The sequence below is a fragment of the Acholeplasma equirhinis genome (genome assembly GCF_017052655.1).
GTDB lineage: Bacteria > Bacillota_I > Bacilli_A > Acholeplasmatales > Acholeplasmataceae > Acholeplasma > Acholeplasma equirhinis.
This window is the reverse complement of sequence record NZ_JAFIDC010000001.1, coordinates 692,060-1,153,432: the sequence shown is the minus strand read 5'-3', so window position 1 is coordinate 1,153,432 and position 461,373 is coordinate 692,060. Positions and strand designations below refer to the sequence as shown.

Sequence of the window (461,373 nt, the reverse complement as noted above, 5' to 3'; positions counted from 1 at the left end):
AAGCTAAAAAATCTATTTCAAACTTCAAATTACGTGAAGGTCAAGCTATCGGTGCGAAAGTTACATTACGTGGCGATCGTATGTACTATTTCTTAGAGAAGTTAGTATCAGTTTCACTTCCACGTGTTCGTGACTTCCGTGGGGTATCTGCGGATGCGTTCGACGGCCGCGGTAATTATACTTTAGGCGTTAAAGAACAAATCATTTTCCCTGAAATCAATATCGATAAAGTCACTAAAGTACGCGGTATGGATATCATTATCGTGACTACGGCTCAAACCGACGAAGAAGCTAAAAGTTTACTTGAAGCATTCGGTTTCCCGTTTAAGAAATAAGGAGACTACCCATGGCGAAAAAATCAAAAATTGCTAAAGACAAAAAACAAAGAGCACTTGTTGAACTTTATGCTGAACGCAGAGCAGCATTAAAAGCAGCTGGTGACTATAAAGGGTTAGCCAAATTACCAAAAGATGCTTCTCCTGTCCGTTTAAAGAACAGAGACTCACTTGATGGTAGACCAAGATCATACATGAGAAAATTTGGTATCTCACGTATTACATTTAGAGAACTAGCGCACAAAGGTGAATTACCTGGTGTTAAAAAGGCTAGTTGGTAAGGAGGAAGAACTATGGTTATGACTGATCCAATTGCGGACTTATTAACGCGTATCCGCAATGCTAATAAAGCGCGTCATCCTAAGGTTGAAATTCCTGCTTCAAAACTTAAAGCTGAAATCTTAGCTGTTATGAAGCAAGAAGGGTTCATCAAGGACTTTGTAGTAACTAATGATAAACAACCTAAACTTGTTGTTACATTAAAATACTCAGCAACTAATGAACGTGTAATCAAAGGTATGAAAAGGATATCGAAGCCAGGTCTTCGAGTTTATGCAACATTAGATAAATTACCTAAAGTATTAAATGGTTTAGGTGTTGCATTAATTTCAACTTCAAAAGGCATTTTAACAGATCGCGAAGCTCGTCTACAACAAGTTGGTGGCGAAGTCTTAGCATACGTATGGTAATAAGGGAGGAAAACAATAAATGAGCCGTATAGGTAATAAAGTTATTCAAGTTCCTGCTGGTGTTACTGTAGAAGTTGCTAAAAACAATTTCGTTACTGTTAAAGGACCAAAAGGACAATTACAACAACAATTTAACGAAGTATTAAACATCAAATTAGAAGGTAATGAAATTACAATTTCAAGACCAAACAATGAAATGTTTACAAGAAAAATTCACGGAACAACAAGAGCTTTACTATTCAACATGGTCAAAGGTGTTTCTGAAGGATTCAAGAAACAATTAGAAATCCGTGGGGTTGGTTACAGAGCTCAACTTCAAGGTAAATTATTAGTATTACAATTAGGTTTCTCACACAATGTCGAACTTGAAATTCCTGCTGGTTTATCAGTAGAAGTTCCAAAGAACACAGACATTATCGTATCTGGTATGGACAAAGCAGCAGTTGGTCAATTCGCTGCTGAAATTAGAGAATTTAGAAAACCAGAACCTTACAAAGGCAAAGGTATCCGTTATGTTGACGAATATGTTGCTCGTAAGGCTGGTAAGACTGCGAAGTAAGGAGTATAACATATGATTAATAAAACATCATCAAATGTCACAAGACAAAAGAGACATCTACGTATCAGAAAACATGTTGTTGGTACACCACTTCGTCCTAGACTAAACATCTTCCGTTCTAATACCGCAATCTATGCACAACTTATCGACGATGAAGCACAACACACATTAGCAAGCGCAAATTCTAAAGCATTAAAATTAGGTGCTAACTTAGAAGCAGCTACTGCAGTAGGTAAAGCTATTGCTGAAGAAGCTAAAAAGTTAGGCGTAACTAAAGTTGTCTTTGACCGCGGTGGTTACTTATACCACGGCCGTGTTAAAGCATTAGCTGAAGCAGCAAGAGCTGCTGGCTTGGAATTTTAGGAAAGGAGTCTATCATGGCAGAGAAAACATTTGAAAAACAAGAAGAACAAGTAGTTTTTGAAGAAAAAGTCGTAGCCTTAAACCGTGTTACTAAGGTTGTAAAAGGTGGACGCCGTTTCCGTTTCGCAGCACTCGTTGTCGTCGGTAACAAACAAGGTATGGTAGGTTTTGGAACTGGTAAAGCTTCAGAAGTGCCAGATGCAATCAAAAAAGCAGTTGAAGCTGCTAAGAAAAACCTCATCACAGTACCAATGATGAAACACACAATCCCTCACGAAATTACTGGTGAATTCGGAGCATCTAAGATTATTCTTAAACCTGCTTCAGAAGGTACCGGGGTTATCGCTGGTGGTGCCGCTCGTATCGTATTCGATCTAGCTGGTGTGAATGATATCTTATCAAAATCATTAGGTTCAAAAACAGCAATTAATGTTGTGCGTGCAACATTCAATGGATTAGAAAACTTAAGAACACCTGAATCAGTTGCAAAACTTCGTGGTGTTGCAGTTGAAAACTTAGTGTAAGGAAGTAAATCATAATGGCATACGAAATTACATTAAAAAAATCATTAATTGGTAGACGTCCAAACCAAATTAAAACCGCTCACGCTTTAGGTTTAAAGAAAATTGGAAATATCGTTATTAAAGAAAAAAATGACGCAGTAGACGGAATGATCAAGACAATTGGTCATCTAGTTGAAGTAAAAGAAATTTAAGGAGGCTGACCATGTTAAGTAATTTAAAACCTGTTGCAGGTGCAAGACATTCAAAGAAAAGACTTGGTCGCGGTCCTGGTAGCGGTACTGGTAAAACTGCCGGTAAAGGTCACAAAGGTCAATTAGCGAGAGCTGGTGGCGGTGTGCGCCCAGGATTTGAAGGGGGACAAATTCCTTTCTTCCAACGTATTCCTAAACGTGGTTTCAATAATCACACTAGAAAAGAATACGCAATCGTAAACACTGGTGATTTAAATCTTTTCGAAGATGGCACAGTGATCACTCCAGAAGTCTTATTAAAGACTAGAATTATCTCAAAAGAACTATCAGGTGTTAAAGTGTTAGCTAATGGCGTACTTGAAAAGAAATTAACTGTGAAAGCAAATAAGTTCTCTGAAAGTGCAAAACAAGCTATCGAAAATGCTGGTGGGACAGTTGAGGTGATTTAACGTGTGGATGCGCATTAAGAATGTATTAGCAAACAAAAATGTAATGTTACGTTTAGGCGTTACATTACTGTTAATCTTAGTATTTAGAATCGCAAGCTTTATTCCAATTCCACTTTTCAATGTTGAACTTTTCCAAGGACAAGCACAGTGGGGCGCAGGATTCTTAGGTATTTTAAATAGCTATACAGGACAAGCACTCTCACGTTTCTCAGTGTTATCACTTGGGATTTCACCATACATCACAGCATCTATCGCTATTCAATTATTACAAATGATCATTCCTCAAATGAAGGAATGGCAAGAAGAAGGCGAAGTTGGTAAAGCTAAAACATCAAGAGCAACTAGATGGTTAGCATTATTCTTAGGTTTAGCACAAGCTTTACTTCTAATTTTAGGAACTGGTGTCCGCGGATCACAAATTCAAGTGGGCGTTGACTCTGGATTCTTCACTTACCTTTATATGGCACTAGCAGTTACTGCTGGTACTGCATTTGCTATTTGGATTGCAGATACAATTACCGCTAAAGGTATTGGTAACGGTTCATCTATCTTAATTGGTATCGGTGTGTTAACATCAATTCCAGTTATGATTGGTACATTAAGTGACAAATACTTAGGTACTGATAACGCATGGGATGTTGTAATTTATGTACTCATCTTAGTGTTATATGTTGCAATCTTACTAGGCGTTGTGTATATGAACATTGCGAAAAGAAAAATTCCTATTTCATATGCAAACCGTCAAGGTGGTGCAGTTAGAACTGATTCAAATATCCCATTAAAGATCAATTCTGCTGGGGTATTACCAGTTATCTTTGCATCAACTTTATTATCAGTTCCACTTTCAATTATTGGATTCTTAGAAAGTTCAATCGATGCGAATACACAATCATGGATTCGTTCAATCTTCTCATATAATGAGCCAATTGGATTTATCCTTTACGTGATCTTAATCGTCGTATTCTCATTCTTCTATACTTTCATGATGACAAACCCACACAAAATTGCTGATAACTTATCAAAATCAAATGCTTATATTCCAGGGGTTCGCCCAGGGGATGATACTAAGAACTACATCGCACGTATCCTATTCAAAGTTACAGTTGTTGGTACAGTTTACTTAGTTGTACTTGCAGCACTACCAATTATTACTGCATGGGTATTTGGTTTCGCTGGTCAAGAAGCAGCAAATATCACTTTAGGTGGTACAGGGTTATTAATCGTTGTTGGTGTTGCAGCTGATACTACTTCACAACTTGAAGCTCAAGCAAATCAAGAAACATATCAAGGATTATTTTAACCAATGAAAAAAAGAATGATTTTTGTGGGACCTCCTGGTGCAGGTAAGGGTTCACAAGCAAAAATTCTATCTGAAGCACTAAACATTCCCCATATTTCAACAGGTGACATGTTTAGAATGCACCTTAAGAATCAAACACCACTTGGTCTACTTGCGAAAAGCTATACAGACCAAGGGTTGTTAGTTCCAGATTCTGTGACTAATGACATGGTAAAAGAAAGATTAAATCAGGATGATGTCAAAAATGGATTTATCTTAGATGGTTATCCAAGAAATCCAAACCAAGCCGAATATTTAGATCAGTTGTTAGGGTCTTTAGAATGGCAAATCGATGTTGTGTTAAACGTAACATCTGAAGATGACATTATCATTAAACGTATTACGGGTAGAAGAACTTGTCCGGTATGTGGTGCAATTTATCACATTGATAACCATCCACCAAAGGTTGAAGGTATCTGTGATAATGATGGTAGTCCACTCGTTCAAAGAAAAGATGACACTGAAGAAACTGTAAAACGTCGCTTAAGTGTTTACAACGAGGAAACTTTCCCACTCATTGCTTACTACCAAAACAAAGGGCTTTTAATCGATGTCGATGGTAATCGCGAATTAAGTTCAATTACAAAAGACATTTTAGAAATTCTTGGAGCATAAATGATTACAATCAAAAGCGCAAGAGAAATCGAACTTATGCGTACTGCAGGTAACATCTTGGCAAGAACAAGAGAACATCTTGTTCCTCACATTAAGCCAGGTGTTACCACGCATGAGCTTGACGTACTCGCAGAAAATTTCATCAGAAGTTTAGGTGCAATACCATCTTTTAAAGGTTATAACGGATTCCCAGGTTCTATCTGTGCGTCTGTTAACGAAGTGGTTATTCACGGTATTCCTTCTAAGAAGAAAATTCTTAAAGAAGGTGATATCATATCACTAGACTTAGGCGTTAATTACAAAGGTTATCATGCCGATAGTGCTTGGACTTTTAAAGTGGGTCATGTAGATCCTAAAGTTGAAAGACTTTTAAAAGTTACTGAAGAAGCACTTTGGAATGGTATCAAAGTGATTAAACCTGGTGCCACCGTAAATGACATCTCTAAGGCTGTCGAAGACACAATCAGACCACATGGGTTTGGTATTGTCGAAGATTTCACTGGACATGGTATTGGTATGAGCCTACACGAAGACCCACCAATTCCTAACTTTGGTCGTGAATTGGTAAAAGTTACCTTAAAACCGGGCATGACATTCTGTGTCGAACCGATGGTCAACTTGGGCACCAAGCGCATTCGTATTCTACAAGATAACTGGACAACGGTGACTCAAGATAAGAGCTACAGTGCACATTTTGAACACACCATCTTAGTTACTGAGGATGGCTACGAAATCTTAACAGAAATAAAGGAGTAATTATGGCAAGAGAAGATTTAATTGAAGTAGAAGCTAAAGTCATTGAAGTACTACCCAATACGAAATTTAAAGTTGAACTTGACAATGGACATATCGTCCTAGCGCATGTTTCTGGTAAAATCCGTATTAACAACATACGCATTTTACCTGGTGATAAAGTAACAGTTGAATTATCACCATATGATTTAACCCGCGGAAGAATCACATACCGCAAGAAATAAGGAGAACTGAACACATGAAAGTTAGAGCATCAGTAAAAAAACGCAGTGCAGATGACATCATCGTGCGCCGCAAAGGTCGCGTTTACGTGATCAACAAGAAAAATAAAAGACACAATCAAAGACAAGGTTAATAAAGGAGATTATCGACTATGGCAAGAATTGCAGGGGTTGACATCCCAACCCAAAAACGAGTAATAATCTCGTTACAATATATCTATGGCATCGGTGCTAAACAAGCTAAAGACATTTTAGCTAGCGCTAATGTAAGTGAAGATATCCGCGTTAAAGACTTAACTGAAGAACAATTAGCAGCTATCCGTAGCGAAGTTGCTAAACGTACAACTGAAGGTGATTTACGTCGTGAACGCACACTTGATATCAAGAGACTAATGGAAATTGGTTCATACCGTGGTATCCGCCACCGTAAAGGTTTACCAGTACGCGGCCAAAATACAAGAAATAACGCACGTACAAGAAAAGGTAAAGCTAAACCAATTGCAGGAAAGAAACAGGTAGGTAAGTAATCATGGCTACTAAAAAGAAAACTACTAAAAGAAAAGTAAGAAAGAATATACCAACTGGTGTTGCGCATATCCACACTACTTTTAACAACACAATTGTTACAATTACAGATACAGCAGGAAATGCAATTTCTTGGTCATCTGCTGGTGCATTAGGCATTAAAGGTTCAAGAAAATCTACACCATTCGCAGCCCAATTAACCAGCGAAGCGGCAGCTAAAGCAGCTATGGATCATGGCATGGCTAAAGTTGAAGTTTTCGTTAAAGGACCTGGTCCTGGTAGAGAAGCTGCTATTAGAAGTTTACAAGCAGCAGGTTTAGAAATTACAGCGATCAAAGATGTGACGCCAGTACCTCATAACGGCTGCCGTCCACCAAAACGTCCACGTAACTAATTCGTGGTATTAAGAGGAGGGTATACTTGTGAAAGATTTAAAATTTGAAAAACCAACATCTGTAGAAGAAATTTCTAAGGAAGGTAACCTTGGTCGTTTCTTAATCAAGCCACTTGAACGTGGTTACGGCTTAACCCTTGGTAATGCATTACGTCGTGTGCTACTCTCATCATTACCAGGAGCAGCAATCGTTAATGTTAAAATTGACGGTGTTGAGCACGAATTTTCAACCATTGAAGGCGTTTATGAAGATGTGATGGGCATTATTCTAAATTTAAAGAGAATAGTGTTTAGAGCCGATTCACAAGATCCGCAATACGAACAAAAATTAGAAATCTATGCTGAAGGCCCAACAACTGTGACTGCAGGTGATTTCAATTTAGTTGATGGATTAGAAGTTGTTAATCCAGATCAACACATCGCAACTCTATCAGAAGGTGCTACATTTAAAATGACTGTCACTGTAAGACGTGGCATCGGTTATGTACCTGCTGATCAAAATAAACAATATTCAAAATATGAAACTGGCGTCATTCCAATTGACTCGCTATACACACCTGTTGAACGCGTGATTTATCATGTTGAAAAAACACGTGGTGATTTAGATGAATTAACAATGGAAATTGAAACGAATGGTGCTATCCAAGCTAAAGAAGCATTAGCACTTGCGGGCAAGATGTTAGTGGATTATTTTCAAGTTTTAGTCAGTTTATCTGACCAGGCTTCTTCAGTAAACTTCATTCGTGATGAAGAAGAAGAACCAGCAAGCAAAAAATCAGATACAAAAATTGAACAACTTGACCTTTCTGTTAGACTATTTAACTCACTTAAACGTTCAGGTATTACAACCGTAGGTGAATTATTAAAGCTTTCAGAAGAAGAAGTTATGCGCTTAAGAAGCTTAGGCCGTAAATCATTCAAAGAATTAAAAGAAAAACTAGCAGAACATGGACTTGAATTTGAACACTCTTCAACAAGAGAATCTAAGTTCGAATTCGATTCAGACGAAGATAAGGAGTAATTAGACATGGCTAACCCATCAAGACTTCGTCGTACAACTGATCAAAGAACAGCATTATTACGTGACTTAATCACTGACTTAATCATCAATGATCGTATTACGACTACTGAAGCAAAAGCAAAATCACTTCAAAGACTAGCTGACAAAATGGTTTCTTTAGCAAAAGAAGGTACATTAGCAGCACAACGTCAAGCAGCAAAAACTGTACGTTTTGAAGAAGTTAAAGAAGGACAAAATGCACTTCAAAAACTATTCACTGAAATTGCAGCACGTTATCCAGAACGTAATGGTGGATACACTCGTATCATCAAGACTGTACCTCGTCGTGGGGATTCAGCACCAATGGCAATCATTGAATTTATTTAATGTATAAATACCTCTACCTACGGGTGGAGGTTTTTTTTATGATAAGTAAGTGGAGAAATTTTAAAAAAACCGTGCTATAATATGTATGAGATTGTCGATAGACATTGGGAGGGATATTTTATGCCGTTTGGTAACGGATTTAACTTTTCAGATTTTAACACCTATGGTTTTGAAGAATGGGCAATCTTAGGTTCAGGACTCGCAATTCTTATTTTCTTGTTGGTACTCTTACCAATAGGTTTAAAGAGACGTAAAAAGTTAGCAGCTACGCCTGTTACAACTTCTGCGAAATCACCTAAGACACAAACTCAAAATAACAAGAAAGATTTAGGCAAACCTAATTCTAAATTAGTTTATACTGCATCAAATGGTGAGGTTTTAATTTTTGCTGGTGAAAATGCTTGGTATGTAAATGGATCTGGCAAAACTGACCTTTTAAAATCTGTTGAGGGGACAGAACCAGTTTTAGCAGGTAAAGCAATTTATCTTGCAAAGGATGTTAAAAAAGTTACAGTTACACAAGAAGGTGACGAAATTGTTAAACATTCAGCAATTGAAAAACAATTTGTTACATTCGATTTTGTTTCAAAAGATGAAGTACGTTTAGGCGGTCGTGCATTCTTAACTGATAAGGAAATTGCATTCCGTGCAGAAGAAGAAAGAAAACGCCTAGCTTTAGTTGCTAAAGAACAAGCAGTAGCTGATAAGAAAGCTGCAATCGCTCAAAAGAAAGCAGATAGAATCTTAGCTAAAGAACAAGCTAAAGCAGATAAAAAAGCGCTAAAACTTCAAAAGAAACAATCTAAGCAAAAGAAACAAGCAGAAGACATTGAATAATGTGCATTTTATTAAGAGGTAGATCATACCTCTTAATTTTTTTATGCTACAATATATACTAATCCATTGATTAGAAATTTATAAGATAGGAGGATAAACTTATGGAAATCAAAAGTTGCAGTTGGGCTAAGATCAGCCAGTTGATGCAAGATTATCACGACCATGAATGGGGTCGCCCAGTTTTTGATGATTTAAAACTTTTCCAGAAGTTACTCCTTGATAGTCAACAAGCAGGATTATCTTGGGCAATTATCTTAAACAAGAGGGAAGCATTCCTTAAAGCCTTTGATAATTTTGATCCCTTTTGTGGTATCACAATACGATGAAGATAAAATTACAGAACTTATGAATAACGAAGGTATCGTGCGTAATAAACTTAAAATAAACGCTATGATTTCAAATTCAAGAGCGTATCTCAAATACTTTAGTGAACCTGGAAGTTTTACTAAATTTATATGGGAACGTGTAAACTTTAAACCCATTGATTCTAATCTTAAACCAGGTGATACATGGCCTGTAACATCTAAAGTATCAGATGATATCTCAAATGAACTTAAGAAAATGGGATTTAAATTTGTAGGATCTACAATTATTTATGCATTCTTACAAGCCGTTGGGGTGTATAATGACCATATGACATATTGTCATTGTTACGAAGAGATTAAAAGAAACTATATCAATCATTAGGAGAAAAAAATGAAATTTCAAGATTACCCATACGTTCGTCCTGATATGGATGAATTTAAAAAACAAACACTCGATTTATTAGCACAATTCAACAATGCAAAATCATCAGCAGAACAACTTGAAGTGATTAAAGCATACAATAAAATGTTTGATCATATAGATTCAACACTTCAACTTGTTTATGTAAGACATTCATTAAATACAACAGATGAATTCTATGCTGCAGAGCGTGATTTTTTAGATCAAGTTGAACCAGAAATCCAAGGATTGGCAGTTGAATTTAGTAAAGCTGTTTTATATTCTAAATTTAAACCTGAACTAGAAAAAGCATTAGGCTCATTAATTTTCAAACAATATGAACTTGCAGAAAAAACATTTAAAGAAGAAATTATTCCTTTATTACAAGAAGAAAATAAACTCATTACACAATACGGTAAACTTGCATCAAGTGCGAAGATTGAATTTGATGGTAAGGTGAGAAACTTACCTCAAATGAGAGCATATAATTCAAATATTGACCGTGCTGTTCGTAAGCGTGCTGCACTAGCAGTAAGCAATTGGTATAGTGAGCATGAAGCAGAGTATGATGAGATTTATGACAACATGGTTAAAGTTCGTCACCAGATCGCGAAAACACTTGGATATCCAAGTTATATTGAATATATGTATGATTCATATAGAAGAGTTGACTATAACAGAAATGATGTTAAAGTCTTTAGAGATGAAATCTTAAAAGAAGTTGTACCTTTTGCTAAAGATGTTTTAATGAAACATCGTAGTGAAACATTAGGTATTAAAGATTTAAAGTCACATGACTTAGGTTTAACCTTCTTATCCGGTAATGCAACACCTAAAGGTGACCGTGCATGGCAAGTTGACAAAGCAATGAAGATGTATGATGCGATGAGTCCTGAAACAAGCGAATTCTTCCGTTTCATGGTTGAACGTGACTTACTTGATTTAGATGCTAAACAAGGCAAAGAAGGTGGCGGATATTGTACATATATCCCAGATTATGAATCACCATTCATTTTCGCAAACTTCAATGGTACATCAGCTGACGTTGATGTCTTAACACATGAAGCTGGTCATGCTTTCCAAATTTATACATCAAGAAACAATTTACCAGAACTTCGTTGGCCAACAATGGAAGCTGCTGAAATTCACTCAATGAGTATGGAGTTCTTAGCTTGGCGTTGGATTCATGAATTCTTCGAAGAGGATACTGCTAAATATAAATATGCACATTTAGCAGATGGTGTTGAAATCTTACCTTATATCGCACTTGTTGATCATTTCCAACATGAAGTATTTGAAAATATTGATATGACACCACAAGATAGAAAAGCTTTATGGCGTAAACTAGAAAAACAATATCTACCTTGGAAAGATTATAGTGAAGATCAATTCCTTGATAAAGGTACATATTGGTTCCGTCAAGGACATATCTTCCAAAATCCTTTCTACTATATTGACTATGCACTTGCACAAACAATCGCGTTCCAATTCTGGGTCTTATCTCAAAATGACTTTGATAAAGCTTGGGAAAAATACCTTGCATTATGTAAATTAGGTGGATCTAAATCATTTGTTGATTTAGTCTTATCAGCTAAACTTGATAATCCATTTAAGGAAGGTTTCATGAAGAAAACTATGGAACCAATTAAAAACTATTTAAAAAATGTCGATAAATCGATTAAATAATTATGATTTATTCCGTTGGCGAAATTCTATTTGATTACATAGAAACTAAACCAAACCAATATCTTAAAAATCCAGGAGGAGCCCCAGCGAATGTCGCAGTCTTAATTAAAAGACTTAAAGGAGCATCCTCCTTTATTGGTTCTATCAGTTTAGATTCTGATGGTAATGAACTTTTTAAATTGTTAAAGGAAGAAGATATCGATTTAAGCTTCGTTAAACGTGTTTCTAATCCATCGATGAAAGCTTATGTTCATTTAAATCAAGGTGAGCGTACCTTTACATTTGATAGAATGGATACTGCAGATTTAAATCTATCTTTAGAATCTATTAAGGATATTAAGTTTAAAGAAGATATCTTACATTTTTGTAGTCTGAGTCTGGCAAATGAAAAGAATCGATTATTTCATAAAACATTAATTGAAGCAATGAAAAGAAGTCAAGGCATTGTTTCATTTGACGTGAATTTAAGACTCAATTTAGTTTACGATCTTAAAGAACATAAAGAAATCATAAATGAGTTTTTAAGCCATTCTGACATCGTTAAATTAACAGATGAGGAAATTACCATTCTCTTTTCAAAAGAAGAAAAGAAAGCCGTTTTAGAGCTTTTAAATCAAGGTGTGAAGATTGTATTAGTATCCAAAGGACCAAACGGTGCAACGCTTTATACAAAAGCATCTGAATTACATATAGATGCTAAAAAAGTTGAAGTCATTGATACAACTGGTGCAGGGGATGCTTTCATTGGTGCATTTCTTTATAAAATAGATTTACTTAAAATTAGAAAAGAAGATCTAGATAGTTATGACTTTAATGAAATCTTAAAATATAGTGTCGATATCGCAACAAAAACTGTGACTAAACTTGGTGCAATTTCATCTTATATCTTTGACTAAATAAAAAGGAACTTGATCCAAAGAGATTAAGTTCCTTATTTATTACTCAATAATTTTAAGATAATCAATTGTTTTGGTGAGTTCTTTTGTACGTAACATGATTTTCTTTAAGACAGCTAAATTGATATCAGATAGTTTTTTAACATAAATACAACTTTTACCCATTTCAAATTTTCCTAAACTTGCAAGTTCTGGATAATCTGCTGCAACATAAGTAACATAAAGTGTGATTGAAGATTTACGGTTTGCAATACCAAGCAGTGGCATATTACCTTCAGTACCTGTTGGGTACTTATAATGTAAATTACCAAATCCAATGATAGAACCCCAAAGTTTAGACTCAAGTCCTGAGACTTCCTTCATAACTTTTAAGATTTCAGAAATTTCTGATTTCCTTGGTTCATCAATTAAATTTAAGAATTCTTCAATTGAGTGGTTTGTTATTGTTATTTTAGACTCCTTAGGTATTTTGCAACACCATCTGAGATTTTTAATCCATCATAAACGGATTTAGCAATTTGGAGTTTACCACCAATACAGTCACCACCTGCAAAGATACCTTTGATGTTGGTTGACATATGTTCATCAACTAAGATATTTGAGTGTTCCATGACAACCCCAAGTTTTAATGCAAGTTCTGAAGCAGTTGGGAATCCGATTGCTACAAAGACACCTTGCACATCGTAAAGTTCACCATCTTTAGTTTCAATTTGTCTTAATCTTGTATCACCTTTAAGTGCTTTAATAGGCGATTTAACGACCATACATTTATCAGATTCGTATGAATCACCTTCTGTAAATATCATAAAGTCATCTGTGTAGTTTTCCAAGACTGCAAGTTCCTGTTCCATATAAGAACCACTACCAACAATTGCAACTTTTTTCTTTTTATAGAAGAATCCATCACAGGTTGCACATTGATGCAGACCCTTACCTTTAAATTCTCTAAAACCAGGTACTCTTAATGGTAATCTGTTTTTACCGGTTGCAAGTACTACGGTCTTTGATTGATAAATTGAGTGCGTAGTTTTTACCTCAAAACCACCTTCAATTTTATCAATACTTAAGACAGCTTCCATTTGAACTTGGATGCCTAAGTGTTGAGCTTGTTTAATACCATGTAAGATCATCTCTTGTCCAGGGATTGGAAATAAACCATAAAAGTTAGAGACGATATCATGATTTGTTAATTGACCTAAGTCTTTACCAAAGACTAAGACATCTTTGTTGAGTTGATTCAAATAGATTGCAGCAGAAATACCAGCTGGACCTACCCCTACAATGATGACATCTTTCATAACTTTAACCAAGATTCGACTGTTTTTTTACTTTGTAAACCTGTAAGTTCTCTTAATAACTTACCATCTTTAAATAGAAGGAGTGTTGGAAGACTCATCACATCATAAGAATCTGCAATTTCAGATTCATTTTCAATATTGAGTTTATATACCTTTAGTTTTCCGTAATAATCTTCAGAAATCTCTTCTAAGATTTCTTCGTAAGCCTCACAACCACGACACCATTGTGCAAAAAAATCAACGAGTACATATTGGTCAGTATTTAAGACTAAATTTTGGAAACTTTCTTTGTCTAATTCAAACAGCATATCTATTTCCTTTCATCTCTTTTATTATATCTTAACTTTATCGAAAATATCATTATTCAATGATATAATAGAAAAGATAAGACAGGGTGAATTAAATTGATAAAAATCGACCACTTAAAATTTACATATGATGATAAAAAAGATGTCATTGAAGACCTATCACTTGAGATTAAAAAAGGATCTTGGGTATCTATTTTAGGTCATAATGGATCAGGAAAATCAACGCTTGCTAAGCTTTTAGTTGGATTACTTAAAGCAGAAAGTGGTGATATTTTTGTTGATGGCATCGAAATGAGCGAACAAAATGTACATCAAATTAGAAAGAAAATCGGGATTGTATTCCAAAACCCCGACAATCAATTTGTTGGTGTAACAGTAAAACATGATATCGCGTTTGGCTTAGAAAATATGCAAGTTCCAAGAAAAGAAATCGTGGAACGTGTTGAAAAGTATGCATCTTTAGTTGGTATGAAAGACTACTTATTAAAAGAACCACAACAATTATCTGGTGGACAAAAACAAAGGGTTGCTATTGCTGGAGCACTTGCAATGCATAAAGATGTCATCATCTTTGATGAAGCAACTTCAATGTTAGACCCGGAAGGTGTTAGAGAAGTTACCAATCTAATTAAAAACTTAAATACTGAATTTAATCAAACCATTATTACGATCACTCATGATTTAGATTTTGCATTAAAGAGTGATTATGCCTTTATTCTTAAAGAAGGTAAATTAATCGGCAGCGGTAAACCTTCAGAACTCTTTTTAGATGAAGCCCTATTAAAGAGTTCTAAATTAAATATTCCTGAAGGTTTACAAATTTACCTTGATTGCTTAAAGGATCCAAATTTGAAAGAAAATAAAGCATTATTAGAGGCATTATGGGCATTCAATTTAAACAAGTAGGCTACGGCTACAGAGGCTTCAAAAAAGTTTATAAAGCATTGAATAAGATTGACCTTACAATTGCAAAAGAAGGTGAATTTGTTGCGATTACAGGACAAACAGGTTCTGGTAAATCAACATTAGTTCAACATATGAATGCACTTCTTAAACCAACTGAAGGTGAAGTCAACATTCTAGGTACAATCTTACCAACAAAGAAGAAAACTAAAGTTAACCATTTACGTCAAAAGGTTGGACTTGTTTTCCAATTCCCAGAATACCAATTATTTGAGATATCTATTTTAAAAGATGTTGAATTCGGTCCTTCTAACTTTAAAGATACTAAACCTTATGCAAATCAATATGCAGTGGAAGCTTTAAAGACCGTGGGTATTGATGAATCACTTTATCAGGAGTCACCATTTAGAATCTCAGGTGGACAAATGAGAAGAGTTGCTATTGCAGGTATTCTTGCAATGAAACCGAATATTTTGGTATTAGATGAACCAACCCGTGGGCTAGATCCACAAGGTAAAGACGATATTATGGATTTATTTAAAGAAATTCATGATAAAGAAAATAAATCCATTGTTCTAATTACGCATGATATGGATATCGTTGCTAAATATGCAAAACGTGTCATTGTTTTAGATAAAGGCGAAATCGTTTTTGATGGTAAAAAGGAAGAACTTTTCTCACAAGATGTTGAAAAGTTCCACCTAGATTATCCAACATCTATGAAAGTAATGAAGCACTTATCTAAAGAACTTGGTATTAAAGAAAAACTTGTCTTAGATAAAAAAGACCTTCTTAATCATCTTAAGGAGGCTGCAAAATGAATATAAAAATTGGACAATATATTGCAGGGGATTCATTCTTACATAGATTAGACCCAAGAATTAAGATCCTTTCAATGTTACTTTTAATCATTTCTATATTCGTGATACCAGTAGAACTAAATCCTGTTTACATTGGATTTATGATAGGGTTATTCTTATTCTCAATTGGATTAACTTATTTATCTGGTATTCCATTAGGTAAAGTGATGCAAGGTTTAAAAGCAATCGTATTCCTTTTAACCTTTACATTTATGATTCAGCTCTTTACAATTCAACCTGCTGATGAGACACCATTTGTGAACTTACCAATGACATTATCAATCATTAGTATTCCACTCCTAGTGGTATTAACGATTTTCTATCATTTCATTAAACACAAAATTAAATTTAAAACAACTTGGTTTTTCATTTATGTTATTTTAGCTTTTGTGATCCAATGGGCAGTTATTGCTTATATACCAAATGTAGGATTAAACTTTGATTACGACTTTATGGTCTATCCATCAGGACTCTTAAGAGCTGGATTTATTTTCTTAAGAATTGTTTCAGTTATGATCATTGCATCACTGCTTACATTTACAACTTCAACAATTGAACTCAATGATGGTCTTGAATCATTAATGAAACCATTAAGATTGATTAAGATTCCAACATATATCTTTTCAATGATGATTTCATTGACTTTAAGAAGTATTCCAACACTTTTAGAAGAAACTGAAAAGATTTTAAAAGCTCAAACTTCACGTGGAGCTGATTTTGCAGAAAGTTCATTTAAAGATAAGATTGGACAAATCATTGCATTATTAATTCCAGTCTTTGTCATTTCATTTAACAGAGCAGAAGACTTATCTAATGCAATGGAAGCACGTGGTTATATTATTGGTGCACCAAGAACTAAAATAGATACATACAAGATTGATACAAAAGACATTGTAACCATGGTCTTAATGTCAATTCTATTAATTTCTGTTGTGGTGATTCGTTATGCGGTATAAAGCAATCATTGCTTATGAAGGGACACAATATAGTGGCTATCAGACGCAAGAAAAAGAAACTACAATTCAAGGTACTTTTGAAAAAGCATTAAGACTGATGACACAACTTGAGATTCCAACCTTTGCAGCAAGTAGAACAGATAAAGGTGTACATGCGCTTTATCAAGTGACTCACTTTGATGCACCGATGGATATCCCAAATGAGAAATGGATTTACGGTTTAAATATTCGCCTACCAGGCGATATTAGAGTTCTAAAAGTAGCTAAGGTCAAAGATACCTTCCATGCTAGATTTGATGCTAAATCAAAGATTTATACATATAAAATCAGTAAAAAGGAAGTTTCAGCATTTGAATCAAACCATGAAGTATATGTTAGAAACTTTGATATCAATTTAGTCAAAGATGAATTAGAAGATATTGTTGGCACACATGACTTTTCAGCGTTTTCTCCAAATAAAGAAAACAAACCACCTGTAAAGACAATTTATAGTTTTACATACAAAGAAACCAAAACACATTATATTTTTAAAATTCATGGCAATCATTTCTTACGTTACATGGTTCGAAGTATTATGGGTAATGTGATTGCAATTGCAACAAATAAAAAACCAAAAGGGCATTTGAAAGAAATGCTTGAAACAAAAAACAGATTATTAACTGCAAAGACTGCACCTGCCTGTGGTCTATATTTAACAAGAATTTACTACAAATAAGTAGTTACATTAGGGAGGAAACATCATGTTTATTACATTTGAAGGTGGAGAAGGTAGTGGAAAGACTACCATTATTGCCAAATTAAAAGAAACTTTAGAACAAAAAGGTATTTCGGTTGTTACAACAAGGGAACCAGGAGGTTCTTCAATTGCAGAACAAATTCGTGAAGTGTTATTAAACAATAAGAACACAGATTTAAAACCACATACCGAAGCATTATTATTTGCAGCTAGTCGTGCGCAACATTTAGATGAAGTGATCATCCCTAATTTAGACAAGGTTATTTTATGTGACCGTTATATTGATTCATCCTTTGCATACCAAGCATATGGTAGAGATTTAGGTATGGATTTTGTTAAGAAGGTTAACGATTATGCATTATGTTATATGCCTGATTTAACATTCTATATTGATTTAGACCATGAAGTTGGACTTGCAAGAGTATCTAAAAGTAGAAGTCATAAGAAAGATAGACTAGATTCTGAACAAACAATTTTCCATGATAAGGTGAGAAGTGGTTATTTAGAACTAGCAAAAACAGAAAAACGTTATAAAGTGATCAACGGTAATCAAGACGTTGAATCTATTTATAACGAAATTTTAAATGTAATTTTAGAGAGATTATGAAAAACGTCATTGAGCATTTTAAATATACAATTGAAAAGAACCGCTTAAGTCACCTTTATATTTTAAGTGGTGGTTCAAGCTTAAGACAAAAAAGAATTGTAAGAGAACTTGCATTTCTTATTTTTGCTGCAGCTAACGATAATCCAAGTTTAAAACATCAGCTTGAAACGGATAATTATCCTAACTTTGTATATTTAGCTAAAGACGGACAATCAATAAAAAAAGAACAAGTATTAAACCTACAAGAAGAGTTTTCAAAAACATCTTTAGTTAAAGGACCTAGAGTGTACATTGTTGAAAGTGCTGATACGATGTCGCATGCAGCTGCAAACTCACTTTTAAAATTTTTAGAAGAACCTAAAGATGATCAAACAGTTGGTTTTCTTTTAACAGAAGACCAATCATTAGTTTTACCAACCATCAAATCACGTTCTCAAGTGATTTTACTTGAAGAAGAAACAGATGAAGATTTTATTAAATCATTAACGGATCAACAAGTACCACTCAAAGAAGCGTACTATTTAACAGTCTTAACGAAAGACTATGAAGAAGCGATGCTACTTTTAGAAGATGCACACTTCCAAAAAGCATGCCAATCATTTGAAGATTTACTTTCTCATTTCTTAAGTCCTAAAGTACCGCTTTCTTTACTCATGTATGATTTAGAAAGAAGTTTCTTTGATTCTAAAGAATGGTTAATTTATATTTTTGAACTCTTATCTAAAGTCATGTTAGATATCATTCATACACATATGAATCAAAAAATAGACTTTGAAATTCATAAAGAATCAATTCTTTCTTTAGTACCTAAGTTTTCAAATAAGAAAGCAGAAAAGATGATTCGACTTTTGTATGACACAATCAAGAGTTTCAGATTACCTGTGAATGTATCAATGACACTTCAAGCAACCGGTATAGAAATTGAAGGTATTTTAAAAGATGACAACGCGTGATTTACTAGGCACTAACTTAACGATTACAAGTGAAGTTGGTAAAGCATTTAATTTAGATACCATTGTTTTATCTGATTTTGTTAGAATCCCCAAAGGTACAAAGTCTATTTTAGATGTTGGATGTGGTAATGGGGCGATTATGATGTATTTATCTCAAAAGACAGATGCTAAGATTTATGGTGCTGAAATTCAAGCACATAGATATGAAGTTGCCTTAAAAAATATCGCATTAAACAACTTAGAAGAAAGACTCTCAGTTTATCACACAGATATTAAAACATTTAACCCTAAAACAGTTTTTGATATCATTGTTTCTAATCCACCTTTTTTCAAAGTTACTGGTGAAACAAAAAGAAGTGTTGATATGGATATGGAAATTGCTAAGCATGAGTTGACACTGAATTTAAAAGATTTAGTTTCATCTGTTAGAAAACATATCAAACATGGTGGTTTATTCTTCATGGTTCACAAAGCAGACCGATTAGAAGATATTATGCTAACTTTAAATGAAAATGAGTTTAAAGTTAAAAGAATACGCTTTGTGCATCCTACTGAATCAAGTGAACCTAATCAAGTTTTAATTGAAGCACGCTACAAAGGTAATGGCAGTTTAACTGTGATGCCACCACTCTTTCAATATAAAGGTGATGCTTATAGTGATGAAATGAAATCCATTTACGAAGGGAGAAGTTATAAATTATGAAAGTTCAAGAAAGTTTTAAGGATGAGAACATTCAACTTTATATTGTCTCAACGCCAATTGGAAATTTAAGTGATATCACATTTCGTGCACTTGCAACTTTAAAATCAGTTGATTTAATTTTATGTGAGGATACAAGAGTAACCATTAAACTTTTAAGACATTATGATATTTCAACACCACTTGAAAGTTATCAAAAGTTTAATGAAAAAGAAAAACTTGAAGAAATTATTGAGTTTTTAAAAGAAGGTAAAAGGGTAGCACTAGTTTCAGATGCTGGGACTCCACTTGTAAATGATCCTGGATTTATTTTAGTTAAGGAAGCTATTGAACATGAAATTCCAGTTATTGCAATTCCTGGAGCAAGTTCAATACTCACAAGTTTAGTTGCATCAGGCCTACTTCCTCAACCATTTACATTTGTTGGATTTTTACCAAGAAAACAAAGTGAAGCAAGATTTATTTTAGAACGTTATAAAGGTAGAGAAGAAACCTTAGTTTTCTTTGAATCTCCATTACGTATTTCTAAAACTTTAGAAGAAATGTATGACGTTTTAGGTGATAGACGTTTAGTTCTAGCAAGAGAACTCACTAAAAAGTTTGAAACTTTCTATCGTGGTTCATTAAAAACGATGAAAGATGCTGAATTTGATACACGTGGTGAATATGTGATTCTACTTGAAGGTGAATTCAAGAAAGAAGAAATGATTTTAGACATCGTCACACAAGTAAACCTCTTTATTGAAGAAGGCTTATCTGAGAAAGAAGCTTTAAAGAAAGTTGCTAAGATGTTAGGTGTTCATAAATCAGAAGTTTATAAAGCATATAAAATCGTTAAACCTGAGTAGAAATAATAAATTATTTAATATATAATAATAAGTGAATTAAATCATACGATGATAAAGAGGTCGTATAGTAATTATTTAAGAGAGTCTCTGGCTGGTGAGAAGAGATATAAGAACTATACTTATGGCTTTTGAGTATCTTATTCGATAGGTAGAGTAAGACGGGGTTACTTACGTTACAAGTTAAGAGGGCTAGAGTAATCTAGAACTAAGGTGGTACCGCGGATAACAATTCGTCCTTAGATTGTTTTTAAATCTAAGGATTTTTTTATGGAGGAAATTATGGAAAAGAAACCATATTATATATCAACAGCAATTGCATATGCATCAGCAATTCCACACATTGGTAATGTTTATGAAGTGATCTTAGCAGACGCGATTGCGCGCTATAAGAGATTAACCGGATTTGATGTGTATTTTCAAACTGGAACTGATGAACATGGTCAAAAGATTGAAAATAAAGCGAAACAACAAGACTTAAATCCACAAGCATATGTTGATATGATTTCAGGTGAAATCAAACGTATTTATGATTTAGTTGGTGTTTCATATGATAAGTTTGTTAGAACATCAGACCCACAACATAAAGCTGTTGTACAAAAGATTTTTGATAAACTTTTAAAACAAGGTGATATTTATTTAGGTAAATATGAAGGTTGGTACTCAATTGCAGATGAGGCATTCCTTGGGGATGATGAAATTGTTGATGGAAAAGGACCGAGTGGTGACATTCCTGTTTGGATGAGTGAAGATACTTACTTCTTAAAATTATCTAAATATCAACAAAGATTATTAAAGCATATTGAAGAAAACCCTGAATTCATTCAACCTGAATCAAGAAAAAATGAAGTCCTTCAAAACTTCTTAAAAGAAGAGTTACCTGATTTATCAGTTTCTAGAACTTCATTTAAATGGGGGATTCCAGTACTTGCAGATAACAAGCATATTACGTATGTATGGATTGATGCGTTATCAAACTATATTACAGGTATCGGATATGATCTTGAAAATCCTGCTGAAAACTTTAAAAAGTTCTGGCCTGCTGATGTACATTTAATTGGTAAAGATATCATTAGATTCCATGTCATTTACTGGCCAATTATCTTAATGGCATTAGGTGTTCCATTACCTAAGAAGATTTTTGGACATCCTTGGGTATTAGTTGATAAGAATAAAATGAGTAAATCTGTGGGAAATACACTTTACACAGACAAATTAGTACAACACTTTGGTGTAGATGCTGTAAGATATTATGTGTTGCATGAGATTCCTTATGCACAAGATGGTAATATTACCTATGAGTTAATGATTGAACGTACAAATTCAGATCTTGCTAATACATTAGGTAACTTAGTAAACAGAACAATTGGTATGATTAATAAATACCAAGAAGGTATGGTTTATAAGGTACAATTAGATCAAGAACCATTTGAGTATGCATTAAGAGATAAATGCTTAGCATTAGAAGCGAAAGTGACTAAGTTAATGGATGAACTTAAAGTCGGTGATGCACTAGAAGAATTAATCTCAGTTGCAAGAGCTGCCAATAAGTACATTGATTTATCAGAACCATGGAACTTAAACAAAAATGGTGAAAAAGAGAAGTTAAGTCATGTCTTATACAGCTTAGTTGAAACAATCAGAGTTCTTGCAGTTTATCTTCAAGCATTCATTCCAACAACTGCAGCATCCATCTTTGAACAATTAGATTCAAAAGATAAAGATTTTGAAACGGTTAAATCATTTGGTTATTATCCTGAGCAAAAGATTGGTACTGCAAAAGTCTTATTTGAACGTTTTGATCCAGTTAAAAAATTAAACGAAATTATAGGATAAATAGGAATAGTCGAGTATGAACAAATTAATGACATTTTTCAAGTCAGAATTCTTTGCTAAAAAAGTTAAACCAGAATTAAAAAGAACCACAGCGGTTGTAGTATTTACAATCATTTATGGTTTTGGTGTAACTTGGTTCTTAGAGGCATCGGTTGTACCGATGTATACAGGTGGTATTCCAGGGATTGCACAGTTACTGCGTGACCTGATTAAATATACCTTTGGTGTGGATATGTCTGGCTGGGAAGGATTATTCCTTGGGGGATTCATCATTGCAGCAAACATTCCAATTCTCATTTTAGGATGGTTTGGTGTATCCAAGAAGTTCGTTATTTACTCACTCATTTCAGTATTGATTCAAGCGACAATGCTAGGATATATTCCATATGTTGACTTAGGACTATCAAGTCCTGCGCAAGCTTTAACAGCAACGATTTTAGGTGGTATTTTAGTCGGTATTGGTGCTGGTGGTGCACTACGTTATGGTACATCAACAGGTGGACTTGATATTATTGCACAGTATGTTGCGTTAAAGAAGGGTCAATCTGTTGGATTCATCTCAATGATCATGAATATTGCGATTGCAGTATTTGGTGGTTTAATCACAAGTGGTAAGATTTTTGATGAAAACAATATGCCAATTGTTGCAGGTGTTGTCATCTCATATACTATCTTGAGACTTATCGTTTCAACGGTTATGATTGATAGATTACATACCGGATATCAATTTGTTAAAGTCGATATTGTAACCAACAATGCAAATGAAATTGTAACCGATATTTTAACTAAAATTTACCGTGGTGTTACCATGATTAATGTTCAAGGTGGCTACACTAAAACAGATAAAACAATGATTGTTGTTGTCATCTCAAGTTATGAATTAACAAGTATGATTCAAATGATTAATCAAGTTGATAAAAAAGCGTTTATTGTTTGTTCACCAGTTAAAGCTGTCTACGGTAATTTCAAAAAGAAAACCATTGCGTAATTAAACAAAAAACCGCACAACTGTGCGGTTTTATTTATCATTTAGGTTTATACGTTTTTGAAAACTCTCGCATCCACAAGTGGTAATAAGAGGGGTTGTAGATAACTTGCAGCAGTGATACTTGCAACAACACTTCTTAAGTGTGGATAAAGTATTTGAACAGCTGGTATTTGCATAAAGTTTTCAACCTGCTCTTCAGTTGTTTCATTATCAAAAGTAAACTGACCAGTGATAGTAGCAGTTAGGTCGACTGGGAATGGATGATCCATGGTGTTAAAAACCGAAAAAGTTAAACTTAAAATGTAGTTGTAATCAGATACTTTTTCAATCTGTTTAGTGTAGATTGGGTGCATCTGGAAATTACCTTTTAAGTTATGATTGGTAATTGAAACTTTCTTTGTTGAAATGACTGTATTTAAAACTTTCATATTGTTCACATCCTTACAAACATTTTAACATATCAGGACTTAATTCTATGGGAAATCTATGAAAAAGTTGCTTAGTTATACTAAAAATGAAGAATTATTGGAAAGTTGTTGACAATTATACTATAGTATAGTAAGATATTTGACGGTACATATTTAAACCTTAGATTTTCCACAAAGCCCTTATATAACTTATAAGGAGAAGGTAACGAAACATGAAAACATTTATGGCAAATGAAGGCAATATCACTAGAAAGTGGTATGTCGTAGACGCTGAAGGTAAAACTTTAGGTCGTTTAGCAACAGTAGTTGCATCAGTATTACGTGGTAAACATAAACCAACTTACACTCCACATGTAGACGCTGGTGATTATGTAATTATCATTAACGCAGACAAAATTAAATTAACTGGTAACAAATGGAATGACAAGTTCTACTACAGTCACTCTGGTTACAACGGTGGTTTATCAAAAATTGCTGCTAAAGATTTAATGGACAAGAAACCAACTGCAATCGTTGAAAAAGCGATCAAAGGTATGGTTCCACGCAACAGATTAGGTGCAGATGTCCTAAGAAAACTTTTTGTTTATGCTGGTCCTGAACATAAACATCAAGCTCAACAACCAGAAAGTTTAGAGGTATAATCAGATGGCAAAAGAACTCGTACAATACTTTGGAACAGGCCGCAGAAAATCATCTGTAGCTCGTGTTATTTTAACTCCAGGTAAAGGTCAAATCGTTATTAACGGTAGAACTTTCGAAGATTATTTACCATCAGCTGCTACACGTTTAGACGTTTTACAACCATTAACTTTAACTTCTAACGAAGGTAAATTCGATGTTGTTGCTAACGTTAACGGTGGTGGTTTAACAGGACAAGCCGGAGCAATCCGTTTAGGTATTACAAGAGCGTTAATGGAAGTTGATGCTGACTTAAGAAAAACTCTTAAACCAGCTGGCTTAGTTACACGTGATCCACGTGCGAAAGAACGTAAAAAATACGGTCTTAAGAAAGCGCGTAAAGCATCTCAATTCTCTAAGAGATAATTTCAAAGAAGGAAGCCTAATTGGTTTCCTTTTTTCTTTTCTAAGGTATAATGAACCTATAAAAAGTAAAGGAAAAACGTAGAATGGACTTTTCAAAAAAACAGATTTCATTATTAGTTTCACTCGCTTTAACAATTATGTCGATTATATTTGTGTCAACCATGACATTCTATAATTTGAATATGGGCATCCTTGGAAATTATGCACTTGAGTATTCACATATTGCATATGGTGCATCGTTTAATTTCTTTGGAAATCAACAAATATTTGAGGCAAGTATTATCAACCAATTAGCATATTATTTCTTGTTACTTGGACTATTCTTATTACTTGCAAAACTATTCTTTAAGCCAGTAACAAGAACCAAAGAAATCGGTTATTTAGGCTTTATCGTCTTATTTATCAGTGCATTAATCTTTGTCTTCTCAAAAGAATTTATCGTCCAAACAGATCCAGATGCAACTTATAACATTGAAACACTAACTGGTGTCACATTAACATTTGTAACAACATTACTTGCATCATTTGGATTTTTAATTTCAGAAGTCATTAAGTAAATAAAGACTTAATTTAAAGTAAACTTTAAAAGAAGGTAGAATGAAAAATTCTACTTTCTTTTTTCTTTTTGCGGATGATGTTAAAATATAGGTATTAAAAATAGGGGAATGAATATGGATCAATCTAAAAAGAATTCTTTAAGACTAACTGCACTCACACTTGCATTAATTTCTTTTGTATTTATGATGACGCTAGATTACTTTAAAATCAATGTGATACTTTTTGGTAGTTTTTCATTTAATTTCATGGAGATAGCTTTTGGTGGTACTGTAAAAGTCATGGGTGAAGATCGTCAAGTTTTTACTGCAAGTGTCGTTAATATTATTGCAGTAGTTTTTAGTGGACTCAGTGTATTATCTTTGATTTACACTGTCCTAAACAAAAACTACAGAGAAGATAGAGGTACTGCGAAATTCACAATTGTCTTCTTAGTAGTTGCAGCATTTATTGTCATGTTTTCTGAGAACTTCATTGTGAAAGCCAATCCTGATGCCAATTATAATATATCAACTGAAGGGGCTGTAGTTCTGACATTTTTAACACTTTTAGGATCAGCATTTTGTATGTTGCTTGTTCATATGTCAGAGAAAGCATAAAATAATTTGATTCAAAGTTAAAGTAAACTTTAAAAGAAGGTAGAATGAAAAATTCTACTTTCTTTTTTCTTTTTGCAACTTATAGGCTGTTTAAGTAAAATAAACTTGTTTATTTAGTATAAATAACATATAATTATATTTGCGAAATGAGGAATTACTATGAAGAAAGTACGCGCAAGATACGCTCCTTCACCAACTGGTCTATTACATATTGGTAATGCAAGAACTGCATTATTTAATTATTTATTTGCAAGACACTATGGTGGTGACTTCATTATTCGTATTGAAGACACTGACGTTGCAAGAAACGTTCCTGGTGGAGAAGAGTCACAATTACATTATTTAAAATGGTTAGGTTTAACCTGGGATGAAGGTCCAGATATTGGTGGGCCTTTTGGACCATATCATCAATTAAAGAGATTAGATTTATATAAAAAATATGCAGACCAATTATTAGAACAAGGTCTAGCTTACAAGGACTATAAAGAAAATAGTACAAAGTATGCAATTCGCTTTAAAGTTCCTGAAGGTAAAACATATGTTTTCGATGATGTCATTCGTGGACGTTTATCATTTGATTCAAAAGAAGTTGAAGACTGGATCATTGTAAAAGACAATGGTATTCCAACTTATAACTTCGCTGTTGTTATCGATGATCACTTCATGGAAATCACCCATGTATTTAGAGGTGAAGAACATATTACAAATACACCTAAACAAATCATGGTATATGAAGCATTTGGATGGGAAGTCCCAACATTTGGTCATATGACAATTATTGTGAATGAAAACAAGAAGAAATTATCTAAACGTGATACCAATACAGTTCAATTCATTGGTGAATATCACAAGATGGGATATCTACCACAAGCAATGCTTAATTTCTTAAGCTTACTTGGTTGGTCACCAACTGGTGAAAACGAAATTTTAGGTCATGATGAGCTTGTCTCATTATTTGATGAAAAACGTTTATCAGCAGCACCTTCATATTTTGATAAACAAAAGTTAGCATATATCAACTCAAGATATATGAAACTATTATCAATGGATGAATTAAAAGATTTAACAAGACCATTCTTAGTAGAAGCTGGAATTGAGATTCCATCTGAAGTATGGTTTGAAAATTTACTTGCTGTATTAAAAGATCGTCTATCTTATGGTCAAGAAATTGTTAAATACTATAATGAGTTCTTCCATAATACATTCACTATTAGTGAAGAAGTTATGGCCGAAATGGAAGCATTTGACTATCTTCCTGTGTTACAATTATTAAGAGAAAAGTTTGAAGCACTTGATTTTAACGACGCAGACCTAATTAACCAAACCATTGGTTCAGTAGGTAAAGAGCTTAATGTTAAAGGTAAAGGACTCTTCATGCCAGTTCGTATTGCAACAACTGGTGAAGCACATGGCCCAAGTTTACCTGTTTCTCTCCTACTCTTAGGAAAAGAAAAAGTACTCAGCCGTTTAAACCAAATTCTAGAGAAAAAAGGGAGTTAATGCATGAAAAAAGTATTCGTCTTACTTACAATGATGGCAACTCTACTCTTAGTTGCTTGTACACAAGGTGTGCAATCAAATGCAAGAGCAGTCGTATCATCATATAACCCAACTACAAACTCAGTTTCATTTAAGGTTGAAGTTAGAGACCCAAATAATGAACTTGAAAACAGAGATTTCAAGATCGTATTAGAAGGTCCAGATAACTTCAAAAAAGAAGTTAACCAAACAATTGCTAAAAACGTAACAAAAACAATTTCAATTGATGGTCTATCACGTACAACAACTTATGCTTTATCTGTATTCGGTACAAAAGATGGTGCAGAGTTCCAATTATATAGAACAAATACAGCTTTTGAAACTTTAGCACAAGGTGATACACAAGAAGATCCATTATTCATTTCAACACCAGAAAAATTCCAAGCTTTAGGTGACAAAGATTCTGGTAATCATAAGAGACACTTTAAATTAACAGCAGACTTAGATTTTGAAGGTGCTGAATTTACACCACTCTTCACATCAGGTACTCCATTTACAGGTTCTGTTGATGGTGATGGTCATACAATCAAAAATTTAAAGATTACAGTAAAAGCTAATGTAAATAGAAGTTATCTTTCAATCTTTGGTTATGCATCACGTGCTACAATCAAAAATATTAATTTTGAAAATATTTTAATCGACAATAATGAACAACCTTATACAGGTATTCATTATGTAGGTGTTGTTGTTTCTAAAGTTTCAAACAATGACTTTGTTATGGAAAACATTACAATCGACAATGCTTCAATCACAATTCGTCATAACATTAACCAAAGTGCTTTAAACAGAAACCTATATTCTGGTTTAGTTGGTGGTTCACTACAAGGTAAAATATCAAACATTGTTGTTACAAACTCTGAATTAAACATTTCACAATACGCTGTCAATGGTACTTATTCAAATAATGATCCTGCAACTGCTGGAACATATGTTGGTGGTATTGCTGGTTTAATTGAACAAGATAAAGGTGTTTCAATTGGTAAACTTGCAGTAATTGATTCATCTATTGATGTTTATATCAACCAAGATAAGAAAGCTCTTGGTGGTGGATTATTATTCGTCGGTGGTATCTTCGGTGCAAACCGTAGTGATAAAAGTGTACAAGAACTTGTATCAAATGCTGAAATTAACGTTGAAATTAAACGTCATGCTGATACAGAAAATACAAAACTAGATACACTTTATGTTGGTGGTATCATGGGTACACTCTTAAAAGCAAATGCAACAAACATTTACTATTTTGGAGATATCACTGTTGAATACGATGCAGTGATGAAAGAAATCTTCGCAGCACACTTAATTGCATCAACAACAAGATCAACAACAAATGCACTTGCAAGTGGTTCAATTATGATCACTGCACCAAATGTTTTCAGTTCAACACTAGATGTTTATAACTATTTATCATTTGGTCCATGGAACAAACTTGCAGCAGTTAAAATCTTAGATGCAGCATTAATCAAGTTTAATGATCAAGAAACAGATTTAAGTGGTTACGAAGTGATTGCGGATGGTCAATCAGCTCTAACTTCAGAATTCGTTAAAAACTATCTTTCATAAAAAAATAGGTCATATCCAAAATGGATGTGACCTTTTTCTTAATTTTTATCCAAAACTAATTTATAATTAAATTAGGTAGGTGGACTATGTCAAAACTCATCAATAAGATTTCAAAAACTAGATTTATCAATGGGATTAACTGTCCTAGATTTTTTCCGCTTTTTGAAATTTATAAAAAGAAACAACAAGCAACTGTCGCATTCAAAGAAGATTTATCCGATTTAATGGAAGAAGAAAACATGAATAACATCAAGATGCTACTTCAATCAATGTATGAAGAAGCAGAAGATGAAGATGGCGATATAACTGAAATTGATAAGATCAATGTAACAGATGAACAGCTTGAAGTGATGATGCCTTATTATAAGAAAATAGAAACATATTCTGCAGTTTTAGCAGAACATCTTTTTAATGCACCAGTTATCCATGATTTTGATACAAAGAAACAAAAGATGGTCGAAGCTGAAATTGGTGATTATAAATTCTATTCATTCTTAGATGGTTATCAAGAAACAGATAAAAATATCCATATCATTGAATCAAAAGCAACCACTACGAATAAATTTTATAAATTAACATATAAGTCTGAAGATGGTGAAAAACTACCTATCTTTGAAGAATCACCATCAGGTATCCTAATGACAAGAGAAGCACTTGGATTACCTGTTGATGGTACATACTATAAACAAATTGAGAAAATGTTAAATAGACTCCATGATGCAGGAAGTTATATTTATGACTTAACATATCAAAGATATGTCATAGAACACGGTGCAAAACTAGATAAACCTGTTAGATATTTCTTATCTGTCTTAAATAGTGAATATATCTTTGATGGTGTATATAAAGATAATGAACCGGATTTCATGAAAGATTTAGGTGAAAATCAATTTATCATGCGACTGATTGATGTCACTGACCTTACTGAAAAGTTTTTAGCATCTTTCCAAATGGATGTTGATACTGTCATTGACAGATTAGATCATATGACATATGACCTTGAAAATCCAGGTCCATTATGTCCACGTAAGGGTAAACATAAATGTATGTTCCATGATATTTGTTACGCGCACGTACCTAAAAAGAATAGTGTCTTCACATATAAGTTTAATCATTTAGGTTTTAAAGATGAACAAGGTGAAAAACATTCAACTGAAGATTTAATTAATATGGGGATGAAGAAAGTCTTAGACGTCCCATACAATTGGCTACAAAGACCAATTAATCAAATTCAGTATAATGTGGTAAGTACACAAGAACCACATATGAATAAAAAAAGAATTGCTGAAATTATTTCTAAAATGCAATATCCTTTATACCACTTAGATTTTGAATCCTTCCCATGCCCATTACCGCGCTTTAAAGGTGAAAAACCATATACACAATCTTTATTCCAATTTAACTTACATATTGAGCATGCACCAGGGGTTTGTGATAAGGATAAGGACAGTTATTACTATCTTGCAACAGATGCAAAAGATCAAAGAGAAGCACTATGTAAAGCAATGGTTGATTTAATTGGAGATATTGGTACCGTGATTGCTTGGAATGACTCATTTGAAACAACTCGCATGAAAGAACTTGCAACCTATTTTCCGCAGTACAAAGCCAAATTAGACAGTATGATTGCACGTACATTTGACCTTATGTATATTCTATCAGGTAGTTACCATAAGATATATCCTAAATGGGGTTTATCTGAAATGAAAGAGGTTAATTACTACCATGAAGATCTTCAAGGAAGTTACTCTATTAAGAAAGTATTACCAATCTTTGTACCTAGTCTAAGCTATAAAAATTTAGAAATTGGTAATGGTACACAGGCACTTGTTACATATGCTAAATTCCCGAGAATGACACCAAAGGAATTTAAACAAAAGTATGATGCTTTAGTTACTTATTGTAAGCAAGATACTTGGGCGATGGTTGAGATTCTTAACTCATTAAGAAAGATGGTTCAAAGCGTTTGAAAACGGCCTCTTTTAAGGTATAATGAATAAAAGAAAGGTTTTTTAACATGTTAAAAATATACAATTCACTTACAAACAAAATAGAAGTCTTTGAACCCAAAACTAAAAATCATGTGAATATGTATGTCTGTGGACCAACAGTTTATGACAATATCCATATCGGAAATGGTCGTCCTGTTGTCTTTTTTGATGTGGTTAAAAGATACCTAGAGTTTAGAAATTATTCTGTAACTTATGCATCAAACATTACGGATATTGACGATAAAATTATCAACAAAGCGAAAGATTTAAAAGTTTCTGAAAAAGAAATTGCACAAAAATATGCAGACCAATTTTTTGAAGTGATTAAAAGAGTTGGTGCCAAACCTTTTGATGAAACACCATATGCAACAGATTATATTCCTGAGATGATTGAGTTTATTAGTGATTTAATCGAAAATGGTTTTGCATATCAAGTTCCAAGCGGAGTTTATTTTGATGTTTCAAAGCTAAAAGATTATGGTGTGTTATCAAATCGTAAGATTGAAGATTTAATCAGTAATGTGCGTATTGAAAATGAATCTGATAAACACGATTCAGTTGACTTTACATTATGGAAAATAACAGATGAAGGGATCAAATATGATTCACCATGGGGTATGGGTCGTCCGGGTTGGCATACTGAGTGTGTTGTCATGAACAATAAACTCTTTGGTGATAACTTAGATATTCATGGGGGTGGCTTTGATTTAAAGTTCCCACACCATGAAAATGAAATTGCGCAGTCTATGGCACATGATCATCATCATCTTGCAACATATTGGATGCATGTTGGACGTCTTGACTTTGGTAAAGAAAAGATGAGTAAATCTTTAGGAAACGACATTAAACTTAAAGATTTATTAGAAAATTATGATGGTGGTGCTTATCGCTTAATGTTACTAGCACATCATTATAGAGCACCGATTGCATTTACAACTGAGTTAATGGAACAATACCAAAAAACCTATGATAAAATATCAAATACACTTAATAAGTGGAACTTTAAATTTAGATCGATGGGAATGAATACTAAATTTAACATAGAGGATTATCAAAAACGTCTAAATGACCTTATTACTTTAATGGATAATGATTTTGATACACCAAATGTGATTTCCTTAATTGATGCAACCGTTAAGGATTTAAATAAGGAAGAAGATATCGAATTATTTATTAAACTTAAAGGTATCTTAAATGTTTTAGGTGTAGAACCTAAAATCAATGAACCAGAACAAAAAGACTTAAAAACTTATGAAGACTGGTTAAATGCTAGAAACAATAAAGATTTTGCAAAAGCAGATGAATTAAGAAACATTTTAAGTCAAAAGGGATGGATTTAATTTGAACGGATTATCACTCGCCTTCTTAGGTGATGCATATTATGAACTTTGGGTTAGAAAGTATTTACTTTCATTAGGTTATACCAAAGTAGATCAACTTCATAAACTCAAAGTCAAATTAACATCCAGTAAAGCACAAGAGTTCATGATGTCTCATTTTCTAGAAAACAACCTTTTAACCTTAGAAGAGCAAGAAGCTTATAAAAAAGGTAGAAATGCTGCTCATTTTTCTAGAAAGAATTTAAGTATTGTGACATATCAACAAGCAACTGGATTTGAAAGTTTAGTTGGATATCTCTCAATGAAAGATGAACAAAGATTAGAAGAATTAATTAAAATTGGTGTTAGTTTAATTAAACTAGGGTGAAAAATATGGCTAAGAATTCACAAAATGAATTGCTTGCATTGCTAGAAGAGGCAAATCAAGCAGAACCAACTAAAAAAGAAAAACATAAAGGTCCTAAAACCATTCAAGTGGAAGAACCACTTCAGATGACTGGGGATCCTTTAGGCTTGATTCAACCAAAGAATCAACCTAAAGAAGCAAAATTACCAAGTCGAGTTAAATCAAAGAACGATATTGTGATTGAGCGCTATAATCCTGAAGTTCATGTTGGTTTAACAACTGATGATGTTGAGCAAAGACAATTAGCAGGACTTGTTAACTTATCTGCAAAAGGTTCAACAAAAACAATTGGTTCAATTATTTTTAGTAACGTCTTTACATTCTTCAATATGTTAATCTTAGCAATTGTTGTACTCCTTGTTTGGTCAGGTGCAAGTATTGCACAAACAACATCTTTAGTTATTGCTGCAATTAATACCGTGATTGGTATCTTACAAGAAGTCAATGCGAAAAAGATGATTGATAAACTATCTCTTTTATCTGCACCAACTGCACTTGTTGTACGTGATGCGCTTGAACAAGAAATTTCAATTGAAGATGTTGTTATTGATGAAATCTTAAAATTAACATCTGGAAAACAAATTATTGTCGATGCGGTTGTGAGAGAAGGTTCAGTTGAAGTGAATGAATCTTTACTTACAGGTGAATCTGATCCAATCATTAAAAAAGCAGGCGATACACTGTATTCTGGTTCATACGTTATTTCTGGTAGCTGTTATGCACAAGCAACAGCCATTGGTAATGATATTTACATTGAAAAATTAACAAATCAAGCGAAAAAATATAAAAAACCTAAATCAGATATCTTTAAGTCACTTAAATATATCATTACAACTGTTGGGATCATCATTATTCCAATTGGGGTAACACTTTACTGGTTAGCACCTGGTGAATGGGATGATATTGCATTCATCGGTCCTAATATTGTTAAATCTGCTGGTGCGATGTTAGGTATGATTCCATCCGGACTCTTCTTATTAACATCAGTTGCATTAGCTGTTGGTGTTGTCCGTTTAGGTCAAAACAATACATTGGTTCAAGAACTTTATTGTATTGAAATGTTAGCCCGTATTGATACACTATGTTTAGATAAAACAGGAACCATCACAGATGGTACCATGACAGTTAAATCTGTGATTGAATATGAACAAGTTCCAGGACTTCCATTAAAACAATTAGTTTCAGCAATGTTAAATGCTCAAAATGATACCAATTTAACAAGCGAAGCTTTAAGTGAAAGATTTGGATTGCAAAAACGTATTCGTCATAAAGCTTTAATTCCATTTTCAAGTGCACGTAAATTTTCAGCCGTTGAGTTTGATAAATTTGGTACGTTTGCACTTGGTGCACCTGAGTTTGTATTAAGAGATTCATATCACTTAATTTCAAGAGAAGTTGAAAAACAAGCTCAAGAAGGTTACCGTGTCTTAGTGATTGCACATAGTGATCAACCAATTCAAGGTAAAGAACTTCAAGGTAAGATTACACCGGTTGCTTTAATTATGATTGAAGATACAATCCGTGCCGATGCACCGGATACTATTCAATATTTCAAAGACAATGGTGTCAATGTTGTTGTTATTTCAGGGGATAACCCATTAACAGTTTCAAGAATTTCTCAAAGAGCTGGTATTAATAATGCAGATCAATACATTTCTTTAGATGGTATGTCAGATAAAGAAGTTGTTAGAGTTGCCAATAAATATACAGTCTTTGGTCGTGTATCTCCACATCAAAAGAGATTATTAATCGAATCAATGAAAAATAATGGTCACGTGGTTGCGATGACTGGTGATGGTGTTAATGATATCTTAGCGTTAAAGGAAGCAGATACATCTGTTGCGATGGCATCAGGTAGTGAAGCCGCACGTAATGTATCACACCTTGTCTTAATGGATTCTAACTTTGCATCTATGCCTAAAGTCGTTTCTGAAGGTAGACGTGTCATCAACAACATTGCTAAAGTTTCTAAACTTTATTTAACCAAAACAATATTTACAATTCTTTTATCAATTACAATCATTATCCGTGGATTAATGGGCTTTGATGCCATTTATCCTCTCAAACCTTCACATTTACTCATTATGGAGTTCTTAGTTATTGCAATTCCATCGTTTGTACTTGCACTCGAATACAATAATAAACGTATTACAGGTAAATTCTTAAGTAAGATTATTAAAGATTCCTTACCTGGTGCATTAGTTGTTTTATTTAACGCATTAATTATTTATGCGCTCGCTGGTGACCTTGGACTATTCTTACATACAGTTGAAGGTGAACAAGGTATTGCTTCCTTAATTGGTATTTCAGCAACAGCAGTTGCATTCATGGTGTTATTCACGGTTTCAAGGCCGATGAATACGAAGCGTGCTGTCATGTTCTTTGGTACCTTAACGATTGCAATTTTTGCAATCTTCCTATTACCAGAGTTACTAGAATACACACCAATCTTACAAATTCAGAATGTGACAAGATCAACACCGTTTGAGTTACCTCAAATTCTGCTACTTATTGTCCTAATCTATTCATCTTATCCAATGATGTTTATCTTAACGAATTTACTCAAGTGGTTAAAAGCAGTTGCAAGAAAGACAGTTAACGTCATCTCTGATATGAAATAAAATTAAAAGCGCGATATAGACGCGCTTTTATCAAGAAAGGCTTTATAAAAATGATAATTTATGGAAAAAACGTCATAAGAGAAGCAGTCTTAAATAAAAGGCCCATATATACAATGTATGTGGATGAAAAATTCCAAGATATCAAATTCTTAGAATTTTTAACAAACAACAATATTTCATATAAGAAAGTCAATAAAGGCGAACTCAATAACTTAACTCAAAATGGTGTACATAATGGCGTTGTTGCGGATGCAAAAGCTTACCAATATGTTGACTTAAATGAAGTATTAGACAGATCAAAACGCCAAGTGTTCTTGATGCTTGATGAAATTCAAGACCCACAAAACCTTGGTGCAATCTTGCGTTCTGTTGAAGCAACAGCGATTGATGGTGTCATTGTATCTAAAAAACACCAAGTACCTTTAACAGGTATTGTTGCTAAAACATCATCTGGTGCAATTGAACATGTGAAGATGATCTTAGTAGGTAATTTATATCAAGCAATGTTAGAACTTAAAGAAGAAGGTTTTACCATTGTAGGTACTGCAGGTGAGGCAACAGAGTCGTATAAAAATATGCCAAAGGATGTACCACTAGTTATTGTGATGGGCAACGAAGGTGAAGGTCTTCGTACACTCGTTAAAAAAGGTTGTGACCTTTTAGTATCTATTCCTATGAAGGGTAAAGTAAACTCACTTAACGTATCAGTTGCATGTGCACTGATGTTATATGAACTTATAAATTAAAAAAATAAATAAAGCGGGGCGGCTATCATGGTCAATGATTACGAACTAATCTACTTATACAAACAAAATAAGGAGGATTCGGTTTTGCAAGAAATCATTGATAAATACCGCCCCCTTATTTATAAAAATATCTATAAATTTTATGTTAAAACACAAGATCAAGAAGATTTTTATCAAGAAGCAATTTTACTCCTATTACACGCGATCGAAGTCTTTAAACCTGAGGTTGGAAAAACCTTCACTAAGTTCTATGAAATGATTCTATTTAGAAGATTTATTATCTTAAAAGATAAAACACCTAAATATGTCTTAATCGATCAAGTAGAATTAATTGAAGATACCTATATGCCTGAGTTTGATAATTTAGCAGAAGATATTGAGTTTGGTGCGTTTGAAAAAGAGGTTTATAAACTTAAATATATAGAACATTTAACAGATGAAACAATTGCAGAAAACTTAGCTAAAGATCTTAAGTCTGTAAGGAATGCAATACACAGAATTAAGATAAAAGTGAAAGAACAAAACGAAAATATTCTAAAATAATGTGTGTAATCAAAGAAATTTTAATTTACTCTTAAATTACATACTTAAGTATGATATAATGATTTAGCATTGACTTAAAGTGGATAAGTGTTGTACAATAAGAGTACATCACAAGACCACTACAAAGGGTGGTTTTTTAATGAGAGAAAAAATAATTTTAGTTTGTAGCGAATGTTTATCAAGAAACTACACAACTACCAAAAATAAAGCGACAACAAAAGACAGATTGCAATTCAATCGTCACTGTCCAAAATGTAATAAACATACACTACATAAAGAAAGTAAATAGGAGTATATAGACTATGGCTATTAAACAAAAAGAAGCTCAACCATCAAATAAGTTATTAGAAATTCTAACAACTGAGTATAAAGGTGAATCTTTAATCTTAGGTGTGTTAGCAACAATCACTGCTGCATTAGCAGTTATGATCATTGGACGTGTACAAGGGTTCCATATTCCAGAAGATTTCCCAGTATTAGGTGGTTCACCTAATGATATGATCTTCGCATGGACAGTACTTGTCATTGCGATCCTTGGTTTATCACTTGTCATCTATCCATTCTTCTTACCAGCATTCCCAGAATTAAGAAAAATTTCATGGGCTGGATGGTATGATTTCGCTGATAATGCAATCCGTGTCATCATCTTCGTATTAATCTTTACTGTATTCGTATCAGTGATTGACGCGACAATGATTAGATTGATTCAGGTATTAGGATAATGGCTCAAGCTCCAAGAAAACGTTGGTACGTCATCCAAACGTATTCTGGCTATGAAAATGCTGTTAAAGAAGACTTAGCTAGACGTGTTGATTCAATGGGCATGCAAGATTTCATTTATCAAATCATCGTGCCAGAAGAAAAATATATTGAAAAAACAAAAGACGGTAAGGATAAAGAAAAGATTCGTCAAATCTATCCTGGATATGTCTTTGTTGAAATGATTGTTACAGATGACTCATGGTTCGTTGTACGTAATACACCACGTGTTACAGGTTTCCTAGGTTCATCTGGTGGTGGTACAAAACCAGTTCCATTATTAGAAGAAGAAATCAAACCAATTCTTCTAAAAGTTGGTATTATGTCTAAACCTAACTATGATTACCTTATTGGTAAACAAGTTCAAATCATCTCTGGTGCATTTGAAGGTCAATCAGGTGTTGTATCAGCAGTAGATAACGATCAAGAGAAATTAATTGTGGACATTGACTTCTTCGGAAGAGCAACCCCAACTGAAATTGATTTCAACCAATTTAAAGAAATTTAAAAGAGATAAACCACACTGAAAAGGTGTGGTTTTTTGTTGGAATTTTGTAGAATGGTATAATTTAATTAAACATTAGAGGGAAAGTATATATGGAAAATATTAGTATGACGGAATTAGATTTCCTAATCTTATTTATACAAACTAGATTTATCTATTCGCAATATGAAAAGAATTTAAACTTATACGGTATTGAAAGAGGAAAAGAATTTATTGATAAACATCCATCTTTTATTATTCTGTTACAATCGGCTTTTCAACTAAGTGTCATATCGGCAAGAAAAATCCATGAGTTATATGGAAAAATTGGATTAAGCAATAAAAAATGGGGCAAAATAATTAAGTCTAGAAATACAGTATCACATGTGGAATCAGATAAAAGTGTGGAATATACCTTTGTTGAGATATTTGATATTTTAATAGAACTTTATAATTTCTTACTGAATAAGTATGACTTACCAAATGATGAAAAATGGATGATACTAGTCGATAATTATGCGAAGGATTTTGAAAATTGGAGCAGTTTGATGAAAGTCATTTTAATTTAAATAAACGAGAGAATTGGTGATTAGATGCTAAATATATGGTTTTATATATTGTTTATTCTTAATTTTATAGTTTTTATTTCTCAAGTTATTTTTAATATTTCTAGCAAAAAAGTTAGAGAATACTTTAAACAAATGAGATTGTTAGGGAATGAAACAGCAAGGAAAAATGAGTCCACCATAAAAAAATATGGTTGGGGTGGGCTTATTTTTTTGATACTTATAGGTGCGATATATTTGGCTGCAGTTACTTCTTGGATTTGGGTACCGATAATTCTATTATTCACTACAAATATAAATACTTCATTACTGTGGTTTAGTATTTTGCATACTTTATTATCATTAATTCCATTGATATTATTGTATCAATACACAAAAAATAAAAAAATAAAATTCCCAATCAATTTCTTTTTAAATGAAGGAATAACTATTATGTTTTTTTTCCAATTGTATTTGTTAGATAGTCAAAATTATTTTATTAATCTAGATAATATAATCTATTCCTTTTTAAGTAATGATATTTGGTATCATGTGTTTTTCGCAAACTTAATTGCGGTTTTATTTTTAAGTCTTTTAGCAACCAACAGTTACTTTTTAATTAAGAGATTAATAATAATATTTAATAAAAAGATATCGATTACTTTAATCGAGTTAGTATTTGTATTTATAGTTTCGGGAATATTAGGAATCATCTACTTACAAAATATCAATATTGATGATTATCAATTATTAAAAGAACAATTCTATCGAAATGTTTCAGTAATACAAATGCTTTTTACAGCAATCATAATACCAGTATTCATAAAATTGTTTGAAAAACAAGTTAATAGAAATAAGTTTGATAATGAAAAAGATTTGGAAACATACATTCGTGAACGATTTAAAAAGTAATCAGTTATCATGTTAATTGGCACAATAATTTTAATTATCTTTCACATTCTTAAAATGTTATAATTGATATAGAAAGAAGTGGGTGACTATATGAATAAGTATTTAATAGCAGGTATCAAAATAGCGTTTGAATATACCTACGACAAGTATTTTAAAAACAACATAGAAGCGTATCGTTATGATGGTGATGAACCTGTAGATCATACCATTGTTGTTAAATATAAAGAAACACTAGACATGCCTCAATCAGGTATGTATCGAATCTTCTCTAAGAGTGTATCTGGATTAAAATCATACATGACTTATGATGAAGGTTATAAGAATATAGAAATCTGGATAGATGAAGATACTTTCCAAGATGTTGCAACTGCTGAATATGTCTATACTGGTATGGTATTCTTAGAACTTGCACAACGTCATGGATTGTTACCACTTCATGGATCAGCTATATCATATAAAGGTGATGTTATATTATTCTCAGCACCAAGTGGAACAGGTAAGTCTACGCATGCAAGAATGTGGAAACAACTCTTTGGTGATGATGTCACTTGGGTTAATGATGATAAACCTATTTTAGAAATTAATGAAGATGGTATCTTTGTATATGGTGCACCATTCAGTGGACAATACAGTTCAAATACTAATAAGAAATTACCATTAAAGGCTATCGTATTCCTTCAACAAGGTATTACAGATGAAGTTACAAAGTTAGATCAAAAAGAAGCATTAAAGAACTTAGTAACCAATACGCTTCGTCCTACGGAAGAAGCGTTATGGGATAACATGCTTAAATTATTTGAAGTTATCTTAAAACAAGTTCCTATTTACCATTTAGATGCATCATTATCACTCAATGCTGCAAGACAAATTAAAAAAGCAATCTATGGAGAATAACATGAAAGTCAAAAGTGAATATGTATTAAAAACAGTAGGAGATCAATTTATTGTTGTACCTATTGGACAAGAAGCAGTTAAGTTTCATGGTATGTTAACTTTAAATGAAACTGGAAAGTTTTTATTTGAAAATTTAAAAGAAGAAATTTCATTAGAAGATTTAACGAAAAAACTCGTTGATGAATATGATGTATCAGCAGAAGTTGCTGCTGCAGATGTTTTAAAATTTGTGAATATTTTAAAAGAAAGAAATATCATGGAGTAATTTTTTGAAGACTGTTAAAGTAGACAATAATGAACTGTTTAATCTAGCAAAAGAACATCTTAACTTAGGTCAAGAAGTTGAACTAAAAGTCATGGGTAACTCAATGCTACCCTTTTATAAACATGATCAAACAATTGTTACTTTAAAAAAGGCAGAAAGTTATCAAAAACTAGATGTTGTTTTATTTGAATATGAAGGACAAATTATCCTTCATAGAATCATTAAAATCAAAGGTGATAACTATGTTATCCGCGGTGATGGTGCATTCCGAAAAGAGATTGTAACTAAGGATAAGATATTTGCAAAAGTTATCAGGTTTGAAACACCTGGAAAAAATTCTAAAAACTATAACTTTAAGGTTAAAGTTTGGCTATTTTTTACACCTTTGAGACGTGTTTTACTTAAATTAATTCGAAAATGAGTATACAAGTGAAAACTTGTATATTTTTTTGTGAAAAAATACATAAATGTATGTTATTATAATCACAAACACAATAAAATAAAAAAGGAAGTAAAAATGAAGAAATTACTAAGTTTTATCGCGTTATTTTTAATTTCGTTTATCCTTATTGCGTGTGATACTCCAGTAGAAGAAGAAACATCTCCACTGGATACAATTGTAGCTAATCTACAACTCACATTTGCAGAAGGTGATAACAAGGACTCAGTTACTAAGAACTTTACAGTTGTAACTGAAGTCGATGGAGCAACCATTACATGGTTAACATCTAATCCATCAATTATTTCTATTACTGGTACAAATGCCAATGTAACTAGAAAAGATGAAGATGTTACAGTATCGGTGACTGCTATTGTTTCTTTAGATGGCAAACAAAAGAATAAAACATTCCAAGTAGTTGTAAAAGCTAAAGAAGCATCTCAAGTTGAAGGTGAATTATTATATTCATTCATCTTTGATGGTTCAGAATTAAGCCACGGCTATTCAGACGCTGCACCTACTGGTAACTTAAAGAACCAAGTGAATAACTCAAACTTCCCAGTAGCTAAGAAGAGAGTTAACACTGCTCAAGGTGGCGAAGGCCTAGTCTTATCAGGTTCATCTAAATCAGATACTGGTGCTTACTTAGTGTTTGTATTCGCTGAAGAAGTTACTAAGATTGAGTTCGAACAAAGAATGTGGTCTGAATTAGACGTTGAACAAATGACAGAAGCTAAATTCGAAGTTAAAGTTGGAGCTAACTGGGTAACTCTAGTTGACTTCTTACAACAAAATAGTTCAGCTTCATTTGTAACATTTGAATTAGATGAATTACAAGAAGGTCATGAATTTAGATTCTTCGTAAATGGTACTCAACTTGCATCTGATGCTGCAGTTTCTAACTCAGCTCGTATGGTTGTTGACAACATGAAAGTTTATGGCGTACCTGGTGAAAATCCAAATCCTGGTGACCCAAATCCAGGCGACCCTAACCCTGGGGATCCAAATCCTGGAGATCCAAACCCAGGCGATCCAAATCCTGTAAATTATGCATTCACTGAAACTTTTGATGGTGCAACTGCATTAGGAGCAAATTATGGTGATGGTTCATACACTGCACAAGGTGTAACATGGAATTGGGTTCATGCAATGAATGCTGCTCAAGGTACTGATGGTAACTATGCAATTAGTGGTAAATCAGTATTATTAAGACGTTCAGATGAACCATCTTCATTAGAAGGTACATTCACTAATGGTTTAGCTGGATTCTCATTTGAATATCGTAAAGGTTATACTGGTGGAAGAATCAGAACTTATAAAGTTGATGTAACTGCTAATGGTACAACAACAACTTATGCATTACCTAACTTCGGTGAAGGTTCAGGCGTTCAAGCAAATGTTTATACTTTCGTATATCCAGGTCAAGCATTATCAGGTACTGTTAAAGTTAAAATTTATGCAGTAGGTGATGCTGGTAACCAACAAGCTGTATTTGACAACTTCAAGTGGTCAAATGGCGACGGTTCAGGTGGCAACGGTGGTGGTGGTGATGAACAACCAGAACCAACAGGTGCTGCAACTGCACAAGAAGCAATTGATGCATTCTTAGCAGAAGCTGAATTAACATTCTTATCAAAAACTGCTGATACAGCTATTTATGCTGAATGGTATGCTGATTATACATTAGCTGACTATGCTGATGCATATGGTGTTGATACAATGGAAGCTTTTGTTGTTTTAACAGAAGAAGATATTCCACTTGTATTATTCGTTGGTAAAACAGGTTCATTATATGAAGTTGTTGAATACATCGAATTATATGAAACTGCATTTGATGCAATTGAATATGGTTCAGGTGATTTCGATAACTTACTTTCAATCGAGTTAATCGCAAACGATGCTGAACTTGCTGGAAATGAATACTTAGAAGGTATGTTCGAAACACTTGCAGAACTTGCAGGCGAATTACAAATCAATGTTGCGGTTATGCAAGCTTACTCTGCTACATGGGGTGAAGACGGTATGTACCCTGGTACAGACGTATTCGTATTAATCTATGTTGGTGGATATTATATTCCAATTGAATGGTTATAATTGATCAATAACAATTAAAAACGAAGGATGAGTCAAAAAACTCATCCTTTATTTTTATTAAGCATGTTGTTTTTTTTTATTTAAAATATGTTGAATAATTAATTATAGTGAATGGAGGTATGCATATGAGAAAAATTAAAGTTTCACTGATTGTACTTGGCTTTTTGATAGTGGTTATAGGTGCTCCGGTTTTATTTCTATTGGCGATGATTGGTGTTATTCCACCTAATTTAGTGCAAGCATATGGTACAGAGATAAACTCAATAACTAAATGTATTGGCTATGCCATTATATTTTTTATCGTAACTTCGAGTGCTCCTATTTTTGAGAAGAGTGGTAAATATTCTGAAAGAACATATGATTGGTGTATGCAAAAAAAAATATACTTTATTGTTCAACCAATTTATCTTGTTTCTAAAATGATGATTATCATTTTACTTGGGTTAAGTGCAATAGGGTTTGATTTACCAACAGCATTTGTTGTTGTAATTTTCTTAGTATCAATAGTTTTAGCAGTTGAAAGTGTATTAGATCCTATATATGAGTTAAAAAAACTATACAAGGAATACAAAGTTTTCAAAAATATGAAATAAAATCCATTTTTATTAAATGAAAATGTTTACAATCAAGGTAACTAATTACTAATTACCATTACTTTTAAAGTAATGTATGATAGAATAAGCATAAAGATGGGAAAAAATGTAAAAAAGGAGATTTTTTTGTCATGTCTACTGAAAACAAGAAACAATATGAAGTACCCATGATTGAAATTATTGAGTTCAATACTAAGAACTCAATCGCAGAGTCAGTTGGCCAACACGGTGCTGGTTTCTTCGAAGAAATGTAGTGGGGGTAAGTAAAATGAAAAAATTAAGCATTTTATTTTTAAGTTTAGTTGCACTTCTATTTGTTAGCACTTATGCACAACCTGCATTTGCTGCTGAAGATGATGAAGCTACACTTTATGTTCAAGTTATTGCTCCTGGTGAAGGAATGGATCCAGTTGAGTTTAATGGAACATATGGTGAATTAACTAATGTGTCATTTGGACTATCAGGATATGTTTATCATATCTATAATGGTCAAGTAAGTGATGCTTCAGCAAGACAATTTGTCAATTCAAAATCAACATATGTAACTATGGTATTAGAACATGCATCAGATGATTCTGTTGTATGGATTGATACTAATGGTAAAGTATTAGATTATGCATATGGTGATGCTGAGGAACTTGAATATGATGGTGTAACACCATCTAAACCAGGTTTAGCATTTGATGGTTGGCAATTATTACAATCATTTGGTAAAAATGATGTTTATGTTGCAAAATATCAAGCAAGCACTGCAGATGTAGAAATCGAAATTTTAGGTGGTTCAGCTGATCCTGAATTCCCTAAATATAATGAAGTCGTTGAATTAACACCTATTGAAGGTGATTTCTCATATTGGGTAGATGAAGATGGACAATTCGTATCAGCAAATCCTAACTATAAATTTACAGCTTTAAGACCTGTAACTTTACAAGCAGTATTTGGTGAAGATGTTCCAGAAGGTCCAAGTGTATACCTATACAATGTATCAGGTATTCGTGAAGGTTATCAATCATTTGTTGGTTATGTTGAAAACAATACAGAAGCAACATTAGTTGAATTTGGTATGTTAGCATCAAATAAAGTTGAAGTTCTGACTTTAGAATCAGATGATGTTGAAGTTTTACCATCAACTATTATGTCACCAAATAATGAATTCTTAAGATCAATTCTTGAAAATGAATTTACTTCATTTAGAGCTTATGCAGTGTTTAGTGATGGTACAACTGTTTATAGTGATAATAACTTTATCATTCAATCCACATCAATTCTATTTGATTTTGAAACTGCCAACAAGACAGGGTATGCTTCTGATGATTTAAAAATGAATGGATTAGATTGGACATTAAATAATGCACTTGTTGGAAACGCAGCCAATGATAGAAAAAATGGTACAAAAGCAGCACGTATTCAATCAACAGGTTATTTAGAACTCAAAGATGGAATTTATGGTTTAACGAGTATTTCTTTCTTCTATGCAAAATATGGTTCTGATAACAATGCAACAATGACCATTCAAGTTAAACTTGATGGTGGAGCATGGCAAAATGTTGGTACACCTATTACAGTTTCTTCTACCACTTTAGCATTATTTACATTTGATTTAACTACACAATTTGAAATAAGTTCATCAACTTTAGTTAATGTTAAAATCTCAAAATCTGGTGGCGATAGAATAAATGTAGACGATATAAATTTAAGTTCAAATTTAGATACAAAATTATATAAAATAACTGTATTGGGTGAAAATAAAGAAATTATAGATACATTAGAAGTTGTAAAGAACAGTAATTTAGTAGGTTACACACTCGTTCCACCGCATGGCAAATACTTTATTGGATTATTTAAAGATCAAGAATATGATGTTGAGTTCAATACATCCTCTGCAATAAACTCACATTTAGTTCTTTTTGCTAAATTTGATGATTTAGAGCAACATCAAGTGACACTAGAAATTGGAGACGGAACATCTAATTCATTAAATTGGTATCCTACTCAAAATGTATTTGATGGATACTATGCACCTTATCCAGGCTCACCGACTGCTCCAGACAATCATACTTTTGTAGGTTGGTTTACTTCACCAGAAGGTGGACAAGAGTTCATTTTCATAAACACACCAATTTTACATGATATAACAATATATGCTATCTATCAAGAATTGCCAAAATATACAGTTACATTTGATTTACAAGGTGGTAATGGATCAATTGAACCACAAACCGATTATATTGGATTCTTAGTAGAGATTCCTGATAATCCTACTAAAGATGGAGTTGATTTTGAAGGTTGGTATACTGCTCCAACTGGTGGATCTGAATATGATTTTAATTCACCAGTAAATAGTTCATTCACATTATTTGCTCGTTGGTCAGGTAGTGCTCAACAAACATATGTATTCACATCAAATTTCTCAGTTGTAGGAAATGATACTGTTTTAAACGGATCCGTATTTAATTACGATATCACTGAATACTTTACGTTTACAGCAAAGCAAAACAATAGTAACACGCAAGGTCCTAAATATTTTACATCTGGAAGTGCTGCAAGATTTTATGGTGCGAACAATGGAAATGGTAACTCATTCGAAATCAAAACAAAAGAAGGTTATGAGATTGTAAGTATTACACTCTTATTCCCATCAAGCGGACAAACAGCTGGAAATATAACTGCAAAATCAGGCACAGCAACATTCATTAATAATATTTCTGCAACAAATAATGCAATTACAAATTCGATGAATTTTATATATGCAAATTTCACAGGTGTAAATAGTACAGAATTTATTATTCAAAATACAACATCTGCTACAACTCAATTTAGACTTTCAGGAATTATTATTGAAATGGTTGAAGTTCCCCAGTCATAAACCCTATTGAAGATAACGAATCACCGATAATTGAAATTGAGCCGGACCTCATAAGTCCGGTTCAACTGTCAATAGGGGATGAATTTGTATTACCTACTGCTACCGCAGTAGATAATATTGACGGTGACTTAACAAATTATATTGAAGTAGATACTTCAATAATCAATCAATTTTATAATGCTATGAATCAAGTCTATATATTTACTGAACAAGGTGAATATGAAATAAGTTGGTTTGTATATGATGAAGCTGGTAATGAAGGTAGATTTACTTTAATTATTGAAGTTACCGCTTCAGACCCTAATCCTTCTTATTCAGGTTATTATGCTACTTTAGATGGACTTGATGATGAGGAATTAATTGATGCATTATATGTTTTACTTAATGATATTAGTCCTGTTTCAACAACATATGGTGATTCTAGATATATCATGGAAGAATCAGATGTTTGGGTAGGATTAAATACAGATTATATGTATTTAATTTATTCTGATACTTTAAGAGGTTCATCAGGTAATGGATTTCCTTTAGATGGATATGGTATACCAACATGGGAAGGTTCATCTACAACATGGAATAGAGAACATGTTTGGGCTAAATCATTAATTGGTAATGGTGGATATGATCCAAATAATAATACACGAGGTGTTGATGCAGATATGCACAATCTTCGTGCAGCTGATACCAATGTGAACTCAACTAGAAATAATTTCAAATTCACTAACTTAATTACACATGTAGATGGATTTGGATTATATAATAGTATGTGGTATCCTGGTGATAATCACCGTGGAGATGTTGCTAGAATCATATTCTATATGGATATCAGATGGGGTAATCTAACGGATATTACAAAAATTGGTTTCTTAGATACCTTCATTGCATGGCATTTAGCTGATCCAGTAGATGCTTTTGAATTACATAGAAATGAAGTTATTTATGGATATCAAGGGAATAGAAATCCATTTATTGATCATCCTGAATTAGTACAAAGAATTTATAATTAACAATAAAACACTCCAATTTACTTTGGAGTGTTTTTTAATTTGAATTTTAAAAAAATGATAATATTAAAATTAAAAGGGGGTGAAAATATGCCATTTAATTATGAAGTTAAATGTAAAGTTTGTGGTAAAACTCATCATATGCACGTTGAATTAGATTATCAAGGAAGTGATGAAAGAGAAATGGGACCGGAACAATTTTACTATGGAGAAGCAGAACTTAACTGTGCTTGTGGTAAAGTTCTTAAGATTGTTATTGAGGCAAGTGAATATCCAGAAGGTGCAGATCTTGAAATTTATAATATAGATTTTGAAAACTGTACTAGAGTCATGAGTTAAAATTATAATTATGCTGTTTAGGTTTAACACTCCGATTTGCTATCGGGGTGTTTTATTATGTTGGTCGTAGACTAACATAAAACCACCTGCTATGCGGGTGGAATCAAAGGAGCAGTAGGGATAAACAAAAAGAATCCTCTTGGTTGGTATAATGGTAATGACCAATTGCCTTACACCAAATTAAACCAAGGAGGATTCTATCATCAGAACAATTAAGAACGATGATACAAGTAGTTTATCACATACAAGGTGGAACTGCCAATACCACATAGTCTTCACACCAAAGTATCGACGAAAAGCGATCTATGCAAAGTTGAGAAGTGATATTGGCAAGTACATTCGACGCCTGTGTGAATACAAAGGCGTGGAAATAGTCGAGGCACATGCAATGTCAGATCATATCCACATGCTCGTCAAGATACCACCAAAACTAGCATTAAGTTCATTCATGGGGTATTTGAAAGGGAAAAGTAGTTTGATGATTTTTGACGAGCATGCCAATTTGAAATACAACTATGGATCTCGACACTTCTGGTCAGAAGGATACTACGTTTCGACCGTAGGTCTAAACAAGCAAACAGTAGCAAATTATATCAGGAACCAAGAGTTAGATGATCAACTAGCGGATAAGAAGAGCATCAAGGAGTATAAAGACCCGTTTACGGGTAAGTAAGAGTGTCAAAGGCAATTGGGCAAATAAAAAGACCCTCAAATGGGGGTCGCCAGTAATAAAGCCTTGTAGGCGTGTGAGAAAAACCGCGCCTTGAAGACGCGGATTTTTATTTTGTTCATAGTGAGTTAAATAATCACGATTGAAAGTTGTTTTTGTTACGCCTTTTAATTGGTTTTATCTCGTAAATGCGTAATAGAGATTTATTTTGCGGTTTCATATTCTTCAATTTGTTAAGTTTTTCATAGAGTATGAAGATTAAGGCTAAAGATAAACTTAAAGTAAAATTGTATACTTGTGAATATACATATCCATTAACTGTGGGATAATCATTTATATCAATAAATGCAAGTATAAATAAAGTGGCTGGGATTGATATAATAGCAAAATAAAGTAACTGTAAAGAGAAACTTTGTTTTATTTTATCAGTGGAACTTTTAATCTTTGTATGAATTAAATCCATCATTAATAAAATATTGAACCCGAGTAAAAAAATAAAATCAATTACTAAGATAAAGCTCATAAGAATGAGTAATAAAGGTAGTTGCTGTGATAAAGATGAAAAAACATCAACAAAGTATCTAAATAAATTCAGATCAAAAATGGTATCTCTTGAGAACATTGTTAAAATGAGAATACCAAACAGTAAACTGAACACAAAGAATAGGATGGGTTTATATTGTTTTATAAATGCACATATAATTATGTCCAGAAAACTAATAGAAATACATATCCATCCGTATATAATAAAAAACATTTTAATCACCTCTTAATTTCATTATAAATTAGATGGATAAACATAACAAATATTGTTTATCTATGTAATTAGATAAAAAATATCTTAACATTCCATGTTAAAATAAAGTTATCTAAATCCTAGATAGGAGATAAAAATGAAAAAAGTATTTACTTTTATATCAAGCTTACTACTAATTTTCATTCTTGTTGCATGTAATAATCAACCAATAACACCAGTAGAAACATATACTGTTACATTTGATTCAAATGGTGGTTCAGCTGTACCTGCGCAAGTACTTGAATTTGGAGAGAAGGTTGTGGAACCAGCAAATCCAACCAGATCCGGTTATGAATTTGTTCATTGGTATACAACAACTGAAGATATGCCATTTAATTTTAATTTTCCAGTAAGTGCTGATTTTACTTTATATGCTAAATGGAATGCATTGGGTGAAGATACGACAGCACCAGTAATTAGTTTAAATCCAGCAACAAATCCAGTGACAGTTTCAATGAATTCAAATTGGAGTTTACCAACTGTTACTGCAAATGATAATGTTGATGGCGATTTAACAGATCAAGTTGAATATGATGGTTCAATGATTCAAAGTTATTTAGTTGGCAATCAATATGTATTCACTATTGTTGGTGAATACGAAGTAACTTGGTCAGTTGAAGATGAGGCTGGTAATTCAGCTACATTAAAACTTTCAATTATTGTTGTAGAATCACAACCAAGTTTATTAGATTTTGAATATTCAGGATTTAATGGATATTACAATGCTTTATCTGGGGCAACGACAGATAATCAAATGATTACAACATTTGCAGGTATTTTAAGAAATACACTGACTTCATATAAAGGTTATAATACTTCAACAGAATATAACTGGGTCTTAAGCACTAGAAAAGGTGGACAATATATCTTATACGATATAACTGATTATGTATTTGAAGGTGGATGGATTACAACAGGTTGGGTAACAAATGGTACTGGACCTAATGGTGTAAATGTTGATAGAGAACATATCTGGCCAGCAAATAACATGCAAATTAGACCAGAAAATAGTGCAAGACGCTTAGATAAGTTTACAAGTTTTGTTATTAACACAGGAAGTTTTGATGATAGACCAAGTGGTACTGAACGTGGACATTACAGTGATTTACATAATATGTGGAATGCTGAACGTACAGCTAATCAAAGCTTACACTCTGACCACTATTTTGGAAATACTGGTACAACCGGTAATCCAAATAGAAATGGCCAATTATTCTATCCAGGGGATGAATATATTGGTGATATCGCTAGAGCCTTATTCTATATGACGTTAACATATCCGCATTTAACACTTGTTAATGAAGGTGACTCAAATGCAGTTAAAGGTTCAATTTATTATGGATATTTAAATGTATTATTAGAATGGAATAAACTCGATCCAGTGTCACCAGAAGAAGTTGCAAGAAATAATAAGATTCATCAAAATCAAGGTAACAGAAATCCATTTATTGATTTCTATTATGATGGTGACTTTGCTGAAATATTCTTCAGCTTTGGTGACCCAGAAGTACCTTATACAATTTAAAGAATGTATTAAATAAAAGACCCTTCACTAAGATGAGGTCTTTTTACTTATAAATGGCTTTATTAAGAGTTTTATATATTGAAAACACCAAATTTATTGAAATTGAAGATTATTTGTTTTTTTTCTTAAAGAAAACACTTACAATTTAAATATTTCCAATTCGAAAAAATGTTATAATATGAGTATCATAAAATGGGAGATCTTATGAAGCGATCACTTTTAATTATAGTTTTACTATTTACACTCATACTTTCTGCATGTTCAAGAGGTGTCGGATTGGATAGACTTGATAAACCAATTGGTTTAACAGTTTATAAAAATACGATCTCTTTTGGAGCGATTTATAATGCAGATAAATACATTTTTAATGCAAATGGTATAAACATTGAAACAGAAGAACCTTTCTTAGAATTGACCGAAGAAGGAATCTACAATGTAAGAGTCAAAGCAGTAGGTGAAGGATATTTAGATTCGCTTTTTTCAGATATGGTTAAGGTCACTGTTAAATATTTATCAGTTCCAACAGATATTGAATTAGATGGCAATGAAATTATTTATTCAGGTGATCCTGATGCAGATAGTTTCGTGATTGAAATTGATGGTGTTGAATATAACTCTGAAACGGATGATTTACCAAAACTAGAACCTGGAACATATATGGTAAGAATTAAAGCAGTTTCAAGTGTTTATATTGATTCAGATTATAGTGAACTTGTTGAATTAAAGTATCGATATTTAAATCCACCAACTTTAATTAATGTGGTGAATGGTGTATTAACTTATCTTAAAGATCCAAATGCAAGCTATCATATCATTGAAATCAATGGTGTTGAATACGATACAAGAACTCAAATTGTACCACTTTTTACACCAGGAGAATATGCAATCCGTATTAAATCGATGAGCGATACTTATATCGATTCTGAGTTCTCAGAAATGCTTAATATCATTATTGATGAAAATGATCTAATTCAAACTTCACATAGTTATACCTATAGTCTATTCTCACACTTTGATTTACCACTCTTTACGTATTATATGCGTTCTGTAAATCAATTTGAGTTTTATCGATTAATTGAAGATGAAGAAACAGAAGAGATTAAAAAAGAAGCTGTTGATACAAAATATTTATATATTTTAGAAAATACAGTTTATTTAAAATCAGAATATTTAAATATATTAAAGAGTATCCAAAAAATGGATAAACAAAGTGTGTTCACATTTGAATTACAAACAAATGCAGGTCAACACACAATCACTATTAATTTATCAGATGATGAAAAACCATACATATACTCTGATAAAAATATAAAAACAAATTTCCATGATGATATTGTCTTTGGATTTGATTTATTTGGGGCAGAATTTGTATCGGTATCAGGTAATGGTATTAAAGATACTGATTATGTATTTGAGGGTGGTATCTTAACCATCAAAGTTGAGTACATCATTCGAACATTCCAAGAAAATTCAGCAAGAGATAACATTATTCTAACCTATCGATTTGAAGGTAAAATCCAAAATCAAGATGGTACTTCTAAATCAATTACATATTTGGGATTCATATCAATCAAAAAATAATGGACTAATTTCTTAGTCCATTTTTACTGTAATCTTGACATTATTAATGTCAATTAAATATAAACCATCTTTATCTTCTTTAAGATCATAAAGATTTTTCTTTAAATTTTCTTTGAAAGTTTCAAATCTAGCTTTTGGAACAAAAAGTTCATACGCTTTTAAACCAACGACATCATCAGGGTTGTTTGGAATATTTAAACCATTCCATACGTTAAATCCTAAATGATGGTGATATCCAGCATCACTTGAGAAGTGTGCTGCTGGTCCATAAGACATTGTTTCTTGGAACCCAAGGACACCTTCAAAAAAACGAATACCTTTATTTATATTAGAAACATGTAAATGCAGATGTCCCATAATTGTGCCTTCTGGAATTTTTTTGAAAGGTTCTCTCACTTGATTTTTAATTAAGTCTTCATAATCCATCGGTGCATTGACTGCTTGGTCAAATGGTGGCCAATCAGATGCTTTTCTATCGGCATAGATTTCAATACCATTACCATCTGGATCGTCTAAATATAAAGCTTCACTTATACCGTGGTCAGCACCACCAGTAACAGGTTGTCTTGTATGAATGAAATGCTGAATAATTTGGCCTAGGTAAGCCCTATTAGGTAATAAAATTGCGAAATGATAGAGTCCTGTTGTACGCATTTTAGGTCTTGCTAGCGGATTATAAATTAAGTGTACGAGTGGTTGATCTTGAAAGGTTCCTAAGGTATATAAATTGTCTTGTTTAGATATAAGTTTTAAGCCTAAACTGTTTTGGTAGAATGCTAAAGAGCGGTTAATATCTTTGACCATTATTGTAACGGTTTTGATATGCATAATATCATTTGAATGAAAGTTTTCCATAGAGTTTTTTCTCCTTTACTTCATTATATCAATTATGTGATTCATAAGGAAGAAGGCACCTTTGGGTAACCAAGTCACCCGATTGTTAAAACAGGCAATTGTGTGAAAGAATTTTAGTCAAAAAAATGATTGACACTCACTATCATTAATGATAGAATAATAACGCGTGTAAACACACCAGAGTGGAAGAATTTGATTCGTACCACATACTTATTAGAAGAAGGAGGTCGTGTTATGGCAGAGAAAAAAGTTGTCAAACAAGTTAAGCTACAAATTCCTGCAGGAAAAGCAACTCCAGCGCCACCAGTTGGTCCAGCACTAGGTCAAGCTCAAGTTAATATTCCTCAATTTGTCAAAATGTTTAACGACATGACACAAAACATGGTTGGTTATATCGTACCAGTTGTGATTTCAGTCTATGAAGACAGAACATTCTCAATTGTTACAAAAACACCACCAGCTTCTGACTTACTTAAGAAAGCAGCTGGCTTACAATCAGGCGCTAAAAACGCTAAGAAAGATAAAGTCGCTACAATCACTAAAGCTCAGTTAGAAGAAATCGCAAAGATGAAGATGCCTGACTTAAATGCATACACAGTCGAAGCAGCAATGAATATTATTGCGGGTACTGCAAAGCAAATGGGTATCGTCATTGCAGAATAATTTAGAAAGTTAAGACTTTTCTAAATTGTGGGAGGAAATCCCGTTATACCACATTTAGGAGGAACATATGAAAAAAGGAAAGAGATACTTAGAAGCTGCTAAGTTAGTCGATAAGACAGTTAAATACAGTGGTTTAGAAGCTACTGAATTAGCTAAGAAAACTTCAGTTACTAAGTTTGATGCTACCGTTGAAGTTGCCTTCCGCTTAAACGTTGACCCAAGAAAAGCTGACCAAAACTTAAGAGGTGCTATTAGCTTACCTCATGGTACTGGTAAATCAGTTAAGGTTATCGTTGTTGCAAAATCTGATAAAGCTAAAGAAGCTTTAGCAGCTGGTGCAGATGCGGCTGGTGATACTGAGTTAATCGAAAAGATCTCAGGTGGTTGGTTAGATTTCGACGTTATGGTTGCAACTCCAGATATGATGGCTCAACTAGGTAAATTAGGTCGTGTGCTTGGTCCTAAAGGATTAATGCCAAACCCTAAAACCGGAACTGTCACATTAGATGTTGCTAAAGCTGTACAAGAAATCAAAGCAGGTAAGATTGAATACCGTACTGATAAAGTTGGTAACATTCATGCCCCAATCGGTAAAACTTCATTCGATGCAGCTAAGTTACACGAAAACATGTTAGCTTTATACAACCAATTAATGCGTATTAAGCCAGCAACTGTTAAGGGTACTTACATCAAAAACATTACTGTTTCCACAACAATGGGACCTGGTATCCATGTTGATGAAAACAAAATCAAAAACTAATTATTCGCAACTTAGAAATTAACTTAAATTAAATATTGACCTAAGACAGTAGCCGATCGCAAGATCTTAATCTGCTACCGAGGAAAAATAAACCTGGAACTTATTTTCTCTCTTTTATGTCTTATGGATATTCAAAAGAGGGATTTTATTTTTTAACCGAAATAAAATCAAAAAGTATACACCTTACAAAGGAGGCACAAAATGAACAAAATCATTGCTAAAAAAGTTCAAGAAGTCGAAACTTTAGTTGAGAAATTCAAATCAGCTAAAACTGTAGTAGTCTTTGAATACAAAGGCTTATCTGTAGCAGACTTAACAACTTTAAGAATTGATCTTCATAAACAAAATATTGAAGTCAAAGTTTACAAAAACAATATTACACGTCGTGCCGCTGAAATCGCAGGTTTTAATCAATTAACAGAGTCGTTAGTTGGACCATTAGCAGTAGCTATCTCATATGAAGATGTTGTTGCACCAGCTAAGAGCATTGCAGACTTTGCTAAGAAGAATAAAACTGTAGTGATTAAATCAGGTGTTATTGAAGGTGAAGTTGTTGGTTCAGCAGGCATTAATGCACTTGCAAACCTACCATCAAGAGAAACTTTATTAACACAATTAGCGGCTGGATTATTAATGCCAGTAAAAGAATTATCAGTAGGTTTAAATATGCTTGCTGAAGGTTCAAATTAATAAGAAATCAATCAAAGGAGAATTAAAAATATGGCAAAATTAACTAAACAAGCTTTCGTTGAAGCTTTAAAAGAAATGTCTTTATTAGAAATCAAAGAATTAGTTGATGGCTTAAAAGAAGAATTTGGTATCGACCCAACTGCAGTTGCAGTTTCAGCAGCTCCAGCTGCTGCAGCCGCTGTAGAAGAAAAAACTGAATTCAACGTAATCTTAAAATCATTCGGTGATAAGAAGATTGAAGTTATCAAAGTTATGCGCGCAGTTACAGGCTTAGGCTTAGTAGAAGCTAAGGCTTTAGTTGAAACAGCTGATGCTGTTATCAAAGAAAAAGCTAAGAAAGATGAAGCTGAAAAAATTAAGGCTGACTTCGAAGCTGCTGGTGCAACAGTTGCAATCGTTTAATTTCTAAAACGAACATGAGTGAAAAACCTGAGGGAACCCCCTTGGGTTTTTTCACATCTTATAAGGAGGTAAAGATGAGTCATTATTTCATTAATGATGATAAATTAGACCATCAAGAATCTACGTACAACCTCACTTTATTTGGGATGAATTTAAAGCTTACCACAGATAAAGGTGTCTTCTCGAGAGATGGGTTAGATTATGGTTCTAAAACACTAATTGAAGCAATCCAAATTGATGAAAAAACAACCTCACTTTTAGACATGGGATGTGGTGTTGGCGTGATGGGGATTGTTTTAAAGAAACAATATCCAAGCTTAAAACTCACAATGTCAGATGTCAATTTAAGAGCAGTAGAGTTAGCTAAAAAGAACGCTTTGGCTAACAAAGTTGAAGCAAATATTTTAGCCTCTGATCTTTTCACTCAAATTGAAGATTCGTTTGATTTAATTATGTCGAATCCACCAATCAGAGCAGGTAAGAAAGTCATCTACACTTTATACGCTGATGCATACAAACATTTAAATAATGAAGGTAGTCTTTGGATTGTTGTAAGAAAACAGCAAGGTGCGAAGTCAACCATTGATTATTTAAAGACAATTTATCGTGAAGTGCTTGTACACACTAAAGATAAAGGATTTTATGTTATTCAAGCGATAAAATAACAGTATTTCATTTTCTTATTGACTACATTTAGAAATTTGTGGTAAAATTATAAAATGCATAGAAATGGTCTCTTTATATATATTTTAATATATAAAGTGGTTAAAAATGTTCCCTTAAAGAACGATAGGAGTGTGAATTCATGGGATATAAAACCGTTCCATACGGAAAAAAAGCAGAGCGTCGTAACTACTCAAAAATGTTACATCAGGTAGAATTACCAAATCTTATCGAGATCCAAACCACATCATTTCAAGAGTTCATCGAAACAGGTATCAATGAGTTATTAAAAGATATTTCCCCAATTGAAGGTCATAATGGGGATTTAAAGCTTTATTTTGAAGAAAGCTCTTTAGCTGAACCAAAATATTCAATCGGAGACGCAAAACGTCGCGATCTTAATTTCTCAAGACAATTATCTGCTCGTGTGAAACTTGAAAATGCGATTACCGGTGAGGTACGTGAGTCATCTGTATTAATGTGTGACTTACCAATGATGACTCCATCAGGTACATTCATTATTAATGGTGCTGAACGTGTTGTGGTATCTCAAATCGTCCGTTCAAGTGGTGTTTATTATACTTCTGAACTTGATAAAAAAATTAACGCGATTAAATATGCAGCACAAATCATTCCAACACGTGGTGCTTGGATTGAATTTGAACAAGGCTCCAAAGAGATTCTCTATGCAAAATTAGACAGATCTAAAAAAGTCCCAATGACTACTTTCATTAGAGCATTAGGATTTACAACTAAAAAAGAAATTGAAGAAACATTTGGTAAATCAAGTTTAATTTCATCTACATTTGAAAAAGATGAAGCTAAATCTCCAAATGATGCAGTTATTGATTTATATGCTAAATTACGCCAAGGTGAAAAAGTGCCAGCAGATGCTGCACGTGAATTCATCCGTTTAAGACTATTCGATCGTAGAAGATATGATCTTGCAGCTGTTGGACGTTATAAATTCAACAAAAAACTTGACGTGTTAGCGCGTGCTCAAGGTACATTCTTAGCTCAAGATATCTTACTTGCTGATGGTACAGTTATCAAAAAAGATACTGAAATCACTAAAGATATCGTTGATCTACTCGCTCAAAACCGTGATTCATTCCGTCGCGAAGTTATCGCTAAAGAAGATTCATTAGAAAATGAAACTCCAGAAGAAATCTTAGCTGTTACATTACCAGATGGTGGTGACATGCTATATGCTAAAGAAAATATTGCAAACTTAAAAACAGGTGAAGTTTTAGTTAAGAAAAATGAACCAATCACTGATGAAGTCTTATCTACATTACGCAAGAATAGACATTCAATCGATGAAAAAGTTATTAAATATTTCTTAAATGAAGACATCTATAAGAAAGAATCAACAAGACGTGGCGTTTACGCTGAAATTCTTGATGTTTATGTTTACGATGACAATGGTGATAAATCATCAGTGATTCGTTTAATTGGTAATGACCAAACAGAAAACAAAGAACATATCGTCTTATCAGATATTGTTGCAGCAATCTCTTACTACTTAAACCTTTATGATGGTTTAGGTGCTATTGATGACATCGACCACTTAGGTAACCGTCGTTTACGTTTAATCGGCGAACTCTTAAAGAACCAATTCAGAATTGGTTTAGCAAGAGCTGAGAAGAACATCAAAGACAAAATGTCTACAACAAACTTTGCTGATGCAACTCCTTCAAACATTATGAATATGACACCACTTGTTGGTGCGATTAAGACTTTCTTTGGTTCATCTCAATTGTCACAATTCATGGATCAAATCAACCCACTTGCTGAATTAACTCAAAAACGTAGAGTATCAGCATTAGGTACGGGTGGTATCGCAAGAGACCGTGCCGGCGTTGAAGTCCGTGACGTCCACAACTCACACTATGGTCGTCTATGTCCAATTGAAACACCAGAAGGTCCATCAATCGGTTTAATCTCATCACTTGCAACATACGCTAAAGTTGACAAATATGGATTCATCCAAACACCATTCTTAAAAGTTGTTAAGAATGAAAAAGGTGAACCAATGGTTACGCAAGAATATGTATACCTAACTGCAAACGAAGAACAAGATCAAGTTATTGCGTCTGCAGCTTCACCAGTTAATGAAGACGGTACATTCATTGAAAACCGCGTGATTGCAAGATCTAACGGTGAAACTGCGATCTTTGATGCAAGCAATGTTACTTACATGGACGTCAGCCCTAAACAGTTAGTATCTGTTGCGACTGCATCAATTCCGTTCCTAGAACACGACGACGCATCACGTGCCTTAATGGGTGCGAACATGCAACGTCAAGCAGTGCCACTTTTACAACCAACATCACCAATCGTAGGTACTGGTATTGAATACCGTGCTGCTAAAGACTCAGGTGCTGTAGTTGTTGCTCAAACATCAGGTTATGTAACTTATGTTGATGCTAAGAAAATTATTATTACTAAAGAACCAATTGAAGATATTAAAGTAGCTGGTCAACCAATTTATACAGTTGGTGGTGAATTTAATTACGCAATTGCTAAGAAATTATATGATTATGGTCTAGGTGAAAATGAAACTTATGAATTAATCCAATTCTTAAGATCAAACCAAGACACATTAATCTTACAAAGACCAATCGTTGCACAAGGTGAGTGGATTGATAAAGGCGATGTTATCGCTGATGGTCCATCTACTGATAAAGGTGAACTTGCCCTTGGTCGTAACGTTACTGTTGCCTTCATGACTTGGGAAGGTTATAACTATGAAGACGCCGTTATTATGTGCGAAGACTTAGTTAAAAATGACGTGTATACTTCAATCCATATCGATGAATATGAAATTGAAACACGTGATTTAAAACAATCAAATGGTAAAGAAGAAATTACAAGAGAAATTCCAAACGTTGGACAAGAAGCTGTTAAATACTTAGATGAACGCGGTATTATCGTACCTGGTTCTGAAGTAAAAGAAGGCGATATCTTAGTTGGAAAGATTACACCAAAAGGTGCATTTGAACCAACACCACAAGAAAAACTTATCCATGCAGTTATTGGAGATAAAGCAAAAGAATTCCGTGATTCATCACTACGCGTACCACACGGTGGCGGTGGTGTTGTTCAATCTGTTCAATATTTCAGTAAGAAAAATGGAGATCAATTACCTCCAGGCGTAAATGAACAAATTCGTGTTTATATCGCTAAGAAACGTAAGATTACTGAAGGGGACAAAATGGCAGGTCGCCATGGTAATAAAGGGGTTATCTCTAAAATCTTACCAAGAGAAGATATGCCATACTTAGCAGATGGTACACCAGTTGACATCATGTTAAACCCATTAGGGGTTCCATCTCGTATGAACATCGGACAAATCTTAGAAATTCACTTAGGTATCTCAGCTAAACGCTTAGGTATCAAAGTTGCAACACCAGTCTTCGATGGTGTTACTGACGAAGACTTAAAAGAAATCATGAAGGATGCTGGTATTGAACCAGACGGTAAAACAACACTTTATGATGGACGTACTGGTGAGGCTTATCAAAACCGTATTTCAGTTGGTGTCATGTATATGATCAAACTGTCACACATGGTTGACGATAAACTTCATGCTAGAAACGTCGGTCCATATACTTTAGTAACGCAACAACCAATGGGTGGTAAAGCTCAAAATGGTGGTCAACGTTTCGGGGAAATGGAAGTTTGGGCATTATATGCTTATGGTGCTGCACATACATTACAAGAAATGTTAACTGTTAAATCAGATGATATGCTTGGTAGAAATAAAGTATACTATGCAATCACTCACGGTCAACCAATTCCAAAAGCATCAATTCCTGAATCATTCCGAGTATTAACTCGTGAATTACAAGCTTTAGGATTATATGTTGAATTAGTTGATGCAACAACTGGTGAAAACGAAGCGACTAAGAGCTTAGTTGACACTACGAAAGGCTTAAACAAAGGAGGGTTTAGATAATGTCTAGCAAAGAAATTCTATCATTACCAGTAGAACAACTTAAACTTTCCCAAAAGGCCTTAGAAAGATTAAAACTCTCAGGTATTGACCGTTTAGAAGATTTCAATACGTTCAATATTAAAGAACTACAATCTTTACTATCCGACTCTTTTGAAGAAGTTTTACCAACTTTAGTCTTTTACAAATTACCAAGAAAGGTTAGTGATTTATCACTATCTTCTGAAGCAGTTTCAGTTTTAGAAACTGTTGGTATTAGAGACTTAGAAGCTTTATTAAAGTATGACCGCCATGCGTTATATCATATCTTTGATAAAGATGATTTCCTACTTAAGGAAATGAATGACTTATTCGAACTTTATCAACAAGAACCATTATCAGAAGTTGAACATCTACATGGTGAACATGAAGAAGTAGCTCCTGTTGTGTTAGTTGATGATGTTGAATCAAGAATTAATATTAATGTAGAACCTATTAGAAAAGGTTATGGTTCAAGAACATTTACACACTTCAAGATCAGATTAGCTTCTCCAGAAGAAATTAGAAACTGGTCTTATGGTGAAGTTGTGAATCATGAAACTATTAACTATCGTACATCTAAACCTGAACCAGGTGGATTATTCGATGAACGTATCTTTGGACCAACCAGAGATTATCAATGCGCATGTGGTAAGAAACAAACCGTTAATAAAGGTCAAATCTGTCCAAAATGTGGTATTGAAATTACTGAATCTAAAGTACGTCGTGAAAGAATGGGTCACATTAACTTAGAAGCTCCAGTTGTTCACACTTGGTATTTAAAGAACTCACCTTCACGCCTTGCAATCCTTTTAGGTATTAAAGCAAAATCGTTAGAAGAAGTTGTTTACCATGCAGCTTATATTGTTACAGATCCAGGTTCGAACACACCATTAACTAAGAAACAAATCTTAACAGAGCAAGACTATTCAGCGCTTGTTGAAGAATACGGTAATAGATTTACAGCACTTACTGGTGCAGAAGCTGTTAAAAAATTACTTCAAGAGTTAGACTTAGACAAAGAAGTTAAACAATTAAGAAGAAGATTAAAGACAGCGTCTAAACAAAAACGCGATCGTATCATTAAGAGACTTGAAGTTGTTGAATCATTCAATGCATCAGACAATAAACCTGAATGGATGGTTATGGATGTTATTCCTGTCATCCCACCAGATTTACGTCCGATGGTTCCACTTGATGGTGGTCGTTTCGCAACAACTGACCTTAATGACTTATATCGTCGTATCTTAAACCGTAATAACCGTTTAAAGAAACAAAAAGAACAAAATGCACCTCGCTTAATTACTAAGAACGAAAAACGTATGTTACAAGAAGCAGTTGATGCTTTATTTGACAACGCTAAACGTGGTAAGAAAGCAGCTGTTGAAAGAAATCGTCACTTAAAATCATTATCAGATCTTTTACGTGGTAAACAAGGTCGTTTCCGTCAAAACTTACTTGGTAAACGTGTTGACTACTCAGGACGTTCAGTAATTATTGTTGGTCCAGACTTAGAAATGTACCAATGTGGTATTCCACGTGAAATGGCATTAATCTTATTCAAACCATTCATCTTAAGAGAATTACAAATTATGACTGGTGCTGAAAAGAAAAATGCGAATGCTAAATATGAAAAACGTGATGAAGATACTTGGAAGGCATTAGAAAAGGTTGTTCGTGAACATCCAGTGCTATTAAACCGTGCCCCAACACTTCACAGACTTGGTATTCAAGCATTTGAACCTAAATTAATTGATGGTAAAGCGATCCGACTTCACCCACTTGTTACACCAGCGTTCAATGCTGACTTCGACGGTGACCAAATGGCGGTTCACGTACCACTTTCACCAGAAGCACAAGCAGAAGCAAGACTTTTAATGTTAGCTTCTAACAACATCTTAAACCCTAAAGATGGTAAACCAGTTGTTACACCATCTCAAGACATGGTTTTAGGTAACTATTACTTAACAATCGAAGAAAGATTAGATCGTCAATTCACTGATGCTGCTAAACAAGCAAGACACGATGAATTACATAGAAACGAAGGTAAATTCTTCGCATCTATCGAAGAAGCTAAACTTGCTTACGAACACAAAGAAATTACATTACATACACGTATCATTCTTCGCCCTGAAACAGTAAAACATACATTTACTGCTGAGCAAATGAACATGTATTTAGTCACTACATTAGGTAAGTTAATCTTTAACAGTATCTTACCTGAAACATTCCCTTATGTGAATGAACCAACATCTAAGAACTTAGAAGTTCAAACACCAGATGTTTACTTCATTAAAAAAGGTGAAAATCCAAAAGAAGCATTAAAATCAATTCCATCACCAGAACCATTTAAGAAGAAATTCTTATCACTTGTTATTGCCAGAGTATTTAAGTTATTCCACATTTCAGAAACTTCTAAGATGTTAGACAAACTTAAAGACTTAGGATTCAAGTATTCAACAGTTGCTGGTATTACAATTTCATTTGCTGACATCAATGTTTATTCTAAGAAGAAAGCTTTAATTGATGACACAGAAGAACAAGTAAACCAAATTGAAGAATGGTATGAAGATGGTCTCTTAACAGAATCAGAACGTAAAAAACTTGTTATCGACAAATGGACTGAAGTACGCAGTAAGATCCAATCTGGATTAATGAGTGAATTTGATAAGGACAACAACATCTTCATGATGTCTGACTCAGGTGCCCGTGGTAACGTATCTAACTTTACACAGTTAGTCGGTATGCGTGGTCTGATGAGTAACCCTAAAGGGGAAACTATTGAAGTCCCAGTTCAATCATCATTCCGTGAAGGTTTAACCGTATCAGAATTCTTCATCTCAACCCACGGTGCCCGTAAAGGTTCTACCGATACTGCGTTAAAGACTGCGGAATCTGGTTACTTAACACGTCGTTTAGTCGACGTATCACAAGATGTCATCATTGTTGAAGACGATTGTGGTAGCGAACATGGTATTTATGTTGAAGCTATCAAAGATGAATCAGGTAAAGAAGTTGTTTCTCTACATGATAGAATCCATGGTAGATTCTCAGCTAAAGACATTATTAATCCAAATACAGGTGAAGTACTCGTTAAACGTAATGAGTTAATCACTGATGAAATCGGATATGAAATTGTTAAAGCTGGATTTGAAAAAGTTGAAATTAGATCAGTACTTTCATGTAACTCTAAACATGGTATCTGTGCGAAAGACTACGGTATCAATCTTGCTACTAACCAATATGTTGAAGTTGGGGAAGCAGTTGGGGTTGTCGCAGCTCAATCAATCGGTGAACCTGGTACTCAGTTAACCATGCGTACATTCCACACCGGTGGTGTTGCCTCTGGTGCCGATATTACACAAGGTCTTCCACGTATTCAAGAGTTATTTGAAGCACGTAATCCAAAAGGTAAAGCAATTATCTCTGAAGTTTCAGGTAAAGTTAAAGAAGTATCTCGTAAAGGTGGTTCATACATCATTACAGTACTTGATGAAGCAAGTAAGAATCAAGATGAATCATCTAAGGAACACAAGTATACACTTGATCCAAACGTTGAATCACTTGTTAAGAAAGGTGATAAGATTAAAGCTGGTCAAAAACTATCAGCTGGTTCTATCAATCCTAAAGAACTCTTACGTGCAACAGACGTTGAAGCTGCATCTAAGTATATCTTAGCTGAAGTTCAAAAAGTTTACCGTGCACAAGGGGTAGAAATTTCTGACAAACACGTTGAGGTTATCATCCGTCAAATGTTAAGAAGAATCGTTGTCGTCGTTGAAGGTGACACTGAACTCTTACCAGGTACAGAAGTTTCAATCGCTGAATTCATGCATGCAAATAAACAAGCTATGGAAAAACGCGGCCGTCTAGCTGTTGGTCGTCCAATCCTACTTGGTATTACACGTGCATCCTTACGTAGTGACTCATTCTTATCTGCTGCATCATTCCAAGAAACAACTCGTATCTTAACAGATGCTGCAATTAAAGGTAAGAGAGATGAATTACATGGTCTTAAAGAAAACGTCATTATTGGTGGCTTAATCCCTGCTGGTACTGGTGTGCTCCAAGAAAAAGATTTCTTCTATGACAAACCTGCTCAAATTATCGAAGAATACGAAGAATTAGACTAATACATATTAAATAAGATCAATCGACAGATTGGTCTTTTTTATTGTTATTATTTTGAAAATAAAAATGCCTCATGATAAAATGAGGCCAAAGAGGGGGATTGGAATGAAATTAGCTAAAATTGGTATTTATTTTTTACTTGCAGCACTTGTATTAGATATGGTATTTAAATTAAGTCAATTTTTTGAACCAAACTGGGAAGCAGATGTACACCTTTATCCTTTTGGACTTATATGGGACTATTTCTTAGTTGGTGTAACTTTACTTGAAGTCATAGGTCTTATCTATCTTGCAGTAAGCCAAAGAAAAGACACAAAATTTAGAAATGTATCGATCATGCTTGCATTTACATTAGTTTTAGAAACATATAATTTTACAGCTGACTATTACGCTACTGCATTAAATCTTTATATGGCAATTTATAGTGTTACAACGGTTTTAATTATTATTTCATCATTCTTATTTGGATCACTCTTTAAACAAAAAGTAGATGACCAAGGTAAGAACTGGGTAAATTACTATTACATTTTATATTTTGCAAGTTTAATTCTTTACTTTGGAAATAACGTGATTCCAGGCTTTAGTGAGGTAGGTTTCTATTTATATACAATGGTTAAATTTGCGATATCATTTACACTTGCAGCAATTTTATTCAAGAGCCATCAATTCCTAAATACAAAGTGGAAATTCTAATAAGACATATAACCAATCGATTTCGATTGGTTTTTTCTTTGTCGTTTTATGATAAAATAACTCTCGCGAGGTATATCAAATGGATTTTTTCAAAAAAGCAGGCCTAACTTTTTTCATTTTGGCTGCAATATCAAGTTTAGTTTTTAATTTAGTGATTGTTGTGTTTCCTGAAGGATTTTTAAGTATTGAGAATCTAGACCCTACAAACTTGCAAGTTTTTTGGATGTTTATGACGTTAATTTTTTCAGCGCTAGGGAGTGTGTTTTTCACAATTGGTGAAAAACGTGATCTTTATTTTTTATCAACAGGTTTTATATCTGTTTTAGTAAGACTCTTTATGATTGGTTTCCACTTTATAATTTTTCTAAATCAAGGTGCTTCATATTTGGCAATGTTAGAAACCTATCTTTATCCATTGTTCATCTTAGATTTGTTGCTGGTTCTTGGATTATTAAGAAGAGTCGACAAGAAAAAAACAGTTGTACACCTCTTGTTCATCTTACTAAGTGTCATTTGGTATAGTGTGATTTTAATGAATATTAAGATTCCTGAAAACATGTTACTTATCTCAGAACTCAATAGTTATGTTGAAATTATTTTAGCTTCAATGTTAGTCTCTATTTATTATTTAAGTAAAGATTGGTATAGAGGTTCATTAATTCTTCGAAAATAGATGCAAAACTTGAAAAAACAATTGAAAAAGTATATAATATAGTTCGGCATATCTATATTGTCGGGTTGAAGTATTCAGGGAGAGAATACTTACGGCCTGAATATCAATAAAAGGAGCGATTAGGGAATCGCTCCTTTTCTTTTTCTATATAATATATATAAAGGAGAAATGCTTATGTTTTTATATGAAAAAGGAAGAATCTTCCAAAACGATAGTGAGGGTAAAATGCAAGCAGAAATCACCTATAAAGAAAAAGGTGATCTTTATTATGCAGACCATACCTTTGTAGACCCAGCATTACGTGGTGGTGGGCTTGCTATGAAGTTAGTGGATGCACTTGTTGATCTTGCAAAAGAAAATGGAAAGAAGATTGTACCAATTTGTCCATACGTTGTTGAACTCTTTAATCGTATGGAAGCAAAGTATAGTTTTATTTGGCATAAAGCTGAATGATGCTTAGATTAGATGGTTTTGGTTTATTTGTCAATGATATGGCAAAGATGATCACTTTTTATCGTGATGTCCTTGGTTTTGAAATTAAAGAATCAATAGATACAGAACATGTTTATTTAATTAAAGATGATACACTATTTTTACTTTATGGAAGAAACTCAATTGAAGCTTTGACAAGGTCTAAGTTCAATTATGCAAAAGGTATATCTGGACATATGGAGATTGCACTTTATGTCGATACTTTTGACGATGTAGATTTATATTATCAAAAACTATTAAAAGCAGATTTTGAAATTGTTACAGAACCAGAAACCATGCCATGGGGGCAACGTACCTTTTACTTTGCAGATCCTGAAGGAAATTTAATCGAAATTGGTTCATTCAATAAGCCTTTTAGAAGATAAAATAGACCACCAACAAATGGTGGTTTTTTTGTGAGAATTGGTGTAATTTAGAAATTATTTTGTTGACTTTTGTATACATAAAATATATAATAAAGAAGGTGTGATTGAAACATCACAAACTAAATTAACTAAATGGCTTCACGAAGCCGAAATATGAAAAATGAAACACTTGGATATGTGTTTCAGGAAAGGAAATGTATTCATGCCTACTATATCACAACTTATCTCAAAGAACATTCGTACAGATAAGAAGTATAAGAGTAAATCACCAGCTTTACAATACGGTTTCAACACTTTAAAGAAAGCTGATTCAAATTATGCTTCACCACAAAAACGTGGGGTTTGTACTCGTGTTACAACAATGACTCCAAAGAAACCGAACTCAGCACTTCGTAAATATGCCCGTGTTCGTTTATCAAATGGAACTGAAGTAACAGCTTATATCCCAGGTGTAGGACACTCATTACAAGAACACAGCGTCGTATTAGTACGCGGTGGACGTGTTAAAGACTTACCAGGGGTTAGATATCATATCGTTCGTGGTACTTTAGATGCGACTGGTGTTGCTAACCGTAAACAAGGTCGTTCTAAATATGGTGCTAAACGTCCTAAAGCTGGCGCAGCTGCAAAACCAGCAGGAAAGAAATAAGAATTTAAAACTCTAATAAAAAATCATTCGAAAGGAAGAAGGTGAACAAGATGCCACGTAAAGGACATGTTGTTAAACGCGATGTATTACCAGATCCTATTTACAATTCAAAACTCATCACTAAAGTAATCAATAGTATTATGGAAGAAGGTAAAAAAGGGACTGCACAAAGTATTTTATACGGTGCATTCAATCGCATTAAAGACCAAACTGGTCGCGAACCAATGGATGTATTCACTGAAGCAATGAATAACATCTCACCTATCTTAGAAGTTAGAGCACGTCGTATCGGCGGTCAAAACTATCAAGTTCCAGTTGAAGTTAGACCAGAAAGAAGACAAGCGCTCGCTTTAAGATGGTTAACACAATACGCTAAAAAACGCCATGAGAAAACTATGGAAGAAAAATTAGCAAAAGAAATTATCGATGCGTCACAAGGCTTAGGTGCTTCTGTGAAAAAACGCGAAGAAACGCATAAGATGGCGGAAGCAAACCGTGCGTTTGCTCATTACCGCTGGTAATAAGGAGATATCTATATGCCACGTCAATATTCATTAGAAAAAACACGTAATATCGGTATCATGGCTCACATTGATGCGGGTAAAACGACTACTACCGAACGTATTTTATACCATACAGGTAAAATCCATAAGATTGGTGAAGTTCATGACGGAGCTGCAACTATGGACTGGATGGAACAAGAACAAGAACGTGGGATTACAATTACATCAGCAGCAACTACTGCAGTGTGGAAAGATCACCGTGTTAATATCATTGACACCCCAGGACACGTCGACTTTACAGTTGAAGTTTCTAGATCACTACGCGTATTAGATGGTGCTGTTACAGTTATTGATGCTCAAGCAGGTGTTGAACCTCAAACAGAAACTGTTTGGAGACAAGCTACTGAGTATAAAGTTCCAAGAATTGTTTACGTTAATAAAATGGATAAAATTGGTGCAGACTTCAAGAATGCAATCAAGACTATCTTAAACCGCTTAGGTGTTAAAGCAAATGCAATCCAATTACCTATTGGATCAGAATCAGATTTCAACGGTATTGTTGACTTAGTCGAAATGACTGCAGTTCAATATACTGGTGATGCTGATGAAACAACAAAATCAATCGAAATCCCAGCTTACATGATGGATGAAGTTAAAAAAGCAAGAACTGATTTAATCGAAGCTGTTGCTGAATTCGATGAAGAATTAATGATGTCTTATTTAGAAGGCGAAGAAGTAACAGTTGAAATGTTAAAACGTGCAATCCGCACAGGTGTTCTAGCAGTTCAATTCTTCCCAGTCGTTTGTGGATCATCATTCAAAAATAAAGGTGTTAAGAAAGTGTTAGATGCCGTTATCAACTATCTACCTTCACCACTTGACATCCCACCGGTAATCGGTCACAATTCAGACGGTGTTGAAATTATTAGACACGCAGATGATGAAGAACCATTTACTGCATTAGCATTTAAAGTTATGACAGACCCATTCGTTGGTAAGTTAACATTCTTCCGTGTGTACTCAGGTAAAATTACTTCAGGTTCATACGTTAAGAATACAACTAAAGATGAAAGAGAAAGATTCGGTCGTATTCTACAAATGCATGCGAACAATCGTCAAGAAATTTCTGAAATTTACGCAGGTGATATCGCTGCTGCAGTTGGTTTAAAAGTCACTACAACAGGTAACACTTTAGCTTTAGAAAATGATGATATTATCTTAGAATCAATGAACTTCCCTGAACCGGTTATCGAAGTTGCGGTTGAACCAAAAACTAAGAATGACCAAGATAAGATGGGTAACGCTTTAGCAAAACTTGCTGAAGAAGATCCAACTTTCAGAACTTATACAAACACTGAAACTGGCCAAACAATTATTGCTGGTATGGGTGAATTACACTTAGAAATTATTGTAGACCGTATGAGACGTGAATTCAAAGTTGAAGCAAACGTCGCAGAACCTCAAGTTTCTTACCGTGAAACAATTACTCAAGCTGCACAAATTGAAGCGAAATTCGTTCGTCAGTCAGGTGGACGTGGTCAATATGGTCACGTTGTGATCAACTTCGAACCAAATCCTGGTAAAGGCTTTGAATTCGTAGATAAGATCGTTGGTGGTGTAATCCCTCGTGAATATATCCCATCAGTTCAAAAAGGCTTAGAAGAAGCTTTACAATCTGGTGTGCTTGCTGGTTTCCCAATCGTAGACCTTAAAGCAACATTAACATTCGGTTCATACCATGAAGTCGACTCATCAGAAATGGCATTCAAAGTTGCTGCGTCTATGGCGTTAAAAGATACTAAGACTAAAGCTGGTGCTGTGATCTTAGAACCTATCATGGATGTCGAAGTTGTTACACCTAACGACTATGTTGGTAACGTCATCGGTGACATTACTTCACGTCGTGGTCGTCTTGAATCACAAGAAGGCCGTGGTAACGCAATCGCTATCCGTGCATTCGTTCCACTTTCTGAAATGTTTGGTTATGCAACGTCACTTCGTTCAAACACTCAAGGACGTGCAACATTCGTAATGCAATTTGATCACTACGAACGTGTACCTAAATCAATTCAAGAAGAAATTATGAAAAAACGCGGTTCAAACTAATCCGCTTCACAAAAAATTAGTATTATGATAAAATAATCATGATTAAAATATGATTTTAAAACGAAAATTATAGGAGGATTTTGCAGTCATGGCAAAACAAAAGTTTAACAGAACAAAACCCCATGTTAACGTTGGTACAATCGGCCACGTAGACCATGGTAAAACTACTTTAACTGCTGCTATTACTACTGTATTAGCTGGCAAAGGTCTTGCTGAAAAGAGAGACTACACACAAATTGATGCTGCTCCAGAAGAAAGAGAACGCGGTATTACAATTAATGCTGCTCACGTTGAATATGAAACAGCAACTAGACACTACGCTCACGTAGACTGCCCAGGACACGCTGACTATGTTAAAAATATGATTACTGGTGCCGCTCAAATGGACGGTGCTATCTTAGTTGTATCAGCAGCGGATGGTCCAATGCCACAAACTCGCGAACACATCTTATTATCACGCCAAGTTGGTGTGCCTAAGTTAGTTGTTTTCTTAAACAAATCAGACTTAGTTGAAGATGCTGAATTATTAGACTTAGTTGAAATGGAAGTACGTGAATTACTTTCAGAATACGATTTCCCAGGAGATGACATTCCAGTTATCCGTGGTTCAGCTTTAGGTGCTTTAAATGGTGAACCTCAATGGGTTGCTAAAGTAGAAGAATTAATGGCTGCTGTTGATGCTTACATCGACACTCCAGTTCGTGCTACTGACAAACCATTCATGATGCCAGTAGAAGACGTATTCACAATTACAGGTCGTGGTACAGTTGCTACAGGTCGTGTTGACCGTGGTATCGTTAAAGTTGGTGACCAAGTAGAAATCGTTGGTATCCGTGATACTAAGAACACTACAGTTACTGGCGTTGAAATGTTCCGTAAATTAATGGATCAAGCTGAAGCAGGTGACAACATCGGTACTTTATTACGTGGTGTTGACCGTTCAGAAGTTGAACGTGGCCAAGTATTAGCTAAGCCAGGTTCAGTTAAACCACACAGCAAATTTACAGCTCAAATCTACGTATTATCAAAAGAAGAAGGTGGTCGTCACACTGCATTCTTCTCAAACTACCGTCCTCAATTCTACTTCCGTACAACTGACATCACTGGTATCATTACCTTAAACGAAGGTACTGAAATGATTATGCCTGGTGACAACGCTGAAGTTACAGTTGAATTAATTCACCCAATCGCTATCGAAGAAGGTACAAAGTTCTCAATCCGTGAAGGTGGAAGAACTGTTGCATCTGGTTCAGTAGTTAAAGTTATTGAATAATTAACTTAAAAATTAGAGACTTCCTTGGAAGTCTCTTTTTTTACTTTAGTGGTATAATTAAATAAAAAATAAAGGATTATTTTAAAGTTATGATCATAGACACACATATCCATCTCAATATGAAAGATTATAATGATGACTTAGACCAACTACTAGAAAATGCAAAATTAGCTGGTGTTGAGAAAATGATTGTTGTTGGTATGGATAAATATCACAATAAAAAAGCAGTAGAACTATCTAAAAAATATCCGAATTTATATGCATCCGTAGGTATTCATCCGGTTGATGTTGGTAAACTCACCTTAGATGATGTGATGCCTTATGTGAACCATAAAAAGGTTGTAGCAATTGGAGAAACAGGTATCGATCTTTATTGGAATAAGGATAATTTAGAACTTCAACAACAAGAATTTATTAAACAAATTGAACTTGCGATTAAATTGGATAAACCAATTATTATTCATACTAGAAATTCATTTAATGAAGCTTTCGAATGTGTGAAACCGTATATTGGACGCCTTCGTGGTGTATTCCATTCATTTTCTTCTAATTTAGAAGATGCAAAAAAATGTATAGATGCTGGATTTTATATTGGTATTGGTGGTGTTGTTACATTCAAAAAAGCACTTGAACTTCAAGAAATTGTAACTCATATTGATCTTTCTCATATGTTAATTGAAACGGACGGTCCATTTTTAACACCACATCCTTATCGTGGTAAAAGAAATGAACCAGCCTATAATAAACTTATTGCAGAAAAAATCGCTGAATTAAAAGGTGTTTCATTTGAAGAGGTATGTAAAATCACCACTTTAAATGCGACAAACCTTTTTGGATTGGAGAACTTATGAAAAAAATACTTTCACTCATTTTAATTTCAATGCTTGTATTCACACTTGCAGGTTGTGATTTAGATGAATATCTTTCAAATTTAAGACCAGATGTATATGCCCCAGCAGTAACAGAAGAAGAAGCTGAATTTATCGCAATGGTTCAAGAATTAGAAACCGCCGTCGTTGCGATTGAAAATACACAAGATAACAACCAATCACGTCGTGGTAGTGGTGTTATTGTCAAAGTTGAAGCGGCACTATTAACAAATGTTTATACAGTACTTACAAGTCAATGGGTTGTAGAAGATGCATTATCTCTTAATGTTTATGTATCGAGCATTCAAAGTTATCCAGGTGTTATTTTAAATTATCAGGCAGAATACGATGCAAATAGTGATATTGCAGTGGTTACTTTTGAAACAAATAGAGAATTAGGTGTTATTGAATTAAATGAATTTGATGATTCAATTGAATTACTCAAAACAAGAGAAATCTTCTCAATTGGTACACCAATTACTTTAGGTTATTTCAATTATGTCACAAATAAAGCATTAATCATGGGTAATCAAGGCAATATTTTAATCCATGGAACAAATCTTAATTATGGTCAAATTGGTTCACCACTATTCTTAAAATCAACAGGTCAGTTGATTGGTATTAATACGAAATATTCAACAACTGCAGGTAGCCAACAACGTCCTGAGGTTTTAATCAACCATGCACTATTTGTAAATAGAGTCATTGAACTTGTTGAAGGGTACTTATAATCTATGAAAAAAATCTTAAGTTTATTTTACTTAGGATGCTTTATCTTTCTACTTGTAGGTTGTATTCCAAAACCGATTGAACATCCTGAAAGAGAACATCCAACAGTACTTCAATTTCAGACATTGACGAATAACCTCAAAGCCTCTACAGTGGCTTTACTAGGTCATTACATGGAATTTGATTTAGGACTTGGTAGTGGCAGTATTTTCCATCGTGAAGAAGTTCCTGGTGGCTATCTTTATTATGTTGTAACGAATAATCACGTTGTTGATGGTGTGACACACGTGAAGGTTCAAACGGCATTTGATCGTATTGAACTTGGTGACATTTATGCATATCCAACAGGCACATCGATTCCTGATCATGAAGATATCGCAATTGTCAGATTTATGAGTGAATTTGACTACCCAATGATTGATATAATTCCACTTCAAGAAGAAAATATGCGCATACAAGTTACAAAGGGTATGACAGTCTTTGGCATTGGGACACCAATTAATGAAGCAAATTTTAACCTTGTAACAAACTTAGGTATCGTTTCAGGTATTGATTCAATGTTTATTGGACATACTGCAAATATTAATCCAGGTAATTCGGGTGGACCACTCTTTTCATATGATGGTACATTTATTGGTATTAATACACAAAGAATTGAAAAGTATTATGGTGAAACAGTATATTTAATGGCTGAAGCTATTCATGTAAATCAAGTTGCTAAAATGATTGAAACAAGATTAAATGCAGTGACACCAAAACTTGGTGTACATTTAGTTGCATCAACTGACTTTTTATCAACAAATTATGTTGAATGGTTCGGTGAACGTGCACAAGATTTTATTGCAGCTGATAAAATTGACACTGACTATGAAGGTATCGTTATTATTGATATCAATTCAACCAGACCTTCTTATGGTCAATTTGAAATTTATGATTTGATTACACATTTTGAAAATCAACCAGTAACTAAGAATGAAGAGTTAATTGGTTTAATTGGCGAGGTGAAAAGTGGTATGACTTATCATTTCACAGTGAGAAGATTTGATCAGAATTTAGGTCAATACAAAAACGTCGTTGTTACGGTCGAAATTCCATGAGAGCAATTCTTGAGTATTTATTAAAACGAAAAGAAACTATTAGTTTTGCAGAATCAATGACAGGTGGTGCACTTGCAGCAAGTTTTATTAAAAACTCTAATGCAAGTCTATCTTTAAAAGAAAGTTTTGTTGTGTATTCAAATGAGGCAAAACAAAAATATTTAAACATTGATCCTAAACTTATTGAAATGTATGATGTTGTTTCAAGTGAAGTTTGTGAAGCGATGGTAAGAAACTTACATCTTTTAACAAATAGAACACTTTGTATCGCAACAACAGGTTATGCAGAAAGAAAAAATCCTAATCTTTGTTACTTTGGAATGTATTATCAAGGTGAGGTTTATATTCAAAAATTAGTATTTGAAGATCAAAAATCTCGTGAAGAAAATATTGATACCACAGTCTCATACATTGTAGAATTCATCAAAAAAACATTGAAAATTTAGTTGTTTTAAATAACATTTCATGTTATAATTTAAAGGCATGTAAAAATGCAGATCCTTGTCAGAAATGACCAGAGACCAAAAGGAGGTTAAAGAATGAGAAAGTACGAACTTATGTACATCGCGAATCCAACGTTAGATCCAGAAGCATTAAAACGTCTGGTTGCTGATTTAAGTAATGTTGTTACATCAAACGGTGGTAACATCTTAGAACTTAAAGAAATCGGCTTAAAAGATTTAGCGTACGAAATCAATCATCATAGAAAAGGCTACTATGTATGGATGTTAGTGGAAACTACACCTGCAGGTATCGCTGAATACAAACGTGTGATTGAAATTACTGAAACAGTGATTCGCCACATCGAAGTAAAAGAAGGGGAATAACATGATTAATAAAGTCGTTCTTGTCGGAAGAATTACCAAAGAAGTAGATTTAAGAGCAGTCGCAGGTGGTGGCAGTGTCACTCAATTTACCTTGGCTGTAAATCGTAATTTTACATCTGCAAATGGTGAGCGACAAGCAGATTTCATTTCATGTGTTGCCTGGAGAAATACAGCTGAATTCATGAAGAAATTCGTGAAGAAAGGTGCCTTATTAGGCATCGAAGGTCGTATTCAAACCAGAACTTATGAAGACGCAAACGGTAGAACCGTTTATGTAACAGAAGTTGTATGTGATAATGTACAACTCTTAGAATCTAAAGGTGATTCTAATTCTAATGGTGAATACGAAGCTAAGAGCAACGAAAAAGAACAAGATGAATTCTATGAAACATCTAAACAACTCGTTGCAGACGATGATCTACCATTCTAGAAAGGACTAAAAAAATGCAAGACAGACCAAAACGTGGTGGCTTTAAAAAGCGCAAAAAGGTATGTTATTTTACAGCAAATAAATTCACTCATATTGACTTTAAAGATACTGAATTATTAAAGAAATTTATTACAGAACGCGGTAAAATCTTACCAAGACGTGTAACAGGTACTTCAGCTAAATGGCAACGTCCATTAGCAGTAGCTATCAAGAGAGCACGTCATATGGCATTAATCCCATTCGTAAAAGAATAATTAAAATATACATTTATCCCCAATTTTTGGGGATAAATTTTTTTTATCATATACTTGATATATGATATAATTTTTATAAGTGAGGTAGTCGAATTGAAAAGATTTCTAGTTGTTTTCATATCAATCTTAATATTTATCGGTTCATTTGCATTTTTAGCTATCCTTATTTATCAAGATTTACAAGGTTCAGTTGATGAATTAATGATGATTGCATTCGGACTTGCATTTGTTTCAGCGATCATTTTTAATGTTGCATCTTTAATCTTAAGTCGTATTAAATATAAAAATCAAATTACAAATCTTCAAAACCGTTTAGCACGTTGGAGTAAACTTTCACCACGTGTCAACCAAATTGGTGATGATGCATTCCAAGGACTACCAATTGGTATCATTGTTTTAGATGAAGAATTAACAGAAGTTAAATGGGTTAATAATTTTGCTAAAGAAATTTTTGGCACTAAATTAATTGATAAAAATTTAGGTGAAATCAATACTGCACTTGAAGATTATATTAAATCTGGCAGTCAAGATCGTATTACAATTGCTGTTAACAATGATAAATATGAAGTAAATTATAAAAAAGACCTTCAAGTTATTTATCTATTTAATGTTACTGAACGTGAAAACGTTAAGTTAGAATTCATTAAAAATTTACCTGCAATTGGTATTATCAACTTAGACAACTTCGAAGAAAATATTTCGAACTTTGATATTTCTGAACAGTCTAGCATTAAGGGTGAATATTTATCAACTATTGCAGATTGGGTAGAAGAATACAATGGTTATCTAAAACCTTATGGTGATAACCGTTTAATCATGTTAACAAAGCGTAAAAAGTTAGAAGAAATGATGGCCAATAAGTTTGATATTCTTGAACGTATTCGTTCAATTTCATCAAAATATCAAATTAGAGTTACTGTCTCAATCGGTATTGCAAGCTGGGATTTAGAATATGATGAATTATCAGACTATGCACAAAACGCGATTGAACTTGCTGAAAAACGCGGTGGTGACCAAGCTGTTGTGAATATTCAAAATCAAAAGATTGCATATTTTGGTGCAAAACAAGAAACAACTGCAAAAGCATCTAGAGTGAATGTGCGTCAAAGTGCACTAGAACTGCGTGATATCTTAGATAAAACAGAAACATTATTTATTCAAGGTCATAATCAAACAGATTTAGATTCATTTGGTTCAATGATTGCAACCTTAAAAATGGCATTAACAGCTCCAGATATTACACCGTATTTAGTGGTAGATGAAGAAAAATTAGACCCATCAACATCTTATGTACTATCGATTTTAAAACAAAACAATCATCCAATTTTAAAATATTTAATTTCTACCGAAAAAGCGCTTGAAAAAGCAAACGAAGATACATTCATGTTAATTGTTGATACACAAAATCCAGGTATCGTACATTCACCTGAATTGTTACAAAAAGGTATGAAATTAGGTGTCATTGATCACCATAGAGGTAACGAAGAATCAATCGAAGGTGAATACTCATTTGTTGACTCAAGTGCATCATCAACAATTGAACTGATTATTGAACTTATAAACTTCTTTAATCGTGAGATTTCAATTGATCCACTCGAAGCATCCATTATGTATGGTGGCTTAGTTGTTGATACCAATACCTTTACATATCGTACAACCGCAAGAACGTTTGATGTCGCAGCAAGATTAAAAGACTTTGGTGCAGACTCAATTCTTGTTAAAACATGGTTAAGAAATGATTTAAATAAGACAGTTGAACTCAACAATTTATTTGCATCAGTTGAGATTTTCTTAGACCGTTTCGCAATTGTTAAATCTGAGAAGATTTATCATGACCGTGCATTTATTGCACAAGTTTCGCAAGCTTTACTTGATATCAAAAATATTGATGCAGCATTTGCTATCGTAAAAATAGATATGAATACAGTTGGTATTTCTGCAAGAAGTTTCGGTGCTGTAAACGTCCAAGTTATCATGGAACAAATGGGTGGTGGTGGTCACTTAAATAGTGCTGCAACCCAAATGAAAGACGTTAAAGTAAATGATGCATATCTACAACTTAAGAACATTATAGAATTAGAACATGGAGGAACAACTGAACCTATGAAAGTTATTTTATTAGAGGATGTTAAAGGAAAAGGTAAGAAAGATCAAATCATTGAAGTTGCTGGTGGTTATGCAAATTACTTAATTACAGCAAAACAAGCAATGCCTGCTACAGATGAAAACCTTAAGAAATTAAGCGAACAAAAAGAAATTGAACGCCAACAAGAAATTAAATACTTAAATCTGATGAAGAAGATTGCATCTGAAATCGAAGGTAAGAGTGTGACATTATCACTTGCTGTTGGTGCAGATGGTAAACGTTTTGGTTCAATTACTTCAAAACAAATTGTTGAAGAATTTGAACGCAAACACGGTGTTGTTATTGATAAAAAGAAAATTGACTTAGCAACAGATATTACATCCGCAGGTATTTATCCTGTAACTGTGCATTTAGATAAAGGGGTTAAAGCAAGTTTCGAAGTAAACATTATCGAAAAGAGGGATTAAGTATGTCAACCAAATTACCACATTCAGTAGATGCTGAAAAGTCTGTCCTAGGGGCAATCTTTTTAGATGGTAATTGTGCACCAGCTGTATTTGATGGGATTAGAGAAGAAGATTTCTATGATCCAAATCATAAGTTGATTTATATTGCGATGAAAGACCTCTTTAATCAAAGAAAAGATATTGATTACACGTCTTTATCCAGTCATCTTTCACACAAAGGTCAACTTGAAACCGTTGGTGGTCTCAGTTATTTAATTGAATTATCAAACTATACTGTATCGATTGAACATTTAGATACTTATATGGATATTGTTAGAGATTATTCACTTAAACGTGATGTCATCTCTGTAACACAAAGTTTAGCAGCAGATGGTTTAACATCTGATATTGATTCATTACAGTATCTAGATAAAGTTGAACAGTCTGTCCTAGCATTATCTCAAAGAAGAAAAGTTGGTGGATTTAAACCAATCCCTGAGATTATGACAGAAGTGCGTGATAAGATGCATTTCCTTGCATCAAATAAAGGTGTTACGGGTTTATCAACCGGATTTACAACATTAGATACTTATATCAATGGACTTGAACCTGAAGCATTAATTATTATTGCTGCCCGTCCTTCGATGGGTAAATCAGCATTTGCTATGAACTTAGCATTAAATGCTGCTATGTATAATAAAGACGGTAAAGCTGGCGTTGCAATTTTCTCACTTGAAATGAGTAACGAACAATTAGTTAGCCGTATGATTTCAAGTTTAAGTAATATTGAAAACTCAAAATTAAGAACAGGTCATTTAACTGCTCAAGAATGGAAACAATTTGAAATGTTTACCGATCGTATGACAACACATAATGTCTACTTTGATGACTCAACATCAAGTAACATTAATGAAATTCGTGCAAAGTGTCGTAAACTTGCACAAGAAGGTAAACTCGATTTAATTGTTATTGACTACCTGCAATTAATTCATGCAGATATGCGTGGTAATGCAAGTCGTCAAGATGAGGTTTCTAAGATTTCTCGTGCCTTAAAACAAATGGCTAAAGAATTAAAAGTACCAGTTGTTGCATTATCACAATTATCACGTGATGTTGAAAAGACACAAGATAAAAAACCATTACTTGCCCATTTACGTGAATCTGGTTCGATTGAACAAGATGCCGATATTGTTATGTTTATTCATAGAGATGAATACTATAATAGAGATAAAGAACCATCCGGTGATGCTGAAATCATCATCGCTAAAAACCGTCAAGGTCGAATTGGTTCAATTAACTTTATTTTCCAAACACAATACTCAAGATTTGCAGAGCGTTCAAATTTAGAAGAAACAGCAAATTAAAAAACAAAGTGGAGATTTCTCTCCACTTTTTATTATGTTGGTCGTAGACTAACATAAAACCACCTGCTATGCGGGTGGAATCAAAGGAGCAGTAGGGATAAACAAAAAGAATCCTCTTGGTTGGTATAATGGTAATGACCAATTGCCTTACACCAAATTAAACCAAGGAGGATTCTATCATCAGAACAATGAAGAACGATGATACAAGTAGTTTATCACATACAAGGTGGAACTGCCAATACCACATAGTCTTCACACCAAAGTATCGACGAAAAGCGATCTATGCAAAGTTGAGAAGTGATATTGGCAAGTACATTCGACGCCTGTGTGAATACAAAGGCGTGGAAATAGTCGAGGCACATGCAATGTCAGATCATATCCACATGCTCGTCAAGATACCACCAAAACTAGCATTAAGTTCATTCATGGGGTATTTGAAAGGGAAAAGTAGTTTGATGATTTTTGACGAGCATGTTAATTTGAAATACAACTATGGATCTCGACACTTCTGGTCAGAAGGATACTACGTTTCGACCGTAGGTCTAAACAAGCAAACAGTAGCAAATTATATCAGGAACCAAGAGTTAGATGATCAACTAGCGGATAAGAAGAGCATCAAGGAGTATAAAGACCCGTTTACGGGTAAGTAAGAGTGTCAAAGGCAATTGGGCAAATAAAAAGACCCTCAAATGGGGGTCGCCAGTAATAAAGCCTTGTAGGCGTGTGAGAAAAACCGCGCCTTGAAGACGCGGATTTTTATTATGCTTGGTATGCTTCAAACATCCAAATTTTCTTTTCAAATGATTGAATTGTTGAAATGAGTAAATCCTCAGTTGCATCATCTTTGAGTTCACTTGTTAATTCGATTGTTTCTTTCATTTCTTTAACAAGTTGTTTCAAATCAAGGATGACCTCAGAAACCATCGAAGCAGGTTCAAGTGTTTCTGATTCTTTTAAGGTTGTAAGGGCTAGATATTGTTTTAAACTTGATGCAGGTTTACCACCAATTGTAATCAAGCGTTCTGCAAAGGTATCATAAAGTTCATTAACCTCTTCATATAACGCTTCAAACTGTTTGTGAAGTTCGAAGAACTTAGGACCTTTCACAAACCAATGAAAGTGATGTAACTTTGTGAAAAATACTGCAAAGTTAGCAACGGTTGTGTTTAATTTAGAATCTAATATTTTTTTCATTAGATTTCCACCCTCTTTCTGTACCTCTATCTTATCATACTATCCTATTTTATGGTAAAATAGTATGGCGAAATTGAAAGGATTAGGCAGATGAAAAAATCAACATTGTGGCGTCTTTTCATCACTTTCTTTAAGATGGGACTATTCACTTTTGGTGGTGGATATGTCATGTTATCTGTTATGCAAAAAGAGATTGTTGAAGACAAAAATTGGTTAACTAAAGAAGATATGCTGGATTTAGTCGGTATATCACAATCAACACCTGGACCATTTAGTGTAAATGCGGCAACCTTTATTGGTTACAAGTTACATAAATTCTTAGGATCAATCGTTGCAACACTTGGTGTTGTGTTACCAAGTTTCTTTGTGATTCTTTTAGTTTCAGTATTTTTAGTGAATTTTGAATCAAATCTCTACATTCAAAATGCATTAAGAGGGATTAATGCAGGTGTTTCTGTTTTAATCTTTAAAGCATGGTTCAAGTTATCCAAACAAATTGGACACAATATCTTCAATATTGCATTAATGCTTGTTGGTATTATTGTGAGTTTAGTGTTTCCACAATTTAGTATTATTTATTTAATCTTTATTGTTGGTTTAACTGGATTTATACTTTCCTTTTTTGTCAAAGAAAAAAAGGAGGAATTAGAAGATGCTAATTGAAATACTTAAACTCTTCTTTATATTCTTCCAAATAGGATTATTTACCTTTGGTGGTGGATACGCGATGATTCCGTTAATTAGAGGTGAAATTGTTTCAAATGGGTATTTAACGATTACTCAAGTTGATCAATTCATTGGTATTGCAGAATCTACACCTGGACCGTTTGCAATTAATATTGCAACATTTGTTGGATTTAATTCCTATGGTATCTTTGGTGCAATACTTGCCACATTAGGTGTTGTCTTACCAAGTTTTATTATCATTTTACTTATTGCATATTTTAGTGCAAAAATTTTAAAAACAAAACCAGTCAGAGGGATGCTTGCATGGATCAATCCACTGACTATTGGTTTAATCTTATCTGCTGCAATTTCTGTTGCAGTTAACGCAATATTCAAAGCTTATCCATGGGATCCAGGATTTGATGTTGATTATGTGGGACTAGGTATTTTTGGTGTGATTTTAGTGCTTGCATTTACAAGTAAGAAAATAAGTCCAATATTATTGATTCTTATTTCAGCAATCTTAGGTTTAATTGGATATGCCATATTCTAAGGAGATGTATTATGTTTGATCGTTTAAAATTAATTAAAGAAACTTATATGAAAATTCAAGAGCGTCTTGAGTCTGGAATCACAGATGTCAAGGAAATAACTAAACTCATGAAAGAATCAAGAAGCTTAGAAGAAACTGTTGAGACATATGACATTTACTTAAAAGCTGAAGCTGAATTAAAGGATCTCGATGAATTATTTGAAATCGAAGAAGATCCTACAATGCTTGAGGTTGCTAAAGAAGAATATAAAGCCTTACAAGCAAAAATTGAAACTTTAGAAGAAAAATTAAAGATTTTATTATTACCTAAAGATCCTAATGATGATAAGAACGTTATTATGGAAATTAAAGGTGCTGCAGGTGGAGATGAAGGTAACATCTTTGCTGGAGACTTATTTAGAATGTATTCTAAATATGCAGAAGCTATGGGATGGAAGATTTCACTAATTAACGTATCACATGGTGCAATGGGTGGATTTACCTCAATTGAATTCATGGTTTCAGGTGATAGAGTTTATTCATTCTTAAAATATGAATCAGGTGTACACCGTGTGCAACGTGTACCTGAAACAGAAACTCAAGGTAGAATTCATACATCAACTGCGGTGGTACTTGCATTACCTGAACAAGATGAAATTGAATATGATGTTAAATGGGAAGATATTAGATTTGATACTTTCCAATCATCAGGTGCGGGTGGACAATCTGTTAATACAACATATTCAGCTGTCCGTTTAACACACATTCCAACAGGTGTTGTTGTTCAATCACAAGAAGAACGTAGCCAACATGAAAATAAAGATAGAGCGTATAAATTATTAGTTTCAAGAATTTATGACCAACTCATGCAAGAACAAATGGAAAAAGAAGGTTCAAACCGTAAAGCACTTGCAGGACGTGGTGATCGTTCTGAGAAAATTAGAACATATAACTATCCACAAAATAGAGTAACAGACCATAGAATCGGGTTAACTTTAAATAGACTGGATGTGATTATGGAGGGTCGTATTGATTTAATTATTGAACCACTTATTAATGAGTATCAAAAGAAAGCACTTGAAGGTGACAAGAATTGACCTTAAGAGAAACTTTAAAAACATATGAAAAATTAGCAATTGATAACAATAAAGAAGGTGAAGCAGTTAAACTGCTCATTATGGAGTTATCTCTTTTAACACCTACTCAATTTTATTTAAATCAAAATGAGCAAGTTTCAGAACCGGTTTTAAAACTAATTGATCAAGCAGTTAAAAAATATGTTTTTGAAGATGTTCCTATTCAACATATTCTTGGTTTCTCATACTTCTATGGATACAGGTTCAAAGTAAATGAAGATGTGTTAATTCCACGTCGTGAAACGGAAGAACTTGTTGAAGAAGTTTTAATGATTTATGATGAATATTTTAATGGCAATGAGGTAGAAGTTATTGATCTTGGAACAGGTTCTGGTTGTATATCTGTAACCTTATCTGTTGAAGAAGACAAGATGAAAATCGATGCAGTTGATTTATCAGAAGCGGCTCTAAAGGTTGCTAAAGAAAATAATCAAACACTTGGTGGAACAGTTAACTTTTTCCAATCTGACTGGTTTAAAAACGTTAAGAAAACATATGATATTATTGTTGCAAATCCACCATATATTCCAAATGGTGAGGCTGTTGAAGCAATTGTTAAGAAAGAACCAAGTTTAGCACTTTATGGTGGTATTGATGGTTTAGAACCTTATGAAATCATCTTAAGAAATGCTAAAAATCATTTAAAGAAAAAAGCGTTGATTGCCTTTGAACATGGCTATCAACATAAAGATGCTATCAGAGCAATTGCATTAAACTATTTCCCTGATGCAGTGATTTACCAAAAGAAAGATTTACAAGGCAAAGATCGCATGACCTTTGTAGGTATAGGCGGTGTATTAAAAAATGAATAAAGTCATTATTTTCCCAACAGATACTGTATACGGTATTGGGACCCCAATTTTAGATAAAGAAGGTATCAGAAAGATTTATGAAATCAAAGGTCGTGATTTCAATAAACCTTTAGCAGTCTTATGCAGTAACTTAGATCAAATGACTGAATTTGGTTATGTTACAGATGATGCAGTTAAACTTGCTAAAGCATTTTGGCCAGGTGCACTCACATTAATTTTAAAATCTAAACCAGATTATGCAAAAGAATCTGGTGAAGTTACAATTGGTGTTAGAATGCCTAATCATCCACTTGCATTAAAAATTATTGCAATGCATGGTCCAATGAAGACAACCTCAGTCAATAATTCAGGTGAAGCACCACTGAATGATTACGCAATCATCAAGGAAAGATATGCAGATAAAGTAGATTATATCTATCCAAATGATCAAAAGTTAAGTGAAGTTTCTTCAACTGTGGTTGATTTAACACAAGATGAACCTAAAATCCTAAGATTAGGTGATATAACATTAGAAGATATTAAAAAAGTGCTACAAAAGTAGTGCTTTTTTGTTAGTTAATGGGGCATTTATGATAAAATTAGAGAGGCTAAAAAAAGGAAGTATTATTTATGGAAATTAGAAACGTCGCCATCATCGCACACGTCGATCATGGTAAAACTACATTAGTTGATAAGTTACTCCAACAAACTTTGATTTTGAATGATTTTCAAAAAATGTCAAGTTCAATGGACAGTAATGATATTGAAAGAGAACGTGGTATTACAATCTTAGCAAAAGCAACTTCATTAACATACGATAACTATCGTATTAATATTATGGACACTCCAGGTCATGCTGACTTTGGTGGTGAAGTTGAACGTATCATGTCACTTGTTGATGGTGTTATGTTACTTGTTGATGCTAAAGATGGTGTTATGCCACAAACAAAGTTTGTTTTAAGAAAAGCCTTAGAAGCGAAATTAAAACCAATTGTTGTATTAAACAAATTAGACAGACAATTTGCAGACCCTGCAAGAGTCTTAAACCAAGTTTATGATTTATTTATCGACTTAGGTGCAGATGAAGAACAATTAGAATTCCCTGTTTTATATGCATCTGGTTTAATGGGTTTAGCATCATATGATGATAAAATCAAGGAAGCTAAAGATATGAAACCAATCTTAGATACAATCATTAAACATGTACCAAGCCCAAGAGTATCAGAAGGTACTCTACAATTCCAACCAGCTTTAATTGATTATAATGAATACGTTGGTAGAATGGGTATTGGTAAAGTCTTCCGTGGTACATTATCAGTAAACCAAATGGTTTCATGTATCAGAGAAGATGGTAGAATTGAAAGTTTTAGAGTTCAAAAATTATTCCGTTATGTTGGATTAAATAAGATTGAAGTTGATAAAGCTGAAAAAGGTGACATCGTTGCAATCGCAGGTTTAGCTGACATTCATGTTGGTGACACAATTTGTGAAGTTGGTGATACTGTTGCCCTACCTCGTTTACATATTGATGAACCAACAGTTCAAATGACATTCTTAACAAACAACTCACCATTTGCTGGTAAAGAAGGTAAATTTGTTACAGCATCTAAAATCTCAGATAGACTTTATAAAGAAGTTCAAAAAGATGTCTCACTTAAAGTACAAGATTCAGCAGGTTCAGAGTCTTGGATGGTATCTGGTCGCGGTGAATTACACTTAGGGATCTTAATTGAATCTATGCGTAGAGAAGGTTATGAATTCCAAGTATCTCGTCCAAAAGTTATCTTAAAGGAAATTGATGGACAATTATATGAACCATATGAAGAAGTTCAAGTCGATGCACCAAATGATTATGTTGGTTCAGTGATGGAATTAATTGGTTCACGCTTTGGCAACATCATTAAAATGGAACAAGGCATGAATGAATCAAGATTAATTTATCATATGCCATCACGTGGTATTATCGGTTTAATGACTCAATTCTTAACAGTCACTAAAGGATATGGTGTGTTATCACACGTCTTCCTAGAATTTAGACCATACATCAAAGAATCTGTTGGTAACAGACAAAATGGTGCCCTAATTTCTATGAAAGAAGGTATGACAACTGCTTATGCGATTGGTAAACTTGAAGATCGCGGTGTGTTTTTCGTAGAACCACGTGTTCAAGTTTATGAAGGTATGATTGTTGGTATGAACAATAAAGATAACGATTTAGTCGTTAACGTTGTTGAAGAAAAGAAATTAACGAATATGCGTTCAGCAACTAAAGATGCAACAACCGTACTTAAACGTCCAGTTGAAATGGGACTTGAAGCATGTATGGACTTTATTAATGATGATGAATATATTGAAATCACACCAAAGTCTATCAGAATTCGTAAAAAGTACTTAACTTTAATTGAAAGAAAACGTGCAAACAAATTTGAGGGAGAATAAGACTCCCTCTTATTTTAGAAATTTTATCAGTTTTATTATGTTATAATAATTTACAAGGTAAGGTGAATAAAAATGAAAATTGGCATTGCATCTGATCATGCTGGATTCGATATGAAACAACAACTCGTTACACATTTAGTTGAAAAAGGATATGAAGTTGAAGACTTCGGCACACACACTATTGATCGTGTGGACTACCCTGATTATGCTAAACTTGTAGCAAATGATGTTGTAAATGGTCATATCGCATGTGGTATTTTAGTTTGTGGTACAGGTATTGGAATGAGTATTGCAGCGAATAAAGTTAAAGGTATTCGTGCAGCACTTGTTTATAATGAACTAACTGCAAGACTTGCAAAAGAACATAACCACGCAAATATTATTGCAATCGGTGGTAGAACTCAAACAGTGAGTGAGGCTAAACTGATTGTAGATACATATTTAAATGCGCATAAAGAATCACGTCACGAAGGTCGAATTGAAAAGATTGCTAAGATTGAAGAGGAAAACCTCTAATGAGTAAAGTAGTCGTTTACAAACACCCATTAATTGAACATAAGATGTCAATTATTCGTGATAAAAATACATCAACAAAAAACTTTAGAGAAAATGTCTCTGAAGTATCAGCGTTACTTGTTTATGAACTTACAAAAGATTTAGAAACAGTCGAAAAAGTAATTGAGACTCCACTCACTAAAATGGTTGCTAGAGAACTTAAAAATCCAGTTGTCTTAGTACCAATTCTTAGAGCTGGTCTTGGTATGGTTGAAGGTATTCAAAACCTTATACCATCAGCAAAAGTAGGACATATCGGTTTATATCGTGATGAAGAAACATTAAAACCTGTGACTTATTACGCTAAATTTCCAAATGATATTTTAACAGGGTGTGTCATTGTCTTAGACCCAATGCTTGCAACGGGTGGTTCTGCAAGTTATGCGATTCAAACACTCAAAGACAAAGGTGCTAAAGACATTCGATATGTCGGTTTAGTGGGATGTCCAGAAGGTGTAGCACGACTTCAAAAAGATCATCCAGATGTCCCTATTTATTTAGCTGCACTTGATGAAGGATTGAATGAAAAGAGTTATATCGTCCCAGGTCTTGGTGACTGCGGAGATCGTTTATTTGGAACCAAATAATGAATGAGTTTGTTAGATATATTGTTTTCTGGACAGGTTTTATCGCAACTTTCTTCGTGGTCTTTAAAATCCTTCAAGCAATTCAAATTGAACGCATATTTAAAAAATACCGCTTGTTTGAAATTCAAGCAGCATACATTATTATTACAATTTTATGTAGTTATTTAATGGGTAGATTTTTAATCGATTTCATTGATCTTATGCCATGGAACTAGAATTTCTCTAGGACCATGGTTTTTTATTTTAGAAAATAAGTAACTGTTTTTATCAAGTAGTGATGTATCACCTATAAAACTTAACATGTATGTGACATCTGTTAAGAATGTTTTATCGATAATATGATCTTGGAAAATAGAATCAATGGTATGAATTTTATCGTATGAAAATGAAACCTCATAGTTTAAAGTTGTTTCTTTCTTTTCAATTGTTGCAAGATTTAAAGCTTCTTTAGTAGCCTTAGCATATGCACGGATGAGGCCACCTGCACCAAGTTTAATACCACCAAAGTATCTAACAACAACCGCATAGACATTCTTTAAGCCATAGTGGTTTAATATTTCTAGAATTGGAATACCAGCTGTACCTGAAGGTTCACCATCGTCATTTGAACCTTGTGTATTTTCAATGACATAAGCAGTACAATAGTGGGTTGCTTTTGGATATTTTTTCTTAATATCTTTTAAAATATCAGGAAACTCATCTGTTGATTGAACAGGTGTGATGATTCCAATAAATTCTGATTTTTCAATTATGATTGTATTTGTAATCGTTTCTTTTAAATAAAACATGTTTTCACCGTTATTAAGTATAACATAATTTAGAAACTGTTTTATATGTTAACCATAATTTGATATAATATTAAAGGTATCTTCGTCTTTTGAAAATTGGAAAGGATTAGTCAAAATGAGTCTAAACGCAGCTAAAAAGTTAATAAAAGATCTTAAGAGAAAAGGTCATCAAGCCTATATGGTGGGTGGCGTTGTGAGAGACTTCTTGATGAAATCTAAATTTTCAGATATTGATATTACAACATCTGCTAAACCATATGAAGTAATGAAGTTATTCAAAACTGTTCCAACTGGATTAAAATACGGTACAGTTACTGTGTTATATGACAATGCACAATTTGAAGTAACAACATTTAGACAGGATGGACCAACATCTGACTTCCGTCATCCGGATTCAGTTATTTATTCTGATAATGTGAATGATGATGTACAAAGACGAGACTTTACAATAAATGGTATCTTAATGGATGATTACCAAAACATTTATGATTATGTTGGTGGTCAACAAGATATTATCAACAAGATCATTCGTACAATTGGAGATCCTGATCAAAGATTTAATGAAGATGCGTTAAGAATGCTTCGTGCAATCTATTTCCAATCAAAATTAGGCTTCATAATTGAAGAAGAAACTAAACGATCAATTCGCCGAAATAGACATTTAATTCAAGAATTACCAATGGAACGTGTACACACTGAAATGATTAAAATTCTTAAAGGTGAACACTTAAAAACAGCGTTAGAATCAATGATTGAAACGGGTCTAGATGAAGTTCTACCTGGACTAGAAAAAGGTATAAAATACGCTGCTACACTCGATTTAATGCCTTATGTGGATCCTTTCTTCGCTCTCGCATTTACATTAAACAACGGTATTGTTCCAGCAGAATGGCCATTTAGTAATATACATCGAAATAAATATCAAAAAGCAGCAGAACTTGCACTTAAGACGAAAGAGTTTATTGATGATGTGAATCTTTATCATTATGGTCTTGAAATTTCAATTCTAGCAAATAAAGTAAATGCATTCCGTGGTATTGCTAAACACGCTGAGAAAAAAATTATTGCAGCATATGAAGCATTACCTGTTAAATCAGAACTTGATTTAGCATTAACAAGCCAAGAAATATTAGATTTCAAAAATAAAAAACCAGGTGCTTGGTTGGGTATTTTAAAGAAACAAATGATTGAAGACATCTTACTTAAAAAAGTTTCAAATGATAAAAACTCACTCTACAAGTATTTAGAAAGTAAGGCATAATATGGAAAAAATTATTGGTAAAATTGAGTCCATTAATAAAGGACCTAACTACTGCAATACAACGATTTTATTAGAAGATAAAAAACATTTAAATATTAAACTTGAATTAGGTCAAGATGTCTTAATTCAAATGGGAAAAATATTCCAATTTGAAATTGAATCTTTCTTAAGAGAAGAAGTTACACAATATAAAGCTATTTCAATTAAACCCATTGATGAGGTTGGTATTGATAGTGACCGTATGGCTGAACTTGTTCAAGCATTTTATGAACATGCACCACTTAAGATTTCAGAAATCAAAAAAGGAATTGAATCCTTTTTAAAGAAGATTTCAAACCCTGTATTAAAAGCAGTTACTGAAGAAGTATATAAAAAGTATATTAATCAATTTTATTTACATCCAGCAGCAACCAAATTCCATCATGCATATTTCGGTGGATTATCATATCATACATATTCAATGTTAAAGATGATTGATCCAATGGTTGATATCTACCCATTCTTAAACCGTGATTTATTATATGCAGCAACAATCCTACATGATGTATCAAAAGTTGATGAAATGACAGGTGTTGATGGAGAATATACTAAAGAAGGACAACTTTTAGGTCATATTGTCATGGGTGCTTTAGAAATTGACAAGGCAGCAGTTAAATTAGGACTTGCTGAATCTGAAGAAGTGATGTTATTAAAGCACTTAATGATTTCACATCATGGTATGTTAAACTTTGGATCACCTAAGAAACCTCAAACAGGTGAAGCATTACTATTATGGTATATTGATTCGATTGACTCTAAGTTTACAGAACTTGGTGTTGCATTAAATTCAATTGAACCAGGTGAATTTACACAATCAATTAACGTACTAGATAAGATGAGATTCTATAAACCAAATCTTAAAAATGATAAAGAATAACAAAAGTTATTCTTTTTTTTATGTTTAATAGTAAATAAAAAAAGGACACCGTAAATTGGTGTCCTTTATTGATTAATTAAAATTAACCTCTTAAAATGTCATACCATTGTGAGTAGATTGCTGCATATTGTGCATTTGTAGCGCGGTCATAAATTGAATCAGTTCCGTTAGCTTGTGCAAAGTATGCATAGTTGAAGAATTGGTTTAAGTTAGCCTCTCTTAATGCTTGTAATTTAGCATTTTGTGAAGCATCAGCTAATTGGATATTGCCATTGAAAATGAAGTTGAATGCAATTTCTAATTGAGCATATGAGTTGTTGTAAGCAGTTTGAATTGGTGTGAAGTATTTATTGATTGCTGTAACAACTGAAGTTGGTAATGTAACTACGCCAGTTTCTTCTTTAGACTCTTCAATGTAGATTAAGATTTGTTCCCAAGTTAGATCATCAGTATTGTTTAATCCTGATAATTTAGCACCTTCAACATATGGATTATCAATCTTAGATTCGAATGAACCTTCATCACCTTCAGCTTTTGCTGATGATGGTTGAGTGTATCCTGTTACTAAGATTAAGTGCCATCCAAAGCCTGAGCGTGTTTTAGATGTTGAGAAGTTTGCTGCACCAAAGTTAACTTCTGAATCGCCTAATGATGGAGCATATAATGGTAAGATTTGGTTTGGTTCAATGTCATCTGCTTCGATTGCATCTTTTAAGTGATCAGCAAGAGCCATCGCATAATTGAAGAAGTCAGCATCTAAAGAAGAAGAACCACCAGGGAAGTTTGTAGTATTTGTGATTTCACCTAAAGTTTCGAACTTAAGTTGTAAGCCTAAACGTTTAAATGGAACCCATACATCTTCACGATTGTATTTGTTAATGAACTCAAGAACTTGTTCTGGAGTTGGGTTTGGACCTAAGTCAGCTAATGTCATTAATGATAATTCAACGCGAGTTGCACTGTTATAAGCAGATACAACAGCATTTAAACCTTCACTCATGCTTGATGATAATGAAGCACGTTCGTTGATCTTTTGAATGAATTCAGCAATAACAGCTTCAAGTTGAGCCATATTGTCAATATCGTTGCCTTGTAAGTCAACTAAGTTAGCTTCTTCAAAGTCAATATTGTTTGGATTATCTGGTGAACCATCTTGGTTTAAGTCAAGATAGATTAATAAGTGAGAAGCAGAAATTCCAACAGCATTTTGTCTGTAAATTAATGATAAATCAGCAAATTTAGTATAGATATGCTTATCTACGTCATTTGTAGCGAAGTGTTTTGTTAAATCTTCTTCGAATAAGTCACGTAATTTAGATTGAACGAATGCCCTGTCGATTGCATCGTGCATAGCACCTTTACCATCGCGATCCCAAGCACCGAAGCCTAATAATAAGAACTTCTCAATACCCATAGTTGCAGGGAATCCAGCAGTTTCATATTGGTTAGCTAAGAATGGATTTACGTATTGAGCTTCAAAGTCTTCTCTGAATTCAGCATGTAATTCATCAGTGATTTGATCACCATAAGTTGCTCTTAATTTTTTCATTAAGACAATATCAAGTGCAGTTGACAAACCTAAAACATTATCTAATTCATCGAAGAAGTCATCAACAAGGATGTCATCTCCGTTTACTCTTGCTAATAAATCGTTACCTTCAAAGCCTTCTGAGCCTTTATAACCTTTTTCATCACGATAGAACTCGCGGAAGATTGGGTCGAAGATATCAATTGTAGCTGATTCGTATTTTTCGTTAACTTTAGAAGTGATGTAAGCAGCAGTTAATCTTGATTTTTCTAATGCTTTTAAAGATTTGATGTACATTGCTTTCGCATTTTCTGCATTTGCATTATCATCTGTTGTCCAGAATACTGGGTTTTCAGCATCAGTTTCATTTAAAACATCTTTATCATCTTCACGGTTGTCATTTAATAAGTAAACTAAATATGATTTATTGTTGAAGTTTTGTACTTGACGTGAGTATGGACGATTATATGTTTTACCATCTTCGTTTGGACCATCTTTAGTCTCTAAGTATAAAGATTCTTTATCTAAACCGTAAACGTAGTTTCTTAATTGTGTATTACCAGTAAATACTGGGTTTGAGTACGCCATTTTGAATGCTTCTTCGATATCAACTCTGACACCAGCATCAGCAAGATCTGCAATGTTATCTGGTGCAAATTTTGTTGAGTTTAGATCATCATAAATCTTTAAGAAGTAGTATAATACTTCGTTTTCATTACCTTCGTCACCTAAAATTCTTGAGTAGAAGTTGTTGTCTACTGCAGATTGTAGAGTGTACTTATTGTAGTAAGTTGCAAATTGAGGTGTACGATAGTCAATAACATCTAAATCAGCTAAATCGATACCTAATCCACCATTTGCAAGAGAATCTGTAATGATTTTCTTAGCTTTACCTAATGATGAGTTTGCATCATAGTCATCTGCTTTAATTGCAGCAATGACTGCAGGATCATTTAGGTTAGGGATAAAATACCATTCACCACGTGAGTTAGATTTGATAGCGTATTTGTATCTTAATAATTCATTTTCTTTAACAGAAGCAAATTGAATAATTAATGCATTAACATCATAACGACCAGCAATATTATTCTTGTAGTATGTAACAGCTTGAGCTTCAGAGATATAAGCAGTTGAATCTTCATCTGCTAATTCGCCTGAAAGATTACCCTGTTCATCAACCTCTCCTAATAGAGATTTTGCATACACTTGTTTAAGTACTGGTAAAGTGTATTGTTGGATAACTGCAGCAACGATAGTGTTGAATCCAGCGATTGAAGTATAACCGAATTCATAATCAGCTTCTTCATCATATTCATCACTTTCGTAATAAGCAACTGCATCTTCCATAATTGCTTCAAGATAAGCGATTAATTGAGCTTTATCAGTGCCCGGATTAGTGATAACAAATGAATCTGCAAAAGATAAAATTCTTTGTGCAAGTTGATCATCAGTCATTTCACTAATTGTTTTTGGTGAAATAGTTGCATTTGAGAAGAGTGCTGTATTGATTTCTGTTTCAAATGCTTTAACTTCAAAGTCTGAGAGGTTTGCAGTGTCAAGTTCAACATCTTTAAACACGAGTTTATCGATAACAGATGTTAATCTGCTTAAAGAAGAAGTTCTTAGATTGTTGTATAGTTCTTTGTTTGTAACTGTGTAACCACCTAATTCTAAGTAGTTACCGTCGCTTATTGAGCCGTATGGAACATTCCCACTGGTGTTCTCACACGCCACTAGCGCAAGTGCTAGAAAGCCGACTAATAAAAAAATAGCGAGTTTCTTTGCGGATAATAACGTTCTTAATATTTTCATGTATGCGTTCACTCCTTAAATGTGTTTAAAAAATACAGCATATATAATATAGCATTTTTCAACTCTTAATGCAACATGTTTTTGTTTTTAATGATATAAATATCATGTGAATTATGTAAGCGGTTAAGATTTGAGGGCATATGTGCTACAATATGTATAGGTGAAATTATGGATATCTTTGTTTTAGCATCAGGATCAAAAGGAAATATGACGCTCGTAAAAAATGAGAATACTTCATTTTTTATTGACGCGGGCATATCATATCAAAAAATTGAATCAAAAATGAAAGCATATGGTGAGGATATTGATTCTATCGATACACTATTTCTCACGCACGAGCACGCTGACCATATCTTAGGACTTAAAAGTTTACTAAAATCAGGGTCAATAAAAAGAGTTTATTTAACCCAAGGTACATTAGATGCATTGAATGGTGAAATTAAACCATTTTTACCCGAATATACAATCATTAGAGCAGATGAAAAATTCTATCATTTTGACTTTGAGATTACCCCAATACTGCTTTCTCATGATGCGAAAGAACCAGTAGGATTTATTTTTGATGATAAAAATAAAAAATTTGTACTTTTAACAGATACAGGTTATGTTGATCAAAGTTATGTTGACATCTTGAAAAATGCAGACTGCTATCTTTTAGAGTCAAATCATGACCCGGTAAAACTATTAAATTCAAAACGACCATTTTATTTAAAACAAAGAATTTTAGGTATTACCGGTCATTTATCAAATGAAGATGCGGCAAGACTTATGAATCAGTTGATAGAAAAAGAAGCTATCTGGATTGTTGCACACATCAGTGAGGATTGTAATGACATTTTTGATATTGAAAAAGCAGTTGTTGATCAATTTGAAGATCCTTCAAAAGTAACAATTTATTATGCTTCTCAAACTTCATTACCAAGGATTAAATTATGAAAGTAAAAATCATTGCAGTTGGTAAAATTAAACAACCTGAAATTATAACTTTAATCGGAAAGTATACAAAACAAATGAAGTCAATCTCAATTGTTGAAATTCCAGATGAAAAAGATGAAACAGGTATGGAAAAAGAAGGACAACAAATCCTATCTAAAATTGATAAAGATGCCTTTGTTATAGCTTTAGCTATAGAGGGCAAGCAATTCGATTCCAAAGCGTTTGCTGAACTTTTAAATAACACTGTTAGTCATCAAACATCTACAATCAACTTTATTATTGGTGGTTCTTGGGGATTATCCAATGAAGTTAAACAAAAATCAGATCTTCTACTCTCATTTTCTAAAATGACATTTCCGCATCAATTGATGCGTTTAGTTTTAGTTGAGCAAATTTATAGAGCAGAAGCAATCCTTAAGAATCATCCATACCACAAGTGAGGACATCATGACAATATTTTTAGACTTTAACGGAACGATATTAGACGATTTAGAATTATCTTTTGACCTTTTAAATGAAATGCTTCAGGAACAAGGTCATCAACCGATTACACTTGAAAGATATTTAGATATATTTACCTTTCCAATTGTTGAATATTACAAACTAGCAGGATTTAATTTTGAAGGCTATACATTTGAAGAATTAGCAGTTAGATTCATTCAAAGATATCAACCAGCAAGTTTGAATTGTAAACTTCATGAAGGATTAATTGAGGCTGTAGAAGATTTAAAAGCTAAAGGACATAAGGTGGTTGTACTTTCTGCTTCCAAGTATGAAAATCTAATCGAACAGTTATCACATTTTAACATCAAATCTATATTTGATGATATATTAGGAATAGAAGACATCTATGCACAAAGTAAAGTGCAAGTAGCAAAGCGATACGTTGAAAAACACAGTTTAAATCCTAAAGAAATTGTTATGGTTGGTGACACATTACACGATCATGAAGTTGCAGAATCTTTAGGTTGCCATATGATCATTTATACAAAAGGTCATCAAGCTAAACATCGCTTTGGTAATTTAAAGACTATTGATCATTTCAAAGATTTAGAAAAGGAGATTGAAATGTATGAAAGAGAAAAAGATTTCAACAAAAGTTAAGGTCAAAGGTTTTGTTCAGGGATTCAAAGATTTTATCATGAAGGGTAATGTCATTGATATGGCTGTTGGGGTCATCATTGGTGGTGCTTTCGGTAAAATCATTACAAGTTTAGTGAATGACATTATTCTGCCACCTATAGGTGTTTTACTTAATGGTGTTGATTTTAAAGACTTGGTTGTCGTTATAAATGAAGCAAATAATGTTACAATCAATTATGGTAATTTTATTCAGGTTGTTATTGAATTCTTAATCATTGCATTTTCTATTTATATGGCGTTATTCTTCATTATTAAACGTCGTCAGGTTGAGGCTGAACTGCTAAAACTTGAAGCTGAAGAAAAAGCTAAAGAAGCACAAGTTAAAGCAGATGCTAAGCAAGTGATTGATGATCAAAAAGCGGCTGATGAAAAAATTCAAAAGAATGAAGAAATCGAATTACTAAGAGAAATTAGAGATTTATTAGGAGAAAAGAAAAAATGAGGAAAATTAAGATAATCGTTTGTTCCAACTCAGCTATTGACTACGTAGATTATCCAAAAGACATTGAAATTTTTAGAAGTAAATTGCATTTTGGTTCAGAGTCTTATGAAGATTTTGTTGAAATGCCAGCAGCGGACTTTTATAATCGTATTGCTGCGAATCCAAATGATATTCCAAAGACATCCTATACATCACTTGGACATATGTTAGAGTATTTTAATAAGTTAGAATCTGAAGGTTACACTGATGCAATTGTAATTACAATTGCTAGACCACTCTCAGGTATGTGTGCTGCTGTTCAACAACTTTCAAGCGAAACTAAATTAAATGTGATTGCATATGATTCAAGAATTCTAGCATATCCAGAAGCGTATATGGCATTAACTGCCCAATCAATGGTTGAAAATGGTGCGAATGTTGAGGAAATCTTACAAGTTTTAGATTTCATTAGAGACAACAATCATATGTACTTCACTGTTGATACATTACTATATTTAGTTAAGAACGGACGTTTATCTAAATTACAAGGTACTTTAGGTACAATGCTTGCATTAAAACCAGTTTTAACTTTCTCAAAAGAAGGTAAAGTTGAAACTCTAGAAAAGATTCGTACAACAAATAAAGCTTTAAAACGTGTTGTTGAACTTTACTTAGAAGAAACTAAAGATCAAGATGTTATTACATTTATTTCACATGCACATGCAGATGAAAATGTTGCTTTAGTTAAAGAATTAATTAAAGAAGTTTATCCTGAACGTGAAATCGTTGTAACGTATTTAACACCAGTTGTTGGTGCACATACTGGCCCTAAAGCATTAGGTCTTGGATATATTAAGAAACAATAACAAAATAATTTCATTGTAATTTTATTTTCAGTGTGTTAATATATTTACAAACAAAAGGAAGTTGGTAACTCATGTTTTTAAATACATTTGCTTATTATTACTATTATCAAATGTAAAAGGATTTGCATTATGTGCATTCCTTTTTAGCGGTACTAGTTAGATAAGGAATGTTACCAATCGAAGCATACTTCAAAAAAAGATGACTCCTGATAGGAACATACCTATAGGAGTTTTTTATTTCAAATAAAGGAGAGAACACGTATGATAGTTCAAATGAAGAAAAATGTAACTAAAGAGGAATTAGAGAAACTCCAAAGTTACTTAAAAGAAAAAGGATTGGGTATAAAAGATGCCTCATCAGCAGAAATCGTATTATTTGGTATTTTAGGTGATACAAAATCACTTGATCCTGACCAAATCAAAGTATTTGCAGGTGTTGAAAATGTGACTAGAATTTCTAGCCCATATAAACTTGCAAGTAAAGCATTCCGTCAAGAACCAACAGTTATCACTTTAAAAAATGGTGTAAAAATTGGTTCAGATGAATTTGTTGTTATGGCGGGTCCATGCTCTGTTGAATCTGAAGAACAATTAACCATTATTGCAGAAGCAGTTAAAGCTGCTGGGTCTAAAATCTTACGTGGTGGTGTATTTAAACCTAGAACATCGCCATATGCATTCCAAGGTTTAGGTATCGAAGGATTAAAGATGATGCGTAAAGTCGCAGATAAACTAGACATGGCGATTGTCACTGAACTTATGGGTACCGAACATTTAGAGGAATTCGTTAAATATACGGATATCATCCAAATTGGTGCACGTAATATGCAAAACTTTGATTTACTTAAAGCTATCGGTAAATACAATGTCCCAGTTTTATTAAAACGTGGTTTATCTAATACCATTGAAGAATGGTTAATGAGTGCAGAATACATTATGGCATCTGGTAATGAACAAGTTATTCTTTGTGAAAGAGGTATTCGTACCTTTGAAAAATATACAAGAAATACGTTAGATATTTCTGCTGTATTAGCAGTCAGAGAACTATCACACTTACCAGTGATTGTAGACCCATCACATGCTGCTGGTAAATGGGAAATGATTGAATCCTTATCACTTGCATCACTTGCTGTTGGTGCAGATGGTATCATCGTTGAAGTGCACCATGATCCAGAACGTGCATTTTCTGATGGACCACAAAGTTTAAAACCTAAACAATTCAGTGCAATGATGGACAAATTAGAAAAACTGTCTACTGTACTTGAAAAGAAAATCGTCAGATGAAAATCTTTATCGTCGGGCTTGGCTTGATGGGGGCAAGCTATGCTGAAAAATTAACTTTGCTTGGTCATGAAGTTCATGGTTTTGACCAAGACGAACAAGTAAACTTCCAAGCAAAATTAGATAGAGTTATTTTGTCTTCTAATTTAAATGAATTAAAAGATGCTGAACTTGTTATTTTGGCACTCTATCCAAAAGAAAATGTTCACTTCGTTGAAAAACATAAAAAGTTATTTAATCAACAACTCATTACTGATATTGCTGGAACGAAAACTCATTTAGTTAAAGAACTTTTATCTATCCTACCTGAAACAATCCGTTATGTTTCACACCATCCAATGGCTGGTCGTGAAAAGAAGGGTTATTTCAACCGTGATATCTCAATGTTTAATAAAGCGAACTTTCTAGTTGTTACAACTGAAAAATCAACAAAAGAAGATATCAAAATGATTAAAGATTTAGGGGAACAAATGGGATTTGGTAGAATCACTGAATTAACACCTGAAGCACACGATAAATTAATCGCACATACCTCTCAGTTAACCCATTTACTTGCAGTTGGGTTGATGCTATCTGATGATGAAGTCTATACTAAATTTGCAACCGGTGATTCATTTAGAGATTTAACTAGAATTGCCAAAATCAATGAAGATATGTGGACTGAATTGTTTATTGATAATAAAGAAGCACTGGTTAAACAAACGGATAAATTCATTGAAGTTTTACAAAAATTAAAAAGAGACATTATCGAAAGTGATGCTGAAACTTTAAAGAAAGAATTGAGAACTTCAAAAGAAAAGAGGTTAGCATTCGATGATCTTAAATCTTAATGCTTACGAAATTAAAATTGAAAATAATTTAATCGATAATCTAGCAGAAGAGATAAAGAAGGTCTATTCTAACGATAGAATTTTTATTGTTACAGATAAAAATTTGATTAGACTTTATGAATCTAAATTAAGAACTACATTAAAAGATTTTAAAATAGATTTCGTTATTGTTGAACCAGGTGAACATTCAAAATCACTCCATACATATGAAGTTGTTTCTAGATACTTAATCCAAAATGGCATGAGAAGAAATCATTTACTTGTTGCTTTTGGTGGTGGTGTTATTGGAGATTTAGCAGGATTTGTTGCAGGCACTTTATATCGAGGTGTTCCATTCATTCAAATTCCTACAAGTTTACTTGCTATGGTCGATTCATCGATTGGTGGAAAAACTGGTATTGATGTTAAAGAAGGTAAAAACCTTTTAGGGGTATTTAAAAACCCTAAAGCAGTTTATATTGATCCAATGCTTTTAAACACACTACCAGAAGTAGAATATCGTAATGGTATGGCAGAAGTTATTAAAGCTGCTATTATCAATGACAAAGCTTTATTTGAATACTTAAAGAAACATGATAGATTAACAATTAAAGAATTGATTGCAGCAATTGAAGTTAAACGAAAGATTGTACTTGAAGATCCATTTGAAGAAAATATCAGAATGTATTTAAACTTTGGTCATACATTTGGACATGCCATTGAAAAACATTTTGATTATTCAATTAAACACGGGTTTGCTATTTCATATGGCATGATTCTTAGTTTAGAAGAAGGTGTTAGATTAGGATATACACCTAAATGGCTTTATGAAGAAGTTAAAGCGATGTTATTCAAACATCAATTAATTAAAGAACCACTCTATAAAAAAGATGAATTTATTCATTTAATTTCAACAGATAAAAAACAATTAGCAGATGGACTTAGATTCGTATTTGCTAAAGATATTGGACAACTAGAAATTGTAAAAGGAGTTAAATTCTAATGCTTAAAATTACACCAAATAAATTAACTGGAACAGTTCATGTTGTTTCATCTAAATCTTTATCACACAGATACGTTATTGCAGCTTCACTTGCTGAAGGTGTTTCAAATATCAATAACGTATTAGACTCAGATGATTTAGTGGCAACCAAAGCTGCAGTTATGGCACTTGGTGCTAAAGTAGAAGGCTCTAAGGTTACAGGTTCTAAAGTGAAAAGAGTGCATGATTTAATTGATTGTCATGAATCAGGTTCAACCTTAAGATTTTTTATTCCAATCGCAATGCTTCAAAATGAAGAAGTTACCTTCACAGGTCGTGGAAAATTACCAGAGCGTCCTCAAAATGTGTATGAGGATATATTTAAAGACAAATACTTATTTTCACATCCTGAATCAAGTTATTTACCACTTACAGTTTCTGGACCACTCAAATCAGGAAACTATGAAATGAGTGGTAATGTATCAAGTCAGTTTGTTACAGGTCTACTATATGCACTACCTTTAGTTGAAGGTGATTCTAAAATTGTTTTAACCTCACCACTTGAATCAAAAGGCTATGTTGATTTAACGCTCGATGTGATTAAACAATTTGGTATTCATATTGAATCAAATGATGATGGTTTCTTCATTCCAGGTAATCAGAAATACTTGCCACATGATGCAACTGTTGAAGGTGATTATAGTGGTGCAGCATTCTTTGTTGTAGCAGGTTTATTAGGATCTAAGATATTATTAAAGAATTTACGAGAAGATAGTTTACAAGGTGATAAAGCCATTTTAGACTTTTGTATCAAAATGGGTGGAGACATTCAATTCACTAAAGAAGGTCTTTTAGTTAATCCATCAAATACTAAAGGTATCACAATTGATCTTGGTCAAACGCCAGACCTTGGACCTATTCTTATGGTACTCGGGGCATTATCAGAAGGTGATACATTGATTACCAATGCTTCACGTCTAAGAATCAAAGAGTCTGACCGTCTAGCAGCTATGGTTGAAAATCTAACAAAAATGGGTGTTAAGATGGATGTTTATGAAGATAGTGTTAGAATATATGGCCAAAAAACTTTAAAAGGCAATGTGACGCTCCATACGTTTGGCGATCACAGAATTGCAATGGCATGTGCAGTTGCATCCATTAAAGCAGACGGACCAATAACTTTAGATGATGAAAAAGTGGTATCTAAGAGTTATCCAACTTTCTTTGAAGTCTTTAAATCCTTAGGAGGTATTCTAAATGACTAAACTAGAAACTTTAAGACTTGCTATTGACCAAACAGATAAAGAACTTGTTAGGTTGTTAGAAGAACGATTTAAACTTGTCCGTGAAATTGGACACTACAAGAAAGAAAACAATTTACCAATATTCGATCCTGAAAGAGAAAAGTTTGTACTAGCAACAAAAGAAAAGCTCGTACAAAAAAAGGAAGATTGGCCATACTATGAAAGAATCTTCAAACTCTTTATGGATATTTCAAAGGAAATGGAAAAATGAAAAGATTTGGATTGATTGGATATCCTGTATCGCATTCGAAATCACCAATCATTCATGAGGTCATCAAAAACTATTATCAACTACCTTTAAGTTTTTCATTAATGCCTATAAAAGTAGAAGGTATTAAGAAAGTCTTAGATGATATCAAATCTGGAAAATTAGATGGTGTGAATGTGACAATCCCACATAAAGAAACAGTGATTCCACTTTTAGATTTATTAACAGATAAAGCTAAAAAAATAGGTGCTGTTAATACCATTTACTTGAAAGATTCTAAACTTGTTGGTGATAATACGGACTATGATGGTTTTTTAGGATTACTTGAAAGAAGTAAAATAGATTTAAAAGATAAAAGAGTGATTATTTTAGGTACTGGTGGTGCTGCTAAAGCGTGTTACCATGTATTCAAAGATTTAGGTATTGAACCTAAAGTTGTATCAAGAACAAAACGCAGTGATGCTAATTTTGGTGATGTCATAACATATGATATGTTAAAGCCTAAAGATTATGATATCATCGTGAATTCAACACCAGTTGGAATGTATCCTAATGTAGATGAATCACCACTTGATCAATCACTTGTAAAAGATAAAATTGTATTTGATTTAATTTATAATCCATCAGAAACTAAATTGATGAAAGATGCTAAAGTTGCATTTAATGGACTAGATATGTTAATCATACAAGCGGTTAAAGCAGAAAGCATTTGGCATCAAAAAAATCTATCAGTGAGTGACGAACTCATTGAGTTAATGAGGGGGAATTTAATATGAATAGTTTCGGAACTTTATTTAAAGTAACAATTTATGGAGAATCGCATCAAGATGCAATTGGATGCGTTATTGATGGGGTTTTACCAGGTTTGAAAATTGACTGGGATAAAGTCAATGAAGATCTCGCAAAAAGACGTCCTGGTGCAGTTGGTACAACACCACGTATTGAAAAAGATGAATTGATTGTAACATCTGGTATTTTTAATGATGTTGCTACAGGTTCTCCAATTCATGTCATGATTAAAAATGAAAATGTACAATCAAAAGACTACTCTCATTTAGTTAAACAACCACGTCCAGGTCACGCGGATTATGTTGCCTCAGTTAAATATAATGGTTTTCATGATTACCGTGGTGGTGGTAGATTTTCAGGGCGCTTAACAACTCCAATTGTTGTTGCGGGTGCTATTGCTAAGCAAATGATGCCTTTTGAGTTTTCAAATAAGCTTGTTCAAATTGGTACTTTAAAAGATATGAGTAAAATTGATGAATATCTTGAAGAAGTGAAGAATAAAGGTGAGTCAGTTGGTGGTATCATAGAAGTAACAGTTAAAGGCGTTCCGGTTGGGCTTGGTGAACCAATGTTTGAAAAACTTGATAGTAAAATCGGCCAAATGATGTTTTCAATTCCTGCTGTTAAAGGTGTTGAAATTGGTACTGGTTTTGATGGTGTTAATCAGTTTGGTTCATGGTTTAATGATGTCTATGAAGATGAGACAGGAAAAACATTAACCAATCACTCAGGTGGCGTATCAGGTGGTATTTCAAACGGTAATGATATTGTTGTAAAAGTATTTGTTAAACCAACAAGTAGTATTGCTAAAACTCAAACCTCATTCAACATGGAATCTAAAGAAAAACAAGCATTCCAAGTTGGTGGCAGACACGATGTTGCAATTGTACGTCGTGCAGGTATTGTTGTTGAGAATGCACTTGCGATCGTTTTAGCTGATTTATTCTTATGGAACAAGGTATATAAATGAATTTAAAACAAATCCTATGGACCTCACTTAAAATCGTATGTGTAGGTTTCATTGCAGCACTAATTGCATTCTTACTTGGAATCTCTAATTATCTTTTAGTTGGTATACTGGCAATCCTTTGTGTATCACCAACAAAGAAAGATTCTTTAGTTTTAGGTGTTAAAAGATATATAGATGTTGTTATGGCTTTACTCTTATCAACGTTATTATTTGTCCTACTAGGATTTGAACTCTATACATTTGTTATATTCTTATTCTTATTTGCACTGTTATCTTATCTAGGTAAGATTGAGATTGGTATGATTCCCGGTATTGTACTTGTGAATCATGTGTATTCACTTGGTCAATTTGATGTCATGTTCTTATTAGAAGAAATCCTAATTATTACAGTTGCAGTTATTTCATCACTTGCAGTCAATACACTCTTTCCCGAGTTTTGGTTAAAGAAGATAACATCTGAAATTATTAAAATTGATCAGTTGATGCAAGACCATTTATTTATGTTATCCATTGTCCTTTCACAAGAAAAAGATTTTGATGACTTTAAAACACACTTTGAAAAGATGGGTCAAAAGATTTATCAAGAAATTGAGAAAGCAGAAAAAGAAGACAAAAATAGAGTCTTCTCAAATGAACTATCTTATGTTGCATACCTTTATATGAGACGTAATCAATTGAATTACATGAATCATATGTATCAAAGTGCATTTAGATTAACTGAATTTCATAAACATCAATTAGAAATAAGTGAATATATTAAAGATTTAGTTTTAGATATTGGCGATGAAAATAAAGCTGATTTCCAAATGGAAAAATTAAATACGTTAATTGAAAAGTTTAAAGCACAAAACCTACCTAAAACAAGAAGTGAATTTGAAACAAGAGCATTACTTTATCATATACTAACTGATTTAAAAAGTATGTTACTTGCAAAGAGTGCTTTCCATCAAAGATATCCTGAATTCAAATTGTAAAAAAGAATAGATTAAAAAGAAAAATAACACCTCTTGCGAGATGTTATTTTTTTAAGAATTCTAAAGCTTTTTCTAAAGATATCGAATTAGATTCAATTAAGTATTGAACAACTTCTTCAATTTGTTCTTTTGATGCACCAGCCTCTAGTGCAATATTTCTTGCATGTAAACGCATATGACCACGATTAATACCATCGGTCGTTAACGCATAAAGTGCTGCAAAGTTTTGTGCAAGTCCTAGACATGCAGTAACTTTCATTAATTCCTCAGCTGTTTGAATATTTAATATTTTTCTTGAAAGTTTTACTTTAGGTAGAATGTTCATGGAGCCACCAATGATTCCGATGTTTAAAGGTATTGTGATTCTACCGATAAGTTTTGAGTTTTCTAAAGTCCACTTTGCAAGTGGTTGATATTTACCAGTAATTGCTGCAAAAGCATGTGCACCAGCTTCAACCGCTCTTGTATCATTACCCGTTGCAAGCATTAATGCAGTTACACCATTCATGATACCTTTGTTGTGTGTGGTTGCACGATATGGATCAATTGATGCATAAAGGGATGCATCAGCGATAGCTTTTGCAGTATTTATGTCACCTTTTAAAGTTCTAGGGTCGATTGTGACAGAAGCAGAGACTAAACTTTCAGTTGCAAGATTTGAAAGAATTGCCATTAAGACATTTAATTGATGATTTTCTCTAAAGTGAACAGTTAATCTTTCAAGAATTGTATTAACGGTATTAGCACCCATTGCATCTTTAGTATCAACAACTAAATTTAAACATGCAAATTCAAATTCTTTTTGTTCAAGTTTAAATGATTTGAGGCCACCACCGAATTTATAAATATCAGGATGTGCTTCTTTAGCTAATTGATGCAAGTGTTGTTCTTCGGTTTTAATAATTGATGCTAACTTTTCAAAGTCAGAGACATCTCTAAAAATGATTTGACCAATCATTGAACGCTTAATGGATTCAATTTTGAAACCACCATTTCGTTCGATAATTTTAGCAGCATGCGTAGCACCTGCAACAACTGAAGGCTCTTCAGTTACCATCGGTATATTGAAATATTTACCTTCAATTAAAAAGTCTGGAGCAACCCCAAGTCCAAGTTCATAGGTTGTGACATAGTTTTCTATGATATGATTAAAAACCTCAGGATCTGTTGATAAATCAAGTGACTCATCATAAAGGTTTTCATCTTTCAATGCGAGAATTCTATCTTTGATAGATTTCTTATAAAATTGTTTAAATGATTTAGACATATCAAATAACCTCGCTACATCACATTATATCACGATATTTGGCTCAAAATAAGGTTTAATTGTGGTATAATTTTTTTGCAAGAACGAAGCACCAAAGGAGTTCGTAATGAAAATAGGAATTAGTAAAATCTCATTTTTCGTGCCTAAATATTATTTATCACTCGCAACACTCGCAGAGGCACGTGGTGCAGATCCCCTAAAATATACCAACGGCTTACTCCAAAATAAAATGGCAGTAGCTCCTATCAACCAAGATATTGTATCAATGGCTGCAAATGCAGCATCAAACATATTAACCGAAGAAGATAAGAAAGATATTGATTTAGTTTTATTTGCAACTGAAAGTGGAATTGACCATTCAAAAGCAGCTGCAACAAATCTAGCTCAGCTTTTAAACTTAAAATCAGAGATTCGTGCAATTGAACTTAAACAAGCTTGCTATTCAGCAACGATTGCACTATATTTTGCAAAAGGACATATCCTTCAAAATCCAAATTCTAAAGTATTAGTTGTTGGATCTGATATCGCAAGATATGGACTTGAAACTGACGGTGAACCAACACAAGGTGCTGGTGCAGTCGCAATGCTTATCACTAAAAAACCAAAGATTTTAGTATTAGAGAACACCTATGCGTTCAATACATCAAATATCTACGATTTCTGGCGACCAGTCACTATGGACTATGCACTTGTTGATGGGCATTTCTCAAACGAACAATATAAAGCATTCTTTAAAACAACATTTGAGAAATACCAAGAAAAATCAGGATTAACACTCGCTGATTTTAAAGCAATGACATTCCATATTCCATATACCAAAATTGGATTAAGAAGTCTTCAAACAATTGCCAAATTAAGTACACACCCTGAGTTATTCAAAAACTTTGAATACTCAACAACCTACAATAAAGAAGTTGGTAATATTTATACAGGTTCACTTTATTTATCACTGATTTCATTACTGGAAAATGGAAAACTTAAATCTAAAGACCGTATCGGTATGTTCTCATATGGCTCTGGTGCGGTTGCAGAATTTTTCTCAGGCATACTTGTTCCAGGGTACAAAAAACATCTAGTAAAAGACATACATAAACAGATTTTAAAGAATCGTCAGAAGTTAACGTTTAATGCTTATGCAAAAATGTTAACAGATATTCCTAAAAACGATGTTTTAGTTGAATATGAAGATGATCAAACATTCCAACTTGTTGAAATTTCAGACTATGAAAGAAAATATATGAAGAAGGCGTAAGACCTTCTTTTTTATTTACCTTTTTAATGAAAACGGCACTGACCCATAGAAATTGCTATTTATTTATGAAAGATTGAAGTATAATTTTAAGTTTATTAAGGACTACGGTTTTGAAAAACCGATGAAACTTAAAAAACGTATGTCACCATCGATCATTTTTGAAAAGACTGGTGCACCAAAAGAAAAGATTCAAGTGGGATATCATTATGAAACACACACTTTCTATGTGAATATATTTACACCAGAACCAAAAGAATTGTTCATTCCTCAAAATGGCAAAGATAAAGAAAACTTAGTTATAGCCAAAGAAGCAGTTAATGCGTATTTAAATAAAAGGTAAGTAAAATGCACTTCAATTATGAAGTGCATTTTCATATTTTCATATTAATAAAATATTGAAAAGTGTAACAAAATGTTTCAAAATATTGTAAAATATCCATAAAGATGTATAATAATGATGGAGGTACTTATATGAATCCTATTTTACGCTTTAAAAGTATTAGAGTTAAAAATATTAAAAATGTTATAGAAGGGAAGATTTCATTCCCGGATTATGATAGTGAGGCTGAGGTAAGAAATAACATCATTGGTATCTATGGTCAAAATGGCTCAGGAAAAACTGCTGTTGTAAATGCATTTAGAATTATTCAACAACTTTTTGCAGGTTTATCAATTGAGAGATTACTTTCAGTCAGAACAATAAGTGAACCTTCTAGTGAACTTGAAGTTGAATATCTTATCTTTCATGAAGAATACCAATTACATGTGACTTATCTAGTTAAGTTTTCTGAATTAGGTAAGGTTGAAGAAACAATCTCTTACTATAATTCACTTTCTGGCGACAGATCAAAGGTTGGATATACAGAAGAGACAATTTTATCTGAACAGATATTTATACCATCTGCAAGAAAATCAACTTTTGGAATTAATCGCCAAAATATTATAAAATATCTAGTTGCTGCAACAAGCACCAGAAATAATTACCAAAGTTTCTTCTTTAATCCTGAGGTAAATAAACTTTTTAATGAAACTTTGGTTGATAATAATTTCAAATTAATTTTCGAAAATACAATTAAATATGTACATAAACGTATGTATATCATTGAACATTCAAGATCAGCAGTATCTTCGTTCGGTATTCAACATCCAATCGGATTAATCACAACCGACAATGAAGGGAATAACAACTTTTTTGAGAATGTTTTTGGTGGATACAAAAATCAAGGCACACAAGAACAATTAACAAAGTTAAAAGAAGGCCTTAAACCAATTAACTTGGTAATCTCTCAACTTGTTCCTGGATTTGAATTGATGATTAAAAATGAGAGAAGAATACCTAATCCTGTTGAACTTGTATATGAGTTTGATTTGCTTGCAAAAAGAGACAATATGGAGTTTCCATATTCATATGAATCTGATGGTATCAAAATTTTAGTCAGCTTTATTGCTAATTTAATTGAAATGTATAAAAGAGAAGATGTGTTAGTAGTTATTGATGAATTTGACGCTTCTATTTTCGAATTTTTATTAGGTGAATTATTACAAGTAATTAAACAAAGTGGTAAGGGACAATTTCTCTTTACATCACACAATCTTCGAGCTTTAGAAGTTTTAGATACTAAAGATATTTGGTTTACAACGACAAACCCTCATAATAGATATATTCAATTTAATCATATTAAAAACAATCATAATTTACGTGATACATATTATAGAGTGATTCAATTAGGTGGACAAAAGGAAGAAGTATATAAGGCATGCAATCAATCTGAAATTAGAAGAGCTTTTTCTAAGGTGTAGTACCATGATTAAAAAAGTTTGGATTGTTGTGGTTGAAGGTGATAGCGAAGAAATATCACTTGATATTATTCTCGAGAAAATTTTTGCTACTGGAGATCAGATCAAGTTTATTGTTATGAACGGTGATGTACTTACTAATAAAACACCAGAGAAACGAATGTTTGAGGTCATTGTAGAACGGTTGAAAATAGACAAACTAACTTTAGATGATGTTGAAAGAATCATACATATCATAGATTTAGATGGATGCTTTATTCACGAAGAGTCAATCATTCAAACGACAACTAGTAAAATTAAATATCATGATAATTCAATTGAATGCATTGATAAATCTAAATTAATTGATCAGTTTTCAATCAAAAAACAAAACATTATTCAATTATTTCAAAAAATCATCAAATATTTTATATCTTTTAATATAGGTGGACTTAATGGAGATTAATAGAAAAAATGCACTTAGATTTTGGGAAACAGTATATGGCTCTGAATTATTAGTGTCTGATTGTTTTGGTACACTTATCTACAAAGAAGACTACGGTGATTATACTACTGAAAGATTATATGAAGGAAAGAAGCATAATTTTGGCTGGACGATAGATCACATTCTTCCAATAAAACTTGGTGGTACGGATGACAATAATAATTTAGAAATCATGCATTGGAAAAATAACCAAGAAAAAGGTGATCATAATACATTTGTGATCAATAATATAAGATATGCTATTTATCGTTGCAAACAAACTGTTGATGGATATAGAGGTTATGGCATAATTAATCAAAATACAGGAATAAGAATTGATTGGAAAGCCACTAAACATAAATATTTTTAACATTAAAAATGCACTTCAATTATGAAGTGCATTTCTTTTTTATAAGCAGTATAAGTCAACAATATCTTCCATCTTAAATCTTTCTTTTGACGTCAAGATGATATGCTGTTTAATCGTATCAACTTTAAATATATAACCCTCATAAGGGTAGATATATCCATCCTCAAAATGCTTTATTAGAACCATTTTATGGTTATTTAAGGCATCTTCCAGTTCTCTATTAATTTCATCAACTTTATCATCTAAAAGAACTGGTTTCGGAATCTTTCCTTGGTTGTAACGGATTCTTGCTAGAATCTCATGAAACCCTGCTAAACCATCAAATGGTTGCCACTTAATAATGCCACGATCGACATAGCTCATTTATTGTGACCTCCAATCATTCCATTTCTTGCAATAATTGTGGACTCAGCTTTTAATGCTGAACCACGAAGTACTGCATTCTTACCAAATTTACTTTTAATTGAATCAACTGTTTGTTGAAGTATAAATTCTTTCTCTAAAGCTTGTGTATCTTCAAAGATTGAGAATTGATAATATGAATCATAATCAGTTAAACCACCTGCAGAAATACCAACAACTCTAATTGGATATCCGATATAGAATCTTTCAAATAAATCTAGACAAGCTTGGTAGATGGTTGTTTCATTATGTGTTGGTTGATCTAGAGTTATTTGACGCGAGAAGCCTCCAGGAAAATCTTTTGAATAACCAATAGCAAGATGAATTGTTCTAGTTTTCTTACGGTGCATTCTTAAACGTCTTGTAATTTCATCGACCATCTCAAGAATAATGGTTAGAATTTCTTCACCGGTATAGTCTCTAAATAAAACTTGGTTTGCACTAAATGATTTAGCTTTAGAACGCAGTCTATCTTTATCTTGAATGAGACTCATATCAATACCATGGGCATGATAGTAGAGTTCTTCGCCCATAACGCCAAAGAGTTTCTTTAGGTAATTAACATCAAAATGTGCCAAATCATAAATAGAATAAATACCTAAATCATTTAAATTGGCTTCCATTCGAGAACCAATTCCCCACATTTCAGAAAGTGGTGTAACCGGCCAGAGTTTCTTTGGAATATCATCATAAGTCCATTCGCCAATGAAATCAGGACTCTTTTTAGATTCAATATCAAGTGCTAATTTACTCATTAGCATATTAGGTCCAATGCCACAAGTAGCAGTGAGTCCAAGTTTTTCTTTAATACGGTTTAAAATCTTTTCTGCAAGTTCTCTAGCAGTTAAGTTATAACGCTTTAAATAGTGTGTGACATCAAGTAAGGATTCATCAATTGAATAAACATATAAATCATCAAAACTAACAAACTCTAAATAAACTTCAATCACCTTAGCAGAATACTCCATATAAGTTTCCATGCGAGGTTTAGCAAAGATAATATCTAAGTTTTCAGGGATTTCAAAGATACGACAACGTGAAGGTATACCAAGCTTTCTAAGATAAGGGGAAACTGCAAGGACGATTGAGCCACCACCGCGTCCTTTATCTGCCACCACCAAAGGTGTATTAAATGGATCAAGTCCTTTTAAAACACACTCAACAGAAGCGTAAAAAGACTTTAAGTCAATACAAAAAATAGTTCTATTGAGTTGGTAGTCTTTCATGTTTTCCATAAAGCATGCTCCTTTTGGGAGTATATTATATAACTATAATTTTGATGTAAGACACTGAAAAAACATGAAAGAAAAATGTATAAAAAAAGGTTATACCGTTAATGGCATAACCAACAAGTTAAGTCGACTTTTATTTTTTTCAAAATTCAAAAGCATTTACATTTCTTCAATGAGTTCAATGTCATTGGCAGAAGGACTGCCAACACGTTTTGATACCTTATACATATGAATCTTACCTTTATAAGGTTGAAGAACAGATTTAATATCTAAAGGATCAATGTATTTAGGATTTAACCAAATCTTTTCAGTATCTTTATCAAGAATAACAGGCATTCTTTCATGAATTTCTTCAGTAATACCGTATGCTTTCGTTGTCATAATCGCAACCGTGTGGATTTTCTTACCAGAACTATCTGTTACAGTATTCCAAATGGCGGCCATTGCGAATAATTTTTGATCTGTGGTAATTCTATAGGGTTGTTTTGTTTCATCTTGTTTCCATTCATAATAACCATCTGCTAAAACAACACATCTTTGATTTAAAATGGCCTTCTTAAAGGAAGGTTTCTCAAAAACAGTTTCTGCCTTAGCATTAATAAAGCCTATTTTATCATCTGGATTGAATGAAGGAATGAATCCCCATTTGAGTAAACCAATACGGTATCTTTTACCATCATGCAAAATTGAAATGACATCCATACTTGGTGCAACATTATAATTAGGCACTCTAAAATCAGGTGAAATTTTTTCAATTTCATATTTTTCTTCAACGTATTTTTGAAGTTCATCATAGGTTACAGTAATTGTAAAACGACCACACATTGAAAATCACCTCAAATTTATCTTACCATGATTAAAAAAATTAAAGGTTTTTAAACAAGTTTTAAGGGATTTTCTTATAAAGAAAGGTATGGTTTAGTGCTATAATCAAGGTATGGGAATTGAGTTAATTGAAATCCACGGTGTGGGTGAAAACACAGTTAAGAAATTAAGAAGACAAGGCATATGGGATACCTATGACCTTGTTTCATATTTACCTAAGAAATATCAAAACTTTACCCTAGCTACCTTTGATGAATTGCGTCATAATGAAATCATTACAGTCATTGGTAAAATTAATGGTCCGATTCAAACAGTTAAAAGAAAAGCAGTCCTTACAACAACGTTCATTGAAGTTGATGGGGAATCCATCAAACTCTTAATTTATGGTAGAGAGTATCTAAGTAAAACGTTAAATCAAGGAGATACTGTTTTAGTTCAAGGTAAGTTTAATTTATTCTTAAGAGAAATCAATGTAAATTTTATTTCAACTCAAAAAGAACAACCAGAGATTAAACCAATCTACGGACTTGAAGGTGTCCTTGATTCTCAAATCAGTAAAATTATTTCAAATATTTTTGAAGAAGGCAAGGATCAAATCTTTGAAACACTCCCTAAAGAATTAATTCATAAATATCATCTATTAGACAGAAAAGAAGCATATTATAAAATGCACTTTCCTGCATCGAATGAAGATTTAAAGAAATCTTTAGAACGTTTTAAAAGAGAAGAAGCTTTCTTACATCAATTAAGTTATATGTTCACATTAAATCCTAAAAGTACACGTGAACCTATTCAATATAAAATTGATGATGTGAGATGGTATATCGATGGACTACCTTATCAACTCACATTTAATCAACAAGAAACAGTGAATGAGATTTATAAAGATTATAAGAAACAAGAATCCATGTATCGACTGATTCAAGGAGATGTTGGTTCAGGGAAAACAATTGTTGCATTCATTGCAGCACTTGGTATGATTTCTGCAGGATATCAAGTTGCGATGATGGCACCAACTGAAATACTTGCAAGACAACACTATGAAAACTTTATTAAACTATTCCAAGATATTGATTCAACACTTTTAACTTCATCGATTAAAGATAAAAAAGCAGTCCAAGATTCTATTAAATCAGGTAAACCAAAAATGATCTTTGGTACGCATGCACTTGGTATGGAAGGTACAGAGTTTAATAAGTTAGGTTTAGTGATCATCGATGAACAACATAAATTTGGTGTTGAATTAAGAGATAGTTTAGTGAATAAGAGCATGACAGGTGACCTAATTTACTTAACTGCAACACCAATTCCAAGAAGTTTGTCTTTAACTTTCTTTGGTGATCTTGATGTGTCATCAATTAAAATGCGTCCGACTTTCCAAAAAGCTACCAAAACAGTTTTTATGAAAGAACGAGACTTTGAAAAGGTTATTGATATTTTAAAGGAAACTCAAAAGAGGGTGGAACAAAGTTTTATTGTTGTACCATCTATTTTAGAAAGTAAAGATAAAGACTCAATTGAAAGTATCTACTCTAAACTCTCACCATTTTATAGTCAAGATGACTTCTATGTGATTCATGGAAAACTATCAAATGATGAGATTGATATGATTATGAAGCGATTTATCGATAATCCTAAAGGCATTTTACTTTCAACTACAATTATTGAAGTTGGTATTGATGTTAAAAATGCAACAACGATGTTAATCATCGGTGCAGAGCATTTTGGGTTATCACAACTCCATCAATTAAGAGGTAGAATTGGTAGAGGCAGTAAAGCCGGAACATGTTATTTAGTTTCAGATAAGAGTGATTCTGAACGACTGAATTTCTTTGAACAAACCTTAGATGGTTTCACTTTATCAGAGTATGATTTAAAACTTCGTGGTGCAGGGTTATTCTCTGGGATATTACAAAGTGGACAAGTCAAATTTAAATATTTAGATTTTGCAAGCGACTTAAAAATCTTAACTGAGATGAAGGCCGATGCAAAATACTATTTGAAACATTTAGAAAAGTATCCGTATTTGAAAAAAAGAATTTTAAATATAGTGATATAATCAAAATAGTATCATTTTAATGATAGGAGATATTGTATGATTCGTTTAGCAGTTGATGGTATGGGTGGAGATTTCGCTCCAAAAGAAATTGTACTCGGTACCTTAGAAGCATTAAATTTATATGAGAATATTGAAATTGTTCTTTTTGGTAATAAGGAAGCGATGGCTCCTTATTTAAAAGAACATAAAAGACTTGAAGTAATTGATGTGCCAAATGCCTTTGACATGGGTGTTAAAGATATTGGTATTGATACCATTAGAAAAAAAGATTATTCAATGATTGCAGCAATGTATTATGTTAAAGAAGGTAAAGCAGATGCACTTGTTTCTGCAGGTCCAACACAAGTTTTAGTCTTTGGTTCACAATTCATTATTAAACCGTTAAAAGGCTTAGAACGTTGTGCAATTGCACCACTGATTCCATCGCTTGATGGTAAACCAACTTATTTACTGGATGCTGGTGGTAACATCAATACAAAAGCTGAACATATGTTAGGAAATGCCATCTTTACAACAGTTGCTTTAAGAGAAGTCTTCGGTGTTGAAAAACCTCAAGTTGGTTTAATCAATATTGGAACTGAAGTTGGTAAAGGACGCGATCTTGATAGAGAAGCGTATGAATTACTGGATAAACATCCAGCAATTAATTTCTATGGCAACTTAGAACCAAAAGAAATCCTTTCAAGTGAAGCATCTATTTTATTATCAGATGGTTTCACTGCAAACATCGTAATGAAAACAATGGAAGGTACAGCTAAAGCCATGGGCCAAATGTTGAAACGTGAGATTAAAGCAAGTATTTGGTCAAAAATTGGTGCAGTATTATTTATGAAAAAGGCATTAAAAAACTTTAAAAAATCAATGTCTCCAGATGAAATTGGTGGTGCATTAATTGCAGGTTTAAGCAAAGTTGTGATTAAAGCACACGGCTCATCATCAGCATATGCATTTAGTAATGCCATTCGTCAAGCTAAAACAATGGTAGAAAAAGATGTTATTGGAAAAGTAGAAAAAGCATTAGGATAATAATTAATGAAAACATTGTATGAGAAATTAGGGATCACCCCTAAAAACGAAAAACTCTACATTCAAGCACTGACCCATTCTTCATTTGCACATGAGAATGGGACAGAGCATTATGAAAGATTAGAGTTTTTAGGTGATGCAGTCATTCAAATAATTATGAGTGACTATTTATATAAGAATGATTTAAGAGACCAAGGTTTCTTAACCAAAAGAAGAGCTCAAAGTGTTCGTGAAGAAGCACTGTTTCTATTTGCAGAGAAATTAAATTTAGCAGCTTACCTAAAACTAGGTAATGGTGAACAAAATGCAAAACAAAGTGTGATTGCTGATGCTTTTGAAGCATTATTTGCAGCAATCTACTTAGACCTGGGTATTCAATCTGCATTTTTAGTGTTTGAGAAAGTGGTCGTTCCATATCTCCCACTTGTTGAAACACTAAAGGACTATAAGACTCAATTGCAAGAATACATTCAACTTGAACGTAAAAGCTTAACGTATAATACTGTTAAAGTTTCAGGACCATCACACCGTCCAACCTTTAAAGCGGATGTTTATTTAGAAGGTGAAATTTTATTAGGTAGTGGTTTAGGACAATCTAAAACAGAAGCGCAACAAAATGCGGCGAAACAAGCATTATCTAAAGTCGTAAAGGATGTGTAATATGTTACAAAAATTATATGAAGATCAAGTCCTTGAAATAGATGGACTTTTAACCAAAGAATCTAAAAGATTAAAACTATCTCCTAATGAGTTAGTTGTCTTAAAGACATTATTTGGTATGTATAAGAAAAAACTCTTTTCAATTTCATCAATATCTAAAAAGATAGAGTTATCCGTTGCTGATATTGAAAAATCTGTTACGCTCCTTGAAGAAAAAGGTTATGTCAGTTTCAGTTTAGAGATGAGAAATGAAAAACAAGTTGAAGTATTTGATTTAACAGGAACTTTCCAAATTCTAACGAATCTCATTGAAAATGATGTCAAAGAACGAAAGAAAGCTAAAAGTGAAACCTTTATCTCAGAAACTATTTCAAAACTAGAACAAGCTTTGGGAAGAATGCTATCTAGTTTAGAATTAGAGACAGTTCGTTCTTGGTATGATGAAAACTTATACACACACGAGATGATCGTTTCAAAAATTAATGAACATCAAGACTCTGGTCGTTTCTCGCTTAAATTCTTAGAACGCAGTTTAAATCAAACAAAACTTAAGAGTGAACCAGTAGATGAAGCAGCAGACCGAGCAATTGACCAAATCTTTAAGGCGATTAAATGACGAAGTCTCAATCGATTTTCTTTTCTGAATACTTAGATGAACTCTTTCCAGATGCGAAAGCGGAACTCGATTTTACAAATCATTTTGAACTATTGGTCGCAGTTGTCTTATCTGCTCAAACAACAGATATTGCAGTAAATAAAGTAACAAAGGAGCTATTTAAAAAATATCCAACACCAGATTTGTTAGCAGAAGCAGAAATTTCTGATGTTGAAAGAATTATTAAGACCATTGGTCTTTATAAAAATAAAGCTAAAAATATTATAAGTTTATCCCAAATTTTGAAAGAAAAGTATCATAGTGAAGTTCCAAGTGAGAGAGAGGCACTTGAATCCTTACCCGGTGTTGGCAGAAAGACTGCCAATGTCGTGTTGTCAAACGCTTTTCATATTCCTGCTTTAGCAGTGGATACTCACATTGAAAGAATTTCAAAACGACTTGGTATAGCAGATATAAATGACTCTGTTTATCAAGTTGAAATGAAACTGAATGACTTATTTGATCCATCCTTATGGCATAAGTTACATCATCAATTAATTTTCTTTGGAAGGTACCATTGTAAAGCCAAAAAACCAAATTGTGATGTATGTAAGATGAAAGAAATCTGTCAATTCTACAAATTGGGTTTAGAAGTGTGAATGAAAGATTGGGAAGAAATTTTCCAATCTTTTTATTTTGACATTCAATTTGCAGGAAAAATTTTGTAGAAAATAAAAAAATAAAAGTCTATAATAAGTACTTGTTTAAAAAAAGGAGCAAAAAAATTATGTATATTCACATCGGCTATCTCAAGCATCAAGTGACCTTAAGAAAACATATGCCTAAATTTCAAGATGATATTGGGTCAATTATCAGACACCAAAGAAAAAGTATGAATCTCACATTAGAAGAAAGTGCAGAAGGTATTTGTAGTGTTTCATATTTGTCCAAAATTGAAAACAATCAACTGATGCCATCTGAAAAATACATTGAACTATTTCAAGAAAAGTTTAATGTTGATTTAAAAAGAATCGTTCCCAAACCAAATGAGGAGTTACTTGAAGATTTAATTGATCTTTTATTTTATAAAGAAAAAGACAATTTAAATGAAAAGAATTTCATTGGTATGGATTACCATACGAAACTTTATCGCTTTGCATATTATGTCATTCATAAAGACTATAAAGAAGCTAAAAAAGCTTATTATAGTATCAATCCATATATGAAGAATCTAACAGATTTAGAATTACACTTCTACTTATATTTATCTGCATATCTTTTAAAAGAAGAAGGTAGAATTAATGATGCCTTTACTGTTCTAAATTTATTTAAAAAGAAGTGTTACCACTATAAATTAAATATGTTGATTGAAACAGAAAAGATTATCCTTGCATGTTCGATGAATAAGTATCCTTATGTTTCACTAAACTATGATCGTGTTTTAAATAATTTAGTGAATCATGAGGTTTATCATTTAGCACATGAGATTAAATATATTTATCTTGCATATATGTCACAGTTTTTAAGTTTAGAGATGTTAAATGAAGAACTTGAAAAAACTGTACATATTAATAAAGACGAGAAAAATTTTGTTCTTGCAACGTATCATTATTTATCTATGCAGTATGAACAAGCATTTAAATTGATTGAAAAAGATGCATATAAAGAACCGAGTTATTATTTACTCACATTAATGATTTTAAATAAGATTGGTGATGAGCATAGCATCAATCCATATTTAGAAAAAGAAATGGATACAAATAATGCCCAAGAATTTCTAATCATTAAATATCTTCAAGAAAAATATTTAATTAAAAAACAAGAAACTGTTGGGTTTATACGTGATCATGTCATTAAATTAAATGACCTTTCAGACAGAAGACTTGAACTCTTATTTTGGTATGAAGAAGGTATTGAAGAGTTCAAAAAACTAGGCTTTTATAAAGAAGCTACACACATTGGACAAATGATTTTTTCAAAAATAAATGATTTAGCCTCACTTCGCGATTGACAAGTGTTTCACTTAAAGATAGAATGGATAGTGGAACAAATAAATATTTTGATTGATAAAAATAATGAATAGGAGGTATAGATATGCAATTAATCAAAGGCAGAAAACTATTCATTATGAGTGTGGAAGAATTATAATATATGACACTTGTAATGAAAGAATGTAATTTTTTAATGATTACCCTTCTTTCATTTTAGAAAACTTTTTTAGTTGACTTTTTTGTAAACGAGGGGAATCCCTCGTTTTTATTTTTTACTAAAGGAGCAGATACATCATGTTGAAACTAAAATCACTATTTAAATTAACTAAAGGACATTTGCTGGGATATTTTATTCTCTTTCTTTTAGTTATCTTCCACCGCTTTACCTATTCTTATGTTCCACTATTTACACAGTATTTAATTAGAGCATTGAATATTTACTTTGATCCTTCAATCTTAGGGACACAAGAGGTCAATCTGCCAAGATTTGTTCTTGATTTCTTTGGGTCTGCTGAAGATATTATGACAACTGTTGTTTATGTTGCTGTTACATTAATATTCTTCCAAGCTTTAAGATATAGTTTAATGTTTGTTGAAAACTATTTGAGAGGGTCAATCCAAGAAAACATTTCAAAAGAATTAAGAGTTAAACTTTACGACCATATTCAAACATTACCATATAAATATCATAATAATGTTGATACAGGCGATTTAATTCAAAGAGTAACCAGTGATGTTGAAACTGTTACAAGTTTTATTGTTGTGCAAGTGATGCAATTAATTGGTTTGGTTGCAACCCTACTTTCTGGTGCATTCCAAATGTATTACATTAACCAAACAATTATGTGGATCTGTTTAGCAGTTATTCCATTTTATGGTATTTCAAGTTATTTCTACTTTACTAAGATTGAAAAAGTGTTTAATAAAGTTGAAGAAGCTGAGTCTAAGATGATGACTGTCATTCAAGAAAATGTTTCAGGTACGAAGGTTGTTAAAGCATTTGCTAATGAACCATTTGAAATTGAAAAAATGGAAGAGAAAAATAGCCAATATATGAAACAAACAATTAAATCAAATACATTGGTTGCACTCTATTGGGGATCCATGGATTTTGTCTCTATGACGCAATATGCAGTGATTACAATTCTTTGTATATTCTTTGCAAGAGATGGTGTTATGGATGGTTCATCAGTCATTGCTGCTTTAATGCTACTTGGTCTACTTGTATGGCCAATTAGAGGTTTAGGACGTATGATTAACGAGTTCTCAAAAGCCTTTGTTGCAATTGGACGTATTAACACGATCTTTAATGAAAAATCAGAATTTGAAGTTGATGGTACACTTGAACCTGAAATCATCGGTAACATTGTATTTGAAAATGTCTCATTTAAATTTGATGATGATAACAAGTATTTACTGAATAACATTTCATTTAATATTAACAATGGTGAAACAGTTGCCTTTATCGGAAAAACAGGTTCAGGTAAAACAACCATTGTAAATCTTTTAATGAGAATGTATGAATATAAAGGGTCAATTAAAATTGATGGTATTGAATTAAGAGATATTAAAAAGAAATACATTCGTCGTCAAATCGGTGCTGTTTTACAAGATCCATTCTTATATTCGAAAACAGTATTTGAAAACATTGCGATTACAAATCGTAGTGCAACTAAACAAGATATTCAAATGGCTGCAGAAACTGCTAGCTTAGAAAAAGATATTCATACCTTTAAGCAAGGTTATGAAACTAAAGTTGGAGAAAAAGGTACAACTTTATCCGGTGGTCAAAAACAAAGAGTTGCGATTGCACGTGTACTTGTTGCACAAAAACCAATACTGATTTTTGACGATGCTTTAAGTGCAGTCGATAATAAAACGGATATGATGATCCGTACTGCACTTGCAAATAAAAAACATAAATCTACAAATCTAATCATTACACACCGTATTACAACTGCTAAAGAAGCTGACAAGATTGTTGTTATTAATAACGGTATGATTGAAGCGATTGGTACACACCAAGAACTTGCAAATAAACCAGGGCTTTATCAATCACTATGGGGTATCCAAGGTAAACTTGAACAAGAATTCTTGGAACTTGTGAAAGAAGGTGAACATCATGCATGATAATCAAGATGAAGATGTAATCAAAAAAGTCTCCCTACCAATCTGGGGAAAACTCTTTAAAGTTATTTTAAAAAATAAATGGAATTTAATTTGGATGTTAACCTTTGCGGTGTTACTTGCATTATTAGATGCATTAACAATTGTTGTGAATCAATATGCAATTGATGAACTCATTGAAAAAGGTCAATATCAAAATATTATTCCATTTGCTATTGTAACTGCAACGATAGGATTAGCATTTGGATTAATCGTCTTTGGATTTATTTACCAAGGTGGTATTATTGAAGCAAATGTAAACTACAATTTAAGAAAACAAGCATTTAATACACTTCAACGCTTGCCATTCTCATATTATGATAAAACCCCACAAGGTTGGATTATGGCAAGAATGACAAGTGATGCTAGAAGACTCTCTCAAATTATTTCATGGGGGTTAGTTGACCTTGTATGGAGTGCTTTATCGATGATCATTACATTGGTCATTCTCTATATTTATTTCTGGCCACTTGCGATTATTGTGACAGTATCTCTACCATTCATGTTCTTAATTATTATCTTATTTAGAAAACGTGTATTAATTAAGCATCGCCAAGCACGTCATTATAATTCAGAACTTACAGCCAAATACAATGAATCATTCCATGGTGCTAAAACATCTAAAAGTTTAGTTATTGAAGATGAAAATCTATTTGAATTTGATCAAACTGCGAACTTAATGAAACGTGCATCTATAAAAGCAAACTCATTATCCGCATTATTCTCATCATGTCTTTTAATGGTTTGTTATATCATTGTTGCAGTCATTATGTATAGTGGTGCACTCTTTACTGTACAAACTGCAATTCAAGTGGGTACACTCTATTTATTCATTCGTTCAACTATTGGATTCTTTGACCCTTTAACAGTTTTATCTAACTTCATCTCACAACTTCAACAAGCTCAAGCATCTGCTGAAAGAATCTTAGAATTAATTGAAACACCATCAGAACTCAAAGATAGTGAAGAAGTTGTTGAAACTTATGGTGACTGGTTTAATCAAAAACGTGAAAATTGGGAACCAATTGAAGGGAAAATTGAATTTAAAAATGTCACTTTCTACTACAATGAAAATGAAATTATTCTAGACAACTTTAACTTAAAAATTCCTGCAGGAACATCGGTTGCATTAGTAGGTCATACAGGTTCTGGTAAAACAACAATTGTTAACTTGGCATCAAGATTTTATGAACCTAAAGAAGGTCAAATATTAATTGACGGTAAAGATTATCGTACACGTTCGATTTCGTGGTTACATAGCCGTTTAGGATATGTATTGCAATCACCACATTTATTCTCAACAACAATCAAAGAAAACATTCGATATGGCAGATTAGATGCAACTGATGAAGAAGTTGTTGCTGCAGCAAAAGCGATCGGATTAGATGATTATATAAATACATTAGAAAAAGGTTATGATACGCACGTTGGTGAAGGTGGTAACCTATTATCGATGGGTCAAAAACAATTAATCTCCTTTGCAAGAGCAATTCTTGCAGACCCTAAGATTTTAATTTTGGATGAAGCAACCTCATCAATTGATAGTGAAGCTGAACGCTTAATACAAGATGCAACAAAGAATCTATTATCCAATAGAACTTCATTAATTGTTGCACATAGACTTTCAACAATCGTTGATGCAAATCTCATTGTTATGCTTGAAGGTGGAAAAATTTTAGAGATGGGTACACATAGTGAATTACTAGCTAAACGTGGTGCTTACTTTGAACTTTATAGAAACCAATTTTTAGCAGAAAAAGAAAAAACTTACGAACAAGAGTTTGAAAGACTAACATAAGAACTGCCCATTGTGTGGGCAGTTTTTTTTAAAAAAGTTATTTGAAACATTTTTATCTACTATAGATTGAGGTGATAGATATGTTTCAAATGCTAGTCGCAATGATTACGATTTCAATATCGTGGCAAAACACACTCGTTATTGTGCCACTTTATAGTTCGATTGAAAATTATAAAGAAATACCTTATGCAACACTTTACATGGATGGCAAAGAAGCTTTTGACCCTAATATGTATTATGAGTTTGGTGTAGGTACAACGAATCTGAGAATTATTTCCACAAATGTTGTTGGTGAATATCATGTGGATTATCGAGTGTTCTTTCCACTCTATGGGTTTTCATCAGAAGAAACCATTACGTTTAAAGTTGTAGATGAAATAAAGCCAATCATTACAGGTGATGATGAAATTGTTTTAGAGGTTGGTTCTAAAGCACCAGATTTTAAATCTTTAATTGAATATAAGGATAACTATGATAAAAAAGAAGATTTAGCTGTAACAGTAGATAGCAGTCTACTCAATATGAATGCATTAGGTGATTATCGAATTACATATAAAGTTAAAGATAAAAGTCAAAACATCACTTACTTTTTTCAAAATATTAAAGTCGTTGATCGTACGAGTCCAGTAGTGGTACAAAAAGGTGATGTTGAAATTGAAGTCAACGAAGATATTAATATAACCAAATACTTTGGGTTTAGTGATAACTACGATAAAATTTTCAAGACTGAATTAATCGATGATTTAGTCGACTATTCAAAAGTTGGATATTACACTGCAACACTTAAAGTATATGATCAGTCAGATAATGTAGCAACAATTAATTTTACAGTCAAAATTAAAGATCAAACGGCACCAATCATAAAGTTAAAAACGAAAGAACTTAATTTGAACTATCAAACAGATATCAATGAGATTAACTTCAAAGATTATATTCAAACAGTTTATGACAATTATGATGATATATCCATTGATGATGTCATGATCAGCTATGATATTGATTCCAATTTTCTAGGAAGTTATCAAGTTAAATATGAAGTATGGGATTCAAATCTTCAAAAAGGTGAAATAACACTCAATGTAAATATTAAAGATTTAGAAGTACCCAAAGTTAGTTTAAAAGAAGCAATTATTGTTGATGTGAATACGTTAGAACCATATTTATTGGACTATCTTATAATCGAAGACAATTTCGATTCATTAGAAAAAATAACTTCATCGATTACAGGTAAAGTTTCAATGGATAAAATCGGAGAATATCGCTTGGTCGCCACAATAAAAGATACATCAAAGAATGAAACGGTATTTCCTGTAATTGTAAAAGTTGTTGATAGAGAAGCACCTTCGTTGAATGTGCCTAACACACTTGAAGTGACAAATTTTAAAAGACCTGATTATACAAAACTTATAACAACAAAAGATAATTATGACAAAGATATCGTTTTAACGATTTATGATGATGAGATTAATTATGAAGTTGTTGGGCATTATATATTAAAAATTGATGCAAAAGATCAATCAGATAATATCACAACTAGATATATAAACTTAGAAATTATAGATAATATCGCACCAGAAATTATTTTAAAGAATCAAAATATTTATGTTTCTTACTTAGATAACAAAATAGACTTTAGTCTATATATCGATAAAATTTATGATGGTTATGATAAATCTTTAAGTTATAGTGATGTGAAAATTATCCACACAATTAATTTTGAGCGACTTGGATTATATGAAGTTATATATCAATTAGAAGATAGTTCACATAATATAGGTGAAGCAACACTTTATGTTCATATCGTTGATTATGATCAACCTGTACTTGATGTAAAACCAATTACAATTAAACAAAATCAGTCATTTGATTATAGAAATTATGTCTCAGCATATGATTTATATGATGGTGACCTTACAGATAAAGTAAGAGTTTCCCCATCTTTTATTCCAACATCGATTCCAGGAATATATGAAGTTGTTTTCTATGTGCACGATCAAAGTGGTAATTTAAGTGAAGTTAAATCAACGGTTACGGTACTTTACAAAAATCCATGGGTAGATTATGTTTATTATGGTTTAGGACTAGGAATTGTCGTATTAGGTGGTTATTTATTTTATTATTTTTATAATAAACGTTCAAAATTCTAATATTTTTTGTATAATTAGAGTTGTACATGGAAAGGGAATATATCATGGCAATTCTTGTAGTTTATTGGACGGGAACTGGTAACACTGAGATTATGGCAGAAAAAATCTACGAAGGTATTCAGTCTGTAGGTGTTGATGCTGAACTTAAACTCATTGACCAAGTAAGTCCTTCAGATATTGATAATTATGAAAAAATAGCATTTGGTTGTCCATCAATGGGTATAGAAGAATTAGAACCTGATGAGTTTTTACCTTGGTATGAAGAAATTGAACCATTGCTCCAAGATAAACTCATCGCACTCTTTGGATCTTACGGTTGGGGAGAAGGCGAATGGATGGATGCTTGGCATGAACGTGTGCGTGCACTTGGTTTAAATTTATTTGAAGAAGGAATTCGAATTAGTTCAACACCTTCAACCAAAGAACAACAAATGATTTTCGAATTTGGACAACGTTTCGCACAAAAATGAAAAAGGATATAGTGTCCTTTTTTCATATCGTATAATTAAAGTAAGGTGAGAAAAATGTTTGGCGTATTATATCTTCAAAGTGAATATAGTATGTTACATTCTACACTTCAACTAGAAGCGTTATTTCACCATGCAAAATCATCAAATTACGACATTATACCTTTAACAGATGAAGGTAATTTGCATGGTATGTATAAATTTTTAAAACTTGCAGCTAAAAATAAAATTAAACCTATATTAGGATTAAAACTGAACCTTGAATATGAAGGGTTAAATCTAGACTTTTTAGTCTATGCAAAAAATGATAAAGGATTAGAAACATTAATTGAATTAAGTAGTAGTTATAAGGCTACTAGCGTTAAAGCGTATAGTGCATTAGAACCTTTACTAAAGCGATTAATGGTTGTTTTTCCAACCAATCAAAAGATATTTATAAATGAAGACTATTCAAAAGATTTAGCGTTTAAATTAATCATGGATTTTAAATCAAATTTAAATGAATTTTACATAGGTTTATCACTTCAAAATGAAATGTTAATCAATGAAGTTTCACCTATGTTTTATAAGTTTGCAAAAGAGCTTAATATAAAAACTCTACCTCTTCATCAAACAACTTATTTTAGTAAAGATGAAAAAATAACTTTTGAAGTTTTAAAAGAAATTGAATCTAAAACAAATGAAACATATGATCTTGATATGTCTTTTAAGTCTAAAGATGAATTGATTTTAATGTTTAAACCTTATAAAGACATCTTTAAAAACTTAGAAGAAACTTTCAAAGAAGTTAAATATACGTATTTAGAACAAAGATTTGATATGCCAATCTTTCCTACAAAAGAAGGCGTTCCTAGTAAAGATTATTTAGAAGCACTCGCAACTAAAGGCTTAGAACGTAGGCTTATTCAAAATCAAATTAAAGATACAAAAATTTACCATGAACGATTAAAGGAAGAACTTTCAGTCATCATTCAAATGGGTTATCCTGATTATTTCTTAATTGTTTATGATTTTGTTAGATTTGCCAAACAAAATGATATTTTAGTTGGACCAGGACGTGGTAGTGCTGCAGGTAGTTTAGTTGCATACTCACTGGGTATTACGGATGTTGATCCAATTAAATATGATTTATTGTTTGAACGTTTCTTAAACAAAGAACGTCAAACAATGCCGGATATTGATTTAGATTTTCCGGATAATAAGAGAGATTTAGTGATTGAATACGTCAAAAATAAATATGGAAAAAATCATGTTGTTTCAATCTCTACATTTACAACATTCGCATTTAAATCATCTATTCGTGATGTGGGTCGCATTATGAAACTTGACCCCACAAGGGTAAGTGCGATTATTAAAAGCATTGAATCAAATAAATTAGATTCAAGTGATTTAGAAGCGGTTGAACTTAAACGCGTTGCAGAAAAGTTAGAAGGGTTACCGCGTCAAACAGGTACTCATGCAGCAGGTATTATTCTATCTAAACAAGATTTAACCAAATATGTACCACTTCAAGAAGGTCCACATGATATGCTTCAAAGTCAGTTAGAAGCATCTGATCTTGAGTCACTAGGCTTCTTGAAAATTGACTTCTTAGGACTAAGGAATTTAAGTATTATTGAAGAAGTCATTAAAAAGGAAGATGGGAAAATAAAATTAAATGAAATCCCACTAGACGATCAAGCAACGTTTGAAACCTTGAGACGTGTGGATACAACAGGTATCTTCCAATTAGAATCTCCTGGTATGAGAAATGTAATCGGCAAACTAAAACCTGAACATTTTGAAGATTTGGTTGCCATACTCGCACTCTTTAGACCAGGACCACTCGATTTTATTGATACCTACATAAAACGTCGTCACCAAGGGACTTTTGATTCAATTGACCCATCAATTGATGAAATTTTAAGACCAACTTTTGGGATTATCGTATATCAAGAACAGATTATGAAAATCGCACAAGTCTTTGCAGGTTTTTCATTAAGTGAAGCTGACCTATTAAGACGTGGGATTGCAAAAAAAGATGAAGAAATCTTAAAAAATGAGAAACAAAGATTTATTGATCGTTCACTTACGAATGGACGAAATGAACAAACAACTTTAAAAATATATGAATACATTGAACGATTTAAAGACTATGGATTTAACAGAAGCCACTCAGTTGCATATGCTTTACTTGCATATCAAATGGCATATTTAAAAACACATTATTATAAAACGTTTATGTCAGTCTTAATGACCTCAGTTGTTTCCAATAAAGATTTAGTGGATAGTTACTTAAGAGAACTTTCAAACAAACATATTGAAATTTATCCACCAAATATTGAAATCTCAGGTACGGATTTTGATGCCTATAAAGATGGTGTCATTCTACCACTTACAATTATTAAAGGTGTTGGACAACAAATCATTTCAGGTATTCTATCAGAAAGAGAAAAATCACCATTTAAAGATTATCGTGATTTTAAAAATAGACTCAAAGATGTTTTAAACCAAAAGTCACTGGCCCAACTTATCAAATCTGGTGCACTTGATGTATTTGGTTTAAACCATGCATCGATGCTTGAAAATAGTAATCTAGATCAATCAGGATTTGAAAACTTCTTATCTGATTTTAAAGAGGTTGAACTTGATGAATTACCGTTTGAAACATTAAAAGATCAAGAACTTGAAGTATTAGGTTTTAATTTAACGTATACCGATAATGGCACATTAAATAAGTTAAAGAAGAAATATGATATTAAAGAACGTGACTTGAAAGATGCTAAAATTAACACAATTGCAAAGGTACTTAAGGTTAGAATCATTAAAACCAAGCAAAATCAGCAAATGGCATTCGTAGATTTTGACGATGGTGCACGTTTTAGTGGTACAATATTCCCAAGTACTTTTACAAAGTATCAAGATTTATTAAATGAAACTTATCTCCTGATTGAAGGGGACAAGGATGATAAAGGCGTAATAATTAGAAATATGAAGAAAGTTAAGGTGTAAAATATGCCAAATCAATTACTATTAGAAAAATATGCAAGACTTGCAGTAAAAACTGGTGTCAATGTACAACCAGGACAAATCGTTGTATTAAGAACAACTACAGAAGCAGTTGAATTATCAAGAGCAGTTGCTAAAGAAGCTTATAAAGCTGGTGCAAAGCGTGTTTACTTTATTTGGACAGATGAAAAAGTAAGCCGTTATGGTTATGACTATGCTAAAACAGAAGATTTAGCAGAGTTCCCAGAATGGAATGTTGCACAATATAAATACTTTGTGGAACAAGGTGCTTGTTTCATTTCGATCGTTTCACCAGTGCCTCATGCACTTGCTGGTGTGGATTCATCTAAAATGCAAACAGTTGTTTCAACAATGACAAAAGCAATCCAATTTTTCAGAGAACACACTATGGGTAATAAAACTCAATGGACAATCGTTGCTGCATCAAATAAAGCATGGGCAAAAGAATTATTTCCTGATTTAGATGAAGCAGTTGCTGAAGAAAAACTTTGGGATGCAATCTTTAAAGCGACACGTGTTAACCATGAAACTGATCCAGTAGAAGTTTGGAAAGAACACAATGCGAATTTAGCAAGACAAAACAAAATCTTAAATGATGCAAACTTCAAATCATTACACTTCACAAACTCACTTGGAACTGACCTAGTTGTTGAATTAATTCAAGATCACGTTTGGGCTGGTGGTGCAGAGCATGCAGGAAATGGTGCATTATTTAATCCAAACATTCCAACTGAAGAGTCATTTACTATGCCATATAAATTTGGTACTCAAGGTAAAGTTGTAGCAACTAAACCACTTGCTTATCAAGGTAAGATTATTAAAGACTTCTGGTTAGAATTCAAAGATGGTCGTGTCGTTGATTTTGATGCTAAATATGAAAAAGAAGCTTTACAATCAATTTTAGATTTTGATTATAATGCAAGATCAATTGGTGAAATTGCATTAATCGGTCATGATTCACCAATTTCAAATATGAATATCTTATTCTTAAATACTTTATATGATGAAAATGCAAGTTGCCATATGGCACTTGGACGTGCATATCCTATGAATATTAAGAATGGTAATGACACACCAATCGCTGAACTTGAAAAGAAAGGTTACAACAACTCTTTAGTTCACGTTGACTTTATGTTCGGTTCTGCTGACATGCAAATTGTTGGTAAAAAACAAGATGGAACTGAAGTGATTGTGTTCAAAAATGGGAATTTTGCAATATAAGGGAGCGTAAGCTTCCTTTTTTGTGCTTTACCCTTGATAATATTTCGAATTCGTAATATCATAGTCATAGTTTGAAAAGACAACAGTTTAAAGGAGATCAGATTATGTCTATTCGTATTGGTATTTTATTAGGCTCAATTAGAGAAGGTCGTAACGGAGCCGCAGTAGCAAATTGGGTATTAGAACAAGCAAATTTAAGAAATGATCAAGATGTTACTTATGAATTAATTGACCTTAAATCTTATGATTTACCTCATTTAGGTGCTAAACCAAATGAAAGCCAAATGGCTGCAATTGGTAAATGGTCAGCTGATATGGCATCATTCGATGGTTATGTTGTGGTAACACCTGAATATAACCATGTTGTACCAGGTACATTAACAAATGCTTTCCAATTCTTAAAACCAGAAGTTGCTAACAAAGCTATGGCATTTGTTGGATATGGTTGGATGGGTGCGACACGTGCAATTGCAGGTGTTAAAGAACAAATGACTTTCCAAGGTTTAGCAATTGTTTCTCAAGCAATTCATATCAGTTTTACAACTGACTATGTCAACTTCGGTAAAGAAGATGCTAAATTTGCACCAGGTGCATGGCACAATCCAGAAGTGGTTGCAATCTTTAACCAAGTTACTTCATGGGCTAAAGCTTTAAAACTTGTTCGCGAAGGTAAAATCTAAATTAGATAAAAAAATAATCCTCATTTCTGAGGATTTTTTTATGGAATAAATACGATGCAACTTGGTTCTGGTACGTTGATATGTTTCACAAACTTTAATTCACCTGTGTCAGTATTTCTTGAGAAAATTGAAACATTGTTTGAATGCATATTACCAACAACGATATGGGATTCATCAAGTGATAAATTGAAGTCTCTTGGATGCTTACCTTGTGTATTGTAAATTTTTTGTTGTTTAAGTAGTCCGTCTGGTTGAACTAGATAGTGTGTGATTGCATCATAACCACGATTTGATACGTATAAGTGACGTCCATCATGTGTTAATCTAATAGCTGCAGATGAAATACCTGCAAATTGTTTATCGATTGTACCAAACTTCTTAACAAATTCTAACTTTTCATTATAAACATAAATTTCATGAGAATATTCGGTTAAGCAATAAACAAAACCTTTGTCACTGACAACTAAGTGTCTAGGTCCAACACCTTTATGTAAGGTTAAATCTTTCTTAGAAACAAGTTTTCCATTTTGATCAATCTCATAAGTAAAGATTGTATCTAAACCTAAGTCAACAACAAATAATGTTGATAATAAAGAAGAATAGTAAACTTGATGTGCATGTGAACCTGTAGGATAAATGATTGTTTGAAGTTTTTTAGTGTTTGATCCATCAAAGCGATAACTTGACATTTGACCGACATGATAATTTGCAGTAAAAATCATATTGAGCGTTGGTTCAAACCAAATATGTGCAGGACTGTGTGCCTCACTATGGTCTTCATAAACTAACATATTATTTTGATAAATTTCAATACCACCTCTTGCAAGTGTGAATAAGTGTCCTTCACCTAATGCAAAATAAGTTGGATTAAATAAACGATTGTAAAGTGAAACTTTATCGTCCTCAACTAAGTAAATACCTTCTGATTGATTTTTTGTATATGTGCCGACTAAAAATTTCATATATACCCTCAACTTTCTTTATCTATTATATCATCTTATAGAGAGCATTTCATTACACTTCAACAAAAAATAAAGTATGATATAATGTAGTGGTACGAAAAATGCTAGAACTGTAGGAGGTTATCATGGCAGCAGTATACGACAAAGTTAAACAGCTAATCGTAGATGAATTAGCAGTTGAAGAGTCTCTAGTTACTCCTGAAGCAAGATTAGTAGAAGATCTTGGAGCAGACTCAATTGATGCAGTAGAATTAATCATGACTGTAGAAGACGCGTTCTCAATCGAAATTTCTGATGAAGTTCTACAAAACATTAAAACTGTTAACGATTTAGTGTCATACATCGAAACTAACAAATAAAAAAAACATCCCCAATCATTTGGGGGTTTTTTTTGCATTGAATTATATTATATTTTCAAATATAATAGATAGCAATGGAAGAAGGTATTAAAATGAGAAATTATGACTACCAAACAATTGAAAAGAAATGGCAAAAACATTGGGTTGATTTAAAATTATTTAAAACAAAAACAAACAGTTTTCAACCTAAATACTATGTTTTAGATATGTTCCCATATCCATCTTCTTCTGGGTTACATGTTGGTCATGTCGAAGGATATTCTGCAACAGATATTGTTTCAAGATTCAAAAGAATGCAAGGTTACAATGTATTCAGTCCTATGGGATGGGACGCTTTTGGTTTACCTGCTGAACAATATGCACTTGCAACTGGAAAAGATCCAAAGAGTTTTACTTATCAAAATATTAAAAACTTTAAAAGACAAATTATTGAAATGGGTAAAGGTGTTGACTGGGATAGAGAACTTGCAACATCAGACCCTGAATATTACCGTTGGACACAATGGATTTTTAAGAAACTCTATGAAAGAGGACTTGCAGTTTTAAAAGACGTTGAAGTTAACTGGTGTGAAGGTTTAGGTACGGTACTTGCTAACGATGAAATTGAAATCATCGATGGACAAATGGTTTCAGAACGTGGACACTTCCCAGTTATTAAAAAACCAATGCGTCAATGGGTTTTAAGAATTACTGAATATGCTGAAAGATTATTACAAGATTTAGAATTAGTAGATTGGCCAGAAAACTTAAAGGAAATGCAAAGAAACTGGATTGGAAAATCTAGTGGAGCAATGATTGACTTTGAACTTGCTGGTAGCAATTCTAAATTTACAGTCTTTACAACAAGACCTGACACACTATACGGTGTGACTTATGCAGTGCTTTCACCTGAGCATCCTTTAGTACTTGAAATTACAACTGAAGATGAAATTGATGATGTTAAAAAATATATTGCTCAAACAAAATCAAAAACAGACTTAGACAGAATTGCTGATAAAACAAAGACTGGTGTTTTCACAGGTGCTTACGCAAAACATCCAATTACTGGAAAACTTATTCCAATTTGGATTGGTGACTATGTCTTAATGAGTTATGGTACAGGAGCAGTCATGGCGGTTCCTGCACATGATGCAAGAGACTATGAATTCGCAATGAAGTATGGTCTAGAAATTATTGAAGTCATTAAAGGTGGCACTGATGGTGCTTATGAAGGTGATGGTATTCATCATCATTCAGGTATTTTAGATGGCTTAAATAATGATGAAGCGAAAGCTAAGATGATCTCATATCTTGAGAACCGTGGTATTGGTTATGGTCATCATACATATAAACTTCGTGATTGGGTATTTTCACGTCAACGTTATTGGGGTGAACCATTCCCAGTTTACTATGACCAAGAAGGTAATACATACCTTGTTCCAGATGAAGAACTGCCACTTGAACTACCATATCTTGAATATATTAAACCATCAGGAACAGGTGAATCACCACTTGCAAATGCAACCGATTGGGTAAACTTTACAAAAGATGGTAAGAAGTATCGAAGAGATACCAACACCATGCCACAACTTGCAGGTTCAAGTTGGTACTATATTGGATATCTACTTAAAAATCATTTAGGTTATATTCCACTGGATTCCGAAGAAGCTAAACAAGTACTTGATCAATTCTTACCAGTTGATCTTTATGTTGGTGGAACTGAACATGCTGTTGGTCATTTACTCTATGCTAGATTCTGGCATAAAGTATTCTATGATTTAGGATTTGTTTCAAGTAAGGAACCATTCCAAAAATTAGTTAACCAAGGTATGATTCTTGGTGAAGACCATTCTAAGATGAGTAAGTCAAAAGGTAATACAAAATCACCTGATGATATTTTCTTATCTCATGGTGCAGATACACTTCGTGTATTTGAAATGTTCATGGGACCACTTGAAGCTGAAAAACCTTGGAGTGATGACGGTCTAGATGGTTCTAAGCGTTTCTTAGAACGTGTATGGCGTATGTTTGATTTTGATATTTATAATGAAAATGTAAAAGAATTAGAAACAATCTATCATCAAACAGTTAAGAAAGTAACAGATGACTATGAAAAACTAGCATTTAATACTGCAATTGCACAAATGATGATTTTTGTTAACGAAGTTTTTAAAGTTCAAAAGATTGGTAAAAACCAAGCAAGAGGATTCTTAAAACTATTAAATCCAATTGCTCCACATATTACAGAAGAGATAAATCAAACCGTATTAAATCATCATGAAGAACTCATTTATTCTGAATGGCCAAAATATGATGAAGCATTCTTGGTTGTCAATGAAGTTGAAGTTGTTGTTCAAGTAAACGGTAAACTTCGTGCGAAGATGACTGTCTCAAGAGACCTTGCAGAAGTTGATTTAAAAGAACTTGCATTAAACAGTGAGAATGTTAAGAAACACTTAGAAGGACTTGAAATCATGAAGATGATTGTTGTTCCTAATAAGTTAGTAAATATTGTTGCTAAATAATTGAAAGAGGATAACGGAAGTTATCCCCTTTTTCTTAAAAACTAAATTATAATAAAGATATAACATATAGAAAGAAATACATTATGAAAAAACTCATCATCAAATACAACTTAATTGAATCATTTTATTACCTTTATATCGTGGATTTAATATTCTTAATCTTAATTCCCCTTTTTACAACTTATTTCATCGAAGATTTAGAACTCTTAAAATTAGCTGTCTCAATTGTTGGAATCATCGTCTTGCTCATTCCAATTTTTGGGTTACCATTACTTTATGTATTCAAAAAAGATACAGTTGAATTTACAGAAAATGAAGTAAAGATTCAAACGAAAGTTAAACCACAAGCATTTGAACTATCTAAAATTGAAAGTATTTCTTATGTGCCAAATAAGTGGTATAAACTACCCTTCATTGAATACTATGATGGTGGACAATTATCATTCAAACATAAAAATGGTAGTTATATTAATATCCGTATTTTTAAAAGCACATATAAAAAGTTAACGAAAGAATTAGGATATCAAATAGAACTTAAACAAAACAAAATTAATTGGGGTAAATCTTTTAGAGACTAACCTCATGCAATTTAAGTTTATTTTTTTGCATCTTATTTGAAACAGTTCGAATCTTAAAGCATTTATCGATATGATTAAGTTCCTAGAAAATATTTTCTAGAATTGTTTCAAAAAAGGGGGAAGAAGCATGTTTATTCAAACAATTATTAAATATGATTTCCATGATGCAATTTATGTTGTTACAGATGGTAAAAATCATCTCAATGTTTTAAATCAAAGTGTACCACACAAAAATGATTTATTTCCTGAGGTTGGTATGGCAGTTAAAACATTGATTGCATACGTCTATGAAGAAATTTGTTTAAATAAAGTCGATGAAGATAACTTAAAAAGTGATCTGATTGAAAAAGGTAATAACATGTTTGACTATAAATTAAGAGGTATCATCAAGGATTCAAAGAAAGCTTTAATTCTCATTAATGGATTTACAATTAGTTTAGAAAAGCATTTCAAAGATGGTTTACCGGATATTTATCAAACAGGTGATTACGTTGAATTTTGTTGTGACTACATAGATTCAACATTAAACTAAATAAAATAGAAGCACCTAAACACTTTCTAAAGAAGTTAATAGGTGCTTTTTTTATATTGTTTATAAATTTAATTAAAAGTCAGATAGTTGATTTTACTCAATTCCAGAATAGCGCAGAATAGATGCTATAATAAGATTATAGTGGGAAAAACATTTGAGGTGTAAATTATGAAAAAATTAAAGGTTAGTATTGTCAATCCAACAACTTTAAGATTAGATGAAGAAGGGAATGTTGGAGACATCATTGATTTAAGAGAAGTTCAATCGGTTGATCAATCTTTTTTAAATGAATCAATCAACCAATCTAAAGATGAAAAGTACAAGGAACTATTAAATCAAGAAAGAGCTCAACAAGAGACTCTAATTACTGCCAAAGTAAATGAAACTGAAAATAAATACAAATTAGAGATTGAAAGAATTAAATTAGAAAAACAAAGATTAGAAGAAACAGTTAAGACACTGGATAAAAAAATTGAAGAAGAAGCCAAAACCATTAAATCAGAACTCAACTCACAATTTGTTAATGAAAAGACAAAGTATCAAATTGAAATTGAAAAACTTCAAACTCAACTCGAGAGTCAACGTAAATTAATTGCTCTTGAAACTCAAAAAGCTAAAGATGAAGAATATCAAAAGAAAATTGAAGAACTGAATAAGTTGATAGGCGATAAACAATTAGAAATCCAAAGACTGAGTTCAAATCTGACGCAAACAGATAATGAGAAAAAACTAGCAGAACAAAAACTCAAAAATGATTTCAGTTTAAAACTTAAAGAGTTAGAAACAGAACGCGATTATTATAAAGATCTAAAAGCTAGAGTATCGACCAAAATGCTTGGTGAAACGCTTGAACAACACTGTGAGATTGAATTCAATAGAATTCGCGCAACAGCTTTTAAGAATGCATATTTTGAAAAAGATAATGATGCAAAATCAGGAAGTAAAGGTGATTTCATTTTTAGAGATTATGATGATGACGGTACAGAAATCATTTCAATTATGTTTGAGATGAAAAATGAAATGGATACGACTGCAACGAAACAAAAAAATGAAGACTTCTTTAAAGAACTGGATAAAGATAGAAATGAAAAGAAGTGTGAATATGCAATTTTAGTTTCACTGCTTGAAAAAGATAGTGAATTATATAATCAAGGTATTGTTGATGTGTCATATAAATATCCAAAGATGTACGTGATTAGACCTCAATTCTTTATTCCACTGATTACACTTTTACGTGATGCAGCAATGAACTCAGTTCAGATTAAACGTCAACTTGTTGAAATAAAGAATCAAAATATTGATATTACAAACTTTGAAGATGATTTAAATGAGTTTAAAACTAAGTTTGGTAACAATTATAGACTTGCGAGTGAAAGATTTGCTAAAGCAATTGAAGAAATTGATAAAACAATCGATCATCTACATAAGACTAAAGAAGCATTACTATCTTCTGAAAACAATTTAAGACTTGCCAACAATAAAGCAGAAGATTTAACGATTAAAAAGTTAACTAGAAATAATCCTACGATGAAAGAAGCATTTGAAAAGTTAGAAAAAGGTAAGTAAATAAACCTGAAAAAATAAGAAGCACCTTAATACTTCCAAAAGAAGATAAAAGGTGCTTCATTTTTTGTTTCATGATGGAATTTTACGACGCGGTACTTTATTTCATGTTTATCTAAGAAGGATTGAACAGCAACGGTTTCTTTTAAACCTTCAAGATGTCCTGGATATGCAACAACTAAAATAAAGCCTTTTTGATTTTTGTGTAACTTTTCTAACGTATCAATTGTGGAGTGGGTCATGGTTGTGATTTTCTTATCACCGCCAGGTAAGTAACCTAAATTGAAGACGACACCATCAAAATTTTGTACATATTTTAAAATGTGTTCATGTGTATCATGAATATATGTGATGTTCTTAAAATCCTTAGTTAATGTTCTAGTTTGATTTAGTGCAGATTCTTGAATATCAAAAGTATAAACGTGTTTTACACGTTCTGCTAAGAATTTGGTGTCATTTCCGTTACCGGCAGTGGCATCAACGATGACTGAATCCTTAGTAATTTCAGTTTCTAAAAGTTCATGTGCTAAATCAGTTATTTTTATATTTTTCATAATAATCACCTTGATATAAATTAAGACTTCTCATTTTTTTATCAATGTCATTAGTTACTGTGAATTTTTTTCTTGTCCACTCTGGTGCAATTAGCATATCACCTGGGGCATCACCTGTTAGACGGTGAACAATTATATCTTTTCTTAACCAAGCAAGTTGTTCAACTGTGATATCAACGTATTCTTCCTTAGTTAAAATTGGCCATGGATTTTTCATATATTGATAACCCATTTTAGTTTTTTCCATAATGTGTAACATATGGATTTTAATACCTTGTATTGGTAATGTATTTAAATGCTTAATGGTGTCTAACATCATTTCTCTGGTTTCACCAGGTAGACCATTGATGATATGAACGACCACATCTAAGTTTTTCTCTCTTAACCTTCTTACTGCATCATCAAATGTTGGAAGATCATGTGCACGATTGATTAGATCAGAAGTTGTTTGATGAATTGTTTGAAGTCCAAGTTCAACTTGAATTGGCATTCTTGTATTAAGTTCACCAAGATAATCAACAACATCTTGAGGAAGGGAATCGGGACGTGTGCCAATAGATAACATGACGATATTTGGATCTAGTGCGATTGCTTCTTCATAGATTTCTTTTAATCTAGGTAGTGGTGCGTGGGTATTTGTGTTTGCTTGGAAATATGCAACATAAAAACCATCAGTCCACTTTTTATGCATTTGTTCTTTAATTTTTTCAAATTGAACAGGTAATGGATCGTGTTTATCACCAGCAAAATCACCTGAACCCATCCATGAACAAAACGTACAACCACCACTAGCGACTGTGCCATCAATATTTGGGCAAGTAAAACCTGCATTTAATGCAATTTTAAAGACCTTTTTATTAAATTTTTGTCGATAATAGTTGTTTAGCGTATTATAATGTTTCTCTGCAGTAATTAAGTTCATATTTTCACCAGTTATTATTTTACCATATCATGAATGATATGAAAGAAAAAGATTTTTTGTGGTTTTAGTTGTAAATCATGAAAGTTACTTTCAGAATTAATTCCTTAACTTGAAGGTGGTTACATGTTATAATAACCATACGAGGAGATGACACATGTATCAAAGATTTAGAGCAGGGTTAGTTAACCCTCGAATGCTGGCTGAATATTTCAAAGATTCATGGCTAAAAGTATTGACTTACTTTTTTTTATTAGTCATTCTTTTACTCGTTCCTTTCCTCCTTGTTGAACTTCAATTTGAAGGTTTACGAGGTGATCAAATTAATGCAATTAGAAACAATTATCAAGAAGCATTTGTTGTACCATATGAAATTAAAGAAGGCAAATTGACTTTAATTGGTGAGACAGATGTTTTAGATCGCGGCTTATCTGTTGATATGGTAACCGTTAGCATAAAATCTAGAGGTACATCGCTTTTAAGTGGTGAAATCGAAATTTTCTTTGGAGAAGATAGTGTAAGTTATTTTGTTTCTGGTTTTAGACAAAAAACTTATAGTTATGATTTGCTTAACTTAGAAGGTTTTTCATTCCAAAATTATGGATCATTAGATCAAGAAAAATTCATTAAAGCAGTAAATTATGTTGTTAAAGATAATAAAGCACTCCATGTTGGTGTTCAAACAGGACTTTATTTCCTTGGGAACGCAATTGAACTTGGATTAATGGTTTTACTTGCAACTTTACTATCCAAACAAGGCATTCCGTTTGGACCAAAAATGAAAATTGCAGTTTATGCATCAACTATTTATGCAATCACTGGATTCTTCGGAATCGTGTTCGCATTACAAATCATACAATATATCGGTATTGCACTACTTGCATTTTATATGCATAGAGCATTATCTCAATTTGTTGTTCTTTAGAGGGTATTATGTCAAATCTATTCGAAGTATTTTTAAACCAAGCACAATTAAATACACACCCACTATCAACAGCAAAATTAAAAGGGGTTACTGTAAAAAAGGTCGATAAAGTGATGAGATTTTCAATTGAGTTTGAAGAACTTATGAGTGCACATCAAATGAGTCATTTTATTAAACAATTACAATCCTTCTTTTTAAAACCAAATGTTGTAAATTTTGTCGATTATCAATTTAGTTTTAAAAACGCACAATTAAAAGAATACTATAAACCATATTATGAAATGATTGTTCACAAAGCGAGTGAATCTTTTTCACCGTTACAAGTATTTAAAAACTTCGGTTGTGAATATGAAAATAATACATACTTTATTATTGTAGAAAAAGATTCTGTTTCAGTTAAAAAATATTTTCCTGAACTTAAAAAAGCATTTGCTAAACATGGACTAGGTGTTTCGTTTGATCTACGAATCAATGAATCACTACCAACTGTCCAAGAACAAGTTCAAAGAACAATTGTTGAACAACAAGAATCGTTAGAAAAATTAGCTGTTAATACAAGTGAGATCGTACTCTCAGAAAAGAAAAGTTTTACAACGAAACATTCACCACTTGCAGTGCCTATAAGTGAAATTCCAGCAACACAATATTTACTAGATAAATACAAGAATGAAAAAGGAGATGCAAACTTCCTGATTGAAGGGGAAGTATTTAAAACTGAATTTAGAGTTTTAAAGAATACTAATCTTTTAACATTCTCACTAACTGACGAAGAAGATGCGATTACAGTCAAACGATTTGTCAGAGGCGATAAAGACATTGAACTTGCAAAATCAATCAAAGTCGGTGACATCATTCAAGTTTCAGGTGAAGCTCAATTTGATACATTCCAAAAAGAAATTACATTAATGGCAAAAGCATTACATCAAATTGAACGTCCTAAAAAACATGAACGTATGGATAAAGCAAAAGAAAAACGCATTGAATTCCATATACACACAAAAGCTTCTCCAATGGATGCAGTAACTGATGTTACAGATTATATAAACACGCTTGAAAAATGGGGACATGAAGCTTTTGCAATTACAGATAGAAATGGTGTTTATGCCTTCCCTGACATTAAAAAAGCAGTTAAAGGTAAAAACATTAAACCGATATTCGGTGCTGAGTTTGACTTTGTTGATGAAGATAATTTTATTATTGCAACCGATTATGACCATGACTTCAATTTAAAAGAAGCAACATATGTAGTCTTTGACATTGAAACAACAGGGTTATCAGTTACAAGAGATAAGATTATTGAAATTGCAGCATATAAAATAACAAGTGGTATGATAGGTGATCGTTTTGAAGTCTTAATTGATCCAGAAGAAAAACTTTCAGAACTCACTAAAAACTTAACAAATATTACAGATGAAATGTTAGAGGGTCAGGAAAAAATCGAATCTGTCTTACCTAAGTTCTTTGACTTTATTAAGGGTTCAGTTCTTGTTGCACACAATGCATCCTTTGACTCTAATTTCATCTTTGAAAAAGCAAAAGATCTTGGTATCAAACATGAGAAGTTTGCAGTAATCGATACATTAAACATTGCTCGATATTTTTATAATGCTAAAAATAAAGAAAACAATCATGCAAGATTCTATAAGAATGATTCAGGAAACATTCCTGATTTAAAACGCTTTAATTTAAAAGCTGTTACAAAGTTCTTTAAAGTGAACTTAGAGGCGCATCATAGAGCGATTTACGATGCTTACGCAACTGCAGAGATTTTCCTTGGTATGCTTCAAAACTTCTACAAAGAAGAAATTATGACATATTATGAAATCAATGCTGCAATCGAAGAAGAAATGGTATGGCCACATCCAATTCCTTACTATGCTACGATCCTTGCACAAAATCAAGTTGGGTATAAAAACTTATTCAAACTTGTTTCAGATGCATTAACAGACCACTTTAGTGATGGACCAAGACTTGTTAAGTCTGCACTTAATAAATATCGTGAAGGTATACTGATTGGTTCGGGTTCAGACTTTGGTGAAGTTTTTGAATGTGCTTTAAATAAGAATGAAGAAGCCTTAAGAAAAGCAATTGAATTTTACGATTATATAGAAGTACACCCAATTCCAGCTTACAAACATTTAGAACACGATTTAGGGCCATATGCAAAAGAAGTTTTACAAGCAATTGTTAAAAAGATTATAACAACTGCAAAAGAAATGGGTAAATTAGTCATTGCTACATCTAATGCACATTACTTAAATCCTGAAGATAAGAAATATCGAGAAATTTATATACATACAAAATCAGTAGGTGGTGGACTCCATCCACTTGCTAATTATGAAGTTTCACCAGATCAACATTTATTAACAACCCAAGAAATGTTGGATGCGTTTAGTTATTTAGATAACGAAACTGCATACGAAGTTGTTGTTACTAATACCCATAAATTAAATTCAATGATTGATACTGTTCAACCATTCCCTAAAGACTTATATTCTATTCAAGATGATGCATTTAGAGATACATTAGGTATTGAATCTATTGCAGAAGAAGTCAAACGTCTAGTTTATGATAAAGGTCATAAATTATATGGCAATCCAATGCATCCTTATGTTCAAGCACGTATAGAAAGAGAACTTAAAAACATTGTTGATAATAAGTTCGCCCCAATCTACTATATCTCTCATTTACTTGTTAAAAAATCACTAGATGATGGGTACTTAGTAGGCTCACGTGGATCTGTTGGTTCTTCACTTGTTGCAACCATGATGGATATCACTGAAGTCAATCCACTAAAACCGCATTATCGTTGTCCTAATGGTGACTTCTCAGTATTTAAGATGAGTGACGAAGAAATCTTTGAAATTGGTGTTAAACCGCATGAAGAGCCATTTATTGAAGTATTAAAACATGTAAAATCAGGTTATGACTTACCAACGATGAACTGTCCACACTGTGGGGCTAAACTCCATAAAGATGGACACGATATTCCGTTTGAAACCTTCTTAGGTTTTGATGGTGATAAAGTACCTGATATCGACCTTAACTTCTCTGGGGATTATCAAGCAAAAGCCCACGAATATGTACGTGAACTTTTAGGTGAAAATTTCACCTTTAGAGCTGGTACAATTCAAACTGTTGCAGAACGAAATGCATTCGGTTATGTGAGAGGATACTTAGAAGATCAAGGTTTAACAAAACGAAGTGCTTATATTGAATGGTTAGCTAAAGGTATTGAAGGTGTGAAACGTTCAACAGGTCAACACCCTGGTGGTATTGTTGTTGTACCAAAAGATAAAACAATTTATGATGTCACACCGATTCAATATCCTGCAGATGATACATCAGCTAACTGGAAAACAACGCACTTTGATTACCACTCATTTGAAGATAATTTATTAAAACTTGACATCTTGGGTCATGATGATCCTACGATGATTAAATTCTTAATGGATTATGTCTATCAAAATCCAAATGAATTTCCATTTAGTCGTGCACAAGATATTCCAGTAGATGATCCAAAAATCTATGAACTTTTCCAAGGCACTAAAGTTTTAGGATTCGAGGATAAAGAAGTATATGGTGAAGTTGCATCATATGCAATTCCAGAATTTGGAACAGGCTTTACAAGACAAATGTTATTTGATACAAAACCAAACAGTTTTGCCGGACTCGTTAAAATATCAGGTTTATCACATGGTACAGACGTTTGGCTTAAGAACTCTCAAGATTTAGTTCTAGGAAAGACCAATTTTGGTAAATTATCATTTGATGACATTATCGGTTGTCGTGATGATATCATGGTTGACTTAATTAGTTTTGGTATGCCGCCACTTAAATCATTTGAGATAATGGAGTTTGTTCGTAAGGGTAAACCTTCTCAAAATCCAGGTAAGTGGAAAGAATATGAAGCTGAAATGAAAACTTATAAAGTGCCAGAATGGTATATTTGGAGTGCTTCATTAATTAAGTACATGTTCCCTAAAGCTCACGCAACAGCATATGTTATCATGGCTATGCGTATTGCATGGTTTAAAGTGTATAAACCTTTATTATTCTATAGTGGATTCTTCTCAAAACGCGCAGTTCAATTTGATCATGACACAATGGTTGCAGGATATAATGCAATTAGAAATAAAATCATTAAACTTGAAAATTCAACTGAATTAAAAGCAAAAGATGAAGACTTAATGATCACATTATATGTCGCACTTGAGATGACTAAGCGTGGATTTAAGTTCTTACCTGTCGATATTAATAAGAGCCAAGCATCCGAATTCGTCATGGAAAAAGATGGTTTAAGATTACCATTCACATCTATTGATGGCTTAGGACTTCAAGCGGCAATTGACGTTGTTGAAAATAGAAATAAACAACCATTTAAGAGTAAAGAAGATGTCCAAAGACGTACTAAATTGAATAAGACAGTCTTTGAACGATTAGAAGCAATTAATGCATTTGGGGACCTAAAAGAGGCCTCAGGTGAGATTGAAAGCGGTTTATTTGCAGCATATTTATAATTTTCAATTATCTTAAATTACACATTATTGATAGTTTGAAATTAAAAATAATTTATTATGTTGTATAATAACGTTAGTAAACTTAAGAGGTGAAATTTAACATGCAAAATTCGAATCCAATTTTCTCCAATTTGGAAAAAAATTCTTCATTCGCTGTTGGAGAATCTGCAACTAAAGCAGGCATAACTACAAAAACATTTATCCTACTCGCAATTACATTAGTTTCAGGATTCATGTCAATCTATTTACCTGAAAATATTTTAATCGCTTTCCTAATCGGTGGTGCATTATTCTCATTTGTCATGGTATTGTTAGCGACCTACATTCCAAAGATTGCAGCACCAATGAGTATACTATATGCAGTCGGTCAAGGCGTTACTTATGGTTTAGTTACCTATCTACTTGATAGTTTCTTCCCAGGTATCGGTTTAACTGCGATGGTTGGTACAGCATCAATCTTCACAGTTATGTTAATCTTATATACGACTGGATTATTAAGAGGTTCAAGTTTATTAAGAGCTGTTGTCTTAGGCTCATTAATCGCAATCTTAATTGGTTCACTAGTAATCTCAATCTTATCATTAACAAATCCCGCATTCGTTCAAGCATTTGCTGAAAACTATGAATTAGCACTATTCATTTCAATCGTGTTCATCGTTCTAGGTGCATTTATGTTAACTTTAGACTTTGATAGAGCTGAAAGAATTGTTGCAATGGGACTTCCTAAAAATCAAGAATGGGTTGCATCTTTAGGATTTATGGTAACATTAATATGGATCTACGTTAACATTCTTAGATTCTTAGTTCTTGTGATGGGAAGAAATAAATAATTAAAACGTTGAAGTAACAGTAGTAAAATCTTATAGACTTTATAGCGAGCATGAAGGGTGAAAGCATGCAAGTACTAGTGATTTGAATTCGGTTACGGAGTGGAAAGGTAAAATCTTTCACGGAAAATCCCCGTTATGGATCAATGAGTTGCGTAATGAATTTCATTACGAACTAAGGTGGTACCGCGAACTTTTCGTCCTTAGAGTGTAAAAACTTTAAGGACTTTTTATTTATATAATATTAGAAACAAAAGAGGGAAAAAAAGATGAAGGAAAAAATTGAAGCTTTAGTTTCACAATTAGAAGCAGAAATTAAAGATACGAATTCTTTAGATCAAATTGAAGCAATAAGAGTTAAATACCTTGGCAAATCAGGTGAACTTACTCAAATGATGCCTTTGATTAAAACATTACCAAACGAAGAAAAACCTACCTTTGGTAAATGGATTAATGATGCTAAAGTTGCAATGGAATCAATGATTACGAATGCTAAAAATGAAGTGCTTGCGAAAGAACTTGATTTTAAATTAGCAAAAGAATCTATTGATGTGACATTACCAGGTTATCAATTTAAACAAGCTAGTATCCATCCATTAAGCTTAGTCATTGAAGATTTAGAAGACTATTTTATTGGTCAAGGTTTTAATGTGGCTGAAGGCCCTGAACTTGAACAAGATTTATATAATTTTGAAATGATGAATCTTGCAAAAGGTCATCCTGCACGTGAAATGCATGACTCATTCTATGTCACAGAAACTGAACTCATGAGAACACATACTTCACCAGTGCAAGCACGTTTCATGTTACAAGCAGCAGGTAACCCTATTGCAATCATTTCTCCAGGTAAAACTTACCGTCGTGACCCAGATGATGCGACACATTCACACCAATTCATGCAATGTGAAGGTTTAGTTGTTGGTGAGAATATTAGCTTTGCTAATCTAAAAGCTGTTCTTTTAGGTATGGCTAGACATTTATTTGGTGAAGCAAGAGAAATTAGACTACGTCCTTCGTATTTCCCATTCACAGAGCCTTCAGTTGAAGTTGATGTGATGTTCACTAAAAAAGATGGGTCAAAACGTTGGATTGAAGTGTTAGGTGCTGGTATGGTGCATCCAAATGTTTTAAAAATGGGTGGCTATAATCCAGAAGTGATGAATGGTTTTGCATTTGGAATTGGTGTTGAAAGAATCGCAATTCTTAAATATGGTATCGATGATATTAGAAACTTCTATACCAATGACCGTAGATTCTTAAACCAATTCAAGGGAGAATAAAAATGAATATTTTAGAAAATATCTTAAAACAATTCATCGACATTCCAAGTAATTTAAGTGAAGTTACAAATAAAAGAATCATTGAAGTTGATGATTATTTACCATTAAATTCAAGCACAAATCTTGTTGTTGGGCATGTTTTAACATGTGTTGACCACCCAAACTCTGATCATTTACATATCACAACTGTTGATGTTGGAAATGAAGTTTTACAAATTGTGTGTGGTGCTAAAAACGTTGATGCAGGACAGTATGTTATTGTTGCAAAAATTGGTGCTATATTACCTGGCAATTTCGAAATTAAAAAAGGTACTATTCGTGGTGTTGAATCAAATGGTATGATCTGTTCATTGAAAGAATTAGGTTTTGATGAAAAAAATATTCCTACTAAGTTTGCTGAAGGAATATTTAATTTTGAAGAAAAAGTTAAACCTGGTGATAGTGCATTAAAAGCATTAGGACTTGATTCAAATAAGTTAGTGTTAGGCATGACTGCTAACCGTGGTGACTTATTATCTCATTTAGGTTTTGCATACGATTTGGCTGCAATGTTAAATACAAAAGTTAATTTACCAAAAACTACTTATAAACCAATTGCAAAAAAGAATGATATTAAAGTTTCAATTGAAAATGATACATGTATCAACTACCATGCAGCTGTATTAGAAGTTACAGTTAAAGAATCACCATGGTGGTTAAAAAACGCTCTAATTCAAAGTGATATTCGTCCAATTAATAACGTTGTTGATATTACAAACTATATTTTAGTGACTTATGGTACACCATTACATGCATTTGACTTTAACAAAGTTAATTCTGACAAGATTGTTGTTAGAAATGCAAAACAAGGTGAAAAAGTTGTTACACTTGATGAACAAGTGCGTGAACTTGTTGATACAGATATTTTAATTACAGACGGTACTAGAGGCATCGCACTTGGTGGTGTGATGGGTCTTCATAATACTGTAATTGATGATCAAACGACAAAGATTATCTTAGAAGCTGCACTATTTGATCCTGCTCAAATTGCTCAAACGTCAAAACGTTTAGGCTTAAAGAGTGATTCATCACTTCGTTATGAACGTGGTGTTGAACAAGAGCGTGTGATTTTAGGTATGGAACAAGCAATCGAACTTTTAGTAGAACTAGCAGATGCTAAAGTTTACGATGGTATTTCAAAAGCTGAAATTAAAACATTAAAAACACCTGAAATTACACTTGATTTACCAAAAATCAATCGTGAATTAGGTTTAAATCTTTCTAAAGAAGATGTTAAATCATTATTATCACGATTAAACTATACCATTAAAGATGAAAACAAATTAACAGTTTCAGCACCTAAATATCGTTATGATATTAATATTCATGCAGATGTTGTTGAAGAAATTGCACGTCTATATGGTTATGATGAAATCCCTATGATTGATCTGCCTGTTACAAATAAAGGTGGATTGACACCAACTCAAAAACGTTTGAGAACACTTCGTCATCAACTTGTTGAACTTGGTTTAAATGAAGTTGTAAATTATAGTTTAGTGAGTGAAGAAAATGTAAATGCATTCCCTCAATATGGAGAAACAGTTCAAGTCTTAACACCTATGAGTGAGGATCGTAAATATTTAAGAGAGTCATTAATTGGTGGATTATTAGAAAATGTTTCATATCATGACAAACGTCAAATGTCTGATACTGCATTCTTTGAAATGGGACATGTGTTTGCTAAAAATGATGAAAGAAATCATTTGGCTGTTGCACTTCATGGAAAATACTTAGAACTTTCATTTACTAAGAATGAATTAGTAGCTGATTTCTTCTTATTAAAAGGCTTACTTGAAAAAGTCATGGCAAGATTCAATTTAAGTTTTGAATTAGAAAAAGCAAGTGATCTTAAAGGATTACATCCTGGAATTGCCGCAAAGATTATTGTAGATTCTAAAGCTATTGGTGTGATTGGTAAAGTCCATCCAAGTGTTGCAGCAAGTTTTGATTTAGAAGATGTGTTTGTCTTTGAAATTGATCTTGAGATCCTTAAAGTTGAGCAAGAAACGTTAAGTTTTGAACCAGTAACTCGTTTCCCATCAATCAAACGTGATATTTCATTCATCATTAAGAATGATATACCAGTTGGAAATGTATTAAAACTTATCAAACAAACTGCAAGAAAATTGATTACAGAGGTTAAATTATTTGACGTATATCAAGGTAAAAATGTTGAAGATGGTTATCAATCATTAGCAGTCTCAATCACATTCAATAATAAAGAAAAGACTTTAGAAACTGAAGAAGTTGAAAAAGCACTTAAATCAATTAAGAACCGTCTTGGTTTTGAATTTAATGTGAAATTACGCGATTAGGAGCTAACTGCTCCTTTTCTTTAGAAAAAACTTCTTAATTCTTGTATAATTAAGATTGAAGGTAAGAAAATATGACACTAATTTATGATTTAACATTTGAAGAACTCGAAGAGTTTATTGTCGAAAAAGGTTTCCCAAAATATCGTGCGGGCCAAGTTTGGCATTGGATTTATGTCCAAAAAATTGATTATTTTAATCAAATGAATAATGTACCACAAGGTTTAGTTGATGTAATGACAGAAAACTTTACATTTGACTCAATGGAACTTGTGATTAAAAACGTCTCAGATGATGGTACAATTAAATTCCTTTATGATTTACATGATGCAAATTTAATTGAAACAGTTTTAATGAAACACAATTACGGTATGAGTGCTTGTGTAACCACCCAAGTTGGTTGTAACATTGGTTGTTCATTCTGTGCATCAGGTGTCTTAAAGAAACAAAGAGATTTGTCAGCTGGAGAAATTGTTGGTCAAATTATTAAGACTGAAAAAGATTCAGGTGTAAGAATTTCAAGTATCGTTATTATGGGTATTGGTGAACCATTTGATAACTATAAGAACTTAGTCAAATTCTTTAAAATTGTAAACCATCCAAAAGGTTTAGCAATTGGTGCAAGACATATTACAGTCTCAACATCAGGCTTAGTTCCAAAAATTAAAGAATTTGCACATTTAGGTCTTCAAGTGAACTTAGCTGTTTCACTGCATGCACCAAATAATGAAATTCGTTCTAAGTTAATGAAAATCAATGATCGTTTTAAAGTTGAAGAAGTTATTGATGCAATTAAATATTACATTCAAGTAACGAACCGTCGTGTAACAATTGAATATATTATGATTCAAGAAGTAAACGACTCAGTAGAAACTGCAAAAGAACTTGCAGCACTTCTTAAGGGCATGAATGTTTATGTCAACTTAATTCCGTATAACAAAGTTAAAGAAGCACCATGGGAACGTTCAACACTTGAACGTCGTGAAGCTTTCTATAAAGTTTTAAAAGATAACAAGATTACTGCAGTACTTCGTCGTGAACAAGGTCATGACATTAATGCGGCTTGTGGTCAATTAAGAAGTCAACATCTATAATAAGGAGTATTGTTTGAAGAAAGCATTAATTACCAAATTAATCGGTGGTTTATACACATTTAAAGATTTAGAAACAAATGAAATCTTTGAAGGCTATGCACGCGGTAAGTTTAGAAAAATGCGTGTTGAGAAAACATCTTCTTTCAATAAAAATGCCACAAAAAAGACTAAAAAGGATGTCAAAGACATCGTTTTAAGTCCTAAGGTCGGCGACATCATTCTTTATGAATTCCAGTCAAATCAATATATGATTACTGAAATTTTAGAGCGTACGAATGAATTATCTAGACCAGATGTTGCAAATGTTGATCAAGTCTTACTTGTCTTTTCAGCGATAAGACCAGATTTTTCATTTACACTTTTAGACAAATTTTTAGTAATTCTAGAATCCAATAATTTAAAACCAATCATTGTTGTTTCTAAAATAGATTTAATCGATGAATCAACTTTAAATTGCTTAAAAACGGATTTAAAGTTTTATGAAAAGTATTATGATATCCACTATGTAAATAGTAAAGCTAGAATTGGTTTTGATGTATTAGAAACAATTTTTAAAGATAAAATTACAGTGCTTGCAGGACAAACGGGAGTTGGAAAATCAACTTTAATGAATGCACTCATTCCAGAGTTAGCACTTAAGACACAAGAAATTTCTGATGCACTTGGTCGAGGTAAACATACAACGAGACATTCAGAAATTTATGCATTTGGTGGTGGTTATATAGCCGATACACCAGGATTTTCAAAGATAGATTTTGAGTTTCATGATTATTCATTAATCAAAGATTATTTTGTTGATTTTACTGAAGTTGAAGTAGAATGTAAATTCGGTTCTAAATGTCTACATTTAAGTGAACCAGGATGCGCAGTTAAATCGTATTTAAGTGAAGGTAAGATTTTAAAATCAAGATATGAAAGTTATCAAAGTTTCGTAACAGAAATAAAAGAACGTAAAGAAAAATATTAGGGGGTTTCAAAATGAAAGTTGCACCATCAGTATTGACTGCGAATTTCATCCATTTAGACGATGAGTTAAAATCTGTAGAGAATGATGCAGATTACATCCATGTAGATATCATGGATGGTCACTTTGTTAACAATATTTCATTTGGACCAATGATTGCTGGACAAATTGGTAGTCTAACAAACTTACCAATGGATATCCACTTAATGGTTGAGTATCCACTTGAATGGATTGATAAAGTGAATTTCCCGACAACTGAATTCATCACCGTACATGCTGAATGTCACCGCTTTGCAGAAAGTTTAAAAAGAATCAAATATTTAGGTAAAAAAGCAGGTTTATGTATTAAACCATCAACAGGTGTTGACTACATTTTACCTTATTTAGATAAGGTCGATTTAGTTCTAGTCATGGGTGTTGAACCAGGTCATGGTGGACAAATGTTCATTCAAGGTCAATTAAAAAAGATTGAAGAACTTGCAAGAATCAAACAAGAAAATGGTTATACTTATGAGATCGAAGTTGATGGTGGTATCAATGCATCAACTGCGAAACAAGTTAAAGATGCAGGGGCAACTATTGTTGTTGCAGGTACTTATATCTTCAACTTTGAAAATAGAAAAGAACGTATTGATTCATTAAGATAATGACAGTTTATATTGTAACTTTTCCATTTCCAAAACAAATTCATAAACTATTAAAGAAAACTAAAGAAGATTACATCATCGCGTGCGATGATGCAGTCTTTTTTCTCTTTAAAGAGAAAATAGCATTCGATTTCGCTATTGGGGATTTTGACAGTCTGGATCAAGCTTTTGATTTATCCAGCTTAAAAAATGTGAAAATCTTACCAAGTGAAAAAGATGTAACGGATTTAGAAGCTGCAATTCTTTACGCGACAGAATTAAATCCTGAAAAGATTATCGTGCTAGGTGGGCTTGGTGGATCAAGAATCGAACATACATATGCAAATATCAATTTACTTAAAACATTTGATAATCTAGAAATTATGAATGATGAATCTAGACTCTTTATAATAAAAAAAGGTACCCATCATGTAATTCATCACGGGTACGTTAATTTATTTTCTCTTGAAGATTCAGTTGTTACATTAGATGGGTTTAAATACCGACTAAATAACTATCATTTAAGCCATAAAGAGATCTTAGGTATATCAAATGAACTCAACAGTATAAATGGCTCTATAGAGGTCATAAGTGGCAAAATATTGGTGATATTAAGTCATTATGATAATAAAAAAAGGCTGATTACGCCTTAGTTTATTATCAAATGTAATGAATTATGCACGCTCTAAGTTAAGCTTCTTTAATGCTTTAGCAGAAACTTTAACCTTTTTTACATTCCCGTTTTCATCTTTAATTCTAACAGTTTGTAAGTTAGATTTCCAAGTACGACGAGTTGCATTTAAAGCGTGGCTACGTTTATTACCAAATGATGTAGTTTTACCAGTTACATAGCATCTAGCCATAAGTATCACTCCTTTTACGCCTTACTTATCTTAACATATAAACAATCAAATTGCAATAACTAATCTTTAAAAAAACAGAAAAGTGTATACCTATGGTATAAGTCTATAAAGTATATGGCTTTACTTCATATGATTTATGTTATAATTAAGATAATCAGTATATACATTGTGTTATTGCTTTTATTTTGCTTTAATGATATACTAATTGTCGTCGAAAAAACTTCGACCTATTTATTCATCTATAAATTAATATATAACTCAATTAATCATGGCTAAAATTCGTTTAACGACGAATCGGAGGAAAATTATGTCTAATAAGAAGGTTAGTGGTGAACTGTTTAAAAAGATGGTCACCAATGGGGCGATTCACTTAAAGAACAATCATAAAGAAGTGGACCACCTTAACGTGTTTCCGGTACCAGATGGTGATACGGGAACAAACATGCAGATGACCATGATGGCGGGTATTAAAGAAGTCACTGCATTAAATTCAAATTCTATTGTTGATGTTAGTAAAATCTTATCAAGAGGTCTCTTAATGGGAGCTTGCGGAAACTCAGGGGTAATTCTATCTCAGTTCTTCCGTGGCGTTTACTCTGAAATCAGTAAGATCAATAACGGTTCAGTTACAATTAAAGAATTCATCCAAGCATTGGTGGGTGGATACCAAATGGCATATCGTGCAGTTATGGATCCAGTTGAAGGAACCATTTTAACTGTGGTTAGAGAATCAGCTGAACGTGTCTTACAAGAACAAAAGAACTTAACAACAATTGAAGATGTTTTAAAAGTTTATTTAAATCAAGCAAAAGCAACTCTGACAAAAACACCAGAGCTTTTACCTGTGCTTAAAGAAGCAGGGGTTGTTGACTCAGGTGGAGCTGGCTTCATCAAGATCATTGAAGGTATGTTAATGGCTCTTGAGGGTCAAATCTTATCAGAAGAAGCTATGTCAATCCCGCAACAAAATGTAAAACATGAAGAATATATCGGTGCGAATGCATTAGGTGAAATTGATATTAAATTTGGTTATTGTACTGAATTTATTGTTTCACTATTCAATTGGGAAAACTTTGATATTAACAGTGTTCGTGGTCCATTAGAACAAATGGGCGATTCACTTGTTGTCGTAACTGATGAAGATCTATTAAAGGTTCATGTACATACAAATGAACCAGGTGTTGCATTAACACTTGCTCAAAAATTTGGTGAATTAAAAACTGTTAAAATTGAAAACATGCGTTCACAACATTCAAATATTACTGGACAAGACCATTCACATGATCATGATCACGATCGTGTTGAAGCTAAACCACAAACTGTTGAAGTTAAGAAACCACGTGCTAAATATGGTTTAATCGCAGTTGCTCAAGGTGACGGTACAAAAGAAGCTCTTAAGGAGCTTGGTGTTGATTACATCGTAGATGGTGGACAAACAATGAATCCACCAACAGAAGACTTTATAAAAGCGATCGAAAAAGTAAATGCTGAAAACATTATCATTCTACCTAATAACTCAAATATTATCTTAACAGCTGAACAAGCTGCTAAATTATCAGAAGGTTACAATGTATCTGTATTAAAGACTAAAACCGTTGCTCAAGGCTACGCTTCTTTAATTCAATTTGATCCAACAGTTGCTTTAGAAGATAACGTTGAAACAATGCAATCAGTTGTTGATAATTTGAAATCAGGTGAAGTAACTTACGCTGTTCGTGATACAGAAATGCACGGTGTTAAAGTTAGTGCTGGTGATTACATCGGTATTTCTAAGTCTAAGATTATTATTTCTACAAAAGATCGTATTGAAACAATTAAAGGTCTATTAGATAAGCTTGTTGATAAAGATGCTGAAATTGTTACAATCTTCTATGGTAATGGTGTTTCAGATGAAGAAATTGAACTTGTATCTGAATACATCGCTGAGCTTAATGAGGATTGCGAAGTTGAAGCAATTAGTGGTAAACAAGATATTTATTCATATATCTTAGCAGTTGAATAATTAATTATAGATAATTGTGGCACAGTCAATGTGCCACTTTTTTTCTTTTATAACTTTCTTTGACTTACATTTTCAATGATAGTATCATTGTTTATGGAAAACGAGGTGTATTTATGAAAATACTAACAACAATTCATGCTTTAGAGAATGTAGAGTCTTTTTTACCTTTTGTTGATGGTTTTATGATTGGAGATGGACGTTTTGCAAAAGCTCTCACACATGATTTTAAAAATGAAATGATTGATGCAATCCAGTTAATACACTCCAAAAATAAAGAGATATATATTCTTTTAACGCGTTTATTTACTGAAAAAGAATTGATTGAAGTAAAAGAATTTATTAAAACACTTCCGGTTGATAAAATTTCAGGATTCATTGGTGCTGATTTAGGACTTGTTACAACTTTTCAAGAATTAGAGTTAGCACATAAATATGTATACAATCCTGAAACACTCTTAACAAATGATGAAGACTTTAATGATCTTAAATTATATGGTATTAAAGGTGCTACAGTGTCGAAAGAAATTACAATTTCTGACATATTGGAAATTGGTAGTTTAAAAAAATATGTACTCTTTATGTTCGGTCATGGTCATATGACAATGTTTTATACAAAACGAGCACTTTTAGATACATTTAATGATTATCAAAATAAACCACACGACTTGAAACAAAATGAATCCTTAAGACTAAAAGAAAAGAAACGGGTAGATGAAGCTTATCCTATTTTAGAGGATGAAGCAGGGACACATGTGTTCCGTGGTCATATATTCAGTGCGTATCAATCGATTGAAGATTTAGAAAAAGTTGTTGATTATTATATGGTAGATAGCTTATTCCATGATGATCAATATGGTATAGAAGTATGTAATTTATATAAAAATAAATTAGGTTTTGAATATATTGAAAAACTAATTCAAAAATACGAAGAAACATGGCATGATGGGTTCTTATACAAAGAAGTTTCAATTAAGGGTGAAGAAAATGATTGAATTATTAGCCCCAGCAGGTAACTTAGAAAAATTAAAAACAGCGATTATTTACGGTGCTGATGCTGTTTTTATTGGTGGTAAACAATTTAGTTTACGTGCAAATGCATCAAATTTTGACGAAAAAGATTTAATTGAAGGTTGCGAGTTTGCACATAAATATGGAAAGAAAGTTTATGTAACAACGAACATCATTCCGCATCAAAAGGATCGTGAAGGATTAATTGAATATTTAAAAATGTTGGAACGTGCAAAAGTGGATGCGATTATTGCTGCAAGCCCACTGATTATCAATACTGCACTGAAACATACTTCATTAGAAGTGCATGTTTCAACTCAACAATCTGCTATGAATTTAAATACAGTTAAATATTTTCAAAATAAAGGTGCAACAAGAGTTGTCCTTGCTAGAGACTTAACATTAACTGAAATTGAAGATATTGTATCAAAGAGTGAAGTTGAAATTGAAGTATTTATTCACGGTGGTATGTGCGCTGGATATTCAGGACGCTGTTCTCTTTCTAATCACTTAACAAATCGTGATGCTAACCGTGGTGGTTGTGCACACACATGTCGTTGGTTCTTTGATTTAACTAAAGATGGTAATAAAGAAACAGAGGTTCCATTCTCGCTTGGTTCAAAAGATTTATCTGCAGTTAGAGAAATTCCAAAACTTATTGATATGAATGTTGCATCATTAAAAATCGAAGGCCGTATGAAGTCTCAACATTATATTGCAACAGTCGTAAACACGTATCGTAAACTAATTGACGAATATACAGAAAAAGGATTCATTGAAAATTACGAAAAATATGAAGAAATGTTAAAGTTAGCTGAAAACAGAGAAACTTCACACGGTTTCTTCTATGGATTACCTACAGCAGACCAACAACTGTATGAGAGAAGATCAGAACGCGTAATGCAAAACTTTGTAGGACTCGTCATCGATTATGATCCTTTAACAAAACTAGCATCAGTTGAAACTAAAAATGTATTTACTTTAGAAACTCTAGAAGTATTTAGTCCAAATTTTGATGCAAAACAATTTGAAAACACGATTATGTATAATAAAGATGGTGAACCAATCGAAAGAGCATATCGTGCAAATGAGCAAATTAAAGTCATGATTCCCTTTGAAGTGAAACCTTATGATATGATTCGTGCAAAAAGAAACTAAAAAAATACTGATAACTAATTGATTTTTAGCGCATTAAATGTTATCATTTAAGGGCTAAATATGGACGGGTGGCGGAATTGGTATACGCGCAACGTTGAGGTCGTTGTGGGAATTTTCCCGTGTGGGTTCAAGTCCCATCTCGTTCACCAACTTAGTACTTTGAAGGTCTGATCAAGTATCAGACCTTTTTTTATTGATATGATTGATGCTAATTAAACTCGGTTAATCTAGTACTAATTAGATAGCTTTGATTGAAAATAAAGTGAAAATAATTTTCATTTCATGATGTTATAAACATCAAATTATCTCATATTAAAAATAATTTTCACTCCTTATCATATAAAATTGTAGTATGAAAGCAGTTTCATTATTAAATATTGAAAGGAAGAGAAGAATGAAAAAATTTTTATATGTGGTACTCTTTCTCTTTTTAGGTTTGTTGACTGCGTGTGGTGAAGGAAATAATGATGAACCACCAGTTGAAGAAGAACCAAAAGAGTTTGTAGTAACTTTCGATTCTAAAGGTGGTTCAAATGTTGCAAGTCAAACAGTAGAGGAAGGCGAAAAAGCATCTAAACCTGCTGATCCAACTAAAGATGGATTTAGTTTTGAATATTGGTATTTAATTGAAGGATCTGAATTTGACTTCAATACACCAATTACTGCAAATATTACATTAAGTGCTAAATGGGAAGAAGTTATTGATGAAGTTGAAGTATTCTTTAATGAACAATTCTCATTCTTACAAGAAAATAATTACGAATTATCTATCTTAATTAGAGAAAAAAATAAAGCTGCAGAAACTATCGTAACAATGTATTTTGATGGTGAAATTTCTAAATACGTAGATGGTAGTTATGAAGCAATTTATTCTAAAGGTAAGATGTATGAAAAACAAGGATCATCATATGTTGTTTCCAATGTAGAAAGTGCTGCGACAGATATGTTCTATTATGGATTCCAATATGGTTGGTTCTCACAATTAAATGATAATTTCGTATTAAACACATCAGCATACAGCAATTTAGATGGTTTCATTGGATTATCTGATGCAATCGAGAAGATTGATAACCTAATCGTATTTACTGGTGAAGAATTCATTGAAGGTATTAACTTTGAATTTGTTGTTGGTGGAAAAACATACGAAGTTGAATTATCATTTAATAATTTCGGTGAAGCTGAATTAGCTTTACCAGTTGTGGGGTAATAAAATATGAAAAAAATATTTATCGCAATCATCCTTACACTTTTATTTGTAATGACATATCAACCATCAAGTTATGCTGCATCTGATTTCAGATGGGTTAACTCATATCGTGAAACAGAATTTGTTCAAGGTGTGCGTTATATTAGAGCTGGTGGTGACTTAACATTAAATGGTGAAACTAAATCACAACATTGGCATGCATTTACAGTGAATACTATGACAACTGATTATAATGTTGTTACAGTTGATAACTATCAACCATATGCATGGAGCATGCATACTTTACCAGTTCAAGCAGAAACTGCTAAACAAAGATTCCCTCATTTAGATTTTGTGGCAGGTATTAATGGTGATTTCTATGACATCAATAATACAGGTCGTGCAACAGAAACTCACGTGGTGAACTTTGAAGTATTCCACAGAGGATCATCATCTAATAACCGTATGGCTATGGGTGTACTTGATTCAGGTGAATTAATCTTTGGTAAACCTTCATATGAAGGACAACACATCAACATTCTTAACCAATATGGTGAAGTTAAATACCGTGTTAAAGTAAATAAAACAAATGCATTACCTGCAAATGATATGGAAGTAGCTATCTTCTGGGATAACTATACAAACCAAATTCCTGAAGGTTATGCAAAAGTTGTTGTTAAATCATCAGACATCAAAACAGATGCTGGTGGCAACAGAAACTTTGCAAAAGGTGTAATGGGATCAAAATCAACTGGTGCAGTATCAGTTGATCAAAGAAAATTTGTCTTAGTTGGTAAAATTTTCGAAGATGAAAACTTAGTGACTGCATCTGATTCAATCTTAGTTCAAGAATTACTTGGAAATGGTTTCCAAAATGCAAGATTCACTATGGGTGTTGGTGCACCACTTGTTGTTAGTGGTGAAGTACACTCTAATGTTGCAAATGCAACACCGAACGGACGTCACCCAAGAACAGCTGTTGGTCAAGCAGAAGATGGTACAGTTATTTTCTTAATGGTTGAAGGCCGTGATATTCCAAATGGAAGAAACGGTGTAACATTACCTGAACTTGCAGAATTAATGAAGATGTTAGGTGCTGAAACTGCCTATAACCTTGATGGTGGTGGTTCATCAACTGCAATCTTATTAAATGAAGAACATGGTGATTACGATACTGTCAACTTCTTATCAGATGGTAGACTTCGTTCAATTTCAAATGGTTTATTCTTTGCAAGAGGTTCATTAGAACCAGTTATGCAATTAATTAATTATCCAGATACACGTGAGAAATTCTCAGCTCCAACTGGTCTTTACATCGATGAGGAAGGTGTATTCCACTTCTCCGGAAATGATGAATATGCTCATTACACTTTACTTGTTAATGGTAAACCAATGTATTTAACTGCAGAGTCAATTCCTTTAGTCTTACCTGCAGGTCGTTATGAAATCCAAGTTCGTGTGAAAGGTAACGCAAATTACGGTCCATCAGACTTAAGTGAAACTTATGTGTACAATATTCACAAAGATGATGTACAATCTATTCTAGACTTGATGCGTCAATTAGCATCTAGATAGTAAGGAAGTTAACATGAATTATAAAAAAATGTATCAAGAAGATGTTAAAGTTTTAACATCAATCGTTGGAGAAGATTTCATTGAAGCTTTTGAAGATGTCAATGAAATGTACTCAATGGATAAACTTGGAACAGTTAAAAACATGCCAGAAGCAGTGTTGCATGTAGAGAATAAGTTCCAAATCCAACAAATTATGAAATATGCATATCAAGAGAACATCCCTGTCACTGTACGTGGTGCAGGGACTTCCCTTGTTGGTGGTTCAGTTGCAGTAATGGGTGGTATCATGCTTGACATGTCAAGAATGAACAAGATCAAAGAACTTGATCAAATCAACCTAACTTTAACTGTTGAACCTGGGGTTAAACTCTTTGAAATTTATCAAGCGGTTGAACCAGAAGGTTTATTCTATGCACCAGACCCAGGTGAGAAGAACGCCTCAATTGGTGGTAATATCTCAACGAATGCAGGTGGTATGCGTGCAATTAAATACGGTACAACACGTGAATGGGTACGTGCGCTAGAAGTAGTCACACCAAAAGGTGAACTTTTAAAATTTGGTAGTAAAGTTGTCAAAAACTCTACCGGGTATGGTTTAAAAGATTTAATTATTGGTTCAGAAGGAACTTTAGCGATTATCGTTGAAGCAACATTAAAATTGATTCCAAAACCAAGATTTACTAAGAGCATGCTTGTATGTTTTGATAACCGTGAAAAAGCAATTAATGCTGCACCACGTTTAATCAAAGATTATGTATTACCAACTGCAGTAGAATATTTTGAAAAACAAGCACTTGACTATAATGAAGCATTCTTAGGAACTTCTGTAGACGGTGGTAACTATCAAGCGTATCTACTTTTAAGTTATGATAATAATGATGATGTTGCACTTGATAAAGATATTGCAAATGTATCAAAACTTGTCTTAGAAAATTATGGTGCATCTGAAGTGATGGTTGTTGATCCGACATCAAAACGTTCTAATATTTGGAATGTTCGTGGTGGATTCTTAACAGCTATTAATGCATCAACAAGTTTCATGGATGAATGTGATGTCGTATTACCAAGAGCAAGAATTTCTGAATTTTTAGCCTACGTTCGTGAAGTAAGTAGTGAGTTATCAATTCGTATTCCATACTTTGGACATATCGGTGATGGTAACCTACATATTTACCTATGTAAAGACGACATTCCTAATGAAAAATGGGATAGATTAGTCGAAGAAGGATTCGATAAACTTTATAAGAAAGCATTCGAATTTGGTGGACTTGTTTCAGGTGAACATGGTATTGGAATTGCGAAAAGAGCATATATGAAGCAATTGTTAGGCGAAGAACAACTAGAATTGATGCGCGGGATTAAATCTGTATTCGATCCTAAAAACATCTTAAACCCGATGAAAGTAATTTCGTAACATTTGGAATGTGTAATTGTTAAAAACGGTTTCATTCATGGTATAATTACTTTAGCAAAATGATGCAAATAAGAGGTGTGTTATACGATGAGTGTAATGTTAAACATGCTTAAAAATAAAGAAGCTTTGAGTATGGCCGAAAGAGTTGTCCTAGACTACCTCATAGAAAATAAATCAGTCCTTACCGACTTTAGCGTAGAAAAAATTGCTGAAGCTGCCTACACGTCACCTGCATCTGTTGTAAGAATGTGTAAGAAACTGGGTTACAAAGGATTTAAAGATTTTAAAATTGATTTTATTCTATCGAATTCAAAAGTAGAAATTCCAGAGACAACTGAGTACAACGATATCATCTTAATCAAAGACCAAAATAGTGGTAAAAAAGCGATTGAGAATAATATTCGTGCACTTGAAGAAACCATAAAACTATATGATGAAAAGACGTTTACGAAAGCTGCGTTTTTAATCATGAATGCAAGGAAAATATTAATTTTCGGTAAAGGTTCATCTTACTTAGTGTGTAAAGACTTAGAGATGAAACTACGAAGAATTAATAAATTCGCGATTGCTCAAGGTGAATCACATGATCAATTGGTTGATGCATCATTTATCAATCAAAAAGATGTTGTCATCTTTGTGTCAAACTCAGGGAAGACAAAAGAAATTGTCTCTGCTGCATTACTTGCAAAAGAGAACAAAACACCAATCATTTCGATTACAAGAATTGGTTCGAGTGTACTTGCAGACCTTTCAGATGTCGTACTCTACACATCAGCACTTGAAAGTGAATTTAGATCTGCAGCAATGACATCAAGAATATCTCAAATGTCAGTTGTAGATGCTTTGTTTGCTAAATGTGCATACACAGATATAGATCGTTCAATTCAAGCATTAGAAACAACATATAGAACTTTTAAAAAGTTTAAAAGATAATCAAAAACAACATAAAAACACTTTTTTCATGAAAGTGTTTTTTCTTTATTTGAAATAAATATTCTAAATAATAACGCTTACATTTATATAAGAAAAAATCTTATATAATAGATGTTGTCATAGACAAAGGGAAGGTTAATTATGAATGAGGGAAAATTAGCGTGTGGCATAATGAGTGGTACGTCACTCGATGGCATTGATGTTGCAATTGCATCCATTAGTGGTTTAGGGATTGACACAAAAATTGAACTTATTACAGCAAAAACTTTTCCATATCCTGAAAAAATATTAGAACTTGTAAAAAAAGCAATCGAAAATAAAGCAACCGTAAGAGAAGTATCTAGCATAAATTTTGAGCTAGGAAAACTCTACGGTGAATGTGTACTTGAATTGTGTAAAAGTGTTGGCATTGAATCGTCAAATCTTTCATTTGTTGCAAGTCATGGACAAACGATTTATCACCAAGGTGTAAAAGATGCATATTTGAATCCATCGACACTTCAACTTGGTGCAGGTGCAGTCATTGCAGAACTTGTCAAAACTGATGTTATATACGACTTTAGAGTACGTGATATGGCCGCAGGTGGACAAGGTGCACCGCTCGTACCATATGTTGATTACATTTTATTTACCCACAAAACAAAAAATAGAATTCTACAAAATATTGGTGGTATCTCAAATATTACTGTTTTACCAAAAAATGCAAATGAAGCTGAAGTGTTTGCATTTGATACCGGTCCTGGCAACATGATGATCAATCATGCTATGGAAGTCTTATTCGACAAACCGTATGATGATGGTGGCAAAGTGGCATCAAAAGGCAGATTAATTGATGCGTTATATGATGAAATTAAAAGTCATCCATTCTTAGAAAAATTACCACCTAAATCAGCAGGACGTGAACAATTTGGCGTTGAATACACAGATTCCCTATTAAAAAAATACAAAAATTATTCAAAAGAAGATTTAATTCATACACTGACATATGCAACAGCCAAAACAATGGTTGATGCGATTAAAAGATATTCAAAACTTGAAAGTATTGATGAACTTATTGTTTCAGGTGGTGGTGCAAAAAACACTTATCTCATGAAATTTCTTGAAACAAAATTATATCCTACAAAAGTTTTAACATCCGAAGATTTAAATCTTTCAATTGATTTTAAAGAAGCACTTGCCTTTATTGTTCTTGGAAACCAAACAATCAATCGACAAACCTCAACCATTCCATCAACAACTGGAGCAAATAAAAAAGTAATTTCTGGTAGCGTTGTTTACTACAAATAGAAACGAGGGTTTACATGAAACAACTAAAAATTGTTGTAATCGGTGGTGCATCTACATATACACCTGAACTGATCAACCAAATCATTAAAAAGTCAGAAGCACTTGAAATTAGAAATGTTACATTAGTTGATTTAGAATCCAACATAGAAAGACTCATGATGATTAATGGACTCGCAAAAAGAATGTTTAAGAAACATAATTTGGAAATTGAAGTTGAGTCCACAACAAACAGAAAAGAAGCATTGAAAGATGCTGATTTTGTCGTTTTACAAATCCGAGTTGGTAAACAGGATTTAAGATTTTATGATGAAACGATTCCATTTAATTACGACATGATTGGTCATGAAACATTAGGTATTGGTGGTATGTTCTCAGCATTACGTACGGTACCGGTTGTTTATGAAATCATCGAAGATATAAAAGAAATTGCACCAAATGCATGGACATTATGTATTTCAAATCCAATTGGGATTATCAGTGAAGCTGTCTTCCGTTTCTCAGAATATGATCGATTTATAGGGATTTGTACAGACCCTGTAAAGATGCACCAAGAACTTGCTGATTCACTTGGTGTTGCAAAACAAGATTTAATCCCATATATCGGTGGATTGAATGAATTGTCATTTGCAGTAAAGGTTTATCATAACCATAGAAACAAAATGGCAGAACTTTTAAAGAGTAAAAAACTTTATGAACGCATTCCGATGCGAGAAGTTGATTTAAAAATTATTGAATCATATCCAAATCCAAGTTTGATTTATTTGATTCAATACGAAGAAATCTTAAATCAACGTAAAGTATTAGAAGCAAGAAGTAAAGAAGTTAAATTGATTGAAGAGAAACTATTTAACATTTATAAAGATGAATCGCTCAATGAAAGACCAAAAGAACTTGATTTAAGAGATGGTGCAAATTATGCTGAAGAAGTCATGAATATCATGGCATCAATTGTCTTAAATAAGAAAACGTATCACGTTGTGAATACGGTTAACCGTGGACATATCACAGATATCAGAGAAGAATGTGCGATTGAAATTACATCACGCTTAACTAACCGTGGACCACTTCCGGTACATATTGGTGAATTACCTCAAGCAGTGAAAGGTTTAGTGCAACATCAAAAAGCATATGAAGAACTTTTATGTGATGCAATATATGAAAAGAACCTTAACAAAGCATTAATGGCAATTAAACTGCATCCGATGACAAAGTCTTCAATAAAAGCAGAACTTGCATTTAAACATTTACTTAAATTAAACGAACAATACTTGAAATACTACGGAGCAGAAATCAATGAAATTATTTAACTTTAAGACTGGCTTACCATTAAACTACTTCCAAACAGACCGCCAGGTAGAAATTCCAGAAACCTTTAATCAAAAAGAAGTGAGAGCTTTCTGGGTTTCAAATGTTGTCAATATTGACCTACCACCTGCAACGAACCCTGAATATAAGGCAAAAGTACTTGAAATGTTTGATACAGCGGTAAATTTCAATATTAATACAATCTTTTTCCAAGTTAGAACAACTAGCGATGCATTTTATAAATCAAAATTAAATCCATATTCAAGATATCTTGTTGAAAAAGAAGGACAAGAACCACCATTTGATATCTTAGATTTTGTTTTAGATGAAGCTAAAAAAAGAAATATTGAAATTCATGCATGGTGTAACCCATATCGAGTTTCTATGCAAAAAGATTTAACAAAAGCGCAATACTTAGAAACTTGTGATGATTTAAACTTTGCAAAACAACATCCTGAATTTGTGATTGTTGATAAAAACGGTGGTTTAATTTTAAATCCAGCGAAAAAAGAAGTTAAAGATTTCATTATTGAATCTATGTTAGAAATACTTGAAAACTATAAAGATATTGCAGGTATTCACTTTGATGACTATTTCTATCCTTATGCAGGTTTATCAGAAAGTGATAACGATCTTGCGGATTATGAAGCAAGTGGCAAAAAGGTTAGTCTTGATCAATTTAGACGTGACCAAATCACAGAAGTCATTAAACGTTTAAATGAAGAAATCAAATCAAAATTCAGTGGTAAACGATTTGGTGTTTCACCATTTGGAATTTGGAAAAATCAAGCATCTGATCCTGCTGGTTCAAATACTGACCCAAAATGTAGTGAATCTTATTCAAATCAATATGCAGATTCAGTTTTATGGATTAAAGAAGGATACATTGATTACATTATTCCACAACTATATTGGGACTTTGGTCATGTCCTTGCACCATTTGCTGATTTAGCAGTTTGGTGGGCAGATATTGTTAAAGGTACAAACTGTGATTTATACATTGGTCATGGTGCTTATCGATTAGGTAGTGAAGGTGGTTATGAAAATCCACTTGAAGTTGTTAATCAATTAAAATTTGCAAATCAATTTGAGACCGTGAAGGGAAATGTTTTCTTCACATATAAAACATTTATTGATCAAGCAGGTTCTAAAGCAGGCATGGAACTTGTTCAAAAATTATTAAACGAGAGGAAGGGCTAAAAGTTAATGAAGAAATTAATAATTTTACTATTAACAATTGTCTCTTTGATAGCTGTTTTACCGCAAGATGAAACCTATGCAGAGATGACAGAAATTTTAGATGCACAAAATGTAATCGTGGAAGAAAAAGGTGAGTTTAGAGCTGCATGGCTTTCAAACTTCATCTCAAGTATGCCTAATTATCAAAATGAAGCACAATGGAAAACTGAAGTAACTAAAGTACTTGATACATTAGAATATTTCAATTTCAATGCAGTCATTGTTCACTTTAGAACACATAACAATGCATTATACAAATCTGCAATCAACCCAAGAGCATCATTTATGGCAGGTGTAGCTGATTGGGATGTATTTGACCCAATGTTATGGTTTGTTGAGGAATCACATCGTCGTGGTATTGAGTTCCACGCATGGTTAAACCCATATCGTGTAAGTTCTCAATATAGAGTTGGTTCAATGCCAGCTGCTAACCCGGAATCAAATGCATCAAATGTACTAAATGGTGCAATCTTAAATCCAGGGTTACCAAACGTACGTCAACACATCTATGACACAATCGAAGAAATTATTGAACGTTATCCAGTTGATGCAATCCACTTTGATGATTATTTCTATACAAATATGGGTGCAAACGGTGCAACTACTGGTGCAACAACAATTTTAAGTGAACCAGACCAAGCAACATTTGTTACATATGGTGCTGGTTATAATACATCAAGTGCAGCTTCAAAAGCTGACTGGAGAAGAGAACAAGTAAATATTTTAATTGAAGGTATTCATGATTTATTATCAGATTTTAACGAAGTAACTGGACGTCGTGTTCAATTTGGTATTTCACCAACCGGTATTTATAAAAATGGTAATGGTGTTGTTACTTATGATGCACAAGGAAAACCAATAACAACGGGTTCAGTTTCAACAGGTCAAACACACTATTCATCTTATTTATTTGCTGATTCACTTAAATGGATCTCTGAAGGTTGGTTAGATTACATCTTACCTCAAACTTATTGGGGACATACACATCCTGCTGCAGGATACCAAAACGTGATGGGTTGGTGGGATAAAGTTACTAAATATTTAAATGTAAATCTATACTCAGGTATTGGTGTTTACATGGCTGATGGTACAGGTAACTATTCTTGGTATAATGATCCAGCTGAATTCACAAAACAAATGAATTTCTTAAGAACATTAGAAAATGCACAAGGATTCTCAGTCTATCGTTATAATGATTTATTAAATGGTAAAAATGGACTTACTTCAAATTCTGCAAAACAAGTGAGAGCTGCACATGAATCTTCATGGCAAACGAAAACTCATTTACCAGTTTTACAAAGTTTTGACCCAATTATTCCAAATGCAGTAACAAATATTTCACATACTTCAGGTAATTTAAAATTTGACACTCAAGAAAATGCTAAATTCTATTACGTTTATCGTTCAACTGGTGCATTAAATTACTCAGATGAACAAATCTTTAAAGTTGTTGGTAATTCATCAGATGCACAAATCACTGTACCAACAGGTGATGCAGCTGGTACATATACATATGGTGTGAGAGCAATGTCTCAAACAAACCATTTAGGACCAACATATCAATCAAGCGTACCTCAACCAACAATTAACATTGCTGGTACAAAGGTAGGTTTATTCTATACAAGTGAAGTTACAATTACACTTTCATCTGATTTACCAATTTATTACAAATTAAACAGTGGTGAATATCAATTATATACAACACCAGTTGTTGTAAATTCAAATGGCAATCATACATTCTCATACTATGCCCAAGGTGCAGAAGAAAATTCTAACATTGCATCTGAAAGTTTCTCAGTAGATCGTGTGAATAACGTCTTACCAAATATTACAATTAATGGTAATGTCTTACCAAACGGTCGTTATCAAGTTGGGTCAGCTGTCACAATTACAGCAGCTAGTGGCCAAATTTGGTACAAATATAATCATGGTAACCAATCAATTGATTGGACATTATATACAGGTCCATTTACTTTAGATGATGCAACACTTGTTTCAGGTAATTATGTCATTTATGCAAAAACTAAAGATTCAGGTGGAGTGGACTCTGCTGAAGTTCAAAAAACTTATCAAGTAGGTTATGCACAACCAACATTAGAACTTGCTGGTGAAGGTGAAGATCCAAACTATACATGGTTAGAAATCACAATCAATGCACAATCACCACAACCACAATTTAGAATTAATGGTGGTGCATGGCAAAATTACACAACACCAGTTGATTTTGCTCAATCAGGTACATATAAATTTGAATATCGTAATGCAAATGGTGATACGATACATTCGAAAGAATTTACAATTGTAGGTTTACCTGCAATTCCAAACTATAACATTGAAGGTGATATGGAAGGTATTTACTATGTCTCACCAACCATACTTTCATTTGTAGCACAAGCCGGAAACACAATTAAATATCGCATGCACAATGGTGTTTCATGGGGTTCTTGGACAACATATTCTGAACCTCTAACATTCAACTATAATGGTACATTCACAGTTCAATATAAAGCAGTCAATGCTGGTGGTATTGAAAGTGAAGTTGAAGAAGTCAGAATTCGTATGAATATGCCATATAACGAAGACAATCAATACGTCATTCGTGATGGTCAATTTGTTTATTATTACAATACACAAACACCAGTAGAATTACCTACAACTTATACTGAAAAAGATGAAGAAATTCGTGCAGTATGGGTAGCAACAGTATCAAATATTGATATTGGTTTACATACAAGTCAAGCAGATTATAAAGCGAAAATCATTTCAATCTTAAATAGACTAACTGCGTTAAACTTTAATACTATTTTCTTCCAAACACGTTCTATGAATGATAGTTTCTATCCTTCAGAATATGCACCTTTCTCAAGATACTTAACTGGTACTGAAGGTGTTGATCCAGGTTGGGATGTCTTTGAATATTTAATTACTGAAGCACATAAACGTGGTATTGAAGTCCATGCTTGGATGAATCCTTATCGCGTTTCATCAGGTACCGGAACAAAAGCAGATCAACTTGCACAATTATCAAATGACAACTTTGCAAAACAAAATCCAAGTTATGTTATCCAAGACACATCAGGACATTTAATCTTAAATCCTGGTATTCCTGAAGTTAGACAATACTTATATAACATTATTGCTGAATTAATGGCTAACTACGATGTTGATGGTGTTCACTTCGATGACTATTTCTATAGTTATAACGGTACACCTAATGCTGAAGATGAAGTTGCATTCCTAGCAAATAATCCAAATAGTTTATCACGCGATAATTGGCGTAGAGAAAACATTAACGAACTTGTTAAGACAATCTTTGAAATGGTAGAAACACATAATTCAAGCAATCAAAAAGCTGTTAAATTTGGTATTTCACCATTTGGTATTTGGCAAAACAAAACATCTGATCCAATAGGTTCTAACTCACAAGGCTTACAAAGTTACTCTGCACAATATGCAGATAGCCGTAAGTGGGTTAAAGAAGGTTGGTTACACTATATCATCCCTCAGCTTTACTGGCAATTTAACCATTCAACTGCACGCTTTGCTGATTTAGTTGACTGGTGGGTTGAAACAGTTTCTGGTACAGATGTTAAGTTAATTATTGGTCAAGGTTTCTACCGTTATGCTGAAACATCAAATAACTGGACAGATCAAAATGAATTATTAGAACAAATTCGCTACATGTCACAATATGATGAAATAATTGGTTCATCATTCTTCAGTTATAAGACTTTAAATAGTCCACATGCATTTGTGACACAAGCGATTACAAGACTACAAAATATATTCTGGACAAAACGTGCAACATTCCCGTGGGATACAACAGTATCTGAACCACAGCCAATTGTAAATTACACAGTTACATTTGATACAAATGGTGGTTCAAATGTTGCATATCAAATCGTTCAAGAAGGTATGTTCGCAGAAGAACCAATTGAGCCAACAAAACCTGGCTTTAACTTTGAAGGTTGGTATATTGATCAAGCACTAACACAACGCTTTGACTTTGATACACCAATCACTTCAAATATCACACTTTATGCGAAGTATGAACAAGAACAAGAACCAGTTGTAGAAGTAACCGTTTCATTTAATACAAATGGAGGTTCAGAAGTAGAATCACAAACGGTTCCAAAAGATACACATGCAACAAGACCTACAGCACCAACTAAAGAAGGTTATGACTTTGTTGGATGGTTTAAAGACGAAGCTTTAACACAAGAATTTAGTTTTGGTACAGCTATTTTTGAAGATATGACCTTATATGCTAAATGGCAAGCTAAAACAGTTACACCAGAACCACAACCTGCAACAGGATGTTGGTTCTTATGGGATGCACCAACATTTATGTTAGCTTTACTTGGTGCAATCACTATGTTAGGTTTAGGATTTATCGTATTTAAAAAATACTAGGAGTTAAATATTTGAAAGAGTCTATACGTGCGCTACTTTTGGAAGGTATTCAAGAAGGTAAATTTCCTGGATGCCAATATGCAATCGTAACACCTAATTCAATCGACTTTGATTATGTTGGGCAAAAACAAATAGTCCCAACCGTGGAAGCAACTTTGGGTAATGAAATCTATGACGTGGCATCTTTATCCAAAGTTGTTTCAACCACGACTTTAACATTAAAACTTGTTGAAAAAGGCTTACTTTCTTTTGAAACAACAGTAAGTTCTGTGCTACCACGATTTAAGCATGAACATATTACAATTAAAGACTTACTTGGACATTGTTCAGGACTACCTGCAGATATTAAAAATGCTAAAGCACTAAAGAACAAAGATGAAGTCTTTGAAAAGATTTATGAAATGGGTTTAATCTATGAAACAGGTAAAGATTATGTCTACTCAGACTGTGGATTTATCTTATTAGGCGAAATCATCGAAACAATCACGAAAGAGAAAATCAATAAACTTGCAGAAGCATGGATTTTTAAACCTTTAGGTATGAAAGATTCATCTTACCTGCCTGATTTATCCCGTGTTGTACCAACTGAATTAAGGGAAGATGATGTTTATCAAGGACTTTTAAAAGGTAAGGTACACGATGAGAAAAGTTTTGCTATGGAAGGATTATCTGGTCATGCAGGTTTGTTCTCTACAGCAAGCGATTTAGCGATATTTATACAGTCTATATTAAATGACAAATTTATACTCAGTAAAGAAATGACTGAATACTTGTTTAAACCAATTATTTCAAAAGAAATATCTGGTCTTTCGGTAACAAGAACCTATGGATGGTTAAAACCAGATAAGGGTAGTTTTGCTGGTCATTTTCATGATTTAAATGAAACTATCGGTCATACCGGTTTTACTGGATGTCATATGTTTATCGATAGAAAAAACAAGATAGGTTTTGTTTTATTATCTAATGCTGTTCATCCGAAAAGAGAACTAAATGGTATCATTCCGTTAAGATCTAAAATTGGCGATATCATTTATCAAAAGGGAGGTATTTTATGAAGAAATTTTTTCTAATCCTCATGTTAATTTTAGGTTTCTTTACACTTGTTTCATGTGAAGACCCAAACAAGGAACCTGGTGATGAGGATCCTATTATTGAAGAACCAATCGAAGAAGAACCAGAAATTCCTGAATTTGAAGATTTAGGTAAAGCAAATGTCGGCACACAAAGAAAGATTGTAACCGAAGAGATTGGACTTAAAACTTACTATACATCAAATGCTAATTTAGCAACTGTTGACGCAGATGGCGTCATAAAGTTTCTACAAAAAGGGACAGTTGTCATCACTGAAAATGTAGAAGATGGTAATTCGTCTACTTTTATCATTGAGATCGTAGATGAAATCTTAATAGATGCAAATGCTAACGAAGGTGATACTCAAATTTTAAATGGCCTTAAATTCGTATTTGGTGAAAAATTATTTAGTGATTTAGTTGAAGCAGAAGATATCCTAAATGATGGTACACAAATGACACTCTTAACAGGTGTTTATGAAGGTGATTTAAAGATTGGTAAAAACAATGTAGCAATCAAACGCCAAGGTGAAGTGACATTAAAAGGCAAGCTCACTTTAGATGCTGAAATGATTACAATTAAAGACCTGATATTTGAAGAAAAAGGTTCAATTCATATCACTTCAAATGCTAAAAATGTAAGTATTGAAAATAATACTTTTAGAAATTTAAAAGAGGTTGCAATCACAGCTGAATCATCTAATTCACTACAAATTATTGGAAATACTTTTGAAGCAATAGATAATGATGCGATTACAGTTTTATCAATCCACAGTGGATATTTAAGAGTTAATAAAAACAAATTTGAATCAGTAAAAACAGCAGTTTCAATTGAAACTTCAAGTTATGATGAAACAGCTACCGTTAACGTAGAAAGAAATGAAATTAGTGATGCAATGACAGGATTTATCATTTTATTACAAGGTGAAAAAATTCCAGCGATTGTTCGCTTCAATTCATTAGAAAATTATCATGAGTTAGCTGCAAAAAGTAATTTAAATAGTGGTGTTGACTTTACATTAAATTACTGGGGTATGGAAGAACTCAATTTAAATGACTTTGTTAATATTCCAGAAATGATGTTAATTGGACACTATAAACAAAAAGCAGATATCGTCTCTGAGGTTTCTTATAATCCAAATCAACCACTGGCATTCTTCATTACAAATCCAGTTGAAGAACTTTATGTTAGAGATACATATCAATTAGAATGGGTACATTTACCTTATGAATTGCCACAAGCAAATGTGCAAATTCTAACATCTAAGCAACTCTCACTTAAAGCAGATCAAACAGGTAAACTTGAAGCAATTAGAAGTGGACTTGTTACAATCACTATTCGTTCGACATCTAATAATAAAGTTAGAACAGATATTGATATTTCAGTAATTACTGACCCAGGTATTGATATTACACCTGAGACAAAGGAACAAACACTTATTAAAGGTGATTCAATCAAATTAAACATTTTACCATTCCCATATACACTTGAAAATGAAGCACTTGATATTGTTTCACTTCAACCAAATATTGCAACTGTTGATGAAACAGGTTTAGTGACATCAATTAATGCTGGGGATGTAACAATTCGTGTAAGTTTAAAATCTGATCCATTCGTCTTCAATGAATATACCATTTCATTCTATGAAAATTTAGATGAAAATAATTTATTAGACTTGCTGACAATGTATCAAGTTCATTACTCTAAACTCTATACATATACTGTTACAGGTATTGGAGATCCTTATATAAGAGAGGATCATGAATCAGTTTCTAAGTTCTATTTTGAAAACTTAGAAATTCAAGAAATTTTAGTACCACTCGATCAAGAACATTCAGGTGGTACACGTGGTGGTCAATCACGTCCTGCTGTACCAGCAGATTTACCAACATATAATGCTGCAAATATCTATTGGATCGTTGTCCATGATACTGCTGTGAATACACATGCAGGTTCTGCAGCTTATTATGCACAATATTTAGTAAATAAAGCAATTAGTGGTCCAGAAGATTTTACATCATGGAACTATACGATTGATGATAAAGATACTATTCGACACATTCCTGAAGAAGAAGTTGCATGGCATGCAGGTGATGGTTCAACATTACCTGGTCAAGGTGCATTCCTTGGTGGTGGTAATAAAAACGGCATTGGTATTGAAACCTCTGTAACAATTGGTACAGATATTTATAGAACATGGCAAAGAACAGCTAAATTTGCAGGTGATGCACTTGTGCGTTGGAATTTACCAAGAACTCAAGTGAAATTCCATAGAGATTTCTCTGGTAAGAACTGTCCACAAACATTAATCGCATCTGGTTTAATGCCTTACTTTGAACAAATGGTCGATGTTGAATATAAAGTTGCTAAAAACTTCCAAGATGCAGAAATTTTATTTGAATCTCACAATTTAGATTTACTCGATAATCACGGAAGAATTATTGGTATTCCTGATGTTGCACAAACAGTATCATATACTGTGACAGTTACATTTAATGGTGTAACACAAGCAAGAACTTTCTTTACACATATTCCTGGTTCAATCCGTTAATTGTTTCATATGCTTGAAAAATAAGGTAAAAAAACAATAACCTCTTTTCAAGTCGCTTATATTTCGGTCTAAAGCCGATATAACCTATATATATAGGTATATCGTTTAAAAATAAATAGGAGGGAAAGGATGAAAAAAATATTATTTTCGTTCATGCTATTCTTAAGTGCCCTTTTAATCGTCGCATGTGACGAAGTTGTTGAAGAACCGGTAGAAATTACACTTTCTGCGAATACGACTTTAATCAACTTAAAAGAAGGTGAAACTTTTGAATTAGTTGTAACAACCAATGATGAAGAAGGCTACACTGCTTCAGTATTGGATGAAGAAATTGCTAGTTTAGATGATCTAGTGGTTACAGGTTTAAAACACGGACAAACAAAAATTCGTGTTGAATCTGTATCTAATGAAGCCATATTTTTAGAAATTACACTGAATGTCACAAAGGAGGTAGCAATCTCACTATCTGATATCGAAGGTGTGATTTGGGTTGGGCAATCAATCGAATTAGTATATGAAGCAAATGATGAAGTTACTTTTGAATCATCAGATGAAAGTATTGCGATCATTGATGAAAATGGTTTTGTAGAATTTGTTGGTGCAGGTACTGTGACATTAACAATTAAATCTCTTTTAGACCCTGAAGTAACTGACTCAATCGAAGTGACAGTCTTAAGCTTAGCAGAAGAGATTGTTCTTGTTGGTAATACAAAGGCTAACATCGGAACAAATCGTCAACTGTTAGTTTCATTTGCACCAGTGACTGCTATATCAGGTGTTTCATTCTCTGTTGATGATGACAGTTTAGCTACCATTACAGAGGAAGGTCTAATTACTTTCTTAAAAACTGGTAAAGTTAAAGTAACAGCAACCTATGAATTAAACCCTGAACTTGTTGCAGAACTTGAAATTGACATCTTTGATATCGTTTATTTAGATGCATCCGTTCAATCAGGCTCAATCGAACACGAAGGATTAGATTTTGTCTTTGGTGAGAGATTATTTAACAAATTTGCAGATCTAGATTCTGTACTAACTGAAGAAACTGAAGTGATCGTTGCTGCAGGCACATATAATGATTCATTTACAATTACTTCTAGTTTCAATTTAACTAAATTAGGTGTTATTAAGTTAGGTGGTTTAATCACAATTGATGCACCAAATCTAACAATTTCAGGTTTTGAATTTGTAGAAAATGGTGGTATTTTAGCAAAACCATCTGCAACAAACCTTTCAATTGTTTCAAACAAATTTGAAGGTTTAGCAGAAGATGCGATTGTAATTGAAGAAGCTAATGGTTTAACCATTAATCAAAATGATTTTGTTAACCTATCAAAAGATGGTATCAAAGTACTAGACTTTAAAACTGGTGATATTACAATTCTTAAAAATAAATTTAATCAAGCTGGTATTGCAATTTCAGTATTAGGCGAACAATATCAATCAAATTCAAAATTAAGCATTCAAAGAAATGAAATTCAAAATGTTAAGTCTGGATTTTCGATTTTGTTAGGTGAACAACAAATTTCAGCAATTGTTCGTTTTAATTCACTTGCATCATTTAGTGAAGAAGCCGCAATTGCTAATAGAGATTATGTCGATTTCACATTAAACCATTGGGGTTCAGCTGAACTTGATTTAAATGATTTTGAAGGTATTCCAGAAAGAATGTTATTAGGACATTACAAACAAAAGAATAATATTCCTTCAGAAGCATCATATAACCCAGCAGTGCCACAGTTTATCTTTATTACAAATCCAATTGAAGAAATCTTTATTGGATCAACATTTAAACTAGAATGGGATTATTTACCATATGAATTAACCGGTGCAAGATTTAGATTAATTACAACAGATGCAGAAGTACTTATGCCAAATGATAATGGAATTCTCACACCAAAACGTTCTGGTCTTGCAACAATTACAGTAAGAAGTGCGAATGCTGCAACGATTAATACTGTCATCACAATTTCAGTTACAACTGACCCAGGTATTGATATTATCCCTTCTCAAAAAGAACAAAACTTAGTTATAGGGGATAAAGTGACATTAGAAGCTGTACCATTCCCATATACATTATCGAATGAAGCAGTAACTTATGAATCATTAAATACAAATATTGCAACTGTTACAGAAAATGGTGAAGTCACTGGTCTACAAGCAGGTGATGTTATCATTCGTGTCAGATTACAGTCTGATCCATCGGTATATAATGATTACACTGTACAATTCTTTGAAAGTTTAGATTCGAACAATTTACTTGATTTATTAACAATCTATCAAGTCGGATACACACAAGAATATCGTTATGATGTTATTGGTACAGGTATGACATTTAAGAATGTGGATTATGAGTCAGTTTCAAAATATTATTTTGATAACAATATAGAGGTGAATACTTCTAAGATGGTGCCAGTTTCTAATGGTATCCGTCCAGGCATTAAAAAACCTGCACATCCTGCAGGTATCACAACATATAATCCTCAAAATGTATATTGGTTAACAATCCATGATACAGCAAATAATGCTCCAGGTTCTGGTGCTTTATCGCATGCTAATTATCTATATAATGCTGCAATGGTGGGTACTGTTTTAAATACATCATGGACATATACAATGGATGATGAATATTTATATCAACACGTACCAGAAGACGAAGTTTCATATCATGCAGGTGACGGTTCAACATTACCAGGACAATCAGCTACCTATTTAGGTGGTGGTAACAGAAATGGTATTGCGATTGAAATGTCAGTTGCTCAAGATGATGATATTTACCGTGTATGGCAAAGAACAGCTAAGTTTGCTACGCAAAGAATGGTTTATTATAATCTTCCACGTGGACATTTAAGATTCCATAGAGATTTCTCGGGTAAGATTTGTCCAAATACTTTAATTAATTCAGGACTTGTTTCATATTTCCAAGAATTTGCTGATGTTGAATATCAAGTATGGAAAGAATTTGCTGATGCGACAATTGGAATGACATCGCATAATCCTGAAATTTTAGATGATCATGGCCGCATTATTGCAAAACCTAATCATGCAACAACTATTTCATACACAATTAACATCGAATATATGGGACAATCTATGTCACGTACATTCTTTGTACATATTCCTGGTACAATTCGCTAAAAATTAGGTAAAACATGAAAAAATATTTCATAATGTAAAAATTATGACATAATCTTGTAAGAACTTGTAAATTAGTTTGACAGCGCTTTCATATTTCATTAAAATGAAAGGGTAAACTCAAAAAAAATCAAAAAGAGGGAGTAGTAAAAAATGAAAAAAATTATAGCTATGCTATTATTTTGCTTCGCTGTGTTAGTTGTGCTTGCACCATCTTACGCAGACGAAACTGACGGAATGATTGAAATCTATCCGTATGGTGACCCAGGTGCCTTATATGGACCTTCAACAATTTATACTTTAGTTGGAGATTCTAACTGGGACTTCGAATTCAATAACTATCGTTACCACATCGTAAGAAGTGGTGTTAAATGGGCAAGCTCATTTAATGATGCTAATGCAGATGGTTATTTCTCAGCAAGTGAAATCGGACCTGCATTATCATGGAACGCTTTTGCTTCTGTAATTATCAACGATACTGAAGATGATATCGAACTTTCAACTACAAACAACCGTACAGACTTAACGACAGTTGTTCAACGTATTTACACATACTACAATCAAGATGGTAAATTAATGATGTTCGAAGACCATATCTTCCAATATTACATCCATAATGATGGTACAGATGCTACTGAAAACGCTGATTGGAGATTAGCTACTGAATCAGAAAAAGCTGCGTTTATCGCTGCTGGTGCTGATGCTGCTACATTAACTCCAAATACTCGTTATTCACATATCCGTATGATGGTTGATCCAGCAGAAGATAAAGGTTATGTATTAGAACCAATCGGTTACTTAGGTTGGACTAACCCAGACTTAGTTGATCTTCCAGAAAATGAAAGATCATTATTCATCTTAACTGACCCAAGAAACGTTGCAATTCCTGCAGGTTGGACAGTTATGTCATTCGGTACAAAAGACCGTGATGCTGATGGTGTTAGATCAAAAGCTACTGAATTAATCGCTTCAATGCCATTAGTTATCGCAGATAAAGATACTGAACTTAGAGCTTCATTCTTATATAAAGCTTTAGCTCCTGCATTTGCTGGAATTACTGCACAAGATGATGATCCAAACACTCCAGGCGTACAAATCGTCATCGATCATAATGGTTCATTTAATTTATCAAACGCTGTGAATGTTTCATGGGTAAGAATGTTTGATGAAGGCGGTGCAATCATTAATGAGACTGAAAAATTATCTTATGCTGTTGATATTATGCAAGGTGAAGAAGTCTTAGAAACTATCGAATTTGTTTATGATTCTGAATTAGATAAATACACTCCATCAGCTGCTGTTACAGCAATCGATACTACAGAATTCGGTGCTGCTTATGTTGCTAAATATTACACAACAAGCCCAGAAGGAAAAGAATCTGTTGTTTTAGTAGACGTTGTTGTTGGTGTAATTCCTCCACGTTTTATTGGCATTTCTAATAGATTCCATGATGAAGATCAACCAATCGATCTTTTAGGTTCAATTACAGCTGTTGATGGTGAAGGTAATGACATGACTGATGACATTGTAATCACTTATCCTGCGTCATTCAATCCATTCTACCCACAACCTGGTGTTTATAAGATTGATTTACAATTAACTCAACACATCCATATTGAAGGTACTCCGGATGTAGATCCAGTTGTTTTCTTAAACGGTATTCAATGGTCAAACGTTTACATCAATGAAAAAGTTGGTAACTTTACTGATAAAGTAACTATTTTCTGGGGTGCTGACTTCGTTTATAATGAAACTGGTTATGCAACAATGGTTATCATGGAAGTAAGTGCTGAAGGTAAATTAATTCAAGCTGTTGACAGAACTAACTGGCAATTATGGAATTCAGAATTCCCAACTCGTGCGCAAGGCCCTACAAATGTAATGGATTCGGATGCTAAAGTTAAAGCTTGGGTAGAAGCTGCTGCTGACAATGGTTCATACATTGTTATTGCTGGTAACGTTTCAGTAAACGGTACATCTTCATTAACTGCTGCAAGAGCTACTGCATTTGATACAACAGTTGTTACACCGCATGTTCAAGGTATTCCTGACCAAGATCACTATATCGTAATTAATAATTCATACACACTAACAGTAGATGATAGAACAGCTCCAGTTGCTATGGTTGTTAACTCAAACTATCGTGTAAATGCATCACAATTTGCTAATGCTTCTCAAGCAATCTTAGCAAACGTTGTTGCTTACGATAACTACGATACACCATCACAACTTGCTATGTTTGTTGAATCAAATGGTGGTTTAAACTTAAATGTACCTGGTACATATAATGTAATGGTTGCAGTAGAGGACCGTGCTGGTAACTCAACTACAGCTTCATTCTCAGTTACAGTCGTTGCTGCTCCAGCTTCTGGTGATCAACTTGCTGCGTTAAACGCACAAATCACTGCATTACAAAATGCTTTAGATGCTGCTTTAGCTGCAAACGATGAAATGGGCGAAGATTTAGAAGACTTACAAGCTGAATTAGCTGCTTTACAAGCTGAACTTGCTGCTAAAGTTGCTCAATTACAAGACTTAATTGATTCATTAGAAGAACAAATCGGTGAATTAGAAGACAATGTTGGTGCATTACCTGTTGATGCTGGTTGTGCTGCATTATTCAACGTTTCAAATATTTCACTTTCATTATTAGGTTTATTAACATTAAGTGGTCTAGCATTCTTCTTATTCAAGAGAAAATACTAAGATCTAACTATATAAGCAACTAGTGATATAACAAAGAGGGGGACTACTAATTTAGGAGTCCCCTTCAATTTCTTACATGATGAAAGAAGGTGACACCATGTATCCTTATATGTTTGGTATAGAAGGTTTTGAAACCTACTATGTTTTGATTATTATTGGCGTCTTTTTCTCACTTGCTGCATTCCGTATGGTAATGAAGTATTACAAAGTAGAAGTTGATGTTTATGAGTTTTATCTAAAATTGATACTTGTATCAATGGTGGTAGGCTTTATATTTGCATTTTTATTCCAACAACTTTATAACCTAATTGATGCACTTGAAAAAGGTAGAGAATATCAAGCTCAAGGTATGACTTTAATGGGTGGTGTAGTAGGTGGTATAACTGTATGGCTCATTGGTTCAAAATTCTTTGCACCAGAAAAAGCAAAAGCAAAATTCTTCCACGTAACCAATGTTGCAATCTTTTCAGTAATGATTGGACAAACATTTGGTCGTATTGGTTGTGTGATGGCAGGATGCTGTTTCGGTATCGATACGGATGAATGGTATGGTATGACTTTCCATACACATGATCATGCAGTTGTACCGACACAATTATTTGAAGCAATTTTTGTTGGATTACTCGTTTTAGTAGGCATTTATTTAATAAGAAAAATGAAGATTAATTATATGGTCTTCCTATACTTTATTGCCTATCCAATCTTTAGATTCTTTATTGAATATTTTAGAGGAGATGAACGCGGTACATTCTTACCATTGTTCTCACCTTCACAATGGCAAAGTGTGGGTATGTTTGCAGTTGCAACACTTTTACTTGTCCGTTATATCAAAAATCCATTTGATACTCGCTTTAAAGGATTTGATCTAGCAGAAAATAATTAAAAGTAAGCGTTTTATCATATTTTCACACACAATGAAAACCCTTTTGAAAAAATATTTAATAATATGAAAAAGTTTCGAGAATTAGGAAAAAATATACTACGTATATAGTATAATTAAGTTGATTAAAAACTATAAAAACAAAAGAAAGAAGGGAATATAATGAAGAAGATTTATAGCATTCTTACAATTTTCGCTTTCGCTTTATTACTAGTCGCTTGTGGTGACACAACTGGCGGTGGCGGAAATATTACACCTGATCCAGATCCGGATCCGGATCCAGATCCAGTTGAAGTTGATCCAACTGCAAGTTTCGCAGGATTAACTGATATTGAAATTACTCAAGGGGATAGTTTTGACCCTATGACTGGTGTTACAGCAACAGATACAGTTGATGGTAACGTTACTAACCGTATTACAGTTACTGGTGCTGTATTAACAAATACACCTGGTACTTATGTATTAACTTATAAAGTTGTTGGTTCAGATGGTAAAACCGTTCAAGGTACAAGAACAATTACAGTTAAACCTGGTTCAAATTTACCACCGGCAACTGAAATTGTTATTATGCACGGTGCGGTTCATGAAATTGACCCATTCCATCCAAACTATACTGGTAGAGAAACATTAGCGCGTCAAGCTAAACAAAGAGAAGTTGAAGACCGCTTAAATGTTAAAGTTATTTATAAACCATATCCTGCATCAGCAGCTTGGGGTCCTTCACGTGTTGAAGCAATCATCCAAGGTTCAGTATCTGGTACACCACTTGCTGACATTTATTGGACAACATCTGACTGGACTGCACAACTTGCAAGTGGTAACGCAATTGTTCCAGTTGATAAATACTTAGCAACTCATGGTAACAAAATTACTCAAGAAGTTATTGAGTTAGGTTCATGGAATGATCAATTCTGGTCATTCATGGTAAATAGACCTACAGTTGACGTTGGTCTATACTACAACTCAGACTTAGTTGAACAATTAGGTATCGAAAATCCATCTGAACTATTCTTAAATGGTGAATGGACTTGGACTAAATTTGATCAATGGGCAAGTGCTGCTAAATCAGCATTAACAGTTATGGGTGATGATTACTATGCATTAGGTGGCGTTCTTGCTAACTATGCAGAAAACATGGTTCCATTAAATGGTGGTGCATTAATCAATGCTAAATCAGGACGTGTTGCATTCCATCAAACTCCAGCGTTAGAAACTTACGCATTCATCAAAACATTATGGGATAAAGGTTTATTCGAACCAGGCGGACAATTTGACGCAGGTTCACCATCATGGCAAGCAGGTAAAGTCTTAATGCATCCAGGTTCATTCTGGTTCTTAGGTTCTCCTGATCGTTGGGGTGGTTTAAACTTCAAATTAAGCTTTGTTCCTTATCCAATGTCAGAAGCATACATCGATAAAGGTGGCGAATATGTTTCACCAATCGGTGGTGTTGCAGTATTCAATATCGCATCTGGTATGTCAGCTGCTAAAGAAGAATTAGCTTTCCAAGTTTGGAATGAAATCCAAATGTGGAAGACTGATGAAGAATTCGAAGACGAATTCATGATTTCATTAGAAACAAAATTAAATGATCAAGCTTCTATTGATGCTTACTTAGCAATCTATAAGAATGTAACACTTGATCTCATTGGTGCGCTTGGTATCTCTAAATATGGTTCTACAGGTTGGACTGCGAAAATCAGTGCAGCTATTAAAGCCGGAGATTACAGATCACAAATGGAAGCAATTGAACCAATCTATTCTGCAGCGCTTGAAGCGTACTTAAGCGGAAATTAATAATTCGAACTTGGTATATACCTTCCTTAAGGGGAATTTCCTTTAAGGAAGGTTATACCATTTTCATGAGGTGAGACTTTTGAAAAAATTACACATATTTGCTTTAATAGCCTGTATTGCTATCATTTTATTTTTAGTCATTGATGCAGTTTCTATTGCATTTGATACAAACTATCTAAAATATAACCGTACAGTTAACGTCACAAGTGAACGTGAATCATCCGATGAGTCATATGTAAAAAACTATGAAAACTACGTGGAAAGTCATCCACTTCATTTTCCATTGGATAAAGAAATTATCGTTTACGCAAAGGATATCGATACATTCGTAGGGGATTTTGAAATTCTTTACAATTATGCGGATATGCCATCTGCATTATTAACTAAAGAAGAAGGTTCCTTCACATATCGTATAGATATCGAAGAAGCAGGTTTTTACCATATTAAAGTGAACTATTATTCATATCCTGGTAAATCATCAGCCATCGAACGTTCTATTAAGATTAATGGAGAGTCACCATTCATTGCTGCCGAAAATATCGTATTTGATCGTTATTATGGCAACAAGGAAGACATTTATCAAGACTACTTAGGTAACGACATTAGACCTAGTCAAGAAGAAAAACCAATGTGGAGTGAAGTCTTTATAAAGGATTCATTAGGTTATATTGATTCACCTTTCTACTTCTATTTTGAAGAAGGTGAAAATACATTCACTATTGAATCTTTACGTGAACCATTACTTATTCGTTCATTCACTATTGAATCTATTCAAGAACTTCCAAGTTATGCTGATATGAAAGCATCTTATGATTTAGCAGGATATCAAACTGTAAATCGTGATTTACAATTCATCCAAGCTGAGAATGCGCTATTCACAACTTCTCCAACACTTTATCCTTTAAATGATAGAACATCTGCAAAAACAATGCCATCAGATCCAAATTTAATCAAGTTAAATACGATTGGTGGAACAAACTGGGGAACAGCTGGTGACAAAATCACATGGCAATTTGAAGTTGAAGAAGCTGGTTTATATCAAATGAGCTTACGTGTTAAACAACGTTTAGCATCAGGTATGGCAGTATTCAGAAACATCTATATTGATGATCAAATTCCTTTCAAAGAATTAGAAAACTATGCGTTTGTTAACTCTAATGACTGGAGAATCCAAACTTTAGGTACAAATGAAGAAGCATTCCTTTTCTACTTTGAACCAGGTATTCATGAATTAACAATGGAAGTATCACTGGGAGTTTATGGAAGTTTAATTTCAGATCTTCAAGATGTTATTAACAACTTAAATAAAATTTATCGTGAAATCTTAATCTTCACAGGTCCATCACCAGACCCATATCGTGACTATGAGTTGATGAACCGCATTCCAGATTTACTTTCACGTTTAGAAGAAGAACGTGATGTCTTAAATGCAGTTAGAGATGCATTAATTGAAATCTCTGGTGCAAGATCAGAAAAAACAGGTATCCTAGATACTGTTATTGTTCAACTTGAAGACTTCTTGGAAAAACCAAGAGAAATTCAAAAGAACTTATCTACATATGTATCAAATATTTCATCACTCGGTACGCTTGTTATTATGTTATCAAGCCAACCTTTAGAAATTGACTATTTCGTTTTACATCAACCAGATGCTAAATTACCTGATACAACAGCAATGTTCTTTGAACGCACATTATATGATTTCAGAGCATTTATGGCAACATTCACAACTGACTATTCAGCAGTTGGTAGAAGAGACACTGGTGAAGTAAATGAAACAATCGAAGTTTGGTTATCACTTGGTCAAGACCAAGCAAATATTCTTCGTAAATTAATTGATGAATCATTTGCACCAGATTCTAAGATTCAAGTGGATTTAAAACTTGTTGCGGGTAATGCATTACTTCCAGCAACACTTGCAGGACGTGGACCGGATGTTGCAATTGGTCAATCTAACTCAACTCCAGTTAACTATGCACTACGTAATGCAACTTATGACTTAACTAATTTTGATGATTTTGATGTAATTGCACAACAATTCATGCCAAGTGCATTCGTTCCATACAATTATTTAGATGGTTATTATGCACTACCAGAACAACAAATCTTCTTAATGATGTTCTATCGTACAGACATCTTTGATGAGTTAGGGTTAACACCACCAAACACATGGAAAGAAGTGCTAGAAATGATTCCATCACTTCAAAAACATAACCTTGAATTCTATCTACCAGTACCATTAACAGATGGCTCTACAACGGCATTACCACCGAACCCAATCTTCTCAACTATGTTCTATCAAAATGATGGACAGTTCTACCTAAATGGAAATAGTGAATCAGGATTTAACGATGGTTTAGGACCACAAGTATTTGAAACTTGGACAAGTTTCTACACAGATTATTCATTCCCTGTTGAAGCAAACTTTGCTAACCGTTTTAGATCAGGTCAAATGCCAATTGGTATTACTTATTACAACACATACAACACATTATCAGTCTTTGCACCAGAAATCCGTGGTAAATGGAATTTCATCGCAGTACCAGGAACTGAGTACGTAGATGAAAATGGTGATACTCAAATTAGAAGAGAAACAGTATCTACAGGTACTGGTTCAATCATCTTAAATCAATCAGATAAAAAAGAAGCTGCATGGGAGTTCTTAAAATGGTGGACTTCTACAGCAACTCAAGTACGTTTCGGACGTGAAATGGAAGGTATCTTGGGTGCAGCAGCACGTTTCCCAACTGCAAATATTGCAGCGATGGAACAACTTCCTTGGACATTAAACGAAATGACTAAACTTAAAGAACAATGGGAATGGGTAAGAGGCATTCCAGAAGTTCCAGGTGGATATATGACAGGACGTCATCTAGACAACGCCTTCAGATTAGTTTATAACGATGCAGCAAATCCAAGAGAAACAATTTACGACTATGTTCAAATGATCAATCAAGAAATTGAGAAAAAACGTCGTGAATTCGGTTTAGAGTAGAAATGAGGATTTTATGCAAGCAGTAAATACAAAATTACCATTTAAAGAAAAGATGCGACTAACTTGGAAGGAAATGAAATTACATAAGCACCATTACATCTTAATGGCACCTTATGTGATTCTTTTTATCCTCTTTACCGTAGTTCCAGTTGTCATGTCTTTAGGTATCAGTTTCACATATTTCAATATGTTAGAAGCACCTCGTTTCATCGGGTTTGATAACTATACCAAATTATTATTAGATGATGAAATTTTCATTATCGCAATTAGAAATACTTTAATCTTAGCGGTTGTCACAGGTCCTGTGAGTTACTTATTAGCTTTCGTCTTTGCATGGTTAATTAATGAACTTAAACCAAAATTAAGAGCCTTCATGACACTTATTTTCTATGCACCTTCGATTTCAGGTAATGCATTCTTAATTTGGTTATTAATCTTCTCAGGTGACTTACACGGTTATGCCAATGCATTTTTAAAAGAATTTGGCTTTATTGATAACCCGATTATCTGGTTAAGAGATCCTGATTATATGTTAATTGTTATTATCATCGTTCAATTATGGTTAAGCTTAGGGGTATCATTCCTAGCTTTCATCGCCGGTTTACAATCTGTCGATAAGACATTATATGAAGCTGGTGCGATCGATGGTATTCAAAACCGTTGGCAAGAATTATGGTTTATCACCATCCCATCAATGAAACCACAGTTATTATTCGGTGCTGTTATGCAGATTACAACGTCCTTAGCGATTGCTGAAGTCTCGATGCAGCTCGTAGGTTTCCCATCGGTCAACTATGAAGGGCATACGATTGTTACCCACTTGATTGACTTTGGTTCCATCCAATTTGACTTAGGTTATGCCTCAGCAATTGCAACTGTGTTATTCCTCATTATGATTGGTGCTAACTTACTCGTCAGAAAAGTTTTAAGAAGGATGGGTGAATAGCGATGAATATCATTCAAAAATGGGCATTCAACAGAAAAATCAAAAAGAAAAAACGTATAAATCGTTCATTAGCAGGTGATATCTTCTTATTTGCATTATTAGCAATCTTCGGATTATTCTCAGCATATCCGTTAATCATGACTGCATCAAATGCATTTAAGCCATTAGATGAATTATTCGTCTTCCCACCTACTTTATTTCCAAGAAACCTTACAATGGAAAACTTTAGAGACTTATCAGAATTAATTGGTAACTCATGGATTCCATTCTCAAGATATTTCTTTAATACAATATTTATTACTTTAACAGGTACAGTTGGACACGTGCTCATTGCATCAATGTGTGCTTATCCACTGGCTAAATACCGTTTCCCAGGTAGAAATATCATTTTCGCACTTGTTGTGTATTCATTAATGTTCGCACCTCAAGTAACTGCGACACCAAACTACATGATCATTTCATGGATTGGTTTAATTGATACACCATGGGCAATCATTTTACCGGCGATTGCATCTTCATTAGGTCTATATTTAATGAAGCAATTTATGGAACAAATTCCATTCGAACTTGTTGAATCAGCAAAAATCGATGGTGCATCAGAATATCGTATTTTCTTCCAAATCGTTATGCCACTTGTTAAACCAGCTTGGTTAACATTAATCATTCTGTTATTCCAAAGATTATGGACAACAGATGGTGGTACATACATTTTCTCAGAAGAATTAAAACCTTTAAGTTATGCACTTCGTCAAATCGCTCAAGGTTCAATTGAGCGTCAAGGTACAGTGGCGGCTGTAGCTTTCATTATGATGATCGTACCAGTGACTTTCTTCATCATTTCTCAATCAAGAATTGTTGAAACATTCAGTCACTCAGGTATGAAGTAGGAGGTCACTTATGAAATTATTTGTTTGGATCTCATTATTACTTACATTACCTGTAAACTTCACAGTAGCCCGCTATAACTACTCATATTATGGTGATGTGATTCATTCAGCACCAGGCTTTACATTTGCACAATACTTTAATGCAACAACACTTGGTTTAAATGTTAACAATCAATTTACTCAACCAGAAGACTTAATTGTTTATGGTGACCAAATTTATATTGTGACATCAGGTGACTCAGCGTTATATATCATCAATGATCGTTTTGAACTTCAACTTAGAAAAACATCATTTGATTTATCAGCTGAATTAGAAACTCAGTTTATTGAAGAAGGTAAAGTCGTTGCACCTCAAACTTTAAACAAACCAAGAGGTATTGATGTTAAAGATACAGGTATCTACATTGCAGATACAGATAATAAGCGTATCTTAAAATTAAACTTTGATTTAGAAATTGTCATGATTGTAGATTCAATCGATGACGTTACATTTGAATCAGTGGAATTTGAACCTGCAAAAATTACAACCGACTCAACAGGTCGTATGTATGTTGTTGCAAGCAACATCTATGAAGGTATCTTAGAACTTGATACCGATGGTTCATTCAACCGTTACACTGGTGTTAACCCAATTACATTAACACCACTTGAAATTTTCCAACGTCAATTTATGACAGAAGAACAAATTTCAAAACTAGAAAGATACTTACCAACTGAATATACAAACGTTAACATGAGTGATAAAAACTTCATTTACTCAACAAGTTTACCTTCAGCGAATAATGACTCAAATATGATTCAATTAATTAACCCTAAAGGTATTGACGTGTTAAAACGTAATGGATATCACATTCCAAAAGGTGACATTCAATTCGTAGTTGGTATGAATAACTATGTCATTGATGGTCCTTCAAGACTCGTTGACGTTGCACTTTATAAAGATGGTATTTATACTGTCTTAGACACTAAACGCTCAAGATTATTCACATATGATAGTGAAGGTAATCTCCTTTACATCAATGGTGATGCAGGTAACCAATCAGACCGCTTCTCAGAAGGGGTAGCACTTGATTATCTAAAAGACCGTTTAGTTGTGCTTGATCGCCAATTAAATCAAGTAATTGTTTACGAACACACTGAATTCGGTAATAAAGTTAATGAAGCTATTGGACTTTATGAACGTGGTGAATTCGAAGCAGCAGCAGTTATTTGGGAAGAAGTTCTAACCTTAAATACAAACTATGAAATTGCATATAACGGTATTGGTAAATATTATTTACGTACCGGTGAATTTGATAAAGCAATTGAATTCTTTGCAGTAGGTAAAGATAAATTCTATTACTCAAAAGCTTTCAAACAATACAGAAACCAAATAATTAAAGATAACTTCGGTTACATTATCGGAGCGATTCTACTAATACCTATTGGAATTACAACATATAGAGTCGTCAAAAAGGTTAGAAAGGGGGATGAGTTGGAATGAAAGAAAAACTAGCGTTAGTTTTTAATGACTACATTAAATTCCCAGCGTTCATCCTTACCCACCCATTTGATGGTTTTGATGATCTTAAAACGCAAAAGAAAGGTAAACTTTCAGTTGCAATCATCTTTATGGTGCTTTATGCACTTCTAAGAATCTTCACATATCAATATGAAGGATTCCTAATTAACGAAAGAAATCCACTAAACTTAAACAACTTACAAGAAATTTTATCTGTTGTTTTAATTGTTGGACTATTCGTTACTGCTAACTGGTCAGTAACAACATTAATGGAAGGTAAAGGTAAGTTCAAAGAAATCTTTATCGTTACAGGATATGCATTATTCCCATTAATCATTATTGGTTTCCCAGGGTTAGCATTATCAAACTTTTTAACATTAGAAGAAATGCCATTCTATACACTTTTAATGGGTATCGCATACTTCCTTACAGGTTGGATGCTTTTCATGGGTATTTTAAATATTCATGAGTATGGATTATTTAAGACAGTATTAGCGTTCATTGCAACTATCGTTTCAATGCTTGTCATGATTTTCTTAGGCTTACTATTCTTTGATTTAATTCAACAATTTATTGCATTCATTACAGCCATCATAGAAGAATTGGGGTTAAGACGATGAAGACATTTTTTAAGAAACATTATATGAAATTAATCATTGGTGTCTTAGCTGTTGCATTATTCACATTTGCATTAATCGGTATTCCTTTTGAAAAACAAAGTTATGCTTATTTAGATACAGATGTGTTTACTAAAGAAGGCTTTATTGATGCAAATGATTTATCAGACAAAAATAAAGTTGTTGGTGAAAATGAAAACTTTATCCTGTATATTGATGAAACAACATCATATATTCGTGTTGTTGATAAGGCAACAGGCTATACATGGTATTCAAACCCAACAGCGAATGATACAAGACCTTTAACAACAAATGCAGCTAAATGGAGACAAAGTTCTACACTAGAAATTACATTCTATAATCCACGTGGTTCAATTGGTACAATGAATAATTTCCGTATGTCAATTAACCACCCAGAATCGGTATTAAATGCTGCAGGTATTCGTTCATACTACATCAAATACGGTGTAGATTCTGTGCAAATTTTATATCACTTAGTTGACCTCGAAATTTCACATTTATACTTCCCAAAAATGATTAGCAAAGAACAAATGGAAAGTTATGATCCAGTAGACCAAAAAGAATTACAAGATTATGCATACACTGGTTTTGATGCCGATTGGGATGCATATGTAATTGCTAACTACTCATCAAATATGACCAACAACGTTAAGAGAAGATTATATAAGATTCTCTATGGTAATGATCAACATCCAGGTTATGGTTATACACTAGAACGTGCGCAAGAAGAAAATGCAGCATATGGTGTTGAGGAAGTCGTAGAAAAAGCAGAATTTGAAATCGCAATTGAAGTTAAATTATTACCTGAAGGTATTTCAACAAAAATCATTCGTGATTCAATCAAAGAAACTTTAGGTCGTATTAATGAAATTACACTATACCCATTATTTGGTACAGCACATATGCTTAAAGATGGTGAAGCATCAGAAGGTTATTTAGTTGTTCCAGATGGTAGTGGTGCAGTCATTGAATTTAATAATGGTAAGGTTCAACAAAACGTATACCGTAAACGTGTTTATGGTCAAGACTTAGCACAAATGCCTTACGCGATGGCTGAACAACAACAAAAAATAAGCATACCACTCTATGGTATGGTTAAAGATGAAGGTGCCTTTGCAGCAATCATCACAGAAGGTGATGCAATGGCAACAATCTCTGCCGATATCTCAAATCGTGTTGACTCATACAACAAGATTTATACAACATTCACGATTAGAGAAGTTGAAGCTGTAACTTTAGGTTCTGGCTTTAATAAATACGGTATCAACTTGTTAACAGAAGAAATTGCAAACACTGATTTTGAAGTATCTTATTTCTTTTTAAGTGGTGCAAACAAGAGTTATGTTGATATTGCAAACGTATACCGTAACTATTTAATCAACAACTTAGGATTAGATAGTGTTGATGAGACAACTAAAGCAATCTTAACAGTTGAATTATTAGGAGCTTATGATAAACGTGATTTCTTCCTAGGAATTCCTTATCAAACACTTGATTCATTAACAACATTTGATCAAGCAAAATTAATTATTGAAGAATTAATGAACCGTAATGTAACAAATATGAATATTTCATATCTTGGTGCTGCGAACGGTGGTCTTACAAACCAATTATTTGACAGAAATGATATACCAAATGTATTAGGTGGACGTGATGGTTTTGTTGCATTAAACGAATACTTAAAATCTAATGGTATTGAACTCTATCAAAATGCAAACTTTGCATCAAGCAAAGGATTCCGTGGTGCATTTGATGAATTCATGTATAATGCAAAACGTATCCGCGGTGCACAAGCAATGTACTTTGGATATCACTATCCTTCACGTCTTGCTTATGATGAGTTTGATGCATCAAAAGAACTTTCACAAAATCTATTGAACCCACTTTATTATCAAGCTGTGTATGATGCATTTAATAAACAAGGTGTAACTGATGGCTTACTCTTAAGTTTAATTGGTTCAAGTTTAGTTGGAAGTTATGAACGTGACTTAACATTATATAAACAAGATGCATTAAGAATCCAACAAGATTTCTTAGCAGGTGTTTCACAAGACTTAATGTTGTCAAATCCATTAGGTTTTGCGATGCCTTATGCATCATTTATTAGTGATTTACCAACTGCAACAACACTTTATGCATTAATTGATTATCAAATACCTTTATTACAACTGATCTTATCAGGCTTAGTTGATTACTCACCAGTATCAATTAACTTAACAAGTGATAGAAGTCCACAATATCAATTCTTAAAAGTGTTAGAAACAGGTTCAAATCTCAAGTACACATTATCTTATGATAGTTCACTTGAGTTATTAAATACAGATCACAATCAATATATGTCAACCCATTATGTGAATTGGTTAGATACCATTCAATCAGAAATGGCAACTTTAAATTCATTAAAGATTGCAGAAGGTAGACTTGTTGGTCACAGAAAAGTAAAAAATAACGTTTACGAAGTTACATATTCTAATGGTTTAATCTTACTCATTAACTATAATGTCTTTGATGAAACCTATAATCTGTATGAAATTCCAGCGATGAGTTTCTTCGTGGTACAGGAGGCTCAATAATGCAAGCACAACAATTGAATGCACCTAAAAAGAAGTTACAATTGACTTATGATCAACAAAAGACAATTTGGGCAATTATCTTCTTATTACCATGGTTAGCAGGACTTATCCTATTATTCTTAAAACCATTTATTGAATCTCTTCGATTCTCATTCTTCAACTTAACACCACAAATTGGTTATATTGCAGAAGAGTTCGTTGGATTTGAAAATTACTTATTCGCACTGAATAGCCACACAACAACTAACTCAAGTTTTAGATTAGAAATTTTAAATACAATGTCAGATGCATTATTTAATCTGCCTGTACTTCTTATTTTCTCACTCTTTATCGCGGTACTCTTAAACATGAAGTTTAAGGGTCGCGGTGTTGTACGTGCGATCTTCTTCATCCCAGTTATTTTAAACTCAGTTGCAGTAACTGCTGCACTAGGTGGTGGGGATGCAATTAGCCAAATTTTAGAACAACAAGGTATTTCAAAACTATTTGATTTAGAGTTCTACCTATTATCTGGTGGTATTCCTGATTTCTTAGTTGGGTTCATTGTTGGGTTAATTGGCAGAATTTATGATATCTTAGCATTATCAGGGGTACCAATCTTGTTATTCTTAGCAAGTATTCAATCTATCCCAGGTCATCTATATGAAGCAGCAAAAATTGAGGGTGCAACACCGTATGAAATGTTCTGGTTAATTACGTTACCAAACGTTACACCACACATCATAACAGTTACGATTTATGCACTCGTTGATACCTTTATGACTTCAACAGTATCAACAATTATTTCAGATACACTTGCTAAACAACAATGGGGCTTAGCATCAGCAATGGCTTGGATTTATGTTGGTGTTGTCTTACTCTTACTTGTTGTGATCTTCATCCTAGCAAAAATCTTTAAGATTGGAGACTCACACTATGAACATTAATCTGAATGCCAATCTAGAGACAGGTATCTTAACATTAACAGACGAAAGAAAAAGAAAGTCAGCTGCAATCAGAAGAACAAGAAAGTTCCAAGCAATTTTAATTTCAATTCTTCGTGCAATTATCTTAGGTGGACTTTGCTTCGTCATCCTTTATCCAACAATTCAACAAGTCTTACTTGCACTTCGTGCACCAGGAGACGCAAATGACCCTTCAGTTATTTGGATTCCAAAAAACTGGTCACTTATGAACTTTGAAATTGCATCAATTGCAATGCACTACTGGAACGCACTACTTAATACAATTAAGTTATCAGCAGTTTCAATGGTTCTACAACTTGCATCAACAGCACTTGCTGGTTATGCATTCTCAAGATTAAGATTTAAAGGGTCAAACATTTTATTCATCTTTGTATTAATTACAATCATCTTGCCACCTCAAGCTTTATCACTTGCTCAATATCTCTACTTTAGAGATATCCAATTAATTGGTAAAGAATCATCCATTTATTTAATGAGTGGACTTGGTATGGGTATTCGATCAGGTATCTTCATTTATATCTTTAGATCATTCTTTAAAGGTCTTCCAAAAGAATTAGAAGAAGCTGCTCAAATCGATGGTGCAAACGTCTTTAGAATTTTCTGGAATGTTATGTTACCAAATGCTCGTGGTGCGATTGTAACTGTCAGCTTATTCGCATTCGTATGGCAATGGAATGATACTTACTTCGTTAAAATCTTCGAAGTTGCAAAAGAAGAGTTCCCAATCCTTACAATGGAATTATTAAACGTCGCAGAAAACGTCAGAGTTGCCTTGTTCTATACCGGTGGTCTTGAACTGATCGGTCAAGAAATTTGGTCAAACCCATTATTCCTTGCAACAATTTCTAACGTATCTGCCTTATTAATGATGCTGCCACTCTTAATTATGTACTTATTCGTACAAAAACAATTCGTTGAGTCTATTGAAAGAACAGGTATCGTCGGCTAATGAAAACATATGAAAGTTCACTTTATCAAAAACTAAATACTGTTGCCGATTGGATTTTACGACTTGTACTTATCAATATTCTGATCATTTTATTTAGTTTACCAATCGTCACAATGTATCCTGCATTACTTGCAGGGTACAAACTCTTTACGCATTACTTAAATAAACGTGAAGTACCAATTATTAAAGGTTTCTGGAATTTCTTCAAAGAAGATTTTGGTAAAAAGTTACAATTAGGTTTCTTACTTGCTGGTGCTATGGTAATAGGTATCATCAATATGACAATCTATACAGATTACTTAAACCTTAACTCAGATATCTTTTCACTGATTGGTTATTATGTCATGATCATCTTAGTTGTAGCAGCAGGGTTTACAATGCTCTACACATTACCAATTATGATTACGTATCCAAAAACTGAAACTTGGTTAATTATTAAGTTTGCGTTCTTCCTAAGTGGAAAATATATTTTAAGAACTGTCCTTGCAGTCTTAATTCTACTTGTTCCATTTGCGTTACTTTTAACGCCAATTACGATTGTATTCTTCGTAATTGCAGGTATTTCAATCCCAATGCTACTTTATGCATTATTATTTAAAAAAGTTACATTATTTATAGAAAGTCTGGATAAGAAAAATGATTAAATTAGGTATTGACCGAATTGATGAATTTAAAGCATTATTTGAAGGTAAAAAGGTTGGTTTAATTACCAACCCAACTGGTGTTGATTCCAATTTGGTCCATACCGCTGATATCCTTAAATCTAAGGTGAATTTAACAAAACTCTATGGACCTGAACATGGTATTTTTGGTAACGCAGAGGCAGGCGAACATGTCGAAAGTTACCTTGATGAAAGATTAGGTTTATATGTCTACTCACTATATGGTAAGACCAGACGCTTATCAAAAGAAATGTTAGAAGATGTTGATGTGCTTTGTTATGACATCCAAGATGTTGGATTAAGATTTTATACATACATTTATACAATGGCCTATGCGATGATGGCGGCTAAAGAATTTGGACTTAAGTTCGTAGTCTTTGACCGCCCTAATCCGCTCGGTGGTATCAAGGTTGAAGGTAATTTGTTAAACCTTGAATACCGTTCATTTGTTGGATATTACAGTATCCCACAAAGATATGGTCTAACTGTTGGCGAACTTGCACTTTTATTCAATAAAGAATTCAAAATTGGTTGTGACTTAACTGTCATTCCAATGGAAGGTTACGATCGCAGTAAAGATTATTTATCAAAAGATTTACCTTGGCTCGCACCAAGTCCAAATCTTCCAACACATGATTCAGCATACCTTTATGCTGCAACATGTGTCTTCGAAGGGACAAACGTTTCAGAAGGTCGTGGAACAACAAGACCATTCTCAATTGTTGGTGCACCATTTATTAATGCATTTCTCCTTGCAGATAAGGTTAAAGCACTTAATTTACCTGGTTTAAAAGTTCGACCAATATTCTTTACACCAACGTTTTCAAAACATCAAGGTGTGTTGAGTCAGGGAATTGAACTTTTCCTTATGGACAAAGAAACAATCCGTCCGATTGAGGCAGGTTATCAAATTTTAAGAATTATTCAAAATGATTATCCTGAATTTGAGTTCCGTGAACCTTGGAGAGAAGGTCAAAAACAAATGATTGATCTCTTAACTGGTAACGATGACTTACGAATGGGTAAAAAATTGGAAGAAATATTTGAAAGTTTCAAAAAAGATCAACTAGAATTTATCAAAATCAAGGAAAGGTATCATCTGTATGCGTGAACTAAAAAGCTTAACTCAAAGAGAAAAAATTGGACAATTAATTATGGCAGGGTTCCATGGAACTGAAGTCACAAAAGAATTAGAAAACTTAATTAGAGAGTATAAAGTAGGTAACATCTTACTCTTTACTAGAAATGTTCAATCAGCAGCTCAACTTTATAAACTTAATCAAGATCTTCAAAGAATTGCGATGGATGCATTAGGCATGCCTATGTATATTTCTATCGACCAAGAAGGTGGTATGGTTACACGTATTTTCGATGATGCAACATTCTTCCCTGGTGCCATGACAATGGCAGCAACTTTTGATTCAAAGAATGCGTATAACCTAGGAGATTTGATGGGTAAACAACTCATTTCACTAGGTATTAATATGAATTTAGCACCAGTACTTGATGTGAATAGTAATCCTAAAAACCCTGTTATTGGTGTAAGAAGTTTCAGTGATAAACCAGAAATGGTATCAGAATTTGGTATTGCAAATATGAAAGGTATGCAAAATCACGTTGTAGCAACTGCTAAGCATTTCCCAGGTCATGGAGATACTTACCTTGACTCTCATTTAGCATTACCAACAGTAACTAAACCATTATCTGAACTTGCTAAGTTTGAATTCAAACCATTTAAAGCAGCAATTGATGCAGGTATTAAAGCAATTATGTCAAGTCATATTAACTTCACTGCATTAACTGAAGACGGCTTACCAGTCACATTATCAAAGAGAGCTCTTCAAGGTTTACTACGTGAAGAAATGGGCTTTGAAGGTTTAATTGTGACAGATGGTATTGAAATGAAAGCAATCCACAATCATTGGGGTGCAATTGAAGCAACTTTAATGAGTGTGAATGCTGGTGCAAACCTTGTATGTATCTGTCATGATATGCCATATCAAATTGGTGCATCTGATCGTTTAATGCAAGCACTAGAAACTGGTGAATTATTAGAATCAACACTTGATGAACGTGTTGAACGTATCCTTAAATTCAAAAGTGAATTAACTGTTAACTTGGTTGATTCATATGAAACTGTAAAAGCGACTGTTGAAGATCAAAACTCTAAACAATATGCTAAACAAATTGTAGAAGATGCAGTGACTTTAATTAAAGGTGACACTTTAAAATTAAAAGATAAAGCTTTAATGATTGCAACACTTCCAATTGCAACAACGATTGCAGATGAAGCAGACTTTAACTCAGCTTTAGGTAAAAAGATTAAAAATGCATTACCTAACCTTGATTTAGTTGAAATTGGTATTACACCAAGCGAAGAACAAATCAATCAACTTGTGGATCAAGCTAAAGGTTATGATCAAATTATCTTTACATCATACAATGCAAATGTATATCAATCTCAAATTCTTTTAATGAATGCATTAAATGAACTGGGTATTGAATTACATGTACTTGCTATGAGAAATCCATATGATTTATATTATGCAAAAGGTATTAAAAACTATGTTGCATTCTATGAATACACACCAAACTCAATCGAAGCATGCATCAAGTACTTAAAAGGTGTTTTAATCCCTAAAGGAAAGGCACCTATTGCATATGAGTAAAAAGTTTATTTCAGTTGATAGTGGTGGTACAAAAACACTTGGTATCATCTATGATGAAGTGGGTAATGAATTAAAATCATTTACAACCTCTCAATCAAACTTCGCAGTCAACTTAGATAACGCAAAAAATGAAGTACAAAAGGTATTAGATGAGTTAACTTTAGGCCAGTCAATTGATATGATTGTCATTGGTGCAGCAGGTTACTCTAGAATCCCAGATATCAAAGCATATGAGAAAGCACTTGAAGAAAGATATCAAACAGCAGTAAAGATTTATCCTGATGCCTACTTAGGTTTATACGCTAACTATGATGATAAATATCCTTTTATCTATCAAGTTGCAGGTACAGGCTCGATTTCTTATGCGATTTATGAAGGTAATGTACATAGATTTGGCGGATATGGACATATCTTTGGTGATTATGGTTCTGCATATTCAGTTTCAATTAGACTTCTAAATGAAACAATGGAAAGAATCGATGCACTCAAAAAACCTAATCCTGTTCAAAAGAAAGTATTAAAACAATTAGGTTTAAAAACTAGAGAAGAAATTATTGGATTTGCGCATAAAGAAACAAAACAAGTGATTGCAGGTATTGCAAGATTGATTGATAAAGAATCAAACCATGCATATGTGCAAAAGCTTTACTTAAAAGAAGCTAAAGTAATGTTATCTATGATTGAAAAAATCATTAAGACACTTAAAATCAAAGATACTTTCAAACTTGTGCTTCGAGGCGGTTTCATTCAAAATGCAAACGGCTTGAAGGGTCAACTTCTAAACTTATTAAATCAAAAAAATATCAACTTTTTATATGAAACGGGTACGCATGAACCAGTATATGGTGGTTATAATTTAGCTAAAGCGTACATGAGAAGGGATGGTTAATATGGTCGATATTAAATCAATTTCAACAGAACAAAGAAATAAATCAACCAAGCACATGGATGTTGCAACAACTCAAGAGATCTTAAAAATGATCAATGAAGAGGATAAAAAAGTTCCTGAAGCCATTGAAGCAGTTTTAGAAGATATTACGAAAGTTGTTGATGCAGTCACTATTGCACTTTCAAAAGGTGGCAGACTCTTTTACATTGGTGCTGGTACATCAGGACGTTTAGGTGTTCTTGATGCTTCAGAATGTGTGCCGACCTTTGGTGTCCCAGAAAATATGGTCATCGGTATTATTGCTGGTGGCGATAAAGCTTTAAGAAATGCCGTTGAAGGTGCTGAAGATAATAAAGAAGCAGCAATCGAAGACTTAAAGAGTTACAATCTTACAAAGAAAGACTTCGTAATTGGTATTGCAGCATCAGGCCGCACACCTTATGTTGTGTCTGGCTTAGAATATGCAAAATCAATTGGTGCAAAAACGGGTTCTATTACAACATCAGTGAATGCTCCAATTACAAAAATTGCAGACTATCCAATTGCAGCAATTACAGGCCCAGAACCGTTAACTGGTTCTACACGTATGAAATCAGGTACTGCTCAAAAACTAATTCTTAATATGATTTCAACAACTGCCATGGTTAAACTTGGTAAAGTTTATGAAAACTTAATGATTGATATTCAAATGAGTAATGACAAACTTGTTTCTCGTGCAATTTCAATTGTATGTGAAGTAACAGGTGTTGAAGAAAAAACAGCAGTAGCTTATCTTGAAAGATTTAAGTCAGTTAAACATGCGGTTATTTCAATTCTAGGTAAAATTGATGAAGTTGAAATGATTGATGAATTACTTCGTCAAAACAATGGAAACATTAAAGAAGCATTAAGAAGCTTAAAAGCTTAAGGAGAGATCATATGAAAGATTTACTCGTTGGGTTACATCGTTTAAATTTAAGTTTAAAAGAAACAAAAGGTGACGTTAAAATTGTTCGCCTATTATCTCCAAATTCTGATGCACTTGTGACATTTATTGAGAAAAATTTCTCAAAAGGATGGGCAAGTGAAATCAAAGCTGCAATTTATAAACCACACCCAACCGCATTTATCGCAGTTAAAGATAGTAAAATCGTTGGATTTGCAGCATATGATGCAACAGCTAAAGGTTATTTTGGCCCAATTGGTGTGGATGAATCATTACGTGGTTTAAATATCGGAACAGCACTTTTAGTTTATTCACTAGAAGCGATGTTACATGATGGTTATGGTTACGCTATTATCGGTGGCGTAAATGAAAAGGTTGCAGAATTCTACAAGAAAACAGTAGGTGCAATCACAATCGATATGGAAGGCAATGTCTACGACAGACTAGTTAGAGGTTTATATTTATAATGAATATTAAAATTTATGATAGCGTTGATCTACTTTACAAAGAAGCAGCGGCGTTTTACAAAGAGAAAATTTCACATCAACCTAACATGATTTTAGGTTTAGCAACTGGAACAACACCAATTCCTTTATATAAAAAATTAATTAAAGCTTATAAAGCTGGTGAATTATCATTTAAAGGTATTACAGCATATAATTTAGATGAATATGTTGGTTTAGAAAAAGGTCATCCTGCAAGTTATTATTTCTTCATGAGAGACAATCTTTTCAATCATGTCGATATTGATCTAAACAATACGTTTATTCCAGATGGTTCTATTGAACCAAATGAAGCAATTAAAAAGTATCAAGAACAACTAGATACAGTGACTATTGATATTCAATTATTAGGTCTTGGATCAAATGGACACATTGGTTTTAATGAACCAGGCACACCATTTGAATCACACACACATATGGTAACTCTTGCAGAAAAAACAAGAAAAGATAATGCAAGATTATTTGAAAAATTAGAAGATGTTCCACATACTGCAGTAACTATGGGTATCAAAGATATCATGCGTGCTAGAGAAGTTGTCTTAATTGCAACAGGTAAAAATAAAGCACAAGCAGTATTTGGTATGATCAAAGGTGAAATCTCAGAAAGCCTACCTGCATCTGTTTTACAAAATCATCCAAATGTGCATGTATTCTTAGATCAAGACGCAGCAAGTCTATTATTAAATAAATAAGAAGAGGTATTTAAATGAGTTTAAATCTTAAATTAGATCCAACCTTTATGCCTGCATTTGAAGTTTATAACGAATTTAATCAACGTGTATTAAAAGCAAATCACGAAAAACTTTCAATCGTTGTTGAAAGAAATGACGGTTTTAATGAAGTGTTCCATCAAGAAATCTTTAGTGATGCTGTAATGATGGACGAAAACATTTTTTTACTAGAACGTTTAGTTAAATCATTACTTTGGATTTATGGTGGTTATAAAGTCATTATTGTTGGTAATAAAGAAGTACATCAAAGATTAAAAGATATTTTTGATAAAGGTGCAAGAACATTCGATAAAGCTTTCATGGAGCGAATCTACCTTGAAAAATTTGAAGTTCTACACAGCGAATCATTACCAGAAATTAAAAAAGGTGATCAACCAATTGGTAAACATTTAAATGGTAATCGTATCGGTTTTGATGCAGGTGGATCTGATATGAAGGTTTCCGCAGTTAAAGACGGAGAAGTCTTATTTAGTGAAGAAATCATTTGGTTACCTAAACTAAATAGTGATCCTGAGTATCATAAACAACACATTCGAAATGCTATCTTAAAAGCTGTTAAAGTTTTAGGACAAGTGGATGCCATTGGGGTTTCAAGTGCAGGTGTTTACATTAATAATGAAGCACGTGTTGCATCACTCTTTATTGAAGTTCCAGAAGATTTATTTGATCAACATATTAAAAATATCTACATTGATATTGCTAAAGAATTAAATGTACCAATCGTTGTTGCTAACGATGGTGACGTAACTGCACTTGCTGGTTCTATGACTTTAAATAAGACTAAACTCTTAGGTATTGCAATGGGAACAAGTGAAGCAGCTGGTTATGTGAATGAAAAAGGTAACATCGAAGGTTGGTTAAATGAACTTGCATTCGTACCTGTTGATTTCCAACCAAACGGACCAGTTGATGAGTGGAGTGGTGATTACGGTACCGGTAATAAATATTTCTCACAAGACGCTGTCATTCGTCTTGCTGAAAAAGCAGGTATTACATTTGAACCTTCTCAAACTTTAGCAGAACGTCTTAAAGTTGTTCAAAAATTAGATAAGAACGATTTAAGATTTATTGAAATCTATGAAACAATCGGAACTTATCTAGCATATGGACTTGCATGGTATGATGTTTTCTATGACATTTCAGAAGTCTTATTATTAGGACGTGTGATGTCAGGCGAAGGTGGCATGCTTATCGTTAAAAAAGCAAATGAAGTTTTAAAAAATGTCTTCCCTCAATTAAAGAAGAAGATCAATTTATCACTTCCAGATGAAAAATTCCGTCGTTTAGGACAATCTGTTGCAGCAGCAAGTCTCGTACAATTCTAATTAAACAAATCAAGTTGGCTTTTTGTAGCCAACTTTTTTTATTGGCTAAAGATTGACTTGGTTGAAATTGATTTTCTATTTATATACAATTTGCACATAGAAAAACGCTTACATTAAATATAAAATAGTGCTAACCATAAAATAGGGGAGGTCTTTTTTATGCGCGAAAATAAAGAAAAACTTAACTACAGTACACCTGAAATTGAAGTGTTAGAAATTAATCCTAATACGACAATTGCTGTTTCTGGTCAAGGTGTAGCTGTATTTGAAGAATAAGGTGATATGATGAAAAAACTATTATCTTTATTGATGATTTTTGTATTAGGGTTCATAATGATTTTTTCACTTGCTGAAAAGTCTTATGCAGCAGAAGGAGATGTTACGGTTCATATTTCAATTTTCTTTGATGAAGGAGAACCAACAGAGATTGAAATTGATGTACCTAAAGGACAAGTTATTGATATCTCTAATTTAGGTGAGGTCAGTGAAGAAGATTTTGCATTTTGGATTGTAAATGGTGTTGTTAGACATGACTTAGATTCAAATGCTCGAGTTTTAGCAACCCAAGATCTAGTGCTTTATGCAGTGTTTGATACAGAACAACATCCTGTAATCTTTATGGATTCAAATGGTCATTTACTTGATCTTTACTTTGTTGAAAACGGTGAAGCATCACTGATTCCTGATTTAGCTTGGGAAGAGTTTACTAAACCTGGTTTACAACTCATTACTGAAGAAGAAAGCCCAGTTTGGTTAAGCCTTGCAGGTAATCTCACATTAGAAGAAATTACAGAACCTTCTGTATTTTCTCTTCAATATGAGCTTGTAGAAGGTGTTTTACCAGTTCTTTTAAATGGAGAAGAAGTACCATACAACAGTGTACATACTTTTGTATCGTATAATCCTGAGTTTTCATTTTGGGCAGATGGTGATGGACAAGTTATCTCATATCAAAATCCATTATTAGTGACTGCGCTTGTTGATAGAGATGTTGTTGAAGTTGCTGAAGGCGAAGCTTTGGTTGATGCCCATGTATTCTTCATGGATGTTACAGGTATTCGTGAAGGTAAAAACTCATTCTTAGGACAATTTTACTTAAGTGATGAAGCTGAACTTGTTGAATTTGGATTTATGATTGGTGATACACCACTTCAATCAAATGTATTCCATCCAACAACAAAAGAATTCTTGAGATCAATGGATCCTGTTGAAGATGAAATTAAAGCTTATTTGACTTATAAATTAGATGATGAATTATTTACTATTTTTAGTGATGGAGCAGAAGTTGAAGAGCCTGTGCTTGAGTTTGATGAAACATGGATTCCAATTAGTACAGCACAAGAGTTTTATAATTTAAACCAACAATTACAAGGTTATCCAAATGATGGTAAATACTATCTAACCAATGATATTGATTTTACCGGTTTTGCTTATGCAGGAAATTCAAACAAAACCCATGTTATTACACTTGATGGTAATGGTAAAAAACTAACTAATTTAAATATTACTGGTGACAGAGCTGGTCTATTTAGAACCTTAAATGGAGCTATAATACGTAATCTAACTATTGAGAATGCAGTGATTACAGGTACGAATCGTGCAGGTACAATTGCTGGGGAATCAGTAAGTAATTTAACAGTATTTGAAAATATCACGTTAAAGAATATTACACTTTCTGGTAATGCACAACAAGGTGTTGCCGGTGTTGTAGGTTTAACAACAGGTGGAGCGACTTTTACAAATATTAAATTAGATAATGTCAGCACAACAAATATCATGAGAACAACTGGTGCACTTGTCGGATCCGTTGATGGACATGATATAAATGCTAAAAATATTATTGTACTCAATAGTCATTTCAGATCCACAGAACGTAGTGCTGGTTTATTTGGTGAAGCTAAGAATGGTGCAAAAGTCGTTGTAGAAAATGTATTTATTTATAATACAATGATTGAAAATACAGGTTCAGGTAGCTATGTAGCAGGTATTACTGCGGATCATAATGTCGCAGGTGTTGGTATAATTTCAAATGTTTTCCTTAATGCAACTTTAATTGGTGCAAGAGCAGGTCATGTAGTATCAGATAAACAAGTTGCTTCTGTAGCTAATTTCTATGCAGTTGAAGTATCATTACCAAGTCCAAATTCGAGTCCAGGTACAATGGCAAACACTGTTGTTGCATCTTTAGAAACAATTGATACTGAGTGGTGGGAAATAAATCTTCCGGATTTATATAATAGTCCATTCTTCAGAAGCACAATCGATTCAATCTTTTCATAACTATTAATAAAAAAGCCTTTCTCATTCGAGATTGGCTTTTTTATTTTCTGTAAACTATACGTTCATTGATAATTGTTAATTCAACTTGTTGTTCCTTAAGTAATTGTATTGGAGTATTTAAAATATCATGTTTATATACAACAAAATCAGCTATATTACCTACTTTGATTTCACCAAGATTATCAATACCTAATGTCTTTGCGGCGTCTTTAGTGTAATGGTCAAATGCTTCTTTAAGGGTTAATGTTTCGTTCATATCATAGGATTCATTTGCATAATTAGATTTTCTTGTAACTGCACTATAAATACCTAATAATGGGTTTGGAATTTCAACAGGTGCATCCGATGATAAAGCCATTTGAAGGTTATTGTTTAAAATTGACTTAAATGGATAAAGTATTGGTTTTGATTCAAATTTATTATATGCCCAAGGTAAGTCAGAAGAGATAAATTGTGGCTGTAAATCAAGTGCAACATTCATACCTTTTAAATTATCTAAAGATTCTAATTTAACACTTGAAGCATGAATAATTCTATCTATACCACTAAGTAGTGGATATTGTTTAAGTGAACTAACAACTTCATCAAAAGCACGATTTCCAATCGTATGAATTGAAATATTTAATTTATTACTACGTACCTTTTTTAAAAGTCTTTCCCAATCTTCTTTAGAATGTATACGTTCACCATTTGATTTTGAATTTTTAAATGTTTCATACATTAATGCAGTTTCTGATGTGAATGTACCATCATAGAATGTTTTAACAGAATTGAATTTTAGAAAGTCACTTTCTTTTGGTTTATTCTTAAGATATGTATCGAGTACATCTTCATGGATTAAAAGATGTGTTCTCATAGGGAATTTTCTAATAACAGATTGAATGATTTCTAAAGTTTCTTCATATGAATTAAAATAAGCTAAATCATCAGTTAATATTGAAGTAATACCAAAAGAGTGTAGTTTTTTAATTGCTAATTCTGTCATTTTAGTTAGTTCATCTTTAGAAAGTTCACTCCAAAGTGGAAGTACTGGAATTGATGATTGTTCAATTAAAATACCTGTATCATGTTTAATTCCAACTTTATCTAAAACATAACTATTGACAGTAAAACTATGATAATCAGAATGTCTAAGTATAATTGGAATATCTTTTGAAATTAAATCAAGATCACTTTTAGTGATTCCAAGTGCCTGATAGTTTTCAACAAATAGTTTTTCATCATTTATATTATCTTTTAAGAAGTTTAATACTTGTTGTTTCTCATTCAGGTCTCTTACAGATAATTGATATAAACTACGACCATATCCAATTAAATGTAAATGTGTATCCAAAAATGCAGGATAAACATGCATACCATATAAATTAATCTCTGCATCAAAGTTAAAATCTTTAAATGTATCACCTAAAGCAATAATTTTACCTTTATCAGTAATCATCGATGAAACAACTTTTTGATTCGTATGAATTTGTGCATTCTTCCAAAGGATCATTTGATTCACCTCAAATCAATTATATGTGAAATGTCCGCTTCAGGGTATAATTCCGCATATCTCTTATGGTATAATAAATGCAGGAGGAATTCCAACTATGATAATGGGCAAAGACCGTAAAGGTAAACACTTAAAAAAGAATCAAAGAAAAGCTTCTATTTTAAAGAAAAAAAATAAGAAATAAGCGATAACCGGGTGAAAACTCGGTTTTATTTTTGCCGTTTTATTTAATCTCTAATTGTTGTATAATGAAGTTATAAAGGGACGGATATACGAATGGCGTTTATAATACTAGAAACTAAAAATAAAATCAGCCTATATAAACATGTGATTTTGGATCTTTTAAGTACTTCATATCGCATATTAAAAGTAGATGAGCAAGCAAGTAAACTCATTATTCACCATGAACCAAATAAAATTGATGAAAAAGATCTTTTCCTTAATTTAGCTGAGGAACTTTATACTGACCTTAAAGTTTATTACAGCGATGAAGAACCAAAGTATGATTTGAACGATATATTAGAATGGTTTGATGCTGTTCCATTTCATCAAACTGTAATTTATGATGATTACCAATTACTCTTAAAAAGAGTAGATTATCCTTTTGATAAAGATTTTAAAAAGAAACTATTAAAATCTGTTTTTGAAGATAATGACCTTCTATACACTGTGAAGGTATTTTTAGAATGCGATCAAAACATGAGCAAAGCAGCTAAAAATCTTTACCTACATAGAAATACATTAATTCAAAGACTTGATAAATTTTATTCAAGAACAGGTTTTGATTGCAGAAGATTTGTCGAAGCATACATTATCTATACTTTATTAAAGTAAGATGTGTGCATAGTGCATATAGTAAATTAAAAATGGCTTCATTATAATGGAGTTGAAAAGAAAGTTAGGAGTGCTTTATGGCAGTATTAGAACTCAACAAAATTAATAAAATTTATCCTAACGGTGTACAAGCAGTTCATGATTTCAATTTAAAAATCGAGGATCGTGAATTTGTGGTATTAGTAGGTCCCTCAGGTTGTGGGAAATCAACTACACTAAGAATGGTTGCTGGATTAGAAGAAATAACTTCTGGCGATTTTTATATTGATGGTGTCCGTGTGAATGATTTACAACCAAAGGAACGCGATGTTGCAATGGTGTTCCAATCTTATGCCTTGTACCCTCATATGACTGTTTACGATAATATTGGTTATGGTTTAAAACTTCGTGGTATGGAACCAGAAGAAATTGATGAAAAAGTTAGAGAGGTTGCAGATATTTTAGAACTTACACCTTATCTAATGAGAAAACCTAAATCATTATCAGGTGGTCAAAGACAAAGAGTTGCACTTGGTCGTGCAATTGTAAGAGAAGCTAAGGTATTCTTACTTGATGAACCTCTTTCAAATTTAGATGCTAAGCTCCGTGTTCAAATGCGTACAGAATTAATCAAAATTCATGAGAAGATCTCAGAAAAATTTAACACTTCAACAATTTATGTAACCCATGACCAAATTGAAGCGATGACAATGGGTGATCGAATTGTTGTTATGCGTGATGGATATATTCAACAAGTAGATTCACCTAAAGAAATCTATAACAATCCTGTGAATATGTTTGTTGCAGGTTTCATGGGAACACCTCCAATGAACTTTATTAAAGGTGTTGTCAAATCTGATGGATATTTCCACGCAGGTGATTTCAAACTTGAAGTTCCACAAGGTAAAGTCGACATTTTACGTGATAGAGGTTATATTGATCAACCAATTGTCTTTGGTATTAGACCAGAAGATATTCACGATGAAGAAATCGTCATACTTACCTACCCTAATTCAACAATAGAAGTTAAAGTTGAACTTGTTGAATTGTTAGGTGCTGAAACCAATCTATATTTTTCAATAAACGAGCAAGCTGCTGTCGCATCAGTAGAAACGAAAGAAATACATGCGGGAACAAAATTAAAACTCTCTTTTGATATGAATAAATGTCATTTTTTCAATCCAAAGACTGAGCTTGCAATTAAATGATAAAGAGAATAATGTAAAAGGAGAATTTTATCATGTCAAAAATTAAAGATGTCATTGTAGAATACTACCGCATCCCATTACCTGAATTAGTCAGTGATGCCAAACATGGAGTTCATACTCACTTTGAAGTGCCAATCGTTAAAATCTTAACGGATGATGGTAGAGAAGGTGTAGGATACACATACACTGGAGGTTTTGGTGGACGCAGCATATGTAAACTTATTCAAGTTGAATTAAGAAATGTTTTACTAGGTAAAGATCCAGCATGTGTTGAAGATTTATGGGAACAAATGCAAACAGGCATTCACTATGTTGGTCATGGTGGACTTGCTTCATTTTCGATTTCTGCAGTTGATATCGCACTTTGGGATTTACGTGCTAAAAAAGCCGGTGAACCTCTATGGAAATTACTTGGAGGACATAATAAAGAAGTTAAAGCTTACGGTGGTGCAATCGACCTTGCTTTCCCACTTGAAAAACTCCTTAAACACCATAAAAACTATTTAGATATGGGATTAACTGCAATTAAAATTAAGTTAGGTCAAAAGACTTTAGCTGAAGATATTGCACGTGTTAAAGCACTTCGTGAAATGATTGGACCAGATGTTGATTTCATGGTAGATGCTAATATGAGTTGGACTGTTGAATATGCAATTAGAGCAGCTCGTGAATTACTAAAATATAATATCATTTTCTTAGAAGAACCAATTGATCCAAATAACTACGAAGGCCATAAGATTATTGCAGATAGAACAGGTATGGCAATCGCAGCAGGTGAAAACTTAAGAACACCAAAAGAATTTGAACATTTAATTCGTTATGGTAAGGTAGACTTCCCACAACCTGATGCTTCAAATGTGGGTGGTATTACAGGCTTCTTAAAAGTTGCTCATCTTGCACAACTGCATGACTTAAAAGTATCTACACATGGTATGCAAGAACTTCATGTTTCTTTATTAGCGGCGATGCCAAATGCTGGTTATTTAGAAGTGCACTCATTCCCAATTGATCAGTATACTAAACGTCCATTAGTTATCAATAAAGAAACACATAGAGCGGTAGCACCAGATACCCCTGGTATTGGTGTTGAATTTGACTTTGAAAAATTAGCTCCACACAAATCTGAGTTTTAAGAAAGAGACATTAAATATGCGTATTTATGAAATTAAAAATTCATATCAACATATACGCTTAATAGATCACGGAGCCACGATTTATGAGTGGCTCGCTTTTTCTGATAAGACATCGATTATGCTCAATAATCATGACTTAGAGGTTTATAGGGATTCTAAAGCGGGATATTTCGGATCGACCGTAGGTCGTGTTGCAAACCGAATTAAAAATGCATCTTTTAAACTAAATGGAAAAACCTATGAACTTGCTAAAAACAATTTAGACAAGCATAATCTCCACGGTGGACCAGATGGGTTTAATATTCGCATATTTGATGTCATAGAACAAACCGATACTAAAATTAAATTTAAGTATATATCACCAAATATGGAGATGGGTTTTCCAGGAGAAGTTACACTCTATATAACCTATGAATTACATGGACCTAAAATGGTTTTAACTTATGATGCAGAATCAAGTGAAGATACCATTTTAAATCTGACCAATCATGGACACTTTAATTTAGGTGATCGTGACATTTTAGGTCATCGACTTTTAATGGATGCGGACCGTATTTTAGAAGTGGATTCTGAACTCATTCCAACAGGTAAAATAATACCTGTTAAAGATACTCCATATGACTTTCAAAAAGAAACTTATATCGGAGAACAAATTAAAAAACTCAATGATATGAATATCATTGGAATTGATAATACATATCTATTTAGTAAGATAAAAAATCCTAAAATTGAGTTAAGTTTTGGTACAAAAAAATTAACGATTGAAACCAGTTATCCAGGCTTTCAAGTTTACTCAGTAAACCGCAAGTTTAAGCAATTAACTAAGGATTTAAAAGATATTCCATTATATGGTGGGATTGCATTTGAATGTCAGTATGAACCCGATGCAATAAATCATGAAAACTTCTCAGATGTTATCTTGAGAAAAGGGAAGAAGTATCATCAATTTATTTCATATACATTAGAAGAAAATATATAAAAAAACAATGCGAAAAAGGAAATTGCAAAGCCTCTTTCGCATTTTCTTTTATGGTTATTTTGCACATAATAAAAAAAGATTATATTTTATATAATATACTTGAATAAAACGCTTTCACAATGAAGCGTGTAAAGAGGAACAAAGGGAGGAAGTAAAGATGAATTTTAATCTCAAACGTGTTTTAGTGTTCGTTTTGGGCATATTGACAGTGCTATTTTTAGTAGCCTGTGAAGAAATCATTGAAGAGCCAACTCAATATACTGTTGTGTTTGATTCTCATGGTGGAACCAATGTCCCAAGTCAAACAGTTGAAGCTGGTAGTCTCGTAACTAAACCTCAAGATCCGACTAGAAACGGATTTACATTTGAAGGTTGGTTTAAAGACGCACAATATACAGATGATTGGATTTTTGAAACCGATACAGTACAAAGCAATATAACTCTTCATGCCAAATGGCTAGAATCAGGTCAGGTACAAAATTATACAGTGACCTTTAATGCAAATGGTGGTAGTGCTGTACTTCCGGTAACTAAACAAGCAGGTTCAACGCTTGGTGATCTACCAACAACAACTCGTGAAGGTTATACCTTCCAAGGTTGGTTCTTAGACCAAGCATTAACTCAAGCTGCTCAAACATCTACAGTCGTGAATGCAAACATGACTTTATATGCGAAATGGCAAGAAGTATCTGCTATTAAATTTACTGTTACATTCAACGCAGGTCTGGGTGATGTCTTACCTGATAGTGTTGAAGCAAATGAAAACACAAAAATTAACCAACCAGATGCCGAATATACTGGTTACGAACTTGTTGGTTGGTTTAAAGAACCTGGATTTATTAATCAATGGGACTTTGAAAATGATGTTGTAACAGCAAATATCACTTTATATGCTAAATGGGAAGCAATCCCAGAAGGTACACCGATTACAACTACTTTAGAATTCTATAACTTAGCAAGTGGTTTAATTCAATACGCTCCTGGAGATCATTTCTATCTTAAATTTGATTTAGACTTCTCAACATTTGATTGGGATGCATCAATTTGGGTAGGCGATGCAATTCCTATCCACAACTTCCATTTCAATGGTAATGGTAAGAAGATTTCTAATTTAGATATTGAAGCACCAAATATTGGTGGTATTTTCCCACGTATGTCAGGTGGTTCAATTAAAGATTTAACAATAGAAAACATTAATCTTAAGACTGGTGCACAAGCAGGGGTATTAGTTGGACGTATCATGAATGGTTCAACAGTACTTATTCAAAATGTTGCAGTATTAAATGCAACAGTTGAAGGTGCTGCAGCTGGTGTTGGTGGCTTTGTTGGTCACGTTCAAGGTGCAACAGATAAATCTACATTAACAATTGAAAAATCAGTTTTATTAAGTGCATCTGTTCATTCAAATTCAAATGCAACTGGTGGTTTAGTTGGTGACATTGAATCATCTAAATTATTAGTTAAAGATTTATTATTAGATGTTGTTGTTGAAACAACAGGTGAACGTGTTGGTGCAATCTTAGGTGAAGCAAGAAGAAATGGTAACAACGTAAATGATCTACCTGAATTATTCGTCGATGGTGCAGTTGTTTATGCAAATCTTACAGGTCTTCGTTATTTAGGTGGTGTAGTTGGTCGTGCTGATAACAACATGGCTAATTTAGATGAAACTGTACATGGTGCAGCATCTAAAGTATTACCAGGTGAATTTAAAAATATCGTATTAGTTTTAAATTATCAAACAACACATGCGTCAGATAGCAATAATGGACATATTGCAAGAAGCAATGTTCCAACTGCTGAAAATGCATATGTTTTCGCGTTCAATTATGATCGTGCAAACCTAAATGGTGTGAATGTTCCTCAAGCGAATGTATTCAAGTCAGTTGAAGACTTTACAACGACTTTAACATTACACCTTGGTTCTGATTGGACTAAATCACAAGGTGAATTGCCATCACTTTTAGGTTATGAAATTGATCTTGGACATAAAGTTACACTTAAGTTCAGTGAAGAAGTAGAACAAGTTCAATATGTTCGTGATGGTCAAAATTTATCAGAAATTTATATCAATCCTGCACTCGGTGCATTCTTAGGTTGGTTTGATGGTACCGAATTATTTGAAGGTCCAGTAACAGAATCAGTGACACTAACTGCTAAGTTTACAGAAGTATTTACAGTCTCATTTGAATCAAATGGTGGTTCAGCAGTTGCTGTTCAACAAGTTCTAGAAGGTGAAAAAGCAACAGAACCTCAAGACCCTACAAGATTAGGATTTGTCTTTGAAGGTTGGTATATTGATGCTGAATTAACAACACTTTATGATTTTGATGAACCAGTTTCTGCGGATTTAACACTACATGCTAAATGGAGTGAAGTCGAATTACCAGAAATGACAGTTTCATTTGAATCAAATGGTGGTTCAGCTGTAGCAGATATTAAAGTGTTACAAGGTGGAACAATTACTTTAGGCGTTCCTCCAACTAAAGAAGGATTCTTATTTGTTGGTTGGTTTATTGATGCTGAATTAACAACACAATTTAACCCTTCAACACCTATTACCGAAGATATGACTTTATATGCTAAGTGGCAAGAAGAGGATGAAGGTGGTGAAACTCCTGAAGGTACACCAATCTTTAATGCTCAAGAATTCTACACTATGGCAACAACTAACAATGAAGAAGGTAAATTCTTCCTTGCGAATGATATTGACTTTACAGGATTCACATGGGTTGGAGCAATTTCTAACTTCAAAGGTGAGTTCAATGGTAACGGTAAAACATTAAAGAATTTAACTCAAGTTATTTCTGCAACAAATATATTTAACGGTTTATTCCATAACTTAAATGGTGCTAAAGTTTACAATTTTACAATTGAAAACTTTACATTCACATCGACTGCAGCAACAACCCGTTCAGCGTTTATTGCAGGACAGGTTTCAGGTCAAAATGCATCATACATTTCTGATATCGTGATCAAGAACTCTTCAATTTCTGCAAATGAATACGTTGCAGCAATTGTTGGACGTGCAACTGGTGGAGACACATCACAAGTTCATATTTCTAATATCGTTTTAGAAGACGTAACAATTCGTGGTTACTATGTAGCTGGTATTGTTGCAGACTTTGATGGAACATCAGGTGGTTCAACAATCTCAGATGTTTGGGCAAAAGTTAACATCGGTGGTGTTGAACTTAATCACGGCGGTCGTGGTGTTGGTCTTGCTGAACGTTTAGGTGGTATCGCATCACGTGTTAGACCAAGTGGTGCAGCAACATTAATTGAACGTGTCTATATGGACATTACTGCTACATCAGATAAATGGGGTGCTGGTATCGTTGCTGATGCGGTAACTGATCGTTCTGGTGCAGTCGTTAAAGATGTGTTCGTTACAGGTACGATTACAACAGCTAATAACTCAGGTAGAGCAATTTTAGGTGCAAACCCACAAATGACAACTGTTACGAATGCCTATGAATATCTATTTACAGGTAATGGTTCAGGTGGTGCTGGTGGTACTGTTGTTGAATCATTAACAGAAGCTTGGTGGACAACAAACCTTAATGCAATAGTTCAATCTAATAAGTGGGCATTTAATGCTGCAACTACTATGTATCAATTAGTACTTAAAGGTGGACTTGCAGATCCAGAAATGCTTACTGTTTCATTCGATACAAATGGTGGTTCAGAAATTGAAGACATTGAAGTAGAACACGGTGGTAAGATCACATTACCAGCTGAACCTACTAAAGAAGGTTTACAATTTGCTGGATGGTTTACAGATGTAGAACTTACGATGCCATTTAATGCAAATATGCAAATCATGACTGACTTAACATTATATGCTAAATGGGAAGATCTTCCAGAAGGTACGCCAATTACTAATGCACAAGAATTTTACGCAATGGCAACAACTAACAATGAAGAAGGTCAATTCTATTTAGCGAATGATATTGACTTTACAGGATTCACATGGGTTGGAGCAATTTCTAACTTCAAAGGTGAACTTAATGGTAACGGTAAAACATTAAAGAATTTAACTCAAGTTACATCAGCAACAAACGTATTTAACGGTTTATTCCACAACTTAAATGGTGCTAAAGTTTACAACTTTACAATTGAAAACTTTACATTCACATCATCTGCTGCAACTACACGTTCAGCATTCGTTGCAGGACAAGTTTCAGGTCAAAACCCATCATATATCTCTGATATCGTAATTAGAGATTCAAGTCTATCAGCTCACGAATATCCAGCTGCAATCGTTGGACGTGCGACTGGTGGAGACACTTCACAAGTACACATTTCTAATATTGTTTTAGATGAAGTTTCAATTCGTGGTTATTATCCTGCAGGTATTATCGGTGATTTAGATGCATCTTCAGGTGGTTCAACAATTACTGATATTTGGGCTAAAGTTAATCTAGGTCCAGTAGTTATTGAAGGCTTTACAAGACCTGTTGGTCAATCAAATTCAACTGGTGGTGTTGTTGCACGTCATAGATCATCATCAGGTGTCACAGTAGAACGTGTTTACTTAGATGTTACTGCAAGTCTAACAAATGCATGGTTTGGTGGTATCTTTGGTGAATCATCAACAGCAATTACAATTAAAGATGTATTTGTTACAGGTTTAGTTGAAACAACTTCTAACTCAGCAAGAGCAATTGGTGGTGCAAATTCACAAAATGCGACTGCTACAAATATCTTTGAATACGAATTTACTAGTTTAGGTACAAACGGTTTAGGTGGTACAGTCGTAGAATCACTTCCAAATGAAGGTTGGTGGACTACAAACTTAACAGCAATTGCTGCATCAGATAAATGGATTTACAATTCAGAATCTGGTATGTTTGAACTTAAATCTGTATCAAAAGAACCAATTCAACCGGAAGAACCAGGTGAAACTGATGAATTTACAGTATCTTTCGAAACTAATGGTGGATCAGTAATTTCTGATATCATCGTTGAATCAGGTAAGTTAATAGTACTACCTGCTAACCCAACACGTGATGGTTACAATTTTGTTGGTTGGTTTACTGATGCTGAATTAACTGAAAGTTTTGTACAAGCAACACCAATCACAGCAGATATGACACTTTATGCCAAGTGGGTAATTACACATACAGTTTCATTTGAATCAAATGGTGGAACAAATGTTGCGGATCAAATCGTTGCAGATGGTGCGAAAGCGACTGTTGTCACTTCATTCAAACCAGGATATACATTCCTTGGTTGGTCTACAATCGCTGATGAATTCGTCCCATTTGATTTAGCAACTGAATTAATTACTGGTGATTTAATGCTTTATGCATTCTTTGAAGAGATAACTGAGCCAGAAGATGTCATCATGATTTCAACTGCTCAAGAATTATTAGATTTATTTAATACTGGTGGTAATGGTTACTACAAATTAGCAAATGATATCGACTTTGATGGTATGCCAATTGCAGTTTCAACCTCAGGTTCTAGAAACTTCTCAGGTGTACTTGATGGTAATGGTCATAAACTATCAAATATTGATGCAACCGCATCAAGTAATAAACAAGGTGTATTCTTCAAACAATTACAAGGTGGCATCATTAAGAACTTTGTAATTGAAAATTCATCTTACACTGGTGCAGGTGAAGCTTCAGCATTCATCGTTGCATCTGTTCATGGTGGTTCAATAATTGAAAACATTGAATTCTTCAATGTATCAGTAATAAACGCAGGTGCTTACACTGCAATGGTTGCAGGTGGTGATGAAGGTAATGCCAACCCTGGTTTACCAATTACAATAAGAAACATCATTATTAGAAACTTTGGTGATGCTAAACTTCAAGCAACTGGTGATTATCACGGTGTTGTTGTAGGTACAATTAGAAATGGGAATGTAACAATTAACTTTAGTAATATTTATGTAGAAACTACTGCAACTACAAATGGTCAAACTATGGGTGGTATCTTAGGTAGAATTAATGCATCAAATGTTACAGTAAATGTTACAAATGCAGTAGTTAAATCTAACCTCACTGCATCGAAACAAGTTGCAGCTGTCGTTGGACAATCTGCGGCAAACAATACAATTAATATTGATCGCGTTTATGTATCAAATTCAGTATTTACTCAAAATGAAACAACTGTTAACTCAATGACAGGTAACGCACTCGGTACAATCAATATTACAAAAGGTTTCTATACAGATTCATTAAGCCTTAAATCAGGTGAAAATGATAGACCTGTCACTCAAGGTACATTAATTGAACATGAAGATGTCGATCAAGATTGGTTTAATTCTCAAGAATTTAGCGACTTCTTTAAAGTTCAAGGTGATGATATTGTCTTAAACAGAGATTCAGAAGTTGTACCATTAGGTTTATTAATTAATGATTCTAATCTTGCACCAGTCTATATCGTTGGTGATACATTTGATCCATCATTATTTAAAGTATTTATGCTTTATTCAGATGGTAGTCAAGTAGAGATTGAACTTGATGATGAAGATTTAGAAATTGACTTGCAAATGATTGATATGCAAGCTGTTGGTGAGTATGAAATCACATTTACATATCTAGATTTCGTCAAAGTTTATACATTAAAAGTTGTTGAAATTGAATCCATTGATATTTATGAAGTTGATTTTGTAGATGTATATCTATTAGGTCAAGCAATGAATACACAAACAATTCATGTGTATGCAACATTATCAAATGGTAATTTATTAAAACTTAATTTAGACGATTTAACAGAAGTAACTGATTATAACTCAGCAGTTGCTGGTGTTTATGGATTAAAATATACATTCTTAGAATTTGAAACAAGAGAATTAGAAGTTATCGTGTTAGCATCTGCTTTAATGCCAATAGATAATGGTGTTACAGTTTATGTAGATGGTTCATTAGAATCAAGTAATCCTGATAACCTAATCTTTAAACAAGTAGGACAAGCTCTACAAGCATTAAAGAAATCAAGCTTAGCATCAACAGTTATAAAAGTTATGTGGATTGCAGACGGATTATATTTTGAAAAATTAACAATCGATATTCCAAATCTAACAATGATTGGTGAATCAAGAGAAGGTACAATTCTTGATTATAATCAAGCTTCAGGTAATCAAAAACCTGAAGGTGGTAACTGGGGTACTCAAGGTTCAGCATCTGTATCAGTTAAAGGTGCAGCAACTGGATTAACTGTCACTAGAATGACAATTTCTAACTCATTTGATTACTTTGGTTCATCACTTCCTGATAAACAAGCGGTTGCGTTAGTAACAGAAGCAGATAAAGTGATCTTCTATGATGTTGCATTCTACGGATTCCAAGATACACTATACGCTAAACAAGGACGTCAATGGTACTTAAATACGTATATTGAAGGTGCAGTTGACTACATCTTTGGTAATGGTGGTCCAGTCTTCATTGAAGAATCTGTGATTCATACATTATATAGATCAAATGCAGATGGTGTCATTACTGCATTCAAAGGTTTCAATAATACAGCAGCTGATAGTTTACTTGATTATGGTGTTGTCTTCTATAACAACCAATTAACATCAGAAAACACGGCTAGACCAGTTAACTTTGGTCGTCCATGGGATCAACAAGCAAGTGTTGCCTTTATTGGTAATCAAATTCAACCAGGTATGCTTACAACTGCAGGTTGGACTGACATGAGTGGTAATTTACCTCAAAATGCTAGATTCTATGAACATGGTAATACAATCAATGATGTTGTTATGTCAAATACAACACATGGTAAGACATTAATTACTGAACAAGTAGAAAACTGGACAAATAAAGCAATCATTTTTGCACAACAAAATGGTATGGTTAACTGGGGTTCTACTTGGGATTATGAAGCTCAATTGAACGCTCTACAAGCATTATTTGCTGAATAATTAATTAAAATTAAATCCAATACAGCTAGGAGTTTGCGATGAAAAAGATTTTATTTACAGCCTTGTTGATACTAACAAGTATTGTCTTACTCGCTTGTGAAGAACAAGAAGCAGTGGACAAGCAAGCACTCTTAGAAGCGTATGTAGACCAATTTAAACTCGATGAAGAATTAGATGATGATATATTAAACGTGCCATCTACCGTTGAGGTAGATGGCATTGGTCTAGTTTCTATCAGTTTTTCGACCTTTCCAGAAGGAATCATACAACCTAATGGACAAATAAACAGACAAAATGAAGATGTCACAGTTGATGTAACTGTCTTTTTTAACTATAACGATTTACAAGAAGAAACAAAGTCATTTCAAGTAATTATCAGTAAAATCGTTATACCAGAAATTGAATTTACTGTGACTTTTAATTCAATTGGTGGCTCACAAGTGGCTTCTCAAACTGTTGCTGAAGGTGAGACTATCAATAAGCCTTCAGATCCAACAAGAGCAGGTTATGAATTTTTAGGTTGGTTTTTTGGTGATGATCCATTTGATTTTTCAACACCAATCACAGCAAATATTACATTAACTGCTAAATGGGAAGAATTCATTATTGAAGTTGAAACATTTACTTTAACTTTTGATTCAAATGGTGGTAGTGATGTACCTTCACAAACAGTTGAAGAAGGTATGAAATTTATTGAACCTTCAGATCCTACAAAAGAAGGATACGTATTTTCGGGTTGGTTTACTGAGCTTGAATTACTCACTCTATATGATTTCCAAATGACACCTACAAGTGATTTAACACTTTATGCAGGTTGGGAAGAAGTATTTGAAGAAGGTACAATTTATGAACATGACTTTAGTCAAAAAGGTAAAACATCAGATTTCTTAATCTTTGATGATACAAATGACACAATGGATGTCTATGGAAGTTATGTATACCAAGGTAATGAATTTACCTTAGGATACAAGATTGATTCAAAAGGCTACATTGAGTTTGAAACTGAAACGGATAACTTACTGCTCGTTTTAGTATTAGGTCGTCGTACAAGTTTACTTGGTGATGGTTCATCTGTCGTTAAGGTAAATACATTTACACAGACATTTGTTGATCAATATGTAGTTATTGAACTAGAACTTGCAGTAGCAGATACTTATAAGATTGAGAGAGGTTCAAGCGTATCTCGTGAGTTTGGTGTCTTCTTTATTGGTATTTACGAAACTCAAGCAGCAATCCAATATCAAACTGTAACCTTTGATTCAAAAGGTGGAACTGAGATTTCACCAAAACTTGTTGAAAAAGGTCAAGTTGTTACAAAACCTGAAGACCCTGTGAAAGATGGTGTCGATTTTGTAGGTTGGTCTGTTGACCCTGATTCATATGTACCATTTGATTTTGATACATATATTACTGAAGATATTACACTTTATGCACATTACGCACAACTCGAAACCTTTGAAGTATTAGTTGATGGTGTATCTTATTTTGTAAAAGATGGTAAAGTGTTACCATCTATTGAACCTCAATTTATTGAAGGTAAAGTGTTCTTAGGTTGGTTAAAAGATGGTGAAGCCTTTGATTTATCAACACCAATCACATCAAACATGGAAATTATCTCTGAATATAGAGATGCATTTATTTTTGAAATTAGTTTAAATCCAGGTGTGGGAATCCTTGTAGGTCCACATGCTTGGGAAATTTATGAGTACGAAGAAGTGGTATTACCAATTCCAACATATGCAGGTCATATCTTTATGGGATGGTTTATAGACCCAGACTTTGTTAATAGATTCAATCAAACAATGATTACATCAGATATATCTCTTTACGCATTGTTTGTTGATGAGAATGATCCTCAAGCACAACTAGAATCTGGCAGTTATTTTGAATCCATTTACGCAACTTGGAATGATTTAAATCCAAGTGAAGCATCTGTTACCTATCGTGAGGTTGGTGGAGATTCTTGGTTACCAGTTGATGCTATGTTAATAAGAAAAATTTCAGAGACAAAAGCACGTGTCGATGTTGTTGGACTTAAAGAAGGTCATTATGAATTAAAAATTATAACATCTACAGGTTCAACACTTCAATCAAATCCAATATTTACAGAACGTCATGACAGATCTGGTTATGCGCACTTTAATTTCACTGAAGGTATTGGTGGTTATAAAGATGATGGTACATTAAAAGATGATGCGATTGTTATCTATGTTACTGAACAAAATAAAAACCAAGTTACAATTCCTGGTATTGGTCAAGTAGGTTTAGGCTGGATATTAAATAACAACCAATATCAAAGCCAAAATTCAAATACTTACAATCCAAGTCAATATGCACAATCTATCGGAACATTTAATAAACCTATAGTAATTAGATTTATCGGAACAGTAACAGTACCTGAAGGGGCAACGATATACAACTCAACCCAACAAGGTGGTTCAGTAGGTGATAATGGTAATATGGTTCGTATGAAAAACGCTAACCACATTACATTAGAAGGTATTGGTGATGATGCAGTAATTGATGGCTGGGGATTCCATTTTATGGCCTCAGTAGCTGGTCGTGGTATTGGATTTGAAGTGAGAAATCTAACTTTCAAAGACAATCCTGAAGATGCAGTTGGTATGGAAGGTACCGATCAAATTCCGGTCCGTCGTGGTTGGTTGCATAACTTAACTTTCTTACCTGGTTACCATCCAAATCCTGCTGAATCAGATAAAGCACACGGAGACGGATCAGCCGATTTCAAACGTGGTGAATATTTAACGATATCATATTCAGTCTTTGATGGTGCACATAAAACAAACTTAATTGGTGCAACATCAACAGATAAAACATATCATATTACAATGCATCATAACTTATGGCGTAATAATTCATCTAGAATTCCACTTGTAAGAAGAGCCAATGTTCATATGTATAATAATGTCATTGAAACAACTGACAATAACCAAAACGAAGCAAGTTATGCACAAAATCCAAGACTGGATGCGTATATCTTTAGTGAAGCAAATTACTTCCAAGGTACAAAGAATCCATCAACGATTGACCAAGGTGCAATTAAATCATATGGCGATATTAAATATTCAACGTATGGTGATGATGATGCAACGGTTGTTACATCAAGAACACAACTTGTAAGCTCTAATAACCTATATCCAAACTTTGATACGAATCCACAAGTATTCTATTACGATACAATCAATCAAAGATCGGATGTTGAAAGATTAACAGATGCAGTGACTGCAAGAGCAGAAGTTTACGCTTATGCCGGTGCATTTAGAAATTATAGTGAACCAGAAAAAGTTAAGATTCATAATCAAACACCAGTATTAATATCAGAAAGTATGACACAACCTGAAATTAAGATTAATAAAGGTAATCCATTAATTATCTTTACAATTTTAGTCCCTGCAGAAATTACACTCATTACAACAGATACAAAAATCCCTGCAGTGCTTGTTACTATTTATGGTGAACCTATTCTTAAAGGACCTGGTACTGTAGAACTTGAACCGGGAACTTATGTCATTGAAGCAAGTCAAGCTAGAGGTGCATCAAAAGGTCAATTCCAAGGAAAAGACTCTAAAGGTGGCTTTATAATTACACTTGATAGTAGTGCAGCAAGTGAAGCTAGAATCAATGCAGTAAGTGATGCGATTGCAGCACTACCTAACCCTATAAACTATCAACAAAGCCATTTAGAAGCCATTATGGATGCTAAAAATTTATATGATGCACTCACACAAAGTGAAAAAATGATTATTTCAGAAGAACCAATTACCGCTGCATACAATACATATCTTTCAAAAGGTAAAGCATACATTGAAAGTTTGATTAATTCAATTGGTACTGTGACAGAAGCATCAGGACCAGCAATTAGTGCTGCTTACAATGCATATAATGAAGCAATCCTTGAAGTGAAAAATTTAGTAACAAATCTTAATATGCTAACCAATGCACAAAATGCATTCTTAAACTTTGCAGTAGATTTCGTTATTGGTGTGATTGAAGAATTAGAAGATTTTAGTTTAATCAGTATCAATGAACGTTTAGAAATTGAAAATGTTAGACAAAAATATCAAGAAGCTTTAATAGAATATAATGCATTAACAGAGCAACAAAAACTACAAGTGACAAATTCAAATAAACTATTTGATGGTATAGAAGATCTAGATCAAAAATTAGTACCGCACTTAGTGCTTGATTTTATTGATTCACTTGTATTAGAAAATATTACAAAAGAAAATGGATATCAAATTCCATCATTCTATAATCAATATATCGATTTTACTCAAGAACAACTTTCTATCCTAACCATTGAAAAGAGAAGTATACTTGAAGAAGCTTATGACATTTATTCAAGTTTGATTGGTGATGTTTATAAGTGGATTCCAGAAACTTCTGAAAACACCGATAACTTCTTTAATTATCAAGGTGATTCGTTTGTTAATAATGCTGGTACATTCACTATATTTGGTGAGAGTTTAACACTTGCAGGTAAATTAAATTCATCTGCAACGATTACTTTTACAACAACTGTTGCAAACGCTAAATTAATTATTGTTGTAAAAACTAGATCAACTCAAACTCAAGGTAGACTCGATATTAATGGTGTAATCTATGACTTAGATACTTACTATAATGAAGAGGGTATTGCATATATTGAAGTCACATTAGAAGAAGCAGGCACTTATACAATTAAACGAAATAACCGTGAACTTGCAGTGTTCTATATCGAAGTTGAACAATAAGAAAAAAGCTACCAAATTTACTTGGTAGCTTTTCTTTTAATTTCTGTATAAGCCATAATGAATGGTCCAATGCCTTTTGCTTCATTGTCTACAACAGGTTCTGATAAATAATATTCAATTGAACCATCTCGACGTTTATTATCCTCTGGTCCTAAACCAGAGACTAAAACAGTTCCAGATAAAATATAGAGGCCATCAATCAACTTAAATCTCTCATCGTATATTGTATCAAAAATTTGTAAACCATAAGTGTAGTATTTTTCAGGAAGAATCCCTTCATTAGCCCCTTTAAGCATACTGTATGCAATAAGAAGTGAACCTGATGTTTCAAGATAATTACCCTCTACATTTTTTAAGTCAACGAGGTTGTAGAAAAGATGTGTTTCTTTATCTTGATATTTTAATATACCGTCTAAAAGTTCTTTTAATTGACTAGATAATTCTTGTTTAATTGATAGATCATCGATGTAAGTTGCAACATCAACTAATCCTGCAGCAAGCCAACCAATGGCACGTAACCAAAAGTTTTCAGATAGACCGGTTTTTTTATTTGCCCAGAAAAGTGTTCTTGATTCATCATAACCATGATAATAAAGTTTCTTTTTCTCATCAAACATCAATTTTCTGACATTCTTGAATTGATTTAAAATATCATCATAGTTTTTTTTGTCATTAAAAGTTTTCTCGTATCTGGTATAGAAAACTTGCATCATGTATAGCCCATCCAACCAAACCTGGTCATGATATATTTTCTTATGCCAAAAGTTTCCAGTTTTGATTCTTGGATGTGTTTTTACTTGTAAATAAGTATGATGGATTGCTTTTTTGTATTTATCATCATGTGTTGTTTCATATAAATCAAAAAGAATCCTTGATTGGGATAAATCATCTGTTGAATAATGTAGTGGATTATAACCTTTGATTGTACCGTCTTGATTTACAAAATAATCTACAAATGATTTAACAAAGTCTAAATAAGACTTTTCGTTCGTTGCTTGATATAATGCAATCAAAGAAGCAGTGATGCAACCATCAATATAATTCCAACGATTTTCTTTACCCTGTCTAAGCAACTCTTGATTCCAAAGTGGTTTTTCAGGGGTTGAATTTTCAATAAGATATTTAATATATTGTTCAACTTTTGGATACATAATTTCAATCCTTTCGTATCTATTATACGATATAAAGTGATGTTAACAATGGTTAAATTAACCATATTGAAGTTTCATTTATGTGCAAAGTTACTATATACATTAAATGTATACTAAGTTAGAATAAGTGCGATAAGTAGTATTGTAGGAGGATAAAGATGTATAAAAAAATTCTTGCAATTTTCTCGATATTTTTATTGGGATTAATCCTAATTGCCTGTGAAGACAATGGTGGAGATCCAATAGTAAGCGATGCGGCATTTGATGCTATCTTTGAGGAAATCGCGTTACCAGAATCAACAATGAGTAATTTAAGTTTAAAAAATAAGTCAGCGTTATTTCCTGATGCTTCTATTGCTTGGCGTTCAACCAATCAAAAAGTTATTACAAACCAAGGTGAGGTTAGACGTCCTGATCAACCAACTACTGTCGAAATGGTGGCAGTTGTTACATTAGAGGGTAAAAACAAGTCACATCGTTATGCGGTTTCTGTACAACCGGTTGACTCCATGATCTTTGACTTAAACGCATACCGTTCGGATTATGGTTATGCATCCATTGTTTTAACAAACCGTAATGGACAGGAAGCGGTTGAAGTTACAACTGAAATTGAATTTTTAGATGCACTTGCTAATAAGTCAATTAAAATTATTAAAATTACAGCCGATTTAAATATGGGCTTCTTAAACGTTATGAAGAAGTTAGAAGAAGCTGGTAAGACTGAACAAGAAATTTCAAATTATACAGATGGCTCATTCTATCGTCAGAATGCAAACGTACCACTTTTACATCCAACACTAAAAGAAGAAGGTGTTGGTCAAATGATTATTCAAGACCGTACAAGTTTAATGATTTATTCTGAATATGGTGCAAAAATCTCTCATTTGACATCCATTATTAAGACATCATCAGATATTGTCATTAGAAATCTTCACTTTACTGGTATTTGGGAGTGGGATGACGGACTTGCTGCAGATTATGATGAAAATGACTGGGACTACTTTACAGTTGAAACTACCAATGGTTTATGGATAGACCATGTGAAATTTGATCAATCATACGATGGTTTGGTTGACGTTAAAGGTGGTACTTCAAACTTTACAATTTCTTATTTAGACTTGAATTTCGTAGAAAATCAGTTTATTAGAGATCAAATTGAATGGTTAGAAGAAAACTACATGGATGACCCAACTAAAACTATTTCTAATTCTCGTTATGTGAAGTTAAGAAAAGAAGCGGGTATGTCAATGGAACAAATTATCCGTTACACATCAGCTCAAAAGAAGGGTTTCAACTTTGGTAATACAACAATGGGTATGGGATTTAAAACAATTACAATCACCATGCATCATTTACGCATCTTTAACCTAGCAGACAGATTACCTCGCCTAAGACAAGGTGATGTCCATGTTTATAATGTATTAATTGATAATACAGAACTTGAAAATATTCGTCAAATGATTGCATCTAGTGGTACATCATTGCCATCACAAGCAATGGTACCCACTGAAGAAGGTGCTGTATTATTTGAAAACTCTAAATTAATTGAAACGGTCGAACCAATTAAGACACACCAAGATAATATTATGGATCCAGCGTATACTGGTCGATATAAAGTTCTTAATTCAATTTTAATTAAAGGTATTAATTACTATAAAGGTTCATCATATGAAGGTCAGCCAGATGGTGACCCATACTCACCTTGGAAACAATCTAATACCAACATGCCAAGAATTGAATTCTTCTTAAGAAATTATCAAGAGATTCCATATCGATATAAAGATACTGAAGGTAATGGAGCAGTCTACAATTATATGGTTGAACCAGAAATGTTAGGCAGAGTTTTAGAAGATAACTATGTTGGTCCAGGTGAAATTCCTGATTTTAACTGGCAAGAAATTAGAAAATTACTATCAAATCCAATTTCTCCAACTGCAGTTAGAGGTCATCGTATTGACCCAGATTCTATTGAAATAGAAGATGATTTACTTGAACTTGGTGAAACTTATGTTGAGAAGAACCCTCAAGTATTTAATTTCTATCTTGGTGGACCTCAATATCAAAGAAATGTAGACTATACACTAGAAATTGACAAGAGCCAATTAGATGTTTCTAATGAAGGCACGTATGATGTTATTTATACCTTCAAGAATATGCATAATGATTGGGATGAATATGTGTATGTCCAAAGTGTTATTGTGTATGATCCGGAAGGACCAAATGAAATTTATGAATCATCAATCTCAGATGAGTTTGATGCAACAATTAATATTAATTATTCTGTTTATACAGCAGAAGGGACACTTTATTATTTAATTTCTAACACTAATAATTTAACTTTAGAACAAGTTAAGGTGCATGAAGACTTACAAAGTACTGAAATTACATCCGTATATGGAAAACTAGTTAACGTAGAAACAAATCGTTTATCATATGTTTATATGTATACTGTCCGCCAAAATAAGGAATCAGAACTCGTTGTCAAACAAATTAGAAATGAACAAATCATACAAATTTCTACCGTTGCACAATTAAATGATATGATTACCTCTTTCGCATCAATTGGTAAATACTACATCTTAATGAATGATATCGATCTTTCACAAGGTCGTATGGATGCATTATCTACATCCAATGTCTTTTCAGGTATCTTTGATGGTAATGGTTATAAACTCTATAACTATAAGAAGACAATGTTGCGTGGTGGTTTATTCATGACCATTAATGGTGGTATGATTAAGAACTTAGTACTTGATGACTTTGAGTTTACAGTAGATTCGATATATTCTGAGGATACTGAAAATCCAGGAACATTTAAAGAAACTAAAGCGAGCGATGACAGTGGACTTCTTGCAACATATGTATATGGTTATGCAAGATTTGAAAATATCACAATCCAAAACTCTAAGTTAATCACAACTAGAAATTATGGAGGTGCATTACTTGGTCGTGTTAGAACTGGTGAGGCATATTACGAGGGTATTAAGATCTTAAATGTAGATATTATTTCATCTGTTCCACAAAGTAAATACACAGGTGGTTTAATAGGTGGTATCGAACCAAATACTAAACTCTTCATGAAAGATATCTTCGTTGATGGACTTAGAATTGAACATCAACAATCAGATATGATTGGTGTATTAGTTGGTCGTGTTCGTTCATACTTGGATGTTGAAAATATTGTGATGCTCGGTGTAGAAATCACAGGTCGTCATAATCTTGGTATTTTAGTGGGTAAAGAAGATAATACAACAACTTATATTCAAGCAAGAAACTTCTTTGCTGAAGCTGACTTTACATTCCAAACAGATGCTTCAGGAATATACTCAGATTACTTTGGTTACATCATTGGTAACCCAGATGCAGGTAAGACTCAAGTATTTAATTACTTCGTTATAGCAGATAGTGACTTTGAAGATAGAAAACCTAAAGGTCTAAATATTAATGCAAATATCCTAGCATCTATATCTGAAGTAAATGAAGCATGGTGGAACGCAAATCTACCATCGATTGCAACAAGTGACAAATGGTCTATTGATGAAAATGGACTTGCATACTTAAAATAACCGATTGAATTAAAAGAGGGTGCAAGAAAATTACTTGCACCCTTTATATTAGGTGACTATGACTTCAAAACTATCACTCAAAGATGAAAAGAAGAGAAATTTAATCTTAGAAGGTAATCTTTGGAAAATATTAATTTCATTATCAATTCCACTCGCAATTTATGAGGCGTTTAATTATTTATACGCTTTTATTGACTTGTGGCTAGTATCAGGACTGGATACAAACTTTGTGACATCAGTTATCTTTATTGATGAAATTAGAATGGCAATCACAGCATTTGGAGGCTCTATTGCATCTGCAGGATCTGTTATTGTTGCCAGAGATTATGCTGCAAACAAACTCAAAGAAGCAAGTAAAAATGCTGGACAAGTGATGATATCAGTTTTAAGTGTTTCATTAATTGTAATCGGTGTTATGATTGTTTTTGCAGAACCTATATTAAGAGGGTTTGGAGCGAATGATTACATCATTCAAAGTGGACTAAATTACTATATCATCCAAATGGCAACAACAGGGTTGGTTGCATTTAACGCTGTTTTTATTGGTTTAGAAAAAGCTAAAGGTAATACAAAAATCATACTTTTTGCAAATCTTGGTGTGATGATTGTTAAATTGATTCTCTCATATATTTGGGTTATGTTCTTAAATGGTGGTTTATTTGAACTTGCAATTTCAAGCATGATTGCACAAGGATTACTTATGATGATTGGTATTTACATTACAATGAGAAAGAAGAATCCAATTAGTGTAAGTTTAAACGATTTTAAACCTGAATTTTTTTTGATTAAACCAATACTCATACTTGCATTTCCAATATTCTTAGGTAAGTTCTTGTTTAATATGGGTAAAGTCTTTATTAATGGTATTGCATTACTTTATCATAATTATGTTGTTGCAGCACTTGGTATTTGTTCTAGAATATTTGGACTTTTTGCATCGGTTGCAAATGTATTCCATGAAACCGAGATGACAATCATATCTCAAAATTTAGGTGTTAATAAACCAAAAAGAGCAATTAAAACATTTTATATAACAATTTTATATGCATTGATTGTATCGACAATTGGACTCATCATCTGTTACATTAATTTAGATTGGATTATTAAATTATTAGGTAATTTTAGTGATGAACAAGTAGAAGTCATTAAAACAACCTATAATTTTGAACAGTATTCTTTAGTGTATTCAGCATTGATCTCTGCCATGAGTGGTTTATTTATTGGATTCAAACGAACAAAAGTTGTCTTTTGGATTAACATTATTCGCGTGATCATCTTAAGACTGCCAGTATTGTTCTTAATGTACACATTTATTCCAGAACGTCCATATTGGCATGTTGGATTTGTAATGTTTTTCTCAAATACATTAACGACTATAATTACAATTGCGATGACAATTATTTTCATTCGACAAGAAAATGAAAGAATCGTCTTGTTAAAACTACAAAATTAGAGATTTTATAAACTGCATTTTAAACTAAAAAATAAAACTGATTCATAAGAGCTTATCTTTCTATAAAAACAGATATGCTCTTTTTTAATATTAAAACTTACTACGTAATTAAAAAAGGATTATATATAATAACCCTTTCGTTTATCCTATTAGACGCTTAGAAAAAATAGTATGTAAGCGTTGACATTTAAATAGTCTATATGATAAAATAACCTTGTATTACAAACGGCGTACGACATAATAGACGATTTTGACAAAATCAGAATTTTCTGTCAAATAAATCTTCGATTTGTTTCAGAAATTCAAAAGAAACCTTTTGACTTAAGGGATTAGCAACATGGGGATGTTCGTAAAAGTAGAAGTCAGGTTTCGCCCAAGTATCATAACGACTAGGATCAATCTTAGTTTCAAATGTACAATCAATAAAGGTAGTCTTTCCAAAGGCTCTCCAAGGACGGGCAAGAATCATCTTGAATTCATCGGATAAGGATGTAATTCTTGAACGGTAGAAGACAAATCCGATTTCATTTTTATAAGTTGAAGGTGCAGCTAAATAACCATCACCGTTAAATTCTAAGGTGCATGAATCAAATAGTGCATTTCCACTTCCAAAGATAAAATCGACATTACCGGTGATTTTAGTTTGAAAAAAGAAATTCTTAGTTGGATTAGATTGTAGTTGATCTTTATCTAAAATATGTGGATAACGATGAATTAAATCAATTGGTAATGGACCTAAAAATAAAGTATCTTGATTGGCAATAATATTGCAGTCAATAACTTCATTCATCGTACCATATATGGATAATGCAATGGCTTGACCAATTCGGTCTCCATAACCGGCATCATTCATGATTGTTAAATGTTCTAATTTATTGTTGGAACCAGTGATTAAAAAGGTGGAAGTTCTAAAGGTATTATAGAGTAAACCATCATCATGCATTTTATATGCATAATCATTAAAAGAAATCAAAGTTGAATCTTTAGATTCACCTATGATTGAAATGTTGTTATTTGATAGTTTTATCTTCTCATGATATAACCCAGGGGCTAAGTAAATTGTATGTGAGATGTTAGGATCTAGTTTATCGAGAAGTGTTTGAAGTTTCATGGATGGATTAATGTGATGAATTTGCATGAATAGACCTCTTTTAACCTTTATTAATTTTATTATAAATGGAGAAACTTAAATTGACAATAAAACGCTACATGTGGATGGATATCCTTATGCTCACGATATGGGCAATATTAATTGATGTCATAGCATACTTAATAACTTCATGGATTGCATCCTCAACTGTAGAAAATTATTTTACTGAGAATGTATTCATTGTACCAAGTTTCGCAATTATTTATCTTGTATATCATAGATGGGGTAAATTTGGATTTGTTACACACGGTATATCATTAATTTTACAGCTTATTTTATACAGTAACCAAATTTTTCAGGGTCTACCTTATCCATTCATGATCATTATATCTTATGCAATATTCCTCGTTGTATTGCTCAAGATTAAATATCTCAAAAATGATTTCATGAATAGTTGGTTAGGACATTTAATAAGTTTCATTCTGATATACATATGTATGTTATCAGTTGAATGGTTAGTCGGTATAATTTTTGGATTACATCTTTCTTATTTAGGTATTCTATTTAGACATACAACAAATTTAGTTATTTCTACTTTAGTGATCATTATTATGTCACTTCAAAAAGATTTAATTACGGATATGAAGTCTTTATTAATTGAACAAGTTAAACAAAAAGAAGAGGATTACTTATGAACGAAACTAAGCAACCAGAAATAATTTCATATAAAGAACTAGAATCCTTAAGAGGTGAATCTATCCATCTCGTGATGGAAGAGACTAAACTCACTAGATACTGGCAAACCTTAAAAAGACAATGGCCAATTTTCGTCATGTTAATTCCAGTATTGGTTTATTTCCTCCTTTTTAGATACCGACCAATACTGGAACTCTTAGTTGCTTTTAAGAGTTATGACCCAAATGTTACAACGGATTCATTCCAATCACCATGGGTTGGGTTTTATGCTTTAAGAGAACTGATGTTTTCATCAAAAGAATACACACAACTTTTCTGGAAGGCATTTAGAAATACATTCACAATTAGTATGTATGGACTTTTATTTGGCTTCCCGATTCCAATTATCTTAGCTTTACTTTTCTCTGAAATTAAGAGTGATGGTTATCGATCAATCACTCAAATACTATCGTATTTACCTAAATTTATTTCAACAGTTGTTATTACATCATTATTATTCTTGATGTTAAGACCTGAACAAGCAGATGCATTTATTAAACCAGGTATTATTAACGGTATGTTAACAAGTTTAGGTTTAGTACCTCCGGAAACAAATATCTTAGGAAGTGCAGCATATTTTAGATCCGTCTATATTCTTTCTGATATTTGGGAAGGTGCAGGTTATGGCTCTATTGTCTATTTTGCAGCCATTATGAGTATTTCACCTACAAGTTATGAAGCAGCAAGAATTGATGGTGCGAATAAACTAGATCAAATTAGATATGTTACATTGCCTGGTATGGCTCCAACATTAACGATCATGTTAATTTTAAGAATTGGTTCGATTCTTTCTGTTGGATATGAAAAGATTATCTTAATGACTGAAAATGAGCAACATGCAGTACTTGAAACAGCCGATGTATTATCAACATTCATCTTAAGACTTGGTAATGTTTATGGATCATCCGCAGGACTATCGGTACCGAATGATTTGATTAGAGCATTCTCTACATCAGCTGACTTATTTAACTCATTTATTGCAATGTTCTTAGTGCTTGGTGCAAACTTCATTTCACGCCGAGTATCTGATACATCACTATTCTAGGGGAGGCAGCTTATGAAAAGATTAGATACAAGTGAAATTATCTTTAAAGTACTAGCTTATGTCCTAGTTACGTTATTTGCACTCGCAACACTATACCCGTTCTTATATACCGTCTTTGCAGCAATTTCTTCTAAGACTGCTATGGATTCGGGTTCAGTTGTATTCTGGCCAGTTGATCCTGATTTCTTAGCTGTTAAAGCATTCTTTGAAGATCCAAATCGTGGGGTTGCATTATGGAGAAGTTATACAAACACATTGTTTTATACCTTCTATGGAACATTATTCTCGATGGGAGTTTCAATCTTTGCAGGCTATGCACTTGCTAAATCAAATTTATTATTCAAACGTCAAATTGCTTTCTTTATTGTCTTTACAATGTGGTTCTCAGCTGGGTTAATTCCAACGTACTACAATTATAAAGACTTGCTGGTATCTAACCGTTGGGGTATTATTTACGGATTTGGGGTACAAGCATTTAATATCATCCTTTTAAGAAATTATTTCCAAGGTATTTCGAAAGAAATTGAAGAAGCAGCGATTGTAGATGGTGCGAATGAGTTACAACTCTTAACAACTATCTACATTCCTATGAGTAAGAGTGCAATAGCAACTGTTACATTGTTCTATGCACTATCTAGATGGAATGGGTATTTCTGGAACAGAATATTAGTTGCAAATACAAACGAACACCCACTCCAAGTTGTCCTTCGAGCAATTGTACAAGAATCTGGGGACACGGAAACTGGATTTAACTATCCTTACTCATTAAGATCGCTTGCTTATGCAGCTATCGTCTTGTCTGTTATACCTATCATCATTATATATCCATACTTGCAGAAGTATTTTGCAAGAGGTGTTAATGTTGGTGGAGTTAAAGAATAGAAAAAATAAAAAAAAGAAGGAGATTTATATAATGAAAAAATTGTTTTCATTATTCGCAGTCGCTTTGGCTGCATTCGTACTTGTTGCTTGTGATCAACCAGCACCATTTGAGCCAGACTTTTCACAACAAGTAGAGTTAAATGTTGCTATTAACTATTCAACTTCTGGACAGTTATATAGTATTAGCTACCAAAGAGAAAGTACATATTCGCCTGTCATGAAACCTGGTAAAACTTATACTAAAGGTAGTTTATTACCAGTATGGGAAAAGATTGGTGAATTAACAAACACCACTTTCGTTGACAAGGCAACTTCAAACCATACTTCAACAGCTGACCAATTCGAAAAAATGCAAGCTGAAGGTTTTGAAGGTATCGACTTAATCAATGGTACAGGTGCATTAATAGGGGATGCAGGTGTCAATGGTTCATTCGTAGATTTAGGCAAATATTTAGATAAAATGCCTAATCTTAGTGCATTCTTTGATGCTAACCCAGCAGTTAAACAATCATTAACTTCAGGTGATGGTGGTATTTACTTCACACCTTACTTTGACGGTATTAACGAACTTGAACATATGTTCATGGTGCGTGTTGACTGGGTTAAAGATATTTTAGATGCAGCTAACACAGATGCATTTGATACTGATGATTATGTAATGGGAATAAATTATCAACCTGTTACACCAGCTACAGCTTCTTATAACGTAACTGTTGCTAACCCAGATGCATCTACAAGAGTAGTTGCTAAAACAAGAACTTCTAATGTAATCAATTTATTACGTGCGACACTAGAAAAAAAGGATGAAGTAATGGTTACAAATGGTAAAAAATTAGCCGATACTTTCCGTTCATACATTAATCAAACTTATGGTTCAGGCCATGGTTATACTAAGCTATCAGACATCTTTGTTGGAACTGATGCATCTTATGATACAGATGAACTAGTAGCATTAATGTATGTTATCGATGCGAATCCAAAATACATTTTAAGACAAGTTCAAAATAACTCTGTTAAATCAATTGAAATGTATTTCCCACGTGAAAAATCTGGTGCACGTGTACGTCAAATGTTCCGTGGACTTGAAATGTTTGGTCTTCGTGGTGCATCTTCAAGAAACGAATGGATGTACATTGATGAAGATGGACAAATCAATGATGTACGTGCAGGTAAAGACGTCGATAAATTTATAGATTCAGTAAACAATCTTTCTAACTTAGTGACAGATGGTTTAATTCCAAACGTTGAAGGTTTTACAACAACTAACCTTCGTCAAGAATTATTAACTGGTGATGGAGACTATGGTCGTTTTGGTTTCATGACTTATGATTATAATGCATCATCAACAACAACTGGTTTAATTGAACAAGGTGGTAAATTAAAAGATCCAGATATGGAATTCCAAGCAATCTTACCTCCAGTTGTTGACTGGTTAGGCGATGGTAAATATTTCCACTTCTCAGAATCTAACCGTTCTGTTAAGAATGAAGCTTGGGGTATCCCAATGTCTATTATGGATAAAGATGAAGCAGTTTTATTAAGAGCACTTGCTATCGTTGATGGTATGTATGATTACAGTGAAGCTGATTCAATCGGTAATATTCATCTTTATGGTCCACAAGAATGGAGAAGCGGAACTATTCTTGATTACAATGGTGAACAAGTTTATCAATTACACCAAACTCAAGTTTTAGGTCCTAATGGTGAAATTAACACATTAGCAGCTGGTAACCATATTAACTACCTACGCTGGTACATGGGTGCTACAATGCCAATCGGACACGTTCGTTCTTTGGGTCTTGAATATCAAACATTAACAGAAGATGGTATTAAGGGTATTGAAAGAATTAATACAGCCGTTCAAGCAGGTGTGTTAAAACTTGCAGGTCACCAAAATGCTGCTTCATTAGGTAAATGGGGCGAATTAGTACCAACATTCTTACCTTATACTCAACTTGAAATCACTGCACGTCAAAACTCAACATTTAGAGATCACACTGCAGATGGTAAATTATTAGCATTAATGATTAATGGCTTCTCAGGAAATAACAACGGCATTTCTGCAGCAGACTATAAAGCGTTACTTGCAACTGAAAATTATCAAACTTCTTATTTAGCAGCTGTTAGAGCAGCATTTGCACGTTCTAAAGGCGAATAACATTTTATAAATTAATTGGTATGTATGGTGGGGAAAAATTCCCCACCATATAGAACCAATAGAAGAAGGATTTGGGTTATGACAACAATGAAAATATCATTCAAAGACAAAATAGTTAAACATTTTACAACACGTTGGAAAACATATATTTATTCACTTGTTGTATTCTTTTCTATTGTCTCAACAATATTTGCTCTTGGATATTCAACAACATGGGCAACTACAGAAGTTATTGGAAAAAGCTATAAATCTATGCAACCACTTTGGGATCAAGCCTTTGCCACGAATGATTTAATTTTAATTTTAAGTGGTGGTTTTATCTTAAGTGTGCTTTTAGGTTTAGGTTTTGGAACTCACAATAGAAAAAAATACTACTTAAGTAATTTCATTACTGTCGGAACAACCATTTTCTTTGGTATTGCATATAGTATTTATGTAGTAGTTGGATCACTGAGTTTAAAAGCAGCATTTGAACAATCTTTCCAACAATATCAAGCCAATTGGGATTTAGCAATTCAACTTGCATTCCAATCAAGAGATATTAGACCAGATATTCTAGCATCATTTGATGCAGTATTTGCAATTTCACTCATGACTTTGATTGGTGTTGGTCTTACAATTTGGCTACTTGTTGATAATCTTCTACATAGAAAAGCAGTTCTTGCTAGAGAAGCATATGTACAACAAATTTTAGCGCAAGTTGAAGCCGGTGAAATTAAAGTTACAGAAAAGGTTGTTAACTCAATTCCATCAGTTGATGATGAAATCATTGACTTTAAAGAAGCTGAATTTGTTCATTTAGAACATCATGTACCAGGTGAGTTCTATAAAAATAACAAATTATCGATACAAGTTGCTTATTATTTCACAATGATCATTACTGGATTATTAGCATTGCTTGTTGTCGGAAACTTCGTCTTTGGATTCTTATTTAATTTAAATGTAGTCAACTTTACATATGCAACAATAACAGGATTACAACCTTCTGTTGTCGACTTTGGTATGATTTTATGCTTACTTGTTGTTGTATTTAACTTGAATGCAATTAAAGTCATTAAATCAATTAAACAAGAAAAAGCATCTAAAGCACAAGCTATTGGATATTCAGTTTATTTAATATTCTCAACAATTATCGCAGGTATTTTACTCTTACCGGTTGCATTAAAATTAAAACCATCTAAGTTTGAAATAGAAAAAATGCGTTATCAAAACAATTCATTTGCTTATTCAATGACTTTTGGATCACTTGCATTCTTCATATGGGCATTATTCACTTCAATTAATTATTCATTGTTTACATTCTTGCCAAATGAAGTAAAGGTAAGACCTGATTTCAATGTTGCACTAGATATTGCAATGTCAATTGTTTTAATTTTAGTCATGTTCTTAGCAGCAGAAAAAGTTAAAGTTTATTCAATTAAATGGAGTATTGGATTGTTTGTTATTTCAGCAATTAATATTCTTCGTATTTTCTATGTGCCTTTAATCTCATTAAATACAAATCAAATTCCATTTGAAATATTTATGCAAATTGCAATCTCACATGTTATATGTGCAGGATTGACAATTGTTGCTGGTATCGTTTCATATAATAAGTCAAAGAAACTACAGTTATTATTGAAGGAAAAAGGTGTTTAATATGGCAACAATGCAACTTACCAATATCAATAAAATATATCCTTCAGGTGTACAAGCTGTCTTTGATTTCAATTTAGATATTAAAGATGGTGAGTTCATTGTATTAGTAGGTCCTTCAGGTTGTGGTAAATCAACTACTTTAAGAATGATTGCTGGGCTTGAAGAAATCACCTCAGGTGAATTAAAACTTGACGGAAAACTGATTAATGATCTTGCACCAAAAGACCGAGATATTTCAATGGTTTTCCAAAACTATGCACTTTATGCACATATGACTGTGTATCATAATATGGCATTTTCATTAGTTTTAAGAAAAGAACAAAGCGATATTATTCATGAGCGTGTCATGTGGGCTGCAGAGATTTTAGGTCTAACACCTTATTTAAATAGAAGACCACAACATTTATCCGGTGGACAACGTCAAAGAGTCGCAGTAGGACGCGCTATCGTACGTGACCCTAAAGTCTTTCTATTTGATGAACCACTTTCGAATTTAGATGCAAAGCTTCGTGGCACAATGCGTAAAGAATTAAAACTTTTACACAATCGACTTAAATCAACAATGATTTATGTAACCCATGACCAAATCGAAGCTTTAACACTTGCAGATCGAATTGTTGTCATGAATAAAGGTTATATTCAACAAGTAGGTACACCAACAGAAATTTATGTGGACCCTGCAAATTTATTTGTTGCAAACTTTATTGGTACGCCACCAATGAATATCTTTAAAACACATTTAAATCCAGATGGTACATTGAATTTTGGAGATGCAAAATGTGATATTACAAGATTTAGACACATGGATCAATTAAAACCTTATTTAGGTAAAGATATCATAGTGGGTATCAGACCAGAACACGTTAAAATTGACCATGTTGCAAAAGATAGAAACGGTGTTGAATCTAAAGTTGTAAACTATGAACTTTTAGGTCATGCAGCACTTGTTCATTTTGAAATTGGTGGACAAAGAGTTATCGCAAAAGTTGATGAACGCTTACCTTTTGTTAAAGGTGATGAAGTTGTCTTTAAACTTGATTTAGATAAAACGTATTTCTTCGATCCTGAAACAGAAGATAGAATTCGCTTTGTAGAGAAGGAGGTTTAAGTTCATGGAAAATAAAGCATATATGTTAAAAAGACTTCCAGCAGCAACAATTGCAGCGATTATCTCATCTATTCTTTGGTTAGTGATTGCACTATTACCAGGTATTTTAGCTCAAATTCCAAATCTACCAGATTTTTTAAAAACAATTGTCACAATTGATGTTTTTATCAGTGTATTTTCAATTGTTCTTTTAATCGCATCATCACTTGGTGTTGTTGAATTATTAAGTGAACATAATAAAGGTTATAAAAAGAGTGTTGTTAAAAACTGGGGAATATTCTATTTATTTGGTGGTTTTATCGTCACAGGAGTTTTATTAATTTTACTTGCTAAAAAAATACCAACAAGTGATGTGACATATAAAAGACCATTTTCATGGAAAAGATGGTACAAGTTTAATAAACAAAGAATACCATTTTTCTTAAGTATTTTCTCAGTTATTTTTATTACAGCATTACTGGATTTTGAATTATCTGAATTAAAGTTTAGTTTAAAATCTCATTTTGATGCCATAACATCTCTATATTCTAATCAATATAAATCAGCAGCAACCTTTATGGTATTCTTACTCAATATTGTAGCAATTGTTCAAATCTTTAATACCATTACTTTTGGACAAAAGAAGAATCCATTGAGCCTGTATTTAATTACAGCTTTAACAGTGGTTGAAATTGCTGCTTATATATTCTACGTTTATGTATTTATGGTAGAACCTACACTTTCACCAACTTATAAACTTACCGCATCTGCGCAGTTTTCTATGTCAGTATTTGGTATAGGCATCTTATTTGGTATCGCATCAACAGCATTCGCATGGAAATATGTAGATTGGAAGTATGTTAAGATTGAAGACTAATAAAAATACAGAACAACAACGTGTTGGTAAACCTTATTTTATTGATAAGTTTGCAACTGTGAAAGCAGTTCATAAAATTGGATTTTTAAAATTCTGGGTCGCTGGTGTATCATACTTTCTAGCATTCATGACTGTTGAAGCTTCATTACGTTCTGATATGCTGGACCAATTGTTTATTCTAGCGATTTTAATGGGACTTCTAACTGAATATGTAACAAATAAATTTATATATTATATGCATAGAGCTGATCAAGATACTTATCAGTTCTTGCCATTTAGAGCGAATCAAGAAAGAAATAAACTAGTTTCACTCTTATTAACATTCTTATATGTCATAATCATGATTGGTGAGGCGATGATTCTTCATACAATCGTTGTTGAATTGTTTAATCTTATTGGTATACCAACACTTGGTTGGCTATTACATGGTGAACAAAAATCACTTGATCCAATTAGTTTTGGTTTCTATGTTTGGTTACTGGATTTAATTTGGTATAAAGGTAGAAAAGAACTCAAAAAGGAGACTACATAATATGCAAATTGTCTTTTTATCACCAACATCAGTCACAATTGAAATGGTGAATAAAAGTCCATTTTTTAGTGAAACACCTTTTGATGTTTATCTAAATGATAAACTCGTTTTAAGCAACGTGAAAACCAACGTGTTTTCACTTTATCATTTAGAACGCAATACTGAATACAAAATTAAAGTCGAAAAAGAAACTTTAAAATTTAGAACACTCGATTATAAATATAAAATTGATGTTTGTGAATATGGTGCAATACCTGATGGTGTATTTGATAATACGAAAGTCTTACAAACAATTATCCTTGGTGCACCAAAGGAAACCTTAATTTATTTCAAACCAGGTGTTTACTTTACAGGACCATTATTTTTAAAAAATGATTTAATGATTGAGCTTGATAAAGATGCCGTATTACTTGGTAAAACAGATCGAAAAGAATATCCAATTCTAAAAGCTAGAGTTGAAAGAAATGATGGTTCGATTCTCGAACAATCGTCATGGGAAGGTACACCAGCAGATACTTTCGCATCAATTATTACAGGTGTTGAAGTATCTAATGTAAAGATTTTTGGTGAAGGTATTATTGATTGTAATGCCCAAAATTCTGATTGGTGGATAAATCATAAACAGATGCGTGGTGGAGCTTGGAGACCAAAGGGTATATTTTTATCAAACTGTCAACATATCGGACTTCAAGGTATCACAGTTAAAAATACACCAAGTTGGAATCTACATCCATACTTCTCGGATCATTTAGAAATCATTGATGTTAAGTTAATCTCTCCACATGATTCACCAAACACAGATGGTTGTAATCCAGAAAGTTGTAGTCATGTCACTTTGATTGGTGTGAATTTCTCAGTTGGTGATGATTGTATTGCGATTAAATCAGGTAAATTTGAAATGGGTATGAAGTATCGAAGACCTACTGAGAAGATGGTCGTAAGAAATTGTTACTTTGCCCATGGTCATGGTGCAGTCGTACTTGGTTCTGAAACATCTGGTGGTGTTAAAGATTTAACAGTAGAGAAATGTTATTTCTATCAAACAGACAGAGGTTTAAGAATTAAGACACGTCGTGGACGTGGAGAATCCATGCAAATTGATGGTATTGTATTTGAAAATATCATCATGGATGAAGTTAAAGTTCCACTCGTTATGAATATGTACTATTTCTGTGATGATGATGGAAAAACAGAATATGTATGGAGTAAGAAGGCATTAGCGAAAGATGAAAGAACACCTTATTTAGGTTCATTCACGTTTAGAAACATCAAAGCTAAAAATGCGCATGCTGCAGCTGGATTTTTCTATGGTTTACCTGAACAACCAATTGAGTCAATCACATTAGAAAATGTTGATATTACATTCAGTGAAGATGCAAAAGAATTTACTCCAGCTATGATGAGTTATTTAGATCCTCAAGTTAAAATGGGGTTACAATTTAGAGAAGTTAATAATGTCGTACTTAAAAATGTGACATTAACTGGTCAAATTGGTGAAAAAGTTATTTTAGAAAACGTAAAATCATTCGAGGAAATTTAATACTACCCCTCAGGGCCATTACTAACTTAATGGCCCACTATATAATTAATAATATAAACGGTGTACATAAAAGGAGATAAGTGTTTATGGATAAACTTACAGTATTGAATAAAATTAAAGAAATTGGAGTTGTCGCAGTTCTACGTGCAACCAGTGGAGAAGAAGCAATTAAAATTGCCAACGCTTGTATTGACGGTGGACTTCCAACAATTGAATTAACCTTTACAGTTCCTGGTGCTGTTGATGTTCTCAAAGAACTCTCTTTAAAATTCGATTCGAAAACACTACTTTTAGGTGCCGGAACAGTCCTTGATAAAATGACTGCAGAAAGTGCAGTTAAGGCTGGTGCAAATTATATTGTCTCTCCAGGTTTTGATTTAGAAACTGCAAAATATTGTGAGAGCGTTGGTGTTCCATATATGCCGGGTTGTCTAACAATCACTGAAATGTTAACAGCTAGAAATGCTGGTGCTGAAGTGATTAAGTTATTTCCAGGATCTGCATTTGGTCCAAGTTATGTAAAAGCAGTTAAAGGTCCACTTCCTGACATACAGATTATGCCAACAGGTGGGGTTTCTTTAGATAATGTTAAAGATTGGATTGCTGCAGGTGTTGTAGCAGTAGGGGTTGGTGGTGAATTAACCGCACCAGCAAAAAAAGGTGACTTTGAAGGCGTTAAAAATAATGCAATAGCATTTATTAACGCAGTAAAAGAAGCACGTCAAAAATAAAGATATGAAAGAAAAAATCATCACATTTGGTGAAATCATGTTGAGGCTTTCTCCACCAAATTATCAAATTATTGAAGATGCCAATCATTTTGATGCAACATACGGTGGAACGGAAGCAAACGTTGCAATTTCACTTGCTCAATTTGGCCACGAAACTTATTTTGTTTCAAAACTACCTAATAATCAATTAGGTGAAGGTGCAATAAAATATTTGAATGCAAATCGTGTTGATACCTCTTTTATCAAAAAAGAAGGCACCAATATGGGAATTTATTTCCTTGAAGTAGGTTTTGGTGTGAGACCAAGTAAAGTTGTTTACAATAGGAAGCATTCAAGCATTACCACAATAGTGGTTGATGATTTAGACATCAATAAAATTCTTGATAGTGCAACATGGTTCCATTTTTCAGGAATTTCACTTGCTCTTCATGAAAATGTTAGAAAGTTTATTTATAAACTATTAGAAGAAGCTAAAAAACGAAATATCTTTGTATCATTTGATTCTAATTACAGAAGTGCTTTATGGTCTATAGATGAAGCAAAACCAGTCTACCAAAAAATAATGCCTTACGTCGACTTATTTTTTGTGAATCCGTTTGATTGTGTAAATCTCTTTGGAATAGATGCCGATGACAAGGATTTAGAAACATTAAATAAGTTTTTAAAATTAACCAATGCTAAATATATTTTCGGTTATAAACGCATGGTGTATTCTGCAAGTGAAAATGCACTACAAGGCTATTTAGTAACACATGATGAGATTAAAAAGACGACTTCATTAAGATTTCATATCTTTGATAGAATTGGTGGGGGCGACGCATTTGCAGCAGGAGTTATTCACGGATTAATCAAAACTAAATTGAAAGATTTAGATTTTGCGTTAAACTTTGGGTTATCTGCTAGTATTTTAAAACATACTTTAGGTGGCGATGCATTTAAACTTGATGAACAAGATGTTTTAAATGTCATCTACAATAATTCATTGGAGGTCAAAAGATGATTGTTGATCATATAAGTAATTTAAAGAAATATGTCTCGCTAAACCCTAACATTAAAACTGTGGTTGAGTTTATGCTAAAAACAGATCTTAAGAGTTTACCAAATGGAAAAACTGTCATAGAAGGTGATGAAGTTTATGTCTTAAGAGAATCTTATGATCCAAGACCACTTGACCAATGTTATTTTGAAGGTCATAAAAATTACGCAGATATTCAACTGGTGTTATCTGGAAAAGAAGCACTTGGATATCATCATAAAGGGGATTTAAAAGGTATTAAGATAACATCTCCATATGATGCTTTAAAAGATGTTGAGAAATATGAAATTGAAGATTTTACAAAAGTCATCTTAGAAGATTCAATGTTTGCATTAGTAAATCCAGAAGATTTACACATGCCTAAACTAAAATTACAAGATTCGAGATTCGTTGAAAAAGTCGTATTTAAGATAAAAGTTAAAGGAGAGTTATTATGGCAAAAGTTATAACTTTAGGAGAAATTATGTTGCGTTTATCAACACCAGGTGTATCAAGATTTGTACAATCTAATGCATTTGATGTTGTTTATGGAGGCGGTGAAGCAAATGTCGCTGTTTCACTTGCAAACTATGGACATGATGCATACTTTGTCTCCAAACTACCTAAACATGAAATTGGTCAAGCTGCGGTTAATATGTTAAGAACGTATGGAGTACATACCAATTACATTAAACGTGGTGGTGATCGTGTGGGTATCTACTTTTTAGAAACTGGTGCAGCTATGCGTCCTTCTAAAGTTATTTATGACCGTGCAAATTCAGCAATTGCACTTGCAAAAGCGGATGAATTTGACTGGGATAAAATCTTTAAAGATGCTGACTGGTTCCATTTCTCAGGGATTACACCAGCACTTTCTGATTCAGCTGCAGAACTCACTAAAATCGCTTTAGAAAAAGCTAAATATTATAATGTGACAGTTTCTGTAGACCTTAATTATCGAAAGAAATTATGGACACCAGAAAAAGCACAGTCTGTCATGAGACCTTTAATGAAATATGTTGACGTATGTATTGGTAATGAAGAAGATGCTGAACTTGTTTTAGGGTTTAAACCAAGCGGTGTAGATATCCATAAAGGTGAATTAAACACTGAAAGTTATGAAAAGATCTTTAAAGAAATGAAAGAAACATTCGGCTTTAAATTTGTTGCAACATCACTTCGTGAATCTTATTCAGCAAATCATAATGGTTGGAGAATTCTTTTATATGATGGAAAAGATTTCTTTGAGTCTAAACGATATGACATCAACCCGATTGTTGATAGAGTTGGTGGTGGCGATTCATTCTCAGGTGGTTTAATTCATGGTTTACTCACTAAACCAACAAGACAAGAGGCAGTAGAATTTGCAGCAGCAGCATCTGCACTTAAGCATACAATACCAGGTGACTTTAATTTAGTATCTGAAGATGAGGTTAATGCACTTGCAGGCGGCGATGCATCAGGACGTGTGCAACGATGAAAGATAATCGATCAGTTAATAGAATTTTATCAATATTAGAGCTTATTGCTGCACATCCTGAAGGTTTAACCTTAGGACAAATCTATAGAGAACTTGATATTCCAAAAGCAACCGCTTATGATTTTCTCCAAACACTTTATAAAGCAGACGCGATTTATTATAAAGATCCTAGATTAAAGAACTATGTTATTGGTTCTAAGATGTTTGCTATCGGATCTGTCTATACTAAGAACTCAAGTTTAATTGAAGCATCAGAAATGTTACTTAGAAATTTTGCGAATGAATATGGTAAGACTGTTTTAATTACTAAACAAACAGAAGACCATTACGTACATATCTTTAAATATCAACCACCAAATTCACTCATCTTCATTAGTGAAGAAATTGGATATATATCAAATGATTTTGATATTTCACCGATTGGTCGAGCATTTAAAATATTTACACAAAAGAGAAATAAACTAGAACCAAATCAACTTGTTGAATTTGACCGCGGATATGTTCTATCAAACGAGCAACAAGGCCATATTTCACAAATTGCAGTACCTGTTAAAAACTTTGAAAACAGAGTTGTAGGTATTCTGTCTGTATCTGATCTTTGGCAAGATAAACCAGAAAAGAATGAAGTTATTTTAGAACTTGTTCAAATTGCTAAAACCGTATCTAAACGCTTAGGTTATCTAGGTGATTAAGATGAAAATTGGTGTAAGAGCACACGATGTGTTAACTTCTACAACACCTAAAGCATTAAAAAAAGAAATTGATACATTAGGTTTTGATGGACTTCAACTGGTGAGTCAAAAAGTCTTTTCAAAAGCTATTGATGAAACAAAAGATGAAGTTAGAAATGAATTTTTAGATCAAATATTCTTGCTTGGTGCCTATTTCAATATGGTACACCCAAATGAAGAAGAGATTAAAAATGGCATTTCAAATTTTAAAAAACACTTAGATGTTGCAGATAGCATAAATGCACCATATGTTGGAACAGAGACAGGTTCACTTATGGGAAGCCCTTGGAATTATGTACCAGAAAATCATTTAGATGATACTTTCCAAAAAGTCGTTGAAGTGGTTAAAGAATTAGTAGAATACACAAAAGATAAGAAAGTTGAAGTTGCAATTGAAGGTGCGTATGCACATGTGATTTATTCACCTAATAGAATGTACCAACTTTTACAATCAATCAATAGTCCGAAACTTAAAGTGATTGTTGATCTCTATAACTTTTTAAATATCGATAATCATACAAACCATCTTGAAATATTCAAAGAAGCATTTGAACTTTTCAAGGAAAAGATTGTCATATTCCATTTGAAAGACTATATTGTTGAAAATGGAAAACTCAAACAAGTTGCACTTGGTATGGGTCAAATGAGATATGAAGAAATCATACCTTTAATCTTAGAAAACAATCCAAATGCTTATCTTATATTTGAAGGGGTTAAAAGAGAAGATCAACTTGAAAGTTTAAGATTTATTAAAAGATTAATTTTAAAATATGAAGGAGGAAAATGAGATGAAAATTGATGTTAGATACAATAATCATCCAGCAGATTCAAAACATTATGACACTAAAACCTTAAGAGAGAGATATTTAATTGAAAATATCTTTGAAGCGGATGAAATTCTGTTTACCTATTCTCATCATGACAGAATTATTGCTGGTGGATGTATGCCAGTTAAAGGTCCTGTTAAACTCGGTTTAACAAAAGAATTAGGAACTGAATATTTCTTAGAACGCAGAGAAATTGGTTTAATCAATGTCGGTGGTAAGGGTAAGATTACACTGGATGGTGTGACTTACAAGATGGTTGAAAAAGACGGACTTTATATTCCAAAAGGTGTCAAAGAAGTTGTCTTTGAATCTGATGATCCAAAAAATCCAGCAAAATATTATATCAATTCAGCTCCTGCACATAAGGTATTACCAATTGTTCACATACCTTTTGAAAAAGCAAACCCAAGAAAAATTGGTGATCCAAAAACTTTAAATAAAAGAACAATTTATCAATATTTAAATCCAGCTGTTTTAGAAACATGTGCATTGCAAATGGGATTAACAATTCTTGAAGAAGGTAATGCTTGGAATACAATGCCTGCGCATACACATGATAGAAGAATGGAAGTTTATTTCTATTTTAATCTTCCAGAAGATGGAGTTGTCTTCCACTTAATGGGAGAACCTCAAGAAACTAGACACATCATTCTTCATAATGAACAAGCCGTGATTTCACCATCTTGGAGTATTCATGCAGGATTTGCAACAAGTGCTTATGCATTTATTTGGGGTATGACTGGTGAAAACCAAACATACGATGATATGGATTTTGTTAAAACAACAGATTTAAAATAAAAGGAAAGAGGGATAAAATATGAGTTATTTAAACAAGTTTTCATTAAAAGGTAAAGTGGCACTTGTAACTGGAACATCAACCGGTTTAGGTCAAGGTATTACATTAGGCTTTATTCAAGCTGGTGCAAAAGTTGTTGGTGTTGACTATATGCCAACACAAGATGACACAGCTGAAAAAGTTAAAGCACTAGGTGGTGAATTTACATCACTTCAAGCTGACCTTATTAAAGCAACCCCTGAAGATCTACAAGCTTTAGTTGAAAAAGCAGTAAAAATTTACGGTAAACTTGATATTTTAGTTAATAATGCAGGTATTATCCGTCGTGAAGATGCCTTAGATTTTTCTAAAGAAAATTGGTATGATGTTATGGCGATTAACATTGATACAGTCTTCTTCCTAAGTCAAGCTGTTGGCCGTCAATATGTTAAACAAGGCACTGGTGGTAAGATCATTTCTATAGCATCTATGCTATCTTATCAAGGTGGTATTAGAGTACCTTCTTACACCGCATCTAAATCTGCTGTAAAAGGCTTAACAATGGCACTTGCGAATGAATGGAGCAAACACAACATTCAAGTCAATGCAATCGCACCAGGCTATATGGCAACAAACAATACAAAACAATTAAGAGATGATGAAACAAGAGCTGGTCAAATCTTAGAAAGAATCCCAGCAGGTCGTTGGGGAACACCAGAAGATGTTGCAGCACCTGCTGTATTCCTAGCAAGCTCAGCATCTGATTACATCACAGGTTTTACAATCGCAGTTGATGGTGGTTGGTTAGCAAGATAATTAATATGAACAAAAGGGATTACTTTAGGTAGTCCCTTTTCGTTAAATATAAAAACCGTTTTCTAAAGGTTTCTCGTTTACCAAGGTAAAGCGCGTATGTTATAATCAATTAAGAGGTAACAAAATGAAGCTTAAATCAGGCAAAAAACTTCAAATTCATAGTTATAAACATGATAGTTCACTTCATCGTGTATGGACTTCATCTTTTGTTATCGATGATACAGCCTCACATTTAGTTACTGGAAATCAAGCAACTAAAGTTATTGAATCAGATGGTAGAAGTTGGTATACTAAAGAACCTGCAATTTGTTACTTTTATGAAAAAGAATGGTTCAACATCATTGCTATGCTTAAAAAAGATGGTATACATTATTACTGTAATATTTCATCACCATATTTATATGATGGTGAAGCTATTAAGTATATCGATTATGACTTAGATGTTAAAGTTTTTCCAACAGGTAAACACTTCGTGTTAGACCAAAAAGATTACGATGAACATTCGGCCTTAATGAATTATCCAGAAGATGTTCAAAAAATCATTTTAAAGGCTATGGAAGACCTTAAAGTATGGATTAAAGAAGAACGTCCACCATTTGATAAAAGAACCGTTAAAATGCATTATGAGCAGTTTAAAGTAATTTTAGAAAAGTATAAAGCAAGACAACAATCTAAAAATAAATTTAAATCAGATGAAGAATAAGAATTGGGTAATCCAATTCTTTTTATTTGTTTTGACAATAATATTCTTTGTACTATAATAGATATACATCTCTAAAAATCAAGAAAAATATATATTGCATAAAGGGGGAAAGATTATGCATGCAACTACTAAATTAAGTGACGATCTTAAGTATGATTTAATCGTTAAAAGAATTGAAGAACGTGGTGTAAAATTAGAAGAAATTGCTGAAATTACACTGGATCTTCAAAAGAAATATTTACCAGAATTGACACTAGATATTTGTATGGATCATATTAAACGTGTCATCATGAAAAGAGAAGTCCAACATGCAGTTTTAACTGGACTTGAACTTGATATTCTAGCGGAAAAGGGTTTGATATCAGAACCACTTTCAACTTTATTAAAAAGCGATTACGGTCTATATGGTATCGATGAAATTTTAGCATTATCGATTGTTAATGTTTACGGTTCAATTGGATTAACAAACTTCGGTTATGTTGATAAATTAAAACCAGGTGTTATGAAAAAATTAGATAATAAATCACCAGATAAAAAAGAAGTACATACTTTCTTTGATGATATTGTTGGTGCAATAGCTGCAGCTGCAGCAAGTTCAGTTGCCCACAAATATGCAGAATCTGAAGCCGTTGTTAAAGCTTACGAAAAAGAAGCTTAATTTTTAATTTTGCTTTTTAAATATTTGAACTGAATTAACAATATTGAAGTTTTTGAAAAATAAAGTATAAATCCCTAACCATTTGGCTAGGGATTTTATTTAAAACACTTTAAAAAATATAAAAAATTCATTATAATGAAGGTAGATTATCAATCTTAAATTGCAAAGATTGTAGGGGAGAGCATCAATGCAATTACTTTTAATGAACCTTTCTTTATTTATATATTCGATTATTTTATTATTGGCTGTTCTAATCTCAAACTCGAAAACTAAACATCAAGGAACTTCGGATAGATTATTTAGTTATTTATTAATCACTTCGATCATTACATTAATCTTTGATTTTATGTCTCGTTTTGATGGTACTGCGATGGCAATTTTTCCATTTCTAAATCATTTGGGTAACTTTCTTTTATTTAGTGTGAACCCACTGCTTCCAGTATTATGGTTTATGTATATTCATTATGAAATTTATAGTAACGATAAAATATTAAAACGTTTTATGATAGCATCAATTCCAATCTTTGTTTTTAATCAAGTATTAGTGTTTGGTACACTTGCTTATGGTTGGTTATTTCATATCGATGAAGGAAATATATATCAAAGAGGACCACTTTATTTAGTACCTGAATTCATCAATTTAGTCATTATTATTATGACCTTCCTTATATTGATTATAGCTAGAAATAGATTAATCAAATCTCATTTCTTGATGTATTTAATTTTCGGATTGTTACCAATTCTTGCGCTCATTGCACAAAGTATTCACTACGGTATTCCTTATACATTACATGCGATTACTCTATCTATTACAATACTTTATATATTTGTTCAAAACAAACAAATGAAATCTGATTTTTTAACAAATACTTTTAATAGAAGACAACTGGATTTCTATATTGAAGATAGAATTAAACAAGCAAAAAGAAATGGCACCTTTACAGCAATATTTGTTGATATGGATGATTTTAAACAAATCAATGATTCGTATGGACATCCTGTAGGTGACCAGGCCTTAGTAAATGTTGCTGAAATTATTAAATATAGTGTTGAGAAGAATGACTTTGTCGCACGTTTTGGTGGAGATGAATTCTTCATCGTTACATCTAAACATGCAAAGAAAGATATTGAAGCGATTATTGATAAAATTCAAGAGAATATTCATGTTTTCAATCTAAACAATCCAACATATAAACTTCAAGCATCTATCGGATATTGTGTATATAATAAAGAAATTCATCCAACACTCTATGAATTCCAAAAAGAAGTAGACCAATTAATGTATAATCAAAAACATGCAAAAAAATAAAGACTTTGAAAGTCTTTTATTTTTATGTCTTGTGTATCACTATTTGGTTGAAGTTAAGAAAAAAAGCATTTCAGGGGATACGATTCTCCAGAAGGATTCATTATGTATAGCACCTTCATAAACTCTAAAATAAATATGATTTGAATATTTTCTTAAAGCATCAGCAAGCTCTTCATTAGTTTTTATATAAATCAATCCATCTTTTGGATCACCTTTAGACGATTCATTTGAACCAACTGTAATAAAGTATCTTTGGTCAGCTGATGGTTTGATTGAATTGATTAAGTTAAGATATGCTTGCTGATTGTACCAAGAAGCATTTGATAACATACCAATGCGACCAAAGATATTTTTATACTTTAGTCCAGCGAATAAACTTATGACCCCACCCATAGAACTACCTGCAATGAATGTATTTTCTTTATTTTTTAAAGTGTTAAAAGATTGATCAATAAATGGTTTGAGTTCATTTGCTATAAAATCAACATAAGATTCACCATAATAAGGTTTTTCAAATTTGATTTTTAAAGTATCTTCGATAGTTTTCACATCAACAGGTGAATATTCAATTAATCGATCAGAATTATTATCGATCCCTACAATCATCATTGGTTTCATTATCGCTGCATGAATCATTGATTCTAATGTCTCACCAATTCGCCATGAAGTGCCATATGCAGCGTCCTTATCATTAAAAAGATTTTGCCCATCGTGCATATATAAAACTTGATATGGACCTTCAATTTGATCAGGTATAAAGATTCTTAAATCTCTATTCATTTTTAAAATATTTGAATAAATTGATATATGTTTAATCATGAAACACCTCGGTATGTCTACCTTTATATTATCATGAAGGCAAAGAAAAACCCTTCGAAGAAGTCTTCGAAGGGTATAAATTCAACTGGAGCCGGTGAGCAGGATCGAACTGCCGTCTAAGCCTTGGCAAGGCCTTGTAATAACCATTATACGACACCGACGTCGTGCTTTATTATGATAACAAATATCGCCATAAGTTGTCAACACTATTTTAACATTTTTTTGACTTTTTTTAAACTTTAATTTTTAGTAGAATTTACCCCATAATTTATGTATGTTCTTTTTTTAAAAAGAAGCAAGATTTTTTACAATAATTTGAAGTATTTTACATGTTATAATGTTTTTGATAGGAATGATTATATGAAAAAGATTTATAAATTCTTAATTACAATTGGCATTGTTTTACTGGCAGGATTCTTAATAGGTTATTTAAACACCTTGTTTACATATGAATTTATATGGGCAAATTTTCAAAAGGGTATGAGTATCTACCCTTTTTATATACATATTCTATTTATGTTACTTGCAATATTTTTTGCAATACTTTTTCATGAACTTGGTCATTTCATAACTTTTAAAAAATTAGGTATTGATGTTAAAGCAATGTATGTACTTTGTTTCGGTATTGTAAAAATAAATGGAAAATGGAAATTAAAGTTTATTCCAAAGTTCTTACTTTTATTAGGTGGTATCGTAATACCTGATAAAATTCAAATTAGAAATGAAGCTAAAGAAGAAGAAATTATTGATAAGTTTAAAAAAGTCTTAATTGCAGGTCCGAATACATCAATCATTTATGGTAGCACCATTTTAATTATGTTCTTAGGATTCTTTTTCACACCTTTTTATGCATTGAATGGATTCTTATTCAGTTTTAATTTATTAACACTCCTCATGACCATTCTTGCAGTACTTTCTAGTAAAGTTTCAAATGGTGGTATTTACGGAGATTATGCAGCTATAAATGCATTTAATAATGATCAAATGTTTAGAATGGTATATCTATTACAATTGGTAACACTAATTGAAAGAGATGAAGAAAGTCTAGAGTATCTATGGAAGAAAGTGATTCATTTACTTTCTATGCATTCACAATATCGAAATAGACTATATTTAAACTTGGTTGCGCATTATATGCAAGAAATCACATTTGAACAAAAAATCGGATGTGTCACCATTGAAAACAAACTGAAGAATTTAGAGAACAAATTCGGTAATTCAGAAGATAGTTTTATGTTGTATCATTTCTATATTTACTATAATCAAGCATTAGGTAACTTTGATAAAGTGGAAGAATTACTGAATAAAATTCCGGAAAAGAATTTTAAAGTTGATAAAAAAGTTGCTGAGTATTATGAAAGATTAACAAATCATTTACTTAAAAAGAAAGACGAAAGTGCATATTTGAATGATCCGAAAAACAATTACTCAAGTTCAGTAAATTGGTTATATGCACCACTTGAATTAAAAAATCATTTAGATGATATAAAGTGATTAAAATTAAATTGTTTATTTCATAATTTAAATTTAATTTCAAAAGACAGACTTTTCATGGATAACTTTGTTATAATATGAAAAGTATAAAAAAAGATTGGAGTTTGCATCATGTTGATTTTTGCTGTGATTTTATTTGTAATCACGTATATCTTATTCTTTGTGTTCTCTAACCATAAACATTTAATTGCACTTGGTTCTGCACTCTTATTTGTTTTAGTGGGAACAATGCCTATAGAAGGTATTTTAGCTGCTGTTGACTGGAATATTATCCTAATGTTATTTGGGATTATGGGAGTTGTCAATTTATTTATTGAATCTGGCATGCCTACTTTAATTGCTGATAAATTGATTGAAAAATCTAAAAATTTTAAGTGGACAATTATTTACTTAGCAATGTTTGCAGGATTAGTATCAGCATTTGTTGATAATGTTGCAACGGTTGTCATTATTGCACCGATTGCGATTATGATTTGTAAAAAATTAAATGTCTCACCCGTTGCACCAGTAATTGCAATTGCACTTTCATCAAATCTAGAAGGTGCAGCAACTTTAGTTGGTGATACTACAGCTATCATTTTAGGTAGTGCATTAAATATGACATTCTTTGATTTCTTTTGGTATTTAGAACGTCCAGGGTTATTTTTTATCATTCAAATTGCACTTGTTGCGTTTACCGCAGTTTTATATTATCTATTTAGAAAACAAAATGAACCAATTGATATTAGTTTAAATGGCGATAAAGTCAAAGTGAAAACTTTCTTTCCAACAGTCTTACTTGGAGCAATCATCGTTTCGCTTGTGATTTCATCATTTATTCAAAGCGATTTTGCTTTATTAAACGGACTAATTTGTGTTGCCTGGTTCTTAGTTGGTTTAATCTATCAATCAATTAGAGATAAATCAGTAAGAGAAGTGATCCCTCACATCAAAGAAATTGATTATCAAACACTTTTAATTTTGATTGGTTTATTCATTATTATTGAAAGTATCGGATATGCTGGTGTGATTGATGCAATTGGTCAATTCTTTGTCAGTGTTTCTAGTGGAAATCTATTCTTGTTATATACATTAATTGTCTTTATTTCAGTAATTGTTTCAGCATTTATTGATAACATTCCATATGTTGCAACCATGTTACCGATTATTGCTGTTGTATCAACTGCACTTGGTGTAGATCCAACTGTTCTATACTTTGGTTTATTAAGTGGAGCAACACTTGGAGGTAACTTCACACCAATCGGTGCATCGGCAAACATTGCTGCATTAGGTATATTAAAAAAAGAAGGTTATACAGTATCACTTAAAACCTATCTTAAACTTTCTGTACCAACAACAATTGTTACAGTCTTAACAGGTTATGTTCTGATTTGGTTAACGTTCGGTTTATAATAATTTTTTGAAAGTCTCATAATTTGAGGCTTTCTTTTTTTATTTTATAATTAAGTATTGAGGTGCATTATGATATATGTGTGTTTATTAAGAGGCATTAATGTTGGTGGTAAAAATAAAGTTGAAATGAAAAAATTAAAATCTGAGATGTTAACTAACGGATTTCAAAATGTTGTGACCTATATTAACTCGGGTAATATTATTTTTGAAAGTGAAGAAACAGATATTTTAAAACTCCAAGGTCAAATTCATGATCTTATAATAAATGTCTTTGATGTCGACAGTAAAACACTTGTTATTTCAAAAGAGCAATTTGTTGAAGTCGCAGAAATGATTCCACCACACTTTAAAAATGATGATGAATTTAAAGCAGATGTTTTGTTTTATTATCAGGATATGACGCAAGAATTAATAGATACAATTCCGATGAAAGAAGGCGTTGATGAAGCGATTTACCTTAAAAATGCAATGATCGTTGGAGTGAGTAGGAAGAACCAACCTAAAAGTGGTTTAATCAAAATCGTAGGAACAAAAGTTTATATGCATCTTACAATTAGAAATGTAAATACAGTAAGAAAGATTAAAGAGTTACTTTGATATGTAAAATAAATGAGTTAATGATAATTTTTTGATAAGATAAAAACTATCACTTAAGAGGAGAATTATATGGACAACTGGAAAAAACAGGTAACGACCTTTCTAATTAGCCAAGTCGTTTCTCTGATGGGATCAATGCTCGTAATGTATACAATCATGTGGTATGTTACATTAGGCACTCAATCAGGAAGTATGATGACAATCATGGTTTTATGTTCATTTATACCTGCATTAATATTTGCACCATTCGCTGGTGTTTGGGCAGATAGACTCAATAGAAAAGCATTAATGATTGTTGCAGATTTAGGCATTGCTGCAGTCACGTTAGTGATCGCTATTCTATTTATGTTTGGTATTAGAGATTTATGGATTATCTTTGTGGTATCTGTTATACGCTCTATTGGACAAGCAGTCCATTCACCTGCAGTATCTGCAGTCTATCCACAAATTGTTCCAGAAGATAAACTTTTAAAGGTACAAAGTATCAATCAAAGTATTCAATCTTCATCAATGGTATTAATGCCAATGCTTGCAGGTCTTTTATTTGCGACAGTGCCAATTGAATACATTTTATTGGTTGATGTTGTTACCGCTGCAATTGCTGTCTTTATCTTAGTGACATATGTTAAGATTCCAAAACATAAAGCAGAACTTGAAAATGTCAAAATTGAATATATGAAAGATATTAAGAGTGGAATCAAATATGCATTTAACCATAAATTTGTTTTAAGTCTTTTAATCTTTGGTGCACTATTCATGTTCTTAGTTGCTGCACCGTCATTCTTGACCTATCTACAAGTTGCAAGAGTATTTGGTGCAGAAGAATGGCGATTAGCTGTTCTTGAAACACTATTTGGATTAGGTATGGTGTTAGGATCTTTATTCATTACCTTTTGGGGTGGTTTTAAAAACAGATTAAAGACATTCTTTATGGCATATGCTGTGATTGGGATAGGAACCGCACTTCTAGGTATTCCATTTGACTTTTGGTTCTACATTGGAGCATGGTCATTAATTGGTTTCTTTATTTCAATTTCAAATCCAATCCTACCTACATTAATTCAAGAAAAAGTTGAACCTGAATACTTAGGTAGAGTGTTCTCTGTCTTTGGATTGATCTCACAAACATCAATGCCACTTGGTATGTTACTTTTTGGTCCACTGTCAGATTTTACTGATGTTTCATTAATCATATTGATTGCAGGTATTTGTATGATATTACTCGCTCTCTTCCCATATACACGTAAGAAATTAATGGCTGAAGGATTACCTAAAGTTAAACCACAAGAATTAGAAATCACACAAGAATAAAAATTATAAAAACTAAAAAATGTAAAAATAGACCAGAACAGAAAAATATTCTGGTTTTTAATTAAAAAGAAACGCCGCTATTTCTAGCGACGTTAAGGGTGTACTGTAAATGGTGCCCCCAGCGAGAATCGAACTTGCAATTCATCCTTACCATGGATGCGGTTTGCCACTAACCTATGGGGGCCTTTGAAGCGTGCAAAATGATTATATCAAAGACTTTATTAAAAATAAAGCCCTAATTTTTTAGATTCTAATTTACTTACTTTAACATTATTGAAGTAGAATCTCAAAAATTCCTTATATTGTCTATTTAAAGCCAATAAATTAGTTTTTTTGGATGTTATTTTGAAATAAAATTTTTTGTAAATGTTTTTTGTTGTTATTTGTATAAATACCGTGTATAATGATTGTAGGTGAAAACCAAAAGAATTAGTCTGGACGAGAGTTTGGATACGAAGAAGGAGTAACGCATTTAATGAAGGGTACTGTTAAATGGTTCGACGCAGGTAAAGGCTACGGCTTTATCACTGCTGAAAACGGTAAAGATGTATTTGTTCACTATTCAGCAATCAAAGCTGATGGCTACAAATCATTAGCAGAAGGCGATGCGGTTGAATTTGAAATCAAATCAAGCGACCGTGGCGATCAAGCTGCAAGCGTATTAAAAGTTTAATTCGCTAATTGAAATAAGAGGTTTATTCGTAAACCTCTTTTTTTTACAAAAAGTTTGCTATAATGAAGTCAAAAGGGGCGATAACAATGAATCATGATCTCTTGGAAGTAGATAGATTACATTTTAATGAATTGCGTGAATCAGTAGGCGAAGAAAAGTTTAATCGTTTACTAAACGAATTTGTTAAAAAGTTTGTCTATGAATCCATTACAATTGACGGGAAAAATGCTTTATCTTTTGAAGATTGTTCTAATCTCTTAGAAAAGAAAGTAATTGTGACATCTCTGCCTGAACGTGAACAAAAAGAAGCGTTAAATTATCTAAACGCATTCTCACATGTGTTTAAACTGTGTGTTTCAAGAAGAAGACTTGACGAAGAAATATTAAAAGACTTACATGAAATGTTAGTTGAAGGTATTTTTGTTGGAGGTCATTACAGAAAAGTAAATATTCAATTACCTGGTTCAATGCATCAACCACCAGATTATGTAAAAGTTTACGATCGAATGGCTAAATTCTTTTATGACCTTGAACATTTTAAAGGTACTGCACTTCAAAAAGGTGCATTTGCACATGCAACGATCTTTAAAATATATCCATTCTTAGAAGGTAATGGACGACTTGCAAGACTCGTTTTAAATTACATTCTAATCTTTGATGGGTATATGCCATTCTCAATTCCTGTTGATCAAAAAGATCTTTATTTACAACATTTAGACACCTTCAAAGTAGAGAAGGATATCTCACCATTTGTAAACTACATTTACACACTTTTACTTGATTCTTACGAAAAATATATTGATTATCTTGAAAACTAAAAAATCCTTAACTGGATTTTTTTATTATGTTATAATAAGTTAGGTGATTAAAATGGCATTAATGATTGGTAAGATCAATACCTTAAAAGTTGATCGTAAAACAGATATCGCATACAGTTTAAAGGATGAGAAAGGTGAAGAAGTCTTTCTTCATGTCAATGAATCCGGACGCGAAGAATTAAAGAAAGGCAGCTTAGTTGAGGCTTTTTTATACTATGATGCGAAAGGTAGACTTGCAGCAACATTAAGCAGACCAAAAATCACTGTTGGAGACCCCGGTGAGTTAGAGGTTGTTTCAGTTAGCCCTAATTTAGGTGTGTTTCTTGATTTAGGTATTTCAAAAGATGTACTTTTATCTAAGGATGATTTACCTAAAGATGAATCTTTATGGCCACAAGTTGGTGATAAAGTTTATGTTGACTTAAAAATTAAAACTAGAATGACAGCAAGACTTGTTCCGCCACAAGAATTCCGTGTGGTATTAGGCAACCTTGAAATTGGTGAAGAAATTGAAGGTTTTGTGCAAGGTATTGGTAATATTGGATACTTTATACTAACTGCGCCAGGTAACATTATTTTAGTTAAAAAATCAAACACAAGACATTCATATCGCTTAGGGGAACCAGTTTCTGTTAAAGTAACTTATGAAACTAAACAAGGTTATGAAGGTAGTTTAAGTAAATTTAAAGAAGAAGTGCGTTTAGATGATTCGAATATGATTTTAGAATATTTAGAATCACATGGTGGGGTTATGCCTTATACTGCTGATACTGAAAGTGAACTCGTTGTAGAAACTTTTGGTTTATCTAGAAAAGCATTTAAACGTGCACTTGGCTTATTATATAAAAAACGCAAAATTAATTTTAAAGACGGAAAGACATATTTGGTGAAAGAAAATGAGTAAAGACAAGAAATTAGTTGAAAGCATTACATCTCGCGACGTTGATTTCTCCCAATGGTATACAGACCTTTGTTTAAAAGCAGAATTAATGGATTATTCAGATGCAAAAGGCTTTATTATTTATCGCCCACTCGGTTATGCAATTTGGGAAAACATTCAAAGTTACTTAGATAAAAAATTCAAACAAACTGGACATCAAAATGTTTACATGCCGATGTTAATTCCAGAATCATTATTCAAAATTGAAAAAGAACACGTTGAAGGTTTCGCACCTGAAGTTGCCATGGTTACAACAACCGGTGTTGAAGATCTTGCTGAAAGATTATTGATTAGACCAACATCTGAAGTACTATTTGGTACACACTATGCGAAGATTGTTAAATCACATAGAGATTTACCAAAACTTTACAATCAATGGTGTTCAGTTGTTCGTTGGGAAAAGACAACACGTCCATTCTTAAGAGGTAAAGAATTCTTATGGCAAGAAGGACATACAGTCCATTCAACTGCTGAAGAAGCTAAAGCTGAAACATTAAAAATGTTAGATATCTATGAAAAATTAGGTAAAGAGCTTTTAGCAATTCCATTTGTTACAGGTAGAAAAACTGAAAAAGAAAAATTTGCTGGTGCTCTTGAAACTTATTCAATTGAAGCATTAATGCATGATGGACAAGCTTTACAATCAGGTACATCACACTATTTTGGTCAAGAATTTGCTAAAGCATTTGGCATTAAGTTTACAAATACCAACAATGAATTGGAACTTGCTTACCAAACTTCATGGGGTGTATCAACAAGATTAATCGGTGCAGTCATTATGGTTCATGGTGATGATGAAGGTTTAGTCTTACCACCATACCTTGCTCCAACTCAAGTCGTAATTATTCCTATTGCAGCAAATGAAGAAGTTACCGCCACTGCTAATAAATTGAAAGCAGATTTAGAAGCGCGCGGTATCAGAGTTTCACTTGATGATTCTAAGAAGTCACCAGGTTGGAAATTTGCTGAGTATGAAATGAAAGGTGTACCACTTCGTATTGAAGTTGGCCCACGTGACCTAGAACAAGGTAATGTTCAAGTTGTCTTCCGTCATACAAGAGAAAAATCATTACTTGCAGTAGAAGATGTATTAGAATTTGTAGAACCAGCGATGGCTAAGATGCATGAAGAAATGTATCAAAATGCAGTTAAGCATGTAGAATCACACACCTTTACTGCTAAATCATATGATGAATTTAAATCATATTTAAAACAAGGGGGCTACATTAAAATGTCAGTATCTGGTCAAGATGCTGAAATTCAAATCAAAGCAGAAACCGGTGCAACTGCACGTGTTATTGTCAATGAACCACTTGTTACAGAGACTTGTCCAGTGACAGGTAACCCTGCAACTACAACAATTCTTTTTGCAAGAGCATATTAATTTAAATAAAATAGACTGTTCATTTTATCAAAGTGAGCAGTCTTTTATTTTAGTATGAGAAAGTTAGAATTTGAATTAATTATAAAGGTGAAAGAATCAAAAAAGTAGATTTCTAATCTATTTTGGTTTCTAAATCTTTTAAGTTCTTTTTGCGTTTTGGTTCTGGAACCGGATCGTATTTTGGTTTGAATAAAGGATTGCAAGTTAGGATACGTCTAGTCGTTAAAAAAGAAGCATAAACAAAGTTATGTTTTTCGTAAGCTTCAATGGCGTAATTGCTACAAGTTGGATTGTGTCGGCACTTGTGCATTTTACCACCTGATAAATTTTTTTGGTACCAACGAATGGCTTTGATAGCTAATTTTTTCATACAACTTATTATACAACTTATGTTTTTAAAAAAGTAAATAACATAATTATTTACCTCGCTAAAACATTAGTTATCTTATCACTTACTTCAAAAATAAATGTATGTTATAATAAAAGTACAATGTAAACGCATACAATTAAGGAGGACTTATGAAGGACTATAGAACGGATGCCCTTCGAAACATCGCACTTCTCGGACACCAAGGTAGTGGTAAAACTACACTTGTCGAAAGTCTACTCTATGTTTCGGGGGTAATTAGTAAAAAAGGAGAAGTCGAAAAGAAGAATACCAAGTCTGATTTTTTATCTGAAGAACAGGCTAAGGGATCTTCTATGCAAACATCTTTAATACCTGTAGAATTCAATGACTGCAAACTTAACTTCTTAGATGTGCCTGGTAACGATGAACTCATCGGTGAGCTCTATCATGCACTCGAAGTTGTTAAAGGTGCAGTCATTTTAATTGATGCAACCAAAGGGGTTGAAGTAGGTACTGAAATGGTATGGGCTGAAATTAGAAAACACCACATTCCAGCAGTATTATTCATCAATAAGATGGATAAAGAAAATATTAACTACGAAAACTTACTTGAAGATATTCGCCAAAAATTAGGTAAACGTGCAGTTCCATTTACTTATCCAATTGGACGAAAAGAAGATTTTGAAGGATTCGTTAACGTTGTCGAAATGAAAGCAAGAATCTATGATGGTGAAAAATGCGTCGATGCTGAAATTTGGGAAGAAAAAATGCCTAAAGTGAATGCACTTCGTGAAATGATCATGGAATCTGTTGCTGAAACCTCAGAAGAATTACTAGATAAATATTTAGGTGGTGAAGAAATTTCACTTGATGAAGTGAAAGGTGCACTTCATAATTCAATTATTAATGGTGAATTAACACCAGTATTAGTCGGATCTTCACTTAAGAATATTGGTATGGAAACCATGCTTAAGATGTTAATTGACTTTTCACCATCACCAGATGAATTAAAAGAATTAGAAGCTACGAATCTTCAAACCTCACAAAAAGTATCAATTAAAACAGTAAGTGAAGCACCATTTAGTGGGTTCATTTTTAAAGTCATGGTTGACCCATTCATTGGCACACTTTCATTTATCAAAATCAATTCAGGTACTTTAAAGAATGGCGATGAAGTTTATCATTCTGGCAGTGACTCTGTGATTAAAATCAATGGTTTGATGACTTTACTTGGTAAAGATCAAATTCCAGTTGAAAAAGCCAATGCCGGTGATATTGTTGTCTTAACTAAAGTTGAACAATTTAGAACAGATGATACAATTTCTGATCCTAAAAATCGAATTGTATTTGATAAAGTACCAATGCCAACACCTGTCATCTATAAGGCAATTATTCCACATAATGAAAAAGACGAAGATAAAATTTCAATGGCTTTAACTAAGTTAAACATTGAAGATCCTACTTTTGATATCCAAAGAAATAAAGAAACAGGCCAACTTTTAATTGGTGGATATGGTTTATCTCATATCGGATATATTGTTGAAAGAATGAAAAACATGTATAAAGTTGGTATCGATTATGAGGATCAAAAGATCGTTTACAGAGAAACCATTAAACGTAAAGGTGAAGGTGAAGGTAAACATAAAAAACAATCTGGTGGAGCAGGCCAATTTGGTCATGTTTATATTAGATTTGAACCAACTGAACAAGATTTTGAGTTTGGATCTGAAGTTGTTGGTGGTGCAGTTCCTAAAGGTTATTTCCCAGCAGTTGAAAAAGGTTTATTAAAATCTTTTGAGAAAGGTCCTTTAGCAGGGTTCCCTGTTATTAAGGTTAAAGCAACCTTATTTGATGGTTCTTATCATGATGTTGATAGTAATGAAATTTCATTCGTACTCGCTGCTGATCTTGCATGGAAAGCAGCATTAGAAAAAGTTCAACCAACGATTTTAGAACCGATTCTTAAATTAACAATTAAAGTAAAAGAAGCTTATGTTGGAGATGTCATGGGGGATATGAACAAACGCCGTGGACGTATCCTAGGTATGGACCAACAAGATGGTTACACAATTATTACTGCTGAAGCACCTGAAGCTGAGGTTGTTTCATATTCAATTGATCTAAAAGCAATGACCCAAGGTTCTGGTAGATTTGAACGTGAATTCATTCGTTATGATGAAGTACCTGCTCAAATTATTCCAAAAATAGTCGAACAATATAAAAAGTAAAATGAAGTAAAAAAAGATACTATTGTATAGGTGATCTTATGCAATGTATTTTATGTGGTAAAGAACTAACAATTCAAAGAAGTTTCATTAATTTAGAACGAAAAATTGATTTTAAAATATGTCATACCTGTTTTCAAAGTAAGATGAATTATTATCCGTACTTTGTTATCCCTGTCAATGGTGGTTTACTACATGTATTCGAATTATTGCATGAAAATATCGAACCTATTGATAGCACTTTAGAATATTTTAGACCATTTTATCAGGCATATTTTAAATTAAGTGGTAAGATAGATGCAATTTATATAGAATATCTTACACCTAAATGGATTGAACTTTTTGACAAATTAAATATTGGTCATCTCATTATATTTACAAATATTTGTAAGGAGGAATAAAATATGAGATACGAGATTATTGGAAAAAACGGATTTCAACCGACGGAATCAATTAACGCCTACATTGAGAAGAGATTGAATAAAATTATTAGTCTATTCGATGCACGTTCAATTGATAACGTCAGAGTCGTCTTAAGTGTGTATAAAACCTTTTCGAAAGTTGAAGTCACGATCCCTGCGCCTTACGTTCTTTTAAGAAGTGAAGTCAAAGATCCTGATATGTATGCAGCAATCGATAAATCTGTTGATAAACTTTCACAACAAATTAGAAAGCATAAAACGAAAATTCGTCATCACTTTGAAAAAGGTGGTAAGAACCCAGCATTTAGTAAAGAATTTGATGCTGAAGCAATGGATAAAGAAGTTAAGGCTTCAAGTCTCGTAAAACAAAAGAAGTTTGCTATTAAACCAATGAGTGTTGATGATGCAATTGCTCAAATGGAATTATCTGGCCATGACTTCTTCATCTTCCTTGATTTAGAAACATTTGATCCACAAATTGTGTATCGCAGAGAAGACGGGGATTATGCAGTCATTCATGCAACCCCAGAAGTAACTAAACTAAAATAAACTTTGAAGGTGTATCTTTAAGATGCACCTTTTTTCTCTTTTCAATTTAAATCATCAAAAGCACAGCAATGTGCTTTTTACTATTGTGATGTAAAATTAAGTTAGTAAACACTTATATTTGATTATCATCAAATAATGAGTTATCATGTTTATAATTCAAAGTAACAAGGGGATTACATGCAGCGAACCGATTTTGGTATTAAAAACTCACGCATTTGGCATTTATGTAGCCAAGATATAGAAACAAATAAATCAATTACACTAGATAATTGGACACGTTATCGAGGTGAATTCCGTGAGATATACTATTTGAATGATATAAAAAAATTTTTAGAAGTGGATCATTTTAATCACACTTTTAGGTTCTTTAGTGCTGGAGTCCGTAAAAATAATAAAGATGATTTTAGACGATTTTTTAGAGATTATCTAGGTTATCGTGAAATAGATATGTAGGTGATGATATGGAACAACACGAAAAAGAAATGTATATGAAACGTGCAATAGAACTTGCATATAAAGGTGAAGGATTTGTTAATCCAAATCCTTTAGTTGGTGCAGTCATTGTTAAAGATGGCAGAATCATAGGTGAAGGTTATCATCAAAGATTTGGTGAATCACATGCAGAGGTGAATGCATTTCTAAATGCAACTGAAGATGTTACTGGTGCAACGATTTTTGTAACATTAGAACCATGTAGTCACTTTGGTAAACAACCACCATGTGTGCATGCAATTATTGATAAAAAAATTAAAAAAGTCATCGTTGGAATGCTTGATCCAAATCCAGTAGTTTACATGAATGGCATTAAAAAACTTCAAGCTGCTGGCATTGAAGTTGAATACAATTTTATGGCTGATGAAATTAAAAGGGTAAATGAAATTTTTATCAAATATATTACAACAAGAAGACCATTTGTTGCAATGAAATATGCAATGACATTAGATGGTAAACTTGCAACTAAAGATTTTGATTCAAAATGGATCACAAATGAAGCAGCAAGACATCATGTGCATGAGTTAAGAGCTCGATATATGGCAATTTTAGCAGGTGTAAATACAATTATTAAAGATGATGCAAGTTTAAATGTTAGATTAGAACGTGATGCAAAACAACCGATTAGAATCATACTTGACCCTAATCTTGAAATTCCGAAAGAAAGTTTTGTTGTAAAGACTGCAAACGAACAACCAACTTGGGTGGTTTCAGAAAAGTTTGATCAAACTTTAGTTGACTTAGGTGTAAGAATTATCAAGATGGATAAAATAGATTTAAGACAATTATTAATTAATCTTGGTGATGAAGGTGTTGACTCAATTTTTGTTGAAGGTGGAGCTTATACCCATGGAACATTCTTAGACGAAGGATTAGTTGATAAAGTTTATGCATATATTTCACCAAAATTAATTGGTGGTAGAAATGCGCTGACACCAGTTTCAGGTGAAGGTGTATCTTTGATGAAAAATGCACATTTACTTGAAGATATTAGAATGCAGTTCTTCGATCAAGATATCTTAATCGAAGGATTAGTTAAGAAGGACAACAATGAAATATAAAACAATTGTATTTGACTATGATGGTACATTACATGAAAGTATTCATATATACTATCCTGCTTTTATGAAAGTATATGAAGAACTTGTTGAAGCAGGTCATCAACCAAAAAGAGATTGGAAAGTTAATGAAGTCACTTCATTTCTTGGAATGAATCCTAAAGAAATGTGGGCATCGTTTATACCAGCATTATCTGAAGATGTCATAAAAGTTGCATCAGCTAGAGTTGGTGAAGAGATGCGAGCAAGAATTCTAAAAGGAGATGCAAAACTCTATCCGAACTCTATTGAAGTTTTAGAATATTTAAAAAAAGAAGGTATCAAACTTGTATACCTTTCTAACTCTAAAACATATTACATGGAATTTCATAAAAAGAATTTTGGGTTAGATAAATACTTCGATTACTTTATGGTCAGTGAAATGTATGACTACATTCCCAAAGAAGACATTTTAAAAACTGTTTTGGATGATCTTCCAAAACCAATTCTAGTTGTTGGTGATAGAATACATGACATGAATGCTGGTATTCTTAATAATTTAGATACTTGTGGATGTTTATATGGTTATGGAAACCCTCAAGAATTCAAGGATGCAACCTATACAATCTCTGATATAAAAGATTTAATTGAGGTTATTAAGTAAAAAAAGTGCAGATTGCTCTGCACTTTTTCTTTGTAGAAATTATAATAATGCTTCAACAGCTTTCCAGTTTACAACATTGAAGAATGCTGCAACATAATCAGGACGTCTGTTTTGATAGTTTAGATAATAAGCATGTTCCCAAACATCTAAACCAAGCAGTGGTTTACCTTCTGCAAGTGGAGTATCTTGGTTTGGAGTAGAAGTAACAACTAATTTGTCACCAGCTAAAATTAACCAAGCCCAACCTGAACCGAAACGTGTCTTAGCTGCATTTGAGAAAGCTTCTTGGAACTTTTCAAATGAACCGAAATCACGGTCGATCATTTGTGCTAATTTACCAGATGGTTTAGCACCGTCATTTTTCTTTAATAATGGCCAGAAGAATGCGTGGTTGAAATGACCACCACCATTATTTCTAACTGCGCCTCTGATGTCTTCAGGGACTTTGTTTAAATCTTTTAATAATTCTACTAAATCATCCATTGTTTCAGCTTTTAATTCTGGATGTTTTTCAAGTGCTGCGTTTAAGTTTGTTACATAAGCAGCATGGTGTTTTCCGTGATGGATTTCCATTGTTTTAGCGTCAATGAATGGTTCTAATGCATCGTATGCATATGGTAATGCAGGTAATTGATATGCCATAATAGTTTCCTCCTATAAATTTAGTTCACCTTTATCTTACGATAAAAGTCAATATTTTACAAACCTTAAGCATTTTTTAAAAATGATTTAAGTTGTTCTTCATCAATGTCGATAAAGATGGTTTTTTCACCCTTCACCTTGACAAGAGAAGCTGGTTTTCCATTCATCTTCGAGACGTTTCTAAATTGAGTATATAAAACTGGGATTGATGAGGATTGTCGTAAAGATGAAAAGTATGCAGCAAGACTTGCAGCTTTTCTAATAATTGGTTCATTTAGACTTTCAGTTTTCACAAGTACATGTGAACCTGGCGCATCTTTGACATGGAACCAGAAGTCTTTTGCTGTTCCTAAGTCATTTATGATTTTTCCATTTTGAAGACTATTTTTACCAATGTAGTAAGTTGCATCCTGATCTCTAATTGTTAAAATCTCAACTTTATGTTTAGTTGGTCTGTTTGATTTTAAAGATTGTTTTAAATAACCATAAGGAATAAATAACTCTCTAAAATCATTCAGTTCATGTTTACTTGCAAGGTTTAATTCAGACATAAATGTATTAAAGATTTCTAATTGTCCGTAAACATTTTGAAGTTCATTTTCGATGAAATTTAATGCACGTTTAGCTTTTTGATAGTTCTTATAAAATCCTTGAGCATTTTGTGACAAACTCTTTTGATTATCGAGTTCTAAACCTTCAACATGTGAAAGTTTAGATGTTAAATCAAAACCAGATGCATAGATGAGATCCCCTTTATCTTTATCTGATAAATGAAGTTCAGCATCATGTTTTTGTTTAAGCAATTGGTCACGTTTCTTTTCTAGTTTCTTTAGCTGATTTTTAATAAAAGTAGTATATGGTAACTTATCATCTTTAGTTTCCATGATACGATTTTCTAAAGCTTCAGATAAAGAATCGAAAACTTTAGTCTCACCTTCAAAGAGATTGAAGAAGTAACTCTTATTTTCTTTTAATGAAAGTGTAGGTTCAATATTAATATCATAAGGTTTTACAGGATATTCTGCTAAGTATTTTGCTAGACGAAGCGATATACCTAAATATTTCTCTGAAATTTCTTTTGGTGTAAGTAATGGATTAAATTCATAAGTACTTGCATCTAATTTCTCGGTTTTGAAAAATTCATAGGTTGCATTTGGAACCATATGACGTCCATCTAATACAAACATTCTCTTATATAAATCAATAATCTTATTATCTTCTAAAAGGATTAAGTTAGAGTGACGACCCATTGCTTCGAAAATCAATGTTTTTTCTATTGGACCTAAAATGAAATCATACACAGTAAATTTAAAAATAAGCACACGATCAGATGAGAATTGTGTGATTTCTTTTAGAATACCACCAGTTAAATGTTTCTTTAAACTATTTAAAAAATTTGAAGTGTCTACCTTATCAACTGGTTTATTTGATAGATATACCGAAGTGAAGTTTGCAGTTAAGTTGAAAGTTAAGTAATGTCTTTGCTTTTCTTTGTATAATTGCATGACAAAATAGAGCCCTGAAGCCCAAACTTGCTCAACTCTTGCATTTAAAATTTCTTTTTCTATTTCATTTTTGATATGATGTAAATAAATTCCGTCTAATGCCATAATGTTACCTCATTAATACTATATCATGAAAGTTACTGAAACTATTTACATTGATTTTATTATTAGATATAATAAATTAAGCGAGAGTTAGGAGAAGCAAATGAAATTAAACCAACGTGGGTTACTCATCGTCATATCAGGTCCATCTGGTGTCGGTAAAGGAACAGTTCGCCGAGCACTTTTCAACATGACTAACCATAATCTTGTATACTCAGTTTCAATGACAACAAGACCACCAAGAGAAGGTGAAGTTGATGGACGCGATTATTATTTCGTTGACCGTGAATCTTTCGAACAGAGTATTAAAGAAAAACGTTTCTTAGAGTGGGCTGAATTTGTTGGAAACTATTATGGTACACCAATTGATAAAGTTGAAGAGATGTTAAACAAAGGTAAAGAAGTTGTTCTTGAAATTGAAGTTGAAGGTGCACTTCAAGTTCGTGAAAGAATGAAAGATGCTGTCTTTATATTCTTAGTTCCACCAAGCAAGAAAGCACTTTATGATCGCTTAGTTGAACGTGGAACCGAAAATAAAGAATTAATTGATAAGAGATTCCAAAAAGCAGAAAAAGAATTTAAACTGGCTTATAAATACGATTATATTGTAGTTAATGACGATGTAAACAATGCTGCTGATCGTATTATGGCAATCATTCGTGCGGAACACGCAAGAACTGAACGCACAATTCATAATTACCTAAAGATGTTAGAGGAGTGATGATTTTATGAAATCAAACAAAGAAGGATTACGTTATCCATCTATCGATGCATTACTTAGCAAAATTGATTCTAAATATAAATTAGTTTATGCTGCAAGTAAAGTTGCACACATTATTGAATCAGAAAGATTAGACATCAAAGATGCTAAAAGTGTTACAACTGTTGGTAAGGCACTAGAAGAAATCATTAATGGTAGAGTTAAAATCACGTTCGAAGAATGAACGTGATTTTTTTTAGAGTTATTATTGTATAATAAATTTAGGTGATTTAATGAAGGAAAAGCTCGCATTACTACCAACTGAACCAGGCTGTTACATGATGTTAAATGAAGCAGGTGATGTAATTTATGTTGGTAAAGCTAAAAACTTAAAAAACCGCGTGAAGTCGTATTTCACTGGTTCGCATAATGCGAAAACTCAAAAGTTAGTCTCTGAAATCAGAGATTTTAATTATGTCGTAACGAATTCTGAAACTGAAAGTTTACTCTTAGAATTTAACCTTATTAAAAAACATGCACCAATTTATAATATTCGTTTAATTGATGATAAAAGTTATCCATATATCGAAATCACTAATGAAAAAGACCCAATGCTCGTTGTATCTCGTTATCAATCCGTTGATAAAGATAGAAAGTTATTTGGTCCTTTTCCAAATGCATATTCTGCAAAAGAAACAGTTAAGTTACTTCAAAAACTTTATCCATTAAGACGTTGTAATCCAATTGGTAAAAAACCATGTATGTATTATCATTTAGGTTTATGTTTGGGTCCGTGTGCACATGAGCATGTGGATTATCAACCAAACATCAAGAGGATTACACAGTTTTTAAAAGGTGATACCAAAGAAGTTTTAGATGAACTTAAAGAAAGAATGAAGGCATCATCTGAAGCACTTGAATTTGAAAAAGCTTTAGAATATCGTGATATGATTCGTGCAGTTGAAGCAACAACTGAAAAACAAATTGTCTCATTAAATGATTATAAAGATAGAGATTTTATTTCTTTTGCAGCAAATGAAGATGATCTTGCAATTCATATTTTAATGATGCGTCAAGGTAGAATTTTTGATTCTCATCAGCAAGTCTTATCTTTTATGGATGATCCTAAAGAAACATTCTTATCGTATCTTAAGAGTTATTATGAAAGATTCTTACTACCTGATGAACTTGTTTTTGACCAACAAATTGATATTGAAAGTTTAAAAGTTTATTTTGGTCAAAAAGTAACTGTTCCAAAAATTGGTGATAAGAAAAAGTTAATTGATTTAGCACATAAGAACGCTATAGAAGACTTAACTCATTACTTTAAACTTTATAGATTAAAGTCTGAAAAAATGAATGAACAGATGGAAAGTTTATCGAATGTCGTAGGTAGAACTGTTAATTATATCGAAGTGTTTGATAATGCGCATCTATTTGGTACAGCACCGATCAGTGGTATGATTGTTTGGAAAGATAATCATTTTGAACGTAAGATGTATCGTAAGTTTCATTTAAAGACTTCAACCAATGATGATTATCAATCGATGAAGGAAGTCTTATATCGCAGATTCCAAAGACTTCTAATTGAAAAACAACGTTTACCTGATTTAGTCTGTGTTGATGGTGGAAAACCACAAGTTTCTGCTGCAACAGAGGTCTTATCCGAACTCAGTTTAGATGTACCAATTCTCGGTTTAAAGAAAAATAAATTCCACCAATTAGAAGGTTATGTTTTTAATGGTGAAGTGACATTACTGGATAAAAAAGATGTATTATTTCAGTTCTTAGGCAAACTTTCAGAAGAAGTCCATAGATTTACGATTACTTTCCACCAAGATACAAAAAATAGAAAAGACTACACTTCAGTCTTAGATTCAATTCCAGGTCTAGGACCAACAAGAAAGAAAAAACTACTGACACAATTTAAATCCATTGATGAAATAAAAGGTGCATCTGTGGAAGCACTGCGCGAAATAGGTTTACCTGATAAAGTCATCAAAGCCATCAAGGAAGGACTTTCATGAAAACATTTATCCATGACATTGATGAAAAGAAAAAGTTATTCTACTGTATTATTAACAGAAAAAAAGAAGCATTTTATTTATCAAATAGACTTGCAAAAACTTTCTTTCCAATATTAAAAGTGAATCAACTTGTTGATTTTGAAGTAAAAGATTTACAAGTAAGAAAATTTGAAGGGCATCCGATGAAGGTGTACCCTGTTTCATACTTTAAAGAAATCATTAATTTAAAACCTAAACGTGTTTTATATGATCTTGAACAACTTCGAAAAGATATGAAGAAAGTTTTAAAGAAATATAAGTATTTTTTATTCTTGGATCTTGAAATGAGCATGCCAGGATATGGACCTGAAAAATTTATTCCAGAAATTATTCAAGCTGGTTATGTACTTTCTAATAAAGCAGGTGATGTATTAGTGGATGAAGGTTATTATATTCGTCCAAAACATGACTCAGCAATCAACAAAAGAACGATTAAGTTTTTAAAATTGGATGAAGAACATTTCTTTAATACAGCTAAAACGTATAAATATTTTTATGAAGGATTAAAAGAAATAGTATCAAAATTTAAGCCTCAAATTGTTGTTTGGGGTAAAAATGATATTCAAGCTTTAAATTTTTCATATGAAATTAATCATATGCAACCTTTAACTAAAGAAAATATGTTCATTGATTTACTTAAACTGCATAAAGACTATTTCAATTTACAGAACGATTTAGGTTTATTTGATGCATATAAACAATATTACTTAACTGATCTTGAAGACCAGTCACATGATGCTAGAACAGACGCGATTATTACAAAAGATGTGTTTGATGCTTTTATCTCACAAATGAAATAACTCCAGTAAGGAGTTTTTTTATGGCTTTAAGGAGCCAAATATGAAAGGTTTATCTCTTGCTTATAATGATCTTTATTGGAAGCGAAATAAAGGTAAAAATAGATTAAAAAAAAGACTTCCTACTTAGTGAAGTCTTATGATTTATATATGCATGAAGATTGGAATAATCATTGGTTTACGTAAAGTTAGATCATAAATCTTATCTGTTAATAAATCAATGATTGTTTGTTTAAGGGTAGCTTCCATGTATTTTTTCTTGTTTAGTTCCTTAAGTACTAATTGTTTAACTTCATTTGCAAGACTTTGGGTTAGTTCCTCATTTCCTTTCATATAAATGAAACCACGAGAAATCACTGTTGGGTCATTGACTAAAGTTTTCTTTTCTTCGTCAATTGTTAAGACAACTGAGAATAAACCTTCTTCAGAAAGTATTTTTCTTTCTCTTAAGACAGAAGAACCGATGTTTCCAATGCCAGTACCATCAATATAGACATCTGCAGCTTGAACTCTACCTGCATGTCTTAAAGTGTCTTTTGTTAGACCTGCAACATCACCATTATCCATGATAAGTACATTTTCTGAAGGTACACCACATTCAACAGCAAGTGCTTTATGGTGTTTTAACATTCGATGTTCACCATGCATTGGAATGAAGAACTTAGGTTTGATTAAAGTTAACATAAGTTTTAAGTCTGGTGCAGAACCGTGACCTGAAGTATGGGTATCGGTAATTGGACCGTGTGTAATGACGTTGACATCATTTCTAAATAAAAGATTAATTGTTTTATTAATTGGATCTTGATTACCAGGGATTGGACTTGATGAGAAGATGACAGTGTCACCTTTCACAGTTTTAATTTGTCTATGAGATCCATTAGCAATTCTAGATAGTGCTGCAAGTGGTTCACCTTGAGATCCAGTTACTAAAATACAAGTTGATTCTAAAGTGAATTTATTCAAATCCTCAGGTGTAATGATTGTACCTTTTTTAGCTTTAATATAACCAGATTGTTGACCTGCTTCAATTGCACGTTCCATAGAACGTCCAAAGACTGCAACTTTTCTTCCAGTTAATTCGGATGCCTCAATGATTTGTTGAATACGATAAAGGTTGGATGCAAATGTTGCAATGATAATTCTGCCTGGAATTCTCGTGAAGAGTTCATTGATTGATTTACCAACTTTAGACTCTGATTGAATCAAGTTTTCTTGTTCAGCATTGGTTGAGTCAGATAGCAGTAGTAAACAACCTTCACTGCCTAAACTTGCAAGTTTATCATATTCTGCATGCGGACCTACTGGTGTGTAGTCAATTTTAAAGTCACCTGTATGGAAAATTGGACCATGTTCAGTTCTAAAAACAATACCAAACATATCTGGAATTGAGTGATTTAGTCTGATAAATGAAATATCAACACCTTTAAAATTATAAGAATAATATGATTTATATTCTTCAATTTTTGGGATTGTAATATTTTTATGTTCAGCAAGTTTATATTCAATTAAGTCAACTGCGATACCGGATGCATAAATGCGAGGGATTTTAACTTGTCGTAATAAATATGGAATACCACCAATGTGGTCTTCATGTCCATGGGTTATAAATAAACCAACGATACGTTCTTCGTTTTCCTTTAAGTATTGATAGTCAGGAATGACATAATCGATACCTAAAAGTTCGTCATCTGGAAATAAAATTCCAGCATCGACGATAAATATTTGATCGTTTATTTCATAAACATATGTATTTTTTCCGACTTCGCCTAAACCACCTAACGCAAAAACTCCGATTTCGCCGGTTTGCAGCAATACATTCTTTGGCATAAAAATTCCTCGTATCGTATAAACTATATATTTATTATACATTAAAATTTGAAAATTCATAGTAATTTGTTTGTGTTACAATATGTATAGATAATGAGGTGTCTTATGAAAAGAGTATATGTCTTCGATGTTGATAATACGTTACGTTCAACAAAACAACAAAGAGTCTTACCACAAACAGTTAAACTTATTGAAACATTAAGAAAGAATAAAGACTACGTTTTAGTTCTAGCAACTGGCCGTGGACCTTCTAAGATGGATGTACTCGATGAATATAGACATCTTTTTGATTATTTAATCATGGTTAATGGTGCGGTAGTACTTAAAGGTGATGAAATTATTTACGAAGATCCGATTGATGACGATGACGTAAAAATGGTTATTGAAGATACTAAAGAACGTGGTATTTCAATGGGTATGGTCGGATTTGATAAAGAAGCAGTTTCATTATTTGATGAACATATTGAATATGCATTAAAAGGTTATACATCAATTAAACCACTTGTTGATCCTGAATTTTATAAAGAAAATCATGTTTACCAATTATGGGTATTCCATAAAGATCAAGAAGAATTGAGTAAGATTGCAAAATCATATCCACAGTTCAAACATTATTTTTGGCACTATGGTGGTGTTGATTTAGTGTATCCAAGAATATCTAAAGAAAATGCTGTTAAGATTGTTATGAAAAATTATGAAGGTTATGAACTTATTTGTGTCGGGGATGGCCAAAATGATTTAGAAATGATTAAACTTGCAGACCATGGTATTTTAATGGGTAACTCAAGATGGCAAGATGAAGCAAGTGATATCAAAAAGTTGATTGCTCCACATATTGAAGAAGACAAATTGTTTGATTTCTTCGAAGAAAATGGCTTATTATAGCAAATTCTACGAATCGTGGAGTCGTTTCTTTAATTAATAGGTAGGAAGTTTAATTCTTGGTTGTTAGAATGAACTTGAGGTGATAAGTATGGATGCAAAAAAATGTGGAGCATTTATTCAAAGTATTAGAAAAGAAAAAAGATTAACCCAAAATGAATTAGCAGATTTAATCGGGGTAACTGATAAAGCTATCTCAAGATGGGAAACAGGAGAAGGGTTTCCTGAAGTTACCTTACTACCTAAATTATCAGAGGTTTTAGGTGTTTCAGTTGATGAACTTTTAAAAGGCGAAAGAATTGGTATTGTGAAACAATCATCACCTAAGAATCATGTATCAAGATTCAAGTTATATTCTAATCTGAATGTAATAGGAATGTACTTTGGATTACTTTTATCCATTCTTGTTATTAACTTAAAAAGTGATAAAGCTGATGCAATTTGGTATGGATTAATTCCATTACTTATATTCAATTTTGCAGGATTGATTCTATACATTGTTCTAAGAACATTCTTTATTGAAAAATCTGTTTTTACAGATGAAGAAAAAAGAGTTTTATACAATCAAACAAAATGGACATATTTTGCACAGATATTAACCGTATTCTTATATTCACCTTATATTGCTGGGCATTATTTTTATTTAACTCAAAATGGTTGGATAATAGGCATTATTAGATTCGACTGGTATTTATTATGGGCTTTATTTAGCGGTTTAATTGCAGGTTTAATTATAATAATTGTAAATACAATTCACCGTAAAATGATCCATTACCCCACAATTTTTGATAAGTTTAAAATAACTATTGATACTATTTTTGTTGGTTCGATGATTGCTATTTCAAATTTACTTTTATTCTTAATAATTGGTCAAGCATCAAGAATGATAGAATTTTTAGTAGTTTTAAACTTGGTTAATATCTTAACGATCTCAATCATCATGATGATTAGAAAGAGAATAAGTTTTAAATGGCTTCCATTGGTCTTACTAAGTGTCATTTATGTGTTTCTAGAGATGAACGTAAATTACTATGGTGTCCATGATATTGGTGCATTATTATTTCTTTTAATTGGTCCGGTAGTATTTACTATCTTAGGTTTACTTGCATTCTTGAAGAAAAAAGTCGCACTTCTAACGGTAGTGATCTATTTACTGTTTGTATCCTTAGCTTCTATAATTCCATTTGGAATGGACTTTTTGTTTAACATTTATATGATAGTTGTATTAGGCATATTCATCTTAGTTAATTGGAAATTTAAAAACAGTTAAGAAAAAAAGCACTCATCGGAGTGCTTTATTTTTTGGGTAAACCATTAATCACATCATTAATGATATCCTCATGGACATATAGACTAATGTCAGCATGATGGTAAACAAGTTCTTTAATTGAGGATGATGAGACAAATCCATTTCTTGTTGATGGGAACAGATAAACAGTCTCAACCTCATTATTTAAGTTTTTATTGAACTGGAATAATTGATATTCTGCTTCGTAATCTGCAATGTTTCGTAAACCACGGAATAAAACTTTTAATCCATTTTCTTGAGCATAACGAACAACCAAGTCAGAAGTGTGACCAATTCTTACATTTGGAATATCCTTGGTCATCTTTTGAAGCATAATTTCACGTGCTTCAACTGAAAATGAAAATACTTTACGTGGATTTTGAGCAATCACAACATGAAGCTCATCAACAAGTTCTGATGCGCGTTTGATAATATCTAAATGTGCAAGTGTTGGTGGATCAAATGAACCTGGATAAACACCTTTTCTCATTACAAATTCCTCTCTTTTGTATAAATATTGTAGCATAATTAATTTATTTGTTGTCATTTATATAAATAAATGCTATAATTTTTATGAAGATGAAGTGGGGCTGGCAAGTTCTCACTTATTTTTTGGAGAGTGATGAGATGGATATAAATTTAATTAAAAATAAAGTTTTAACAGTGTTTGAAAAACACAAATTAGACTTATTTGATATATCAATTGAGAAGATGGGGAGTGAGAAAATTCTTACGATTTTAATCGATAATGAATTGGATCATGAGACGTTAGAACCTATTCACATGGAAGTTTTAGATCTGATCAATGATGATTTACCAGACGATTACTACTTAGAACTTTCAACTGTAGGTATCGAGCGTCCACTTAGATCACTCGATGAAATCAAAGAAAACATCGGAAAGTATGTCTATATTGAAACAGAAAGTTTCATGGGCGATGCGACACTTGATGATGTAATTGATGATCAACTTTACATAAGTTTCTTTATTAAAGGTAGACCTAAAAAGCTACAAATTAGTTACGAAAATATTAAATTTATTAGACAAGCTGTCAAATTTTGAGGTGAGAAAAGAAAATGATTAATAAAGCATTTTTCCAAAATATCAATGAAGTCGCAGAAGATAACGACTTATCAAAAGAACAAGTTTACTACGCATTTGAACAGGGGCTCATTGCTGCTTGTAAAAAACAATTAGGCGTACAAACTTGCCGAGTTGAGTTCAGAGAAGAAAAGAATGAACTTTTAATCTTTGGTCAATACTTTGTGTTACCCGAAGGTGAACTAAATCTTGACCTAGACAAGAAGTATACATTCATTAAATTAGCTGATGCTAAAGAAATGAACTCTAGAGCTAAAGCGAATGAATTACTTGAAGTTAAAATTGAACCAGGTGAGTTCAACTATAATGCTTCTCGTGATTTAAAACATCGTTTTAATGAAGTTTTAAATCAAATCAAGAAAGAAAACATTTATCAAGGATTAAAGAAACTTCAATATGAAATGGTAAATGCAAGAGTACTTGATGTTGAACAAGAAATCTATCGTATTGAAATCAATAAAGATGTCATTACGATGTTACCTAAGAAAGAAGCTTTACCAACAGATAAATTCCATATTGGTGACAGAATTAAAGTTTATGTCACAGATGTTGAAATGAAACCTAAAGGACCAAAAATTTATGTTTCAAGAACACATGTTGGTTTAATTACTCGCTTACTTGAAGAACATGTACCTGAAATCAAAGATGGTACAATCGAAGTTTTAGGTATTGCTCGCGACCCAGGTGATAGATCAAAAGTTGGTCTACGTTCAAATAACGAAAATGTTGACGTTATTGGTGCAACTGTAGGTGAAGGTGGCGTTCGTATTAAGGAAATTTCTAAGTATCTATCTGGCGAAAAGATTGACCTTTTCCGTTGGAGCGATAACGAAAAGGAATTAATTGCAAACTCATTACAACCTGCTCCAGTTGTTGCAGTAACTAAAGTTAATCCGAAAGATAAGAGCGCATTAGCGATCGTTCCAGATCAACAATTATCACTTGCTATTGGAAAACTTGGTCAAAATGTTAAACTTGCAGTTCAAGCATCTGGTTGGAGTATTGATATCAAATCAGAATCAATTGCAGCAGAAGAAGGCATTATTTACTAATTGTTTTGGGAGGTATTCTCATGAAAGTTAAAAAAGTTCCAATGCGTACATGTGTTGTCACAAAAGAAGTACGCCCTAAAAAAGATTTAATCCGTGTTGTAGCAACTAAAGAAGGCGAAGTATCAGTTGATACAAAAGGAAAAGCAAATGGCCGTGGAGCTTATTTAATCTTGTCTAAAGAAGTCATCGAACTTGCAAAGAAAAATAAAGCTTTAGATAAAAAACTAGAAGTAAATGTACCGGATAGTATTTATGAGGAGTTATTAGGACTCTTATGAACTTAGGTACACTTGGACTCGCATATCGTGCAAAAAAGGTGGTACTCGGTACTGATGAAGTCGTTAAAGCCTTACAAAAAGGTGAACTTCATATGGTCCTTCTTGCTAATGATGCCGGTCCCAATACAAAAAAGAAAATCAGTGACAAAACGAAAACTTATCAATGCGTTTTAAATGAGAACTTTTCTTCAATAGAGCTTTCTAGTGCTCTAGGTAGAAAAGAAGTTAAAGTTATCGGAATAAAAGATAAGGGGTTTAGTATGTTGCTGAAGTAGAAAGGATTGTGATTCATATGGCGTATAACAAAAAGAATAAAAAACCAATGCCAAAAAAAGATTTTCGTAAATCGAATATCCCAACAGTAAAACCAAAAGAGGCGAATAAACCAAAAAATACTGAACTGATTTATCGTCCAGAAATGACCGTCTCTGACATAGCTTTAGCGATGGATGTATCAAATGCTATTCTTATTAAGAAATTAATGGGATTAGGCATGATGACTGCTGTCAACCAAGTGTTAGACAGAGAAACCGTTGAACTTGTCGCATTAGAAATGGGATATACGGTTAAAGACGAAGTTATTACCGATTTAACCCGATATGATGAAATGGAAATCGTTGACGATCCAAAAGACTTAGTTAAGCGTAGCCCTATCATTACCATTATGGGACACGTTGACCATGGTAAAACAACATTACTAGATTCAATTAGAAAATCACGTGTAGTATCTGGTGAAGCTGGTGGTATCACTCAACATATTGGTGCTTACCAAGTGGAACATCAAGGGGAAAAGATTACCTTTATTGATACTCCAGGACATGCTGCTTTCACTGAGATGAGAGCACGCGGAGCTAAAGTAACAGATATTGTTATTCTAGTTGTCGCAGCAGACGATGGTGTAAAACCTCAAACGATTGAAGCACTTCAACATGCGAAAGCAGCAAAAGTGCCTATCATAGTGGCAGTTAACAAAATTGATAAACCAAGTGCAAACCCAGATAACGTGATGAGTGAATTATCATCACATGATTTAATCCCTGAAACTTGGGGTGGTACAACACCTTATGTGATGGTTTCAGCATTAAAGAAAATGGGTATTGATGAATTATTAGATGTTATTATATTAGTGTCGGAAATGGAAAACCTAAAAGCAAATCCAAAGAGACTTGCAAAAGGTACAGTTATTGAAGCTTCACTTGACAAAGGTCGTGGTGCAGTTGCAACTGTGATCGTTGAAAATGGTACATTAAAAATTGGTGATATTATCGTATGTGGTAACACATTTGGTAAGATCAGAACAATGAATGATGATTTAAAACGCCGCTTTACAGAGGCATTACCAGGTACTCCAGTAGAAATTACTGGTCTTGATGATGTGCCTAGAGCAGGTGATGTCTTCATGGTATTTGAAGACGAAAAAATTGCAAGACAAACTGCAGAAGCACGTGCTTCTAAAGAGCGTGAAACATATTCTAAACAACAAAAAGCAACTTCACTTGAAAGTATGTTCGGTGCACAAGATGATGGTTCTAAGGTATTAAACCTTGTCTTAAAAGCAGACGTTCAAGGTTCAATTGAGGCTTTAAAAGGTATGTTAGAAAAGATTGATATTGAAGGATTCCATGCGAATGTTGTAAGAAGTGGTGTCGGTTCAATTTCTGAATCTGATATTACATTAGCATCTGCATCAAACGCAATCGTTATTGGCTTTAACGTCCGTCCATCAGCTGCAGTTAAATCTCTAGCTGAGAGCCAAGGTGTTGAAATTAGACTTTATAACATAGTTTATCGTATTACTGAGGATATTGAAAAAGCACTTAAAGGAATGCTAGAACCTACCTTCGAAGATGTTGTTACTGGGCAAGCCGAAGTACGCCAAATCTTTACATTCAGTAAAGTAGGTAAAATTGCAGGTTGTATGGTGACAGATGGTGTCATTAGACGTGATGGTAAAGCTACAATCATTCGTGATGGTGTTGTCATCTATAAGGGCGAATTCCAACAACTAAAACGCATGAAAGATGATGTTAAAGAAGTACGTCAAGGTTTCGAATGTGGTATCTCAATTGTTAACTTCAACGATATTAAAGAAGGGGACATTATTGAGTGTGCTATTGAAAAGGAAGTAGAGGTAGACTAAGATGAGTATTACAACTGATCGTTTACAATCTCGTATTTTCCGTGAACTTGTTCACATTGTTAATAACGTAGTTAAGAACCCAAACATTGGTTACATAACTTTAACTGAAACTAAAGTAACTAAAGACTTAAGTTTCTGTAAAGTTTATTACACCATTTTAAAAGATGATGAAGCATCATTAAATAAGGTTGCTGAACTCCTAGAAATAAACAAAAAAGAAATTCGTATGAAACTTGCAGAAAAAATTAGAGACATCAGAAAAATTCCTGATTTAGTCTTTGAATACGATAAGGCATTAGCATACGGAAATCATATTGCAAAACTCTTAAACGAGATTAAAAATAACGAATAATTAAATATCCCTTAATTGGGATATTTTTTTGTCCTAAATGTTATAATAACTATAGGTGATTTTTATGATTGCATCGGTCATTGTTGACATCAAACATAAAGAAATTAATCAAGTTTTTGACTATTTTGTACCTGATACAGAAGTTGAAACAATTAAAAGAGGGATGAGAGTCATTGTCCCTTTTACTGATCATAATATTGAAAGATTAGGTTTAGTTGTTGAACTTAAAAATGAAAGTGATGCTGCAACTAAAACAATCAAAGAAGTCATCGATTTAACTCCAATTTTAAGTGATGAATTTTTTATACTTCTAGATGAGATGTTAAAGGTTCCAAATACGTTAATTGCAAGTGCAATTGAGGCTATGATTCCAAATGACATGCTCATGTATTACATTAAAAAAATCACATTACTTGATGAAGAGAACGTAGATACTGAATTAAAATCCATATTTAATACAAAAAATGAATTCATTTTAAAAAAGAAAGATCAAAATCTTTACCCCAAACTACGTCGTCTTGAAGAGAAAGGTTATGTAAAAATTGAAACCATTTTGACACCTAAAGTTAAAAAAGAGTATATTACATACTTAATTTTAAAAAATGGTAGTTTGGTTAAGACGGATCGTCATAAAGAAATTGTTAGTCATTTTGATGGCCGATATAAAATACTTAAAAAAGAACTTGTTGAGATTTATGGTTCAAGTTCAATTAAAACCCTAATTAAAAATGGCTGTCTAGAAGAACTGGATATTTTAAAGCGTTTAGAAGATGAAACAACAGAAAGACTTGAATTAAAACCATTAAAAGATAAACTTCAAAAACCTTTTAATGAAATTGAGTTCAATCAATTTAATACGTATTTAATTGAAGGTATGAACGAAGATTCTAGAACCTTTATTCAACATGCAGTAAGAAAAATCATTGATCAAGGTCAACAAGTCTTAGTACTCGTTCCAGAAAAGTTTATGGTTGACCACTATATAGATTTATTTAAAGAAGGTTTTAAAGATGTTTTGGTTGTGGGGATTTCAAGTGATCAAACGTATAAAGAACGTTATTTAAATCAAGAAAGTTTATTGGATAATGATGCAAGGATTGCGATTGGAACACGTTTATCTGTTTTTACACAGTTTAAAAACTTAGGTGGCATCTTTATTCTATTTAGTCACGATGAGGCTTATTATCCATTTGAAGGCCTCTATTATGATCCATTTAAACTCTTAACTTTAAGAGCTGAAATCAATCAAATTCCACTCTTTTTAAATACACATACGAAAACCTTAAATGATTTTTATCAAATCGATTTAGGTAACTATACTTATATTGATTTAAAGAAAGATAACTTTGACACCAAGATAACTTTAGTTGATATGAAAGAAGAACTTAAACTTGGTAATACCAAGATGTTAAGTCATGTTCTAAGAGAAAAAATAGATGAAGCACTTACTTTAAATAAAAATAGTTTACTCGTTTTAAATCAAAAAGGATTATCTCGATTTGTCATGTGTCGAAGTTGTTCCCATGTTCCAAAAGATCCTGCAACAGATATTCCATTAAATTACATTGAAAAGACCGGTATGTTAAGGTCAAATTTAACGAAATATCAAGAACATTTTACAAAGACTTGTCCTATTTGTGGTAAAGATTCAATGAAACCAGTTGGTGCGGGGATTGAACTTTTAAAAACGTATCTAAACAAAGTATATCCAAATGAAACCATCATTCAAATTGATAAAGATACCTTAAGTTCAAAAGAAACATATGAAATCATTAAAAATACAACGTTAAAAGATAGAAAAATATTTATCGGAACTCAAATGGCATTAAAATCACTCTTTAAAGATAAAATTTCTTTAGTTGGTGTTTTACTTGCTGATAGTTTCTTAAAACTACCAAGATTTGATGCGAACGAAGTTGGTTTTAAAATCTTAAATGATGCAAAACATATCGCGAAAGATGATCTTGTAATTCAAGCATATGATAGTAACCATTTTGTCTTAAGTGCATTAAGTAGCGAAGACATTTTCTATAAAGCAGAACTATCCAATCGAAAAGTATCCAAACTACCACCATTTAATGAACTTTTACAAATAAGAATTTCAGCAGAAAGTTATTTGAGAGTTCATCAATATGCACACATTTTAAAAAACAAATTGGCACTTGAAAACATTCAAGTTTTAGGACCTATAGATGCAACCCCTTTAAAGTTAGAAAATCATTATCGTGTCTTATTATTAATGAAGTATCAAAAAATAGAAGAATCAGTTAAGTCTTTACTTGTATCAACTAAGGAATTCAACATTGATATAAATAAAAACATTACCTGGTATTAAGGAGTAATTATGATCGTATTTATGGGTACACCTGAATTTTCTGTACCAATTCTAGAAATGTTAATCAAAGAAAATTATCCAGTAGGACTCGTTGTAACACAACCAGATCGAGTCGTTGGTAGAAAAAAAGAACTACAAAAATCACCTGTTAAACAACTTGCTGAATCTTATGGTATTGAAGTTTTTCAGCCTGAAAAATTAAGATTGGATTATCAATATGTTATTGATAAAAAACCAAGTTTAATCGTCACTGCATCTTACGGTCAAATACTTCCAAAAGCTTTGCTGGATACAATTCCTGCTGTGAATATTCATGGTTCTTTACTACCAAAATATCGAGGTGGTGCACCAATTCAATACGCCCTCTTTAATGGCGATAAAGAAACAGGTATCACTTTAATGGAAATGGCATTTAAGATGGATAGTGGTGCGATGATTGAAAAGCGAACTATTGAGATATTAGATAGTGATGACTATGGTACATTAAGTCAAAAATTATCATATATTGGCCGTGATCTTTTAAAAGAAAATATCGATAAAGTTTTAGCCAAAAATTATACAGCTATTCCTCAAAATGAAGATGAAGTCACTTTCGCATTCACACTAAAATATGAAGATGAAGCACTGGATTTTAATAAAACAGTTTTTTGGAATCATAACAGAATACGTGGATTATCACCAAATGTTGGAGCACACTTTGTTTACCGAAATGTGTTAGTTAAGGTATTTAAATCACATAAGAGTGATATAATGGATTTAAATCCAGGTGAGATTAGAATCATTGGAAAACGCTTGGTAATCGGTTGTCTTGACGGTGGAATTGAATTAGATTTAATTCAACAAGCAGGTAAAAAACTCATGCCTGTGCGTGATTACCTAAATGGACAAACACTGTTTGAAAACGGAGGAATCATCAATGGATGATAAAAAGTTAGCGTATAATCGCGAAGAAATGTTAAAACTAAACATTGAAGCATTAAAATCTCGTGGTGGTGTCACAATTGGTGACATTGCACAAATTGCGTATGAACAACAAAGAAAGTATTACCCAGAAGTTTCACTTCAACTATGCGTTGAATCAGTTGAAAAAATCTTAACTTTTAGAGATGTTTTCCACCACATTCAATTTGCATCTGAAGTTGACCGTCTAGCTGAAGAAAAAATGTTTAAAGGTCCTATCCAAGACATTTTATATTATGATTATGGTCTATTTGGTCTTGATGAAGTTTTAGGTTTAGATGTTGCAAGACTTTATGGTGCAATTGGTCAAACAAACTTCGGGGATATTGATGTTAACAAACGTGGTATTGTTGATAAATTAAATCGTGAAGGTAAAAAACCAGGCACTGTACATACTTTAATGGATGACATTGTTGGTTCTATTGCAGCTGCTGCATCAACGCGTGTTGCACAAGTTATGAATGAAGATGCCGCTCTAGAAAACCCTCACTATCATAAAGTAAACATTTTCGAAATCGAAGAAGAAAAAAAGGGTAAGTAAGTAATCATGGATTTAGGGAAACCTAAGAAAACACTAAAGGGTCTAATTAAACGACTTTTTTCAAAGTACTTTGGATTTGAAAACGGCATTGATATTGCAAATGATGTTGCAGTACTTTATCGAAGAAATGTCGTTATTAAAAACATAGTTTTTGTATCTAACTTACTGTATTCAGTGGTGTTTTTTGTTTTAGGTTTTTCGGTTGCTAACCCAACAACTGACTGGATATTTGCGATTGCATCACTGCCAATTACTTATGCAGTTGGTAAACTACAATCAAAATTGATTGACTTAGACCATAATGACTTAACCAAACAACAGATTGCAATGTATGTATCCAGTTTTTGGATCTTCATATCAGCAATGCTTGTCTATGTTAGAATTTATGCGGTAGGTCAAAATTCACTTTTTGAAACTGCAAGCTATGTCTTAATTTATTATGCTTTAGTTGAAATCTCACTTTATCAAGATAAGAGATTACTTGCAAATTCATTTATGTCACTGTTTGGATTTACAACACTGATTCATCTTGCTGTGACATACAATTTCTTTGCATTAGAGTTAACTTGGCAAGAGTTTGCCAGTGAACTCTTTACAGAAGGCAGCCAAATGAGTAAGGAATTTGGTGCATTAATTTTAAGAACGATTATTTTCTGTTTCTTTTATGCAGTTAACTACATCATTGTTTCGATTGGTCAATCGATTCAAGAAGAACGTAAAAAAGAATTATCAAAACGTAGAGAAGTCCAAGGGGATTTCACTCATATCGTTAGAAATTTATTTAACGTTGTTTTCCAAAGTGCACAATCCTTATTAGATCCCCAACATGCTAAAAAAGTAGCGACTGTTTCAAGCAAACTGGCAAATTATTATAATTTAGATGAAGAATCAAAATTAGACTTAGAAAAGTATAGTTTAATTCATTTAAGATTTGATGAAATCAAAGACTTAATGATGGATACAGATACTTATGATGAACATACGTATGATTTAATTAAAACGAAAACTGATCTTGGATCAAAGATTGGTAAGAGATTACAACTTGCACAAAAATGTAATGAAATGATGCGACGTCATCATGAAGGCGATGCCAATCAATCCTTTATGGACGATATGAAGAAGATTCAACCAGAGATTATTTCTCAAATCATCTTACTTGCAGACTGTTACATTTCATTGCGTAGTATTTCAAGTTATCATAGACCTTATTCACATCAACAGTCACTACAGTTCTTTAATAAAGAACTTATTGGTTACTTCGATTACAATTTAAAAGAAACATTCTTGAAGTATAACGAAGAAATGAACGAATTATATAACAATCTTTAACATAACTGTTTACATTTATTTTCAAATAGAGTATCATACTTACGAACTAAATAGAATCTTATTAAGAGCAGGCTAGGCGACTGGTTCCAATGATCCTGCAGCAACCTATTAAATTAGGTGCTAAACCAAGAGGGGGAGACCCAACAATAAGGAATGGCTATAAAGACGCTTCCTTGTTGGAAGCGATTTTTTTTGGTCAAGAAAGAGGTAGAAAGCATGAGTTATATTTTTTCAAGTGAAAGCGTTGGTAAAGGACATCCAGATAAAGTATCTGATTATATTGCAGATAGTATTTTAGATTACTGTTTAGAAGCAGATCCAAATTCAAGATGTGCAATTGAGACTGCACTTGCAAATACGACTGTTTATATCTTTGGTGAGGTAACAACTAAAGCAGACCTATCTAAAGATAAGATTATTGAAATTGCTAAAGAAGCGATTAAGTTTTGTGGATATAATGATAAGCGTTTTGTTTTCGAAGCAGAATCTGCAACTTATCATGTGAACTTAAATACACAAAGCCCTGATATTGCAATGGGTGTTGATGAAAAAGACGATAAAGAACAAGGTGCCGGGGACCAAGGTATTATGTTTGGTTATGCAAAAGATGATACAGAAAGTTTAATGCCACTTCCGATTTATCTTGCGCATGAATTAACAAAACGTCTAGCATATGTTAGAGAACAAGGTATCGTTAAAGGTTTAGGACCAGACTGTAAGTCTCAAGTATCTGTTGAATACAGCGATGATCATAAACCATTATCAATTACTGCAGTTGTTGTATCGACCCAACATTATGATGAAAAATCATTAGCTGAAGTTAAAAAAGATGTCATGGAACATGTCATTAAACCTGTACTACCACAAGAACTTTTAAGAGCAGATACAAAGTATTACATTAATCCAACAGGTAGATTTGTGATTGGTGGACCAGTTGGTGATTCAGGTTTAACAGGACGTAAATTGATTGTTGATACATATGGTGGATATTCACGTCATGGTGGTGGTGCATTCTCAGGTAAAGATGCATCTAAAGTTGACCGTTCAGCATCCTATATGGCACGTTATTTAGCTAAACAAGTTGTTGCATCAGGTATCGCAAAAACATGTGAAATTCAACTTGCTTATGCAATTGGCGTTGCAGAACCTGTAGCACTTTATGTAAACACCTTTGGAACTGCTAAAATAAGCGATTCTCTCATCCAAGAAAGACTGCAAAAAAACTTTAAATTGACACCAAAATCCATTATCAATAAACTTGGATTAAAGCGTCCGATTTTCAAGCAAACTGTTCATTTTGGTCATTTTGGAAAACAGGATGAAATATTTTCTTGGGAACAAATAGATTTAATTGATATTTTTAGCGATTTGTTATAAAATAACAAGTGAGTCAAAAGAAACTTTTTTATAAAGGAGATATAAAAAATGGATGTTTTATTAATTGTTTTAGGTATTATTTTAGTACTCGCTTTAATCTTCTTTGGCTGGTACATTTCAACGCTTAACAGTTTTAGACAACAACAAGTTAAAATTGATGAGGCTGAGTCTTCAATTGATGTTGCGTTGACTAAACGTTTTGATCTATTGACTAAAATGGTTTCAGCAACTAAAGGTTATATGAAGCATGAACAAGAAACTTTAGCAAAAGTTATCTCAATGCGTCAACCTGCTAGAAATGCATCAATTGCAGAAAAACAAGAATTCGCAAATGCTTTAACTCAAGGTATGTCACAACTTAATGTTGTTGTTGAACAATATCCTGATTTAAAAGCTTCACAAAACTTCCTAAGTTTACAAAACGCTACGATGGAAGTTGAAGAAAACTTACAAGCTGCAAGAAGAGTTTACAACTCAAATGTTTCTGTTTACAATCAAAACTTAGTAACATTCCCAGCAAGCTTAGTTGCAGGTTGGAAAAAATTCACTAAACGTGATTTCTTCGAAGCTGAAGTAGCTAAGAGACAAGACGTCGATTTTAATTTCTGAAGTTAGAATTTTAAGCATGAAAGCAGAAATCTATTTTTAGTTTCTGCTTTTTTTGGTAAAAGGAAGGGTAACACATGATCAAAGAACTCGAAGCACTTGAACAAGAACGTCAAGCTATCATTGCTAAGCAAAAGAAGGCAACAAAGTTAGCGATACCTTTTTATATAATTGGTGCAGTTTTACTTGTGATTTCATTTTTAACTGAGTTACAAGGTGGTTCACTTCCAATCATGTTTTTTATTGGAATTGCTTTATTAATTGTAGGATTTATTATTCAGGTTTCATCACAAGCAGCATCAAAACCATTTCGTGAGAAATTTAAATCACAAGTTATTCTTACGCTATTAAAAAATCGTTACGAAGATGTGATGTATTTCCCAAATCAAGCAATTAATTTACAAGAAATCTTATCAACAGGACTTGTTAAAAGCCCTGATCGTTGGAATGGTGAAGATTATATTTCAGGAACATATAAAAATATTAAGTTTAGAGTTTCTGAGTTTAAATTAGAAGAGCGACATGTGACACGTGATTCAAAAGGTAATACACATGTAACTTATCAAACTTATTTTAGAGGTCGTTGGTTCATTTATAAATTCCCAAAACGATTTGCACATCAAATTAGAATTGTTGAAAAATCATTTTTAGGATTTAACTTTGCACCAAGCGGATTTAAGAAAATTGAAACTGAATCCATCGAATTTAATAAGAAGTTCTCTGTTCAATCAACAGACCAACATCATGCATTCTATATCATCACACCGATGATGATTGAACGCTTACAACAATTAGAAGCTTCATTTAAAGGTGAACTTTCAATGTTGTGGCGTGGTGATGAACTGCATATAGCAATTAACGACAGTACAGACAGATTAGAACCAAAATTATCAATTCCATTAAATGATGAAGGTGTTAAGCTATACGATAAAGACATTGTAATCATCAGTGAAATTGTCGATAGATTTGGTTTAGACCGCGTTAAATTTAATGATGAGGTTTAAATGAGTTATATCAGAGATTTAAGAAAATATGTTGGACATCAACCTTTAATCATGGTGAGTGCAGCTGCAATTATGATAAAAGAGAATAGAATCCTTCTTCAAAAAAGAACGGATTTAAATTGTTGGGCTATTCATGGTGGTGCACTTGAACTTGGTGAAAAGATTGAAGATGCAATGAAAAGAGAAGTCAAAGAAGAAATTGGTTTGACACCAACAGTGTTTCAATTTTTTAAAGTATTTAGCGGGGAAGAATTTAAAATCAAATACCCGAATGAAGATATTGTATATTTAGTCGATAACATCTTTATCGTATCTAAATGGACTGGAGAAATCAAACTCGATTTAAACGAAGTTTTAGAGGTTAAATGGTTTGAATTAGATGAGATTCCATGGGATAGTTTAATATCACACAATGTCCTTATACTCAAAGAGTATATTGCTAGAAATCGCTAAATAAGGTATCATATAAAAGATAAGAGGATGTGATGACGATGTTTGGATTATTTGATCCATCAAAAAAAGCACTAAAGAGATATAAAAAGATTGCAACTCAAGTATTTGCTTTAGAAGATACTATGAAAGCAATGTCAGATGAGGCATTACGTAATCAAGCAGAACTTTTTAGAAATAGATTAAAAAACGGTGAAACGCTAGACGACATTTTAGTTGAAGCTTTCGCTACCGTTCGTGAAGCAGCTACACGTGTGTTAAAAATGACACCGTATTTTGTCCAAGTTATGGGTGGTATTGCAATTCATGAAGGTAATATTGCTGAGATGAAAACTGGTGAAGGTAAAACTTTAACTGCGGTTATGCCAGCATATTTAAATGCACTTAACGGATTGGGTGTACATATTGTTACAGTCAACGAATACCTTGCAAAACGTGAAGCTGAAGGTGAAATTGGTGATTTATTTAAGTTCTTAGGTTTAAGTGTTGGTTTAAACTTAAGAGATTATGATAGAACTCAAAAACGTGCAGCTTATGATTGCGATATTATGTATTCTACGAACTCAGAATTAGGTTTTGACTATTTAAGAGACCACATGGTTTTATATCATCAAGATATGGTTGCACAACGCGGCTATCCATATGCAATTATCGATGAAGTTGACTCCATCTTAATTGATGAAGCAAGAACACCATTAATTATTTCTGGTCCAGCAAAACAATCTCAAAACCTATATCAACAATCAGATAGATTTGTTAAATCACTTAATGATGAAGATTATGAATATGATGTTGAAGCAAACACAGTTGAATTAACTCCAGTGGGTATTTCAAAAGCTGAAAGTCTATTTGGTATTGATAACTTGTACGATTTAAAACATGTTTCTCTCTTACACCACATTAATAATGCTTTAAAAGCTAACTTCACAATGTCAAGAGATAAAGAGTACATGGTGCTTGATGGTGAAGTCTTAATTATTGACCAATTTACAGGTCGTATTTTAAGAGGTAGACAATTCTCAGAAGGTCTACACCAAGCACTTGAAGCTAAAGAAGGTGTTGAAGTTAAGAAAGAAACTGTTACAGTCGCAACAATTACTTATCAAAACTTCTTTAGAATGTATAAAAAACTTTCAGGTATGACAGGTACTGCTAAGACTGAAGAACCGGAATTTATTGAAATCTATAATATGCAAGTTGTTGAAATTCCAACCAATAAACCAGTCATCCGTCAAGATGCACCAGATTTCTTCTTTGTTACAGCAGAAGAAAAATATAATGCGTTAGTGGATGAGGTTGAAGCACGCCATAAACTTGGTCAACCAATTCTAATTGGTACGGTTGCAGTTGAAACTTCTGAATTACTTTCAATGCAACTTAGAAAAAGAAGAATTACACACGAAGTCTTAAATGCTAAAAACCATGAAAGAGAAGCTGAAATTATTGCAAAAGCAGGTTTAAAAGGATCTGTTACGATTGCAACCAATATGGCTGGTCGTGGTACTGACATTAAACTTGGTGATGGGGTTAAAGAACTTGGTGGTCTTGCTGTATTAGGTTCTGAAAAACATGAAGCACGCCGTATTGACAATCAGTTAAGAGGACGTTCAGGTCGTCAAGGCGACCCAGGTTTCACTAGATTCTATTTATCTGCAGAAGATGAATTAATGATTCGCCGTGGTGGTGATCGTTTTAAAACGATTATTGGTACATTACAAAAAGCTCAAACAACAGGTCAACCTGTTACATCAAAAATTATTACAAACTTAATTACTGGTGCTCAAAAACGTTCAGAAGGTTACAACTCAGAAGTGCGTAAGAACGTCCTACGTTATGATGATGTCTTACGTCTACAAAGAGAAATCATTTATGAACAAAGAACATCTGTTTTAACTGAAACTTCAGTCGAAGATAAAGTCATTAAGTTTATCGAAGATGTAGTGGAATCAGAACTTGATCCATACATTGAACAAGTTGGTCGTGGTAAATATGACATCAAAGATGAACAAATTAAAGCTCACTTTGAAAACTTACTTTTACCAAAAGAAACACTTGATTTAGCACATTTACAAACATTAGATGAAGTTTCTATTGTAAGTTACTTAAAAGAAGTCGCAGTTAAACTCTTAACAGATAAGAAAGATAAAGTTCCTGTTGAAGTTTATAATGAATTCTTAAAGGTTATTATGCTTCGTGTGATTGATACCTATTGGATGCGTCATATCGATATGATGCAAGAATTACGTCAAGGCGTAAGACTACAATCATATGGTCAACAAAACCCACTCATTATTTATCAAAGAGAAGGTAAACGTTTATTTGATGAAATGCTTTATAACATTTCAAGAGACGTCAGCCGTTATGCATGTCTTGGTCAAATTCAATTAAATGTTTCAAGAGAAGCAGTTGTTAAAAACACTTCTACAAACCAAGGTAGTGAAGCTAAAAAAGATAAACCTAAAGTAATCAAAGTACATAGAAACCAAATGCCGTGGAATAGAAGGTAGTTTTTGTGGAAAAGTATGAAGTCTATAAAACTTTAGAACGTTTTGAAGTTTCAATAAATGATTTAGAAAAAGCAATTAATTTAGACGTGCTCAATGCACGTCTTTTAGAATTAGAAGAATTGATGCATGAACCAACCTTTTGGAATGATCCAAATCGTGCTAAGAAAGTTACCCAAGAAGCAACAGGACTTAACTACAAAAAAGATATGATCAAAAAACTTAAAGCTCAATATGAAGATCTTACGATGTGGTTAGAAGAATCTCAAGAAGGTACTGAAGCTTGGGAAATCGTTGAAGATGAATTAAAAGATTTAGACCATAAGTTATCTAACTTTGAAGTTGAAATTTTACTTAATGAACCATACGATGACTCAAATGCAATTTTAGAACTTCATCCTGGAGCAGGTGGTACAGAATCCATGGACTGGTGTTCTATGCTGATGCGTATGTATCAAAGATATGCCCAATTAAAAGGTTTTAAAGTTGAACTTTTAAACTATCTTCCAGGTGAAGAAGCAGGGGTAAAATCAGTTACTATGCGTATCTCTGGACCTTATGCTTATGGTTACTTAAAAGCAGAGCGTGGAGTCCATCGTTTAGTCCGTATTTCGCCTTTTGATGCGAACAAGCGTCGTCATACTTCATTTGTCTCATGTGATGTTGCACCTGAAATTGATGATGATGTTGAGATTCAAATTAAAGACGAAGATTTACGTATTGATACGTTCCAATCATCAGGTGCAGGTGGACAATCTGTTAATACAACATATTCAGCAGTTCGATTAACTCACTTACCAACTGGGATTGTTATTTCAATGCAAAACGAACGAAGTCAAATAAAAAATAAAGAAGCTGCAATGACAATTTTAAAATCAAAATTGATTCAACTTGAAATTGAAGCTAAACAAAAAGAAATCAATGATATTAAAGGTGAAAAGACAGAAATTGGTTGGGGAAACCAAATCAGATCTTATGTCTTCCAACCATACCAAATGGTAAAAGACCATCGTACCAATTATGAAGTTGGTAATATTCAATCCGTAATGGATGGTGATATTGATGGTTTCATCACTGCATTTCTTAAGGTGAAATAAGATGAAATTTAAAGAGAAGTTCAAATCATATAGTTTGATTACACTTGGAGTCTTTGCACTGCACATTGGATTTTACTTCTTTCTACAACCAATTGGATTAGTCATTGGTGGTATGATGGGGGTATCAATGTTGCTAGAGCCAATGATATCAATATCCGTAGGTACAATTTATTTTGTATTAAACATTGTTGCATTAATTTTAGGTGCAACACTTTTTGGTAAAGAATTTTTTGTGAGAACCATCTATGCAACAATTCTTGCACCACTCTTAGTTTCTGTATTTGAACTTTTAGAAATTTCTGATTGGTTAGTTTTAGATCAAATTGATCAAAACAATCATGTCTTAATTGCAGCACTTGGTGGTGGTGTGTTAGTAGGCCTTGGAATTGGTCTTGTTTTACGAAACAACGCAACCACAGGTGGTATGGATGTTTTCCAAAAAGCAATCAATCAATACTTAAAAGTACCATTCACAGTTGCAGTCTATGTGACAGATGGAATTATAATTTTATTTGGTATGTTAGTCAGTTTCCAAAATGGAATATTCGCAATCTTCACAATGTTTATTACAGCCTTTATGATTAATAAGACTGCGATTATGGGAAGAAGTGCATTTGCACTTATGATTATTAGTGAAAAAACAGAAGAAATCAAAAAGTATATCTTAAAAGATATTGATCGTGGTTTAACATTCTTAAAAGCAACCGGTGGTTATACTGGTCATGAAAAAGAACTTGTAATCACAACGGTTAATAGACAAGAGCTTTACATGTTAAAAGATAAAATTAGTGAACTTGATCCAAAAGCTTTCACATTAATATTTAATACTAAAGAAGTTTTAGGTGATGGTTTCCATAGGAATGATATTTCATGAAAATTAAAACTTTAATGAAACTGAAGAAAAACTATCAAATCGTTTTTGAGAATGGTGAAAAATTGATTGTTGATGAAGATACAATTGTCAACAATAAACTCTTACCAGGTATGGATGTTGATAATATCAGTTTAATTAAAAAAGAAGTTGAAAAAAATAAACTTTACGATAAAGCAATTCGCTTCGCTTCATATGGTAAATCTGAGAATCAAATGATTAAATATCTAAACGAACATGGGATGCAAAATACCTATGAAATGATTCAAAGATTAAAGCGTGATAAAGTTATTAATGATTGGCAGTTAATCGCCTATCTAAAACGTCAAGGTTATTCATATCAAAAACTTTTATCAAAATTACAGCACTATGAATTAGATAGTGAACAAATTGATAAAGCACTAGAAGATTATGATGAATCTTATGCACTTAAAAAAGCTTTTGCAGTCGCTTTGAAAAAATATGCTAATGAACAATATCCTAAGAAAAACGAAAAGATATATAGAAATTTAGTTTCTCAAGGATTTAGTGAAGAAAAAGTTCAAAGTCTCATGAGAATATAATTCTATCATTTATAAAAAAAGACCCACTGGGTCTTTTATTTTGACTAAATCTTAAAGTAATTTTTCAAGAATTTTGCAACGCCATCTTCTTGATTTGTAAATTCAATTACTGCTTTTGCTGCATGTTTTGCTTCTAATTCACCATTTGGCATCGCATAACCTTGTGCAACACCTTGTAGCATTTCAATATCATTTAATCCATCACCAAATGCCATAACGTTTTCGTCTTTAATTTGATTATGTCGTTGTACCCAACGAATACCTGATAATTTAGAAGAACCACGTTTATAGATTTCATAGATACCATGTTTTGTATCTTCACCCCATAAACGGAAGTTTACATAATCACCAAAATCATTAATTAAGTGATTTTCAAAACTTTGTTTGAATGATTTATCAATTAAATAAATCATTCCGGTTGGTGTATGGTTATATTCTAAAAAGTCGCAGTGTACAATTTTAGCTTTTTGACTACCCATAAAAATACTATGTAATCGGTCTAAATACTTGTATGAATAGACATGATCACCATAAGAATAGAATGCTGATTCTAAATAAGGTTTAGAATATACAAAGATTTGATGAGCAACCCAAGTTGGAATACCATCAATCACAATTTGAAAATCAGGATTAAGCGGTTCTCTAATGTTGCCACCATTATCGGTGATTAGTGGACCAGTCATACCGACTTCATAGAAGTAGTCTATAGATGCATGGTAAGGACGACCTGTAGCTATGACAACTAAATGTCCTAAATCTTGAACTTTTCTTAATGTCTCTTTGGTAAATTCTGAAATTTGTTGATTGTTATCAAGTAATGTACCATCTAAGTCTAAAGCAATTAAATGTCTTTCCATTATGTGCATATCCTCCCTTGCCAAAATCATTATCCCATATCTAAACTTAATTAACAAGTTCGAATGGGATAAAAAAAGTTCATAATTATTGTATAATTATTTTATGGAGTGAGGTTTTCTTTTTCAATGACATTTAACATAGGACCATTTACAATTGATTTAGGTTTAATCATTACGTTCTTTACCGGAGCGATTTTTGGATTTATTCTCATGGCACTATGGTATTTGGTTGCTGTACTTTCTTCTTTAAATAAAGGGATTAGAAGAAGAAATGTCGATGTTGAAGATATCGATGAAAAAGAAATTAAATGGTTAATTGATGATGCCCACAAACTTTTTAAAGATAAAGAAAAGCGTGATGCGGTTGGTTATGGACAACATCTTTTAAATATTTCACTTGATTTATCAAATGATATTGCGACTAAGTTCTATCCAAAATCTAAATATCCTTATTTAGAATTAACACTGGATGAATCTTTAATCTTATTAAAATATGTCTCTACACGGTTTGAATCACTTTTAAACAAAGGTATTTTAAAAATGTTTAAAGGGATTACCTTAAGACGATTAATTACCTTAAATGATGCTAAAGTTAAGTTTGATAATAACTTACTTGTTAAGCAAGCAAATAAATTTAAAATTGGCGAATGGTTGAAAAAGGTTGGGGTTGCGTTAAATCCAATTAATCCAATTTACTGGATGCGTGTTTTAGTGCTTGATAAAATTACGAATGCGATTATGATTAAACTTGGTTTAGTTATTATTTCACTTACTGGTGAAGAAACATATCGTATTTATTCTAAGAAAGTATTTAATGAAGATAAAGAGATTGATTCTGGCATAGATTCAATTTATGAAGAAATTGTAAAAATGGCGAAAGGGGATACTAAGCTTGAAGAAGTTGAAAAATAAAGATCAAATTAAAGAAGTATTCACGATTCCTCAAATACCGAAAATTGATGGTATTAGAGGTGCGCATAAGTATGTGAAAGAACGCTTTGTTTCTCCACTTTTTGGTTCGGATGTTAAAGATGAAATATCGGTACCTTTCGCAGTCCATGTTATTGGGGATAAAGTTAAAAAGTATGATGCATTTAGAACAAAACCTCAAATGGATCAAGATGCAATTGAAAAGAAAACTGGAACTAAATACTATGAGTTCACAGATCAAGTTATTTCCAAAGAAACTAGAAAACAAGTTTTTGGTGTAGATACTTACCAAAAATCAGAAACAAAATATGAAGCACCTGTTGAAGAACCAAAGAAAATTGAACCAATTGTTGAAGAAGCTGATGAAATGGAATTCCAACCAAAACCAGTTATTGAACAAGCTAGGGTTTTACCACCTTGGATGAAAACTCGTTCAATTGAAATGGATGCTGAAGATGAAGATCTTCAAATTGAAACACATAAAAGAGATGACAAAGAAATTAAGGTAAAATCATCTTTTGGTATGGATAAGGATGAAGATATTGAAGTACCTTTTGAATCTGTTCCAATGAAATCAGCACCAAGAGAAGTTAAGACGAAGCCATATGCATCATCAGCATCTAACTTAACTACAAGAAATTACCAATACCCACCACTTTCAATCTTTAAAAAAACAACACGTAATTCAGATGAAAAGCCGCAATGGCTTTTAGATCAAATTGATATTATTAATCGTACGTTAAATGATCATGCAGTTGATGGTGAAGTTGCTGGTTCTAAAAAAGGTCCAACAGTTACCCGCTATGAAATTTCTCTTGAACCTGGGGTACCAGTTAAAAGAGTCACTGCAATTCAAGATAATATCATGATGAATTTAGCTGCTAAAACTCTGCGTATTGAAGCACCAATTCCAGGTAAACCTTTTGTTGGTATTGAAGTACCTAACCAAGTTGCAGATATCGTTTCATTTGGTAATGTAGTTGATAGAGAAGAATTCTTAAATGACCATGAACATCCTTTAAAGGTTGCACTTGGTGAAGATATCGATGGTACAAACATTTATGTTGATATTGCGAAAATGCCACATGGATTAATCGCAGGTGGTACAGGGTCTGGTAAATCTGTTTGTGTCAACACAATTTTAGTATCCTTATTATTAAAGAATAAGCCGGAAGATTTAAAATTAATTTTAATTGACCCTAAGATGGTTGAATTAACACCATATAATGATTTACCACATTTAATTACTCCAGTCATTACAGATCCAAAGATGGCAGCAACAGCACTTAATTGGGTAGTTGACGAAATGGAAAATCGTTATAAGAAGTTTGCTGATTCAAGAAGCCGTGATATCAAGTCATACAACGAAAACATTAAAAAAGGTTTTGTTGATGATGAAAAAATGCCTTTAATTGTTATCGTAATTGATGAACTTGCAGACCTTATGATGGTTGCAGCACATGATGTTGAAGATGCGATTCAAAGAATTACTCAAAAAGCACGTGCTGCTGGTATTCACTTACTTGTTGCAACCCAACGTCCAACGGTGGATGTTATTAGAGGTACAATTAAATCAAATATTCCAACACGTATTGCATTCCGTGTCTCATCATTTACTGACTCAACTACAATTCTTGATGGTGCCGGTGCAGAACAACTACTTGGACGTGGTGACATGTTATTAAAAGAAACTGAACGTCCAATTCGTCTTCAAGGTGCATTTATTTCAAATAATGAAATTGACCAAGTTATTGATTATATCAAAGCACAATCTCAAGCAAACTATATTCTTCGTCATGAAGATTTAAGAGTGAAAGTAACAGCTAAGGAAATCATTAATGATGATTTATTCGCTGATATTGCATATTTTGTTGTAAGAGAAGGTAATTGTTCAATAAATAACATTCAAAAACAATTTGAGATTGGGTTTAACCGAGCTCAAAAGATTGTATCCCTATTGGAAACATACCAAATTGTCTCACCAACACAAGGCACTAAAGCAAGAGAAGTTTTAGTGGATTTTGATGAGTTAGAAAAAATCTTAAAAGAAGCAGGCATTATATGATGAAACAAATTCAATGGTTTCCTGGACATATGTTTAAGTCCTTGAGGGAAATCAAAGAAAGAATAAGTCTTATGGATATTGTGTATGTTTTACTTGATGCACGTATTCCATATTCAAGTATGAACCCAGAAATATTGAAAATCGTTGGTGAGAAACCAACGCTTTTACTCTTTAATAAGATGGACCTTTGTGACCGTAAGAATTTAGCAGCATGGCAAAAGTATTATGAAGATATGGGGTTCTATACATTACCTATTAATAGTCAAACAGGTTTTAATGTAGATAGAATTTATTCAGTCTCAAAAGAAATTCTTAAAGAGAAAATTGAACGTGCACTAAAAAAAGGCATGAAGTTCAAAGTCGTCCGTGGTATGATTTTAGGTATTCCAAACGTCGGAAAATCTACCTTAATCAATAAAATGGTGCAAAAGAAAGTTACAGTCACAGGTAACAAACCAGGTGTGACTAAAGCTCAACAATGGATTAAGATTAATCCTGAATTTGAACTGCTTGATACACCAGGGGTCTTATGGCCTAAATTTGATGAAGAACGAGTCGGTTATTCATTATCTGTAACTGGTGCAATTAAAGATGACACTTTACCTATTGATAAAGTTGTTTTATATGCACTAAACTATATTAGAGATCATTATTCAAGAAGACTAACAGAAAGATATGAAATTAAAAATCCAGAAACTTTAACAGACCATGAAATTCTAGATCAAATTGGACATTTCAGAAAAGCTTATGTTAAAGGTGGAGAGCTTGATTATGATAGAATCTATCAAATTGTTTTAACCGACATTAGAGGTAAAGCATTAGGAGCAATGTCTTTTGATGAAAGCAAACTTTGATTTTGAAGTAAAATATTGGCAACAAGGTATTAAATTAATCGCAGGTGTAGATGAAGCGGGTCGTGGACCACTTGCAGGACCTGTCGTTGCTGCAGCAGTTATTTTAAAACCTGATTTTAATCATCCTGAGGTTTTCGATTCAAAAGCTTTATCTAAAAAGAAAAGAGAAGCCTTAAAAGATTTAATTGAAAAAGAAGCACTCGCTATCGGAGTTGGTATTGTTTCTGAAAAAGAAATTGACAAGATTAATATTTTAGAAGCAGCACGTCTTGCAATGTTAAAAGCGATTAAAGATTTAAAAATAAAACCAGAATTTATACTCACTGATTTTATGAAGCTGCCAGACCTTCCACATGAGGCTATTGTGAAAGGTGATCAAAAGAGTACCTCAATTGCAGCAGCATCGATCATTGCGAAAGTTACACGTGATGAAATCATGAAAAAGTATGATGAAATATATCCACATTATGATTTTAAAAATAATCAAGGATATGGTACAAAAAAACACTTAGAAGCACTTGAAAAGAATGGTGTTTCACCTATTCACAGAACAACATTTAATCCTGTATCTATATATATAAGGAAACAAGAATGAGAAGACCATGGCAACATGGTTTTTATTTTTAAAAATTGTGTGAAATTTTGATAAAAATCTTTCTATATAATACATTTATATAGAAGGAAAAATATGAGATTTTAATCGCTTGACATTGATTCAATAGCGGTTATAATGTATGAGGTATAAACAAAAGAAAACAAGGGAGGTTTTTAGTATGTCTAAACAAGTCATCATTGTTGAATCGCCAGCCAAGTCAAAGACGATAGCAAGTTATTTTAAAAACCAAGTAACAGTTCTATCTTCCGTTGGGCATATTAGAGATCTAGCAACTAGTGGAAAAGATGGACTTGGTGTCGATGTTGAGAATAACTTTGAACCAAATTATAAGACGATTCGTGGTAAAGACGCACTCGTTAAAGAACTATTAAAGAAAACTAAAGATGCAGAAGTCTTCCTTGCAACTGACCCTGACCGTGAAGGGGAAGCAATTGCGTGGCATCTTGCACAAGTCTTAAAATTAGACTTAACAAAAAGTAATCGTATCATCTTTAGAGAAATTACAAAACCAGCAATCTTAGAAGCAATGAATCATCCAAGACCGATTAATACCGATTTAGTGAATTCACAAGAATCAAGAAGAATCTTAGATAGAATCATTGGATTTAAGTTATCAAAACTGTTACAAAATAAAATTAAATCTAAATCAGCTGGACGTGTACAAAGCGTTGCTTTAAAATTGATTTGTGACTTAGAATCTGAAATCGAAAGTTTCATTGCTGAAGAATACTACACAATTCATGCTGAATTTGATGGTTTTAAAGCAGATTATATAATTCCAAAAGATACTAGAATCTCAAAAGAACAAGCGGATGAAATCTTAAAAGTATCTAAAAATCCATTTACTGTTCAAAAAGTTGAAGTTAAAGAGACAAAGCGTCATCCAAAAGCACCATTTATTACATCAACACTCCAACAAGAAGCGGTAAATAGCCTTTATATGTCATCATCAAGAGTGATGAAAATCGCTCAAAAGCTTTATGAAGGTGTAGAAATCAATGGTGAAATCACTGGTTTAATTACCTATATGAGAACCGATTCAGATCGTTTATCTCAAGAGTTTGTAAGACCAACCAATGAATTTATCGAAGAAACATATGGTAAACAATATTTAGGTCATTATCGTACAAGAAAAAATGACTCTGCACAAGACGCACATGAAGCGATTCGTCCAACTGATATTAGAAGAACACCGGAATCAATTGAACCTTATCTTGCGAAAGATGAATTTAAAGTCTATAAAAAGATTTACGAAAGAGCATTGGCGTCCTTAATGGCATCTGCTTCATTCGAACAAACAACAATTACTTTAAATGCAGGTGGTGCATTATACGAAGTTGAGGGTGCGGTCTTAGTTTTTGATGGTTATCTAAAAGTTTCTCAAGATAAACAAAAAGATAAGATGTTACCTAAGTTGAAAGAAGGCGAAGCGTTGGATGCTTTAAATGTTGAAGCGATTCAAAAGTTCACACAACCTCCAACAAGATACAATGAAGCATCTTTAATTAAAGAGTTAGAGGCACAAGGAATCGGTCGACCATCTACATATGCATCGATTATTGAAACACTGAAGTCACGCGATTATGTTGAAGTTGTTGAACGTCGTTTCAAACCAACAGAACAAGGTCGTTTAACTGCAAGAGAACTTGAAAAATTCTTTAAAAACATTATGGATGTCGAATACACATCACGTATGGAATCAAGACTTGACCAAATTGCAGAAGGTAAAGTTGATGGTAGAAAACTCTTAAAAGCATTTTATGACAGCTTTATACCACTACTTGATGAAGCAAATGAAAAGATGGAAAAAGTCAAAGCACAAACTGTTGAAAAGGTTTGTCCACTATGTGGTAAACAACTTGTCTTAAGAAAATCAAAATATGGTCAATTCTACGGTTGCTCAGGTTATCCAAAATGCCGTCACATTGAACAAATTCCAGAATAATCGTGTTAAAAATTACACACAGTCTAAAAAAATTTGTAAAAAATTACATAGTAATGTATTAAACTTTACTCAAGTATAGACAGGGTATATAATAACCGTGCATCCAATCAAATGGGTGCTACTTATCCCCTATTAGTGTACTACAGGTACACAAATCCCCTTTATGACCTCCTGGCCTTTAGTCAGGGGGTCCATTTTTTTTATCTAATCAGAAAAACATTTGATATTAGGTTATAATGAAATTAAGAAAACATTTATAGGGGTGATGTTAAATGCTAATAGAAAGTATTGGATTAACAAAAATGTACGGTAATACAATCGTATTAAATAATGTTAATCTTGAAATTCCTAAAGGTAAAATCATTGGTTTATTAGGGCCAAATGGAAGTGGTAAAACAACTTTCATCAAACTCATCAATGATCTGATACAACCAACTTCAGGATTTCTAAAAATTAATGATCAAAATTTATCAATAGAAACAAAAAACTATATAGCCTATTTACCAGAAAGAAGTTATTTAGATAACAATCAAAAGGTATCGGATAGTTTAAAAATGTTTCAAGATTTCTTCCCAGATTTTCAAATTGAAGAAGCAAAACACATTTTAAATTTATTTGAAATTCCAATAAATAGAAAATTGCATAGTCTATCTAAAGGACAAAAGGGTAAAGTCCATCTAGCACTTGTTATGGCAAGAAAAGTTGATTTATATATTCTAGATGAACCGCTTGATGGTATGGATCCTGCAAGTCGCGATTTCATTATGAAGATTATTAAGAAGTATCGTAAAGAAGGTTCAACAATTATCCTTTCAACACATCAAATTGCTGACATTGAATCTAATTTAGATCAAGCAATCCTTTTAAGAAAAGGTGAAGTCATTGACTATGATGATTGTGAAAAGTTACGATCTAAGTACAAGATGACACTCGGTGAATACTTTAAGGAGGTCTTTAAATATGATGAAAAAACTATTTAAGTGGGACCTTTTCTTTTACTTTGATCAATTAAAATGGATTTTAGCGGGGTCAATTTTATTTAGTCTTGTAACCTTTATTTTTAAAGAGGTTAAAGCTTCAAATATCGGTATTGATTTTATTTATAATACAACCTTTATTTTAAGTATCGTTGGTATTCTTGTTTCACTATTTTATGCATTTTTCTTAGTCTTAAGAAGATTTTATTTAAGTGTATTAAAAGATGAAGGTTATTTTACACATACACTTCCTATCAGTAAAACACATATTATCTTAGCTAAGTATTTAGCTGGTGTTGTTGCAGTTTTAATTGCAGCAGTACTAGCAATATTGTTGTTTTTCTTAATTGGTGTCTTAAATTGGAATGACTTAATGATGATGAAAGATTTAGACCCAAGTTCATTTAATATGATGGTATATGGTGTTTTAGTAGCTTTATGCTCTACCTTGATTTCTCTGATGATATTTTACGCAGCACTCTCATATGAATTTAGTTTTAACCAAAAAGAATGGTTAAATGTATTTGTTTTCTTTATGATTTATTATGCAATCAATCAATTACTTAGTATGATTAATTTAGGTATTGCATATTTAATTAATCCAAATATTTTTTCAAACGATCAAACATTAGTGGTTGATGCTGTGCTGCCAATTATTGTTATAAATTTTATATTTACAGTTGGTTTAGGTATTGCAGCATTCTTTGTAACAAAGTTTTACATAAGTAAAAAACTTAATTTAAAGAACGGTTAATGAATGCATAATTGATTGATTCTTAAGGTATAAAATCTATAATTAAACTATGAAGGAGGTAACCTTTATGAAAACAATGAAAGGTAAACCAATTACAATTTTAGGTACAGCATTAAAAGTAGGAGACAAATCACCAGAATTTAAAGCAATCACACAGTCCCAAGAATGGATGCAATTATCTGATTTTAAAAAACCATATGTATTAATTAGTTCAGTACCATCACTTGATACTTCAGTATGTAGTTTACAAACCAGAACAATCAATGAAAAATTAACATCTAATCCGTTAATTGATGTTGTTACAATTTCAGTTGACTTACCATTTGCACAAAAGAGATGGTGTGGTCAAGAAGGACTTGCGATGACAACACTATCTGACTATAGAACAGTTGAGTTTGGATTGAAATACGGTTTATTAATTGATGACTTAAGATTACTAGCAAGAGCAGTCTTCTTACTTAATAAAGAAAGAGAAGTCATATACGTTGAATATTTAGATGAAATGAGTCAACATCCGAATTACGATAATCTCTTTGAATTCATCGATAAAAACGTTAAATAATGATGATAAAAAGTTGGTAGATTTTCTAACCAACTTTTTCTTTTTAACTTCGAAGATACGTTTTATTATGTTATAATAAGTAGAAGCAAAAAGGAGAATTATGCATGGGATTTTTTGCCAACTTATTTAAAAAGAAACCAAAAAATGATAAGTATCAAATGGGTTTACATAAAAGTAAAGCCTCTTTTGATAATTTAAAGAAATTAATTGATGAATCTGACTCAATAAGTGAAGACCTATTTGACTCAATAGAAGACCTTTTAATTGCAGCTGATATTGGTGTTGAAACAGTATTATACTTTACAAATGCATTAAGAGAAGAAATTAAAAAACAAGGTATTGAAGACCCACACCAACTTTCAGAAATTATTGTTGATAAATTATTTGAGATCTATTTAAAAGATGAATTTGTTGATACGACACTTCGTTTTGATGATGGAAAAACAAATGTTTATTTATTTGTTGGTGTCAATGGTGTTGGTAAAACAACAACAATTGGTAAACTTGCAAAACAATATAAATCTGAAGGTAAAAAAGTCATGATGGTTGCAGGTGACACCTTTAGAGCAGGTGCAATTGAACAACTTCGTGAATGGAGTAACAGAGCAGGGGTAGGATTTTTTGCTAAAGATGCAGGTACAGATCCGTCAAGTGTTATTTTTGATGCATTAACAATTGCAGTTAAAGAAAACTATGATTTAGTACTTGTCGACACTGCTGGTCGTCTTCAAAACAAAGTTAACTTAATGAATGAACTTGCAAAAATGAAACGTGTTATTTCTAAAACATTACCAGATAGTCCGCAAGAAACACTTTTAGTGATTGATGCAACAACTGGACAAAATGGTATGAATCAAGCACACATCTTTAATGAAGTTACTGAATTATCAGGGATTGTTTTAACGAAATTAGATGGTACTGCAAAAGGTGGTATTGTACTTGCAATTCGCCATCTATATAACTTACCAATTAAATATGTTGGACTTGGTGAGAAGATTGATGATTTAGTTCCATTTGATATTGAAAACTATATTTATAACTTATTTAAAGGATTCTTTTAATGGAAAATTTAGAGAAGACCGAATATCTTAATCAATTATTTAGTTATTATGGTAGTTTATTAACTGAAAAACAACAAAAGTATTTTGTAGACTATTATCATATGGATTTGACGCTTTTTGAGATTGCAGAAACATACCATGTCTCAAGAAATGCAATCCATGACCAATTAAAAATTGCAGAACAGCATTTAATAAACTTCGAAGAGAAATTAGGATTATTAAAATTATCCTTGAAGAGAAAAGAATTACTTGATTTGTTTGATGAAACAAACGATAAAAAATATTTAGAAGAATTAAGAAAGTTGGATGAATAATGCCAAATTCATTATCTGATCGCTTACAAATGTTTGTCCGCCGAGTAACTGGACGCGGACGTTTAACTGAAAATGATATTGAAGAAATGATGAGAGAGGTTAGACTTTCTCTTTTAGAAGCTGACGTAAACTTTAAAATTGTTAAGCAATTTACTGCGAATGTAAAAGAAAAAGCACTTGGAGAAAAAATACTACAAGGCTTAAATCCTGGTCAACAAGTTGTTAAAATCGTACATGATGAATTGAAACGTGTCATGGGTGAAGACTCAGCAGGATTAATCTATGCAAATAATGGTATGACAACCATTATGACAATAGGTCTTCAAGGTTCTGGTAAAACAACTGCGATTGGTAAACTCGGTTTATGGATTCGCAAGAAAGAAAAGAAAAACGTGATGTTTATTGCAGCTGACGTTTATCGTCCTGCGGCAATTGATCAATTAGTTACGCTAGGTAAATCTTTAGGTATTCATGTATATGAAGAAGGACTTAAAGATGCCCGTAAAATTGTTAAAAACGGCTTAGAATACGCAAAAGCAAACAAATATGATGTTGTCATTATCGATACCGCTGGTCGTTTAACTATTGATGAAGACATGATGCAAGAGTTAATCGATGTTAAAAAGTTAGCGAACCCAAATGAAGTCTTGTTAACAGTTGACGCGATGATGGGACAAGAAGCAGCAAACGTTGCAAAATCATTCCATGATCAAGTTGGTGCAACCGGTGTTATCTTAACTAAAATGGATGGTGACACACGTGGTGGTGCGGCACTTTCGATTAGAGAAATCTCACAAATTCCAATTAAGTTTGCTTCTAACGGTGAAAAGTTAGATCAATTAGAACAATTCCATCCTGAACGTATGGCATCTCGTATCCTTGGTATGGGTGACATGATGACCTTAATTGAAGAAGTGACATCTAATATCGATGAAGATGAAGCTAAGTCAATGATGGAAAAGATGATGAGTGATTCATATAATTATCTTGATTTACAAAAACAATTCAAGATGATTAAACGTATGGGTTCAATCTCTAAAATCATCGGATTTATTCCAGGATTAGGTAAAATGAAAGATGCATTAAGTCAAGTTGATGATAAACAATTTGACAGAATCAATGTCATTATTCAATCAATGACTGAAGAAGAACGCAAAAATCCAAAACTAATTGACACGTCTTCTCGAAGAAGAGAACGTATTGCAAAAGGTGCTGGTGTACAAGTTGCCGATGTCAACAGACTCCGTCAATCACTAGAACAACAAAAACAAATGATGAAACAAATGTCTAATTTGGACGAAAAACAAATGGAAAGAATGGCGAAAAATCCGTCAGCCATGCCAATTGCCCAACCTAAAGTTAAGAAGGGTAAAGGTAAAAATAGAGGCGGCTTTAGATTCTAATTAAATTAAGGGTAGTTTCAGCAATGGAATTACCTTTCATTTTATCCACAAATATTGTGGAAAAATTTATAATTTTAGTATGTTAAAATACTTACTAAAGAAGGGTGGAAATGATGAAAAGATTAACTTTAGTAGATGGAAACTCACTTCTATTTAGAGCATATTATGCAACAGCATATCCGGGGGCTAAGATACTTCAAACATCAACAGGCATTTATACGAATGCAGTTTTTGCATTTAGTAATATGCTGGATAAAATAATTGAACTTGCAGATAGCCACATGTTAATTGCTTTTGACACTGGAAAACCAACCAAAAGACACTTAGCTTATGAGAACTATAAAGCAGGTAGAAAAGAGATGCCTGAGGAACTTGTTCAACAAATTCCACTCATTCATGAACTGATTAAATATTTAGGGATTAAAGAGTTTAGTTATGAAGGATATGAAGCAGATGATATCATTGGTACTTTAGCTAAAGAAGCAGAATCTAAAGGTTATTTAGTTGATGTCTATTCATCTGATAGAGACCTTTTACAACTTGTGAGTGATAAAATCACAGTACATATGCTAAAAAGTGGTATGAAAGTTGTTGATCACTATACACCTGCTGCACTCTTTGAACGTTATGGTTTAACCCATGAACAGTTTGTAGATTTAAAAGCATTAATGGGTGATGCATCAGATAATATTCCTGGTGTACCTGGTGTTGGAGAAAAGACGGCTGTTTCACTTTTACAAACATATGGCACACTTGAAAACATGATTGCTAAAAAAGATGAAATCAAGGGTAAACTTGGAGAAAACATTCGAACCTATCATGAACAAGCTTTATTCTCAAAAGAACTTTCAACAATTGACTGTAAAACACCACTACCATTTGTAGTTGAAGATATTGAGATTCAACCCGTCGATGAAGAAAGCCTAGTTAACTTTTATAAACGTCTGGAACTTAAACAACTGGTTATTGGATTTAGAAAGAAAGATACACTCTTTACTGTTGATCAATCAAGTGAATTTAACTTTAAAGAATTAACTGAAGAATCTGATTTAAAATTAATTTTAAAAGAAAACCTAGCCATACATTTTGAATTCTCAGAATTTAATTATCATAAAGCTGAACTTTGGGGTATTGGAATTTCTAATGGTAAGGACCATTATTATGTTTCAAAAGAAACACTTTTACAAAGTGATGCATTAAAAGACTATTTGAAAAATTCTCAATTTGAAAAATATGCTTATGACTATAAAGCACAAAAGGTATTTTTAATGTGGCAAGGTCTTGAACTTAATGCTGTCACATATGATTTATTACTAGCTGCATATATTATTAAATCTTCAATTGGTAAAGAAGACTTTACTGCAATTGCACAAAGTTTTGAAATCAACCATTTATCATATGATGAAGAAATCTATGGTAAGGGTGCGAAAAAAGGGTTACCTGAAGATAAAGCACTTTATCAAAGTCATATTGCTAAAAAAGCATCAATTATTTATGAATTAAAAGATAAGACACTTGTGACGATTAAAGAGCGTGAGCAATTACATCTTTTAAATGAGGTTGAAATTCCATTATCTGATGTCATTGCAGATATGGAGTTCCAAGGTGTCTATGTCGATCAAAATGAGCTTAAAACGCAAACGAAGAACTTAGAAGAGCGAATTGATAATTTAAGACGTGAGATTATTGAACTTGCAGGTGTTGATTTTAATGTGGATTCACCAAAACAATTAGGTGATGTCTTATTTGAAACACTTGGACTACCAAATGGTAAGAAGACAAAAACAGGTTATTCAACCGATGCAGAGGTTTTAAATGATCTTGCAGATAAACATCCTGTTGTCGATAAAGTTCTACAATATAGACAATTAACAAAACTTTATTCAACATATTTAATTGGTATTAAAGATTCAATTTTCCCAGACGGAAAAGTACATACAATCTTTAATCAAGCTTTAACTTTAACTGGAAGATTATCATCTCTTGAGCCAAATCTTCAAAACATCCCAATTCGTACAGAAGAAGGACGTCAAATTAGAAAACTGTTTGTACCAAGTGATAAAAATTACTTAGTTGGTGCGGACTATTCTCAAATTGAACTGCGTGTCCTTGCAGATATGGCTGATGTTAAGGAATTAAAGCATGCATTTGAAACAGGACTTGATATTCACACATCAACTGCTCAAAAAGTATTCCATGTTGAAACAGTCGATAGTGAACAACGTCGTCGTGCAAAAGCTGTAAACTTCGGTATTATTTACGGAATTGGTTCTTGGAGTTTATCTCAAGATATTAATGTCACAGTGAGTGAAGCAGAAAAATTTATTGAAAAATATTTAGAAGTATATCCTGAAATTAAAAAGTATATGAAAGATATCGTAGAATTTGCGAAATCACACGGATATGTAGAAACGATTATGAAACGTCGTCGTTATATTCCAGAACTTGAAAGTAAAGTCTATGCAGTGCGTGAGTTCGGTAAGCGAACAAGTTTAAATGCACCAATCCAAGGTTCTGCTGCGGATATTATTAAAGTTGCCATGATAAAACTTCACGAATATCTAGTTAAAAATAAGAAAAAATCAAAATTAATTCTTCAAGTACACGATGAATTGATTCTTGATGTTGTTCCAGAAGAATTAGAAGAAATGGAAAAAAAGGTACCAGAAATCATGAAGACAGCATTCCCACTTAACGTGGAATTATCAACTTCATGTGATACTGGTAAAACTTGGTACGAATTGAAGTAGGGGGATTTATGCCAGAGTTACCTGAGGTTGAAACAAACCGAAAAATATTAGAAGAGAAAGTCGGTAAAAAGACCATTGATAAAGTGGTCGTTTACTATCGCCCAATTGTCTCTAATGATTTTGCGTTTGAAGAAAAACTACAAAATCAAACCATTCATTCAATCTCTCGTCGTGCAAAATACTTAATCTTTAATTTAGATCAATATAAACTCATTTCACACCTCCGTATGGAAGGAAAGTACATGCTGAATGAGGCAAGAAATCCAAAACATACACATGTTGAATTCTATTTTACAGATGGCACAGTACTTTCCTATCATGACACCAGAAAGTTTGGTCGATTCGAATTGATTGATATAAATGAAGAAGAAAGTTTCTTCAGACATAAAAAACTCGCTAAAGATCCAAATCAATTAGAATTAAATGATATTGTTACAAGTATTCAAAAGAGTCAAAAAACAATTAAAGAAATACTACTTGATCAACAAATTATTGGTGGTATTGGTAATATCTATGCCAATGAAATATTATATCGTGCAAAAATTCATCCATCCAAGAGAGGATTCCTTCTTGACCAGAGAGAAATCGATGAGATTCTAAAGATAACAAAAGAAGTCATGGATCAAGCGGTCTTACTTGGTGGGTCAACAATTGATACCTTTGAGACTTTAGGTCATAAAGGTAGTTTCCAAGAACATCTTATGGTGCATGGAAAAAAAGGTGAACCTTGTCAAAGATGTGGTACACCGATTGAAAAGGTTATGTTAAAAGGTAGAGGTACATATTATTGCCCTACATGTCAAAAATCTAAAGTGATCGCAATTACTGGTGGTATTGCAACTGGTAAGAGTGAAGCTACTAAATACTTACTTAAAAAAGGATTTAAAGTCTTTGATAGTGATCAAACAGTTAAAACACTCTATCAAGATCCGAAATTTTCAAAAATGGTTGGTAAAAAGTTTAATACTTTGAATGAAGATGGTACACTAAATAAGGCTCTTTTAAGAAATCTAATATTTGAAAATAAATCAAAACGTAAAATGTTAGAAAAAATGATTCATCCAAAAGTGTTTGAGATGATTGAAACATTTAAAAAAGAAAACTTTGATCATCTTATCTTCCTAGATATTCCACTCTTATTTGAAACGGGTTATCAAGGATATGATGTTTCATTTATGGTTACAACAACCAAAAAGCTACAAATTGAAAGACTTATGGCAAGAGATCATGTATCAGAAGAAGATGCAATAATTTCCATCAAATCTCAAATAAGTTTAACTAAAAAAGAAAAACTTTCCGATTATGTCATTAAGAATAATGGCACATTAAAATCACTCTATCAACAAATTGACGATTGTCTAATGAATTTTTAAAAAGGGGAAAAGTATGAAAGCAAGACAAACATTTACAATTATGTCACAATCCGCATTATCTTCTGATGAATGGAAGGTTTTAGGATTGTTATATCAACCATTAATGGGTACATTAGCATTTTCGCTATATCATACTTTTTATCATCTTTTAAACCAAAAGAATTATCGTAGTGAAGTCTTCACACATCAGTTTTTATCGGATTTATTAAATGAAAAATACGATAAATTAAAAGATGCAAAAGATCGTCTTGAAGCACTGAATTTACTTTCAACTTATCAAGATCAAGAACACTTTGTCTATCAATTGAAAACTCCACTTTCCCCTAGAGGTTTTTTCAAAGATACAGTCTTAGGACAATTTCTAGCAACTGAACTTGGTAATAAAGTCTTTGACCAACTGCAAGCTATCTTTAAAGTAGAAAAAATGAGTTTAGATAATTTCGAAGAAATTACTAAAAACTTTGATGATGTATTTAATTTTGTTGCAAGTAATGATTATGAAGATACTTCAATGTATCTTGGTAAACGTAACAATGTTGGTGTGAAAATTGCAGAACAAATCAACTATGATACCTTTGTATCTAAACTTCCAGAACGCTTAAAGAAACCAATTTTAACATCGAACAAGACACAAGAAACAGTTCAAAAACTTGTCTTTGTTTATCAGTTATCTATTGATGATATGGTTGAAGTTTATACACAGACAGCTGAAAAAGATGGTTTAATTGATTTAGGACGACTCTCATTTAATGCGCAACTATTCTATTCCAATAAGAAAAAAGATATTCCAGTTGTTGCAACAAAACAAGAGATTAACGGAAATGGCAATCAAATTCATTATCTTAAAACTGTTTCACCTGTTAGAATCATCGAAAACTATGTTAAGAATGATTACCAATTAATGGCAACTGATACTGTGATGCAGTTAATGGAAAGAAAGCAGGTTGAAATTGGGGTCATTAACGCCTTACTTTTACATATCTTAAAACGTAAGAATGGTGATTTACCACATATTAATTATCTTGAAAAAGTCTTAGAAACATGGATGACCAAAGGTATTAAAACAACTGAAGATGCATATAATGAAATATTAAATAATGAACAAGCAACCGGTAAACCATATAATGGTAAGAAACAAAACAATAACCCTGAATGGGTAGAGGCATACTTAAGAGAGTTAGACAATTTAGAAGAGGAGCTTTAATATGGACTTAACTGAAGTTAAATTAATCGTTCAAAGCGACCCCGAAACTAAAGACTTAAATTTAAATGAGTCTGATCTTTTAATTGCGTATCAATATATCTTACAAAAACAAAACAATACCTTAAAAGGTTTTATTCCAAAACTAGTTTTAAAACCTTATTTACATATTGCATATGTTCCAACAAAAGAAAAACTTAATGAAGAAGTAACAAACAAACTTAAAGCAAACTTAGAAGTCTTTGAATCAGATACCTATATTGCAGATGCAAATTTAAATGATTTTATTGTTGATGATGAACAACATGAAAAAGCAATGAAATTTGTGGATGAATTTTTAAAAGAACCTAAAAAATTTCAAAGAGGTTTATATTTATATGGCCCTTATGGCACTGGTAAAAGTTACTTTTTACAAGGGCTTGCTAAAGAATTAACCAAAAGATTTGTAAATGTTGTATATACGTTTGTACCGGATTTAACAAGAAGTCTTAAAGCATCTATGGGTACACCAGATTTAGAAAAGAAGTTAAATTTACTTAAGCGTTGTGATGTTTTAATTCTAGATGATTTAGGTGGAGAAAATATCACGCAATGGTTTAGAGATGAAGTTTTATTACCTGTACTTCATTACAGATTAAGTGCTGAATTAACTGTTTTTGTTTCATCAAATTATGACTTAAAACAACTTGCACAAATGATGCAACTCAATAATGAAGATATGACGATTCAAAGTGCAAGAATTATTAAGAGAATTCAAACTTTAACAAAAACACTTAAATTTGACAAAAGGTTCAAAAATGATTGATTTCTATAGAAAAACGAGTAAAATATTAAAGTAGCGTTGAAGAGGACACGATTTAATTCGCACCTAGCGATGTAGGAACGGTGAAAGCCTACAAAAAAGAATTAAGTTACCACCTCGGAGCTGACTTAACCCAATAAGTCCGTAAATCTGCGTTAAAGATATAATTGAGTGCCAGGTAACTGGAACTAAGGTGGTACCGCGGAATAGTTTATTTCGTCCTTACATATTTTTGATATGTAAGGATTTTTATTTTTTAGGAGGTTAATCATGATAAAAATTACTTTCCCAGATGGAAGTATCAAAGAATTTAATAAAGGTATTAGTCCTTTACAAATTGCTGAATCCATTTCTATTTCTTTAGCAAAGAAAGTTGTTGCAGCAAAATTTAATGGACATTTAATCGAATCGAACAGAGGTCTTTTAGAAGACGGTTCTTTAATTTTACTTACAGCAAAAGATAAAGAATCACTTGATGTATTAAACCATAGTGCTGCACACTTAATGGCTCAAGCAATCAAGAGATTATATCCAAATGCTAAGTTTGGTGTAGGTCCTGCAATTGAAGAAGGTTTCTACTATGATGTTGACTTTGGTGATGACATCTTTAGTGATGCAAAATTACCAGAACTTGAAAAAGTGATGGCAGAACTTGCAAAGGCTGACTTTAAGATTGAAAGAAAAGAGGTTTCATTCGAAGAAGCACAAGAACTATTCAAGAATGACGCATATAAATTAGAATTAATTGAACAATTTAAAGCTGATGGTTTAACAGTTTACTCTCAAGGTGATTTTACTGATCTTTGTCGTGGTGGACATGTACCTTCAACAAGTTATATCAAAAACTTTAAATTATTAAGTTTAGCTGGTGCATACTGGAGAGGTGATGTTAAGAATAAACAATTAACTCGTATTTACGGTACTGCATTCTTCACACCAGAAGAGCTTGCTAAACACTTAGAAATCTTAGAAGAAAGAAAAGCTAGAGACCATCGTAAACTTGGTAAAGAATTAGATCTGTTTATGGTGAACAATGATGTTGGTTCAGGTCTTCCTTTCTGGTTACCAAAAGGTGCAACTGTTCGTCGTTTAATCGAACGTTATATCGTTGATAAAGAAATCGAATTAGGTTATTTACATGTTTATACACCTATTATGGCAAACGTTGAATTCTATAAACGTTCAGGACACTGGGATCATTATCATGAAAACATGTATCCCCCAATAGATTTAGGTGATGGTGAAATGTTAGTTCTAAGACCAATGAACTGTCCACACCATATGATGATTTATAAAAAGGATTTACATTCCTATCGTGAACTTCCAATTCGTATTGCTGAACTTGGTATGATGCACAGATATGAAAAGAGTGGTGCTTTATCAGGGTTACAACGTGTCCGCGAAATGACTTTAAATGATGCACATATCTTTGTACGTCCTGACCAAATTGAAGAAGAATTTAAAAGAGTTGTGAATTTAATCATTGAAGTTTATAAAGATTTCAAGATTAAAGATTTCTCATTCCGTCTATCATATCGCGATCCAGAAAACACTGAAAAATACTTTGATGATGATGAAATGTGGCAAAATGCTGAGGCAAAACTTAAACAAGTTATGGATGATTTAGGTATGCCATATAAAGAAGCAATTGGTGAAGCAGCCTTTTATGGTCCAAAACTTGATATTCAAGTTAAAACCGCTTTAGGAATGGAAGAAACACTTTCAACTGTTCAACTTGATTTCTTATTACCACAACGTTTTGACTTAACTTATGTTGGTGAAGATGGTAAGAATGATAAACGTCCAGTTGTTATTCACCGTGGTGTTGTATCAACAATGGAAAGATTTGTTGCATACTTAATTGAAGAATATAAAGGTGCCTTCCCATTATGGTTAGCACCAGTTCAAATGATGTTAATCCCAGTATCTGTAGATGCACATGGTGACTATGTCAAATCATTACATGAAAAATTTGCAAAACTAGGCATCCGTGTTGAATCAGACTTCAGAAACGAAAAACTAGGTTATAAGATTAGAGAAGCTCAAACAATGAAAGTGCCTTATCAACTAGTTATCGGTGAAAATGAAGTTAAAGAAGGTAAAGTGACTTATCGTGAATATGGTCAAACTTTACAACACACAGTTTCAATTGAAGAGTTTATCCAAATCTTCAAACAACGTGCGTCAGAAAAAAATTAACCTTTATTTAAGTAAAAAGCAGTTTTGGACTGCTTTTTTCATTCATTAAGGGATAAGTTACATTTATGATACACATGAAATGTGTTATCATATTACTAGATAATGAAAGTAAAGAGGTAAAGCGATGTTAGAAGTAAAAAATGTCACTCTAAAGTATGGTGATTTCGTTGCTGTTGATGATTTATCTTTTGAAGTTAATAAAGGTGAAATTTTTGGATTACTTGGTACCAATGGTGCAGGTAAGACAACAACATTTAGAACGATCATGGGATTACTTTATCCATCTAAAGGTTATGTAAAGTATGATGGTAAATTCGTATCTTACGACACAGTAGATAAAATTGGTTATATGATTGAAGAACGCAGTCTATTAACAAAATTAACGGTAAAAGATTTAATGCTGTATTTTGGTCAATTAAAAAATGTACCTGTTCAAACAATTTTAGAAAGACTTGATTATTGGCTTAAACGCTTTGATATTGAGTCGTATAAGAATAAGAAAATCAAAGAGTTATCAAAGGGTAATCAACAAAAGATTCAATTCATCTCAGCCTTAATTAATGAACCAAGTCTTTTAGTACTAGATGAACCTTTCTCAGGACTTGATGTCATCAACATGGAATTATTTGTTGGAGTTATTAAAGAGTACCAAAAGAAAGGTTGTACTATTATTTTCTCATCTCACCAAATAGATCATGTTGAATCATTTTGCGAGAGATTAGTCATCTTACAAAAAGGTAAGATGGTTTTATCAGGGATAATTAAAGAAATTAAAAAACAATTTAAGAAACAAACCATTTCAATTATTGCAGATGGTGTAGATGCTGGACGTTTACGTGAAATTTCTGGTGTTTATGATGTTATTGAAAATGCGAATGAATGGATTGTTAGAGTTGAGTCTGAAGAAAATGCAAAAGCAGTCTTTGATTATATTAAAACACTAGAACACGTGAGACGCTTTGATGTTGATGAAGCAACTTTAGAAGAAATCTTTATTGCGAAGGTTGGTAAGAAATATGAAGAAGCTTAGTTATCTAATTAAATACGGCCTAAAGAAACGTATTATGTCTAAAGCCTTCGTCATTTCAAATGTTGTTGTAGGACTTTTAATTATTGCAGTTACCATGTTACCTTCATTAGTAACCATGTTTACAGGAGGTAAAGGTGAAGTTTTAAACGACACCATTTTAATTGTAAATACAACAGGTTATGAAGTTGGTGAAGCCGATTTAGGTACAAGAGTCAAAGATACTGTTTATTATTCACTTCTTAATCCGCAATTTGGATATGAAGTTGAATTAACTATCAACGTCACAACAAACGCTAATAGAATTCCAACAGATAATTATTATGATGAAACAAATATTGAAAAAGGATTAGTTTATATTTATTTAGAACTGATTGATCCAGATGGTAATCCACTCGATAAAGACAATGAGAAAATCGTTGTAAAAATTTATGACAGTGGTATGCATCCAGCAGTTTTACAAATGATTCAAGTTGCAGTATCTGATTTACAAAGATTTAAATATCAAATTGATCACCCTACATTTGATCCAACGTTAGTTTCAGATTTACAACCTGTTATGGTTGAAAATCCAAATGTTGTTGATGATGGTGTGAGTGAAATCATGGCTGCGTTTGCACCAGTTGTAATTATTCCAATTTTCATCTTAATTACATTTGCATTCCAAGCAATTGGTGCTGAAATTATTGAGGAAAAATCAACTAAAGCAATTGAAATAATTATTGCTTCAGTGAAACCATCAACACATTTCCTTGCAAAAAACTTATCATTAATTTCATTTCAACTCATTCAATTATTCTTATATTTCATGTACGGTGTCGTAGGTATTGTTGGTAATGAACTCATTTCAAAAGCCGGTGGTCTTGGTTCTTCATGGGGTAATGTGACCCAATCACTTGATATTGATTTATTACCTGTTATTGGTTTCGTATTAATTTGTGCATTAATTGGTACAACACTTTATTCAGTCGTTGGTGCTTTCATTGGTTCTTTATCAATTAACCAAGAAGACTATCAACAAACACAATCACCTGTTATGTTACTTTTAACATTTGGGTATATGGGAGCAATCTTTGCAGGAACTTTAGGTTCAAAAGAAGCAATCTTAATCTTAAGTTATATTCCATTCTTTACACCAATGGTTTTACCAGTGAACCTTGCAATGGGCTTTATGACAATAGGTGAGGCTTGGATTGGTGTTGCGATTGTGCTTGCATTTGTAGTATTACTTGTCATATTAATTTCACCACTGTATCGTGCAAGTATCCTATCTTATGACCAATCTGGTTTATTCAAACGTATTAAAAATACGATTAAAACTGCGAAAGCATTAAAAGAAAATCAAAAAATGTATGAGGAGAATCATCTTGAGTAAGTTTGATGATCTAAAACTTGATCTATTAAAATTAGTTGACCCAACCTTAAATCTTTCCTTTGAACAAGCAGGCAGTCTAGTAGCGATTGCTGTGAATGAGCATGATGTTGTTGAAATGAAGGTTGCATTAAAATCCCGTAAAAAGGATGAAACTAAGATTAAACTTGATATTGCAAGACTGGTTAAGGTTAAATATCAATATCCTGGTTTAAAGATTGAGTTTACAGATTCTAAATTCTCGATAGATGAGGAAAGAAAAGTTACTTATATTGGAGTGATCTCTGGAAAAGGTGGGGTTGGAAAGTCAACTGTGACTGCTAACCTAGCGCTTGCATTTCAAAGATTAGGTAAGGTTGTTGGTGTCATTGATACCGATGTTTATGGTGCATCATTACCTTCAATCTTTCAAATTCCAATTGAACCACTTTCAACAACAGAAGATGATGAATTAATCCCTGCAGAAAAAGACGGTATTCAAGTGATTTCACCTGAGTTTTTCATGCCAAAAAACCAACCATTAATGTGGCGTGGTCCAATGCTTGGAAAACTGCTCATGCATTTCTTTGAAAATACTGCATGGGACCCAGACACTGAATTTATTTTTGTTGACCTACCACCAGGTACTGGTGATGTTCAACTGGATGTTCAATCATTCATTCCACATGCTAAAATGGTGCTTGTAACAACACCACATCCAAATGCGAGCCATGTTGCATTAAAAGCTGGTCTTGGTGCGAAGGAGATTGGACATGAAGTTTTAGGTGTTGTTGAAAATATGAGTTACTATTTTAATGAAGCAAATGGTAAGAATGAATTTATTTTTGGTGAAGGTGGCGGTAAAATGGTAGCAGATACCATAAATGCACCACTTTTAACTCAAATTCCGATTAATCAACCACTTGATCAAACATCATATTTGTTCAGTTTAGAAGATATGAATGGTAAACTATATTATAAACTCGCACAAGATATACTAAATTTGATTCAAAGTGAGGTTTAAATTTGGCTAAATTAAGAAAGTTTTATGATCTTGATAATGCAGCCAAAATCTTCCCTGTTGTAGCAAACGAATCACGTAGCTACATGTTTCGTCAATCGATTGTCTTTAAAGAAGAAATCGTTGTAGAAGATTTACAAAAAGCATTAATCAGAATAACTAAACGTTTTAAACATTTGAATGTAAGAATCAGAAAAGGATTCTTCTGGTTTTTCTTTGAAGAAAATTTAAAGACACCAATCCTAAGAGAAGAAAATGGACTCATTAATGAATATCTAGACCCTAGAGAAAATAATGATTTTCTATTTAGAACATTCTATTATAAAAACCGCTTATCGGTTGAATTTTTCCATGCATTAACTGATGGTAAAGGTGCGTTAGAGTTTATCAACTCTCTTGCGTATGAATACTTAACAATTCGTGGTGCAGAAATTGATCCAGAAGGTTTAATTATTACTGCAGATGTTGCAGGTAGTTATGCTGAGGTTCAAGATGAATTCCAAAAACTATATAATAAACAAAAAATCGTTAATCTAAAAGAACCTAAAGCACATCACTTGAAAGGTACCTTTTACGAAAATAACTATAATGCATTAATGCATGCGTATATTTCTGTTGAACAAATTAGAAAAGTTGCGAAAAGTTATGGTGTATCTGTGACTGAATTCTTTGTAGGGTTAATTATTTTAGCTGCTAAAAGAAGTGGTGGACCAGGAATGAAATATAAAAATCTCTTTAGAGTTTTTATTCCGGTTAACTTAAGAAATATGTTCCCAACTGTTACACTGCGTAATTTTGTGAACTACGTTAGAATTAATTACGATTTAAACCAACCTGAACAAGAATTGAAAATAATTTTAGACCATGTCAAAGAATCTATGAAAAAAGAAATGGATCCGGATTTAATGGTCAATCGAATTATAGGTAATGTTAAAATCGAACAAAACTTCTTGCTACGTATGGCACCACTGTTAATTAAAATTCCTGCGATGCGCAGTGTTTATGGTGTTATTGGTGAAACCTTAAATTCATATGACATCTCCAATTTAGGTAGAGTTGAATTACCTAAACAAATGATTCCACACATTAGTCATTATCAATTTACAATTGCACCTTCTAAAGATACACCAAAAGCTGCTTCAGTGGTTTCATTTGGTGATGTCTTATGTCTTTCATTTATCTCTAAGATTATTGATCGTGATTTTGAAAAAGCATTCTTTGTTATCCTTAAAGAACAAGGTATCTTATCGCGTATTGAAGCCAATAACTGGGAGGTGGTATGATGCAATTTTGTGAACATTGTAATGTCGTTCATGATCATAAGGAAAAAACATGTATTGTATGTGGACGTTTAATGAAAACAATTAATGTTGAAGATAGCATCATTACAGTTGGTTATCCTGATGTTAAGGTCATTAAGAATAAAGGTGATATTGCATTAAGAATTTTAGGTGTCATCTCAATAGCGATTTCTCTCATTGTTGGTGTAATTAACTGGTTGACTTGGAATCAATTTGCTGAATATTGGAGTTTAATTATCGTTGGTACATTAATCTATATTTGGTTACTCTTTAGTCAAATTATTATGAGTAAACATGATTATCCAACCAAAGCAATCCGTCAAGTCATCATTGTTTCAATCTTGTTAGTTATTTTAGATTTATTTACAGGTCATACCAAATGGGCAATGACCTATGTTGTTCCATTCTTATTTCTTGGTACAACAGCACTCTTACCATTAATCATTGCAACGATGCCTAAGAAATATTTCTTACATGTTAGAAGTTTATTCTTCTTAGTCATCCTAGATTTACTTGTTTCAATCGTTCCTTTTACAACCGATTGGATGGAACAAGGTATTGAATGGACAGGTGCAATGGTAGGACTTGCAGGGATAATCTTGCTTGCGATTATGTGGGTCTTCGCACCGCGTACAACAAAACAAGAATTAGTTAAAATCTTCAGAATATAAAAGAATTCAATGTCCTTACTTACTACTATAGTATGTGAGGACTTTTTATATGCAAGATCTACCTAGAGAAAAACTAATTAAATATGGTGCATTTGCACTCGATAATCATGAACTTATAGCAATCCTTTTACGGACAGGAACTAAGAATGAAAATGTGCTGGATTTGTCACTTAAAGTAATGAACCTATTTAGACACATAAGTTATATTAAAACGCTGAAATTAGAGGATTTAATGACCGTTAAAGGGATAAATGAAGCAAAGGCTACAACCATTCTTGCCGCACTTGAGCTTGGCAGAAGAATCCATGAAAAATCGCACAATAAAGCAAAACCAATGACAACAACTGAAGATATTTATGAATTCTTAAAAGATGAAATGGAACTGTTAGAACAAGAACATTTAATTGTTTTAACACTTGATATAAAGGGTAGTGTTTTAAAGAAAGAAACTGTTTATATTGGAACGACAACATCGATTACAGTTTCAGTTAAAGATTTATTTAAAAGTGCAATCAAATTTGGTGCATATGGGATTGTTATGATTCATAATCATCCAACTGGAGATGCACGACCTTCGATACAAGATGATCTCTTAACAGAAAAGGTTAAAAAGGCATCTGAACTACTTTCAGTAGAGTTAATCGACCATATGATTATTGGTAAATTTGAATATTACTCTTATAAAGGGCGAAACTTAGTAAAAGTTTGATATAATCTATTCATAAAGAGGATGTGAAATAGATGAAAAAAGACTCTAGTGTTAAACTTTGGTATTTAGCGTGTGTTGGTGCGATTATTTTAATCATTATGATGGTAACAGCATCTGTATTACAAATTGGTAATCAACTCGCTACAATCCACCCATATGTATCTTATGGCTTCTATGTGCTTGCAGTATTACTTACTTATTTTTTATTGGTTAGACCAATCGTTATCATTTTATGGTCACCTTCATTTTCAATTGATACAACCTTAGACAAAAACCCTAAGAAAACATATAGTGTTTTCAAAGTGGTTGCTAAGAGATTATTAGACAATAATGATCTAACTCAAGCTGAAAAAGAAGAGATTAAAAATGCAATGGGTGATGCACACAAACTTCGTGATGCATTAAACCATGCGTATAATCACCATATTAAGAAAAAGATGAATGCAAAAATTAGAGAACATGCAAAAACTGTGATGATCTCTACTGCAATTTCTCAAAATGGTCGATTAGATTTCATAACTGTAATTGTAGTCAATGTTCGTATGATTAAGGATTTGGTTGTTATGTGTGGCTTTAGACCAAGTTATCGAAATCTTGCGAAACTTGTGGTCAACGTCTTTACAACTGCACTGATTGCAGAAGGACTTGAAAATATTAAAATTCAAGACGTGCTTCCTCAATCAACAATGAATATGTTAGGTGAAATTCCACTGATTAAACCAGTGATGTCATCTGTTGTTGAAGGTATCTCAAATGCTTTATTAACTTTAAGAATTGGTATCGTGACAAGAAAGTATTTATTTGATGATGCGGAAGACTTAACAAAAGAAAAGATTCGCTTTGGTGCGCTTCTAGAAGCAGCAAAACACTTACCGATGGTTATCGCAGATGGACTCATGATTTTCCCTAATGCAGTCTTTAATATGTTTAAACCAAAGGCTAAGAAACTAGAAGACCTTGACGAAGCAAAGTAAAGTGTGGGTTTTTCTGTAAATATGTTATATTTACTTGACAAAGTTAGAAATATCATATAAAATATCTTGCGTTGTACCACATAGAAAAGGTTTTAAATGCTTTAAAGCTACCTTCATAGTGAGTCTTCGAAAATAAAAAAATATAAGGAGGGAACAAACATGTTTGCAGTTATCGTTACAGGCGGTAAACAATTAAAAGTTACTGAAGGACAAGAAATCTATGTTGAAAAACTAGATGTAAATCCTGGTGACATTTACGAATTTACAGAAGTGTTAGCTACAGATTCTAAAGTGGGTAGTCCATTAGTAGAAGGTGCTAAAGTTATCGCTGAAGTTGTAAAACAAGGTAAACAAAGAAAGATCATTGTTTTCAAGTACAAACGTCGTAAGAACTTACGTAGAAAACAAGGTCATCGTCAACCATACACTAAGTTAGTTGTTAAATCAATCGTAGAATAATTATGATTCATTATACTTTCAAAAAAGAAAATGGATATGTTAACGAAATTAAAGTTAAAGGACATGCACTCTTCGGTGACTATGGAACTGATATTGTGTGTGCATCCGTATCAACCGCTTTAATTATGACAGCTAATGCAATTGAAACTTTAGGATTTAAGGATTCTATCCAAACTAAAGTTAAAAGTGGAGACTTCGTATTAAAAGTATTAAGATCTAATGCAACAATCGAAGGATTACTCCAAAATTTAATTTACACATTAAATGAGCTTGAAGCTCAATATAAATCTCACATTAAAAATCTAAAGGAGGAATAACCATGTTAAAACTCAATATACAGTTATTCGCGTCTAAAAAAGGGGTAGGGTCAACTAGAAATGGTCGTGACTCTCAATCTAAACGCTTAGGTATGAAACTAGCTGATGGACAATTAGCAAAAGCTGGTGCAATTATCTACCGTCAACGTGGAACTAAAATCCATCCAGGACTAAACGTTGGTCGTGGTGGCGATGACACACTATTTGCTATGGTCGAAGGTATTGTTAAATACGAACGTGTTGGCAAAGACCGTAAACAAGTTTCAGTATACGCTGCATAACTAAAAGGTAATCTAATTACCTTTTTTTCTTGATATAATACAATTAGGAGTATTAAAAATGAGTGTTTTTATAGATGAAGTAACAGTAGAAATTAAAGCTGGTAAAGGTGGCGACGGTAAAGTTGCTTTCAGACGTGAAGCCCATGTTGAATTCGGTGGTCCATCAGGTGGTAATGGTGGTAACGGAGGCAACATTTATTTTGTTGGTGATTCAGGTAAAAACACTTTAATTGATTTAAAATATAACCGTCATATCCGTGGTAATCATGGTAATAGAGGTGAAATTAAAGGTATGTTTGGTGCAAATGCTGAACATACATATGTAAGAGTTCCACTAGGTACTGTTGTTTATCATGAAGATGGTAGATTAATCGGTGAAGTGTTACACCATGGTCAAGAATTATTAGTTGCTAAGGGTGGTAAAGGCGGTAGAGGTAATATTGCATTTGCTACGAATAGAAACCAAGCACCTGATTTTGCTGAAAAAGGTGATTTAGGACAACACTTTTTAGCTAAAGTAGAATTAAGAGTTTTAGCAGATGTTGGGCTTCTTGGATTTCCATCTGTTGGTAAATCAACATTAATCTCAACAATTTCAAATGCTAAAGCTAAGATTGCTGACTATCCTTTTACAACACTTTCTCCTCAACTTGGTATGGTCCAAGTTGATGATCAATCATTTGTTGTTGCAGACTTACCTGGTTTAATTGAACACGCACACTTAGGTGTTGGTCTTGGTATCCAATTCTTAAAGCACGTTGAAAGATGTAGAGTCTTACTTCACATCGTTTCAATGGAATCAGAAGATCCTTTCAAAGATTATGAAGTCATTAATAATGAACTTGTTCAATATGATGAATCCCTAAAAGAACGTAAACAAATTGTTGTTGCGAATAAAATGGATATTGAAGGTGCAGAAGAAAAATTAGCTGAGTTTAAAAAGAAACTTGGTAATATTGAAGTTCTACCAATTTCAGCTGCAACAAGATCTGGACTCCAAGAACTTAAATATAAAATCATTGAAGCATTAAAAGAAGTTCCAAAACTTGAACCTAAATCATCAACTAAACTCTATACATTTGATGAAGAAGTTAATAAAGAATTTATTATCACCAAAGGTGATGATGGTATCTTTGATGTATCAGGTGAAAAAGTAATGCAACTCTTTAATCGTACAGACTTCAATAATGAATCTGCAATCAAACGTTTCGCAAGACAACTTCGTGGTTTAGGTATCGATGATGCTCTAAAACAAGCAGGTGTTGAGCACGGTGATATTGTTAGAATTCTTTCATACGAATTTGAATATTTAGAATAATTATAAAGATGAAAAAATCCCTCAAAACGAGGGATTTTTTATTAGACTTTTAATGTTCTTTGTTTAAACTGATAACTTTGGTTTGCATCCTTTAAATCCTTATCAAGCATGCGTTTTTCTTCAACTTGAATTTGATTTGCATTATGCTCACTCTTTTTCTTGAATGAAAGAATCATGGATTCTTTCTTTTCATAACTTTGTTTAAGTTCTTGTTCAATTGATGTTAGGCGTTTTTGATGAAGTAAATTTTTCTTAGTTGTTTGATCTAAATAAGATGCTAGTTTTTCTTTTAGTTGTTCGTTTAATTTGACTTCAGTTTGTTGGAATCTAGTATTTAATAAACCATTTTTAAGTTGAGTCGTTTCTTCTAAGGATTTAAGATTTTTAATCTTTAAATCCATTTGGTCGTTTGCTTTTTGATTAGACTTCATGAAGGTGTCAGCACTCTTTGTTAAGTTCTTTTGGAATTCAACATCAAGTTGAGTAATCACTGAAGTTAGGTTTGAATCAATTAAAATAAGTTCATTCTTGATCTTTTCTTCTGTTTGAAGAATTTGAGTTTCAAAGGCTTTAATTTGATTTTTAAGTGTTTCGATTTCACTCAATTTTGTTTGTTTGATATTTTCAATTGATGTTTCAATTGATAAGATTTTCTCTTTTTCAAGGGATGCGAGTTGAGCTTTTAATCGGTTTCGATAAAGATCGAGTGCATTTCGATTGGTAAGTAATATTTTCTCATGAGCTTCCAAATCATCTTTTTGTTCTTTAAGGAAGTTTGACTTTAAATTAGATTGATCCTTATTGAGTTTCTCAAAAAGAAGAATAGAACCCTTTAACAATGATTGATATAAGACATGAGATTGTTTTTCAAACGATGCTTCTAAACGTTTAAAGTTTTTCTCGTATTCTTTAATCATATCTTCGGTTAAATAAATTGGTTGATTTAGTTTTTCAGTTAATGGTCCAATTTTAGATTCATAGTTTACAAAGAGTGTACTTAATTTCTTCATTAAGTTCTTATAGAATGTAAGTTGTTGGAAGTAAATTTTAGTATCTTTTTGTTGTTGAGAAATTAAATTATCTTTTTCAAGTTCAAATTGACGCGATAGATTATCTTTTAAAGTTTTAATCTTATCCATTGGTTTATTGAACTTTTGAATTTCTTTATCAAGTTTTTGCATCTCGGTTTCGATTGAATTAATTTGTTTCTGAAGGTCTTCGATTTCAACTTGATATTTCTTATTTTCTTTTTTATCTTGAATTTCAGATTGTTTAATTTCTAGTACATTAATTTTTGATTGAATGCGGTCGATATTAGATTCTAAAACCATGATTTGATTATCAATTTTCTGAATTTCAACATTATATCCATTGAGTTCATCATCTAGTGCTTTCATTGATGTTTGAAAATTTGTTGTTAAAACTTTAAGGTTAGTTTGATAATGATGATTTGTTAAATCATTGAATCTAGTTTCATGATATGATTGCATATCAACTAGAAATTCATCAATTGCGGATGTTTGGATATTTGATAATTCTCTAAAGACTTCTAAATAGAGTGTAATATATTGTTTAACATCTTCAGGGTGAGCAGGCAATTGATATAAATTAATAAGTTCTAACATGAAATGATGGTGCACATTATAAACAATGTACACTTGATTGAAGAGGTAGTGGATTCTTGAATGAATGATATCTAACTCTTTATTTAAGACAACCATTTCGGTATCAATTTGAGACAATTGATCTTGATAGTAAACTTTATCATTTTCGAATTTTATTTCTTGATCTAAATCTGAAACAAAGGATGATGTCTCGTCATGATATGAGTCATTTAAAATTTTCTGTTCTTTAATCTTGTAGTTAATTTCTGTAGAAAGCTGAGTTTTTTCAAGTAAAAATTCAAGTTCATTTGTAAGGTTTGTAACCTCAAATGTACTTAAAGTTAAATTCTGTTTAAGTTCTTGATTTTTTAAACGTTGTTCTAAAATGACAGTTTCTTTTTCTAAAGATAATTGTTCAGTCATCATTAAAACATTTTTATCATACTCAAGTTTAATTCTAAGTTTTTCTAATTGTTCCTGACATTCAAGTTGATATAGGAATATTTTATGATCAATCGTATCTTCTTGATGTTGGAAGTGGTTTAAGTGATAGTTTGTATCATTTGAAAGTAAATTAATATCACGTTCAGAGATTGCATTTGCAACAGCTAAATCTTTATCAAGTGGAGCGATTGCTTCAAGATGTTTAATATCAAGAAGCTCTAAATCGTGGTCTAAATTCAGTTTTAATTTCTTTAACTTAGTTTCGATTTCTCTTGCTTTATATTGATAATTTTGTTCGTTATAATAGTTTTCTAATTTTTCGTTTATGAGTAAGATTTTACCTTCAATACGCCATTTAGAGCGATCTTCTAAAAATTCAATTTCAGCTTGATTTAATTTTTGGTACTGTTCTCTAGTCTTAGTTACGGTATCTTTTTTTGTTCTTTGGACTTGTTTATTGAGTTCAGCATCTTGAGCTCTTGTGATTATAGAAAATTCCTTATAGAGTAGTTTTCTTTCATCTTCATTGTTAGCAAGATTTCTTTGTTCTTTATATTCTTTTTGTTGTTCAGCACGATCTTTAATTAATGCTTCACGGAATGCTGATAACTTTGAGTTATATAAAGTAATTGATTCACTTGTTTCCTTGATGATTTGTTCTTTCTTTTGATTGTACTTTTCAATAATGACTGAAATCTGATTTTTATGCGTTTCAATCTTTTCAGAATATATTCTTTCATGTTCAGACTTTAAATCTTGATAAGATTGTTCTAAAGCTTTTAATTCAAGATCAATTGGTACTAAAGATTCTTGATATCTAGATTTTAATTTATTTGATGCATCATCTTTTTTCTTCTTTAATTGGTCTACCTTTTTATTAAAAGCGGTAGAAGCTTGATGATAATCATTTTTAACACTTAAATATTTGGAATCGGATTGTTCGCGATATAAAGCTTTTGATGTGACAATGCGTTCTTTTTCAAGTTTCATGTTTTGTTCAAATGCTTCTTGATTTTTTTGAATCACTAAAACATCTTCTTGATATTTCGCTTCAACTTTTACGAGTTCACTTGCAGCGTTTTGTTTAATTTGGTGCATGGATTTCGCACTTTGTTTTTTGATGTCTGCAATGACTTTTTCAATATAAGCTAAATCTTTAGACTTAGTTGTTAATGCTTGTTTATTAAGTAAATTTAACTTTTCTTCAAGTTCGTTAATTTCATGGTTGAATTTGTCGATATCTTTTGAAGTTTTTAATTTTAATGTTTCGATGTTTCTATCTTTTGCAAGATATAAGGCTTTAATTTTATCTTTCGTATCTTTTTCAAATAAAGCGTAGTTTTCGCGTAAAACTTTCATCTTATCTTGATGATTTTGTTTGGTAATTAAATGTGCATGCTTTGTATCTCTTGTTACTTTTTCATGCGTTTCCTTAAATGCTAAAAACTCCTTAGATAAATCTTGGAGTAAGGTTGCTATTCTATCAGTAATTGCTTTATATTTCTTGTCTTTACTTGCTAGATTTTTTAAGTTGTTAATCGCTTCTGTAACAAATTCAAAGGTCATTCTTTCACCTACTAAATTTATTATAACATAATAAAGATAACAAAAAATGATATAATATTTTAGAACGAATACTTTGAAGGTGGAAGTCATGTACGGATATATTAAAGGAATTGTTAAAAAGGTTTCACCAGAACATATTATTATTGACAACCAAGGGATTGGATATTTAATTTTAAGTCCAACACCATATCAATATCATTTAGATGATGAAGTGGTTGTTTATACATATCTTCATGTCAGAGAAGATATTTTTGCACTATATGGATTTAAAGATGAAGAAACATTAAAATTATTCCAAAAATTAATTAGTGTTTCAGGTATCGGACCGAAGAGTGCACTTTCAATTGTTGCTTTTGATGATTCAAATAGAATAGTTGAAGCAATTGAAACAAGTGATGCTAAATATTTAACGAAATTCCCAGGAATTGGTATGAAGTCTGCCCAACAAATTATTCTTGATCTTAAAGGTAAACTTGTTGATGAGGGTACTGATTTAAGATTACTTGATGATAATTCAAAAGATGTGATTGCTGCACTTGAAGCACTTGGTTATAACAAGAATGATATTAAGAAAGCACTAAAAAATATTAATATTGATCAATCAGTCGAAAGTGCATTAAAAGAAGCACTTGCATATCTTTTACGATGAGGACTTAAAATGGAAAATGAACAAGATCTATTAAGGGATTTAAGTCAGAAGCAAGATGATGAGTTGATGCTTCGTCCCCAATATTTAAATCAATATATTGGACAAACAGATGTCAAAGAGATGCTATCTGTTTATATTCAAGCTGCTTTAAAACGAGGTGAATCTCTTGACCATATTCTACTTTACGGTGGACCTGGGTTAGGGAAAACAACACTTGCACAAATTATAGCGAATGAACTTGGTGTAAATATAAAAATTACATCCGGACCAGCAATTGAAAAAACTGGTGATTTAGCTGCACTTTTAACAACACTTAAACAAGGTGATGTGCTATTTATTGATGAAATTCATCGACTGCCAAGATTTGTTGAAGAAATTTTATACAGTGCAATGGAAGATTACGTGCTTGATATTGTACTTGATAAAGACAATGCATCAAGAAGTATCAGAATCGAGTTACCACCATTTACTCTAATTGGTGCAACGACAAGATTTGGTGATTTATCACATCCACTTCGTGAAAGATTTGGAGCAGTTTTAAGACTTTCTTACTATTCACAAGAAGAAATTGCAATGATTGTAAGACGCACATCTTCAGTTTATGGTAATGAAATTGAAGAAGAAGCTGTTTTAGAACTTGCAAAAAGAAGTCGTGGAACACCGCGTATTGCTAACCGTTTATTTAGACGTGTGCGTGACTTCGCTGAAATTATGAGCGACTCTGTTGTCACTTATAAAATTACTGAACTTGCACTAAGTAAGTTAGGTATTGATAATCGTGGTTTAGATCACGCAGATTATATGTATTTAAGAGGGATTATTGATCGATTCAATGGTGGACCTGTAGGGGTTGAATCACTTGCTTCAACAATAGGTGAAGAACCAGGAACGATTGAAGAAGTTTATGAACCATTCTTGCTTCAAGAAGGGTATATTAAACGTACACCAAGGGGTAGAGTAGCCACAGAACTTGCGTATCAAGTTCTTGGTAAAAAATACTACAAAGGACTATTAGACACTTGAAACTAGATCTATTTGATTTTAATCTACCTAAGAATTTAATTGCACAACATCCAGCAGAAAAAAGAGACCACTCTAAATTATTTGTTATTGATAGAAAAACTGGCGAGAGAAGACATCGTCATTTTTATGATATTATTGATGAATTAGAACCTAATGATGTACTTGTCATGAATAACACAAAAGTCATTCCTGCAAGACTCATGGGTATTAAAGAAGAAACCAATGCAGCGATTGAAGTTTTACTCTTAAAAGAGACTTCTAAAAATAAATGGGAAGCCTTAACTAAACCTGCAAAACGTGTCAAAGTTGGTACTAAAATTTCGTTTGGTAATGGTTTATTAGAAATGATTTGTATCGAAGAAAAGGAAGAGGGTATACGTGTCTATGAGGCCGTTTATCAAGGCATTTTCTTGGAAGTTTTAGATAAACTTGGCACAATGCCATTACCACCTTATATTACAGAACAGTTAAAAGACCAATCAAGATATCAAACTGTCTATGCAGAGAATCCTGGTAGTGCAGCCGCACCAACTGCAGGACTCCATTTTACAAAAGAACTACTAGCCAAAATTAAAGAAAAAGGCATTGAAATCATTGAGATTACTTTACATGTTGGTCTAGGAACCTTTAGACCTGTTCAAGTGGATGATGTTTTATCTCATCATATGCATTATGAAGATTATGAAATTACTAAAGAAGCAGAAGTTAGACTGAATCAAGCAGTTGAAAATAAAAAAAGGATCATTGCAGTTGGTACTACAACGGTCCGTACGTTAGAGTCAAATTTTGATGATAAATTCCATGCTGGTCATTTTTCAACAAATATCTTTATTTATCCAGGGTATCAATTTAAAGTCGTGAAATCTATTATTACAAACTTTCACTTACCTAAATCAACACTTATTATGTTAATTTCTGCATTCTATTCACGTGAACAAATTCTAGATATTTATGATGAAGCAATTAGAAATGAATATCGATTCTTCTCGTTCGGTGATTCAATGTTTCTTAAATAAAGTTTAAGACAATTGCGAATATACCCATTAAGAATGCATACCCTGCAAACCAAATCAAGTTTTTAACTTGAACAAACTTTTTCAAGGTATGGATTGTTAAATAAGAGAAGATGAAACTAAATAAGAAAGCTAGTGAGAATCCAAGAACATCAATTGTTCCTGGATTTTTTATTGCCTCATATAATCCAAGTCCAGATACAGGTATAGATATTAAAATGTAAGACAAGAATGAAAATCTTAATACATAAGAAAGTCTAACCTTTTGAGATAAACCACCAACCATTGTTATACCAGATCTTGAAAGTCCTGGAACAATAGCAAACATTTGGAATAAACCAATAATTGCAGCATTTTTAAAATTTAATTCTTCTAGGAATTTAGCGTTTCGTAAACTAAAGACAAGTGCTAATAAAAGTGATGTAGCAATCAGTGCGATACCAACTGTCAGTAAATCTGTTGGGAAAATATCTTTAAATAGTAAACCCGCAATACCTAGTGGAATAACAGCAATACATAATTTAACTGCATATAAGAAATTCGATTTGACATTATCATCGTTTCTAGATAATGGATTAAAGGCATATGCAAAAGAATCTGAAACTAGCACCTTAATATCTTTAAAGTAGAAGACTACAAGTGCTATGAATGAACCCATATTTGTAATCATTAAAAATAATTTCAATTCAGTATCTAAGTTTACACCACCCATAAAAAGGTGAGAGAAAATAACTAAATGTCCTGAAGATGAGACTGGAAAGATTTCCGTGACCCCTTGAATAATTCCTAGGATGATATATTTTAATATTTCAATTAGATATTCCATTGCGATTTTCCTTTACGTCAGTTGTTAGCCTCATTATAACATAATGGGAGGTTTTAAGCATTGTAATTTAAGGTAAAAAAACATATAATAAAAACAAGGGGACGTGATACCATGACCGAAGGACAAATCTACACTTTAATTATCGCATCTATCGTTGTACTGCTTGGGGCAGCATTTATTGTTTTTTATGTTTTAAAAACAAAACAGAATAAAGAAAAAGCTCAACCAACAATTGATGTTTCTACGTTACTAGAAGCTTTAGGTGGTGCAAGTAATATTGTGCAAACAAGTCTTGATAATAAAAGACTTAAAGTAACTTTGTCAAATCCTAAGTTAGTATCACAAACTCTACTAAAGTCTATGGGCATTATCGGTATGTTAAGTGGTAAAGAGTTGAAACTCCTTATCAAGGATAATCCCGTAACCATTAAAACAAAACTTGATCAACTAAAAAGTGAGGTAACTAAATGAAGCAGAAGTTCAAAATTGTTTCAGAATATGGTTTACATGCAAGACCTGCGACACGTCTTGTGAATCAAGCTATGTCATATGAATCAGAAGTCAGCTTAACAGCATTTAACCGTACAGTTAATTTAAAAAGTATCATGGGAGTCATGAGCTTAGGTATTTACCATGGTGAAATCGTAGAAATTACAGCGGTTGGTCCAGATGAAAAAGAAGCCATCGCAGGACTTACAGATTTCATGGTAACTGAAGGGTTAGGCTCAATCGAATAATGATTAAAAAAATACTACAAGGTTCTCTTGTAGGTATCGGTTCAATATTACCAGGTGTAAGTGGTGGCATGATCGCCGCCGCTTTCAATATATACAGCAAGTTAATTGAGGCATTAGACCGATTAACCAAGGAACCTATTAAAGCAATTTTATCCATTTGGGAGTATTTAATTGGAATTGCATTAGGCATACTCGTTGGTTTTATTGCGATTGCATATGTGTTTTATATCATTCCAATTCCTTTAACATTGCTTTTTATTGGTTTAATCCTAGGTGGTATACAGGAGATTTACTTACTTGCTAAGAACGATAAAATATCCATTAAAAGTGCAATCATTGTTACGGTTACTGCAGTTTTAATGATTTCCTTAACATTTATCTTGCCGCTATTTAAAACAACTGATGTTTCGAATACAAGTTTAGTGTTATGGTTCTTTGTTGGAATCCTTCTTTCAGTTTCTTTAATTGTTCCAGGGTTATCTGGAACAATGTTACTTTTAATGATTGGTTATTATGGACCACTCTTAATCGTAGGTAAAGAAATGATAGAGTCTGTTTTAACAATTAACTTTGAACTATTCTTTACACACTTTTGGAATGTCCTATTTGTTGGATTAGGGTTGATATTTGCATTTATTGTACTTGGTAAGTTATTAAATTTAGTTTTAAAAAAATATCCAAAGACGTTTTATCAAATTATATTAGGTATAATTATCGCAGCTCCAGTTAACATCATTGCTTCATTACATGTAGATATGGCAACATCTGAGACACCAGTTGATATTTTTAATTTTAGTGAACAATGGTATATGTGGTTAATTGGAATTATTTTAATTCCTTTTGGATTTATGTTAGCGAGATTATTTAGTAAGGATAGTTATGAGACAAAAGAAAATTAAAGATGCAACAGTTGAAAACTTAATGAGACTTGGTGTATTAACTTCACCAAAAAAAATTGTTGTACCTGTAGGTCAACAAATTTTTATGGAAATTGGATCAGGAAAAGGTCAATTTATTACGAATCTAGCCAATGATTTTAAAGATCAAGTTTTTATTGCAGTAGAACGTGATAAAAATGCGTGTTATCGTTTAGCTCAAAAGAAAGAGATCATGGAACTTGAAAACTTAATCGTGATTTTAGATGATGCACAAAATTTACCTGAATATATGGGTCAATTAAAAGCGGATGTTATTCAATTAAACTTTCGCTTTACCATAGTTTCTTAAAGAAAAATGGTAAAATTGTGTTTAGAACAGACCATGTTGATTTCTTTAATGATTCATTTACATATTTTGCTGAAGCAAATTTTGAAATTAAAGAATGTAACTGGAATTTAGAAATATCAAAATATATGACCGAATACGAAGAAAAGAAACGTGAATTTGGTCCAATCTATCAATTGGTGGCAGTATATAAAGATGAAGAACAATCATTATAAAAACTTAATGGAACTTCCTGGCATTTCATCTCATGAAAAAAGAATTCGTGAATACATGCGTTCTGTCATGGAAAAGTATCCTCAATATGAAATCATCCAAGATAAACTTGGAAGTATTTTTGCATACAAGAAATCGGAAGTAAAAGATGCACCAACAGTTCTTGTTGCAGGTCATATGGATGAAGTTGGTTTAATGGTTAAAGAAATCTTAGATAATGGTGCGATTAAAGTTTTACCGATTGGTGGATTAAATGGTGAAGTTTTTATTTCCCAAATAATGTATGTTTATACAAAAGATGGTAAGAAATTACCTGGTGTAATCGGTGCGATTCCACCACATTTGAAAGAAAAGAATCAAATTGAAATTTCAGCATTACTCGTTGATTTAGGAACATCATCAAAAGAAGAAACACTCTCATATGGTGTTTCAATCGGAGATATGGTTTTATATGATACACCATACATAGATACAGTAAATGGTCAACGATTTATTGCTAAGGCAATTGATAATCGATATGGTTGCGGATTAGCATTAGAAGCAATTGAGAAATTTGCAAATATTGAACTACCATTTAATGTTGCAATTGGCGCAACTGTACAAGAAGAAGTTGGATTACGTGGTGCAGAAACTGCAACAAACCTTTTCATGCCGGATATGTTTATTGCCCTTGATGCTTCACCTTTGAATGATATTCATCAAAAGGATGCAATTGGTAAATTAGGTGAAGGTTTCTTACTTCGAATTTATGATCCTAAAAATATCATGTTATTCCCACTTAGAAACTATATTGAAGATTTAGCAAACAAACATCAAATCAAATATCAAGCATACGTTTCAATGGGTGGAACCGATGCAGCGAAAGCAATTGATATGCATGAAGGTGTGATTGCAACAACAATTGGACTTCCTGCAAGATACATTCATGCAAGTGTTGCAATGGCTGATTATTTTGATTTAGATCAAGCAAGACAAATGTTATTTGCATTACTTAAAGATTTAACAGGAGAAAAAATAAAAGAATTAAAGGAGCTGATGTAAGTGAAAACTTATACACTATCAAATGGTGTAAAAATGCCAGCCTTTGGTCTTGGTACGTTCAAAGTAGAAGCAGGAGAGTCTACTTATGAAACTGTTTTAAATGCTTTAAAGATTGGCTATAGACATATTGATACTGCAATGATGTATCAAAATGAAGAAGATGTTGGTCGAGCAATCAGAGACTCAAAAATACCACGCGAAGAAATCTTTGTTACAACCAAAGTTGTTAAACAATATCAAGGTGATGTTTCAAAGATCAAAGCAGATATCGACGGTTCTTTAAACCGATTAAACATTGGTTATGTTGATTTATTATTAATGCACTGGCCAAATCAAAAATATGAAATGAATGCACTAGTTTGGAGTATCTTTGAAGACTATTATCAACAAGGTAAATTTCGTGCAATTGGCGTATCTAATTTCCAAAAACATCACTTAAATGAACTTTTAAAAACAGCAAAAGTAAAACCAATGGTGAATCAAATTGAATGTCATCCGCTCTTACAACAAAATGCAATGTTAGAGTATTTAAAAGCACATAACATTCAGATGACTTCATACGGTCCGTTTGCTAAGGGTAAAGTATTTGAATCACCAACAATTGATGTGTTAAATGAGATTGCATCACACTATAACGCAACTGTTGCACAAGTCATTATTGCATGGGGATTATCTCGTGATATTGTAATGATACCAAAGAGTGTTCACTATGAAAGATTAGAAGAAAACTTTAATGGACAACGCTTAGCTTTAAGTGCAAAAGACCTAGAAAAATTGAGTCAATTAAACCGTGCATTACGTGTTTATTCAGATCCAGACAACAACAATTTTACAGAGTAAAAAGTTAAATAAAGATAATCAATTCTTTTTGAATGATTATCTTTTTTATTGTATAATAGATATAAATTAGCAGACGAGGTAATTCATGGCACAGAAAAATTACGATGAGAAATCAATCCAAATATTAGAGGGATTAGAAGCAGTTAGAAAACGTCCTGGAATGTACATTGGTTCAACCGATCACAGAGGGTTGCATCATTTAGTCTGGGAAATCGTAGATAATGCGATGGATGAGGTTTTGGCTGGATTTGGTGACGAAATTACAGTCAACATTAAACAAGATAATTCGATTGAAGTTATTGACAATGGACGTGGTATGCCATATAAAATGCATGAATCTGGTGTACCGACAACTCAAGTCATTTTTACCGTTTTACACGCTGGTGGTAAATTCGGCACTGAAGGTGGATATAAAGTTGCAGGGGGGTTACACGGTGTTGGTTCATCGGTTGTAAATGCATTATCAAGTGCACTTGAAGTCACTGTATATAAAGACGGTGGAGTTTTTAGACAACGTTATGAAGATGGTGGTAAGAAAATTTATCCACTTGAACGCATTGGTGATTCAAAGAAGACTGGTACAACTGTATGGTTTAAACCAGATCCGCAAATATTTTCAACAACACTTTATAACTACGACACAATCAAAGAACGTTTAAGAGAATCAGCATTCTTAATTAAAGGTTTAAAAATTAACTTAAACGACCAAAGAAAAAACATTAAAGAAACTTTCAAATATGATGACGGGATTAGAGCTTATGTTGAACTTTTAAACAAGTCAAGAACAGCAGTCCATGAAGTCAAAGCAGTAGAAGGTGTTTTTAAAGCAAGTAAAAGCTCAGAAATTGAAGTTGAAGTTGCACTCCAATACACAGATAGTTATCAAGAAGAAATTATCTCATTTGTTAACAACGTCAGAACTAAAGACGGTGGTACACATGAAGTTGGATTTAAGAGTGCATTAACCAAAGTTGTGAATGATTATGCTAGAAAATATGCATTAATCAAAGATAAAGACGAAAATTTAGATGGTGTGGATATTCGTGAAGGCTTAACAGCAATCATTTCTTTAAGAGTACCTGAAAATATTTTAGAGTTTGAAGGACAAACTAAAGGTAAACTTGGAACACCTGATGCAAGAAATGCAACAGAATCCGTATTCTACGAAAAATTCAATACATACCTTGAAGAAAACAGAGATATTGCATCAAAAATCATTGGTAAAGCTGTTGCAGCAAGTAAAGCAAGAGAAGCAGCCAGAAAAGCACGCGAAGATGCAAGAGCTGGTAAAAAGAGAAATAAAAAGGAAGTTATTCTTTCTGGGAAGTTGACACCTGCTCAAGGTAAAGATAAGAACATAAATGAACTTTTCTTAGTCGAAGGTGACTCAGCAGGTGGATCTGCTAAACAAGGTCGTAATCGTGCTTTCCAAGCAATTTTACCTTTACGTGGTAAAGTCATCAATACTGAAAAAACAAATACAGAAACAATTTTAAAAAATGAAGAAATTTCAACGATCATCTACACCATTGGTGCGGATTTTGGACTTGATTTTGATGTTTCAAAATGTAACTATAAAAAAGTTATTATCATGACCGACGCGGATGATGACGGTGCCCATATTCAAGTCTTACTTTTAACGTTCTTCTTTAGATACATGAGACCTTTAATTGAAGATGGTAGACTTTATATTGCGCAACCACCTTTATATAAAATTTCAAGAAAACGCTCAAAGAAAGAAGAAGTTATTTATGCTTGGAGCGATGAAGAACTTAAAAAGATTGTAGAAGATTCTGAAGGGTCTTACAATATTCAACGTTATAAAGGTTTAGGAGAAATGAACGCATCTCAACTTTGGGATACAACAATGAATCCTGAAACTAGAACTTTAATTCAAGTAACAATTGATGACTTTGGAGTCTCTGATAAACACATCACTGTTTTAATGGGTGATCAAGTATTACCACGTCGTGAATGGATTGAAAGAAACGTTGATTTTGAAATTACAGATGATTTTGACATAGAAGGTAAGTCTAGATGAGTAAAAAAGTAATTGAACAAGTAAATAAGTTTGTGAATGAACGTGTTGAAAAAATGTTACTTGAAGACGTTGTCTCAAGTCGTTTTGCACGTTATTCTAAATATATCATCCAAGATAGAGCCTTACCAGATGCAAGAGACGGTTTAAAACCTGTACAACGTCGTATTTTATATGCGATGGGTGAAATGGGACTTGCATATAACAAACCATATAAAAAATCAGCACGTATTGCTGGTGAAGTTATGGGTAAATATCACCCACATGGTGACTCATCAATTTATGAAGCACTCGTTCGTATGTCACAAGACTTTAAAATGAGATTACCTTTAGTCGATATGCATGGTAATAACGGTTCGATTGATGGTGACTCACCAGCTGCAATGCGTTATACCGAAGCACGTTTATCAAAAGAAGCTGAATATTTATTAAAAGATATTGATAAAAGAACGGTTAATTTTGTTCCAAACTTTGATGATGAAGAACAAGAACCAACAGTTTTACCTGCAAAATTTCCTAACCTTTTAGTTAATGGTGCAATGGGGATTTCAGCAGGTTATGCAACAAAGATTCCACCACATAACTTAAGAGAAGTCATTGATGCAACGATTGCACTGATTGAAAATCCTGATTTATCAGATGATGATATACTTCATTACATTAAGGGACCAGACTTTCCAACAGGAGGTATTGTCCAAGGTAAAGATGGTATTAAGCAAGCACTAACAACCGGTGCAGGTAAAGTCATTATCCGTTCTAAAACATTTATTGAAGAAATTTCTAAATCACAAGATCGCATTGTTGTCACAGAAATTCCTTATGAAGTGAATAAAGCTGAACTTGTAAGAACAATTGATACCTTACGTGTGAATAATAACATTGATGATATTTTAGAAATCCGTGATGAATCAGACCAAGAAGGGTTAAGAATTGCAATTGACCTTAAGAAAGGTGCAGATTCAGGCTTTATCCTAAACTATCTTTACAAAAACTCGGATTTACAAATTGCTTTTAACTATAACATGGTTGCAATTTTAAATCACAGACCTGTTTTAGTTGGTGCAAGAGAACTATTAAAAACGTATATTGAACACCAAAAAGAAGTAATTACAAACCGTTCTAACTTTGAACTTGAAAAAGCTCAAAAGAGATTCCATATCGTTGATGGATTAATTAAAATGACATCAATTGTTGAAGAAGTCATTAAAACAATCCGTGAATCTCAAAATAAAGCGGATGCTAAATTAAATATTCAAAATAAATTTAGTTTCTCAGAACTTCAAGCAGAAGCGATCGTTATGTTACAACTTTACCGCTTATCAACAACCGATATCCAAGCATTACGTGATGAACAACAAAACTTAACATTTGAAATGGAAAAGTTAAACCAAATCCTTTCAAATGAAAAGATTTTAATGAAGACGATTAAATCTGAATTACTTGAAGTACATGCAGTTTTAGGTGATGATCGTAAATCATTAATTGAAGACGAAATTGAAACAATTAAGATTGATCATAGAGATTTAATCAGTGATGAAAATACGATGGTTGGTATTACGAAGGATGGTTATGTTAAACGTGCATCCTTACGTAGTTATCAAGCAACACCAGAACCTGGCTTAAAAGAAAATGATGCTTTTATCTTCTTAAAAGAAGTTAACACATTGGATACACTTTTAATCTTTACTAATTTAGGTCAATACATTTTCTTACCTGTCTATAAAATCGATGAGCAAAAATGGAAAGATTTAGGGGTTTATATTAATAATATTGTTCCAATTGAAAAGAATGAAGTTTTAGTTAAAGTGCTTGCAGTATCTAACTTCAAGACAGACGAAAAGATTTTAATGGCAACCAAATTTGGTCAAATGAAACAAGTTAACCTAACTGAATTTGAAGTTACCCGCTATAACAAATCACTGCGTGCTATGAAACTTGCACCAGGTGATGAGGTCAGAAGTGTTGATATCACTCTAAAAGAAAATATTATTGCACTTTCTAAAAAAGGGTATGGTCTTCGATTTGAAACTGAAGAACTTCCACTATATGGACTTCAAGCAGGTGGTGTTAAATCGATGTCGCTTGCAGAAGATGATGAACTTGCAGTTGCATTCTATGCAAGAAGTAACGATGATTTCTATTTCTTAACAAGCCGTGGGCATATTGTTAAAGATTCAGTTTCTGAAGTTTCTAAATATGCAAGAGGACGTAGAGGCATTATTATCTTAGAACGTCAAAAGACTTTACCACATTTAATTGTTTCTGGTGCACGACTTTCAAAAGCACAACAAAAAGAAGATGTAAATATTCGTCTTGTTGGCACCAAAGAAGCAGTCTATATGCCACTCTCTGAAGTCAAATATTCACCAAATAAATTTGGTAAAAAGATGATTGACGATGGTTACTTCATGGAAATTGATAAATCATCTTATGAAGAAGAAGTTGTTGTTGTAGAAAAGAAAAAAGTTTCTAAACCAGAACAAGAAGCTAAGGTCATTGAAGAAGCGATCATGACCAAAAATAACAAACAAATTCGCTTAAGTAGATTAGATTTATTCGATGAAGAGGAATAAAGGAGATAAATATGAAACTAACGATTGATTCAAAGGAACTTACTTTTGAAAAAATATGAGTTTAGAGCAAATTGCAGCTAAACTTGGTAAAACTGATGCAGTATGTGCAGCAGTTAACGGACGTATCCGTGAATTATCTTACCTAATGAGTGACGACGCTGAAGTCGAATTCTTAGGTTTAGATACACATGACGGGATGCGTATTTATGAAGCTACACTGCGTTATGTCTTCGCAATGGCAACTTATAGAATCAATCCTTCATTAAAGATTAGATTCTCTTATTCAGTTTCTCGTTCAATTCTTGCAACAATAACCAATGGTGATGTCACAGATGAACTTTATGAGAAGATTGTTCAAGAAGTAAAAAAGATTGTTTCTGAAAAATTAACAATCAAACGTTTGTCTGTTTCTAAACAAGAAGCAACTAAAATTTATACAAACTATGGCTACTTAGATAAAATTGAAACATTAAAATTACGTCAAGAAGATCAAGTTAACTTGTATCAAGCAGGTAATTATGTAAACTATATGTTCTCATATATGTTACCGAATACGTCGCTACTTACAATTTTTGACACTAAATTCTATGCACCAGGATTCTTAATCTTCTATCCAAGAGCAGAACTTCAAGGTAAACTTCCAGAATTTGTTGATCAAGTTACATTTGGTAAAACATTAAAAGAAGCATACAAATGGGGCAAAATCATTGGTGGAGATACGATTGCCAATATTAACAAACATGTTGAAACAAGAGATGCTGAAGTTGATTTTGTTAACCTTTGTGAAACAAAACATAATGATCAACTTGCTGAACTTGGTAATTTAATCGCAGCACAAATCGATGATATTAAATTAATTGCAGTTGCTGGTCCTTCATCATCTGGTAAAACTACCTTTACTAACCGTTTACGTATTGAGTTAATGGCAAAAGGTATCAAACCAAAGATGATTTCAATGGATGACTACTATAAACCTAAAACAGAAGCTCCAAAAGATAGTGATGGAAAACCAGACTTAGAACATGTTGAAGCACTTGATATCGATCGTTTCAATCGTGATATGGCCTCCCTTGTTCAAGGTAAAGAAGTTTCATTACCACACTTTGACTTTAAACTTGGTAAACGTGTGGAAGGTCCAAAAATTAAATTAGAGAAAAATTCTCCAATTTTAATTGAAGGTATCCATGCCTTAAACGACAGATTAACAACCCTTATTCCTTCACATCAAAAATTCAAGATTTTTATTGCACCGCAAACTCAAATCCATATTGATGAACACAACCCAATTTCATTAACAGATTTACGTCTATTAAGAAGAATGGTTCGTGACCAAAAATATCGTTCAACACCTGCAGATATGACAATCGAAATGTGGCCATCTGTTAGACGTGGTGAATTCCGCTGGATTTATCCAAACCAAGAAGGTGTAAACTACGTATTTAATTCAGAGTTATCTTATGAGTTACTTGTATTAAAGAAATATGCAATTCCACATTTATCACAAATCGATCGTTCACATAAACACTTTATTACTGCTAACCGTTTAGTTAAATTCTTGAAATACTTCAAGGATATTGACGAAAAATTAATTCCCTCTAACTCCCTCTTACTTGAATTCATTGGTGGTTCTCCATTCCATGATTAAGAGGTATTAGATGAAAGCTTTATCTAATATGTCACGTCTTTTAGTAACAACAGAAACTTTACTGTTGTTACTAAAGGTGTACGAAGCTAAAGGTAAATCATTTTATTATGATGAACTCTTTGAAAGAGACAAAGATGTTTTCTTAAAGAAAACCATTGAGAAAAATGTTTACTATTTTGGTAAACTTATGGACATTGGTTTAACAGATGCCAGATTAAAACTTTTATCAAAAAAGAAGTTAATGGCTAAAAATAAAAAAGAAACATTTTTACTTAATATTAAGGGTGCGTTAACTTCCATACAAAAGCACCCTGATCAATTTGAACTTTTTACAAATGAGTTTGATAACCTAGCAAAAGCCTTATCTAAAAACTACGAAACCATTAAGTTTGAGAGTAAAGAGAAAAAGAACGATGGCACAATCTTCACAGCAACCGCTAAATCTAAGGATAAAAGAGAAGATTTAGATGCCATTATCATGGAATACAATAAACAGAATAAAACTAAATTATATGAATTAACCCAACTCATTTCAAACTTTTATATTGATTTTGTAAATGCAAAACTCTTCAATATGCATAATGAAGAGATTGCATATCTTGGGTTATATGCCTTTTTAATTAGAGACTTTTCAGTCTTTAAGTATGTGTCCTTCTTTGAATACTTCTATAAGAATTTTGAAGTCTATAAGATGGCACTCAATCAAGCAAATTATCATTATCAAACAGGATATCCAAATACAGAAAGTCTAAATAGATTAATTATTGATATCTTGTATCAAGCATATGAAGAAGTAAATGATTTCTCAAGAGAGTATTCTTTCGAAAAGAAACTCAACAAAAGTGATAACATTGAATCAACCGTTAGAAGCGGTAAAGAAATCTTTTCTAAAGAAGATATCAGACAAGTACATCCAACTGTCTCTGAAATTACCATCGATCGTACGTTGAAACGACTTAAAGATGAAGGGGTTATCCAACCACTTGGCAAAGGTCGTTCATCTAAATGGCAAAAGATTCCAGAAGACAGAAGAAAAGGTGGTAGACAGCTTGACATCTTCCAATTCACAGACTAAAAAAATATTAATTACAGGTGGTACCAATGGTATCGGTAAAGAAGTTGCAAGAATACTTGCGATCAAGGGTTACCATATCATCTTAACTGCAAGAAATGAAAAACTCATCAAAGAAGTCATTGATGAGTTTTCCCATTTAAATCCAGAGTTAAAATACTCATATTATTTAGTGGATTTTTTAGATTTAGAAAAAATGAAGATTGTTTCAAAGGAAATTCTAAAGGATCATCCTATAATTGATTTCATCTATATGAATGCAGCAATGATTCCAAAGAAGCGTGGTGAACAAACAAAAGATGGGATTGTGACATCAATGGTTGTCAACTTTTTATCACAACTCATTTTATTTGAAACAATGTTACCTGCTTTAAAAAAATCTGAAACAAAGATGGTACTCCATACAACCTCCATGTCAACGAATAGAAAATTTTCAATGACCGAACTTGATAGGATACACACTTTCGGAAGAATTAAAAGTTATGCAGTAACTAAACAACTGGCTGCAATGAGTTATTATTACTATTCAAGATACAATCTTGATGTCATATTCAAACTCGTTGATCCAGGTGTTGTTTATACAAAGACTGCAATTGGTGTGATTCCAAAATACTTAAGATTTATTGGACCGCTCGCAGCAGTTTTCTTAAGTAATCCTAAGAAGGTTGCTAAAGATGTTGTTGCGTTAATTGAAAGAGAAGATCCAAAACAAATTGCACTTTATAAAAATGCGAAACTCATTAAACATCATATGATTTACCAAGATTTAAAACTGCAAGATGAAATTATCACATATGCACATAGTTTACTGGGGGAAAAGTAATTATGAAAATAGGATTTACAGCAGATTCATCATCAGGATTAGCTTATGCACCATTTAGTTCAAAGGCTTTAATTACAAAAACTCAAATACATTTTGGTGAAGAAACACTTACCGATGGTGTTGATATAACTGCAGATCAATTTTATGACAAGCTTGAAGCATCTTCATTTATACCTTCAACATCTGCACCAACACTTGGTGAAGTGATTGAACAAGTTGAAAACCTTAAAAAAGAAGGTTGTACAGATGTCATTCATTTGCCGATATCTACAAATCTGTCAACATATGGTAAAAACTTAAAAGAACTTGTTGAACCACATATTGAAGGTATTAACTTTCATGTTTTGGATACTAAGACTGCAACTTTGATGCAAGGTTATCTCGTTCATTTAGCAGAACATCTTGCAGAAATGGGTTATAGTGTTGAACAAATCTTTGAAACCATATTAAGGGTTAGAGAAGGTTTGAATGCTTATTTTATTGTTGATGATCTTAAATACTTAATTAAGAATGGCAGATTATCTGCACTTTCTGGTACAATCGGCATACTTGCAAAAATTAAACCAATTTTACATCTTTCGGAAGATGGTAAAATAACCACTAAAGAAAAGGTAAGAGTACATAGTAAGGCAATTTTACGTATGCTAGAACTCGTTAAAAATGAAGTTTCAACAAAAAAACATGTCACTTATATTGTGCTTCACACAAATCGATTAGATGATGCTTTAAAACTTGCAAAAGAAATCAGAGAAACTGAGTCTAATGTAGATGAAGTTTTAGTTTCAACCATTACACCAACTGTTGGTGCACATATTGGATCAAAAATACTTGGATTAGGATATATCATTAAGGACGGCTTTGAAAACATTTTTGAATCATTTAAACTTCTTTAAGGAAGTTAAAGAACAACTTGAATCAAACAAAAAAGATGTTTACTTCATTGTAAGTTCTTTAATGCAATATTTAGAAAAAAAACATTTACTTGAAAAACATTACATCGAAAAGATGCGTGAGTTTGTTAAAATTGAATCGAATAAAGATATGATTAAAGATCAAAGTATTGAAACACTACTGATGTTACTAACTGTTATTTATCGTACAGATTATATGTCACCAGATAATGACACTTACATTATGTATGAAAGAAATGGTATGATACCTAAAATTTTAGACACTTTAATTGAAAAAATAGAAGAACTTGTATAATATATAAAAAGGAAAGGAAGTACATATTGTGTTTCAATATAACTGGCAAAAACGCGTCGTTGCAGCATCTCTTTTTATTTCATTATTTGCATTCCTGTTAATTGGATATTTAACAGATACATGGCATCCAACTTGGTTAGTTTTCTTATTTGTTCCACTTGCACCATTCATCGTGGGATTAAAGAAATTCAAGTTTACTTTTCCAATTGCTATGGTTATCGCTTATGTAACAATTAGTACATTTACTGGTTGGTGGGATAAAGCATGGATTGTCTTTTTATTAATTCCTATTTACCAAATTTTATTTGGACCAAGCTTTAGTGATTCTGTTAAGAAGACAATTAAAAAATCAACTGTTTACACAGTAAACATGGATGATGACGTTCAAGAATAAGATTTAAATTGACACACTCTAATAGAGTGTGTTTTTTTATCCCTTGAAATATGGTAATGTTTCCACATCCTTGAAAGGTTCAAATCTTATCATTCTACAAGCGCTTACATATATAATATGTCTGTATTAAAGTTTATAGGGAGGGTATATGAAAAAATTAGGCATATTTTTTATAACGGCATTATTGGCGTTACTTTTAGTGGCCTGTGGGGAAGAAGTACCGCAGAAAGAAAGCTTAACGGTCTATTTTTATAGTCCCGATAGTTCAAACGTTGTTTTACAACTTGCTGAAAGTGCAGATATTACTTTAGAAGCACATGAAAGACAAGATTGGTATAAGGCAACAATTACACTCGATTCACTTGAAGGACTTGATTTAGATCTAGTCTTTAAAGTTGCAAGTCTGACTGTAAATTACGATTTATCAAATACAACTGGCATTTACTTTAGTCTAAAGGGACAATATACATCATTTGACGATGCTGAAGCAGCACATTTAGAAACAGAAGGTACAAGAGTTCATTTCTTAAACTCTAATAATTGGCTTTCTATTTATGCATATGCATTTTTAGAAGATGATTCAAGACCTTTAGGTGATTGGCCAGGGACGAATGCAGTCTTAGATGTTGAACATTTAGGTGATGGTTGGTTCTATGTTGATGTTGAAATTGACGCGGATGAAATGCCGTTTACGATCATCTTTAATGATGGTACAGGTGGAATGGGTCGTCAAACTGGAGATATATATATTTCAAGTACTTTCGCAACATTTGTAACAATGAATGGTGAAGGTAGTCCATATGCATCTAGAGAAGATGCAGTTAATGGTTTACCAAATCAACCAGATCCTGTGAATTTAACTGTTTACTATTTAGATGCAACAACTCAATGGGGCAATTTACATGCTTATACATTTAATCCAGAAATGCTAGGTACTTGGCCTGGTATGCCAATGACAAGTGATGGTGGTGACTGGTTTAAGATTTCACTCTTAAATGCAAATCTACCACTTAATATTATCTTTAATAAAGGTACAGGTGGTACAGGTAACCAAACAGCTGAATTAGTTCTAAATTCTTTAACAGATGTTTATTTCTATAATGGTACATGGTATCCATCTAAACAAGCTGCTGAAGCTGCAATTGTAGCACCAGCAGAAACTAAAACAGTCACTGTTTATTTCTACAATAGTGATAACTGGACCGAAGTACATGCTTGGGGTTGGAGTACTGCTGGTGATATTTATACTACTTGGCCAGGACCACAAGCAACTGCAGTTAATGGAAAAGCAGGTTGGTTCCAAGTAGATGCAGAAATTCCAGTAACGATCAATGAATTTGGATTCTTATTTAACAATGGTTTAAGTGGTAGTGATGAAAGAAAGACTCCAGATGTTTTAATCACTGAAACAAATCGTTATGTTACCTTATCAGGAGAAGTCTTTGATTCTTTTGAAGCTGCACAAGAAATGCCTGAGGATCCAGAAGAACCTGAAGAACCTGTTGAAGAAGATAGGACTTTAGTTTACTTCTTCAACCAAGATGGTTGGGATAAGGTATTTGTCTGGGCTTGGCGTGATTCAGTAAATGCTTATCAAGCATGGCCTGGTGTTGAAATCTTTGCAGCAGAAGGTATGGAAGGTTGGTTTGTTGCTGAAATACCTTTCGATAAGGCTGAAGCACCATTTAATGTGATTTTCAATAATGGACTTTCTAATGACTTAGGTCGTCAAACGGTTACTTTAGAAATTAAAGATAATTTAATTTATGCAAATTTAACAAGTGTGTTCGCAACTAAGGAAGCAGCTGAAGAAGCAGTTATTGAACCGTTAGAAGTTGATGTGTATTACTTCAATCATGCATCTTCATGGGAAGAAGTCTATCTTTATACATTTAGTCCACAACTTACTGGTAATTGGCCAGGTACTGAAATGGAAGATTTAGGTGATGGTTGGTTTAAACTTCCTGTTACTGATGTCTTAGCATTACCATTAAATGTTATTTTCAATAACAATTCTGGTGAACAAACACAAAATCTAGAATTACTTGATGAAACTAATGTTTATTTCTTTGATGGTACTTGGTACGAATCTATGGAATTAGCAGAAGCTGCTATGCCAGAAGAACCAGTTGAAGTGGAAGAAGATTCAACAACAGTTTATTTCTTAAATACATTAGATTGGGAAGAAGTATATGTATGGGCATGGCGTAATACAACAAATGCGTATGAAGCTTGGCCAGGTGTGAAAGTTGAAAAACTTGATGAAAGTGACATTTGGTATGTTGTTGATATTCCATTTGACTCTGGAAATGCACCTTTTAATGTGATTTTCAGTAATGGTATTGATGCACAAAGTCAAGAACATACTGTCACTGAGGTTCATTTATATGCAACCCCACTAGCCATTTATACAACTTTTGAAGATACTGAGGTTGAACTTGAAACTGAGACACCAACAATTGTTTACTTCTATGATGCTGTCGGTTGGGATCATATCTATGTTTGGGTATGGAGAGGTTTTGATAATCCATTTCCAAATTGGCCTGGCGAAGAAGCAACACCATTAGAAGGTGAACCAGGTTGGTACTATATCGAAGTTCCGTATAGTCTGGAATTTGGATCATTTGGAATTGTGTTCCATAATAATTTAACTGAACAATCTGGTGATTATCAAGTTGCAGAAGACAAATTATACGCAACAAAATTTGGTATCTATGAATCAATGGAGGCTGCATTACTTTCTTTAGAAGAAGACGAAGAACCAGGTGATGAGGAACCAACAACATCAACAATTTATTTTTATAATTCTTTAGCTTGGGAAGAAGTTTATGTTTGGGCATGGACAACTAATGGGAATCTATTTCAAAATTGGCCAGGTATCTTAATGACTGAAGATTTAGAAAATGAAGGTTGGTTCTATATTGAAGTTGATCATGATACTGAACTTGAAGCATTAAGTCTTTTATTCATAAATGGGATTGGTAATCAAACACTCGATTCAAATACTCAAAATGGGCTTTATTTCACTATTAATAGAGGTTTTGAGACACGTGAAGAAGCAGAAACTAGTATGTTAAACTTTGAACCTACAACAACTATCTATGTTTATAATTCAGAAGCATATGAATCTATTTATATATATTCTTGGACAGTAACACCGAATACAAATAATTTAGGTAACTGGCCGGGTACACAAATGGTTGCAGTAGAAGAAAAAGAAGGATGGTTCATGATCGTGATTCCTATCGCTGTTGAATACCGTCCAATTAATTTCATTATTCACAATGGTAGTGGTTCACAAACATCAGACCTTGAAATCTTTACTAGAAACAATTTATACTTCACACTACAAGGTGAAGCTTATTCAAGTTTTGAAGCAGTAGAAGCTTTATTTGATTGATCATTTCATTCAAAACAGGTACTTATTTTAAGTGCCTGTTTTTCTTTATTACATGATACTGATATATAATAAGGATGAGGTGATTCTTATGAACTTACAACAAATTGCAGAAATGATAGGTAAAATCAACTCAAACCTATATGAAGTATTCCCAATCAGTTTTGAACAAATTGAAGAACGTGTCATTAAAGTGACATTTGAAGATTATGATTTTATTTTGTGTGATAATGTAACTGAAACAAGATTTAGATTTATTTTTACGGATTATGTTGGAAAGATTGATGACTTTAGAGATTTCTTTGATAGTATTTTAGGAAACAATGTTGATCTTTGTGACACATCAGATTTTCTAACACTATCAGTTACAGAAGCGACTAAAGTATTTCAAGCAGTATTTAAATAAAAATCAAGTAAATGAAAAACCCCATCCTGATTTGGATGGGGTTATTTGTTAAATAAACTTATGAATATCTTTATATGCAACGATTGGATTTCTTGCAGCTTTGGCTTCATCTAAACGACGAACCACTGTATTGTGAGGTGCAGATTTTAGATTTTCAGGATCATCAATTGCTTCTTTAGCAATAGATTTTAAAGCATCAATAAATTTATCCAGTGTTTCTTTACTTTCAGCTTCTGTTGGTTCAATCATCATGGATTGAGAGAAGATGAGTGGGAAATAAATTGTTGGTGCATGCATACCGTAGTCTAGAAGACGTTTCGCAATATCAAGTGTTTTAACACCTGTTGATTGGTCAATTAAGCCATCAAAGACGAATTCATGCATTGCATGTCCTTCGATTGGAAGTTTATAATAATCTTTTAAACTTTCCTTAATATAATTGGCATTTAGTGTTGCAAGTTTACCAATCATTTTAAGATTTTCAATACCTAATGTTCTAATATAAACATAAGCTCTTAAATATACGGATGCATTTCCATAGAATGCAGAAAGTGCACCGATTGAAGTTTCTGGTTGATGGAATTTGAAACCAGAAGTTGTTTTTTCAACGACTGGTCCTGGTAAGAATTCTTTTAAGAAGGCCTTAACACCAACTGGACCGGAACCTGGTCCACCACCACCATGAGGTGTTGAAAATGTTTTATGTAAGTTTAAGTGTGTAATGTCAAAGCCCATGTCTCCTGGACGAGATACACCAAGGAGTGCATTAAGGTTAGCACCATCATAATAAACTAAACCACCAGCTTCGTGTACAAGTTTTGAAATTTCAACGATGTCTTTTTCAAATACACCGGCTGTATTAGGATTTGTTAGCATGAGACCAGCAACATTTGCATTTAAAACTTCTTTTAATGCATCAATATTTACTGTACCATCTGGATGTGATTTGATTTCAATCACATCAAATCCACACACAGTTGCAGAGGCTGGGTTAGTACCATGTGCACTATCAGGGACGATAATTAATTTACGTTTAGAATCATTTCTAAGTTCATGATATTTTTTAATAATCATTAAACCTGCAAGTTCACCATGTGCACCAGCATAGGTGTTTAATGAATATGCATCCATCCCAGTTAACTCAGATAAGTATCTTGCAAGGTCAAAGTATATTTCTAAGAAACCTTGAGAAACCTCATTTGGTTGAAGTGGATGGACATTTGCAAAACCAGGAAGGCCAGCAAGTTCATCGTTTAATTTAGGATTGTACTTCATTGTACATGAGCCAAGTGGATAAAATCCTGATTCAATCCCAAAGTTCTTTAATGAAACATTGGTATAGTGTCTAACAACTTCTAATTCTGAAACTTCAGGGAGTTCCGCTTTTTGTTCTCTTAAGAGTGATGCATCGAGTTTAACAGAAGGGAATTGATTTTTTGGAAGGTTGTGACCAACACGACCTTGTTTAGTGATTTCAAAAATTAAAGTATCATAGTATCTCATTTGAATTCACCTACAACTTTCACAAATTGATCAATCTCATCTTTAGTTCTTTTTTCTGTAACTGCAAATAAATATTTACCATCACCTAAATATTGTGGACCAAGATAACCTTTTTCAATTAAATACGTGTCAAAGTCTTTTGGATCAATTTTAGATTCAAGTACGAATTCTTTATAGTGTGTTTGATTATTCGATTTTGTAAATAAACCAGTTTTTACAAGTTCAGCTTCTAAATAGTATGCGCCATCTAAAGATAATCTTGCTAAATCAATAAAGCCTTCTTTGCCCATAGAAGATAGATAAATTGCTACAGATAGAGCCATTAAAGATTGATTTGAACAAATATTTGAGTTAGCTTTTGCACGTCTAATATGTTGTTCACGAGCTTGTAGAGTTAACACAAATGCACGTTTACCGTCTTGGTCTGTTGTAATACCACAAATACGTCCTGGCATTTTTCTAAGTAGTGGTGTTTTAGCTGCTAAGAAACCAATATAAGCACCACCAAATGATAATGGTACACCAAGTGATTGTAAATCACCACATGCAATATCCGCACCAAGGTTACCTGGTGTATTAAATAGTGCAAGTGATGTAATTTCAGTATTCATAATGAAAAGTGATCCTTCAGCATGGATCGTATCTGAAATACCATTTAAATGTTCAATATTCCCATATACATTTGGTGATTGAACTAAAACTGCAGCTGAGTCTTTAGATAGTTCAGCTAATTTAGAGAAATCTGTTAAACCATCTTTTTCAGGTAGTGGAACAAAATCTAAATCACGGTAATGTCCATAAGTTTTTACAACTTCAATTGTTCTTGGATGTATTAAAGATGAATAAACAATCTTCTTTTTACCGGTATGTGAAATCGCCATCAGAATTGCTTCAGCTGTTGCGGTAGGACCATCATACATTGAAGCATTTGTTACATCCATACCTGTAATCTCACAAATCATGGATTGATATTCAAAGATATATTGAAGTGTACCTTGAGAAACCTCAGGTTGATATGGTGTATATGATGTAATAAACTCTTGACGAGAAGTTAATGCTTTAATGATTGAAGGTGTATAAACATCATATGCACCATAACCTCTAAAAATAGTTAATGTTTTATTATTAGCAGCAATTTCATTTAAGAGTTTTGTAACTTCTAAATCAGATAATTGATTTGGAACATCATATTTACCTTGATATTGAAGTTTTTTTGGTATTTTTTCAAATAATTCATCAAGCGAACCGACACCGATGGCATCAAGCATTTGCTTGATATCACCTTCAGTGTGTGGCAGATATTTATGCATAGTTTATCCCCTTTAAATATTAGAGTGTTGCTTCGTATTGTGTAACATCAAGTAATGAATTAAGTTCTGATAAGTCTGATAATTCAATTTCTACGATCCAGTTATTAAATGGATCTTCATTAACAAGCTCTGGTTTAGTTACTAATGCTTCATTTACTGCAACAACTGTACCAGATGCTGGTAAATAAAGGTCGGACGCTGATTTGACTGATTCAACTGCACCAAAGACAGCTTCCTTTTTAAATGTTTGACCTACCTTTGGTAAATCAAAGAAGACAATATCACCTAAGTGCATTGCAGCATAAGATGAAATACCAACTTTAGCTTTGTTACCTTCTACATATAACCATTCATGGCTTGATAAATATTTAACATCGTGTTTGTTCATAGTTTTAATTCTCCTTAAACCTTATTTTTCTTTTCAATAAATTTTTTATTTCTAACAACTGCAGGAATCATCTTGTTTCTTATTGAAACATAGATGTTCGTTCCAATTTTAGCATAGTTACTGTCAATTAACGCCATTGCTATTGGAAGATTTGTACTTGGAGATAAATAACCGGTTGTAATTCTTCCAATTTCAGTTTCACCTGCAAACACAGGGTAGCCTTGACGTGGTACATTTCTTTCTAAAAGTTCTAACCCAACAACTTTACGTTTGATGTTGTCTTTTAAAACTGTAAGTGCAGCTTTTCCAACAAAATCTTCTTTTGTTAAATCAACTGCAAAGGTTAAACCTGCTTCGAATGGATTGATTGTATTATCGATTTCATGTCCATAAAGTGGCATGGCGGCTTCAAAGCGAAGGGTATCTCGACATCCAAGTCCACATGGTGTAATACCTAGGTTATAGAACTTGTCCCAAAGATTTAATATTTCTTCATTAGAACCATAGATTTCAAATCCATCTTCACCAGTATAACCACTGCGTGAAATTAAGAGATAACCATCTTCATAAGGGAATGAGCCAAAGTCACCAGAATGTTCAGGTAAAGATTTAAAGAGTTTTGAAAGTGTGTCGAAACTCTTAGGACCTTGAACTGCAATTTCGCCAAAGTCATTTGATCTATTTTCTACAGTAATATCGAAACCATTTGTATATTTTAAAATGTGTTCAAAATCTTTATCTGTATTAGAAGCATTTACGACAAGTAAGATTTTATCTTCACTAAATGGATAAACCATTAAATCATCAACAATTGTTCCGTTTTCATAAAGTAAAAAGCCGTACTGCATTTTATTTGAAACAACAATGTTGCTAGATAATATATAATTTGCAAATTTAAGTGCATCTTTACCTTTAATGAGTATTTCACCCATGTGAGAGACATCAAACATACCAACTTCATTTCTGATAGTGTGATGTTCAATAGGAATTGTTGTGTAATAAAGTGGCATTAAAAAACCACCGAATTCAACAATGGTTGCACCAACAGATTGGTGTTTTTCATATAGGATTGTTTTTTTAAGTTCGCTCATAGTATATTCCCTCTTTCTTTCCATTATATACGATAGTATATGTTTTAACCATTCTAATGTTTATATCATGATAAAATAAGTTAAGAGGTGCAGACTTTGAAACATTATTTCGTCTTTTCTGACATCCATGGCAATCTTAAACCACTTGTTGATGCACTTGATCAAAAAGGGTTTGACTTAGAGAATGAAAATCATATTCTTATATCCTTAGGTGATAACTTTGATAGAGGAATTGAAAATATAGATGTCCTTGGATTTTTAAAATATTTTAATCGTTTAAATAGATTAATCATGATTAGAGGGAATCATGATGATTTTTTACTTGATTTCCTAACAGGTAAAAGTGACGGTTTATTTAATATTAAGCACAATGGATTAGGTAATACATTAAGAGAATTTAGTGATCCGAATGCGAAAACAATCGAAGAAATTAGAGATTCTATAAATAGAAGATATCCATTTTTAATTGAATTACTTGAAAGTATGGTACCAAAATTCGAACTAGGTAAATATGAATTCATTCATGCTGGATATGAATATTCAAATGAAAAAGATTGGTATATTTATAACTTCGCAAATACACCATACTTTATTAAATACTTTAAACCTTATGACAAAACATATGTTTTTGGGCACTTTCATGTACAAGCTTTAAACTATTATGAACTCGGTAAAGAATCAGATGAACCATTTAGAAAAAAAGGGTTCATCGGAGTAGATGCAAAAACTATCATCACTAAAAAAGTAAATGTCTTAGTCTTTGATGAAAATGGAAATGAAATTGAAGGAGGACTTAAAAATGGCAATTGATTTTAAAAAAAGTTTATAAAGATCAATATCAACCTAAACAAGAACCAATGATCATAGAAATTCCTAAAATAAATTACTTAACTGTTAAAGGTAAGGGGAACCCTAATAGTGAACAAGGAGACTATGCTAAGGCAGTCGAATTACTCTATGGTGTTGCCTATACTTTAAAGATGAGTGAAAAAGGTGAGTACAAAATTCCAAACTTTGAAACCTATGTCGTACCACCATTAGAAGGTTTTTGGTGGATTGAAGGCTTAAAAGGTGTTGATTATGATCGCTATGATGAGTTTCAATTCATATCACTTTTAAGACTGCCAGACTTTATTAGAAAAGAAGATGTCAGTTGGGCTATTGAAACGATTAATAAAAAGAAAAAAACTAAGGATTATGAAAAAGTACAGTTTTTCACATATGATGAAAGACTTTGTGTACAAATGTTGCATGTTGGTCCATATCAAGATGAACCAAAAACTGTTGAAATCATGCATGTTTATCTGAAAGATAAAGGATATCAAGTAGACATCAGTGATGAAAGATATCACCATGAGATTTACATATCAGACCCAAGAAAAACTGACAGTGTAAGTTTAAAAACTGTCTTAAGACATCCAATTAAGAAAAATTGAGTATAAAAAAGAGGAATTCAATTTAGATTTCCTCTTTTTATTTAATACATAAATTATTCTTTTGAAATTAATGATTTACCAGTCATTGCTGCAGGTTGTGGGATACCAAGTAAATCAAGTAATGTTGGTGCAACATCGCATAGAGCACCGTGATTTACATTAATACCTTTCTTAGTAACGACAACTGGAACTAAGTTTGTTGTATGTGCAGTATGTGGTTTACCTTCTGCATCTAACATTTGTTCAGCATTACCATGGTCTGCAAGAACAATTGTAACACCATTTAATTCTTTAGTAATAACATCAACTACTTTACCCATGCATTCAACAGTAACTTCAACAGCTTTTTTAGTTGCTTCAATTGAACCTGTGTGACCTACCATGTCAGGGTTTGCAAAGTTTAGAATCATAGTTTGATATTTACCAGTTCTAAGTTCTGCAATAACTTTTTCTGTTAATTCATAAGCTGACATTTCAGGTTTTAAGTCATAAGTTGCAACTTTTGGAGATTCAACTAGAATTCTTGTTGAATGTGCAAGTGGAACTTCTTTACCACCATCAAAGAAGAATGTAACGTGTGCATATTTTTCAGTTTCAGCTGCTCTAATTTGATTTAAACCAGCTTTTTCAATCACTTCACCATAAAGATTTTCAAATGTTTGAAGTTCATATGCTAAAGGACCTTTAACAGTTTCTTTATAATGCATCATTGAAACTAAGAAAATATTTTTTGGAGCTTTTGATACATCAAGTAATGGTTTACCTTCTGTATATAATTCTTTAGTTGCAGCAGGATTTGATAATGCTGTTGCCATACGGATTGCACGGTCAGGACGGAAGTTCATGAAGATCACTGCATCATTATCTTCAATTAAACCAGCTTTGTTTACAACAAATGGTTTGATGAATTCATCTTGAACACCAGCTGCATAAGACATTTTAATACCTTCTAATGCATCATCAATCACTGGAGCATTTCCTAATGTCATTGCATCAAATGCAAGTTGAATACGATCCCAGTTATTATCTCTATCCATTGCATAGAAACGACCAGAAACTGTTGCTACATTATAACCATAATCAACTAATGATTTTAAGTATTCGTAACCACCTTCTTGAGGTGTGTCACGACCATCCATAAATGCATGTAAGTAAGTTCTGTCTAAAACACCTTGTTGTTTAGCAAATTCATACATTGCTTTAAAATGTTCTAAGTGTGAGTGTACACCACCATCTGATACTAATCCCATGATGTGTAATTTTGAATTATTTTTCTTTGCATAAGCAACTGCTTGTAAAAATGCTTCATTTGTAAAGAATGAACCATCTTTAATCGCAACATTAATTCTTGATAATGATTGCCAAACAATGCGACCTGCACCTAAATTTAAGTGGCCAACTTCACTATTACCCATTTGACCTTCTGGTAAGCCAACTGCTTCACCAGATGCAACAAGTGTGTTGTTTGGATATTCTTTTAATAAATTGTCTAAATATGCTTTATCAGCTAATTCAACTGAATTACCTTTAGATGCTGGAGCAAGTCCTAGTCCATCCATAATAATTAAAGCTGCAAATTTTTCTGCCATAAAATAAATACCTCTTTTCTTATTCCGTAGTTATTATACATCAAATCATGTGATAAAATCATAGAATTCTATCATTGAAAATGTATTCATTATAATATTGTTTGATATCACATAGTCTTCATGTTAAAATATCATTACAAAACTTAATCATCTTCGGGGCGAGGCGTAATTCCTCACCGGCAGTTAAAGTCTGCGAGCAAAGTTATTTGCAGGATCCTGTGAAATTCAGGAACCGACAGTATAGTCTGGATGGGAGAAGAAAGTGGTCACTTTATTTTTAAGTGTCATTTTAGATCTTTTTTCATCGCCCACATATGTAGGCGATTTTTTATTGAAAGGAGTGAGTGTGATGAGTTTTGAAAGTGTTATTGAGTTTTTAAAGCAAAACATAAGAGTTGTTGAAGTTGTATCAATTATCTTATTGATCATTTTAATTGGTTTCTTAGTCGTTGCTGCAATTAGATTTGAAGGTAAGAATGGTAAAGAGACGAAACCAATTAAAAAAATGGTGGCACTCTCAATGCTTGCTGCTTTATCAGTTGTACTTTACTATTATGTGAAGTTTCCATTAGCAGGACTGATTCAAACCATTCCTAGTTTTTTAGATATCCATTTTAGTAATGTACCTATTTATATTGGTGGATATTTATTTGGACCATTTAGTGGAACAATTATTGCGATTATTCGTTTTATTGTTAAACTTCCTGGTTCATCTACATTAGGTGTAGGTGAACTTGCTGATCTAATCATTGGTGTTGTAACTGTTATTATTTCATCTATGATTTATCATAAAAAGAATAGTCTATCCAATAAAATTTGGTCAGCTGTATCAATTCCAGTTATTTGGACAATCATTGGTGTTGTATCAAATTGGTTGGTCATTCTACCATTTTATATTGGTTTATATGACTTTGAGACAATTCTTGCGATGTTAATAGTCATACCTGGAATTAATGAATCAAATTATATGGTCATGTATTTACTTTATGCAATCTTACCGTTTAATTTGATACTGTCCATCATGGTAAGTATCATTACTTTCTTATTAAACAAACGTTTAATGATCATTTACGAAAAGTTATAATACCAATTGAAAACGTTTCAACTATGAAACATAGTGTGATTGTATTAGTTTTCATTTGAAATAAAGTGAATATGCTGTATAATATATACGGTCTATTTAAACAAATAAATTAAAATTTATAAGGAGAACAAACATGCCATTTATTACAAGTATTTATGCAAGAGAAGTTCTTGACTCACGTGGTAACCCAACTGTTGAAGTTGAAGTTGTTACTGAATCAGGTGCATTCGGTAGAGCATTAGTACCATCAGGAGCTTCAACTGGTGAACACGAAGCTGTTGAATTAAGAGACGGAGACAAAGGCCGTTATTTAGGTAAAGGTGTCTTAAAAGCAGTTGCTAACGTTAACGACATCATCGGACCTGCTTTATTAGGCGAATCAGTATTAGATCAAGTTTCAATTGATAAGAAAATGATCGCTTTAGACGGAACTAAAAATAAAGGTAAATTAGGAGCAAACGCAATCTTAGGTGTTTCAATCGCTGTTGCTAAAGCTGCTGCTGATTTATTAGGCTTAGAATTATATCAATATCTTGGTGGATTCAATGCTAAACAATTACCAGTACCAATGATGAACATTGTAAACGGTGGTGCACACTCAGATGCTCCAATCGATTTCCAAGAATTCATGATTTATCCAGTAGGTGCTTCATCATTCAAAGAAGCTATCCGTTGGGGTGCTGAAGTATTCCATAACTTAAAATCAATTTTAAAGAAAAAAGGTTTAGTAACTGCAGTTGGTGACGAAGGTGGTTTCGCTCCAAACCTTTCATCTAATGAAGATACAATCGAAAACATTTTACAAGCTATCAAAAATGCTGGTTATGAACCAGGTAAAGATATTTGGTTAGGTTTCGACGTTGCAGCTTCTGAATTCTTTGATGATGAAAAGAATAAATATGTATTCAAGAAATCAACAAAACAAGAATTCACTTCAGCTGAATTAGTTGAATACTATGCAGGACTTGTTGCTAAATACCCAATCATCTCAATTGAAGATGGTATGGATGAAAACGACTGGGCTGGATGGAAGATGTTAACTGACAAATTAGGTGACAAGATCCAATTAGTTGGTGATGATCTATTTGTTACAAACACTGAATATTTAGCTAAAGGCATTGCAACTGGTACAGCTAACTCAATCTTAATCAAAGTTAACCAAATCGGTACTTTAACTGAAACATTTGATGCGATTGAAATGGCTAAACGTGCTGGTTACACAGCTGTTGTATCACACCGTTCAGGTGAAACAGAAGATACAACAATTGCTGACATCGCAGTTGCTACAAATGCTGGTCAAATTAAGACTGGTTCAGCATCACGTACAGACCGTGTTGCTAAGTACAACCAATTAATCAGAATCGAAGATCAATTAGGTGATACTGCTCAATACTTAGGTATTAAATCATTCTACAATTTAAAAAAATAAATTGAAGTAAAAACTAAGCCTTTCATTTCAAACTGAAAGGCTTTTTTTAAGGTTTGATTGGTAACATCTTTATCTATGATAAAATGAAAGAAACGAGGAATAAAGATAATGGAACTTAAACAATTTATAGCATGGTATTTTAAACAGAATAAACAAACTATTACAATTGATGAAATGAAGGATAGTTTTGGTGACGAGTTGGAAAAGTTAGTTCCCACTTTAACTCAGTATTTTGACGTTAATCAAAAAGGTGTTACTTTAAAACACAAATATAAATTAGGTATTGTACAAGTTAAAAAACATGCTGCATTTCTTTTACAAAAAGATGGTGATATGCGCATTGATTTATATGATTTAAATGGAGCTATGGACAATGACCTGGTTTTAGTGAATCACTTTGCATATGATCCATATGTTGTTGACATCATTCAATCGAGTTTAACACAGGTTATCGCAATCGTTCGTAAATCAACAAAGTTTATCCGTTTTGATGCAACCAATATAAAAGATAAACTGATCATGGTTAAAGAATATCCAGACTATTTAGTCGATGGTCATGTTATCATGCTTAAAGTAGATGAAATTTCTCAAACTAAAATCTTTACAACATTTGTTGAAGTGATTGGTCATCAAAACGACCCTGATATTGAAATTGTTAAAATTATCAATGAATATGGTTGGCCACATACATTCAGTAAAGAAATCTTAAATGAGATTGCATCAATCAAAGTCGATGAAACGTATGAGACCAAGACACGTCGTGATTTAAGAGAAGAACTGATTGTAACCATTGACGGTGAAGATGCGAAAGACTTAGATGATGCGGTAAGTTATCAAAAGTTAGATAACGGGAACATTAAAATTGGTGTTCATATTGCAGATGTATCTTATTTTGTAAAAGAAGGCAGTGCACTTGATCAAGAAGCATATCGTCGTGCAACATCTGTTTATTTAGCAGATAGAGTGATACCGATGTTACCACATAGTTTATCTAATGACTTATGTAGTTTAAACCCACATGAAGCTAAATATACAATTTCATGTGAAATGGTTTTAAATGATGCAATGGAAGTTGTTTCATATGAGATATTTCCATCAATCATTGAATCTAAATTTAGATTAACTTATACCAAGGTGAATGCTTTAATCAAAGAAAACATTTCACTTGGTGATGAAGCACTAGACACTATGATTGTAAGACTTAATGAAGTTGCACAAAAACTAAAAATGGTTCGTTCAAAACGTGGTGCAATTGATTTTGAATCAAGCGAATTAAAATTTGAAGTTGACATTGAAGGCAGAGTCTTATCTGTTAAAGAAAGAAAGACTGAAGAAGCAGAAGGATTAATTGAATCTTTTATGATTCTAGCCAACGAAGTTGTTGCAACTCACTTCCATAAGAATGACTTACCAGGTATTTATAGAGTTCATGAAAAACCAGATACTGTTAAACTTGAAATGGCTTTAGAAAGCCTTCGTAAGATCGGGTTTCCTGCAGATAAAAAAGAAAAATCAACTGCAACCATGCTACAAAGATTAACCAAAGGTGCACTTGAAACAAAGTATCAATATATTGTGCATATGATTCTTCTACGTAGTATGCAAAAAGCTAAGTATGATCCAAATCCAATCGGACACTTTGGACTGGGTAGTGAATTCTATTCACACTTTACATCACCAATTAGACGATATCCAGATTTATTATTTCACCGTATGATAAGAAATCTGATGTTTAATGGTTTATCTGATAAAAAGTTAGTAAAAGAAATTAAACATTTTGAAGATTTACTTCCAGAATATAGTGAACATACATCTATTCAAGAACGTATCGCAATCGATATGGAGCGTGATGTTACTAAACTTAAGTCATGTGAGTATATGAGTCAATTTGTTGGTGACGTATTTGATTGTGTCATCACACAGTTCTCACCAGCTGGTTTTTATGTAAAACTTACAAACGGCATTGAAGGCTTTGTTCATATTAAGAACGTGAATGAGTATTTAATGTTTGATGAAGAGAAATTACTCTTCTATAGTGAATCAGGTAAGAAGTATCGTTTAGGTGATCAATTAAAGGTTAAACTCTTAGCTGTTGATATGGTTGAACACAAAATTGACTTTACATTGAATGAGAAACGCATTCAAAAAAATCAGGGTCAAAAAATAAATTTTAAATCAAGTAAGAAAAAAGATTTAAAACAAGTTTTTACAACAACTAAAAAGAAACAAAAAAACAAATCAAAAACTAAAAAAAGAAATAAGTAACAAGGATAATTTGATACTTATTTCATGTTACAATAGATTAAGTAATCTATAAAAGGAAGTATTATCTTGAAAGTCATCTCAACAAATAAACGTGCAACATTTGAATATCACATTGAACAAAAATTTACAGCCGGTATCCAACTTCAAGGTAGTGAAGTTAAAAGTATTCGCGCAGGTAAAGTTTCAATTAATGAAGCCTATGTGATGATTAGAAATAGTGAAGCTTTTGTTTTAAATATGCATATTGCTAAATTTGAAGCATCTTCAATTTTTAACCATGAAGAAACGAGAACGAGAAAACTACTTTTAAACCGCAGTGAAATTAATAAACTGATCGGTCTTAAAGATCGTGGAGGTTATACAATTATTCCACTTCAAGTTCAGTTACATCAAGGTTTAATTAAGTTAGAAATTGCAGTTGCTAAGGGTAAGAAACTCTTTGACAAGCGAGATTCGATTAAAGAACGTGATTTGGAACGTGAAAAGCGACAAGAACTCAAAAGTAAAAATCGTTATTAATTAATAAAAAATTTAAAACTTAAAACGACAATAAAGGGGTAGAAGATTCAATGGGTAAACTTAAAATTGGTTTAATGCTTGGTGGTGGTGGTGCTAAAGGTGCATACCAACTTGGTGTCATTAAAGCATTAGAAGAAGCTAATCTTTTAAAACAGATTAAATCAATCTCAGGAACTTCGATTGGTGCCATTAATACGATGTTATTAATGTCAAAAAAGAACCATAAGCATATGGAAACCATTTGGGATGACCTAGATGCTGATAATGTCTTTGGCGTTAAAATGAATGTCTTTTCTAAAGATTCTAGAATGTATTCGGTAGAACCTTTAACTAATAAGTTATTAGAAAAGATAAATATGAAGCAAGTTAGAAAGTCTAAATATCAAGGCTATGCAACTGCAGCACTGATGTATTCTAAAACATCAATGACACATCAAATCAATACTGATACCATGGAAAAGAAAGTTTTCCATTTAAATAAAATGATGGATCCATATAAAGCAGTTTTAGCATCTGCATCCATACCAGTGATTTTTGGTCCGACTAAAATCGATGATTTCTTTTATGTTGATGGTGGGATTTTAGACAATTACCCTGTTGAACCTTTAATTAATGATGGTTGTAATTTAATTTTATCGATTCCACTGGATTATAAGTTTAATCCATATCTTTATGATCATACAGATATTAATATCATTGATTTCACACCAGGTGAAGTCTTTGAGAAAAGTTTTATTACAGATAACCTTGAAATGTTAAATTTCAATAAAACATATAAAGATGAAAAAGCTTTACTAGGCTATACTGCAGGTAAAATGGTTATCAATAAAATGTATGAAGAGGGTATCATTAAATCATTTTGGAAATTTAATTTCTTTAAAAAATCAAATGAATTTAAAGTCATTAAATTAACACCAGAAGATGAACTTAAATTAAAAGATTTAAAGTTACAAACTAAAAAAGAATTAAAAAAATTACAAAAAGAGATGAAGAAAAAAGCTAAAAAGCAGAAGAGAGGAAATGAAGAATGACAATTGAATTAGATATTATTCGTTTTATACAAGGCATGCGTTCAGGCTTTGTAGATGCAGTTATGCAAGCAATCACTCAACTTGGTGATCAGTTCGCATTTATTGCAGTTGCACTTGTTATTTACTGGTTTGTTAATAAAAAGAGTGCTTTTAAACTTGTATTTGTATTTATTTTCTCAAGTATTGTTAATGAAGGCTTAAAAGCTTTGATTCAAAGACCAAGACCATTTAAAGAAGATCCGGCACTTGGTGTAGGTGAAGAAACACACGGGTATTCATTCCCATCTGGACATGCACAAAATACTGCAGTGATTTCAACTGTGCTTTATCAAGAATACGGTAAAGCAAACAAATGGTTGAAATGGGTATTACTTGCAGCAATGATTTTAGTACCTTTTACAAGAGTTTATTTAGGTCAACACTATCCAAGTGATGTCATTATTGGTTTAGTCTTAGGTATTTCTGTAGCATTCTTAATTGGACGAGTTGTTGAACTGATGAAAGACAGAGAACATATCTACGGTTTACTTGTCTTAATTCCACTTGTACTAGGTGTACTTGCTATTCAAATCTTTACAGCACCACATTATGATGATGTAAAAACTATGTTTGTTGCAGCTGGTGGATTAACTGGTTTCATGTTAGGTTATGTATTAGATAAATTTAAGATTATGTATGATGAAAAACCACAAGGTATTAAAATCCTTTGGAGAGCACTTGTTGGTTTAGCTGGAGTTTTAATCCTTTATGTTGGTTTATCTGCAATCTTTGATTTAATTGCTGAAGATAATGTATATCTTGATTTTATTCGTTATGCAGCAATTGGATTCTTTGGTTCAGCTGGTTCAATGTTTATCTTTAAAAAATTGAAAGTGTAAAGTTTGATGGTTTTTTTAAAAAAGTTTGATGATTTAACAAATATAGAACTTCTTGAAATTATGCAATTAAGACAAGAAGTCTTTATGGTTGAACAAGCAATCATTGAAACAGATATTGATGTATATGATCAGGTATGTTTACATGCATTTATTAAAAAAGATGGACATATTGTTTCATACGCAAGACTAGTGGATAAACATGATCAACTTTATATTGGTCGAGTAGTAACAAAAAAAGCCTATAGAAATCAAGGCTTTTCAACTGAAATCATGAAGTATTTTATTGAAAGAAATGACGTACTAGCAGTCAGTGCACAAGTTCAAGTCATACCTTTTTATAAAAAACTAGGTTTTAAAGAAGTTGGAAAGAAATATAAAGAAGCAGGCATACCACATCAAAAAATGGTCTTTATTAAATAGTATCCGTAGCTTAACTGGATAAAGCATTCCCCTCCGAAGGGAAAGATTGCCGGTTCAAGTCCGGTCGGATACACATTATTAAAATAAAAAAAGATAACAATATCAATTATGGAAAGAACTTCTTAATTGGTATTTTTTTAATTGAACCTATTTGGTGGGTAATGAAAGTTTAAAATTCAAAATATATCATGTTATAATGAATACAATAATAGTGAGGATAAAATATGATTGTATATTCTAATACCAAAAGAGAATTTATTAAAGATGTAATTAATAACCAGATAGCTGACAAAATTCAACATAAATTTTTAGAAAACAGCACCTATGTTAATTTCAATAATGAATTTTCTGCATGGACAAATTCGATGCAGTTTATGAGAAATTTACTAGATCATGACAGTTTTTCAGATGATGCATTGGTTGCGATAGAATATCAAATTCCTAGAACATCAAAAAGAGTAGATTTTATTATTTGTGGATCTAATAATTCAAAGAAAGATAATATAGTAGTTATTGAATTAAAACAGTGGACTAAACTTGAAAAAGTTGATGATGAAAGTAAACATACTGTTAAAACATATACAGGAAATGCAAATCGATATGTCTCCCATCCATCCTATCAAGCCTATTCCTATTCAACTAGCATCAAAAACGCATCAATGGTAATTCAAGAAGAAGATATAACTATTATTCCAACTGCTTATCTACATAATTATGAAAGAACATATTATGAAGATCTGACCGATGATATATATCAAACTTGGATTAAAGAAGCTCCAGTTTTTATAAAAGATGAAATGCTAAAATTGCGTGAGTTTCTATCAAAATTTGTATGTAATAAACCAAGTGATCAAAAACTATTATACAAAATTGAAAGTGGTGCTATCCGACCATCAAAAGCGCTACAAGATGCTATAAAATCCGTACTACAAGGTAAAAAAGAATTTTTATTGTTGGATGATCAAGTTGTGGCGTTTGACTCAGTGTTGTCTAACATGGCAAAATGTCTACAAGATGGTAAAAAAAGAACAGTTATAATTCAAGGTGGACCTGGTACTGGGAAATCAGTATTAGCAATAAATCTTTTAAAAGAATTAATTGATAGAGGATTATTTGCGAGTTATGTGACTAAAAACAGTGCACCAAGAGAAGCGTTTTTAAAGTTGTTAGGTAAAGATGATTTAAAATTAGGAGTAAGTATCAAGTCTATTTTTAGATCACCATTCAATTTAAGTAAAGCACCAGAAAATGCTTATAAATGTTTAATTGTTGATGAGGCTCATCGATTAGTAAAAAAAATGTATGGTGATTTTACTGGTCAAAATCAAGTTAGAGAATGCATAAATGCAAGTTTATTAACAGTGTTTTTAATTGATGAAGATCAAAGAATAACAACGAAAGACATCGGTTCAGTTGATGAAATTAAAAAACATGCTCACGAATTAAATAGTCAAGTTATAATGAGCGAAAATTTAATATTAAAATCTCAATTTCGATGTAATGGAAGTGATGCCTATATTCAATTAGTTAATAATTTATTACAAGCAGAAGAATATATTGATATAGACATTAAAGATTTGGATTATGAAGTAAAAGTCTTCGATGATCCATCAGAAATGAAAAATGCCCTTAAATTGATAAACGAAACACCTAAACATTTTAACAAAGTTCGAATGGTTGCTGGATATTGCTATGATTGGAATGTTAAGTTTAATCGTGGAATGTGGGATATTATTATTGGGGACTTTAAGGCTCAATGGAATCTTGATAATGATAAAACTTGGGCTATAAGTCAAAATTCATTTGATCAAGTTGGATGTATTCACACAGCTCAAGGGTTAGAATTTGATTATGTGGGTGTAATTATAGGTAAAGATTTAGTTTTCAGAGATGGTATAGTATTAACTGATAGAACAAAAATATCTAATGATGACAAATCTTCAGGTATAAAATCTACAGATGAAAATACAGCAAGAAAACTAATCCTCAATACATATAAAACTTTACTTACAAGAGGTCAAAAAGGTTGCTATATTTATTGTGAAGATGAAAATCTTAGAGAACATTTTAAAAATATAATTAAACAAGCACAAGAGGTTTGATTATGAAAGAAATAATTGCAGAGTTATTAAAATTTCGAGATGAAAGAAATTGGAAGCAATTTCATACTCCTGAGAATTTAGCAAAATCAATTATTATTGAGGCTTCTGAATTACTAGAAAATTTTCAATGGGGTAGTGAAAAAGTAGATGTTGAAAATGTGAAAGATGAGTTGGCTGACATCATAGCATACTGTATTTATCTATGTCATGAGTATGATTTTAATATTAATGAGATACTACAAAAGAAGATAATTAAAAATAAAGAAAAATATCCAATTGATAAATCATTTGGTAAATCAGATAAATATACAAAATTATAAGTTGATTTTGTTTTTGATGAAAAGAAGAGAGTAATAATATCCGATTCAATTTTCTATAAATTGAAATGTTCGGTTAAGGTCATTAATAATGATAGTGAAATTAGAGGAGAAATCTAATGGATTATAGTCAGGAAATTAAAAAACTAATCATTGATGCATCTGCGTGCACTAATAAACCATTAATAGAACAAGATTTTTATATTATTCATCAACCAGTAAAGCATAAACCATTATCACTACCAAATGATAAAATGGCTGTCTATACATTTGTATACAAAGGTATCTTTTTGAAAATTGGTCAAGCAAATGTTAAAAGTAAAGCTAGGTATCAAAGTCATCCATATAATATTGGAAGTGCAAGAAGTACACTTGCCCAAAGTTTATTAAACGATACGACAATGAATGGTTTAGTAAACAAAAACAACGTTAATCAATGGATAAAAGATAATTGTGAAAGATTTGATGTTATCATAGATGCTAAACATAAAAAAGAGGTTTTAAATTTTATAGAAGGATTATTACATTATAAATAGAACCCTAAATATGAGGGTAATAAATAGGTTGCAACATAAATAACTCAGAATAAAAAAAACGCTAGAATTTACTCTAGCGTTTTTGTGTATCTATCTTTTTCTAATGAAATTTAGTAAGACAATAAGTACTACAGCACCTAATATAGATGTGAAGAACCCAGTCCAACTTAAATCAGTTGTTGTAAAATCTGAAAAACCACTACCAGCCCATCCAGCTAAGAATGAACCAAGGATACCAACGATGATATCTCCTAATAATCCTCTTTTATCCTTTAAAATCCATCCTGCGATCGCACCAGCTGCTGCACCAAAGATTAACCATAAAATTAAATTTAACACTAATTAATCCTCCTTTTATAATTTAATTTTAACGCAATAACCATTTAATTGATGGTAATATGTATTTGCAAGGAAGGTTTTTAAGGAAGATTTAATACTTTAAGAATAAAAAAATATGAGCAGTTTGATTAAAACTACTCACATTACAATGGGTTGTTAAATACTTTATATTTATATATTGATTTAATCTTCTAGACCGTATATTGATTCGTCAAAAGTAATTGTGATAGTTAAGATATTTTCTTCGAATAATTTTAAAGATCCAATTATAGACTTTAATGTTTCATATGTTTCAATATCTTTTGGAGCCATATCATCTTGGTAAGCATAAGTTATTGTATATTCAGACACAAATTGTGATTCTACTTGTTTTGTTTCAACATATTGAACATCAAATAGAAGATATTCAGCTAATGTTTCATCTTCAATTTGAATAGAGATTTGTACTTTAGAATAGTCTGCATCAGGATGATTAATATCCACACTAGGTAAATGACTTAGATAGAGTGTATAAACATATTTACTCATTTCATCTTCAGCATCAAAACTAAATCCAGGTTGATCTTGAACTTCACCATCAAATGTTAAAACTAACTCAGCTGTGATTTCACCAAGTGTGTTTGGGTCTTCAATGATAATATCAATATCTGTATTGGAAGTTTTTTGTGTATTAAACATAAAGATTGCATAAGCGGTTGCTATTGTAAGTAGAATAGCAGCAATTGCTAATATGAAAAGAGCTTTATTTTTCATGAATTTTTGATCCTTTCTTGAAAAGATATAAAGAAAGGGGCTGTAGGAGAGGGAGGCCCCTTCCTTCCTTTGGGAAGCAAAATGTTACTGTTTGCGTTAAATTAAACTCCAAATTTTCTTTCCAAGTTAATTTAACTTTTAAATGAATTAGTCAGCTAATTCTAAAGTAACTGATAATGTAATGATGTCTGCTAATGCTTTGTTTGCATCGAAGTTTGCAACAAAGTCTGCATAATCTTCAGGTGAAGTTAATATTGCGTCTTCTAACCATACTAATGTAACTGTAACAACTAATTGTGCTTGAGTGTCTTGATCTTCCCAATCAGCATAAGTTAATTCAATTGTGAAGTATTCATCTAAGAATGCTTCGTTAAATACAGCTTTGATAATTGCATTTTCATAATCAACATCTTCAAATGAAATAACTGAATCTTCATCATAAATATGAGTTAAAGTAACTTCAGCAGCATATTTAGCTTGATCTATTTCATTGTCAATAACGATACCTGATAATGTAAGGTCTTCAACACCTTCAACTAAATATTTAACTGATGATTCTAATTCACCAAATTCAACATAGTCTTCAACCTTTAAACCTAAGTTTTGGTCGATAGCACCATCTTCAACAAATGTGAATAACGCGAACGCCATTCCTAATGTACCTACTAAGAATAATAGGGCAATTAAACTAAATCTAAAATTTTTCATTTTTGTTTCTTCCTTTTCTTTTATTTATATTTTTTATTAATTTAATGAAGTCTTTATTCATGACTCTAACTAGTGTACCTAAAGACTAGATACCGTAGTTAGAATCATGAATATTAAAACTAATGTAAGAGTCTAAACTTTAATCATTTTGAATAACTTGTAAAGTCATTGTTACATGAATTAAGTTTTCATTATTTAGGGTTAATTCTTCCAGGATATTTGATAATGCTTCATATTCACTTAAATTGGAAGGTTCTTTTGAATCTTTGAACATTAATTGAACTTTGAATGAAATTGTTGCACCATATAGATTTTCATCATTAATCATTTCCCAGGGATTAACGGTTGTTACAACAAGGTCAAAGTATTCAACTAAGTCATTATGGATACTAAACTCATAAAGTGCATTTTGATAATCAACGTCATCATGTGTATATAAGGAGTTAATTGGTAAACGATGCATAAACTTTACAGTTGCATAATTTTTATCTAGTTCTGTTGAATTATCAACAATGAAACTTGGTACTTCAACATCATCTTGATAAACATTAACTTCGGATGTTAATTCTCCAATATCACTATAACCACTTACCTTTAAGTTCAAAGCAGAAGTAGAACTTTTAGAAGTTGCAAAGGTGAATATTGCATAAACTGTACTCATTGTTGCAATTATAAGAAATAGTCCAACAAGTGCAATCTTTAAATGTTTCATACGCTTTACTCCTTTCTTTTTTTAAATCGTTGCATTAGCTGCTTCAGATTTAGTATCTTCAATGATGTTTTCAGGTTTTTCAAGAATCACTTGAGTTTCATTTGTTGCATTATCTCCCACGGTTGCTAATTGCTGTTCCATCACTTCTTCTGGGATTAATTTTTTAGCACCTAATGCAAGCATTTTTAATTCTTTTAATGCAAGTTTTGCTTTTCTTAGTGAATTTTGAGGTTCACATACAAACATTAAACGTTTGTTACCTGTATACAATTTGATTTGGTGGAAACCTTTTGAATCTTTATAAATTTCATAATGTTTCTTTTCAACCATATCAGCGATTTGATGTCTTCTTTGTTCTGCAATTTCTTCAGTTTGATAAAATGCCGATGTTACTAATAAGTCACCGTTAGAATCATATAAACGGAAACCGAATTTCTTGTCTTTCTCAACTAATTCATAACTGTTTGATCTAACATGTTTAACAGTTTGTTCTTCTAATTTCTTTTCATTTCTTTCTTGAGCACGTTCTTCAAGTAAAGCATCACGTTGTTTAATTTCTTGATATCTAGATTTATCTAATTGTTTTAAATTCTTTTGGAAAATACTATCAATAATTAAGACGTAAACCATAACAGCCATAGCAATTAAAGCAAATGGTGATTGAATAAACTTAACCACTAAACCAAAACCTTCAATCTTTTGACCATTGTAGATAGCTCTTAAATCTGAATAGAGAATAGTTTTACTATCAGAAGTACGATTTGCATCACCTCTTAAAACGAATTGTTTACCTTCAGAAGTTTCGATGATATCGATAATTCTGTGTACGATTAATCGATCATTTGTTTCGTCATAGTAAGAAACGATGTCATATAGTTTTAAATCTGATTCAGCTGGTAATTTAGAGAAGAAGATAATATCGTTTGCTGAAAATTGATTAGTTAAATTGTTTTCAGCCAGATATTCATTTCTAGGATTAGCTTCAGCCATTGAATCTGTTGCAACGACTTTAATATCAAAATCAAATAGTTGAATATCATTGTTTAAATAAGTTGTATATAAACTAGCTGCAATTAAGGCAACTAATACAAGTGAGAACAGAGATTCAATTATTGTACTGATCGTTTTTAAAAACTTGTAACTGAATTTTTTTTGATTTTGTACAGTTTTTTTAATTGCTTCATCACGTGCTCCAGATCTAACAAGTTCTCTTTCTTTTCTATTTAATCCACTCATAAGTAGTGTAAAAGTAAGAAGGAAAGTAATTATTGTGATGGATGCAATGATAAATATAATCATTAAATTTGTGTCCATAGTTATTTCTCCTTTATGGATTAACTTAACGCATTGATTGTAACTGTTAAATCAATGCCTAAAGTTTCATCTAATATTGAATCTGCGAATAATTGTTCAAGTGCTAAATATTCGTTTTCAGTATCAATCATTGTTGGATCATTCCAAACAAGTTCTAGTTTGAAAGTACCAACCATTGTATCTGAATCGAGTGCAGTAAATGGATCTAATGTTGTGATTTGGATTGTAAAATATGCATCGAATGTTTCGTTTTTGAAACTTGCATCTAATTGTATATTTTCATAATCATAACCATTTGGATCTCTATATTGTGCATCTGCTAGAAGATGCTTGATTTCAAGAATGACATAATGTTTTTCTTGAAGACTTGGTGCATCAACTAATAAACCAAGTTCTGTTAATGCCTCATTTTCGAAATATTGAACATTTACTTCAAGTTCACCGTCTAGAACAGCATCTTTAATATCAATCTCAAGTGAGATTTCTTTAGTTTGCGTTTCATAGAAAGTGAAGATTGCGTATGATCCAACAATTGTTAAGAATATCGCAACAACGACAATTACAGGAATTAGTAATTTTTTCATGTTATACACCTTCCTCGTTATATGGAATTTGAACTGTTAATACAATATTTGCAGTATCGTTATCCATTGCAGCATTTAAATCTGCCTTGAATGCCATCCATGTTTCTAATGTGAATGGTATTTTTGGAGAAAATCTAATGTTGTAAGTTCCAACTTGGGTATAATCATCAAATTCAACCCATTCTGGTGTACCTTCAATTAAAACGTCATATTTTTCATTGATAACAGTACTATCAAAATTGAAGTTAATCACTGTTTCGATATAATTGAAAACTGATTTGGCAACATCAGCTGGTAAAGTGTGATAAATCTTAACCGTGATGATGTATCCTTCTGCTGAATCTTCATCGCTTGGTAATTGGAGTGCATCGACAGGCTCATTTGAATTCTTGAAAAACTCGTAAGTGATTGTACCTTCCACCTCATAAGGAGCTAACCTAAATAGTACGCTAACTTCCTTATCGAGTCCTTCAGAAAAATTAAAGGCTGCAAATACGATTCCGATTGAACCTAACACCATAAAGATTGCTAGTAAAGTAAATTTTAAATGTCTCATAGAGCAACTCCTTGTTAGTAAAAAGTTAAATTTCTTCAACCAATATTTTTCGTTTGCAGGAAAACTGTAACTTATTTATAGTTAGAAAACTAATCAAAACCCTTAAACGTATCGTTTCACACCTTTAATTTTCAAAAAAGGGTATTGAATAATATAATTTTTTACAAATTGATCATCTGGATAAATTTAAAAGCTTTCAAAATATGGTGTTTTTTAAGATCAATAAAAAACCTTAAAAATGAGGTCTTTATTAAGGTATCAATTTGTGAACTAAAAAAATAGAAGGATGACTTTATATTATGTTTAATCAATGTGACAAAAGTTTACAATATTCAAAATAGGGCATATTTTAAATGAAAAAAACACATTTTGACATGTGTTATAAATATATTTATAAAGGTTGATTTAATAAAAATTGATATAAGGTCATTAAATGATCTATTTTAGTGACATCAAAAACGTACTAATTTGTGAACCGTGTATTTATTATGTAATATACGTGTGCGCGCGGAAGATATAATTAAGTATTTATTTGATGCATATGAGGTATATTGTAAGTTTAAATTATGTGCATTTTAAATCTAAGAAATTAATGAAAAATCTATGATTTAGAAAAATAAAAACAAACAAGAATTTAAATAAAAAAATTGGACTATTTAACACTATTTTGATTTGATCACCGGACTTTTTAAACCTATCAATTGAGATGTTTTTCGATTTTCAAGGGTTTTAAACTTTAATTCAAGGGTTTTGAAATCTTTTTATACATATAAATTGATATAACTTGACTCGGTGATGAAAATGAAAAAAAGTATAAGAATTATAAATATTACAATGCTATTTGTTTTATTCGCATTAAGTGCTGTTTACGCAACATTTTCTTTCGGAAAGACGGATAGTAAATATAAGATAGGTATTGATGGTGTATTTGGAGATCTTCCAAATGGTCAATCACCTGAAGGTATCATTTACAAATATGATAACGATTCAGATTCGCTGTTCGTTATTGATTATATTGGTACAAATGAAGTTGTCGAGATTCCCGACACTTATTTTGATTTTCCTGTAACAAAAATAGATTATAAAGCTTTTGAAAATAAAGCGATTAAATCTCTTTCTTTAGGAGAAAATGTTACAAGAATTGAAATTGGTGCTTTCAAAGGATCAAAAATCGAGACATTGACAGGTTTAGAAAATGTTGAGTATATTGGAGGTCAAGCCTTTTTTGGGACTGATAAATTAACATCTCCGTTATACTTTAAAAATGTTCAGTATATTGGTGATAATGCCTTTTCTGGTGCTTATAACGTATCAAACGTTTATTTTGAACTTGAAGATGGTATGTATGACACTTTAAGTATTGGATATAATGCATTTTCAAGTATGGGGTATTCACTCAATAATACTGTATATGTAAAATCAAATACAATTGTTGATCCAACAGCAACTGATGCAACACCAAATTTAAAATTTGTAGTTGTAGATGAAATTTTAGGTAACCTAGCATATGAAACAGATGCTACAGGGATAACATACACTGTTGTTGGTCATAATGGTTTAATAAAAGATGCAGTTGTTGTTGATCAAATCAATGAGCTTCCAGTAACTAGAATTGCTGCAAATGCATTTAATAATAACCAAGTGATTGAAAACTTTGTATTTGGTGCAAATGTGACTTATGTTGAGTCTGGTGCATTTAAAAATTCAAGCATTCAAACAATGGCTGGCTTTGAAAGTTTAGTGACAATTGAGTCACAAGCTTTTTATTCAATGTTAAATCTATCATCTGATGTGCATTTAGAAAATGTTCAATCAATTGGAACAGAAGCATTTAGATATAGTGGAAACATTTCTGAATTAAGAATTGATTTAGAAACGCTAGCACTTTATAACGCACTTAGAATTCAAGCAAATGCGTTTTCTGATCTTAATAATACACAAGGTAGAATTTTCCTAAACTCTGTTTCTTATGTTTCTGGTGTATTTTCAAATAGCCCTGGTATCATCTTAAGAGATAGAGGTGCAGTTTCATCTTCATACTTTAACTTCAAGATTAATGAAGCAAACACGGGTTATGTTGTTACTTATTATAATGGGAATGCTGGTACTATAATTAACATCCCAGAAATCATTTTAGATATGCCAGTCGTTAAAATTGATTCTGAAGTATTTAGAGGAAAAATTACAAGTTCAACAACAGTTAACCTTAATGAAAGCATGAGAGAAATTGGTTGGGGAGCTTTCTTAGGTACAAATACAACAAGAATTAATGGTCTTGAAAATGTTGAAATTATCGAATCTGGTGCATTTAAAGAATCAAAAATTAATCATGCAATTCAGTTGAATAATATTCAATTTTTAGGCTTTGAAGCATTTAACCGTGCTGCGTCTATTCCTGAAGTAGGTATTAACTTACCAACACAAGAACTTTATGATACTTTAGTTATTGATAGTGATGCATTCGGTAATTTATCTAGTGCAAATAATTCTAAGATATTTGTTACACAAAACACAAGTGTACATGCTAAAGCAAATAACGGTAGTGAAACTAAGGTAAAATTCATTGTTGCAGATTTAATTATTGATGGTGTTGCTTATAAATATGAATCTGAAACAGATACTTATACAGTACTTGGTGCAAATAGAATTCAAAATGTCGTTATTAAAGATAATATTGATGGCGTTTTAGTGACTAAGATTGAAGATGCTGCATTCCAAAATCATAAATTCATGCAGACTGTTACAATTGGTGCGAATATAACTGCAGTACCGGTCAATGGTTTCCAAGGTGCATCAGCTTTAACAACTGTCATAGGTACTGAAAACATCCTATCTGTTGGCAATTTAGCATTCCAAGGTGCAACTGCATTAAAGACAGTATCAGGATTTACAAATGTTGAAAATGTTGGTAATGGTGCATTCCAAAACTTAACAGCTTTAACTTCTATAGATATTTTTGAAAATCTTGTAACAATTGGTAATGATGCATTTAGAGGTTTAACAAATCTTCAACAAGAAATTGTCTTTAAAAAAGTACAGTCTATTGGTAGATATGCATTTAATTCATCTAATAAGATTCCATCGATCACCTTTGACTTAGAAAACTCTGAAATGCTTGATACATTAACAATTGGTGAATATGCATTTAATAGTATGGGGAATACTTATGGTGCATTCTATATTTCAAGAAGCACTGTTTTAGGTGCAAATAACACTTCTACAAACATTAACTGGTTCATTTTTGATGAAATCGTTGATGATGTTTTCTATCAATTAAATGGTTCAGAATATTATGTTGTTGGTGCTAAATATGATTTAGTCGAAGGAACGATTGTAGATACAATTAATGATTTACCTGTAACTCAAATTGCAGCTAAAGCATTTAGAATGAATCCAACACTTAAATCATTAACGCTTGGTCAAAATGTGACTCTAATTGGTGATTCTGCATTTGAATTATCAGCTATTGAATCATTTAATGGGTTTGAACAACTTATCACAATTAATCAAAATGCATTTAAAAATGCAAATCAATTAACAACACCACTCGTCTTTAATAAGATCCAAACACTTGGAGTGAGTGCATTTGAAAATGCAACTTCAGTACCAAGTATTGAAATCGAATTAGAAAATGAAAGAATGTACAGTGATTTAAGAATCGGTGCAACTGCATTTAAGGGGATGAATGCTGTAGCTACATTAAACATCTTACCGGCTTCTTATCAAGCAACATCATTCGAAAATAGTCCTAATATTACAGTAACAAATAGATACTTAGTCGATGGTTTAGCATACACATATAATTTCTTAACAGAAGAATTTACAGTATCTAGTAGAATAGCAGGATTAGTGAATGTAGTCATTCCAGATACACTTTATGATCATCCAGTTACAACAATTGGAGCAAATGCATTCAAATCAGATGCAACAGTCTTAAATGTAACTTTAGGTGCGAATATCGTTACAATCGGTGCAAGTGCATTCGAATCAAGTAAGATTGTTACAATTACAGGTTTAGAAGACGTTGAAACAATTGGAAATCTAGCATTTAGTGGTACTGGATCATTAACATCTGATATTGTTTTAAGAAAAGTTAAGACAATCGGACAATCTGCGTTTAGTTATGCAACAAGAGTAACTAAGGTTGCAATTGAAACAGAAGATTTAGTTAATATCGGACAATATGCATTCTCAAATATGGGTAATGCAAAAGGTAATTATTATGTCTTAAGAGGATCAACAGTTGGTTCATCAAATACAAGCACTAACTTAAACTGGTTCTATTATGATGAACTTGTTAATGATGTATATTATGAATTATTTAATGGAATATACAGAGCAATTGGTTCTACATATGGAACATCAGAAGTAATTATTGAAGATGAGGTCAATGGCATACCAGTCACTGCAATTGGACCAAACGGATTTAGATACAATCAAATGATTAGAACTGTAACAGTTGGTGCAAATATTTTAGTTATTAACGAACGTGCCTTCGAAAACTCAAGTATCGAAACATTTAATGGATTCGAACAAATTCAATCCTTTGGGTTACAAGCGTTCTATTCTGCAAAACAATTATCAAGTCCAGTTGTATTAACAAAAGCAATCACAGTTGGCCAAGCAGCTTTCCAATATACAGAAAAGATACCGTCAATTGAGATTAATTTAGAAACTGAAGCAGCTTATAATGCGATTACTATTTATGCATACGCGTTTGCTAATATTCCTTCAACTACAAAAGCTAATTTATATCTACATAGTAGTTCTTATCAATCTACTTCATTTACAAGTTCCTCAGGTTTCACTGTTAGAGGAAGAACTTACAGTTCAGGCAGTATGAATTATGCAATCAATCCTTCAAATACTGAATGGATCTTTACAAGTTATTCAGGTTCTTCAAGTTCAATAACTATATCAAATACAGTTTATTCATTACCAGTAACCTCAATTCAAACAAATGCTGTACGTAATAATACAGTTCTAAGAACAGTTACAGTTGGAGATAACATGAATAAAATTGGTGATGGTGCATTTGAAAATACTAAGATTACAACATTTGTTGGTTTAAATTATGTTGAAGTCATTGGTTTAAATGCATTTAGAAACATTACAACACTTACATCATCAATTACATTTAATAAGATTCAAATGATTGGAAATTATGCATTCTATGGTTCAACTGCAATTCCATCAATTACATTAGAACTTGAATCAGAAGAAATGCTAGATACTTTGATTATTGGTGAAAACTCATTTGGTAATTTACCAACAACATACGGAGATATTTATGTAACTAGAGATACCATTGTTGGAGAAGGAAATGAAAATCCAAACTTACATATCTTCAGATATGATGAAGTCATTGACGGTGTTGTATACACTTTAAATGAGGACGAAACAACATACTTGGTATCTGGTGCACTAAGAGGTACAACAACGGTTAATATCCCTGCTGAAATCAATGGTTTAACGGTTACAGAAATTAAAGATTATGCATTCAAACTAAATCCAAGCGTTACCGCTGTAGCGCTTGGAGAAAATATCACTACAATCGGTGTATCAGCATTCGAAAGTAGTAAATTAGTATCCATTACTGGACTAGAAAATGTCGTAACAATTAAAGAAAATGCATTCCGAAATATTACATCATTAACATCAGAGATCGTATTTAACGAACTCCAAATGTTAGGGAACAATGCATTTAATGGTTCAAATCAAATAATATCTATGGTATTAAATCTTGGAGATGATTCAAACTTAGATACTTTAGCTATTGGTGATAATGCACTTGCAAATATTGGCAATATGTATGGTAAATTCTATGTAAATAGAAATACTCAATTAGGACTAAATAATGGTGGTCTCAACTTTAACATTTATGTTTTTGATGAGCATATTGATAATGTATACTATCAATTAAATGCAGAAGAAACAGCATATATTGTTTTAGGTGCACATCATGCTGCAACTGCAGTTGAAATCCAAAGTTTAGTTAATGACTTACCAGTAACAAGCGTATCAACCAACGCATTTAGATTAAACAAGACAATTGAAACTGTTGTACTTGGTTCAAATATGCAAACAATTTCTGCTAATGCATTCGAATTAAGTAGTGTTAAGAATGTATTCGGTTTAGAAAATGTGTCAACAATTAAAGCATCTGCATTTTTAAATGCAACAAGTTTAGAGACACCACTTGTCTTTAACAAACTACAACTTATTGAAACAAGAGCTTTTGAAGGTGCAAATAAAGTACAATCAATCGCATTCGAACTAACACATGAAAGTATGTATCAAACCCTTTCTATTGCAACATATGCATTTAGTGGTATGACTGCAACAGGTACATTAAGACTTGTCACTGCATCATATGTTTCAACATCATTTAATAGCAGTCCAAATATTCAACTCATAAATAGATATTTAATTGATGGGTTAACTTATACATTTAATGCTTCGACAGAAGAATTTACTGTTTCAGCTAAACAAAGTGGACTAGTTACTGTTACAATACCTGAAACGCTTTATAACTATCCTGTAACAACAATTGCAGCAAACGTATTTAAGAGTGATACAACAATTAAGACATTAAACTTAGGATCTAATATTAAGACTATTGGTTTTGAAGCATTCCGTGATAGTAAAATCGTTACATTTACAGGATTAGAAAATGTCGTTACATTTGAAGAAGGTGCATTACGTAATATTACCACACTGACTTCACCTGTTGTCCTAAATAAAGTACAAACTATTGGAAACTATGCATTCTATAATTCTTATGCGATTACTTCATTAGTGATTAATTTAGAAACAGAAGAAATGCTAGATAATTTAGTCATTGGAAATTATGCATTCGCTTTAATGTCAAACACTTATGGTTCTCTATACTTCACACGTCAAACAACAATAGGAACCAATAATACAAGTACTAACCTTAACTGGTTTGTATACGATTTATTAATTGATGGTGTATATTATCAATTAAATGGATCTGAATATACCGTTGTTGGTGCATATACTGGTTTAACAGAAATCGAAATCCTCGATGAAATTGAAGGATTAAAGGTGACATCAATTGCTGCATATGCATTTAGAAAAAATCCAACTTTAGTTACAGTAACAAATGGTGCAAATGTAGCTGAAATTGGTGACTATGCATTCTATTTCTCACCAATCGTGACATTTAATGGTTTTGAACAAGTTGTTACTGTTGGTAAATATGCATTTAACAATGCAACAGCATTAACATCAGATCTAATTTTTAACAAACTTCAACGTGTAAAAGAATACGCATTCCAATATGCAACATCAGTTACAAATATTGCAATTAATTTAGAAACAACAGCAATGTACGACACACTCTATATTGAAAACGTTGGGTTTGGTAATATGCCAGCTGTTAGAAGTAGATTGTTCTTAAAAAATAACACCTATACAACATTTGCTAAGAGTGATTCAAATGGACTTGTATTTAGTCCTAGATATTATTTAACTGGAAATGTTGCTTATCAACTTCCAGCAGATAATTCATACTGGTTTGTAGCAGGTTATGATGGTTCTCCAACTACAATTACAATCTTAGATACAATTTATGATATGCCAGTTATTCGCATTAACAACTCAGCATTTAAATCAGCAACAGCTTTAAGATATGTGACTATTGGTGCAAACATTAAAGAAATTGGTAATAGTGCGTTTGAAAATACACAAGTTATTTCAGTTTCCGGTTTACAAAATGTTGAAATTATTGGTAATTCCGCATTTAGAAACATGACTGCATTAACATCTACTTTAGTATTTAACAAGTTACAATCTGTAGGTGAATATGCATTCTTTGGTTCAAATAAAGTTGCATCAATCACAATTGATTTAACAGATGTTGATATGTATTCAACTTTAACTTTAGGTGAATTTGCATTTGCAAATATGACGAATACAACTGGTTCACTTCAATTAGTACCTAATACATATGGTGAAACTGTATTTGATGGATCAACAAACATCGTTATATCACCACTTGAATAATCAAATTGAACCCATCTTTCGATGGGTTCTTTTTACTTTAACAGCGGAACAAGAATTATTGACTTCAAATTTACAATTCTTTTACTGATATAATAATTGTAAGTATAAAAGGAAGTAGGAGACATTCAATTAAAAGAATAAAATGATATTAACTATAGTTGAATAATGAACATATGAATAAATTAAATATCATTACAGATGCAGAGCAAATATATCAATTAATTGCTATAGCAAGTAAACCTGCTATGATGGGGGTAGCAGAAGCTGATTTTGGTTCACTGAATATGATTCATTGTGTTGCAGTATTTGTATTTAGAGATTTAGATGAGTTAGAAGAAATTAAAAAAGAAATTATCGATCAATCATTAATTGATAATACGAGTAAAGTATTAATTGCAGTTGAGTCATATCTAGATATATCAAAATATTTTATGGAAAGAATTGCAAATGTCGTTTCCTATATGACGAATTCTATTCCCTATAGAATGTCCTGGCATGCCCAAACAGAAGACGATGATGGGACAACCATGGTTGTTGTATTCTTTATAGAATAAACTTTAAATAAAACACAGTCAAAAAATGGTGGTGTTCTCTTATTTTTAAATAAACTTGATAAAGTTAGAGTGGTATAATGAGATTAGCAAAATTCAAAGAGGTTAGACAGCATGAAAGAAAGAATGCATAAAATACTTGAAGCATTTCATAAATATAATAGCCAAAATATGGCACAACTAGCATTTGGACTCGATCCAAATGTTGAATATGATGTGTTAGTTGTTGCACCAACATATTCACCACTTAGATTAGAATTTGACAAAATATTTAAGGTTACAACACTTAAAGAATCTTCATATTTAACAGGATATCTGTTGGAGAGTGAAGAAAAGAAAATTGCATGGATTAAAGTTTCATCATCAGCAAGTAACTTAATTGATCACGTAGCACTATGTGCGGAACTTAAATTTAAAAAGATGGTCTTTGTAGGTGCAGTTGGTGCACTTAAACCAGAAATAGAATTAGGTGATATTTGTACACCAAGTTATTCAATTGCAGGTGGCTATACACATACCTATTTAAAGGATTCAATTAAAGACTTTGTACCATTTGAAAAAGTAGAACCAAAGAAAGATTTTATTAATGAAGTCATAGCAAAAGCTAATGAACAAAATATTACTATTAATTTAAAATCTGTATTCTCGACTGATTCAGTTGCTTTAGAATATATTCATTTGGATGAAATTAAATCATTTGGTACGGATTTAATTGAAATGGAAACAGCTGTCTTTTACCTTATGGCGGACTTAATTGAAGTTGATAGTATTGCATTACTCGTTGTATCAGATAATTCTGCAAGTGGTATTCCTTTAGTAGGAAGAAGCGTAGCTGAAGAATTAAAGTATCATAGAGCAAGAAAAGAATATTTACCTCAACTACTCCTATTAATTTCAAATATGTAGCATAATGTAAAAGTAACTTTTTGAAGGGTTAGTTTTTTTATGGTAAAAATAAAAATTATTATTTACTTGCCGAACTCGGCAATATAAAATGATATTGTGAGGTGGATATTATGGAGTATAAAATGAGTGATGTTGTAAAAATCACAAAGTTACCAAGAACTACAATTCAAGGGTATTTTCCAGAAAAAAACAATGGAAGTATTACTAAAAAAGGTGGTGGTGGACCACAATGGAAATTTAATGATCAAGAGTTAGAAGAATTATGGTTTATAAAAATATGCATCAGTGTGGGTAAAACAAAAAATGAAATTGAGAAATTAAGAAAACTACCAGATGTTGAAAAGAAGATAGAACTTAACAATATGCTTAATATGCTTCAAGAAAATATTAATGTTGTTAAACTCTATGTTGAAGCTCGTCCTATCGTTATGAAAAATATCGTAAAAGAAACCTCTTTGGAGGATGTTTCTAAAATTTATACAGAAATTACAAGTAAATTAATTGATCAATTTGATAGTTTTGAAGATATTTTTTCAAATGCTCTTGATGAAAAAAATTTGAATGACGTATTCAATTTTCCCAAATTAATAAAAGACTTTAGTAATGCATTAGATTTTGGCTATTTTGATAAAAAATTAACAAAAATGATTAAATCATCAAAAGTTAGAAAATCACTCTTAGAAAATATTATTTATAATTTCGATGAAATTACAGATGATGATAAAAAGCATCTAATGTATAAATTAAATGACTATTATGTTAATTTGGATTATCCAGAGGAAGATCTACAAAACCATCTTAATCATATTATTGAGTTTTCAACTCACTATAGTTATATATCTACTGAAATTCAATCTGAAGTCAATCAAATTTATTTATTATTAAATCAAATCGGATATAGTCAAAAGTATATTAAAGAATTATTTAGTTTATATAGAGATGAGTTTAAAAAAGAAGCAGATGAAATGTCTAAAAATCTTGAATGGTATTTAAGTAAAGTTTTTGAAACATACATACTAAACAAAATTAAAATTGGAGAATTTGAAGATGAGTAATTTAAAAGCATATCAAGGATATTCAAAATATATAAAACAATTTGGTGGACCAGATGTTGTTACAGATGTAATGACACATTATAAAGGTCGATATTTTTTAACAGCAGTAGTTTTTTTAGGTGCAGGATTGATTATAGGTAATTCAGATAGAATTCTTAATCTAATCAAACAGTACACTTTTAAACAAGGTAAATTCATTGAATATAAAGACTCCTTGGAAGATTATATTGAAAATATGATAGATAATAATGATTTTCTATCCTTGGATTTTCAAGATTTTGAACCATTAGATGATATCATTTATAAAAAATCATTTATATATAAAGGTAATTTAAATCATTTAGAACTTTCTCGTGAAGTTAAAAATAATACAAAACGTATTATTATAAAAGTAGTAAATCATTCCAAAAGTACTGTACATACAATTCAAGAATTGTTGAATGATCTAAAACAGAAATTTGAACATGATATTGAATTTATTTTAGGGTATAAAAATGATGATTCAATAAGTGATATGGTATGCCACATGATATGCTCAATGAGTACCATTGTTCCTAATGTGGTTTGAGTATAAAAATTCACAAAATTATTACAGTAATATTTTAAAAGTGCTATTCTATTATTAGTAAAACAAGTGGTTGCCGAAATAGCTCAGTCGGTAGAGCAACTGATTCGTAATCAGTAGGTCGTAGGTTCGATTCCTATTTTCGGCACCATTTTTTTATTGGTATTGTTATAATGAGTATGGGGAGGTATCAATTATGGAAGTAATTTTAATTAGACATGGTGAACCAAGATATGATGAGGTAGAAGCTCGAGGATATTTTGGTATGGGTTGGGAGTTAGGTAAACTCACAGAACGTGGAAAAGAACAAGCAGAAAAAGTTAGTAATGATCCAAGATTAAAAGGTGCATCAATCATCTTATCCTCTCCTTATACAAGAGCTCTTGAAACTGCTGCAATCATATCAAGAAATACAGAAATCAAAATTGAAGTAGAAAATGACTTACATGAATGGATGCCTGATATCACGCATAAGTTTATTTATAACGGTCAACTTGCATATGAAGATTATATCGCAAGCAAAGGTATTAGAACCAATAATCATAAATATCATTGGGAAACTTATGAATCTTTGAAAGAACGTGTTACCAAAGCCATTTTAAAACATAAAGATTTGGAAAAAATAATTGTCGTATGTCATGGTATCGTGATGAGTAGTTTGACTTACTTTGAAGATTTGATTGAACATTGTGGCATTAGAGAAGTAATACTATAATTAACTCGAGTGGGTACAAATATATATAAAAATTGGTGCTCACTTTTCTTATTAATTAATTGATTAATTTTTTATATAAATACCAATGATTTACTTTGTAAATTATGATAAGATAATTAAGTAACTTGTAATAAGTTTCGGGGGTACCTATGAACATTGGTTTGAAAAAAATTGGAGCACTCTTTTTGGTTTTGGCTTCATTTTTTATTTTAGTAGCATGTAACGTTGTGACATCAGAAGTCACTGTTGCATCAATAACTGTTGAAGCATCTAATTTAGAAGATATTTATGATATCGAAAACTTTGATCTTTCATCGATTGAAATTAAAGTTATTTATACGGATGGTAAAATTGAAATTATTCCAGTGACAACAGGAATGTTATCACAAGAAAATCTTGCAAAATTGGCTGTAATTGGCACGCATCAAATAACAGTAACTTATGAAGGTAAAACAACAACATTCACATTAAATTTAGGTTATGGGACATTGAAAACACAATTAATGGCAATCTATGAACTAGCTGTTACTGCGAATGCTTTTAGTGGAACATATGAAGAATGGTTAGAGTCTGTTCGTGGTCCAGAAGGTAATGACGGAATTGATGGTAAAACTGTAACACTAAGAGTTGCTGAAGGTTTCATCCAATGGCAATATCAAGGTGATGCTACTTGGTCTAACCTGATCTCATTAGAATTACTTGCTGGAAAAGATGGTAATGATGGTGAAAACGGAAAAGAAGTTGTTTTCCAAGCAGCAAATGGATTTATTCAATGGCAATACGTTGGTGATGCTAGTTGGACAAATCTTGTTTCATTATCAACATTAACTGGTCAAAATGGAGCAGATGGTCGAGAAGTTACATTTAGAGTTTCAAATGGCTTTATTGTGTGGCAATATGTTGGCGATACCATTTGGACAAGTTTAATTGAAGTTGCAAGTTTAGTTGGTCAAAACGGAAAATCTGCTTATCAACTATATTTAGAGTACAATCCAACATATACAAAAACAGAAGCTGAATGGATTGAAGATTTAGTCAATGGCAGATTAACAGACGTTGAATTATTTACAATTTCATTTGATTCTGCTGGTGGTGATTCCATAAATGCAATTGAGGTTGAATCAGGTAAAACAGTTATTCTACCTATCCCAACAAGAGAAGGTTATACATTCGTTGGTTGGTATACTGGTTTTGGTCCAAATGATATGCATTTTACAAACTTTATTCCAGTATTAAATGATTTAACACTATATGCAAAATGGATAGCAAACGAAGAAATTGTTACTTTTACAATTACTTGGAAAAATGAAGATGGTTCAATATTAAAATCTGAACTATTTGAAGAAGGACTGATGCCTGTTTATACTGGTTTAACACCAACAAAAGTAGAAACAGATACTCACACATATGAATTTGCTGGTTGGACACCTGCAATTTCTTCTGTTATTAAAGATCAAATTTATACAGCAACATTTAATGAAATTCCAAAGCCGATTTTTTATACAATAACATGGAAGCACGAAGACGGAACGATTTTAGGAACTGATGAAGTTATTGCTGGCGAATTACCTGTATATTCTGGGTTAACACCCACAAAAGAAGAAACTGCTACTCACACATTCCAATTTACCGGTTGGTCTCCTGAAATTGTTGCTGCAACAAATAATCAAGTTTACACCGCACAATTCACATCTACCTTAAAACCTATTGTAGATACTTATAAAGAAGAACTTAATTCAATCTTTGGATTTGATATTGCAAGTTTATTGCCAAATATTACAACTGATGACTATGAAATCTTTGATGTATCAGAAGATGGTTTAATCTTAGTGTATTTAGATGTATTTAATTGGAGTGAAGATGATGCACTTGATTTCATCGATGCAATTGATTCAATGCTTTCTTTTGATGATTCTGAAGATGCTTGGATTGTTGGAGAATTCTTTATCTATGTTTATGCAGATGATGAAACATATCCTGGTGATATCGTCTATGGTATTGCTATATACAAGTATTTAGAAGATGAAGAAGAACCAGGTAATTCAGTTGAAGCATTGTATTATGAATTCAATATTCAAAATACGACAACAACTGTACCTGGAAGTTATGCAAGTACTACTAATCTTGCATTAGTATTTCCTGGTTCTGCAGGTAAAGTAAATGTTAAAGTGAGTTATATGGCAAATGTGACTTCTGCACCAAGTGGGCTCACAACAGGAATGGTTTTTGCAGGTGATGTAAATAATGTGAGCGGTTCTGAAGCAATGCTTGAAATTGATACATTAGGGAATATCATCTCACATTTTACTTTTGAAATTCAAGCACGAAATGATTTTTCTGGAAGACTTACAAACGCTAAAGTTCAAACATGGAATGGATCAGCTTGGGTTGATCTTGCAGGTGGTAATTTCTATGCTCAAATTTCAACCAGCAAAACAACTATAACAATCAATAACTTAAATGCTTCAAAATTTAGATTGCTTTTTATTGGCTCAAATACGAATGGTAATGCTGGACAATTTATGATTTTTGCAGTCAAACTTTACCAAATGACTGCTCCAGTTGAGCTTTCTTGGTCAGCTATGGTTTCCGATTTAGGGAATAAATTCTCAGAACCTACATTGTCTTCATTATTACCACAAGTTGAAGATTTATCTTCAATTGTATTATCAACAATTAATTTAACTGAATATAAAATCACTGGTGCATTTGAATATTTAGATCATCAGTTAAGAGTTTCTGATTATATTCAAAGTTTAATTGCAGCAGATTATGAATTTGACGAAGAATTATCTCTATTAAAAGGTAAAACAGTCTATACTATTAAGTTATCAGATGATATTGCATATGCTTTATATATCGAATCAAATGGAACAACATTAGAAATTAGAATTTGGAAATATGATCCAGTCATTGAACTTGGTGAACTTCAAACGTTATCTTCACGTCAGTCAATTAATGAATGGGAAATCATGAAGTTTGGTCAATCTGGATTACCTTCAACAGGTACATATGAAGTACTTGTTATTCCAGTTGAAATTAAAGATTATCAATTCCCTGCGAATTATGCGACAAATCTCAATTTAGTCTTTAACGGAACTGCTCAATCAACTGGTTGGGAATCCGTTTCAAGTTTCTACTATAAGAGTAGTTGGGGACAACTTGATTTAACGTTTAATATTGCACCAAAATATGTAACACAACAAAATAAATTGTATTATCAAAACTATCAGGATGAAGCTGACCAATACGTTATAAAAGAAGCGTTAACTGCACTGAATTCAACGATTAATTTTGCTGATTATGATTCTAACAATGATGGAACAATTGACTCAGTTATCTTTATTTATTCTGTGGATTATGATTATGATACGGATCCATGGTGGGCATGGGTTTTCTCTGCTAAATATGGCTATGCTAAAAACACTACATTAGATGGTAAGAAGTTTGAATACTATTTCTGGGCAAGTTATGCATTTATTGAAGATTCATTATCTGGTAAACCAGGTTTAGCTGTTAATGCTGAAACTTATATTCATGAATTAGGCCATTTAATGGGTTTCCCAGATTTATATTCGTACGACAATGACATATCATACGGTCCGATTGGTGGCTTTGATATGATGGATTACAATGCAGGTGATCATGGTCCTGCGAATAAGCTTTTATATGGTTGGTTAGAACCATACTTCATTTCAAGTGCTGGTAGCTACCAAGTAACATTGGATTCATATTCAACAGACACAGATCAATTTGGTAATGCATTACTTATTCCTTATAATTCGAATGATTTAAATGATGGTAATGCATTTGATGAATACTTACTCATTATGTTCTATACACCACAAGGTTTATATAATGGTCATATGAATTATAATTATGTCTTGAGCAATGCTGCGATTGTCATTTATAGAATTGATGCAAGATTAAACTCAAGCGTGACATTCTGGGGAGACTATTTTGTAAGAAATAATGATGGTACAAGTAACTTCTTTGTTGAAATTTTAGAAGTTGATAAGAATAATTCAATTCCTTCATCATCAAATAGTGGATACATTAAAATGTCAGATGTCTTAACGTCTGGTTCAGTTGATTTATCAAGTTACACTTGGCATCAAGGTGGTAATATCAATGTTCAAATTGAAATTGCACAAGCTTTTACAAATAGTAGTTCACAAGCAATCATTAACGTTACAGTAAACTAAAAACATTAAAAAAAGCAGTCTACTTAAGTTAGGCTGCTTTTTTATAAGGATTGTTGAGTTTTTAGTTTCATGTATCTTGAAAGTAAGACAATTAAAACAGTTGTCGAGAATAATAATACAAAAGGATAAAGTTCAATTGATAGTCGGTCAAATAATAAGCCAGCAAGTGGTGTTAAGATACCAAATCCCATGTAACCAATCACCATTTGAAATGACATGACTTTAGAAATTTCATTTGGTTTGTAGTAATCATTATTAATGAACATCATATTTGGATAGATTGGACCACATCCAATACCAATTAAACCAATTACAACAAAGTAATATATTTCAAAATCAAAATCTAAAATGAATAGAATAACAGAGATACCAATGAGTAAAATACCAATTTGAATCAGTGCTTTAGGTTTAATCCATTTTGCAAAGATTCCAGATAAGAGTCTACCTAAGGTTAAACCTAAATAGTAAGTTGTTGCAGCAAGTGCAGCTGTTGATAAAGTTGAACCCTTTACTTGATACATATAAGATGAAATCCAAACACCAAGCAATGATTCGATGTGCACATAAAGTAAGAAAATAAACATCGAATTAACTGCACCTTTAATTTTAAGTGCAGTTTTTAATGGAATCCGATCATGTTCAGCTTTCTCAAACTCAGTTTCTTTTTTCCATAGTTTAAATGAAAGTAGAACAATCATAGCAATCAATATTAAGATTGAACCAACAATAACATATCCTGTTCTCCAATTGCTCATACTCAAAGTATATGCCATAATCGAAGGACCTGCCGTTACACCTATACCGTAAAATGAGTGCATAAAACTCATATGTGAAGCTTTATAGTTTTTAGTTAGATAGTGATTTAATGAAACATCAATTGCACCAGCACCAATACCAAGTGGAATTGCAAAAAATAACATTTGCCAGAATTCATTAATCATACTTAAGAAAATTAAAGCAAGACCCGTAAATGCAATCGATACAAACGTAATCCATTTTGTTTGGAAAAGTTTTAGTAATCTTGGTGCATTGTAAGTTGAAATAATGGACATAATGTAGATCACAACCGTCATAATACCTAAACTACCTAAACCAACATTTAAATCTACCCTAACTAAATTCCATGCAGAACCTAAAAGTGCATCAGGTAAACCCAGTGCAATAAATGCAATATAAATTACTGCAAGTAATAAGATAGATAAAAATGTTTGTTTTTTAGATTTGTTCATTTGATGTCACCGAGATAATCATATCACAAGTAAATTAGATTAAGCCTTTAAAGATTGTGTACAAGTCTTCAGAAAGACATTAAATTAGTCACTAAATTAAGAAAAATAGTGAAATTTAGTAATTTTTATTTCTTTTGATAGTTTTTTTAGAGATTTACTAGCATTAGTGTGTTTGCTAAAACATGATAATATATTAATTAAGTGAAAATTATTATAAGGGGTGTCACGAATGAATAAAGAAGTTGTCAAACAATTTACTGAAATAAGTACTGTATCTAGTTTATCTGAATTTATTTACACTTTTGAAAATGAACTTAATGAATTGTATAAGGATGAAAAACTTCGAATTTATTTTCGAGGTGAAAAGCAATACTTTGAACAAAGATGCACACCTTCATTGTTTAGACTAGACAAAAACGATATAAATAAAAAAAATGAAAAAGATATTTACTATCATACACTTAGAAGAATGCCAAATGAATTTAATAATTTATCGAACCTGGATATTCTAGCCAAAATGCAACACTATGGTATAAGAACTAGAATGTTGGATATTACTACAAATCCACTAATAGCGTTATTTTTCGCACTTGATGATAATAGCGAAGATGGATATGTTTATATATTTAAAGCCGATTCAAGTAATCAAATCTTATCTTATGATTCTGATAGAGCATTGATGTTATCTACATTACCTAAATTTACTAAAGAAGAACAAGGTATAATTTCAAGTCTTTGTGATAAGTATCCCGATACTGAAATTAAATCTAAACATATAGGAGATAGAAAAAATTCTGAATTAGATATTGATTCAATTACTAGAAAAACTCTCTCTAAATTTATTTATGAATGTGAAAGAGAAAGATCTGCATTCATAAATCATCGTATACTACCCTCAGATTTAACCAAATATTATTATGTAAAACCTCAATTTGCTAATGAACGATTACAAGCACAAGACGGATTATTTATTTTATTTGGGTTAAATCAACACTCTGTAAAAGAAGAAATAGCATATATTAAAATTAACGCTATAGCAAAGAAGAAAATACTTGCTGAACTAATGTTTTTTACTGGGGTATCAAATTCCAAAATTTTTAAAGGCTTAGAATCTTTAGCCAAGGAAAATAAAACCAGACTATTTCAGGATTTAAAGGAAGATAAAAATGAGATATCCGAATTAGAACAGCAAGCTTTTACTGGAGTAGATTATGCGTATAAGTACAAAGTAAATTCAAACAAAGAATTAGCAACTATGGGAGACGCAATTTTATCGTTATGTATAACGGAATATTTTTTTGAAATGGAAATTGCTAAAACGAAAGAAGAATTAACTGATTGGAAAAGCATGATTCAAGATAATTCAGTTTTAAATATGTTAGGTGAAAAAATAATAAGTACAAAAAACTGTTTATTTGATAATAATGATTTTAATAATGAAAAGAAATATGCTGATATCGTAGAGGCATTATTATATGTAAAATATTGCCAAAATGGAATTCATAGTCCAAAACAAATGTTTAAGAGTGAGTTGATTCCTCTTTTAAAAGATAGAAAAATTCAAAAAAATATCATTAATAAAAGTCTTTCAATGGCAAATAAATATGAAGTAATGTTTGAAAAGTTGAACTCTGCAATTAATCCGAAAGAAGAATCTAAATGAAAGCAACATTTAATAATTTAATTGATAATAAAATTGCATGTGGGGTTAAGATTAATGAAGTAATACTGTTTACAACCCTGAAACAAACATTTCAAACTTTTGCATTCGCTGATATTTTACATGGAAGTTCGGGTATGGTAGAATTTGCAGTTTCTGATAAAACATCAATGATTACTGTACAATGTGAAGTAGCAGATTTGTTAATAGTCTCATTTAGTAAATCCCAAATTAGATATACACTTCTACAAAATAAAACTATGCACAATATGAGTGGATATTATGGATTGGGAGATTTTAAAATTAATGTAAGGCAACATTATTTGTTAACCACAAAACCATTGATTACTCCTAGAGGTAGTAGCAATTATCTCTTTCCGGATATTTTATCATCTGGTATTTTAGATTCAGTAAGTTCATATGGAGTATTTTATAAAGTGAAAAACCTGATAACTGGTGGTTACACTTATAATATGAATTATTCGATAGCAAATAGACTTAAATTAAACTCACCAATAAAAACATCACAAATTAAAAGTAAAAGTGAACGAAAATCAAAATTTATAGGAATTCCAAATAAAATTGTTTCAAAATCGGGGTATAAAGAGGTTGAAGGATGTTTAGATTTAGATGATTTTGAGGTTGCTTTGAAGAATATGTTGATTGGAACACCAATATCTAAAGGCAATATCAATCACATTAATTTAATTAATAATATAAGAAATAAATTAATTAATGAAAGTATTAAATCTGATAAACCGTCTCGAGTGAAATTTTTAAATACAATAAGAGAATTAGAATTGGAAAAAAATATGGATAATGGAGTTGAAATGAATTTGCCAGATGTGATTTTAATAGATTGTACAAATGAAAATCAACTTCTAGATTAGTATGTAAAGTTTTTTATATTGTTGTATTGTATTAACTAAAATGATAAAATGAATTGTGCGTTGATTAAGGCGAGTAATCGAAGTTGTTTTAAGAAGAGAACTATTCAATTGGTGAAAGAATGGTAAACGATTAGATGAAGGCTACCTTAGGAGCAAAAGTAGATCGGCTTTAACGATAAATCGAGGGCTAGAGAAATCTAGAACTAAGGTGGTACCGCGGAATAATTATTTCGTCCTTAGAAGTTTAAATACTTTTAAGGACTTTTATTTTTGTTAAAGGAGAATATGTGTATATGAGATACATGACATCTAATGAAATCAGAAAAATGTGGTTAGATTTTTTTAAATCTAAAGGACATTTAGTTGAACCATCTGCATCATTAATTCCAGTTGATGATCCAACATTATTATGGATTAATGCAGGGGTTGCACCATTAAAGAAATACTTTGATGGTTCAGAAACACCAAAATCAAGAAGAATTACAAACATTCAAAAGAGTATTCGTACAAACGATATCGAGAATGTTGGTAAAACAGCTAGACACCATACATTCTTTGAAATGTTAGGTAATTTTAGTATTGGTGATTATTTTAAAGAAGAAGCGATTGAATTTGGTTTTGAATTATTAACATCTAAAGAATGGTTTAATATGCCACTTGATAAGTTATATATGACATATTATCCAGATGATTTAGTTGCAAAAAAGACTTGGATGCGATTAGGTGTTAAAGAAGATCATTTAATACCACTTGAAACTAATTTCTGGGAAATTGGTAAAGGTCCTTCTGGTCCAGATACTGAAATATATTTTGACCGTGGTGAAAAATATGATAAACGAGGTGTTGAACTTCTACAAAACGATATTAATAATGATCGTTATTTAGAAATTTGGAACATCGTATTCTCTCAATATAATGCAGATCCATCAATTCCAAGAAGTCAATATAAAGAATTACCAAGTAAGAATATTGATACTGGTGCAGGTTTAGAAAGATTTGCATGTGTGCTTCAAGACACTGAAACAAACTTTGAAACAGATTTACACTTCCCAATTATTAAGAAAACATCAGAATTAAGCGGAGTCGAATATAAAGGTCAAATGGCTTTCAAAGTTATTTCAGACCATATTAAGACTTTAGTGTTTGCTATCTCTGATGGTGCTATGTTATCAAATGAAGGTCGTGGTTATGTACTTCGAAGATTGCTTCGTCGTGCGGTTAAGTACGGTAGAACATTAGGATTCCATGAACCATTCTTATTTAACTTAGTTGATACTGTTGTTGAAATGATGGGTGAGTTCTATACAAACCTAGCACCTACAAAAGATATTGTTAAAAAGATTATTCAAAAAGAAGAAGCTAAATTCTATTCAACTATCTCAGATGGTGAAAAACACTTAATATCATCTATTAGAAATCATAAGATTTCAGGTCAAGATGCATTTAAACTTTATGATACTTATGGATTCCCTATTGAATTAACTGTGGAGTATGCAGAAGAGAATCATGTTGAAGTTGATTTAGATGCATTTAAAGAAGAATTAAATAAACAAAAATCAAGATCAAGAGAAGCAAGAAATGTTCAAGCTTCAATGAAAGCACAAGATGAAGCATTTTTAAACTTTAATGAACCTTCTAAGTTTGTAGGATATGAAACACTACAACATGAAGCAAAAGTAATTAAAATCTTTGATCAAGGTATTGTTCTTGATGAAACACCATTCTATGCTAAGATGGGTGGTCAAGTTGCAGATACAGGCACAATCAATGGTTTAGTTGTTAAAGATGTTCAAAAATTACCACATGGTCAATTCTTACACATTATTGAAACAGATTCATTTGAAGAAGGTGATGAAGTGCTTGCTATTGTTGATGAAACAAGACGCATACAAACAACTAAGAACCATACAGCAACTCACCTTTTACATCAAGCAATTAAAGATGTGATTGGTAAACATGCGAATCAACAAGGTTCTTATAATGGACCTGATAAATTAACATTTGATATTAACCATTTTGAAGCAATCAAACATGAAGATATTCTAAAAATTGAAGCAGTTGTTAAAGCTAAAATTAAAGAATCATTAGATGTTGTTACACATGTACTTCCAATTGATGAAGCTAAGAAGTTAGGTGCAATGATGTTATTCGGTGAGAAATACGGAGACGTTGTTCGTGTTGTTGACATCAACAAGTGGAGTATTGAGTTCTGTGGTGGTACACATGTTAAAAACACTAAAGATATCGAAGAATTTGCGATTACATCTGTTGAATCAATTGGTTCTGGTATTTACCGTTTTGAAGGTACAACAAATCATGTCATTGAATCAAGTAAAGATTATCTAGCGAGTTATCTTGGTACTTTAGAACAATTACTTTCTAAAAAGCAAGAATTAACTAAGTCAACAGAAAAAGATCAATTGCCTTCGGTATTAGGCAGTTATCAAGATATCTTAAACTATCGTGAAGCAATTGTTAAATTGCAAAACGAAGTTAAAGATTTAGAAAAGAAAGCAGAAACAGATTTAATTGCATCCATCTTAAAAGATGCAGATCGTTTCATTCCATCAAAAATCGAAGAAATCACATATGTTATCGTAGACAACCTTCCAGCAGCATCACTTAAACCATTAGTTGATGTGCTCTATGATAAAATTAAGACAGAAGCATTAATCTTGATTAATAAAGGTGAGCAAAAAGCATCTTTCCTTGTTAAAACATCAAAACTTGTTGCAAGAGATTTATTAAAAGACTTAACTACTAAGACAAACGGTAATGGTGGAGGTAAAAATGATTTTGCACAAGGTGGTACACAAGATTTAACTGCTTTAGATACATTCTTAAAGGAGCTTTAATTTGAAATATCTAGGACTAGATTTAGGTGAAAAAACCTTAGGGGTTGCAATTTCAGAATCTGGAATCATTGCACAAAACTTAACAACCATTCGTTTTCGTCCAATGGACTTTAATGATGCACTGCAACAACTCTTAAAAATTATCTTTGATCGTAAGATTGATATTGTTGTCATTGGTCTACCTAAACACATGAACAATGATTTAGGTGAGAAAGCACAAATGTCTCTAAGTTTTAAAGCAATGATTGAACAAAACAGTCCAGTTAAAGTTATCTCATGGGATGAACGCTTATCAACAAAGACAGCATTAAGAATGTTATCAGATAGTAATAAGAAGTATGATAAACAAAGACAATTAGTCGATGAGGTGGCAGCACAAGTCATCTTACAAAATTATTTAGATTCCATTTAAGGAGGAATTATCATGAACGCACTCGATAAATTAACTATTTTTAACGGTGATAAAGAAGAAATGGCAACAATTCTTTTTACTTTCGAAGATAACGGTAAAAAGTATGTTGTGTTTGAATTTGATGAAACACACGAAGTTTCAGCAGCAGTTTATGTTCCAGGTGAAACTGATTCAGAAGGTCAATTATTTGACATTGAAACAGATGCTGAATGGGATTTAGTTGATAAAGTATACAATCAATACGAAGAAGACTTAGAAGCGGCAGAAGACGAAGAAGATAGTGAAGCTTAGTGAATTTAAAGCATATTGCTTAGAAAACAAAATTCCGATCATTACAGATGAAGCATTAAACTTCATCCAGGAATTGATTAAAGAAAAAGATGTAAAAAACTTGCTTGAAATTGGAACTGCATATGGCTATAGTGCCATATGTTTTTCTAGTGAAAGAACGCAAGTAGATACTATTGAATATGATGAAGTACGTTATAATGAAGCTAAAAAGTGGGTTAATCACTTTAATGCTAATGTCAATTTAATTCTAGCGGATGCGAAAATCTATGAAGGTTTAAATAAGCAATATGACCTCATTTTCATCGATGGTGCAAAAGCAAGTTACCAAGTATTCTTTGATAAATATCAAAAATATTTAAAACCTGGTGGAATGATTGTATGTGATAACATAAATTTCCATAACTTAACCATGGATAAAACAAGAAGCCGCAGTACAAAAAACATGATTAAGAAATTAGGTTTATTTAAAACGTTCTTAGAGACCACCGAAGACTTTCTAACAGAGTGGTACGATATTGGTGATGGTGTGACTGTCACAACGAGGGTTAAATGATGAAAGTTTATCAAAAGAATGATAAATCTTTAAAATACGAAATCATCTACAAACCAATCAAACATATCTACTTAAGAAAAAGAGATGATGTCGTAATCGTTACTGCAAATAAAAAAACGACTGAATCGTATATATTGAATCTCTTAGATAAACACTTTGATAAGTTCTATCAAGTCCAAAAACCACGTCAATTTGAGGTTCCAAAATATCAACTTTGGGGCAATGAATTAACAATCGATGAATTCTTTGGTCCATACAAACAAACAGATAAAAATTACGAATTAATTTTAAAAAAAGAAGTCTTAGATAAAATTGAAACATTCATGCCAAGATTAATTCTAGATCTTGAAAAACTTAACTTAAAACCTGTAGAAATGACAGTTAAAAAGTTAAAGGGTAAATATGGTGTTTGCCGTACAGTGAAAAAAGAAATTACTTTAAGCTCTTTCTTGGCAAGAATTCATCCTGAATATTTATATTATGTATTATTGCATGAATATGCACACTTAATTGTGGCAAATCACTCAAAATCGTTTTATAATGTACTCGATAAAGTTATGATTAATCATAAATTAGTACAAAAACAGTTAAGAAAACACATCATTAGTTATTAAAGATATCATTTAATGATATAATAAGTTGAATAAAATTTAAGGAGTCATAAATTATGGCAGTTAAAAAACAATATGAATTAACTCAAGCTGGTTTAGAAGAACTCAAAGCAGAATTGAATGATCTTAAAGAAGTAAAGCGTAAAGAAAACTTAGAAGCTTTAAAAGAAGCAAGAGAACAAGGTGACTTATCAGAAAATGCTGACTACGATGCAGCAAGAAATGAACAAGCACGTATTGAAGCTCGTATTCTTCAAATTGAAGAAATCATTAAAAATGTTAAAATCATTAAATTAAATGATGATTCATCTTCTGTAAATATCGGTCGTGAAGTTGTCTTATACTTTATCGATAAAGATAAAGAAGTTACATACCATTTAGTTGGTACAATTGAAGCAGATCCTATTAAAGGAAAAATCTCTGTTGATTCACCAATTGGTAAAGCAATCAAAGGTCGCGAAGTTGGTGACGTTGTCACTGTTAAGTCAGAAACTGGTAAGAGTTTTAACGTTAAAATTGTTTCATTAAATTAATGGCTATCTATAAAAAATGTATTCCGGATTTATATATTAAATCCATATATGAAATTAATTATGATGACTTACTAAAGCAGGGGAAAAAGGCTCTGCTTTTTGACTTAGATAATACAATTATTGACTATCACCAAACAAAATTAACAGTTGAAGCATCAGAATTCTTACAAAAAATAGAAAAAGACTTTAAAGTCCTTGTCATTTCAAATTCCCATGAAAAGCGTGTGAAAGATGCAGTGGGACATCAATTTAAATATGTTTCATTTGCCAAAAAACCATTAAAGTTTGGATTTAAAAAAGCACTTAAGATGTTAGATGTTAAACCTGAAGAAGTCGTTATGATTGGAGATCAACTCATGACTGATTGTTTTGGTGGGAAGCGCCTCGGATTTATGACAATCTTAATTGAAGCAGTGAAACGAGATACCGATAAAATCTGGACAAGAATTAATAGAAAAATTGAAAGTTACTTCTTGAATAAAATTAAAAAGAAAGATCCAAAGCGTTACGAAGAGGTATTAAAAGCTTATGCAGAACGATAGAACTTGTTTAGGCTGTGGAGCAAGTCTCCAAACCGAAAACCCAAATGAATTAGGTTATGTAAAAACACTTGAACAACCTTTCTGTTCACATTGTTTTAAACTCATGCACTATGGAAAAGGCGATACACATTTCCATCCAGATAGATTACCTGAGTTTAAAAAGAATGCATTAATTGTTATCGTATCATCTGTATTATATTTAGATACACTTTTAACCTCTGAAGTAAAACGTCTTGCAGATGAATATCATGTCGTGCATTTAATCAACCAAATCGATCTTCTACCAGCATCAACGGATAAAAACTTCTTACTTGGTAAAATTCAAAAACAATTCAATCAATTTAGAGTTTCATATGATGAAATCATTTTAATGAGCGCTTTAAATAAACTTGATATCAATAATCTAAAAAATTATTTAAGAGTAACAAATTATAAAGAGGTCTATTTCATAGGTCTTCAAAATAGTGGTAAAACAACCATCTTTAAAGCTTTAACTGGGAATAAAGAAGCACTAGCGATTAAAAAAGCAGCACTTACTCAAAGAATTCTTTCAGGTAAATTTGATGACATGATGATTTATGATACACCAGGTCTTTATCAATCCGGATATTTACATGAATTTTTCCCATATGAAACTTATAAAGATTTGCTACCATCAAAACAATTCAAACCTAAAAATGGTATGCTTGAAAAAAATGATGCAATATTAATTGATGGTTTAGTTGGACTTTCCATCTTAAAAGGTGAAACTAAATCTGTATTCTATGGCAGTGATGCGATTAAACTGCATCCAACAAAAGCGGATAAAGTTGAATCTATTTTAAATAATGAACTTGTAACAAATGTTAGATTTGATCAATATGTCATGAAAGAATATGCATTAAAAGAAGATAGAAAATATCAAATTACTTTTGCAGATTTTGGTTTCATGATTTTAACTGGTCCAGTTACTATTAGATTATTTACACATCCAAAACTTCATATTTCAGTTTTAGAAGGATTTATTAAATGATTGATGTCTTAAAAAAAGATCTAGAAGAAAAATATAAAGATAGACCAGACCGCTTAAAACACATTTATGGTGTTGTTAAAAAAGCAAAAGAATTGGGTTCTAAATTAAATCTTGATCTAAACAAGTTAGAGATTGCTGCACTAATGCATGACTTTACAAAATATGATGATCTTGAAGATCAAAAGTCATACTTAAATGCAGAAGAAATCGAACTCTATAAAAATGAAGTTGTTGTATATCATGCACTGAGTGCTGCAACTTATTTAAAAAATACATACAAAATAAATGACTCTGATATACTAGATGCCATTAGATTTCATGTCTTTGGAAGTCCTAAAATGAACCAATATGCTAAAGTGGTTTTAATTGCAGATAAGATTGAAGAAACTAGAACATATCCAACGGTTAATTACTTAAGAGAATTAGCAGATATATCCATAGATAAAGCGATTCTAGCGTATTTAGAAGTAACGAAACAAAGACTATTAGATAAACAATTACCAATTCATCCTTTGATGAATGAAACGATCAAAATGTTAGGAGAATAATTAGTGGATTTACTTAAGAAAAGTTTAGAAATTTTAGAAAAAGTTAATGCAAAAGATATTGCAGTATTTGACTTTAAAGAAACATCACCTTATTATGATTACTTTGTTGTAGGGACTGTAAATGACCGTGCAGGACAAGCTGCAATTGGTTATTTTGGTGATGATTTAAGAAACGAAATCAAACACATTGAAGGTAAAGGCAATGCAGGTTGGGTTTTAATTGATTTAGGTGATATTGTTGTTCACTTATTCAAAGAAGATGACCGTAGATTTTATGGTTTTGACCAACGCTTCATGGAATTTAGAAAATGACTTTTGAACAAGTTTACGATATCTTACAACAAGATGTAAACTATCCAAAACTTTTAAAGCCTATTCTAAAGTATTTAGATAAATCTAAGACAACTTTAGATGCTGGTTGTGGATCTGGGTATATCCTAAAGTACTTAGTTAGCCAAGGCTATCCAATGGTTGGTCTTGATATTAATAAGGATATGTTAAAACTTGCACAAGAAAAATTAGAAAAAGAAAATCTTTCATGTGAACTCATCAAACATGATATAAGAAAGAAAATACCAAGAAAATTTGATCAGATCATTTCACTACTTGATGTTTCTCATTACTTCATGGGTGTTAAGAAAGTTTTTCATAATTATTATCAAGCACTTAATCCAAACGGTATACTTATTTTAGATTTATATCGTCTACCAATTTTTGAAGAAGAGGAAGGAATCTACCAAGGGTTATCATATCATTGGGAAGTTTATACGACGAAAGCTCAGATTGTTCACGAACTTGAAGTATCAAAAGACGGTTTAACTCAAAAATTCAAAGTTAAGCAGTGGTATAACGAAATTGAGTATTATGAAGCTATCTTATTAAGTCTAGGATTTAAAGTTAAAATCATTAAAAGTTTTGATGATCGTAAAGTGTTTTTAATTTGTAAAAAGTAAAATAAGCCTCTTTATATAACTATAGTTATAGAGAGGTTTTTTTATGCGAAAAAATATCGTTTTTGTAGTCATTGTATTGTTTGTTGTTGCAGCAATTTACTTTTTTCCTAAAGTAAAAGAATATCCCTATTTTGAAGGACAAAATGAAATGATCACTGTTGAGATAAAAGGTGCGGTCATAAATCCTGGTAAATATAAACTATCAAGAGGTAACAACCTTGCATATTTAATTCATCTTGCAGGTGGACTAACAGAAAGTGCAAATTTAGATGGTTTCAATTTAAATAACTTAGTTGAAGAAACGACATATGAAATACCAACTGTTAGTTATGCGAATGTTGAATCAAATTATAAGGTAAATTTAAATGAAGTCACATATCTGGAGTTATTAGCAATTCCAAACATTTCGGATACAAAAGCTTTAAATATACTTTTATACCGTACTTCAATTGGAAAGTTTACAGAAGTAGAAGAACTCCTTAATGTAAAAGGCATAGGAGAGGCAACCTTTGAAAAGATCAAGTCATATTTCTATCTCTAATTTCTTACATTTGTATGTTATTTTACTGATTAGTTTTTCTATAACTTTAAACTATTGGTATTTTGGGTTTGTATTCATTTATCTATTGTATCGATTTAGAAAACTTATTAATTATATATTAATAATATGCATACTTGGTATATTTTTACTAAACTTTATATATCAAAGATATATCCCCGAAGAAGTCTTTGGTAGGGGGATAATTTTAACTAAAGAAGTAAAAAACTATTCAAATCAATATGAAGTACTTATTCAATTCAAAAAATATGAGTTTAATAGTAAAGAAGAATTTTCTCCTTTTGAAATTATTGAAATTGAAGGACTTGTAGTAAACTTTAAAAATTCAACGATTCCAAATGGTTTTGATGAATATCAATATAAAATGTCAAATGGCATAACAGCCAAGATTGATGTCATAAAAATTAAGTCTGTCTTTAAATTTAATGTGTTTAGTAATTTAGATACATCAAAACCTTTAGTCAAACTTTTTAAAGATGAGAACTTTTATGAAATGGATAGTTTAAGTTATCTGTTGTCTTTATCAAGTGTGCATCTTACCTTTTTCATATTTTTAATTCGAAGACTATTTTTTTATTTAGATATTAAAGATCATGAGAAAGATCTTTTGATTTCAATACTCTCTTTTATTTTTTATTTAATTGGATTTAGTATTTTAGTCTTACGCATGTTTTTAAAATATGTACTTACCTGGTTAAATGAACAATTCAATTTAAGCTTAACAGATTTAGATATTGAGTCATTTGGATTTATTGTAATCCTTATAATTCATCCATTATATATCTATAATAAAAGTTTTCAAGTCTTATACTTACTTATTGTTATGTTTAAGTTAAAACCTTTAAAAAGTAGATTTCAAGACGTTATGCTCGCTCCGCTTATTCTAATACCTTATTTAACGTTATGGCAAGGTAAAGTAAATTTAACACTTCTGATTTTTACACCACTCTTAATCAGTTTAATTAAACCTATATTTATTCCAAGTGTCATACTTGTAACAATCCTTCCAATTTTAAATGTGATACCTTTTATTGGAAAATTGATACAAAGTATCATTATCTTTTTAGAACCTTATCAGTTTGCAATTTATTTTTTTAGATTTGAAGGTATCTTACTTATTGTATATTATGTTGGTCTCATTCTAACAATCAGTGCAAAAAAGGAAATGAAACTTAATTTAAGGTTATCTATTTTTATTTGGATACTTACATTAAGCATAACAATAACTTGGATACCAAAAGCTGACCAAGTTATCTTTTTAGATGTTGGTCAAGGGGATAGTAGTGTTATCTTTAAAAATGGTAAAACAATCGTTATTGATAGTTATCAATATGTTTCAAAATACTTAAGTTCAAACTATATTTATCAAATTGATTATTTAATACTTTCTCATAATGATTTAGATCACATGCAAGAAGCATCTGAATTAATTAAAAACTTTGAAGTAGATACATTAATTTTAAGTGGTTATACTGATTATGGACTTGCTCATCAAAATATCATTCTTATTGATGAGGGGAATTTAATTGAAATAGATTCAATTGAATTAAAGTTTTTAGGGCCAATCAGAGATTATCAAAATACAAATCTGAACTCACTTGTCTTTCAAATTAAAGTAAACGCATTAACATTCTTATATACCGGAGATATTGGTGTAAAAGCAGAAAGTGATTTAGTTAATACGTATCATGATAAGTTGAAGTCGGATGTGATAAAAGTTGCCCATCACGGTTCAGATACATCCAGTAGTTTAGAGTTTTTATCAGAAGTTGATCCTAAATTTGCAGTTGTATCTGTAAAAGATAAAAATATCTATAATTTACCGACACCTGAAATTATCAAACGACATCAGACCTTAAGTATCAAAGTATTTGAAACAAGATATCTGGGGAGTATCTTGTTTTATAAACAAGAAATAATTAACTTTAAACCTTAAATCATGATTAAGTCATGTATAATAAAAAGTAAGGATGGAAACTATGGAAAAAATATATTTACTTGTTGGTGAATCCACATACCTTATTAGAGAACAAATAAAAAAATATCAAGTCTTATCAAAGATTGACCCTATGAATGCCATTACCTTTGATGCAATTGATACACCGCTTGAAAATATCTTGCAGGAACTTTATACGGTTTCTTTTTTTGATGAGAAGAAAATGGTCGTGATTGAGCATGTAGATGCACTTGCATCTTATGATGATAAAGCTCTTAAACAATTTAGAAGTTATTTAGAAAATCCAAGTTCTGAAATCTTACTTGTCATGTATGTAACAACATTACCTGAGCGTAGCAGCTTTACAGATCTATTAGAAAAATATACATTCATCGAACGAATTAAACCAATTGAAGGTTCACTCCTACCAATTCATATTAAGAAACTATTTGATGAGGATGGTTATAAGATTGATGGCAGAACAATTCAAGCAATCATTGATCGAACTGGGAATAATCTATATTTAATTGAACAAGAGATCTCAAAACTTAAAGCATATGCTTATGATTTAAAAGAAATTAATTTTGATATGGTTAATAATTTAGTTCCTAGAACTTTAGAAGAAAATATATTTAATTTCTCATCTGCTTATTTAAGAGGTGATGTCAAAACTTATATGCAAATTTATGATGATTTACTTGAAAGTAAGATGCAACCTTCAACAATTATCAACCACTTATATCAAACAATCTTCTTGATATTCCAAGCTCAAAAATTACTACAATCAAAATATGATCAAGAATCGATTGCACATTACTTAGGGATTTCATCAGGACGTGCATATCATGTAGTGAAAGAAGCACGCGTACAAAATCCAAAAGCATTAGAAAAACTCATTAAAGATTTAAAAGAATTAGACTTAAATATAAAATCAGGTAACCAAGACGACAGACTCGGTTTTGAGTTACTATTATTGGGGAAAGTGAAATGAATTTAAAATATCAATCAATCTTAATCTTTGACTTTGAAACAACAGGTCTATCAGCAGCAAACGATCGTATCATCGAAGTTGGTGCTGTAAAATTAAAAAAAGCCGGTGATCGTTATGAGGTTGTTGAATCAATGAATGAATTAATCAAACAACCTGAACCGATTTCAGCTTTTATTACAAATTTAACAGGTATCACAAATGAAATGTTGAAAAAAGATGGTATCGATGAAGAAATCGCATTTCAAATGTTAAATAATTTAATTGATGAAGATACACTACTTGTCGCGTATAACTTAGCATTTGATATTGGATTCTTGCTTAAATTATTCCAAAAATATGTTGAGAAGAACTACGCAATTAAAAATGATATTTTAGACTGCATGGCAGTTTATAAGGATAGATATCCATATCCACATAAATTAATGAATGCAGTTGAAACTTTTGGTATTGTAAATGAAAATGCCCATAGAGCTAGTGATGATGCTTTAGCAACATTCAAAGTTCTACAAGCACTTGATCAACAGCAACCAAATTTAGAAGTTTATGTGAATGTATTAGGATATAATCCAAAATATCCAAAACCAGATATTTATTTTTCTAAGAAATCAATAAAAAGAGTTGGCCAAGGTATGAATGGTCAACGTGAAATAGAAAAATCAGCATAAAAAAACACCTTTTCAGGTGTCTTATGCTAATGCGTTAACTTGTTTTGATAAAGCAGACTTATGACGAGCAACGAAGTTCTTGTGGAATACACCTTTTGCTTGACCTTTGTCTAACTTCTTAAATGTTAAAGATAATAAAGATAATGCTTTTTCCTTGTCACCAGCTGCAACAGCTGCTGCGATCGCTTTAGCAGAAGTCTTGTAAGAACTCTTTAATGCAACATTCGCTTGACGAGCTTTTTCATTAGTTTTATTACGTTTAATTTGAGATTTGATATTAGCCACCAAATTCACCTCCTAAATCAGCACAATTCATTTTATCAAATACCATATTAAAATGCAATAAAAAACGGCTCTTTATGATAAAATATTTATGATAGGATGATTTCATGACAACAGCAAATAAACTTACCATATTTCGCGTAATTCTAATACCTTTTATGATAGGTATTTTATATATAGATAGTCTGTTTATTACGCAAACCCAATTCTTGAGTATGACCATTGGTCAAATAATCTTTGCAGTTATCTTTGTGGTAGCAAGCTTAACTGACTTTTTAGATGGTTATATTGCAAGAAAATATAATCAAATTACAACATTTGGTAAATTTTTAGATCCGATAGCGGATAAAGTATTAGTGTTTGCAGCACTTTATTATTTAATGGTTATTATGCCTGACAGAGTACCTATTTGGACTGTAGTTCTTATTATGATTAGAGAATTTATGGTGACTGGTATTCGATTACTCGCAGTAGAACGCGGTAATGTTATAGCAGCAAGTAAACTTGGTAAATATAAAACTGCAACTACAATGGTAGCAATTATTATTTTATTATTTAATGATTTTGGATTAACCATGTTAGATCCTAATTTTGAATGGTTTGGTAATATTGTTTACTACTTCGCAGTATTCTTTACAGCATTATCAGGTTATGATTATTTTATGAAAAATAAAAAGGTTGTATTAGAATCAATTTAAAAAAGTTTTTACAACGTTTTTCTAGTATTATAGTATAGGAGGAATGATTAATCCATGAGTGATAACAAAAAACAACAGGCATTAGAACTTGCCTTAAAACAAATTGAAAAGCAATTTGGTAAAGGTTCTATCATGAAATTAGGTGATGAAGGCGATCATTCAGTTGAAGTCATTCCAACCGGTTCATTAGCATTAGATATTGCGTTAGGTATTGGTGGATATCCACGTGGCAGAATCATTGAAGTTTATGGTCCTGAATCAAGTGGTAAAACAACTTTAACATTACATGCAATGGCAAGTGCTCAAAAAGCTGGTGGTACAGTTGCTTTTATTGATGCTGAACACGCATTAGATCCTACCTATGCAAAAGCTTTAGGTGTTGATTTAAATAATTTAGTACTTTCTCAACCAGATACTGGTGAGCAAGCACTTGATATTGCTGAAGCGTTAATCAAGAGTGGTTCTATCGATATGATTGTTGTTGACTCAGTTGCAGCTCTTGTACCTGAGCAAGAAATTGCAGGTGATATGTCAGCTAATCACGTTGGTCTTCAAGCAAGAATGATGAGCCAAGCTATGAGAAAACTCTCTGGTGTAATTTCAAAGACAAACGTTGTCGCTATTTTCATTAACCAAATTCGTGAAAAAGTCGGCATTATGTTTGGTAACCCAGAAACAACACCTGGTGGTCGTGCGCTTAAATTCTTCTCATCTGTTCGTTTAGAAATCAGAAGAGCAGAAGCACTCAAAGCTGGAAATGACATGGTTGGGATTCGTTCAAACGTTAAAGTCGTTAAGTCAAAGGTAGCACCACCATTAAAGGTAGCAGCAATCGATATTCTTTATGGAACAGGTATTTCAAGAAGTGGCGAAATCTTAGATTTAGCAACTGATCTTGAATTTGTTAATAAGAGCGGTGCTTGGTACAATATTGGTGATGAAAAACTTGGTCAAGGCCGTGAAAATGCACGTGCTTATCTTGAGTCAAAACCAGAATTATTAGATGAGTTAGAAAATAAAATACTTGCTCATTACAATATAAAAAAATAATTTATGTAAAAAGGTGAGATTTTTATCTATGTTAGATAAAAGTACTCCCTTTTTTTATTCATTGGGTTTATAATATTTTAAGTAAAGTGAGAGAGATTTATGATAAATATTATAAAGAAAGTTAGTTGGTACATCAAACAGGAATGGAGAGCATATTTAATTATGTTCGTTTTCCTGATTATCATTACACTATTGGCATTAACTCCAGCCTACATCTTGGGTATGGCAATTGATGTGATTGTTTCAAAGAGTTTAACATTTGAATCACTGTTATTTCTCTTGGTAGGGCTAGTTTTAGTTCCTTTTGGACGATATACATCATCTTATATTTATAACTACACATTAAATAAAACCAGTCAAAAATTAGCATTTCAAATGCGTCAAAAGTATTTGAAAAAATTATTTTCAATGGATGCTGAATTTTATGAAAAATACCAAAAAGGTGATTTAATTTCAAGAGCAACAAATGACCTTGATTCAATCACAATTGCAGCAACTTCAATGATTGAAGGTATTGTCTTAAATGTTGCGATGATTCTTGTCGCAATTACGATTATGGCATCGACAATTTCTTGGCAATTGACAGTGATTTCAGTCACGATCATGCCGATTGGATTAACGATACTTAACTTCATTCGTATGAAGAAACGTGCATATGTTAAAAAACATCGTATCATTTATGCGAAGATGACTGAAAAGATTTTAGAATCTGTTGAAGGTCAAAAAACTATTCGTGCATATGTACAAGAAGATACAGACCTTCAAAAACAATATGAAGCAATCAACGGGGATATTGAATCCTGGCGATACATTATTAATTATGAAAACAGATTAACACCATTATTTGAAATGGTTTACGGTATTGCTTATATTTTAGCGTTTGTCTTTGGGTCAGTATTTATTATGAACCAAATGATGACTGTCGGACAACTTGTAACTTTTGTATCATACATTGGTATGTTATATGGTCCAATTATTGGTATTTCAGGGGTATTCCAACAAATCAATAATGCAACTGTTGCGATTGACAGATTCTATGAAATCATGGATATTGAACCTAAAGTTACAGATGATAAAGATAATGAACACATCATGTCATTTAATTCAATCGAATTCAAAGATGTCACATTTAAATATCCATTTGATCATAGTGATACAATTCAAAATATTAATTTAAAGATTAATCATGGTGAAACACTTGGTGTTGTTGGACCGACAGGTTCAGGAAAATCTACATTAATTCGACAACTCTTACGTGAATTTAATGTAACAAGTGGAAGAATATTGATTGATCAAAAAGATATTAAAAAATATAACATTAAAGATCTTAGAAATATGGTGGGTTATGTTCCGCAGTCACATATGCTATTCCGACGTGGTGTTGATGATAATATTATGATTGGTAACCCAACCGCAACAATCGATCAATTAAATCGCGCAATTAAAGTCGCAGACTTTGAAAAAGATTTAAATTACTTATCAGAAGGTGTGCATACTAAAGTTGGTGAAGGTGGTGCAACTCTTTCCGGTGGTCAAAAACAACGTCTTTCAATTGCACGTGCTTTAGTCCGTGAACCAGAAATTTTAATTCTTGACGACTCACTTTCTGCAGTTGATGCTAAAACTGAAGAAAATATTATTGATCAATTAAAACAATTTAGAAAAAATAAGACGAATATTATTATTGCCCACAGATTCTCAGCAGTTCGAGATGCTGACCATATTATTGTCATGAATAAAGGTCGTATCATTGATGAAGGCACACATGAAGAATTAGTCAGTCGAGATGGTTGGTATAAAGACCAATACATCAAACAAATGAGTATGAAGTAGGGTGATGATATGAGACAAATAAAACTCGTTTGGCGTTATATCAGACGCTACAAGAAACTCTTGATGGTATCAATTACATGTATGTTAATTGTTCAAACACTTGGACTCTTAGCACCATTAATTGTTAAATCAATTCTAGATGATCAACTTGTTGGTATTACAAGACCATGGTATGAAACACAAGAAACATCTGGTGTATCATATAACGGTAAATACTATACGCAAGATGATCAAACAGGTGATATATTAACTATTGTTATTTTAAATGGCCAATATTTAGCTATTGATGGACCTATTGAACTGGGCCAACAATTCTTTGATGGTACAAATCTTAAAGTTGTAACCTTTGAGGGAAATGAAGTATTTTATCCAGCAGTTAAACTCACTGGTGGTGAAGTTATGAATTTCTATGCACCATTTATTGAGCCGGTTGCAATACTTTTAATCTTACTCTTTGGAAGATATGTATTACATATTCTCTTTTTATTCCTTCAACGCATCACAACATCATACATTACAGTCAATGTTGTTAGAGATGCAAGAAAAGACGCAGTTAAAGCACTGCAAAGAATGCCAATGACATATTTTGAGCACGAACCTGCAGGTAAGGTAGCAAATCGTATCATTACCGATGTTAATGGTATGATTAACCTTTTCTCAACCTTAATGAACTTGCTACTAAATGCTTCATTATCCGTGATATTTGCATATATTGGTATGTTCTATCTAGATAGTAGTTTAGCATTAATGACATTTGTTGCATTCCCACTCATTTATCTATGGTTAAGATTCTTTGTAAGTCACTTAAATCAAATTGCACAACGTGTATCAGAATCTGCATCTATGATTACTGCTAAACTAAATGAAATTATCAATGGTGTGAATATTTTACAAATCTTTAACTATCAAAATGAAACAGAAAAAGAATTTGAAGTTGTATCAAATGAATATCGTCGTGAACAATTAAGAGAACAAAAACTCCATCTTACAATTGGATGGAACATGATTCGTCTCTTAGGGTTAATGGTTACTGCATTAATCATTGGTTACTTTGGGTTCCAAAGTTTAACCATTTCTGGATTCATCATTTCAGCTGGTACAATCTATGCTTACAACGATTATCTATCTCGTTTAATTGAACCAGTTCAAACACTTTTCCGTGAATTTGGTAATCTCCAAATGGCACTTGTTAGAACAGATCGTATATTTGCGATTATTGATGCAGAACAAGAAGATGATAGTTTTGAAGTGATTCCTCGTTATAAAGGTGATATTAAGTTTGAAAACTTATGGTTCTCTTATGTTAAAGAAAAACCTGTACTACTTGGTGTGAATTTAGATATTCCTGCTGGTTCAATGATTGGAATTGTTGGACATACAGGTAGTGGAAAATCTACATTAATGAACTTACTTTTACGATTCTATGATTTAAAAGAATGTGACCTTGGAAATATTTATGTTGATGGAAAAGAAATTCGTGAGTTAAGCAAACGTACTTATCGACAACATATTGGTATCATTCTTCAAGACCCAATGATCTACACTGGAACGATTGCATCAAATGTTAAGTTTGGTAAAGATGTTTCAGATGAAGAAGTAGAACGTGTCTTAAGAGAAATTGGTGGAGGTTACATGATTGATAAACTTGAAAATGGAATTCATCATGAAGTTTATCGCGGTGGTGGTAACTTATCTGTCGGTGAAAAACAATTGATTTCATTTGCAAGAGCTGTTGTTCATAACCCATCAATTCTTGTTATGGATGAAGCAACTGCAAACATTGATACTGAAACTGAAAACTTAATTCAAAATGCATTGAATAAGGTTAAAGAAGGTCGTACAACAATTGTTATTGCCCACAGACTTTCAACAATTAAAAATGCAAACAAAATTATCGTTTTAGAAAATGGATTAAAAGTGGAAGAAGGTACACACGATGAATTACTAGCAAATGACAAACAATATGCTGGTATCTATCGTTCACAAACTAAAAATGTATAAAGAAAAAGTGGTTCAACATTGAGTTGATCCACTTATTTTTTAATTCGTACCGATTTGATTTGCAGGTATTAAATTAATTAAATCAATCTTATGATATGAAACTTTAGTTTCAATTGTTCCTAAACCATATTGAATATCGTAAGAAAGTTTAACATATAAATCAGGCATTTCAACTGTTACAAACCAAAGTGGTGACTTAGGTAAGACGTAATTGAAGTTAATATTTTGATTTGTTGAATAAGTTTCTTGAGTTACAATTGGTTTTGGTTGGCTTTTGGCATTAATCCATTGTGTTTGAAGGATTAAAGTTGCTTGAACATTACTTACAAATTTATTTGAGTGTTCTTCATATTTGACTCTAAATACATAAGTACCTGTTTCATCGTCATATAAAGGTGTTGTATAACTCATCCATTTAATAGAATAAGTTAAATCAGTAGTTTTAATTGTAATAACTTGATGATTGGTATCATCTTCAGTTAATAGTTCATAACCTTGGAATTCTGTGATACTTTCATTTCCAAAAGTCACAGCTTTATATTTTAAATAATCCCCAAGATAGAGTGAAACGACAAATGCAACTGGAACAACAACTATAAATAAAATAAGAATAATTAATAATCGGTATTTGTTTAACCATTTACCAAATTTTGATGTAGGTTCGTGTTTCGGTAACATGCTTATCTCCTTTTCTTCATCAAGTATCATTATACTATAATAATTGAAAAAATTAACCTCTTTAAATTCATACTTTTAATTGACTAAAACCTCATAAAAAGTTATAATGAAATATGTACATAAAGTACAAAATTTTTGACTATTTAAACATAATTGTGAAACAAAAATTTAATATGGAGGTAAAAACTATGTTTAACATTTTACTCGTAGAAGAGAGTACTATGCTAATTACCTCTATTTTGCTAACCGTCGTTGGACTAGCAATTGGTGCAATCGTTGGATATTTCATCAGAGTTGCCCATCACGAAAAAAGTCTACGCTTAAGTCGTGAAGAAGCTAGTCGTATTATTGAAGACGCGAAGAAAGAAGCTGAAAAAACTAAAAGAGAGCATGTTTTTGAAGCTAAACAAGAAATTTTAGCGTTACGTAAAGAATTCGATAATGATATGCGTGAAAGACGCCAAGTCGTCATTAATCTTGAAGAAAAAGTTTCTCAAAGAGAGACTTCTCTAAATCAGCGTTCACAGTATCTTGATAAACGTGAAGAAGGCTTGGATCTAAAAGAACAAAGACTAGACGAACGTAAAGAACAACTTGATATTCAATATAGCAAAGTGGAAGAATTAGTAAAAGAACAAGAAGCGAAGCTTGTGTTTGTTTCTAATTTAACGAAAGAACAGGCAAAAGAGCTGATAATGGCTCAAGTAAGAGATTCTATCTCAAATGAACTTGCTGCATACATTCGTGAAGAAGAAGACAAAGCTAAGAATACTGTTCAACAAAAGAGTAAGGAATTACTTGCACTCGCAATGCAAAAATATGCATCTGAAACTACATCAGAGCGTACTGTTTCAGTCGTTGAAATCCCTAACGAAGATATGAAAGGTCGTATCATTGGTAAAGAGGGAAGAAACATTCGTACACTTGAAGCTCTCACAGGTGTTGATTTAATTATTGACGATACACCGGAAGCGGTCGTATTATCAGGATTTGATCCAGTCCGTAGAGAAATCGCAAAACGTGCTTTATCAATTTTAGTCCAAGATGGTAGAATCCATCCAGGTAGAATCGAAGAAGTCGTAGAACGTGCTCGTATGGAAATTGATATGTTCATCAGAGAAGCTGGTGAAGAAGCAGTCTTTAAGACAGCTGTTGGTAAAGTACATCCAGATATCATCAAATTATTAGGTCGTATGAGTTTTAGAACATCATATGGACAAAATGTATTAAAACACTCAATTGAAGTTGCATTCCTCGCTGGAAAACTTGCAGCTGAAATCGGTGAAAATGAAATTCTTGCAAGACGTGCTGGTTTATTCCATGATATTGGTAAAGCAGTCGACCATGAAATCGAAGGTTCACACGTAACAATTGGTGTTGATATTATGTCAAGATACAAAGAACCAAAAGAAGTCATTGATGCAATTGCATCTCACCATGGTGATCAAGAACCTGAAACAATCATTGCAGTTTTAGTCGCTGCAGCTGATGCGTTATCAGCAGCAAGACCTGGTGCAAGAAGTGAATCAATGGATACATACATTAAACGTCTAACTCAATTAGAAGAAATTTCTAACGGTGTTGAAGGCGTTGATAAATCATACGCTATTCAAGCTGGACGTGAAGTTCGTGTTATCGTTCAACCAGATAAGATTGATGATTTAGGTATTGTGACAGTCGCAAGACAAATTAAAGATAAGATCGAAGAAACAATGACTTATCCAGGGACAATTAAAGTTACCGTTATTAGAGAAAAACGTGCAACTGATACTGCTAAATAAAAGAAGGGGAAAATTTTCCCCTTTTGTTTTATAATATAACTATGAAAATTTTATTTATAGGTGATATTTACGGAGACCCTGGTATTAATTACTTGATTGAGATGCTTCCTCAATTAAGAAAAACATACCAACCTAATATCATTATTGCTAATGGAGAAAACGCCGCAAATGGTCGAGGCATGACTAAGGCTATTTATAAAAAATTAATGTCAGCTGGCATTAGTCTTTTTACGATGGGGAATCATACATGGAGAAATCCAGAACTTGAAACCTTTATTGATGAAGCTAAAATTATTCGTCCTATTAATGATGGTTCAAAAAAAGGGTCTGGATATACAATCATCCAGTATAACGATAAAAAAGTACTTGTTGTGAATGCACTTGGAACAGCTTTTATGAATGTTGAATATGAACAACCTTACAAAAAAGTAAAGTCGTTATTAGAATCTGAAACATTTGATTATTCATTACTAGACTTCCATGCAGAAGCAACCTCAGAAAAAATCGCAATGGCACATTATTTAGATGGTAAAGTCGATATGATGGTTGGAACACATACACATGTTCAAACAAATGATGAACGCATGCTACCAAATGGTACACTTTATATTTCTGATGTAGGTATGACAGGACCACTAAATGGTGTTATTGGTGTTGATAAAGATGTGATTATTGATCGCTTTATCAATCAAATTAATCGACCAAACGTAGTTGCTAATGGACCAAGACAATTAAATGCAGTTTTATTCACCTTAAGTCCTAAAAGAAAAATTGAAAAGATACACTTAGAAGAAAATGCATGATAATTCGTGCATTTTTTTATTTATCAAACAGAGTAATTTTTGTTTATAAAAACACTTGTTAATGGCTTTATGATAATTTTTCTTTAAAATATTTCGAAAAATAAACATTTTAGGTTGAAAATATAACCTTCGTACTTACGCTTACACTATATTAGTGTTATAATAATTTTAAGAATGAATATTTTAGGGGGAGTTTCTCATGGCATTATTTGACAAAGAAGGTCACTTGACTGTCAAAGACAAGCATTTCATTGTCGGCGATTTACAAGAAAAATTAGTATATGTTAAGGGAGAGTATATATCTAAGTTCTTACAAGATATTGGTTTAAACATACCAAGAAAAATGCGTATGGCGGCGTTAAAAAACATCTTGAAAGAAGCTGTAGAAAAAACTATTGAAGAAAGAAAAACATTAGCTGATGAAATGGGTTATCGTTTAACTTGGTTCTCAAGATATACAGATACTCAATTAGTTAATCTTTTAGAGTGGTATAAGAGCCCTTCATTATCCCTTAAGTACTTAGAAGATTTCTGGAAATTGTTATTACCTTACTTAGTAGAAAAAGGTGTAGCCGAAAATGATTTACTTCGTTTATTTGATCATGCTGAACAACAAGCTAAGTCAGGTGAAAGAGTATTAACAAAAGAATTTAACGATGCACTAGACAAAAACCTATATGATGAACAACATGAGATCGATGGTGTATCACAAGATGCATTCCGTCCTGTAACATACAAAGCATCAACTTTAACCGAATTAAGAGCAATTGGTGAAAAGTTTAATGCTCCAATTCCTAAACGTTTAAAGAAAAATGAAATGTTAGACATCATACTTAAGAAACTTCAAGAACGTGGTGAATTAACTAAGGACTTAGAAGAGAAACTTAAGAATCAAAATATCATTTTACTTGAACGTTACGCTAAAGACCATGATATTAAAGTTTCAACAGAATTGAAGAAAGAAGAAATCATTGAGTTCATTCTTTCAAATGCTAAAGAAACTAAAGCAACTTATTATGTACCATCTTCATCAGCAGTATATGAAAAACAAATTGAAGAAGTTGAAGCATCAACGCCAGTCCAAGAAACTGTTGTTGCACCAGTTGTAATTCCTGTTGAAGAGAAAAAGGCAGAACCTCAACCACAAATGCAACCTGCTGCTGCTACTTATGTTCAAGCAGTTGACTACCGTGAACAATTTGATCGTTTAGCTAAAGCTTTTGAAACATTAGCAGATGTAATTTCTAAAAAAGAATTTGTAGTTAATCTAGAAGCAAACCCAGTTATTAATGTTGAAGCGAAAGCTGCTGAGCCTCAACAAGTTGTTGTTGAAAAGGAATCAGAACAACCACAACCAGTTCAAGAACCAGCTCAAAAAGTTTCATTAATTGAAAGTATGAAAGGTCAAATTATCGCTGAATTACTAAAAGATGATGATGATTTCCCTGAAAGTACAGATCATGTTTCAATTACTGAATCTGGTTCAACTGTCTCTGTTATAACTGAAAAACCTGTCACACTTGATAATAAAGAACTTGAAAAAGTTGCTGATGCTGTTGAAGCAAAAGTAGCACCTAAAAAAGGAAAGAAAGTTAAGAAACAAAAGAAAGTTAAGTCAACAACTGGTGGTATTCATCCGTTCCTACTCTTCTTAACAGTCTTATTATTACTTGTCTCAGTTGGTGCACATGGATATCTATTATATCTAGCAATTACTGAAACATTTGTTTCAACTGTTCAACCTTATATTACATTCTTTGATCTAACTAGCCTTGAAGGTTGGATGTGGATTACAATATTTGGTGTGACAACAGCAATTAATGTATTCGCATTACTTGTTGCAGGTAGTAAGAAATTATCTAAAGGTAAAGCTGTATTTATCAGTTTACTTTTAGCATTAACACTTGCAATCCCTGAAGCATTACTCTTCTTAATTACACATTTAACTAAACGTCCAGTTACTGCAGTCGTTGATATGAATGATCCTGTTGGCAGAATTGTACACGCAATTAATAATATCAACATCAGAACTGGTTCAGCACAAAAGAAAGGCAAAGGATTCTTTGGAACTCTCTTTAGTATCATTGGTTGGTTAATCGTTCTTGCAGCACTTGCAGCATTAATCGTGTTTGCATTATGGCGACTTGAATTTACTTATGGATACGAAACAATTGAGTTTATTGGACCATTCTTAAGAGATAGTGTCATGATTCCAATCTTTGGTTCTAGCCACTACCTTGCCGCATAATATAATTACAAAATAGGAGTCATAATGGAAGATATTCTAAAATATACTCCAATGATGCAACAATATATTCGCCTAAAAGAAGACTACGCTGACGCGATAGTCTTTTTTAGATTAGGTGACTTTTATGAGATGTTTTTCGATGATGCACTGGTTGCATCAAAGGTTTTAGAAATTGCTTTAACTGCTAGAGATGCAGGTACTAAAGTACCCATGTGTGGTGTTCCATACCATGCAGCTAAAGTTTATATTCAAAAATTAGTCTCAAAAGGATTTAAAGTTGCCATTGCAGAACAAGTGACTGAACCTGGAAAAGGTTTAGTTGAACGCGAAGTTATTAAATTAATTACACCAGGGATGATCATCGATGATGGTATCTTAAAAGATGCTTCATTTAACTTTATCGGTTCAATTGAACTTTCAGAATATGGATATATCTTTGCTTATGCTGATATTTCAACAGGTGATACATTTTTACTCGATGGTTTAACAAAAGAAACCTTACTTGATGAAATTAAAAATGTTGAATTGAAAGAAGTTGTATTAAAGAATTTAGCAGATAGTAAACTTGTTCAAACTTTAAGAGATTTTAATATTGTGATTTCAATGTTCCAAGATGATGAAATTCATAATCCTGCCTTAGTTAAAAGTATTATTTCAAAACCTGCAAAACAAGCAGCCTCTTTATTACTCAACTATTTATTCTCTCAAAGTAAACAACAACTCTCACATATGATGCCTTTCCAAATCACTAAAACAAAACAGTTGATGCATTTAGATCGTCATGTCTTAGAACACTTAGAATTAACGGAAAGTTTAAGTGGTAACCCTAAATCGACATTAATCTATTGGGTAGATCAAACAAAAACAGCTATGGGTTCACGCATGTTGAGATACTATTTAACACATCCTATCAAAGATAAGGAAGTGTTAGAAAGTCGTTATGACTATATTGAAGCATTTAAGATATATGAACCGAGAGAACGTCTTCAAGAAACATTATCTAAAATATATGATATTAACAGATTAGTTGGCCGCATCGCATCAAATAATACCAATGCAAGAGATCTCGTTCAACTGAAATATACACTAGAAAATATTCCAACATTAAAAGAAATTCTTCGTGAATATAAAAACGAATTAATTGATACATTGAATGAAAAAGTTGATTCACATACTGAACTATATCAAATGCTTGATAAAGCACTACTTGATGATGCACCAATTCTTGTTAAGGAAGGTGGCATGATTAAAGAAGGCTATAATCATGATCTTGATGAATTAAGAGATATTGCCTTACACGGTGAATCATGGTTAACAGAGTTTGAAAATCAAGAACGAGAAAAGACAGGTATCAAAAACTTAAAAGTCGGATACAACCGTGTCTTTGGTTATTATATTGAAGTTTCAAAAGGAAATATGTCTCTAATCAAAGATGAGTTTGGTTATATTAGAAAACAAACTTTAGCAAATGGTGAAAGATACATTACTCAAGACCTAAAAGTTCAAGAGGATAAACTCTTACATGCGAAAGAAAAATCTTTTGCATTAGAATACGAAATCTTCCAAGAAATCAAAGAAGAAACTAAGAAGTACATGAATTCACTTCAAGAGTTATCTCAAACACTTGCAAAGATTGATATGTTTGTATCTTTAGCAGCCGTTTCAGATAAATTTAACTATGTTAGACCAAAATTGAATTTAAACTTTATGGTTGAAATTGAGAATGGACGTCATCCAGTTGTTGAACAACATGTTGAATTCATTTCAAATCATATCACCATGAAACCACAAGAAATTTTTATTTTAACTGGTCCAAATATGAGCGGTAAATCAACCTATATGCGTATGTTTGCACTCATTGTCATCATGGCTCAAAGTGGTATGTTTGTACCTGCAAATCGTGCAAATCTACCGATTTATGATGCAATCTTTACACGAATTGGTTCATCAGATGATATTGCTGGTGGTCAATCCACCTTCATGGTTGAAATGGTTGAAGCAAATGAAGCGTTAACAAAAGCAACCAAAGAATCATTAATTTTATTTGATGAAATTGGCCGTGGGACAGCAACTTATGATGGGATGGCACTTGCTCAAGGTATGATTGAATACATTCACAATGATATCGGTGCGCAAATGATGTTTTCAACTCACTATCATGAATTAACAAAACTATCTGAGTCTTTATCAAATGTAACTAATTTACATGTGCGTGCAAAAGAAGAAAAAGACACAATGGTTTTCTTACATCAAGTAGAACCTGGTGCTTCTGATAAATCCTATGGTATTCAAGTTGCACAACTTGCACATATTCCAGAGAAAATTATTCAACGTTCTAAAACTATTCTTAAAAAGTTAGAAAAGAGTTCTAAAGAACAGTTAACGAATCTTTTCGATTTGCATGAAGAAATTAAATTAGAAACCGTTCTTCCAAAAGATATTCAAGAATTATTAGATGAGCTTGAAAATGTGGATATTGACAGATTAACTCCAGTCGATGCACTTGTTAGACTTAAATATTTACAAACATTAAGAAACAAAAATAAAAAGTAAAAGGTGAAATATGCCACAAATCGCTTTAATGGAGATGGCACTAGCTAATATGATTGCTGCAGGAGAAGTTGTTGAACGTCCTGCTTCAGTTGTTAAAGAATTGGTCGAAAATGCAATCGATGCTGGTGCTTCTAAAATTACCATCGAAGTTAATAATTTCGGTCTTGAATCAATCATCGTGACCGATAATGGTAAAGGGATGGATAAATCAGACCTTCATTTAGCTTTTTTACGCCATGCGACATCCAAAGTTTTTAAAAAAGATGACTTAAATCATATTCAAACCTTAGGTTTTAGAGGTGAGGCTTTACCTGCTATAGCTTCAGTTGCAAAACTTGAAATTCATTCAAGAATGAAAGATCAAGATGGTAACTTTGTTGCACTTGAACAATCGAAGTTAGTTAATGAAGGAACTTCAGTCATCAATGTTGGTACAAAAGTGATTGTTAAAGAACTTTTCTATAACACACCAGCTAGATTTAAATATTTAAGAAGTGAATCAGCAGAAAAAAATGCAATCATAGAAATTTTTGATAAACTTGCCCTCTCAAATCCATCGATACAATTTAAACTCGTTTTAGACGGTAAAGAATTTAAATCCAGTTTAGGTAATGACTCGATTCAAGCACTGATCACACATATTTATGGAAAAGGTGTATCAGAAGGTTTAAAAGAGTTACATACCTCTATTGGAAAAATAAAAGTTGATGCATATTTTGCAGACCCTAAATTTGCAAGAAGCAAACGTAGTGATATTAATATATTTATTAATAACAGATATGTTAAAAACTATTCAATATCACAAAGTGTTATTGATGGTTATAATACACTTTTAATGACAAATAAATATCCACTTTCATTGATCTACTTAACAATAGACCCATCATTAGTTGATGTCAATGTACATCCACAAAAGATGGAAGTTAAACTTGCTAATGAACTTATGTTTAGTTATGCGTTAACACCGCTTGTAAAAGAAGCACTAGAAACCGGTAAATTACCAATTAGAGAACCTTTAGTTGAGGTAAAAAAAGAAGTCTTTAAAACGAAAGATTTTGACCTCTTTGAACTAGCAAAATCAGAAATTATTACAGAACCTAATTCTGAACAATTAAGAGAAGATATTGTTAAAGAGGAAATATTAGAACCAAAATTACCACAACTTGAATATATTGGTACATTTTCTGGTACTTATCTCATCTTCCAAAATCAACATGGTTTATATCTTATGGACCAACACGCTGCAGCAGAACGTATTCGTTATGAATACTATGAATCCAAAGTTGGTGAATTAGCATCTAATTTTTATCAATTAATGATTCCAAGAGAACTTTCAATTACTGAAAGTGACTTTAATCTTTTAAAACAAAATTCAAAAAGTTTAAAAGATTTAGGATTCTATTTTAAAGATTTAAAATTAACACATCATCCAACTTGGTTACGTGATAAAGAAATTGATATCGCAATTTCTGCTATCTTAGAACAACTTCAAGATGAAAAACAAATCAATTTAAAGAATTTAAGAAATCATTTAGCAAAAGACATTGCATGTAAAGGTGCAATTAAAGCAAATCATCAACTCTCACTTATTGAAATTAACAAACTGATAGAAGATTTAAGACTTTGTAAAAATCCATATACTTGTCCACATGGAAGACCTGTTTTAATTAAACTTTCACAATACGACATCGAAAAGATGTTTAAGCGAATCGTATGAAAAAAGTTATCTGTATAATGGGTCCCACAGCAAGTGGCAAAACAGGTCTTTCAATCAAACTTGCCAAAGCATTAAATGGTGAGGTCATCAATGGAGATTCGGTCCAAATATATCAAGAATTAAATATTGGATCTGCTAAAATTAAACAAGATGAACAAGAAGGTATTAAGCATCATCTCTTAAGTATTAATCCCTTAGCTAAACCATATACTGTCTATAATTTTCAACAAGATGTGAGAAATTTACTTAATAAAATTGATGTACCAATGATTGTTGGTGGTTCAGGGTTATACATAAAATCTGCACTATATAATTATGAATTCGAAGCATATGATGAAGCGTTTGTTGATGTATCACATGAGGAAAAAGTTGAAGCCATTAAACTAAAAGACCCAACTCTTGACATAGACTTTTCAAACGTTAGGCGTGTAAATTCTGCGTATAAACAAATACTCGCAGGTAGTAAACGTAGCGAAAAGATAAAGAAAGATGAGGCACTTTATGATATTTTTTTAATCTATTTAGATATTGATAGAACTGTTTTAAAAGAAAGATTAAAATATCGTTTGGATCAAATGATTGAAGAAGGTTTTATCGATGAAGTTAAAGGATTAATGGATTATGAATTAAACATCATCGGTTATCGTGAAATCAAATCTTATCTGTTAGGTCAAGTTTCGCTTGAAGAAGCAAAAGAAAAAATTATACAAGTTTCAATGCGATTTGCAAAAAAACAAAAGACATGGTTTAAAAATCAAATGAAACCTAACATCTATGATGCATTAAGTCCTACTCTATTTTTAGATGTACTAAATGATGTTAAAACCTTTTTGGAGAAAACATGAGAATTTATTTAATCGGCATGCCAGGTAGTGGAAAAACAACAATTGGCAAGCGTTTATCATTTAAATTAGGCATTCCATTTATTGATCTTGATCAAAAGATTGAAGAAGAAAAGGGGATGTTTATTGAAGATATCTTCGAGAATTATGGAGAAGATGTTTTTCGTTCAGTTGAAACTGAGGTTTTATCAGCAATTAAAACATCACCTGCTGTGATTTCAACCGGTGGTGGTATTGTAACTCAAAAAAGAAATAAGGTTTTAATGGATGGATTTAAAGTATATATCGATGTTCCGATTGAAATCTTGAAAAAAAGATTAGAAAAAAGTCATCAAAGACCTTTACTTAAAACAACACCATTAGAAGAGATTTATGACAAACGTTTCTTAAAATACCAAGACTTTGCAGATATGATCGTTAGAAACCATGATTCAATAGAAAAATGTGTAGATGATATAATAGAAGCATACAAAGGATGGGCGAAGAAATGAAAATAGCTGTAGTCAATGGTCCAAATCTTAATATGTTAGGTAAAAGAAAAGAAGAACATTACGGCAGATTTACCTTAGATGATTTAAATCTTTTAATTGAAAAGACATTTCCAAATATTAGTTTTTCATTCTTTCAAAGCAATCATGAAGGTGCAATTATTGATTATCTTCAAGGCTTAGATTCAGATGGCCTCATTATCAATGCAGGTGGATATACACATACATCAATTGCTATTCGTGATGCACTTGAGATACTAATGGTTCCTAAAGTTGAAGTCCATTTATCCAATATTTATGAACGAGAAGCGTTCAGACAAGTGAATTTCATAAAAGATGTGGTAAATCATAGTATTTATGGTAAAAAAGAACAGTCATATATCGAAGCTGTTCACTATTTGGTTGAAAAATTGAGCTAAATTTTGTAAAATATAGAAGGTTTAATAAAAGGAGTTAATAATATGGTCTCTACAAACGAGTTTAAAACTGGCTTAACAATTGAATTTGATGGTAACATTTATGTTATCTTAGATTTCTTACACACTAAGTCAGCACGTAGTGGTGCGCTTGTAACAACAAAAATGAGAAACTTACGCACTGGTTCAATCTTTGAATACACATTCAAAGCAGGTGACAAAGTAGGTCGTGCACAAATCGATCGTACACCAATGCAATATTTATATGCACAAGGTGATACACATGTTTTCATGAATATGGAAACATATGAACAAATCGAACTTGATAAATCAAGAATCGAATGGGAATTAAACTTCATGTCTGAAGGTATGAATGTTGAAATCAATCTTTATGGTGAAGAAATTATCGGTATCCAAATTCCTGAAAAAGTTGTCTTAGAAATTAAAGAAACTGTTCCAGGTGTCAAAGGTGATACAAAAACAAATGCGATGAAAGATGCTTGGTTACCATCTGGCTACTTAATTAAAGTTCCAATGTTTATCGAATCAGGTGAAAAAGTCATCGTAAATACCTCAGAAGGAACATACGTTTCAAGAGCATAATCACATGAATAATAAAGACCATATGGTCTTTTTATTTGGACTAAAGTTAGGCACTATGTTAATTTAACGATTTGCAACTTAACTTTAGTTAATTATGCTATAATAATAACGGTGAAGAAATGGAAAGATTAGCAAAAGTTTTAGCCCAAGCAGGTGTTGCTTCAAGAAGAAAATCTGAAGAACTGATCTTGGCTGGACGCGTCAAAGTGAATCAAGTTGTTGTCAAAGAAGTCGGAACAAAAGTATCAGAAAAAGATACTATTACAGTTGATGGCAAGACAATTGATAAAGTTCCGCTTTTTTATTATTTAGTAAATAAGCCTACAGGATACTTATCAACAACATCAGATATTCACAAAAGACGTAATGTCCTTGATTTATTCTCTGAAGAAGAAAGAAATTTAAGACTCTTTCCGATTCACAAATTACCATATGATGCAGCAGGTGTTTTAATTTTAACAAACGATGGTGAACTCACCAAAAAGTTAACTTTAAAAGATTCAGGTGTTGAACAAGCATATATGGTACGTTTAAAAGGTATTGTCATTAAGGAAAAGATTAGACAATTAAGAAATGGTCAAGATTTTAATGGTATATTCTTTAAACCAAATGAAATCGGAATTATAGAACTTGATAAAAAACATCAATCTACTTTAGTACGATTAACAGTTACAGACTTTTCTATTTCTGACATGGAAAAATGTTTTGAGATGATGGGACATCCAATCAAAGGATTAACAAGAGTACGTTTTGATCACTTAACACTTGAAGAAGTTGAACGTGGTTCATACAGACCTCTTAAAGCCCATGAAATTAAGAAACTCTATAGAAGCAATTTGGCATCAGAGAAGTGACATAGATTTATCTATGTTATAATAATACTAAGTATGGAGGGAAATTTTATGGCGGGGTTTCAAGTTGCCATTGATGGTCCAGCAGGTAGCGGTAAATCGACCATCAGTAAATTAATTGCTGATAGATTAAAAATGACGCATATAGACACCGGAGCGATGTATCGTGCGGTTACTTTAATTGCCATCGAAAGGCAAATTGATTTAAATGACGAATCACAATACTTATTTTTAGAGTCCATTAGAATTTCTTACCATGATGATCACATTTATGTTGACAACAGAAATGTTGAGGAAGAAATTAGAACTAAAGAAGTCACTAAGAATGTTTCTTTAGTATCCTCTTTCCCATATGTGAGAAGAAAAATGGTTGAACTCCAAAAAATGGCAGCAGAAGCTGGTGATGTCGTTATGGATGGTAGAGACATCGGAACAGTTGTCATGCCAAATGCTCAAGTAAAAGTTTTCTTAACTGCTAAAGTTGAAGAAAGAGCAAAAAGAAGACATCGTGAAAAACTTGAAAAAGGACACGATGTGAACTTAGAAAAGATTGTTGAAGAACTTGTCACAAGAGATATCAAAGACTCAACAAGAAAAGAATCACCACTAAAAAAAGCTGATGATGCAATTGAAATAGATACAACACATTTAACAATTGATCAAACTGTGGAAAAAATTATTGGGCTGATAAGATCAGCAAAAGGAGAATTATAATGAGCGATTTTATTTATCCGGAAAAAGGACAAATTATTGAAGGCGAAGCATTCAAAGTTGAGAAAGACGTTGTATATTTAGACATCAAAGCACCAACTGAAGGTGTTATTTACTCTCAGTATTTTGATAACCCTCAACCAGCTGACTTACGAAAAGTTATTAAAGTTGGCGATAAAATTCGTGTAAAAGTCACATCTGTTTCAGAACGTGATGATTCTTTATTAATCTTACTTTCAAGATTACCACTTTTAGCAGATAAAAAAATTGAAGAAATTGAAAATGCTTATGAAGCTAAAACACCTATTAAGACAACTGTTAAATCAGTTGGTGATAAAGGACTCGTTTTAGACTATGACAGAATTGAATTATTTTTACCGTTCACATTGCTTGATTTCGAATTAAAAGAAAAGAAAGAAGCACTTGTTGGAACAACCCTTGAAGTACTTATTGAAGAATACAAGGCAGATAAACGTCGTCCTAAACTAATTGCAACTAGAAAACCAATTTATGAAGCAATTAGACAAAAACAACAAGAAGAAAGATTAGCAGATCGTCAAAAAGAATTAGACTCAATTCAAACAGGTCAAATTTTAGAAGGCGTTGTTGAATCATTTGAAGCACATGCTGCATTTGTTAAATTTGGACATGTATCTGGTATGTTACGTATCTCTCAAGTTTCGCATCACAGAATTGATAAAATTGAAGATGCACTTCAAAAAGGACAAACAGTTAAAGTTAAAGTAATCAAAAAAGAAGGCAATCGCTTAGACCTTTCTATGAAAGCTTTAATGCCAACACCATACCAAGCTTATCTTGAATCACATAAGATTGGTGATCGAGTTACAGGTAAAATTGTATCTAAATTACCATTTGGTGTACTTGTTGAACTTGCAAGAGACGTAAAAGGATTACTTCACAAGAATGAATATTCTTGGAATCCAAAAGCTAATTTTGATGCATATCTAAAAATTGGTGATGAACTTGAAGTTGCAATTATTTCTAAAGACTTAAAAGCAGAAAAGATTGCATTAAGCAGAAAAGCATTAGAAGATAATCCATGGGCTGACCTTTCAGTCAATGTAGGCCAAACTTTAGAAGTTAGAGTTGAAAAAGTTTCTAAAGATGGTATTCAAGTTTCATACAATTCAGTTGATGGATTTATTCCAGCATCAGAAGCACATAATGATCCTAAAATTAATATTGCTGACCATTACCAAGTTGGTGACATGGTCCAAGCTAAAGTGATCGAATTCTCTAAAGAAGGTTGGGTATTAAAACTTTCTGTTAAGAAATTATTAAATAAACTTGAACGCGATGAGTTTGAAAAATACTTAGTCGATGAAAAAGTTGAAGATATCACATTAGGTGATTTATTCGAAGAACTAGGAAAAAACAAAAAGAAATCATAAGAAGGTTTTAGTATGCCATTTACAGTTGCTATTGTGGGTCGTCCAAATGTTGGGAAGTCGTCACTGTTTAATCGAATAGTCGGTGATCGTATCTCAATCATTGACGATGTTGCAGGAGTTACAAGGGATCGTATTTATGCCCAAGCCGAGTGGTTAACTAAAAAGTTTAGTCTAATTGACACAGGGGGCATTGAAGTCGGCGATGCTCCTTTTCTTACTCAAATTAAGCAACAAGCAGAAATTGCGATGGATGAAGCGGATGTCATCATCTTTGTTGTTGATGGAACAGTTGGCTTAACAGATAGTGACTACTATATTGCTAAACAACTTTATAAAACTGAAAAACCAGTCATCATAGCTGTTAATAAAATTGATGATATTTCAATGATTAACAACTCCTATGAGTTTTTTGCATTAGGTTTTTCTGATCCGATTGCAATCTCCACACATCATGGTATTGGTATTGGTGACCTTTTAGATAAAGTCATGTCATACATGGTGCAGGAAGATAAAGAAAAAGAAAAAGGTATCATTTCATTTGCAGTTATTGGAAGACCAAATGTTGGTAAATCATCACTAGTTAACGCTATTCTTGGTGAAGATCGAGTGATTGTTTCTCCAATTTCAGGTACGACAACCGATGCTATTGATACAACCTTTACAAAAGATAAACAAAAGTATACAGTTATTGATACAGCAGGTATTAAAAAACGTGGTAAAGTATATGAAAACTTAGATAAGTATTCACTACTACGTGCAATCACTGCACTTGAACGTGCTGATGTTGCGCTTATTGTGATTGATGGTAAAGATGGCATCCAAGAACAAGATACACACGTTGCAGGATATGCTATGGAATACATGCGTGCCGCAATCATTGTTGTTAACAAATGGGATGCTGTTCAAAAAGATGATAAGACAATGAAGAAATTTGAAGAAAAGATTAGAGAAGACTTCAAATTCTTACCATATGCACCAATTGTCTTTTTATCAGCAAAAGAAAATCAAAGAGTACATACACTCTTCCCAGTCTTAAAACAAGTTTATGCAAACTTTACAAAAGAATTACCAACTAAACTAATCAATGAAACCTTAATGGATGCAGTTGCGATGAATCCACCTGCAGTCTTTAACCAAGGTAAAGCTAAATTTAATTATGCAACACAAGTTGATGTTAAACCACCAACAATTAGTATTTTCGTCAATGAACCAAATTATATTCATTTCTCATATGAAAGATATCTACAAAATCAATTTAGAAGTGTATTTGACTTAACGGGTACACCGCTCAAATTCACTTTCAGAAAGAAGGATGCTTATGAAGATTAGTGTCATTGGAGGTGGCTCATGGGGAACCACTTTAGCTCAAGTACTTGAAGATAATGGGCATGAAACTCTTGTTTATGATATCAACAAAGAAGGTGTTGATAAAATCAATAAGGGTATTCATCCATTCTTTGACTTACCGATTGAGAAAATTAAAGCAACAACTTCGTTAGAAGAAACATTAAATTTCTCCGATCATTTAGTACTTGCAGTTCCAACGAAATTTATGCGTCAATCGCTATCAGATATTAATAAACTTTCTTTTAGAAAGAACTATTTTATTAATGTCTCAAAAGGAATTGAGCCAAACACATTAAAACGTGTTTCTGAAATTGTTAAAGATGAAATTTCTAAAGAATTTCTTGGTGCATATGCAGTTTTAACTGGACCATCGCATGCTGAGGAAGTTATTCTTCGCAAATTAACTGTGTTAACAGCAGCAAGTGAAACATCTTGGTTTGCACAAACTGTACAAAAGCTCTTCTCAAACCGCACATATTTACGAATTTACACGTCAGACGACTTAATTGGTTGTGAAGTCGGTGGTGCAATTAAAAATGCCATCGCAATCGTTTCTGGTATTATGACTGGTTTTGGATTAGGTGAGAATGCACGTGCTGCATTAATCACACGTGGTATTCTTGAAATTGTTAGAGTTGTATCTGCAATGGGTGGAAAGAAAGAAACTGCCTTTGGTCTAACCGGTATTGGTGATTTAATTGTCACTGCATCAAGTAATAATTCTAGAAACTTTAATGCCGGTTTAAAGATTGGACAAGGTATACCTGTTGATCAAGTCTTAGCAGAATCTCGTATGGTTGTTGAAGGTGTAAGAGCCATTCAAGCAGCTAAAGATCTTTGTATAAAGGAAGGTATTGAACTTCCAATTATTGAAGTTGCATATGATGTGATTTTCAATCAATTGCCAGTTAAAGATGCAATTACACTCTTACTCACAAGGGAACTTAAAGCTGAAACCCTTGAGTAAGCCAATATGTATCATTTGTAATATATAAATAAGTTATGATACAATATAGATAATCTACACAGGAGGATAAAATATTATGAACAAAACTGAGTTAGTTGCTCATGTAGCCGACAAGGCTGAAACTACTCAAGTGTTAGCAGAAGCAGTTATCAATGCATTCGCTGAAGTTGTAACTGAAACACTTGCAAAAAGAGGGGAGAAAGTAGTTGTCACAGGTTTTGGTACTTTTGAAGTTAGAAATCGTGTAGCTAGAAAAGGTAAGAACCCTCGTACAGGCGAAGAAATTGTCGTTCCTGCACAAAAAACACCTGCTTTCAAAGCTGGTAAATTGTTAAAAGACGCAGTTAAATAATTTGCTCGAAGTAGCCTCAATCTGTTTGGGGCTTTTTTTTTGGAAGATATGATATCATAGAGTTGTAAGAGGGAGGAATTTAAATTGGATTTATTTAAGTATGCTTTTGAAAATGATATCTCATTACTACAATCCAATCTTGACTTTATCGGTGTTAAAGACCCTAGAGGTAAAAGTCTCTTACATTATGCAGTCTTAGGTAGTGCACACGATGTTGTTGATTACCTATTAAGCCAAGATATGGATGTAAATATAACAGATCAGTTAGGAGAAACTGCACTTTTTGATTGTGCAAGAAAAGGTAAATTACTACTGGCTAAAAAACTGATTGAAAAATATGCGAGAGTCGATATAGAAAACTCCAGAAATGAGACCGTTTTACACCTTGCTTGTCATAAAGGGAATTTAGACATGGTAAAGCTCTTAATGGAATCTGGTGCAAACCCTATGGCTAAAACAACAGAAGACCGGTTACCAATTCATTATGCAATTCTTGCTGGTCACGAACATTTAATTCATTACTTAATGGAAGTTTCTAAACTTTCTTGGTTCTATTTAGATGATGCATCCAATACATTTTTACATTATGCAGCACGCACAACGAATGAATCTTTAATTGATTTATTTTTGAATCAAAATCTAGATCCAAATGCTTTAAATGATCACTTTGAAACTCCACTGTTTAATGCAGCTAAATATGGTACCAAAGATACTGTCATGAAACTTTTAAAAGCTGATTGTTTTATCGATATTGTGAATCGTCGATTTGAGACACCAATTGTGCTTGCGAAAATGAATGATCATCAAGATATCGCTAGATTCTTAGAAGAATGGAAACTTTCACCAACTTATATTAAACTGGTTGAATCCCAAAGCTTAACACTCGCAGTATTAAACAGAGATTATAATAAATTAAGAGCCTTACTTGAACAAGGTTATCGATTAAAAAAGGACCATCTTAAATTGACAGCCCTTGATTATGCAAATAAATATAAATTAAGTGTATGTATTAATTTACTAAGACCTTATGCGTAAGGTCTTTTTTTTACATTAAACTAATGATTGTTAAGATCATAGCAACTAAATTATAAGCACCATGAATAAACATGTTCATGTAAATATTCTTTTTATTTTGAATATAAATTAATCCGAGTAAAACACCTGAGATGATATAAGAAAGACCTGATGTTAAAGCAAGTAGCATATCTCCTTCTAAAAGTTCAGTTGTAATATGAATTGATCCAAAGGCAACAGCAGATACAATTAACGCAACTGTTTGGTTCTTGATTAATCCAAAGATTGCTTTACGGAAGACGAGTTCTTCAACAATAGGTGCACCAACGACAGCAACAATCACCATAACAAACCAAAGTGGTCCCATGAGTGATCTGTTAATTGAAAGTTGGTTAGCAGAGATTTCTTCTGGAATATTTAATGTCGTATTTAATAAACTAACAATCACATTTGTTATAATGCCACCTGCAAATAAATAAAGCACACCTAAACCAGTTTGACCAAGGATTGTAGACTTTTCGATTTTCTTTAAAGGGTCTAAATCTTTAGCAAGTGAAGGTCTAAGTAAAACAATTAAGATTCCAGAGAAGGCTGCATATAAAACAAATGAGAAGATGTCGGAGAATGTATCATTAATCAGTATGGAAGGTTCTAATAATAAGTTATTTGTTGTTAAATAACTGACTGTTTCATTTGGTAAAAAATCAGGAATTGAAGATTCTGCAATATATAGATTGACAGTTGCTGAGTTAGCCCAATTTGTTTTTTCTCTTGAAATTAATGTTAGGAATCCTTGTTCTGTTAATACAGTTTGATATCGATAATCAACAATGATGACTTCAACATTACCTAAATCTTGTTCATTAGTAAAGAATGATGCGTAAGAATTTAAATAAACGGTATAACCATCTTTTTCATATGCAGGCATTAAAATCTTTTGATATGGCTTAAATGCAGGCATGTCTTCAGTTTTAATGATTAAGACACCATTGACATCACTAAAAGCTGATTCTATGGCCATTTCAACAGCACTTGCTTGCTTAAATATGAATGAATTATCACGTGAACCAGCTAGAATCAATAAGACAATTATAGATGGTACAATTAAGTAAGCAAGATAAGTTAGTATTGCGAAAGCGAATCTAGGTTTTTGACTATCATTGAATTCATGCTCATCATCATGTAATGATTTAAATTCGTTTTCGATTTGATCTAATTGTTCTTGCATGTAATGTCTCCTTAAAATGTTTTCTATTTCTATTATACTAGATATAATAGTAAAATCGATTGATGATATAATAAGATGTAGGAAAGATGTAAGGAGACTAATCTATGAAATTAGCAATTGTCACTTCAAATAAACATAAATTAGAAGAACTTAGATCTATCTTAGAAGGTACACCTTTTGAACTCATAAATATCAAACCAAATGAATCTGAAGTACCAAAAGAAACTGGAAAAACTTTTGTTGAAAATGCGAAAATTAAAGCATTATATTATGCGAAGGCGTATAATATACCAGTCATCTCAGATGACTCCGGATTAGTTGTTCCATCACTTTACGATTTGCCTGGACTTTATTCATCAAGGTATTCTGGACTTGGTGACATAGGTAACAACCTGAAACTCTTAAAATCCTTAGAAGGAAAGACGGATCGATATGCGTATTTCAACTGTACGATTTGTATTGCTTTTCCTGATTTAAAAACATTTGTTTTTGAAGGTAAGTTTGAAGGTGCAATTGGTTATTCAATGGATGGTAGTGATGGTTTTGGTTATGATCCGATTTTTATTCCAAAAGGTGAATCCCAATCACTTGCAGTATTAGGTAGTGTTTATAAACGTATTAACTCTCATCGTGCAGCAGCACTTAAAAAATTTTTGGAGGGTAAGGATGAAATTATTAATTACTGGCGATATACATGGCAGAAGTGACTTGCTTGAAAAAGTCATAAAGAATGAAGAAGGCTTTGATCTGCATCTTAATACTGGAGATTTAGGATTAGATATTAAAACAGTAGAAAAAGCTAAAATGATAGCAGTTAAAGGTAATAATGATTATTATCATGATCTTCCAACTGAAAGACTGATTGAATTTGATGGTTTAAAAATACTTTTGACACACGGACACTTGCAAAGTGTTAAATATGGATTACAAGAATTGATTGATCTTGCAGAATCACTTAAAGTGGATCTTTGCATCTTTGGTCATACGCATGAAGCATTTTATAAAACAATTCACAATATTACCTATATTAATCCTGGTGCATTAAGTGAATTTAAAGATAAAAGCTATGCTGTATTTGAAAAAGGAAAGGTGAGTTTTATCCATGTCGATTGAAAAAGAAATGCTAGAAATAGCAAAGAATGTATTTAATGTTGAAGAAGATAAGATTGTTGTTGAATCTCGTTTTAAAGGTGGAATGAGTAATTACACTTTTAAAGTGTTAGTGAATGGTGAACCTTTTACAATTCGTAAAATTGGTGAAGGTGGAGAACCAATCATTAACTTACAAACCGAAAAACAACATTTAGATTTAATTGCTCCACTTGGTATATCATCTGAAATTGTATATTTTGATACGAAGTCAGGTATCAAGGTATCAAAATATATTGAAGGTACACCTCTTTCACAAGAATTTAGTGAAGATGACTATAAAGGTGTTGCAGATACATTACATAAACTTCACCATTCAAACATCAAAGGTGCAGATTATGATTTAAAGAATCGATTAAGAAGATATGAAAAACTTTTAAAAGAAACTCCATCTCATGATTATCACATGTTAAAAATGTTTTGGTTAAAAATGTACGATGAAGAGTTTTCTTCTATCAATAAAGTATTTTGTCATGGGGATGCCCAAAGATCTAACTTTGTTAAAGGTACTGACAAACTGTATTTATTAGATTGGGAATTCACTGGTATGAATGACCCATTCTATGATATTGCATCATTTGGTAATATTAATTTTGATGATGCTGAAAAATTACTTTCTATTTATTTAGACAGACCTGCACAAGAGGAAGAATTAAGAAGATTAAGATTTTACAGAATGTACCAAGTACTTCAATGGCACATTGTTGCAACCTATAAACATGAAATTGGATTAAGCGAAAAACTACACTTAGATTTCCAAATGATTGCAGATAAGTACTTGAAATTTGCAGCAACCTTGTTTGAAAAAATTAAAGGGTGATCTTTATTAAAATAGACCATTTACTTGAATTATCACCATCAGATAGTTCAATTTTAGAAATTGAATCATTTTTGAATTCACAATCCTTAACGGTTAAAAACTACTTAACCGTTTTTATCCATTTACTTAAAATGAAGTTTGAACTGGGGTATTTTAAAGATGTTTATGAATATGGATTGAAATATTATCGTGAAAATGAAAAAGATTTAAAATCACAAGAAGCAGAAAGATTTTATGAACTGATTTTTTTGGCAGCACTTGAATTAAAACAATTTGAAGTGGCTTATAAATTTTATAGTTTAAGAAAAGAAGTTTTACCTGTTATTAAAAGGTATTTAGCTGAATTAAATTTAATTGAATTTAAAAAACGCACACATCAAGCATATCAATCGGATTTAGAAGCGACCCTTCAGGATGTGATACCTGATGATGTCAGACTTAAACTTTCAAAAGATCTTTTAAATATCTATTTAGAAAAGAATGAAGGACCAAAAGCTTTATTGTTAATTGAATCAATGAAAAAGATTGACCCAAGTCAATCTTATATACCAGATTATCTAAATGTTCTATTCAAATTAGAAAAATATGATGAAGCTAAAAGTTTCGCCTTACAATTTAAAGGTCATCCAAAGTTTGAAATGGATGCATTTTTAACTTTATTAAAGATTTATTTACTCGAAAAGGATTATCACCGTGCAACCATTTTAGATGCAGATTTCTCCCATAAGTTTGATGAAATGGATAGTAATTTTTTAATTGAAACTTATACACTTTTAATTGACCTTTATACTAAGTTAAATAATAAGTTTTCAATTGATTTATATCAAAAGAAATTAAAAGCACTTCAACGTGTTGAAAAGAAAACTGAAAAACAAACCTTTCAAGATGAAAGGAAGGTTTCAGAAGACACACATTTCTTTGAAATAAAAGAACCATTTATAGAAAAGAAAAAGTCCAGTCAAAATCTAGAACAAATGCACACATTAATTGATTTAATGGCATTTTCACATCAAATTACTGAGACTAAACAGCTGCGTGATTTCTTAAGAAATTTCTTCATGAAAGTTGAAGAATATATTACAGTTAAAGATATGATTGTTTTTTCAAAACGTGATGAGATGTTATATCACTATAAAAAAGAAAGACTTTATGATAAGCAACTTGCAAAAACGACTTATCAAGAATCTTTAATTGGTGAAATCTTAAATGATGGTGAAGAACGTTTTGGTAGACCATCTGCATTTAAATATGATTTCAATATCTTAACATTAAAACCGTTTGATGAAACAATTAAATATGTTTATGGATTCGCACTTTTTGATTTAGGTGTATTTGTTGTTTATCTTGATAAAGATGTGAATGATCCTGCGCTTTATTTTGACCTTTTTAAGGGCTTAGCAACTATCATTTACACATGCTTATCTGATGAAGAAAAACGCAATAGATTGAAAGTTCAAAATGAATTTTTAAATCAAATCATTAATTCAGAAATACTTGCGATTAGAATCATGAGTGCTTATCAACAACAGTTTAATAAAGCAGCTCAAAAACTACTTTATGTTGATCAACATTTACCGCTTGAATCATTTATGAATCGTTTATACGTGCATGAAGTTAAAGAATATGATAAAACAATATCAAGGTTATTTGAAAAACCTGGATTGTTTGACACATCACTTTATCATTTTAATGAAAAACAAATAAAAGAAAAGATGATTTCAATTAAAGATGGTGATGAAGTTAAAATTGTATCCATTTTTGAAGATTTAACAAGCTATTTTGAAGAAAAGAGTAAATTAGTTATGGAAGCTACCGTTGATTTTGAAACTTCATTATCCAATTTAAACGCACTTAATCAAAGAATGCCTGAGTTAATTAACGAAAAGGGTTCAATGATCTTAATTAACTTTAATGAGTCAATTTTACCAATTTATGGTTATGAAGATACATTACAGTTTTTCAAAGAATTTGGTCAAGTGACTAAAAAGTTCTTTGAAGATGGTGAAACGTATCGTTTTTCAACTTATCAACTGTTTGTTTATGTACCATACAACGATATTAGAACTGTTACAAAGACCATTAAGGACTATTTAAAGGTAGTTAGTGCTTACCAATCTCAAGTTATTCATTATGAAAAATTCCATCCGAAACTATCAATTATTCGTTATCCGGTTGTAACAGAGGAAAAAAATCCTGCAAAAATTTACCGATATTTAGAATTATCACTTGATTTCTTAAAACGTCAAGAACATGGTGAAGATTATATTTTCTTTGAACATAAGATTTATGAAGATGAAGTATTTGAACAACAAGTCATTAATTATTTAAATGAAGCAATTGAAGGTCATCAACTTGCATTAACCTTTAATCAATTAATTGATCTTTCAAGAAATGTTGTTTGGCAATACGAATCTGATTTAATTTTAGATAATATTGATATTGATTCTAAGTATTTACTAGCAATTGCTAAAAAGCGTAACCGTTTATTTGATTTAGAAAAATATCATATTACAATGGTTCTAGAGTTCTTATCATTATTAGAAAAAGAAACTGAGAAGTTAATTAAAATTACAATTCCTGTTTCTAAAGAAACCTTCTTAGATCCTAACTTTAATCCGTTTATAATTGGTTTATTTAAAAAGTATGGTATTCCATTTGAATTTATACGTTTTAAAGTTAAAGGTGGGGAGATTAAATCAACTCAATATTTAACTCAAATAAATGAATTGACTGAAACCGGAATTGGTATTGATACAACAGCGATTGATGTTGCATTAAGCTTCCCATTCAATGCACTCCATTTAGATGATAAAAAAGGTGATTCAAAATGGTTTGATTACATCAAGATGTTAAAGGTCTTACTTGAATCACATCAAATGGCCCTCGTTATTAGAAATGTTAAAAGTAAAGAACAAAAAGAATACCTAGAAAACTTAGGTATCCGCTATGTTGAAGGACCGATTTATAAAAAAGTAAGTGCAGAAAACTTACTTTATAAGATAGCAGGTAATAAACATGGAGAAAATAACTAAAGCAATAGAAAATTTACAATTTGATGCAAAAATCAGAGCGGAAAGTAGTTTATCTATTCTAGAGCATGTCGATGACATGCTTTTAGAATTTAAAAGACGAGAATCCACAGACCAGGCAAGTATTTTACTGGATATCTTTGGTCTGATGCAATCTTTATTTGTTGGTATAGATGCTTTATATCAACTTTCATTTTCAGTGACAAAATATAAATATCACATCAACATTAACCAAAATAAAAACTTAAGAATGTTAAAGTATTTAAGAAATGATGTTGTAGGGCATCCAACAAACCGTAACTATGATGATGGTTCCTATGGATTTTCAGTCATATTAGAAAGTGAAATTAAAAGAGATTCATTAGCATATGTCACATACATTATTAAAGATAAAGAAATCACCAAAGATAAAGAGATTATTGATTTTAGTAAAGTGTTAAAAGCTTATACGGAAGAAAAGGTAAAACTTTTAAATGATCTAACCGCATATCTTTCACGTAATGAACAAAAGCTATCATCTTATGCATATCTTGTCACACTTTTTGAAAAAGGTGTAAAAGGTGAATTTTTAGAAAATGATTTAGACAGTTTAGAAAGACTCATCATGAGGGAGCAAAACTTATCTAAAGATTCTAATAACCGATTTATTTGGCGTTTAGAGCTTTTGAAAAAATTATATGCGTGGCATGATGAAAAATATCAAGCATATATTAATTATTTGAAGTTAAAAGAGATTTTACAACTTTATAAGATGACACTTGATATTGCAGGTAAAAAGGCTAAAATGCCTAAATTAAAGCTGCCACTCATCTTATTAGAGATGAATGCAATGTTATTAACAAATTATTCTGCCCAAGAACTCATCAGACATTTAAATGAATCGAGTCATCCAATGTTTAAATATGATTTAAATCACCTAATTGAACTTGTAAATCAAGAAGATTTGAAAGAATTCTTAAATTGGTTTAAGGAAATAAGTGATTCTAACCTTAGTTACATTGTTGGTAAGTCACTCAAAGACCTTAATAACTAAATATGTTATAATATAAAGAGAGAGATAAAAGGAGTTTGATCACTATGGCATGGAGCAATGAAACATATTTAATTGGTGAGCGTGTAAAAGTTGAAGGAGAAAGAGAAACTGGTGTGATCACTAGACTTGATTTAGATCGTGGTTTAGTATACGTCATGTTCAAGCGTCTTCGTGAAGAAGCTTATCGTTATCCTGAAGCGATTGATACACAAATATTAATACCGTTAGTTCAGAAAAAACATTAAGAATCCCACAAAGGATTCTTTTTTTCCACAAAAAATGTGGAAAACTCACATAATTAGCCTACCACAGTTCATATTAAATGACAAAGGTTTATAAAGGTGTTAAAATACAGTCAAACTTAAGGGAAGGAGACAGGAATATGACAGATAAAGCATATAAAGAGTGGTTACAAACTGAATATATTAAAAAGAAAAAACCAACAATTGATGCTTTACGTGCAATGACTGTTGACGACCTTACAGATCATATCAAAGCGTATAAAGAATTTATGCTTGAATTGATTAATGACTATGAACAAGAAATTATTGATGGTAACATCCAAAAACAAATTGAAAAACAATTAAGACAAGTGGATGCATTAGAAAATTTCTTAAATGAAGGATTAACTCAAAGCTTAGTTGAATTAATGTTAGATGAAGATATCATTATGCATTTAATCAATAAAGTTAGAAAAGAACAAAGTATTGGTGCAACTTGCGAAATATCTTTTGAATAAGATATTTCTTTTTTTTTATAATTTGATACAATAGGGATATTATGATAAATATATTAAGTTCAAGAACAATTTATGATAGAAAAGATGTCTATCCTGTTTTAAAAAAGTACATAAAAGAAGATTCTAAAATTGTTGTTATCGCATTCTCATTCTTTTTACAAGGCTATCGTCATGACCTTTACGTAGAAAGCTATACTGCACCAGAAGGTGTATGGTATCAACATATTGTTGAACCGTTTAAACCATATGGTATTAAAGAAGAAAACATTTCATGGATCCTCTATGATAAGGATACAAAAGAAACTGCAAAGAAAAAGATCGAAGCAGCAGATATTATCTTCCTTCCTGGAGGAGCTCCTGATTTATTTATCGAACGTTTAAAACAATATGATTTAATCGAATTTTTAAGAAATCAAGATAAAATCTTTATGGGTCCTTCAGCTGGTACTATGATTCAATTAAATTGGTTCCATATTTCACCAGATCCAGATTACAAAAAGTTTATGATGTGGGATGGACTTGGTTTAATTAAAGATTTTGGTGTAGAGGTACATTATAACCGTCGTCGTCAACAAAAGAAAGCAATTCGCCGTGTATCACACATGGACGAAAGACCAATTTATACATTCTTAGAAGAAGGTTATATGATCCTAGAAAATGGTAAAATTGTAGGTCAATATGCTGCTCCAAAATACTACGAAAAAGGTAAAAAAGTTAGATACTAACACTGTATGTAATAAAAGAGGCTATTAGCCTCTTTTTAGTTTTGTTTTTTAGTGATTAAAATAATTACTCATAAAAACCATCAGTTGTAATAAAATCTACACCCATTTCAATAAGTTTTAAAGCAATATCTTTATCATTAACTGTCCAACAATTAACCTGTAAACCAAGACTATGAATATAGTCTACGCGTGTAGGTGTTAAGTGAGAATAATGTATATTAATATCAAATTTCATTGATTTGGATAAAGTAATTAATGCATCGTTATAATCACCTAATAAAAGTTGACAATTTGATTCTTTACGAAGCAATTTTACTCTAAGTAGATTATCAATATAAAATGATATAAAAATAGTTTGTTCCAGGTAACCAAGAGTTTCGATTTTTTCTATAATGTTTTTAATTTTTAAAGTCGTAAATGGAGCCTTAAGTTCTAGAACAGCAATCTTTTGATACTTTTTACAAATCTTTATATAGTCTTCTAAATCTGGAAGTGTATCTCCATTATTAAAAATAATGTTTTTTAAATCTATACTTAATGTTTTATCAATGAATATTTTCTGATCTGAAATTTTAACAAAATCATCATGATACAAAATATATTTTGAATCTAATGTTTCATGTACGTCAGTTTCAATACCATAAAACGGAAGTTCACCTGCCATTTTGAAAGCTGTAACTGTATTCTCATCTGTTTTACTGGTTAATCCCCTATGTGCTATCCACTTAACGTTTGGATATTGTGATATATCAAATTTAAAACCCATAATCCACCTCTATATAATTATTTTACATAATATATAGAAATAAAAAAAGAATTAAGATTGCCTTAATTCTTTTAATTGTTTGGATGGTACACTCTGTCGGGATCGAACCGACGACCCATTGATTAAGAGTGAAATAGTCTTATAAAATTAGCAATCTTTAGTTAGATTGCTTTTTTCTTTGACAATTACATAGTTGATCACCGGTGAAATTCGAAGGATGAATGAGGAACTGGTGATTAATACTCGCCACTTTATTGAAGGTATCTTGGTTCTTGTGGTGAGTGACCAGGATACCTTCAATAATTTATAGGCATTTAATTCAGACAATATCTGAAATTGAAAATATATTTAGAGAGGATTTTAAATGAGTAAAGAAACAAATTTTAAAGTAATTAAAGTTAAAAGATCGTCACAAAAGAAGAATGAATATCTTTCAGGGTTTATGTATGGAAAACCAAAATTTGTTAAAGACAAAAAAGATGCATTGAAGTTTTATGAGAAAACAATCTTTGATCCTAGGTATGATTCAGCACCTACAAAAGTTCATATTGCAAAAAACTTTGGTGAAAAGGTAGGTATTAAATCTGCAATTAAAGAACTACGACAATACAAATCTTATAAAGTCAGTCATGAAGGTTAAATATGATCTATACATTGTTTGGTTTATTATTAGGAATAATTGTTGGAACTTTATTTGGAATGTCGTTCACTCTTTGGTTAATTGATTATTCTTATAAAAAGCATAAAAGAAATTAAAGAAATTTTGTAATGTAGGTTATCAAGTACGGCAAAAAATAATTAGAAAGGTAGGAACAACAAAATGCCATTGAAAAGTACAAGTAATAAAGCAAAAAACATAATCAGAAGAGAGATTTTATCAGCATATAATGGTGAATCAAAATCTACGCGTACAAGATTTAAGATGTTTAAGAGAGATGCAGATGCTGGTAATGGTGGAACAAGAGGTTACACATCAAATTACAGAAAAGGTGCATACATGGTTGAATCCGGTATGCTGAGAATTCCAAATCATGACATTGCTATGAATTTCTTATCAAAAATTTATGGTAAGAAAAAAGCAGAAAAATTCTTGAATGATGGAAAAGCATTCAATATTTATAAACATTTAATCGGTCGTGAATATGACTCAATGATTAGAGAACAAAGATCTAATCCAAAGGCACCATTTTATAAAAAAAGTAAAGAGTCAAAGAGGTATTAAATATGGCAAACATATTAAGACCAAATAAATTACGAAAATCAAAAGATGGTAAAAAGATATCACAAAAAACTAATGTTTGGAAAAGTCCATCTACACTGCATCGAGTAAATAATCATATCAATCATCTATCTAAAAAAGGGCAAGTATTACCAATTAGACAAGAAAAGAATAAATTGATGATATCCGTTCCCAAAGAGAATGCAATATATACGTACATTCTTGATGATAAAGGATATGTAAAACAAATATCACGTTTTTAAAGTTTTATTAGATACGAAAGGTGGTGAAAAATATGGAATGGATAACAGAAACATGGGATAATTTTGTTCTTTGGATACAAGAATTATGGAATACACAAATACTTCCAAATTGGATTTTATTTGTTTTAATTCTGATCTTAGTCATTTTAACAGTATTATTATTAGTTTTTTCTGCAAGAAATGACAAAGAAAGTCGTGGAAATAGAAGACTTTCAAGAAAAAGTCCACCACGAATTAGATTTTAGTTTTCTCCTTTGGTGGTGCAACCTAAGAGCGATGGAAGGTTAGATAATTGGACTGAGTCGTGTAATGAGTCAAACAGCCATTTAATTTGAATAAACAAGGTGATGTTATTGAGCAAGAAATCTTTAGTGGAAAAAGTGAAACATGTAAATAACGATGTGATTTATTTAACTAAAGATAAGACTCGTGGACATCATGTGTACGTTTCAGCTCATGATAAAAAAAATAAACGAGTTGCAGTTAATGTTATCACTTCAGTTGTTGATAAATCTGGAAAACCTAAAGAGAAGACCTTAATACAATTAAAAAATGGGTTAGTTCTAGTAATTAATAAAAGCAACGCTAATTTTGATCGATTATCTGGAATTAAAAAAGAAACTTTATCTTGGAATTTTAGAAACAGAAGACCTTTACTTGAAAATGATTTAGAAGAGAGTAAAAAGAATTATGCAATAAATCCAAAAAAAGTTAGAGATATTCAAAAATTTATATTTGATCAACCTGGTAGTTTACTTAATTATAAAAATCGAAAAAGATCCAGGTTTAAAGCAAAAAAAATGTGGAGGTAATATGCCTCCACGTGTTACGGACTCTAATACCGTAGCTCTACATTTAATTTATCATACGACAAGCTTAATGTCAAGATTATAGAATGCCCAGAAGACAAGGCTGTAAATATTGTCAAAAGAAAGAGGAAAGAAAAGATGCAAAACGCACAAGAAACAAAAGTTGTTCCATTTGTGGAACTAAAGAATTTAACTAAAGAGGATGTTAAAAAATATCCTCTATTCCCAGTGAAGTTAAGAAGAACTGTGACAAAATCAGGTATTCAAACTTCAGTAACATTGAAATTGAATGAATCTAATTTGCAGATTCCTTTAGTTTCAAGTGAACGATTGTCAAATGGAAGTTCAAGACAGCTTAGATATTTTCAACCTGATATCTTTATCGCTTTGATTCTTGAATTAGATCTACCTCAAGTAGATGAAAACGGTAAAGATTTAAATGATTGGAATATTAAAGCAGCAGTTAGATTTGTTAAGGGTAAGTATAAGAGTGACAAAGAATATTTTTCACTTGAAATTGTATTTAAACAATATAAATACCATGTTCACTTCTTATCACAACCACAAATTACAATTCTTGAGCATTTAATCAAGAATAAAAAATTGGTAGATGTCACTAACAAACCAGTAAAAGTTGATTGGATTGTTAGACCAGATGCAATTGATGATATCGAAGAATTAGAAGATTTCAGTTTCTAAATTAAAAGTTAAAAATATCTTTGGTAAATAAAAGAAGGGAAGTGATAAATATGCAACTTGAATCTGTACTTATTGTTTATACAATTGCATTTGTTTTATTACTTCCCATTCTTTTTGTTAAAGGATTTAGAAAGAAACTAAGAAAGAAATTAGATTATTCCATCTATTACATTAAGTATGTGCTTGGATGGATTATCGGTATTAATGGTGATATTAGAATGGGGAAAACCTCATTAATGTCAGGCTTATCATCATTATGTCAATTGATTATTATCAATGATATTGATGATCTTCTAAATAAAACAATGAAGATATTTAAATACATTGATTTTAATGTTTTAAATGATCAACTTAAAAATTATTATGAAACAGTTATTGATGAAAAGATTGGTTATCCGGATTTTGAAAAAATCACTGAAATGGTTTTAGAAATCTATCAATTAGATGGTGATTCAATACATTACGATATGATTGGTCATAAAAAAATTAGAAAGTTGATTTTAGATTATATCTTTTCATATTATTGTCTCGAAATTAGAAATAATTTCGTTCAATCAAAGACTCCATTTTACTCTAATATTACACATCAGTTTAACCTGAAATTAAATCTCGAATGGTTAAACATAAGAGATGCATTTAAAGAAAAGGATTATGCGATCTTAGATTGGATGGTTATTCTAATTGATGAATTAACGGATGAAGCTGGTGCAATGAAGTATCTTGAAGATCCTAAAGATGAATCAGGTGCTAAAGAGTATCGAAGAAAATTAGGTCAAATCCATCAGGAACGCAATCGGATCATCTCAACTAAACAGGATGTTATGGATGAAATTAAAAAGTTTAGAAATCTTACACATAGCAATCTTGTTATTGATGAAAGAGTATCCACTTTGGGAAATCACATGTGGATATATCACTTAATAGAATTTGTATGTAATATACCGATTCTATTACTAAAATTGTTTGTAATTAATCCAATATTTATCTGGTCTAAACTAACCAGAAAAGGATTATCCTGGGGAGATATTTATAAATATTACCATGATAAAACAGGGATTATTCGTAAACAAGAATCGAAACTTTACTATTACAAAATGTTCTTCCAAAGCATCGGATATAACAGATATCAAGGTTATAAACTTAAACGAGCTGAAGACATTGAAAGAGTAACTGCAGATCGTGATTATTTTGATTTAGTAATCCCAACTAAATATTGTTGGGGAACATACAATACACATTATTATGCATCAATGCAAGAAGACTTATTAAATAATTCTACTACTCAAACATCTGAGGTTAATCCATTCAAAAAAATAAATTTCTTTATAAAAGATAAAGTTACAGAACAAGAACAGAATGGAGTTGGTGAATTTGAGTTTAATTGAATTTTGGTTTTGGCTAGGAATAGCAATAATTATTATCCTTCTACTAGTTTATTTATTCATCATTAGATCATGGAAAAGATTCATCAACGAACAACGATATCATAATGAAATGTATCAGTTTAGGCATAATGAATCGTTAAAGACAGCATTCACTGTTCAAAAAGAGGTCGATTCTATGAGTGAAAATGATGAAAAAAACAGTACATGATGATGTAAGGGGGGTATCTAATAGCCCCCTTACCTCTACAAGTAGTGAATTTTTAGAACAAGTCATTTCTGGTAAAGAAGTTAAGATTGACTGGTTTCAAGTAACTTTTGACTTTATACCAATCACTCAAGTGTCCAAGCATTATTACGCACTAGACAGAAGTAACTTATTATTTCGTGAATTAATTAATTTATTTAATCGAAAAGAAACTCCTGAAGATTTGCAAGAAATGGAAAAAGGTCAGTTTGGATATATCCATGGAATTTACATTGATGAGCATATTTGGTTGTCTTTTGGAGGAAAGAAAAACAAATATGACAAATATCCCATGACACTTACTATGTCAGGACAAGGTTGTAGAACATTTGAAATGATGGAAGGTAACTGGATTGAACTATTTAAGTTTTTTCAAAAAAACGGTGAAGACAGTTTAAAGATTGGTCGAATTGATATTGCAATTGATGATTTTGAAGGAGATATCATTACACCATATCAAATACTACCTTATATCGAAAGTAATCATGTGGTAACTCAGTTTAGATCTGTAACACTTCATAAAGGATGGACTTTAGGTGAATCATCTGAAACAAAAGGATTCACATTAACTTTAGGACAACGAGGAAGCAACCAATTACAAATCTATGATAAGAGGTTGGAACGTGATCAAATGAATCAACCTGATTTAAATACATCCGTTTGGTATCGTTATGAAATGAGATTCACTGATGAAAAAGCAAGACAAGTGATGGATCTTTATACATCATCAGTTGAGTTTGATGATTCAGTATCATTCATGAGATATGCTAAATCACTTTTAATTACTTGTTTAGATATTAAAGTGTTTGATCCATCAGATTCTAATAAGTCCAGATGGGAGACACTACCACAATGGAAAGAATTTACGGATAGTTTTGAAAAAGTTGATTTAAAGAAAAAGAATCGAATTGATACAACTATTCGGAAAAAACTTGGTTGGGTTAGAGATGATTTAGCAACTACATTCTTGGAATTATACTTTGTGTTTGGTGAAGATTTAGGAACTATGTTGTATGGAACTATGAGTGAAGCGAAGTTTGAAAGAAAACATTTAAACAGAATGAATAACTACTTAAGAGATATCGACAAAGAAGAATTGACTTTAGGTGAAGTAAGAAAATTACAGGAATCATTTAAGGGTCTTAACAATGTATATGATAAAGTTTTAGAACATTATCAGTTACAAGAAGTTGAATGTGAATTTATTTGTTATGTAGATATTCACGAAAATTATACAAGGTCAGTAGGTGATCACAATGTTTAAAGATTATAAAAAAGAATACAAAGAGAATTATGATTTTATCATGATGCAATTTAGAGATTTTAATAAACATAAAAATTATGATGCTTTAAGATCACATATTGAACGTATTAAAGAACGAGATTCAAGTCCAGGACACACTAGTTTAAGAAATGAACGGTTTGATCTGAAACTCGTTCATAATGCATCTAAGAATGCGTTAAGAGATTTCACAAGAGAATGTCATCAAAAAGGTTTGACTATCTATGGCAGAAGGTTAAGGAAATGAAAAAAATATTAATTATCCTAACCATAATTTTAATTGTATTTGCCATTGATCCAATTTTTAACAATTTTATTGATACACCTTTAGCTGAAGAAGTTCAGAATGATAATAATGAAACAACTTTGATTGAGGGGTCAAGAACTGTATTGAAAATTGTGCATACACTTATTAACGAAGAACATTATGTAACGAAAACAGCATCTGCAGTAATCATGTTCGAAGATGAAACATCATATTATGCAATCACGAACTATCATGTGACTTTTAAGGAAGATTATGTAACGAATAATTTAGAAGTCACAGATTATTTGAATCAAACTTACAATGCTTTCTTTGTTGAAATGAATCAGGCACAACAAATTATTTCTGAAATATTTGATTTAGCATTAGTTAAGTTTGATAAAAAAGAACATGAATTACCGTTACCAGTAATTCGGAATATGTCTTTAAACAATACAGTATTACTTTCAGCTGTTGGATATCCAAATGGTATTAGGACATCAAATACTGGATTTTATACTGGTTTAATCAATGTAAGTGGGTATTCAATTGATCTAATTGAACATTCTGTTGAAATCCATCCTGGTTTTTCAGGAGGAGGACTATTTGATTTAAGTGGAAAACTTGTAGGTATAAATGTTTCTGGAGTGTTCAACGAAGAAGAATTTGTTACGGGTTTTGCAATACCAATATCTAAAGTTTTGGAATATATAAATTTATTTAATAAATAAGAAGGGATAAAGATGAAAAAGATTACAAATTTATTATTATTGCTTTTAATAGCAATTACAGGAACAGTGTTGTTCAGTGGAAATGCATTTGCATTTGAACCAGGTGTCGATGATTATCATGATTTATTTTATGAAAAAGGTGTTACCTTTACTATTGAGACAGTTGATGGTTGGAATGCAACCTTTAGTGAAGGCACATTTGATGCATTAAATAATCTATTAATTAAGAATGGTATGAGTGTGCCTAATGTCGATCGATTAACAATAGCAATGTATGTTAATTATGAATATTTCGCAGAAGGTAGTATTTATTATAATTCACCAGGTACAATTGCTATCGATCGAGATAATGGTGTCTCACAAGGTACTGTAATTTCAAGTATTACAAGTGCAGATTCAACTAATGCATTTTATTCTATGAATGGATTGTTTGAAGGTGATGTGATTACATTTGGTGAAGATTCATTACTTATATGGTCTGATCTTTATGACTACGGTCGTATGAATAAAAAATCCGGTGAACCATGGAGATTTTATAAATCATCTGGTACAACTCCTGAAGGTATTGTTGATGGTGCTTACATTTCAAATCATCCATCACCATCATCAGAATATGGTGCATTCGGTTTATTCAGTGGTGGTGCAACAACTGGTAAAGCTTACGATGTAGTTTATCAATCACCATACAGCAATTTCAAAATTCAAAAATTTGATAATTCATTAACATATAAAGAATTTGAAAATGTACATTTTGTTTATGTTCAAACAGATAAAACAGAAACTAATTTACATAAACTGTGGGTTTATTATTGGGAGGATGGAGAATTAGAATTTGATTCATGGACTTGGGATGGAGTAACGCAAGTTAAAGCATTCTTCTATGGTGGCTATTCTGAAGCTATTAGTGGTCAAGAATTTTTTGCAACATCAGTTGATGCAGCGAAACCACTTTCTTATTTCCAAGGATTCTTAAAAGCTTATGACTTTGTGGATGGTGATATTACTAATCAAATCTATGTTGTTGAAGATAACTATACTACAAATATGTTGGTATTAGGTACTTATACAGTTACCTTTGGTGTAACAGATTCATCAGGAAATGAATCTACACTTGAAGTTTCAATTACAGTAGCAGATGTTACTAAACCTGTAATTAGTGGTAATGCATCTAAGGTTCAGATTTCTTACACACAAACATGGAATCTTAATTCGTTTAAAACGACTTTAACGGTTACTGATAATTATGATGTATTGGATCATGCTGATATCGTAGTAGAATCTGATGGATATACTTCAAACAAAACAACTTTAGGAACACATTCGGTTGTTTATTCTGTTACTGATTCAAGTGGTAATAAGCAAACTTTCACAAAAGAAATTGAAGTTATTGATGACATCGCTCCAGTATTTAGTGGACCAACGGTTATCAATAAACCAATTGAATCAATTCTGACACTAAATCAAATTAAATCGCAATTAACTGCATCAGATGATAAAGAAGGAAATAAGACATCTTCAATAACTGTTGATAGCGATAATTACACTGGCTTTGGTAATGTAATTGGTACATATCAAATTACATTTAAAGTAAGTGATTCAAAAGGTAATTCCTCTTATCATACTGTTACAGTTCATGTACAGGATAATATTCCACCAGTTTGGTATATACAAGATGGAGTAACGATTAAGTTAGTACCACCTGTCGCATTGACTCGACAACAAATCATTGATTTATTAGTTGCAACTGGTCAATTTACAATTTCATCTACTACACAAATTAATTATGTTGTTGATGAATATACTGGAAATGAAAGTACCCCTGGTATTTATTTAATGAGTATTGAATATTCAAGTTCAAGTGGAACATCAGGAATCCATAATTTTACAATCACTGTATTAGAAGATGAAAATGAAGGAACAATTATACTTGAACCTGAATTAACACTTTGGGAACAAATTGTTGATTATGTTGTGAATCATCCAATTGAATCTACAATTATTGGATTAGTAGCAGTATTAATTGTCATTGTAATCTTTGTATTAATTTTTAGTGATCGCAAATCATACATTTCTGGTCGACACAGATAATTTATAGGGTGGTGGGTAATACCACTGCCCTATTTAATTAAATATATTAAAAAGGTGAATTATTATGTCAAAAAAAGTACAACCAGTGAAGATGCAAAAAATGAAGGGTTGGAATCCGATATTAAATCAAATTCAAGTCTATGAAATCCCTGTAGTCAGTGAATATCGAAAGAATGCTGAGTCTTTAAATGACAAGCAATTACTTGAATCAATTATTGATGCAAATATTATGCATGCTAATAAAAGATTCCGATATTACAAAACACTACATGAGGAGTACAAAAAAAGATTTGGAAAACCATTTAAATTTCACAATCCGTTTCAAAGAAAAAAAAGAGATGGTTCTACAACAAGAGGTATCTCTATGAAGAAATTACTTGAATTAAATGTTTCACGTAATCGAATAAAATCCAAAGTAAAGGGGATTTAATATGGCGTACATATATTACAAAAACAAATTAAGAAAAGTAGTTGATGTTATGGATAACTCGACTGTTCGAAAACATGAAAAAAATACTACTTTATTAGTTGAAGGTGATAAACTTGGATATGTTTTTAAGATATCAGCATATCGAAATAAAAATGTAAACGAACCTGAATCTGAAAGAACCTATAATGACAAAGTTTTTGGAGCAAGAATTCGTTTTTTAAGAGACAAGAAACGAAAACAAAAAGGTGTGGCATCCTATATTGAAAGCCAAAAGAAAAATGTTGATCCTGAAGCTTTAAATACATTCTTTAATGGATTGAAAAAAACCGTTGATGAACGAAATAAGGATCCTTATAAGTTTGATAAAAAGGAACTTAATGAAACAGTCAATATGATTAAGGCTGTTAAAAAAGTTACTTCAAAAGTGGTTTTATTAAAAGGTGACAAAAATCAAACTAACTTTAACGCTAAGACAAACACACTTTATGTACATCCAACTGATATCAGAAGATATACCAAATTGAAAGATTTAATTAGGTGATCTTGTGATTAAATATTCAGTTCAAGAAAAAATCAACTACTTTAAATATTTAAAAAAAGCAGTAGTTGATAAATCAAAAATATATTATTACAACAAAAGAATTAAAGAATTACAATCAATTCTTAAAAAGAAAGAGGTGAGAATGTGAAGAAGATATTCAGTAGCATTTTACTTTTAATCTTGACTATCACTGCACTTTCTTTTAGTCAAGTATATGCAGTTCCATCTAATTGGGTTTCAGGAGGTGATGGTTATGGATATTATCGAATGCCATCAGCAGTAACAACTGCACCACCTACTGTGATAACAATTACGGTTCAACCAAATGAGTATTTAGAAGTCTTTGATTTTGTATTCAATAATTATGTACCTATTGAAGAAAAAACAATCAAATTAAGATTCTATCGACCACCTTCATCATCATGGGATGAACTTTGGTATGAGTACGGTGATAAAAATTTCTCAGCTATAAGTTATTCAGATTATTCATATATTTTCAGTATTTCACCAGTTAGAATGTATAGTTCACTGGGGGATGTATCTGATTTAGTTGAAGTTGAAGATTTACCTGAAACTATAAAAGATAATAATCAATTAATTGATAGTTTTGGTCGTGTTTATTTCACACGCAGTGAAAATGAAGTATTAGTCAGAATTTTATATAACGGTGAATATAAGCTTAAATATACATTTGATGAGGATACAGATTTTTCAATGTTTAATACATTAGAAGCGTACTATATCAATGTAGGTGGTAATAATCCTCAAATCTTCTTAAATTTATCGGACAATTATTATTTGGCTGATATGTTAAATGATCAACCTAAAGCATTTACTCCACATGTCATTTGGGATTTAAATTCTAATGACTTGAAGGTAATAAAAGATTACAAAGCACATGTGTATATCAAACAAAATAATGAAGGTGTATTAGTTGCGTACTATTATACAGATGCATTCATCATGGATAAAATTTTATCTGCAACTTTAAGTTTTACTTCAAGAAAGCACATGGTGAATTGGTTTGGCATTGTAAACGAATATACTCCATGGGAAAGAAAAATCTTTGATTACACATCTGAAGATTATTTAGATTACAGAAATATGACATCGGATTGGCAATTATGGATTCCTATTTGGAATGTAATTGCAGCAGGAATTCGAACAAATACATACTTTCAAATGCCAAGAATTGATCAGGTTAATTTCTCAAATCTGCAATCGGAATATAATATTACTTTGCAAGAAGTTAATTATTATTTTAGTTCAAAGACTGAAAACTTTAATCAAATAGTCCAAGACAGTGATTATAAGTTGTTTGCTTTTGCATTAGAAGAAGGTAGAGCAGTTGATATGGGTGTCTTCGGTAAAGTACAAACTGAATTCTATCATAATGAAGAAAATCCAGATGATGATAATAATTTTAAGGTGATTAGAATTGTTTATATGACTGATGGAAAGCTGTATGTTACAACTGGCCATGATATTGAACTCGAAATTATTCCAGATGATGCATTAAATCCAACCAATCCTGAAGAAACATTATTTGATTGGTTACAACAAAAGTTTAACGATGCAAAAGACTTTTTATTTTGGGTTGGAATAGGTATTTTAACATTACTAGTTTTAAGTTTTGTTTTACCGATATTAATGTCTTCATTTACAGTTGGAAGTTCAATTGGAAGTATGATGCGAAGTGTACAGCCAAGAAGAACAAGTTATCGAAGATATTCAAATGGCTCAAGTTTACCTATTGTCTTGATATTATTGATTGTAATAATTCTTGCTGTCTCATCTCTAGTATTTAACTGGTGGTGATCTAATGGGATTTATAGTTGCTGATGAAATAAAAAAAGATGCAGAAACTGTTTTTACAAATAGAGTAGAGCATCAACTAAAGATTCAAAGAAAATATTGGATTGATATCACAACAAGTTTTAAAACATTTGAAATTAGATTTAATGATCGTAATTTTAAAGTAGGTGATTTGATTCAATTTAATGTTGTAAATGATTCTGGTGAAGTTGTTTCACAAATGCTACAAAAATATATAATCACATATATTTTGGATTATCCTGATGCTCTAAAAGAAGGATATGTGGTTTTAGCAATAAAACCTCATAAGTAGTCATTATGTGGATTGTAAATGTTGCTATTTGGATATGGAATAATCTTTATTGGCTATTACCCATGGGATGTGTAATATTTCTTATGAGTTTAACAGCACCAATCACAGATAGGGTAAGAGACTTTAAGAGATCTATTAAATATGCATTTGAACCAGATGGGTTTGTAATATTTGTTATTTTAACAGTTTTAGGACTGATTGTATCAGGATTACTATTAGCACTATTTTAGAAAAAAGGGTATAGCTTATATATACCCTTTGATTTCTTTTAGTTAAGTGTAACAATATTTATGTTGTTTACATTTGGGAATTTCGCAAAAAAATCAAAGGGTGAAGAAAAGATGATATTAGAAACAATGATTTTAAAGTATATCCAGGATCACGTTGGAATCAAAGCTAAAGAAACAACAAAAGGTGAATATGCTTTTTATAGAGCATTGAAAAACTGTTTTGATACTTTAGCAATAATTACAGTGGATGATCTCAAGTATGAAAGTTATCGATTGATGGTTAATTATTTTAAGAATAATACATCACAAAAGAATGCATCAATCAATAAGCATTTATCTTTTTTAAAGGCTATTCTAAGATACTTCAGATTTGAGAGTCATCCCTTTTTATTAAATAAAGGGTTAAGAAAAGATGTGCAACATGTTAAGCCTTATTATCAAGATGAACTAGTGAGAATATTTAAGTACTTTAATTCACTGGATAAAAGTGATAATTCACTAGTTTATCGTGGTGTAGTTCATTTGCTATATGCTACCGGTTGTCGTATAGGTGAATTGCTAGATATTGAAATTAAGAATATTGATTTGATCCATAGAACAATATTGTTAACCAAAACAAAAAGTGGTAAGCCACGATATGTTTATTTTAATAAACATCAAGATAATATCATTAAGGATTTAATCAAAAATAATAAACAATATACATGGTTGTTTTGGAATAATATAAGAGATCGTAGGTTATCTAAAGATGACATAAAAAATTTTAATAGAAAAGTCCGTGATAAGCTTAAAATTAATGTTAATTCAAGAAGATTTAGAAAGACTATGGCCACTGACTTAGCAAAAGTTACAAGTGGTGATTTAAAGATGATTCAAACGATTCTAGGGCATTCTGATATCAAGATGACACAAGTCTATGTTGAATACTCAGAAGAGCAAGCTAAGGAAGTTTATGATGAAAAATCATATATACTTCCTCTGTATAATTCAAAAAAAGACTAAAAAATAACAATATTTATGATTAAATATTTAGTCAAATGTTATAATGTTTAAAGTGAGGTATTTATGAAAAAAGCGATAAGTTTATTTAGTTCTAGTGGAATAGGAGATCTTGCATTACGAAACAACAATATTTCTGTTGTTATTGCTAATGAACTATTACCAAACAGATCAAAATTGTATCAACAAAATTTCCCCGAATCATATATGATTCAAGGTGATATTTGGGAAAAAAAGGATTATATAATTGATTACTATAAAATGAATTATGATGAAAATCCCTTTTTGATTATGGCAACACCACCTTGTCAAGGTATGTCTTCAAATGGGATGGGGAAATTATTATCTGAATTTAGATTAGGTAATAGAGAAAGATTTGATCCACGAAATAGATTGATAATTCCAACGATAGAAATTATTAAAGAACTAAAACCAGATTGGGTGATATTCGAAAATGTTCCTAACATGGATAATACAATAATCTTAGATGAAAATGATGAACCTATTAAGATTGTAGATTATATATTTAGAGAATTGACAGATTATGTTGGGAAGGCTGAAGTTGTTAACACGGCTGACTATGGAATACCTCAAATACGTAAAAGACTTATAACTATATTGAGTCGAAATAAAGATGCAATCGAATACTTTAAAAAGTATGGAACTTTCATGCCTAATCCAACGCATTCTGATAGAAGGGAAGATGTGTCTAAGTGGATTACTTTACATGATGCTATTGGTCATTTACCACCACTAGATGCAATTAAAGGACAGAATAGTCGTAAAGACTATAATGTATTTCACAAAGTTTCCGTTATGGATCCTAAAAAATATGAATGGATAAAGCATACTAAAGAAGGAGATTCAGCATTTAACAATCAATGTATAAATCCAAATTGTATGTACCAAAAAAATAAGTTACATGGTGCAAAACATGATGAATCGGGAATTTATAAGTCTAATAAAACAACACCATTATATTGTGAAAAATGTGGTCACCTATTACCTAGACCATATGTCAAAGATAAGAAAACAGGTGATTTAAGAATAATGTCAGGATACACAAGCGCGTATAAAAGAATGTTATGGGATATGCCAGCAAGTACAATAACTATGAATTTCCCGTATGTTTCATCTGATAATAAAGTGCATCCAACACAAAATAGAACATTATCGATATATGAAGCATTAATCTTACAAACCATATCACAATACACTTATAAATTTGAGATTGCAAATGAAATGGTATCTGAGAGTTTAATTATAGAAACGATAGGGGAGAGTGTTCCGCCTCTATTAATTGATAAAATTCTTCAAAATATACTTAAAATTTAAGTTCATTTAACACGTTCGCCAATCCATTGAGGTTTGGCGAATTTGTTTATATATTTTTCATCATCAATTACTACAATCCAATTGTTGAACATTTTCTTTCGTCCTGATTTTTTGATCAGTGAAACACTTGTGGTTCTTCCCCCACCTTCGCGCGGTTGTACAATTTTTGACCAGTCATCTTGGGTGAGATTATTTGAATAGAACACGGCTGTGATAGTTGGTAAAGAATTAATAAAGTCCCAAGTTATTCCAATAAGATTGTTTGTATCCCTATGATGTGATTTCCAGTCAAACATATTTATATAATCAATTCGTTGTTGTCCGATAACAAGTTTTGGAATATCATTAGTTCCTGGAGGTGTAGAACCAACATTAGCTTTAATTTCAATTCCACCATGTTTATATGGACTGAAAATTTCTTTTGAGTTGGCAATTTTAATACCATCCCTAATTGTATATGTGCCTGAATAATATGATTTTTGTTCATCTGTTATGTGTAGTAATAGATCTGGATATCCATCTTGATTTAAATTTTTAACCAATTGTCCATTTGATACTTTTAAAATCATGGATCCAAAAACTTCACCAACAAAGCCACTTAAGTTTTTTAATCCTAAGGTTTCAAAAATATTGATTTCCAATTGTTTGGTATTTTGATCCAATTGTTTAATTGCTGAATTAAAACTTAAAACAGCACTTTCAATTTGTTCAGCTGTTAATACTTTTATATTTGAAACTGTTATGGATTTATTATTTTTGATATATGTGATCATTTTATCATTTTTCCTTTTCGTAATCTCGTTCGTAATATCTTCAAGTAATTCAACATTTGTTTTAATATTTAGTTTGGAAATCAAAGAATATAGTACTGAATTATTTTTGAATAAGATTGATTGGTTTTCTAATGCATTAGCAAAATCTGCTAGAAATTTATCGGATTGTTCACTCAGTAATCTTTGATTTTCATATCTGTCCTTTTGATTTTGTTTGTGAATAATTTTTAATGCTTTATCTGGAGTCATTAAGAAAATACCAATAATAAATACAAATGATGAAAATATCAGTCCTACTTGAATTAAATCAATATTTAAAAAATCAAAACTGAGTTTTATACTTTCAGTGATTGTCAGGGTTATAATTAAACTTATACTATTTTGTAAGTATTCATTCCTTATCTTATAGGTTACGAGAGTCATAAAACCAAAAATTACTAAATCTAAAAATAAAATTGTTAACCAAATATTTACATCACTCATCCAAGTGGTATCATAAGAAATGTTTGTGGATGAGTTTAATAGTATGAATACCAAAAGACTAATAACTAGCATTGGCCAATGTTTTTTGTAATAAGATAATACTAAATAAGAATTACTTTGTTTATTCAAATTAATTATCCCATCCTCTTTATAAATACTATGTATTTATAGTGTGATAAATAAAAACCACACCTAAAAACAAGTGTGGCTTTAATGTATATTATTTACTTATTTTCTTTAACTATTTCATTTACTTTTGAGTAAAGTTCTTCATGAACTTGATCGTAGATTTTTCTAAAATCGATTAACTCATCTATTGTTACATCTAAAACAATAGCAATTTTACTAAGTGTTTCAATATTAGGCTCTCGCGTGCCTAACTCATAAGTTGAGATGGTTTGCTTAGAGAGTCCTAATATTTCACCTAGTTTGACTTGAGAAAGTCCTTTTTTTTCACGAAACTCTTTAAGTTTTAGCATAATGCATGCTCCTTGTCTACAAAATGTATACAAAATCCTTGACTTGGTCTACATAATGTGGTATTTTAAAGTTACAAGCAGATTGGAATCTAGCTTAAACTAAAGAGGTCTAATTATAGATGGTACACTCTGTGGGGCTCGAACCCACGACCCATTGATTAAGAGTCAATTGCTCTGCCAGCTGAGCTAAGAGTGCATTTAACGCATATCTATTGTATAACACTACCTAAAAAAAAGTCAATGAAAAAAAGTTAATTTCCTTAATTTAATCTACTATAGTATAGAAATGTAAGGAGAAAGACATGAAAAACAAAATTTTAATTTTATTTATTGTGATTTGTGGGTTTTTAACAATATCTTCAAATCAAATTTATGCATATGATAACGAGTTAATCGGTATCGAAATTAATTCAAGTATGCAAGAATGGGACTTAGAAAAAGAAGGTGACAGATATTATTTAATTTACTTTAACCATCGTTCTTTAAATTATAAAGAATTTGATTCATCAGTTAAAGTATCTATTGATATGAATACCACATTTGATAAGTTCAGAATGGTAAATAATCAAACAGGTGAAGTCTTATTTGAAGTTAAGGACTTTGATCAATTAGAAATCAATGCTGCAAATATTGATTTACATATACTTAATATCATTGTAGATGGTAAACAATCTAAAGTTGACTTTAATAAGGCACTTGTCATGTATTTTGAGATTAGTAATGAACTCAAAGAAATTGATCAAGAAGTTGTTCTTATTTCAGATGTGAATCATCCGATTGCTGCAAATGACTTTAAAAATTTCTTTGTTGCAGTTGATAAAAATGATGGTGATGTTAGTAGTTCAATGGTAATTGTTGAAGATGAATACACTGGAAATGAACATATCTTAGGTGATTATCAAATGGTAATTAAAGCAAATGATAATGCTGGTAATATTGCATTATTATCATATACTATCAGTGTTCGTGATTTTGAATCACCAAAGGTGGAACCTTTAGAGATTATAAAAATTAGTTATAAAGACAGTATAGATTATGGAGAACTTTTCGATAATATTAAAGCGATTGATAACTATGATCAACAATCAAGTATAAGTTATGATTTGGTTGCGGATACTTATAAATATGGTTATGCAAACAAATTAGGTTTATATGAATTAACCTTTAAAGTTACAGATAGCTCCGGTAATTCAACTTATGTTAAACAACAAATAGAAGTGATTGATGATGTTCGTCCTGTAATTTCAGGAAAAACACTTTATGAAATTGAACAATTTGAAGATTTAAGTATGGATGAAGTATTAGGCAATTTAACATTCACTGACGAAATTGATGGTGATAATGTTGAAGTTGTTATTGAAAATAATCCACTAGATGTGACTAAAGTTGGAAGCTATGATATTGAATTAGCAATATATGATCAAAGTGAAAATATCGCATACTTAGTCATTGTTGTAGATGTTAAAGATACAACTGCACCAAGTTTTTTCATTAATTTAAATCAAATGACAGTATCAGGGTTTGATATTTTAACAGATGATGATATTTTAACTTTTGTTAAGAGTCAAGTTTTACTGGAGTATGATTCTATCAATATCACTATGAATGAATATAAAAACCATGAAAAAGAATCTGGTATTTATCGAGTACAATTATCTTTGAAAGATAAAGGTTTTGAGACTAAGCTACAATTACTCGTTAATGTAGATCGCACACAATTATTAGATGAAGAAGCAGTTGATCAATCATCGACAATAGCTCAAAAGATTGTTGGATTTGGATTTATTGGAATTGCAGTTATTGGAACTTGTACGTTTATCTTTCTAAAACGCAAAAAGTTAATTTAACCACTTCCTTTTTTGAAACATGTATAATGTTTCTTAAAAGGAGATGAAAATATGATAGTTTCTAGTTTCGTCACCAAGTTGAGAGAAAATGATAAAGCACGCCTATCAATAGCCGGTTTCGTTGGATTGGTACACCTATATGGTGTTATTCAAATGTTTTTCAACGAATACTTCCTAGAAGTTTTTGAGCGCTTTAGAATGTTTACGAACATTTCAAATATATTAATTTTTGTCATCTTGGTGTTATATTTAGCGGGATTCAAAGATAAAAACTGGTTTAAATACTTAGCAGTTGCTGGTTTGGTTGCAATTTTGATGACGGGGTTGATTTATCACTTTATCGTAAAAGGTGACGATGTAATGGATTTTAACGGACATGTTGTTCATACATTTAATCCAATACTTTACCCTATATTCTATTTTTTACTGGTTACACCAGGTATTAAATTGAAACACTTTTGGGTATCACTCGTTTTACCAGTTATTTACTTTACAGTGATATTAATTCAAGGGCCATTTACTGGTTGGTATCCGTATGGATTTATGGATCCATCTTTACCGGGTAAATCATTACTTGATGTCTTAGTATTTTGTCTTGTCATATTACTTCCAGTAATAGCGGTCTTTACTTTGGGTTTAATTTATCTAAAAAATCTTTTGGAAAAAGCTGTAAATAAGGAATAAAAAAAGCCTGGTTTTTTAAAGACCAGGCTTATCTTTTAGATAAGAGATAATAAATTCTTTATAGTTAATTTTAAAATCTTTTTCAATAACTTGAGTAAAAAATTGCATTCTAGATTGATTATTATTAGCGATTAATGCACCGTAACATTTATATAAATTTTCTTTGAATTTATCTTGGTCATTTAATCTGAAATATGAAAGTGCCAAGAAGTAGAAGTAATAATCGAGATTATTAAGTGATTTAGAGCGGGTATTCATTTTGATGCCAAGATTACTATAAGTAATAACACTTTTGTAATCTTCTTTAATACCATAATATCTAGCTAATCTAAAGATTAGGACATTAAATGTAACAATCTGATTTCCAGACCAAATTAAATCAGGATTTTCAAGATAATTACCGATCTTTTGTGCAATCAAGTTTTGTTCATCGGTACTTACGAAATCAATTAATTTTGAAAGGACATTAACTTCAAAATATGACATGGCAGTTTGAGATAATATCTTTGGATATTCAATTAGTTTAAGTAAACCCAGTTTATATTGCTCTTGTGATATTTTATTTAAAATATAATCCTCATTTAGTTTTGTAAGTTGATAGGTTTTACGGTTATCTGGTTCAATGATATATTCTGGATCAATCAGGGATTTATAGTGGTTAATTTGATCCATATCACGATTTGATACCGCTTGGAAATAGTTGATAATATTCATAGTCTCTTTTAGAGTATGGTTATCAAACTCTAAAAGCAATTGTTCTTTTCTGACATTTAATCGTTCAGCGAATAAATCAATCAAGTGGTATGGCATTGGTGATTCACCACGAACGTATCGTTGATATTGTCGATTCGAAATGATACCTTCGGTAAATTCTTCTTGTGAAATCCCACGTAAAAAGCGCATTTTTTCGAGGAACAAAGCGAGTTCTCTGGATGTGTCAACTAGCATTTCGAAGCTCCTTTCATCATACGACATATATGTCGTGTGCATTCTTTTGATTATTTTGTAAAATATAGGCATGAGGTGATTGAAGATGAAAAAATTATTTTCTATCGTAGTATTAATCGTAATGGCAGCTTTCCTAGTATCAGGAACTTATCAAACTGCTAAGAGTTTCGCTGAAAAAGGTGAAGCTACTACAGTTGACTTTAAGGATTTTTTAGATCCTGATATGGTTCCGCCTGCTGGACCAGTAAACCCATAATTCGCTGGTTTTATTATACCACCTAATTTTGTAATTTGAAATCGTTTTAAACGGGTTCTTTTTAACCCGCGAAAAGCGATCACTATCAAGTTAAGTATCAAATAATTTAATCTCGTCTTGAAGCTCTCCCCTTCAAGACATACCTCATGTATTGTGTATTCTCCCTAATCCAATACTTTTGAGGTTACTTTAGAAAAATAGAGTTTTATGGTTGTTATCTAAATTTGTAAAAATTAGCGCATTTTACATCTTTAGTAGTAGATAAAACTCTATTTTCTTTTATATAATGTTATAATGTTTTGGGTAAGAAGGTATTCATATGTCATATTTATATACATTAGCATTTATTAAAAGAGGAAAAGAGATCTTAATGATGAATCGCGTTAAAGATCCTTGGATGGGTATGTGGAATGGTGTAGGCGGTAAACGTTCTGCAGATGAAAATCCACTTGACTGTATTGTAAGAGAAGTCATCGAAGAAACTGGAATTATTGTTACAAAGTCTATGGTAAAAGATAAAGGTATAGTCACTTGGAATGATGATTTCAAAGCTTTCTCAAACGGATTACACTTATTTTTTGTTGAATTACCAGATGATTTTAATTTCGATACGCCTAAACCTACTGATGAAGGTATACTTGATTGGAAACAACCAGAGTGGTTACTTGATAAAAGAAACTTAGGTGTATCTTATAATATTCCTTACTTCCTAAATAATGTATTATATGATGATCAAAAATACCACTACCATTGCATATTCAAAGGCAATGATTTAATAAAAGTAGAGGTTGAAAAAATTTAATGGACACAATTATACTAGTGATATTTACAATAATACTTATATTTATTGGATATTTCTCATATTCAATCGTGAATAAAAGTATTGAAAAGGATTCAAAACAGAAACAATTTATTAATGAAACTTTAGAGAAATATGGCAAATTGAGAGATGAAGGTCAATTTACTAAATATGAATATAAAGGACAATCTTATTACCTTATGATCTTAAAGGTAAAAGATGGTGTTAAATTTAAATTTAATTCAAAAACAATTTGGGAAAAAAGATTTGGTAGTAAGACACAATTTACTGATCAAACAGTTTTCTCAAAGTTACCAGGCAAAAAATTAGTTATAATCTATCCAAGTACTGGTCCATATATGTATCAATACGATGAAAATGAAATTAGATTTACTAAACCTTCTGAAAAGGTTTGGGATATGACAATTATTGGTGCTCATGAACTGGATGAGGTATTAAAAGAAGGTTTAAAATGAGTTTATTAGAAGTTAGCAATTTGACATTTTCATATGCAGGGGAAAATCTCTATCAAGACGCAGTGATGCGTCTTTTTGAAGGTGAACATGCAGTTTTAGTTGGACCAAATGGTGCTGGTAAATCTACATTATTAAAACTATTGAATAAAAGCTTATCACCAGACAAAGGAACGATTGAATGGGTTAACTATAAAAAAGTAGGCTACTTAGATCAATATGCAGAAATCGATCCGAACAAAGATGTTAAATCATATCTATACGATGTCTTTTTACCTCTATTTGAGAAGGAGAATAGGATACAAGAATTATATGAATCTATCTCATCTGCACCAGAGTCAGAATACGATAGAATATTGAAACGCGCGCACGCGTTAGAAGAAGAGTTAGAGAAAGATAATTTTTATGCGATTTCTTCAACCATTTCGAACGTGATGAATGGTCTTGGTTTAGACACCTCACTATTGGATTCAAAAATCAATACTTTGTCAGGTGGTATGCGTGCAAAATTAATCTTAGGAAAACTCTTATTAAAAGAAGTTGACATATTATTACTTGATGAACCAACAAACTTTTTAGATATTAAACATATCGATTGGTTAATTAACTTTTTAAATAAAACTCCTAAGACTTTTATAGTCGTATCACATGATGAATATTTTTTAAGAAGTATTGCTAAAACTGTATTTGCGGTTGAAGGTGCTCAAATCACAAGATATAAAGGCAATTTTGACTTTTACTTACAAGAAAGAACACTTCGATTTGAACAGCAAGCTAAGGCCTTTGAAAATCAACAAAAATTCATTGCTAAAACTGAAGACTTTATTAAAAAGAATATCGTAAGAGCTTCAACTACGAATATGGCGAAATCTCGCCGTAAGATGTTAGAGAAGATTGAAAGAATTTCTAAACCTAAAACAGATAAGAAAATTCATATCAACTTTAAAATGGCTGCACCAACAGGTCGTGATGTCTTAAAAGTTAAGGATCTTGGAATAGGTTATCAACATGTTTTGGTTGAACCTTTAGATTTTAAAATTGTTAAAGGTGATAAAGTAGCAATCACTGGTAAAAATGGTATTGGTAAATCAACATTCATTAAAACGATTGTTGGTCAACTTCAACCACTTGAAGGTGAATTCACTTGGATTGATACAGCCAAGATACTTTATTATGAACAAGAAATCAGATTAGAAGATGAAAAAACTCCTTTTGAACTTGTACATAATGAAAACCCAGAGTTTGATCGAAAACAAACGATGAGTGTTCTAGCAAGTTTTGGAATTGACTTTGAAATGGCCAATCGTCCACTTAAAACTTTATCTGGTGGAGAAAAAACTAAGGTTAAGTTTGCATTAACAAGAGATGAAAAATCTAATGTCTTAATTTTAGATGAACCAACTAACCATTTAGATAAAGCAGCAAAAGAAGCACTCAAAGATGCACTAATCGCATACCAAGGTACACTCATTTTAGTCTCTCATGAGAAGAGTTTTTATGAGGAAGTATGTGATTATGAAATTCATTTATCAAATACATAGTTTTTTAGGTTGAAAATAAATACTTTATTTGTTATACTTAATATGCAAGTTTGGAGGGAAGATTCATGCGCGAATTAGTAAAATTAGTTTGTACTGAATGTGGTAACGAAAACTATTACACAACAAAAAATAAAAAGACAACACCTGATCGTTTAGAAATGAAAAAGTATTGTCCACATTCAAGAACATATACACTTCATAAAGAAAAGAAATAAACTATCATAGCATAGTTTTTTTTCTATTTATATGCTATATCAATTTAAAGGTAACGATGAACTTTCCCATTCATTTTTAATTTGTCGATTTGGTCATTGCCTCTTAATAGACCCATCACATAGTCTAGATTCAATTTTAGAAAAATTGGGTGACCAAATGTTAGATGGTATCTTAGTAACGCATGCACATAATGATCATGTGCATTTATTGAATAGTTTTGATTGTCCAATATATATTCATCAAGATGATGCAGCTCTTTTATTTGATGATAAAAATAATGGTTATCATGAAGGTAAAAGATTATATAAAAGAAAAGATATGAAACTAAATTTAATTAAAGATGGTGATCAAATCATGCTATCTGATAAACTAGTTAAAGTCATTTCAACTCCTGGACATACAAAGGGTTCTGTTTCATTTCTATTTGACCAATATTTATTTACAGGTGATACATTGTTTAAAAATGATGTTGGTCGTCATGATTTATACAGTGGAAATATTTATGATTTAAAAAGAAGTATATTAAAACTCATCGATGAATTACCTGCGGATATAAAAGTTTATCCAGGGCATGATGATGCAACAACACTTCGAAATGAACGAAAAAACAATCCATTTTATATAAAATGGAAAAAACAAGGTAAAATATAAGTTGAGGTAATTCATATGATTTTACTATTTGATGTAGGTAATACAAATTTATATATTGGAATTTCTGATGGTTCAACAATTCTATCAACATTTAGAATGGTGACTGATGTTAATCAAACACCAGATGAATATTATATTCGTATTAAACCATTCATTGAAAATATCAAAGTTACTGGTATTGCGATTGGATCAGTTGTACCACAAGTTACGATCTCACTCGTTAAAATTGCTGAGAAGTATTTTAACTTGCAACCTGTAATTATCCAACCTGGAACAAAAACCGGTGTTTTAATTAAAACGGATAATCCAAGAGAAGTTGGGGCAGATTTAATTGCAGATGCTGCAGGGATTGAAACAAATGATCCAACATTAATTATTGATTTAGGTACTGCAAATAAATTTATCTATGTAAAGAATAAAACGATGCATGGTGTTGTTATTGCACCGGGTATTGGTATTCAAATTAAGTCTTTAGATGGGAATACTGCACTTTTACATGAGGTTGAAATAAAAGCACCAAATAAAGTTTTAGGTACAAATACAATTTCTTGTATTCAATCAGGTGTCATTTATGGAACAGCGACGATGATTGAAGGTATGGTTGAACGCATTCGAGAAGAAGTTAAAGAACCATTTAGAATTATTTTAACTGGTGGTCTTTCTAGACTTTTAAAAGAGCATATTAGACTCGATTTAGAACGTGATTCTAGATTAGTTTTAAAAGGATTACTAAATATTTATCTCAAAAATAAATAACCATTATTGGTTATTTTTTAAAAAATTCTTCCGTGAGGTGATTAAATGAGCTATCAAGATATCTACCAATTATGGTTAAATGAGCCAACATTAACTGAATCCGAAAAAGAAACCTTAAAATCAATGGATTCAAAAGAGATTGAAGAATCGTTCTATCAAGAGATTTCTTTTGGTACAGGCGGTATCAGAGGTTTACTTGGTTTAGGACCTAATCGAATTAATAAATATACTATTCGTAAAGCAACATTAGGTCTTGCAAAATATTTAATCCAAGAAAAAAAGATGAATGGAGTTGCGATTGCATACGATAATCGCTTTGGTTCAAAAGAATATGCAAAAGAAGTAGCAATGGTTCTTGCAGCATGTGGTATTAAATCGTTTCTTTTTGATGCCTTACGTCCAACGCCAATGTTATCATTTGCAGTTAGATACTTTAAAGCATCTGCTGGTATTATGCTCACAGCATCGCATAATCCAAAAGAGTACAATGGTTATAAAGTATATAACGAAACTGGTGCTCAGTTAAATCCAGATGAAGCAGATCAAGTGATGAAGAAAATTGCTACTGTTTTCTCACCATTTGGAATTGAAAGTCTGGATAGTGAATTGATTCACTATGTCGATAGTTCATTTGATGCAATTTATTTAAAAGAAGTTAAAAAAATCAAAGTTAAAGATATTGAAAAACAAATCAAAATTGTGTATTCACCATTACATGGTACTGGTGCTTCACTTGTTCCAGTATTATTAAGAGAAGAATCATATGAAGTTTATCCAGTCATGGAACAAATGACACCAGACCCGGCATTTTCTCATACAAAATCTTCAAATCCTGAAGAAAAAGCAGCATATGAACTTTCACTTCAATATGCAGAAAAATTAAACGCAGATGTCGTTTTTGTAACTGACCCTGATGCGGATAGACTTGGTGTTGCGGTTAAACATGATGGTAACTACCATTTATTAAATGGTAACCAAACAGCTTCACTTGTTTTATATTACTTATTAAGTGAAAGAAAATCTGAACTTGGTTTTGTGTATACAACTGTTGTTACAACAGATTTGATTAAACAAATCGCATACAGCTTCAACCAAAAAGTAGGTGAAACCTTAACTGGATTCAAGTTCATTGGTGAACAAGCTGAAAAAATTTCTGGTAAAGCTAAATACTTATTTGGTTGTGAAGAATCATATGGTAGTTTGATCAAAGATTTTGTACGTGATAAAGATGCTGTACAAGCTGTTTACATGTTAGCAGAAATTACAAATTTCTTAAAATCTAAAGGTCAAACTTTAATTGATTATTTAGAATCAATTTATCAAAAATATGGATACTATGTTGAGTACACACAAAATATCTCATTAAAAGGTATTGAAGGTGCGAAACGTATCCAAGCAATTCTTTCTTACTTCAGACAAAATGGTTTAAATATCCCTTCATTTAAAGTTGAAAATGCAATTGATTACATAAATGGGTATGTTAATCCTCATGATGTCATACTTCCACCATCAGATGTGTTAAAATATCAACATAAAGATGGATATATCATCTTTAGACCATCTGGTACAGAACCAAAACTTAAAATCTACTTCTCGATTCGAAGTGAATCAAAAGAAAAAGCAGAATTAATGGTTAAACAATTGGTATCTGAAGTAAACCAAGTGATTGAAAAAATCTAAGGAGAAAACATATGTTATTACAAAGAAGAACAAACTATTTTAATAAAGTAG

Annotated in this window: 427 protein-coding genes, 6 tRNA genes, 2 pseudogenes, 2 riboswitches and 4 other annotated features (2 of these 441 only partly in view); of the genes and pseudogenes, 384 read left to right on the top strand and 51 right to left on the bottom strand. The window is 32.3% G+C overall.

The window, feature by feature from the left end; translation table 11 throughout:
• The 21 genes and pseudogenes from rplE to JV173_RS05265 form a co-directional block, all read left to right on the top strand.
• Nucleotides 1–335 carry the 3' portion of a 50S ribosomal protein L5 gene (gene rplE / locus JV173_RS05370; RefSeq protein WP_205735266.1) on the top strand. It extends 208 nt beyond the left edge of the window, so 335 of the gene's 543 nt are visible here — the last part of the coding sequence; its start codon lies off the left edge, out of view; its stop codon occupies nucleotides 333–335.
• Between the two features lie 11 nt (nucleotides 336–346).
• Nucleotides 347–616, top strand: a complete 270-nt coding sequence (rpsN, locus tag JV173_RS05365; RefSeq protein WP_205735265.1) for a 30S ribosomal protein S14 — start codon at nucleotides 347–349, stop codon at nucleotides 614–616.
• A 12-nt stretch (nucleotides 617–628) separates the two neighbouring features.
• Entirely contained in the window at nucleotides 629–1,024 is a 396-nt protein-coding gene (rpsH, locus tag JV173_RS05360) for a 30S ribosomal protein S8 (RefSeq protein ID WP_205735264.1), read from the top strand.
• 19 nt (nucleotides 1,025–1,043) lie between these two features.
• Nucleotides 1,044–1,583, top strand: a complete 540-nt coding sequence (rplF, locus tag JV173_RS05355) for a 50S ribosomal protein L6 (protein WP_205735263.1) — start codon at nucleotides 1,044–1,046, stop codon at nucleotides 1,581–1,583.
• Between the two features lie 12 nt (nucleotides 1,584–1,595).
• On the top strand, nucleotides 1,596–1,946 hold the full coding sequence (gene rplR / locus JV173_RS05350; protein WP_205735262.1) for a 50S ribosomal protein L18: 351 nt from the start codon (nucleotides 1,596–1,598) through the stop codon (nucleotides 1,944–1,946).
• A 14-nt stretch (nucleotides 1,947–1,960) separates the two neighbouring features.
• Nucleotides 1,961–2,470: a 30S ribosomal protein S5 gene (gene rpsE, locus JV173_RS05345; protein WP_205735261.1), complete on the top strand. Its 510-nt coding sequence runs from the start codon at nucleotides 1,961–1,963 to the stop codon at nucleotides 2,468–2,470.
• Between the two features lie 14 nt (nucleotides 2,471–2,484).
• Complete coding sequence (gene rpmD / locus JV173_RS05340; RefSeq protein WP_205735260.1) at nucleotides 2,485–2,661, top strand: 50S ribosomal protein L30; 177 nt, start codon at nucleotides 2,485–2,487, stop codon at nucleotides 2,659–2,661.
• 11 nt (nucleotides 2,662–2,672) lie between these two features.
• Nucleotides 2,673–3,110 carry a 50S ribosomal protein L15 gene (gene rplO, locus JV173_RS05335; protein WP_205735259.1) on the top strand — a complete coding sequence of 146 codons (438 nt, stop codon included), beginning with the start codon at nucleotides 2,673–2,675 and terminating at the stop codon, nucleotides 3,108–3,110.
• A gap of 7 nt (nucleotides 3,111–3,117) precedes the next feature.
• Nucleotides 3,118–4,410, top strand: a complete 1,293-nt coding sequence (secY, locus tag JV173_RS05330; RefSeq protein WP_205735258.1) for a preprotein translocase subunit SecY — start codon at nucleotides 3,118–3,120, stop codon at nucleotides 4,408–4,410.
• A gap of 3 nt (nucleotides 4,411–4,413) precedes the next feature.
• The gene (locus JV173_RS05325) at nucleotides 4,414–5,064 is read left to right on the top strand and encodes an adenylate kinase (protein WP_205735257.1); all 651 of its coding nucleotides are present in this window, start codon (nucleotides 4,414–4,416) and stop codon (nucleotides 5,062–5,064) included.
• Complete coding sequence (map, locus tag JV173_RS05320; RefSeq protein ID WP_205735256.1) at nucleotides 5,065–5,820, top strand: type I methionyl aminopeptidase; 756 nt, start codon at nucleotides 5,065–5,067, stop codon at nucleotides 5,818–5,820. It begins immediately after the preceding gene.
• A gap of 2 nt (nucleotides 5,821–5,822) precedes the next feature.
• The gene (gene infA, locus JV173_RS05315; RefSeq protein ID WP_205735255.1) at nucleotides 5,823–6,041 is read left to right on the top strand and encodes a translation initiation factor IF-1; all 219 of its coding nucleotides are present in this window, start codon (nucleotides 5,823–5,825) and stop codon (nucleotides 6,039–6,041) included.
• 14 nt (nucleotides 6,042–6,055) lie between these two features.
• Complete coding sequence (rpmJ, locus tag JV173_RS05310; protein WP_035368597.1) at nucleotides 6,056–6,172, top strand: 50S ribosomal protein L36; 117 nt, start codon at nucleotides 6,056–6,058, stop codon at nucleotides 6,170–6,172.
• An 18-nt stretch (nucleotides 6,173–6,190) separates the two neighbouring features.
• Nucleotides 6,191–6,565 (top strand): 30S ribosomal protein S13, encoded by a 375-nt coding sequence (gene rpsM / locus JV173_RS05305; protein WP_205735254.1) that lies wholly within the window; start codon nucleotides 6,191–6,193, stop codon nucleotides 6,563–6,565.
• A 2-nt stretch (nucleotides 6,566–6,567) separates the two neighbouring features.
• On the top strand, nucleotides 6,568–6,957 hold the full coding sequence (rpsK, locus tag JV173_RS05300) for a 30S ribosomal protein S11 (RefSeq protein ID WP_205735253.1): 390 nt from the start codon (nucleotides 6,568–6,570) through the stop codon (nucleotides 6,955–6,957).
• Between the two features lie 28 nt (nucleotides 6,958–6,985).
• Nucleotides 6,986–7,978: a DNA-directed RNA polymerase subunit alpha gene (locus JV173_RS05295; RefSeq protein ID WP_205735252.1), complete on the top strand. Its 993-nt coding sequence runs from the start codon at nucleotides 6,986–6,988 to the stop codon at nucleotides 7,976–7,978.
• 6 nt (nucleotides 7,979–7,984) lie between these two features.
• On the top strand, nucleotides 7,985–8,344 hold the full coding sequence (rplQ, locus tag JV173_RS05290) for a 50S ribosomal protein L17 (protein ID WP_205735251.1): 360 nt from the start codon (nucleotides 7,985–7,987) through the stop codon (nucleotides 8,342–8,344).
• A gap of 120 nt (nucleotides 8,345–8,464) precedes the next feature.
• Nucleotides 8,465–9,181 carry a hypothetical protein gene (locus JV173_RS05285; RefSeq protein WP_205735250.1) on the top strand — a complete coding sequence of 239 codons (717 nt, stop codon included), beginning with the start codon at nucleotides 8,465–8,467 and terminating at the stop codon, nucleotides 9,179–9,181.
• Nucleotides 9,182–9,282: 101 nt separating this feature from the next.
• Nucleotides 9,283–9,868 (top strand): annotated as a pseudogene (locus tag JV173_RS05275) (DNA-3-methyladenine glycosylase I).
• A 9-nt stretch (nucleotides 9,869–9,877) separates the two neighbouring features.
• Nucleotides 9,878–11,572: a M3 family oligoendopeptidase gene (locus JV173_RS05270; RefSeq protein WP_205735247.1), complete on the top strand. Its 1,695-nt coding sequence runs from the start codon at nucleotides 9,878–9,880 to the stop codon at nucleotides 11,570–11,572.
• A 2-nt stretch (nucleotides 11,573–11,574) separates the two neighbouring features.
• The gene (locus JV173_RS05265; RefSeq protein WP_205735246.1) at nucleotides 11,575–12,468 is read left to right on the top strand and encodes a carbohydrate kinase family protein; all 894 of its coding nucleotides are present in this window, start codon (nucleotides 11,575–11,577) and stop codon (nucleotides 12,466–12,468) included.
• Nucleotides 12,469–12,510: 42 nt separating this feature from the next.
• Here JV173_RS05265 and JV173_RS05260 read toward each other — a convergent pair whose 3' ends face one another.
• The 3 genes from JV173_RS05260 to trxA form a co-directional block, all read right to left on the bottom strand.
• Entirely contained in the window at nucleotides 12,511–12,852 is a 342-nt protein-coding gene (locus JV173_RS05260; RefSeq protein WP_307836873.1) for a DUF1801 domain-containing protein, read from the bottom strand.
• A 62-nt stretch (nucleotides 12,853–12,914) separates the two neighbouring features.
• Nucleotides 12,915–13,766 (bottom strand): NAD(P)/FAD-dependent oxidoreductase, encoded by an 852-nt coding sequence (locus JV173_RS05255; RefSeq protein WP_205735244.1) that lies wholly within the window; start codon nucleotides 13,764–13,766, stop codon nucleotides 12,915–12,917.
• Nucleotides 13,763–14,074, bottom strand: coding sequence for a thioredoxin (trxA, locus tag JV173_RS05250; RefSeq protein WP_205735243.1), 312 nt, complete (start codon nucleotides 14,072–14,074; stop codon nucleotides 13,763–13,765). Before trxA ends, JV173_RS05255 begins: the two co-directional genes overlap by 4 nt.
• A 96-nt stretch (nucleotides 14,075–14,170) precedes the next feature.
• Here trxA and JV173_RS05245 point away from each other — a divergent pair, with 96 nt between their 5' ends.
• From JV173_RS05245 to JV173_RS05200, 10 genes are all read left to right on the top strand, one after another.
• Nucleotides 14,171–14,980, top strand: a complete 810-nt coding sequence (locus JV173_RS05245) for an energy-coupling factor transporter ATPase (protein ID WP_240453017.1) — start codon at nucleotides 14,171–14,173, stop codon at nucleotides 14,978–14,980.
• Nucleotides 14,956–15,798 (top strand): energy-coupling factor transporter ATPase, encoded by an 843-nt coding sequence (locus tag JV173_RS05240; RefSeq protein WP_205735242.1) that lies wholly within the window; start codon nucleotides 14,956–14,958, stop codon nucleotides 15,796–15,798. Before JV173_RS05245 ends, JV173_RS05240 begins: the two co-directional genes overlap by 25 nt.
• Nucleotides 15,795–16,793, top strand: a complete 999-nt coding sequence (locus tag JV173_RS05235) for an energy-coupling factor transporter transmembrane component T family protein (protein ID WP_205735241.1) — start codon at nucleotides 15,795–15,797, stop codon at nucleotides 16,791–16,793. The genes JV173_RS05240 and JV173_RS05235 overlap by 4 nt, the downstream gene beginning before the upstream one ends.
• The gene (truA, locus tag JV173_RS05230) at nucleotides 16,783–17,508 is read left to right on the top strand and encodes a tRNA pseudouridine(38-40) synthase TruA (RefSeq protein WP_205735240.1); all 726 of its coding nucleotides are present in this window, start codon (nucleotides 16,783–16,785) and stop codon (nucleotides 17,506–17,508) included. Before JV173_RS05235 ends, truA begins: the two co-directional genes overlap by 11 nt.
• A 25-nt stretch (nucleotides 17,509–17,533) precedes the next feature.
• The gene (tmk, locus tag JV173_RS05225) at nucleotides 17,534–18,136 is read left to right on the top strand and encodes a dTMP kinase (protein WP_205735239.1); all 603 of its coding nucleotides are present in this window, start codon (nucleotides 17,534–17,536) and stop codon (nucleotides 18,134–18,136) included.
• Nucleotides 18,133–19,089, top strand: coding sequence for a DNA polymerase III delta subunit-related protein (locus JV173_RS05220; RefSeq protein ID WP_205735238.1), 957 nt, complete (start codon nucleotides 18,133–18,135; stop codon nucleotides 19,087–19,089). The genes tmk and JV173_RS05220 overlap by 4 nt, the downstream gene beginning before the upstream one ends.
• Nucleotides 19,076–19,792 (top strand): tRNA1(Val) (adenine(37)-N6)-methyltransferase, encoded by a 717-nt coding sequence (locus JV173_RS05215; RefSeq protein WP_205735237.1) that lies wholly within the window; start codon nucleotides 19,076–19,078, stop codon nucleotides 19,790–19,792. Before JV173_RS05220 ends, JV173_RS05215 begins: the two co-directional genes overlap by 14 nt.
• A complete protein-coding gene (rsmI, locus tag JV173_RS05210; RefSeq protein WP_205735236.1) occupies nucleotides 19,789–20,637 on the top strand; it encodes a 16S rRNA (cytidine(1402)-2'-O)-methyltransferase in 849 nt (282 codons plus the stop codon). Before JV173_RS05215 ends, rsmI begins: the two co-directional genes overlap by 4 nt.
• A gap of 39 nt (nucleotides 20,638–20,676) precedes the next feature.
• Nucleotides 20,677–20,878 (top strand) — a binding site (T-box leader).
• 38 nt (nucleotides 20,879–20,916) lie between these two features.
• Nucleotides 20,917–22,470, top strand: coding sequence for a methionine--tRNA ligase (metG, locus tag JV173_RS05205; protein ID WP_205735235.1), 1,554 nt, complete (start codon nucleotides 20,917–20,919; stop codon nucleotides 22,468–22,470).
• Nucleotides 22,471–22,486: 16 nt separating this feature from the next.
• Nucleotides 22,487–23,458 carry a YitT family protein gene (locus tag JV173_RS05200; RefSeq protein ID WP_205735234.1) on the top strand — a complete coding sequence of 324 codons (972 nt, stop codon included), beginning with the start codon at nucleotides 22,487–22,489 and terminating at the stop codon, nucleotides 23,456–23,458.
• Between the two features lie 47 nt (nucleotides 23,459–23,505).
• Here JV173_RS05200 and JV173_RS05195 read toward each other — a convergent pair whose 3' ends face one another.
• Nucleotides 23,506–23,886: a protein-export chaperone SecB gene (locus JV173_RS05195; RefSeq protein ID WP_205735233.1), complete on the bottom strand. Its 381-nt coding sequence runs from the start codon at nucleotides 23,884–23,886 to the stop codon at nucleotides 23,506–23,508.
• A gap of 212 nt (nucleotides 23,887–24,098) precedes the next feature.
• Between JV173_RS05195 and rplM the strand changes: the two genes are divergently transcribed.
• From rplM to JV173_RS05055, 29 genes are all read left to right on the top strand, one after another.
• The gene (gene rplM / locus JV173_RS05190; protein ID WP_205735232.1) at nucleotides 24,099–24,527 is read left to right on the top strand and encodes a 50S ribosomal protein L13; all 429 of its coding nucleotides are present in this window, start codon (nucleotides 24,099–24,101) and stop codon (nucleotides 24,525–24,527) included.
• Nucleotides 24,528–24,531: 4 nt separating this feature from the next.
• Nucleotides 24,532–24,930, top strand: coding sequence for a 30S ribosomal protein S9 (gene rpsI, locus JV173_RS05185; protein WP_205735231.1), 399 nt, complete (start codon nucleotides 24,532–24,534; stop codon nucleotides 24,928–24,930).
• An 83-nt stretch (nucleotides 24,931–25,013) separates the two neighbouring features.
• Nucleotides 25,014–25,487, top strand: a complete 474-nt coding sequence (locus JV173_RS05180; protein ID WP_205735230.1) for a hypothetical protein — start codon at nucleotides 25,014–25,016, stop codon at nucleotides 25,485–25,487.
• Between the two features lie 114 nt (nucleotides 25,488–25,601).
• Nucleotides 25,602–26,084: a hypothetical protein gene (locus JV173_RS05175; protein ID WP_205735229.1), complete on the top strand. Its 483-nt coding sequence runs from the start codon at nucleotides 25,602–25,604 to the stop codon at nucleotides 26,082–26,084.
• A 159-nt stretch (nucleotides 26,085–26,243) separates the two neighbouring features.
• Nucleotides 26,244–27,584: a glutamate--tRNA ligase gene (gltX, locus tag JV173_RS05170; protein WP_205735228.1), complete on the top strand. Its 1,341-nt coding sequence runs from the start codon at nucleotides 26,244–26,246 to the stop codon at nucleotides 27,582–27,584.
• 3 nt (nucleotides 27,585–27,587) lie between these two features.
• Complete coding sequence (locus JV173_RS05165; RefSeq protein WP_205735227.1) at nucleotides 27,588–29,183, top strand: M26 family metallopeptidase; 1,596 nt, start codon at nucleotides 27,588–27,590, stop codon at nucleotides 29,181–29,183.
• Nucleotides 29,184–29,269: 86 nt separating this feature from the next.
• Nucleotides 29,270–31,153 (top strand): DUF2779 domain-containing protein, encoded by a 1,884-nt coding sequence (locus tag JV173_RS05160; RefSeq protein WP_205735226.1) that lies wholly within the window; start codon nucleotides 29,270–29,272, stop codon nucleotides 31,151–31,153.
• Nucleotides 31,154–31,200: 47 nt separating this feature from the next.
• A complete protein-coding gene (gene cysS / locus JV173_RS05155; protein ID WP_205735225.1) occupies nucleotides 31,201–32,514 on the top strand; it encodes a cysteine--tRNA ligase in 1,314 nt (437 codons plus the stop codon).
• A gap of 1 nt (nucleotide 32,515) precedes the next feature.
• Nucleotides 32,516–32,881, top strand: coding sequence for a Mini-ribonuclease 3 (locus JV173_RS05150; protein ID WP_205735224.1), 366 nt, complete (start codon nucleotides 32,516–32,518; stop codon nucleotides 32,879–32,881).
• A 5-nt stretch (nucleotides 32,882–32,886) separates the two neighbouring features.
• On the top strand, nucleotides 32,887–35,541 hold the full coding sequence (locus tag JV173_RS05145; RefSeq protein WP_205735223.1) for an HAD-IC family P-type ATPase: 2,655 nt from the start codon (nucleotides 32,887–32,889) through the stop codon (nucleotides 35,539–35,541).
• Nucleotides 35,542–35,591: 50 nt separating this feature from the next.
• Nucleotides 35,592–36,287 (top strand): 23S rRNA (guanosine(2251)-2'-O)-methyltransferase RlmB, encoded by a 696-nt coding sequence (gene rlmB, locus JV173_RS05140; protein ID WP_205735222.1) that lies wholly within the window; start codon nucleotides 35,592–35,594, stop codon nucleotides 36,285–36,287.
• 84 nt (nucleotides 36,288–36,371) lie between these two features.
• Complete coding sequence (locus tag JV173_RS05135) at nucleotides 36,372–36,830, top strand: sigma-70 family RNA polymerase sigma factor (RefSeq protein ID WP_205735221.1); 459 nt, start codon at nucleotides 36,372–36,374, stop codon at nucleotides 36,828–36,830.
• Between the two features lie 139 nt (nucleotides 36,831–36,969).
• Nucleotides 36,970–37,119: a 50S ribosomal protein L33 gene (rpmG, locus tag JV173_RS05130; protein ID WP_205735220.1), complete on the top strand. Its 150-nt coding sequence runs from the start codon at nucleotides 36,970–36,972 to the stop codon at nucleotides 37,117–37,119.
• 13 nt (nucleotides 37,120–37,132) lie between these two features.
• Complete coding sequence (locus JV173_RS05125) at nucleotides 37,133–37,552, top strand: preprotein translocase subunit SecE (RefSeq protein ID WP_205735219.1); 420 nt, start codon at nucleotides 37,133–37,135, stop codon at nucleotides 37,550–37,552.
• On the top strand, nucleotides 37,552–38,097 hold the full coding sequence (nusG, locus tag JV173_RS05120; protein ID WP_205735218.1) for a transcription termination/antitermination protein NusG: 546 nt from the start codon (nucleotides 37,552–37,554) through the stop codon (nucleotides 38,095–38,097). The genes JV173_RS05125 and nusG overlap by 1 nt, the downstream gene beginning before the upstream one ends.
• Before the next feature lie 104 nt (nucleotides 38,098–38,201).
• Entirely contained in the window at nucleotides 38,202–38,642 is a 441-nt protein-coding gene (locus tag JV173_RS05115) for a hypothetical protein (protein WP_205735217.1), read from the top strand.
• A 24-nt stretch (nucleotides 38,643–38,666) separates the two neighbouring features.
• Entirely contained in the window at nucleotides 38,667–39,530 is an 864-nt protein-coding gene (locus JV173_RS05110) for a hypothetical protein (RefSeq protein WP_205735216.1), read from the top strand.
• A 90-nt stretch (nucleotides 39,531–39,620) separates the two neighbouring features.
• Nucleotides 39,621–40,424, top strand: a complete 804-nt coding sequence (locus tag JV173_RS05105) for a hypothetical protein (protein WP_205735215.1) — start codon at nucleotides 39,621–39,623, stop codon at nucleotides 40,422–40,424.
• Nucleotide 40,425: 1 nt separating this feature from the next.
• On the top strand, nucleotides 40,426–40,689 hold the full coding sequence (locus tag JV173_RS05100) for a PqqD family protein (protein WP_205735214.1): 264 nt from the start codon (nucleotides 40,426–40,428) through the stop codon (nucleotides 40,687–40,689).
• Nucleotides 40,690–40,693: 4 nt separating this feature from the next.
• The gene (locus JV173_RS05095; RefSeq protein ID WP_205735213.1) at nucleotides 40,694–41,110 is read left to right on the top strand and encodes a S24/S26 family peptidase; all 417 of its coding nucleotides are present in this window, start codon (nucleotides 40,694–40,696) and stop codon (nucleotides 41,108–41,110) included.
• Between the two features lie 96 nt (nucleotides 41,111–41,206).
• Complete coding sequence (locus JV173_RS05090) at nucleotides 41,207–43,222, top strand: immunoglobulin-like domain-containing protein (RefSeq protein ID WP_205735212.1); 2,016 nt, start codon at nucleotides 41,207–41,209, stop codon at nucleotides 43,220–43,222.
• A 125-nt stretch (nucleotides 43,223–43,347) separates the two neighbouring features.
• Nucleotides 43,348–43,815, top strand: a complete 468-nt coding sequence (locus JV173_RS05085; protein WP_205735211.1) for a hypothetical protein — start codon at nucleotides 43,348–43,350, stop codon at nucleotides 43,813–43,815.
• A gap of 131 nt (nucleotides 43,816–43,946) precedes the next feature.
• Entirely contained in the window at nucleotides 43,947–44,069 is a 123-nt protein-coding gene (locus JV173_RS07105) for a hypothetical protein (protein WP_276208424.1), read from the top strand.
• A gap of 14 nt (nucleotides 44,070–44,083) precedes the next feature.
• Nucleotides 44,084–46,681 carry an InlB B-repeat-containing protein gene (locus tag JV173_RS05080; protein ID WP_205735210.1) on the top strand — a complete coding sequence of 866 codons (2,598 nt, stop codon included), beginning with the start codon at nucleotides 44,084–44,086 and terminating at the stop codon, nucleotides 46,679–46,681.
• Between the two features lie 182 nt (nucleotides 46,682–46,863).
• Nucleotides 46,864–47,688, top strand: a complete 825-nt coding sequence (locus JV173_RS05075) for an endonuclease I family protein (RefSeq protein ID WP_205735209.1) — start codon at nucleotides 46,864–46,866, stop codon at nucleotides 47,686–47,688.
• A gap of 87 nt (nucleotides 47,689–47,775) precedes the next feature.
• Complete coding sequence (locus JV173_RS05070; protein ID WP_205735208.1) at nucleotides 47,776–48,024, top strand: hypothetical protein; 249 nt, start codon at nucleotides 47,776–47,778, stop codon at nucleotides 48,022–48,024.
• Between the two features lie 211 nt (nucleotides 48,025–48,235).
• Nucleotides 48,236–48,697: an IS200/IS605 family transposase gene (gene tnpA / locus JV173_RS05065; RefSeq protein WP_205735448.1), complete on the top strand. Its 462-nt coding sequence runs from the start codon at nucleotides 48,236–48,238 to the stop codon at nucleotides 48,695–48,697.
• Between the two features lie 890 nt (nucleotides 48,698–49,587).
• Nucleotides 49,588–51,015: an endonuclease gene (locus JV173_RS05060; protein ID WP_205735207.1), complete on the top strand. Its 1,428-nt coding sequence runs from the start codon at nucleotides 49,588–49,590 to the stop codon at nucleotides 51,013–51,015.
• A gap of 204 nt (nucleotides 51,016–51,219) precedes the next feature.
• Nucleotides 51,220–52,596 (top strand): hypothetical protein, encoded by a 1,377-nt coding sequence (locus JV173_RS05055; RefSeq protein ID WP_205735206.1) that lies wholly within the window; start codon nucleotides 51,220–51,222, stop codon nucleotides 52,594–52,596.
• A gap of 12 nt (nucleotides 52,597–52,608) precedes the next feature.
• On the opposite strand, the gene JV173_RS05050 is transcribed toward JV173_RS05055, so the two are convergent.
• The gene (locus tag JV173_RS05050; RefSeq protein WP_205735205.1) at nucleotides 52,609–53,451 is read right to left on the bottom strand and encodes a VOC family protein; all 843 of its coding nucleotides are present in this window, start codon (nucleotides 53,449–53,451) and stop codon (nucleotides 52,609–52,611) included.
• 234 nt (nucleotides 53,452–53,685) lie between these two features.
• Between JV173_RS05050 and rplK the strand changes: the two genes are divergently transcribed.
• From rplK to tnpA (JV173_RS04925), 25 genes are all read left to right on the top strand, one after another.
• Complete coding sequence (rplK, locus tag JV173_RS05045) at nucleotides 53,686–54,114, top strand: 50S ribosomal protein L11 (protein WP_205735204.1); 429 nt, start codon at nucleotides 53,686–53,688, stop codon at nucleotides 54,112–54,114.
• A gap of 67 nt (nucleotides 54,115–54,181) precedes the next feature.
• Nucleotides 54,182–54,874: a 50S ribosomal protein L1 gene (rplA, locus tag JV173_RS05040; protein ID WP_205735203.1), complete on the top strand. Its 693-nt coding sequence runs from the start codon at nucleotides 54,182–54,184 to the stop codon at nucleotides 54,872–54,874.
• 21 nt (nucleotides 54,875–54,895) lie between these two features.
• Nucleotides 54,896–55,032: a sequence feature (ribosomal protein L10 leader region), on the top strand.
• Between the two features lie 43 nt (nucleotides 55,033–55,075).
• Complete coding sequence (rplJ, locus tag JV173_RS05035) at nucleotides 55,076–55,564, top strand: 50S ribosomal protein L10 (RefSeq protein WP_205735202.1); 489 nt, start codon at nucleotides 55,076–55,078, stop codon at nucleotides 55,562–55,564.
• A 30-nt stretch (nucleotides 55,565–55,594) separates the two neighbouring features.
• A complete protein-coding gene (rplL, locus tag JV173_RS05030) occupies nucleotides 55,595–55,966 on the top strand; it encodes a 50S ribosomal protein L7/L12 (RefSeq protein ID WP_205735201.1) in 372 nt (123 codons plus the stop codon).
• 74 nt (nucleotides 55,967–56,040) lie between these two features.
• Nucleotides 56,041–56,631, top strand: a complete 591-nt coding sequence (locus JV173_RS05025; protein WP_205735200.1) for a class I SAM-dependent methyltransferase — start codon at nucleotides 56,041–56,043, stop codon at nucleotides 56,629–56,631.
• Nucleotides 56,632–56,771: 140 nt separating this feature from the next.
• Nucleotides 56,772–60,590, top strand: a complete 3,819-nt coding sequence (gene rpoB, locus JV173_RS05020) for a DNA-directed RNA polymerase subunit beta (RefSeq protein WP_205735199.1) — start codon at nucleotides 56,772–56,774, stop codon at nucleotides 60,588–60,590.
• Nucleotides 60,590–64,738, top strand: a complete 4,149-nt coding sequence (gene rpoC / locus JV173_RS05015) for a DNA-directed RNA polymerase subunit beta' (protein WP_205735198.1) — start codon at nucleotides 60,590–60,592, stop codon at nucleotides 64,736–64,738. Before rpoB ends, rpoC begins: the two co-directional genes overlap by 1 nt.
• Nucleotides 64,739–64,841: 103 nt before the next feature.
• On the top strand, nucleotides 64,842–65,429 hold the full coding sequence (locus tag JV173_RS05010) for a hypothetical protein (protein WP_205735197.1): 588 nt from the start codon (nucleotides 64,842–64,844) through the stop codon (nucleotides 65,427–65,429).
• A 79-nt stretch (nucleotides 65,430–65,508) separates the two neighbouring features.
• On the top strand, nucleotides 65,509–66,102 hold the full coding sequence (locus tag JV173_RS05005; RefSeq protein WP_205735196.1) for a hypothetical protein: 594 nt from the start codon (nucleotides 65,509–65,511) through the stop codon (nucleotides 66,100–66,102).
• Between the two features lie 174 nt (nucleotides 66,103–66,276).
• Nucleotides 66,277–66,555, top strand: coding sequence for a GNAT family N-acetyltransferase (locus tag JV173_RS05000; protein WP_240453016.1), 279 nt, complete (start codon nucleotides 66,277–66,279; stop codon nucleotides 66,553–66,555).
• The gene (locus JV173_RS04995) at nucleotides 66,555–66,959 is read left to right on the top strand and encodes a VOC family protein (RefSeq protein WP_372433664.1); all 405 of its coding nucleotides are present in this window, start codon (nucleotides 66,555–66,557) and stop codon (nucleotides 66,957–66,959) included. Before JV173_RS05000 ends, JV173_RS04995 begins: the two co-directional genes overlap by 1 nt.
• A 202-nt stretch (nucleotides 66,960–67,161) precedes the next feature.
• On the top strand, nucleotides 67,162–67,608 hold the full coding sequence (gene rpsL / locus JV173_RS04990; RefSeq protein ID WP_205735193.1) for a 30S ribosomal protein S12: 447 nt from the start codon (nucleotides 67,162–67,164) through the stop codon (nucleotides 67,606–67,608).
• Nucleotides 67,609–67,658: 50 nt separating this feature from the next.
• On the top strand, nucleotides 67,659–68,129 hold the full coding sequence (rpsG, locus tag JV173_RS04985) for a 30S ribosomal protein S7 (protein ID WP_205735192.1): 471 nt from the start codon (nucleotides 67,659–67,661) through the stop codon (nucleotides 68,127–68,129).
• A gap of 15 nt (nucleotides 68,130–68,144) precedes the next feature.
• Entirely contained in the window at nucleotides 68,145–70,217 is a 2,073-nt protein-coding gene (fusA, locus tag JV173_RS04980; protein ID WP_205735191.1) for an elongation factor G, read from the top strand.
• An 88-nt stretch (nucleotides 70,218–70,305) separates the two neighbouring features.
• Nucleotides 70,306–71,490 carry an elongation factor Tu gene (gene tuf / locus JV173_RS04975; RefSeq protein WP_205735190.1) on the top strand — a complete coding sequence of 395 codons (1,185 nt, stop codon included), beginning with the start codon at nucleotides 70,306–70,308 and terminating at the stop codon, nucleotides 71,488–71,490.
• Nucleotides 71,491–71,579: 89 nt separating this feature from the next.
• Nucleotides 71,580–72,341 (top strand): TatD family hydrolase, encoded by a 762-nt coding sequence (locus JV173_RS04970; protein ID WP_276208422.1) that lies wholly within the window; start codon nucleotides 71,580–71,582, stop codon nucleotides 72,339–72,341.
• Entirely contained in the window at nucleotides 72,338–73,090 is a 753-nt protein-coding gene (locus JV173_RS04965; protein ID WP_205735188.1) for a S1 family peptidase, read from the top strand. The genes JV173_RS04970 and JV173_RS04965 overlap by 4 nt, the downstream gene beginning before the upstream one ends.
• Nucleotides 73,091–73,093: 3 nt before the next feature.
• Complete coding sequence (locus JV173_RS04960; protein ID WP_205735187.1) at nucleotides 73,094–74,185, top strand: S1C family serine protease; 1,092 nt, start codon at nucleotides 73,094–73,096, stop codon at nucleotides 74,183–74,185.
• Complete coding sequence (locus JV173_RS04955; protein WP_205735186.1) at nucleotides 74,182–74,631, top strand: CinA family protein; 450 nt, start codon at nucleotides 74,182–74,184, stop codon at nucleotides 74,629–74,631. Before JV173_RS04960 ends, JV173_RS04955 begins: the two co-directional genes overlap by 4 nt.
• 93 nt (nucleotides 74,632–74,724) lie before the next feature.
• Nucleotides 74,725–75,012: a 30S ribosomal protein S6 gene (gene rpsF / locus JV173_RS04950; RefSeq protein ID WP_205735185.1), complete on the top strand. Its 288-nt coding sequence runs from the start codon at nucleotides 74,725–74,727 to the stop codon at nucleotides 75,010–75,012.
• Between the two features lies 1 nt (nucleotide 75,013).
• The gene (ssb, locus tag JV173_RS04945) at nucleotides 75,014–75,442 is read left to right on the top strand and encodes a single-stranded DNA-binding protein (RefSeq protein ID WP_205735184.1); all 429 of its coding nucleotides are present in this window, start codon (nucleotides 75,014–75,016) and stop codon (nucleotides 75,440–75,442) included.
• A gap of 14 nt (nucleotides 75,443–75,456) precedes the next feature.
• The gene (rpsR, locus tag JV173_RS04940) at nucleotides 75,457–75,696 is read left to right on the top strand and encodes a 30S ribosomal protein S18 (RefSeq protein WP_205735183.1); all 240 of its coding nucleotides are present in this window, start codon (nucleotides 75,457–75,459) and stop codon (nucleotides 75,694–75,696) included.
• A gap of 93 nt (nucleotides 75,697–75,789) precedes the next feature.
• A complete protein-coding gene (gene rplI / locus JV173_RS04935; RefSeq protein WP_205735182.1) occupies nucleotides 75,790–78,249 on the top strand; it encodes a 50S ribosomal protein L9 in 2,460 nt (819 codons plus the stop codon).
• A gap of 2 nt (nucleotides 78,250–78,251) precedes the next feature.
• Complete coding sequence (gene dnaB / locus JV173_RS04930) at nucleotides 78,252–79,592, top strand: replicative DNA helicase (RefSeq protein WP_205735181.1); 1,341 nt, start codon at nucleotides 78,252–78,254, stop codon at nucleotides 79,590–79,592.
• 188 nt (nucleotides 79,593–79,780) lie between these two features.
• Nucleotides 79,781–80,242, top strand: coding sequence for an IS200/IS605 family transposase (tnpA, locus tag JV173_RS04925; protein ID WP_205735180.1), 462 nt, complete (start codon nucleotides 79,781–79,783; stop codon nucleotides 80,240–80,242).
• A gap of 109 nt (nucleotides 80,243–80,351) precedes the next feature.
• Here the strand turns inward: tnpA (JV173_RS04925) and JV173_RS04920 are convergent, their stop codons facing one another.
• Nucleotides 80,352–80,786 (bottom strand): Dps family protein, encoded by a 435-nt coding sequence (locus JV173_RS04920; RefSeq protein WP_205735179.1) that lies wholly within the window; start codon nucleotides 80,784–80,786, stop codon nucleotides 80,352–80,354.
• Between the two features lie 90 nt (nucleotides 80,787–80,876).
• On the opposite strand from JV173_RS04920, the gene JV173_RS04915 reads away from it, so the two are divergent.
• From JV173_RS04915 to JV173_RS04875, 9 genes are all read left to right on the top strand, one after another.
• Nucleotides 80,877–81,449 carry a chromate transporter gene (locus tag JV173_RS04915; protein WP_205735178.1) on the top strand — a complete coding sequence of 191 codons (573 nt, stop codon included), beginning with the start codon at nucleotides 80,877–80,879 and terminating at the stop codon, nucleotides 81,447–81,449.
• The gene (locus JV173_RS04910) at nucleotides 81,439–82,005 is read left to right on the top strand and encodes a chromate transporter (RefSeq protein WP_205735177.1); all 567 of its coding nucleotides are present in this window, start codon (nucleotides 81,439–81,441) and stop codon (nucleotides 82,003–82,005) included. The genes JV173_RS04915 and JV173_RS04910 overlap by 11 nt, the downstream gene beginning before the upstream one ends.
• Before the next feature lie 11 nt (nucleotides 82,006–82,016).
• Complete coding sequence (gene prfA, locus JV173_RS04905) at nucleotides 82,017–83,081, top strand: peptide chain release factor 1 (RefSeq protein WP_205735176.1); 1,065 nt, start codon at nucleotides 82,017–82,019, stop codon at nucleotides 83,079–83,081.
• On the top strand, nucleotides 83,078–83,932 hold the full coding sequence (prmC, locus tag JV173_RS04900; RefSeq protein ID WP_205735175.1) for a peptide chain release factor N(5)-glutamine methyltransferase: 855 nt from the start codon (nucleotides 83,078–83,080) through the stop codon (nucleotides 83,930–83,932). Before prfA ends, prmC begins: the two co-directional genes overlap by 4 nt.
• Nucleotides 83,925–84,473, top strand: a complete 549-nt coding sequence (locus JV173_RS04895) for an L-threonylcarbamoyladenylate synthase (RefSeq protein ID WP_205735174.1) — start codon at nucleotides 83,925–83,927, stop codon at nucleotides 84,471–84,473. Before prmC ends, JV173_RS04895 begins: the two co-directional genes overlap by 8 nt.
• A 68-nt stretch (nucleotides 84,474–84,541) precedes the next feature.
• A complete protein-coding gene (gene typA, locus JV173_RS04890; RefSeq protein ID WP_205735173.1) occupies nucleotides 84,542–86,350 on the top strand; it encodes a translational GTPase TypA in 1,809 nt (602 codons plus the stop codon).
• Between the two features lie 72 nt (nucleotides 86,351–86,422).
• The gene (gene rpiB / locus JV173_RS04885) at nucleotides 86,423–86,866 is read left to right on the top strand and encodes a ribose 5-phosphate isomerase B (protein ID WP_205735172.1); all 444 of its coding nucleotides are present in this window, start codon (nucleotides 86,423–86,425) and stop codon (nucleotides 86,864–86,866) included.
• Nucleotides 86,866–87,492, top strand: coding sequence for a uracil phosphoribosyltransferase (upp, locus tag JV173_RS04880; RefSeq protein WP_205735171.1), 627 nt, complete (start codon nucleotides 86,866–86,868; stop codon nucleotides 87,490–87,492). The genes rpiB and upp overlap by 1 nt, the downstream gene beginning before the upstream one ends.
• Entirely contained in the window at nucleotides 87,492–87,707 is a 216-nt protein-coding gene (locus JV173_RS04875; RefSeq protein ID WP_205735170.1) for a DUF1146 family protein, read from the top strand. Before upp ends, JV173_RS04875 begins: the two co-directional genes overlap by 1 nt.
• On the opposite strand, the gene JV173_RS04870 is transcribed toward JV173_RS04875, so the two are convergent.
• Nucleotides 87,672–88,280: an IMPACT family protein gene (locus JV173_RS04870; RefSeq protein ID WP_205735169.1), complete on the bottom strand. Its 609-nt coding sequence runs from the start codon at nucleotides 88,278–88,280 to the stop codon at nucleotides 87,672–87,674. The genes JV173_RS04875 and JV173_RS04870 overlap by 36 nt on opposite strands.
• 115 nt (nucleotides 88,281–88,395) lie before the next feature.
• Between JV173_RS04870 and JV173_RS04865 the strand changes: the two genes are divergently transcribed.
• Complete coding sequence (locus tag JV173_RS04865; RefSeq protein WP_205735168.1) at nucleotides 88,396–89,541, top strand: CCA tRNA nucleotidyltransferase; 1,146 nt, start codon at nucleotides 88,396–88,398, stop codon at nucleotides 89,539–89,541.
• Between the two features lies 1 nt (nucleotide 89,542).
• A complete protein-coding gene (locus tag JV173_RS04860; RefSeq protein WP_205735167.1) occupies nucleotides 89,543–90,457 on the top strand; it encodes an HD domain-containing protein in 915 nt (304 codons plus the stop codon).
• Between the two features lie 82 nt (nucleotides 90,458–90,539).
• Here the strand turns inward: JV173_RS04860 and JV173_RS04855 are convergent, their stop codons facing one another.
• Nucleotides 90,540–93,797: a hypothetical protein gene (locus tag JV173_RS04855; protein ID WP_205735166.1), complete on the bottom strand. Its 3,258-nt coding sequence runs from the start codon at nucleotides 93,795–93,797 to the stop codon at nucleotides 90,540–90,542.
• A gap of 168 nt (nucleotides 93,798–93,965) precedes the next feature.
• Between JV173_RS04855 and JV173_RS04850 the strand changes: the two genes are divergently transcribed.
• The 13 genes from JV173_RS04850 (at nucleotide 93,966) to JV173_RS04790 (ending at nucleotide 104,480) form a co-directional block, all read left to right on the top strand.
• Complete coding sequence (locus JV173_RS04850; RefSeq protein ID WP_205735165.1) at nucleotides 93,966–94,733, top strand: MBL fold metallo-hydrolase; 768 nt, start codon at nucleotides 93,966–93,968, stop codon at nucleotides 94,731–94,733.
• The gene (locus JV173_RS04845) at nucleotides 94,730–95,173 is read left to right on the top strand and encodes a 23S rRNA (pseudouridine(1915)-N(3))-methyltransferase RlmH (RefSeq protein ID WP_205735164.1); all 444 of its coding nucleotides are present in this window, start codon (nucleotides 94,730–94,732) and stop codon (nucleotides 95,171–95,173) included. The genes JV173_RS04850 and JV173_RS04845 overlap by 4 nt, the downstream gene beginning before the upstream one ends.
• Before the next feature lie 7 nt (nucleotides 95,174–95,180).
• A complete protein-coding gene (locus JV173_RS04840; RefSeq protein WP_205735163.1) occupies nucleotides 95,181–95,837 on the top strand; it encodes an HAD family hydrolase in 657 nt (218 codons plus the stop codon).
• On the top strand, nucleotides 95,806–96,318 hold the full coding sequence (mscL, locus tag JV173_RS04835; RefSeq protein ID WP_205735162.1) for a large conductance mechanosensitive channel protein MscL: 513 nt from the start codon (nucleotides 95,806–95,808) through the stop codon (nucleotides 96,316–96,318). The genes JV173_RS04840 and mscL overlap by 32 nt, the downstream gene beginning before the upstream one ends.
• A complete protein-coding gene (locus tag JV173_RS04830) occupies nucleotides 96,315–97,163 on the top strand; it encodes a DegV family protein (RefSeq protein ID WP_205735161.1) in 849 nt (282 codons plus the stop codon). Before mscL ends, JV173_RS04830 begins: the two co-directional genes overlap by 4 nt.
• 261 nt (nucleotides 97,164–97,424) lie before the next feature.
• A complete protein-coding gene (gene aroF / locus JV173_RS04825) occupies nucleotides 97,425–98,447 on the top strand; it encodes a 3-deoxy-7-phosphoheptulonate synthase (RefSeq protein ID WP_205735160.1) in 1,023 nt (340 codons plus the stop codon).
• Nucleotides 98,444–99,274: a prephenate dehydrogenase gene (locus tag JV173_RS04820; RefSeq protein ID WP_205735159.1), complete on the top strand. Its 831-nt coding sequence runs from the start codon at nucleotides 98,444–98,446 to the stop codon at nucleotides 99,272–99,274. Before aroF ends, JV173_RS04820 begins: the two co-directional genes overlap by 4 nt.
• Nucleotides 99,258–100,256 carry a 3-dehydroquinate synthase gene (aroB, locus tag JV173_RS04815; RefSeq protein WP_205735158.1) on the top strand — a complete coding sequence of 333 codons (999 nt, stop codon included), beginning with the start codon at nucleotides 99,258–99,260 and terminating at the stop codon, nucleotides 100,254–100,256. The genes JV173_RS04820 and aroB overlap by 17 nt, the downstream gene beginning before the upstream one ends.
• Nucleotides 100,250–101,500: a 3-phosphoshikimate 1-carboxyvinyltransferase gene (gene aroA / locus JV173_RS04810; RefSeq protein WP_372433663.1), complete on the top strand. Its 1,251-nt coding sequence runs from the start codon at nucleotides 100,250–100,252 to the stop codon at nucleotides 101,498–101,500. Before aroB ends, aroA begins: the two co-directional genes overlap by 7 nt.
• Nucleotides 101,493–101,750 (top strand): chorismate mutase, encoded by a 258-nt coding sequence (locus tag JV173_RS04805; protein WP_205735156.1) that lies wholly within the window; start codon nucleotides 101,493–101,495, stop codon nucleotides 101,748–101,750. The genes aroA and JV173_RS04805 overlap by 8 nt, the downstream gene beginning before the upstream one ends.
• Nucleotides 101,747–102,523, top strand: a complete 777-nt coding sequence (aroE, locus tag JV173_RS04800; protein ID WP_205735155.1) for a shikimate dehydrogenase — start codon at nucleotides 101,747–101,749, stop codon at nucleotides 102,521–102,523. Before JV173_RS04805 ends, aroE begins: the two co-directional genes overlap by 4 nt.
• Nucleotides 102,520–103,506: a chorismate synthase gene (locus JV173_RS04795; protein WP_205735154.1), complete on the top strand. Its 987-nt coding sequence runs from the start codon at nucleotides 102,520–102,522 to the stop codon at nucleotides 103,504–103,506. Before aroE ends, JV173_RS04795 begins: the two co-directional genes overlap by 4 nt.
• Entirely contained in the window at nucleotides 103,503–104,480 is a 978-nt protein-coding gene (locus JV173_RS04790) for an aromatic acid exporter family protein (protein ID WP_205735153.1), read from the top strand. The genes JV173_RS04795 and JV173_RS04790 overlap by 4 nt, the downstream gene beginning before the upstream one ends.
• Before the next feature lie 43 nt (nucleotides 104,481–104,523).
• Here JV173_RS04790 and JV173_RS04785 read toward each other — a convergent pair whose 3' ends face one another.
• Nucleotides 104,524–105,747, bottom strand: a complete 1,224-nt coding sequence (locus JV173_RS04785) for a hydroxymethylglutaryl-CoA reductase, degradative (protein ID WP_205735152.1) — start codon at nucleotides 105,745–105,747, stop codon at nucleotides 104,524–104,526.
• Between the two features lie 106 nt (nucleotides 105,748–105,853).
• Between JV173_RS04785 and JV173_RS04780 the strand changes: the two genes are divergently transcribed.
• The 5 genes from JV173_RS04780 to JV173_RS04760 all read left to right on the top strand — a co-directional run bounded on the left by JV173_RS04780 (nucleotide 105,854) and on the right by JV173_RS04760 (nucleotide 109,629).
• Entirely contained in the window at nucleotides 105,854–106,999 is a 1,146-nt protein-coding gene (locus JV173_RS04780; protein WP_205735151.1) for a hydroxymethylglutaryl-CoA synthase, read from the top strand.
• A 73-nt stretch (nucleotides 107,000–107,072) separates the two neighbouring features.
• Entirely contained in the window at nucleotides 107,073–107,339 is a 267-nt protein-coding gene (locus JV173_RS04775) for a hypothetical protein (RefSeq protein ID WP_205735150.1), read from the top strand.
• A 131-nt stretch (nucleotides 107,340–107,470) separates the two neighbouring features.
• Nucleotides 107,471–108,799, top strand: a complete 1,329-nt coding sequence (locus JV173_RS04770) for an AAA family ATPase (protein WP_205735149.1) — start codon at nucleotides 107,471–107,473, stop codon at nucleotides 108,797–108,799.
• 4 nt (nucleotides 108,800–108,803) lie between these two features.
• Nucleotides 108,804–109,241, top strand: coding sequence for a hypothetical protein (locus tag JV173_RS04765; protein ID WP_205735148.1), 438 nt, complete (start codon nucleotides 108,804–108,806; stop codon nucleotides 109,239–109,241).
• The gene (locus JV173_RS04760; RefSeq protein WP_205735147.1) at nucleotides 109,231–109,629 is read left to right on the top strand and encodes an HNH endonuclease signature motif containing protein; all 399 of its coding nucleotides are present in this window, start codon (nucleotides 109,231–109,233) and stop codon (nucleotides 109,627–109,629) included. Before JV173_RS04765 ends, JV173_RS04760 begins: the two co-directional genes overlap by 11 nt.
• Nucleotides 109,630–109,668: 39 nt before the next feature.
• Here JV173_RS04760 and JV173_RS04755 read toward each other — a convergent pair whose 3' ends face one another.
• From JV173_RS04755 to JV173_RS04745, 3 genes are all read right to left on the bottom strand, one after another.
• Nucleotides 109,669–109,992 (bottom strand): YolD-like family protein, encoded by a 324-nt coding sequence (locus JV173_RS04755; protein ID WP_205735146.1) that lies wholly within the window; start codon nucleotides 109,990–109,992, stop codon nucleotides 109,669–109,671.
• Entirely contained in the window at nucleotides 109,989–111,266 is a 1,278-nt protein-coding gene (locus JV173_RS04750) for a Y-family DNA polymerase (RefSeq protein ID WP_205735145.1), read from the bottom strand. Before JV173_RS04750 ends, JV173_RS04755 begins: the two co-directional genes overlap by 4 nt.
• A 156-nt stretch (nucleotides 111,267–111,422) precedes the next feature.
• Complete coding sequence (locus JV173_RS04745; protein WP_205735144.1) at nucleotides 111,423–112,088, bottom strand: SOS response-associated peptidase; 666 nt, start codon at nucleotides 112,086–112,088, stop codon at nucleotides 111,423–111,425.
• A 112-nt stretch (nucleotides 112,089–112,200) separates the two neighbouring features.
• Here JV173_RS04745 and JV173_RS04740 point away from each other — a divergent pair, with 112 nt between their 5' ends.
• The 13 genes from JV173_RS04740 (at nucleotide 112,201) to JV173_RS04680 (ending at nucleotide 129,907) form a co-directional block, all read left to right on the top strand.
• Nucleotides 112,201–114,147 carry an ATP-dependent DNA helicase RecG gene (locus tag JV173_RS04740; protein WP_205735143.1) on the top strand — a complete coding sequence of 649 codons (1,947 nt, stop codon included), beginning with the start codon at nucleotides 112,201–112,203 and terminating at the stop codon, nucleotides 114,145–114,147.
• Between the two features lie 36 nt (nucleotides 114,148–114,183).
• Nucleotides 114,184–115,173 (top strand): phosphate acyltransferase PlsX, encoded by a 990-nt coding sequence (plsX, locus tag JV173_RS04735; protein ID WP_205735142.1) that lies wholly within the window; start codon nucleotides 114,184–114,186, stop codon nucleotides 115,171–115,173.
• A gap of 6 nt (nucleotides 115,174–115,179) precedes the next feature.
• Nucleotides 115,180–115,833 (top strand): ribonuclease III, encoded by a 654-nt coding sequence (gene rnc, locus JV173_RS04730; protein WP_205735141.1) that lies wholly within the window; start codon nucleotides 115,180–115,182, stop codon nucleotides 115,831–115,833.
• 1 nt (nucleotide 115,834) lies between these two features.
• Nucleotides 115,835–116,449 (top strand): DnaD domain protein, encoded by a 615-nt coding sequence (locus JV173_RS04725; protein ID WP_205735140.1) that lies wholly within the window; start codon nucleotides 115,835–115,837, stop codon nucleotides 116,447–116,449.
• Nucleotides 116,446–117,087 carry an endonuclease III gene (gene nth, locus JV173_RS04720; RefSeq protein ID WP_205735139.1) on the top strand — a complete coding sequence of 214 codons (642 nt, stop codon included), beginning with the start codon at nucleotides 116,446–116,448 and terminating at the stop codon, nucleotides 117,085–117,087. The genes JV173_RS04725 and nth overlap by 4 nt, the downstream gene beginning before the upstream one ends.
• A 128-nt stretch (nucleotides 117,088–117,215) precedes the next feature.
• Entirely contained in the window at nucleotides 117,216–118,439 is a 1,224-nt protein-coding gene (locus tag JV173_RS04715; protein WP_205735138.1) for a helix-turn-helix domain-containing protein, read from the top strand.
• Nucleotides 118,440–118,713: 274 nt separating this feature from the next.
• The gene (locus JV173_RS04710; protein ID WP_205735137.1) at nucleotides 118,714–120,549 is read left to right on the top strand and encodes an ABC transporter ATP-binding protein; all 1,836 of its coding nucleotides are present in this window, start codon (nucleotides 118,714–118,716) and stop codon (nucleotides 120,547–120,549) included.
• On the top strand, nucleotides 120,542–122,383 hold the full coding sequence (locus JV173_RS04705; RefSeq protein ID WP_205735136.1) for an ABC transporter ATP-binding protein: 1,842 nt from the start codon (nucleotides 120,542–120,544) through the stop codon (nucleotides 122,381–122,383). The genes JV173_RS04710 and JV173_RS04705 overlap by 8 nt, the downstream gene beginning before the upstream one ends.
• Before the next feature lie 80 nt (nucleotides 122,384–122,463).
• Nucleotides 122,464–124,530: an immunoglobulin-like domain-containing protein gene (locus JV173_RS04700; RefSeq protein ID WP_205735135.1), complete on the top strand. Its 2,067-nt coding sequence runs from the start codon at nucleotides 122,464–122,466 to the stop codon at nucleotides 124,528–124,530.
• A 44-nt stretch (nucleotides 124,531–124,574) separates the two neighbouring features.
• Nucleotides 124,575–125,000 (top strand): flavodoxin, encoded by a 426-nt coding sequence (locus JV173_RS04695; protein WP_205735134.1) that lies wholly within the window; start codon nucleotides 124,575–124,577, stop codon nucleotides 124,998–125,000.
• Nucleotides 125,001–125,054: 54 nt separating this feature from the next.
• A complete protein-coding gene (locus JV173_RS04690; protein WP_205735133.1) occupies nucleotides 125,055–127,988 on the top strand; it encodes a DNA polymerase III subunit alpha in 2,934 nt (977 codons plus the stop codon).
• A gap of 3 nt (nucleotides 127,989–127,991) precedes the next feature.
• Complete coding sequence (locus tag JV173_RS04685) at nucleotides 127,992–129,227, top strand: aminopeptidase (protein WP_205735132.1); 1,236 nt, start codon at nucleotides 127,992–127,994, stop codon at nucleotides 129,225–129,227.
• A 104-nt stretch (nucleotides 129,228–129,331) separates the two neighbouring features.
• Nucleotides 129,332–129,907: an NADPH-dependent FMN reductase gene (locus JV173_RS04680; protein ID WP_205735131.1), complete on the top strand. Its 576-nt coding sequence runs from the start codon at nucleotides 129,332–129,334 to the stop codon at nucleotides 129,905–129,907.
• 38 nt (nucleotides 129,908–129,945) lie between these two features.
• Here the strand turns inward: JV173_RS04680 and JV173_RS04675 are convergent, their stop codons facing one another.
• Nucleotides 129,946–130,869 (bottom strand): lactonase family protein, encoded by a 924-nt coding sequence (locus tag JV173_RS04675; RefSeq protein WP_205735130.1) that lies wholly within the window; start codon nucleotides 130,867–130,869, stop codon nucleotides 129,946–129,948.
• 125 nt (nucleotides 130,870–130,994) lie between these two features.
• Between JV173_RS04675 and acpP the strand changes: the two genes are divergently transcribed.
• From acpP to JV173_RS04650, 5 genes are all read left to right on the top strand, one after another.
• The gene (acpP, locus tag JV173_RS04670; RefSeq protein WP_205735129.1) at nucleotides 130,995–131,228 is read left to right on the top strand and encodes an acyl carrier protein; all 234 of its coding nucleotides are present in this window, start codon (nucleotides 130,995–130,997) and stop codon (nucleotides 131,226–131,228) included.
• Between the two features lie 92 nt (nucleotides 131,229–131,320).
• On the top strand, nucleotides 131,321–133,732 hold the full coding sequence (gene leuS, locus JV173_RS04665; RefSeq protein WP_205735128.1) for a leucine--tRNA ligase: 2,412 nt from the start codon (nucleotides 131,321–131,323) through the stop codon (nucleotides 133,730–133,732).
• An 83-nt stretch (nucleotides 133,733–133,815) separates the two neighbouring features.
• A complete protein-coding gene (locus tag JV173_RS04660) occupies nucleotides 133,816–134,310 on the top strand; it encodes a hypothetical protein (protein WP_205735127.1) in 495 nt (164 codons plus the stop codon).
• Nucleotides 134,311–134,437: 127 nt separating this feature from the next.
• Nucleotides 134,438–134,842 carry a hypothetical protein gene (locus JV173_RS04655; RefSeq protein ID WP_205735126.1) on the top strand — a complete coding sequence of 135 codons (405 nt, stop codon included), beginning with the start codon at nucleotides 134,438–134,440 and terminating at the stop codon, nucleotides 134,840–134,842.
• Between the two features lie 168 nt (nucleotides 134,843–135,010).
• Nucleotides 135,011–136,408, top strand: a complete 1,398-nt coding sequence (locus tag JV173_RS04650; protein ID WP_205735125.1) for a DUF2130 domain-containing protein — start codon at nucleotides 135,011–135,013, stop codon at nucleotides 136,406–136,408.
• A gap of 26 nt (nucleotides 136,409–136,434) precedes the next feature.
• Here JV173_RS04650 and mnmM read toward each other — a convergent pair whose 3' ends face one another.
• Together mnmM and mnmL are read right to left on the bottom strand one after the other, a co-directional pair.
• On the bottom strand, nucleotides 136,435–136,959 hold the full coding sequence (gene mnmM, locus JV173_RS04645; protein ID WP_205735124.1) for a tRNA 5-(aminomethyl)-2-thiouridylate-methyltransferase MnmM: 525 nt from the start codon (nucleotides 136,957–136,959) through the stop codon (nucleotides 136,435–136,437).
• Nucleotides 136,937–137,881: a tRNA modification radical SAM protein MnmL/YtqA gene (mnmL, locus tag JV173_RS04640; RefSeq protein WP_205735123.1), complete on the bottom strand. Its 945-nt coding sequence runs from the start codon at nucleotides 137,879–137,881 to the stop codon at nucleotides 136,937–136,939. Before mnmL ends, mnmM begins: the two co-directional genes overlap by 23 nt.
• A 154-nt stretch (nucleotides 137,882–138,035) precedes the next feature.
• On the opposite strand from mnmL, the gene JV173_RS04635 reads away from it, so the two are divergent.
• The 9 genes from JV173_RS04635 to JV173_RS04595 all read left to right on the top strand — a co-directional run bounded on the left by JV173_RS04635 (nucleotide 138,036) and on the right by JV173_RS04595 (nucleotide 151,118).
• The gene (locus JV173_RS04635; protein WP_205735122.1) at nucleotides 138,036–138,803 is read left to right on the top strand and encodes a DUF1189 family protein; all 768 of its coding nucleotides are present in this window, start codon (nucleotides 138,036–138,038) and stop codon (nucleotides 138,801–138,803) included.
• 8 nt (nucleotides 138,804–138,811) lie between these two features.
• A complete protein-coding gene (locus JV173_RS04630; RefSeq protein ID WP_205735121.1) occupies nucleotides 138,812–143,323 on the top strand; it encodes a PolC-type DNA polymerase III in 4,512 nt (1,503 codons plus the stop codon).
• Between the two features lie 101 nt (nucleotides 143,324–143,424).
• Nucleotides 143,425–144,153 (top strand): Bax inhibitor-1/YccA family protein, encoded by a 729-nt coding sequence (locus JV173_RS04625; protein WP_205735120.1) that lies wholly within the window; start codon nucleotides 143,425–143,427, stop codon nucleotides 144,151–144,153.
• Nucleotides 144,153–144,358 (top strand) — a binding site (T-box leader). (Overlaps the previous gene by 1 nt.)
• A 61-nt stretch (nucleotides 144,359–144,419) precedes the next feature.
• Entirely contained in the window at nucleotides 144,420–145,430 is a 1,011-nt protein-coding gene (pheS, locus tag JV173_RS04620; protein ID WP_205735119.1) for a phenylalanine--tRNA ligase subunit alpha, read from the top strand.
• A 2-nt stretch (nucleotides 145,431–145,432) separates the two neighbouring features.
• A complete protein-coding gene (gene pheT, locus JV173_RS04615; protein ID WP_205735118.1) occupies nucleotides 145,433–147,784 on the top strand; it encodes a phenylalanine--tRNA ligase subunit beta in 2,352 nt (783 codons plus the stop codon).
• A 71-nt stretch (nucleotides 147,785–147,855) separates the two neighbouring features.
• Complete coding sequence (gene rlmN, locus JV173_RS04610) at nucleotides 147,856–148,875, top strand: dual-specificity RNA methyltransferase RlmN (protein WP_205735117.1); 1,020 nt, start codon at nucleotides 147,856–147,858, stop codon at nucleotides 148,873–148,875.
• A 13-nt stretch (nucleotides 148,876–148,888) separates the two neighbouring features.
• A complete protein-coding gene (rsgA, locus tag JV173_RS04605; RefSeq protein ID WP_205735116.1) occupies nucleotides 148,889–149,842 on the top strand; it encodes a ribosome small subunit-dependent GTPase A in 954 nt (317 codons plus the stop codon).
• Nucleotides 149,843–149,853: 11 nt separating this feature from the next.
• Entirely contained in the window at nucleotides 149,854–150,486 is a 633-nt protein-coding gene (gene rpe, locus JV173_RS04600; RefSeq protein WP_205735115.1) for a ribulose-phosphate 3-epimerase, read from the top strand.
• Nucleotides 150,486–151,118: a thiamine diphosphokinase gene (locus JV173_RS04595; protein ID WP_205735114.1), complete on the top strand. Its 633-nt coding sequence runs from the start codon at nucleotides 150,486–150,488 to the stop codon at nucleotides 151,116–151,118. Before rpe ends, JV173_RS04595 begins: the two co-directional genes overlap by 1 nt.
• Nucleotides 151,119–151,139: 21 nt before the next feature.
• Here JV173_RS04595 and rpmB read toward each other — a convergent pair whose 3' ends face one another.
• The gene (gene rpmB, locus JV173_RS04590) at nucleotides 151,140–151,328 is read right to left on the bottom strand and encodes a 50S ribosomal protein L28 (RefSeq protein WP_205735113.1); all 189 of its coding nucleotides are present in this window, start codon (nucleotides 151,326–151,328) and stop codon (nucleotides 151,140–151,142) included.
• Nucleotides 151,329–151,635: 307 nt separating this feature from the next.
• Here rpmB and JV173_RS04585 point away from each other — a divergent pair, with 307 nt between their 5' ends.
• From JV173_RS04585 to JV173_RS04415, 35 genes are all read left to right on the top strand, one after another.
• A complete protein-coding gene (locus tag JV173_RS04585; RefSeq protein WP_205735112.1) occupies nucleotides 151,636–153,330 on the top strand; it encodes a DAK2 domain-containing protein in 1,695 nt (564 codons plus the stop codon).
• A 113-nt stretch (nucleotides 153,331–153,443) separates the two neighbouring features.
• Nucleotides 153,444–154,322: a peptidase U32 family protein gene (locus JV173_RS04580; RefSeq protein ID WP_205735111.1), complete on the top strand. Its 879-nt coding sequence runs from the start codon at nucleotides 153,444–153,446 to the stop codon at nucleotides 154,320–154,322.
• Nucleotides 154,315–155,496, top strand: a complete 1,182-nt coding sequence (locus JV173_RS04575; protein WP_205735110.1) for a peptidase U32 family protein — start codon at nucleotides 154,315–154,317, stop codon at nucleotides 155,494–155,496. The genes JV173_RS04580 and JV173_RS04575 overlap by 8 nt, the downstream gene beginning before the upstream one ends.
• Nucleotides 155,497–155,558: 62 nt before the next feature.
• Nucleotides 155,559–155,645, top strand: a tRNA-Leu gene (locus JV173_RS04570).
• Between the two features lie 245 nt (nucleotides 155,646–155,890).
• Nucleotides 155,891–156,703: an InlB B-repeat-containing protein gene (locus tag JV173_RS04565; RefSeq protein WP_205735109.1), complete on the top strand. Its 813-nt coding sequence runs from the start codon at nucleotides 155,891–155,893 to the stop codon at nucleotides 156,701–156,703.
• Between the two features lie 6 nt (nucleotides 156,704–156,709).
• On the top strand, nucleotides 156,710–158,257 hold the full coding sequence (locus JV173_RS04560; RefSeq protein WP_205735108.1) for a phosphodiester glycosidase family protein: 1,548 nt from the start codon (nucleotides 156,710–156,712) through the stop codon (nucleotides 158,255–158,257).
• Nucleotides 158,258–158,270: 13 nt separating this feature from the next.
• On the top strand, nucleotides 158,271–159,671 hold the full coding sequence (locus JV173_RS04555; protein ID WP_205735107.1) for an FAD-binding oxidoreductase: 1,401 nt from the start codon (nucleotides 158,271–158,273) through the stop codon (nucleotides 159,669–159,671).
• 87 nt (nucleotides 159,672–159,758) lie between these two features.
• Nucleotides 159,759–160,604 carry a MurR/RpiR family transcriptional regulator gene (locus tag JV173_RS04550; RefSeq protein ID WP_205735106.1) on the top strand — a complete coding sequence of 282 codons (846 nt, stop codon included), beginning with the start codon at nucleotides 159,759–159,761 and terminating at the stop codon, nucleotides 160,602–160,604.
• 141 nt (nucleotides 160,605–160,745) lie between these two features.
• Nucleotides 160,746–161,891, top strand: coding sequence for an anhydro-N-acetylmuramic acid kinase AnmK (anmK, locus tag JV173_RS04545; protein ID WP_205735105.1), 1,146 nt, complete (start codon nucleotides 160,746–160,748; stop codon nucleotides 161,889–161,891).
• 14 nt (nucleotides 161,892–161,905) lie between these two features.
• Entirely contained in the window at nucleotides 161,906–163,198 is a 1,293-nt protein-coding gene (locus tag JV173_RS04540) for a family 4 glycosyl hydrolase (protein WP_205735104.1), read from the top strand.
• Nucleotides 163,185–164,396 (top strand): glycoside hydrolase family 10-like protein, encoded by a 1,212-nt coding sequence (locus JV173_RS04535; protein WP_205735103.1) that lies wholly within the window; start codon nucleotides 163,185–163,187, stop codon nucleotides 164,394–164,396. The genes JV173_RS04540 and JV173_RS04535 overlap by 14 nt, the downstream gene beginning before the upstream one ends.
• A 6-nt stretch (nucleotides 164,397–164,402) precedes the next feature.
• A complete protein-coding gene (locus JV173_RS04530) occupies nucleotides 164,403–168,848 on the top strand; it encodes a family 10 glycosylhydrolase (protein WP_205735102.1) in 4,446 nt (1,481 codons plus the stop codon).
• Nucleotides 168,849–168,859: 11 nt separating this feature from the next.
• Nucleotides 168,860–169,903, top strand: coding sequence for a serine hydrolase domain-containing protein (locus tag JV173_RS04525; protein WP_205735101.1), 1,044 nt, complete (start codon nucleotides 168,860–168,862; stop codon nucleotides 169,901–169,903).
• Complete coding sequence (locus JV173_RS04520) at nucleotides 169,900–172,470, top strand: N-acetylmuramoyl-L-alanine amidase (protein ID WP_205735100.1); 2,571 nt, start codon at nucleotides 169,900–169,902, stop codon at nucleotides 172,468–172,470. Before JV173_RS04525 ends, JV173_RS04520 begins: the two co-directional genes overlap by 4 nt.
• Before the next feature lie 129 nt (nucleotides 172,471–172,599).
• A complete protein-coding gene (locus JV173_RS04515) occupies nucleotides 172,600–175,608 on the top strand; it encodes an Ig-like domain-containing protein (protein WP_205735099.1) in 3,009 nt (1,002 codons plus the stop codon).
• Nucleotides 175,609–175,758: 150 nt separating this feature from the next.
• On the top strand, nucleotides 175,759–178,311 hold the full coding sequence (locus JV173_RS04510) for a hypothetical protein (protein ID WP_205735098.1): 2,553 nt from the start codon (nucleotides 175,759–175,761) through the stop codon (nucleotides 178,309–178,311).
• Nucleotides 178,312–178,387: 76 nt separating this feature from the next.
• Nucleotides 178,388–179,194 (top strand): prolipoprotein diacylglyceryl transferase, encoded by an 807-nt coding sequence (locus JV173_RS04505; RefSeq protein WP_205735097.1) that lies wholly within the window; start codon nucleotides 178,388–178,390, stop codon nucleotides 179,192–179,194.
• A gap of 159 nt (nucleotides 179,195–179,353) precedes the next feature.
• Nucleotides 179,354–180,988 (top strand): extracellular solute-binding protein, encoded by a 1,635-nt coding sequence (locus JV173_RS04500; RefSeq protein ID WP_205735096.1) that lies wholly within the window; start codon nucleotides 179,354–179,356, stop codon nucleotides 180,986–180,988.
• 70 nt (nucleotides 180,989–181,058) lie between these two features.
• Nucleotides 181,059–183,983: an extracellular solute-binding protein gene (locus JV173_RS04495; protein ID WP_205735095.1), complete on the top strand. Its 2,925-nt coding sequence runs from the start codon at nucleotides 181,059–181,061 to the stop codon at nucleotides 183,981–183,983.
• Nucleotides 183,984–184,035: 52 nt separating this feature from the next.
• A complete protein-coding gene (locus tag JV173_RS04490; RefSeq protein ID WP_372433662.1) occupies nucleotides 184,036–184,929 on the top strand; it encodes a carbohydrate ABC transporter permease in 894 nt (297 codons plus the stop codon).
• 2 nt (nucleotides 184,930–184,931) lie between these two features.
• Nucleotides 184,932–185,816, top strand: a complete 885-nt coding sequence (locus JV173_RS04485; protein ID WP_205735093.1) for a carbohydrate ABC transporter permease — start codon at nucleotides 184,932–184,934, stop codon at nucleotides 185,814–185,816.
• Nucleotides 185,817–185,826: 10 nt separating this feature from the next.
• Nucleotides 185,827–187,299, top strand: coding sequence for a hypothetical protein (locus JV173_RS04480; protein ID WP_205735092.1), 1,473 nt, complete (start codon nucleotides 185,827–185,829; stop codon nucleotides 187,297–187,299).
• A complete protein-coding gene (locus tag JV173_RS04475; protein WP_205735091.1) occupies nucleotides 187,296–187,937 on the top strand; it encodes a YIP1 family protein in 642 nt (213 codons plus the stop codon). The genes JV173_RS04480 and JV173_RS04475 overlap by 4 nt, the downstream gene beginning before the upstream one ends.
• Nucleotides 187,934–190,528, top strand: a complete 2,595-nt coding sequence (locus JV173_RS04470; RefSeq protein ID WP_205735090.1) for a DUF5696 domain-containing protein — start codon at nucleotides 187,934–187,936, stop codon at nucleotides 190,526–190,528. Before JV173_RS04475 ends, JV173_RS04470 begins: the two co-directional genes overlap by 4 nt.
• Nucleotides 190,528–191,454 carry a carbohydrate ABC transporter permease gene (locus JV173_RS04465; RefSeq protein ID WP_205735089.1) on the top strand — a complete coding sequence of 309 codons (927 nt, stop codon included), beginning with the start codon at nucleotides 190,528–190,530 and terminating at the stop codon, nucleotides 191,452–191,454. Before JV173_RS04470 ends, JV173_RS04465 begins: the two co-directional genes overlap by 1 nt.
• Nucleotides 191,444–192,442 (top strand): carbohydrate ABC transporter permease, encoded by a 999-nt coding sequence (locus tag JV173_RS04460; protein ID WP_205735088.1) that lies wholly within the window; start codon nucleotides 191,444–191,446, stop codon nucleotides 192,440–192,442. Before JV173_RS04465 ends, JV173_RS04460 begins: the two co-directional genes overlap by 11 nt.
• On the top strand, nucleotides 192,442–193,086 hold the full coding sequence (locus tag JV173_RS04455) for a DUF624 domain-containing protein (RefSeq protein WP_205735087.1): 645 nt from the start codon (nucleotides 192,442–192,444) through the stop codon (nucleotides 193,084–193,086). Before JV173_RS04460 ends, JV173_RS04455 begins: the two co-directional genes overlap by 1 nt.
• Entirely contained in the window at nucleotides 193,079–194,215 is a 1,137-nt protein-coding gene (locus JV173_RS04450; protein ID WP_205735086.1) for an exo-beta-N-acetylmuramidase NamZ family protein, read from the top strand. The genes JV173_RS04455 and JV173_RS04450 overlap by 8 nt, the downstream gene beginning before the upstream one ends.
• Nucleotides 194,208–195,773: a beta-N-acetylhexosaminidase gene (gene nagZ / locus JV173_RS04445; protein WP_205735085.1), complete on the top strand. Its 1,566-nt coding sequence runs from the start codon at nucleotides 194,208–194,210 to the stop codon at nucleotides 195,771–195,773. The genes JV173_RS04450 and nagZ overlap by 8 nt, the downstream gene beginning before the upstream one ends.
• Entirely contained in the window at nucleotides 195,766–196,662 is an 897-nt protein-coding gene (locus JV173_RS04440; RefSeq protein ID WP_205735084.1) for a BadF/BadG/BcrA/BcrD ATPase family protein, read from the top strand. The genes nagZ and JV173_RS04440 overlap by 8 nt, the downstream gene beginning before the upstream one ends.
• 1 nt (nucleotide 196,663) lies before the next feature.
• Nucleotides 196,664–197,569, top strand: coding sequence for an N-acetylmuramic acid 6-phosphate etherase (murQ, locus tag JV173_RS04435; RefSeq protein WP_205735083.1), 906 nt, complete (start codon nucleotides 196,664–196,666; stop codon nucleotides 197,567–197,569).
• Between the two features lie 11 nt (nucleotides 197,570–197,580).
• Nucleotides 197,581–198,054 (top strand): GNAT family N-acetyltransferase, encoded by a 474-nt coding sequence (locus tag JV173_RS04430; RefSeq protein ID WP_205735082.1) that lies wholly within the window; start codon nucleotides 197,581–197,583, stop codon nucleotides 198,052–198,054.
• Nucleotides 198,054–198,782, top strand: coding sequence for a glucosamine-6-phosphate deaminase (nagB, locus tag JV173_RS04425; RefSeq protein WP_205735081.1), 729 nt, complete (start codon nucleotides 198,054–198,056; stop codon nucleotides 198,780–198,782). Before JV173_RS04430 ends, nagB begins: the two co-directional genes overlap by 1 nt.
• Before the next feature lie 14 nt (nucleotides 198,783–198,796).
• Nucleotides 198,797–200,146 carry an ROK family protein gene (locus JV173_RS04420; protein WP_205735080.1) on the top strand — a complete coding sequence of 450 codons (1,350 nt, stop codon included), beginning with the start codon at nucleotides 198,797–198,799 and terminating at the stop codon, nucleotides 200,144–200,146.
• Nucleotides 200,147–200,431: 285 nt separating this feature from the next.
• The gene (locus tag JV173_RS04415; protein ID WP_205735079.1) at nucleotides 200,432–202,426 is read left to right on the top strand and encodes a M26 family metallopeptidase; all 1,995 of its coding nucleotides are present in this window, start codon (nucleotides 200,432–200,434) and stop codon (nucleotides 202,424–202,426) included.
• Nucleotides 202,427–202,466: 40 nt separating this feature from the next.
• Here the strand turns inward: JV173_RS04415 and JV173_RS04410 are convergent, their stop codons facing one another.
• On the bottom strand, nucleotides 202,467–203,918 hold the full coding sequence (locus tag JV173_RS04410) for an amidohydrolase (protein WP_205735078.1): 1,452 nt from the start codon (nucleotides 203,916–203,918) through the stop codon (nucleotides 202,467–202,469).
• Between the two features lie 276 nt (nucleotides 203,919–204,194).
• Between JV173_RS04410 and JV173_RS04405 the strand changes: the two genes are divergently transcribed.
• The 6 genes from JV173_RS04405 to JV173_RS04380 all read left to right on the top strand — a co-directional run bounded on the left by JV173_RS04405 (nucleotide 204,195) and on the right by JV173_RS04380 (nucleotide 220,684).
• A complete protein-coding gene (locus JV173_RS04405) occupies nucleotides 204,195–204,752 on the top strand; it encodes a helix-turn-helix domain-containing protein (protein WP_205735077.1) in 558 nt (185 codons plus the stop codon).
• 77 nt (nucleotides 204,753–204,829) lie between these two features.
• On the top strand, nucleotides 204,830–205,939 hold the full coding sequence (locus JV173_RS04400) for an ABC transporter ATP-binding protein (RefSeq protein ID WP_205735076.1): 1,110 nt from the start codon (nucleotides 204,830–204,832) through the stop codon (nucleotides 205,937–205,939).
• Nucleotides 205,940–205,971: 32 nt separating this feature from the next.
• Entirely contained in the window at nucleotides 205,972–207,072 is a 1,101-nt protein-coding gene (locus JV173_RS04395; protein ID WP_240453014.1) for a mandelate racemase/muconate lactonizing enzyme family protein, read from the top strand.
• 16 nt (nucleotides 207,073–207,088) lie between these two features.
• The gene (locus JV173_RS04390) at nucleotides 207,089–208,051 is read left to right on the top strand and encodes an aldose epimerase family protein (protein ID WP_205735075.1); all 963 of its coding nucleotides are present in this window, start codon (nucleotides 207,089–207,091) and stop codon (nucleotides 208,049–208,051) included.
• Nucleotides 208,052–208,208: 157 nt separating this feature from the next.
• Nucleotides 208,209–215,930, top strand: a complete 7,722-nt coding sequence (locus tag JV173_RS04385; RefSeq protein ID WP_205735074.1) for a pectinesterase family protein — start codon at nucleotides 208,209–208,211, stop codon at nucleotides 215,928–215,930.
• 38 nt (nucleotides 215,931–215,968) lie between these two features.
• Nucleotides 215,969–220,684 carry an InlB B-repeat-containing protein gene (locus tag JV173_RS04380; RefSeq protein ID WP_205735073.1) on the top strand — a complete coding sequence of 1,572 codons (4,716 nt, stop codon included), beginning with the start codon at nucleotides 215,969–215,971 and terminating at the stop codon, nucleotides 220,682–220,684.
• 17 nt (nucleotides 220,685–220,701) lie between these two features.
• Here JV173_RS04380 and JV173_RS04375 read toward each other — a convergent pair whose 3' ends face one another.
• Nucleotides 220,702–221,835: a glycoside hydrolase family 88/105 protein gene (locus tag JV173_RS04375; protein ID WP_205735072.1), complete on the bottom strand. Its 1,134-nt coding sequence runs from the start codon at nucleotides 221,833–221,835 to the stop codon at nucleotides 220,702–220,704.
• A gap of 158 nt (nucleotides 221,836–221,993) precedes the next feature.
• Between JV173_RS04375 and JV173_RS04370 the strand changes: the two genes are divergently transcribed.
• Together JV173_RS04370 and JV173_RS04365 are read left to right on the top strand one after the other, a co-directional pair.
• Nucleotides 221,994–225,401 carry an immunoglobulin-like domain-containing protein gene (locus JV173_RS04370; protein ID WP_205735071.1) on the top strand — a complete coding sequence of 1,136 codons (3,408 nt, stop codon included), beginning with the start codon at nucleotides 221,994–221,996 and terminating at the stop codon, nucleotides 225,399–225,401.
• A gap of 58 nt (nucleotides 225,402–225,459) precedes the next feature.
• Nucleotides 225,460–226,854, top strand: coding sequence for an MATE family efflux transporter (locus JV173_RS04365; RefSeq protein ID WP_205735070.1), 1,395 nt, complete (start codon nucleotides 225,460–225,462; stop codon nucleotides 226,852–226,854).
• 259 nt (nucleotides 226,855–227,113) lie between these two features.
• On the opposite strand, the gene JV173_RS04360 is transcribed toward JV173_RS04365, so the two are convergent.
• On the bottom strand, nucleotides 227,114–227,992 hold the full coding sequence (locus JV173_RS04360) for a pectinesterase family protein (RefSeq protein WP_205735069.1): 879 nt from the start codon (nucleotides 227,990–227,992) through the stop codon (nucleotides 227,114–227,116).
• Nucleotides 227,993–228,081: 89 nt separating this feature from the next.
• Between JV173_RS04360 and JV173_RS04355 the strand changes: the two genes are divergently transcribed.
• From JV173_RS04355 to JV173_RS04260, 20 genes are all read left to right on the top strand, one after another.
• A complete protein-coding gene (locus tag JV173_RS04355; protein ID WP_205735068.1) occupies nucleotides 228,082–228,639 on the top strand; it encodes a hypothetical protein in 558 nt (185 codons plus the stop codon).
• Complete coding sequence (locus JV173_RS04350) at nucleotides 228,636–229,724, top strand: ABC transporter permease (RefSeq protein ID WP_205735067.1); 1,089 nt, start codon at nucleotides 228,636–228,638, stop codon at nucleotides 229,722–229,724. Before JV173_RS04355 ends, JV173_RS04350 begins: the two co-directional genes overlap by 4 nt.
• Nucleotides 229,725–229,736: 12 nt before the next feature.
• Nucleotides 229,737–230,606, top strand: a complete 870-nt coding sequence (locus tag JV173_RS04345; RefSeq protein WP_205735066.1) for a carbohydrate ABC transporter permease — start codon at nucleotides 229,737–229,739, stop codon at nucleotides 230,604–230,606.
• Nucleotides 230,607–230,637: 31 nt separating this feature from the next.
• Entirely contained in the window at nucleotides 230,638–232,764 is a 2,127-nt protein-coding gene (locus JV173_RS04340) for a type 2 periplasmic-binding domain-containing protein (RefSeq protein WP_205735065.1), read from the top strand.
• A gap of 78 nt (nucleotides 232,765–232,842) precedes the next feature.
• On the top strand, nucleotides 232,843–234,402 hold the full coding sequence (locus JV173_RS04335; RefSeq protein WP_205735064.1) for a hypothetical protein: 1,560 nt from the start codon (nucleotides 232,843–232,845) through the stop codon (nucleotides 234,400–234,402).
• A 1-nt stretch (nucleotide 234,403) separates the two neighbouring features.
• Nucleotides 234,404–235,510 (top strand): ABC transporter ATP-binding protein, encoded by a 1,107-nt coding sequence (locus tag JV173_RS04330; RefSeq protein ID WP_205735063.1) that lies wholly within the window; start codon nucleotides 234,404–234,406, stop codon nucleotides 235,508–235,510.
• A gap of 4 nt (nucleotides 235,511–235,514) precedes the next feature.
• Nucleotides 235,515–236,366: a hypothetical protein gene (locus JV173_RS04325; RefSeq protein ID WP_205735062.1), complete on the top strand. Its 852-nt coding sequence runs from the start codon at nucleotides 235,515–235,517 to the stop codon at nucleotides 236,364–236,366.
• Nucleotides 236,347–236,898, top strand: a complete 552-nt coding sequence (locus JV173_RS04320; RefSeq protein WP_205735061.1) for a hypothetical protein — start codon at nucleotides 236,347–236,349, stop codon at nucleotides 236,896–236,898. The genes JV173_RS04325 and JV173_RS04320 overlap by 20 nt, the downstream gene beginning before the upstream one ends.
• 1 nt (nucleotide 236,899) lies before the next feature.
• A complete protein-coding gene (locus JV173_RS04315; protein WP_205735060.1) occupies nucleotides 236,900–238,438 on the top strand; it encodes a glycoside hydrolase family 28 protein in 1,539 nt (512 codons plus the stop codon).
• 86 nt (nucleotides 238,439–238,524) lie between these two features.
• Nucleotides 238,525–239,169: a bifunctional 2-keto-4-hydroxyglutarate aldolase/2-keto-3-deoxy-6-phosphogluconate aldolase gene (locus JV173_RS04310; protein ID WP_205735059.1), complete on the top strand. Its 645-nt coding sequence runs from the start codon at nucleotides 238,525–238,527 to the stop codon at nucleotides 239,167–239,169.
• Between the two features lie 4 nt (nucleotides 239,170–239,173).
• The gene (locus JV173_RS04305) at nucleotides 239,174–240,169 is read left to right on the top strand and encodes a sugar kinase (protein ID WP_205735058.1); all 996 of its coding nucleotides are present in this window, start codon (nucleotides 239,174–239,176) and stop codon (nucleotides 240,167–240,169) included.
• On the top strand, nucleotides 240,166–240,654 hold the full coding sequence (locus tag JV173_RS04300; RefSeq protein ID WP_205735057.1) for a NanQ anomerase/TabA/YiaL family protein: 489 nt from the start codon (nucleotides 240,166–240,168) through the stop codon (nucleotides 240,652–240,654). The genes JV173_RS04305 and JV173_RS04300 overlap by 4 nt, the downstream gene beginning before the upstream one ends.
• Nucleotides 240,636–241,664, top strand: a complete 1,029-nt coding sequence (locus JV173_RS04295; RefSeq protein WP_372433661.1) for a PfkB family carbohydrate kinase — start codon at nucleotides 240,636–240,638, stop codon at nucleotides 241,662–241,664. Before JV173_RS04300 ends, JV173_RS04295 begins: the two co-directional genes overlap by 19 nt.
• Complete coding sequence (locus JV173_RS04290; protein ID WP_205735055.1) at nucleotides 241,661–242,356, top strand: IclR family transcriptional regulator; 696 nt, start codon at nucleotides 241,661–241,663, stop codon at nucleotides 242,354–242,356. Before JV173_RS04295 ends, JV173_RS04290 begins: the two co-directional genes overlap by 4 nt.
• A gap of 1 nt (nucleotide 242,357) precedes the next feature.
• On the top strand, nucleotides 242,358–243,182 hold the full coding sequence (locus tag JV173_RS04285; RefSeq protein ID WP_205735054.1) for a sugar phosphate isomerase/epimerase family protein: 825 nt from the start codon (nucleotides 242,358–242,360) through the stop codon (nucleotides 243,180–243,182).
• A 1-nt stretch (nucleotide 243,183) separates the two neighbouring features.
• On the top strand, nucleotides 243,184–244,020 hold the full coding sequence (gene kduI / locus JV173_RS04280; protein WP_205735053.1) for a 5-dehydro-4-deoxy-D-glucuronate isomerase: 837 nt from the start codon (nucleotides 243,184–243,186) through the stop codon (nucleotides 244,018–244,020).
• 19 nt (nucleotides 244,021–244,039) lie between these two features.
• Complete coding sequence (kduD, locus tag JV173_RS04275; protein ID WP_205735052.1) at nucleotides 244,040–244,813, top strand: 2-dehydro-3-deoxy-D-gluconate 5-dehydrogenase KduD; 774 nt, start codon at nucleotides 244,040–244,042, stop codon at nucleotides 244,811–244,813.
• A gap of 124 nt (nucleotides 244,814–244,937) precedes the next feature.
• Nucleotides 244,938–245,516, top strand: a complete 579-nt coding sequence (locus tag JV173_RS04270; RefSeq protein WP_205735051.1) for a DUF402 domain-containing protein — start codon at nucleotides 244,938–244,940, stop codon at nucleotides 245,514–245,516.
• Between the two features lie 115 nt (nucleotides 245,517–245,631).
• The gene (locus JV173_RS04265) at nucleotides 245,632–246,174 is read left to right on the top strand and encodes a phosphatidylglycerophosphatase A family protein (RefSeq protein ID WP_205735050.1); all 543 of its coding nucleotides are present in this window, start codon (nucleotides 245,632–245,634) and stop codon (nucleotides 246,172–246,174) included.
• Nucleotides 246,175–246,361: 187 nt separating this feature from the next.
• Nucleotides 246,362–247,483, top strand: a complete 1,122-nt coding sequence (locus tag JV173_RS04260; RefSeq protein WP_205735049.1) for a GGDEF domain-containing protein — start codon at nucleotides 246,362–246,364, stop codon at nucleotides 247,481–247,483.
• 39 nt (nucleotides 247,484–247,522) lie between these two features.
• On the opposite strand, the gene JV173_RS04255 is transcribed toward JV173_RS04260, so the two are convergent.
• Nucleotides 247,523–248,302: an alpha/beta hydrolase gene (locus JV173_RS04255; protein ID WP_205735048.1), complete on the bottom strand. Its 780-nt coding sequence runs from the start codon at nucleotides 248,300–248,302 to the stop codon at nucleotides 247,523–247,525.
• A gap of 86 nt (nucleotides 248,303–248,388) precedes the next feature.
• Nucleotides 248,389–248,463 (bottom strand) — tRNA-Gly (locus JV173_RS04250).
• Between the two features lie 199 nt (nucleotides 248,464–248,662).
• Here JV173_RS04250 and JV173_RS04245 point away from each other — a divergent pair.
• From JV173_RS04245 to JV173_RS04230, 4 genes are all read left to right on the top strand, one after another.
• Nucleotides 248,663–249,796: a M50 family metallopeptidase gene (locus tag JV173_RS04245; protein WP_205735047.1), complete on the top strand. Its 1,134-nt coding sequence runs from the start codon at nucleotides 248,663–248,665 to the stop codon at nucleotides 249,794–249,796.
• A 111-nt stretch (nucleotides 249,797–249,907) separates the two neighbouring features.
• A complete protein-coding gene (locus tag JV173_RS04240) occupies nucleotides 249,908–251,188 on the top strand; it encodes an ArsB/NhaD family transporter (RefSeq protein ID WP_205735046.1) in 1,281 nt (426 codons plus the stop codon).
• Between the two features lie 69 nt (nucleotides 251,189–251,257).
• Nucleotides 251,258–251,785, top strand: coding sequence for a DUF1697 domain-containing protein (locus JV173_RS04235; RefSeq protein WP_205735045.1), 528 nt, complete (start codon nucleotides 251,258–251,260; stop codon nucleotides 251,783–251,785).
• A gap of 69 nt (nucleotides 251,786–251,854) precedes the next feature.
• Nucleotides 251,855–253,096 (top strand): MFS transporter, encoded by a 1,242-nt coding sequence (locus tag JV173_RS04230; RefSeq protein WP_205735044.1) that lies wholly within the window; start codon nucleotides 251,855–251,857, stop codon nucleotides 253,094–253,096.
• 110 nt (nucleotides 253,097–253,206) lie between these two features.
• Here JV173_RS04230 and JV173_RS04225 read toward each other — a convergent pair.
• Nucleotides 253,207–253,280 (bottom strand) — tRNA-Thr (locus JV173_RS04225).
• A 291-nt stretch (nucleotides 253,281–253,571) separates the two neighbouring features.
• Here JV173_RS04225 and JV173_RS04220 point away from each other — a divergent pair.
• From JV173_RS04220 to proS, 4 genes are all read left to right on the top strand, one after another.
• Nucleotides 253,572–253,769, top strand: a complete 198-nt coding sequence (locus JV173_RS04220) for a cold shock domain-containing protein (RefSeq protein ID WP_205735043.1) — start codon at nucleotides 253,572–253,574, stop codon at nucleotides 253,767–253,769.
• A gap of 86 nt (nucleotides 253,770–253,855) precedes the next feature.
• Nucleotides 253,856–254,587 (top strand): Fic family protein, encoded by a 732-nt coding sequence (locus JV173_RS04215; RefSeq protein ID WP_205735042.1) that lies wholly within the window; start codon nucleotides 253,856–253,858, stop codon nucleotides 254,585–254,587.
• A 52-nt stretch (nucleotides 254,588–254,639) separates the two neighbouring features.
• Complete coding sequence (locus tag JV173_RS04210; protein WP_205735041.1) at nucleotides 254,640–255,491, top strand: S1-like domain-containing RNA-binding protein; 852 nt, start codon at nucleotides 254,640–254,642, stop codon at nucleotides 255,489–255,491.
• Nucleotides 255,484–256,911, top strand: a complete 1,428-nt coding sequence (gene proS / locus JV173_RS04205) for a proline--tRNA ligase (protein ID WP_205735040.1) — start codon at nucleotides 255,484–255,486, stop codon at nucleotides 256,909–256,911. The genes JV173_RS04210 and proS overlap by 8 nt, the downstream gene beginning before the upstream one ends.
• Nucleotides 256,912–257,023: 112 nt before the next feature.
• Here proS and yidD read toward each other — a convergent pair whose 3' ends face one another.
• Nucleotides 257,024–257,281: a membrane protein insertion efficiency factor YidD gene (yidD, locus tag JV173_RS04200; protein WP_205735039.1), complete on the bottom strand. Its 258-nt coding sequence runs from the start codon at nucleotides 257,279–257,281 to the stop codon at nucleotides 257,024–257,026.
• A gap of 149 nt (nucleotides 257,282–257,430) precedes the next feature.
• Between yidD and JV173_RS04195 the strand changes: the two genes are divergently transcribed.
• The 6 genes from JV173_RS04195 (at nucleotide 257,431) to JV173_RS04170 (ending at nucleotide 262,649) form a co-directional block, all read left to right on the top strand.
• Nucleotides 257,431–259,488 (top strand): elongation factor G, encoded by a 2,058-nt coding sequence (locus JV173_RS04195; protein WP_205735038.1) that lies wholly within the window; start codon nucleotides 257,431–257,433, stop codon nucleotides 259,486–259,488.
• A 143-nt stretch (nucleotides 259,489–259,631) separates the two neighbouring features.
• Nucleotides 259,632–259,886 carry a hypothetical protein gene (locus JV173_RS04190; RefSeq protein ID WP_205735037.1) on the top strand — a complete coding sequence of 85 codons (255 nt, stop codon included), beginning with the start codon at nucleotides 259,632–259,634 and terminating at the stop codon, nucleotides 259,884–259,886.
• 3 nt (nucleotides 259,887–259,889) lie between these two features.
• Nucleotides 259,890–260,456, top strand: coding sequence for a ribosome hibernation-promoting factor, HPF/YfiA family (gene hpf, locus JV173_RS04185; RefSeq protein ID WP_205735036.1), 567 nt, complete (start codon nucleotides 259,890–259,892; stop codon nucleotides 260,454–260,456).
• 177 nt (nucleotides 260,457–260,633) lie between these two features.
• Entirely contained in the window at nucleotides 260,634–260,909 is a 276-nt protein-coding gene (locus JV173_RS04180; protein WP_205735035.1) for a hypothetical protein, read from the top strand.
• Between the two features lie 8 nt (nucleotides 260,910–260,917).
• Nucleotides 260,918–262,009 (top strand): bifunctional diaminohydroxyphosphoribosylaminopyrimidine deaminase/5-amino-6-(5-phosphoribosylamino)uracil reductase RibD, encoded by a 1,092-nt coding sequence (ribD, locus tag JV173_RS04175; RefSeq protein WP_205735034.1) that lies wholly within the window; start codon nucleotides 260,918–260,920, stop codon nucleotides 262,007–262,009.
• A complete protein-coding gene (locus JV173_RS04170) occupies nucleotides 261,999–262,649 on the top strand; it encodes an HAD family hydrolase (RefSeq protein ID WP_205735033.1) in 651 nt (216 codons plus the stop codon). The genes ribD and JV173_RS04170 overlap by 11 nt, the downstream gene beginning before the upstream one ends.
• Nucleotides 262,650–262,688: 39 nt before the next feature.
• Here JV173_RS04170 and JV173_RS04165 read toward each other — a convergent pair whose 3' ends face one another.
• Complete coding sequence (locus JV173_RS04165; protein ID WP_205735032.1) at nucleotides 262,689–263,291, bottom strand: superoxide dismutase; 603 nt, start codon at nucleotides 263,289–263,291, stop codon at nucleotides 262,689–262,691.
• A 65-nt stretch (nucleotides 263,292–263,356) separates the two neighbouring features.
• On the bottom strand, nucleotides 263,357–264,901 hold the full coding sequence (locus tag JV173_RS04160) for an Rqc2 family fibronectin-binding protein (protein WP_205735031.1): 1,545 nt from the start codon (nucleotides 264,899–264,901) through the stop codon (nucleotides 263,357–263,359).
• 100 nt (nucleotides 264,902–265,001) lie between these two features.
• On the opposite strand from JV173_RS04160, the gene gmk reads away from it, so the two are divergent.
• The 4 genes from gmk to JV173_RS04140 are packed head-to-tail and all read left to right on the top strand — an operon-like array spanning nucleotide 265,002 to nucleotide 268,464.
• Entirely contained in the window at nucleotides 265,002–265,619 is a 618-nt protein-coding gene (gene gmk, locus JV173_RS04155) for a guanylate kinase (protein ID WP_205735030.1), read from the top strand.
• 7 nt (nucleotides 265,620–265,626) lie between these two features.
• Nucleotides 265,627–265,842, top strand: a complete 216-nt coding sequence (gene rpoZ / locus JV173_RS04150; protein ID WP_205735029.1) for a DNA-directed RNA polymerase subunit omega — start codon at nucleotides 265,627–265,629, stop codon at nucleotides 265,840–265,842.
• A 49-nt stretch (nucleotides 265,843–265,891) separates the two neighbouring features.
• The gene (uvrC, locus tag JV173_RS04145; RefSeq protein WP_205735028.1) at nucleotides 265,892–267,625 is read left to right on the top strand and encodes an excinuclease ABC subunit UvrC; all 1,734 of its coding nucleotides are present in this window, start codon (nucleotides 265,892–265,894) and stop codon (nucleotides 267,623–267,625) included.
• Nucleotides 267,622–268,464: an exonuclease domain-containing protein gene (locus JV173_RS04140; RefSeq protein ID WP_205735027.1), complete on the top strand. Its 843-nt coding sequence runs from the start codon at nucleotides 267,622–267,624 to the stop codon at nucleotides 268,462–268,464. The genes uvrC and JV173_RS04140 overlap by 4 nt, the downstream gene beginning before the upstream one ends.
• A 141-nt stretch (nucleotides 268,465–268,605) precedes the next feature.
• Here JV173_RS04140 and JV173_RS04135 read toward each other — a convergent pair whose 3' ends face one another.
• Nucleotides 268,606–270,288: a ribonuclease J gene (locus tag JV173_RS04135; RefSeq protein WP_205735026.1), complete on the bottom strand. Its 1,683-nt coding sequence runs from the start codon at nucleotides 270,286–270,288 to the stop codon at nucleotides 268,606–268,608.
• Nucleotides 270,289–270,393: 105 nt separating this feature from the next.
• Here JV173_RS04135 and JV173_RS04130 point away from each other — a divergent pair, with 105 nt between their 5' ends.
• The gene (locus tag JV173_RS04130) at nucleotides 270,394–271,173 is read left to right on the top strand and encodes an HAD family hydrolase (RefSeq protein ID WP_205735025.1); all 780 of its coding nucleotides are present in this window, start codon (nucleotides 270,394–270,396) and stop codon (nucleotides 271,171–271,173) included.
• Between the two features lie 88 nt (nucleotides 271,174–271,261).
• Nucleotides 271,262–272,440, top strand: coding sequence for a helix-turn-helix domain-containing protein (locus JV173_RS04125; protein ID WP_205735024.1), 1,179 nt, complete (start codon nucleotides 271,262–271,264; stop codon nucleotides 272,438–272,440).
• A gap of 25 nt (nucleotides 272,441–272,465) precedes the next feature.
• Here the strand turns inward: JV173_RS04125 and coaD are convergent, their stop codons facing one another.
• On the bottom strand, nucleotides 272,466–272,948 hold the full coding sequence (coaD, locus tag JV173_RS04120; RefSeq protein ID WP_205735023.1) for a pantetheine-phosphate adenylyltransferase: 483 nt from the start codon (nucleotides 272,946–272,948) through the stop codon (nucleotides 272,466–272,468).
• Nucleotides 272,949–273,085: 137 nt separating this feature from the next.
• On the opposite strand from coaD, the gene JV173_RS04115 reads away from it, so the two are divergent.
• The 18 genes from JV173_RS04115 (at nucleotide 273,086) to JV173_RS04030 (ending at nucleotide 291,018) form a co-directional block, all read left to right on the top strand.
• Nucleotides 273,086–273,520 carry an LSm family protein gene (locus tag JV173_RS04115; RefSeq protein ID WP_205735022.1) on the top strand — a complete coding sequence of 145 codons (435 nt, stop codon included), beginning with the start codon at nucleotides 273,086–273,088 and terminating at the stop codon, nucleotides 273,518–273,520.
• 14 nt (nucleotides 273,521–273,534) lie between these two features.
• Nucleotides 273,535–274,611 (top strand): transcription termination factor NusA, encoded by a 1,077-nt coding sequence (gene nusA, locus JV173_RS04110; RefSeq protein WP_205735021.1) that lies wholly within the window; start codon nucleotides 273,535–273,537, stop codon nucleotides 274,609–274,611.
• 20 nt (nucleotides 274,612–274,631) lie between these two features.
• Entirely contained in the window at nucleotides 274,632–274,889 is a 258-nt protein-coding gene (gene rnpM, locus JV173_RS04105) for an RNase P modulator RnpM (RefSeq protein WP_205735020.1), read from the top strand.
• Entirely contained in the window at nucleotides 274,886–275,164 is a 279-nt protein-coding gene (locus tag JV173_RS04100) for a L7Ae/L30e/S12e/Gadd45 family ribosomal protein (protein WP_205735019.1), read from the top strand. The genes rnpM and JV173_RS04100 overlap by 4 nt, the downstream gene beginning before the upstream one ends.
• Before the next feature lie 17 nt (nucleotides 275,165–275,181).
• Nucleotides 275,182–277,029, top strand: coding sequence for a translation initiation factor IF-2 (infB, locus tag JV173_RS04095; RefSeq protein ID WP_205735018.1), 1,848 nt, complete (start codon nucleotides 275,182–275,184; stop codon nucleotides 277,027–277,029).
• A gap of 1 nt (nucleotide 277,030) precedes the next feature.
• Nucleotides 277,031–277,381 carry a 30S ribosome-binding factor RbfA gene (rbfA, locus tag JV173_RS04090; protein ID WP_205735017.1) on the top strand — a complete coding sequence of 117 codons (351 nt, stop codon included), beginning with the start codon at nucleotides 277,031–277,033 and terminating at the stop codon, nucleotides 277,379–277,381.
• 64 nt (nucleotides 277,382–277,445) lie between these two features.
• Nucleotides 277,446–279,716 (top strand): replication restart helicase PriA, encoded by a 2,271-nt coding sequence (priA, locus tag JV173_RS04085; protein ID WP_205735016.1) that lies wholly within the window; start codon nucleotides 277,446–277,448, stop codon nucleotides 279,714–279,716.
• Between the two features lie 9 nt (nucleotides 279,717–279,725).
• The gene (gene fmt, locus JV173_RS04080; protein WP_205735015.1) at nucleotides 279,726–280,640 is read left to right on the top strand and encodes a methionyl-tRNA formyltransferase; all 915 of its coding nucleotides are present in this window, start codon (nucleotides 279,726–279,728) and stop codon (nucleotides 280,638–280,640) included.
• Nucleotides 280,633–281,217: a phosphatidylglycerophosphatase A family protein gene (locus tag JV173_RS04075; protein ID WP_205735014.1), complete on the top strand. Its 585-nt coding sequence runs from the start codon at nucleotides 280,633–280,635 to the stop codon at nucleotides 281,215–281,217. The genes fmt and JV173_RS04075 overlap by 8 nt, the downstream gene beginning before the upstream one ends.
• Before the next feature lie 6 nt (nucleotides 281,218–281,223).
• A complete protein-coding gene (locus JV173_RS04070) occupies nucleotides 281,224–282,546 on the top strand; it encodes an HD-GYP domain-containing protein (RefSeq protein WP_205735013.1) in 1,323 nt (440 codons plus the stop codon).
• 55 nt (nucleotides 282,547–282,601) lie between these two features.
• Nucleotides 282,602–282,699: riboswitch (SAM riboswitch) on the top strand.
• Between the two features lie 63 nt (nucleotides 282,700–282,762).
• The gene (metK, locus tag JV173_RS04065) at nucleotides 282,763–283,923 is read left to right on the top strand and encodes a methionine adenosyltransferase (RefSeq protein WP_205735012.1); all 1,161 of its coding nucleotides are present in this window, start codon (nucleotides 282,763–282,765) and stop codon (nucleotides 283,921–283,923) included.
• Nucleotides 283,924–283,971: 48 nt separating this feature from the next.
• Complete coding sequence (locus JV173_RS04060) at nucleotides 283,972–284,532, top strand: LemA family protein (protein ID WP_205735011.1); 561 nt, start codon at nucleotides 283,972–283,974, stop codon at nucleotides 284,530–284,532.
• Between the two features lie 74 nt (nucleotides 284,533–284,606).
• Entirely contained in the window at nucleotides 284,607–285,533 is a 927-nt protein-coding gene (locus JV173_RS04055; RefSeq protein ID WP_205735010.1) for a DUF3137 domain-containing protein, read from the top strand.
• Nucleotides 285,534–285,986 (top strand): NUDIX hydrolase, encoded by a 453-nt coding sequence (locus tag JV173_RS04050; protein ID WP_205735009.1) that lies wholly within the window; start codon nucleotides 285,534–285,536, stop codon nucleotides 285,984–285,986.
• A gap of 38 nt (nucleotides 285,987–286,024) precedes the next feature.
• Complete coding sequence (gene secA, locus JV173_RS04045) at nucleotides 286,025–288,490, top strand: preprotein translocase subunit SecA (RefSeq protein WP_205735008.1); 2,466 nt, start codon at nucleotides 286,025–286,027, stop codon at nucleotides 288,488–288,490.
• Nucleotides 288,491–288,495: 5 nt separating this feature from the next.
• Complete coding sequence (gene prfB / locus JV173_RS04040) at nucleotides 288,496–289,584, top strand: peptide chain release factor 2 (protein ID WP_205735007.1); 1,089 nt, start codon at nucleotides 288,496–288,498, stop codon at nucleotides 289,582–289,584.
• Nucleotide 289,585: 1 nt separating this feature from the next.
• The gene (locus JV173_RS04035; protein ID WP_205735006.1) at nucleotides 289,586–290,458 is read left to right on the top strand and encodes a YitT family protein; all 873 of its coding nucleotides are present in this window, start codon (nucleotides 289,586–289,588) and stop codon (nucleotides 290,456–290,458) included.
• Nucleotides 290,455–291,018 carry a regulatory protein RecX gene (locus JV173_RS04030; RefSeq protein ID WP_205735005.1) on the top strand — a complete coding sequence of 188 codons (564 nt, stop codon included), beginning with the start codon at nucleotides 290,455–290,457 and terminating at the stop codon, nucleotides 291,016–291,018. The genes JV173_RS04035 and JV173_RS04030 overlap by 4 nt, the downstream gene beginning before the upstream one ends.
• Nucleotides 291,019–291,062: 44 nt before the next feature.
• On the opposite strand, the gene JV173_RS04025 is transcribed toward JV173_RS04030, so the two are convergent.
• Nucleotides 291,063–291,875: an HAD family hydrolase gene (locus JV173_RS04025; protein WP_205735004.1), complete on the bottom strand. Its 813-nt coding sequence runs from the start codon at nucleotides 291,873–291,875 to the stop codon at nucleotides 291,063–291,065.
• A 126-nt stretch (nucleotides 291,876–292,001) separates the two neighbouring features.
• Between JV173_RS04025 and JV173_RS04020 the strand changes: the two genes are divergently transcribed.
• The 27 genes from JV173_RS04020 to obgE all read left to right on the top strand — a co-directional run bounded on the left by JV173_RS04020 (nucleotide 292,002) and on the right by obgE (nucleotide 321,110).
• Entirely contained in the window at nucleotides 292,002–292,787 is a 786-nt protein-coding gene (locus tag JV173_RS04020; protein ID WP_205735003.1) for a 6TM ABC transporter family protein, read from the top strand.
• Nucleotides 292,768–294,870 carry a DNA translocase FtsK gene (locus tag JV173_RS04015; protein WP_205735002.1) on the top strand — a complete coding sequence of 701 codons (2,103 nt, stop codon included), beginning with the start codon at nucleotides 292,768–292,770 and terminating at the stop codon, nucleotides 294,868–294,870. The genes JV173_RS04020 and JV173_RS04015 overlap by 20 nt, the downstream gene beginning before the upstream one ends.
• The gene (ylqF, locus tag JV173_RS04010; protein ID WP_240453012.1) at nucleotides 294,867–295,724 is read left to right on the top strand and encodes a ribosome biogenesis GTPase YlqF; all 858 of its coding nucleotides are present in this window, start codon (nucleotides 294,867–294,869) and stop codon (nucleotides 295,722–295,724) included. The genes JV173_RS04015 and ylqF overlap by 4 nt, the downstream gene beginning before the upstream one ends.
• A complete protein-coding gene (gene rnhB / locus JV173_RS04005) occupies nucleotides 295,708–296,319 on the top strand; it encodes a ribonuclease HII (RefSeq protein WP_205735445.1) in 612 nt (203 codons plus the stop codon). Before ylqF ends, rnhB begins: the two co-directional genes overlap by 17 nt.
• 178 nt (nucleotides 296,320–296,497) lie before the next feature.
• Nucleotides 296,498–298,285 carry a type I DNA topoisomerase gene (gene topA, locus JV173_RS04000; protein WP_205735001.1) on the top strand — a complete coding sequence of 596 codons (1,788 nt, stop codon included), beginning with the start codon at nucleotides 296,498–296,500 and terminating at the stop codon, nucleotides 298,283–298,285.
• Nucleotides 298,286–298,557: 272 nt separating this feature from the next.
• Complete coding sequence (locus JV173_RS03995; protein WP_240453011.1) at nucleotides 298,558–299,265, top strand: ABC transporter ATP-binding protein; 708 nt, start codon at nucleotides 298,558–298,560, stop codon at nucleotides 299,263–299,265.
• Entirely contained in the window at nucleotides 299,246–300,016 is a 771-nt protein-coding gene (locus JV173_RS03990) for a hypothetical protein (RefSeq protein ID WP_205735000.1), read from the top strand. The genes JV173_RS03995 and JV173_RS03990 overlap by 20 nt, the downstream gene beginning before the upstream one ends.
• 67 nt (nucleotides 300,017–300,083) lie before the next feature.
• Nucleotides 300,084–300,578 (top strand): thiol peroxidase, encoded by a 495-nt coding sequence (gene tpx / locus JV173_RS03985; protein WP_240453010.1) that lies wholly within the window; start codon nucleotides 300,084–300,086, stop codon nucleotides 300,576–300,578.
• Nucleotides 300,579–300,682: 104 nt separating this feature from the next.
• Nucleotides 300,683–301,639 (top strand): signal recognition particle-docking protein FtsY, encoded by a 957-nt coding sequence (gene ftsY, locus JV173_RS03980; protein WP_205734998.1) that lies wholly within the window; start codon nucleotides 300,683–300,685, stop codon nucleotides 301,637–301,639.
• Nucleotides 301,639–301,953, top strand: coding sequence for a YlxM family DNA-binding protein (gene ylxM, locus JV173_RS03975; RefSeq protein ID WP_205734997.1), 315 nt, complete (start codon nucleotides 301,639–301,641; stop codon nucleotides 301,951–301,953). Before ftsY ends, ylxM begins: the two co-directional genes overlap by 1 nt.
• Entirely contained in the window at nucleotides 301,953–303,356 is a 1,404-nt protein-coding gene (gene ffh / locus JV173_RS03970; protein WP_205734996.1) for a signal recognition particle protein, read from the top strand. Before ylxM ends, ffh begins: the two co-directional genes overlap by 1 nt.
• 110 nt (nucleotides 303,357–303,466) lie before the next feature.
• On the top strand, nucleotides 303,467–306,106 hold the full coding sequence (polA, locus tag JV173_RS03965) for a DNA polymerase I (protein WP_205734995.1): 2,640 nt from the start codon (nucleotides 303,467–303,469) through the stop codon (nucleotides 306,104–306,106).
• Nucleotides 306,107–306,114: 8 nt separating this feature from the next.
• Nucleotides 306,115–307,479 (top strand): DNA-formamidopyrimidine glycosylase, encoded by a 1,365-nt coding sequence (gene mutM, locus JV173_RS03960; protein ID WP_205734994.1) that lies wholly within the window; start codon nucleotides 306,115–306,117, stop codon nucleotides 307,477–307,479.
• 13 nt (nucleotides 307,480–307,492) lie between these two features.
• Nucleotides 307,493–308,683: a DnaD domain protein gene (locus tag JV173_RS03955; RefSeq protein WP_205734993.1), complete on the top strand. Its 1,191-nt coding sequence runs from the start codon at nucleotides 307,493–307,495 to the stop codon at nucleotides 308,681–308,683.
• 1 nt (nucleotide 308,684) lies between these two features.
• Nucleotides 308,685–309,485: an ATP-binding protein gene (locus tag JV173_RS03950; protein ID WP_205734992.1), complete on the top strand. Its 801-nt coding sequence runs from the start codon at nucleotides 308,685–308,687 to the stop codon at nucleotides 309,483–309,485.
• Between the two features lie 267 nt (nucleotides 309,486–309,752).
• Complete coding sequence (thrS, locus tag JV173_RS03945) at nucleotides 309,753–311,681, top strand: threonine--tRNA ligase (protein ID WP_240453009.1); 1,929 nt, start codon at nucleotides 309,753–309,755, stop codon at nucleotides 311,679–311,681.
• Nucleotides 311,682–311,805: 124 nt separating this feature from the next.
• Nucleotides 311,806–312,711: an ABC transporter ATP-binding protein gene (locus tag JV173_RS03940; protein ID WP_205734991.1), complete on the top strand. Its 906-nt coding sequence runs from the start codon at nucleotides 311,806–311,808 to the stop codon at nucleotides 312,709–312,711.
• On the top strand, nucleotides 312,698–314,083 hold the full coding sequence (locus tag JV173_RS03935) for an ABC transporter permease (RefSeq protein WP_205734990.1): 1,386 nt from the start codon (nucleotides 312,698–312,700) through the stop codon (nucleotides 314,081–314,083). The genes JV173_RS03940 and JV173_RS03935 overlap by 14 nt, the downstream gene beginning before the upstream one ends.
• On the top strand, nucleotides 314,076–315,083 hold the full coding sequence (locus JV173_RS03930; protein WP_205734989.1) for a P-loop NTPase: 1,008 nt from the start codon (nucleotides 314,076–314,078) through the stop codon (nucleotides 315,081–315,083). The genes JV173_RS03935 and JV173_RS03930 overlap by 8 nt, the downstream gene beginning before the upstream one ends.
• 2 nt (nucleotides 315,084–315,085) lie before the next feature.
• Nucleotides 315,086–316,363: a hypothetical protein gene (locus JV173_RS03925; protein WP_205734988.1), complete on the top strand. Its 1,278-nt coding sequence runs from the start codon at nucleotides 315,086–315,088 to the stop codon at nucleotides 316,361–316,363.
• 71 nt (nucleotides 316,364–316,434) lie between these two features.
• Nucleotides 316,435–317,052, top strand: coding sequence for a DUF6320 domain-containing protein (locus tag JV173_RS03920; protein WP_205734987.1), 618 nt, complete (start codon nucleotides 316,435–316,437; stop codon nucleotides 317,050–317,052).
• Between the two features lie 49 nt (nucleotides 317,053–317,101).
• Nucleotides 317,102–317,761 carry a RadC family protein gene (gene radC / locus JV173_RS03915; RefSeq protein ID WP_205734986.1) on the top strand — a complete coding sequence of 220 codons (660 nt, stop codon included), beginning with the start codon at nucleotides 317,102–317,104 and terminating at the stop codon, nucleotides 317,759–317,761.
• 32 nt (nucleotides 317,762–317,793) lie between these two features.
• Nucleotides 317,794–318,735: a DUF697 domain-containing protein gene (locus JV173_RS03910; protein WP_205734985.1), complete on the top strand. Its 942-nt coding sequence runs from the start codon at nucleotides 317,794–317,796 to the stop codon at nucleotides 318,733–318,735.
• Nucleotides 318,736–318,894: 159 nt separating this feature from the next.
• Entirely contained in the window at nucleotides 318,895–319,194 is a 300-nt protein-coding gene (gene rplU, locus JV173_RS03905) for a 50S ribosomal protein L21 (protein ID WP_205734984.1), read from the top strand.
• Nucleotides 319,195–319,196: 2 nt separating this feature from the next.
• Nucleotides 319,197–319,511, top strand: coding sequence for a ribosomal-processing cysteine protease Prp (locus JV173_RS03900; protein ID WP_205734983.1), 315 nt, complete (start codon nucleotides 319,197–319,199; stop codon nucleotides 319,509–319,511).
• Between the two features lie 2 nt (nucleotides 319,512–319,513).
• Entirely contained in the window at nucleotides 319,514–319,792 is a 279-nt protein-coding gene (gene rpmA, locus JV173_RS03895) for a 50S ribosomal protein L27 (protein WP_205734982.1), read from the top strand.
• 58 nt (nucleotides 319,793–319,850) lie between these two features.
• Nucleotides 319,851–321,110, top strand: a complete 1,260-nt coding sequence (gene obgE / locus JV173_RS03890; protein ID WP_205734981.1) for a GTPase ObgE — start codon at nucleotides 319,851–319,853, stop codon at nucleotides 321,108–321,110.
• A gap of 41 nt (nucleotides 321,111–321,151) precedes the next feature.
• Here obgE and JV173_RS03885 read toward each other — a convergent pair whose 3' ends face one another.
• Complete coding sequence (locus JV173_RS03885; RefSeq protein ID WP_205734980.1) at nucleotides 321,152–324,724, bottom strand: hypothetical protein; 3,573 nt, start codon at nucleotides 324,722–324,724, stop codon at nucleotides 321,152–321,154.
• Nucleotides 324,725–324,812: 88 nt separating this feature from the next.
• On the opposite strand from JV173_RS03885, the gene ruvA reads away from it, so the two are divergent.
• From ruvA to queA, 3 genes are read left to right on the top strand one after another with little or no spacing between them, the layout of a single operon-like run.
• Complete coding sequence (ruvA, locus tag JV173_RS03880; protein WP_205734979.1) at nucleotides 324,813–325,373, top strand: Holliday junction branch migration protein RuvA; 561 nt, start codon at nucleotides 324,813–324,815, stop codon at nucleotides 325,371–325,373.
• A gap of 9 nt (nucleotides 325,374–325,382) precedes the next feature.
• Nucleotides 325,383–326,396 carry a Holliday junction branch migration DNA helicase RuvB gene (ruvB, locus tag JV173_RS03875; protein ID WP_205734978.1) on the top strand — a complete coding sequence of 338 codons (1,014 nt, stop codon included), beginning with the start codon at nucleotides 325,383–325,385 and terminating at the stop codon, nucleotides 326,394–326,396.
• Complete coding sequence (gene queA / locus JV173_RS03870) at nucleotides 326,393–327,412, top strand: tRNA preQ1(34) S-adenosylmethionine ribosyltransferase-isomerase QueA (protein ID WP_205734977.1); 1,020 nt, start codon at nucleotides 326,393–326,395, stop codon at nucleotides 327,410–327,412. The genes ruvB and queA overlap by 4 nt, the downstream gene beginning before the upstream one ends.
• On the opposite strand, the gene JV173_RS03865 is transcribed toward queA, so the two are convergent.
• Nucleotides 327,405–328,235 carry an undecaprenyl-diphosphate phosphatase gene (locus JV173_RS03865; RefSeq protein WP_205734976.1) on the bottom strand — a complete coding sequence of 277 codons (831 nt, stop codon included), beginning with the start codon at nucleotides 328,233–328,235 and terminating at the stop codon, nucleotides 327,405–327,407. The two genes, queA and JV173_RS03865, sit on opposite strands and share 8 nt — an antisense overlap.
• Before the next feature lie 111 nt (nucleotides 328,236–328,346).
• On the opposite strand from JV173_RS03865, the gene JV173_RS03860 reads away from it, so the two are divergent.
• The 16 genes and pseudogenes from JV173_RS03860 to JV173_RS03780 all read left to right on the top strand — a co-directional run bounded on the left by JV173_RS03860 (nucleotide 328,347) and on the right by JV173_RS03780 (nucleotide 345,844).
• Nucleotides 328,347–328,706, top strand: a complete 360-nt coding sequence (locus JV173_RS03860) for a PTS sugar transporter subunit IIB (protein WP_205734975.1) — start codon at nucleotides 328,347–328,349, stop codon at nucleotides 328,704–328,706.
• Nucleotides 328,703–328,972, top strand: a complete 270-nt coding sequence (locus JV173_RS03855) for an HPr family phosphocarrier protein (protein ID WP_205734974.1) — start codon at nucleotides 328,703–328,705, stop codon at nucleotides 328,970–328,972. Before JV173_RS03860 ends, JV173_RS03855 begins: the two co-directional genes overlap by 4 nt.
• On the top strand, nucleotides 328,972–329,871 hold the full coding sequence (locus tag JV173_RS03850; RefSeq protein ID WP_205734973.1) for an undecaprenyl phosphate translocase family protein: 900 nt from the start codon (nucleotides 328,972–328,974) through the stop codon (nucleotides 329,869–329,871). The genes JV173_RS03855 and JV173_RS03850 overlap by 1 nt, the downstream gene beginning before the upstream one ends.
• Nucleotides 329,852–330,411 (top strand): annotated as a pseudogene (locus JV173_RS07050) (class I SAM-dependent methyltransferase). Before JV173_RS03850 ends, JV173_RS07050 begins: the two are co-directional and overlap by 20 nt.
• Nucleotides 330,392–331,450 carry a M42 family metallopeptidase gene (locus JV173_RS03835; RefSeq protein WP_205734971.1) on the top strand — a complete coding sequence of 353 codons (1,059 nt, stop codon included), beginning with the start codon at nucleotides 330,392–330,394 and terminating at the stop codon, nucleotides 331,448–331,450. The pseudogene JV173_RS07050 and the gene JV173_RS03835 overlap by 20 nt, the downstream one beginning before the upstream one ends.
• The gene (locus JV173_RS03830) at nucleotides 331,451–332,290 is read left to right on the top strand and encodes an aldo/keto reductase (protein WP_205734970.1); all 840 of its coding nucleotides are present in this window, start codon (nucleotides 331,451–331,453) and stop codon (nucleotides 332,288–332,290) included.
• Nucleotides 332,291–332,375: 85 nt separating this feature from the next.
• Nucleotides 332,376–334,331: a DNA topoisomerase IV subunit B gene (parE, locus tag JV173_RS03825; RefSeq protein WP_205734969.1), complete on the top strand. Its 1,956-nt coding sequence runs from the start codon at nucleotides 332,376–332,378 to the stop codon at nucleotides 334,329–334,331.
• The gene (parC, locus tag JV173_RS03820) at nucleotides 334,328–336,901 is read left to right on the top strand and encodes a DNA topoisomerase IV subunit A (RefSeq protein WP_205734968.1); all 2,574 of its coding nucleotides are present in this window, start codon (nucleotides 334,328–334,330) and stop codon (nucleotides 336,899–336,901) included. Before parE ends, parC begins: the two co-directional genes overlap by 4 nt.
• 55 nt (nucleotides 336,902–336,956) lie before the next feature.
• The gene (locus JV173_RS03815) at nucleotides 336,957–338,546 is read left to right on the top strand and encodes a nucleoside kinase (RefSeq protein WP_205734967.1); all 1,590 of its coding nucleotides are present in this window, start codon (nucleotides 336,957–336,959) and stop codon (nucleotides 338,544–338,546) included.
• A gap of 10 nt (nucleotides 338,547–338,556) precedes the next feature.
• Nucleotides 338,557–339,621, top strand: a complete 1,065-nt coding sequence (locus JV173_RS03810) for a hypothetical protein (protein WP_205734966.1) — start codon at nucleotides 338,557–338,559, stop codon at nucleotides 339,619–339,621.
• Complete coding sequence (locus JV173_RS03805; RefSeq protein WP_205734965.1) at nucleotides 339,596–340,441, top strand: SDR family NAD(P)-dependent oxidoreductase; 846 nt, start codon at nucleotides 339,596–339,598, stop codon at nucleotides 340,439–340,441. Before JV173_RS03810 ends, JV173_RS03805 begins: the two co-directional genes overlap by 26 nt.
• Before the next feature lie 2 nt (nucleotides 340,442–340,443).
• Nucleotides 340,444–341,334, top strand: a complete 891-nt coding sequence (locus tag JV173_RS03800; protein ID WP_205734964.1) for a DegV family protein — start codon at nucleotides 340,444–340,446, stop codon at nucleotides 341,332–341,334.
• Nucleotides 341,312–341,647 (top strand): hypothetical protein, encoded by a 336-nt coding sequence (locus tag JV173_RS03795; protein WP_205734963.1) that lies wholly within the window; start codon nucleotides 341,312–341,314, stop codon nucleotides 341,645–341,647. Before JV173_RS03800 ends, JV173_RS03795 begins: the two co-directional genes overlap by 23 nt.
• 28 nt (nucleotides 341,648–341,675) lie before the next feature.
• Entirely contained in the window at nucleotides 341,676–342,041 is a 366-nt protein-coding gene (locus JV173_RS03790; protein WP_205734962.1) for a hypothetical protein, read from the top strand.
• Between the two features lie 148 nt (nucleotides 342,042–342,189).
• Complete coding sequence (locus tag JV173_RS03785; protein ID WP_205734961.1) at nucleotides 342,190–345,441, top strand: starch-binding protein; 3,252 nt, start codon at nucleotides 342,190–342,192, stop codon at nucleotides 345,439–345,441.
• Nucleotides 345,442–345,529: 88 nt separating this feature from the next.
• Complete coding sequence (locus JV173_RS03780; RefSeq protein ID WP_205734960.1) at nucleotides 345,530–345,844, top strand: hypothetical protein; 315 nt, start codon at nucleotides 345,530–345,532, stop codon at nucleotides 345,842–345,844.
• A 48-nt stretch (nucleotides 345,845–345,892) separates the two neighbouring features.
• Here the strand turns inward: JV173_RS03780 and gcvPB are convergent, their stop codons facing one another.
• Genes gcvPB through gcvT form a run of 4 tightly spaced genes read right to left on the bottom strand, consistent with a single transcriptional unit; the run spans nucleotide 345,893 to nucleotide 350,136 of the window.
• Nucleotides 345,893–347,347 (bottom strand): aminomethyl-transferring glycine dehydrogenase subunit GcvPB, encoded by a 1,455-nt coding sequence (gene gcvPB / locus JV173_RS03775; protein WP_205734959.1) that lies wholly within the window; start codon nucleotides 347,345–347,347, stop codon nucleotides 345,893–345,895.
• On the bottom strand, nucleotides 347,344–348,657 hold the full coding sequence (gene gcvPA, locus JV173_RS03770; protein WP_205734958.1) for an aminomethyl-transferring glycine dehydrogenase subunit GcvPA: 1,314 nt from the start codon (nucleotides 348,655–348,657) through the stop codon (nucleotides 347,344–347,346). Before gcvPA ends, gcvPB begins: the two co-directional genes overlap by 4 nt.
• A gap of 19 nt (nucleotides 348,658–348,676) precedes the next feature.
• Nucleotides 348,677–349,045: a glycine cleavage system protein GcvH gene (gene gcvH / locus JV173_RS03765; protein WP_205734957.1), complete on the bottom strand. Its 369-nt coding sequence runs from the start codon at nucleotides 349,043–349,045 to the stop codon at nucleotides 348,677–348,679.
• Nucleotides 349,046–349,059: 14 nt separating this feature from the next.
• Nucleotides 349,060–350,136, bottom strand: a complete 1,077-nt coding sequence (gene gcvT, locus JV173_RS03760) for a glycine cleavage system aminomethyltransferase GcvT (protein WP_205734956.1) — start codon at nucleotides 350,134–350,136, stop codon at nucleotides 349,060–349,062.
• Between the two features lie 96 nt (nucleotides 350,137–350,232).
• Here gcvT and JV173_RS03755 point away from each other — a divergent pair, with 96 nt between their 5' ends.
• On the top strand, nucleotides 350,233–350,946 hold the full coding sequence (locus JV173_RS03755; RefSeq protein WP_205734955.1) for a metallophosphoesterase: 714 nt from the start codon (nucleotides 350,233–350,235) through the stop codon (nucleotides 350,944–350,946).
• Nucleotides 350,943–351,572 (top strand): GyrI-like domain-containing protein, encoded by a 630-nt coding sequence (locus JV173_RS03750; RefSeq protein ID WP_205734954.1) that lies wholly within the window; start codon nucleotides 350,943–350,945, stop codon nucleotides 351,570–351,572. Before JV173_RS03755 ends, JV173_RS03750 begins: the two co-directional genes overlap by 4 nt.
• A gap of 53 nt (nucleotides 351,573–351,625) precedes the next feature.
• On the opposite strand, the gene gpmI is transcribed toward JV173_RS03750, so the two are convergent.
• Nucleotides 351,626–353,161, bottom strand: a complete 1,536-nt coding sequence (gene gpmI / locus JV173_RS03745; RefSeq protein WP_205734953.1) for a 2,3-bisphosphoglycerate-independent phosphoglycerate mutase — start codon at nucleotides 353,159–353,161, stop codon at nucleotides 351,626–351,628.
• Nucleotides 353,162–353,306: 145 nt separating this feature from the next.
• Nucleotides 353,307–353,426: riboswitch (FMN riboswitch) on the top strand.
• Nucleotides 353,427–353,510: 84 nt separating this feature from the next.
• Here gpmI and JV173_RS03740 point away from each other — a divergent pair.
• From JV173_RS03740 to JV173_RS03690, 11 genes are all read left to right on the top strand, one after another.
• The gene (locus JV173_RS03740; RefSeq protein ID WP_205734952.1) at nucleotides 353,511–354,245 is read left to right on the top strand and encodes an ECF transporter S component; all 735 of its coding nucleotides are present in this window, start codon (nucleotides 353,511–353,513) and stop codon (nucleotides 354,243–354,245) included.
• Nucleotides 354,246–354,378: 133 nt separating this feature from the next.
• Nucleotides 354,379–355,674, top strand: coding sequence for a phosphopyruvate hydratase (eno, locus tag JV173_RS03735; RefSeq protein WP_205734951.1), 1,296 nt, complete (start codon nucleotides 354,379–354,381; stop codon nucleotides 355,672–355,674).
• 108 nt (nucleotides 355,675–355,782) lie between these two features.
• Nucleotides 355,783–357,939, top strand: a complete 2,157-nt coding sequence (rnr, locus tag JV173_RS03730; protein WP_205734950.1) for a ribonuclease R — start codon at nucleotides 355,783–355,785, stop codon at nucleotides 357,937–357,939.
• A gap of 66 nt (nucleotides 357,940–358,005) precedes the next feature.
• The gene (smpB, locus tag JV173_RS03725; protein ID WP_205734949.1) at nucleotides 358,006–358,458 is read left to right on the top strand and encodes an SsrA-binding protein SmpB; all 453 of its coding nucleotides are present in this window, start codon (nucleotides 358,006–358,008) and stop codon (nucleotides 358,456–358,458) included.
• Between the two features lie 50 nt (nucleotides 358,459–358,508).
• Complete coding sequence (locus JV173_RS03720) at nucleotides 358,509–359,489, top strand: patatin-like phospholipase family protein (protein WP_205734948.1); 981 nt, start codon at nucleotides 358,509–358,511, stop codon at nucleotides 359,487–359,489.
• A complete protein-coding gene (locus tag JV173_RS03715; RefSeq protein WP_205734947.1) occupies nucleotides 359,486–360,367 on the top strand; it encodes a phosphatase PAP2 family protein in 882 nt (293 codons plus the stop codon). The genes JV173_RS03720 and JV173_RS03715 overlap by 4 nt, the downstream gene beginning before the upstream one ends.
• A gap of 6 nt (nucleotides 360,368–360,373) precedes the next feature.
• Nucleotides 360,374–360,787, top strand: a complete 414-nt coding sequence (locus tag JV173_RS03710) for a GNAT family N-acetyltransferase (protein WP_205734946.1) — start codon at nucleotides 360,374–360,376, stop codon at nucleotides 360,785–360,787.
• Nucleotides 360,787–360,860: transfer RNA gene (locus tag JV173_RS03705), tRNA-Arg, on the top strand. The genes JV173_RS03710 and JV173_RS03705 overlap by 1 nt, the downstream gene beginning before the upstream one ends.
• Before the next feature lie 151 nt (nucleotides 360,861–361,011).
• Nucleotides 361,012–362,889 carry a DUF2075 domain-containing protein gene (locus JV173_RS03700; protein ID WP_205734945.1) on the top strand — a complete coding sequence of 626 codons (1,878 nt, stop codon included), beginning with the start codon at nucleotides 361,012–361,014 and terminating at the stop codon, nucleotides 362,887–362,889.
• Between the two features lie 2 nt (nucleotides 362,890–362,891).
• Complete coding sequence (locus JV173_RS03695) at nucleotides 362,892–363,209, top strand: nucleotide pyrophosphohydrolase (RefSeq protein WP_205734944.1); 318 nt, start codon at nucleotides 362,892–362,894, stop codon at nucleotides 363,207–363,209.
• A 116-nt stretch (nucleotides 363,210–363,325) separates the two neighbouring features.
• Nucleotides 363,326–363,742 (top strand): hypothetical protein, encoded by a 417-nt coding sequence (locus tag JV173_RS03690; protein ID WP_205734943.1) that lies wholly within the window; start codon nucleotides 363,326–363,328, stop codon nucleotides 363,740–363,742.
• Nucleotides 363,743–363,832: 90 nt separating this feature from the next.
• Here JV173_RS03690 and JV173_RS07150 read toward each other — a convergent pair whose 3' ends face one another.
• The 7 genes from JV173_RS07150 to JV173_RS03655 form a co-directional block, all read right to left on the bottom strand.
• On the bottom strand, nucleotides 363,833–364,081 hold the full coding sequence (locus JV173_RS07150) for a GlsB/YeaQ/YmgE family stress response membrane protein (RefSeq protein ID WP_205734942.1): 249 nt from the start codon (nucleotides 364,079–364,081) through the stop codon (nucleotides 363,833–363,835).
• Nucleotides 364,082–364,264: 183 nt separating this feature from the next.
• A complete protein-coding gene (locus JV173_RS03680) occupies nucleotides 364,265–364,834 on the bottom strand; it encodes a hypothetical protein (RefSeq protein ID WP_205734941.1) in 570 nt (189 codons plus the stop codon).
• 147 nt (nucleotides 364,835–364,981) lie between these two features.
• Complete coding sequence (locus JV173_RS03675) at nucleotides 364,982–365,542, bottom strand: hypothetical protein (protein ID WP_205734940.1); 561 nt, start codon at nucleotides 365,540–365,542, stop codon at nucleotides 364,982–364,984.
• Between the two features lie 139 nt (nucleotides 365,543–365,681).
• A complete protein-coding gene (locus JV173_RS03670) occupies nucleotides 365,682–366,254 on the bottom strand; it encodes a hypothetical protein (protein WP_205734939.1) in 573 nt (190 codons plus the stop codon).
• 21 nt (nucleotides 366,255–366,275) lie between these two features.
• A complete protein-coding gene (locus tag JV173_RS03665) occupies nucleotides 366,276–367,568 on the bottom strand; it encodes a S24/S26 family peptidase (protein WP_205734938.1) in 1,293 nt (430 codons plus the stop codon).
• 20 nt (nucleotides 367,569–367,588) lie between these two features.
• Nucleotides 367,589–368,152, bottom strand: coding sequence for a hypothetical protein (locus JV173_RS03660; RefSeq protein ID WP_205734937.1), 564 nt, complete (start codon nucleotides 368,150–368,152; stop codon nucleotides 367,589–367,591).
• Nucleotide 368,153: 1 nt separating this feature from the next.
• A complete protein-coding gene (locus JV173_RS03655; protein ID WP_205734936.1) occupies nucleotides 368,154–368,708 on the bottom strand; it encodes a hypothetical protein in 555 nt (184 codons plus the stop codon).
• An 801-nt stretch (nucleotides 368,709–369,509) separates the two neighbouring features.
• Here JV173_RS03655 and JV173_RS03650 point away from each other — a divergent pair.
• The 8 genes from JV173_RS03650 to JV173_RS03615 all read left to right on the top strand — a co-directional run bounded on the left by JV173_RS03650 (nucleotide 369,510) and on the right by JV173_RS03615 (nucleotide 384,733).
• Nucleotides 369,510–376,736, top strand: a complete 7,227-nt coding sequence (locus JV173_RS03650; protein WP_205734935.1) for a leucine-rich repeat protein — start codon at nucleotides 369,510–369,512, stop codon at nucleotides 376,734–376,736.
• Nucleotides 376,737–376,909: 173 nt separating this feature from the next.
• A complete protein-coding gene (locus JV173_RS03645) occupies nucleotides 376,910–377,290 on the top strand; it encodes a hypothetical protein (protein ID WP_205734934.1) in 381 nt (126 codons plus the stop codon).
• Between the two features lie 111 nt (nucleotides 377,291–377,401).
• Entirely contained in the window at nucleotides 377,402–378,193 is a 792-nt protein-coding gene (locus JV173_RS03640) for a phosphorylase family protein (RefSeq protein ID WP_205734933.1), read from the top strand.
• A gap of 110 nt (nucleotides 378,194–378,303) precedes the next feature.
• The gene (locus JV173_RS03635) at nucleotides 378,304–379,248 is read left to right on the top strand and encodes a hypothetical protein (RefSeq protein WP_205734932.1); all 945 of its coding nucleotides are present in this window, start codon (nucleotides 378,304–378,306) and stop codon (nucleotides 379,246–379,248) included.
• On the top strand, nucleotides 379,241–379,816 hold the full coding sequence (locus tag JV173_RS03630) for a hypothetical protein (protein ID WP_205734931.1): 576 nt from the start codon (nucleotides 379,241–379,243) through the stop codon (nucleotides 379,814–379,816). Before JV173_RS03635 ends, JV173_RS03630 begins: the two co-directional genes overlap by 8 nt.
• Before the next feature lie 72 nt (nucleotides 379,817–379,888).
• A tRNA-Thr gene (locus tag JV173_RS03625) sits at nucleotides 379,889–379,964 on the top strand.
• A 45-nt stretch (nucleotides 379,965–380,009) separates the two neighbouring features.
• Nucleotides 380,010–380,528, top strand: coding sequence for a histidine phosphatase family protein (locus JV173_RS03620; RefSeq protein ID WP_205734930.1), 519 nt, complete (start codon nucleotides 380,010–380,012; stop codon nucleotides 380,526–380,528).
• A 149-nt stretch (nucleotides 380,529–380,677) separates the two neighbouring features.
• Entirely contained in the window at nucleotides 380,678–384,733 is a 4,056-nt protein-coding gene (locus tag JV173_RS03615; RefSeq protein WP_205734929.1) for an InlB B-repeat-containing protein, read from the top strand.
• Nucleotides 384,734–384,774: 41 nt separating this feature from the next.
• Here JV173_RS03615 and JV173_RS03610 read toward each other — a convergent pair whose 3' ends face one another.
• A complete protein-coding gene (locus tag JV173_RS03610) occupies nucleotides 384,775–385,962 on the bottom strand; it encodes an MFS transporter (protein WP_205734928.1) in 1,188 nt (395 codons plus the stop codon).
• Nucleotides 385,963–386,191: 229 nt separating this feature from the next.
• On the opposite strand from JV173_RS03610, the gene JV173_RS03605 reads away from it, so the two are divergent.
• From JV173_RS03605 to JV173_RS03525, 17 genes are all read left to right on the top strand, one after another.
• The gene (locus JV173_RS03605; protein ID WP_205734927.1) at nucleotides 386,192–387,625 is read left to right on the top strand and encodes an FRG domain-containing protein; all 1,434 of its coding nucleotides are present in this window, start codon (nucleotides 386,192–386,194) and stop codon (nucleotides 387,623–387,625) included.
• Complete coding sequence (locus tag JV173_RS03600; protein WP_205734926.1) at nucleotides 387,622–388,512, top strand: hypothetical protein; 891 nt, start codon at nucleotides 387,622–387,624, stop codon at nucleotides 388,510–388,512. The genes JV173_RS03605 and JV173_RS03600 overlap by 4 nt, the downstream gene beginning before the upstream one ends.
• Nucleotides 388,513–388,563: 51 nt before the next feature.
• Nucleotides 388,564–388,753, top strand: a binding site (T-box leader).
• A 52-nt stretch (nucleotides 388,754–388,805) separates the two neighbouring features.
• Nucleotides 388,806–391,367, top strand: a complete 2,562-nt coding sequence (gene alaS, locus JV173_RS03595) for an alanine--tRNA ligase (RefSeq protein ID WP_240453008.1) — start codon at nucleotides 388,806–388,808, stop codon at nucleotides 391,365–391,367.
• Between the two features lies 1 nt (nucleotide 391,368).
• Nucleotides 391,369–391,779, top strand: coding sequence for a Holliday junction resolvase RuvX (gene ruvX / locus JV173_RS03590; RefSeq protein WP_205734925.1), 411 nt, complete (start codon nucleotides 391,369–391,371; stop codon nucleotides 391,777–391,779).
• 12 nt (nucleotides 391,780–391,791) lie between these two features.
• Complete coding sequence (locus JV173_RS03585) at nucleotides 391,792–392,070, top strand: DUF1292 domain-containing protein (protein WP_205734924.1); 279 nt, start codon at nucleotides 391,792–391,794, stop codon at nucleotides 392,068–392,070.
• Nucleotides 392,060–392,623, top strand: coding sequence for an O-methyltransferase (locus JV173_RS03580; protein WP_205734923.1), 564 nt, complete (start codon nucleotides 392,060–392,062; stop codon nucleotides 392,621–392,623). Before JV173_RS03585 ends, JV173_RS03580 begins: the two co-directional genes overlap by 11 nt.
• Complete coding sequence (locus tag JV173_RS03575; protein WP_205734922.1) at nucleotides 392,620–393,237, top strand: M48 family metallopeptidase; 618 nt, start codon at nucleotides 392,620–392,622, stop codon at nucleotides 393,235–393,237. The genes JV173_RS03580 and JV173_RS03575 overlap by 4 nt, the downstream gene beginning before the upstream one ends.
• A gap of 53 nt (nucleotides 393,238–393,290) precedes the next feature.
• Nucleotides 393,291–393,767, top strand: coding sequence for a transcription elongation factor GreA (gene greA, locus JV173_RS03570; RefSeq protein WP_205734921.1), 477 nt, complete (start codon nucleotides 393,291–393,293; stop codon nucleotides 393,765–393,767).
• Nucleotides 393,767–394,309 carry a YqeG family HAD IIIA-type phosphatase gene (locus tag JV173_RS03565; RefSeq protein WP_205734920.1) on the top strand — a complete coding sequence of 181 codons (543 nt, stop codon included), beginning with the start codon at nucleotides 393,767–393,769 and terminating at the stop codon, nucleotides 394,307–394,309. The genes greA and JV173_RS03565 overlap by 1 nt, the downstream gene beginning before the upstream one ends.
• The gene (locus JV173_RS03560) at nucleotides 394,296–395,321 is read left to right on the top strand and encodes a GTPase (RefSeq protein WP_205734919.1); all 1,026 of its coding nucleotides are present in this window, start codon (nucleotides 394,296–394,298) and stop codon (nucleotides 395,319–395,321) included. The genes JV173_RS03565 and JV173_RS03560 overlap by 14 nt, the downstream gene beginning before the upstream one ends.
• A complete protein-coding gene (gene yqeK, locus JV173_RS03555; protein ID WP_205734918.1) occupies nucleotides 395,318–395,869 on the top strand; it encodes a bis(5'-nucleosyl)-tetraphosphatase (symmetrical) YqeK in 552 nt (183 codons plus the stop codon). The genes JV173_RS03560 and yqeK overlap by 4 nt, the downstream gene beginning before the upstream one ends.
• 3 nt (nucleotides 395,870–395,872) lie before the next feature.
• Nucleotides 395,873–396,181 (top strand): ribosome silencing factor, encoded by a 309-nt coding sequence (gene rsfS, locus JV173_RS03550; protein ID WP_205734917.1) that lies wholly within the window; start codon nucleotides 395,873–395,875, stop codon nucleotides 396,179–396,181.
• Nucleotides 396,178–396,822, top strand: coding sequence for a class I SAM-dependent methyltransferase (locus JV173_RS03545; RefSeq protein WP_205734916.1), 645 nt, complete (start codon nucleotides 396,178–396,180; stop codon nucleotides 396,820–396,822). Before rsfS ends, JV173_RS03545 begins: the two co-directional genes overlap by 4 nt.
• 43 nt (nucleotides 396,823–396,865) lie before the next feature.
• Entirely contained in the window at nucleotides 396,866–397,363 is a 498-nt protein-coding gene (locus JV173_RS03540) for a ComEA family DNA-binding protein (RefSeq protein WP_205734915.1), read from the top strand.
• Complete coding sequence (locus JV173_RS03535) at nucleotides 397,332–399,317, top strand: ComEC/Rec2 family competence protein (RefSeq protein ID WP_205734914.1); 1,986 nt, start codon at nucleotides 397,332–397,334, stop codon at nucleotides 399,315–399,317. The genes JV173_RS03540 and JV173_RS03535 overlap by 32 nt, the downstream gene beginning before the upstream one ends.
• A gap of 43 nt (nucleotides 399,318–399,360) precedes the next feature.
• Nucleotides 399,361–400,308 carry a DNA polymerase III subunit delta gene (gene holA, locus JV173_RS03530; RefSeq protein ID WP_205734913.1) on the top strand — a complete coding sequence of 316 codons (948 nt, stop codon included), beginning with the start codon at nucleotides 399,361–399,363 and terminating at the stop codon, nucleotides 400,306–400,308.
• Nucleotides 400,305–400,973 (top strand): 3'-5' exonuclease, encoded by a 669-nt coding sequence (locus JV173_RS03525; protein WP_205734912.1) that lies wholly within the window; start codon nucleotides 400,305–400,307, stop codon nucleotides 400,971–400,973. Before holA ends, JV173_RS03525 begins: the two co-directional genes overlap by 4 nt.
• Before the next feature lie 21 nt (nucleotides 400,974–400,994).
• On the opposite strand, the gene rpsT is transcribed toward JV173_RS03525, so the two are convergent.
• Complete coding sequence (gene rpsT, locus JV173_RS03520) at nucleotides 400,995–401,258, bottom strand: 30S ribosomal protein S20 (protein ID WP_205734911.1); 264 nt, start codon at nucleotides 401,256–401,258, stop codon at nucleotides 400,995–400,997.
• 104 nt (nucleotides 401,259–401,362) lie between these two features.
• Between rpsT and pgsA the strand changes: the two genes are divergently transcribed.
• From pgsA to JV173_RS03500, 4 genes are all read left to right on the top strand, one after another.
• Nucleotides 401,363–401,953 (top strand): CDP-diacylglycerol--glycerol-3-phosphate 3-phosphatidyltransferase, encoded by a 591-nt coding sequence (pgsA, locus tag JV173_RS03515; RefSeq protein ID WP_205734910.1) that lies wholly within the window; start codon nucleotides 401,363–401,365, stop codon nucleotides 401,951–401,953.
• Nucleotides 401,954–402,007: 54 nt separating this feature from the next.
• Nucleotides 402,008–403,003, top strand: a complete 996-nt coding sequence (gene recA / locus JV173_RS03510; protein ID WP_205734909.1) for a recombinase RecA — start codon at nucleotides 402,008–402,010, stop codon at nucleotides 403,001–403,003.
• 99 nt (nucleotides 403,004–403,102) lie between these two features.
• Nucleotides 403,103–404,836 (top strand): ABC transporter ATP-binding protein, encoded by a 1,734-nt coding sequence (locus JV173_RS03505; protein WP_205734908.1) that lies wholly within the window; start codon nucleotides 403,103–403,105, stop codon nucleotides 404,834–404,836.
• Between the two features lie 9 nt (nucleotides 404,837–404,845).
• Nucleotides 404,846–406,837, top strand: a complete 1,992-nt coding sequence (locus tag JV173_RS03500) for an ABC transporter ATP-binding protein (protein ID WP_205734907.1) — start codon at nucleotides 404,846–404,848, stop codon at nucleotides 406,835–406,837.
• 39 nt (nucleotides 406,838–406,876) lie between these two features.
• On the opposite strand, the gene JV173_RS03495 is transcribed toward JV173_RS03500, so the two are convergent.
• Entirely contained in the window at nucleotides 406,877–407,515 is a 639-nt protein-coding gene (locus JV173_RS03495; protein ID WP_205734906.1) for a hypothetical protein, read from the bottom strand.
• A 188-nt stretch (nucleotides 407,516–407,703) separates the two neighbouring features.
• Here JV173_RS03495 and rny point away from each other — a divergent pair, with 188 nt between their 5' ends.
• The 16 genes from rny to JV173_RS03415 all read left to right on the top strand — a co-directional run bounded on the left by rny (nucleotide 407,704) and on the right by JV173_RS03415 (nucleotide 425,641).
• Complete coding sequence (gene rny / locus JV173_RS03490) at nucleotides 407,704–409,296, top strand: ribonuclease Y (RefSeq protein WP_205734905.1); 1,593 nt, start codon at nucleotides 407,704–407,706, stop codon at nucleotides 409,294–409,296.
• A 41-nt stretch (nucleotides 409,297–409,337) separates the two neighbouring features.
• Entirely contained in the window at nucleotides 409,338–410,099 is a 762-nt protein-coding gene (locus tag JV173_RS03485; protein WP_205734904.1) for a TIGR00282 family metallophosphoesterase, read from the top strand.
• A 199-nt stretch (nucleotides 410,100–410,298) separates the two neighbouring features.
• Entirely contained in the window at nucleotides 410,299–412,347 is a 2,049-nt protein-coding gene (locus JV173_RS03480) for a hypothetical protein (RefSeq protein ID WP_205734903.1), read from the top strand.
• 24 nt (nucleotides 412,348–412,371) lie between these two features.
• Entirely contained in the window at nucleotides 412,372–414,900 is a 2,529-nt protein-coding gene (gene mutS, locus JV173_RS03475) for a DNA mismatch repair protein MutS (protein WP_205734902.1), read from the top strand.
• A gap of 10 nt (nucleotides 414,901–414,910) precedes the next feature.
• Nucleotides 414,911–416,617, top strand: coding sequence for a DNA mismatch repair endonuclease MutL (gene mutL / locus JV173_RS03470; RefSeq protein ID WP_205734901.1), 1,707 nt, complete (start codon nucleotides 414,911–414,913; stop codon nucleotides 416,615–416,617).
• A complete protein-coding gene (miaA, locus tag JV173_RS03465; protein ID WP_205734900.1) occupies nucleotides 416,614–417,462 on the top strand; it encodes a tRNA (adenosine(37)-N6)-dimethylallyltransferase MiaA in 849 nt (282 codons plus the stop codon). Before mutL ends, miaA begins: the two co-directional genes overlap by 4 nt.
• Nucleotides 417,459–417,950, top strand: a complete 492-nt coding sequence (locus JV173_RS03460; protein ID WP_205734899.1) for a shikimate kinase — start codon at nucleotides 417,459–417,461, stop codon at nucleotides 417,948–417,950. Before miaA ends, JV173_RS03460 begins: the two co-directional genes overlap by 4 nt.
• Complete coding sequence (locus JV173_RS03455) at nucleotides 417,947–418,366, top strand: type II 3-dehydroquinate dehydratase (protein WP_205734898.1); 420 nt, start codon at nucleotides 417,947–417,949, stop codon at nucleotides 418,364–418,366. The genes JV173_RS03460 and JV173_RS03455 overlap by 4 nt, the downstream gene beginning before the upstream one ends.
• 42 nt (nucleotides 418,367–418,408) lie before the next feature.
• A complete protein-coding gene (gene efp, locus JV173_RS03450; protein WP_205734897.1) occupies nucleotides 418,409–418,966 on the top strand; it encodes an elongation factor P in 558 nt (185 codons plus the stop codon).
• A 119-nt stretch (nucleotides 418,967–419,085) separates the two neighbouring features.
• Entirely contained in the window at nucleotides 419,086–419,820 is a 735-nt protein-coding gene (locus tag JV173_RS03445; protein ID WP_205734896.1) for a pseudouridine synthase, read from the top strand.
• 48 nt (nucleotides 419,821–419,868) lie between these two features.
• Complete coding sequence (cmk, locus tag JV173_RS03440) at nucleotides 419,869–420,531, top strand: (d)CMP kinase (protein WP_205734895.1); 663 nt, start codon at nucleotides 419,869–419,871, stop codon at nucleotides 420,529–420,531.
• A complete protein-coding gene (locus JV173_RS03435; protein WP_205734894.1) occupies nucleotides 420,531–421,940 on the top strand; it encodes a S1 RNA-binding domain-containing protein in 1,410 nt (469 codons plus the stop codon). Before cmk ends, JV173_RS03435 begins: the two co-directional genes overlap by 1 nt.
• Nucleotides 421,941–421,952: 12 nt before the next feature.
• Nucleotides 421,953–423,269 (top strand): ribosome biogenesis GTPase Der, encoded by a 1,317-nt coding sequence (der, locus tag JV173_RS03430; RefSeq protein ID WP_205734893.1) that lies wholly within the window; start codon nucleotides 421,953–421,955, stop codon nucleotides 423,267–423,269.
• Nucleotides 423,259–424,254 (top strand): NAD(P)H-dependent glycerol-3-phosphate dehydrogenase, encoded by a 996-nt coding sequence (locus JV173_RS03425; RefSeq protein ID WP_205734892.1) that lies wholly within the window; start codon nucleotides 423,259–423,261, stop codon nucleotides 424,252–424,254. The genes der and JV173_RS03425 overlap by 11 nt, the downstream gene beginning before the upstream one ends.
• Nucleotides 424,255–424,330: 76 nt before the next feature.
• Nucleotides 424,331–424,606 (top strand): HU family DNA-binding protein, encoded by a 276-nt coding sequence (locus tag JV173_RS03420; RefSeq protein WP_240453007.1) that lies wholly within the window; start codon nucleotides 424,331–424,333, stop codon nucleotides 424,604–424,606.
• An 84-nt stretch (nucleotides 424,607–424,690) separates the two neighbouring features.
• Nucleotides 424,691–425,641, top strand: a complete 951-nt coding sequence (locus JV173_RS03415) for an ankyrin repeat domain-containing protein (RefSeq protein WP_205734891.1) — start codon at nucleotides 424,691–424,693, stop codon at nucleotides 425,639–425,641.
• 10 nt (nucleotides 425,642–425,651) lie between these two features.
• Here JV173_RS03415 and JV173_RS03410 read toward each other — a convergent pair whose 3' ends face one another.
• Nucleotides 425,652–426,848 carry a CPBP family intramembrane glutamic endopeptidase gene (locus JV173_RS03410; RefSeq protein ID WP_205734890.1) on the bottom strand — a complete coding sequence of 399 codons (1,197 nt, stop codon included), beginning with the start codon at nucleotides 426,846–426,848 and terminating at the stop codon, nucleotides 425,652–425,654.
• Between the two features lie 104 nt (nucleotides 426,849–426,952).
• On the opposite strand from JV173_RS03410, the gene rdgB reads away from it, so the two are divergent.
• The 8 genes from rdgB (at nucleotide 426,953) to JV173_RS03370 (ending at nucleotide 434,343) form a co-directional block, all read left to right on the top strand.
• Nucleotides 426,953–427,555 (top strand): RdgB/HAM1 family non-canonical purine NTP pyrophosphatase, encoded by a 603-nt coding sequence (gene rdgB, locus JV173_RS03405; RefSeq protein ID WP_205734889.1) that lies wholly within the window; start codon nucleotides 426,953–426,955, stop codon nucleotides 427,553–427,555.
• Nucleotides 427,515–427,961 carry a metallophosphoesterase family protein gene (locus tag JV173_RS03400; RefSeq protein ID WP_205734888.1) on the top strand — a complete coding sequence of 149 codons (447 nt, stop codon included), beginning with the start codon at nucleotides 427,515–427,517 and terminating at the stop codon, nucleotides 427,959–427,961. Before rdgB ends, JV173_RS03400 begins: the two co-directional genes overlap by 41 nt.
• On the top strand, nucleotides 427,951–428,817 hold the full coding sequence (locus JV173_RS03395) for a choline/ethanolamine kinase family protein (protein WP_205734887.1): 867 nt from the start codon (nucleotides 427,951–427,953) through the stop codon (nucleotides 428,815–428,817). Before JV173_RS03400 ends, JV173_RS03395 begins: the two co-directional genes overlap by 11 nt.
• Nucleotides 428,814–431,849: a tetratricopeptide repeat protein gene (locus tag JV173_RS07145; protein WP_205734886.1), complete on the top strand. Its 3,036-nt coding sequence runs from the start codon at nucleotides 428,814–428,816 to the stop codon at nucleotides 431,847–431,849. The genes JV173_RS03395 and JV173_RS07145 overlap by 4 nt, the downstream gene beginning before the upstream one ends.
• Nucleotides 431,833–432,879, top strand: a complete 1,047-nt coding sequence (locus JV173_RS03385; protein ID WP_205734885.1) for a hypothetical protein — start codon at nucleotides 431,833–431,835, stop codon at nucleotides 432,877–432,879. Before JV173_RS07145 ends, JV173_RS03385 begins: the two co-directional genes overlap by 17 nt.
• A gap of 44 nt (nucleotides 432,880–432,923) precedes the next feature.
• Complete coding sequence (locus JV173_RS03380) at nucleotides 432,924–433,124, top strand: hypothetical protein (RefSeq protein WP_205734884.1); 201 nt, start codon at nucleotides 432,924–432,926, stop codon at nucleotides 433,122–433,124.
• A gap of 137 nt (nucleotides 433,125–433,261) precedes the next feature.
• Nucleotides 433,262–433,618: a hypothetical protein gene (locus JV173_RS03375; protein WP_205734883.1), complete on the top strand. Its 357-nt coding sequence runs from the start codon at nucleotides 433,262–433,264 to the stop codon at nucleotides 433,616–433,618.
• A 41-nt stretch (nucleotides 433,619–433,659) separates the two neighbouring features.
• Nucleotides 433,660–434,343, top strand: a complete 684-nt coding sequence (locus tag JV173_RS03370) for a Type 1 glutamine amidotransferase-like domain-containing protein (RefSeq protein ID WP_205734882.1) — start codon at nucleotides 433,660–433,662, stop codon at nucleotides 434,341–434,343.
• Nucleotides 434,344–434,407: 64 nt separating this feature from the next.
• Here the strand turns inward: JV173_RS03370 and JV173_RS03365 are convergent, their stop codons facing one another.
• Complete coding sequence (locus JV173_RS03365) at nucleotides 434,408–435,109, bottom strand: glycerophosphodiester phosphodiesterase (protein ID WP_205734881.1); 702 nt, start codon at nucleotides 435,107–435,109, stop codon at nucleotides 434,408–434,410.
• A 364-nt stretch (nucleotides 435,110–435,473) separates the two neighbouring features.
• Between JV173_RS03365 and JV173_RS03360 the strand changes: the two genes are divergently transcribed.
• From JV173_RS03360 to JV173_RS03270, 19 genes are all read left to right on the top strand, one after another.
• Entirely contained in the window at nucleotides 435,474–435,749 is a 276-nt protein-coding gene (locus tag JV173_RS03360) for a hypothetical protein (protein ID WP_205734880.1), read from the top strand.
• Between the two features lie 186 nt (nucleotides 435,750–435,935).
• The gene (locus tag JV173_RS03355; RefSeq protein ID WP_205734879.1) at nucleotides 435,936–436,331 is read left to right on the top strand and encodes a hypothetical protein; all 396 of its coding nucleotides are present in this window, start codon (nucleotides 435,936–435,938) and stop codon (nucleotides 436,329–436,331) included.
• A gap of 2 nt (nucleotides 436,332–436,333) precedes the next feature.
• A complete protein-coding gene (locus JV173_RS03350) occupies nucleotides 436,334–436,591 on the top strand; it encodes a hypothetical protein (protein ID WP_205734878.1) in 258 nt (85 codons plus the stop codon).
• A gap of 32 nt (nucleotides 436,592–436,623) precedes the next feature.
• Nucleotides 436,624–436,836, top strand: a complete 213-nt coding sequence (locus tag JV173_RS03345) for a hypothetical protein (protein WP_205734877.1) — start codon at nucleotides 436,624–436,626, stop codon at nucleotides 436,834–436,836.
• Nucleotides 436,837–436,944: 108 nt separating this feature from the next.
• Nucleotides 436,945–437,403, top strand: a complete 459-nt coding sequence (locus tag JV173_RS03340; protein WP_205734876.1) for a hypothetical protein — start codon at nucleotides 436,945–436,947, stop codon at nucleotides 437,401–437,403.
• 135 nt (nucleotides 437,404–437,538) lie between these two features.
• Nucleotides 437,539–438,099, top strand: a complete 561-nt coding sequence (locus JV173_RS03335) for a hypothetical protein (protein WP_205734875.1) — start codon at nucleotides 437,539–437,541, stop codon at nucleotides 438,097–438,099.
• A gap of 50 nt (nucleotides 438,100–438,149) precedes the next feature.
• The gene (locus JV173_RS03330; RefSeq protein WP_205734874.1) at nucleotides 438,150–439,484 is read left to right on the top strand and encodes a hypothetical protein; all 1,335 of its coding nucleotides are present in this window, start codon (nucleotides 438,150–438,152) and stop codon (nucleotides 439,482–439,484) included.
• Nucleotides 439,485–439,672: 188 nt separating this feature from the next.
• On the top strand, nucleotides 439,673–440,992 hold the full coding sequence (locus tag JV173_RS03325) for a replication initiation factor domain-containing protein (RefSeq protein ID WP_205734873.1): 1,320 nt from the start codon (nucleotides 439,673–439,675) through the stop codon (nucleotides 440,990–440,992).
• A complete protein-coding gene (locus tag JV173_RS03320; protein WP_205734872.1) occupies nucleotides 440,985–441,257 on the top strand; it encodes a hypothetical protein in 273 nt (90 codons plus the stop codon). The genes JV173_RS03325 and JV173_RS03320 overlap by 8 nt, the downstream gene beginning before the upstream one ends.
• On the top strand, nucleotides 441,254–441,985 hold the full coding sequence (locus tag JV173_RS03315; protein WP_205734871.1) for a trypsin-like peptidase domain-containing protein: 732 nt from the start codon (nucleotides 441,254–441,256) through the stop codon (nucleotides 441,983–441,985). Before JV173_RS03320 ends, JV173_RS03315 begins: the two co-directional genes overlap by 4 nt.
• A 12-nt stretch (nucleotides 441,986–441,997) precedes the next feature.
• On the top strand, nucleotides 441,998–444,073 hold the full coding sequence (locus tag JV173_RS03310) for a hypothetical protein (protein ID WP_205734870.1): 2,076 nt from the start codon (nucleotides 441,998–442,000) through the stop codon (nucleotides 444,071–444,073).
• Nucleotides 444,074–444,137: 64 nt separating this feature from the next.
• Nucleotides 444,138–444,503: a hypothetical protein gene (locus JV173_RS03305; RefSeq protein ID WP_205734869.1), complete on the top strand. Its 366-nt coding sequence runs from the start codon at nucleotides 444,138–444,140 to the stop codon at nucleotides 444,501–444,503.
• Nucleotide 444,504: 1 nt separating this feature from the next.
• Nucleotides 444,505–445,044 carry a hypothetical protein gene (locus JV173_RS03300; protein ID WP_205734868.1) on the top strand — a complete coding sequence of 180 codons (540 nt, stop codon included), beginning with the start codon at nucleotides 444,505–444,507 and terminating at the stop codon, nucleotides 445,042–445,044.
• A gap of 4 nt (nucleotides 445,045–445,048) precedes the next feature.
• Nucleotides 445,049–445,192, top strand: coding sequence for a hypothetical protein (locus tag JV173_RS03295; protein ID WP_205734867.1), 144 nt, complete (start codon nucleotides 445,049–445,051; stop codon nucleotides 445,190–445,192).
• A complete protein-coding gene (locus JV173_RS03290) occupies nucleotides 445,189–446,862 on the top strand; it encodes a hypothetical protein (RefSeq protein WP_205734866.1) in 1,674 nt (557 codons plus the stop codon). Before JV173_RS03295 ends, JV173_RS03290 begins: the two co-directional genes overlap by 4 nt.
• Nucleotides 446,863–446,866: 4 nt before the next feature.
• Nucleotides 446,867–447,172 carry a DUF3850 domain-containing protein gene (locus JV173_RS03285; RefSeq protein ID WP_205734865.1) on the top strand — a complete coding sequence of 102 codons (306 nt, stop codon included), beginning with the start codon at nucleotides 446,867–446,869 and terminating at the stop codon, nucleotides 447,170–447,172.
• An 83-nt stretch (nucleotides 447,173–447,255) separates the two neighbouring features.
• On the top strand, nucleotides 447,256–447,402 hold the full coding sequence (locus JV173_RS03280) for a hypothetical protein (protein ID WP_205734864.1): 147 nt from the start codon (nucleotides 447,256–447,258) through the stop codon (nucleotides 447,400–447,402).
• A 111-nt stretch (nucleotides 447,403–447,513) separates the two neighbouring features.
• On the top strand, nucleotides 447,514–448,404 hold the full coding sequence (locus JV173_RS03275) for a tyrosine-type recombinase/integrase (RefSeq protein ID WP_205734863.1): 891 nt from the start codon (nucleotides 447,514–447,516) through the stop codon (nucleotides 448,402–448,404).
• 63 nt (nucleotides 448,405–448,467) lie between these two features.
• Nucleotides 448,468–449,736, top strand: a complete 1,269-nt coding sequence (locus JV173_RS03270) for a DNA cytosine methyltransferase (RefSeq protein ID WP_205734862.1) — start codon at nucleotides 448,468–448,470, stop codon at nucleotides 449,734–449,736.
• Between the two features lie 2 nt (nucleotides 449,737–449,738).
• Here the strand turns inward: JV173_RS03270 and JV173_RS03265 are convergent, their stop codons facing one another.
• From JV173_RS03265 to JV173_RS03255, 3 genes are all read right to left on the bottom strand, one after another.
• Nucleotides 449,739–451,121 carry a hypothetical protein gene (locus JV173_RS03265; protein ID WP_205734861.1) on the bottom strand — a complete coding sequence of 461 codons (1,383 nt, stop codon included), beginning with the start codon at nucleotides 451,119–451,121 and terminating at the stop codon, nucleotides 449,739–449,741.
• Between the two features lie 95 nt (nucleotides 451,122–451,216).
• Nucleotides 451,217–451,471 carry a helix-turn-helix domain-containing protein gene (locus tag JV173_RS03260; protein WP_205734860.1) on the bottom strand — a complete coding sequence of 85 codons (255 nt, stop codon included), beginning with the start codon at nucleotides 451,469–451,471 and terminating at the stop codon, nucleotides 451,217–451,219.
• Nucleotides 451,472–451,591: 120 nt separating this feature from the next.
• Nucleotides 451,592–451,667: transfer RNA gene (locus tag JV173_RS03255), tRNA-Lys, on the bottom strand.
• A 106-nt stretch (nucleotides 451,668–451,773) separates the two neighbouring features.
• Here JV173_RS03255 and JV173_RS03250 point away from each other — a divergent pair.
• Together JV173_RS03250 and JV173_RS03245 are read left to right on the top strand one after the other, a co-directional pair.
• The gene (locus tag JV173_RS03250; RefSeq protein ID WP_205734859.1) at nucleotides 451,774–453,318 is read left to right on the top strand and encodes a DUF5011/hyalin repeat domain-containing protein; all 1,545 of its coding nucleotides are present in this window, start codon (nucleotides 451,774–451,776) and stop codon (nucleotides 453,316–453,318) included.
• A 51-nt stretch (nucleotides 453,319–453,369) separates the two neighbouring features.
• On the top strand, nucleotides 453,370–454,002 hold the full coding sequence (locus JV173_RS03245) for a Pr6Pr family membrane protein (RefSeq protein WP_205734858.1): 633 nt from the start codon (nucleotides 453,370–453,372) through the stop codon (nucleotides 454,000–454,002).
• 15 nt (nucleotides 454,003–454,017) lie between these two features.
• On the opposite strand, the gene JV173_RS03240 is transcribed toward JV173_RS03245, so the two are convergent.
• Complete coding sequence (locus tag JV173_RS03240; RefSeq protein WP_205734857.1) at nucleotides 454,018–454,950, bottom strand: helix-turn-helix domain-containing protein; 933 nt, start codon at nucleotides 454,948–454,950, stop codon at nucleotides 454,018–454,020.
• An 85-nt stretch (nucleotides 454,951–455,035) separates the two neighbouring features.
• On the opposite strand from JV173_RS03240, the gene JV173_RS03235 reads away from it, so the two are divergent.
• The 9 genes from JV173_RS03235 to JV173_RS03195 all read left to right on the top strand — a co-directional run.
• Nucleotides 455,036–455,206: a hypothetical protein gene (locus JV173_RS03235; RefSeq protein WP_205734856.1), complete on the top strand. Its 171-nt coding sequence runs from the start codon at nucleotides 455,036–455,038 to the stop codon at nucleotides 455,204–455,206.
• Between the two features lie 319 nt (nucleotides 455,207–455,525).
• Nucleotides 455,526–456,008, top strand: a complete 483-nt coding sequence (locus JV173_RS03230) for an NUDIX hydrolase (protein ID WP_205734855.1) — start codon at nucleotides 455,526–455,528, stop codon at nucleotides 456,006–456,008.
• The gene (locus JV173_RS03225) at nucleotides 456,008–456,481 is read left to right on the top strand and encodes a hypothetical protein (RefSeq protein ID WP_205734854.1); all 474 of its coding nucleotides are present in this window, start codon (nucleotides 456,008–456,010) and stop codon (nucleotides 456,479–456,481) included. Before JV173_RS03230 ends, JV173_RS03225 begins: the two co-directional genes overlap by 1 nt.
• Entirely contained in the window at nucleotides 456,478–458,019 is a 1,542-nt protein-coding gene (locus JV173_RS03220) for an ABC-F family ATP-binding cassette domain-containing protein (RefSeq protein WP_205734853.1), read from the top strand. Before JV173_RS03225 ends, JV173_RS03220 begins: the two co-directional genes overlap by 4 nt.
• A 65-nt stretch (nucleotides 458,020–458,084) precedes the next feature.
• Nucleotides 458,085–458,234: a 50S ribosomal protein L33 gene (gene rpmG, locus JV173_RS03215; protein ID WP_205734852.1), complete on the top strand. Its 150-nt coding sequence runs from the start codon at nucleotides 458,085–458,087 to the stop codon at nucleotides 458,232–458,234.
• A 31-nt stretch (nucleotides 458,235–458,265) separates the two neighbouring features.
• A complete protein-coding gene (locus JV173_RS03210) occupies nucleotides 458,266–458,886 on the top strand; it encodes an MBL fold metallo-hydrolase (RefSeq protein WP_205734851.1) in 621 nt (206 codons plus the stop codon).
• A gap of 15 nt (nucleotides 458,887–458,901) precedes the next feature.
• Nucleotides 458,902–459,642, top strand: a complete 741-nt coding sequence (locus JV173_RS03205; protein WP_205734850.1) for a type III pantothenate kinase — start codon at nucleotides 458,902–458,904, stop codon at nucleotides 459,640–459,642.
• Nucleotides 459,643–459,687: 45 nt separating this feature from the next.
• Nucleotides 459,688–461,322: a phospho-sugar mutase gene (locus JV173_RS03200; protein ID WP_205734849.1), complete on the top strand. Its 1,635-nt coding sequence runs from the start codon at nucleotides 459,688–459,690 to the stop codon at nucleotides 461,320–461,322.
• A gap of 11 nt (nucleotides 461,323–461,333) precedes the next feature.
• On the top strand, nucleotides 461,334–461,373 hold the 5' portion of the coding sequence (locus tag JV173_RS03195) for an aminopeptidase P family protein (protein ID WP_205734848.1). It continues 1,211 nt past the right edge of the window; the window shows 40 of its 1,251 coding nt (coding positions 1–40); its start codon is at nucleotides 461,334–461,336; its stop codon lies beyond the right edge, outside the window.

Bases quoted from the DNA above. Each gene is read 5' to 3' on its own strand.
- JV173_RS04160 (WP_205735031.1), bottom strand. From the start codon at position 264,901: ATGGCATTAGACGGAATTTATTTACATCATATCAAAAATGAAATAGAA.
- JV173_RS04365 (WP_205735070.1), top strand. From the start codon at position 225,460: ATGACTTCAAAACTATCACTCAAAGATGAAAAGAAGAGAAATTTAATC.
- JV173_RS03645 (WP_205734934.1), top strand. From the start codon at position 376,910: ATGAATAAATTAAATATCATTACAGATGCAGAGCAAATATATCAATTA.
- rsmI (WP_205735236.1), top strand. From the start codon at position 19,789: ATGAAAGTTCAAGAAAGTTTTAAGGATGAGAACATTCAACTTTATATT.
- JV173_RS04455 (WP_205735087.1), top strand. From the start codon at position 192,442: ATGAAAACATATGAAAGTTCACTTTATCAAAAACTAAATACTGTTGCC.
- rnc (WP_205735141.1), top strand. From the start codon at position 115,180: ATGAAAACATTGTATGAGAAATTAGGGATCACCCCTAAAAACGAAAAA.
- JV173_RS03715 (WP_205734947.1), top strand. From the start codon at position 359,486: ATGACAATTGAATTAGATATTATTCGTTTTATACAAGGCATGCGTTCA.
- nth (WP_205735139.1), top strand. From the start codon at position 116,446: ATGACGAAGTCTCAATCGATTTTCTTTTCTGAATACTTAGATGAACTC.
- JV173_RS04965 (WP_205735188.1), top strand. From the start codon at position 72,338: ATGAAAAAAATACTTTCACTCATTTTAATTTCAATGCTTGTATTCACA.
- rpmD (WP_205735260.1), top strand. From the start codon at position 2,485: ATGGCATACGAAATTACATTAAAAAAATCATTAATTGGTAGACGTCCA.
- JV173_RS03205 (WP_205734850.1), top strand. From the start codon at position 458,902: ATGATTTTACTATTTGATGTAGGTAATACAAATTTATATATTGGAATT.
- rplM (WP_205735232.1), top strand. From the start codon at position 24,099: ATGAAAACATTTATGGCAAATGAAGGCAATATCACTAGAAAGTGGTAT.
- JV173_RS04700 (WP_205735135.1), top strand. From the start codon at position 122,464: ATGTTTCAAATGCTAGTCGCAATGATTACGATTTCAATATCGTGGCAA.
- JV173_RS03560 (WP_205734919.1), top strand. From the start codon at position 394,296: ATGCAGAACGATAGAACTTGTTTAGGCTGTGGAGCAAGTCTCCAAACC.
- JV173_RS03210 (WP_205734851.1), top strand. From the start codon at position 458,266: ATGCTATATCAATTTAAAGGTAACGATGAACTTTCCCATTCATTTTTA.
- JV173_RS05240 (WP_205735242.1), top strand. From the start codon at position 14,956: ATGGGCATTCAATTTAAACAAGTAGGCTACGGCTACAGAGGCTTCAAA.
- JV173_RS04350 (WP_205735067.1), top strand. From the start codon at position 228,636: ATGAACGAAACTAAGCAACCAGAAATAATTTCATATAAAGAACTAGAA.
- aroF (WP_205735160.1), top strand. From the start codon at position 97,425: ATGATAGTTCAAATGAAGAAAAATGTAACTAAAGAGGAATTAGAGAAA.
- JV173_RS03270 (WP_205734862.1), top strand. From the start codon at position 448,468: ATGAAAAAAGCGATAAGTTTATTTAGTTCTAGTGGAATAGGAGATCTT.
- tnpA (WP_205735180.1), top strand. From the start codon at position 79,781: ATGAAGAACGATGATACAAGTAGTTTATCACATACAAGGTGGAACTGC.
- rpsN (WP_205735265.1), top strand. From the start codon at position 347: ATGGCGAAAAAATCAAAAATTGCTAAAGACAAAAAACAAAGAGCACTT.
- JV173_RS03310 (WP_205734870.1), top strand. From the start codon at position 441,998: ATGAAAAAGATTACAAATTTATTATTATTGCTTTTAATAGCAATTACA.
- leuS (WP_205735128.1), top strand. From the start codon at position 131,321: ATGAGAAATTATGACTACCAAACAATTGAAAAGAAATGGCAAAAACAT.
- JV173_RS04580 (WP_205735111.1), top strand. From the start codon at position 153,444: ATGAAAATACTAACAACAATTCATGCTTTAGAGAATGTAGAGTCTTTT.
- rpmB (WP_205735113.1), bottom strand. From the start codon at position 151,328: ATGGCTAGATGCTATGTAACTGGTAAAACTACATCATTTGGTAATAAA.
- JV173_RS03780 (WP_205734960.1), top strand. From the start codon at position 345,530: ATGAACTTACAACAAATTGCAGAAATGATAGGTAAAATCAACTCAAAC.
- JV173_RS05110 (WP_205735216.1), top strand. From the start codon at position 38,667: ATGCTAAATATATGGTTTTATATATTGTTTATTCTTAATTTTATAGTT.
- JV173_RS05075 (WP_205735209.1), top strand. From the start codon at position 46,864: ATGAATCAAGTCTATATATTTACTGAACAAGGTGAATATGAAATAAGT.
- coaD (WP_205735023.1), bottom strand. From the start codon at position 272,948: ATGAGAAAAGGTGTTTATCCAGGTTCATTTGATCCACCAACACTTGCA.
- JV173_RS04235 (WP_205735045.1), top strand. From the start codon at position 251,258: ATGATATATGTGTGTTTATTAAGAGGCATTAATGTTGGTGGTAAAAAT.
- JV173_RS03940 (WP_205734991.1), top strand. From the start codon at position 311,806: ATGTTAGAAGTAAAAAATGTCACTCTAAAGTATGGTGATTTCGTTGCT.
- JV173_RS03305 (WP_205734869.1), top strand. From the start codon at position 444,138: ATGTCAAAAAAAGTACAACCAGTGAAGATGCAAAAAATGAAGGGTTGG.
- prfA (WP_205735176.1), top strand. From the start codon at position 82,017: ATGTTTGATCGTTTAAAATTAATTAAAGAAACTTATATGAAAATTCAA.
- JV173_RS04230 (WP_205735044.1), top strand. From the start codon at position 251,855: ATGGACAACTGGAAAAAACAGGTAACGACCTTTCTAATTAGCCAAGTC.
- JV173_RS04025 (WP_205735004.1), bottom strand. From the start codon at position 291,875: ATGGAAAGACATTTAATTGCTTTAGACTTAGATGGTACATTACTTGAT.
- secA (WP_205735008.1), top strand. From the start codon at position 286,025: ATGTTTGGATTATTTGATCCATCAAAAAAAGCACTAAAGAGATATAAA.
- JV173_RS04140 (WP_205735027.1), top strand. From the start codon at position 267,622: ATGAAAACATTTATCCATGACATTGATGAAAAGAAAAAGTTATTCTAC.
- JV173_RS03400 (WP_205734888.1), top strand. From the start codon at position 427,515: ATGAAATTATTAATTACTGGCGATATACATGGCAGAAGTGACTTGCTT.
- JV173_RS04995 (WP_372433664.1), top strand. From the start codon at position 66,555: ATGCTTAGATTAGATGGTTTTGGTTTATTTGTCAATGATATGGCAAAG.
- pgsA (WP_205734910.1), top strand. From the start codon at position 401,363: ATGACAACAGCAAATAAACTTACCATATTTCGCGTAATTCTAATACCT.
- JV173_RS04070 (WP_205735013.1), top strand. From the start codon at position 281,224: ATGGATTTAGGGAAACCTAAGAAAACACTAAAGGGTCTAATTAAACGA.
- JV173_RS03345 (WP_205734877.1), top strand. From the start codon at position 436,624: ATGGAATGGATAACAGAAACATGGGATAATTTTGTTCTTTGGATACAA.
- JV173_RS03955 (WP_205734993.1), top strand. From the start codon at position 307,493: ATGAAAGCAAGACAAACATTTACAATTATGTCACAATCCGCATTATCT.
- JV173_RS03620 (WP_205734930.1), top strand. From the start codon at position 380,010: ATGGAAGTAATTTTAATTAGACATGGTGAACCAAGATATGATGAGGTA.
- JV173_RS05215 (WP_205735237.1), top strand. From the start codon at position 19,076: ATGACAACGCGTGATTTACTAGGCACTAACTTAACGATTACAAGTGAA.
- JV173_RS05265 (WP_205735246.1), top strand. From the start codon at position 11,575: ATGATTTATTCCGTTGGCGAAATTCTATTTGATTACATAGAAACTAAA.
- ruvA (WP_205734979.1), top strand. From the start codon at position 324,813: ATGTACGGATATATTAAAGGAATTGTTAAAAAGGTTTCACCAGAACAT.
- JV173_RS04970 (WP_276208422.1), top strand. From the start codon at position 71,580: ATGATCATAGACACACATATCCATCTCAATATGAAAGATTATAATGAT.
- JV173_RS05220 (WP_205735238.1), top strand. From the start codon at position 18,133: ATGAAAAACGTCATTGAGCATTTTAAATATACAATTGAAAAGAACCGC.
- JV173_RS04355 (WP_205735068.1), top strand. From the start codon at position 228,082: ATGCTCACGATATGGGCAATATTAATTGATGTCATAGCATACTTAATA.
- JV173_RS04100 (WP_205735019.1), top strand. From the start codon at position 274,886: ATGAACTTAGGTACACTTGGACTCGCATATCGTGCAAAAAAGGTGGTA.
- JV173_RS04360 (WP_205735069.1), bottom strand. From the start codon at position 227,992: ATGCAAATTCATCACATTAATCCATCCATGAAACTTCAAACACTTCTC.
- rpsE (WP_205735261.1), top strand. From the start codon at position 1,961: ATGGCAGAGAAAACATTTGAAAAACAAGAAGAACAAGTAGTTTTTGAA.
- gcvT (WP_205734956.1), bottom strand. From the start codon at position 350,136: ATGAGCGAACTTAAAAAAACAATCCTATATGAAAAACACCAATCTGTT.
- JV173_RS04960 (WP_205735187.1), top strand. From the start codon at position 73,094: ATGAAAAAAATCTTAAGTTTATTTTACTTAGGATGCTTTATCTTTCTA.
- JV173_RS04955 (WP_205735186.1), top strand. From the start codon at position 74,182: ATGAGAGCAATTCTTGAGTATTTATTAAAACGAAAAGAAACTATTAGT.
- ylxM (WP_205734997.1), top strand. From the start codon at position 301,639: ATGGAAAATTTAGAGAAGACCGAATATCTTAATCAATTATTTAGTTAT.
- JV173_RS04560 (WP_205735108.1), top strand. From the start codon at position 156,710: ATGAAAAAAATATTTATCGCAATCATCCTTACACTTTTATTTGTAATG.
- JV173_RS03660 (WP_205734937.1), bottom strand. From the start codon at position 368,152: ATGAAAAAATTACTAATTCCTGTAATTGTCGTTGTTGCGATATTCTTA.
- JV173_RS05115 (WP_205735217.1), top strand. From the start codon at position 38,202: ATGACGGAATTAGATTTCCTAATCTTATTTATACAAACTAGATTTATC.
- JV173_RS03330 (WP_205734874.1), top strand. From the start codon at position 438,150: ATGCAACTTGAATCTGTACTTATTGTTTATACAATTGCATTTGTTTTA.
- rbfA (WP_205735017.1), top strand. From the start codon at position 277,031: ATGAGTATTACAACTGATCGTTTACAATCTCGTATTTTCCGTGAACTT.
- JV173_RS05000 (WP_240453016.1), top strand. From the start codon at position 66,277: ATGTTTTTATATGAAAAAGGAAGAATCTTCCAAAACGATAGTGAGGGT.
- pheT (WP_205735118.1), top strand. From the start codon at position 145,433: ATGAATATTTTAGAAAATATCTTAAAACAATTCATCGACATTCCAAGT.
- JV173_RS04335 (WP_205735064.1), top strand. From the start codon at position 232,843: ATGACAACAATGAAAATATCATTCAAAGACAAAATAGTTAAACATTTT.
- JV173_RS05165 (WP_205735227.1), top strand. From the start codon at position 27,588: ATGAAAAAAGTATTCGTCTTACTTACAATGATGGCAACTCTACTCTTA.
- JV173_RS05100 (WP_205735214.1), top strand. From the start codon at position 40,426: ATGAAAGTCAAAAGTGAATATGTATTAAAAACAGTAGGAGATCAATTT.
- JV173_RS04705 (WP_205735136.1), top strand. From the start codon at position 120,542: ATGCATGATAATCAAGATGAAGATGTAATCAAAAAAGTCTCCCTACCA.
- JV173_RS03275 (WP_205734863.1), top strand. From the start codon at position 447,514: ATGATATTAGAAACAATGATTTTAAAGTATATCCAGGATCACGTTGGA.
- JV173_RS05105 (WP_205735215.1), top strand. From the start codon at position 39,621: ATGAATAAGTATTTAATAGCAGGTATCAAAATAGCGTTTGAATATACC.
- JV173_RS04785 (WP_205735152.1), bottom strand. From the start codon at position 105,747: ATGTCTAAATCATTTAAACAATTTTATAAGAAATCTATCAAAGATAGA.
- anmK (WP_205735105.1), top strand. From the start codon at position 160,746: ATGAATGAGGGAAAATTAGCGTGTGGCATAATGAGTGGTACGTCACTC.
- JV173_RS03565 (WP_205734920.1), top strand. From the start codon at position 393,767: ATGGCTATCTATAAAAAATGTATTCCGGATTTATATATTAAATCCATA.
- rpe (WP_205735115.1), top strand. From the start codon at position 149,854: ATGAAAGTTGCACCATCAGTATTGACTGCGAATTTCATCCATTTAGAC.
- JV173_RS04310 (WP_205735059.1), top strand. From the start codon at position 238,525: ATGGATAAACTTACAGTATTGAATAAAATTAAAGAAATTGGAGTTGTC.
- gcvH (WP_205734957.1), bottom strand. From the start codon at position 349,045: ATGAACAAACACGATGTTAAATATTTATCAAGCCATGAATGGTTATAT.
- JV173_RS03815 (WP_205734967.1), top strand. From the start codon at position 336,957: ATGAGTTTAGAGCAAATTGCAGCTAAACTTGGTAAAACTGATGCAGTA.
- gcvPA (WP_205734958.1), bottom strand. From the start codon at position 348,657: ATGCATAAATATCTGCCACACACTGAAGGTGATATCAAGCAAATGCTT.
- JV173_RS03615 (WP_205734929.1), top strand. From the start codon at position 380,678: ATGAACATTGGTTTGAAAAAAATTGGAGCACTCTTTTTGGTTTTGGCT.
- JV173_RS04415 (WP_205735079.1), top strand. From the start codon at position 200,432: ATGAAAAAACTATTATCTTTATTGATGATTTTTGTATTAGGGTTCATA.
- ssb (WP_205735184.1), top strand. From the start codon at position 75,014: ATGATTAATAAAGTCGTTCTTGTCGGAAGAATTACCAAAGAAGTAGAT.
- JV173_RS04695 (WP_205735134.1), top strand. From the start codon at position 124,575: ATGGCAATTCTTGTAGTTTATTGGACGGGAACTGGTAACACTGAGATT.
- JV173_RS04370 (WP_205735071.1), top strand. From the start codon at position 221,994: ATGTATAAAAAAATTCTTGCAATTTTCTCGATATTTTTATTGGGATTA.
- JV173_RS03360 (WP_205734880.1), top strand. From the start codon at position 435,474: ATGAGTAAAGAAACAAATTTTAAAGTAATTAAAGTTAAAAGATCGTCA.
- hpf (WP_205735036.1), top strand. From the start codon at position 259,890: ATGAGATACGAGATTATTGGAAAAAACGGATTTCAACCGACGGAATCA.
- rpsR (WP_205735183.1), top strand. From the start codon at position 75,457: ATGCAAGACAGACCAAAACGTGGTGGCTTTAAAAAGCGCAAAAAGGTA.
- rpsK (WP_205735253.1), top strand. From the start codon at position 6,568: ATGGCTACTAAAAAGAAAACTACTAAAAGAAAAGTAAGAAAGAATATA.
- JV173_RS04485 (WP_205735093.1), top strand. From the start codon at position 184,932: ATGAATATCATTCAAAAATGGGCATTCAACAGAAAAATCAAAAAGAAA.
- JV173_RS03720 (WP_205734948.1), top strand. From the start codon at position 358,509: ATGGGTAAACTTAAAATTGGTTTAATGCTTGGTGGTGGTGGTGCTAAA.
- JV173_RS03675 (WP_205734940.1), bottom strand. From the start codon at position 365,542: ATGAAAAATTTTAGATTTAGTTTAATTGCCCTATTATTCTTAGTAGGT.
- JV173_RS03385 (WP_205734885.1), top strand. From the start codon at position 431,833: ATGGAGAAAATAACTAAAGCAATAGAAAATTTACAATTTGATGCAAAA.
- JV173_RS03680 (WP_205734941.1), bottom strand. From the start codon at position 364,834: ATGAAAAATAAAGCTCTTTTCATATTAGCAATTGCTGCTATTCTACTT.
- JV173_RS04865 (WP_205735168.1), top strand. From the start codon at position 88,396: ATGAGTCTAAACGCAGCTAAAAAGTTAATAAAAGATCTTAAGAGAAAA.
- JV173_RS03500 (WP_205734907.1), top strand. From the start codon at position 404,846: ATGAGACAAATAAAACTCGTTTGGCGTTATATCAGACGCTACAAGAAA.
- JV173_RS04255 (WP_205735048.1), bottom strand. From the start codon at position 248,302: ATGATTAAACATATATCAATTTATTCAAATATTTTAAAAATGAATAGA.
- JV173_RS05255 (WP_205735244.1), bottom strand. From the start codon at position 13,766: ATGAAAGATGTCATCATTGTAGGGGTAGGTCCAGCTGGTATTTCTGCT.
- JV173_RS03835 (WP_205734971.1), top strand. From the start codon at position 330,392: ATGAAGAACAATCATTATAAAAACTTAATGGAACTTCCTGGCATTTCA.
- JV173_RS04290 (WP_205735055.1), top strand. From the start codon at position 241,661: ATGAAAGATAATCGATCAGTTAATAGAATTTTATCAATATTAGAGCTT.
- JV173_RS03860 (WP_205734975.1), top strand. From the start codon at position 328,347: ATGACCGAAGGACAAATCTACACTTTAATTATCGCATCTATCGTTGTA.
- JV173_RS04715 (WP_205735138.1), top strand. From the start codon at position 117,216: ATGTATATTCACATCGGCTATCTCAAGCATCAAGTGACCTTAAGAAAA.
- JV173_RS03995 (WP_240453011.1), top strand. From the start codon at position 298,558: ATGCTAATAGAAAGTATTGGATTAACAAAAATGTACGGTAATACAATC.
- nagZ (WP_205735085.1), top strand. From the start codon at position 194,208: ATGCGTGAACTAAAAAGCTTAACTCAAAGAGAAAAAATTGGACAATTA.
- JV173_RS04460 (WP_205735088.1), top strand. From the start codon at position 191,444: ATGAACATTAATCTGAATGCCAATCTAGAGACAGGTATCTTAACATTA.
- JV173_RS03740 (WP_205734952.1), top strand. From the start codon at position 353,511: ATGAGTTTTGAAAGTGTTATTGAGTTTTTAAAGCAAAACATAAGAGTT.
- JV173_RS04565 (WP_205735109.1), top strand. From the start codon at position 155,891: ATGAAAAAATTTTTATATGTGGTACTCTTTCTCTTTTTAGGTTTGTTG.
- JV173_RS04845 (WP_205735164.1), top strand. From the start codon at position 94,730: ATGAAAGTAAAAATCATTGCAGTTGGTAAAATTAAACAACCTGAAATT.
- JV173_RS03455 (WP_205734898.1), top strand. From the start codon at position 417,947: ATGAAAATAGCTGTAGTCAATGGTCCAAATCTTAATATGTTAGGTAAA.
- rpoB (WP_205735199.1), top strand. From the start codon at position 56,772: ATGGGATATAAAACCGTTCCATACGGAAAAAAAGCAGAGCGTCGTAAC.
- gcvPB (WP_205734959.1), bottom strand. From the start codon at position 347,347: ATGAGATACTATGATACTTTAATTTTTGAAATCACTAAACAAGGTCGT.
- JV173_RS04655 (WP_205735126.1), top strand. From the start codon at position 134,438: ATGTTTATTCAAACAATTATTAAATATGATTTCCATGATGCAATTTAT.
- JV173_RS03855 (WP_205734974.1), top strand. From the start codon at position 328,703: ATGAAGCAGAAGTTCAAAATTGTTTCAGAATATGGTTTACATGCAAGA.
- JV173_RS04245 (WP_205735047.1), top strand. From the start codon at position 248,663: ATGAAAAAGATTTATAAATTCTTAATTACAATTGGCATTGTTTTACTG.
- mscL (WP_205735162.1), top strand. From the start codon at position 95,806: ATGAAAGAGAAAAAGATTTCAACAAAAGTTAAGGTCAAAGGTTTTGTT.
- JV173_RS04170 (WP_205735033.1), top strand. From the start codon at position 261,999: ATGAAATATAAAACAATTGTATTTGACTATGATGGTACATTACATGAA.
- JV173_RS03225 (WP_205734854.1), top strand. From the start codon at position 456,008: ATGGACACAATTATACTAGTGATATTTACAATAATACTTATATTTATT.
- rplJ (WP_205735202.1), top strand. From the start codon at position 55,076: ATGAACAAAATCATTGCTAAAAAAGTTCAAGAAGTCGAAACTTTAGTT.
- JV173_RS04780 (WP_205735151.1), top strand. From the start codon at position 105,854: ATGAAAATAGGAATTAGTAAAATCTCATTTTTCGTGCCTAAATATTAT.
- JV173_RS03810 (WP_205734966.1), top strand. From the start codon at position 338,557: ATGAAAGCTTTATCTAATATGTCACGTCTTTTAGTAACAACAGAAACT.
- secY (WP_205735258.1), top strand. From the start codon at position 3,118: ATGCGCATTAAGAATGTATTAGCAAACAAAAATGTAATGTTACGTTTA.
- JV173_RS03220 (WP_205734853.1), top strand. From the start codon at position 456,478: ATGAGTTTATTAGAAGTTAGCAATTTGACATTTTCATATGCAGGGGAA.
- JV173_RS03575 (WP_205734922.1), top strand. From the start codon at position 392,620: ATGATGAAAGTTTATCAAAAGAATGATAAATCTTTAAAATACGAAATC.
- pheS (WP_205735119.1), top strand. From the start codon at position 144,420: ATGAAGGAAAAAATTGAAGCTTTAGTTTCACAATTAGAAGCAGAAATT.
- JV173_RS04050 (WP_205735009.1), top strand. From the start codon at position 285,534: ATGAGTTATATCAGAGATTTAAGAAAATATGTTGGACATCAACCTTTA.
- JV173_RS04380 (WP_205735073.1), top strand. From the start codon at position 215,969: ATGAAAAAGATTTTATTTACAGCCTTGTTGATACTAACAAGTATTGTC.
- JV173_RS03435 (WP_205734894.1), top strand. From the start codon at position 420,531: ATGAGCGATTTTATTTATCCGGAAAAAGGACAAATTATTGAAGGCGAA.
- der (WP_205734893.1), top strand. From the start codon at position 421,953: ATGCCATTTACAGTTGCTATTGTGGGTCGTCCAAATGTTGGGAAGTCG.
- JV173_RS05125 (WP_205735219.1), top strand. From the start codon at position 37,133: ATGGCTATTAAACAAAAAGAAGCTCAACCATCAAATAAGTTATTAGAA.
- mnmM (WP_205735124.1), bottom strand. From the start codon at position 136,959: ATGAAAAATATAAAAATAACTGATTTAGCACATGAACTTTTAGAAACT.
- JV173_RS04860 (WP_205735167.1), top strand. From the start codon at position 89,543: ATGGAAAAAATTATTGGTAAAATTGAGTCCATTAATAAAGGACCTAAC.
- JV173_RS03585 (WP_205734924.1), top strand. From the start codon at position 391,792: ATGAACGCACTCGATAAATTAACTATTTTTAACGGTGATAAAGAAGAA.
- JV173_RS04030 (WP_205735005.1), top strand. From the start codon at position 290,455: ATGAAAATTAAAACTTTAATGAAACTGAAGAAAAACTATCAAATCGTT.
- eno (WP_205734951.1), top strand. From the start codon at position 354,379: ATGCCATTTATTACAAGTATTTATGCAAGAGAAGTTCTTGACTCACGT.
- JV173_RS03710 (WP_205734946.1), top strand. From the start codon at position 360,374: ATGGTTTTTTTAAAAAAGTTTGATGATTTAACAAATATAGAACTTCTT.
- nagB (WP_205735081.1), top strand. From the start codon at position 198,054: ATGAATATTAAAATTTATGATAGCGTTGATCTACTTTACAAAGAAGCA.
- recA (WP_205734909.1), top strand. From the start codon at position 402,008: ATGAGTGATAACAAAAAACAACAGGCATTAGAACTTGCCTTAAAACAA.
- dnaB (WP_205735181.1), top strand. From the start codon at position 78,252: ATGTCAACCAAATTACCACATTCAGTAGATGCTGAAAAGTCTGTCCTA.
- JV173_RS04215 (WP_205735042.1), top strand. From the start codon at position 253,856: ATGAATCATGATCTCTTGGAAGTAGATAGATTACATTTTAATGAATTG.
- JV173_RS04020 (WP_205735003.1), top strand. From the start codon at position 292,002: ATGACATTTAACATAGGACCATTTACAATTGATTTAGGTTTAATCATT.
- infA (WP_205735255.1), top strand. From the start codon at position 5,823: ATGGCAAGAGAAGATTTAATTGAAGTAGAAGCTAAAGTCATTGAAGTA.
- JV173_RS04540 (WP_205735104.1), top strand. From the start codon at position 161,906: ATGAAACAACTAAAAATTGTTGTAATCGGTGGTGCATCTACATATACA.
- JV173_RS04920 (WP_205735179.1), bottom strand. From the start codon at position 80,786: ATGAAAAAAATATTAGATTCTAAATTAAACACAACCGTTGCTAACTTT.
- JV173_RS04505 (WP_205735097.1), top strand. From the start codon at position 178,388: ATGATGAAAGAAGGTGACACCATGTATCCTTATATGTTTGGTATAGAA.
- JV173_RS04075 (WP_205735014.1), top strand. From the start codon at position 280,633: ATGGATGATAAAAAGTTAGCGTATAATCGCGAAGAAATGTTAAAACTA.
- JV173_RS04390 (WP_205735075.1), top strand. From the start codon at position 207,089: ATGCGTATTTATGAAATTAAAAATTCATATCAACATATACGCTTAATA.
- JV173_RS03320 (WP_205734872.1), top strand. From the start codon at position 440,985: ATGTTTAAAGATTATAAAAAAGAATACAAAGAGAATTATGATTTTATC.
- rdgB (WP_205734889.1), top strand. From the start codon at position 426,953: ATGAAATTAGCAATTGTCACTTCAAATAAACATAAATTAGAAGAACTT.
- JV173_RS03690 (WP_205734943.1), top strand. From the start codon at position 363,326: ATGGATTATAGTCAGGAAATTAAAAAACTAATCATTGATGCATCTGCG.
- typA (WP_205735173.1), top strand. From the start codon at position 84,542: ATGGAAATTAGAAACGTCGCCATCATCGCACACGTCGATCATGGTAAA.
- JV173_RS04625 (WP_205735120.1), top strand. From the start codon at position 143,425: ATGCAAAATTCGAATCCAATTTTCTCCAATTTGGAAAAAAATTCTTCA.
- JV173_RS03480 (WP_205734903.1), top strand. From the start codon at position 410,299: ATGGCATTATTTGACAAAGAAGGTCACTTGACTGTCAAAGACAAGCAT.
- JV173_RS04725 (WP_205735140.1), top strand. From the start codon at position 115,835: ATGTTACAAAAATTATATGAAGATCAAGTCCTTGAAATAGATGGACTT.
- rplA (WP_205735203.1), top strand. From the start codon at position 54,182: ATGAAAAAAGGAAAGAGATACTTAGAAGCTGCTAAGTTAGTCGATAAG.
- JV173_RS04125 (WP_205735024.1), top strand. From the start codon at position 271,262: ATGGATGCAAAAAAATGTGGAGCATTTATTCAAAGTATTAGAAAAGAA.
- JV173_RS04515 (WP_205735099.1), top strand. From the start codon at position 172,600: ATGAAAAAAATATTATTTTCGTTCATGCTATTCTTAAGTGCCCTTTTA.
- nusG (WP_205735218.1), top strand. From the start codon at position 37,552: ATGGCTCAAGCTCCAAGAAAACGTTGGTACGTCATCCAAACGTATTCT.
- trxA (WP_205735243.1), bottom strand. From the start codon at position 14,074: ATGCTGTTTGAATTAGACAAAGAAAGTTTCCAAAATTTAGTCTTAAAT.
- JV173_RS04440 (WP_205735084.1), top strand. From the start codon at position 195,766: ATGAGTAAAAAGTTTATTTCAGTTGATAGTGGTGGTACAAAAACACTT.
- rpoZ (WP_205735029.1), top strand. From the start codon at position 265,627: ATGAAATCAAACAAAGAAGGATTACGTTATCCATCTATCGATGCATTA.
- JV173_RS04765 (WP_205735148.1), top strand. From the start codon at position 108,804: ATGATTAAAAAAGTTTGGATTGTTGTGGTTGAAGGTGATAGCGAAGAA.
- JV173_RS04750 (WP_205735145.1), bottom strand. From the start codon at position 111,266: ATGGAAAACATGAAAGACTACCAACTCAATAGAACTATTTTTTGTATT.
- mutL (WP_205734901.1), top strand. From the start codon at position 414,911: ATGCCACAAATCGCTTTAATGGAGATGGCACTAGCTAATATGATTGCT.
- JV173_RS03410 (WP_205734890.1), bottom strand. From the start codon at position 426,848: ATGCAAGAACAATTAGATCAAATCGAAAACGAATTTAAATCATTACAT.
- rpmA (WP_205734982.1), top strand. From the start codon at position 319,514: ATGTTAAAACTCAATATACAGTTATTCGCGTCTAAAAAAGGGGTAGGG.
- ylqF (WP_240453012.1), top strand. From the start codon at position 294,867: ATGATGAAACAAATTCAATGGTTTCCTGGACATATGTTTAAGTCCTTG.
- JV173_RS03650 (WP_205734935.1), top strand. From the start codon at position 369,510: ATGAAAAAAAGTATAAGAATTATAAATATTACAATGCTATTTGTTTTA.
- yqeK (WP_205734918.1), top strand. From the start codon at position 395,318: ATGATTGATGTCTTAAAAAAAGATCTAGAAGAAAAATATAAAGATAGA.
- JV173_RS05235 (WP_205735241.1), top strand. From the start codon at position 15,795: ATGAATATAAAAATTGGACAATATATTGCAGGGGATTCATTCTTACAT.
- rny (WP_205734905.1), top strand. From the start codon at position 407,704: ATGTTTAACATTTTACTCGTAGAAGAGAGTACTATGCTAATTACCTCT.
- JV173_RS04535 (WP_205735103.1), top strand. From the start codon at position 163,185: ATGAAATTATTTAACTTTAAGACTGGCTTACCATTAAACTACTTCCAA.
- JV173_RS04405 (WP_205735077.1), top strand. From the start codon at position 204,195: ATGGCGTTTATAATACTAGAAACTAAAAATAAAATCAGCCTATATAAA.
- JV173_RS04190 (WP_205735037.1), top strand. From the start codon at position 259,632: ATGAATTATTATCCGTACTTTGTTATCCCTGTCAATGGTGGTTTACTA.
- JV173_RS05270 (WP_205735247.1), top strand. From the start codon at position 9,878: ATGAAATTTCAAGATTACCCATACGTTCGTCCTGATATGGATGAATTT.
- JV173_RS03425 (WP_205734892.1), top strand. From the start codon at position 423,259: ATGAAGATTAGTGTCATTGGAGGTGGCTCATGGGGAACCACTTTAGCT.
- rlmN (WP_205735117.1), top strand. From the start codon at position 147,856: ATGACACTAATTTATGATTTAACATTTGAAGAACTCGAAGAGTTTATT.
- map (WP_205735256.1), top strand. From the start codon at position 5,065: ATGATTACAATCAAAAGCGCAAGAGAAATCGAACTTATGCGTACTGCA.
- JV173_RS04530 (WP_205735102.1), top strand. From the start codon at position 164,403: ATGAAGAAATTAATAATTTTACTATTAACAATTGTCTCTTTGATAGCT.
- JV173_RS04060 (WP_205735011.1), top strand. From the start codon at position 283,972: ATGGATGTTTTATTAATTGTTTTAGGTATTATTTTAGTACTCGCTTTA.
- JV173_RS03635 (WP_205734932.1), top strand. From the start codon at position 378,304: ATGGAGTATAAAATGAGTGATGTTGTAAAAATCACAAAGTTACCAAGA.
- JV173_RS05175 (WP_205735229.1), top strand. From the start codon at position 25,602: ATGGATCAATCTAAAAAGAATTCTTTAAGACTAACTGCACTCACACTT.
- JV173_RS03800 (WP_205734964.1), top strand. From the start codon at position 340,444: ATGAAAATAGGATTTACAGCAGATTCATCATCAGGATTAGCTTATGCA.
- ftsY (WP_205734998.1), top strand. From the start codon at position 300,683: ATGGGATTTTTTGCCAACTTATTTAAAAAGAAACCAAAAAATGATAAG.
- uvrC (WP_205735028.1), top strand. From the start codon at position 265,892: ATGAAGGAAAAGCTCGCATTACTACCAACTGAACCAGGCTGTTACATG.
- JV173_RS04400 (WP_205735076.1), top strand. From the start codon at position 204,830: ATGGCAGTATTAGAACTCAACAAAATTAATAAAATTTATCCTAACGGT.
- JV173_RS04345 (WP_205735066.1), top strand. From the start codon at position 229,737: ATGAAAAGATTAGATACAAGTGAAATTATCTTTAAAGTACTAGCTTAT.
- JV173_RS04755 (WP_205735146.1), bottom strand. From the start codon at position 109,992: ATGAGCTATGTCGATCGTGGCATTATTAAGTGGCAACCATTTGATGGT.
- JV173_RS04555 (WP_205735107.1), top strand. From the start codon at position 158,271: ATGAATTATAAAAAAATGTATCAAGAAGATGTTAAAGTTTTAACATCA.
- JV173_RS04470 (WP_205735090.1), top strand. From the start codon at position 187,934: ATGAAGACATTTTTTAAGAAACATTATATGAAATTAATCATTGGTGTC.
- JV173_RS03640 (WP_205734933.1), top strand. From the start codon at position 377,402: ATGAAAGAAAGAATGCATAAAATACTTGAAGCATTTCATAAATATAAT.
- JV173_RS03600 (WP_205734926.1), top strand. From the start codon at position 387,622: ATGAAAGCAACATTTAATAATTTAATTGATAATAAAATTGCATGTGGG.
- JV173_RS04520 (WP_205735100.1), top strand. From the start codon at position 169,900: ATGAAGAAATTTTTTCTAATCCTCATGTTAATTTTAGGTTTCTTTACA.
- parE (WP_205734969.1), top strand. From the start codon at position 332,376: ATGGCACAGAAAAATTACGATGAGAAATCAATCCAAATATTAGAGGGA.
- JV173_RS03325 (WP_205734873.1), top strand. From the start codon at position 439,673: ATGAAAAAAACAGTACATGATGATGTAAGGGGGGTATCTAATAGCCCC.
- JV173_RS03235 (WP_205734856.1), top strand. From the start codon at position 455,036: ATGAAAAAATTATTTTCTATCGTAGTATTAATCGTAATGGCAGCTTTC.
- JV173_RS04240 (WP_205735046.1), top strand. From the start codon at position 249,908: ATGTTGATTTTTGCTGTGATTTTATTTGTAATCACGTATATCTTATTC.
- JV173_RS04180 (WP_205735035.1), top strand. From the start codon at position 260,634: ATGCAGCGAACCGATTTTGGTATTAAAAACTCACGCATTTGGCATTTA.
- JV173_RS04710 (WP_205735137.1), top strand. From the start codon at position 118,714: ATGTTGAAACTAAAATCACTATTTAAATTAACTAAAGGACATTTGCTG.
- JV173_RS04635 (WP_205735122.1), top strand. From the start codon at position 138,036: ATGTATCAAAGATTTAGAGCAGGGTTAGTTAACCCTCGAATGCTGGCT.
- mutM (WP_205734994.1), top strand. From the start codon at position 306,115: ATGCCAGAGTTACCTGAGGTTGAAACAAACCGAAAAATATTAGAAGAG.
- aroE (WP_205735155.1), top strand. From the start codon at position 101,747: ATGAAAAGATTTGGATTGATTGGATATCCTGTATCGCATTCGAAATCA.
- JV173_RS04575 (WP_205735110.1), top strand. From the start codon at position 154,315: ATGATTGAATTATTAGCCCCAGCAGGTAACTTAGAAAAATTAAAAACA.
- JV173_RS04270 (WP_205735051.1), top strand. From the start codon at position 244,938: ATGAAGCTTAAATCAGGCAAAAAACTTCAAATTCATAGTTATAAACAT.
- JV173_RS03395 (WP_205734887.1), top strand. From the start codon at position 427,951: ATGTCGATTGAAAAAGAAATGCTAGAAATAGCAAAGAATGTATTTAAT.
- JV173_RS03665 (WP_205734938.1), bottom strand. From the start codon at position 367,568: ATGGACACAAATTTAATGATTATATTTATCATTGCATCCATCACAATA.
- JV173_RS05195 (WP_205735233.1), bottom strand. From the start codon at position 23,886: ATGAAAGTTTTAAATACAGTCATTTCAACAAAGAAAGTTTCAATTACC.
- JV173_RS04300 (WP_205735057.1), top strand. From the start codon at position 240,166: ATGATTGTTGATCATATAAGTAATTTAAAGAAATATGTCTCGCTAAAC.
- topA (WP_205735001.1), top strand. From the start codon at position 296,498: ATGTCTAAACAAGTCATCATTGTTGAATCGCCAGCCAAGTCAAAGACG.
- JV173_RS04915 (WP_205735178.1), top strand. From the start codon at position 80,877: ATGAAAAAATCAACATTGTGGCGTCTTTTCATCACTTTCTTTAAGATG.
- JV173_RS04195 (WP_205735038.1), top strand. From the start codon at position 257,431: ATGAAGGACTATAGAACGGATGCCCTTCGAAACATCGCACTTCTCGGA.
- JV173_RS05085 (WP_205735211.1), top strand. From the start codon at position 43,348: ATGAGAAAAATTAAAGTTTCACTGATTGTACTTGGCTTTTTGATAGTG.
- JV173_RS04260 (WP_205735049.1), top strand. From the start codon at position 246,362: ATGCAATTACTTTTAATGAACCTTTCTTTATTTATATATTCGATTATT.
- JV173_RS03495 (WP_205734906.1), bottom strand. From the start codon at position 407,515: ATGTTACCGAAACACGAACCTACATCAAAATTTGGTAAATGGTTAAAC.
- JV173_RS04875 (WP_205735170.1), top strand. From the start codon at position 87,492: ATGAATGAGTTTGTTAGATATATTGTTTTCTGGACAGGTTTTATCGCA.
- JV173_RS04830 (WP_205735161.1), top strand. From the start codon at position 96,315: ATGAGGAAAATTAAGATAATCGTTTGTTCCAACTCAGCTATTGACTAC.
- JV173_RS04795 (WP_205735154.1), top strand. From the start codon at position 102,520: ATGAATAGTTTCGGAACTTTATTTAAAGTAACAATTTATGGAGAATCG.
- gmk (WP_205735030.1), top strand. From the start codon at position 265,002: ATGAAATTAAACCAACGTGGGTTACTCATCGTCATATCAGGTCCATCT.
- JV173_RS05285 (WP_205735250.1), top strand. From the start codon at position 8,465: ATGCCGTTTGGTAACGGATTTAACTTTTCAGATTTTAACACCTATGGT.
- JV173_RS04490 (WP_372433662.1), top strand. From the start codon at position 184,036: ATGCGACTAACTTGGAAGGAAATGAAATTACATAAGCACCATTACATC.
- rpsI (WP_205735231.1), top strand. From the start codon at position 24,532: ATGGCAAAAGAACTCGTACAATACTTTGGAACAGGCCGCAGAAAATCA.
- rpsG (WP_205735192.1), top strand. From the start codon at position 67,659: ATGCCACGTAAAGGACATGTTGTTAAACGCGATGTATTACCAGATCCT.
- JV173_RS04685 (WP_205735132.1), top strand. From the start codon at position 127,992: ATGCCAAATCAATTACTATTAGAAAAATATGCAAGACTTGCAGTAAAA.
- rpoC (WP_205735198.1), top strand. From the start codon at position 60,590: ATGTCTAGCAAAGAAATTCTATCATTACCAGTAGAACAACTTAAACTT.
- JV173_RS04340 (WP_205735065.1), top strand. From the start codon at position 230,638: ATGAAAAAATTGTTTTCATTATTCGCAGTCGCTTTGGCTGCATTCGTA.
- rpiB (WP_205735172.1), top strand. From the start codon at position 86,423: ATGAAAATTGGCATTGCATCTGATCATGCTGGATTCGATATGAAACAA.
- upp (WP_205735171.1), top strand. From the start codon at position 86,866: ATGAGTAAAGTAGTCGTTTACAAACACCCATTAATTGAACATAAGATG.
- JV173_RS03655 (WP_205734936.1), bottom strand. From the start codon at position 368,708: ATGAGACATTTAAAATTTACTTTACTAGCAATCTTTATGGTGTTAGGT.
- JV173_RS04805 (WP_205735156.1), top strand. From the start codon at position 101,493: ATGACTAAACTAGAAACTTTAAGACTTGCTATTGACCAAACAGATAAA.
- JV173_RS04135 (WP_205735026.1), bottom strand. From the start codon at position 270,288: ATGCCAAAGAATGTATTGCTGCAAACCGGCGAAATCGGAGTTTTTGCG.
- JV173_RS04790 (WP_205735153.1), top strand. From the start codon at position 103,503: ATGAATTTAAAACAAATCCTATGGACCTCACTTAAAATCGTATGTGTA.
- JV173_RS04585 (WP_205735112.1), top strand. From the start codon at position 151,636: ATGTCTAATAAGAAGGTTAGTGGTGAACTGTTTAAAAAGATGGTCACC.
- JV173_RS04430 (WP_205735082.1), top strand. From the start codon at position 197,581: ATGAAAGATTTACTCGTTGGGTTACATCGTTTAAATTTAAGTTTAAAA.
- JV173_RS04690 (WP_205735133.1), top strand. From the start codon at position 125,055: ATGTTTGGCGTATTATATCTTCAAAGTGAATATAGTATGTTACATTCT.
- radC (WP_205734986.1), top strand. From the start codon at position 317,102: ATGCAAGATCTACCTAGAGAAAAACTAATTAAATATGGTGCATTTGCA.
- JV173_RS04500 (WP_205735096.1), top strand. From the start codon at position 179,354: ATGAAGAAGATTTATAGCATTCTTACAATTTTCGCTTTCGCTTTATTA.
- JV173_RS04315 (WP_205735060.1), top strand. From the start codon at position 236,900: ATGCAAATTGTCTTTTTATCACCAACATCAGTCACAATTGAAATGGTG.
- rpmJ (WP_035368597.1), top strand. From the start codon at position 6,056: ATGAAAGTTAGAGCATCAGTAAAAAAACGCAGTGCAGATGACATCATC.
- obgE (WP_205734981.1), top strand. From the start codon at position 319,851: ATGAGTGTTTTTATAGATGAAGTAACAGTAGAAATTAAAGCTGGTAAA.
- truA (WP_205735240.1), top strand. From the start codon at position 16,783: ATGCGGTATAAAGCAATCATTGCTTATGAAGGGACACAATATAGTGGC.
- JV173_RS03380 (WP_205734884.1), top strand. From the start codon at position 432,924: ATGGCATGGAGCAATGAAACATATTTAATTGGTGAGCGTGTAAAAGTT.
- JV173_RS04395 (WP_240453014.1), top strand. From the start codon at position 205,972: ATGTCAAAAATTAAAGATGTCATTGTAGAATACTACCGCATCCCATTA.
- JV173_RS03630 (WP_205734931.1), top strand. From the start codon at position 379,241: ATGAGTAATTTAAAAGCATATCAAGGATATTCAAAATATATAAAACAA.
- JV173_RS04475 (WP_205735091.1), top strand. From the start codon at position 187,296: ATGAAAGAAAAACTAGCGTTAGTTTTTAATGACTACATTAAATTCCCA.
- JV173_RS05180 (WP_205735230.1), top strand. From the start codon at position 25,014: ATGGACTTTTCAAAAAAACAGATTTCATTATTAGTTTCACTCGCTTTA.
- JV173_RS04265 (WP_205735050.1), top strand. From the start codon at position 245,632: ATGCATGCAACTACTAAATTAAGTGACGATCTTAAGTATGATTTAATC.
- JV173_RS04650 (WP_205735125.1), top strand. From the start codon at position 135,011: ATGAAAAAATTAAAGGTTAGTATTGTCAATCCAACAACTTTAAGATTA.
- polA (WP_205734995.1), top strand. From the start codon at position 303,467: ATGATGAAAAGATTAACTTTAGTAGATGGAAACTCACTTCTATTTAGA.
- JV173_RS03545 (WP_205734916.1), top strand. From the start codon at position 396,178: ATGACTTTTGAACAAGTTTACGATATCTTACAACAAGATGTAAACTAT.
- JV173_RS04035 (WP_205735006.1), top strand. From the start codon at position 289,586: ATGAAATTTAAAGAGAAGTTCAAATCATATAGTTTGATTACACTTGGA.
- JV173_RS04115 (WP_205735022.1), top strand. From the start codon at position 273,086: ATGGATATAAATTTAATTAAAAATAAAGTTTTAACAGTGTTTGAAAAA.
- JV173_RS03230 (WP_205734855.1), top strand. From the start codon at position 455,526: ATGTCATATTTATATACATTAGCATTTATTAAAAGAGGAAAAGAGATC.
- JV173_RS03990 (WP_205735000.1), top strand. From the start codon at position 299,246: ATGATGAAAAAACTATTTAAGTGGGACCTTTTCTTTTACTTTGATCAA.
- kduI (WP_205735053.1), top strand. From the start codon at position 243,184: ATGAAAATTGATGTTAGATACAATAATCATCCAGCAGATTCAAAACAT.
- JV173_RS04675 (WP_205735130.1), bottom strand. From the start codon at position 130,869: ATGAAATTTTTAGTCGGCACATATACAAAAAATCAATCAGAAGGTATT.
- parC (WP_205734968.1), top strand. From the start codon at position 334,328: ATGAGTAAAAAAGTAATTGAACAAGTAAATAAGTTTGTGAATGAACGT.
- JV173_RS04740 (WP_205735143.1), top strand. From the start codon at position 112,201: ATGGGAATTGAGTTAATTGAAATCCACGGTGTGGGTGAAAACACAGTT.
- JV173_RS04745 (WP_205735144.1), bottom strand. From the start codon at position 112,088: ATGTGTGGTCGTTTTACAATTACTGTAACCTATGATGAACTTCAAAAA.
- JV173_RS03365 (WP_205734881.1), bottom strand. From the start codon at position 435,109: ATGGGTTTTAAATTTGATATATCACAATATCCAAACGTTAAGTGGATA.
- JV173_RS03885 (WP_205734980.1), bottom strand. From the start codon at position 324,724: ATGACCTTTGAATTTGTTACAGAAGCGATTAACAACTTAAAAAATCTA.
- nusA (WP_205735021.1), top strand. From the start codon at position 273,535: ATGATTAATAAAGCATTTTTCCAAAATATCAATGAAGTCGCAGAAGAT.
- JV173_RS04330 (WP_205735063.1), top strand. From the start codon at position 234,404: ATGGCAACAATGCAACTTACCAATATCAATAAAATATATCCTTCAGGT.
- JV173_RS03315 (WP_205734871.1), top strand. From the start codon at position 441,254: ATGAAAAAAATATTAATTATCCTAACCATAATTTTAATTGTATTTGCC.
- JV173_RS04630 (WP_205735121.1), top strand. From the start codon at position 138,812: ATGTCAAATCTATTCGAAGTATTTTTAAACCAAGCACAATTAAATACA.
- JV173_RS05005 (WP_205735196.1), top strand. From the start codon at position 65,509: ATGGATTTTTTCAAAAAAGCAGGCCTAACTTTTTTCATTTTGGCTGCA.
- infB (WP_205735018.1), top strand. From the start codon at position 275,182: ATGGCGTATAACAAAAAGAATAAAAAACCAATGCCAAAAAAAGATTTT.
- JV173_RS05160 (WP_205735226.1), top strand. From the start codon at position 29,270: ATGTCAAAACTCATCAATAAGATTTCAAAAACTAGATTTATCAATGGG.
- JV173_RS03935 (WP_205734990.1), top strand. From the start codon at position 312,698: ATGAAGAAGCTTAGTTATCTAATTAAATACGGCCTAAAGAAACGTATT.
- JV173_RS04480 (WP_205735092.1), top strand. From the start codon at position 185,827: ATGAAATTATTTGTTTGGATCTCATTATTACTTACATTACCTGTAAAC.
- gltX (WP_205735228.1), top strand. From the start codon at position 26,244: ATGAAGAAAGTACGCGCAAGATACGCTCCTTCACCAACTGGTCTATTA.
- JV173_RS04465 (WP_205735089.1), top strand. From the start codon at position 190,528: ATGCAAGCACAACAATTGAATGCACCTAAAAAGAAGTTACAATTGACT.
- JV173_RS03285 (WP_205734865.1), top strand. From the start codon at position 446,867: ATGGGATTTATAGTTGCTGATGAAATAAAAAAAGATGCAGAAACTGTT.
- rpmG (WP_205735220.1), top strand. From the start codon at position 36,970: ATGAGAGAAAAAATAATTTTAGTTTGTAGCGAATGTTTATCAAGAAAC.
- gpmI (WP_205734953.1), bottom strand. From the start codon at position 353,161: ATGGCAGAAAAATTTGCAGCTTTAATTATTATGGATGGACTAGGACTT.
- JV173_RS04385 (WP_205735074.1), top strand. From the start codon at position 208,209: ATGAATTTTAATCTCAAACGTGTTTTAGTGTTCGTTTTGGGCATATTG.
- JV173_RS03950 (WP_205734992.1), top strand. From the start codon at position 308,685: ATGGACTTAACTGAAGTTAAATTAATCGTTCAAAGCGACCCCGAAACT.
- rnr (WP_205734950.1), top strand. From the start codon at position 355,783: ATGGAACTTAAACAATTTATAGCATGGTATTTTAAACAGAATAAACAA.
- JV173_RS05010 (WP_205735197.1), top strand. From the start codon at position 64,842: ATGAAATTAGCTAAAATTGGTATTTATTTTTTACTTGCAGCACTTGTA.
- JV173_RS03200 (WP_205734849.1), top strand. From the start codon at position 459,688: ATGAGCTATCAAGATATCTACCAATTATGGTTAAATGAGCCAACATTA.
- JV173_RS04760 (WP_205735147.1), top strand. From the start codon at position 109,231: ATGGAGATTAATAGAAAAAATGCACTTAGATTTTGGGAAACAGTATAT.
- JV173_RS04910 (WP_205735177.1), top strand. From the start codon at position 81,439: ATGCTAATTGAAATACTTAAACTCTTCTTTATATTCTTCCAAATAGGA.
- JV173_RS03375 (WP_205734883.1), top strand. From the start codon at position 433,262: ATGACAGATAAAGCATATAAAGAGTGGTTACAAACTGAATATATTAAA.
- alaS (WP_240453008.1), top strand. From the start codon at position 388,806: ATGAGATACATGACATCTAATGAAATCAGAAAAATGTGGTTAGATTTT.
- JV173_RS03445 (WP_205734896.1), top strand. From the start codon at position 419,086: ATGGAAAGATTAGCAAAAGTTTTAGCCCAAGCAGGTGTTGCTTCAAGA.
- rpsF (WP_205735185.1), top strand. From the start codon at position 74,725: ATGAGAAAGTACGAACTTATGTACATCGCGAATCCAACGTTAGATCCA.
- ruvB (WP_205734978.1), top strand. From the start codon at position 325,383: ATGGAAAATGAACAAGATCTATTAAGGGATTTAAGTCAGAAGCAAGAT.
- efp (WP_205734897.1), top strand. From the start codon at position 418,409: ATGGTCTCTACAAACGAGTTTAAAACTGGCTTAACAATTGAATTTGAT.
- holA (WP_205734913.1), top strand. From the start codon at position 399,361: ATGGAAAAAATATATTTACTTGTTGGTGAATCCACATACCTTATTAGA.
- JV173_RS03420 (WP_240453007.1), top strand. From the start codon at position 424,331: ATGAACAAAACTGAGTTAGTTGCTCATGTAGCCGACAAGGCTGAAACT.
- JV173_RS05090 (WP_205735212.1), top strand. From the start codon at position 41,207: ATGAAGAAATTACTAAGTTTTATCGCGTTATTTTTAATTTCGTTTATC.
- priA (WP_205735016.1), top strand. From the start codon at position 277,446: ATGATTGCATCGGTCATTGTTGACATCAAACATAAAGAAATTAATCAA.
- JV173_RS03245 (WP_205734858.1), top strand. From the start codon at position 453,370: ATGATAGTTTCTAGTTTCGTCACCAAGTTGAGAGAAAATGATAAAGCA.
- JV173_RS03250 (WP_205734859.1), top strand. From the start codon at position 451,774: ATGAAAAACAAAATTTTAATTTTATTTATTGTGATTTGTGGGTTTTTA.
- JV173_RS03865 (WP_205734976.1), bottom strand. From the start codon at position 328,235: ATGGAATATCTAATTGAAATATTAAAATATATCATCCTAGGAATTATT.
- JV173_RS03670 (WP_205734939.1), bottom strand. From the start codon at position 366,254: ATGAAACATTTAAAGATTGCACTTGTTGGACTATTTCTTATAATTGCA.
- JV173_RS04510 (WP_205735098.1), top strand. From the start codon at position 175,759: ATGAAAAAAATTATAGCTATGCTATTATTTTGCTTCGCTGTGTTAGTT.
- JV173_RS04325 (WP_205735062.1), top strand. From the start codon at position 235,515: ATGGAAAATAAAGCATATATGTTAAAAAGACTTCCAGCAGCAACAATT.
- JV173_RS04680 (WP_205735131.1), top strand. From the start codon at position 129,332: ATGTCTATTCGTATTGGTATTTTATTAGGCTCAATTAGAGAAGGTCGT.
- rnpM (WP_205735020.1), top strand. From the start codon at position 274,632: ATGAAAGTTAAAAAAGTTCCAATGCGTACATGTGTTGTCACAAAAGAA.
- mnmL (WP_205735123.1), bottom strand. From the start codon at position 137,881: ATGAACTTAATTACTGCAGAGAAACATTATAATACGCTAAACAACTAT.
- rplR (WP_205735262.1), top strand. From the start codon at position 1,596: ATGATTAATAAAACATCATCAAATGTCACAAGACAAAAGAGACATCTA.
- JV173_RS04770 (WP_205735149.1), top strand. From the start codon at position 107,471: ATGAATCCTATTTTACGCTTTAAAAGTATTAGAGTTAAAAATATTAAA.
- rpsH (WP_205735264.1), top strand. From the start codon at position 629: ATGGTTATGACTGATCCAATTGCGGACTTATTAACGCGTATCCGCAAT.
- JV173_RS03910 (WP_205734985.1), top strand. From the start codon at position 317,794: ATGAAAAAAGACTCTAGTGTTAAACTTTGGTATTTAGCGTGTGTTGGT.
- JV173_RS03505 (WP_205734908.1), top strand. From the start codon at position 403,103: ATGATAAATATTATAAAGAAAGTTAGTTGGTACATCAAACAGGAATGG.
- JV173_RS03695 (WP_205734944.1), top strand. From the start codon at position 362,892: ATGAAAGAAATAATTGCAGAGTTATTAAAATTTCGAGATGAAAGAAAT.
- JV173_RS05200 (WP_205735234.1), top strand. From the start codon at position 22,487: ATGAACAAATTAATGACATTTTTCAAGTCAGAATTCTTTGCTAAAAAA.
- rplL (WP_205735201.1), top strand. From the start codon at position 55,595: ATGGCAAAATTAACTAAACAAGCTTTCGTTGAAGCTTTAAAAGAAATG.
- JV173_RS04420 (WP_205735080.1), top strand. From the start codon at position 198,797: ATGAGTTTAAATCTTAAATTAGATCCAACCTTTATGCCTGCATTTGAA.
- JV173_RS03260 (WP_205734860.1), bottom strand. From the start codon at position 451,471: ATGCTAAAACTTAAAGAGTTTCGTGAAAAAAAAGGACTTTCTCAAGTC.
- JV173_RS03920 (WP_205734987.1), top strand. From the start codon at position 316,435: ATGAAAACAATTAATGTTGAAGATAGCATCATTACAGTTGGTTATCCT.
- JV173_RS03700 (WP_205734945.1), top strand. From the start codon at position 361,012: ATGATTGTATATTCTAATACCAAAAGAGAATTTATTAAAGATGTAATT.
- JV173_RS04550 (WP_205735106.1), top strand. From the start codon at position 159,759: ATGAGTGTAATGTTAAACATGCTTAAAAATAAAGAAGCTTTGAGTATG.
- JV173_RS03785 (WP_205734961.1), top strand. From the start codon at position 342,190: ATGAAAAAATTAGGCATATTTTTTATAACGGCATTATTGGCGTTACTT.
- ribD (WP_205735034.1), top strand. From the start codon at position 260,918: ATGGAACAACACGAAAAAGAAATGTATATGAAACGTGCAATAGAACTT.
- rplK (WP_205735204.1), top strand. From the start codon at position 53,686: ATGGCAGAGAAAAAAGTTGTCAAACAAGTTAAGCTACAAATTCCTGCA.
- JV173_RS03610 (WP_205734928.1), bottom strand. From the start codon at position 385,962: ATGAACAAATCTAAAAAACAAACATTTTTATCTATCTTATTACTTGCA.
- JV173_RS05060 (WP_205735207.1), top strand. From the start codon at position 49,588: ATGAAAAAAGTATTTACTTTTATATCAAGCTTACTACTAATTTTCATT.
- cmk (WP_205734895.1), top strand. From the start codon at position 419,869: ATGGCGGGGTTTCAAGTTGCCATTGATGGTCCAGCAGGTAGCGGTAAA.
- miaA (WP_205734900.1), top strand. From the start codon at position 416,614: ATGAAAAAAGTTATCTGTATAATGGGTCCCACAGCAAGTGGCAAAACA.
- JV173_RS04855 (WP_205735166.1), bottom strand. From the start codon at position 93,797: ATGAAAATATTAAGAACGTTATTATCCGCAAAGAAACTCGCTATTTTT.
- JV173_RS05025 (WP_205735200.1), top strand. From the start codon at position 56,041: ATGAGTCATTATTTCATTAATGATGATAAATTAGACCATCAAGAATCT.
- JV173_RS03485 (WP_205734904.1), top strand. From the start codon at position 409,338: ATGAAAATTTTATTTATAGGTGATATTTACGGAGACCCTGGTATTAAT.
- plsX (WP_205735142.1), top strand. From the start codon at position 114,184: ATGATTCGTTTAGCAGTTGATGGTATGGGTGGAGATTTCGCTCCAAAA.
- JV173_RS05050 (WP_205735205.1), bottom strand. From the start codon at position 53,451: ATGGAAAACTTTCATTCAAATGATATTATGCATATCAAAACCGTTACA.
- fusA (WP_205735191.1), top strand. From the start codon at position 68,145: ATGCCACGTCAATATTCATTAGAAAAAACACGTAATATCGGTATCATG.
- JV173_RS04375 (WP_205735072.1), bottom strand. From the start codon at position 221,835: ATGTATCCAAAAGTTGAACAATATATTAAATATCTTATTGAAAATTCA.
- mutS (WP_205734902.1), top strand. From the start codon at position 412,372: ATGGAAGATATTCTAAAATATACTCCAATGATGCAACAATATATTCGC.
- JV173_RS04840 (WP_205735163.1), top strand. From the start codon at position 95,181: ATGACAATATTTTTAGACTTTAACGGAACGATATTAGACGATTTAGAA.
- JV173_RS03335 (WP_205734875.1), top strand. From the start codon at position 437,539: ATGCAAAACGCACAAGAAACAAAAGTTGTTCCATTTGTGGAACTAAAG.
- rplO (WP_205735259.1), top strand. From the start codon at position 2,673: ATGTTAAGTAATTTAAAACCTGTTGCAGGTGCAAGACATTCAAAGAAA.
- rpsM (WP_205735254.1), top strand. From the start codon at position 6,191: ATGGCAAGAATTGCAGGGGTTGACATCCCAACCCAAAAACGAGTAATA.
- JV173_RS03460 (WP_205734899.1), top strand. From the start codon at position 417,459: ATGAGAATTTATTTAATCGGCATGCCAGGTAGTGGAAAAACAACAATT.
- proS (WP_205735040.1), top strand. From the start codon at position 255,484: ATGAGTAAAGACAAGAAATTAGTTGAAAGCATTACATCTCGCGACGTT.
- JV173_RS04870 (WP_205735169.1), bottom strand. From the start codon at position 88,280: ATGTTTTATTTAAAAGAAACGATTACAAATACAATCATAATTGAAAAA.
- JV173_RS03605 (WP_205734927.1), top strand. From the start codon at position 386,192: ATGAATAAAGAAGTTGTCAAACAATTTACTGAAATAAGTACTGTATCT.
- rplF (WP_205735263.1), top strand. From the start codon at position 1,044: ATGAGCCGTATAGGTAATAAAGTTATTCAAGTTCCTGCTGGTGTTACT.
- JV173_RS04285 (WP_205735054.1), top strand. From the start codon at position 242,358: ATGAAAATTGGTGTAAGAGCACACGATGTGTTAACTTCTACAACACCT.
- JV173_RS03900 (WP_205734983.1), top strand. From the start codon at position 319,197: ATGATTCATTATACTTTCAAAAAAGAAAATGGATATGTTAACGAAATT.
- JV173_RS03300 (WP_205734868.1), top strand. From the start codon at position 444,505: ATGGCGTACATATATTACAAAAACAAATTAAGAAAAGTAGTTGATGTT.
- JV173_RS04820 (WP_205735159.1), top strand. From the start codon at position 98,444: ATGAAAATCTTTATCGTCGGGCTTGGCTTGATGGGGGCAAGCTATGCT.
- metK (WP_205735012.1), top strand. From the start codon at position 282,763: ATGAGTTATATTTTTTCAAGTGAAAGCGTTGGTAAAGGACATCCAGAT.
- JV173_RS04850 (WP_205735165.1), top strand. From the start codon at position 93,966: ATGGATATCTTTGTTTTAGCATCAGGATCAAAAGGAAATATGACGCTC.
- greA (WP_205734921.1), top strand. From the start codon at position 393,291: ATGGCAGTTAAAAAACAATATGAATTAACTCAAGCTGGTTTAGAAGAA.
- JV173_RS03280 (WP_205734864.1), top strand. From the start codon at position 447,256: ATGAGTTTAACAGCACCAATCACAGATAGGGTAAGAGACTTTAAGAGA.
- JV173_RS05070 (WP_205735208.1), top strand. From the start codon at position 47,776: ATGCCATTTAATTATGAAGTTAAATGTAAAGTTTGTGGTAAAACTCAT.
- rnhB (WP_205735445.1), top strand. From the start codon at position 295,708: ATGAAAGCAAACTTTGATTTTGAAGTAAAATATTGGCAACAAGGTATT.
- metG (WP_205735235.1), top strand. From the start codon at position 20,917: ATGGAAAAGAAACCATATTATATATCAACAGCAATTGCATATGCATCA.
- tpx (WP_240453010.1), top strand. From the start codon at position 300,084: ATGAAAACAATGAAAGGTAAACCAATTACAATTTTAGGTACAGCATTA.
- JV173_RS03370 (WP_205734882.1), top strand. From the start codon at position 433,660: ATGATAAATATATTAAGTTCAAGAACAATTTATGATAGAAAAGATGTC.
- tuf (WP_205735190.1), top strand. From the start codon at position 70,306: ATGGCAAAACAAAAGTTTAACAGAACAAAACCCCATGTTAACGTTGGT.
- JV173_RS04210 (WP_205735041.1), top strand. From the start codon at position 254,640: ATGGCATTAATGATTGGTAAGATCAATACCTTAAAAGTTGATCGTAAA.
- rplU (WP_205734984.1), top strand. From the start codon at position 318,895: ATGTTTGCAGTTATCGTTACAGGCGGTAAACAATTAAAAGTTACTGAA.
- JV173_RS04895 (WP_205735174.1), top strand. From the start codon at position 83,925: ATGAATAAAGTCATTATTTTCCCAACAGATACTGTATACGGTATTGGG.
- JV173_RS04220 (WP_205735043.1), top strand. From the start codon at position 253,572: ATGAAGGGTACTGTTAAATGGTTCGACGCAGGTAAAGGCTACGGCTTT.
- JV173_RS05080 (WP_205735210.1), top strand. From the start codon at position 44,084: ATGAAAAAATTAAGCATTTTATTTTTAAGTTTAGTTGCACTTCTATTT.
- JV173_RS07105 (WP_276208424.1), top strand. From the start codon at position 43,947: ATGTCTACTGAAAACAAGAAACAATATGAAGTACCCATGATTGAAATT.
- tmk (WP_205735239.1), top strand. From the start codon at position 17,534: ATGTTTATTACATTTGAAGGTGGAGAAGGTAGTGGAAAGACTACCATT.
- JV173_RS03525 (WP_205734912.1), top strand. From the start codon at position 400,305: ATGAATTTAAAATATCAATCAATCTTAATCTTTGACTTTGAAACAACA.
- murQ (WP_205735083.1), top strand. From the start codon at position 196,664: ATGGTCGATATTAAATCAATTTCAACAGAACAAAGAAATAAATCAACC.
- rpmG (WP_205734852.1), top strand. From the start codon at position 458,085: ATGCGCGAATTAGTAAAATTAGTTTGTACTGAATGTGGTAACGAAAAC.
- cysS (WP_205735225.1), top strand. From the start codon at position 31,201: ATGTTAAAAATATACAATTCACTTACAAACAAAATAGAAGTCTTTGAA.
- JV173_RS03240 (WP_205734857.1), bottom strand. From the start codon at position 454,950: ATGCTAGTTGACACATCCAGAGAACTCGCTTTGTTCCTCGAAAAAATG.
- thrS (WP_240453009.1), top strand. From the start codon at position 309,753: ATGATAAAAATTACTTTCCCAGATGGAAGTATCAAAGAATTTAATAAA.
- rpsL (WP_205735193.1), top strand. From the start codon at position 67,162: ATGCCTACTATATCACAACTTATCTCAAAGAACATTCGTACAGATAAG.
- fmt (WP_205735015.1), top strand. From the start codon at position 279,726: ATGATCGTATTTATGGGTACACCTGAATTTTCTGTACCAATTCTAGAA.
- JV173_RS04305 (WP_205735058.1), top strand. From the start codon at position 239,174: ATGAAAGAAAAAATCATCACATTTGGTGAAATCATGTTGAGGCTTTCT.
- ffh (WP_205734996.1), top strand. From the start codon at position 301,953: ATGCCAAATTCATTATCTGATCGCTTACAAATGTTTGTCCGCCGAGTA.
- aroB (WP_205735158.1), top strand. From the start codon at position 99,258: ATGATCTTAAATCTTAATGCTTACGAAATTAAAATTGAAAATAATTTA.
- JV173_RS04165 (WP_205735032.1), bottom strand. From the start codon at position 263,291: ATGGCATATCAATTACCTGCATTACCATATGCATACGATGCATTAGAA.
- JV173_RS03850 (WP_205734973.1), top strand. From the start codon at position 328,972: ATGATTAAAAAAATACTACAAGGTTCTCTTGTAGGTATCGGTTCAATA.
- rlmB (WP_205735222.1), top strand. From the start codon at position 35,592: ATGATAATTTATGGAAAAAACGTCATAAGAGAAGCAGTCTTAAATAAA.
- JV173_RS05055 (WP_205735206.1), top strand. From the start codon at position 51,220: ATGAAGCGATCACTTTTAATTATAGTTTTACTATTTACACTCATACTT.
- JV173_RS05325 (WP_205735257.1), top strand. From the start codon at position 4,414: ATGAAAAAAAGAATGATTTTTGTGGGACCTCCTGGTGCAGGTAAGGGT.
- JV173_RS04320 (WP_205735061.1), top strand. From the start codon at position 236,347: ATGTTAAGATTGAAGACTAATAAAAATACAGAACAACAACGTGTTGGT.
- acpP (WP_205735129.1), top strand. From the start codon at position 130,995: ATGGCAGCAGTATACGACAAAGTTAAACAGCTAATCGTAGATGAATTA.
- JV173_RS04660 (WP_205735127.1), top strand. From the start codon at position 133,816: ATGAAAAAACTCATCATCAAATACAACTTAATTGAATCATTTTATTAC.
- JV173_RS05145 (WP_205735223.1), top strand. From the start codon at position 32,887: ATGGCTAAGAATTCACAAAATGAATTGCTTGCATTGCTAGAAGAGGCA.
- JV173_RS04595 (WP_205735114.1), top strand. From the start codon at position 150,486: ATGACAGTTTATATTGTAACTTTTCCATTTCCAAAACAAATTCATAAA.
- JV173_RS03540 (WP_205734915.1), top strand. From the start codon at position 396,866: ATGCGAAAAAATATCGTTTTTGTAGTCATTGTATTGTTTGTTGTTGCA.
- JV173_RS04055 (WP_205735010.1), top strand. From the start codon at position 284,607: ATGATCAAAGAACTCGAAGCACTTGAACAAGAACGTCAAGCTATCATT.
- JV173_RS04450 (WP_205735086.1), top strand. From the start codon at position 193,079: ATGATTAAATTAGGTATTGACCGAATTGATGAATTTAAAGCATTATTT.
- JV173_RS03350 (WP_205734878.1), top strand. From the start codon at position 436,334: ATGGCAAACATATTAAGACCAAATAAATTACGAAAATCAAAAGATGGT.
- yidD (WP_205735039.1), bottom strand. From the start codon at position 257,281: ATGAAAAAATTAGCTATCAAAGCCATTCGTTGGTACCAAAAAAATTTA.
- rplQ (WP_205735251.1), top strand. From the start codon at position 7,985: ATGGCTAACCCATCAAGACTTCGTCGTACAACTGATCAAAGAACAGCA.
- kduD (WP_205735052.1), top strand. From the start codon at position 244,040: ATGAGTTATTTAAACAAGTTTTCATTAAAAGGTAAAGTGGCACTTGTA.
- JV173_RS04410 (WP_205735078.1), bottom strand. From the start codon at position 203,918: ATGATCCTTTGGAAGAATGCACAAATTCATACGAATCAAAAAGTTGTT.
- JV173_RS04130 (WP_205735025.1), top strand. From the start codon at position 270,394: ATGAAAAGAGTATATGTCTTCGATGTTGATAATACGTTACGTTCAACA.